This window comes from Aeromonas veronii (assembly GCA_041319085.1).
GTDB classification, from domain to species: domain Bacteria; phylum Pseudomonadota; class Gammaproteobacteria; order Enterobacterales; family Aeromonadaceae; genus Aeromonas; species Aeromonas veronii_F.
Genome location: CP101033.1, coordinates 2,329,189 through 2,790,561 on the forward strand (window position 1 = coordinate 2,329,189; position 461,373 = coordinate 2,790,561).

Annotated in this window: 361 protein-coding genes, 3 tRNA genes, 2 other RNA genes, 19 pseudogenes and 1 riboswitch (2 of these 386 cut by a window edge); of the genes and pseudogenes, 183 read left to right on the forward strand and 202 right to left on the reverse strand. The window is 58.9% G+C overall.

Translation table 11 applies throughout. The features are described from left to right. Positions 1–401, forward strand: the 3' end of a protein-coding gene (gene glgX / locus NMD14_11185; protein ID XEI31365.1) for a glycogen debranching protein GlgX. 1,663 nt of this gene lie to the left of the window's left edge; the window shows 401 of its 2,064 coding nt (coding positions 1,664–2,064); its start codon lies off the left edge, out of view; its stop codon occupies positions 399–401. Positions 402–508: 107 nt separating this feature from the next. Here glgX and NMD14_11190 read toward each other — a convergent pair whose 3' ends face one another. From NMD14_11190 to NMD14_11200, 3 genes are all read right to left on the reverse strand, one after another. Beyond that, the gene (locus NMD14_11190; protein XEI31366.1) at positions 509–1,228 is read right to left on the reverse strand and encodes a hypothetical protein; all 720 of its coding nucleotides are present in this window, start codon (positions 1,226–1,228) and stop codon (positions 509–511) included. Positions 1,229–1,412: 184 nt separating this feature from the next. After that, positions 1,413–3,050, reverse strand: coding sequence for an ATP-dependent endonuclease (locus NMD14_11195; GenBank protein XEI31367.1), 1,638 nt, complete (start codon positions 3,048–3,050; stop codon positions 1,413–1,415). 262 nt (positions 3,051–3,312) lie between these two features. Next, positions 3,313–4,191 (reverse strand): AraC family transcriptional regulator, encoded by an 879-nt coding sequence (locus NMD14_11200; GenBank protein XEI31368.1) that lies wholly within the window; start codon positions 4,189–4,191, stop codon positions 3,313–3,315. A 176-nt stretch (positions 4,192–4,367) separates the two neighbouring features. Between NMD14_11200 and NMD14_11205 the strand changes: the two genes are divergently transcribed. Together NMD14_11205 and NMD14_11210 are read left to right on the forward strand one after the other, a co-directional pair. Continuing rightward, entirely contained in the window at positions 4,368–5,285 is a 918-nt protein-coding gene (locus NMD14_11205; protein XEI31369.1) for a DMT family transporter, read from the forward strand. A gap of 71 nt (positions 5,286–5,356) precedes the next feature. Next, the gene (locus tag NMD14_11210) at positions 5,357–6,235 is read left to right on the forward strand and encodes a LysR family transcriptional regulator (GenBank protein XEI31370.1); all 879 of its coding nucleotides are present in this window, start codon (positions 5,357–5,359) and stop codon (positions 6,233–6,235) included. Positions 6,236–6,313: 78 nt separating this feature from the next. On the opposite strand, the gene NMD14_11215 is transcribed toward NMD14_11210, so the two are convergent. The 4 genes from NMD14_11215 to NMD14_11230 all read right to left on the reverse strand — a co-directional run bounded on the left by NMD14_11215 (position 6,314) and on the right by NMD14_11230 (position 11,181). Then, positions 6,314–7,090, reverse strand: coding sequence for a TSUP family transporter (locus NMD14_11215; GenBank protein ID XEI31371.1), 777 nt, complete (start codon positions 7,088–7,090; stop codon positions 6,314–6,316). A gap of 202 nt (positions 7,091–7,292) precedes the next feature. After that, the gene (locus NMD14_11220; GenBank protein ID XEI31372.1) at positions 7,293–8,048 is read right to left on the reverse strand and encodes a DTW domain-containing protein; all 756 of its coding nucleotides are present in this window, start codon (positions 8,046–8,048) and stop codon (positions 7,293–7,295) included. A 174-nt stretch (positions 8,049–8,222) separates the two neighbouring features. After that, positions 8,223–9,434, reverse strand: a complete 1,212-nt coding sequence (locus NMD14_11225) for an ROK family protein (GenBank protein ID XEI31373.1) — start codon at positions 9,432–9,434, stop codon at positions 8,223–8,225. A 130-nt stretch (positions 9,435–9,564) separates the two neighbouring features. Beyond that, complete coding sequence (locus tag NMD14_11230) at positions 9,565–11,181, reverse strand: methyl-accepting chemotaxis protein (protein XEI34749.1); 1,617 nt, start codon at positions 11,179–11,181, stop codon at positions 9,565–9,567. Between the two features lie 227 nt (positions 11,182–11,408). Between NMD14_11230 and NMD14_11235 the strand changes: the two genes are divergently transcribed. The 6 genes from NMD14_11235 (at position 11,409) to glpC (ending at position 17,761) form a co-directional block, all read left to right on the forward strand. Further along, a complete protein-coding gene (locus NMD14_11235; GenBank protein ID XEI31374.1) occupies positions 11,409–12,575 on the forward strand; it encodes a transposase in 1,167 nt (388 codons plus the stop codon). A 169-nt stretch (positions 12,576–12,744) separates the two neighbouring features. Further along, positions 12,745–13,200 carry a YchJ family protein gene (locus NMD14_11240; GenBank protein ID XEI31375.1) on the forward strand — a complete coding sequence of 152 codons (456 nt, stop codon included), beginning with the start codon at positions 12,745–12,747 and terminating at the stop codon, positions 13,198–13,200. 239 nt (positions 13,201–13,439) lie between these two features. Then, entirely contained in the window at positions 13,440–15,113 is a 1,674-nt protein-coding gene (gene glpA / locus NMD14_11245; protein ID XEI31376.1) for an anaerobic glycerol-3-phosphate dehydrogenase subunit A, read from the forward strand. Beyond that, the gene (gene glpB, locus NMD14_11250) at positions 15,103–16,365 is read left to right on the forward strand and encodes a glycerol-3-phosphate dehydrogenase subunit GlpB (GenBank protein XEI31377.1); all 1,263 of its coding nucleotides are present in this window, start codon (positions 15,103–15,105) and stop codon (positions 16,363–16,365) included. Before glpA ends, glpB begins: the two co-directional genes overlap by 11 nt. A 1-nt stretch (position 16,366) precedes the next feature. Beyond that, positions 16,367–16,507, forward strand: a complete 141-nt coding sequence (locus NMD14_11255; GenBank protein ID XEI31378.1) for a hypothetical protein — start codon at positions 16,367–16,369, stop codon at positions 16,505–16,507. Between the two features lie 51 nt (positions 16,508–16,558). Continuing rightward, positions 16,559–17,761 (forward strand): anaerobic glycerol-3-phosphate dehydrogenase subunit GlpC, encoded by a 1,203-nt coding sequence (gene glpC / locus NMD14_11260; protein XEI31379.1) that lies wholly within the window; start codon positions 16,559–16,561, stop codon positions 17,759–17,761. A gap of 94 nt (positions 17,762–17,855) precedes the next feature. Here the strand turns inward: glpC and NMD14_11265 are convergent, their stop codons facing one another. Next, positions 17,856–18,656: a type I secretion C-terminal target domain-containing protein gene (locus NMD14_11265; protein XEI31380.1), complete on the reverse strand. Its 801-nt coding sequence runs from the start codon at positions 18,654–18,656 to the stop codon at positions 17,856–17,858. Positions 18,657–18,745: 89 nt separating this feature from the next. Between NMD14_11265 and NMD14_11270 the strand changes: the two genes are divergently transcribed. Continuing rightward, positions 18,746–20,125, forward strand: coding sequence for an IS4 family transposase (locus NMD14_11270; protein ID XEI31381.1), 1,380 nt, complete (start codon positions 18,746–18,748; stop codon positions 20,123–20,125). Here the strand turns inward: NMD14_11270 and NMD14_11275 are convergent. After that, the gene (locus tag NMD14_11275; protein XEI31382.1) at positions 20,092–33,012 is read right to left on the reverse strand and encodes a retention module-containing protein; all 12,921 of its coding nucleotides are present in this window, start codon (positions 33,010–33,012) and stop codon (positions 20,092–20,094) included. The two genes, NMD14_11270 and NMD14_11275, sit on opposite strands and share 34 nt — an antisense overlap. Before the next feature lie 709 nt (positions 33,013–33,721). Here NMD14_11275 and nrfA point away from each other — a divergent pair. The 8 genes from nrfA (at position 33,722) to NMD14_11315 (ending at position 41,798) form a co-directional block, all read left to right on the forward strand. Continuing rightward, positions 33,722–35,164 carry an ammonia-forming nitrite reductase cytochrome c552 subunit gene (gene nrfA / locus NMD14_11280; protein ID XEI34750.1) on the forward strand — a complete coding sequence of 481 codons (1,443 nt, stop codon included), beginning with the start codon at positions 33,722–33,724 and terminating at the stop codon, positions 35,162–35,164. 51 nt (positions 35,165–35,215) lie between these two features. Further along, complete coding sequence (nrfB, locus tag NMD14_11285) at positions 35,216–35,815, forward strand: cytochrome c nitrite reductase pentaheme subunit (GenBank protein XEI31383.1); 600 nt, start codon at positions 35,216–35,218, stop codon at positions 35,813–35,815. Further along, positions 35,812–36,504, forward strand: a complete 693-nt coding sequence (gene nrfC / locus NMD14_11290; protein ID XEI31384.1) for a cytochrome c nitrite reductase Fe-S protein — start codon at positions 35,812–35,814, stop codon at positions 36,502–36,504. Before nrfB ends, nrfC begins: the two co-directional genes overlap by 4 nt. A gap of 87 nt (positions 36,505–36,591) precedes the next feature. Then, entirely contained in the window at positions 36,592–37,545 is a 954-nt protein-coding gene (gene nrfD / locus NMD14_11295) for a cytochrome c nitrite reductase subunit NrfD (GenBank protein ID XEI31385.1), read from the forward strand. Positions 37,546–37,694: 149 nt separating this feature from the next. Continuing rightward, the gene (nrfE, locus tag NMD14_11300; protein ID XEI31386.1) at positions 37,695–39,650 is read left to right on the forward strand and encodes a heme lyase NrfEFG subunit NrfE; all 1,956 of its coding nucleotides are present in this window, start codon (positions 37,695–37,697) and stop codon (positions 39,648–39,650) included. After that, a complete protein-coding gene (locus NMD14_11305) occupies positions 39,647–40,261 on the forward strand; it encodes a DsbE family thiol:disulfide interchange protein (protein ID XEI31387.1) in 615 nt (204 codons plus the stop codon). The genes nrfE and NMD14_11305 overlap by 4 nt, the downstream gene beginning before the upstream one ends. A gap of 38 nt (positions 40,262–40,299) precedes the next feature. After that, positions 40,300–41,463, forward strand: a complete 1,164-nt coding sequence (gene nrfF / locus NMD14_11310) for a heme lyase NrfEFG subunit NrfF (GenBank protein XEI34751.1) — start codon at positions 40,300–40,302, stop codon at positions 41,461–41,463. Between the two features lie 176 nt (positions 41,464–41,639). Continuing rightward, positions 41,640–41,798 carry a hypothetical protein gene (locus NMD14_11315; GenBank protein ID XEI31388.1) on the forward strand — a complete coding sequence of 53 codons (159 nt, stop codon included), beginning with the start codon at positions 41,640–41,642 and terminating at the stop codon, positions 41,796–41,798. On the opposite strand, the gene NMD14_11320 is transcribed toward NMD14_11315, so the two are convergent. The 6 genes and pseudogenes from NMD14_11320 to NMD14_11345 form a co-directional block, all read right to left on the reverse strand. Then, on the reverse strand, positions 41,786–42,322 hold the full coding sequence (locus NMD14_11320; GenBank protein ID XEI34752.1) for a cell division protein ZapC: 537 nt from the start codon (positions 42,320–42,322) through the stop codon (positions 41,786–41,788). The genes NMD14_11315 and NMD14_11320 overlap by 13 nt on opposite strands. 88 nt (positions 42,323–42,410) lie before the next feature. Continuing rightward, positions 42,411–43,421: a quinone-dependent dihydroorotate dehydrogenase gene (gene pyrD / locus NMD14_11325; GenBank protein XEI31389.1), complete on the reverse strand. Its 1,011-nt coding sequence runs from the start codon at positions 43,419–43,421 to the stop codon at positions 42,411–42,413. Between the two features lie 78 nt (positions 43,422–43,499). After that, positions 43,500–48,338, reverse strand: a complete 4,839-nt coding sequence (locus NMD14_11330; protein XEI31390.1) for an NAD-glutamate dehydrogenase — start codon at positions 48,336–48,338, stop codon at positions 43,500–43,502. A gap of 278 nt (positions 48,339–48,616) precedes the next feature. Beyond that, positions 48,617–48,838: a DUF2835 domain-containing protein gene (locus NMD14_11335; protein XEI31391.1), complete on the reverse strand. Its 222-nt coding sequence runs from the start codon at positions 48,836–48,838 to the stop codon at positions 48,617–48,619. Positions 48,839–48,909: 71 nt separating this feature from the next. Further along, positions 48,910–51,534: an aminopeptidase N gene (gene pepN / locus NMD14_11340; GenBank protein XEI31392.1), complete on the reverse strand. Its 2,625-nt coding sequence runs from the start codon at positions 51,532–51,534 to the stop codon at positions 48,910–48,912. A 106-nt stretch (positions 51,535–51,640) separates the two neighbouring features. Beyond that, positions 51,641–51,781, reverse strand: a pseudogene (locus NMD14_11345) (IS1595 family transposase). A 313-nt stretch (positions 51,782–52,094) separates the two neighbouring features. On the opposite strand from NMD14_11345, the gene NMD14_11350 reads away from it, so the two are divergent. After that, positions 52,095–52,379: a hypothetical protein gene (locus tag NMD14_11350; protein ID XEI31393.1), complete on the forward strand. Its 285-nt coding sequence runs from the start codon at positions 52,095–52,097 to the stop codon at positions 52,377–52,379. Positions 52,380–52,441: 62 nt separating this feature from the next. On the opposite strand, the pseudogene NMD14_11355 reads toward NMD14_11350, so the two are convergent. The 5 genes and pseudogenes from NMD14_11355 to NMD14_11375 form a co-directional block, all read right to left on the reverse strand. Further along, positions 52,442–53,063 (reverse strand): annotated as a pseudogene (locus tag NMD14_11355) (IS1595 family transposase). Between the two features lie 117 nt (positions 53,064–53,180). After that, a complete protein-coding gene (gene prc, locus NMD14_11360) occupies positions 53,181–55,196 on the reverse strand; it encodes a carboxy terminal-processing peptidase (GenBank protein ID XEI31394.1) in 2,016 nt (671 codons plus the stop codon). Between the two features lie 8 nt (positions 55,197–55,204). Continuing rightward, a complete protein-coding gene (gene proQ / locus NMD14_11365; GenBank protein ID XEI31395.1) occupies positions 55,205–55,843 on the reverse strand; it encodes an RNA chaperone ProQ in 639 nt (212 codons plus the stop codon). Between the two features lie 102 nt (positions 55,844–55,945). After that, positions 55,946–56,404: a GAF domain-containing protein gene (locus NMD14_11370; GenBank protein XEI31396.1), complete on the reverse strand. Its 459-nt coding sequence runs from the start codon at positions 56,402–56,404 to the stop codon at positions 55,946–55,948. 95 nt (positions 56,405–56,499) lie between these two features. After that, entirely contained in the window at positions 56,500–56,964 is a 465-nt protein-coding gene (locus NMD14_11375) for a hypothetical protein (GenBank protein ID XEI34753.1), read from the reverse strand. A 281-nt stretch (positions 56,965–57,245) separates the two neighbouring features. Here NMD14_11375 and ccoN point away from each other — a divergent pair, with 281 nt between their 5' ends. The 11 genes from ccoN to ttcA all read left to right on the forward strand — a co-directional run bounded on the left by ccoN (position 57,246) and on the right by ttcA (position 67,518). Next, positions 57,246–58,670: a cytochrome-c oxidase, cbb3-type subunit I gene (ccoN, locus tag NMD14_11380; protein ID XEI31397.1), complete on the forward strand. Its 1,425-nt coding sequence runs from the start codon at positions 57,246–57,248 to the stop codon at positions 58,668–58,670. A gap of 16 nt (positions 58,671–58,686) precedes the next feature. After that, a complete protein-coding gene (gene ccoO / locus NMD14_11385; GenBank protein ID XEI31398.1) occupies positions 58,687–59,301 on the forward strand; it encodes a cytochrome-c oxidase, cbb3-type subunit II in 615 nt (204 codons plus the stop codon). Between the two features lie 10 nt (positions 59,302–59,311). Next, positions 59,312–59,491, forward strand: a complete 180-nt coding sequence (locus NMD14_11390; protein XEI31399.1) for a CcoQ/FixQ family Cbb3-type cytochrome c oxidase assembly chaperone — start codon at positions 59,312–59,314, stop codon at positions 59,489–59,491. Continuing rightward, the gene (gene ccoP / locus NMD14_11395) at positions 59,491–60,474 is read left to right on the forward strand and encodes a cytochrome-c oxidase, cbb3-type subunit III (GenBank protein XEI31400.1); all 984 of its coding nucleotides are present in this window, start codon (positions 59,491–59,493) and stop codon (positions 60,472–60,474) included. Before NMD14_11390 ends, ccoP begins: the two co-directional genes overlap by 1 nt. 140 nt (positions 60,475–60,614) lie before the next feature. Continuing rightward, the gene (locus tag NMD14_11400) at positions 60,615–61,115 is read left to right on the forward strand and encodes a FixH family protein (GenBank protein XEI31401.1); all 501 of its coding nucleotides are present in this window, start codon (positions 60,615–60,617) and stop codon (positions 61,113–61,115) included. Positions 61,116–61,208: 93 nt separating this feature from the next. Continuing rightward, positions 61,209–63,605 carry a heavy metal translocating P-type ATPase gene (locus NMD14_11405; GenBank protein ID XEI31402.1) on the forward strand — a complete coding sequence of 799 codons (2,397 nt, stop codon included), beginning with the start codon at positions 61,209–61,211 and terminating at the stop codon, positions 63,603–63,605. Between the two features lie 148 nt (positions 63,606–63,753). Further along, complete coding sequence (gene ccoS / locus NMD14_11410; GenBank protein ID XEI31403.1) at positions 63,754–63,942, forward strand: cbb3-type cytochrome oxidase assembly protein CcoS; 189 nt, start codon at positions 63,754–63,756, stop codon at positions 63,940–63,942. Beyond that, positions 63,926–64,612: a sulfite exporter TauE/SafE family protein gene (locus tag NMD14_11415; GenBank protein ID XEI31404.1), complete on the forward strand. Its 687-nt coding sequence runs from the start codon at positions 63,926–63,928 to the stop codon at positions 64,610–64,612. The genes ccoS and NMD14_11415 overlap by 17 nt, the downstream gene beginning before the upstream one ends. A gap of 68 nt (positions 64,613–64,680) precedes the next feature. Further along, positions 64,681–65,436, forward strand: a complete 756-nt coding sequence (locus NMD14_11420; protein XEI31405.1) for an FNR family transcription factor — start codon at positions 64,681–64,683, stop codon at positions 65,434–65,436. 151 nt (positions 65,437–65,587) lie between these two features. Then, the gene (uspE, locus tag NMD14_11425; GenBank protein XEI31406.1) at positions 65,588–66,535 is read left to right on the forward strand and encodes a universal stress protein UspE; all 948 of its coding nucleotides are present in this window, start codon (positions 65,588–65,590) and stop codon (positions 66,533–66,535) included. 74 nt (positions 66,536–66,609) lie between these two features. Beyond that, entirely contained in the window at positions 66,610–67,518 is a 909-nt protein-coding gene (ttcA, locus tag NMD14_11430) for a tRNA 2-thiocytidine(32) synthetase TtcA (GenBank protein ID XEI31407.1), read from the forward strand. 101 nt (positions 67,519–67,619) lie between these two features. Here the strand turns inward: ttcA and NMD14_11435 are convergent, their stop codons facing one another. Both NMD14_11435 and NMD14_11440 read right to left on the reverse strand, forming a co-directional pair. Continuing rightward, complete coding sequence (locus NMD14_11435) at positions 67,620–68,306, reverse strand: DUF2987 domain-containing protein (protein ID XEI31408.1); 687 nt, start codon at positions 68,304–68,306, stop codon at positions 67,620–67,622. Between the two features lie 16 nt (positions 68,307–68,322). Next, on the reverse strand, positions 68,323–69,060 hold the full coding sequence (locus NMD14_11440; GenBank protein XEI34754.1) for a hypothetical protein: 738 nt from the start codon (positions 69,058–69,060) through the stop codon (positions 68,323–68,325). Between the two features lie 789 nt (positions 69,061–69,849). On the opposite strand from NMD14_11440, the gene NMD14_11445 reads away from it, so the two are divergent. Both NMD14_11445 and NMD14_11450 read left to right on the forward strand, forming a co-directional pair. After that, positions 69,850–72,222 (forward strand): hypothetical protein, encoded by a 2,373-nt coding sequence (locus NMD14_11445; protein XEI31409.1) that lies wholly within the window; start codon positions 69,850–69,852, stop codon positions 72,220–72,222. Between the two features lie 93 nt (positions 72,223–72,315). After that, a pseudogene (locus NMD14_11450) lies at positions 72,316–72,646 on the forward strand (IS4 family transposase). 99 nt (positions 72,647–72,745) lie between these two features. Here the strand turns inward: NMD14_11450 and NMD14_11455 are convergent. Further along, positions 72,746–73,018 (reverse strand): acylphosphatase, encoded by a 273-nt coding sequence (locus NMD14_11455; GenBank protein XEI31410.1) that lies wholly within the window; start codon positions 73,016–73,018, stop codon positions 72,746–72,748. 83 nt (positions 73,019–73,101) lie between these two features. Here NMD14_11455 and NMD14_11460 point away from each other — a divergent pair, with 83 nt between their 5' ends. Together NMD14_11460 and NMD14_11465 are read left to right on the forward strand one after the other, a co-directional pair. Then, a complete protein-coding gene (locus NMD14_11460; protein ID XEI31411.1) occupies positions 73,102–74,532 on the forward strand; it encodes a methyl-accepting chemotaxis protein in 1,431 nt (476 codons plus the stop codon). A gap of 113 nt (positions 74,533–74,645) precedes the next feature. Further along, on the forward strand, positions 74,646–75,836 hold the full coding sequence (locus tag NMD14_11465; protein XEI31412.1) for a class I SAM-dependent methyltransferase: 1,191 nt from the start codon (positions 74,646–74,648) through the stop codon (positions 75,834–75,836). Between the two features lie 245 nt (positions 75,837–76,081). Here the strand turns inward: NMD14_11465 and NMD14_11470 are convergent, their stop codons facing one another. Further along, the gene (locus NMD14_11470) at positions 76,082–76,510 is read right to left on the reverse strand and encodes a GNAT family N-acetyltransferase (protein XEI31413.1); all 429 of its coding nucleotides are present in this window, start codon (positions 76,508–76,510) and stop codon (positions 76,082–76,084) included. 407 nt (positions 76,511–76,917) lie between these two features. Here NMD14_11470 and selD point away from each other — a divergent pair, with 407 nt between their 5' ends. From selD to NMD14_11490, 4 genes are read left to right on the forward strand one after another with little or no spacing between them, the layout of a single operon-like run. Then, complete coding sequence (gene selD / locus NMD14_11475) at positions 76,918–77,955, forward strand: selenide, water dikinase SelD (protein ID XEI31414.1); 1,038 nt, start codon at positions 76,918–76,920, stop codon at positions 77,953–77,955. Beyond that, the gene (mnmH, locus tag NMD14_11480; protein XEI31415.1) at positions 77,952–79,058 is read left to right on the forward strand and encodes a tRNA 2-selenouridine(34) synthase MnmH; all 1,107 of its coding nucleotides are present in this window, start codon (positions 77,952–77,954) and stop codon (positions 79,056–79,058) included. The genes selD and mnmH overlap by 4 nt, the downstream gene beginning before the upstream one ends. Positions 79,059–79,110: 52 nt before the next feature. Beyond that, positions 79,111–79,437 carry a hypothetical protein gene (locus tag NMD14_11485; GenBank protein XEI31416.1) on the forward strand — a complete coding sequence of 109 codons (327 nt, stop codon included), beginning with the start codon at positions 79,111–79,113 and terminating at the stop codon, positions 79,435–79,437. 19 nt (positions 79,438–79,456) lie between these two features. Beyond that, entirely contained in the window at positions 79,457–80,101 is a 645-nt protein-coding gene (locus NMD14_11490) for an MBL fold metallo-hydrolase (protein XEI31417.1), read from the forward strand. 32 nt (positions 80,102–80,133) lie between these two features. Here the strand turns inward: NMD14_11490 and NMD14_11495 are convergent, their stop codons facing one another. Continuing rightward, on the reverse strand, positions 80,134–81,123 hold the full coding sequence (locus NMD14_11495) for a DUF2220 family protein (GenBank protein ID XEI31418.1): 990 nt from the start codon (positions 81,121–81,123) through the stop codon (positions 80,134–80,136). Positions 81,124–81,334: 211 nt separating this feature from the next. On the opposite strand from NMD14_11495, the gene NMD14_11500 reads away from it, so the two are divergent. After that, on the forward strand, positions 81,335–82,576 hold the full coding sequence (locus NMD14_11500; GenBank protein ID XEI31419.1) for a GPI inositol-deacylase: 1,242 nt from the start codon (positions 81,335–81,337) through the stop codon (positions 82,574–82,576). Between the two features lie 321 nt (positions 82,577–82,897). Here NMD14_11500 and mltA read toward each other — a convergent pair whose 3' ends face one another. Continuing rightward, positions 82,898–84,049: a murein transglycosylase A gene (mltA, locus tag NMD14_11505; GenBank protein ID XEI31420.1), complete on the reverse strand. Its 1,152-nt coding sequence runs from the start codon at positions 84,047–84,049 to the stop codon at positions 82,898–82,900. 150 nt (positions 84,050–84,199) lie between these two features. Here mltA and NMD14_11510 point away from each other — a divergent pair, with 150 nt between their 5' ends. After that, entirely contained in the window at positions 84,200–84,451 is a 252-nt protein-coding gene (locus NMD14_11510; GenBank protein ID XEI31421.1) for a DUF1289 domain-containing protein, read from the forward strand. A 131-nt stretch (positions 84,452–84,582) separates the two neighbouring features. Here NMD14_11510 and NMD14_11515 read toward each other — a convergent pair whose 3' ends face one another. From NMD14_11515 to fadI, 4 genes are all read right to left on the reverse strand, one after another. Continuing rightward, positions 84,583–86,052, reverse strand: a complete 1,470-nt coding sequence (locus NMD14_11515; GenBank protein ID XEI31422.1) for an inorganic phosphate transporter — start codon at positions 86,050–86,052, stop codon at positions 84,583–84,585. Positions 86,053–86,634: 582 nt separating this feature from the next. Then, positions 86,635–87,819: an SAM-dependent methyltransferase gene (locus NMD14_11520; protein XEI31423.1), complete on the reverse strand. Its 1,185-nt coding sequence runs from the start codon at positions 87,817–87,819 to the stop codon at positions 86,635–86,637. A 181-nt stretch (positions 87,820–88,000) separates the two neighbouring features. Then, entirely contained in the window at positions 88,001–90,148 is a 2,148-nt protein-coding gene (gene fadJ, locus NMD14_11525) for a fatty acid oxidation complex subunit alpha FadJ (GenBank protein XEI31424.1), read from the reverse strand. After that, on the reverse strand, positions 90,148–91,458 hold the full coding sequence (fadI, locus tag NMD14_11530; protein ID XEI31425.1) for an acetyl-CoA C-acyltransferase FadI: 1,311 nt from the start codon (positions 91,456–91,458) through the stop codon (positions 90,148–90,150). Before fadI ends, fadJ begins: the two co-directional genes overlap by 1 nt. Positions 91,459–91,652: 194 nt before the next feature. Here fadI and NMD14_11535 point away from each other — a divergent pair, with 194 nt between their 5' ends. The 10 genes and pseudogenes from NMD14_11535 to NMD14_11580 all read left to right on the forward strand — a co-directional run bounded on the left by NMD14_11535 (position 91,653) and on the right by NMD14_11580 (position 102,608). Then, entirely contained in the window at positions 91,653–92,603 is a 951-nt protein-coding gene (locus NMD14_11535; GenBank protein ID XEI31426.1) for a MoxR family ATPase, read from the forward strand. Then, positions 92,594–93,496 (forward strand): DUF58 domain-containing protein, encoded by a 903-nt coding sequence (locus NMD14_11540; protein XEI31427.1) that lies wholly within the window; start codon positions 92,594–92,596, stop codon positions 93,494–93,496. The genes NMD14_11535 and NMD14_11540 overlap by 10 nt, the downstream gene beginning before the upstream one ends. Further along, the gene (locus NMD14_11545) at positions 93,481–94,020 is read left to right on the forward strand and encodes a DUF4381 domain-containing protein (GenBank protein XEI31428.1); all 540 of its coding nucleotides are present in this window, start codon (positions 93,481–93,483) and stop codon (positions 94,018–94,020) included. Before NMD14_11540 ends, NMD14_11545 begins: the two co-directional genes overlap by 16 nt. Then, a complete protein-coding gene (locus NMD14_11550) occupies positions 94,017–95,009 on the forward strand; it encodes a VWA domain-containing protein (protein XEI31429.1) in 993 nt (330 codons plus the stop codon). Before NMD14_11545 ends, NMD14_11550 begins: the two co-directional genes overlap by 4 nt. Beyond that, positions 95,000–96,456 (forward strand): annotated as a pseudogene (locus NMD14_11555) (VWA domain-containing protein). Before NMD14_11550 ends, NMD14_11555 begins: the two are co-directional and overlap by 10 nt. A gap of 53 nt (positions 96,457–96,509) precedes the next feature. After that, positions 96,510–98,000: a hypothetical protein gene (locus NMD14_11560; protein XEI34755.1), complete on the forward strand. Its 1,491-nt coding sequence runs from the start codon at positions 96,510–96,512 to the stop codon at positions 97,998–98,000. A 13-nt stretch (positions 98,001–98,013) separates the two neighbouring features. After that, positions 98,014–98,613, forward strand: coding sequence for a sigma-70 family RNA polymerase sigma factor (locus NMD14_11565; GenBank protein ID XEI31430.1), 600 nt, complete (start codon positions 98,014–98,016; stop codon positions 98,611–98,613). After that, entirely contained in the window at positions 98,606–99,382 is a 777-nt protein-coding gene (locus tag NMD14_11570) for a DUF3379 domain-containing protein (protein XEI31431.1), read from the forward strand. Before NMD14_11565 ends, NMD14_11570 begins: the two co-directional genes overlap by 8 nt. 403 nt (positions 99,383–99,785) lie before the next feature. Further along, the gene (locus NMD14_11575) at positions 99,786–101,072 is read left to right on the forward strand and encodes a porin (protein XEI31432.1); all 1,287 of its coding nucleotides are present in this window, start codon (positions 99,786–99,788) and stop codon (positions 101,070–101,072) included. Between the two features lie 252 nt (positions 101,073–101,324). Beyond that, complete coding sequence (locus NMD14_11580; GenBank protein ID XEI31433.1) at positions 101,325–102,608, forward strand: OmpP1/FadL family transporter; 1,284 nt, start codon at positions 101,325–101,327, stop codon at positions 102,606–102,608. Positions 102,609–102,644: 36 nt separating this feature from the next. Here the strand turns inward: NMD14_11580 and NMD14_11585 are convergent, their stop codons facing one another. After that, positions 102,645–103,811, reverse strand: a complete 1,167-nt coding sequence (locus tag NMD14_11585) for a transposase (protein ID XEI31434.1) — start codon at positions 103,809–103,811, stop codon at positions 102,645–102,647. Between the two features lie 302 nt (positions 103,812–104,113). On the opposite strand from NMD14_11585, the gene NMD14_11590 reads away from it, so the two are divergent. After that, positions 104,114–105,337: an EAL domain-containing protein gene (locus tag NMD14_11590; GenBank protein XEI31435.1), complete on the forward strand. Its 1,224-nt coding sequence runs from the start codon at positions 104,114–104,116 to the stop codon at positions 105,335–105,337. Here NMD14_11590 and NMD14_11595 read toward each other — a convergent pair. Beyond that, positions 105,334–106,509, reverse strand: coding sequence for a thiolase family protein (locus NMD14_11595; GenBank protein XEI31436.1), 1,176 nt, complete (start codon positions 106,507–106,509; stop codon positions 105,334–105,336). The two genes, NMD14_11590 and NMD14_11595, sit on opposite strands and share 4 nt — an antisense overlap. A 122-nt stretch (positions 106,510–106,631) precedes the next feature. Here NMD14_11595 and NMD14_11600 point away from each other — a divergent pair, with 122 nt between their 5' ends. Next, positions 106,632–107,024, forward strand: coding sequence for a MerR family DNA-binding transcriptional regulator (locus NMD14_11600; GenBank protein ID XEI31437.1), 393 nt, complete (start codon positions 106,632–106,634; stop codon positions 107,022–107,024). Between the two features lie 107 nt (positions 107,025–107,131). On the opposite strand, the gene rplY is transcribed toward NMD14_11600, so the two are convergent. From rplY to NMD14_11625, 5 genes and pseudogenes are all read right to left on the reverse strand, one after another. Then, positions 107,132–107,419 (reverse strand): 50S ribosomal protein L25, encoded by a 288-nt coding sequence (gene rplY, locus NMD14_11605; protein XEI31438.1) that lies wholly within the window; start codon positions 107,417–107,419, stop codon positions 107,132–107,134. A gap of 116 nt (positions 107,420–107,535) precedes the next feature. After that, a pseudogene (locus NMD14_11610) lies at positions 107,536–108,410 on the reverse strand (hypothetical protein). Positions 108,411–108,506: 96 nt separating this feature from the next. Next, entirely contained in the window at positions 108,507–112,406 is a 3,900-nt protein-coding gene (hrpA, locus tag NMD14_11615) for an ATP-dependent RNA helicase HrpA (protein ID XEI31439.1), read from the reverse strand. Between the two features lie 243 nt (positions 112,407–112,649). After that, the gene (locus NMD14_11620; protein XEI31440.1) at positions 112,650–113,072 is read right to left on the reverse strand and encodes a CBS domain-containing protein; all 423 of its coding nucleotides are present in this window, start codon (positions 113,070–113,072) and stop codon (positions 112,650–112,652) included. A gap of 374 nt (positions 113,073–113,446) precedes the next feature. After that, entirely contained in the window at positions 113,447–114,082 is a 636-nt protein-coding gene (locus tag NMD14_11625) for an NADPH-dependent F420 reductase (GenBank protein XEI31441.1), read from the reverse strand. 154 nt (positions 114,083–114,236) lie between these two features. Between NMD14_11625 and NMD14_11630 the strand changes: the two genes are divergently transcribed. Both NMD14_11630 and NMD14_11635 read left to right on the forward strand, forming a co-directional pair. Beyond that, positions 114,237–115,118, forward strand: a complete 882-nt coding sequence (locus NMD14_11630; GenBank protein XEI31442.1) for a LysR family transcriptional regulator — start codon at positions 114,237–114,239, stop codon at positions 115,116–115,118. 429 nt (positions 115,119–115,547) lie between these two features. Continuing rightward, positions 115,548–116,690: an IS4 family transposase gene (locus NMD14_11635; GenBank protein ID XEI31443.1), complete on the forward strand. Its 1,143-nt coding sequence runs from the start codon at positions 115,548–115,550 to the stop codon at positions 116,688–116,690. Positions 116,691–116,803: 113 nt separating this feature from the next. On the opposite strand, the gene NMD14_11640 is transcribed toward NMD14_11635, so the two are convergent. The 20 genes and pseudogenes from NMD14_11640 to NMD14_11735 form a co-directional block, all read right to left on the reverse strand. Then, the gene (locus NMD14_11640) at positions 116,804–117,895 is read right to left on the reverse strand and encodes a succinylglutamate desuccinylase/aspartoacylase family protein (GenBank protein XEI31444.1); all 1,092 of its coding nucleotides are present in this window, start codon (positions 117,893–117,895) and stop codon (positions 116,804–116,806) included. 514 nt (positions 117,896–118,409) lie between these two features. After that, positions 118,410–121,613 carry a DEAD/DEAH box helicase family protein gene (locus NMD14_11645; protein ID XEI31445.1) on the reverse strand — a complete coding sequence of 1,068 codons (3,204 nt, stop codon included), beginning with the start codon at positions 121,611–121,613 and terminating at the stop codon, positions 118,410–118,412. Further along, entirely contained in the window at positions 121,610–122,071 is a 462-nt protein-coding gene (locus NMD14_11650; protein XEI31446.1) for a DUF86 domain-containing protein, read from the reverse strand. The genes NMD14_11645 and NMD14_11650 overlap by 4 nt, the downstream gene beginning before the upstream one ends. An 8-nt stretch (positions 122,072–122,079) precedes the next feature. After that, a complete protein-coding gene (locus tag NMD14_11655; GenBank protein XEI31447.1) occupies positions 122,080–122,487 on the reverse strand; it encodes a nucleotidyltransferase domain-containing protein in 408 nt (135 codons plus the stop codon). Positions 122,488–122,657: 170 nt separating this feature from the next. Beyond that, positions 122,658–124,046 (reverse strand): restriction endonuclease subunit S, encoded by a 1,389-nt coding sequence (locus tag NMD14_11660; GenBank protein XEI31448.1) that lies wholly within the window; start codon positions 124,044–124,046, stop codon positions 122,658–122,660. Continuing rightward, positions 124,043–124,936, reverse strand: coding sequence for an Abi family protein (locus NMD14_11665; protein XEI31449.1), 894 nt, complete (start codon positions 124,934–124,936; stop codon positions 124,043–124,045). The genes NMD14_11660 and NMD14_11665 overlap by 4 nt, the downstream gene beginning before the upstream one ends. 268 nt (positions 124,937–125,204) lie before the next feature. Further along, complete coding sequence (locus tag NMD14_11670; protein ID XEI31450.1) at positions 125,205–127,166, reverse strand: type I restriction-modification system subunit M; 1,962 nt, start codon at positions 127,164–127,166, stop codon at positions 125,205–125,207. Between the two features lie 477 nt (positions 127,167–127,643). Beyond that, positions 127,644–128,687, reverse strand: coding sequence for an AraC family transcriptional regulator (locus NMD14_11675; protein XEI31451.1), 1,044 nt, complete (start codon positions 128,685–128,687; stop codon positions 127,644–127,646). A gap of 182 nt (positions 128,688–128,869) precedes the next feature. Further along, complete coding sequence (locus tag NMD14_11680) at positions 128,870–130,339, reverse strand: efflux transporter outer membrane subunit (protein ID XEI31452.1); 1,470 nt, start codon at positions 130,337–130,339, stop codon at positions 128,870–128,872. A 42-nt stretch (positions 130,340–130,381) separates the two neighbouring features. Continuing rightward, positions 130,382–133,549: an efflux RND transporter permease subunit gene (locus NMD14_11685; GenBank protein XEI31453.1), complete on the reverse strand. Its 3,168-nt coding sequence runs from the start codon at positions 133,547–133,549 to the stop codon at positions 130,382–130,384. A 76-nt stretch (positions 133,550–133,625) separates the two neighbouring features. After that, a pseudogene (locus NMD14_11690) lies at positions 133,626–134,738 on the reverse strand (efflux RND transporter periplasmic adaptor subunit). Between the two features lie 443 nt (positions 134,739–135,181). After that, on the reverse strand, positions 135,182–135,859 hold the full coding sequence (locus tag NMD14_11695; protein ID XEI31454.1) for a phage integrase N-terminal SAM-like domain-containing protein: 678 nt from the start codon (positions 135,857–135,859) through the stop codon (positions 135,182–135,184). A gap of 84 nt (positions 135,860–135,943) precedes the next feature. Beyond that, an RNA gene (ffs, locus tag NMD14_11700) (signal recognition particle sRNA small type) lies at positions 135,944–136,040 on the reverse strand. Positions 136,041–136,142: 102 nt separating this feature from the next. Next, positions 136,143–136,931, reverse strand: coding sequence for a sulfite exporter TauE/SafE family protein (locus NMD14_11705; GenBank protein XEI31455.1), 789 nt, complete (start codon positions 136,929–136,931; stop codon positions 136,143–136,145). Positions 136,932–137,021: 90 nt separating this feature from the next. Beyond that, a complete protein-coding gene (arcD, locus tag NMD14_11710; protein ID XEI31456.1) occupies positions 137,022–138,458 on the reverse strand; it encodes an arginine-ornithine antiporter in 1,437 nt (478 codons plus the stop codon). A 358-nt stretch (positions 138,459–138,816) separates the two neighbouring features. Beyond that, complete coding sequence (locus NMD14_11715) at positions 138,817–139,578, reverse strand: SDR family oxidoreductase (protein ID XEI31457.1); 762 nt, start codon at positions 139,576–139,578, stop codon at positions 138,817–138,819. A gap of 71 nt (positions 139,579–139,649) precedes the next feature. Beyond that, positions 139,650–140,570: a 3-hydroxyisobutyrate dehydrogenase gene (gene mmsB, locus NMD14_11720; GenBank protein XEI31458.1), complete on the reverse strand. Its 921-nt coding sequence runs from the start codon at positions 140,568–140,570 to the stop codon at positions 139,650–139,652. Positions 140,571–140,621: 51 nt separating this feature from the next. Next, positions 140,622–141,734, reverse strand: a complete 1,113-nt coding sequence (locus tag NMD14_11725; GenBank protein ID XEI31459.1) for an enoyl-CoA hydratase/isomerase family protein — start codon at positions 141,732–141,734, stop codon at positions 140,622–140,624. Then, positions 141,727–142,524: an enoyl-CoA hydratase gene (locus NMD14_11730; protein XEI31460.1), complete on the reverse strand. Its 798-nt coding sequence runs from the start codon at positions 142,522–142,524 to the stop codon at positions 141,727–141,729. The genes NMD14_11725 and NMD14_11730 overlap by 8 nt, the downstream gene beginning before the upstream one ends. Before the next feature lie 139 nt (positions 142,525–142,663). Then, a complete protein-coding gene (locus tag NMD14_11735; protein ID XEI31461.1) occupies positions 142,664–143,821 on the reverse strand; it encodes an acyl-CoA dehydrogenase family protein in 1,158 nt (385 codons plus the stop codon). A 306-nt stretch (positions 143,822–144,127) separates the two neighbouring features. Between NMD14_11735 and NMD14_11740 the strand changes: the two genes are divergently transcribed. From NMD14_11740 to NMD14_11780, 9 genes are all read left to right on the forward strand, one after another. After that, entirely contained in the window at positions 144,128–145,270 is a 1,143-nt protein-coding gene (locus NMD14_11740) for an isovaleryl-CoA dehydrogenase (protein XEI31462.1), read from the forward strand. Further along, entirely contained in the window at positions 145,267–146,868 is a 1,602-nt protein-coding gene (locus NMD14_11745; GenBank protein XEI31463.1) for a methylcrotonoyl-CoA carboxylase, read from the forward strand. The genes NMD14_11740 and NMD14_11745 overlap by 4 nt, the downstream gene beginning before the upstream one ends. Before the next feature lie 11 nt (positions 146,869–146,879). Next, a complete protein-coding gene (locus NMD14_11750; protein XEI31464.1) occupies positions 146,880–147,734 on the forward strand; it encodes an enoyl-CoA hydratase-related protein in 855 nt (284 codons plus the stop codon). Next, positions 147,731–149,701, forward strand: coding sequence for a methylcrotonoyl-CoA carboxylase (locus tag NMD14_11755; protein ID XEI31465.1), 1,971 nt, complete (start codon positions 147,731–147,733; stop codon positions 149,699–149,701). The genes NMD14_11750 and NMD14_11755 overlap by 4 nt, the downstream gene beginning before the upstream one ends. Next, positions 149,698–150,666, forward strand: a complete 969-nt coding sequence (locus tag NMD14_11760; protein XEI31466.1) for a hydroxymethylglutaryl-CoA lyase — start codon at positions 149,698–149,700, stop codon at positions 150,664–150,666. The genes NMD14_11755 and NMD14_11760 overlap by 4 nt, the downstream gene beginning before the upstream one ends. A gap of 2 nt (positions 150,667–150,668) precedes the next feature. Then, positions 150,669–151,082 carry a MerR family DNA-binding transcriptional regulator gene (locus NMD14_11765; GenBank protein ID XEI31467.1) on the forward strand — a complete coding sequence of 138 codons (414 nt, stop codon included), beginning with the start codon at positions 150,669–150,671 and terminating at the stop codon, positions 151,080–151,082. Between the two features lie 36 nt (positions 151,083–151,118). Continuing rightward, positions 151,119–151,880, forward strand: a complete 762-nt coding sequence (locus tag NMD14_11770) for a transporter substrate-binding domain-containing protein (protein ID XEI31468.1) — start codon at positions 151,119–151,121, stop codon at positions 151,878–151,880. A 52-nt stretch (positions 151,881–151,932) separates the two neighbouring features. Then, positions 151,933–154,929 carry a DUF748 domain-containing protein gene (locus NMD14_11775; protein XEI31469.1) on the forward strand — a complete coding sequence of 999 codons (2,997 nt, stop codon included), beginning with the start codon at positions 151,933–151,935 and terminating at the stop codon, positions 154,927–154,929. Positions 154,930–155,152: 223 nt separating this feature from the next. Further along, positions 155,153–155,749, forward strand: a complete 597-nt coding sequence (locus NMD14_11780) for an acetate uptake transporter (GenBank protein XEI31470.1) — start codon at positions 155,153–155,155, stop codon at positions 155,747–155,749. A gap of 324 nt (positions 155,750–156,073) precedes the next feature. Here NMD14_11780 and NMD14_11785 read toward each other — a convergent pair whose 3' ends face one another. Together NMD14_11785 and NMD14_11790 are read right to left on the reverse strand one after the other, a co-directional pair. Beyond that, a complete protein-coding gene (locus NMD14_11785; GenBank protein ID XEI31471.1) occupies positions 156,074–157,240 on the reverse strand; it encodes a transposase in 1,167 nt (388 codons plus the stop codon). Between the two features lie 397 nt (positions 157,241–157,637). Then, positions 157,638–157,736, reverse strand: a pseudogene (locus NMD14_11790) (succinate--CoA ligase subunit alpha). Positions 157,737–157,810: 74 nt separating this feature from the next. Here NMD14_11790 and NMD14_11795 point away from each other — a divergent pair. Together NMD14_11795 and NMD14_11800 are read left to right on the forward strand one after the other, a co-directional pair. Continuing rightward, positions 157,811–158,297 (forward strand): annotated as a pseudogene (locus tag NMD14_11795) (heme lyase NrfEFG subunit NrfF). 111 nt (positions 158,298–158,408) lie between these two features. After that, positions 158,409–159,746, forward strand: coding sequence for an IS4 family transposase (locus tag NMD14_11800; protein ID XEI31472.1), 1,338 nt, complete (start codon positions 158,409–158,411; stop codon positions 159,744–159,746). 54 nt (positions 159,747–159,800) lie between these two features. Here NMD14_11800 and sucD read toward each other — a convergent pair whose 3' ends face one another. The 8 genes from sucD to sdhC form a co-directional block, all read right to left on the reverse strand. Then, a complete protein-coding gene (sucD, locus tag NMD14_11805; protein ID XEI31473.1) occupies positions 159,801–160,673 on the reverse strand; it encodes a succinate--CoA ligase subunit alpha in 873 nt (290 codons plus the stop codon). After that, positions 160,673–161,839 (reverse strand): ADP-forming succinate--CoA ligase subunit beta, encoded by a 1,167-nt coding sequence (gene sucC / locus NMD14_11810; protein ID XEI31474.1) that lies wholly within the window; start codon positions 161,837–161,839, stop codon positions 160,673–160,675. The genes sucD and sucC overlap by 1 nt, the downstream gene beginning before the upstream one ends. Positions 161,840–162,014: 175 nt before the next feature. Then, positions 162,015–163,205 carry a 2-oxoglutarate dehydrogenase complex dihydrolipoyllysine-residue succinyltransferase gene (gene odhB / locus NMD14_11815; protein XEI31475.1) on the reverse strand — a complete coding sequence of 397 codons (1,191 nt, stop codon included), beginning with the start codon at positions 163,203–163,205 and terminating at the stop codon, positions 162,015–162,017. Between the two features lie 35 nt (positions 163,206–163,240). Beyond that, positions 163,241–166,048, reverse strand: coding sequence for a 2-oxoglutarate dehydrogenase E1 component (gene sucA / locus NMD14_11820; GenBank protein XEI31476.1), 2,808 nt, complete (start codon positions 166,046–166,048; stop codon positions 163,241–163,243). 115 nt (positions 166,049–166,163) lie between these two features. Next, on the reverse strand, positions 166,164–166,880 hold the full coding sequence (locus tag NMD14_11825) for a succinate dehydrogenase iron-sulfur subunit (GenBank protein XEI31477.1): 717 nt from the start codon (positions 166,878–166,880) through the stop codon (positions 166,164–166,166). Between the two features lie 16 nt (positions 166,881–166,896). Then, positions 166,897–168,663 carry a succinate dehydrogenase flavoprotein subunit gene (gene sdhA, locus NMD14_11830; GenBank protein XEI31478.1) on the reverse strand — a complete coding sequence of 589 codons (1,767 nt, stop codon included), beginning with the start codon at positions 168,661–168,663 and terminating at the stop codon, positions 166,897–166,899. Between the two features lies 1 nt (position 168,664). Next, the gene (gene sdhD / locus NMD14_11835) at positions 168,665–169,009 is read right to left on the reverse strand and encodes a succinate dehydrogenase, hydrophobic membrane anchor protein (GenBank protein ID XEI31479.1); all 345 of its coding nucleotides are present in this window, start codon (positions 169,007–169,009) and stop codon (positions 168,665–168,667) included. Further along, a complete protein-coding gene (sdhC, locus tag NMD14_11840) occupies positions 169,003–169,380 on the reverse strand; it encodes a succinate dehydrogenase cytochrome b556 subunit (GenBank protein ID XEI31480.1) in 378 nt (125 codons plus the stop codon). The genes sdhD and sdhC overlap by 7 nt, the downstream gene beginning before the upstream one ends. Before the next feature lie 64 nt (positions 169,381–169,444). On the opposite strand from sdhC, the gene NMD14_11845 reads away from it, so the two are divergent. From NMD14_11845 to NMD14_11855, 3 genes are all read left to right on the forward strand, one after another. Beyond that, positions 169,445–169,588, forward strand: coding sequence for a hypothetical protein (locus tag NMD14_11845; GenBank protein XEI31481.1), 144 nt, complete (start codon positions 169,445–169,447; stop codon positions 169,586–169,588). 234 nt (positions 169,589–169,822) lie between these two features. Beyond that, entirely contained in the window at positions 169,823–171,109 is a 1,287-nt protein-coding gene (locus NMD14_11850) for a citrate synthase (GenBank protein XEI31482.1), read from the forward strand. A 93-nt stretch (positions 171,110–171,202) separates the two neighbouring features. Then, positions 171,203–171,523 carry a DUF4377 domain-containing protein gene (locus NMD14_11855; protein ID XEI31483.1) on the forward strand — a complete coding sequence of 107 codons (321 nt, stop codon included), beginning with the start codon at positions 171,203–171,205 and terminating at the stop codon, positions 171,521–171,523. A gap of 135 nt (positions 171,524–171,658) precedes the next feature. Here NMD14_11855 and NMD14_11860 read toward each other — a convergent pair whose 3' ends face one another. After that, positions 171,659–172,504 (reverse strand): DUF5718 family protein, encoded by an 846-nt coding sequence (locus tag NMD14_11860; GenBank protein XEI31484.1) that lies wholly within the window; start codon positions 172,502–172,504, stop codon positions 171,659–171,661. 338 nt (positions 172,505–172,842) lie between these two features. Here NMD14_11860 and NMD14_11865 point away from each other — a divergent pair, with 338 nt between their 5' ends. Both NMD14_11865 and NMD14_11870 read left to right on the forward strand, forming a co-directional pair. Then, positions 172,843–173,235, forward strand: a complete 393-nt coding sequence (locus tag NMD14_11865) for an NUDIX domain-containing protein (GenBank protein XEI31485.1) — start codon at positions 172,843–172,845, stop codon at positions 173,233–173,235. A 91-nt stretch (positions 173,236–173,326) separates the two neighbouring features. Continuing rightward, positions 173,327–173,833: a GNAT family N-acetyltransferase gene (locus NMD14_11870; GenBank protein ID XEI31486.1), complete on the forward strand. Its 507-nt coding sequence runs from the start codon at positions 173,327–173,329 to the stop codon at positions 173,831–173,833. Positions 173,834–173,923: 90 nt separating this feature from the next. Here the strand turns inward: NMD14_11870 and pdxY are convergent, their stop codons facing one another. From pdxY to NMD14_11885, 3 genes are all read right to left on the reverse strand, one after another. Beyond that, positions 173,924–174,787 (reverse strand): pyridoxal kinase PdxY, encoded by an 864-nt coding sequence (gene pdxY, locus NMD14_11875; protein XEI31487.1) that lies wholly within the window; start codon positions 174,785–174,787, stop codon positions 173,924–173,926. A gap of 174 nt (positions 174,788–174,961) precedes the next feature. Continuing rightward, complete coding sequence (locus tag NMD14_11880; protein ID XEI31488.1) at positions 174,962–175,738, reverse strand: DUF429 domain-containing protein; 777 nt, start codon at positions 175,736–175,738, stop codon at positions 174,962–174,964. Between the two features lie 83 nt (positions 175,739–175,821). Beyond that, positions 175,822–176,220: a hypothetical protein gene (locus tag NMD14_11885; protein ID XEI31489.1), complete on the reverse strand. Its 399-nt coding sequence runs from the start codon at positions 176,218–176,220 to the stop codon at positions 175,822–175,824. 262 nt (positions 176,221–176,482) lie between these two features. Between NMD14_11885 and ybcJ the strand changes: the two genes are divergently transcribed. After that, entirely contained in the window at positions 176,483–176,716 is a 234-nt protein-coding gene (gene ybcJ / locus NMD14_11890; GenBank protein ID XEI31490.1) for a ribosome-associated protein YbcJ, read from the forward strand. A 32-nt stretch (positions 176,717–176,748) separates the two neighbouring features. Here ybcJ and NMD14_11895 read toward each other — a convergent pair whose 3' ends face one another. The 4 genes from NMD14_11895 to NMD14_11910 all read right to left on the reverse strand — a co-directional run bounded on the left by NMD14_11895 (position 176,749) and on the right by NMD14_11910 (position 183,845). Then, positions 176,749–177,222, reverse strand: a complete 474-nt coding sequence (locus NMD14_11895) for a DUF4442 domain-containing protein (GenBank protein XEI31491.1) — start codon at positions 177,220–177,222, stop codon at positions 176,749–176,751. Positions 177,223–177,387: 165 nt separating this feature from the next. After that, positions 177,388–179,139: an ABC transporter transmembrane domain-containing protein gene (locus NMD14_11900; protein ID XEI31492.1), complete on the reverse strand. Its 1,752-nt coding sequence runs from the start codon at positions 179,137–179,139 to the stop codon at positions 177,388–177,390. Next, positions 179,136–180,872, reverse strand: coding sequence for an ABC transporter transmembrane domain-containing protein (locus NMD14_11905; GenBank protein XEI31493.1), 1,737 nt, complete (start codon positions 180,870–180,872; stop codon positions 179,136–179,138). The genes NMD14_11900 and NMD14_11905 overlap by 4 nt, the downstream gene beginning before the upstream one ends. A 168-nt stretch (positions 180,873–181,040) precedes the next feature. Then, entirely contained in the window at positions 181,041–183,845 is a 2,805-nt protein-coding gene (locus NMD14_11910; GenBank protein XEI31494.1) for a response regulator, read from the reverse strand. Positions 183,846–184,033: 188 nt separating this feature from the next. Here NMD14_11910 and trxC point away from each other — a divergent pair, with 188 nt between their 5' ends. Beyond that, positions 184,034–184,468 (forward strand): thioredoxin TrxC, encoded by a 435-nt coding sequence (gene trxC, locus NMD14_11915; GenBank protein ID XEI31495.1) that lies wholly within the window; start codon positions 184,034–184,036, stop codon positions 184,466–184,468. Positions 184,469–184,629: 161 nt separating this feature from the next. Continuing rightward, positions 184,630–186,012, forward strand: a complete 1,383-nt coding sequence (locus tag NMD14_11920; GenBank protein XEI31496.1) for a DASS family sodium-coupled anion symporter — start codon at positions 184,630–184,632, stop codon at positions 186,010–186,012. Between the two features lie 48 nt (positions 186,013–186,060). On the opposite strand, the gene NMD14_11925 is transcribed toward NMD14_11920, so the two are convergent. The 3 genes from NMD14_11925 to NMD14_11935 all read right to left on the reverse strand — a co-directional run bounded on the left by NMD14_11925 (position 186,061) and on the right by NMD14_11935 (position 190,564). Further along, positions 186,061–187,398: an IS4 family transposase gene (locus NMD14_11925; protein ID XEI31497.1), complete on the reverse strand. Its 1,338-nt coding sequence runs from the start codon at positions 187,396–187,398 to the stop codon at positions 186,061–186,063. A 118-nt stretch (positions 187,399–187,516) separates the two neighbouring features. Further along, the gene (locus NMD14_11930) at positions 187,517–189,991 is read right to left on the reverse strand and encodes a glycogen/starch/alpha-glucan phosphorylase (protein ID XEI31498.1); all 2,475 of its coding nucleotides are present in this window, start codon (positions 189,989–189,991) and stop codon (positions 187,517–187,519) included. 375 nt (positions 189,992–190,366) lie between these two features. Beyond that, positions 190,367–190,564 carry a DUF4250 domain-containing protein gene (locus NMD14_11935; protein ID XEI31499.1) on the reverse strand — a complete coding sequence of 66 codons (198 nt, stop codon included), beginning with the start codon at positions 190,562–190,564 and terminating at the stop codon, positions 190,367–190,369. 230 nt (positions 190,565–190,794) lie between these two features. On the opposite strand from NMD14_11935, the gene NMD14_11940 reads away from it, so the two are divergent. Continuing rightward, entirely contained in the window at positions 190,795–191,280 is a 486-nt protein-coding gene (locus NMD14_11940; protein XEI31500.1) for a cell division inhibitor, read from the forward strand. A 365-nt stretch (positions 191,281–191,645) separates the two neighbouring features. On the opposite strand, the gene NMD14_11945 is transcribed toward NMD14_11940, so the two are convergent. Both NMD14_11945 and dauA read right to left on the reverse strand, forming a co-directional pair. Then, positions 191,646–191,733, reverse strand: a tRNA-Ser gene (locus NMD14_11945). A 183-nt stretch (positions 191,734–191,916) separates the two neighbouring features. Then, entirely contained in the window at positions 191,917–193,626 is a 1,710-nt protein-coding gene (gene dauA / locus NMD14_11950) for a C4-dicarboxylic acid transporter DauA (GenBank protein ID XEI31501.1), read from the reverse strand. 513 nt (positions 193,627–194,139) lie between these two features. Between dauA and NMD14_11955 the strand changes: the two genes are divergently transcribed. Continuing rightward, positions 194,140–194,215 (forward strand) — tRNA-Asn (locus NMD14_11955). 2 nt (positions 194,216–194,217) lie between these two features. Then, positions 194,218–194,293 (forward strand) — tRNA-Asn (locus tag NMD14_11960). A 316-nt stretch (positions 194,294–194,609) separates the two neighbouring features. Here the strand turns inward: NMD14_11960 and NMD14_11965 are convergent. Further along, entirely contained in the window at positions 194,610–195,776 is a 1,167-nt protein-coding gene (locus tag NMD14_11965; GenBank protein ID XEI31502.1) for a transposase, read from the reverse strand. 470 nt (positions 195,777–196,246) lie between these two features. Here NMD14_11965 and xseA point away from each other — a divergent pair, with 470 nt between their 5' ends. Continuing rightward, positions 196,247–197,626, forward strand: a complete 1,380-nt coding sequence (gene xseA, locus NMD14_11970; GenBank protein XEI31503.1) for an exodeoxyribonuclease VII large subunit — start codon at positions 196,247–196,249, stop codon at positions 197,624–197,626. 127 nt (positions 197,627–197,753) lie between these two features. On the opposite strand, the gene NMD14_11975 is transcribed toward xseA, so the two are convergent. Then, positions 197,754–198,473 carry a GntR family transcriptional regulator gene (locus NMD14_11975; GenBank protein XEI31504.1) on the reverse strand — a complete coding sequence of 240 codons (720 nt, stop codon included), beginning with the start codon at positions 198,471–198,473 and terminating at the stop codon, positions 197,754–197,756. A 247-nt stretch (positions 198,474–198,720) separates the two neighbouring features. On the opposite strand from NMD14_11975, the gene mngA reads away from it, so the two are divergent. Continuing rightward, entirely contained in the window at positions 198,721–200,667 is a 1,947-nt protein-coding gene (gene mngA / locus NMD14_11980) for a PTS 2-O-a-mannosyl-D-glycerate transporter subunit IIABC (GenBank protein ID XEI31505.1), read from the forward strand. Between the two features lie 87 nt (positions 200,668–200,754). Next, the gene (gene mngB / locus NMD14_11985) at positions 200,755–203,409 is read left to right on the forward strand and encodes a mannosylglycerate hydrolase (protein XEI31506.1); all 2,655 of its coding nucleotides are present in this window, start codon (positions 200,755–200,757) and stop codon (positions 203,407–203,409) included. Between the two features lie 158 nt (positions 203,410–203,567). Here the strand turns inward: mngB and NMD14_11990 are convergent, their stop codons facing one another. After that, positions 203,568–204,557 carry a D-alanine--D-alanine ligase gene (locus NMD14_11990; GenBank protein XEI31507.1) on the reverse strand — a complete coding sequence of 330 codons (990 nt, stop codon included), beginning with the start codon at positions 204,555–204,557 and terminating at the stop codon, positions 203,568–203,570. A gap of 202 nt (positions 204,558–204,759) precedes the next feature. Further along, the gene (locus NMD14_11995; GenBank protein ID XEI31508.1) at positions 204,760–205,368 is read right to left on the reverse strand and encodes a 2OG-Fe(II) oxygenase; all 609 of its coding nucleotides are present in this window, start codon (positions 205,366–205,368) and stop codon (positions 204,760–204,762) included. Between the two features lie 338 nt (positions 205,369–205,706). On the opposite strand from NMD14_11995, the gene NMD14_12000 reads away from it, so the two are divergent. Together NMD14_12000 and NMD14_12005 are read left to right on the forward strand one after the other, a co-directional pair. Next, positions 205,707–206,183: a glutathione peroxidase gene (locus NMD14_12000; GenBank protein XEI31509.1), complete on the forward strand. Its 477-nt coding sequence runs from the start codon at positions 205,707–205,709 to the stop codon at positions 206,181–206,183. Positions 206,184–206,365: 182 nt separating this feature from the next. Next, positions 206,366–207,769, forward strand: coding sequence for a DEAD/DEAH box helicase (locus NMD14_12005; protein XEI31510.1), 1,404 nt, complete (start codon positions 206,366–206,368; stop codon positions 207,767–207,769). 54 nt (positions 207,770–207,823) lie between these two features. Here the strand turns inward: NMD14_12005 and NMD14_12010 are convergent, their stop codons facing one another. Both NMD14_12010 and hutW read right to left on the reverse strand, forming a co-directional pair. Beyond that, positions 207,824–208,990 carry a transposase gene (locus NMD14_12010; protein ID XEI31511.1) on the reverse strand — a complete coding sequence of 389 codons (1,167 nt, stop codon included), beginning with the start codon at positions 208,988–208,990 and terminating at the stop codon, positions 207,824–207,826. Between the two features lie 268 nt (positions 208,991–209,258). After that, complete coding sequence (gene hutW / locus NMD14_12015; GenBank protein XEI31512.1) at positions 209,259–210,620, reverse strand: heme anaerobic degradation radical SAM methyltransferase ChuW/HutW; 1,362 nt, start codon at positions 210,618–210,620, stop codon at positions 209,259–209,261. A gap of 251 nt (positions 210,621–210,871) precedes the next feature. Here hutW and NMD14_12020 point away from each other — a divergent pair, with 251 nt between their 5' ends. Then, complete coding sequence (locus NMD14_12020; protein XEI31513.1) at positions 210,872–212,467, forward strand: methyl-accepting chemotaxis protein; 1,596 nt, start codon at positions 210,872–210,874, stop codon at positions 212,465–212,467. Positions 212,468–212,590: 123 nt separating this feature from the next. Here the strand turns inward: NMD14_12020 and aroG are convergent, their stop codons facing one another. The 5 genes from aroG to NMD14_12045 all read right to left on the reverse strand — a co-directional run bounded on the left by aroG (position 212,591) and on the right by NMD14_12045 (position 218,491). Continuing rightward, on the reverse strand, positions 212,591–213,646 hold the full coding sequence (gene aroG, locus NMD14_12025; protein ID XEI31514.1) for a 3-deoxy-7-phosphoheptulonate synthase AroG: 1,056 nt from the start codon (positions 213,644–213,646) through the stop codon (positions 212,591–212,593). 220 nt (positions 213,647–213,866) lie between these two features. Beyond that, on the reverse strand, positions 213,867–215,150 hold the full coding sequence (aroA, locus tag NMD14_12030; GenBank protein ID XEI31515.1) for a 3-phosphoshikimate 1-carboxyvinyltransferase: 1,284 nt from the start codon (positions 215,148–215,150) through the stop codon (positions 213,867–213,869). A gap of 351 nt (positions 215,151–215,501) precedes the next feature. Further along, a complete protein-coding gene (gene serC, locus NMD14_12035; GenBank protein ID XEI31516.1) occupies positions 215,502–216,590 on the reverse strand; it encodes a 3-phosphoserine/phosphohydroxythreonine transaminase in 1,089 nt (362 codons plus the stop codon). 225 nt (positions 216,591–216,815) lie between these two features. Further along, positions 216,816–217,742, reverse strand: coding sequence for an FAD-binding protein (locus tag NMD14_12040; protein XEI31517.1), 927 nt, complete (start codon positions 217,740–217,742; stop codon positions 216,816–216,818). Continuing rightward, positions 217,739–218,491: an electron transfer flavoprotein subunit beta/FixA family protein gene (locus NMD14_12045; GenBank protein XEI31518.1), complete on the reverse strand. Its 753-nt coding sequence runs from the start codon at positions 218,489–218,491 to the stop codon at positions 217,739–217,741. Before NMD14_12045 ends, NMD14_12040 begins: the two co-directional genes overlap by 4 nt. 169 nt (positions 218,492–218,660) lie before the next feature. Here NMD14_12045 and NMD14_12050 point away from each other — a divergent pair, with 169 nt between their 5' ends. After that, complete coding sequence (locus NMD14_12050; protein ID XEI31519.1) at positions 218,661–220,304, forward strand: electron transfer flavoprotein-ubiquinone oxidoreductase; 1,644 nt, start codon at positions 218,661–218,663, stop codon at positions 220,302–220,304. 400 nt (positions 220,305–220,704) lie between these two features. Beyond that, entirely contained in the window at positions 220,705–221,652 is a 948-nt protein-coding gene (corA, locus tag NMD14_12055) for a magnesium/cobalt transporter CorA (GenBank protein ID XEI31520.1), read from the forward strand. A gap of 68 nt (positions 221,653–221,720) precedes the next feature. On the opposite strand, the pseudogene NMD14_12060 reads toward corA, so the two are convergent. Then, a pseudogene (locus NMD14_12060) lies at positions 221,721–223,099 on the reverse strand (IS4 family transposase). 209 nt (positions 223,100–223,308) lie between these two features. On the opposite strand from NMD14_12060, the gene NMD14_12065 reads away from it, so the two are divergent. After that, complete coding sequence (locus NMD14_12065; GenBank protein ID XEI31521.1) at positions 223,309–223,770, forward strand: DUF2919 domain-containing protein; 462 nt, start codon at positions 223,309–223,311, stop codon at positions 223,768–223,770. A gap of 12 nt (positions 223,771–223,782) precedes the next feature. On the opposite strand, the gene NMD14_12070 is transcribed toward NMD14_12065, so the two are convergent. Further along, positions 223,783–224,553, reverse strand: a complete 771-nt coding sequence (locus NMD14_12070; GenBank protein XEI31522.1) for a hypothetical protein — start codon at positions 224,551–224,553, stop codon at positions 223,783–223,785. Between the two features lie 239 nt (positions 224,554–224,792). Between NMD14_12070 and NMD14_12075 the strand changes: the two genes are divergently transcribed. Continuing rightward, positions 224,793–225,344 carry a lipoprotein gene (locus NMD14_12075; GenBank protein XEI31523.1) on the forward strand — a complete coding sequence of 184 codons (552 nt, stop codon included), beginning with the start codon at positions 224,793–224,795 and terminating at the stop codon, positions 225,342–225,344. A 195-nt stretch (positions 225,345–225,539) separates the two neighbouring features. Beyond that, a complete protein-coding gene (locus tag NMD14_12080; GenBank protein ID XEI31524.1) occupies positions 225,540–227,537 on the forward strand; it encodes a hypothetical protein in 1,998 nt (665 codons plus the stop codon). A gap of 84 nt (positions 227,538–227,621) precedes the next feature. On the opposite strand, the gene glgC is transcribed toward NMD14_12080, so the two are convergent. Next, a complete protein-coding gene (glgC, locus tag NMD14_12085; protein ID XEI31525.1) occupies positions 227,622–228,896 on the reverse strand; it encodes a glucose-1-phosphate adenylyltransferase in 1,275 nt (424 codons plus the stop codon). Between the two features lie 190 nt (positions 228,897–229,086). Between glgC and NMD14_12090 the strand changes: the two genes are divergently transcribed. Then, positions 229,087–230,727, forward strand: a complete 1,641-nt coding sequence (locus NMD14_12090) for a GGDEF domain-containing protein (GenBank protein XEI31526.1) — start codon at positions 229,087–229,089, stop codon at positions 230,725–230,727. Here the strand turns inward: NMD14_12090 and NMD14_12095 are convergent. The 4 genes from NMD14_12095 to purL all read right to left on the reverse strand — a co-directional run bounded on the left by NMD14_12095 (position 230,690) and on the right by purL (position 237,466). Further along, complete coding sequence (locus tag NMD14_12095; protein XEI31527.1) at positions 230,690–231,184, reverse strand: hypothetical protein; 495 nt, start codon at positions 231,182–231,184, stop codon at positions 230,690–230,692. The two genes, NMD14_12090 and NMD14_12095, sit on opposite strands and share 38 nt — an antisense overlap. A gap of 177 nt (positions 231,185–231,361) precedes the next feature. Next, a complete protein-coding gene (locus NMD14_12100) occupies positions 231,362–231,724 on the reverse strand; it encodes a DUF2750 domain-containing protein (protein XEI31528.1) in 363 nt (120 codons plus the stop codon). 180 nt (positions 231,725–231,904) lie between these two features. Continuing rightward, positions 231,905–233,209: an inosine/guanosine kinase gene (locus tag NMD14_12105; GenBank protein ID XEI31529.1), complete on the reverse strand. Its 1,305-nt coding sequence runs from the start codon at positions 233,207–233,209 to the stop codon at positions 231,905–231,907. A 321-nt stretch (positions 233,210–233,530) separates the two neighbouring features. After that, complete coding sequence (purL, locus tag NMD14_12110; GenBank protein XEI31530.1) at positions 233,531–237,466, reverse strand: phosphoribosylformylglycinamidine synthase; 3,936 nt, start codon at positions 237,464–237,466, stop codon at positions 233,531–233,533. A gap of 149 nt (positions 237,467–237,615) precedes the next feature. On the opposite strand from purL, the gene mltF reads away from it, so the two are divergent. Then, a complete protein-coding gene (mltF, locus tag NMD14_12115; protein XEI31531.1) occupies positions 237,616–239,100 on the forward strand; it encodes a membrane-bound lytic murein transglycosylase MltF in 1,485 nt (494 codons plus the stop codon). 372 nt (positions 239,101–239,472) lie between these two features. Here the strand turns inward: mltF and NMD14_12120 are convergent, their stop codons facing one another. The 21 genes and pseudogenes from NMD14_12120 to trmJ form a co-directional block, all read right to left on the reverse strand. Further along, a complete protein-coding gene (locus tag NMD14_12120) occupies positions 239,473–239,697 on the reverse strand; it encodes a zinc ribbon domain-containing protein (GenBank protein ID XEI31532.1) in 225 nt (74 codons plus the stop codon). Between the two features lie 128 nt (positions 239,698–239,825). Beyond that, positions 239,826–241,322: a ribosome biogenesis GTPase Der gene (gene der, locus NMD14_12125; GenBank protein ID XEI31533.1), complete on the reverse strand. Its 1,497-nt coding sequence runs from the start codon at positions 241,320–241,322 to the stop codon at positions 239,826–239,828. A 74-nt stretch (positions 241,323–241,396) separates the two neighbouring features. Further along, the gene (gene bamB, locus NMD14_12130; GenBank protein XEI31534.1) at positions 241,397–242,581 is read right to left on the reverse strand and encodes an outer membrane protein assembly factor BamB; all 1,185 of its coding nucleotides are present in this window, start codon (positions 242,579–242,581) and stop codon (positions 241,397–241,399) included. Then, positions 242,574–243,224 (reverse strand): tetratricopeptide repeat protein, encoded by a 651-nt coding sequence (locus tag NMD14_12135; protein ID XEI31535.1) that lies wholly within the window; start codon positions 243,222–243,224, stop codon positions 242,574–242,576. The genes bamB and NMD14_12135 overlap by 8 nt, the downstream gene beginning before the upstream one ends. Positions 243,225–243,227: 3 nt before the next feature. Beyond that, complete coding sequence (gene hisS / locus NMD14_12140) at positions 243,228–244,505, reverse strand: histidine--tRNA ligase (protein XEI31536.1); 1,278 nt, start codon at positions 244,503–244,505, stop codon at positions 243,228–243,230. Positions 244,506–244,643: 138 nt separating this feature from the next. Next, the gene (gene ispG, locus NMD14_12145) at positions 244,644–245,774 is read right to left on the reverse strand and encodes a flavodoxin-dependent (E)-4-hydroxy-3-methylbut-2-enyl-diphosphate synthase (protein ID XEI31537.1); all 1,131 of its coding nucleotides are present in this window, start codon (positions 245,772–245,774) and stop codon (positions 244,644–244,646) included. A 10-nt stretch (positions 245,775–245,784) separates the two neighbouring features. Continuing rightward, entirely contained in the window at positions 245,785–246,753 is a 969-nt protein-coding gene (rodZ, locus tag NMD14_12150) for a cytoskeleton protein RodZ (GenBank protein ID XEI31538.1), read from the reverse strand. Continuing rightward, entirely contained in the window at positions 246,743–247,534 is a 792-nt protein-coding gene (tapF, locus tag NMD14_12155; GenBank protein XEI31539.1) for a PilW family type IVa pilus biogenesis/stability lipoprotein TapF, read from the reverse strand. The genes rodZ and tapF overlap by 11 nt, the downstream gene beginning before the upstream one ends. Before the next feature lie 11 nt (positions 247,535–247,545). Then, a complete protein-coding gene (locus NMD14_12160) occupies positions 247,546–248,649 on the reverse strand; it encodes a bifunctional tRNA (adenosine(37)-C2)-methyltransferase TrmG/ribosomal RNA large subunit methyltransferase RlmN (GenBank protein XEI31540.1) in 1,104 nt (367 codons plus the stop codon). 167 nt (positions 248,650–248,816) lie between these two features. Further along, entirely contained in the window at positions 248,817–249,245 is a 429-nt protein-coding gene (gene ndk, locus NMD14_12165; protein ID XEI31541.1) for a nucleoside-diphosphate kinase, read from the reverse strand. Between the two features lie 271 nt (positions 249,246–249,516). Further along, positions 249,517–250,895: pseudogene (locus tag NMD14_12170) on the reverse strand (IS4 family transposase). Between the two features lie 125 nt (positions 250,896–251,020). Then, positions 251,021–252,304 carry an aminopeptidase PepB gene (pepB, locus tag NMD14_12175; protein ID XEI31542.1) on the reverse strand — a complete coding sequence of 428 codons (1,284 nt, stop codon included), beginning with the start codon at positions 252,302–252,304 and terminating at the stop codon, positions 251,021–251,023. Further along, positions 252,301–253,605, reverse strand: a complete 1,305-nt coding sequence (pepB, locus tag NMD14_12180; protein ID XEI31543.1) for an aminopeptidase PepB — start codon at positions 253,603–253,605, stop codon at positions 252,301–252,303. Before pepB (NMD14_12180) ends, pepB (NMD14_12175) begins: the two co-directional genes overlap by 4 nt. Positions 253,606–253,778: 173 nt before the next feature. Further along, positions 253,779–254,117, reverse strand: coding sequence for an ISC system 2Fe-2S type ferredoxin (gene fdx / locus NMD14_12185; protein XEI31544.1), 339 nt, complete (start codon positions 254,115–254,117; stop codon positions 253,779–253,781). 1 nt (position 254,118) lies between these two features. Then, entirely contained in the window at positions 254,119–255,966 is a 1,848-nt protein-coding gene (gene hscA / locus NMD14_12190; GenBank protein XEI31545.1) for a Fe-S protein assembly chaperone HscA, read from the reverse strand. Between the two features lie 28 nt (positions 255,967–255,994). Continuing rightward, positions 255,995–256,513, reverse strand: a complete 519-nt coding sequence (gene hscB / locus NMD14_12195) for a co-chaperone HscB (protein ID XEI31546.1) — start codon at positions 256,511–256,513, stop codon at positions 255,995–255,997. 236 nt (positions 256,514–256,749) lie between these two features. Next, complete coding sequence (iscA, locus tag NMD14_12200) at positions 256,750–257,073, reverse strand: iron-sulfur cluster assembly protein IscA (protein ID XEI31547.1); 324 nt, start codon at positions 257,071–257,073, stop codon at positions 256,750–256,752. A 15-nt stretch (positions 257,074–257,088) separates the two neighbouring features. Next, on the reverse strand, positions 257,089–257,472 hold the full coding sequence (gene iscU, locus NMD14_12205) for a Fe-S cluster assembly scaffold IscU (protein XEI31548.1): 384 nt from the start codon (positions 257,470–257,472) through the stop codon (positions 257,089–257,091). A gap of 36 nt (positions 257,473–257,508) precedes the next feature. Continuing rightward, positions 257,509–258,723: an IscS subfamily cysteine desulfurase gene (locus NMD14_12210; protein ID XEI31549.1), complete on the reverse strand. Its 1,215-nt coding sequence runs from the start codon at positions 258,721–258,723 to the stop codon at positions 257,509–257,511. Positions 258,724–258,776: 53 nt separating this feature from the next. Further along, a complete protein-coding gene (iscR, locus tag NMD14_12215) occupies positions 258,777–259,280 on the reverse strand; it encodes a Fe-S cluster assembly transcriptional regulator IscR (GenBank protein XEI31550.1) in 504 nt (167 codons plus the stop codon). A 92-nt stretch (positions 259,281–259,372) separates the two neighbouring features. After that, positions 259,373–260,095 (reverse strand): tRNA (cytosine(32)/uridine(32)-2'-O)-methyltransferase TrmJ, encoded by a 723-nt coding sequence (gene trmJ / locus NMD14_12220; protein ID XEI31551.1) that lies wholly within the window; start codon positions 260,093–260,095, stop codon positions 259,373–259,375. A 188-nt stretch (positions 260,096–260,283) separates the two neighbouring features. Between trmJ and NMD14_12225 the strand changes: the two genes are divergently transcribed. Then, positions 260,284–260,700: a hypothetical protein gene (locus NMD14_12225; GenBank protein XEI31552.1), complete on the forward strand. Its 417-nt coding sequence runs from the start codon at positions 260,284–260,286 to the stop codon at positions 260,698–260,700. Here the strand turns inward: NMD14_12225 and NMD14_12230 are convergent. After that, positions 260,653–261,186 (reverse strand): SCP2 domain-containing protein, encoded by a 534-nt coding sequence (locus NMD14_12230; GenBank protein XEI31553.1) that lies wholly within the window; start codon positions 261,184–261,186, stop codon positions 260,653–260,655. The genes NMD14_12225 and NMD14_12230 overlap by 48 nt on opposite strands. A gap of 188 nt (positions 261,187–261,374) precedes the next feature. Between NMD14_12230 and NMD14_12235 the strand changes: the two genes are divergently transcribed. Both NMD14_12235 and NMD14_12240 read left to right on the forward strand, forming a co-directional pair. Continuing rightward, complete coding sequence (locus NMD14_12235; protein XEI31554.1) at positions 261,375–262,370, forward strand: U32 family peptidase; 996 nt, start codon at positions 261,375–261,377, stop codon at positions 262,368–262,370. 11 nt (positions 262,371–262,381) lie between these two features. Beyond that, positions 262,382–263,254 (forward strand): U32 family peptidase, encoded by an 873-nt coding sequence (locus tag NMD14_12240; protein ID XEI31555.1) that lies wholly within the window; start codon positions 262,382–262,384, stop codon positions 263,252–263,254. A 65-nt stretch (positions 263,255–263,319) separates the two neighbouring features. Here NMD14_12240 and nlpI read toward each other — a convergent pair whose 3' ends face one another. From nlpI to queA, 7 genes are all read right to left on the reverse strand, one after another. Next, positions 263,320–264,210: a lipoprotein NlpI gene (gene nlpI, locus NMD14_12245; protein XEI34756.1), complete on the reverse strand. Its 891-nt coding sequence runs from the start codon at positions 264,208–264,210 to the stop codon at positions 263,320–263,322. Between the two features lie 144 nt (positions 264,211–264,354). Next, on the reverse strand, positions 264,355–264,723 hold the full coding sequence (locus NMD14_12250) for a rhodanese-like domain-containing protein (GenBank protein XEI31556.1): 369 nt from the start codon (positions 264,721–264,723) through the stop codon (positions 264,355–264,357). A gap of 84 nt (positions 264,724–264,807) precedes the next feature. Further along, positions 264,808–265,755, reverse strand: a complete 948-nt coding sequence (secF, locus tag NMD14_12255) for a protein translocase subunit SecF (GenBank protein XEI31557.1) — start codon at positions 265,753–265,755, stop codon at positions 264,808–264,810. 11 nt (positions 265,756–265,766) lie between these two features. Beyond that, the gene (gene secD, locus NMD14_12260) at positions 265,767–267,620 is read right to left on the reverse strand and encodes a protein translocase subunit SecD (GenBank protein XEI31558.1); all 1,854 of its coding nucleotides are present in this window, start codon (positions 267,618–267,620) and stop codon (positions 265,767–265,769) included. Between the two features lie 18 nt (positions 267,621–267,638). Continuing rightward, positions 267,639–267,974: a preprotein translocase subunit YajC gene (gene yajC / locus NMD14_12265; GenBank protein XEI31559.1), complete on the reverse strand. Its 336-nt coding sequence runs from the start codon at positions 267,972–267,974 to the stop codon at positions 267,639–267,641. 52 nt (positions 267,975–268,026) lie between these two features. Beyond that, positions 268,027–269,163 carry a tRNA guanosine(34) transglycosylase Tgt gene (tgt, locus tag NMD14_12270; protein XEI31560.1) on the reverse strand — a complete coding sequence of 379 codons (1,137 nt, stop codon included), beginning with the start codon at positions 269,161–269,163 and terminating at the stop codon, positions 268,027–268,029. A gap of 74 nt (positions 269,164–269,237) precedes the next feature. Beyond that, a complete protein-coding gene (queA, locus tag NMD14_12275) occupies positions 269,238–270,305 on the reverse strand; it encodes a tRNA preQ1(34) S-adenosylmethionine ribosyltransferase-isomerase QueA (protein XEI31561.1) in 1,068 nt (355 codons plus the stop codon). Positions 270,306–270,517: 212 nt separating this feature from the next. Here queA and NMD14_12280 point away from each other — a divergent pair, with 212 nt between their 5' ends. From NMD14_12280 to ahpF, 3 genes are all read left to right on the forward strand, one after another. Beyond that, a complete protein-coding gene (locus NMD14_12280) occupies positions 270,518–270,964 on the forward strand; it encodes a CBS domain-containing protein (protein ID XEI31562.1) in 447 nt (148 codons plus the stop codon). A gap of 686 nt (positions 270,965–271,650) precedes the next feature. Then, positions 271,651–272,217, forward strand: coding sequence for an alkyl hydroperoxide reductase subunit C (ahpC, locus tag NMD14_12285; GenBank protein ID XEI31563.1), 567 nt, complete (start codon positions 271,651–271,653; stop codon positions 272,215–272,217). Between the two features lie 124 nt (positions 272,218–272,341). Next, on the forward strand, positions 272,342–273,922 hold the full coding sequence (gene ahpF / locus NMD14_12290; GenBank protein XEI31564.1) for an alkyl hydroperoxide reductase subunit F: 1,581 nt from the start codon (positions 272,342–272,344) through the stop codon (positions 273,920–273,922). Between the two features lie 136 nt (positions 273,923–274,058). On the opposite strand, the gene NMD14_12295 is transcribed toward ahpF, so the two are convergent. The 10 genes and pseudogenes from NMD14_12295 to NMD14_12340 all read right to left on the reverse strand — a co-directional run bounded on the left by NMD14_12295 (position 274,059) and on the right by NMD14_12340 (position 294,039). After that, positions 274,059–274,775 (reverse strand): SIMPL domain-containing protein, encoded by a 717-nt coding sequence (locus tag NMD14_12295; protein XEI31565.1) that lies wholly within the window; start codon positions 274,773–274,775, stop codon positions 274,059–274,061. Between the two features lie 55 nt (positions 274,776–274,830). Further along, positions 274,831–275,391 carry a hypothetical protein gene (locus tag NMD14_12300; GenBank protein ID XEI31566.1) on the reverse strand — a complete coding sequence of 187 codons (561 nt, stop codon included), beginning with the start codon at positions 275,389–275,391 and terminating at the stop codon, positions 274,831–274,833. Positions 275,392–275,548: 157 nt separating this feature from the next. Further along, positions 275,549–281,074: pseudogene (locus tag NMD14_12305) on the reverse strand (DUF5801 domain-containing protein). Further along, positions 280,993–284,724 (reverse strand): retention module-containing protein, encoded by a 3,732-nt coding sequence (locus tag NMD14_12310; protein ID XEI31567.1) that lies wholly within the window; start codon positions 284,722–284,724, stop codon positions 280,993–280,995. Before NMD14_12310 ends, NMD14_12305 begins: the two are co-directional and overlap by 82 nt. A gap of 264 nt (positions 284,725–284,988) precedes the next feature. Beyond that, entirely contained in the window at positions 284,989–286,914 is a 1,926-nt protein-coding gene (locus tag NMD14_12315) for an EAL domain-containing protein (protein ID XEI31568.1), read from the reverse strand. A gap of 3 nt (positions 286,915–286,917) precedes the next feature. Continuing rightward, positions 286,918–287,670, reverse strand: coding sequence for a transglutaminase-like cysteine peptidase (locus tag NMD14_12320; GenBank protein ID XEI34757.1), 753 nt, complete (start codon positions 287,668–287,670; stop codon positions 286,918–286,920). 135 nt (positions 287,671–287,805) lie between these two features. Next, on the reverse strand, positions 287,806–289,125 hold the full coding sequence (locus NMD14_12325; protein XEI31569.1) for a TolC family outer membrane protein: 1,320 nt from the start codon (positions 289,123–289,125) through the stop codon (positions 287,806–287,808). Between the two features lie 37 nt (positions 289,126–289,162). Next, complete coding sequence (locus NMD14_12330) at positions 289,163–290,596, reverse strand: HlyD family type I secretion periplasmic adaptor subunit (protein ID XEI31570.1); 1,434 nt, start codon at positions 290,594–290,596, stop codon at positions 289,163–289,165. Then, positions 290,589–292,733, reverse strand: coding sequence for a type I secretion system permease/ATPase (locus NMD14_12335; protein ID XEI31571.1), 2,145 nt, complete (start codon positions 292,731–292,733; stop codon positions 290,589–290,591). The genes NMD14_12330 and NMD14_12335 overlap by 8 nt, the downstream gene beginning before the upstream one ends. 376 nt (positions 292,734–293,109) lie before the next feature. Further along, complete coding sequence (locus tag NMD14_12340; protein ID XEI31572.1) at positions 293,110–294,039, reverse strand: TIGR01212 family radical SAM protein; 930 nt, start codon at positions 294,037–294,039, stop codon at positions 293,110–293,112. A gap of 611 nt (positions 294,040–294,650) precedes the next feature. On the opposite strand from NMD14_12340, the gene gltB reads away from it, so the two are divergent. The 4 genes from gltB to NMD14_12360 all read left to right on the forward strand — a co-directional run bounded on the left by gltB (position 294,651) and on the right by NMD14_12360 (position 302,923). After that, positions 294,651–299,108, forward strand: a complete 4,458-nt coding sequence (gltB, locus tag NMD14_12345; GenBank protein XEI31573.1) for a glutamate synthase large subunit — start codon at positions 294,651–294,653, stop codon at positions 299,106–299,108. Between the two features lie 12 nt (positions 299,109–299,120). After that, complete coding sequence (locus NMD14_12350; GenBank protein XEI31574.1) at positions 299,121–300,536, forward strand: FAD-dependent oxidoreductase; 1,416 nt, start codon at positions 299,121–299,123, stop codon at positions 300,534–300,536. Between the two features lie 342 nt (positions 300,537–300,878). Next, positions 300,879–302,174, forward strand: coding sequence for a DEAD/DEAH box helicase (locus NMD14_12355; GenBank protein XEI31575.1), 1,296 nt, complete (start codon positions 300,879–300,881; stop codon positions 302,172–302,174). Between the two features lie 98 nt (positions 302,175–302,272). Further along, on the forward strand, positions 302,273–302,923 hold the full coding sequence (locus tag NMD14_12360; GenBank protein XEI31576.1) for a DUF2913 family protein: 651 nt from the start codon (positions 302,273–302,275) through the stop codon (positions 302,921–302,923). Between the two features lie 94 nt (positions 302,924–303,017). On the opposite strand, the gene NMD14_12365 is transcribed toward NMD14_12360, so the two are convergent. The 3 genes from NMD14_12365 to NMD14_12375 form a co-directional block, all read right to left on the reverse strand. Next, positions 303,018–303,257 carry a FeoC-like transcriptional regulator gene (locus NMD14_12365; protein XEI31577.1) on the reverse strand — a complete coding sequence of 80 codons (240 nt, stop codon included), beginning with the start codon at positions 303,255–303,257 and terminating at the stop codon, positions 303,018–303,020. Continuing rightward, positions 303,254–305,524 (reverse strand): Fe(2+) transporter permease subunit FeoB, encoded by a 2,271-nt coding sequence (gene feoB, locus NMD14_12370; GenBank protein ID XEI31578.1) that lies wholly within the window; start codon positions 305,522–305,524, stop codon positions 303,254–303,256. The genes NMD14_12365 and feoB overlap by 4 nt, the downstream gene beginning before the upstream one ends. A 129-nt stretch (positions 305,525–305,653) precedes the next feature. Further along, positions 305,654–305,881: a ferrous iron transport protein A gene (locus NMD14_12375; protein XEI31579.1), complete on the reverse strand. Its 228-nt coding sequence runs from the start codon at positions 305,879–305,881 to the stop codon at positions 305,654–305,656. Positions 305,882–306,000: 119 nt separating this feature from the next. Here NMD14_12375 and NMD14_12380 point away from each other — a divergent pair, with 119 nt between their 5' ends. From NMD14_12380 to NMD14_12420, 9 genes and pseudogenes are all read left to right on the forward strand, one after another. Further along, positions 306,001–306,330, forward strand: a complete 330-nt coding sequence (locus NMD14_12380; GenBank protein ID XEI31580.1) for a stress response translation initiation inhibitor YciH — start codon at positions 306,001–306,003, stop codon at positions 306,328–306,330. A 259-nt stretch (positions 306,331–306,589) separates the two neighbouring features. Then, positions 306,590–307,147, forward strand: coding sequence for a TMEM165/GDT1 family protein (locus NMD14_12385; protein XEI31581.1), 558 nt, complete (start codon positions 306,590–306,592; stop codon positions 307,145–307,147). A 177-nt stretch (positions 307,148–307,324) separates the two neighbouring features. Further along, positions 307,325–308,263, forward strand: a complete 939-nt coding sequence (locus tag NMD14_12390) for a DUF2157 domain-containing protein (GenBank protein XEI31582.1) — start codon at positions 307,325–307,327, stop codon at positions 308,261–308,263. Beyond that, on the forward strand, positions 308,256–309,260 hold the full coding sequence (locus tag NMD14_12395) for a DUF4401 domain-containing protein (protein XEI31583.1): 1,005 nt from the start codon (positions 308,256–308,258) through the stop codon (positions 309,258–309,260). Before NMD14_12390 ends, NMD14_12395 begins: the two co-directional genes overlap by 8 nt. After that, the gene (locus NMD14_12400; GenBank protein XEI31584.1) at positions 309,257–309,775 is read left to right on the forward strand and encodes a GDYXXLXY domain-containing protein; all 519 of its coding nucleotides are present in this window, start codon (positions 309,257–309,259) and stop codon (positions 309,773–309,775) included. Before NMD14_12395 ends, NMD14_12400 begins: the two co-directional genes overlap by 4 nt. Positions 309,776–309,846: 71 nt before the next feature. Next, the gene (locus tag NMD14_12405) at positions 309,847–310,608 is read left to right on the forward strand and encodes a transporter substrate-binding domain-containing protein (GenBank protein ID XEI31585.1); all 762 of its coding nucleotides are present in this window, start codon (positions 309,847–309,849) and stop codon (positions 310,606–310,608) included. Between the two features lie 411 nt (positions 310,609–311,019). After that, on the forward strand, positions 311,020–312,198 hold the full coding sequence (locus NMD14_12410; protein XEI31586.1) for an MFS transporter: 1,179 nt from the start codon (positions 311,020–311,022) through the stop codon (positions 312,196–312,198). A gap of 167 nt (positions 312,199–312,365) precedes the next feature. Next, complete coding sequence (locus NMD14_12415) at positions 312,366–313,037, forward strand: NAD(P)H-dependent oxidoreductase (protein XEI31587.1); 672 nt, start codon at positions 312,366–312,368, stop codon at positions 313,035–313,037. 173 nt (positions 313,038–313,210) lie between these two features. Beyond that, a pseudogene (locus tag NMD14_12420) lies at positions 313,211–313,449 on the forward strand (IS1595 family transposase). Between the two features lie 189 nt (positions 313,450–313,638). Here NMD14_12420 and NMD14_12425 read toward each other — a convergent pair. Both NMD14_12425 and cysS read right to left on the reverse strand, forming a co-directional pair. Next, positions 313,639–313,983, reverse strand: a complete 345-nt coding sequence (locus tag NMD14_12425) for a hypothetical protein (protein XEI31588.1) — start codon at positions 313,981–313,983, stop codon at positions 313,639–313,641. A gap of 295 nt (positions 313,984–314,278) precedes the next feature. Then, a complete protein-coding gene (cysS, locus tag NMD14_12430) occupies positions 314,279–315,655 on the reverse strand; it encodes a cysteine--tRNA ligase (protein XEI31589.1) in 1,377 nt (458 codons plus the stop codon). Positions 315,656–315,891: 236 nt separating this feature from the next. Between cysS and NMD14_12435 the strand changes: the two genes are divergently transcribed. From NMD14_12435 to NMD14_12455, 5 genes are all read left to right on the forward strand, one after another. Further along, on the forward strand, positions 315,892–316,389 hold the full coding sequence (locus NMD14_12435; GenBank protein ID XEI31590.1) for a peptidylprolyl isomerase: 498 nt from the start codon (positions 315,892–315,894) through the stop codon (positions 316,387–316,389). After that, positions 316,379–317,194: a DUF4269 domain-containing protein gene (locus NMD14_12440; protein XEI31591.1), complete on the forward strand. Its 816-nt coding sequence runs from the start codon at positions 316,379–316,381 to the stop codon at positions 317,192–317,194. The genes NMD14_12435 and NMD14_12440 overlap by 11 nt, the downstream gene beginning before the upstream one ends. Then, entirely contained in the window at positions 317,191–317,922 is a 732-nt protein-coding gene (gene lpxH / locus NMD14_12445) for a UDP-2,3-diacylglucosamine diphosphatase (protein XEI31592.1), read from the forward strand. The genes NMD14_12440 and lpxH overlap by 4 nt, the downstream gene beginning before the upstream one ends. 259 nt (positions 317,923–318,181) lie before the next feature. Continuing rightward, a complete protein-coding gene (locus NMD14_12450; GenBank protein XEI31593.1) occupies positions 318,182–318,358 on the forward strand; it encodes a DUF3606 domain-containing protein in 177 nt (58 codons plus the stop codon). A 253-nt stretch (positions 318,359–318,611) separates the two neighbouring features. After that, entirely contained in the window at positions 318,612–318,860 is a 249-nt protein-coding gene (locus NMD14_12455; GenBank protein ID XEI31594.1) for a GlsB/YeaQ/YmgE family stress response membrane protein, read from the forward strand. Between the two features lie 474 nt (positions 318,861–319,334). On the opposite strand, the gene NMD14_12460 is transcribed toward NMD14_12455, so the two are convergent. Continuing rightward, complete coding sequence (locus NMD14_12460) at positions 319,335–319,937, reverse strand: peroxiredoxin C (GenBank protein ID XEI31595.1); 603 nt, start codon at positions 319,935–319,937, stop codon at positions 319,335–319,337. 143 nt (positions 319,938–320,080) lie between these two features. On the opposite strand from NMD14_12460, the gene NMD14_12465 reads away from it, so the two are divergent. The 4 genes from NMD14_12465 to NMD14_12480 all read left to right on the forward strand — a co-directional run bounded on the left by NMD14_12465 (position 320,081) and on the right by NMD14_12480 (position 322,794). Then, positions 320,081–320,989, forward strand: coding sequence for a hydrogen peroxide-inducible genes activator (locus NMD14_12465; protein XEI31596.1), 909 nt, complete (start codon positions 320,081–320,083; stop codon positions 320,987–320,989). A gap of 193 nt (positions 320,990–321,182) precedes the next feature. Beyond that, complete coding sequence (locus NMD14_12470; protein XEI31597.1) at positions 321,183–321,632, forward strand: NlpC/P60 family protein; 450 nt, start codon at positions 321,183–321,185, stop codon at positions 321,630–321,632. Positions 321,633–321,942: 310 nt separating this feature from the next. Next, entirely contained in the window at positions 321,943–322,119 is a 177-nt protein-coding gene (locus tag NMD14_12475; GenBank protein ID XEI31598.1) for a hypothetical protein, read from the forward strand. Positions 322,120–322,617: 498 nt separating this feature from the next. Next, positions 322,618–322,794, forward strand: a complete 177-nt coding sequence (locus NMD14_12480) for a hypothetical protein (GenBank protein XEI31599.1) — start codon at positions 322,618–322,620, stop codon at positions 322,792–322,794. 72 nt (positions 322,795–322,866) lie between these two features. Here the strand turns inward: NMD14_12480 and icd are convergent, their stop codons facing one another. Together icd and NMD14_12490 are read right to left on the reverse strand one after the other, a co-directional pair. Next, a complete protein-coding gene (gene icd / locus NMD14_12485; protein XEI31600.1) occupies positions 322,867–324,120 on the reverse strand; it encodes an NADP-dependent isocitrate dehydrogenase in 1,254 nt (417 codons plus the stop codon). A 155-nt stretch (positions 324,121–324,275) separates the two neighbouring features. Beyond that, a complete protein-coding gene (locus NMD14_12490) occupies positions 324,276–325,151 on the reverse strand; it encodes an AraC family transcriptional regulator (GenBank protein ID XEI31601.1) in 876 nt (291 codons plus the stop codon). A 129-nt stretch (positions 325,152–325,280) separates the two neighbouring features. On the opposite strand from NMD14_12490, the gene manA reads away from it, so the two are divergent. Further along, positions 325,281–326,480: a mannose-6-phosphate isomerase, class I gene (manA, locus tag NMD14_12495; protein ID XEI31602.1), complete on the forward strand. Its 1,200-nt coding sequence runs from the start codon at positions 325,281–325,283 to the stop codon at positions 326,478–326,480. 427 nt (positions 326,481–326,907) lie between these two features. Here the strand turns inward: manA and NMD14_12500 are convergent, their stop codons facing one another. Then, entirely contained in the window at positions 326,908–327,201 is a 294-nt protein-coding gene (locus tag NMD14_12500) for a hypothetical protein (protein XEI31603.1), read from the reverse strand. Positions 327,202–327,413: 212 nt separating this feature from the next. Here NMD14_12500 and NMD14_12505 point away from each other — a divergent pair, with 212 nt between their 5' ends. The 9 genes from NMD14_12505 (at position 327,414) to NMD14_12545 (ending at position 336,230) form a co-directional block, all read left to right on the forward strand. Beyond that, positions 327,414–328,859, forward strand: a complete 1,446-nt coding sequence (locus NMD14_12505; GenBank protein XEI31604.1) for a coniferyl aldehyde dehydrogenase — start codon at positions 327,414–327,416, stop codon at positions 328,857–328,859. A gap of 11 nt (positions 328,860–328,870) precedes the next feature. Next, positions 328,871–329,503: a TetR/AcrR family transcriptional regulator gene (locus tag NMD14_12510; protein ID XEI31605.1), complete on the forward strand. Its 633-nt coding sequence runs from the start codon at positions 328,871–328,873 to the stop codon at positions 329,501–329,503. Continuing rightward, complete coding sequence (locus tag NMD14_12515; GenBank protein XEI31606.1) at positions 329,472–330,002, forward strand: hypothetical protein; 531 nt, start codon at positions 329,472–329,474, stop codon at positions 330,000–330,002. The genes NMD14_12510 and NMD14_12515 overlap by 32 nt, the downstream gene beginning before the upstream one ends. 18 nt (positions 330,003–330,020) lie before the next feature. Then, positions 330,021–331,205, forward strand: coding sequence for an iron-containing alcohol dehydrogenase (locus NMD14_12520; GenBank protein XEI31607.1), 1,185 nt, complete (start codon positions 330,021–330,023; stop codon positions 331,203–331,205). Positions 331,206–331,422: 217 nt separating this feature from the next. Further along, positions 331,423–331,683 (forward strand): N-acetyltransferase, encoded by a 261-nt coding sequence (locus tag NMD14_12525; protein XEI31608.1) that lies wholly within the window; start codon positions 331,423–331,425, stop codon positions 331,681–331,683. Next, positions 331,670–332,260 (forward strand): nucleotidyltransferase family protein, encoded by a 591-nt coding sequence (locus tag NMD14_12530; protein ID XEI31609.1) that lies wholly within the window; start codon positions 331,670–331,672, stop codon positions 332,258–332,260. The genes NMD14_12525 and NMD14_12530 overlap by 14 nt, the downstream gene beginning before the upstream one ends. Positions 332,261–332,331: 71 nt before the next feature. Then, entirely contained in the window at positions 332,332–334,155 is a 1,824-nt protein-coding gene (locus NMD14_12535; GenBank protein ID XEI31610.1) for a SulP family inorganic anion transporter, read from the forward strand. Between the two features lie 105 nt (positions 334,156–334,260). Continuing rightward, positions 334,261–335,622: an MATE family efflux transporter gene (locus tag NMD14_12540; GenBank protein ID XEI31611.1), complete on the forward strand. Its 1,362-nt coding sequence runs from the start codon at positions 334,261–334,263 to the stop codon at positions 335,620–335,622. After that, the gene (locus NMD14_12545; GenBank protein ID XEI31612.1) at positions 335,619–336,230 is read left to right on the forward strand and encodes a hypothetical protein; all 612 of its coding nucleotides are present in this window, start codon (positions 335,619–335,621) and stop codon (positions 336,228–336,230) included. The genes NMD14_12540 and NMD14_12545 overlap by 4 nt, the downstream gene beginning before the upstream one ends. A gap of 50 nt (positions 336,231–336,280) precedes the next feature. Here the strand turns inward: NMD14_12545 and NMD14_12550 are convergent. After that, positions 336,281–337,659, reverse strand: a pseudogene (locus NMD14_12550) (IS4 family transposase). 355 nt (positions 337,660–338,014) lie between these two features. Between NMD14_12550 and NMD14_12555 the strand changes: the two are divergent. From NMD14_12555 to NMD14_12575, 5 genes are all read left to right on the forward strand, one after another. After that, complete coding sequence (locus NMD14_12555) at positions 338,015–338,230, forward strand: DUF465 domain-containing protein (GenBank protein ID XEI31613.1); 216 nt, start codon at positions 338,015–338,017, stop codon at positions 338,228–338,230. A gap of 161 nt (positions 338,231–338,391) precedes the next feature. Next, positions 338,392–339,585, forward strand: coding sequence for an extracellular solute-binding protein (locus NMD14_12560; protein ID XEI31614.1), 1,194 nt, complete (start codon positions 338,392–338,394; stop codon positions 339,583–339,585). Then, complete coding sequence (locus NMD14_12565; GenBank protein XEI31615.1) at positions 339,582–341,720, forward strand: diguanylate cyclase; 2,139 nt, start codon at positions 339,582–339,584, stop codon at positions 341,718–341,720. The genes NMD14_12560 and NMD14_12565 overlap by 4 nt, the downstream gene beginning before the upstream one ends. A 138-nt stretch (positions 341,721–341,858) precedes the next feature. Continuing rightward, positions 341,859–342,518, forward strand: a complete 660-nt coding sequence (locus NMD14_12570) for a DUF480 domain-containing protein (protein ID XEI31616.1) — start codon at positions 341,859–341,861, stop codon at positions 342,516–342,518. 85 nt (positions 342,519–342,603) lie between these two features. After that, the gene (locus NMD14_12575; GenBank protein XEI31617.1) at positions 342,604–343,161 is read left to right on the forward strand and encodes a HutD family protein; all 558 of its coding nucleotides are present in this window, start codon (positions 342,604–342,606) and stop codon (positions 343,159–343,161) included. 115 nt (positions 343,162–343,276) lie between these two features. On the opposite strand, the gene azu is transcribed toward NMD14_12575, so the two are convergent. Continuing rightward, positions 343,277–343,717: an azurin gene (azu, locus tag NMD14_12580; GenBank protein XEI31618.1), complete on the reverse strand. Its 441-nt coding sequence runs from the start codon at positions 343,715–343,717 to the stop codon at positions 343,277–343,279. Between the two features lie 334 nt (positions 343,718–344,051). Between azu and NMD14_12585 the strand changes: the two genes are divergently transcribed. After that, positions 344,052–345,113: an FAD:protein FMN transferase gene (locus NMD14_12585; protein XEI34758.1), complete on the forward strand. Its 1,062-nt coding sequence runs from the start codon at positions 344,052–344,054 to the stop codon at positions 345,111–345,113. Between the two features lie 51 nt (positions 345,114–345,164). On the opposite strand, the gene NMD14_12590 is transcribed toward NMD14_12585, so the two are convergent. Next, entirely contained in the window at positions 345,165–345,590 is a 426-nt protein-coding gene (locus NMD14_12590) for an Hsp20 family protein (GenBank protein ID XEI31619.1), read from the reverse strand. Between the two features lie 296 nt (positions 345,591–345,886). Between NMD14_12590 and NMD14_12595 the strand changes: the two genes are divergently transcribed. The 14 genes from NMD14_12595 (at position 345,887) to NMD14_12660 (ending at position 364,485) form a co-directional block, all read left to right on the forward strand. Continuing rightward, positions 345,887–347,533: a response regulator gene (locus NMD14_12595; GenBank protein XEI31620.1), complete on the forward strand. Its 1,647-nt coding sequence runs from the start codon at positions 345,887–345,889 to the stop codon at positions 347,531–347,533. A 178-nt stretch (positions 347,534–347,711) separates the two neighbouring features. Continuing rightward, on the forward strand, positions 347,712–348,518 hold the full coding sequence (xthA, locus tag NMD14_12600) for an exodeoxyribonuclease III (protein ID XEI31621.1): 807 nt from the start codon (positions 347,712–347,714) through the stop codon (positions 348,516–348,518). A 143-nt stretch (positions 348,519–348,661) separates the two neighbouring features. After that, entirely contained in the window at positions 348,662–349,093 is a 432-nt protein-coding gene (locus NMD14_12605) for a DNA-binding protein (GenBank protein ID XEI31622.1), read from the forward strand. Between the two features lie 8 nt (positions 349,094–349,101). Further along, positions 349,102–349,680: an ECF transporter S component gene (locus tag NMD14_12610; GenBank protein XEI31623.1), complete on the forward strand. Its 579-nt coding sequence runs from the start codon at positions 349,102–349,104 to the stop codon at positions 349,678–349,680. Further along, positions 349,680–350,381, forward strand: a complete 702-nt coding sequence (locus NMD14_12615) for an energy-coupling factor transporter transmembrane protein EcfT (GenBank protein XEI31624.1) — start codon at positions 349,680–349,682, stop codon at positions 350,379–350,381. The genes NMD14_12610 and NMD14_12615 overlap by 1 nt, the downstream gene beginning before the upstream one ends. Continuing rightward, a complete protein-coding gene (locus NMD14_12620) occupies positions 350,378–351,196 on the forward strand; it encodes an energy-coupling factor ABC transporter ATP-binding protein (GenBank protein ID XEI31625.1) in 819 nt (272 codons plus the stop codon). The genes NMD14_12615 and NMD14_12620 overlap by 4 nt, the downstream gene beginning before the upstream one ends. Next, positions 351,183–351,935, forward strand: coding sequence for an energy-coupling factor ABC transporter ATP-binding protein (locus NMD14_12625; protein XEI31626.1), 753 nt, complete (start codon positions 351,183–351,185; stop codon positions 351,933–351,935). The genes NMD14_12620 and NMD14_12625 overlap by 14 nt, the downstream gene beginning before the upstream one ends. A 205-nt stretch (positions 351,936–352,140) precedes the next feature. Next, positions 352,141–353,340, forward strand: a complete 1,200-nt coding sequence (locus tag NMD14_12630; protein XEI31627.1) for an efflux RND transporter periplasmic adaptor subunit — start codon at positions 352,141–352,143, stop codon at positions 353,338–353,340. Positions 353,341–353,349: 9 nt separating this feature from the next. After that, positions 353,350–356,460: a multidrug efflux RND transporter permease subunit gene (locus tag NMD14_12635; GenBank protein XEI31628.1), complete on the forward strand. Its 3,111-nt coding sequence runs from the start codon at positions 353,350–353,352 to the stop codon at positions 356,458–356,460. A gap of 154 nt (positions 356,461–356,614) precedes the next feature. After that, positions 356,615–357,100, forward strand: coding sequence for a hypothetical protein (locus NMD14_12640; GenBank protein ID XEI31629.1), 486 nt, complete (start codon positions 356,615–356,617; stop codon positions 357,098–357,100). Positions 357,101–357,399: 299 nt separating this feature from the next. Beyond that, positions 357,400–358,932, forward strand: a complete 1,533-nt coding sequence (locus NMD14_12645; GenBank protein ID XEI31630.1) for an efflux RND transporter periplasmic adaptor subunit — start codon at positions 357,400–357,402, stop codon at positions 358,930–358,932. A 153-nt stretch (positions 358,933–359,085) separates the two neighbouring features. Next, entirely contained in the window at positions 359,086–362,226 is a 3,141-nt protein-coding gene (locus NMD14_12650; GenBank protein XEI31631.1) for an efflux RND transporter permease subunit, read from the forward strand. Positions 362,227–362,286: 60 nt separating this feature from the next. Next, complete coding sequence (locus NMD14_12655; GenBank protein ID XEI31632.1) at positions 362,287–362,649, forward strand: copper-binding protein; 363 nt, start codon at positions 362,287–362,289, stop codon at positions 362,647–362,649. 318 nt (positions 362,650–362,967) lie between these two features. Further along, positions 362,968–364,485, forward strand: a complete 1,518-nt coding sequence (locus NMD14_12660; protein XEI31633.1) for a DUF3369 domain-containing protein — start codon at positions 362,968–362,970, stop codon at positions 364,483–364,485. A gap of 93 nt (positions 364,486–364,578) precedes the next feature. Here the strand turns inward: NMD14_12660 and NMD14_12665 are convergent, their stop codons facing one another. Both NMD14_12665 and dnaQ read right to left on the reverse strand, forming a co-directional pair. Then, positions 364,579–365,841: a TIGR03503 family protein gene (locus tag NMD14_12665; protein ID XEI34759.1), complete on the reverse strand. Its 1,263-nt coding sequence runs from the start codon at positions 365,839–365,841 to the stop codon at positions 364,579–364,581. Next, entirely contained in the window at positions 365,838–366,572 is a 735-nt protein-coding gene (dnaQ, locus tag NMD14_12670) for a DNA polymerase III subunit epsilon (protein ID XEI31634.1), read from the reverse strand. Before dnaQ ends, NMD14_12665 begins: the two co-directional genes overlap by 4 nt. 79 nt (positions 366,573–366,651) lie before the next feature. Between dnaQ and rnhA the strand changes: the two genes are divergently transcribed. Next, on the forward strand, positions 366,652–367,116 hold the full coding sequence (rnhA, locus tag NMD14_12675; GenBank protein ID XEI31635.1) for a ribonuclease HI: 465 nt from the start codon (positions 366,652–366,654) through the stop codon (positions 367,114–367,116). Here rnhA and NMD14_12680 read toward each other — a convergent pair. Continuing rightward, complete coding sequence (locus tag NMD14_12680; GenBank protein ID XEI31636.1) at positions 367,104–367,826, reverse strand: class I SAM-dependent methyltransferase; 723 nt, start codon at positions 367,824–367,826, stop codon at positions 367,104–367,106. The two genes, rnhA and NMD14_12680, sit on opposite strands and share 13 nt — an antisense overlap. A 72-nt stretch (positions 367,827–367,898) precedes the next feature. Between NMD14_12680 and gloB the strand changes: the two genes are divergently transcribed. The 6 genes from gloB (at position 367,899) to NMD14_12710 (ending at position 373,393) form a co-directional block, all read left to right on the forward strand. Further along, a complete protein-coding gene (gloB, locus tag NMD14_12685; GenBank protein ID XEI31637.1) occupies positions 367,899–368,663 on the forward strand; it encodes a hydroxyacylglutathione hydrolase in 765 nt (254 codons plus the stop codon). Positions 368,664–368,733: 70 nt separating this feature from the next. Then, complete coding sequence (locus NMD14_12690; GenBank protein XEI31638.1) at positions 368,734–370,287, forward strand: LysM peptidoglycan-binding domain-containing protein; 1,554 nt, start codon at positions 368,734–368,736, stop codon at positions 370,285–370,287. A gap of 352 nt (positions 370,288–370,639) precedes the next feature. Further along, positions 370,640–371,332: a 5'-methylthioadenosine/S-adenosylhomocysteine nucleosidase gene (mtnN, locus tag NMD14_12695; protein ID XEI31639.1), complete on the forward strand. Its 693-nt coding sequence runs from the start codon at positions 370,640–370,642 to the stop codon at positions 371,330–371,332. Between the two features lie 23 nt (positions 371,333–371,355). Next, positions 371,356–372,291 (forward strand): cobalamin biosynthesis protein, encoded by a 936-nt coding sequence (locus tag NMD14_12700; GenBank protein XEI31640.1) that lies wholly within the window; start codon positions 371,356–371,358, stop codon positions 372,289–372,291. After that, a complete protein-coding gene (locus NMD14_12705; GenBank protein ID XEI31641.1) occupies positions 372,284–373,117 on the forward strand; it encodes a cobalamin-binding protein in 834 nt (277 codons plus the stop codon). Before NMD14_12700 ends, NMD14_12705 begins: the two co-directional genes overlap by 8 nt. Positions 373,118–373,318: 201 nt before the next feature. Continuing rightward, complete coding sequence (locus tag NMD14_12710; GenBank protein XEI34760.1) at positions 373,319–373,393, forward strand: N-acetylneuraminate synthase family protein; 75 nt, start codon at positions 373,319–373,321, stop codon at positions 373,391–373,393. Between the two features lie 69 nt (positions 373,394–373,462). On the opposite strand, the gene NMD14_12715 is transcribed toward NMD14_12710, so the two are convergent. Further along, positions 373,463–374,629, reverse strand: a complete 1,167-nt coding sequence (locus tag NMD14_12715) for a transposase (GenBank protein ID XEI31642.1) — start codon at positions 374,627–374,629, stop codon at positions 373,463–373,465. Between the two features lie 215 nt (positions 374,630–374,844). Between NMD14_12715 and NMD14_12720 the strand changes: the two genes are divergently transcribed. Beyond that, positions 374,845–375,186, forward strand: a complete 342-nt coding sequence (locus NMD14_12720) for a hypothetical protein (GenBank protein XEI31643.1) — start codon at positions 374,845–374,847, stop codon at positions 375,184–375,186. Between the two features lie 138 nt (positions 375,187–375,324). Here NMD14_12720 and ppx read toward each other — a convergent pair whose 3' ends face one another. The 3 genes from ppx to NMD14_12735 all read right to left on the reverse strand — a co-directional run bounded on the left by ppx (position 375,325) and on the right by NMD14_12735 (position 379,488). Beyond that, positions 375,325–376,839, reverse strand: a complete 1,515-nt coding sequence (ppx, locus tag NMD14_12725; GenBank protein ID XEI31644.1) for an exopolyphosphatase — start codon at positions 376,837–376,839, stop codon at positions 375,325–375,327. After that, the gene (ppk1, locus tag NMD14_12730; protein ID XEI31645.1) at positions 376,829–378,898 is read right to left on the reverse strand and encodes a polyphosphate kinase 1; all 2,070 of its coding nucleotides are present in this window, start codon (positions 378,896–378,898) and stop codon (positions 376,829–376,831) included. Before ppk1 ends, ppx begins: the two co-directional genes overlap by 11 nt. 74 nt (positions 378,899–378,972) lie before the next feature. Then, positions 378,973–379,488, reverse strand: coding sequence for a glycine cleavage system protein R (locus NMD14_12735; protein XEI31646.1), 516 nt, complete (start codon positions 379,486–379,488; stop codon positions 378,973–378,975). A 197-nt stretch (positions 379,489–379,685) separates the two neighbouring features. On the opposite strand from NMD14_12735, the pseudogene NMD14_12740 reads away from it, so the two are divergent. Next, positions 379,686–380,563: pseudogene (locus NMD14_12740) on the forward strand (DUF2726 domain-containing protein). A 114-nt stretch (positions 380,564–380,677) separates the two neighbouring features. Here NMD14_12740 and mgtE read toward each other — a convergent pair. The 8 genes from mgtE to NMD14_12780 all read right to left on the reverse strand — a co-directional run bounded on the left by mgtE (position 380,678) and on the right by NMD14_12780 (position 390,449). Then, positions 380,678–382,021: a magnesium transporter gene (gene mgtE / locus NMD14_12745; GenBank protein ID XEI31647.1), complete on the reverse strand. Its 1,344-nt coding sequence runs from the start codon at positions 382,019–382,021 to the stop codon at positions 380,678–380,680. 122 nt (positions 382,022–382,143) lie between these two features. Then, positions 382,144–382,313, reverse strand: a riboswitch (M-box (ykoK) riboswitch). 354 nt (positions 382,314–382,667) lie between these two features. After that, the gene (locus tag NMD14_12750) at positions 382,668–383,612 is read right to left on the reverse strand and encodes a TerC family protein (protein XEI31648.1); all 945 of its coding nucleotides are present in this window, start codon (positions 383,610–383,612) and stop codon (positions 382,668–382,670) included. Between the two features lie 302 nt (positions 383,613–383,914). Next, positions 383,915–384,910 (reverse strand): murein tripeptide/oligopeptide ABC transporter ATP binding protein OppF, encoded by a 996-nt coding sequence (oppF, locus tag NMD14_12755; protein XEI31649.1) that lies wholly within the window; start codon positions 384,908–384,910, stop codon positions 383,915–383,917. Then, positions 384,911–385,891, reverse strand: a complete 981-nt coding sequence (locus NMD14_12760; GenBank protein XEI31650.1) for an ABC transporter ATP-binding protein — start codon at positions 385,889–385,891, stop codon at positions 384,911–384,913. A 78-nt stretch (positions 385,892–385,969) separates the two neighbouring features. Continuing rightward, positions 385,970–386,881: an oligopeptide ABC transporter permease OppC gene (gene oppC, locus NMD14_12765; protein ID XEI31651.1), complete on the reverse strand. Its 912-nt coding sequence runs from the start codon at positions 386,879–386,881 to the stop codon at positions 385,970–385,972. 14 nt (positions 386,882–386,895) lie between these two features. Further along, positions 386,896–387,816 (reverse strand): oligopeptide ABC transporter permease OppB, encoded by a 921-nt coding sequence (gene oppB, locus NMD14_12770; GenBank protein ID XEI31652.1) that lies wholly within the window; start codon positions 387,814–387,816, stop codon positions 386,896–386,898. A 98-nt stretch (positions 387,817–387,914) separates the two neighbouring features. Beyond that, entirely contained in the window at positions 387,915–389,534 is a 1,620-nt protein-coding gene (locus NMD14_12775) for an ABC transporter substrate-binding protein (GenBank protein XEI31653.1), read from the reverse strand. Between the two features lie 279 nt (positions 389,535–389,813). Next, positions 389,814–390,449, reverse strand: a complete 636-nt coding sequence (locus NMD14_12780; protein ID XEI31654.1) for a YchE family NAAT transporter — start codon at positions 390,447–390,449, stop codon at positions 389,814–389,816. A 763-nt stretch (positions 390,450–391,212) separates the two neighbouring features. Between NMD14_12780 and adhE the strand changes: the two genes are divergently transcribed. Then, positions 391,213–393,882, forward strand: a complete 2,670-nt coding sequence (adhE, locus tag NMD14_12785; GenBank protein ID XEI31655.1) for a bifunctional acetaldehyde-CoA/alcohol dehydrogenase — start codon at positions 391,213–391,215, stop codon at positions 393,880–393,882. 260 nt (positions 393,883–394,142) lie between these two features. On the opposite strand, the pseudogene NMD14_12790 reads toward adhE, so the two are convergent. Then, positions 394,143–394,589: pseudogene (locus NMD14_12790) on the reverse strand (alanine racemase). A gap of 151 nt (positions 394,590–394,740) precedes the next feature. On the opposite strand from NMD14_12790, the gene NMD14_12795 reads away from it, so the two are divergent. Then, a complete protein-coding gene (locus NMD14_12795; GenBank protein ID XEI31656.1) occupies positions 394,741–395,190 on the forward strand; it encodes an isoprenylcysteine carboxylmethyltransferase family protein in 450 nt (149 codons plus the stop codon). Positions 395,191–395,283: 93 nt separating this feature from the next. Here NMD14_12795 and tapW read toward each other — a convergent pair whose 3' ends face one another. After that, a complete protein-coding gene (gene tapW, locus NMD14_12800; GenBank protein XEI31657.1) occupies positions 395,284–396,423 on the reverse strand; it encodes a type IVa pilus ATPase TapW in 1,140 nt (379 codons plus the stop codon). Positions 396,424–396,480: 57 nt separating this feature from the next. Beyond that, on the reverse strand, positions 396,481–396,837 hold the full coding sequence (locus tag NMD14_12805) for a DMT family protein (GenBank protein ID XEI31658.1): 357 nt from the start codon (positions 396,835–396,837) through the stop codon (positions 396,481–396,483). 113 nt (positions 396,838–396,950) lie between these two features. Between NMD14_12805 and NMD14_12810 the strand changes: the two genes are divergently transcribed. From NMD14_12810 to NMD14_12825, 4 genes and pseudogenes are all read left to right on the forward strand, one after another. Then, the gene (locus NMD14_12810) at positions 396,951–397,103 is read left to right on the forward strand and encodes a hypothetical protein (protein XEI31659.1); all 153 of its coding nucleotides are present in this window, start codon (positions 396,951–396,953) and stop codon (positions 397,101–397,103) included. 108 nt (positions 397,104–397,211) lie between these two features. Then, complete coding sequence (gene btuC, locus NMD14_12815; GenBank protein ID XEI31660.1) at positions 397,212–398,219, forward strand: vitamin B12 ABC transporter permease BtuC; 1,008 nt, start codon at positions 397,212–397,214, stop codon at positions 398,217–398,219. A 53-nt stretch (positions 398,220–398,272) separates the two neighbouring features. Beyond that, a complete protein-coding gene (locus NMD14_12820) occupies positions 398,273–399,070 on the forward strand; it encodes an ATP-binding cassette domain-containing protein (GenBank protein XEI34761.1) in 798 nt (265 codons plus the stop codon). Between the two features lie 97 nt (positions 399,071–399,167). Beyond that, a pseudogene (locus tag NMD14_12825) lies at positions 399,168–400,366 on the forward strand (ISL3 family transposase). 250 nt (positions 400,367–400,616) lie between these two features. Here NMD14_12825 and NMD14_12830 read toward each other — a convergent pair. Both NMD14_12830 and NMD14_12835 read right to left on the reverse strand, forming a co-directional pair. Next, positions 400,617–400,736 (reverse strand): annotated as a pseudogene (locus NMD14_12830) (3-deoxy-7-phosphoheptulonate synthase). 136 nt (positions 400,737–400,872) lie between these two features. Then, on the reverse strand, positions 400,873–401,940 hold the full coding sequence (locus NMD14_12835) for a 3-deoxy-7-phosphoheptulonate synthase (protein XEI31661.1): 1,068 nt from the start codon (positions 401,938–401,940) through the stop codon (positions 400,873–400,875). A 167-nt stretch (positions 401,941–402,107) separates the two neighbouring features. On the opposite strand from NMD14_12835, the gene NMD14_12840 reads away from it, so the two are divergent. Further along, on the forward strand, positions 402,108–402,488 hold the full coding sequence (locus tag NMD14_12840; GenBank protein ID XEI31662.1) for a diacylglycerol kinase: 381 nt from the start codon (positions 402,108–402,110) through the stop codon (positions 402,486–402,488). A 221-nt stretch (positions 402,489–402,709) separates the two neighbouring features. Here the strand turns inward: NMD14_12840 and NMD14_12845 are convergent, their stop codons facing one another. The 3 genes from NMD14_12845 to NMD14_12855 all read right to left on the reverse strand — a co-directional run bounded on the left by NMD14_12845 (position 402,710) and on the right by NMD14_12855 (position 405,603). Further along, complete coding sequence (locus NMD14_12845; GenBank protein ID XEI31663.1) at positions 402,710–403,450, reverse strand: YebC/PmpR family DNA-binding transcriptional regulator; 741 nt, start codon at positions 403,448–403,450, stop codon at positions 402,710–402,712. Between the two features lie 102 nt (positions 403,451–403,552). Beyond that, positions 403,553–405,319 carry an aspartate--tRNA ligase gene (gene aspS / locus NMD14_12850; protein XEI31664.1) on the reverse strand — a complete coding sequence of 589 codons (1,767 nt, stop codon included), beginning with the start codon at positions 405,317–405,319 and terminating at the stop codon, positions 403,553–403,555. 32 nt (positions 405,320–405,351) lie between these two features. Beyond that, positions 405,352–405,603, reverse strand: a complete 252-nt coding sequence (locus NMD14_12855) for a zinc ribbon domain-containing protein (GenBank protein XEI31665.1) — start codon at positions 405,601–405,603, stop codon at positions 405,352–405,354. A gap of 162 nt (positions 405,604–405,765) precedes the next feature. Between NMD14_12855 and NMD14_12860 the strand changes: the two genes are divergently transcribed. The 6 genes from NMD14_12860 (at position 405,766) to NMD14_12885 (ending at position 411,962) form a co-directional block, all read left to right on the forward strand. Further along, positions 405,766–406,614, forward strand: coding sequence for a DUF72 domain-containing protein (locus tag NMD14_12860; GenBank protein XEI31666.1), 849 nt, complete (start codon positions 405,766–405,768; stop codon positions 406,612–406,614). 275 nt (positions 406,615–406,889) lie between these two features. After that, a complete protein-coding gene (gene cmoA, locus NMD14_12865; protein XEI31667.1) occupies positions 406,890–407,636 on the forward strand; it encodes a carboxy-S-adenosyl-L-methionine synthase CmoA in 747 nt (248 codons plus the stop codon). After that, positions 407,633–408,610 (forward strand): tRNA 5-methoxyuridine(34)/uridine 5-oxyacetic acid(34) synthase CmoB, encoded by a 978-nt coding sequence (gene cmoB / locus NMD14_12870; GenBank protein XEI31668.1) that lies wholly within the window; start codon positions 407,633–407,635, stop codon positions 408,608–408,610. Before cmoA ends, cmoB begins: the two co-directional genes overlap by 4 nt. Before the next feature lie 82 nt (positions 408,611–408,692). After that, positions 408,693–409,451 carry an ATP-dependent zinc protease gene (locus tag NMD14_12875; protein XEI34762.1) on the forward strand — a complete coding sequence of 253 codons (759 nt, stop codon included), beginning with the start codon at positions 408,693–408,695 and terminating at the stop codon, positions 409,449–409,451. A 3-nt stretch (positions 409,452–409,454) separates the two neighbouring features. Next, complete coding sequence (locus tag NMD14_12880; GenBank protein ID XEI31669.1) at positions 409,455–410,993, forward strand: inactive transglutaminase family protein; 1,539 nt, start codon at positions 409,455–409,457, stop codon at positions 410,991–410,993. Between the two features lie 3 nt (positions 410,994–410,996). Then, on the forward strand, positions 410,997–411,962 hold the full coding sequence (locus NMD14_12885; GenBank protein XEI31670.1) for an alpha-L-glutamate ligase-like protein: 966 nt from the start codon (positions 410,997–410,999) through the stop codon (positions 411,960–411,962). A gap of 95 nt (positions 411,963–412,057) precedes the next feature. Here NMD14_12885 and NMD14_12890 read toward each other — a convergent pair whose 3' ends face one another. Next, positions 412,058–412,441: a DUF2069 domain-containing protein gene (locus tag NMD14_12890; GenBank protein ID XEI31671.1), complete on the reverse strand. Its 384-nt coding sequence runs from the start codon at positions 412,439–412,441 to the stop codon at positions 412,058–412,060. Continuing rightward, complete coding sequence (gene arsC / locus NMD14_12895) at positions 412,438–412,788, reverse strand: arsenate reductase (glutaredoxin) (protein ID XEI31672.1); 351 nt, start codon at positions 412,786–412,788, stop codon at positions 412,438–412,440. Before arsC (NMD14_12895) ends, NMD14_12890 begins: the two co-directional genes overlap by 4 nt. Before the next feature lie 60 nt (positions 412,789–412,848). On the opposite strand from arsC (NMD14_12895), the gene NMD14_12900 reads away from it, so the two are divergent. Next, positions 412,849–413,331 (forward strand): TlpA family protein disulfide reductase, encoded by a 483-nt coding sequence (locus tag NMD14_12900; protein XEI31673.1) that lies wholly within the window; start codon positions 412,849–412,851, stop codon positions 413,329–413,331. A gap of 100 nt (positions 413,332–413,431) precedes the next feature. Here the strand turns inward: NMD14_12900 and NMD14_12905 are convergent, their stop codons facing one another. After that, entirely contained in the window at positions 413,432–414,865 is a 1,434-nt protein-coding gene (locus NMD14_12905) for a M48 family metalloprotease (GenBank protein ID XEI34763.1), read from the reverse strand. A 142-nt stretch (positions 414,866–415,007) separates the two neighbouring features. On the opposite strand from NMD14_12905, the gene NMD14_12910 reads away from it, so the two are divergent. Genes NMD14_12910 through NMD14_12920 form a run of 3 tightly spaced genes read left to right on the forward strand, consistent with a single transcriptional unit; the run spans position 415,008 to position 416,708 of the window. Then, complete coding sequence (locus NMD14_12910) at positions 415,008–415,241, forward strand: sulfurtransferase TusA family protein (GenBank protein XEI31674.1); 234 nt, start codon at positions 415,008–415,010, stop codon at positions 415,239–415,241. A 24-nt stretch (positions 415,242–415,265) separates the two neighbouring features. Then, entirely contained in the window at positions 415,266–416,336 is a 1,071-nt protein-coding gene (locus NMD14_12915; GenBank protein XEI31675.1) for an AI-2E family transporter, read from the forward strand. Between the two features lie 36 nt (positions 416,337–416,372). Next, positions 416,373–416,708 carry a hypothetical protein gene (locus NMD14_12920; protein ID XEI31676.1) on the forward strand — a complete coding sequence of 112 codons (336 nt, stop codon included), beginning with the start codon at positions 416,373–416,375 and terminating at the stop codon, positions 416,706–416,708. Between the two features lie 70 nt (positions 416,709–416,778). Here the strand turns inward: NMD14_12920 and NMD14_12925 are convergent, their stop codons facing one another. Together NMD14_12925 and NMD14_12930 are read right to left on the reverse strand one after the other, a co-directional pair. Next, entirely contained in the window at positions 416,779–418,158 is a 1,380-nt protein-coding gene (locus tag NMD14_12925; protein ID XEI31677.1) for an IS4 family transposase, read from the reverse strand. A gap of 174 nt (positions 418,159–418,332) precedes the next feature. Next, complete coding sequence (locus NMD14_12930) at positions 418,333–419,133, reverse strand: alpha/beta fold hydrolase (GenBank protein ID XEI31678.1); 801 nt, start codon at positions 419,131–419,133, stop codon at positions 418,333–418,335. Positions 419,134–419,261: 128 nt separating this feature from the next. Between NMD14_12930 and ppk2 the strand changes: the two genes are divergently transcribed. Next, entirely contained in the window at positions 419,262–420,077 is an 816-nt protein-coding gene (gene ppk2, locus NMD14_12935; protein XEI31679.1) for a polyphosphate kinase 2, read from the forward strand. A gap of 112 nt (positions 420,078–420,189) precedes the next feature. Here the strand turns inward: ppk2 and ugpC are convergent, their stop codons facing one another. The 5 genes from ugpC to yejK all read right to left on the reverse strand — a co-directional run bounded on the left by ugpC (position 420,190) and on the right by yejK (position 426,675). Continuing rightward, positions 420,190–421,326: a sn-glycerol-3-phosphate ABC transporter ATP-binding protein UgpC gene (ugpC, locus tag NMD14_12940; protein ID XEI31680.1), complete on the reverse strand. Its 1,137-nt coding sequence runs from the start codon at positions 421,324–421,326 to the stop codon at positions 420,190–420,192. A 68-nt stretch (positions 421,327–421,394) separates the two neighbouring features. Beyond that, on the reverse strand, positions 421,395–422,285 hold the full coding sequence (gene malG, locus NMD14_12945; protein XEI31681.1) for a maltose ABC transporter permease MalG: 891 nt from the start codon (positions 422,283–422,285) through the stop codon (positions 421,395–421,397). Positions 422,286–422,297: 12 nt separating this feature from the next. After that, complete coding sequence (malF, locus tag NMD14_12950; protein ID XEI31682.1) at positions 422,298–423,950, reverse strand: maltose ABC transporter permease MalF; 1,653 nt, start codon at positions 423,948–423,950, stop codon at positions 422,298–422,300. A 75-nt stretch (positions 423,951–424,025) separates the two neighbouring features. Then, on the reverse strand, positions 424,026–425,207 hold the full coding sequence (gene malE, locus NMD14_12955; GenBank protein ID XEI31683.1) for a maltose/maltodextrin ABC transporter substrate-binding protein MalE: 1,182 nt from the start codon (positions 425,205–425,207) through the stop codon (positions 424,026–424,028). 406 nt (positions 425,208–425,613) lie between these two features. Further along, entirely contained in the window at positions 425,614–426,675 is a 1,062-nt protein-coding gene (gene yejK, locus NMD14_12960; GenBank protein ID XEI31684.1) for a nucleoid-associated protein YejK, read from the reverse strand. A 73-nt stretch (positions 426,676–426,748) separates the two neighbouring features. On the opposite strand from yejK, the gene NMD14_12965 reads away from it, so the two are divergent. Together NMD14_12965 and NMD14_12970 are read left to right on the forward strand one after the other, a co-directional pair. Then, entirely contained in the window at positions 426,749–426,976 is a 228-nt protein-coding gene (locus tag NMD14_12965; protein ID XEI31685.1) for a YejL family protein, read from the forward strand. 48 nt (positions 426,977–427,024) lie between these two features. Then, complete coding sequence (locus NMD14_12970) at positions 427,025–428,875, forward strand: DUF3413 domain-containing protein (protein ID XEI31686.1); 1,851 nt, start codon at positions 427,025–427,027, stop codon at positions 428,873–428,875. An 84-nt stretch (positions 428,876–428,959) separates the two neighbouring features. On the opposite strand, the gene NMD14_12975 is transcribed toward NMD14_12970, so the two are convergent. Both NMD14_12975 and ppsA read right to left on the reverse strand, forming a co-directional pair. Beyond that, on the reverse strand, positions 428,960–429,745 hold the full coding sequence (locus NMD14_12975) for a MetQ/NlpA family ABC transporter substrate-binding protein (GenBank protein ID XEI31687.1): 786 nt from the start codon (positions 429,743–429,745) through the stop codon (positions 428,960–428,962). Between the two features lie 522 nt (positions 429,746–430,267). Continuing rightward, positions 430,268–432,652 (reverse strand): phosphoenolpyruvate synthase, encoded by a 2,385-nt coding sequence (gene ppsA, locus NMD14_12980; GenBank protein XEI31688.1) that lies wholly within the window; start codon positions 432,650–432,652, stop codon positions 430,268–430,270. A 348-nt stretch (positions 432,653–433,000) separates the two neighbouring features. On the opposite strand from ppsA, the gene NMD14_12985 reads away from it, so the two are divergent. Both NMD14_12985 and NMD14_12990 read left to right on the forward strand, forming a co-directional pair. After that, on the forward strand, positions 433,001–433,813 hold the full coding sequence (locus NMD14_12985; GenBank protein XEI31689.1) for a kinase/pyrophosphorylase: 813 nt from the start codon (positions 433,001–433,003) through the stop codon (positions 433,811–433,813). 346 nt (positions 433,814–434,159) lie between these two features. Then, entirely contained in the window at positions 434,160–435,542 is a 1,383-nt protein-coding gene (locus tag NMD14_12990) for an amino acid permease (protein ID XEI31690.1), read from the forward strand. A 138-nt stretch (positions 435,543–435,680) separates the two neighbouring features. Here the strand turns inward: NMD14_12990 and arsC (NMD14_12995) are convergent, their stop codons facing one another. From arsC (NMD14_12995) to NMD14_13020, 6 genes and pseudogenes are all read right to left on the reverse strand, one after another. Then, entirely contained in the window at positions 435,681–436,112 is a 432-nt protein-coding gene (gene arsC / locus NMD14_12995) for a glutaredoxin-dependent arsenate reductase (GenBank protein XEI31691.1), read from the reverse strand. Positions 436,113–436,114: 2 nt separating this feature from the next. Next, positions 436,115–437,188: an ACR3 family arsenite efflux transporter gene (gene arsB, locus NMD14_13000; protein ID XEI31692.1), complete on the reverse strand. Its 1,074-nt coding sequence runs from the start codon at positions 437,186–437,188 to the stop codon at positions 436,115–436,117. Positions 437,189–437,284: 96 nt separating this feature from the next. Then, positions 437,285–439,078, reverse strand: coding sequence for an arsenical pump-driving ATPase (gene arsA, locus NMD14_13005; GenBank protein ID XEI31693.1), 1,794 nt, complete (start codon positions 439,076–439,078; stop codon positions 437,285–437,287). A 68-nt stretch (positions 439,079–439,146) separates the two neighbouring features. Further along, complete coding sequence (gene arsD, locus NMD14_13010; GenBank protein ID XEI31694.1) at positions 439,147–439,575, reverse strand: arsenite efflux transporter metallochaperone ArsD; 429 nt, start codon at positions 439,573–439,575, stop codon at positions 439,147–439,149. 3 nt (positions 439,576–439,578) lie between these two features. Beyond that, on the reverse strand, positions 439,579–439,947 hold the full coding sequence (locus NMD14_13015) for a helix-turn-helix domain-containing protein (GenBank protein ID XEI31695.1): 369 nt from the start codon (positions 439,945–439,947) through the stop codon (positions 439,579–439,581). A gap of 87 nt (positions 439,948–440,034) precedes the next feature. After that, positions 440,035–440,196: pseudogene (locus tag NMD14_13020) on the reverse strand (transcriptional regulator). Positions 440,197–440,564: 368 nt separating this feature from the next. Between NMD14_13020 and NMD14_13025 the strand changes: the two are divergent. Continuing rightward, positions 440,565–440,810 carry a hypothetical protein gene (locus NMD14_13025; GenBank protein XEI31696.1) on the forward strand — a complete coding sequence of 82 codons (246 nt, stop codon included), beginning with the start codon at positions 440,565–440,567 and terminating at the stop codon, positions 440,808–440,810. 185 nt (positions 440,811–440,995) lie between these two features. On the opposite strand, the gene NMD14_13030 is transcribed toward NMD14_13025, so the two are convergent. The 7 genes and pseudogenes from NMD14_13030 to NMD14_13060 all read right to left on the reverse strand — a co-directional run bounded on the left by NMD14_13030 (position 440,996) and on the right by NMD14_13060 (position 450,004). Beyond that, a complete protein-coding gene (locus NMD14_13030; GenBank protein ID XEI31697.1) occupies positions 440,996–441,301 on the reverse strand; it encodes a M48 family metallopeptidase in 306 nt (101 codons plus the stop codon). A gap of 186 nt (positions 441,302–441,487) precedes the next feature. Further along, the gene (gene gcvP / locus NMD14_13035) at positions 441,488–444,364 is read right to left on the reverse strand and encodes an aminomethyl-transferring glycine dehydrogenase (protein XEI31698.1); all 2,877 of its coding nucleotides are present in this window, start codon (positions 444,362–444,364) and stop codon (positions 441,488–441,490) included. A gap of 276 nt (positions 444,365–444,640) precedes the next feature. Beyond that, a complete protein-coding gene (gcvH, locus tag NMD14_13040; GenBank protein ID XEI31699.1) occupies positions 444,641–445,030 on the reverse strand; it encodes a glycine cleavage system protein GcvH in 390 nt (129 codons plus the stop codon). 84 nt (positions 445,031–445,114) lie between these two features. Next, positions 445,115–446,212 (reverse strand): glycine cleavage system aminomethyltransferase GcvT, encoded by a 1,098-nt coding sequence (gene gcvT / locus NMD14_13045; protein XEI31700.1) that lies wholly within the window; start codon positions 446,210–446,212, stop codon positions 445,115–445,117. Positions 446,213–446,628: 416 nt separating this feature from the next. Next, positions 446,629–447,897, reverse strand: a complete 1,269-nt coding sequence (locus NMD14_13050) for an FAD-dependent 2-octaprenylphenol hydroxylase (GenBank protein XEI31701.1) — start codon at positions 447,895–447,897, stop codon at positions 446,629–446,631. A gap of 136 nt (positions 447,898–448,033) precedes the next feature. Next, positions 448,034–449,256 (reverse strand): annotated as a pseudogene (gene ubiH, locus NMD14_13055) (2-octaprenyl-6-methoxyphenyl hydroxylase). 178 nt (positions 449,257–449,434) lie between these two features. Beyond that, a complete protein-coding gene (locus NMD14_13060; GenBank protein ID XEI31702.1) occupies positions 449,435–450,004 on the reverse strand; it encodes a UPF0149 family protein in 570 nt (189 codons plus the stop codon). Positions 450,005–450,177: 173 nt separating this feature from the next. Here NMD14_13060 and zapA point away from each other — a divergent pair, with 173 nt between their 5' ends. Together zapA and ssrS are read left to right on the forward strand one after the other, a co-directional pair. Beyond that, positions 450,178–450,510: a cell division protein ZapA gene (gene zapA / locus NMD14_13065; protein XEI31703.1), complete on the forward strand. Its 333-nt coding sequence runs from the start codon at positions 450,178–450,180 to the stop codon at positions 450,508–450,510. Positions 450,511–450,526: 16 nt separating this feature from the next. Next, positions 450,527–450,708: non-coding RNA, 6S RNA (gene ssrS / locus NMD14_13070), on the forward strand. A 273-nt stretch (positions 450,709–450,981) separates the two neighbouring features. Here ssrS and NMD14_13075 read toward each other — a convergent pair. Then, positions 450,982–452,148 carry a DUF1615 domain-containing protein gene (locus NMD14_13075; protein XEI31704.1) on the reverse strand — a complete coding sequence of 389 codons (1,167 nt, stop codon included), beginning with the start codon at positions 452,146–452,148 and terminating at the stop codon, positions 450,982–450,984. Positions 452,149–452,380: 232 nt separating this feature from the next. Between NMD14_13075 and NMD14_13080 the strand changes: the two genes are divergently transcribed. Continuing rightward, on the forward strand, positions 452,381–453,421 hold the full coding sequence (locus tag NMD14_13080) for a sterol desaturase family protein (GenBank protein XEI31705.1): 1,041 nt from the start codon (positions 452,381–452,383) through the stop codon (positions 453,419–453,421). A 128-nt stretch (positions 453,422–453,549) separates the two neighbouring features. Here NMD14_13080 and carB read toward each other — a convergent pair whose 3' ends face one another. From carB to dapB, 4 genes are all read right to left on the reverse strand, one after another. Then, positions 453,550–456,774, reverse strand: coding sequence for a carbamoyl-phosphate synthase large subunit (gene carB / locus NMD14_13085; protein ID XEI31706.1), 3,225 nt, complete (start codon positions 456,772–456,774; stop codon positions 453,550–453,552). A gap of 16 nt (positions 456,775–456,790) precedes the next feature. Further along, positions 456,791–457,927: a glutamine-hydrolyzing carbamoyl-phosphate synthase small subunit gene (carA, locus tag NMD14_13090; GenBank protein XEI31707.1), complete on the reverse strand. Its 1,137-nt coding sequence runs from the start codon at positions 457,925–457,927 to the stop codon at positions 456,791–456,793. A gap of 632 nt (positions 457,928–458,559) precedes the next feature. Beyond that, positions 458,560–459,897 (reverse strand): IS4 family transposase, encoded by a 1,338-nt coding sequence (locus NMD14_13095; GenBank protein XEI31708.1) that lies wholly within the window; start codon positions 459,895–459,897, stop codon positions 458,560–458,562. Positions 459,898–460,037: 140 nt separating this feature from the next. Continuing rightward, the gene (gene dapB / locus NMD14_13100) at positions 460,038–460,850 is read right to left on the reverse strand and encodes a 4-hydroxy-tetrahydrodipicolinate reductase (GenBank protein ID XEI31709.1); all 813 of its coding nucleotides are present in this window, start codon (positions 460,848–460,850) and stop codon (positions 460,038–460,040) included. A 329-nt stretch (positions 460,851–461,179) separates the two neighbouring features. Between dapB and NMD14_13105 the strand changes: the two genes are divergently transcribed. Continuing rightward, positions 461,180–461,373 carry the 5' end (the start) of a Na+/H+ antiporter NhaC family protein gene (locus NMD14_13105; GenBank protein XEI31710.1) on the forward strand. It continues 1,141 nt past the right edge of the window, so only the first 194 of its 1,335 coding nucleotides appear in the window; the start codon lies at positions 461,180–461,182; its stop codon lies off the right edge, out of view.

Genomic DNA, 461,373 nt, shown 5'->3' on the forward strand with positions numbered 1-461,373 from the left:
TCCAGTACCGCAAACGCCTGTTCCAGCGCCCGGATCAGGAGAGTATGCCGCTGTCGCTCACCGAGATCCTGCGTCATAGCGAGATCTGCTGGCACGGGGTCAACGCCGGGCAACCGGATTTCAGCCCCCACTCCCACGCCATCGCCATGTCGGCGCTGTCGAGCGAAACCAAGCTGGCGCTCTATGTGTTGTTCAACGCCTACTGGGAGCCCCTCACCTTTAACCTGCCGAGCCCGCCCAAGGGAGTCGGCGGCTACTGGCGGCGGATCCTCGATACTGCTCTCCCCTCGCCGCAAGATATCTGCACCTTTGGCATGCCGCTGGAGGGGCTGACCCGAGAGTATCTCGCCCAGCCGCGCAGCAGTTGCCTGTTTATCTGCGGCGCCGACGACTTCTATTGACTGATTGCTGCTTGATTGTTGGTAATGGATGGCTGCGATACCTGCAAGCCAGATATACAAAAGCCCCGAGCCAAGGCTCGGGGCTTTCTCTTTTTTCAGCACCTGTATCAGACCAGCTGGTGCAACACGCTGGTGGCGGCGATCTGGGCGATCAGCAGGCCACACAGAGAGGTGGAGACCACCACAGGCGCAGTATCACGCTGCAGATAGAGCGGGCTGAACCAGAGCAGCAGAGAGGCCACCAGCAGGGCAGCCTGGGTCACCACAGCCGGGATCAGCGCATCGAGATTGGCCTCACCTCCTTGCCAACCCACCAGCACCGCCAGCCAGATAAGGCTGGCCATCGCCCCCACCAGACCAGCCAGCGGCAACAGGGTGTTGAATGCCTTGAGACGATGACGGGCCCGCAGCAGTATCAGGTGGGCAAAGGCCGCCCCCAGCATCGCCATCTGCAGCAGACCGCTCACCCAGCCTTGCAGTTGCAGCAGCCCGAAGCCATACACAGCGAGCGGCAACGCCGGTAGCCAGAGCAGCGTTAAGGGGACTGAACGCTTGCCCTCCAGCCGTGACTGGGCCAGCGACAAGCCGATCCCGAGCACCAGTGCCGCACCACCACTCCAGATCAGCCAACCGGCCGCTTTGGCCTCGACCGCCAGCATCAGAGAGAGAGCGGTAATGACCCAGATGGAGAAGAGCTGCTGACTGATCCGTGAACGCTGGCCGGGGCAGATATCACCGCGCCACAGCACGATACCGAGGGCGATCAGGGCGCCAAGCGCCATCAATCCGGTGAGGGGAAAGAGCCAAAAAGGGAGTTGGACGAACACGACGCCTCCAGCGGTAAAGATTTGAGGTGCGCCACCGGGGCGCCAGAAAGGGGGCGAGTATACCCAAACCGGCGGCTATCCCCAACCGCGACAAACGATCGTGGGCAATTGCCGCCAGCACAATGCGCCTTGAAGGGCGCCCTGCTGGCAGCCATGTCCATAGTGACGGGGTGCGGCGCTGGCGTTAGCCCTGACCGCGGGCCAGCGCCACCACCCGGGCAAACATCTGGCGGATCATCGGCGGAATATGCTCGGCGCCGAGCCGCTCCGCCTCCTCCACCACCGCCAGCGCCATCCCCGGCTTGCTACGGTGATGGATCGCCTTGTTGATGATGTGACTGGCACTCCACATGGCGCGCCCGCCCACCCCAGCCTCGCGGCGAAACACAGCTTCAAAACCGTTGTGATAGAGGTAGTGCTCGATATCGGCAGCAGGAAGCTGGGTCAAGCGATCCCGCTCCCGCTCTCCCTTGAGCTGGCCACGGGCCGAAGCGGCATACTTGAGCCCCGCCTCGTCGCCATCGGTCAGCAGGTGCCACTCTATGCCAAAATCCCGCGCCACCTTGATCAGCGGCGACTGGCCACACTGGGCAAACTCGATGATCCGCACCCCTTCTGCCCGCAGACTGTAACCGCAGATCTGGGCCAGCTCAGAGAGCAGCCAGATCTCGGTCTCCCCCTCCACCAGCAGCCAGCAACGGGCAAACAACGACATGGGGCGGTTGATCCGCACGTGGAAGGCGATCTTGCGCAGATCGTCGCTGCTGTAGCGCTCGCCCCCCAGCTGGTGACAGAGGATATCCTGCTGACGGCGCACCAATCGCCGCACCTGATTGAGCGGCAGGGAAGAGAGCAAGTCCCCCGAGTTGGTGGTGAGCAGCTTCTGGCCCGGCAACTGTTCCAGCAGCCCCCACGCCAGCGCCAGCATGGTCGGATGGAGCCGACTTTCGGGATCTTCGAGGATCATGATGGGGCGGGCCCCCTCCTCCAGCTCGCGGTTACCCCGCGCCTGCAGCAGGGTCGCCGCCATCCCCGCCATCGCCAGTTGCAGCGCGCGGTTATCGGCGCGGCGCAGCAGGGTATGCAGGTTGCCCGGATTGCGCAACGTCATGGGACGATTGATGATGTCGCGCTGACTGCGCGGCTTGTTCTTGATGGGGGCCAATGCGTTGAAGTAGTGATCCATCAGCTGGCGCACCGCCTGCAGCGCCTCCTTGAGCTCCGGCTCGCCGATGCGCTGGGGTTCGTCGATCAGTTTGTCCGCCAGCTCGCTCAGGCGATGTTCGGAGAGATCTCCCCACTGCAGGGTCTCCACTCCGTTGCGGGCACTACGGGCATCCCGCAGCCGGAACACCGGGTTCATGGTGATCAGCAGGCAGACCAGCTCATGGGCATTGGCAATGGGCAGGCTCTTGCCCACCCCGTCGAGAAAGTCGTGCATGGTGAGCACAGAGCCATCTGCCTGCAGCTCGGCGCTGGCGCGATAGTGAATGCGGTGGAATTTGTCCTTGTGCAGCACCCAGGAGGGGCAAAGACGGGCCAGGCGACGGGAGTGCTGACACATCTGGGGTCTGTGCTCACTGAAGGTGAGCACCAGTTGCAAGTGGCGCGCCGGGGCCAATTCGGGATCTTCCGGTTGGTGAAAATCCTCGGCAGTGAACTGATAGGGCTCGGCATCCTGCCCCAGCAGACACCAGAGGGCGCGCAGCAGGCTCGATTTACCCCAGGTATTCTCGCCGATCAGCACAGTGGTGTGATCCAGCCCGAGCGACAGGCGATTAATACCACGAAAACCTTTGACTTCAATACGTTCCAGAAACATCCGGCCATGTCCACATCATTGTGATGGGGCCATAGTGGCAAAGTTACCGGAAAAATCCTATCGCAGGCGGGGCTTTTTCAACGTGAACTGTGAGGCACTGCAGGTTCGGGAGGGGTAACGACAGCGGTGCGATCTTGCGGGGCATTCCAGTGGCTAAACCAAAGGTGACGGGTACGGATTTGACGTTTGCGATAATTCAATGGGCATTCCTTTCAATGGATAAGTGGTAGAGAGTACACCTCTTTTGCCCAAATTCTCAGGCTTATCTGTGACGGGAAGATGACAATTGTGCCCGCCACTGTCCCGGTGTCAAACCAAACGCCTCGCGAAAACGGTTGCCGAAATGGGCCTGGGAAGAGAAGCCGCACTGACTGGCGATGCTGGCCAGTGGCTCCGGGCCTACCAGCAGTTGTTTGGCCCGTTTGAGCCGCAGCCCCAGCAGATAGCGGTGGGGCGGGCAGCCGAGGCTCTGGCCGAACATGCGGGCAAAGTGATACTCGCTCAGCCCCGCCTGCTGCGCCAGCTCTGCCAGCGTGACCGAGTCGGCCAGATGGGCCTGCAGATACTCCTGCACCCGTTTGATCACCACGGGTGCCAATCCGCCGCGCAGGGGCGGCAGACCGGGAGTCTCTTCGGTGTGGTGACGATAGGCGTGGAGGATCAACATCCAGGCGCCGTGGGAGAGTGCCAAGCGATCGACCCCGTGTTGCCACTCCAGTTGCATCAGCTGACGCTGCACCAGCCCGGCCGCCTGCGGATCGTCGATAAAGGTCTTGTCCACCAGTTGCAGGTGGCGCCCCTCCTTGTCACACACCTCCTCGGCAATACGGGTGAGGTGAGCCGGGGTGAAGTAGAGATGAAAGAAGCGAAACTCTTCGCGCACCAGCCACTCGGATCTGTGGTGATCCGGCATGATGCACACCTTGCCGGTGCCGCCGTGGCCACCCGGCCCATCGAGTCGCTCGGTCTGCTCGCCCCCCTGCAGATAGACGCTCAGGGTGTGGTGGCCCGGCTTGTGATAGCGGGTCTGGTCATAGCAGTTGCGCCAGCTGGCGACGCCAAGCCCGGGTTCGAGCCAGCAGGCGTCCTCCAGCCGGGCGCCGGTGCTGACCAGTGCATCAAATACCCCTGCTGTTTTCATTCGTCCCTGCCGCCTGTTCTGGTCATGTGTACGGGTTATCCCGCTCGCCATCCATCTTACCGACCGCGCTTGTAGATGACAGCGCGTGACGATGAAAAACCGCAAGATGGTGCAATCCAGCCATCAGGGCTCACCCCATAGTGGGGTATCCCTCCCCCTGACTCACCGGAACTGTGATGAACCTGATGCTCTATCTTGCCACCGTGCTTATCTGGGGCAGTACCTGGATTGCCATCGCCTGGCAACTTGGTCCCATTCCCATCGAGGTGTCGGTGCTCTACCGCTTCCTGCTGGCGGCGGTGGCGCTGTTTGCCCTGCTCACTGCCAGCGGTCGCTTTCCGCGCCTCCCCTGGCACGGCCAGCGTTACGCCGTGCTGCTTGGCACCCTGCTCTTTTCCACCAACTTTCTCTGTTTCTACCACGCCACCCGCTACATTCCGAGCGGCATGTCGGCAGTGATCTTTGCCAGTGCCAGCATCTTCAACGGTCTCAACCTCTGGCTGTTCGAGAACAAGCGCCCCACCCTGCGCTGGCTGCAAGGCTCCATGCTGGGGCTTCTGGGTACCCTGCTGCTGTTCTGGCCGGTACTGGCGGATGCGCAACTGGGTGCAAACGGCTGGAAGGGGCTACTGCTCGCCTGCGGCGGCACCCTCTGCTTTTCGCTGGGCAATCTGGTCTCGGCCCGGGGCCAGCGCCACGGCTACCACGTACTGCAACTGGTGCCCTGGGGCATGGTTTACGGCGTGGTGCTGTTGCTGGGCTGGGTCACATTGCTCGGGCAGCAACTGGTAGTGCCGACCGACAGCCACTATCTGGCGGCCATGGTCTATCTCGCCCTGTTTGGCTCGGTGATCGCCTTTACCGCCTACCTGACGCTGGTGGGGCGCATCGGTGCCAGCAAGGCCTCCTACGCCACCGTGCTCTTTCCGCTGGTGGCGCTTACCCTCTCCACCTTCTACGAAGGCTTTGTCTGGCAGCCGGTCTCGGTGGCCGGGGTGGTGATCAGCCTGATCGGCAATCTGGTGATCTTCGCGCCGCCCTTAAGCGAATGGCGCATTCGACAGTCCAAGGCAGCAAACGACGCTTGCTCCTGAGGCGGTCAGCCCCTAAGGTAGCGCAGATCCCATCGGTGGCGATCCTGACGGCGATAAACAAGGGGGGCGAGATGTTACTGGAAGGGCTGGAGACGCTGAGTCTGCTGGCGAGCGAAGGGACCATGGCCAAGGTGGCCAGTCGCCTCTATATCAGCCAGTCGGCGGTAAGCAAGCGGATTGCCCAGCTGGAGCAGCGCCTCGGCAAGAAGCTGATCGAGCCGGAGGGGCGTCAGATCCGCCTCACCCCGCAGGCAAGGGAGCTGCTTGAGCGAGTGGCCCCGAGTCTGGCCGAAATGAAAGGGGTGCTGGCCGATAGCCAGGATCTGGCGGATCACAGCCCCCTCCCCGTCGCCTGCTCCGAAACCCTGTTGGCGGGCTACCTCGCCCACTTTATGCGCGACTATCTGGAGCACGATCCCCACCTTGCCCTCTCCACCCACCACACGCCGGTCATTCTGGCGCGGGTACGCAGCGGCGATGCCCTACTCGGCATCTGCGCCGGTCGGCTCCCTCCCGGCCATGGCCTCGGCGCCGATCTGCTGCTGGAAGAGCCCTTCTATCTGGTTGGCGAGCCTGTGGGTGAGGCGCAGCAGAGCCTGCCGCCAGCCAGCGCAGGGAGCAGGTGCAAGATCCTCGCCATGGATCTGGAGAACCCCTCCAACCGCTATCTGCGCGAACCACTAGCAGAGATGGGGCTGGAGCCCGCCATGGAGCTCGACTCCTATCTGGCACTCATCGAACTCGCCAAGGCGGGCATTGGCCCGGTGCTGTTGCCCGCCGGTCTGCTGGCACTGGTAGGAGAACAGGGTGCGATGGCGCGTCCACTGCCCGGACTGGGGCGCCCCCTGCATCTGGTCTATCGGCAGAGCAGCCTCAAGCGTGAGCGGATCGCTAGGCTGGTGAGCGCCCTGCACCAACACTTTCGTCACTACAGCGACACGCCGCGCTAGCTGTCGCAACTCACCAGATGCGGCAACGGGGCCCTAGGGCCCCGTAACGGTCAGAGTTGTCGCGCACTCGCCGCAAACTCAGATCCAGGCAAACAGCTCCGGATACTGGCTCCACACCAGCTTGGCAGACATCAGCAGAGAGACGGTCACCAGCAGCGGCTTGATCAGCTTCACCCCTTGTTTGAGCACCATCTTGGAGCCGAAGCGGGCACCGATAAACTGCCCCAACGCCATGCAGAAACCGACGCTCCACACCACCTTGCCACCTAGAGCAAAGAACAGCAGGGAGGCGATGTTGGAGGTGAAGTTGAGCAACTTGGTGTGAGCGGTGGCGCGCGCCATGCCAAAACCCGCCAGCGCCACGAAACCGATGGCAAAAAACGATCCTGTGCCCGGCCCGAAAAAGCCGTCATAAAAGCCGACACCGCCCCCCACCAGCAGCGCAAACAGCATGGGAGTGAGACGGCGGGAGCTCTCGGCATCACTCACTCGCGGCGAGAAGTAGAAGTAGCAGGCAAAAGCCATCAGCAGGAAAGGGAGCAAGCGTTCGAGAATGGCGGCGTCGATGGTCTGCACCGCCAGTGCGCCAATGGCTGCACCGATAAAGGTGCAGATCACCGCAGGCCAGATCATGGCCCACTCCAGCAGCCCTTTGCGGCCATAAAACCAGGTGGCGGAGAAGGAGCCGAAACTACTCTGCAGCTTGTTGGTGCCGAGCACCAGCGCTGGCGGTATGCCGGTGGCAAGCAAGGCCGGCACCGTCAGCAGACCGCCGCCACCGGCGATGGCGTCGATAAAGCCGGCGACGAGCGCCACACCGAACAGGGCAAACAGGGTAACCAGTTCCAATTCCATCCATAGGCCTCACGAGAGAGAATTGCCCGAAGAGCCGGGCAACCGGAGATAACAAAAACGGGGTTGTACAGGGGACTGCACAGGCTGTCCGCTATCCTAGCGAGCCACTGACCATGAATCTAACGAAACAGTGGCAGACAATTGATTCCTGATTTTCATTAATTTGAGCTGCCACGCCCCTGCCCCAGCCCTCAGAGGCCCACTACAGCGCCGGTGATGCGGTGTCCGCGTCCTTGATGGCCGCCAGCGCCTCACACAGATGATCCTCATCGGCACCGGGGAAACGACTGACCCGACCGGCCATGTAACGGCTGCTGAACAGATTGAACCAGTGTTGCAGTGCCTGCCCCGCCTTGAGCTCCCCCGCCACTTCCAGCACGCAGGCCGCCACTTCGGCGGTGCAGAGGTGCTCGTCGCAGTTGGCGACCCGCATGCCGTAGGTGGAGAGTGCATCAGGCTTGATGGCGAGCACCGGAAAACCGTCGAGATAGGGGCTCTTGTTGAACATCTTGCGCGCCTCCGGCCAGGTGCCGTCGAGCAGGATAAAGAGCGGCTTTTTACCGGGCGCCAGCGTCACCTCACCGGTCAGGCGAGCAGGCTCCTTCTCGCAGGCGGGAAAGACCACATAGGGCTGCCAGGCAGGATCGGCCAGCAGGGCCAGCAACTCGGGATGGGGCTGGGTACGCGACCAGAGAAACGCCCAGGTGGTATCTGGCAAGACATCGGCGATCAGGCGACCGGTGTTGGAGGGCTTCATCGGCTCGCTGTCATACATCAGCAGGCAGAAACCGGCCTCCGCTTTGAGCTCGGGGCGCCACTCGCAGGCACACCAGTCCTCGCGCAGCTGACAGGCCGGACAGCGGGCCAGGGTGCCGCCACGGGCAAGAAACGGTCGGGTAGAGATACTCTTGCGCCAGGCCCGCAGGCGGTTGACGGCGTGATCAGGAACAGGCTTCATCTAGGTTCACTACTGGAGTCAAAACAGGAACGGCAGCGGTGCCAACATGTCACTGTGCCACAGGGCCCGATAACAGGGAGGCTGCCGGAAAAGCGCAAGATTGTACCCAGTTACGCGCTGGCGGAACAGCAATCCCTGCCCCTTTCGCCAGACGCCGAGCCAACCCCTCTTGCCTTACGACGCCTGAGAGCTGCGCAGCAGCGCCAGCAACAGGCTGCCATCGCGCAGTGCCTTGTGCACCTGCACCGAAGTGGGCTTGGTGGGATCTTCGTAGAAGTGGGTGGATTCAATTTGCAGCCGCACCAGATATTCGGCGGGCAACTGGCTGGCCAGCGACTGGTGCAGCATGGGGAACAGCAGCCGATCGGCACGGGTGATCTCGCCCCCCAGCAGCAGCTTGCCCGGATTGAGCAGGCAGATGAGGTTGGAGAGTACCTTTGAGAGGCGGCCCGCCGCCTGATGGAGAATATCCTGACAGAGGCTGTTGCCCGCCAGCGCCAGCTCGCACAGCTCGCGGATGGTGACGCTCTCGGGCAAGTCGTGCTCCTGCATCCGCTCGCGCAGATCCCGGTATTGCGCCTCCAGCGCCTGATTGGTCACCAGGGTGCAGGCGCAGCCAAAGCCGCCGCAATAGCAGCGCTGGCCATAGGGTTCGAGCTGCAGGTGACTGAGATCGCCGAGCAGCGCGTTTTCGCTCTCGATGAGCTGGCCGTTGACCACCATGCCAACCCCGATGTCGTTGTGAACAAACACCAGCACCGCATCGGCGCAATTTTTGGCAGCCCCCCACTCCCGCTCGGCCTGGATCCAGGTGCGCACGTCACCGCTCACCAGCACAGGTACCGAGAACGCCTGTTGCAGAGTCGGGCCAAGGGGCCAGTTGCGCAGATCGTAGAAGGGGAAGTGCTTGACCATGCCGGAGTGGCGCTCTACCTGACCCGGCAGACAGAGGGCAATACAGGCCAGACTGAGGGACTTTTTCGGCAAAAACACCTTGATGGCGTGCACCAGACTGCCCAACAGATCGGCGCGCTCCTCCTCGGTAAAGAGGTGGCGCTGGCGGGCCAGCGAACGACCTGAGAAGTCAAACAGCGCCATATCCACGTAGCCACGGCCAAGACGCATGGAGAGAAACTGGAAGCGGCGCTCGTTGATGCGCAGCAGGGTCTGACGACGGCCGCGCCCCACCGAACTTTCACCACAGGTGACCACCAGACCGCCATCGAGCAGTTCACGGGTGATCTTGGTGATGCTGGCCGGCGAGAGGCCGGTCAGGCGGGAGAGATCGGTGCGCGACAGCTCCTTGTGCTCTTCCAGGCTGGCATAGACCAGGCCGTAGTTGAGCTGCCGGATCAAGTCGATACTGCCTTTCACGATCTCATTCATAGGCTATGGATTAAGGGCTGAAACAGAAGCCGCCGATTTTCACACATTATTGGGCAATCCCCAAATAAAGTGCGGCTTGAACCGGGGTTCAAACCGCATCTTGTGGTTGCCGTCACGGACCCTGGCAGGATCAATAACGGAATTGCGCCACCAGTTTGCGCAATTTGTCGCCGGTACTGGCCAGATCGCGGGTGGTACTGTTGGACTCCACTGCCGCACTGGTCAGCTCACTGACAATCTGCTGAATAGCCACCAGGTTCTTGTTGATCTCCTCCGAGACCGCATGTTGCTCTTCGGCGGCGGTGGCGATCTGGATATTCATGTCGTTGATGGTACTGACCGCCATCACCATGCTGTCGAGGGAGCTGGCGATGTGGCTCGCCTCCTGCACCGTCTCCTGGCTGCGCTCTTCGCTCGCTTGCATCACCTCCACCGCCTGTTTGACGCCGCCCTGCAGCCGCTGCAGCATCTCGTTGATCTCTTTGGTGCTCTGCTGGGTACGACCGGCCAGCGAACGCACTTCGTCCGCCACCACCGCAAAGCCGCGCCCCTGTTCACCGGCCCGGGCCGCCTCGATGGCGGCGTTCAGCGCCAGCAGGTTGGTCTGCTCGGCAATGCCGCGAATGACCTCCACCACGGATCCAATCTTGGCGGTCTCTTGCGCCAACTGCTCGATAACGCCGGAGGCGGTATGCACCTCCCCCACCAGCCGGTTGATACTGTTGATGGCCCCGCTCACCACGCCACGGGCAGCGTCCGATTCACGGGCCGCATCGCTGGTTGCCGTCGCGGCATTGGAGGCACTGGCCGCCACCTCCTGGGCGGTGGAGCTCATCTCGGTCACCGCGGTGACCACCTGATCGGTCTCGCGACTGTGGCCCTGCATCTGATGGTCATAGTGCACGCTCAGATGGTGCAGCTTGTCGACTGCGCTGAAGAGGTGGGTGCTGGTCTCGCCCACCTGACTCACCACCGACTGGATCCGCTCGACAAAGCGGTTGAACGCGCTGGCCAGTTGGCCAATCTCATCCTGGCTTTGCATCTTGAGGCGCTGGGTCAGATCCCCCTCCCCGTCGGCAATGTCATTGAGCGCCGACACCGCATCCGCCAGCGGTTTGGTAACCCGGTTGCCCACCATGACAGTTGCCGCCAGGGTAATACCAAGGATCACCAGGATCACCAGCACACTGCTCTGCAGCGAGGCATGCATGTTGCTCTCGCGCTCGGCCCGCAGGGCCACCAGCTCGTTGTCGATATCATCGATATAAAAACCGGTACCAATGGCCCACTGGTATTTGTCCAGCACCAGAGTAAAGGCCAGCTTGGGGGCATCGCGACCGATGGAGGGCTTGGCCGTCCAGTATTCGGTAAAGCCATCCCCCTGACGGGCCGACTTGAGGATCTCCTGGATCAGCAACTTGCCCTTGGCATCCTTGTCGTTCCAGCGGTTTTTCCCCTCCAGCTCAGCGCGTACAGGCAACAAGATGGTGTTGCCCTCGAAGTCATAGACAAAGAAGTAGCCGTCACTGCTATAACGCAGCGGCCTGAGCAACTCTTTGACCTTTTGACGATTCTCCGGTGAATCCGGCAGGGCATACACGGCATCGATGGCGGTTTTGGCCATCATGATGTAACTGCTGAGCAGCGCTTTACGCTCCTTGATGGCATTTTCCCTCGCCACCACCAGATCAGACTCCAGATCGCGCTTGGAGACCATGTAGTTACTGAGATTGACCACCAGGGCCATCAACAGCACGGGGACTGCTCCCAGTAACAGGATTTTCTGCTTTAGCAGATGCCCCGTAAACCCTAGCCCAATCGGGCGGGGATATTAGGGGAGATAATCTGATGCGTTTGCGAGCCCGCCTATGTCTTCAGTGTCTCGACAGTCGCGCCTGCCGCACGTCCGCAGCGGTTGTTGATTTCACTGGCACGCGCTATAACTGTGCTTATATACAGCCTGTGTTTTTAATCATGAAAAGAGCCACAAAAGTACGCATTTACCCCACCGGGGAACAAGCGGCATTCCTCAATGCCCAGTTCGGCGCGGTGCGGTTCGCGTACAACAAAGCCCTTCATATTCAGCGGCACATGCTCCAGCGCCACGGGGTTTCACTGAAACCCAAACGCGACTTGAAACCCCTGCTCGCCGTGGCAAAAAAATCGCGCAAATACAGCTGGCTGAAAGAGTACGATTCACAAGCCTTACAGCAGGCGGTGATCAACCTGGATAAGGCATTCGCCAATTTTTTCAACCCCAAGCTCAAGGCCAGGATGCCCACCTTCAAGAGCAAGAGAGGCAGGCAATCGAGCTACCACCCCAATGGCAAAGTGCTGGCTGATGCCATCCTGTTACCGAAGATGACGCCCATCCGAGCTGTCATTCACCGAGATATTATCGGCGTGGTCTCCAGCATCACGGTCAGCCGTGGCCCGACAGAGAAATACTATGCCTCCATCCTTTGCGATGATGGCCGTGAGGCTCCCGCCAAGCCCTCCCTCATCACAGCGGTGACAGGCTATGATATGGGGCTGTCCCACTACCTCATTGCGTCGAGTGGCAAAAAGATGGCCAACCCGCGCCATCTTATCAACGCCAGTCGCAATCTGCGGCGAAAGCAAAAAGCACTGTCTCGCAAGACAGAAGGCAGTGCCAATCGTAGTAAGGCCAAATTACAGCTGGCCGCCCTGCACGAGCGGGTAGCCAATGCTCGCGCTGATTTTCAGCACAAACTCTCTCGCACGATAGTTGACGATAACCAAGCGATCATCGTGGAGACGCTTAAAACAACCAATATGATGAAAAACCACAAGCTGGCCCGCGCCATTGGCGATGCTGGCTGGCATGGTTTTATCATGAGGCTGGAGTACAAAGCCCAAGCGGCGGGCCGCCACCGAATCAAACTCGATCAGTGGTTCGCCAGCTCTAAACCATGTAGTGAGTGCGGCTACAAGATGCCGGAGATGCCACTTCATCAACGACAGTGGGTATGTCCAGCGTGTGGGGCAGAGCATGACCGCGACATCAACGCGGCCATGAACATTCGACAGCAAGGAATATTGGAATTAAAAGCGGCGGGGCTCGCCGTTTCTGCCCATGGAGGCCAGCGTAAATCCGTCAATCTGACGGTAGCGGCCTAAGAAGTGGGAAGCCTCGCCGCTTGCGGCGGGGAGCAGTCACCGTCATCTTTCACATCCTTGCAGTTGTTTTTATTGGCATTCCTTGCTTTCTCATCAGTATAGGTGCTGGCAGGGTGAGCCCAGCTTTCGTTACACTCCCCTTAAACAAATCGGCCAGAACGTGAAAATCATGAATCTTTGTCCTTGCGGCTCAACCCTTTCTCTCGAATTGTGCTGTGGCTCACGCCACAGTGGCGCGGTGGCTGACACCCCGGAGCAGCTGATGCGCTCACGCTACAGCGCCTTCGTGCTCGGGCTGGGGGAGTATCTGGTCCATAGCTGGCATCCGGCTCACCTTCACGGTCTCACTGCCGAAGAGCTCTCTCGCAGCGACACCCGCTGGGACGGTCTCGAGATCATCGCCAGCCAGGGCGGCCCGCAGGATGACACCGGGATGGTGGAGTTCAAAGCCTGGTTTCTGGAGGGGGATGAGCGTCACTGCCTCCATGAACGTTCCCGCTTCGTGCGTTATCAGGGACGCTGGGTCTACACCGAGGGAGAGCAGGATCCGGCTCCCCTCAAGGCGGGACGCAACGATCCCTGCCCCTGTGGCAGCGGCAAAAAGCACAAGAAGTGCTGCGGCTGACGTGCCCCCCCACCAGACTCGTCAAACAGTGACAAGGGGCATCCGATGCCCCTTTCTTGTGCCTGTCATTCGCCAGCAGCCGACAAATCGATGCGATAACAAGCGTGACAAATGTCACATAATGCTCATTAACGCGCGCAAAAATGAGCGTTTGCGAACGCAAATTTGGCCCATATCAAACATTTCCACTCAGAAGTAGGCCACACTGGCCTCATCTGGAAGAGATGAGACGGGCAACAATGAAAAGAATAACTACACAAGTCGTCATCATAGGCGGCGGTGCCACAGGGGCCGGCATCATGCGCGATTGCGCACTGCGCGGCATCGACTGCATCCTGCTCGAGCGCGATGATATCGCCGCTGGCACCACCGGCCGCAACCACGGCCTGCTCCACTCCGGAGCCCGCTACGCGGTGACGGATCAGGAGTCTGCCCGCGAATGCATCCAGGAAAACCGCATCCTCAAGCGGATTGCCAGCCACTGTGTCGAAGACACGGGCGGCCTCTTCCTCACCCTGCCGGAAGATGACATCAATTTCCAACGCACTTTTATGGATGCCTGCGCCCTGGCCGGTATCGACACCCGTCAGCTTGATCCCCGCGAAGCCATGCTGCTCGAGCCCAACGCCAACCCGGCGATGATCGGCGCCATCCATGTGCCGGACGGCACGGTCGATCCGTTCCGCCTCGCCGCCGCAAACGTGCTGGATGCCAAGGAGCACGGCGCCCGCATCTTCACCCACAGCAAGGTGTTGGGGCTGCTGCGCACCCAGGATCGGGTGCACGGGGTCAAAGCGATCAACACCCGCACCGGCGAAGCGTTCGAGGTGGAGTGTCAGGAGGTGATCAACGCCGCCGGCATCTGGGGCCAGCAAATTTGCGAATATGCCGATCTCGGCATCCGCATGTTCCCGGCCAAGGGCTCCCTGCTCATCATGGATTACCGTATCAACCAGCTGGTGCTCAACCGCGCCCGCAAACCTGCAGATGCGGACATTCTTGTGCCGGGCGATACCATCTCCCTGATCGGTACCACGTCGAGTCGTATCGATTACAACAAGATTGACCAACTCACCGTCGAACCAGAAGAGGTCGAGGTGCTGCTGCGCGAGGGGATCAAGCTCGCTCCCATTATGGCCCGCACCCGTCTGCTGCGCGCCTACGCCGGGGTACGCCCGCTGGTGGCGGTGGACGGTGACGACACCGGCCGCAACATCAGTCGCGGCATCGTGCTGCTCGATCACGCCGAGCGCGATGGCCTCAAGGGCTTCAACACCATCACCGGCGGCAAGCTGATGACCTACCGCCTGATGGCCGAATGGGCCACCGATCTGCTGGCCAAGAAGCTCGGTAACAGCACGCCCTGCCAGACCGCCACACTGAGCCTGCCTGGCTCGCGGGATCCGGAAAAGGTCTCCGCTCCCGGTCTATCTGTACCGGTCGAAGGCTCAGCCCAATACCGCCACGGCGAGCGGGTTATCGCCTTCTTCCGTGATAATCCCAAGGCCAACGCCCTCATCTGCGAGTGCGAAATGGTCACCGCGGGCGAAATCGAATACGCCCTGCGCGAGCTGGATGTGGACAACCTCATCGACCTGCGCCGCCGCACCCGTCTGGGAATGGGCCCCTGTCAGGGCGAGCTGTGCGCCTACCGCGCCGCCGGTCTGATGCAGGAGTATGGCAAGGCTGACGGTCGTCAGGCCTGCGTCATGCTGCGCCAGTTCCTGGAGGAGCGTTACAAGGGGACCCGCCCCGTCCTGTGGGGCGATGCCCTGCGCGAGGCCGAGTTCACCTACTGGATCTACGAAGGGCTGTTTGGCCTGGGGGAGTGGACGGCGCCGCAACTGGTTGCAGATACCCCACGCGACCCAACCAGCGAGACCACTAACAAGGAGAGCCGTCATGAAGTTTGACAATATCGTTATCGGCGGTGGCATGGCGGGACTCTCGGCCGCCCTGCGGTTGGTGGAGGCGGGCCAAAAGACCCTGCTGATGGCCTCCGGCCAGAGTGCGCTGCACTTCTCCTCCGGCTCGATCGATCTGCTCGAAAGCGAGGGGGATCCCCGCGCAGCGCTGCCTGCCTTTATGGCAGCCCATCCGGATCACCCCTACAGCAAAGTCGGCATGCAGAATATCGAGGCGAGCCTGGCCGATCTGCAGCGCCACTGCGCCGAGCAGGGGTTGCCGCTGGTGCGCCACGAGACCAACCATGAGCGTCTGACGCCCATCGGTACCCTCAAGCGCACCTGGCTCTCCCCCGATACCTGCGCCTGCGTCACCGATGCCCCCATTCCGGATAGCCTGTTGCTGGCCACCCTCGAGGGCTTTCGCGACTTTCATCCGGCACTGGCGGCCGCCAATCTGGCGACCCATCCCCGTTTTGCCCACTGCCGAATTCTGACCGGCGAGATCCGCCTGCCCCAGCTGGCCGAATTCAGCCGCAACCCCCACGAGTTTCGCTCCGCCGACATCGCGCGCCTCTGTGACAAGCATCATCTGGTGGCCGATCTGGCCCGCGAGATCAGCCGCATGGTACTGGAGTGTGGCGAACCTGGCTGCCGCCATATCGTGCTGCCCGCATGCCTCTCGCTGGGGCTGGTTGGCCCGCGTCTGGCGGAGCTGGAGCAGCGCACCGGCTGCACCATCAAGGAAGTGGCCACCATGCCGCCGTCGCTGATCGGGATGCGGATGCAGGAGGCGCTCAAGCGCCGCTTTATGACCCTTGGCGGCACCTTCCTCACCAGCGAGCGGGTGCTGGGCGCCCGTTACGAAGGTGACCGGGTCATCGGCGTACACAGCCAAAATGGCGATGATCAGCTGTTTGAAGCGGACAACTTCGTGCTCGCCTCCGGCAGCTTCTTCAGCCGTGGGCTGGAGTCCCGCCTGCGCGGCATTCGCGAACCCATCTTCGATGCCGATGTGTTGAGTCTGGAGGAGCGTGACGCCTGGGCCGGCCGCCGCCTGTTCGATCACCACCCCTTTATGGGCTTCGGGGTCAAGACCGACGACAAGCTGCGGGTGCTGCGCGGCGGCAAGCCACTCGCCAACCTCTATGGCGCGGGCAGCGTGCTGGCGCACTATGACCCCATCAAGGAGGGCTCAGGATCCGGTGTTGCCGTTGCCACCGGCTGGCAGGCCGCCGGCCATATTCTGGCGGAGGGTTAAGATGCACCACACATTTCCATTTGAACAACGCCGCGTACTGGCCCATTACGATGCCCAATCAAATAGAGAAGGTTCCGGCTCCGGTGTTGCCGTTGCCACCGGCTGGCAGGCCGCTGGCCATATTTTGAGTTCAGCCCAATGATGATTTTGTCCCATATCCCGTGCCTTCACACCCTACGGGAGGAGAACTGACATGCTACTGGATCACGCCAACCAAACTTTTGATCAGTGCATCAAATGCACCGTCTGTACCGCCTACTGCCCGGTGGCCAAGGCTAACCCGGCCTACCCCGGCCCGAAGCAGGCGGGTCCGGATGGCGAGCGGCTGCGGATCAAGAGCCCGGAGCTGTTTGACAGCGCCCTCAAGCACTGTACCAACTGCAAGCGCTGTGAAGTGGCCTGCCCGAGCGGAGTGCGCATCGGCGACATCATCGCCAAGGCCAAACACCAATACAGCGGCTTCAAACCGGGGATCCGCGAGTTCGTGCTCTCCCACACCGATCTGATGGGCAGCATGTCTACCCTGATGGCGCCGGTGGTCAACTTCACCACCGGCCTCAAGCCGATGAAGCTGGTGCTGGACAAGGCGCTGGGGGTCTCCTCCCACCGCGACCTGCCCAAATACTCCCAGGGCACCTTCCGCGGCTGGTACAAGAAGCAAAAAGAAGCTCAGACTCGTTATGAGCGCCAAATCGCCTATTTCCACGGCTGCTACGTCAACTACAACCACCCGCAGCTCGGCAAGGAGTTGGTGCAGGTGCTCAACGCCATGAACATCGGCGTGCAGTTGCTGGAGCGGGAGAAGTGCTGTGGCGTACCGCTGATTGCCAACGGCTTCATGGACAAGGCCAAGCAGCAGGCGGCCTTCAACATCAAGCAGATGGAAAACTCCCTGCTCGGCAACGAGATGCCACTGCTGGCCACCTCCTCCACCTGCGGCTTCACCCTGCGGGACGAATACCCCCACCTGCTGGAGCAGGACAACCACAAAGTGCGGGATCGCATCTCACTGGTGACCCGCTTCCTGTGGAACGAGTTCTACAAGGGCAACAAACCGGCGATGAAGCCGCTCAATCTGCACATCGCCTACCACACTCCCTGCCACATGGAGAAGATGGGGGGCGTCATCTATACCCTCGAATTGCTGCGCGCGATTCCCGGGGTCAAGGTGACAGTGCTGGAGTCCCAGTGCTGCGGCATCGCCGGTACCTACGGCTTCAAGTCGGAGAACTACGAAACCAGCCAGACCATCGGCGAAGGGCTGTTTGATCAGATCAACCGCCTCTCCCCCGATCTGGTGATCACCGATTGCGAAACCTGCAAATGGCAGATTGAGATGAGCACCAGCTTCCGCTGTGAACATCCGATCCACCTGCTGGCCCAGGCGCTGGCCTGAATCCCCCGGCCCTTGCGGCCGCATAAAAACAATCCACGCAGAAACAAAGAGCCGGCAACTGCCGGCTCTTCTTTGTTACGCTTCACACCCGCTATCAGGGGTACTGGATGATCAGGCTATGCTGATCTTCCAGCATGCTCTGCAGGATATCTTGGGACGAGGTGCTGGCCAGATTCCAGCGGGTCAGGTCCACATCTTTCAGGGTGATCTGCTGGGTCACCTGACCATCTCCCGCCGGGGATACCGACAGGTTCACATCGCTCAAGCCATTGCTCCCCGTGCTCACCGAGGCGAAGAGGTGATTGAGCAGATCATCGACATGGTTGCCGCTTACCCCTTGCAGCATATCGGCCAGATCGATCTTGTCCCCCTGCTCCGGGTGGAAGTCGTTGATGGTATCGACCACTGGCTGCCCCTGACTGCCCTCATCCCCGTGCTGCCAGACGAATAGATCGCTGCCCGCGCCGCCGGTGAGGATGTCGTGGCCCTGACCACCCCGGAGCACGTCGTCCCCCTGGCCGCCCAGGATCCTGTCGTCACCTGAGGAGCCAAGCAGCCAATCCCCCTGATCGGAGCCGACCAGCTCATGACCACTCTGGCTGTGCACCGTGATGGTCTCGAGGGGCGTGCTGACGGTTGAACCGCCGACACTCGACTCGGCAGTTATCCCCAGCACATGGTCACCGTCGCCAAAACCGCTGAAGTAGAGCGGAACCGAGTGATCGGCCGGGATCAGCCAGTCGCCATTGCCATCGGCATGACCGACGCTCTGGCCATGCTCGTCCTGCACCTGCGCCCCATCCAGACCGCTGATGCGGATGGAGAGCTCGCCGGTGGCCGGATTGACCACGCTGGCGTTGATGCCAAGGGGGATAACGGCCTGTCTCTTATACACAAATCCCCAAGCATCGCTTGGGGATTTTTTTGAACCTTTTCCCTTCTCCGTGATCTGACTCTTTTGCCATCCCTTATCACGGCTCTAATATGCATCTCACCCAACTCGAACAATGGGCATTCGACCAGTTTGGCCATGCCAATCTCAAGGACCCCAGACGCACTGAACGTCTCGTCAAACTCGCCACCGCCCTTGCTCAACAACCCGGAGATTGCGTGTCACAACTTCCCCTCTCACCCGCCGACATGGAAGGCTCATATCGCTTTATTCGCAACCACCATGTCAATGCCGATGCCATTGCTGATGCAGGCTTTGCCACCACCGCAGCCCTAGCCAGGGACTACGACCTGTTGCTGGCACTGGAAGATACCACGGCCCTGACCTTCAACCATGCCAGCGTCCATGATGAGCTGGGGCACACCAATCAAGGCAGTAGTCGCGCTCTGCTGGCTCACTCCGTCTTGTTGTTTGCTCCGCATAAATCGCAGGTGGTCGGCATGATTGCACAGCGTATCTGGACCCGTGATGTCAGCAAGCGGGGAGAGAGCCACCGGCATGCCACCCGGCCTTACAAGGAGAAAGAGAGTCGCAAGTGGGAGGAGGCATCCGTGGCCTTTGCCGCCCGTCTCGGCACTCAGATGGCCAACGTTATCTCGGTCTGTGACCGGGAAGCGGATATCTACGAATATCTGCATTACAAGCAGAGCAACCAACAACGCTTTGTGGTGCGCTCGATGCAAAGTCGCTGTATCGAAGAGCATGACCACAAGCTCTACGACTATGCCCGGCAGTGCCACTCTGCCGGCACCAAGGTCGTCAAAATACCGCAGCGGGGCGGCAGAAAAGCCAGAGAGGCCGTGCTCGACATCAAGTTTACCAAAGTCACCCTAAAGGCTCCGGCCAACAAGCGTAACGAGCCGGATATCCCGCTCTACTACGTGGGATGCATTGAGCAGGGCGATGCCTCTGACCGGCTGGAGTGGCACCTGCTGACTAGTGAAGCCGTGACCGACGATGCACAGGCCCGCAAGGTTATCGGCTATTACGAGCGGCGCTGGCTTATCGAGGATTATCACAAGGTCTGGAAGAGTGCCGGCACTCGGGTAGAAACCTTAAGGATGCAGAGCATGGATAACCTGAAGCGGATGTGCGTCATCTTGTCGTTTATCGCGGTGCGTCTGTTGCAATTGAGGTTTATCAACGAGGAGTCATCGGCACAGAATCAAAGCTGCGAAACGGTGATAGGCCCGACGGGGTGGAAGCTGCTTTGGCGAAAGGTAGAGAAAACGCCGTTGCCAACCAAGGTGCCGGATATGAGATGGGCGTACCGGAGCCTGGCCAAGCTGGGGGGCTGGAAGGACACTAAACGAACGGGGCGGGCTTCAATAGCGGCATTATGGGAGGGCTGGTTTCGACTCCAGACCCTCCTGGAAGGCTACGAACTGGCGCAGTCTCTTGAGCACCAATAGTTGTGATCAAGAGACAGGATAACGGCCCCCTGCAAGACATGGAGCTCATGCTGGGTCACCGTCAGGTTCGGCATATCCGGCTCAGGGGTAACCGTGATGGCCACCTGATCGGTATCGCCCTTCGCCCCGCCTGCGCCGCTGTTACCTTGATCTGACGTCGTGACGGTGAGCGTGTCCTGCCCCCAAAAATCCTTGGCCGGTTCATAGTGCAGGCTGCTTGCCAGCAGCTGGTTGAGATCAGCCAGCGGCCCCACCAGAGTGATCTCGCTGGACCCCGCCCCCTGTACCACAACGGCACCGGTCGCCCCCAGCAGGGTCAGCACACCATGCTCGACCCGCAGCACCATGGAGACAGGCGCACTGCCTGCATCCACATCCTTCACGCTGACACCGGAGAGCAACAGGGAGCCATCCTCCTTCACCGTCATGCTGCCAGGCAGCTGATTGACTGGGGCATCGTTGACCGGCTGCACCTCGATAGCCACCACATCGGTATCGCCGAGCGCGCCACCGCTGCCGCTATTGCCGAGATCATTGGTCACCATAGTCAGCTGATCCTGACCATTGAAGTCCCGCTCACCCTGATAGGTGACGCCGCCACTCAGCAGTGCATTGAGATCCGCGAGGGCTCCGCTCAACACCAACAATCCGGTGCCATTGCCAACCACGGCCACCCCGCTGCCGGCCACCAGATTAAGGGTGCCATGTTCGACCGAGAGGCGCACCTCTATGGGGCTGTTGCCCGCATCCACATCCTTCACCTGCAAACCGTGGATGACGAAGGGTTGATCTTCCTGCACCACCTGAGGGGTCGTTGGCAAGACGTTAACCGGGGCATCGTTGACCGGCTGCACCTCGATAGCCACCACATCGGTATCGCCGAGCGCGCCACCACTGCCGCTATTGCCGAGATCATGGGTCACCATAGTCAGCTGATCCTGACCATTGAAGTCCCGCTCACCCTGATAGGTGACACCGCCACTCAGCAGTGCATTGAGATCCGCGAGGGCTCCGCTCAACACCAACAATCCGGTGCCATTGCCCACCACGGTCACCCCGCTGCCGGCCACCAGATTAAGGGTGCCATGTTCGACCGAGAGGCGCACCTCGATGGGGCTGTTGCCCGCATCCACATCCTTCACCTGCAAACCGTTGATGACGAAGGGTTGATCTTCCTGCCCGACCTGGGACGCCGTCGGCAAGACGTTGATTGGCGCATCGTTGACCGGCTGCACCTCGATAGCCACCACATCGGTATCGCCGAGCGCGCCACCACTGCCGCTATTGCCGAGATCATTGGTCACCATAGTCAGCTGATCCTGACCATTGAAGTCCCGCTCACCCTGATAGGTGACGCCGCCACTCAGCAGTGCATTGAGATCCGCGAGGGCTCCGCTCAACACCAACAATCCGGTGCCATTGCCCACCACGGTCACCCCGCTGCCGGCCACCAGATTAAGGGTGCCATGTTCGACCGAGAGGCGCACCTCGATGGGGCTGTTGCCCGCATCCACATCCTTCACCTGCAAGCCGTGGATGACGAAGGGTTGATCTTCCTGCGCCACCTGAGGGGTCGTCGGCAAGACGTTGACCGGGGCATCGTTGACCGGGCTCACATCCACATGGATGGTGCCATTGACCTCGGGGCCAAGGGCGCCGTTGTCAAGACTCTGGGCCCTGATCTTGAGATCCAGTGCACCGTTGGCATCATTGGTCACCAGCTCGACAGCGCCAAGCTTGCCGCCCTCAGTGATCACCTGCCAGCGACCGCCACCCAGATCAACAACCGTCCCCACCACGCCGTTTGGTAAGCGGATTTCGGCGCCATCGGGCACCCCTTCGATGGTTACTCGCACCTGCTCGGGCTTGTTCTCATGCACATTACCCGCATTGCCGCCGGTTGGTTGGGTATCCCGGGTCTCCAGCCCCAGGTTAAGGGTGATTACCTCCCCCTCGGTGCCGCTCGCCTTAGTGTCAATGTCGGCGATGATGGCATCCCCCACCGGGTTGACGGTGACGGTAAAGCTGGCACTGGTTTCGAGCGGAATGGTGAGCCCCTTGTCCAGGGTGAAGGCACTCAGCGACAGCTCCACGGTGCCGCTGAAGTCCGCCGGCGGGATCAGGGTCAGCTTGGAAAAATCGGTGCCTACGGGGACCTGCCAAACGCCGCTACCATTGTTGACCGCCGGAGCCGACAGGGTGAAGCCATCCGGCACCCCCTTGATCTGCAGCGCAACGATCTGCTCGGAGCCATCATTGTCTATGAGTGTCGCTCCCAGGCCCGTCAGATTGACGCGGCCATCCTCGCTCCCTGTGACACTGTGCACCGTGAGCTGGGCTGGATCGTTGACCGGTTTGATCTCAAATTCTGCATGCCTGTTCCAGCTTGCTTGCGCCGTGCCAGTGGTGGCGGTATCCAGAATATCGACCTGGATATCCAGCGGCACCTTGCCGCTAAAGTGCTCTTTGGGCACAAAGACCAGATCGTTAAGCGCTGCCACATCGTTGACCACCAAGGTGGTCAGTTGCTGGCTGCCGACCAGGAAATAGCCGTAATTGGGATTGACGGTAATGGTCACCGCCTTCACCGTCTCGAGACCACCGTCAGCCACGCTCGGACTGATATCAGCCAGTTTGATCGACAGATCGAGGTGGATGTGGGTATCTTCCAGATTGTCCGGCTGCCCGTCATGGTTAGTATCCAGTACGGTCAGGATCAGCGCACCGCCGTTCACATCGACCACGGGGGCCACCTCAACCCGTACCGTGCTGCTGTCGACCTTGACGTCGCCACTGGCGGTATCCGTGTTGACCACCTTCACCTCAATATCGAGCGCGCCGGCAAAGTCCTGCGGCAATCCGAGGGTCAGCCCTTCCAAGCCCGCCAGTGACGGCAGCACCTTGATGACGTACTCACCGGTCGAGATGTTGTACTCTGCCCCGCTGAGGGTCACGCCCGCCGGCAGCCCCTTGATGACGATGGTCACCTCGTCGCTGGCCTGATCGGCGGTACCGATGTGGATCACCCCCTTTAGCTGGGTGCCGAAATCGACCCGGATATCCTCCTTACCCACCAGTACAGCGTTGTCGTCGATATCGACGGTAGCCGCCGGCTCCTTGTTAGTCGTCAGAGCCGTCTCGAAGTTCGCCTCTGTAGTGAGGCTCAGCTTGACATGGGCACTGGCATCGCCATCGTCGCCACGGTCGATCACCATGGCATCGATGCGGATCGGTGCGACCTTGCCGATAAATCCGTCGGGGGCATGCAGCTTAACGCTGCCGAGGTTGCCTGCCGGTACTATCCAGCTGCCGTTACCGTTGTTGATGCCTCCGAGCACCACAAACTGATCGCCGACACCGCCGCTTCGCACCGGCAGGTTGATCACTAAATAGTCGACCTCCTCCACGCTGGAGGGGTCGAGGTTGGTAAAGTGGAAACGCCCTGCCAGATCGATATCGGCACCGCTCTGCCCCACGAGTGCGCCGCCGGTCTGCACCAGATTGCCATCAGGCTCTACCACAGCCTGGATATCCACATGCAGCTGACCATCAATCACCTTGTTAGCCACCACATTGGAGTCCACATCCTGCTGAGTCACGGTGACGTGGCTCTGGATGGTGGTATTCCGATCGCTGTCCTCCGGCGCCTTCACCAGCAGTTGGCCCCCTGTGAGCAAGCTGTCAAGCTGGACAGCCGTCAGGGTGACCTTACCCGCCACCACCGTCAGCTGGCTCTCCACGCTACCTGCGCGCAGCCAGATCTGGTAGCCATCCGCCACCCCGGAGAGACTCAGCGCCGTGACCTTTTCTACGCCGTCAGCGAGGGTCGGATGCCAGTCCAGCACGGTGAACTGATCTTCCAGGCCATGGCTGGTCTTGTCATAATTGCCGGCGTCGATCGCGGGCTCCACCTTGATGGTGAGCGGCACCTCGAAGTGCAGGTGATCCCCGTCGTTTTCGGTCACTACCACCTTGGCGATCAGGTTCAAATCCGCCGTGCTGTTGTGGGGCGGCTGGATCACCAGGTTGCCAAGATCCGACACATCGACCTGATAGGTCGCCTTGCCATTGGCATCGAGTCCGGCAAAGGTGAGCGTCAGCGCCTTGCCGCTGGCATCGAATACCTCGGCTCCTTCCGGCAGACCACTCAGCACCAGGTTAAGGCTTTCCGAGGTGTCTAACGGGGTATCAACCAGTTCACCGGAAACCAGCTTGAAGTTGAGCGGCGCCAGGCCATCTTCAGCAACTGTGATGTTGTAGCCGTTGCCAATGCCATCATGGGTCCAGTCAGTACCATTGAGGATAAAGTCCGGTCTATCGACCACCCCCACCAAATCCACATGGAGTGTCTGACTGCCGGTCTCCTTCTCGTTGACGACGATGCTCGTCTGAGCGTTGGCATCGGTCAGAGTAGCCGTGTCTTTCACCACGCCCTTGATGGTGAGATCGAAGTCCAGATTGCTGTTCTTGGGCGGCTGCAGCTTGAGTTCATTGATGCGATCGTAAGGTACCTCGTAGTAACCCTTCGTTTCCGGAACTGCCACGCCGCCGATCAGCAAGGTTGCACCATCGGGCAAGCCGCTGATGCGTACATACATCTGCTCGGAGCCGTCGAGTTTGTCACCCAGATGAGCAAGGGAGATCTTGCTGCCCAGATCGAGCAGAGTGTCTTCCTTACCCTGAATATCACGAATGGTCAGCTTGGCGTCATCCGCCACCGGATTGACGTTGATCACCAGCTCGATGGGATCGCCAAGCGCCGTCTCTTTCCCTGTCACAACTGGGGTATCTTCGGTGCTGATCGGGGTCACAATGAGCTTGATGTCACCGCTGTAATCCTTATCGGGCACCACGGTGATCTTATTGATATCGTCGCCCAATACGGTATAGGCGCCGTTAGTACCCGGTTTGATTTCCTGGCCATTGAGGGTCAGCGTGCCCTGGCCCGACGCCCACTTGATCTGGTAGCTCAGGATTTCGGAGCCATCGGTGTCGGTGAGGTTGGCCTTCACGTTGAGAGCAATGCCGTTGCTGTCTTCATCGGTACTGTAGTGCTGATGAGTACTGGCATTTTCCCAAACCGGTTTGTCGGCAATGCCGCGCACCGTGATATCCAGATTGCCGGTCAGCAGAGAGGGTTTGCTCCCCTCGGTGACGCCGACCTGCAACTGGACGGGGAAGCGCAGCGGGTTGCCGCCATCGTTGTTACTCGAGTAGTCGTGGCTCGGTACGAAGGTGACTCCGGTCAGCTGGAACTTGTCATTGGTATTGGCCACCGCCACCATGGCCTCTGGCGGCACCTGATACCAGCTCTTGCCCCCCTGGGTGAGGGTGGTGAGTGCAACGCCGTTGTAGTAGAAGGTGCCGTGAGCATTGGCCGGCGCTTGGATAAGCAATTTTTCGACAAACTCGCCTCGATCGTAGTCGCCGATGTCCAGATTCATGGTGATGGGGATGCCCAGGCCTGGATCTGCCGCGCCAGCATCCTCGGCACCGGTGACGGCGCTGACGGTGAGCTTGCCCGCCTCGTCCCTTATAGTCAGGGTCAGCAGCCCATCATCGGTGTCTCCATCCCCATCAATAAGGTGGAATTCAATCTGCTGCACGAGCGTCTTGTTGCTGTGATCGACGCCAGATGTAGCAGTGAAGCTGTAATTACCCTCGGCACTGATCACCAGAGTACCGATGACTTGCCCCGTGCCATCGGTGACCGCAATATGGGTGTCACCGCTGGCGGCGATGGGGTGCTCGGTGCCATTGATGGTCACAGATCTGACTACCGCATTATCCGCGCCTTCATTCGCCGTCGATAACAGGTCCCCACGGACTCTGCCGCCTTCATTCATTATCTGGCTAACATCCACGGCAAGGGGTACATCATCCTGCACGCTCACATGGCCTATCACCTCGGCACTAAGGTCGCCGTCACTGTCCCGCGCCTGTAAGGGCAGCTGGATATCCAGCGGATCCTTGCCTTGGACACTGTGATCCAGATTGCCGGTCAGCTCGAAGGTATATCGGCCACTGACATCCAGCGTCAGTTTGAAGATAACCTTGCCCGCGCTGTCCTTGCCCAGGTAGACCCCTGGCTGGCTATCGGCGCTGATGATGACCGCCTTGCCCCCCGAGGTGAGCGCGTTGAGGGAGTTGAAGCGGGTAACATCCAGTTGCAGAGCGGCCACCTTGTCACTGCCAGCTTGAATGACAACATTGCCCACCGCGATTTCACCCGTGCCAGCAGGTGTACTCCCCACATGCTGACCTGTGCTGCCATTGAGATCTGATTCGTTCACAGTGACGCGGCCGATGGATTTAATCACCGGATCTACCGCATCGGTGATCGCGGCTGTGGTACTGCCGGTGACCACCGAGCCATCGCTGTCGGTCACCTTGACCGGCAGGCTCAGGTTGAGGCTGTCGCTCGCCTTATGGTCCAGGTTGGTATGCACTGTCACCTGATAGTCGATCACTGCGCTGGTATGAGCAGCGATGGTGGCGGGGACGGTGGGGATGGAGACCGTCATCACCACCAGACCGCCACTGGTCACCGCCTGGAAGCTGTGACCATCGGTGCCAACCGCTTTCCAACTCAAGCTCTCGCCGTTATGGGTGATGGGCTTGCCGCTGGCGTCCACCACCTGGCCACTCAGGGTCAAGCGCACGTCCACCACCGGATCCGAATCCGCCTTGATGGTGAGTTGACCGGTGGCATGCTGATCATCGGCGGTCTGGGTGTTGCTGGCACCGTCGAAGCGCCCCTCGTTCACCGTCACCCCGGTCAGGGTGAGGGTCGGTTTCTCCCCTTCCCCAATCTGGATATTGAGGGTGCCGCGGGTGCTGTCGTTGTTGCCACCCGCCTTGTCGTAGTCGTTGACGATCACCTTGATGGGCAGCTCGGTCACGGCGTTGCTGCCCTGATGGAGCCCCTGATAGAGGGTGACCTGATAGTCAAACCCGTTCTTGCCGGCCTGATCGAGGCTACCAATCAGCTTGACCTCAAACACCTCGACCCGCTGGCCATTGACCTCGACATAGCCCTTGAGCAGCTGACTACCGGGTATGGCGGGATCCCCATCAACCAGCTCGTACTGCACCGGTTTACCCAATGCGGTCAGCGCTGGCTGCTGGCTGCCATCGGCAAAGGCCACCTCGACCACCCGATCCGACCCGGCTTGCACATCAAAGTGACCGGTATGGTTCAGGCTGTTGCTGCCGGTGAGGTTCCCCTCATCCAGGGTCACGCCGGTGCCCGGGATAAAGCTCGGTGCCTTGCCATCCGCGATGGTGAGCGGCAGCGTGGTACCGATGCGATCGCCATCCTTGTCGGCCAGGGTGACGGCCAGCGGCAGGTTGAGGGATTCGCTCCCCTTATGATCCAGCTCACCGCTCAGGGTGACCTTGGCGGTGACGCTCCAGTTGCCGTTGTTGTCGACCAAACTCAGTTCGCCGCGCAGCACCACCTGCCCACCGGCGGTCCCGACCAACTGGCCGGTTGCGAGATCAACGGCGAAAGTGACCGGGTTACCGTGACTGGTGAGTCCGGTCAGGGTGCTCTGGATTGCGGCGATGTCAAAGCCAAGAGAGTGGGGGTCGAGGGCATCGCTGCCGTGCGCGACCGAGAAGCTCATGGTGCTGACGCCAGCCGCCTCCCCTTGTGCCATCTCGGTCATCGTAGTGCCGGTCACGGCGGAGAGGGTCGGATTGGCGCCATCCCCCACCGCCACAGTGATGGTTGAGGAGACCTTGTCGCCATCGCTGTCGAGCAGGGTAAAGCCCGCCTTGAGCAGGCTGTCGGCACTGCCCTGATCCAGCGGCTGATGCAGGGTGAAGCTGTATTTACCATCGTTGCCGAGGGTCAGCTCAAACACCAGTTTGCCATCTGGGGTGCGCCCTTCGATCAGGTGATCGGCCACCGTGAGGGTCACGGCCTGTTTGCCCGAGGTGAACCCTTGCAGCCCCGGCTGGCTGGCATCGAAGGTGATGCTGGCCAGCGGATCGCTGCCCGTGGTGATGGCCAGATCACCGTTAAGGGTCTGGCCCTGCTGCCAGTTGCTGTCTTCCGTGAGCGTCAGGGAGACAGGATCTACCTGCGGCAAGGCGCCATCGGTGATGGCGATATTGAGGGTGCCGAGATTGCTCTGGTCGCCGTCAAAGTCGCTGCCCACGACCTGCAGCCCGAGGTTGACGCTGTTGGTGTTAACCGGTTGGTCCAGCACGCCATCGAGCTTCACATGGTACTGGCCATCGAGATCCAGGGTCACGGTCAGGATGGGCTTGTTGCCCGCATCCAGCAGGGTGATTACGTTGCCATTGACCTGATAGTGGGTCGGCTGACCGCCGCTGGTGAGGCCGTGTAGGCCGGGCTGATTGGCCTCGAAATTGAGGGAGACCAGACGATCGCTGCCCACATTGACCGGCAACTGACCGTCCAGGCTCTGGCTGGCACCACCCTCCTGCAAAGTCACTCCTGCATCAATACCGAGCTTCGGATCTACCGCATCGGTGATCGCGGCTGTGGTACTGCCGGTGACCACCGAGCCATCGCTGTCGGTCACCTTGACCGGCAGGCTCAGGTTGAGGCTGTCGCTCACCTTATGGTCCAGGTTGGTATGCACCGTCACCTGATAGTCAATCTCTGCGCTGGTATGGGCTTCGATGCGACCCGGCACGCTCGGCAGGGTCACCGTCATGACCACCAAACCGCCACTGGTAACTGCCTGGAAGCTGTGACCATCGGTGCCAACCGCTTTCCAGGTCAGGGTTTCGCCGTTATGGGTGATGGCCTTGCCGCTGGCGTCCAGCACCTGGCCACTCAGGGTCAAGCGCACGTCCACCACCGGATCCGAATCCGCCTTGATGGTGAGTTGACCGGTGGCATGCTGATCATCGGCGGTCTGGGTGTTGCTGGCACCGTCGAAGCGCCCCTCATTCACCGTCACTCCGGTCAGGGTGAGGGTCGGTTTCTCCCCTTCCCCAATCTGGATATTGAGGGTGCCGCGGGTGCTGTCGTTGTTGCCACCCGCCTTGTCGTAATCGTTGACGATCACCTTGATGGGCAGCTCGGTCACGGCGTTGCTGCCCTGATGGAGCCCCTGATAGAGGGTGACCTGATAGTCAAACCCGTTCTTGCCGGCCTGATCGAGGCTACCAATCAGCTTGACCTCAAACACCTCGACCCGCTGGCCATTGACCTCGACATAGCCCTTGAGCAGCTGACTACCGGGTATGGCGGGATCCCCATCAACCAGCTCGTACTGCACCGGTTTACCCAATGCGGTCAGCGCTGGCTGCTGGCTGCCATCGGCAAAGGCCACCTCGACCACCCGATCCGACCCGGCTTGCACATCAAAGTGACCGGTATGGTTCAGGCTGTTGCTGCCGGTGAGGTTCCCCTCATCCAGGGTCACGCCGGTGCCCGGGATAAAGCTCGGTGCCTTGCCATCCGCGATGGTGAGCGGCAGCGTGGTACCGATGCGATCGCCATCCTTGTCGGCCAGGGTGACGGCCAGCGGCAGGTTGAGGGATTCGCTCCCCTTATGATCCAGCTCACCGCTCAGGGTGACCTTGGCGGTCACGCTCCAGTTGCCGCTGTTGTCGACCAGACTCAGTTCGCCGCGCAGCACCACCTGCCCACCGGCGGTCCCGACCAACTGGCCGTTGGCATCGAGGGAGAAAGTGACCGGATTACCGTGGCTGGTGAGTCCGGTCAGGGTGCTCTGAATGGCGGCGATGTCAAAGCCAAGAGAGTGGGGGTCGAGGGCATCGCTGCCGTGCGCGACCGAGAAGCTCATGGTGCTGACGCCAGCCGCCTCCCCTTGTGCCATCTCGGTCATCGTAGTACCGGTCACGGCGGAGAGGGTCGGATTGGCGCCATCCCCCACCGCCACAGTGATGGTTGAGGAGACCTTGTCGCCATCGCTGTCGAGCAGGGTAAAGCCCGCCTTGAGCAGGCTGTCGGCACTGCCCTGATCCAGCGGCTGATGCAGGGTGAAGCTGTATTTACCATCGTTGCCGAGGGTCAGCTCAAACACCAGTTTGCCATCGGGGGTGCGCCCTTCGATCAGGTGATCGGCCACCGTGAGGGTCACGGCCTGTTTGCCCGAGGTGAACCCTTGCAGCCCCGGCTGGCTGGCATCGAAGGTGATGCTGGCCAGCGGATCGCTGCCCGTGGTGATGGCCAGATCACCGTTAAGGGTCTGGCCCTGCTGCCAGTTGCTGTCTTCCGTGAGCGTCAGGGAGACAGGATAAACCTGCGGCAAGGCACCATCGGTAATGGTGATATTGAGGGTGCCGAGATTGCTCTGGTCACCGTCAAAATCTGAGCCCTGTACCTTCAGGCCAAGGTTGAGGCTGTTGGTCGCTACTGGTTCGTCAAACACACCGGTCAGGGAGACGCTGTATTTGCCATCCAGCCCGGTGGTAACGGTGAGGATTGCCTTCCCCTGCCAATCCTTGACGATCAGCTGGTTGTCTTGAACCTCATAGGTCGTCGCCTTGCCCTGGCTGGTGAGCCCCGCCAACGCCGGTTGGTTGGCCTCAAAGTTGAGGGAAACCAAGCGGTCGCTACCTACGGTGACAGCCACCTGACCATCCACCGTTTGGGATGGGCCTTCCGTCAGGGCAATACCCGGGTCATTACCAATAACCGGATCTGCGCCATCACGCAGGGTAATCACCACCGCAGCCTGGGTCTTGTCACCATCAATATCGCGCGCTTCGACCTGCAGATTGAGTGAGATAACATCAATATCATTGATGTTGTGATCGAGCGGAGCGCTCAGATGCACGGCCATCTCACCGTCCACATCCAGGCCGTTGGCATTGCCAGTGAGCGTGACGTTGAGCACCACGACCCGCTTGCCTTGCGCATCCTCGTAAAAGCCGACCAGTTGGCGCGCACCATCAAATTCAAATGTGAGCTTGTGACCATCGCTGCTGAGCTCAAGACCATTGAGACGGGCCAAGGTATCGCTCTGCTCACTGAACATCACACTGCTAGGCAAGAGCGGATCAGCATTGTGACCGATCACAAAGTGATGAGTGCTCACCACATCGTCCAAGTTGCCGAACGCATCTTCGGTCAGATCTGCCTCGGGCATAGGGAAAGGCGCCGGGGTGCTGTCGACCAGTTGCAGTGACAGGCTGGCCTTAACCAGATCGCCGTCGTTGTCGCGGTATTCGAGCGCAAACGGCAACGTCATGGCGCCGTTGGTGTGATCGAGACTCTGCAGCCATTCGATACGATAACTGCCATCGTCAGAAAGCGTCAGGGTAAAGACGGCTTGACCACCAGCTGTGGCGGTCAGCACGTGGTTATCACTGCTCACGCTATAGCTAAGTCGCTCGCCATGGCTCTGCAGCCCCAGTTGCTCAAGGCTGCTTTGACTGGCGCCAAAGGCCACCTGCAGATTGCCATCCACCCCAGCACCAGTATTGAGTGAACCGGTGGCAACGACTACCCCTTGCGCCAGTTCGGATTCGGTGAGCGTCAGGGTCTCGCTCTGACCGATCAGCGGCGCCCCATCGCTGGCACTGTTGCCCGCCAGATCGGTAACGCTGGCACGCACTTCAAAGGATTGATTGATACCGGAGAGATCAAGACCTGATACCTGCCAGCGGCCATCGGCTCCTACCAGCGCCGAGGTGGTCAGCAGCGGCTGGCCATTACTGTCGACCAGAGTGATGGTGACGCTCTGACCCGCTTCCACATTGCTGGTGGCGCCGCTCAGAGTCGCGCTGCTGTTGCCAAACAGGGCAGTGGTATCGAGATCATCGATATCGATAAAGGCCCGGGTATCGACATTGATAACAAGGGTATCGCTGGCGCGGTTGCCGGCAATATCCACAGAATTGACCTGAAACTGGTACTGGCCATCGGCCAGGGTCTGCGGCAGCTGATATTGCCAGTTGCCGGCGGCATCCACCGTCAGAACGGTGAGCAGGCTGCCGCCAAGGCTCAGGGTCACGGTGGCGCCAGGCTCCCCCTTCCCTTGCAACAGCGGGGTATTATCGCGGGTCAGATCATCGGTCTGGCTGGCGCCGCTGTCGCTCTCATCGGCGAGATCGAGGGTAATGGTGGTGATGGTATCGAGCAGGGTCTGGCCGGTATCGCTGGCATTGTTGCCCGCCTGATCCCGGGTACTGGCCACAATCTGCAACGGGCCATCCACCAGCTTGCCGGTCATATCGCCAAAATTGGCTTCCCACACCAGACCGGGCAGCACCACGGTCGTCACCGTCAGTGAATTTCCCGTCTGATCGATAAGGGTCACAGTGACTGGCTGGCCTACCTCCACATCATCCACCACACCTCGAATGATGACGCCCGCCGCTTCATCGGCGTTGATGATGTCGTCGCTGGTTTGCGGCTCGGTGATGGTGATGGCAGCAAAGAAATCGCGTTCTTCGGAAAACAGCAGCTCATCGCCAACAGGTTGCACCGCATGATCGGTATCAAAACCGGCCTCGGCCAGGGTGGCGTCATTGGTTCGATCGACCACAACAAATCCACCCGAGCTGGAACCGGCTACACCACCGATATTGCCCGCAGCGGCTGCGTTACCGGCAGCGGTCTCCTGGAACAATTCGGTCGGGTCAATACCCTGGCGGATCGCCTCTTGCAACGAGGCCAGTTCCGGATCGGCCGGTTGCCCATCAGCAGCCGGTGTGGCGGGCTCAGGTTTGGCGGCCATATCTTGCTCACCAGCAGGCTCACTGCCCGGCTCGGCTAGTTGAAAGTGGCCCCCTTGAGCGGTTTGCAGGCGGTCCCCCGGCTGCAACGCCATCCCCACCGTTGCTCGTATGACAGATCCATCTGCACTGATGACAAACACGGAGCCCTCGAGTTGGGTGATCAGTGTGGACTTTTCAATTTGCAACTCTGCCATACAACCTCCAGCAAAACCGTAACCACCAACATCAGTACCTACTGGGCACTGATCAGTTCAATAATCATACCGCACCAGGCTGTGTAAGTCTTTTTGCTATTTCAGACAATAAAAACCATAAAATGGTCATTACTTACAGCATTAAGCCTCTCATCATCCTTTTTTAATAAAACAAGATTTGGATTACTCCAATTGCACTGCCTTTATTAACAGGGCCATCAGTAGAAATGTCACCTTTTCTATCTCTTGACGATAAATTAGCCTCTAACCTCGGTAAATGAACCATAATTCGAAGACCAAAAGCTCATACTGCAATATTGCATATATAACCAATTAAATGCATATATTATTCTCGACATTCTGGACCATAGTGCTGGCAACCAACATAAGCAGGAAAATGCAACGTGCGTGTCGGCATCTATCAAATATCCGCCATAAGATGTTCGGCCGTTAACAACGAGTTGAGTTTTCATAAAATTTAATCCAGATCTCATTTCAACGATCAATCCTGCGCACCAATTGATCTGGCACAACTCTCCCTCCGATAAATCATCATTAAATTTACCCATTTGTTAGGGTATATCTCGAGCAATCATATATTGCGCGGTTTTATTCACCGCCAATCAGACCTCTGCCCACCCCGCCCAATGGGGATGAAATCCACGCAACAAGATGGAATGGGGCAGTTCAGGACATTTATCTGGGAGTGATAAACGTGGGTTCACAACACAGACATACCAAACTGGGGCTCGCCGCCCTGCTGCTGACCAGCTGGCTTGGCACCAGCGGCTGGGCACTGGCTGATGACGCAACCACCAAGAGCAAGATCGAGGCGCGCAGCGAGCTGTTCGCCAAGGATCACGCCGATCAGTTCACCAGCTGGCAAGCCACCAGCGAAAGCAAGGAGCGCTCCGATGCGCTGGGGGAGGATCCCAACATGGTGGTGCTGTGGGGCGGTTACCCCTTCGCCAAGGATTACAACAAGCCGCGCGGCCACTTCTATGCCCTGACCGACGTGCGGGAAACCCTGCGTACCGGCGCCCCCAAAACCGCCGAAGATGGCCCCCTACCCATGGCCTGCTGGAGCTGCAAAGGCCCGGATGTGGCCCGCGTCATCGACGAGAAGGGTGAGGATGGCTACTTCAAAGGGATGTGGGCAAAAGGTGGGCCCGAGATCGTCAACACCATCGGCTGCGCCGACTGCCACGACACCGCCTCGAAAGAGTTCAAGGAGGGCAAACCTGCCCTGCACCTCTCCCGTCCCTATGCCGATCGGGCCATGACCGCCATCGGCAAGCCGTTCAAGGAGCAGGGACGCTTTGATCAGCAGTCCCAGGTGTGCGGCCAATGCCACGTGGAGTACTACTTCAGCGGCCCCACCAAGGCGGTGAAATTCCCCTGGGACAAGGGCACCACGGTGGAGCAGATGGAACAGTATTACGATGAAATCGGCTTTGCCGACTGGACCCATGCCCTCTCCAAAACCCCCATGCTCAAAGCCCAGCACCCCGAGTACGAGACCTGGCGGGCCGGCATTCACGGTCAGAACAATGTCGCCTGCGTCGACTGCCACATGCCCAAGGTGCAGAACGAGCAGGGCAAGGTTTACACGGATCACAAGGTGGGCAACCCCTTCGATCGCTTCGAGCAGACCTGCCGCAACTGCCACACCCAGAGCAAGGAGATGTTGCAAGGGATCGTCAAGCAGCGCAAAGAGGCGGTGATCGAGACCAAGCTGAAAGTCGAGAAGCAGCTGGTCCACGCCCACTTTGAAGCCAAGGCAGCCTGGGATGCCGGCGCCACCGATGCCGAGATGAAGGATATTCTGCAAGACATCCGTCACGCCCAGTGGCGCTGGGACTACGCCATCGCCTCCCACGGGGTACAGATGCACGCCCCCGAAGTGGCGCTTAAGGTACTTGGCAGCGCGCTGGACAAAGCCGCTGACGCCCGCACCAAGCTGGCGCGCCTGTTGGCCAACAAGGGGATCAGCCACGAGATCGCCATCCCCGACATCTCCACCAAGGAGAAAGCGCAAGCGGCCCTTGGCATGGATATGAAGCAGTTCAACAGCGACAAGGCGCAGTTCCTCAAGACCACGGTCCCCGCCTGGGATGCCGAGGCCAAAGCGGCCGGACGGTTGGCACAGTAACGGCGCCTGCGGGCTCGGCCAGCTCGGGCCCGCAGCGGATGGAGGCTTCCTATGGGTGATTTAACGATGGATTTCTTACGACTGATGCTGATGGCAGCCATGCTGCTCACCAGCCTGCAGGGTCAGGCGGCCGAGCCGGCTGCCGCCCCTGTTCCAGCTACACATAAGGTGGAATTTTTACGCAATCCCGACAAGGCCTGCACCGACTGTCACAAGGAGCAGCGCGAAGGGATGCACGGCAAGCATGGTCAGGCGACCAATCCCAACAACCTTAAACCGGTCACCTGCACCAACTGCCACGGCCTGCCCTCCCCCCAGCACAGGGAAGGGGTCAAGGATGTGATGCGCTTTAGCAACAGCTTTAGCGACAAGAAGAGCACCGAGGCTTATCCCATCGTGGAGCAGAACGGCGTCTGCATGAGCTGCCACGAACCCAAACCGCTGCGCGAGGCGCTCTGGGCCCACGACGTGCACGCCACCAAGCTCACCTGCACCAGCTGCCACGCCCTGCACCCGGCCAAGGAGCCCATGGTGGCGATCCCGGAAAAGTCCCGCATCAAGCTCTGCGTCGACTGCCACAGCAAGCAGCATGAGGCCAGCAAGGCCCGGCAGGAGCAGTCCAAACCGGTTACCGGCAAGGAGGCATCATGAGCTGCTCTCGCCGTGATTTTATGGCGGGGATGGGCGCGGGGGCGCTCATCATGATGACGGGGACTGTTCGTGCCAACACCCGCGCAGGGGCAGCCACCCTAGCCCACAGCCAGACCATCGACGGGATCCGCTACGGCATGATCCACGACGAGACGGCCTGCATCGGCTGTACCGCCTGCATGGATGCCTGCCGGGAGGTGAATCAGGTGCCAGAGGGAGTCTCGCGCCTCGAGATCATCCGCTCCGGCCCCATCGGCACCTTCCCCGATGCCGAGTACCACTTCTTTCGCAAGTCCTGCCAGCACTGCGACAACGCCCCCTGCGTGCACGTCTGCCCCACCGGTGCCTCCCATATCCGCAAGGAGGATGGCATCGTCGACGTCAACCCGGATCTCTGCGTTGGCTGCATGTACTGTCTGGCCGCCTGCCCCTATCAGGTGCGCTTTATCAACCCTGTGACCAAGGTTGCCGATAAGTGCGACTTTTGCCGCAAGACCAATCTGGCGGCGGGCAAGGAGCCGGCATGCGTGGAATCCTGTCCCACCAAGGCGCTGGTGTTCGGCAATCTGGATGACCCGGACAGCTCCATCGCCCAACGGCTGGTGAAGGAGACCACCTATCGCTACAAACAGGCACTCGGCACTTCGCCCAAGATGTACCGCGTGCCCAAAGGGGAGATAACGTCATGACCATGCAAGCGGCATTTCACTTCCCCTCCCTCGTCTGGGGATTTGTCCGATCGCCATCTACCGCAGTAACAGAAGGAGGAATGGATCATGTGGCATGATGCATTTCACTTCTCCTCGCTGGTGTGGGATTGGCCCATCGCTATCTATCTCTTTCTGCTCGGCATCTCCGCTGGCGCCACCACCCTCTCGGTGCTGCTGCGCCGCAAAGGGGCTGGCAGCGAGAGCGGCATCATCAAGGCGACCGCCATTCTGGCGCCGGCGAGCGTGATCCTGGGGTTACTGATCCTTATCTTCCATCTGGCCCGCCCCTGGACCTTCTGGAAGCTGATGTTCCACTACCAGTTCGACTCCGTGATGTCGATGGGGGTCATGCTGTTTCAGGTCTATATGGCGGTGCTGTTCGCCTGGCTGGCGGTGGTGTTTCGCTCCGAGATTGAGACATTGCGTCGTCACCTGCTGCAAGAGAAGTTCGCCTTTGTGGATGGACTGATCGCCCTGTTGGCACGCGTTGAAACCTTGCTGGCACCGCTGTTGCTGCTGCTCGCCGTGCTGTTGGGGGCCTACACCGGCTTTCTGCTCTCCGCGCTCAAGACCTATCCGCTGCTCAACAACCCGGTGCTGCCGGTGCTGTTCCTCATCTCCGGCGTCAGCTCCGGCATCGCCTCCACCATCTTGCTGGCGGTCACCCTGTTCAAGGAGAACCATCACAGCCAGGGGGTGAGCTTTGTCCACCGCTTTGAGCGGCCGGTACTGGCGGTGGAGGTGCTGCTGCTGGTCTGCTTCTTTACCGGCCTCTACTTCGGTGGCGGCCAGAAGGAGGCAGCCATGTGGGCCGCCATCGGCAGCGGCTTCTGGGCTCAGGTGTTCTGGCTCGGGGTGGTGGGCATCGGCATGCTGCTGCCCCAGCTGCTGGCCCTGCTGGCCCCCGCGCCGCTGCGGGCCAAAAACGGCTATCTGGTGCTGGTCTGCAGCCTGACCCTGGTGGGGATCCTGCTGCTGCGCTACTTCGTGCTTTATGCCGGCCAGATGACTGTCGTATAACGGTATGATCACCAGCGCCAGCCACCTTCGGGTGACTGGCGCTAATTTGTTGCGATGAGTTGTTGCCAGAAATGTGGATGTTATCCCCCAGCGCCGGTACGGTGCAGACGCTGCGGCATAACATAGACGAATGATTGACTGGAGGTTGTGTGCTGGCGGAGCTCGGCTATCTCTCACTGTTGCTGGCGACCGGGCTCGCCCTGCTGCAAGGGCTGCTGCCCTGGCTGGGGTTGCGGCTCGCCTCCCCGACTCTGCTGCGCTGCGCCACGCCGCTGGCGCTGATCAATGCCATCCTGCTGTTGGCCTCCCTGCTGCTGCTCGCCAGCTGCTTTGCCCAGGATGATTTCACCGTCAGCTATGTGGCCCAGCATGCCAACAGCGCCCTGCCCCTTGGCTTCAAACTGGCAGCTGTATGGGGTGGCCATGAAGGCTCCATGCTGTTCTTCGTCTTTGCACTGGCCCTGTGGGGGGCCTTGGTGGCGATTTGTTCAAAACGGGTCGATCCGCTGATCACAGCCCGAGTGTTGGCCATCATGGGGCTGATCGTCGGGCTGTTCGGCCTCTATACCCTGATCTTCTCCAGCCCGTTTGACCGCCAGTTCCCCGGACCGCTGGAGGGGCGCGATCTCAACCCCATGCTGCAGGATATCGGCCTCATCATTCACCCGCCCCTGCTCTATCTCGGTTACGTCGGCTTTGCTGTCAACTTCGCCTTCGCCATGGCGGCGCTGCACTCGGGTCGGCTCGATAGCGCAGTAGCCCACTGGAGCCGTCCCTGGGCGCTCGGCTCCTGGGTGTTTCTCACCGCCGGTATCGTACTGGGCTCCTGGTGGGCCTATTACGAGCTCGGTTGGGGTGGCTGGTGGTTCTGGGATCCGGTGGAAAACGCCTCCCTGCTGCCCTGGCTGCTGGGCACAGCCCTGCTGCACGCCCTGATTGTCTGCGAGAAGCGCGGCGCTTACGGCCACGCCGTGCTATTGCTCTCCATCTTCACCTTCGCCTTGAGCCTGCTCGGCACCTTTGTGGTGCGCTCCGGGGTGCTCACCTCGGTGCACGCCTTTGCGGTCGACCCCAGCCGCGGCCTCACCCTCTTGTTGCTGCTCGGCTTGCTATTAACCTGCGCCCTGACCCTGTTTGCCCTGCGGGCGGACATTCGCGCACCCTATGCCCACCTTGGCTTCTGGTCAAAAGAGGGGCTGCTCGGCGCTGCCATCCTGCTGCTCTGCGTGGCCTGCGCCAGCGTACTGCTCGGCACCTTCTACCCCATGGTGTTCCAGTCCCTCCATCTGGGCTCCCTCTCTGTGGGCGCCCCCTACTTCAACACCATTTTCGTGCCGCTGGCGCTGCTGCTGATGGGGCTGATGACCCAGCTGCCGCGCCTGCGCTGGCAGCAGCTTGCCGCAGGTTCCCGACTCAACGCTCTGTTGCCACCACTGTTTGGCCTGCTTGGTGGCGGTCTGCTTAGCCTTGCCTATCTGGAACAGGGATCTTTTTCCGGTAGCTGGCGCGGTATCCTCGCCAATATGGTGAGCCTCTGGCTGATTGCCAGCCTGCTGCTCAATACCCCATGGCGCGAGCTGACCCTCAATCGGCTAGGCAGTCTGCTGGCCCACCTCGGGGTGGCGGTCTGCGCCCTCGGCATTGCCCAAGTGAGCCACTACAGTCAGGAGGGGGGGGCTGTGCTTGGAGCCAACCAACCCTACCAGCTCGGCGCGTTCGAATTTCGCTATGAGGGGCGCGAGCCGGTGATCGGCCCCAACTATACCGCCGAGCGCATCACGCTTAGCGTGCATAAGGACGGTAAAGAGGTGGCGCGGCTGACGCCGGAGCGGCGCCACTACAGCGTGCGCACCATGAACATGAACGAGCCGGGCATCGCGTGGGGGCTGTTGGGCGATCTCTATGTGGTGCTGGGTGAGAAGATGGGGCCAGATGCCTATGCCATGCGGCTGCACTACAAGCCGCTGGTACGCTGGATCTGGCTCGGCGGCCTGTTGATGATGGCGGGTGGCACCCTGCGCCTGCTCGCCCGTCGCCCTTCGCTCGCCTCCCGCCCAATTACGGTTGGCGACTCCAACCCCCGACTCGAACTGGAGGCGTTATGAGATCCCGCCTGCGCCTCTTTCTTCCCCTGCTGCTGACCCTGGGCCTCGGCGTCCTGCTCTGGCTCGGCCTTGGCAACAATCCCTACAGCCAGGATGAGGCGACCCTGGGGCGTGCCCTGCCTGCGTGGCAGAGTAACAATCTGCTGGATGGGAGTCCGATCCAGACCACCAGTCTCAAGGGAGAACCCTTTGTGCTTAACGTCTGGGCCAGCTGGTGCGCCAACTGCCGCGCCGAACATCCGCTGCTCCGCGAGCTGGCCAGCGCCGTGCCCCTCTACGGCCTCAACTACCGGGATAAGAGTGACGCCGCCCGCGCCTGGCTTATCCAGGCGGGCAACCCCTATCGCGCGGTACTGGCCGACTCGGACGGCAAGCTGGCGCTGGAGCTCGGCGTCTACGGCACGCCGGAAACCTATCTGTTTGACGCCGATGGCGCCTTGCTTGTCCGCCATACCGGCGAGCTCACCAAAGGGATCTGGCTGCGCCAGTTTGCCCCCCTGCTCGACAAGGCGCGCGCCGACGCGCAAATGAAGGCCGCTACAACGGCACCCGCGATTGCGCCATCTATTGCGCCGTCTATTGCAACATCAGCTCGGGAGACACAGCCATGATGTGCCGTTCTCTTGCCTGCGCCCTGCTGGCCCTCGGCATGCAGCTGAGTGCAACTGCATATTCCAGCGGGGTCGATACCTATCAATTTCGCCATCCCGAGCTGCAAAATCGGGCGCAAGAGCTGGCCCGCGCCCTGCGCTGCCCCCAGTGCCAGAACCAGAATCTGGTGGAGTCCAACTCCCCCATCGCGCGAGATCTGCGACTCGAAGTCTACCGCTGGGTGGACGAGGGACAGAGCGATGAGCAGGTGATCGCCCGCATGACGGAGCGCTTCGGCGATTTCGTCCGCTACGATCCCCCCTTCAAGAGCAGCACAGCGCTACTGTGGGGCGGCCCCCTGCTGCTGTTGGGGCTGGCGCTGTTGACCCTGTTTCGCCGCCTGACGCGCACAAAGGTACAAGCCATCCCTGTCGTTAAGACCATCGATGAGTCAATCAATCAACCCGTAGCCGATCCGCGCAGCGAACTGAATCTGTTGATCATGCGTGGAGAACAAGCGGACCTCTCCCCAGACCAGTCGCTCTACAGGGAGCTGAACGCCGCCCGCCTGGCCAATACCATCCCGGCGGCGGAGCTTGCCCTGCGCGCGCAACTGGCCAACCAGCATGACAATCGCGGCCGCAATAACCGGCACGGGCGGGCCTTGTTGTTGCTTGGCATCATGGCATTCGTAGCCATTGCCGCTCTCTATCTGTGCAGCGGCCGCTATCAGGCGTGGCAGGCTTATGCATCCCGTCCCGACCCGCTGGCGGGGTTGAGCCCGCGGGATCTGCAGGACAAGGAGCTGGGGAGTCTGCATCAGAAGCTTCAACGCACCCCCACCGATCTCGACAGCTGGGCGGCGCTCGGCCAGCTCTATCTCTATCGGGGCGAGTACGACAACGCCCTGCTCGCCTATCAGCGCCTCGCCCTGCTGGAGGGGGGCGCCAGTGCGGCGAGCCAGGCCGCCCAAGCCACAGTGCTCTACTATCAGGCGGGTCAGCAGCTGACTCCCGAGGCAACCCGCCTGCTGGAGAGCGCGCTCAAGCAGGACAAGGGCGAGGTGAGCGCCCTGATGCTGCTCGCCTCCGATCACTTCCTGCATGGCCGCTACTCTCGGGCCATCGCTCTCTGGCAGCAGTTGCTGGACGAGGAGCGACCCCGCATCAACCGGGCTGCGCTGATTGAGGCGATCCAGACAGCAAGAATAATGGGCGGGTAACCCGGCGGATCCGTATGGTCTTTTCAGAAACGTCGCGCGGCCTACTCGATACCCATCAATACAATGCACCACCATGCCGAGGTGTTTTGTTCTTTGGCTAGCTCAGTTAGCTCATCGAGACTCGCGCTTAAGGCCGCTAGCCAGAAGGCGGTGGTCTCACCCGTACACTTTGGCAGATGAGTGATCTCGGAGTGCGCACCGACATGGCGTCGATGGCGGCATTAGGGGCGGGTCGTCTCGCCGTAGTCGAGCTCATGGTGGCGCAGGCCAAGCCAATGTACATCACCGATGATAGCGACAAGCGGGTTAACAGATTGCGGGATCAACTGACCTGACGATATTGCTCGGTCACGGTAATACGCGGTTTCATCCGGTTATTCATCACTTTGATCACCCCGAAACGGGGCAGGGTTTTATTGGTGGTCAATACCAGATCGGCAGTGAGGTTCAAACAGACGCTGGCCTGTTCCCCTGCCTCAATGACCATAAATTCGCCGTTGCCGAGCGGTGTATTCATCCGGACCAGATCACCATTTTGCGGGATCACCAGCGGATGCTGTTCACTAAAAAACCAGCTTTGCGGCATCAGTGGTTTATAAAAGCGACTGACCGCGATGGCATTGAGCACCAGTTGCACCTGATGGGGAATACGCCAATCTAGTTCAGCTGCTTTATCCATCAACTGATAATAGAGGGCGGCATCATCAACACAGAAAGGCTGGGTAGCAAAGGAACAGGGTACAAGTTGTCGCCCTTTATACTCGGTCGCAAATAACATGTTATCAGACAGGTCCAACATCAGACGGTCACTCTGGGCATCATAGTGCCATTGCCAGCTATCGGTCGGTTGGATAAACATGTTGGAGCCCTTACTTGAATTTCGTCTGTTGACTTTATTCCATGTTGATAAAATCAGCAACGTCAAATAAAGGGCTCGCTCCTATTTCTTATATATTGGTCACGATCTCTTTGACCAGACCAGGTCCTTTATAAATAAACCCGCTATAAATTTGTACCAGACTGGCACCGGCGGCCAATTTTTCACGGGCGGCCATGGCACTATCAATACCGCCCACCCCGATAATGGGCAAGGCACCATTGAGCGCCTTGGCCAGATGACGGATCACCTCGGTGCTCTTGTGTTGCAGCGGACGACCGCTCAGGCCACCGGCTTCACCGGCATGGGGCATGTCATAAATCATCTCGCGCTCGAGGGTGGTATTGGTGGCGATAACCCCATCAATGCCATTACGCACTAGCGAAGCGGCCACCTGATCTATTTCTTCAAGGCTTAAATCCGGGGCAATTTTAACCGCCAGCGGCACGTACTTTTTATATTGGGCGGCCAGCTCTTGCTGACGCACCTTGAGGGCGGCCAGCAATTCATCCAGCGCCTCACCATATTGCAGCGAACGCAAACCCGGGGTGTTGGGGGAAGAGATATTGACGGCAATATAACCGGCGTGATCATAAACCTTGTCCATGCAGATCAGGTAATCATCCTTGCCCTGCTCGATGGGGGTATCTTTGTTCTTGCCGATATTAATGCCGATCACCCCCTGATATTTGGCCTCTTTTACCTTGGCCACCAGATGATCCACCCCCTTGTTATTGAATCCCATCCGATTGATGATCCCCTCTGCCGGAATAACCCGGAACAGACGGGGCTTGTCATTGCCGTTTTGTGGTTTGGGGGTGACGGTACCGACCTCGATAAAGCCAAATCCCATGGCGCCCAACGCGTCAATGCACTCACCATCTTTATCCAGACCAGCCGCCAACCCCAGCGGATTGGAAAAAGAAAGCCCCATAACAGTGACGGGGCGTTTCGGCAAATTCTGGCGGAAGAAACAATCGAGTGGCGTACCGAGAAGGCGGGGCAAATATTTCATGGAGAGATCGTGCGCCTGTTCCGGATTGAGCTTGAACAGGAAATGCCTAGCGATGGGGTACAACATCTTTGCTCCTTAAAGAAAGCCCCGGCAACTGGCCGGGGCTTTGGGTGTAATGTCGGTGTCATGCCTTAATCTGGCAATTTAAAGTGCCCGACAATTCAACTGGAGCAGGTTCAACTCTCGCAAGGCCACCGAGAACTTGGCGAACTCGTGGGTGCTGGTGGTCTTGAAGTCGGCCAACATATGGGTCCAACGGGACAAGAGTTGCTCATGCTCCGAAATCCAGTCGGCCAGTATGGTAGCGCATTCGCCCTCACCTTTGCACCCTTCCAGTACCACAGAAGTGAGACTGCGTTGCTGCCAGTCAAGATCTTCGCGGAAGGAAGCCCGCGCCATCGCCTGCCAGTGGTTGCCGACCGGTTGATGGTTGATCTGGTCGAGGAACCAGTGCAGATCCAGTTTGGCCCCGAGGCGATAATAGACATTGGCGGCACGCAGGATGTCGGTCTGGTGCTCCGCGGCAATCTGCGCCAGATCCAGACTGGAGAAGAGGCTGCTCATATGGGCGACCTGACGGGCAATGGCCTCGGGCACCTGTTTCTCCATCCACTTGGCAACGGCCTGACGATGCTCTGCCACTTCGCTCTCATCCATCACCTCATAGAGGTGCTGGCCCAGGGTTTCGAACGCCGGACGGAAGAAGGCGATGTTCTCGCTGATGCTCCAACTGCGATTGCGGGCGCGCAGGAACCAACGGGTGGCCCGGCGCACGATGCGACGGCTGTAGTACATCAGCTCAAGCTGAGTCTGGGCCCCCACCAGGTTGTCGCACCCTTCGATATCGCGCCACAGCGGGTCCATGCCAAACACTTCGCGAGCCATGGCAAAGCAGCAGGCCACTTCCGCCACCGAGGCACCGGTCTCGTCCTTCATCCGGCTGGCGAAGTTGAGCCCCATGTCGTTAACCAGCATGTTGGCCACCCGGGTAGCAATGATCTCGGAACGCAGCGGGTGATCGGCCAGCTGGGCACCAAACTGCTGCTGCAGCTTGGCCGGGAAGCTGGTGACCAGCATGTTGGCGAGGAAGGGCTCGTCGGTCACTTCCGGGCAGTTGAGCTGCTCTTTCAGCACCATCTTGCCGTAGGCCACCAGCACCGCCAGTTCGGGGCGAGTCAACCCCTGCCCCGCCGCCATCCGCTCGGAGAGCTCCTCGTCGGAGGGCAGGAACTCCAGCGCACGGTCCAGCTTGCCTTCCCGCTCCAGCCCCTGAATAAAGCGCTGCTGCTCTTTCAGTTGTTCAGAACCGCGGAAGCTGGTGACCGAGATGGACTGGGACTGGCGATAGGCGTTGGTGATGACGATCTGCGCCACGTCGTCGGTCATCTCGTAGAGCATCTGGTTGCGTTGCTTGAGGGTCAGATCCCCTGCGGCCACCAATTGGTTCAGCAGGATCTTGATGTTCACCTCGTTGTCGGAGCAATCCACCCCGCCCACGTTATCGGTAAAATCGGTATTGATGCGACCGCCCCGGCTCGCGTACTCCACCCGACCGAGCTGGGTAAAGCCGAGGTTGCCCCCCTCACCCACGATGCGGGCCCGCAGCTCGCGACCATTGACCCGCAGTGCGTCGTTGCTGCGATCACCGACCTCGGCATCGCTTTCGCGAGCGCTCTTCACGTAGGTGCCGATACCGCCGTTCCACAGCAGATCGATGTTCAGGCAAAGCAGCGCCTTGATCAGCTCGTTCGGCGCCATGCTGGCCTTGTCGCTGCCAAGCAGGGTCTGCATCTCGGGGCTGAGTTTGATCGACTTGGCCGAGCGCAGGAAGATGCCGCCCCCTTGTGATATCAGCTCGCGGTTGTAGTCATCCCAGCTGGAACCCGGCAGATCGAACAGACGCTGGCGTTCGACAAAGCTCTTGGCCGAATCCGGGTTGGGGTCGACGAAGATGTGCATGTGGTTGAACGCGCCCACCAGCCGGGTGTGCTCGGAGAGCAGCATACCGTTGCCAAACACGTCGCCCGCCATGTCGCCGATCCCGACGCAGGTAAAATCGGCGGTCTGGCAGTTGACGCCGAGCTCACGGAAGTGACGTTTGACCGACTCCCAGGCGCCGCGCGCGGTGATACCCATCTTCTTGTGGTCATAACCGACCGAGCCGCCGGAAGCGAACGCATCGCCCAGCCAGTGGCCGTATTCGAGGCTGATCTCGTTGGCGATGTCGGAGAAGGTGGCCGTGCCCTTGTCGGCGGCGACCACCAGGTAGTAGTCATCCTCGTCGTGACGCACCACTGATGTCGGCGGGATCACTTCACCGCCGATGATGTTGTCGGTCACATCGAGCAGGCCGCGGATAAACAGGCGATAGCAGGCCTTGCCCTCCTCCTGAATGACCGCGCGGGCTGCCCCCACCGGCATCTGCTTGCAGTAGAAACCGCCCTTGGCCCCCACCGGCACGATCACAGTGTTTTTGACCTGCTGGGCTTTCACCAGACCCAGCACCTCGGTGCGGAAGTCCTCCTTGCGATCAGACCAGCGCAGGCCACCACGGGCGACCTTGCCCCAGCGCAGATGTACCCCTTCCACCCGTGGCGAGTAGACGAAGATCTCGAATTTCGGCAGCGGTAGCGGCATGTCGGTGATGCTGGAGGGGGCCAGTTTGAAGGAGATGTAGGGCTTGATGTTGCCCGCCTTGTCCAGCTGGTAGTAGTTGGTGCGCAAGGTGGCGTCGATCATCTCCACATAGCGGCGGATGATGCGATCGTCATCGAGGTTAGCGACCTGATCCAGCTTGGCGGCAAGCGCCTCGTGCAGCTTGGCCTCTACCTTGGCGTCCTGCTTGCCGGCAGGATCCAGGCGCTGTTCGAACAGGGTAAACAGCAGTTGGGCGATATCGGGATAACGGGTCAGGGTCTCTTCGATATAGGACTGGCTGAAGGAGACGCCAGTCTGGCGCATGTATTTGGCATAGGCACGCAGCACCGAGACCTGACGACCGGTAAGTCCCGCCCCCAGCACCAGACGGTTGAAACCGTCATCTTCCAGCTGCTTGTTCCAGATGGCAGCAAAGGCTTCCTGGAAGCGCTGCTGGCTCTGCTCCAGATCAAACGGCTGCTTGCCGTGCAGCAGCATGGAGAAGTCGAGGATCCAGAACAGATCGCCGCTCGGGGTGCGTACCTGATACGGGGTCTCGCCGATCACCCGCAGTCCCATGTTCTCCAGCATCGGCAGCACGTCTGAGAGGTGAATGGGTTCAGTGCGATGGAACAGCTTGAGCCGTACCCGACGATCGTTCTCCTCCTCCTGCGCGCGGTAAAACAGCATGCCCAGCGGCTCGGCTTCGCTCAGGTTATCGAGCGCCATGATGTCGGCCACGGCAGAGCCAGGCAGCACATCTTCCTTGTAAGCGCGGGGGAATGCGGTGCTGAAACGGCGGCGCAGCTCGTTGCCACGGGCCTCGCCATAGTGGGAGAGCAGCACGGAGTCGAGTCTGTCGTCCCAGCTGCGGGCCGCTTCAATCAGGTTGTTCTGTACTTCGTTCACATCCACATCCACGTTGTTGTTGTTGACCCGCACTATGTAATGGGTCCGCGCCAGCACACCTTCGGTGAAGTAGACGTTGAACTCCACCTCTTCGTTGCTGCCAAAATAGTTCTGCAATATTTGCTGGGTCTTGATCCGCAGCGCCGTGTTGTAGCGCTCCTTGGTGACATAGACCATGCAGGAGAAGAAGCGACCATAGACATCCCGGCGCACAAACAGCCGCAGCATGTCCCGCTCCTGCATCTCCAGCACGCCGAGACCGGTGGCCAGCAACTCCTCTTCGCGGGCCTGGATCAACTCGTCGCGGGGATAGGTTTCCAATACGTTGAGCAGCGCCTTGTAGGCGTGGGAGCCCGTTTCAAAGCCGGAGGCGACCATGATGCGCTCGAGGCGATGGCTGATGAGCGGGATCTGGGTCGCACTGGTGTTGTAGATGGAGGAGGCGTAGAGGCCGATAAAGCGATCTTCCCCCACCACCTTGCCGTGCTCGTCAAAGCGCTTGATGCCGATGTAATCCACATAGGCCGGGCGGTGTACCCGGGACTTGCTGTTGGATTTGGTGAGGATCAGCAAGTCAGAGCTCAGGGCGGCGTGACGGGCACTGGCTGGCATATTGCCAAGACGCTGGCCCACCTCCTTGATGGAATTCTTCATCAAACCGAGGCTGGAGCTGGCCTGCGGCAGGATCTCATGATCCCCCTCCACCGCCTTGACGTCGTAGCGACGATACCCCATCAGGGTGAAGTTGTGGGCAGCCACCCATTTTAGGAAAGCGACGCAGGAGGCCACCTCCTCCTTGCTGACCGGGCTCTTGCGCTTGGGCAGCTCATCGATGATCTCATTGAGCTTGGCCAGCATCGGTTGCCAGTCGCCAACCGCCAGCGCCACTTCATCGGCCACCGAGTTGAGCTCGGCAGCCAGCGCGACCATCTGCTCCTCGCTGGTGAGGTGGTCAATCTCGATAAGGAATGCCGTTTCAACCGAGGTCTGCCCATCGGTGTTGTCGAGTTCCAGAATGGCGTCAATCTTGCCATACGCGCCACGAATGAGGTGCAGCGGCTGGTGCAGCATCATGTGGGCGGTGATGTTGAGCCGCTTGAGCGCCATCCGGATGGAGTCCACCAGGAAGGGGGAATCCTGCAGGATCACCTCGACGATGGTATGGGGAGACTGCCAACCGTGACGGGTCAACACAGGATTGTAGACCCGGATATAGGGGTCGGTACCGCTACGCTGATTGAGGGCATTCCACAGGCTCAGGGCCGCGCCGTAGAGATCGCTGTCGTTGCGATCATGCAGATCGGAGCTCGCCATGTTGCCGTAAAACTTGGCCACGAAGCGCTCAACCAGAGAGGCACTGTTTTTGGGCAACTTCTGATGGATCAGGCTGAGAACGTTTTCGAGCAGAACTGAGGTAGGGGCGTCTTTCAATGCCATTTTTATATTCCTTATCGGACGACATTAACCACCGACGCAGAGGCAACCACCCTGGTTACCCGCTGGTGCAGAGTTGTTGCGAAGTGTAATGGCTTGGAAAAGGGAAGGCGAGGAAAGGTGCTAACGAGGTGTTAAAAACAAGGTGCAGATCACGGCTTAAACTGTAAGAAATTTTGCAAATAACCAAAAATACAGAAATTCACACTACTTCCGTACCAGTTTACCGGATAGATAGTGACGCAAAGCAGATAAACAGTCGGCAATCTGTTCTATTTTTGTTAATTTATGCGTTCGAGGCTGATAAAGCGGTAATCATCCTGGGTTTTCAGCCGAAAGTAGCCATGTACACCATGGATGGCAACAAAAGGCCGTATTTTTTCTATGCCAAGTTCCAGGGTCAACCCCTGGTCGCTGCGCACCACCAGCCGTCTGGCATGGCCCTGATACATCAGCATCACCTCATCGCTATTCAATGAGAGCCGAAAAGTAAACTGCTTCACGCTTGCTCCTGATCACACGACAAATCACCCAATGAGGGGCAGGAGCATTCACGCCCCTACCCCGTCAACACTTACTGCTGCAGCGCCTTGCTGACCTTCTCGAACAGATCCCGCGCCAGCCCCTCAAGGTTGGCAAGACGAGTCAACTCGGCGCGGATCAGGGCCTTGCGCGCCTCATCCAGTCGCTTGAACTGGATAAGCGGAGTGATGAGGCGGGAGGCCACCTGGGGATTGACCTCGTTGAGCGCGATCAGCAGATCGGTCAAGAAGCGATAACCGCTGCCATCCACCGCATGGAACTGCACCTGATTGCTCATGGCGAAGCTGCCGATCAGCGCCCGCAGCCGGTTCGGGTTGCGAATGCTGAAGGTGGGGTGACTCATCGCTTGTTTCACTTCGCTAAGCACATCGGCAGCCGGTTTGCTGCCAATCAGTCGCAGCCAGTTATCCAGCACCAGCCCATCCTTGGCCCACTTGCCTTCAAAATCGGCCAGCAGCGCAGCGCGGCATGGCAACAGATAGCCGTTGGCTACCTGCAACGCTGCCAGAGTGTCGGTCATATTATCGGCGGTTGCATACTGCTCGCGCACCAGCGCATCGGCATGCTCCGCATCCAGCGCCGCCAGATAGCCGAGCACTACCCCTTTGAGGGCTCGCTTGGCCATATCGGCATGCACCACCTGATAACCATTCAGACGCAGGCTATGATAGGTCGCCGCCAAGCGCGCGCCAAAGGCCTCGGCAAGACGGGTGTGGATAGCGTCGCGCACCTGATGGATGGCATCGATATCGGCCACCTCGAACAGCTCGGCCAGCGTCGCCTCACCGGGCAGCGCCAGGATCTCCGCCTTGAGGGCCAAATCCAGTTCACTGTCGTCAAGAATGGCGACGAAAGCGGCCAACAGGGTTTGGGAGAGCTCAACCCCCTGCCCGTGCTGTACCCGCGTCACCCCGTCGATGACCGCCTTGTTGATCAGCATCTGGGCCGCATCCCAGCGGGCAAACTCGTTGCGGGCAAAGCGCATCAGGAAGGCGAGTGCTTCGTCGCTGTAGTCATAGTGCAGCTTGACCGGCGCGGAGAAGTCCCGCAGCAGAGAGGGAACCGGTTTGACCGACACCTGATCGAATTCGAAGGTCTGCTCCGCGTCCAGCACGTCGAGCACGTTGCCGATGGCCTTGCCCTGATATTGCAGCGCAATGACGGCACCTTGTTCATCATAGAGCTCGATGTCGAGGGGGATATGCAGCGGCAGCTTCTGCGGCTGATCCTGGGTCGGCGGGGTGTGCTGGCTCACATGCAGACGGTAAACGCCGCTGGCGGCATCGTACTCGTCGGTGACGGTCAGCTCGGGGGTACCGGATTGGCTGTACCAGCGGCGGAAACGGCCGAGATCCACACCGGAAGCATCCTCCATCGCCTGCACGAAATCATCGCAAGTGGCGGCCGAGCCGTCGTGACGCTCGAAGTAGAGACGCATACCGGCCTGGAAGGCATCTTCCCCCAGCAGGGTGTGCATCATGCGGATCACTTCCGACCCCTTCTCGTAGACGGTCAGGGTGTAGAAGTTGTTCATCTCGATCACCACATCCGGGCGGATCGGGTGCGCCATGGGGCCGGCATCTTCGGCAAACTGCGGGCCGCGCACGGTACGCACGTTGTTGATGCGGTTGACGCCACGGGAGCCCAGATCGGAGGAGAACTCCTGATCCCGGAACACCGTCAGCCCCTCTTTCAGGCTGAGCTGGAACCAGTCGCGGCAGGTGACGCGGTTGCCGGTCCAGTTGTGGAAATATTCGTGACCGATCACCCGTTCGATACCGTGGTAATCGCTGTCGGTGGCGGTGGCAGGATTGGCCAGCACGAACTTGGAGTTGAAGATGTTGAGCCCCTTGTTTTCCATGGCGCCCATGTTGAAGAAGTCCACCGCGACGATCATGTAGATGTCGAGATCATACTCAAGGCCGAAACGCTGCTCGTCCCAGCGCATGGAGTGGATAAGGCTCTCCATGGCAAAACCGGCACGATCCAGATTGCCCTTGTCGACGAAGATCTCGAGGGCCACTTTGCGGCCGCTTTTGGTGGTGTAGTGGCTACGCTCCACATCGAAATCACCGGCCACCAGCGCAAACAGGTAGCTCGGTTTGGGGAAAGGATCCTGCCACTGTACGAAATGACGGCCGCCATCCAGATCACCGCTATCGACCTTGTTGCCGTTGGAGAGCAGGAAGGGGAACTGGGCTTTGTCGGCGGTAATGCGGGTGCTGTAACGCGCCAGAATGTCGGGGCGGTCCAGATAATAGGTAATGCGCCGGAACCCCTCCGCTTCACATTGGGTGCAGTAGGCATCGCCAGACTTGTAAAGCCCTTCCAGCGCGGTGTTGGCAGCCGGATCCAGCAGGGTGACGATGGTCAGTACACATTCGGCAGGCAGGTTGAACAGGGTCAGGCTGCTCTCGCCTTGCTCGTAGTGGTCACAGGGAATGCCATCGATGGCAACGCTCTTGAGGGTCAGCTGCTCGCCATCGAGTACCAGCGGCGTATTGTGCTCACCGTTGCGGCGAATGCGGGTGATGGCGGTGACCTGGGACAGCGGCTCCTGCAGTTGGAAATCGAGGTCGATGGTGTCGATCCAGTAGAGCGGTGCCTGATAATCCTGGCGATATTTGGCCGTCATGGCCTGGGAGTGATCGGTCATTATTGTCTGCTTCCACGCGTGTTAAAGGCGAGAAAGAGGCTGTCACAACCAACTGGCGCGGTCAAACAATTTGCAGATCGTCAGTTACGCCAGACAAAAAGAAAGGCTATGTCCCAATTACGTGTTGCATGGGGTGCCCTATCGCCTCATGCAAACACGCTTTGATATTCACACTCCTCCCGTAACGCTCCAGCATCCTTAGCCAACCCAGATAATTCCTCAGGTAGCGAGTCGCCACGCCATGGAAGCTCGCCAGCTACGACATCACCGAATATGTGCCGACCAAGACCTGCGAGCAGCCACAGCTCGATTTCCTGCGCCAAAGCTAAGACGCCAAGGCCGCCATGCCGACAGACACTGACGTGTGGGTACCAGCCCTGCACCGCCAAATAAATCGATAACCATCTGTTATTAAAGGCTTAATCAATACGGCGCCAACGCCTGTCGCAGCGCACGGCTAGGCTCGATTGACTGTGCCGGCATAAGGCTTATAAATGGTGGCAGGTAGGGCGTTCCTTCGGACTGCCCGCGTATTCCCCCTGTCGTTGGAAGGTATTACCGTGAAAAAACACATGATCGCCCTGGCCGCTGCCGCCCTGCTCTCTACCATCACCGCTGCCCCGGCATTTGCCGTCAGCCACGGCCACAGCAAGACGCTGGCAGCCAGCAGTTGCACCCAGGTTGATGAAGCCCAAGGCCTCTGTACTATTGGCAAGAGCAGCAAGAAAGTCGTCAAGAGCGCCAAGCCCAAGGTTCACTACGTAACCAAGTCCGGCAAGCGTCTGCCGCGTTGTGAAGACGTGGGTGGCTCCCAAGCCGACAACGGCTCCTCCTGCTGGTACTGATACCGCAACCCCCGCGCTGTCTCGCTTAACCACGACCCGCTTTGGCGGGTCGTTTTGTTTGGTTATGTCCCAATTACGTGTTGCATGGGGTGCCCCAGCGCCTCATACAAACACGCTTTGATATTCACCCCCATCCCGTAACGCTCCAGCATCCTGCGCCAACCCTGATAATTCCTCAGGTAGTGAGTCGCCACGCCATGAAAGCGCACCATCCACTCTTTCAACCGGTGGTGATATCCGTTTACATGTTGAATGTGATACGCCCCCATCACCCGTTCATCTTGGCGATTACTCACTACCTGATGGATCACTCCCTGCACCTTACTGAAACTGGCATACACGCCCGCACCATCGCTACACAGCACCGCATCCGGTGACACCAGCGGCTTCAACACCGCGATGACTGTTGCGCTTTACGTAATCTGGCCAGGGGCGTCTTGGTGAGGATGGAGCTAGTGCGCAGACACTGTTTGCAACGGTAGCGACGTAAACCTGGCTCCATCCCCAAGGGGCCAGCTGATTGGCATCTGCCTGACAATGGGGACAGCCGCTACATTCAGGTAACTGGGTACAGAGCGAGGTAATGGCATGTGGCGCCATGAGCTCCTGCCGGGCAACACGGCGCTGGCGCAGGGTTAACTGGGGAAAGAGGGACAACAGGTGTTGAAAGGCTGGGGTATCCATGATGGTAGGCCTCAAGGTGATGGCCTACTTCACGCTTAGCCTTTCACAACACGTCATTGGGACAGAGCCAAAAGAAAGGGCGACCGGAGTCGCCCTTGTGCATGATGGGTCACCTTGTCAGCTGCGTTTGCTGACCTTGGCCAGGTCCGCCGTGATATTGGCCGTTTCGATGAGATACTCATCGGGCGCTTCAAAATCAGCGGGCAGTTCATCCAGACTCTTCACCGCCGGTTTGCCAAGACGTGCCAGACGCTCATTGGTACGTTTGAGCGCTTTCTCATCCTGTTTTGCCTGCTCGGCAACACGCTCCGCCTCGTTGAGGGAGACCGACTTCTTGTCTTTCTCCTCCTTGTAGTCGGCGATGTCCTGCATCACATAGGCAAACTCGGGATCCTTGGCGATCCGGGCATCGTGCGCCGACTGCAACTTGGGTAGCACGCTGGCGAAGTTGCCGAGTTTCTCGTATTTGGCGGAGGCAATCTTGTCCCACGGCAACGCATTGAACTCACGGCTCTCACCCGTCTCTTCCGGGGCAACCGGTGTCGGGAAGCTGATATCCGGCGCAACGCCCTTGTTCTGGGTGCTGCCACCGTCGATCCGGTAAAACTTGGCGATGGTGTACTGCACGTGTCCCAGCGGTTGCTCGTAGAAGTCATAGACCTTGGCGAGGCTGCGATGCTGCTGCACCGTCCCCTTGCCGAACGAGTTTTCACCCAGGATCAGGGCGCGGCCATAATCCTGCATGGCAGCAGCGAAGATCTCGGAGGCCGAGGCACTGTAGCGGTCAATCATCACCGACATGGGACCGCCGTAATAGACGTTGCCATCGTCATCGCCATTGACCGTGATACGGCCCATGTGATCACGAATTTGCACCACGGGACCGCTGGCAAAGAAGAGACCGCTCAGGGCGGAAGCTTCGGTCAGGGCGCCACCGCCATTACCGCGCAGATCGATGATCAACCCATCGATCTTCTGCTTGTTAAGACTGGAGAGCTCCTTGATCACGTCATCGTGCAGATTGACGTAGAAACTGGGGATCTCGATGACACCAATCTTCTTGCCTTCGGCGTTAATCACCTTGGACTTGGCTGCTCGGTCTTCAAGGCGCACCTTGTCGCGGGTCAGCTCGATCTGCTCGGTCTTGGCGGCTGCGCCCTTGCCGCGCTGGATCTCCAGCTTGACCTTGCTCCCCTTGGGCCCCTTGATGAGCTCAACCACGTCATCAAGACGCCAGCCGATCACATCAACTATCTTGCCATCTTCCTGCCCTACCCCGGTGATCTTGTCATCAGGTTTGAGGTGGTTGGACTTGGCCGCCGGGCCACCGGGCACCAGGGAACGGATGACGGTAAAGTCATCGTCCGCCTGCAACACGGCACCAATCCCCTCCAGCGAGAGGTTCATCTCGGTGTTGAACCGATCTGCACTGCGCGGTGAGAGGTAACTGGTGTGCGGTTCGATGGCGCGAGCAAAGGAGTTCATGAAGAGCTGGAAGACATCCTCGCTCTCGGTCTGTGACATCCGCTTGATAGCGTTGTTGTAACGCTTGCCAAGCAGCTCCTTGATCTCGGGCCACTCCTTGCCACTGAGCTTGAGGCTCAGGGCATCGAACTTGACCCGTTGACGCCACAGCTCGTTGAGCTCTGCTTCATCTTTGGGCCAAGCCGCCCCTTCCCGATCAAACACATAGTTGTCGGTCTGGGTAAAATCGAAGGGAGTGTCGAGCAGTTTGAGGGCGTATTCGAACCGCTCATAACGCCGCTGCTGGCTCAGGTTGAACATCTCGTAGGCGGGTGCCAGACGGCCTCTTTCGAGGTCGGTGTCAAAACCGGTACGGTACTTTTCAAAACGGCTGATATCAGAGGCCAAAAACAGGTTGCGGCTGTAGTCCAGATTCTCCAGATATTTATCGAAAATCACGGAGGAAAAGGCATCGTCCAGCTTGAACTGTTTGTAGTGCGAGCGGGTAAACAGATTGGTAATTCGCTTGCTGGCCGTAGCATGTTGGCTCTCTTGAGCCAACACAGGCAAATCACTCTCCTTGAGCACCGGCTCAATGGCCTGTGCAAGCCCGGCAAGCGCCAAGCTACAGGCAACAAGGGAAAAACGAATTACGCCATGCTTCAACATTTGTCTCCTTAGAGAACCAAGTGCTCTGATTTGACCCGCACCATCATGCCGGTCTGCAGTTGGACCTGTACATCGTCCTTGGTTACTTCCTTGATGGTTGCCGGAACCGGGAGTTTACCCATAACGACGCGCACATCCTGACCCACTTTCAGCATAGCGGCATCCACTTTAACCAGCGGAGCGTCAGCGACCGGGGCCTTGGCGGCAGCCTTCGGCTTGGCAGCGACATCAGCTTTCTCGGTTTTGTGCACAGCAGGACGACGGGGCTTCTTGGCCTTCTCATCCTTCTCTTTGATATTGGTACGACGACTGGCAAATACGCGCTCTTTGCTCTCTTTCAGCGCTTGCTTGGCGTGCTCGATGTGCTCTTCGGTCAGCAGTTCGCCCGGGTTGCCGTCAAGATCAACGCGCGCCTGGCCAGCTTTAAGGCCGTGCAGGTAGCGCCAGCTGGAGGTGTATTGACGCAGTGCGGAACGCAGCATGGTCTTGGAGACTCTGGCATCGTCAGCAAGACGCTCGGCCAAATCCTGGAAGATGCCAATCTTGAGCGGCTTGGCCTCTCCTTCAGCAACGAAGCAGGCCGGGAATTTCTCGACCAGGTAGGCAACGATCTCTTTACTGTTCTTCAGCTTCTCAGTGTTTTCCATGTATAACCTTGGCTTTCATATAAACGCACGGGCACGTCCCGAGCACAACAAAGGCCCCATTATAGAGAGCTTGGGGCCTTTTGCGAACCATCTAGCAATGACTTAGAGCATGCTTTCCAAAATTTGCACCGTTTCTTCGAGGCCAATCCGGTCTTCCTGGTCGAAACGGTTAAAAATCGGACTGTCGATATCGAGCACCCCGATGATCTCGCCACCACGGCGCACCGGGATCACGATTTCGGCATTGCTGGCCCCGTCACAGGCAATATGCCCGTCGAACTGATGCACATCGTCCACCAGCTGGGTCCTGCCCTCTGCCACGGCCGTACCACACACCCCGCGGCCAACCGGGATCCGCACGCAGGCCGGTTTGCCCTGAAAGGGCCCCAATACCAGGGTCTCGCCCTGCAACAGATAAAAACCGACCCAGTTGATCTCCGTCAGCTCCTGATTAAGCAGCGCGGACAGGTTGGCCAGATTGGCAATCAGATCGGTTTCCCCCTCCAGCAGCGCCTTGGCCTGCTGGTTGAGGGTGCGATAAAACGGTTGTTTCTCAATCATGATTAAATGAACTTCACTCCCTGATGGTTTGGGGAAGGTAACGCCTGGCCAGGAAATTTCAAATATTTTTTCCACTCCCCACTCCTCTTGCGCCGTTATTCCCGGGCAACGGAAAGTGCAAATTGCTGGCGTTGACCATTACTCCACTCGATATTTAACAGCCAGACCATGACGGGTGACGTACAGCTCCCCACCTGAGTCACCCCCTGCCACTGTCCGTCTATTTGTTGTTCAAAGCTCACCGGAATGGTGCCCATAAACATATCTTTGCCTTCGAGCGTCGCGTTTACCGGCTTGATGGCCGGATCGCCCCCGGTAATAGCGATTGCAAAGTCATGTTCGGCGCGCAGCGGTAATTCCGTGATGGCGACCGTCAGCGGCTTGTCACCCATCAACGCACTGCAACGGGTGTGGGAAAGATCACAAATCTGATCTTTTTTCTGGCCAGCAGAGACGCTGTTATCGGCCGAAAACCAGGTGCGATAGGCCACCAGCGCCAATAGCAGCGCCAATACCAGTGCGAGGTGCAAAACTTTACGTGCGGTAAGTCTCTCTTTCATCAAAAACAGCCCGAATAAGATGCAATTAAAATAGTTTTTTGTGATCTCGAACAAGGTAAAAAACTGCCATAACAAGACCGGACGGAGCCAAATATATCACTGTTTATACTGTTATTTTACCTGTCAGTTCAGTATCATTCCCATGCAATTTTCATTTAGCCATCTTTTGCTTTTCCTTTCGTTAACAGATGTTAACAATTGGTTGGCGGTGGCTGATGAAGCCAGTCCGGTTCTCCGGATACAAAACCAAACAACAGCAGCATCGGAAGCGGAATATAACGATGAGCCATACAACTAACCATCCTGAGTACAACTACACCGTTGTTCGCCAGTTTACCGTCATGACGATTGTCTGGGGAATTGTCGGCATGTCGGTTGGCGTACTGATCGCAGCCCAATTGATCTGGCCTGCCCTCAACTTCGAGACTCCGTGGCTGACTTACAGTCGTCTGCGGCCCCTGCATACCAACGCAGTGATCTTCGCCTTCGGCGTCAGCGCACTGATGGCCACCTCGTTCTATGTGGTACAGCGCACCTGTCAAACCAGACTGTTTGGTGGCCCGTTGGCAACCTTCGTCTTCTGGGGCTGGCAAGCGATCATCCTCTCTGCCGCCATCTCTCTGCCGCTGGGTTACACCTCCGCCAAAGAGTATGCCGAGCTGGAGTGGCCAATTGATATCGCAATCACAGTGGTATGGGTCGCCTATGCCATCGTCTTCTTCGGCACCCTGATGAAGCGCACCACCTCCCACATCTATGTGGCGAACTGGTTCTTCGGCGCCTTCATCATCACCGTTGCGGTGCTGCACATCGTCAACAACATGGAAGTGCCGCTCTCGGGCATGAAGTCCTACTCCATGTACTCCGGCGCCATGGACGCCATGGTGCAGTGGTGGTATGGCCACAACGCGGTAGGCTTCCTGTTGACCGCCGGCTTCCTGGGGATGATGTACTACTTCGTGCCCAAGCAGGCCGGTCGTCCGGTTTACTCCTATCGCCTCTCCATCGTGCACTTCTGGGCGCTGATCTCCCTCTATATCTGGGCCGGTCCGCACCACCTGCACTACACCGCACTGCCTGACTGGGCTCAGTCGCTGGGCATGGTGATGTCCCTGATCCTGTTCGTGCCCTCCTGGGGCGGCATGATCAACGGCATCATGACCCTCTCCGGTGCGTGGCACAAACTGCGTTATGACCCCATCCTGCGCTTCCTGATCGTTTCCCTGTCTTTCTACGGCATGTCGACCTTCGAAGGCCCGATGATGGCGATCAAAACCGTCAATGCCCTCTCCCACTACACCGACTGGACCGTTGGTCACGTGCACTCTGGTGCGCTGGGTTGGGTTGCCATGGTCTCCATCGGAGCGGTCTATCACCTGATACCTAACCTGTTCGACCAAGGCCGGATGTACAGCGTCAAGCTCATCAACGTTCACTTCTGGCTGGCGACCGTGGGCACCGTGCTCTACATCGTTGCCATGTGGATTTCCGGCGTGATGCAGGGCCTGATGTGGCGTGCAGTCAACGAAGACGGCACCCTGACCTACAGCTTCGTTGAAGCGCTGCAGGCATCCTACCCCTTCTATTTCGTGCGCTTCCTGGGAGGCTGCTTCTTCGTCACCGGCATGTTGCTGATGGCTTACAACGCCTATCGCACCATCACTGCGCCCAAAGGTTCTCTGGAACCTGTCGCCACGCCCGCATGATTGAAGAGGTCAACCCATGAGCAACAATAACCGTCACGAAATATTTGAAAAAAGCGTTCCCATGCTGGTGGTCGGCATCATCTTCGCCATCAGTCTGGGGGGCCTGGTTGAAATCACCCCGCTGTTCTTCCAGAAGCAGACCACCGAGCCGGTGGAGGGCCTCAAGCCCTACACCGCCCTGCAAATGGAAGGGCGCGACATCTTCATTCGCGAAGGCTGCACCAACTGCCACAGCCAGATGATCCGTCCGTTCCGTGCCGAAACCGAGCGTTATGGTCACTACTCGGTCGCTGGCGAGAGCGTCTGGGAGCACCCCTTCCTGTGGGGCTCCAAGCGTACGGGTCCTGATCTGGCCCGTGTTGGCGGTCGATACTCCGATGCCTGGCACCGTGCTCACCTGATCAACCCGCGCGATGTGGTACCGGAATCCAACATGCCCGGTTACCCCTGGCTTGACACCAACGTGCTGACCGGCGAGATGACAGCCAAGAAGCTGGCGCTGTTCCGTGATCACTTCGGTGTGCCCTATACCGACGCCGATATTCAGGGTGCGGGCGAAGCCGTCAAGGGCAAAACCGAGCTGGATGCGCTGGTGGCCTATCTGCAATCACTGGGTCATGCCCTGAAATAAGGAGGCGAAGATGGACTACGGCACATTTCGCGGTCTGTATACCCTGCTGTTGATGGCCATCATGATTGGCATCATCGTCTGGGCCTACAGCAAACGCCGCAAGACCTCTTTCGACGAGGCTGCCAATCTGGTTTTTGCCGATGATGAGCAACCCGGTGCTGATAAAAAGAACGCAGGAGCGAAACAATAATGAGCACTCTGTTTAGCATTTTTGTGACTGTCATCAGTCTGGGAACCATCCTCGGCTGCTTCTTGCTGCTGATGTGGTGCCGCAAGGACAAGATGGGTGTTGAAGAAGGCAAATCGATGGGTCACTCCTTCGATGGCATCGAGGAGATCAACAACCCGCTGCCGAAGTGGTGGACTTACATGTTCCTCTTCTTCATCGTCACCGGTCTGGTCTATCTGGTCGCCTTCCCGGGGCTTGGCAACTTCAAAGGCCTGCTGGGCTGGCAAAGTTCCAACCAGGACGTGCGCTCGCTGGCCGAGTCCAAGGCTGCAACCGAATCGGCCAAGGCCGAAGGTCGCGCGGTGGAGTATGACCGTGAGGTCGCCAAGGCTGACGAGATCTACGGCGCCAAGTTCCGTGAACTCACCTACGAAGCGGATGGCAAAACCTATCGTGCCATTACCGAGATCGCCAAGGATCCGGAAGCCCTGAAAGTGGGTCAGCGTCTGTTCCTGCAGAACTGCTCCCAGTGCCATGGCTCCGATGCCCGTGGTGGCCGCGGCTTCCCGAACCTGACCGACAGCGAATGGCAATGGGGCGGCCAGCCTGATCAAATCAAGACCACCATCATGGGCGGTCGTCAGGGGATCATGGCTGCCTGGGGTGAAATCCTCGGCAAAGATGGCGTTCAGGAAGTGGCCTCCTATGTGCTGAGCCTCTCCGGTCGCAAGGTCGACCTGGTGGAAGCGAAGAAAGGTGAAGCGCGCTTTGCCATCTGCGCTGCCTGCCACGGGGCCGATGCCAAGGGCGGTGTTGCCGTCGGTGCGCCAGATCTGACCAACAACACCTGGCTCTACGGTGGCTCCCGCGAAGTGGTGGTACAAACCATCACCCACGGTCGTCACGGCGTGATGCCAGCCTGGAAAGACATTCTGGGCGAGGACAAGGTTCACCTGCTGGCCTCCTACGTTTACAGCCTGTCTCATCAACAGGCTGCCAAATAAGGTTCGCCCGTAACGTTGTAACATGTGATAAACACGTGATTACACAGCAAAAAGCCTCGACTCCTCGAGGCTTTTTGTTATCTTGTGTTGCGTAAAAACCATCTTCCACGTTAATCATTCGTTTCATGGCAGTAGCAATCATGACCCAACCTCTATCCAAACCCTGGCATCGCCAATTCTGGCCCTGGTTTATCATCGCCCTCCCCACTGCCGCCGTTGTCGGCAGCATCGCCACCGCCATCATCGCCAGCAAGGATGGGGTCAATCTGGTGGCCGAGGACTATTACAAACAAGGGAAAGAGATCAATCAGGACTTGAGCAAGTTTGACCGCTCCGAAGCGCTCAATATCCGCTTTGGGCTGGAGGTTGACGGCAACGAGCTGACCCTCAAACCCATCAGCGGTGACATTCCTGCCGGGCAAGCTCTCTATCTCTCATTGTTCCACCCGACCTTGGCCGGTCAGGACAGCGAACACATGATCACCGCCGATGCGAGCGGCACCTATCGCCTCCATTTCGACAAGCCGCTGGTCGGCAAGTGGCACATTCGGGTCGATGCTTTCGATCACGAGTGGCGATTGCAAGAGACCGTCCAGTTACCGACCCAGGCCCCTGTCGAACTCGACCCGAAAGGACGCTAAGCCATGACCGGCTGTTCTCACTGTGGCGAGCCGGTTCTCGCCAGCGCCCCCGCAGCTTGCATTCTGCATTCTGCATTCAGGGGAGCATAAATCATGACCCCCTGCTTTCACTGTGGCGAGCAGGTGCCCGCCAATAGTGGCTATTCCCTCGAGATAAAGGGGATTGCTCGCCCCATGTGCTGCCCCGGTTGTCAGGCGGTAGCGGAAACCATCATGACGTGCGGTCTTGCCAGTTACTACGATCACCGCACCGCCCCCGGCACCAAGGGGGAGCTGGTGCCCGAGGAGCTGGCCGCCCTTACCCACTACGACCTAGCCGAGATCCAGCAGGAGTTTGTCACCGAAAGTGGCACTGGGCGCGAGACAACGCGCGAAATCCAGCTGACGGTCGAGGGGCTCACCTGCGCCGCCTGTGCCTGGCTGATTGAACGCCACCTGATGACCTTAAGCGGCCTGCGCTACATCAACGTCAACACCACCACCCACCGGGCCCGCATCAAGTGGGATCCGGACCGGCTCTCCCTGAGTGACATCCTCAAGGGATTCGCCCAGATTGGCTATCGCGCCTACCCGTTCCAGACCCATCAACAGGAGGCCCTCTACGCCAAAGAGGTGCGCAGCTATATGTTCCGGCTGGCACTGGCAGGCCTCGGCTCGATGCAGGTGATGATGTGCGCCGTGGCGCTCTACATGGATCTCTTCATCAGCGTTGAAGATGAGTTCATGGTCTACTTCAAGTGGATAAGCCTGCTGCTCTCCACCCCCATCATGATCTACTCGGCCCAGCCGTTTTACGTGGGTGCCTGGCGCAGCCTGAAACAGGGCCACCTGTCGATGGATGTGTCGGTGTCACTGGCGCTGATCGGTGCCTTTGTCGCCTCCATGTGGGCGACTGTCTTCAATACCGGTGAGGTCTATTACGACTCCATCACCATGTTCGTCTTCTTCCTGCTGCTGGGGCGCTTTCTCGAGTTGCGGGCCCGGCGCAAGGCCTCGGAATCAAGCTCCAACCTGGCGCGGCTGGTGCCCATCATGGCGACCCGTATCGATGATGAAGGGGAGCATGAGGTCGCGGCCAAAACCTTGCAGGTCGGCGATCGGGTACGGGTACTGGCCGGCGCCACCTTGCCGGCGGACGGCATCATTGTCGAAGGGCAAGCCAGCCTCAACGAATCCATGCTGACCGGCGAACAGCTGCCCCTGCTCAAACAGCCTGGCGATCAGGTCTATGCCGGCACCATCAACACGGATGCGCCGCTGCAGATCCGGGTCAGCCACCGTATCGAAGAGTCGCGGATCGCCCAGATCATGCGGCTGCAGGATCACGCCCTCGATGACAAACCGGCCATCGCTCAGATGGCGGATCAGCTGTCGCGCCACTTTATTCTGGTGCTACTGATCATTGCCGCTGCGGTCTGGACCTTCTGGCACTTCCATCAACCGGATCAGGCGTTCTGGGTCACCCTCGCCGTGCTGGTTGCCACCTGTCCCTGCGCCCTGTCACTGGCCACCCCAACGGCGCTGACCTCGGCGACCGCCAATCTGACTCGCAACGGTATCCTGCTGCGTCGCGGTCATGTGCTGGACGTACTGACCAAGGCCAACCGGATCGTGATGGACAAGACCGGCACCCTGACCACAGGTGACATCAGTCTGACGCAGACTCAGGCGTTGGCCGACCTTGACGAGGCTCACTGCCTCGCCATCGCTCGGGCAATGGAAGCGCAATCCGAACACCCCATTGCCCGCGCCTTCCGATTACCCGCCGACAGCATCACTGTGCTGCCAGCCGCCCGCGAGATCACCCCGGTCATCGGTCACGGTATCACGGCACTGGTGGATGGCGTACGCTATCGCATCGGCAGTGCCCGCTGGCTTGGGCTGGATCCGGCGCAAGAACACGGTCGTGGTCTGGCTATCTATCTGGCCAACGAGCAGCAGGTATTGGCCCGTTTCAATCTGGAAGATACCCTGCGCCCCGATGCCAAGGCGTTGATCGCGGCATTCAAGGCGGCCGGTCTGCAAACCACAGTGCTCACGGGCGACAGCTCTCTGCAGGCAGACGAGATTGCCCGCGAGCTGGGTGTGGATGAGCTGGTCAAGGGGGTTTCACCCGATGGCAAGCTGGCCTACCTCAAGACCCGTGAAGCCCAGGGGAATATCAGCATCATGGTGGGCGATGGCATCAACGACGCCCCGGTACTGGCCGGGGCGCACGCCTCGTTCGCCATGGCCGGTGGCACCGATCTGGCGAAAAACAGCGCCGATGCCATCCTGCTGGCCGATGACCTGAGCCGGCTGCTCGAGGCCAGAGTGCTGGCAATGCGTACCCGCAAGATCATCATCGAGAACTTCGCCTGGTCCATCGGTTACAACCTGCTGGTGCTGCCGCTGGCGGCCTGCGGCTGGCTGCCCCCTTATCTGGCGGCGGCGGGCATGTCGCTCAGTTCACTTATCGTGGTGACCAACTCCATGCGTCTCAACCGATGAGACTGGTGGCGAAATGTGGCGAAAAATAGCTGAAAATGTGGCCTGCCTCCGATGCAGGCCACATTTCTCACTGATAGCGGCTGGCCCCCTGCCCGAACAGGGTTACCATAGGGGACGCCTGCCAAGGATGAATGCCAAGGTACCTCCCATGAATATAATTTTTGTCCTGATCCCCATCGCCATCCTGTTTGTGATCATCGCTGGAGTCGTCTTCTTCTGGGCCATTCGCTCCGAGCAGTTTGAAGATCTCGACCGGCAAGGTTCCAACATCCTGTTTGACGAAGAGCAACCTGTCCACAAACCCGCAAAGCCTGCTGATAATGACCCACAGCCTTGATCTTGCCGGCGCCCTGCTGGTCGGACTGGCAGGCTCCGCCCACTGTATCGGTATGTGCGGTGGCGTCTCCGCCGCGCTCTCCATGGCGATCCCCGCCAACAAGCAGCACTTTTGGGGGCGACTCGCTTATCTGCTCAACTACAACCTCGGCCGGATCCTGAGCTATGTCATTGCAGGCGCTTTGGCAGGGGGACTGCTGGCGACCACCAGCGAGCTGGGCGCTGGCAAACACGCCATCGCCGGCTTGCGCCTCGTGGCGGCGCTATTGATGATCGCGCTTGGCCTTTATCTGGCAGGCTGGTGGCAAGGGATCTTGCTGCTGGAGCGACTCGGCGCCAGGCTGTGGCCCCGTATCAAGCCGCTGGCTGGCAAGTTTCTTCCCTTCACCTCACCGCTGCAGGCACTGCCCTTTGGCATGGTGTGGGGTTGGCTCCCCTGCGGGCTGGTCTACTCCATGCTGACCTGGAGCGCGGCGGCGGGTTCAGCCAGCGGCGGGGCGCTGATCATGCTCTTTTTTGGTCTCGGCACCCTGCCCACCTTGTTCGCGCTCGGGGGACTCGCTGATCGCCTGAGATACTGGCTCACCCTGCGCAGTTTACGCCTTGGCGGTGCCCTGCTGCTCATTTTGTTCGGGGTACATACCCTGTGGATTGGCATTGCTTCCTTTTGAAACCCTATCCAAAACGGATGAGTTAATGGTAAACTTGTTTGATATAAATCAATTATTCGTATGAGCCTATGATCCCGGAAAAGAAACCTGGCAGACGTATCCAGAGCGGTGGCTGTGCAATTCATTGCCAGGATTGCAGCATCAGTCAGCTCTGTATTCCCTTCACTCTGAACGACAACGAGCTTGATCAGCTGGACAGCATCATCGAGCGCAAAAAGCCGATCCAGAAGGGTGAAGAACTGTTCAAGGCTGGCGACGAGTTCAAATCCCTCTATGCCATTCGTTCCGGGACCATCAAGTCTTACACCATCACCGAGCAAGGGGACGAGCAGATCACCGCGTTCCACCTCGCTGGCGATCTGGTCGGTTTCGATGCCATCCACAAACAGGCACACCCCTCCTTCGCCCAGGCGCTGGAAACCGCTATGGTGTGCGAGATCCCGTTTGAAATACTCGATGATCTCTCCGGCAAAATGCCCAAGTTGCGTCAGCAGATCATGCGTCTGATGAGCAACGAAATCATGGGCGATCAGGAGATGATCCTGCTGCTCTCCAAGAAAAATGCCGAAGAGCGCCTTGCCGCCTTCCTGCACAATCTGTCGGTACGTTTCTCCGAGCGTGGCTTCTCCGCCAAGGAGTTCCGCCTCTCCATGACCCGTGGCGATATCGGCAACTATCTGGGGCTGACCGTCGAGACCATCAGTCGTCTGCTCGGCCGTTTTCAGAAGTCCGGTCTCATCAGTGTCAAAGGCAAATACATTACCGTGCTTGACCAGGTCGCGCTGGGCATGATGGCCGGCGCCACGCGCCCGCCCTGTGGCTGATTTTTCCGCTTACCCTCCCGCTTTTCTCCTGCGTTCCCAGCCGGATCCTTTCCTCTGGAATGTGATCCGGTACGTTTCCGCCTCCCTCCTCCTGCGCTAAGCTGTAATGGCTAACATTCTGCAGTCATTGGTCGTTTCCAAGGAGGAGAAGATGGTCAAATATCAGAATATTCTGGTGGTTATCAATCCAGAAGAGGAGCGTCAAATCGCCCTCGAACGGGCAGTCAAAGTCGCCGAGCTGGACGAACACGCCCATCTGACCCTGCTGCTCACCATCTATGACTTCTCGTATGAAATGACCGCCATGCTCTCGGTGGATGAGCGGCAAGAGATGCGCGACGGCGTCATTTCACAGCGACGTGAGTGGCTGGACGAGATCCTGACCCCCTATCGGGCACAGGGGATCGAGTGCGAAGTCAAGGTAGTCTGGCACAATCGCCCCTTCGAATGCGTGATCCAGCAGGTGCTGGAGCAGCGCCACGATCTGGTGGTCAAGGCCACTCACCATCACAGCTTCCTGCAAACCTTCATCTTTACCCCCACCGACTGGCACCTGCTGCGCAAATGCCCCTGTCCGGTGCTGCTGGTCAAAGAGGGTCACTGGCAACGGGGCGGCAACATCATCGCTGCCATCAACTGCTCAAGCGACGATCCGGATCAGAAACTGCTCAACGAACGGATCACTCAGGAGGGGAGCGATATCGCCGAGCTGCTGGGCTCAAACCTCTATCTGGTCAACACCTACCCGGGCACCCCGGTCAATGTGGCCATCGAGCTGCCGGAGTTTGACCCCAACGCCTACAACGAGGCTATTCGTAAACACCACGAAAGTCTGCTGCTCAGCCATGCCGACAAGTTCGGGATTGGTCATCTCTGGACCCGGGTTGCTGAAGGGCTACCGGAAGAAGTGCTGCCGGATATGGCCGAAGAGCTCAAGGCGACCCTGATGATCATGGGCTGCGTTGGGCGTACCGGGCTTTCTGCTGCTTTGCTCGGCAATACCGCCGAACATGTGATTGACCGCCTCTCCTGCGACATTCTGATCCTCAAACCGGCCGACTACAGCTGCCCGGTCGACAGTCGTCGCAATCAATCATAAGGTGCCTGGCACCTTGCCCTCCCCCGGGACATGGCTATAATAACGCGCTTATTTGTGTCCCGGGTTTTACGAGCATGCTAGAAGAGCTGAACGCCAAAGAAAAATACAGTTTTAACAAACTGCAGAAGCGCCTGCGGCGCAACGTGGGTCAGGCCATTGCCGACTTCAACATGATTGAAGAGGGCGACAAGGTCATGGTCTGCCTCTCCGGCGGCAAGGACAGCTTCGGTATGCTCGACATACTGATGAGCCTCAAAGCCAGCGCCCCCATCCATTTCGATCTGGTTGCCGTCAACCTGGATCAGAAGCAACCCGGTTTCCCCGAGCATGTGCTGCCCGAGTATCTGGATTCCCTCGGCATCGAGTACAAAATTGTCGAAGAGGATACCTACTCCATCGTCAAGGAGAAGGTACCGGAAGGCAAAACCACCTGCTCCCTCTGCTCACGGCTGCGCCGCGGTATTCTCTACCGCACCGCCCAGGAGCTGGGTTGCACCAAGATTGCCCTTGGCCACCACCGCGATGACATTCTCGAGACCCTGTTCCTCAACATGTTCTACGGTGGCAAGCTCAAGTCCATGCCGCCCAAGCTGGTGAGCGACGATGGCAAGAACGTGGTGATCCGCCCGCTGGCTTACTGCAAAGAGAAGGATCTGATCCGCTACGCCGAGGTCAAAGCCTTCCCCATCATTCCGTGCAACCTGTGCGGCTCACAGGAGAACCTGCAGCGTCAGGCCATCAAGCAGATGATGCAGGATTGGGATCGCCGCTTTCCCGGTCGTATCGAAACCATGTTCACCGCCATTCAGGACGTGATCCCGAGCCACCTGCTCGACCACAAGCTGTTTGACTTCAAGAGCATCAACCGCGACTCCGGCATCATCGATGGCGGCGACAAGGCGTTTGATCCGCCCGAGATGCCAAAGGCGCCGCTGCTGGACATCGACGAGATGGACATGCTGGATGTGATTGAAGTGCGCTAAGCCGCCGTCACAGGGCAAACGCCATGCAAGAAAAAGGAGCGATGAACGCTCCTTTTTGCTTTCATGATCTACCTGTCATTGAAGTGACAGTGCTGCCGGCCTCATCCCTTGTGCAGCCAGGGGGTCAACCGCAACACGTCACCCTGCAGGCGCAGTTGCCCCGCGGCGAACGCAGCCAACTGCTCATTGCTCAGCAGCAGGTGGCCTTCCTGCCAGGGCAGCGCCTCCTGACGGGTGCCATCAATCAGATAAGCAGTGCCGCTCTGCTGCACCAGAGTAACGCGCACCCCTTCCATCTTCGGCAGGAAGTGCTTGCCGACCATGCCCGCCATCTTGTCGAGCAGCGACTGCATCTGCTGCTGACGCGCCGCCAACTCCGCCAGCGGCAGTTCGGGCCCGTTCGGCGCATCGGCCATCACCTGTACCGTCATATCGCAAGTGGCGTGCTTCTCTTTCAGGCCGACGGTCACAATTCCCTTGTCGAGGTTGAGATCCTCATCAAAAGGCAGGCGCAGCTCACTATCGACCGTTACCTCGCCAGCGACCTCCTTGCTGTCGGTTGCAACCCGAGCAAAGGTGAGGCCGCAGCGCTGACCATTTTGCGGATCGGTCAGATAAAACCCCAGTCTGGCGTGACCAAACTCCCCTTTGGCAAAGGTCTTCATCTGGCTGTAGAAGGTGCTGTATTGCAGATCCAGCACCGGCTCAGCCAACGCCAGCCCTGGCAGCAAGAGACTGGCCAGCACGCTCTGGTGCACAGCCTTGGCCACTCCATATCGACGGGTCATTCAACATCCTTTTGCATCATGCATTGAAATGGTTGGGGCCTTCTGGCACCTCGTTAACCTCTACTGCCACCCCGCAGAGATCCCGATAGAGGATCCCCTTGCAGTTGAAATAGAGCGGTGCCACCCAGATAAGCCCCAACCCCATCGGGATCAGCGCCAGGAAGAAGAGCGCGGTCATCACGCCGTGGAACAGCACAATGCTGGGCCAACCGCGCGCAAAGAGCTTGAGAGAAACCAAAATGGCCTGGGGCGGCGTCAGGCCGCGCTCCAGCACCAGCGGTACAGTAAAGAGCAGCCCCATGCCGATCAGGGCCGAGGGAATGAAAGAGAGCACCGCAGGCAACCCCAGCAGATCGAACAGCGGGCCAAACAGGCTGGTAAGCAGACTGCCAAGCAGGCTCAACATGCCGAGGCGCACAAAGTGGCGGAAGAAGTCGAATACCTGGTTTGCCCGGGCGCGCACCCCGACCGACTGCTGCAACCCCAGCATATCGAGGGCGCTGGTCATGGGGGCCATCACCACCGTCATCAGCAGGCTCAGCACCACGGCCACATTCATCTGGTTATCATCCCCCAGATAGGGCAACAGCAGCACATTGCTGAGCAGGATCCAGATCGCCGTCACCCCGACAATCGCCAGCAGCAGGCCAAATCCGGTACGGCGGGTCTGTTGCCATCCCTCCTGGATGACCCCTTTCAGATCAAGGCGGTAGCCCTGGTTCAGAGACTGCTCAAGGGAGCCGCCAATACGCATTTTATTACTCAATTGACTATCCAATATCGAAAACGACCAAATCAGGTGGCACATTATAGCGATTTGGCCTGCTATTCGTAGCCGTTTTTCCTGAGCAGTTGCGGCTAATTCGGGCCAACAAGCCTTTGATTTCATGTGTCGGCTGCATAGAATGCGGCCCTCTTTCAACACGATGGCCACTGGCTGGGGTGAGACTGACGGATGATGAACAATCCACAGGTAATTGTCGCGCTGAACAAGATCAGCAAAAAATACGATGGCAAGGTGATCCTGAGTCAGGGCGGGATCGCACGTTGTTAATGAAATTTGAACGCGCAAATCGTCTGTGATCTAATCTCGCCTCCATGCTGGGCAAGCTAAAAAGAGCAGGTTGGAATAACGATTATCGGGCGCAGTGATTCTTTGGCTAAATAATCCGCGAAGTATGCTCCCGCCCTGGGAGGAAGAGAACTCAGTCCAGTTTATGCAATATCGTTAGTCGCCAATCAAATGAGCCACCCCCAAAGGACTGAGTTGAGGCCCTCCCTACCACCCCTGCCACGACCACAACGGCGCCGCATGCACAAAATCGACTAGTTGGATTGTGCATACCACGGTCAAATTGAACCTTTCAACCACTTTTTCACTACTGATTGCTACAGCCGTATCAGGGTGCCCTGAACGCGACAAATCCCATCACAGCCTTGCTATTACTGACTTTTAATAATTTTTAATAACTCTATTTAACGTTTTGCCAGCCATCTTCACTGATAGTGTGACGACCATCACATCGCAGCCAGCGATGTGGTGGTGGGCCTTGTTTCCTATTTCCTATCTATAGGGTTGAACTGGGAAAGGGCTCTGATCTCCGAATCACTTATAGGTCGACATCGATATATGAAGTATTCAGTTGTTGCTGCATCAATTTTGGTTGTTCTTTCTGGTACAGCCTCTTCGGCTTTTGCTCATGATGTGAATTCCAGAGAAGCTCATGATGGTAAAAAAGCGTTTGGAGGTTATGCCGGTTATAGTCGTGCTGTAGACCATATTGGCGAAGCCGCTGTTGATCACGCCGTACGCGAAGCGCTTGGCCGTGATCATGGTGATGGCCGTTATACCGCTACCGAACATAATGTTAGCGAGCGCATGGCTGCTGTCGGTGAAATTCGCGATGCCATTGATGAAATGGATATGAATCATACCTCCACCACACGTTTGCAAAAAGCGCTGGATCGGATGGCAGGTACAGGTGGAGCACACGATGCTCGTACCATTGCCGAAATTGCGCAAGCACAACAGGCTCTTGAGCAGGCAAAATACAATGCCAAAGCCAAGAAAGATCGCTTGGCACACTCTGCGGCCATTGAAGCTGCACTGGCTGGCACTCCTGTCCCCAACACTTACGACACACCGCAGCCACAACCCGAACAACCGAAGCAACAGGCTGCCTCGTATGCCGTCCCGCAGCTGAAAACTGACGTTGTCGCTCCGCAGCCGATGGTCGCTCCCAAGACCCTGGCTGAACTCGGTCAAGCGCCGATTGCTCACCCGGTTGCTCATCCCTATGAGTCTCCGCGCCCGGTTGAGCACGCCACACCGCACATTGCGCCGCAGCTGAAAGCTGACGTTGTCGCTCCGCAGCCGATGGTCGCTCCCAAGACCCTGGCTGAACTCGGTCAAGCGCCGATTGCCCACCCGGTTGCTCATCCCTATGAGTCTCCGCGCCCGGTTGAGCACGCCACACCGCACATTGCGCCGCAGCTGAAAGCTGACGTTGTCGCTCCGCAGCCGATGGTCGCTCCCAAGACCCTGGCTGAACTCGGTCAAGCACCGATTGCCCACCCGGTTGCTCACCCCTATGAGTCTCCGCGTCCGGTTGAGCACGCCACACCGCACATTGCGCCGCAGCTGAAAGCTGACGTTGTCGCTCCGCAGCCGATGGTCGCTCCCAAGACCCTGGCTGAACTCGGTCAAGCGCCGATTGCCCACCCGGTTGCTCACCCCTATGAGTCTCCGCGCCCGGTTGAGCACGCCACACCGCACATTGCGCCGCAGCTGAAAGCTGACGTTGTCGCTCCGCAGCCGATGGTCGCTCCCAAGACCCTGGCTGAACTCGGTCAAGCGCCGATTGCCCACCCGGTTGCTCACCCCTATGAGTCTCCGCGCCCGGTTCAATACGCCGTACCGCACATCGCGCCGCATCTGGAAGTAAAAGTGCTGCCTGAACCACCGCACGCCATGTTCGGTGCCCGTTCTCCTGTACCGGCCCAACAACCGGTGGCCACTTACAACACCGTAGAGGGTATCAATCACGCCACCGCCATCAACGGCGTGATCCAGAAGACCCCGAACCTGGCTCCGCAGGCTGTGCCGACACTGGCGCCGCAGGCCGTTCCACATATGGTTCCGCAAGCCGTACCGCATATGGTCCCGCATCAGGAAGTCAAGGTGCTGCCTGAAGCACCCCATCTCGTATTTGGTGGTCGTGCCCAGGCTCCGATGCCAAAACCGCATGCAACATATAATGTTGTGGAGGGCATCAACCACGCCACCGCCATCAACGGCGTGATCCAGAAGACCCCGAACCTGGCTCCGCACGCTGTGCCGACACTGGCGCCGCAGGCCGTTCCACATATGGTTCCGCAAGCCGTACCGCATATGGTCCCGCATCAGGAAGTCAAGGTGCTGCCTGAAGGTCCCCATCTTGTATTCGGTGGTCGTGCCCAGGCTCCGATGCCAAAACCGCATGCAACTTATAATGTTGTGGAGGGCATCAACCACGCCACCGCCATCAACGGCGTGATCCAGAAGACCCCGAACCTGGCTCCGCACGCTGTGCCGACACTGGCGCCGCAGGCCGTTCCACATATGGTTCCGCAAGCCGTACCGCATATGGTCCCGCATCAGGAAGTCAAGGTGCTGCCTGAAGCTCCCCATCTTGTATTCGGTGGTCGTGCCCAGGCTCCGATGCCAAAACCGCATGCAACTTATAATGTTGTGGAGGGCATCAACCACGCCACCGCCATCAACGGCGTGATCCAGAAGACCCCGAACCTGGCTCCGGCCAACGTGACCATGAGCTACAGTGGTCATCGTGCTCCGGTCCACACCGCGACCGAAAATGATCACCATTCGGATCACAACGCTATTTTTGTGCCAACAGCGCAGTCAGTAAGGGGTTAAATAGCACGGCCCTATCCTGATCAGTTAAGGATCCATTGACCGATCCTTCTGCTATAAGACAATCCGGAACCAATCACTGGTTCCGGATTTTTTATGTCTATTGCAAACGACCTGAACGATGTTGTTGAGGCATCTGGCGACATGCTGGCTAGGCTGGCATTTTTTGCCGAGCATATTTCCGACGAATGGATTCGTGCCACTGCAGCCTTGTTTGGACGTTATCCGGAAGACCCGTGGCACTGGTTTACAGGTCTTTGCCATCGATGGGGCCCTGTTCCGAACTTAGGATATGCCTGAACTCAGAGCGCATTTCGGCTCGGTTAACACCTCAACCAACCGGCAGACACCTTATCCGATGCTGCGGTTGGTCACGCTTATGAATGTCCGCTCGCATGTCATTGCCAACGCGGCCATCAGCCCGTACGGCTAAGGGGCGCACCGCCACCTGATAACGGGAGACCCAGCCCTTTGTCTAAGTCAGCAATAGACCTTCCTTGTCAGCGTCCATCTCATTCCCGCCGCGTCAGTTGGTGTGAAAGCCCTGACCGCTGGGCGGCAGCGCCTCTTCATACTCCATGCGGGTCACTCTGGCGGTGCGTGGGCCATGCTCCAGCCAGCCCAGCATCATCTGCACCCCCTGCGCGGGGCCGCTGATCAGGATCTCCACCGACCCATCCTCCAGGTTGTAGGCATGACCGCGCAGCCCCAGTTGCAAGGCTCGCTCGCGGGTGAAGTAGCGAAATCCGACCCCTTGCACCTGTCCCCACACCCGAATGACAAACGATTGCTCTCCCATTTCTCACACCTTCTGCTTAAGAAAAAAATTCCTGAGACGATAATGAGTGTGACACTCCCTCTTCTGCAGGATGCAGCTCCATTATGAAAGAAGTTAAATTCCGCTGGGTTGACCGCTATCTCATTCACCTCACCATCAGTGAAAAATTCCATATCGCATTCTGGTTACCCCTCTTTATCATCGCCTTTCTCAGCTGGTATATGCTGGCGGCCAGCCATCAACAGGAGATCACCTTGCGGGTTGCGCAGTTGCAGCAGCGAGTCGAGACCACGGCGCAGCTGGTTAGCCAGCAGCCCACTCTGGTGTTGCCTGCTGATCTGCGTCTGACCCGGCAAGGCAGCAGCGGGGTGCAGCAGCAGGGCAATCGCTACCTGTTTACCGCGCCAGCAGGTCAGGCGGGCTACGTCACCGGCGATCTCGATACCGGCAACCTCTCCATGTGGGACGGCCAAAGCTCAACCCTGCTCCTGATCGGCGCACTGGCCGCCCTGATGGCGCTGGTGATCCACTACCTGATGACCTTTGTCTCCGGTGCGCTTTACTCCACCAACAAGGCGCTGCAAACAGTGGCGGACGGAGATCTCACCTTCCGTCTCAACTTCTTCCCGGTGCGGGACGAGTTCTCCACCCTGGCGGGCAGCATCGACCGCTTTACCGACCGCCAGCACCAGATCGTCAAACTGGTGGAGGAGTCTGCCGAAGCGCTGACCATGGCCGCCGACGAGTTTCGTGACCATGCCCGCGAAGGCGAGACCATGGCGCGCTCGCAGCGCCAGCACATGGATTCATTGGCCACCGCCATGGAGCAGATGTCGGCGGCGATCCGCGAAGTGGCGCGCAATGCCAACGACACCCTGCAGCAGACCCGCCAGTCGAGCGAAGAGGCCGCCAATGGTGCCAACCGGGTAGCCCGTACCATCGAGGCGATCCGCACCCTGGCCGATGAGATTGGCAACGCCTCCGGCGCAGTCGAGCGGCTCACCCACAACGCCAACCGGATCAACGAAGTGGTCAACGTCATCAACGCCATCTCCCAGCAGACCAACCTGCTGGCCCTCAACGCCGCCATCGAAGCGGCCCGGGCCGGTGAGCAGGGTCGCGGCTTTGCGGTGGTAGCGGATGAGGTGCGTACCCTCGCCAGTCGTACCCAGCAGGCGACAGTGGAGATCCAGCTGATGATCGAAGAGCTGCAGACCGGTACCGGCGCCCTCAACGAGATTATGGAGAAAACCGTAGGGCGCGCCGCCAACAGCCAGCAACTCATCAGCGAGGTGGGGCTCGATATCGAAAAGCTGAGCAACCACAGCGATGCGGTGCTGGAGATGAGTACCCAGATTGCCACCGCCAGCGAGGAGCAAAGCTCGGTCGCCGCCGAGATCACCCACAATCTCGATCAGGTGCGCCATGAAGCGGCGCAGGTAGAAGAGACAGCCAGCGCCTCGGTAGCTGGCACTCAGGGGCTGAAAGCCACCGCCAGCGAGCTGTCTCAGGCTCTCAAGGGGATTAAGCTCTGACCATATGAGGCGCCAGAACAGGGCAACCCTATCCATTACACAGGGTTGTTTGAGTTTTACCTGCGGGCCACATAGAATGTGGCCCCTTTTCTTTCTACCATCGGCAAACACCCATGAGCGTTTTCATCTATCTCGTCAAAGGCCGCGAAAAATCCCTGCTGCGCCGTCACCCCTGGATCTTCTCCAAGGGGATTGAGCGGGTTGAAGGCAACCCCGTTGACGGCGATACCGTCGAGATCTATGCCAACGATGGCAAGTGGCTCGCCCGTGGCGCCTGGTCAGGCAGCTCCCAGATCCGTGCCAGGGTCTGGACCTTCGACAAGGATGAGACCGTCGATCTCGACTTCTTTATCCGTCGCCTCAAATATGCGCAGGAGTCCCGCGATCCGCTGATCAAGCGTCAGGGTCTCACCGGCTATCGCCTGTGCGCAGCCGAATCCGACGGCCTGCCGGGTCTGACCATCGACCGTTATGCCGATTTTCTGGTGTGCCAGATCCTCTCTGCCGGTGCCGAGTTCCAGCGCGAGCTGATCACCCAGGCGCTGCGTACCCTCTACCCAGAGTGCAGCATCTATGAGCGCTCCGACGTGGCGGTACGCAAGAAGGAAGGGCTGAAAGAGCGCACCGGCGTCATCTATGGCGAGACGCCGAACGAGCCGGTGGTGATCGAAGAGAACGGCGTGAAGATCCTGGTGGATATTCGCAACGGCCACAAAACCGGTTTCTATCTGGATCAGCGTGACAATCGTCAGGCGGCCGCCAAGTACACTGAAGGCAAGCGGGTGCTTAACTGCTTCAGCTATACCGGTGGTTTTGGCGTCTATGCCCTCAAGGGCGGTGCCAAAGAGTTGGTCAACGTCGATCTCTCCCAGAATGCGCTGGATATCGCCCGCCAGAATGCCGAGCTGAACGGGCTGGATACCAGCAACACCCAGTTTATCCGTCACGACGTGTTCAAGCTGCTGCGTGAATACCGCGAGAAGGGCGAGAAGTTCGACGTCATCGTGCTGGATCCGCCCAAGTTCGCCGAGAGCAAGGCCCAGCTACTGGGTGCCTGCCGCGGCTACAAGGACATCAACATGCTGGCGTTCCAGCTGCTGGCGCCGGGTGGCGTGCTGCTGACCTACTCCTGCTCTGGCCTGATGGAGCAGAGCCTGTTCCAGAAGATCGTGGCCGATGCGGCACTCGATGCCGGTCGCGATGCCCAGATCCTGGAGCTGCTCTCCCAGGCCTCCGATCACCCCATCGGTACCGCCTATCCGGAAGGTTTCTACCTCAAGGGTCTGGCAGTGCGCGCCCGCTGATCGGCCGTCATCTTCCCTTGTGATCAATCAGGCCCCTTGCGGGCCTGATTGTTTTGTTGCGCGCGTATAGACCTGATCCTAGCTCCCACCCGCCCCATTATTCCTCTCTGTGTGTTCTCCGCAGCCCTTGTCCTACTCTTCCCTGCTGCTGAGCGGCCCCTACCCCACGTTGGCAAGTCATGACAACGGGCGATGGCGCAAGCCGGATAAGTTAACCCCGCCCGGTCTGGATGAGCTGAACAGTCTTATGCCAGCTCATCCAGCACCAGCTCATTCAGACTGTTCATCACCCAGGCGCTCGGGTGCTGGTTAAATCCGAGCTTGGGGTAGTACGCCACCGCCTGCGGCGCAGCCAGCAGGATCAGCTTGCAGCCCGGCTGCAATTGCAAAAATGTCTCGCGAATAAGCGCTTTGCCAATCCCCTGCCCCTGCACCGACTCGGCCACCGCCAGATCCGAGAGGTAGCAACAAAAATGAAAATCGGTCACCGAGCGGGCCACCCCGACCAGGGTCTCGCCCTGCCAGGCGGTGATCAGCAAATTAGCGTGATCCAGCATGCCCTGCAGGGTGGCCGGATGATCCAGCGGCCGTCTCGCCCCGAGCGAGGTCTGCGCCAACAACGCCGCAAACTGCGCCGTGGTGATGGGGTGGTTAACCAAAAATGTGGTGGTCACTAAGCACTCCTCCTGATGGCGCTGCGGTTGCACGCGCTGTTGCGCTCTTTGACGCACGCTTGGCTGCATCTGTACTGCAATCAATCAGTGCGCGGCGGTTCCAGACCGATGACACGCACGTACGGGCAATTCGCTGCTGTTATATCAATTCCTGTTCGAACCCCAAGCGGCAAATGTGGCATAATGCCCCGTCCTGTGGCCCTTGGCGGGGCTGCGCTGGCGCACCTGGTCGCCCTTTTCTTCCCCGTCCGGCCTGGCGGTCATCCATCACTGCCAGTCATCGCTGCCCCTGTTGGCACCGAGGCCACCCATATTTGCGGCTTCTTGTCTTTCTGTCTACAAGGCCGCCCATTGACCAAGACGGCTCCACAGAGCCTCTGCTCTGTTTGCAAATAAAAGGGGTAAGTATGTCTTCCATTCGTCTGACCCAATACAGCCACGGCGCTGGCTGTGGCTGCAAAATCTCTCCCAAGGTGCTCGACACCATTCTCAAGAGCCAGATCCCGGGCTTCAACGACCCGACCCTGATCGTTGGCAACAGCAGCAAGGATGACGCGGCCGTGGTCGATATCGGCAACGGTCAGGGCATTGTCTCCACCACCGACTTCTTCATGCCTATCGTCGATGACCCCTTCACCTTTGGCCGCATCGCCGCCACCAACGCCATCAGCGATATCTACGCCATGGGCGGCAAGCCTATCGTTGCCATCGCCATCCTCGGCTGGCCCATCAATACCCTGCCCGCCGAAGTGGCCCAGCAGGTGATCGACGGCGGTCGTCAGGTGTGCCATGAAGCGGGGATTTCGCTGGCCGGTGGCCACAGTATCGACGCTCCCGAGCCCATCTTCGGCCTCGCGGTGACCGGTATCGTGCCCCTTGACGCCATCAAGCAGAACGACACCGCCAAGGTGGGTGATACCCTCTATCTGACCAAGCCCCTCGGTATCGGCATCCTCACCACCGCCCAGAAGAAGGGCAAGCTCAAGCCGGAACACGAGCAACTGGCCCCCAACGCCATGTGCACCCTCAACAAGATCGGCCAGCGCTTTGCCGAGCTGCCGGATGTGCACGCCATGACCGACGTCACCGGTTTTGGTCTGGCTGGCCATCTGCTGGAGATGTGTGAAGGCTCTGGCGTCAGCGCCCGCCTCGACTTCAAGGCGCTGCCGCTGCTGGACGAGGTGGATTACTACCTGAGTGAGGGCTGCGTACCGGGCGGGACCCTGCGCAACCACGACTCCTACGGCCACAAGCTCGATGCCATGGACGATCGCACCCGCAACATCATGTGCGACCCGCAAACCAGCGGCGGCCTGCTGGTCGCCGTGGGTAAAGAGAGCGAAGCCGAGCTGCTCGCCATCGCGCAAGACGCTGGCCTTGCGCTCTCACCCATCGGTCAGATCAAGCCCCTTGAGGGCGCCCGCTTTATCGAGATTGTCCAATGAGTGAATTGCCACTGGCCACGGACTACGCCCAACTCTTTTTGGACGATGTGCCGTTGATTGATGTGCGCGCCCCCATCGAGTTCAAGGAGGGGGCCTTCCCCTGCTCGACCAATCTGCCCTTGATGACTGACGATGAGCGCGCCCAGGTGGGGACCTGCTTCAAGAAGCAGGGTCAGGCCGCCGCCATTGAGCTTGGACACAAGCTGGTGGGGGGAGCAGTACGTGCCGAGCGACTCGAAGGCTGGCTGGCGCAGTTGCGCCAGCAGCCCGATGCCGTGCTCTACTGCTTTCGCGGCGGCCTGCGCTCGCAAACCGTACAACAGTGGCTGGCTGATGCGGGAGTGACTCGCCCCCGCGTCGCCGGTGGCTACAAGGAGCTGCGCCGTTTTCTGATCGACACCCAGGACAAGGCCTCTGCCGAGTGTCGCTGGAGCGTGCTGACCGGCATGACCGGCTCCGGCAAGACCCATATGCTCGATCAGGTGACCCAGGCGGTGGATCTGGAGGGGCATGCCCATCACAGGGGCTCGTCGTTTGGTCAGCTGCCCGGCGGCCAGCCCAGCAACATCAACTTTGAAAACAGCCTCGCCATCGAGCTGCTCAAGCGCCGCCATCAGGGCGAGCATGCCTTCGTGGTCGAAGATGAGAGTCGCTTGATCGGCCGCTGCTGCCTGCCCCTCTCCCTCCATGAGGCCATGAGTCAGGCACCGCTGGTGGTGGTGGACGTTCCGCAAATCGATCGCGCCGAGCAGATCCGTGAAGATTACGTGCACGATCTCTGGCTGCGCTATCAAGCCATGTATGGCCAGGAAGCCGGTTGGCCGCTGTTTGCCGCCTATCTCACCGATGCGTTGGCCCGTCTCAAGCGCCGTCTCGGCGATCAGGCCCACCGCGAGCTGGATGCCCTGATGCAAACCGCCCTCACCGAGCAGGAAAAGAGCGGCGATACCGCGCTGCATCTGGCCTGGATCACCTTGCTGCTGACCCGCTACTACGACCCCATGTATCTCTATCAGCTTGGCAACAAGCAGGAGCGCATCGTGTTTCGCGGTGACAAGCAGGCCTGCCTCGACTATTTCGCCGAGCAGCAGAGTAAAACCTAAAGATTCGGAAGATGAATAGCATGCAGAATGTAGATTGAGGAGAAATGCTTGTATGACAAAGAGCGTTCAGCTATGCCTTTTAATTCTCCATGCAATATTTCCTCTTGCCATGCTAATCATTTTCCCTGAATTAGGTTTTCTAACTCTGATTGTTCTTGGCATGGCCTCTGTATGCTCAGCAGGAATAATGCAGGCCGTACTAAGATTGCCTTTTATCACTGATGGTGTAAGAGCATTTGTGCTCATTGTCATTGCTACATTACCACTCACGATATGGCTTTTCTGTCCTACTGTAAGTTTCATTTTTCTGATTAAAGTTGCTTTTTGTGCCGTTATAGCTGCTGGAGTTTTTCTTTCCTTACCTAGCGATCACAACTAACTCATCTATAGGACCTCACATGTTGAAATTCGAGGTGATCCCGGTCACCCAGTTCGCCCAGAACTGCTCCCTCATCTGGTGTGACGAGACCCATCAGGCGGCCCTGATCGATCCGGGCGGCGAAGCGGACAAACTGCTGGCCGCCATCGCCAAACGCGGCCTGACCCTGACCCACATCCTGCTGACCCACGGTCATCTGGATCATGTGGGTGCCGCCGCCGAGCTGCGGGAAAAAACTGGCGTCGCCATTACAGGCCCCCACAAGGAGGACGCCTTCTGGCTCGACATGCTGCCCCAGCAGAGCCAGATGTTCGGCTTCGCCCATACCCCCGCGTTCACGCCGGATCGCTGGCTTGAGCAGGGTGACAAGGTACAGCTTGGCCAGTGCGAGCTGGATGTCTACTTCTGCCCCGGCCACACCCCGGGCCATATCGTGCTGCTCTCCCAAGCCGAACAGCTCGCCTGGGTTGGCGACGTGCTGTTTGCCGGCAGCATCGGCCGCACCGACTTTCCTCGTGGCGATCACGGCACGCTGATCAAGTCGATCACCGAGACCCTGCTGCCGCTGGGCGACGAAATCGTCTTTATCCCGGGCCACGGCCCCAGCTCCACCTTTGGCCGCGAGAAGGTAAGCAACCCCTACCTGACCCAGCCTATCTGGTGATCAAGAAGGCAGCGGTGTTAGCCGCTGCCCTTTCAACTGCCCGCAACGACCAATGGCCAGCACTGCCAGCATACGGCCCGAAGCAACACCTCCTGTTCCAGCCAAGCACCGTTGGACATCAACTCATCAAGCCAGGGCAGCGAGCCCCTCATCCCCTTCTCATCCATCCACGCGGTCGATCGCCAGGGCACCTTGCCACTGTCTGCCGCAAACGTGCGTACCGGGCGGGCGTAGTGATCAAGATAAGGTTGCAGCACACAGGGAAGCCAGAGCATGACAGGACGCTGTAGCTCGCGCCCCAGCTCGACGGCAATATCGATACCCCGTTGATCGAGATCGCCAAAATGGGCCCACTGCACACCCGCAGGCAACAGCGGGATCAACTGTTTGGCCAGGGTGGTATTGCGACCGGGAGTAAAGAGCAGCAGTTGCCCGGGTTGCAGCGGGTAGTCGACAAAGGCCCCCTTGTTCTCCACCGTAATAACCCGCGCACCTTGCCAGCTGATGGCCACAAGGGTTGCCAATGCCCGCTCCGGCAACGCCAATTCGCCCAGCAGCGCTATCACCGCCGTCATATCGTGCTGCTGGCCGTGCAGATCGACCAGTGACAGCGGTTCGAGGGTACGCAGGCGGATCACCTCATCTTGCGTGAGCGTCAGATCCGCAAGCAGTGGCTCTGCAAGGCATCCTGAGCGCGAATGCTTACTGTCCCCATGCCAGAGGGCATGAAAGCTGGCCTGATTGAGCCGTGTTGGCAAACTCACGCCCAGGCTTTGTAGTTGTTCACGCTTGTCCGGTTCGGGGGGCACCACCTGCGCCAATTGCCCAGCGAGATAAGTCCGCCCAGTCTCGGTCAGCACATAAAGAGCGCCACGTCCAACCGGCCTGATCCCGCCAACAGCCTGCAACAGCTCCTTCAGCTTGCGACCATGCTGACTCTCAAGCGAGCAGCCCTTTTCGTTCTGGCTATCGAGCAACCGTGCACACAGCGCCTGTACCCGGACTTCATCAAACAGCGACATCCTCACCTCCCATGCAGCTTCATATGACGAAGTAGAGGTGATTTTCCCTGTCATTACCGTGACCGGCTTCGCAAGCGGTTCTCATCAGCCCAACCTTGCCCGGCCCGATACTGGTAAACCCGCCACAAACGGCGCAAGCTGGTTTGATATAGAGATACACTGCGCTCTTCGCGGCACGACAACGCGATACCCGCTTTCACAAGGGCTTGCCATGACCGACGCCACAGACCCATCGCCATCCTCTTCCTGGCATCTATCGGATATCCGCGAGCTGGTGCACCTGCTGACCCTGGCGCTGCCCGCCGCGGTAGAGATCACCGAAGCGGTACACCAGGCGGTACTGAGCGGTATGGGGCTCAAGGGTCGGGATGAGGGAAAAACAGCCGGCATCACCGGGCTGGTCTACAAGGGAGTGCATGGCGCCGCCAACACCCTGGGCAGCGGTATCAGCCATCTGCTCAGCCGCCTGCCAGCCACACCGCCACCCCACCAGATCCCCGAAACCCCGAAGCGTGCGGCCCTTATCGCCACCCTCAACGGCGTGTTGGGGGACAAGCTGGTCGAGCACCACAATGCCCTCGCCACTCCCATGACGCTGCGCTATCAAGGCAAGCCCCTCGATTGGCAGGCAATGCCGGAGGATCTACCCCGCGAGGGACGGGTGCTGTTGATGGTGCATGGCCTCTGCATGAACGATCTGCAGTGGCAGACCGAGCATCAAGGCAAACCGGTCAATCACGGGGAGCAACTTGCCGCCGCACTTGGCTATCAGCCTCTTTACTTGCGCTACAACTCGGGCCTGCCCATTGCACAGAACGGGCAGCAACTTGCCCTGTTGCTGGAGCAGCTGCTCGCCCACTGGCCGGGACAACTTCACGAGATCAACGTGCTGGGCTACAGCATGGGAGGACTGGTTGCCCGCAGCGCCTGCCACCATGCCAGACTGGCCGGGCTCAGCTGGCCTGCGCACCTTGCCAACCAGATCTTTCTTGGCACGCCACACCACGGTGCGCCGCTCGAACATGCCGGGCACTGGCTGGAGCAACTGCTGCCCGCCACAGCCTACAGCGAACCCTTCGTCAGACTGGCACGGCTGCGCAGTGCAGGCATCAAGGATCTGCGCCACGGCAAGGTGATCGATGCCGTCGCACCGCCCGATCCCGCCGTGCCCTCACAGGATCCCCGCGCGCCACTCCCCTTGCCCGGCGGCGTCAACTGCTATGCCATCGCCGCGACGACCGCCGCCAAGCGCAGCCTGCTGGCCGACCGGCTGATTGGCGATGGGCTGGTGCCGCTACGCAGCGCCCTCGGCCAGCACAGCGAGGCGCGCCATCAGCTGGCCTTTCTGCCCGCCCATACCCTGATTGTCTATCGCACCAGCCATATGGCCCTGCTCGGCAGCCCGCAGGTTGGCCAGCAACTGCTGCGCTGGCTCAGCCCCTTGCAGCCATAGCGAGCTGGCTATTAAAGCAACAGAGTGCTGGTTCACAAAGAAGCCCTGTGGCACGTTGGGACGTTGAAGGAAAGACCACACTGACACCTTGCGTGTCACCACTGCAAAGGAGCGCCACCGATGGCCAAAGCAAGCAAGAAAGAGATCAAGAAGAAGATCGCCGCTCGTCTTGAGAAGATTGCCAAGCATGAAGGCAAGATCAAGAAGCTGAAGAAGGCCCTGAAGTAGGGCCCACCGCATAAGAAAAACCGCCAGCTGGCGGTTTTTTATTTTCTCATTTGTGTGCTTTTCAGGGCGCCCTGTGTGGCGCCCATCACCAGGTTACAGCCAAGGCGCCGCGGTCGGCCCGTGCTGCAGGCCCAATTTCCAAACCCGGCCAAAATGCTTGTAGTGACCGGCCGCGACACCGGCCTTCTCGCCCATGCCGTGATAGAGATCGAGGTGGCCCTTCTTCACTGCCCCGCCCACATCCAGCGCAATCAATAGCCGCAACTGGTGCTTGCCGGTCCAGTTGCCCTCTGTGTCAAGCAAAGGGACTTCGGCGAGGATCGGCGTGCCCATCGGCAACAGGGTCTTGTCAGCCGCAACGGCTGCCAGCGGCAGCAGCGGGATACCGGCAGCACCGATCACATCATTAGTGGGGCGACGCTCGAAGAAAACATAGGAAGGGTTCTGCTCCACCAACTCCTTAACGCTCTCCTCCGGCTGACGGTTGGCCCACTCCTTGATAGCCTTCATCGACATTTGTTCTTTGGGCACTTCACCGCGATCGATCAGCACCCGACCAATACTCACGTAACCGTGACCGTTTTTACCGCTGTAACCCAGATATTGCAGCCGATTATCATCCCCGTAGTGGACAAAGCCCGAGCCCTGCACATCCATCAAAAAGTTGTCGATAAGAGACTTGCTGTAGCCCAGCTCCAGCCCGCGGTTGGCCAACGCACCTTGATGGATCTGGGCCCGGCTGGGGCAACGGCCACCGCAGTTTGGCATCGCGTAGAGGGGGTATTTATACTTGGCATCCGGACGGTGGCGCACCTCCAGCACCGGCGAGTAGTAACCGGTAAACAGCACGTTGCCCATGCGATCGGCGCCACCCAACTGAGCCAGGCTGATGCCGTAACGAGTGATATTAGCGGGATCCCCACCACCGGCAACCCAGCGAGAGAGCTGCTGATAGAGCTCACCATAGCGGCTCGCCATGCGGCTGGAGCGCTGCAGCACGATGCGGCTCTGCTGACTGAATTTGCTGAAATCGGACGGCTTACGGCTATTGACCCGCGCGACCCTCACCAGATCGTCCGGCAAGGTTCCGTCAAGATACTGCTTCCCCAGATTCTCCGGCAGCGTACAGTTGAGAAAGCATTTGTCGCCGGTCTGTTTTTTTGGCACGTTTGCTTTCTCAGCATTGCCTGCACAACCAGCCAGACCCAGTACTGCGGCGGTCAGCCAGTAAGCGTGTTTATTCATATGTCCTCATATAACACCAAGGGTTATGTTCGGCGGGGAAGATGCCAAATTTGCAGGGGGAAAGCAAACGACATCAACCACGTGACGCAAGGTTTCTCGAAATGGGATCCGCCGGGTTATAACAAGGTGACAGGATGTGCGAGGTGATGGATGGAACAGCTCGAAATATTCCCGCTGCAAAGCCCCTGTATCGGGGTCTGCGAAGTGAACAACAAAGGCTACTGCAAGGGGTGCCTGCGCAATCGCGAAGAGCGTTTCAACTGGCTCGCCATGACCCCCGCCCAGCAACAGGATGTAATGCGTCTGTGTCGCAACCGCAAAGCCCGAGTTGACGCTGCCCGCCGCAAGGCACAGGAAGGCGCCCCCAGCGAACCGCAAGCACAGCCCGGCTGGGATTTCTGACTCGCCCCAGCCATCTCTGCGTACCCTATTCTTGCACCCACGAGTCACTATCTATTTCGCATATAAAAATGCCGCCCGCTCTTTCGAGCGGGCGGCATTGGCATTGCGATGCGCGTTATGAGCGCGACAGATCAACCAAACAGATGGTGGCTGACGATGAACAGGCCGCCGGAGAGCAGCATGGTCAGCGGCAGGGTCAATACCCAGGCCATCAGGATGGTCTTGATGGTCTGGCTCTGCAGGCCGGATTTGTTGGCTACCATGGTACCCGCCACCGCAGAGGAGAGGATGTGGGTGGTGGACACCGGCATACCGGTCAAACTGGCGACCCCGATGGAGGTTGCCGCCGTGATCTGGGCCGCAATGCCCTGGCTGTAGGTCATGCCGGTGGAGCCGATCTTCTCGCCCACGGTATGGACGATACGACGCCAGCCCACCATGGTGCCACAACCGAGCGCCAGCGCGATGGAGACGATCACCCAGGTCGGTGCGTATTCAGCGGTCGCGGTCAGATCCTTGCGCCATTTGGCCAGATCGGTCAGCTCCTTGGCGGGCAGCGGCAGTTTGGCAGCCTTACGGGCGGTGTCATCGATACAGAGCAGCAGACGACGCACTTCGCGGCGGTCGGTCAGGCCCATCTGATCATAAGTACGCACGGCACCCAGACGGGCATCCAGGGTGGCCATCGCCTGCAGCACGCCGTCGGCGGAGCAGTGGGTCATCAGCTCTTCCTGGGCCGTTGCCGGTGCTGAGAAGTTGATGACGCCAGAGAGGGCAGGCTGGTTGCGCTGGTAGATCTCCATGATGCGCTCGTTGGCATCCTGGGTCCGGTCCAGGTCATAAGAGCGGCTGTTCATGTCCAGCGCGAAATAGGCTGGCGCCATGCAGATCAGCACCAGCATCACCAGACCGATGCCCTTCTGGCCATCGTTGGAGCCGTGCACGAAGCTGACGCCCATGGCCGAGGCCACCAGGGTAAGACGCGCCCAGAACGGCGGGTGTTTCTTGCCATCCACCAGCTGACGCTCTTCCGGCGTTTTGTGGATCTTGTTGCTGGTCCAGATGCGCTTCATCGCCAGCAGCAACAGCGCCGCGATGATGAAACCGATGGTGGGAGAGATGATGAGGGAAAGCATGATGTCGATCGCTTTGCCCACGTTGATCCCTTCGGTCACCGGTTTATGGGTGATCCAGGCATAGGCGCCGCCTACCCCCAGAATGGAACCGATCAAAGTATGTGAACTGGAGGCCGGGATCCCGAAGAACCAGGTGCCCAAGTTCCACACGATGGCGGAGAACAGCAAGGAGAAGACCATGATCAACCCTTGGGTGGAGTCCATCCCAAGCAGCAGGTCGATGGGCAGCAGATGGACGATGGCATAGGCCACCCCCAGACCGCCGAACATGACGCCAAAAAAGTTGAAGATCCCCGATGCGACGACCGCCAGGTGAGCTGGCATCGCCTTGGTATAGATAACCGTTGCTACCGCGTTGGCGGTATCGTGAAAGCCGTTGATAAATTCATAGGCCAGCACAAAAAAAACGGCCAATACCAAACCGATTGACCACCACAAACCCAAACCACTAAACATTTCAAACATAAAAACAAACCTGTTTATGAGTTGCGGCGGATTATGCCAGATGGCGGCCAACACCATAGCTACCATTGAAATATTTCAGCCATAAAAAAAAAGAGCTTTTTTAAAAAAAATATCCTAGAGCCAGTGTTTATGCGGCTTGTCGCCAATTAATTAAAGCCATCAACGATTGCAAGAAAGGGCAAAAATAGCTGATAGTTAAGCCAATAACTGCCTTATCATGACGTTTTTATGACAGAAAAATAGGCAAAAATGGTGATAAAACGTACCGACCCTGCCAATCTCATCCGACCAGCACCGCAAACCCCATACCCGTTCCTGATCCCCATGATTAGCCGTCACTCTGAACGATACTATTCTTCATGTATTAAGGACCTTAAAAAGGTGTAAATAAAAACCACATTAAATCACAAGGTGCTGTTTTAATTGATTTTTCACCTTTGTTCTGCGGGTGCGTTTTTTGATTGAAATCCCCATCAGCATTCATGCACCGGTCGCGCAACCCGCCATGCATTATTCGTGGAGAAAAAAATGGCTGACAAAGGCAGCTTGTCAGTCATGGTCAAGACGCGATGCGTGTGATATTCAGCGACGCACTGCGCGGATCAAAATATTGCGCGGGGTCATGGGTTTGGCACAAAACTCCCCCACTTCGACCTGATAGCCCTGCTCTTGTAAAAAGATCGCGCGATCAAGCGCCAGCCAGATCTCGAGGGGACGACGAAACAGGTGTCGAACCAGCTCCATACGAAAAACATCACCAAAACGACGCTCCCCTTGTGCCAGTAATGCGCAGTAATCCAGCCCGACAGGCAAGGTTATACCCTTACGCTCTGCCGCCCATGCGCAGAATGCCTCGAAACTGCCGGTAAGCAGACTTTTTTGCATATTGGGCACCGGCAGATACTCATCAACGCCGCGAACCTGCCGCTGCAGGCAATCAAATCCAAGCCGCCATACCACTTCCAGTTGCCGTAGACGGGCGATACGCGCACCGCCAGTCACCATCTCCTGCAACGGCAGCTTGAGATCCGTCTTGCTCAATACCAGTTCGCTGGCACTGGCCATCGCCGATAACGGGCGATAGTGGCTAGTGCGGATCAGGTGATAGCAGCAGGGGGAGATGGTTACCCCGCTGGCACTGCGCTCGGCAACCAGCGCCAGCAGATGGGTGTGTAACTCGCCGCAGGCATGGAGTGCCATGGCGTGGTGCTCGGGGGCGATCAGCGCCGCCGACGCGGGCGCAAAGGCGTCGGCACAGGTAAAGCTCATGTCGGCGCCATCTCGCTCGGCCAGCAACCGCCCCTCGACGCAGAGCTTATCCTGCAACTCAAGACTCAGGATGCGAGCCTTTCGATGGCACGACACCAACCGCCCAAGGTGGCCTTTGCCCGCGCACCACTCCAGATAGGGGCCCTGATGAGCCGGCAGACAGGCGATGAACGACTCGATCTGGGCCTGTTTGCGCCCCGGCATATGCAGCGCCATCTTCTTGCTGCAGGTGATGGGTTCTGGCGTGAAAGACGCTAGCTGGCTAAGTTGCTGCAGTTCGGCACCTTCGGCAATCCAGGGGGCAAGCAGCGTGCTGAGGGCATCCATGTCGGCATCGAGCTCTGACAACTGGGCAAGCGTCAGCGCATTTAACTGCGCCGCCAGCTCAGGGGCCTCATCGACGAAGGCCATGCCCTGGTGATGGTATGGCTGATATTGCCACCAGCGCCGATAGCGGGTGAGCAATCTATCCAGTTGTTGAAAACGTTGAGCCAGCACGCGCGCCTCTGCCTTGCAGTCAAAAAGAGGCTCATTCTAGCGATCCCGTTTCAAATTGCACCCTCAATACCCGTGTCTGACCGCAGATAACCATGGCGGCAAGCAGACACCACACGAACAAAACAAAGCGGCCCGCATGGTGTGCGGGCCTCTTTACCTTGCGGTCAATTGGCAGCGGTGATCAGTAGAAGGTCTGCTGCTCTGCGGCCATCGCCTTGAGGCGGGCACAGGGGGCGAACCGGTCGCCGTGGCGCTTCTGGTAATACTCCAGACGGCCAACCAGATGATCGATCCCGAGCTTGTCCATGTAGCGGAATGGGCCGCCGAGGAAAGGCGGGAAACCGATGCCGAAGATGGCCCCGATATCGCCATCACGGGCCGAGGCCACCACCCCGCTGTCCAGCGCCATGGCCGCTTCGTTGAGCATCAGCAGCACGCAGCGCTCGGCGATCTCCTGACGGGCCAGCTTGGCGGAAGGCTTGATCCCGAGCACGCCATAGACGCTCTCGTCCACCGTTTTCTTGCCCTCTTTGCCGGTCAGCTTGTTGCGCGGTGCCGCCTTGCCGTAGAGGTAGAAGCCCTTGCCGTTCTTGCGTCCCTTGCGATCATTTTGCAGCAGCTTGTCGAACGCCTTGGGCGCCTGGAACTGCTCGCCACCCAGCTCTTTCTCGAGGATGGGGGAGATCTTGGCCCCCACATCGATACCCACCTCATCGAGCAAGGTGATGGGGCCAACCGGGAAACCAAAGTCCAGCAGTGCGCTATCCAGCACCTCCACCGGCTCCCCTTCCAGCACCAGTCGCGCCGCTTCGTTCATGTAGGGGGCCAGGATGCGGTTGACGTAGAAACCGGCTTCGTCCTTCACCACGATGGGCGTTTTGCCCTGAGCGCGAGCAAAGGCCAGGGTGGTGGCGACCGTCTCGGCACTGGTGCCGGCGTGCGGGATGATCTCCGCCAGCGGCATCTTGTCCACCGGGCTGAAATAGTGCAGCCCGACGATCCGCTCCGGGTGCGCCGCCTCTGCCGCAATCTGGTTGATGGGCAGTGAAGAGGTGTTGGAGGCAAACACCGTGTGTTCACCGCACTCGCGCTCCACATCCTTCACCATCTGATGCTTGAGCGCGAGATCTTCAAACACCGCCTCCACCACCATGTCGACCCGGTGGAAACCGGAGTAGTCGAGGGTGCCGGTCAGCAGGCTCATCTGCTTTTCCAGTTCGCTGCGCAGGATGTGACGGCGCTTGAGCTTCTTGGCCAGAATGTCGTAGCTATAGCGCATGGCATTGCCGATCCCGGCGCTCGCCACATCCTTGATCCGCACCGGCACGCCCGCCTTGGTGGCGGTGACAAATGCGATGCCGCCGCCCATCAGACCACCGCCCAGCACGGCGGCATGGGCCACCTTGCGCGGCTCGGCCCCCTGATAGGTGACCTCTTTCTTCATCTCGGTGGTGGCAAAGAAGATAGAGCGCAGGGCCGCAGACTCAGCCGTCATTACCAGCTCGCCAAAGTGGCGGGACTCGGCGGCCAGACCGGCCTTCATCCCCTCCTCCACGCCGATGCGCACCACCTCGAGGATCCGCTCCGGCGCCGGGTAATTGCCACGGGTCTTGGCTTTCACCCCCTTGCTGGCCTGATCGAACAGTACCTTGCGGCCCAGCTTGTTGGTCTCCAGCACCTTGCCCTGCAGATCCCGTTTCAACTGATGGCGCGGTTTGCCCTTCTTGGCCAGCTTGATGGCAGCCTCCAGCAGGATGGAGGGTGGCACTACATCGTCCACCAGCCCCAATTTCTTGGCTTGTTTGGCCCGCACCTGCTTACCGGTCAGCATCAGATCCAGCGCCTTGGCCACCCCGATAAGGCGCGGCAGACGCTGGGTACCGCCAGAGCCCGGCAGCAGACCGAGCTGAACTTCCGGCAATCCCAGCACAGATTTGCCGTGATCGGTCACCACCCGGCCATGACAGGCCAGCGCCAGCTCCAACCCGCCACCGAGGCAGGGGCCGTGGATAGCGGCGATCACCGGAATGGTCAGCCCCTCGATCTCGGCAAAGATCTCCTGCCCTTCCCGCGACAGGGTCTCGGCATCCTTGGCACTGGTGCAGGCGGCCAGCATGGTGATGTCAGCGCCGGCGATGAAGGAGTCCTTCTTGCCGGAGGTGATCACCAGACCGATCAAATCCTTGTTGCGTTTCACTTCGGCCAGTACGGTGCGGATCTCCTCCACAAAGGCGGCCTTGAGGGTATTCATGCTCTCGCCCGGCACATCCATGGTGAGGATGCCGATACCATCTTTACGAACATCCAGGGAAAAAGTCTTAGCGCTCATCATTCAACCTCCAACACCATAGCCACGCCCAATCCACCCGCCGCGCAGGCGGTGTTGAGCCCCAATCCCCCGCCGCGACGACGCAGCTCGTGCAGGGTCTGGGTGATCATCCGCGCACCGGTCGCGGCAAAGGGGTGGCCATAAGCCAGCGAACCACCGAGGACGTTGAACTTCTCCATGTCCACCTCGCCGATGGCCTGATCGCGGCCCAATTTGCCCCGGGCAAACTCGGTGCTTGCAAACATTTTGAGGTTGGCCAGAGTCTGGGCGGCAAAGGCTTCGTGCATGTCGATCAGAGTCAGATCGCTGAGCGTGATACCAGCTCTGTCCAGCGCCAGCGGGGTGGCGTAGGAGGGGCCCATCAGCATGTCTTGCCACACATCGATGGCTGAGAAAGCGAAGCTGCGGATATAGCCCAACGGCTCGAGGCCCAGCTCTTTCGCCCGACCTTCGCGCATCAGCAACACAGCGGCGGCGCCATCGGTCAGCGGGGTGGCATTGGCCGCCGTCACTGTGCCATGGACCCGGTCAAACACCGGTTTGAGCTTGGCGTAACTCGCAAGATCCGAGCTTTCGCGAATATTGTTGTCCCGCTCCAGCGGCGACTTGTAGGGCGGGACATGGGCGGTAAACACCTCGCCACTGAGCTTGCCATCAGCCCAGGCCTGCGCGGCCAGGGTGTGGGAGCGGTGAGCCAGCGCATCTTGCGCCTCGCGGCTGATCTGGTGGCTCTTGGCCATCTGCTCAGCCGTCTGCCCCATGGAGAGGCCGGTGGAATACTCGGCCACCGCAGGCGGCACCGGCAGCAGATCCTTGACCCGCAACTGACGCAGTATATTGAAGCGCTGCTGTAAATTGCGCGCCTTGTTGAGATCCACCAAAGCGCGAGCCAGCGTCTTGCTCACCCCAATAGGCAACACAGAAGAGGAGTCGGCGCCGCCAGCGATGGCGATATCCACGGTGCCGGCCATGATGGATTCGGTGACGTTGGCGACGGCCTGGAAACTGGTGGCACAGGCGCGGGAGACACTATAGGCATCGGTATTGACGCTCATGCCGGTCCCGAGCACGATCTCGCGAGCAATGTTGGGGGCTTCCGGCATCTGCACCACCTGACCAAACACCAGCTGGTCGATAAGCATGGGATCGAGATCGGTGCGGGCGAGCAGCTCGCTCACCACCAGTTTGCCGAGATCAACTGCAGGCACGCCATGAAAGGCCGTCGCCTGCTTGGCAAAAGGGGTTCGCAGCCCCGCCACGACGGCAATCCGTTCGCCCTGGCGAGTCGTCAGTTTCAATGGCTGTTTCATCCTGGCTCCTTGGTTAAACGCAAAGATTATAAGGTAGAGGTCTGACCTCATTGCGCCACATCTTAACAATCCAATCACAAGTTTCATACAGCTGATTGAAACTAAATGAAGCGCGGTAAGGCCCCGTAGCTCGCCCTTGGGGAGCAACTGGGGTATAAAAAGATCATCTTCCATAAAAACAACGGGTTTATCGCATGGCAGCGGCCGAGTTCAGCGCGCTTAGGGACTATCTTGGCAGTCAGATCCTGGGGCAGGAGGAGCTAATAGAAGGGCTCCTGATCGCCCTGTTATGTGAAGGACATGTGTTAATCGAAGGGGCTCCCGGTCTTGCCAAGACCCGCGCCGTCAAGGCGCTCGCTGGCGCCGTCGAGGGGCGCTTTGCCCGTATCCAGTTTACCCCTGACCTGCTCCCGGCAGATCTGACCGGCAGCGAGGTGTTCCACCCGCAGGATGCCAGTTTTGTATTCCAGCCCGGTCCCCTGTTCAACCATCTGGTGCTGGCGGACGAGATCAACCGGGCGCCGGCCAAGGTGCAATCGGCGCTGCTGGAAGCCATGGCCGAGCACCAGATCACCGTGGGTAAAAAGAGCTGGCGGCTGCCACCCCTCTTTATGGTGGCCGCTACCCAGAACCCCATCGAGCAGGAGGGCACCTATCCCCTGCCGGAGGCTCAGCTCGACCGCTTTTTGCTCAAGCTGATGGTGGATTACCCGAGCCCCACCATGGAGCTCGCCATCTTGCAGCTCAACGCCAGCGGCGAACAACTTGGCCCGGCGCCAGTGACCCTGAGCCAGACTTGCTTGCAACAAGCCCGCAGCGAGGTGCTGGCGGTGACCATGCAAAGCAGACTGGAGCACTATCTGGTGGAGCTGGTCTGCGCCACCCGCCCGGGCAGCGGCCTGTACCCTGCCCTTGAGCCGCTGATTGCCGTAGGGGCCAGCCCCCGGGCGACGCTGGGGCTGGCTCGCTCCGCCCGCGCCCGCGCCTGGCTCGCCGGACGTGACTATGTGCTGCCGGAAGATATCCAGCTGCAGGCCTATCCGGTGCTGCGCCACCGCCTTATCCCCAGTTATCAGGCTCTGGCCGACAATCTGGATAATGACATCCTGATCGCCCAACTGCTGGATCAGGTGCCATGCCCCTAGCGCCGGACCACCATCCCGACATCGCCCTGTCGCTGCCACGGCTGCTCAATATCCGACTCTGGGCCAACGCCAGAGCCAGGCCGAAAACAGGTCTAAGCAGCAGCGAACGCGGCAAACCGGGCCGCTCCCCCGGGCTCACATTTCGGGAGCTGCGTGCCTATCAGGCGGGTGACGAGGTTCGTCATATCGACTGGCGGGTGACGGCTCGCCTCGGTCGTCCCTATACTCGGCTCTACAATGAGGAGCTGGATCAGGCGCACTGGCTGCTGCTCGATCTCTCTCCCGCCATGTATTTCGGCTCCACGCTACAGCTTAAGGCGCGCCTGGGGTGCGAGCTGGCAGCAGCCCTGATCTGGCAAGGAGAGAAGCAGCACAACACCCTGATCTGCCACGGGCTTATCCCCCAACACCAGCGCCAGCGCGGCAGCGTGCTGCCCCTGCTCGAATCTCTCTGCCATCACTATCAGCAAGGGCTGGCACGACGGGCGCTCTCTCACTCGCTGGCCGACACCTTGTCCGGCATGAAGCTGCCCCACGGTGCCAAGCTGACGATCATCACCGACCACAGACCCTGCGAGTCGGCACTCTGTCAGCAACTGCAGCAACTGTCACGGCGCCACGATATTCACTATTGGCAGATCCGCGATCCCCTTGAAGCAGCCCTTCCGCCTGACGGCCAGCTGCCAGTAGCCATCGATCGGCCAGGGCAGCACTATCAGGGCTGGCTGGATGGTGGCCATGGCGGTTTCTCCCACCGCTACCGGCAAGCCGCCGAGCAGCAACTGGCTCACGGCAAGCAACAGTTGTTACCGCTGGTGCAGCGCCTCTATCTGCTCGATAACAGCCAGACGCTGCAACAGCAGTGGCAGGAGGGGTTATGTCATCAGGGATGATCTCACCCGCCGACCTCGACAGCGCCAGCCCCGCCACCGAGGCCATTACTCCGCCACTGGCTGCCCTGATGCGCGATATCCACCCGGGACCGGATCTGATTGAACAGAGTCTTGACCCCAGAGTGCAGGCGCTATTGTGGCTGCTGATCGCCGGTTCTCTTCTGTTTTTGATCGTCCGGATTAGCCGCAGAGCAATACGTTACCGCCGCTGGTGTCGTCAGCTGGAGGGAGATCCGGCACTGCTGGTGGCACGCATACAGGAGGCCCTGCGTCATGAAGCGCTGCAACGTTGGCCCGAGGCGCGCCAGTTGCAAGGAGAGGCGTGGCTCGCCTTTGTCGATCGACACGGCGGCAGCGATTTCAGCCAGTTCTCGCCTCACTGGAGCAGTTGGCTCTATGGCAGCCAGAACCCGAGCAGCGAACAGTGCGAACAGCTGCGGCAACATTATCGGCGCTGGGGTCAAACCCTTTTCTTGCAGCGCTCTCCCCGCTCAAGGTGTAAAGCCGTGCGGAGGCATCCATGATCCTGGCCTGGCCCTGGTTTGCGCTGGCGCTGGTGCTGCCCTTGCTGGTGCGCTTTGGCTTGCCGCCCCTGCGCCGTGGTTATCTGGCTCACCCCGGGTTTGTCCTGCTGCGTCCCCAGGCCGGGTTGCCGCTCTGGCGCGCCATGCTGCTCTGGTGCGCCCTCATTCTTGCCCTCTGCCGCCCCCAGTGGTGGGGAGAACCGGTGATCCAATATGAAGGGAGTCGGGATCTGCTGCTGGCGGTGGACCTGTCAGACAGCATGCGTACTCCGGATATGCTCGACAACGGCGAACAGCAAGCGCGGCTGTCGGCGGTGCGCCAACAGATCAAGGCGCTGATCGCCAAACGGGCTGGAGACAGGGTGGGCCTTATCGTCTTTGCCGATCACGCCTACCTGCTCTCTCCGCTTACTCAGGAGATCCCGGCGCTGTTGACCTTGAGCGACGAGCTCGATTTTGATCTGGTCGGCCGTACCACCGCCCTTGGCGAGGCGATCCAGCTGGCCCGTCAGCATGGGGATCGCCATCGCCCCACCGCCCTGCTGCTGGTCACCGATGGCCGCAATACCGCAGGCAACGCGGATCCGCTGCAGGAGGCCAAACTCGCCGCAGCGCAGGGAATACGGATCTATACGCTGGGGGTCGGGGCCGATCCCGATGCCTTTATCCAGCCCTACGATGAGGCAGGCAGCGGTCAGGCCGACCCCAGCAGTGAACTGGACGAACCGCTCCTGAAAGAGCTGGCACAGACAGGCCAGGGGCGTTACTTTCGGGCGCGCACCCAGAGCGATCTCGATGCCATCAACGCGACCCTCAATACCCTTGAACCTGCCCCCATGCCGGTTGCCCAGTACCAACCGGTGATCGAGCTCTACCCCTGGCCGTTGGCGCTGCTTTGTGGCTTGCTGCTTCTGCCATCAGGACACGGCAGGCTGGAGTTTCGCAGGGTGCGTAGCTGGCTGGCACGAGGCGCGCGCAGATGGAGCTGATCTTGTTACGCCCCCTGTGGCTGCTCGCACTCATCCCCTGGCTCTGGAAAGGATGGCACCGTCGCCGCCAGCCCCCGCTGCTCGCGCCTGCGATGCAGGCTTATCTGCTGCCAGCCTCCCGCCCTCAGCGCCCCTGGCTCTGGCTGGCAACTCTGCCCGTGATGTTGGCCCTGAGCGGGCCGGCACTGCGTGGCGAGCTACAACAGCAGCCTGCGGCGCCGCTCGATATCTGGCTGCTGGACTTGTCACGCTCGATGACCGCCACCGATCTCAAACCGGATCGGGCGACCCGGGTCAGATGGCAGTTGCAGCAACTGCTGAGCCGCGCCAAGGGCGAACGCATTGCGCTGATCCTCTACGCAGGCGATGCCTACCTCGCCATGCCGCCCACCCGGGATCATCAGGCCCTTTCGCTGCTGCTGCCCGACTTGCGCCCCGATATCATGCCGCTGCAGGGCAGCAACCCGGCACGGGCCATTGAGCTTGCCATGAAGCAGATTGCTCCCGGTGAACAGGCGCGTCTGCTGCTGATCACCGACGACCTCACCCAGAATCAGATGACCCAGATCGCCGCCCTGTGGCCCTGCCAGCAGCGCCTTATCTGCCGCGACACCCAGTCGGCTCGCCTCGATATTCTGCTCGCCAACAGCGGTCAACCGGCCCCCATGCCCGCCATTCCGGCCAATGAGTTGGGGTTTGCCACCCGCATGCCCGCGCAGTTGCCCGCCCCCGATAGTCAGGCCATTGCCGCCCTGGCCAATCGCCTCGGCGGTGAGCTGCAGTGGCTTGGCAGCGAAGCGCCCCACTTTGCGCCGCTGCCAGCCACTACCTCGGCCCTCACCCCGGCGCCACTGGATCTTGGCCCCTGGCTGCTGATCCCTTTATTACCGCTCGCCTTGCTGGCCAGAGTCGGCGCCCGGTTGATGATGGCGCTGATGGTGGGAGCGCAGCTGCTTTCGCCACAAGACCTGCAAGCGGCAGAGAGGGTAGACCTGCAAGCGCTGCAGGCTTATCAACAGGGGGATTTTCAGCGGGCTGCCCGCACCTTCAACGATCCGGTCTGGCGCGGCAACGCCTGGTATCGGGCCGGAGCCTACCGACAAGCTATCTCAGCCTATCAGGAAGTAGCGAGCGCCACTGCCCACTACAACCGCGGCAATGCCCTGCTGCAACTGGGGGAGTTTGCCGCAGCCAAAGAGGCCTATCTGGCCGCTCTGGCGCTGGAGCCCGGCCATGAAGATGCGCGCTATAACCTCTCTCTGTTACAGGGCAGCGCGGCGGCCGCTCCCGACACCAGCAACAGCAACAGCAAGCAGCCCGAACCAGCGGCTGAACAGCAGGCAACGGCAATGCCCCAGCCCCCTCTCCCCCGGTGTTGCTACTGGAGCAACGACTGCGCAAAGAGGCGCTGCGCCGGGATCTCATCAAGGTGGAGGAGCCCTGGTGACGCGGGCAGGATGGGGGCTGTTGCTCGCACTGGCGAGTCCATTTTGCTGGGCCTTGCCGCCTCGCGCAGAGCTGCTGCCGGGGGCAGACCGCAGCGATTGGCTGCTGATCATCGAAGCGGATGGCGAGCGCCAGAGCAGTGAGCTGGAGATCACCCCCCTACTGCGCCAGTTTGCAGTCGGTAGAGTGACCATGAGCCGGGTAACCACCCCGGTTCAACAACTGACCCGCTGGCAGATCCCGTTGCACCAGAGCAATTCACCCGCGAATGCAGAGGTGGTGATTGCCCCGCTCAAGCTGGGAAATGAGTTCACCCCCTCGCTCACATTGCCATTGAGATTGCCATTAAGAGAGGCGAAAACAGCCGCACTGCCGCAGCCCGCAGCCCCCTCGCCCCTCGAGATGCAGGCCAGCCTTGATCATCAGGGTCCGCTCTATCCCGGCCAGCCGGTGATCTACCGGCTGACCCTTTGGCTGCCCACCAGCATGCAAAACCCGGCCCTGAGCGAGCTCAGCTCTGCCCACTTCACCATCCGTCGCCTCGGTAGCGACGAGTGGATCGCCCCCGCTCAGGCAGGTCTGCCCGGCAGGCTCACCCGCAGCTGGCTCGTTCAGGCAAAAGCGCCGGGGCTCTGGTACCTCGACTCACCCCGCTTGCAGGGGCAGCTCACGCAGCAAGGGGGAAAAGCGCAACGACTCTCGGCCCGCGCGGCACCGCTAGAGGTTCGGGTCGACAAAGCCCCCGCCACGCCGATCGCCACCCGGCTGACCCTGAGCCAACGGCTTGAACCGGCCACCAAGGGAGAAGTGGGTGAACCGCTGATCCGGATCCTCACCCTGACCATGGAAAATGGTGACAGCGGTCAGATCCAGCTTACCCCCCTGCTGGCCCATCAACTGCCCACTGGCATACAGGCTCATCCCGATGGCGAACAACAGCAGGAGCGTTACCGAGATGGCAAGCTGCTGTTTGAGCGACAGTGGCGCCAAACCCTGGTCGCGGAGCAGAGTGGCAACTATCTGCTGCCCCCGATTGACCTGCCCTGGTTTAATACCCAAAGCGGCCGGATTGAGCAGGCCAGCCTGCCCGCCATCACGCTGACGTTTCAGGCAACAACAAATCGGCAACCTGATCAGCAGCGATCACAAATGACACTGCGAGAGAGCCTTTGGTGGGTCGTGCTGGCCCTGGCACTGCGTGCCCTATGGCGCCACGGGCCCCGCTGGCGCGCCTTCTATCGACTGCAACGTGCCCTTGGCCAACACCAGCCGGATGCCAGTCGCAAGGCACTGATCCAATGGGCGAGTTTGCGCTGGCAGGTCTCCTATTATCAATTAGGCCAGTTGCCTGACGCTGGGCATAATCGGGTCGGCAACGCGCTCGGCGAACTCGAGCGAGCCTGTTTTGCCCGGCCCTGTTCTGGTCCGCCCATCGAGTGGCGCGCTCTGGCGCGTACCCTCATGGCCGATGAAACCACCGGTATTGCGCACCTGATTTACCTGCTGGCGTACGGGAGTTCCCGCTCCCGCCGCCACGCCCCCTGACAAGGATTGCCCTATGGCACTGCTGTTTTTTAGAAAAAAACGTGCTCAGCAGCATATTGGTGGAAATGATCCGGCCACTTCGCCGGTCTCTGATCCTATGGCTGACAAACAAACCAAATTTGAAGCATTGGTTCATGCGCTGCACGGCGATCTCTACCGGTATGCCTACTGGCTGACCCGGGATCCCAACGTGGCGGAAGATCTGGTGCAAGAGACCTTCCTGCGTGCCTGGAAGGCTATCGACACCCTGCTGGATGACAAGGCGGCCAAGGGGTGGCTGATCACCATCCTCAGACGGGAGAACGCCCGCCGCTTTGAACGCAAACAGCTGGAGCTGGTGGATCTCGACGATCACCCTCAACCCCAGCACGATGCACTGCACAGCGAGCAGGAGATGGAGAACGAGTGGTTGCACCGTCACATCGCCCGGCTGCCCGAGGAGTATCAGGAGCCACTGCTGCTGCAAGTCGTGGGAGGATTCAGTGGTGAAGAGATTGCCGAGATGCTCGGCCTCAACAAGAACACCGTCATGACCCGACTGTTTCGCGCCCGCAACCAGATCAAGGAGGCGCTGGAGCAGAAGAACCAAGCAAGAGGACACGGACATGGATGAACTCGAATTTCGCCGCAACGCCATGATCCAGCCCAACGATCAACAGCCGGACTTTCTCAAGGCCGCTGAAGCCAGCCAGACCAATCGGAACTACCTCGACGAAATGCAACAGTTCGACAGAGCCCTCAAGCGCACCATGCAGGTAGAGGTCCCCGCCGGACTGGCCGAGCGGATCCTGCTCAGGCAAGCCATGCAGCAAGAGAGTGACACGCAAGATGATATGCCGCCAACCCGCCCCCTTGGCACGGCGCCAGTCAAGATCCGGACATCGACATCCTGGCGCCAGATCGCCCTGGCCGCATCGGTCGCCTTCCTGCTGGGAATGAGCACCCGCTGGATCACGCTACCAGAGACTCCTGCGGCACTCTCCCTCGCACAGGTGGCGATGGCTCATGTCTATGGCGAAGAACCCTTTATCGAAGGTGTCGATGAGCAGGTCGATCTGCATAACATCAATGCCAAGATGGAGAAGTATGGCGCCACCTTAAGCGAGATGGATGGGCTCAAGGTGACCTATGTCAATCACTGCTCGTTTTATCAGGGACCAGCCCTGCACATGGTGATCCAGGGAAAGATGGGGCCAGTCACCCTCTTTTTAGTGCCCAAACATGTTCCGTTAACCCTGCAACAGGCCACCTTTGAAGATGGCACCCTCAAAGGGGAGATAGTCCAGCTCAAAGGCGCCAATATGGTACTGATTGGCGAGATGAAAGAGCCACTTGCACCTGTTGCTAACGCCCTGCAGTCACGTCTGCAGTGGGCCATTTAACATCGCCGGTTAACAACGTCAGACCCGTCCTGAATAGCAGGCGGCGGTCACCAGCCGCTGCCTGTTCCCCCCCTGTTTACTCCCCTTTGTCACTCATTTGCCTCAAAATTTCGAAAAATCGACAAAATTATTTTTGTGACGGGGATCAGCAATCCCGGTCAATAATCCGCCTTTATCGCCTGAAAATGATGAATTAAACATCTAGTTAAAACAAATGATTAACACATTGGTCACTTTTATGTATTCTGCTGTGACTGGTCTGATTTCTTACCTCCTACCAGATCCATAGAATCACACCAGAATTGATTGGGAAGAAGCTGAAATAAAAACGGATTTTGTCGAGGTTTGCACTGAACGTGCAGCCAAATATCGGCAAAAAAATCTGCCTACAAGAGAGAATTCCATGACGACAACTATGTTTAAGAAGAGCCTGATTGCCGCCACCATCGCGCTGGCCACCGGTCAAGTCCATGCTGCGGCATTCCAGTTGAACGAGCATTCGGCCTCCGGTCTGGGTCGCGCCTATGCCGGTGAAGCGGCGATTGCCGATAACGCCTCCGTGCTGGCCCGTAACCCGGCCGCCATGACCACCTTCGACAAGATGGCGGTTTCTGTCTCCGGCACCTACATCAAACCGGATGTGGATGTTGATGGTGCTGTTTACGCTGGCGCGAATAAGATGGCTCCAGCCAGCGAAAATGACATTGCGCCAGCAGCTTTCGTTCCTGCTTCTTACTTTATTCAGCCGCTGAATGACCAGTGGGCATGGGGCATCGGCCTCTTCTCTAACTACGGTCTTTCCACCGAGTACTCCAAAACCTTCCCGGCCGGTGCCGGTGCTGGTGATACCGAGTTGATGACCTTCAATATCAACCCGAACATCGCCTATCGCATCAACGAGCAATTCAGTGTCGGTGCCGGTATCAACGCCGTTTACGGTGCCGCCGAACTCAACCGCTATGCCGGTCTGCTGGGCCCGCTGAACCCACCTAGCCAAGGTGGCCCGCTGGCGACAAATACTCGCTTGGCTCACCTGAAAGGCGATACCTGGGGCTTTGGCTGGAACGTTGGTACCCTGTATGAAGTCAATGAAAACCATCGCTTCGCACTGACCTACCGTTCACAAGTCGATATGAGCTTTGACGGTGACTTCCAAGGCGCAACCTCTCGGAATCGCACCGTGGATGGCAACCTGAAGCTGGATCTGCCAGCGCAAGCCGAGTTCGCCGGTTACCACCGTCTGAATCAGCAGTTTGCCGTGCACTACTCGGTCAACTGGACAGACTGGAGCGCATTTGAAGAGCTGAAAGCAACCAGCTCTCAGTGCGCAAACGGTGTCTGTCTGCAAAAACCCGAAAAATTCAAAGACGCAATGCGTTATTCCATCGGCGGAACCTGGTATATCAACCCGGCCTGGGAAGCGCGTCTGGGCTTTGCCTATGACAACACCCCGATCGAAGCTGAGTACCGTAGCCTGAGTATTCCAGACGCAGACCGGATGTGGTACAGCGCCGGTGCTACGTATCACTTCAGCCCGGATATGAGCCTGGACTTTGGTCTGACTTATATCGATGGCGAGGAAGTGGATGTCAACGAAGGTCTGCGTAACCACTCCGACAGCCTGCGTTGGAAAGGCACCTCCCACGGCAACGCCTTCCTGGCCTCTGCCGGCTTCAATATGAAGTTCTGATTATTGATAGAATGGAAAGAGCGCCGTCAGGCGCTCTTTTTTTATCTGCAAAACCCATTTCAGCGCACACATGTAGCACACACGTGTTTATTTTTTGTTTTTAATCAAGCTATTAGAGTGCACCATCCCAGCATTAAATCTTGTTTTCTCCAGATACCGGCCATTACCGTTGCCTTACTGGTCATACCATATAAAATCCTGCCTCCATCCATATGACCCATTGAACCTTCGGGAAACAGCCAGGATTTTGCCATGCATCCCATCATCAAACCCTCCGTGCTCGCCCTGCTGATTGTGGCCACTCAGGCCCACGCCGCTGGCTACCAGTTAGCGGAGCAGTCAGCCACAGGTCTTGGCCGCGCCTTTGCCGGTGAGGCCGCTATTGCGGACAATGCCTCAGTATTGGGCCGCAATCCCGGTGCTATCACCCGTTTTCGTAGCCCTGCTCTTTCTGGTGGCGTTATCTACCTGAAACCGGATGTCAATATCAGTGGTCAGGTGCACGACATTTTCAGCACCCAGAATGCCAGTGCCAACGATATCGCGGATGATGCCTGGATCCCCAACCTCTACTTCATCACCCCGATCAACGAACGTCTGAGTCTGGGGCTCTCTGCCACCTCCCACTACGGGCTGGGCATTGAGATGCCTCAGGGCTATGACGCCGGTCATTTTGGCAATGTGTCCGACATCAGGACAGTCGATGTGGGTGCAGCATTGGCTTATCGCCTCAACGACATGCTCTCCATCGGCGCCGGACTCTCCATCATTCAGGGCGAAGGGGAAGTGGGTGGTACCTATCCCACGACGCTCACCAATGGTCAAAACGTGATTGCCAAGCATGTAAAAGGGGATGGCAGCGCGCTGGGCTGGAATGCAGGCATCCTGCTGGCGCCGAGCAAGCAGACCCGTATCGGCCTCTCCTATCGCAACGGTGTCAATCTCAAGCTCAACGGCGATGCGACCGTGAGCAAGCCTGTAGCGCCGGGGAAATTTGTCACCGTCAATGATCAGGGCAATCTGATCCTGCCGCTGCCAGCCACTGCGGAGGCCGCTTTCTATCACGATCTGACAGAGCACCTGGCCCTGCACGGTAGCCTCAATTGGACTGACTGGAGCAAATTTGAATCTCTGACTGCCAATCTCGCTCACCTAGGCCCCCTGCCAATCAAAGAAGAGCACTGGCAAGATAGCTGGCGCTACGCTCTGGGAATGACCTATCAGCTGGATCAAAAATGGCAACTGCGATCCGGTATTGCCTATGACCAGAGCCCGGTGCCAGCCGATCGTCGTACCATCTCCATCCCCGATGCCGACCGCGTCTGGTACAGTGCCGGTCTCGGCTATCGCCACAACAAAGCGCTCTCGGTAGATCTGGGGCTCACCTTTATTGATGGTAAGCAAGTCCATGTCCATGAGAGCCTGAGCCAACCGATCGTTGTCAATGGCCAAGCTCTGATCTATCGCTCCGATTTCAACGGTTACTCCGAGGGCGATGCCTGGCTGGCTGGTGCACAATTGAGCTATCTCTTGTGACTGCTCCCCGCCGCAAGCGGCGAGGCTTCCCACTTCTTAGGCCGCTACCGTCAGATTGACGGATTTACGCTGGCCTCCATGGGCAGAAACGGCGAGCCCCGCCGCTTTTAATTCCAATATTCCTTGCTGTCGAATGTTCATGGCCGCGTTGATGTCGCGGTCATGTTCTGCCCCACACGCTGGACATACCCACTGTCGCTGGTGAAGTGGCATCTCCGGCATCTTGTGGCCGCACTCGCTACATGGTTTAGAGCTGGCAAACCACTGATCGAGTTTGATTAGGTGGCGGCCCGCCGCTTGGGCTTTGTACTCCAGCCTCATGATAAAACCATACCAGCCAGCATCGCCAATGGCGCGGGCCAGCTTGTGGTTTTTCATCATATTGGTTGTTTTAAGCGTCTCCACGATGATCGCTTGGTTATCGTCAACTATCGTGCGAGAGAGTTTGTGCTGAAAATCAGCGCGAGCATTGGCTACCCGCTCGTGCAGGGCGGCCAGCTGTAATTTGGCCTTACTACGATTGGCACTGCCTTTTTTCTTGCGAGACAGTGCTTTTTGCTTTCGCCGCAGATTGCGACTGGCCTTGATAAGATGGCGCGGGTTGGCCATCTTTTTGCCACTCGACGCAATGAGGTAGTGGGACAGCCCCATATCATAGCCTGTCACCTCTGTGATGAGGGAGGGCTTGGCGGGAGCCTCACGGCCATCATCGCAAAGGATGGAGGCATAGTATTTCCCTGTCGGGCCACGGCTGACCGTGATACTGGAGACCACGCCGATAATATCTCGGTGAATGACAGCTCGGATGGGCGTCATCTTCGGTAACAGGATGGCATCGGTCAGCACTTTGCCATTGGGGTGGTAGCTCGATTGCCTGCCTCTCTTGCTCTTGAAGGTGGGCATCCTGGCCTTGAGCTTGGGGTTGAAAAAATTGGCGAATGCCTTATCCAGGTTGATCACCGCCTGCTGTAAGGCTTGTGAATCGTACTCTTTCAGCCAGCTGTATTTGCGCGATTTTTTTGCCACAGCGAGCAGGGGTTTCAAGTCGCGTTTGGGTTTCAGTGAAACCCTGTGGCGCTGGAACATGTGCCGCTGAATATGAAGGGCTTTGTTGTACGCAAACCGCACCGCGCCGAACTGGGCATTGAGGAATGCCGCTTGTTCGTCGGTGGGGTAAATACGTACTTTTGTGGCTCTTTTCATGATTAAAAACACAGTCTGTATATAAGCACAGTTATAGCGCGTGCCAGTGAAATCAACAACCGCTGCTGACGTGCGGCAGGCGCGACTATCGAGACACTGAAGACATAGGCTGGCTCGCAAACGCATCAGATTAGCACCCCTTATATCCCCGCTCGATTGGGCGAGGGTTTACGGGGCATCCGCTAAATTCCTTCCCCGTAGAAAAACGCTATGCCAATTATTGCCTTACTCAATAAGGTGAACACTGGCATAGTGTTCTGCAACACCATAAAATCACCCCAGTACCCATACTGGAGCAAGGCATGTATTCCTACGTAGCAAGACAGCCGATCCTCGACAGAGACCTCAATACCCACGCCTATGAGCTGCTCTTTCGCGATAGTCTGAATAATGTCTTCCCGAGTATCTCCTCCCAGCAGGCGACGTCACGCCTGGTGGTCGAACAGTTCCTGCAACAGAATATCGATCAGCTGTTGGGGGGCCGCCCCTGCTTTATCAATTTTCCCCACTCACTGCTGCTGGAGGGATTGGCAGAGTGCCTGCCGCCCGAAAAAGTGGTGATTGAGATCCTGGAAGATTCCCCACCTGATGATGCCTTGCTGGAAAAGGTGAAACAGCTGCACAAGCTCGGTTATCAGCTGGCGCTCGATGACTTCACCATGTCACCGGATTGGGAGCGTTTCTTCCCTTTTATCCACATTATCAAGTTTGATCTTCGCGCCACCTCCCTGCTGCAGATCAAGGTGTTTATTCAGCGGCATCAAGCGTTGGGGCTCACCTATCTGGCGGAAAAAGTGGAGGACAAGGCAGAGTTCGAGCGGGTCAAACAGCTGGGGATCCAGCTATTCCAGGGCTTTTTCTTCAGTCGACCCGAGATGGTCAAGCAAGCTACCATGGCACCGGCGCAGGTCGTGGTGATGCAGTTGCTCAACGTGGTTAACGAGACAGAGCCTGATATCAACAAGATTGAGCAGCTACTCGGTCAGGATATCTCCCTCTCCCTCAAGCTGCTGCGCTACGTTAACCATCTCAAAGGCCATACCAACCCTATTTCGTCATTTCGCCAAGCTGCCATCTATCTGGGCAACACCCAGCTAAAGCGTTTTGTCTCGCTGGTGGCGGCGACCAGTGCAGGCAAGGGCAAGAGCGCCGAGCTCTATCAAATGTCGATGATCCGCGCCCGATTCTGCGAGCTGCTGGCCCATGCCCATGCCCCGACCCAACAGGCACAACAGGCCTTTATCACCGGCCTCTTCTCCCTGCTGGATGTACTGATGGAGCAGCCGATGGACAAGCTGCTGGGTACTATCCCCCTTATTGAAGATATTCGGCTGGCGCTGCTGGAACGCAAAGGCAATCTCGGTTTCTACCTCGCGTTTTGTGAAGATTACGAAAATGCCAACTGGTCAAGAGTCACAGCCAGAACCGCAAAGTTAGGGCTCAACGAGGATAAGGTGAGTCACCTTTATCTGGCCGCCACCACCTGGGTCAACGAACAGCTGCTGGCGATGGAGGCCACCAATTAATTCGTCTCGTCATTCACCTCGACCGCGATGGCGGTCGCCTCCCCGCCCCCGATACAGAGCACGGCCACTCCCCGCCGCAAACTCCGTTGCCGCAGCGCGGCGATCAGGGTAACCAGAATGCGTGCGCCACTCGCTCCCAGCGGATGACCGAGGGCACAGGCCCCGCCATGCACATTGACCTTGTGATGAGGAATGCCGACCCCGCTCATGGCCAGCATGGTAACCATGGCAAAGGCCTCGTTGATCTCGAACAGATCCACCTCTTCCACCGACCATGCCAGACGATCCAGCAGCCGTGAGATGGCTCCAATGGGCGCAGAGGTAAATTCGGCGGGCAATGCCGCATGGCTCTGATAACCGACAATCCGTGCCAGCACAGGCACTTGCCAGGCTTGCGCCGTGGCGCCATCCATCAATATCAGCGCTGCCGCACCGTCCGAGATGGAGCTCGAATTGGCCGCCGTTATGGTGCCCTCCTTGCCAAACGCAGGTTTCAGGGTCGGGATCTTCTCCGGTCTGCCTTTACTAGGCTGTTCGTCTTCGGCCAGCAACAAGCGATCACCGCGATAGACACTTGCCAACTCGGATGCAAACGCACCGGCTTGCTGCGCATCCCGGGCCCGCTGCAATGACGCAAGGGCAAACTCATCCATGGCACTGCGGGTCAAACTGGCCTGATCGGCGCTGCGCTGGGCATGTATCCCCATCAGCTGGCCATCATAGGCATCTTGCAAACCGTCGAGGAAGAGGTGATCCAGCACCTTTTGATGCCCCATCCGAAAGCCGCTGCGGGCGTTATCCAGCAGATAGGGGGCACGACTCATGCTCTCCATCCCCCCCGCCACCACCACCCGGTTATCGCCCAGGCGAATGGTATCCGCCGCCAGCATCACCGCCTTCATACCGGAGCCACACACCTTGTTGATCGTGGTTGCGGGCACACTATCTGGCAGCCCCGCTTTCAACAACGCCTGCCGGGCGGGCGCTTGCCCCACGCCCGCCGCCAGCACATTGCCCATAAACACTTCATCGACCTGCTCCGGACGCAGCCCGCTTTGTTGCAGTGCCGCCTCGATGGCACAGGCTCCCAACTCAGGCGCCGTCACCTCAGCCAATGCCCCCTGAAATGCCCCCATCGGAGTCCGTTTCGCCGCCACAATTGCAATATCCATTTGCCTGCCTCTGTTTGTTACATGGCCATAACATAGGGGTTCTGACGCGATGGAACAAGAGTTGCAGTGCAGTTTACGTTTAGGTAAGGTGCAGGCAGGATTTAGTTCGCCAAGAAGTCTGTATGACTAACAAGGATGAAGGACGGCGCTTCAGCATCAGTGAGCTGGCCCGGGAATTTGATATTACGACGCGCAGTATCCGTTTCTACGAGGATCAGGGGTTGCTCAATCCTGCCAGAGAGGGACAGACCCGCATTTATAGCAAGCAGGATCGGGTTCGCCTCAAGCTCACCCTGCGCGGCAAGCGGCTCGGCTTCAGCCTCGCCGAGATCCGCGAGCTATTTGATCTCTATGATGCCGACAAGAGCAGCCGCACCCAGCTGCAGACCATGCTGGGTCTGGTCGAGGAGAAACGGGAGACACTGCAACAGCAGATGGAAGATATCAGGATGGTGCTGCTGGAGCTGGATGCCGCCGAGCAGCGCTGCCAACAGGCGCTGAGCCAGCTGGGATAACCGGCTTGCGGTGGCTGTTCAGGTCGCCCTCTCTACCCGCTCACAAGATGCCAGATAGCAAAAAGCCACTCCTGAAAGTGGCTTTTCTTCAACCTGACGGTTCGCTATTAAACGCGAACGAAGTCCAGGTGGATCAGCTTGTAACGTACCGGGTGACGCTGGATAGCTTTCACTTTTACGTTAACTTCTTCACCGTTGATAACCAGAGTCAGTACAGACTCATAGAATTCCGGCTTCTCTTGAGCCAGAACCATTTTCTTGTGGTCAACAGTGATGGACAGAGCTTCTTTGCCTGCACCGTAAACGATGGCAGGAACTTGGTCAGCTTGACGCAGGCGGCGGCTCGCACCTTTCCCCAGGTCAGAACGGACTTCAGCTTGGAATACGAAAGACATAGTATGTATCTCTTTTGGATGGATTTATGGCGCTAACTGCGACCGGTCAGCACCTCGCAAAACGAGCGCGAATACTACCACGGGCCAAATTTGCATACAAGGTAACGACGCTGCATTTAGCGCCCCTGCTCCAACCGGGCAAATTGCTGCTGGCGCTGGGCTGGGCTCAAGGCATCAAACTGCGCCAGGGTCTCGGCGCGCGGGCAGTAAAGACCATCCCCCGTTCTGACCCGAATGCTCTTGCCAAGCCGCTGCTGATTCTCCGCCACCAGCGCCAGCAAATAGCTGTAGGTATCGACCCCCTGGGCACTGGATAGCTGATTGGCAATGCGCCACAGCGTCTCCCCTGCGGCGACCTGATGACACACCGTTTGTGAGCCGCCGGCCGCCGGATCCGAAAGGGTGAGCATGGCGTCACTGCCTGTGGATAAGCTAGCCGTGCGGCTGGCGAGAGCCATTCCGCCTCCAATCAACGCATCTGCGCCAGCCATCCCCGCAGTGCGATACGTCACCCCAAGCTGAGCCAGCAGAGGTTCACTCTCGTCGGTGTAAGTGAGACTATCAACACCACCAAGCGCGTCTTGGGGCGCGCGGAACTCGGCGATAAAGGGTGCGATGGGTTGCGCGTGATAACCAGAGGAACCACTCCCCTGCTGAACGATTGCACCAGCCGCAACAGACTGCCCGGGGACAACCCCGTAAGCCATCTCGTCGATGCGCCGCAGCCTTGCCAGATAGGTTTTGGAGCTGCGCCTCCCCTCGAACAGATCGAAGGGGGCACCAGCCGGGCTGGAAAGAGGATCTGCCAGCGACCATGCTTCTGCTGCTGGGCCAGCGGCGGAAACTGATTGCCACGCCAGGCCACAAACATCGCAGGCGGCGTGCGCGCCAGCGGGTAATATTCCGGGTTCAACTGCACCCAGGTTTGTTCCGCGATGGGTTGATAACCGCTGATCATCACCTGCGCCACACTCAACCAGATCCCCAGCATCATTACCTCCCTGACTTGCGGTTTGAAGGGGGCCAGCTGACTGGCAGCCCCCGCTCATCACGCGCTATCACGCTGTTAAAACAGACAGATAGCAGCTTAGCACTGAGCGATGGCGTTCAGCACCCGTTTATCGGAGACCGGATACGGCGTCCCCAGATTCTGGGCAAAGAACGATACCCGCAGCTCCTCAATCATCCAGCGAATATTGGCCACCTCGGCCGGGATCAGCTGGGATTTGGGGATCTTGGCGAGCAGTGCCTTGTACTCCGACTCCACGCTCTGCACCTTGAGCATGTAGACCCGATCCCGGTTGGGATCGATAGCCAGCTTCTCCAGACGTCGTTCAATGGCGCGCAGATAGCGCAGCAAGTCAGGCAGCCGCTGCCAGCCGGTCTCGGTGACGAAGCCCTTGTGGATCAAATTGCCGAGCTGTAACTGGATATCCGACATGGCAAAGGCGGTATCGAGCTGCATCTTGCCCTTGAGCCGCTTCTTGATCTCATGGGAGAGGGTCAACACGGCTTCCACCTGCTTGGCCACTTCTACCACCGCATCGTTGAGCTCGGCACGGACAAACTCCTTGAGCGCCTCGAAACCGACCTCGTCCCAAGCCATGCCGCCGTGCTGCTCAATGAGCTTGTCGCAGCCGCAGGCGATGCAGTCATCGATAAGCTCGGCCACCTTGCCAAACGGGTTGAAATAGAGCCCCAGCTTGGCCTTGTTGGGCAACTTCTCCTGCAGGTATTTGATGGGGGACGGCACGTTGAGCAGTACCAGCCGGCGCTGACCGGCCCACATCAGCTGCTGCTGTACCACCGGGCTCTCCACCAGCTGGATGGCGACCGAATCCTTCTGATCCACCAACGCCGGATAGGCTTTCACCTCGAAGCCGCCGCGCTTCTGGCTGTACTCCTGCGGTAACTCGCCAAAGCTCCACAGGGTGAGACCGGACTGCTCGATGTCATCGTCTGCCACTTGCGACAGGGTCTCCTGTACCTTGCCACGCAGCGACTCTTTCAATGCCTCCAGATCTTTGCCTTCCGCTACCTTCTTGTGCTTGTCATCGACCACCCGGAAAGTGAGTTTCAGGTGATCGGGTACCGCAGCCCAGTCCCAGGATTCGCGGGGCACGGTGACACCGGTCATACGGCGCAGCTGACGCTCCATCTCGTCCAGCAGCGGCCCCTGCTCGGGGTTGAGGGTGGCGAGCAGCGCATCGGCGTAGTTCGGCGCCGGCACGAAGTTCTTGCGCATCGGCTTGGGCATCGACTTGATGAGGGCCACCAACAGTTCATGACGCAGCCCGGGGATCAGCCACTCGAACCCCTTCACCTCCACCTGATTCAGGAGCGGCAGCGGAATATGCAAGGTCACGCCGTCCGCCGCCTCTCCCGGCTCGAACTGATAGGTCAACTTGAGCTTGAGGCGTCCCTGCTGCCAGAAGTTGGGGTAGTCGAGATCGCTGATGTGGGCCGCATCCCCCTTCATCAGCATCTCTTTCTCGAAGTTGAGCAGCTCGGGATCCCGCTTTTGCGCCTCTTTCCACCACTTGTCGAAGTGACGGGCGGAGATCACCTCCTCCGGCAAACGGGCATCATAGAAGCGGAACAGATCCTCGTCATCCACCAGAATGTCGCGACGACGGGATTTGTGTTCCAGCGCCTCCACCTCGGCCAAGAGCTTGCGATTGTCGCTGAAGAAGCGGTGACGGGTCTCGAAATCCCCCTCCACCAACGCGCGGCGTATAAACAGCTCGCGGCACAGCGCCGGATCGATACGGCTGAAGTTGATGGTGCGCTCATTGACCAGCGTCAGGCCATAAAGCGTTACCTTCTCCTTGGCCATCACGGCGCCATTTTTCTTCGACCAGTGGGGGTCGCTGTGGTGCAGCTTGATGAGGTGGCCCGCCAGCGGCTCCACCCACTCGGGCTCAATCTTGGCGTTGATGCGAGCGTAGAGGCGCGAGGTCTCTACCAATTCTGCGGCCATCACCCACTTGGGCGGCTTCTTGAACAGACCCGATGCCGGGAACAGGTGGAAGCGGCCGTTGCGGGCGCCAAGGAACTCGGGCTTTTCCAGATCCTTGTTGCCGATGTGGCTCAAAAGACCGGTCAGCAACGCGCAGTGCACCGTCTTGAAATCCGCCGGTTCATGGTTGGCTTTAAAACCCAGTTCTTTGACCGTCTGGCGCAGCTGGAAATGGATGTCCTGCCACTCGCGCACCCGCAGGTAGGAGAGAAACTCCTTCTGACACATGCGGCGGAACGGGTTGCTGCCAAGGAGATCCTGCTGATCTTTCAGGTAGTTCCAGAGATTAACGAAGGCGAGGAAATCGGAATCCTTGTCCTCAAAGCGTCGGTGCTGCTCGTCGGCAGCCTGCTTCTTCTCCATGGGCCGCTCGCGGGGATCCTGAATACTGAGGGCCGCGGTGATCACCATCACCTCGTTCAGGCAGCCAGTTTGCGCTGCGCTGATCACCATCTTGGCAAGCCGTGGATCAAGAGGAATGCGCGAGAGCTGGCGACCGGTTTCGGTCAACTGCAGTTTGGGCTCTTGATCCCGGGTGCCGGGCAGCTCTTTGACCGCTTCCAATTCTTTGAGCAAGGTCAGGCCATCCTTGATATGGCGTGACTCCGGCGGCTCGACGAAGGGGAAGGCCTCCATATTGCCAAGGCCGAGCGCCAGCATCTGCAAGATGACCGAGGCCAGGTTGGTGCGCAGGATCTCGGGGTCGGTGAAGGCAGGACGGCCGTTGAAATCCTCCTCGGAGTAGAGACGGATACAGATGCCATCTGCCACCCGGCCGCAGCGCCCTTTACGCTGGTTGGCGCTGGCCTGGGAGACAGGCTCGATAGGCAGGCGCTGCACCTTGGTGCGCCAGGAGTAGCGGCTGATGCGGGCCGTACCCGGATCGATCACGTAACGGATGCCCGGCACCGTCAGCGAGGTCTCCGCCACGTTGGTGGCCAGCACGATGCGCCGTCCGGCGTGTTGCTGGAACACCTTGTTCTGCTCGGCGTTGGAGAGGCGGGCATAGAGCGGCAACACCTCGGTATCGCGCAGGTTGAGTTTGCGCAGGGCGTCGGCGGTATCGCGGATCTCCCGCTCGCCGTTCATGAAGATGAGGATATCCCCCAGCCCTTCGCGAGCCAGCTCCTCCACCGCATCGAAGATCCCCTGCAGTTCGTCGCGCTCTTCAAGACCTTCGCTCTTGTCACTGGTGAGTGGACGGTAGCGCACCTCCACCGGATAAGTGCGGCCGGAGACCTCGATCACCGGCGCCTTGTTGAAATGGCGGGAGAAACGCTGCGGGTCGATAGTGGCCGAGGTGATGATCACCTTGAGATCGGGGCGCTTGGGCAGCAGTTGCTTGAGATAGCCCAGAATGAAGTCGATGTTGAGGCTGCGCTCGTGGGCCTCATCGATGATGATGGTGTCGTACTGGGTGAGCATCCGGTCGTTCTGGATCTCGGCCAGCAGGATACCGTCGGTCATCAGCTTGATGTGGGTCTGCTCGCTCACCTGATCGGTAAAGCGCACCTTATAACCCACGTAGTGGCCAAGCTCGGACTCCATCTCTTCGGCAATACGAGCCGCGACGGTACGAGCCGCCAGACGGCGCGGCTGGGTGTGGCCGATAAAGCCCTTCACCCCGCGCCCCAGCGCCAGACAGATCTTGGGGATCTGGGTGGTTTTGCCCGAACCGGTTTCACCGGCGATGATCACCACCTGATGCTCACTGATCGCCTTGGCGATCTCCGCCTGCTTCTGACTGACTGGCAGGTTGTCCGGATAGGTAACCTTGGGCACACCGGCCAGACGGGACTGGTAACGCGCTTGCGCGGCATCCAGATCGGCGGAAATGGTCTCAAGCACGGCGGCCTGTTTGCCTTCAGGCAGTTTCTTGACCCCGTGCAGACGGCTGGAAAGGCGGCGGGCGTCGAGATTCATGCAGGCAGAGAGACGGCGGCGCAGCGCCTCGATAGAGAGAGACAAGGTACGAATTCCTTAATAGAGAGCCCGGCATGGGGCCATATCGATTAGCTGCGAGCGATCCTAAAGAGCGAGCGGGGACGGTGCAAGCCTTAACGTCGAGCAATAGATAGGAAGGCGGTGAGATGGGCCGATCCTCATACCTGGAAAACCGTTCTTAGTAAGATGGCATAACATGAAAAGTGGGCAGCGCCAGAAATGGCCAAGGCAAGCCGCAGCTTGCCTTGTGAGAGAGGAAAAACAGGGTTAACCGTGGCTGTGATGGACAAAACAGGTGGTGAGCTGGGCGTGAATGGCCTGCATGACATTGTGGCGATTGATGACACCGAGCAGGCGTCCCTCCTCCACTACCGGATAAATCTTCGGCTTTTGCCCCATCATCATCTCGGCCAGGCTCAAAATGCTGGTATCAGGCCCCACCGACAGCACCTCCTTGCGCATCACATCCTTGACCTGCGCCACCTGCTCGCAGTGATAGGCCTCCTTGAGCAGCACGGCAATGCAATCCTGCTCGGAGATCCAGCCGATCAGATGGCCCTTCTCATCCACCACCGGGCCCCCCAGCTGATGGCTGTTCAGAAATTTCTCGACCGCAGATTGCACCATCATGTCGGCTGTGAAGGTGATGGGTCTGCTCTGCATATAATCCTTGGCTTTTAGCGATTCCATATCTGCTCCCCTACGGTAGTTCATCAAACTGGCGTCTTGCGCGCCGGTACCGGCACCATGCACGGCTTGTTCCAAGCATAGCTGGCTCGCGGCAGTATGAGTCAGCGGCCAGCCACGCTCTCAACTGATCGCAGGCTAACGACATGGTGATGGGGATCAAGCCGGGGAGTGGCCCGCTCTGCCATGGATTGGCAAACGACCTTTGTTCGGTCTCGTTGCCCCTGTCTGTCAAGGCTGAAGGAGCACGTCAGCTCTGACATGTTTCATTTGGATGCTTCACCAAACAATATTTATTTAGCATCACTTTAAATCAAAGTAAGAGGGGCCAAGCAGGCGGCCCCTCATTTGGTTTGGCTATACAGAGCTGATCGATATCAGCGTTTTAGTGCAGCCCAGACCATGTTTGGTGAAGCACCATTCACTCGAACCATACGAACCCAAAGCAAAGTCATGTGTTCAAGATGTAGGGCTTGAGGTAATCCACCAACATCCAGAGGTTCCCATTCCAATTGACTGATTAAGCTAGATACTTTTTGTTTGGATGGGGCATCATCACCACAGAACATCATGACTGGTTTAACATTGTAGGTGGGGTAAGAATTATTTTGAAAATTCTCGTAACCATAAATAGTGAAAGCTTTAACAACAAATGAATATGGTGCTAGGCTCTGTACTTCTTCAGCACCAGAGCGAACATTATTTAAACCATGGCTTAAATTTGGCCCAACTGGGTTGGTACAATCTACAATAACTTTTCCCTTAATCTCCTCCGCAACAACGTCTAAAGCAGCTGCATTAGCTTCATAAGGAGTTGCTAGGAAAACTATATCTGCAGTATTCACGGCATTCTTGGGTTCCATCACTTTGAATGCTGCATTTAAAGCCAATGCTTTTTTAACACTCTCTGAGCTAGGATTGTTGGTAGCCAAAAGTACTTCATGCCCAACACGTTGTAAATGGTCTGCCAAAGGTGCACCTACATTTCCAAAACCAATAAATGCTATTTTCATATAGTCTCCTGTAGCTGGACTGTACTAAAAAATTCGTCTGGGTGAACTTACCATAAAGAAGATAGCATTCATGATAAATAGTGAAAAGTAAGATTGACTGTTGTAGAATTGCACAACAGTGTTCATTGGTAGATGTTACTGAGCAGGTATATAAATGGAGCTTAGAGAACTGAAAGCATTGGTTTCCGTGGTTCAAACTGGTAGTTTTACCTTGGCTGCGCAACGTTTGAACACTGATAAAGCCTATGTCAGTCGGCTTATCTCTAGCCTTGAGAGGAAACTAGGTATTCAGCTCTTGCAACGTAATACTCGCACTCTATCAGTCACTGAGATCGGGACTGCTGTATATGAGCGTGCAGTAAATATATTGCAGATGGCAGAAGATACTGAACAACTTACTCAGAGTTTTTCTAGTGAACCTAGTGGTCTTTTGCGTTTAACTGCTAGTCCCAGTTTTGGCCGCCTATATGTCAATAATTGGATAAATCAGTATCTCGCTAAATATCATAAAGTAAGTATCGAAGCTGATTATACAGGGCGTAATGTTGATCTTGTACATGAGGGTTTTGATCTTGCTATTCGCATCGGTAATTTACAAGACTCTAACCTTGTTGCTAGGTCACTTGGCGAGATTAAATATGGTCTCTTTGCGAGTCCTGCTTACTTAGAGCGTTATGGTTTTCCTCAAACACCCGATGTGCTTTCTCAACATTCGCGTTTGCACATGAGCGGCAGCACCGTTGGGGATGATTGGCTACTTTATAATGAGGATAATGAATTTCGAGTTAAAGGGGCAAGTCGCCTTAAACTCAATGACTCGTATGGTTTATGCGATGCTGCAATAAATGGCCTTGGTATTGCTAGGTTACCTTTATTATTTGCGGAAACTATAGTGGCGAAGGGGAAATTAATATCGGTTTTACCACAATGGACACATATTAGCGCCCCGATCCATGCAATCTTTCCAAAAAGTCGTTACGCATCCCCAAAGGTCCGTAGTTTTGTTGATTTTATATTGGAGCAGCGTGAGTTATAGAAACCTGCATGCTCTATATAAAAGTCATATCAAGACGGTTTCAATATAAAATATTTACGTTTTAACGTATTAACAACCGGACCTTCCGTCTCTGCTGCCGGATAAAAGAGAGCAATCAAATGCGGCAGCGGCAGAGGGGCCCGAAGGCCCCCATTCGTCACACAGTGTAGTTTTCTCCTGGCTTCGGCTGATCCAGCTTCACCACTTTGCGAACGGTCGGGGTGACTGACCGTTTGCCCAGCAGAAGTAAACCACGCATCTGGTATTACCGGAAAGCCACCACCCCCCCCTGTGGTCGCCGTAAGAGATCAAAAAATCCCTGCATACCCGAGACAAGCCTTAGCCATCCCCTCATATGAGCGAGGCGTGACGCGGCTTTCGGGGTATGATCGCCGGTATTGACCGACAAATACCGAGCGACAGCCCGCCATGTTCAATCACGAGATGATCCTTAACCACATCGATGACATATTCGGCCACGACATGCATGCCAAGCGTGCCTTGTCGCTCGCCAATGCCACTCTTGGCGTTATCGAGTCAGGAGCATTAGCCATTCATGCCATCGGCAATGGCCTCTCGCTGGCCAACGGGCTGGAGCGAAAGCATGCCGTCAAACAGGTCGACCGCCTGCTCACCAACACCAAGCTCAATGTCTGGAACCTGTTTGATGACTGGGTGCCCTATGTGGTGGCCGAGCGCACCGAAATCGTCGTTTCAATGGACTGGACCGAATTTGATGCGGATGACCACAGTACCCTGGTTATCAGCCTGCAAACCAGCCATGGCCGCAACACGCCGCTCTTGTGGAAGACCCACCAGAAATCCCTGCTCAAAGGCCAGCGCAATGCCCATGAGAAAGCGCTGCTGACCAAGCTCAAACAGACCTTGCCGGAAGGGGTATTTGTCACCGTGGTCGCCGACCGGGGCTTTGGCTATAGGGAGCTGTTTGAATGCCTTGAGCAAGAGCTGGACTTTGCGTATGTCATTCGTTTTAAAGGAAATATTCTGGTTGGCTATCCCGATATGGAACAGGTGCCAGCCAGTGACTGGCTGACGCCAACCGGACGGACTCGCACACTCAAAGAGGTGGAGCTCACCGGCCAGCGGCAACGGGTCGAGCGGGTCTATTGCTGTCACAAGAGCGGCATGAAAGAGCCCTGGTTTCTAGCCAGCAATCGGGTCGATTTGAGCGCCGCCAAGGCATTGCAACTCTACGGCCAACGCTGGGGTATCGAGACCAGTTTTCGTGACATCAAGGACTACAAATTCGGCATGGGGATGGGAGAGGTACACATCAAAAATCCGGCCCGCCGCGACCGGCTGTTTCTGTTCAGTGCGCTGGCGATAGTGCTGTTAACCCTGCTGGGCAAGGCGGGTGACAGTGCAGGTCTGGAGCGGACCATCAAGGTCAATACGAGCAAAACGCGGACCTACTCGTTCTTCCGGCAGGGGGTCATTTATTACCAATTACTGCCCAAGATGAAAGAGGACTATGCTCGCTTACTGATGGAAAAGTTCACCTATTACCTGAAGCAGCACCGGTTATATACCCGCACATTTGGAATTATTTGAGTCTTAAAAAATGAGGGGATCAGTAAGGAGACAAGCGGATGGCTCGTGCAGCGGTTGTCAAAACCGTTTGCTCCGCTCCTGTCGGTCTTGAATAACCGCTCCGCTGGAAAATGTTAGCAACCATTTTTGCAAGTGTCAGCGGGGTTTTGCCCCAGTATCCGAACCAGTAACGCCCGGGGTTCACGTACCACATCAGTGCCGACTGCAAGCACCTTACCGTCCATACTTGCTGTATATTCGGCCACTACATCCCCAAAAGCATTACGCTGCACAGCAACCTTCTGGCCCTTCTTCACATCGTCACCCAACTTGACGAGAACGTCTGCAAAGCCACCAGTCGTTGCCCGAATCGAGCTCATTTCATTACCTATGTATGTCTTGTGGCTCTCGGCGGTGGCCCCAAGCTTTCCGTCTATCACCTTGTAGTGGCTCAATACGTTTAGAGCCCCCTGCAAGCCTCGATCGATCATATCCTGCTGATACACCCGTGGCTCGCCTACTTCTGCGGTTATAGCCGGAATGCCATTCTCAACAAACGTAGTTTCCATCGACCCTGCTTCACCGGGATCCTTTTTGATTTGGTCGGCAGGGAACAGCTCCGCAATGGTCTTCACATCCGCATTACGATAGTCGGCATAGATGAAGAGTGGGTATGCTGTCCCTGTAGACTGGGTGTGATAGTCGATAGCCAAATCGACATTTCCTTTGTAGACCTTGTTCCACATCAGCCATGCCTGACGCTCAGGAGCATTACCGGTCTCTTTACCTGGATGGATCCGGTTGTAATCGATCACATCACCGCCGTCGGTCGAAATTGCCCACGTACGCGACACACGCTCTAGACCGGAACGGTTGGGGCCAATAACGCCAATGACAGTCCCTTTCATCTTGGCCGGATCAAGTTGTGCCATCGCCTTTTGTACGATCCGAACACCATTGAGCTCGTCACCATGAACTCCAGCCTGTAGCAATACTTTTTTACCATCGGCAGCCCCTTTGGCCACCATGATCGGCACGTACCAACGTTGGCCGGTCCCGGTCTCAACGCCCTCAAACATAAAGCGGTGCTGGCCTGTAGCCAGATCAGCAACATCGAGTGCTGAAATCACAGGTACGCCTTGGACCTTATCCCCTGTGTACTGGGTGGCGGCATGCGCAACCGAACCAAAAAGTGCTAATCCAACAGCAAACGCAACATAACGCATACAACTCTCCATGATGCTCAATATGATTAGTAAATCTCGACTCGATAAGCTGGCAGGCAGTCCAAGGCAAATCTACATGTCGGGATGACTAAGCTATCAAGGCGATATGTCGAGTATCTACTTTGGGTTAGAAGAAATGTGATGCCAAGACATAGTTTCTGGCATATTGAATACAAATGAATCCACGCTCCCTTGTGCCGATATGCAAGACCACAAAACCAAATCACATCTGCCGTGTTTGATTTCTCTACTTTACCCGCCAGCAAAGGAAAAACGCCCAAACCAAGCAGTTAATCTGTTTAAATTTCAGCTATTTATAGAACTTCCCCTGTATGAAATCTCGTAGAAAAAGTTCTTAAAAATGCCAAAATTTCAGCAGATCGGCAGACCTACTCGGTCTGCCCCAGATCGCTTTCCCGTACAGGTTCCCACTTCCTTTGTCCGGTCTCGTTGTCCTTGCCTGTAAAGGCTGAAGGAGCACGTCAACCCTGACATGCTGCTCCAGCGAGTGTCATCAGACAGACGGACTCTGTGTCCGTAATGACTGATGACCAGCCAGCCCCTCGAGCAACAAGTCCAGCAGCATATTCTGCAATGCCCTGGCCTTATCGGGGTGAGAGAGGTACGTCAGCGACATGCCCTGCTGGGTTTCCATGCGTCCGATGACGGCTTCATCCACTGCATTAGGGAAATCGCCATGCAGAATCGATTCCCGTGGGTTATTGCGGACCTGTTCCATCAGGGGACCGTTTTCACTCAGCTTGGTCACCATCCCCTGCACCCAGTCGAGCTTGTCCCCATCAGTCACTTCCAGGCCAAACAGATCGTTCATCCGAGCCAGCAGCTCGGAGAGGAAATCCTTCTTTTCCTCTTTCGGCTTGGCGCTGCCGAGGGAGGCGATTCCCTCCAGCCCATAACCGGCAGCATTCTCTTTAAGTTGCAGATCCTGGGTCCGCTTGGCCTTGAGGTGGTAGTGGCTCAGCATCACCGAGGAAAGGTCTACTTGCTCTTCATCCAGCACCTCTTCCCGCAGCAGAGGCAGCAGGTGGCGTGCAAAGACACACAGCCGCTCCATGTCGTAATCGTCGAAGGGGGTGATCTGGGAGACAAACTCATAAAACCGCACATAGCCGTTGAGGTTCTTCTTGAACAGCTCCAGCACCGAACGTGCTTCCCCGGCCTCCTTCAGGCGACGTTCGGCATTGACCTGATCGCTACCTGAACCGCCCTGTTCCATCAGCCATTTGAGCTGGGTCCGACACTCCCGAATAGCATCGATGGCCAGCCGGTAACGCTTGGCGAAGCGATCTCTGGCCGGAACGGCGTGCCGCAAGAAGGCATCGGCCCCCCGTTTGGGGTCGAAATAGGCATCGGTAAACGCCACCACCTCGGGCCAGGTGAAGATCCCCTCCCCCTTGAGCTTGTGGAACAGGTCATAGATCAGGTTGGGGTCCGATACCGAGTCAAGCCGGGCGGTTTCGTAATACTTCTGGAACTCTTCCAGTACATCCTGCGGGTCGTTCACGAAGTCGAGTACATAGGTACTCTCCTTGCCCGGATAGGTGCGATTGAGCCGCGAGAGGGTCTGGATGCAGTCCACCCCGGTTAAGCGTTTGTCCACATACATGGCACACAGCTTGGGCTGATCGAACCCAGTCTGGAACTTGTTGGCCACCAGCATCACCTGATAGTCAGCAGTATCGAACGCCTTACGCATGTCCCGACCCTTCAGCTCCGGGTTCATGTTCCGCTCGTTCCACGTCTGCCCCTCGTCCTCGATGTCACCCGAGAAGGCCACCATGGCCCGAATGGCTTGATAACCCTGGTCCTTGACGTATTTATCGAACGCCAGCTTATAGCGGACCGCCTCCATACGGCTGCTGGTTACCACCATCGCCTTGGCTTGTCCACCCAAGAGCTTGCCAACATGCTGGCGGAAGTGCTCGACAATCACCTGCACTTTCTGGCCAATGTTGTGCGGGTGCAGCCGCACCCACTGGGATAGCTTGCGCTTGGCCTTCTTGCTGTCCACTTCTGCATCAGCCGCTTCGCTATCCATCGCCAGCTTGAACGCCAACTGGTAGTTGGTGTAGTTCCGCAACACGTCAAGGATGAACCCCTCCTCGATCGCCTGGCGCATGGTGTAAACGTGGAATGGCTCGGGTTTGTTCTCATCCGAAATGGGCAGATGGGGCTTGGGCGGGCGACCGAACAGCTCCAGCGTCTTGGCCTTCGGGGTAGCAGTGAAGGCGAAGTAGCTGATGTTCTGACTGCCGCCACGGGCAGCCAAGGTCAGGTTCATCACATCCTCGGCCGAGAGCTCTTCCTCATCATTCAGCTGTTCGGCCATCAACACCTCACGCAACTGACGGGCAGTCTTGCCGGTCTGGCTGGAATGAGCCTCGTCGGCCACCACCGCAAAGCGGCTGGCCTTCAGGCTGGTACTCTCTTGAATGGCCTTGAGCACATGGGGGAAGGTTTGAATGGTGACGATAATGATCGGCGTGCCCGAGGTTAACGCCTCGGCCAACTGAGCCGATTTGCTGCCATCCCCCTCTTCCCGATTGATGCGGGAGATCACCCCGGATGCATGATCGAACTGAGCGATGGTCTCCTGCAACTGGCTATCGAGCACGGTACGGTCGGTAACGACGATGACGGAATTGAATAGCTTCTCACTCTCTCCGGCATCGGTGTCACGCCGCAGCGATGCGAGCTGATGGGTCAACCAGGCAATAGAGTTCGACTTGCCCGAGCCCGCCGAGTGCTGAATAAGGTACTTCTGGCCGCTCCCTTCTTGGCTCAGGGCGCTAAGCAGCGTCTCAACCACCTTCCACTGGTGATAGCGGGGGAAAATCATCGTCTCTTTCTTCTTGCGGCGGCCCAGTGCGTCCTCATCAAAGGTGACTTGCAGATGCAGATAGCGACCCAGAATATTGAGGAAGGTCTTAGGGGAGAAAATCTCCTGCCACAGGTACTCGCTGGCGAACCCTGTCTCAGGCTGATCGTTCCCTGCCCCGCCCTTGGCGGTGCCCCGGTTGAACGGCAAGAAGAAGGTATCTGCTCCGGCCAGCCGGGTGGTCATCGCCACCTCGAACTGATTGACGGCAAAGTGCACCAAGGCCCCACGGCGAAAGGCCAGCAACGGCTCACGCTTGCCCGCCGTTAGCAGTGGCCGGTCAACGCGGTACTGCTGCTTGGCGTTCTCCAAGCTCTGTTTGAAGCAAGACTTGAGCTCTAAGGTCGCCACCGGGATGCCGTTGAGAAACAGAGTGAGATCGAGTCGCCCATCATAGCCGTGAGGGCTGTAAACCAGCTCTGGTACCACCCGCAGTCGGTTCTTGGCATACCGCTCAACCAGCTCTGGGTTAAGGTCATGGTCGGGCTTGAAGGTGGCCACTGCCAGCCGGTGTCCTCGGTCCTCTACTTGATGACGGAGTAACCACAAAGTACCTCGCTCATCGCTCTCAAGGGATCGAGCCACGGCGTTGAGCAGATGACGCTCCGGCTCCTCACCGTAGGTCTTGCAGTATTTCTGCCACCCCTCTGGCTGGCTCTCCTGCACATAGGCGATCAAATCTTCGGGGTAGAGAGCTCGCTCTTTGTCATAGTGTGCCGACTCACCGACCAACCAACCTGATGCGGCCAGTTGCTCGATGATATGGTCCTGGAAGGCTTTTTCCCGTGCCCTATTTTCCAAACTGAGGTCCAGGCTCATGGCTGGTCACCTTGCTGCGGCTCTTTTTGCAAGGAAAGTTGCAAAGAAAGCCACACCAGCCCCTGTTCGGCAAAGGTAAAGAGCTGGTCGCTATAACCTTGGCCAATCACACTACGGATGATCTCGGGGTCGATATTGAGGTAATCGTGCACCAGGGCATTACGCAGTCCGATGATCTTGCGCCAGCCGCTTAACCCCTCGGCAGGCTGGGCCCCTCGCTGGGCCAGGATCTCGAATGCCTGATAGGCATCCTGCGGACTGTGGCCTGCCAGTGCCTTGGCCCAATGTTTCGCTACTCCGATACAGGCTTCGATGGACACTTGCAGGGTGCGTTCGGCGGCCCGATATTCCAGATTGGAGAGGGCCCGCTCGGCGAGCAGGGTTCGGATTTCCAGCAGTTCGGCCTGATAGCGGCCAAGACTCAGGCGAAGGGCGGTGATATAGGCGTTATCGGCCATGAGAAACGTCACTCCTGGTATGAAGAATGAGTGGGGGAACGGAAATTGATTTCCATCTGCGACATGATACGGGCTTCTTCACGCAGACGGCGACCCTGGTCGCGGCAAAACAGTATCCGATTGGCATCAACAATGGCAAAGGCAAGCGGAATGGGGGCCTGATTGATATCGACCACCGACAACTGCCCCTCGGCCAGCCCCAAGGCTCGCTGCCAGTCGAGGGCCAGCAACTCGGGCCGCAACCGGTTATCCAGAGAGTCAACCAATTTGACGGGGTCGAAGGCTACCGCCAGATCCCAATCGCTATGGGGCCCAGCGTTCCCCTTGGCGTGGGAACCATAGAGCCACAACACCATCACCTCGGGGTGAGCGGCAGCGAGGGTGGCTAACTGTGCGGTGAGGGTAGGCAGAGTCATACCATTCACTCCTGTGCGAGAAAACGAGAAGGTCTGATGACGCGAATGTCCGATGACGCGATCGTTCGATTACGCTTCGCTAATCGAACCTACGGGCTTTTCCACCATGGCAGCCTTGCCTTCCAGTTCGCTCACCTCGTGCTGACCATAACGGAACAATTTGATATCGCTCATGCGGCAACCTCGTCGGCGGGTGGCGTCCATCCCCGCAGATCAATCTTGCCGGTCACGGCGGCAGAGATAAGGGCGCTACGACGTTCTACAAGCAGAGCAATTGCTTCCGTGCATTTTTGAATACAAAGGTCCGTATATTCACTAAGCAAGTTAAGCTCTTTTGCAATTGCTTTTTGCTCATCAATTGGAGGAACAGGTATTATTTGTTCCCCTAACATAGTTCGACTAATTCTGAGACGGAATCCACCACCGACCCTACATATATCTTGTATCCACTCTAACCACCCTACAGAATTCGTTAAATAAACTAAAAACTCTGCATCAAAATCATCAGAAGGTTTTAAAATTGCGTTGTCCACAGATGTAATCATCTTTACATCTAAGTGTGGAGCGAGACAAGATCTACCGACTGGCCCATCTAAACGACAAATGAGTACATCATTAGGCTTAACCTCTGTACACTTAAGCGTTTTAAAACTATGCTCTGAAATATATCTAAACCCTTGTTCTTTAAAATGACCGATACCTATATTTCCTGTTTGTAACAGTCGAACACCTTCGTCAGATATATATGGAGTTTCAATCCAATCACCATCCGTAAAGCTCTTTTTGAAACTTGAAGCAGCATACTTCAATGCATGCGTAACCCAATGTTCCGGAACTTGACCAAGCCACTCGACGCAGGAGTCTTTCATGGGGGCATTGGGATTGAGACCCTTGGTCACGGCGTGGGAGATCACCGCCTGCCGTTTCTCTTTGAGCAGTTCGATCAGCCGCTGCTGCTGGGTAATCAGCCGGTCTATCCGAGCTGTTTCGTAGTCGAGGAAGGCGGCGATAGTCTGCTGCTCCTCCCATGAAGGAACCGCGATTTTTATATCTATAAGCTCAGAGGAATTTATAGCTGGATAACTAACACCTGTTGAACGAGCAACAACGGAATCAATAAAATGTCTAGCCCGCAATGCATATTGCGCAAAACCGCTCAACAGACATTTTGGCCTTAACACAGCAAAACCTGTGGAAGCGATCTTCCCATCGAATTCCAATGATATTGGTGCAATGGCTTCAAGATATGTTCGAACGGTTGATACGATAATATCGCCTTGTCTGACAACTCTCCTAGCCCGTGAAGGTGCTCCAGAAAACCTCATGTTTTCCGTTCTTGTAATACCTTCACTAGACGAAACACCGCCGATATCAATGTAACCAAACTCCATGTCAGGGTCAGTTGATTCACTAAGCACTTCATCATTACAGCTAACGATGTATTTCAGAGCCTTGGTTTCCCATGATGACGGACATAGTTGAAGCCACTCCACCCCCGAATCTTTATATTCCGGATAGGGTTGATATTGACCTGTGGTTTTCGGTTCGGCAGCTATCATTTCTGCTCTCCTTGTTGTTGGGCCTGTTGCCAGAAGGGATCTTGCTGCCAGCTCACTGGCATCCCCATATGGGCCAGGGATATATGGGGATATTTGGCTAGCAGTGTGACCAAGCGGGATGACCAGGCACTGTCCGGGCTGACACGCGTCAACAGGCTCTCGATGATCACCAGCAAGAAATAGAGACGTTTGCGAGCATTGAGCTGTTGTCTGGCGTTGACCGGCAACCGCTCTGATACGATGGCCAGTCGTTCGGAGCCCTTTTTCGGCCATAAGGGGGCCGTACCGAGCTCACGATTCCAGACACGGCTATGGTGAGCACTCCAGTTACGCAAATCTGAGAGCGAGCGAAACCAGGACGTCAACACGACATGGGGCCAGCCAAAGTGGCCGGCAATCTCTTTTTGCACCTCGGGTGATCTCAAATTGGCAAAAAAGCTGGAGATTTGAGCAAAGGTCAACAGTTCCATCGCCATCCAGACCGGTGGCTCTTCAGATGCGTCTGGATATCGTTGCCGATAGTGCGCCATAAAATGCTCCATCTTATGGCCCTGGGCTTTCTTCCGTAGCTCCGCCAGCAACCAACCGTGATCATAACGGCTGTCAAACAGTGCAGGATCCAGGTAACAGAATGGATCCTTGTAATGGGTTGCCAGCACCTCTGTTAACCGGGCTCGCAGTGCGACCTCCAACCGCTCAATGGCATCGAGCAGCAATAGGCGTAACTCCCTGTCAAACACATAGAGCTCAAGCACCTGCTCAAAACGAGTGCCATCAATAAAGTGGTGCTCATCTTGATCCGGAATGTAAAAAGGCCGGGTGTAGGCGCTGAGACGAAAGTAACTGATATTGGCGAGATAATGACGAGCCCTGGCATCGTCATCAATCAAGAGGCCACGTTCGGCAAGCAGGGCCAGCTGTTCATCCAGCGACAGAGGGGGTTTAAGGTAGCTGTTCACTGAAATCCTCCGTTCATTGCAACGCAGTGGATTTCGAGCATAAAAAACCCGCCAGAGTGTGCATCGTAGAGAGGCATGGCGGGTGTGTTACCCGCAATATTAGGTATCGGACGTCCGATAGTCAATCTCTTTGCGTCATATTGCGTGCTATTGCGTCCAACCCCGTCGGCGATTCCTGAATAGCCAGTATGCATTGGCATCATGAATGCACCTGTGCCAGCAGTTGCATGATCTCCTTGGCGACCGCATCGAGATCGGCATCAATAGCTGCCAGCTCGCGGGGAGGCTGATACTGGTAGAAGTGGCGGTTAAAGGGGATCTCGTATCCCACGATGCCTACCTGACCATCGAGCGGGTCGGTCTTACTCAAGTCAATCCAGGCATCCGGTACATGGGGCAACACCTCACGCTTGAGATACTCATGAATGTCTTCCCCGAACGGCACGTTTTCGTTATCCCGCAGATCCGAGTTGGCTTCCGGCTCGCCTTTGCTTTTACACACGTCGGCGGCGTCATCCTGCTCAGCCAGATGGTTCACCAGCAGTTTAAAGGCCGGGGCAGGCAGCTTGACCTCACCCAGCAACTTGGTCAGCTGCTTTTTGAATTTGTCGCGAGAGAGCAACTTGACCTCAGCGAACTGGCCCAAGGCAGTCATGATGGCGGATTGCAAAGTGCCATCGAGCTTAGTCCACCCCTTATCGGCAGTGAGGTTGGCGAGGCGCTCGGCATCCTGCGGGTAGAATGCCAGTTTCAGCGGCCGTTCGATGGTCAGACGACGATAGCCAAAGGCAGTGGTGGGGAAGATCTTGGCGATCGGGCTCGCCTCGAAACGGCTGGCGAGGCGGACGATTTGCTCAATGGCCTCATCGCTCAGTTGTTTACGCTTGCTCCCCAACGACTTACGCATCGGGCTGTGCAGGTCACTGGCGTTGATCAGCAGCACCTTGCCCTTACGCTCCGCCGGTTTGTGGTTCGACAGCACCCAGATATAGGTGGCGATGCCGGTGTTGTAGAACATGTCGGTGGGCAGGGCCACCAGGGTATCGAGCAGGTCGTGCTCGAGGATATAGCGGCGGATCTCGCTCTCGCCGCTGCCTGCCCCACCGGTAAAGAGCGGAGAGCCGTTGAGAATGATGCCGATCCGGGAACCTTCCGGCTTCATCTTGGCGATCAGATGTTGCAGGAACAACAGCGAGCCGTCAGAGACACGGGGCAGACCCGCCCCGAAGCGGCCACTGTAGCCCTTTTGCAGGTGTTCATCCCGCACTTGCTTCTCGACCTTCTTCCAGTCCACCCCGAATGGCGGGTTGGAGAGGCAGTAATCGAACTTCTCCAGCGGCAACTGGTCGTCAGAGAGGGTGTTGCCGAGCTTGATGTTGCTGATGTCCTGCCCCTTGATCAGCATGTCGGCCTTACAGATGGCAAACGACTCGGGGTTGAGCTCCTGACCAAAGGTGGCCAGCCGGGCGGCGGGGTTGAGCTCGTGCAGGTACTCCATGCCGCAGGAGAGAAAACCACCGGTGCCCGCGGTGGGATCATAGATGGTCCGCACCACTCCTGCCGTCGTCAGGGCCTCGTCATCGGCAGCAAACACCAGAGAGGTAGTCAGCCGCACGATGTCACGGGGGGTGAAGTGCTCACCAGCGGTCTCGTTGGAGCTCTCGGCAAACTTGCGGATCAGCTCCTCAAACACCAGACCCATGTGGTAGTTGTCTACGGTCTCGGGGGAGAGATCGACGTTGGCGAAGTTGCGAACCACTTTGTAGAGCAGGTCGGCATCTTCCAGCAGATCGATGCTGGCAGCGAAATTGAAGTGCTCGAACACCTCGAATGCCTCACGGGAAAAGCCCCGCACATAGGCATCCAGGTTGTCACCAATCTGCTTCTCGCCCAGGTTGTCGAGGGTGAGCTTGGCGGTGTTGTAGAAGCTCTGCCCGGCGGCATTGAGCAGCAGCTTATGGCGGGCCAGCTCGGGCATGGCCTTGGTGCTCTCGGCGCTGGCCAGCACCTTGTCACGGGTCGGGGCCAGCACGCACTCCAGACGACGCAGGACGGTGAACGGCAGAATGATGCGGCCGTACTGGGACTGCTTGAAATCACCTCGCAGGAGGTCAGCCACCGACCAGATAAGATTGGCAAGGGAGGAAATATTGGTTGTCATGGAAACCCCGTGGGACCGCCTAGCGGTCTGAGACAGACGAAATGACGGGGATTCTACCACGGGAAGCCATCCATGGGGGGTGATATAGGTAGCACTTAACCCCCAGGATGGACGTACCTGTTGCATTTTCAATGCGGTTAAGTTTGGGCCTGTGGATGATTGCTTCCACTCCGTGAAAGGATGAGGAAAACAGTGATTCTGTGAGTTTGATCTCATTATCAAGATCTCGAGAAAAAAACCTTGATCATGGATTTTGCGTTGTTCACAACGAAAACGCGAAATGGGGTCTTGGGGATGAAAATTTTTCAATACAGAGAAAGCTCGTCAAAGACGTAGAAACCAATGGCCGCTGTGAATATGATGATCTTGTTAGGGATTTCTGAATAGCTGCGCGGCCAAAGCGACTCATTCGGCCGCTAAGCCGCGATACGAGTGTCTAACCATTACCTGGACTAAAACGCCGGTTCGCTTTAAGCCTCAACTGCATCGCCTTCCTCCAGAACCATGCACTACCGCACCGCTGGCGACTTTGTGCTGCAACTCACGCCACTCACCGGGAGACATCCCCTCCCAGCCGTTGAACGCCCGATAAAACGAGTTGGTATCTTCATAGCCAAGCAGATACGCCGTTTCGTTAAGCTCAATCGTGCTGTGCTGCAAATAGGAGCGGGCCAGCTCGCGGCGGGTCTCCTCCACCAGTTGCTGAAACGTGATGCCCTCATCGGTCAAACGGCGTTGCAGGGTTCGCGAGCTCATCGCCAGCTCTTTGGCCAACGATTGCAGCGTCGGGCGCCGACCGGCGAGGGTGCGTTTCAGCACCTGTTTCACCGTGTATCCGACCCTGGCGTTTTGATCGTGATCCTGCAACTCGGCATCCAGCTGCGGGGCGATCACGGCCAGCAGCTCTTCATTGTGGGTATAAAAGGGAAAATCCAGATCGCTGGTGCGAAACACCAGCGCATTGCGCGACGCCTTAAAGGTGATCGGGCAGCCGAAGTGCCCCTCCAACAACTCACGATGCTCGGGGCCACGCGTCAATTCGATACGCAACGGACGGATATGTCCGTCCGAGCTGTGTCTGGCCATGGCGGTCATCCAAGAGAAGCCGATATCCGTCATAATATGGGGCGGTGGCTCACTGGTTGCCAGATAATGGGAGTCGATGATCACCTCATCGTCGTTGACGTCGACACGGATCTCTTCCGGACACACGACCCGTTTGTAACGGGCTAGGCGCTGCAGTGCATCGCGTAAACAACTGCTGCACACCGCCGCAATCGCCATCGGATGATTGCGCTCGAGTCGCATATCTGCACCCAGCTTCAGACCAAATGCCACATCGCCGCAATGCTCTGTGACCGCCTTCCATAGAGAAAACAACTCTGCTGTGGAGGCATAGATTTTCTCTTGCTGAAAAAACAGCTCCGGCAGTCCGGCTTTGCGCTGCATCATTTCCAACGAGAGGCCCAGCTCAGCGATGCGCAGCATCCACTGTTTGGAAATACGAAAACGATCGATCATTGTGTCGTGCACTCAATCAAAGAAGACTGTGTGACCTTGTCAGGTCGTGGATACAGCTTGGCGGCATTGGTTGGCCAATGCCGCTTTTTAGCAAGAAAATATCTGACATCACACCATGCTGTCATTCACATTCATGCGGTGTGAAGAGCGCCATGTCATCGGCGAACACAAGGCCCCATTGCTCAGGTTTTGTTGGATGCCCCGTCGGCCACGTATTCCGGCCAACCGCCCGCCATGGCGCGATAGAGCGATACCACCGCCAGGGTATATCCGACCCGACTTTGTGCCAGCGCATCCTGATTTTGCAGACGCACGTTTTCGGCATCCAACAACTCCAGCAGATCGATGGCGCCCTGACTGAAGCGCACCTTGGCCGCCTCGGCGGCACGCACGCTGGCGGCAGCTGCCTGCTCCAGATGCTGGCGCTGCTGCTCACTGCGTGACACCTGAACCAGTGCATTCTCGGTCTCTTCCAACGCGGTAAGAACGGTCTTCTCATAGCTGGCCAGATCCCCGGCAGCCTGGGCATTGCTGGCGGCGATGCGGGCGCGAACGCGGCCCACATTCAAAAATGAACCATCCACGCCGAGCGTCAGTGACCGGGTCTCGCTGTCCCGTGCAAACAGGGCGCCAGCATCCAATGCCTGAGTACCAATCAAGCCCCCCAAGGTAAAGCGGGGGAAGAGATCGGCAGTGGCCACACCGATACGCGCCGTCGACGCGGCCAGGCGCTGCTCGGCCGCAGCCACATCCGGACGGCGGCGCAGCAGCTCGCCAGGCGCCTGCATGGGCACATTGGCAGGCAACTGCGCCAGCGCTGCCGGCGCCTCCAGCTCGCTAATTAATGCTTCGGGCACATTACCGGTCAGCACGCCAATGCGGTGAGTGGCCAGAGCAACTTGCGCCTCCAGCGGCGGGATGCTGGCGCGGGTGGTTTCGAGCTGGGCACGGCTTCTATCCACATCAAACGTGCTGGCCATGCCCGCCTCTTGCCGCAATTGCAACAGCGACACGGTTTGCACCTGGTTGGCCGCGTTGTCACGGGCGATACCCAGTTGCTCCTGCCAGCCTCGTAGCTGGAAGTAGGTCTGGGCTAGCTCCTCCACCACCGCCACCTGCATGGCAGCGATATCCTCGGCACTGGCACGGGTGTCGGCGCGCTGCGCCTCCACCGAGCGCCGCACGCGGCCAAACAGATCCAGCTCCCAGCTAAAGCCGACTCTGCCCTGATATTGGTGAGTATCACGATCGGCGGCCGCGACACCGGGCTGCTGACTGGCACTGCTGCGCACATTACTCGCCTGCGCGTTGGCGTCGAGTGTCGGCAACAAGTCGTACTTTGCGCTGCCCAGCAGGGCATTGGCCTGCTGATAATTGGCCAGCGCCAGCTGCACATCGTGGTTCTGCCGTAGCGCCAGCTCGACCAGTTTGGTGAGCTCCGGGTCGTTAAATCCGCGCCAGAACGCCGGCCCCGCATCAGGAGCCGGCTCTTGACGCACGGTGGCATCCAAACGGGCATAGCTGCTCACCGCCGGCAGGGCCGGACGTTCAAAATCCGGTCCGACGCTGCACGCTGATAACAGCGCGGCGAGGCTCACCGTGAGCGCGCTGAGCGCGCTACGGGATGCGTGGGTTTTCGCTTTCACAGTCATAGCAATTCACTCGTCCAAAAAGAGGTTGGCATGCGCCCGGCATCAGAGCGGATCGCCCACGAAGGTCGACTCACCATGCTGGACCAAGGGCCGGCCGGAGAGTTTACGCAGCGCCACGTAGAACACCGGGGTCAGGAACAGGCCAAACAGCGTCACCCCCAGCATCCCGGCAAAGACCGTGATACCGGTCACCGAGCGCACTTCCGCTCCGGCCCCCGTGGAGAGCACCAACGGGATCGTGCCGGCAATAAAGGCAATGGATGTCATCACAATCGGTCGTAACCGCAGCCGGCATGCCTGCAAGGCGGACTCCACGATGCCGCGGCCGTTCATCTCCAGCTCACGGGCAAACTCGACGATCAGGATGGCGTTCTTGCACGCCAGTCCCATCAGCACCACCAGCCCCACCTGCACGAAGACGTTGTTATCGCCACCGGTTATCCAGACCCCGAACAGCGCCGAGAGCAGCGTCATCGGCACAATCAGGATCACCGCCAGCGGCAGGGTCCAACTTTCATACAGCGCCGCCAGTACCAGGAACACCAGCAAAATTGCCACCGGGAAGACGATAAAGGCAGCATTGCCCTGAGTGGCCTGCTGATAGCTCAAGTCCGTCCACTCTGTGGTCATCCCCACCGGCAATACCTGCCCGGCGATAGCGGTCAGCTTGCCCATCACCTGCGCCGACGAGAGCATGCGTGGATCGGCTTCACCGGCCAGATCGGCGGCCGGATAACCGTTAAAGCGCAGCACCGGGTCCGGACCGAAGGTCTCCTTGATGGTCACCATCGAGCCGATCGGTACCATCTCACCGCGCGCATTGCGGGTTTGCAGCTTGCCGATGTCCTCGACGCTATCGCGAAACACCCCGTCCGCCTGCGCAATCACCTGCCAGGTGCGACCAAACTGGTTGAAGTCGTTGACATAGGTCGAGCCCAGGTAGGTCTGCAGGGTGTCGAACAGCTCGGTCAGCGCGACCCCTTGCGCCTTGGCTTTGACGCGATCCACATGGGCATCGAGTTGCGGCACGTTGGCCTGATAACTGGTGATGGGGTATGCCATGCCCGGTGTCTGGACTACGGTCCCTTGCATCGCCTGCACCGCTTCTTGCAGTTTGCCGTAACCGAAATTGCCACGGTCTTCGATAAACATCTGATAGCCGTTACCGCTACCCAGCCCCAGGATCGGCGGCGGCATCATCGAGAAGGCAAAGCCCTCTTGCAGGCCGGCGATCTTCTGGTTTATCTCGGCATTGATCTGGGCGGCAGTGCGGCCATTACGCTCGGCAAACGGCTTGAGCGGGATGAACGCCACCCCGGTGTTGGGCGTATTGGTGAACTGCAGCGCATTAAGACCCGGGAACGAAATGGTATGCGCCACCCCGTCGGTCTCTTGTGCAATCTGGGCGACCTTGCGCAGCATCGCGTCAGTGCGGGCAATCGACGAGCCTTCCGGCAGCTTTACCCCGGCGATCAGGTAGAGCTTGTCCTGGGTCGGGATAAATCCTGGCGGCACCAATTTGAACATCACTCCGGTCGCGCCGAGCAGCAGGGCATACACCACAAACACGGCGCCACGGCGGCCCAGGATGCGGGAGATGCTGCGCTCATAGCGCTCGGAGCTCGTCTTGAAGGCCCGATTAAACGGACGGAACAGCCAACCGAACAGGGTGTCAATCAGTCGGCTCGGGCCATCTTTGGGCGCATCGTGCGGTTTGAGCAGACGGGCGGCCAGCGCCGGCGACAGAGTCAAGGAGTTGATGGCCGAGATCACGGTCGAGATGGCGATGGTGACGGCGAACTGCTTGTAGAACTGGCCGGTAACACCGGACAAAAACGCCATCGGCACAAACACGGCGCACAACACCAGCGCAATCGCAATGATAGGCCCGGAGACTTCGCGCATCGCCTGGTGCGCTGCGGCAATCGGCGTGAGCCCCTCTTCGATATTACGCTCGACGTTCTCCACCACCACGATGGCATCGTCCACCACAATGCCGATGGCGAGCACCAGACCGAACAGGCTCAAGGTGTTGATGGAAAAGCCCAGCACATACAGCGCTGCAAAGGTTCCCACCACCGACACCGGCACCGCGATCAGCGGAATGATTGAAGCGCGCCAGGTCTGCAGGAACAGGATCACCACCAGCACCACCAGCAACACTGCTTCAAGCAGGGTGTGGACCACGGCGCTGATTGAGTCGCGCACAAAGATGGTGGTGTCGTAGACCGCTTCATACTTCACATCAGACGGGAAGGTCTTCTGCATCTCGTCCATGGCATGGATGACCGCATCACGGATCTCGAGCGCATTGGCACCCGGCGACTGGAAGATACCGATACCGACCGCATTTTTGCCATCAAGCTGGGAGCGCAGGGTGTAGTCGCCAGCGCCAAGCTCAAGGCGGGCCACATCGGCCAGCCGCACCACTTCGCCGTTATCGCCGTTTTTCAGCACGATATCGCCGAACTCCTGCTCGGTGCGCAGACGCCCCTGGGCGTTGATCAGCGTGAGGAACTGGCTGTTTGGCATCGGCTCGGCACCCAGTTGGCCAGCCGACACCTGTACGTTCTGCTCGCGCATGGCGCTGACCACATCACTGGCCGTGAGACCCAGCGCGGCAATCTTGTCCGGGTCGAGCCAGGCGCGCATAGCATAGTCACCGCCACCGAACACCTGGGCATCACCCACCCCCGGGATCCGCGCCAGCGCATCTTTCACATGCAAACGCGCGTAGTTACGTAAATACAGGGTGTCGTACTTGCCGCCCGGCGAGGTCAAATGCACCACCATCAGAAAGGTCGGTGACTGCTTTTGGGTCGTCACGCCTTGGCGGCGTACATCTTCCGGCAAACGCGCCTGCGCCTGCGCCACGCGGTTTTGTACCTTGACGGCCGCCGCGTCAGGATCGGTGCCCGGGCGGAAGGTGATGGTCATCTGCAGCACGCCGTCAGAGCCGGCCACTGACTTGAAATACATCATGCCTTCGACGCCATTGATCGCCTCTTCCAGCGGCGTGGCCACGGTTTCGGCGATCACTTTGGGGTTGGCGCCCGGATAGACGGTTCGCACCACCACCGACGGGGGCACCACTTCCGGATACTCGCTCACCGGCAAGTTGGGAATGGTGATCAATCCCGCAGCGAAGATCACGATCGACAGCACCGCCGCAAAGATTGGCCGATCAATAAAGAAACGGGAAAAGTCCATGGAATAGGTCCTTAAACAGACTGTTCGAGAGTGACCGGGCGTGTCAGCACACGCGCAGCAATGGACAGGAGGGCGCTCATTTCACCGCCGCCGTGACTGCTGCCGCACCCTGCATCGGCACCTCTTTGGCGTTCACCGGCATGCCTGGCATGAACACTTTCTGATAGCCTTCGATGATCACGCGATCGCCGGCCACCAATCCTTTCTCGATGATGCGCAGCCCTTCTGCTTCTCGTCCCGGCACCACATCGCGGCGCTGGGCCTTGCCATCTTTATCGACCACATAGACATATTTGCGGTCTTGATCAGTGAGCAGCGCCTTGCCGTCGATCAGCAGCGCATCGGGAATGTGGCCACCTTGCAAGCGCACGCGGGCAAACAGACCGGGGGTCAAAAAGCGATCTTTGTTATCAAGAATGGCGCGAACGCGAAGGGTGCCGCTGCTGCGCTCCACCCGGTTGTCGAGAAAGTCGACCTCGCCGCTGTGGTGAAACCCCTCTTCGTTGGAGAGCCCAACCTGCACCGGGATCGTGGCGCTGTGGCCGCCAAGGCCAGTGCGGGCACGCTGGGTATATCGCAAGAAGGCATTCTCATCGATGTCGAAATAGGCATACATCTTGTCTTGCGATACCAAGGTGGTCAGCACGCTCGCCGTACCGTCTGCCGTGACCAGGTTGCCCTTGGTCACCAGCGCTCGCCCTGCCCGGCCGACGATCGGTGCGCGCACCTGGGTCCACGCCAGATTGAGTTTGGCCGTATCGACCGCAGCTTGAGCGGCCATCACATCGGCTTGGGCGGCTTTATCGGCAGCGTTACGCTGCTCCCACAGCTCGGTAGAAATGGCGTGTTGCGCGACCAGCACCTTGGCGCGGCGCGCTTCGTTGCGACTCTGGACTGCCACACTGGCCGCACGAGCGAGCTGTGCATTGGCCCGCGCCAGCTCGGCGCGGTAAGTGCGGGCGTCAATCGTGAACAGCACATCACCCTGTTTCACCTCCTGACCTTCCCGATAGTTCACGCTGTCGAGATAGCCGGATACCCGGGGACGCAGATCGACACTTTGAATGGCTTCAATGCGGCCACTGTATTCATCCCACTGGGTCACCGGCTTGACGACAACCTGCGCCGCGCTCACCTCGGGCGGAGCCATCGATACCGGGGCGGACTTGTCGTTGCAACCGGCCAGCAACAGGGTGCCCAAGGTAAGCATGACCAACAAAGGCGACTCGCTACGCCGCAAAATATGGAGGTTTTTCATATAGATGATTCCAATGGTGGAGCGGAAACAGGATGTACTATGGCAAACAGACGCCCAAACGAGACTTGAGTCACAGATTGAGCCAGAGCAGAACAATACAAGGGGCAACAAATAACCTATAGGCAGAACGCGCCAATCTACTTGCCAAACGCGCCACTCCGTTAAGATTGCGTTAATAGAAACTGCTGAGTAGCTAGAAAAGTAGGGGCGATTCAGGAGGGTCAAACCCCCTACACATGTTCAAAAAGAGTCTGAATTAATACCGGCGGAAGTGCGCTCTGTATCATAAACAAGACACCGGTTTGAAGCCGATGTCAGGTGATAACTAGAACTGTACAATTCCTGCACACTAGTTATTCAGCCGTTTTGAAACACTATGCTGAAGGTTCACTTTTGTTCCGTAGCGTATAGAGTGGAAGGCTATCGCGGCGATAGGGCTCCTGCCTTTTCGCCCATTGGATGAACCTCTGCCTCTCCTCCATCGTGTAACCACTTCTGGCCTTGGTCTCTTTGACCCGTTGTAACTTGAGCCCGGCGAAGTGGTTGATGACCCCCTCCTGATGGTTAGCCAGCCAGTTAAACAGCAGGGAGAGCTTCTGGAGATACTTGTTGATCGTCGTTGGGCTTTTGCCGGAGTTCAGCAGGTCCTCCTTGAACTTGACTACATCCGCTTTCCCATAGTCAGCGGCTGGTCTATCACCCAGTGCCTCGATAAAGGAACCGAGATAGTTTTTCTGGTTCTTTCGCTCTTTCGGTGCCCAGGAGAGGGCCTTCTCTTTCAGATAGCGGTCACTCAAGACCGACAGGAGCGGAGCACGCGGTTTGGTCGCCGGAGTCATCGGCTGGGATACTGATTGCTCATGTGGGGCAGCAGGCAACTGAATGGGCTTGGGTTTGGAACGCACACAGGCAAGCAGCTTCGCAACCGCTGCACGAGCCGTCAGCTTGTCTCGGGTATGCAGGGATTTTTTGATCTCTTTACGACGACCACAGGGGAGCGTGGTGACTTTCCGGTAATACCAGATGCCGTGGGGACTGAGCCAGAGATTCATCGATGAGCTCCTCGTCGTCCACACAAAGTGGATGACCAAGGGCGCTTGGAAGCTAACTTATTGAATTGCAGAAACAAGTGGTGGCCCTACCAGCCACATCCCGGCACTCGAGTCCCCCGCCTTGGCTGCTACCTTCCGGTCCTGACCAGGTTGACGGGTTATCAATGCGAGAGGACCAATAGGACCACCGGCGAGGAGAATAGGCAAACTAGCCTCTCAATGCAATGGCTTTCTGCCCTCGCTGGTGCTGTTCGCCTTATTTTTCAACAATCTGGCCAAGGGTTCAGCTAAACAGCATAAATTTGGCCCCCACCAGCAGCAGCAGCAGGGCAAATGCCTGCTTGAGGCGCTTTGGTGACAGGCGATGCGCCAGCTTGGCACCAATGCGGGCGAACTGGGTACTGGTCAGCACAATGCCCAGCAGAGCGGGCAGATAGATGTAGCCCACACTCCACTCGGGCAGATCGGCATGATGCCAACCCGCATAGAGGTAGCTCAGGCTCCCCGCCAGTGCGATGGGCATGCTGCAAGCCGCAGAGGCCGCCACGGCATTGCGCATTGGCACCGAGTTCCAGCTCAGGTAAGGGACGGTCAGCGAGCCACCGCCAATGCCAAACAGCGCCGACATCCAGCCGATAATGGTGCCAGCGATGCCGGTGCCGAGCGGCCCCGGCATATGGCGCTCAGCTTTGGGTTTGAGGTTGAGCCCCATCTGCAGCGCCATGCTCCAGGCGAAACAGCCGATGATGATATTGAGGGTGCTGGCACTGAGCAGATTGGCGGTCATACCGCCAAGCCAGCCCCCGATCAGCATGCCGGCGCCGAGTCGGCGGATCATCACCCAGTCGACGGCACCGGCCTCCTGGTGAGCCCGCAACGAGCTGAATCCGGTGAAGATCATGGTAAACAGCGAGGTGCCGAGGGCCAGATGGGTGATGATGTCCGGGTCGACGCCCTGGGCATGAAAGGTCATGACCAGCACGGGAACAATGATAAGACCGCCGCCGATCCCGAACAATCCCGCCAGCATACCGGCAAAGGCGCCCAGCAGCAGGTAACCCATAAACAGCATAAACATTCCTTCCGAGGCAATGCAGCGAACAAAGGGAGCACTGCACATAAAAAAAGAGATGGCCCAAGGGCCATCTCTTTATTGTGCCGATTAATTCAAGGGAATGGTACCGTCCATCACCTTGTAGAAGGCCAGCACGGCGCAACCGAGCAGGACCGCGGTCATCCCCTGCTCCAGCCGGTTAAGGCCACGCAGACCGTGATGCTGACGCGCCTTCCAGTGGATGAAGATGCCCGGGCTATAGAGCAGCGCCACCAGCAGCAGGTACTCGATCCCGGCAGCGTAGACCAGCCAGCAGCCGTAGACGGTCGCCATCAGGGCCAGCAGCAGGTCACGCTTGCGCTGATGCGGTTGACCCTCATAGGTCTCCCCTTTCAGCGCCAGCTTCAACCCGTAGGCACCGGAGAAAACGTAGGGTACCAGCGCCGCCGAGGTGGCGATGTTGACCAGCGCCAGATAGGTACTGCTCTGGAAGTAGATGATGATGAGGAACACTTGCACCAGACAGGTGGAGCACCACAGCGACACTTGCGGCGAGCCGTTCTTGTTCTCCTTGGCAAACCAGCCCGGGAACACGCCGGTCTTGCCTGCGATATAGGGCACTTCAGCGGCCAGCACGGTCCAGCTGAGCAGAGCTCCCATCACCGATACCACCAGACCGATGTTGATAAGCCAGGCACCCCAGGGGCCGACCACGGCTTCGAGGATCATGGCAGTCGAAGGGTTCTTGAGGGCAGCCAGTTGCGGCTGACTCATGACACCCAGCGAGAACAGGGTCACCATCACGTAGAGCGTCAGGGCCCCCAGCAGCGCCAGCACGGTGGCGCGGCCCACATCCTTGCGATGACGAGCACGGGCGGAGACCACCACGGCCCCTTCAATCCCGATAAAGACCCAGAGCGTCACCTTCATGGTGGACTTGACCTGATCCATCACGGAACCCAGCTCCATGTTGTTCTGGCCCCAGATATCCAGGGTGAAGGTATCCATGTTGAAGGCCAGCAGGATCGCGACACAGAAGACGATGAGCGGCACCATCTTGGCGATGGTAGTGACGATATTCACCAGTGCAGCAACCTGTACCCCGCGCAGCACCAGCGCATGGACCGACCAGATCAGGATGGATGCTAGGGTAATGGCGACCGGGGTATTGCCATCACCGAAGATGACGTTGTCCGGCGTATCGAAGAAGTAACTCAGGGCGCTGAATACCACGATGGCATAGGATACGTTGGCCAGCAGTTGGCAGAGCCAGTAACCCCAGGCCGCGTTGAATCCGATGAAATCGCCGAAACCGGCTTTGGCATAGCTGAAGATACCGCCATCGAGATCAGGGCGGCGCATGGAGAGGTTCTGATACACCAGCGCGAGACAGATCATGCCAAGACCGGTGATGGCCCAACCCAGGGCGACCGCCCCGGCACTGGCATGCGCAGCAATGTTTTGTGGCAGACTGAAGACCCCGGCGCCGACCATGGAGCCGATCACCAGCGAAATGAGGGCGCCCAGCCCTAGTTTCTTGTCCATCTCAATCCTGTTTATTTAGGCGGCGGCAGAGCGTCCGTATTCATACTGCGCGCAATATGGGAGGGGCTAGAAATCCTGACCCCTTGAAAAAGGCGGCAACTATATTGCATGACTATTCCGACCGCAATCCCTTGTCCCGTCAATCATGCACCGTCTTGACCGCGCGCAATTTTACAGCACTGACCCTGATGGCCTGTGAGCTGGCTCAAATTAACCAAGGCCCATTGATATTTCTCATTTTTCTGCCAACACAAACTGACTCACATGGTCCCCATGCATTCCCATTCAGCCCCTCTCTGTATCAATAACCTGCATAAAAAAGCCCCGGTGGAAACACCGGGGCCCATGGTGTCAATCGCTATAAACGCAAACCGCCATCCAGTTCTATCATCCGTCCCGACAGATAGTCGTTGGCAAGAATAAAGCTCACCGTCTCGGCCAGCTGTTGCGCCTCGCCAAGGGTGCCGACCGGAATGGCCTGCTGCATCCGCGCCATCGCCTCCGGCTTCATCGCCGCCGTCATGTCGGTGGCAAACACCCCGGGGGCAATCCCCATCACCCGAATGCCATGGCGCGCCAACTCCCGCGCCCAGGTCACCACCAGCGAGGCAACGCCCGCCTTGCTGGCGGCATAGTTGCTCTGGCCGATATTGCCAGCGCGAGCAATGGAGGAGATGTTGATGATAACGCCCCCCTGTCTCCCTTGCGCCATCAGCGCCGCCCCTTCGCGCCCGCAAAGGAAGGTGCCGGTGAGGTTGACGTCGATCACACTCTGCCACTGAGCCAGCGTCATCTTCTCCACCAGCTCACCCTCTTTCACCTTGATCAGCATGCCATCGCGCAGAATGCCGGCGCAATTGATGAGGCCATGCAGCCCGCCAAAGCGCCCCTTGATGGCGGTGAATGCGACTTCGACCTCGGCTTCGCTCGCGACATTGCAGACGAACAGGGCGCACTGGCCGTCACGGCTGCGTACTTCCGCCTCGGTCACCTCCAGATCGGTGCGGTTGACGTCGATAAGCGCAAGTTGTGCGCCCTGCTCCGCCAGACTCAGGGCGATGGCGCGGCCCAAGCCACGTCCGGCCCCGGTAATGGCAATGACTCTGTTATGAATGTCCATGAATGCTCCTGATGAGATGGCCGGTGACTGTCGAGTAAAAGACTATCGGGTAAAAAGGCGGATAGCGGCGCTTACCCCAGATCTGTGTTGTCCCGATAGAGCTCGAGGATGCTGGAAAAATCCTTGGACCCCTGCCCCTTCGCCGCATGCAGGTTGAACAGGTTGCGCGCCAGCGCCCCCATGGGCACCGCGCTGTGGCCATGCTCGGCCAGCGCCATGGCCAATCCCAAATCTTTCACCATCAGCCGGGTCATAAAGCCCCCCTGATAGTTGCGGGCGGCAGGCACATTCTCCATCACCCCGGGCCAGGGGTTATAACGCTCCAGACTCCAGTTGTTGCCGGAGCTCTTGCCCATGATGGTGGAGAGCACGGCCGGATCCAGCCCCTCCTTTACCCCGAGGGCCAGCGCCTCAGCCGTGCCCGCCATGTGGATCGCGAGCAGCATGTTATTGCACATCTTGGCGATCTGCCCGGCTCCCAGCGCCCCGGCGTGAAACAGGTTCTGCCCCATGCAGGCGAGCAGAGGGCTTGCTGCCTCGAAATCCGCCCCATCGCCGCCGACGATAAAGGTGAGCGTCCCCGCGGCCGCCCCGGCGACACCGCCAGAAACAGGGGCATCGATAAAGCGCAAGCCGTGCGCGCGGGCCGCCTCCCCGACCTGACGGGCCGAGTCAACATCGATGGTGGAGCAGTCGATCACCAGTGCGCCAACCGGCAGGGCCGCCAGCAGATCCTGCCCGCCTCGCTCACCGGCGCTCTCGCCCAGCCAGAGGCTGCGCACATGCTCCCCCGCAGGCAGCATGCTGATCACCACCTCGCAGTCGGCCACCGCCTCGCGGGCATCCCCCGCGGCGATGCAACCCGCAGCGATGGCACGCTCGACACTTTGGGCAACCAGATCAAACACCTGCACCGTATGCCCAGCCTTGGCCAGATTGGCCGCCATGGGGCCACCCATGTTGCCGAGCCCGATAAATCCTATCCTTGTCATCCCGCTTGCTCCTTGCGTTGCTGATGGCGGCGCCCGCCGGTTGCCAACATGCTATCCCTTGCAGGCCAATGGATTGCTCCCCTGTGGCCAGCGATAAAACTCATCCAGCCACTCCCCTTCCAAAGGCAACTGCTGCCAGCGGGGATCTTTATCCTTGTCGATCAGCAGTGCCCGCACCCCTTCCACAAAATCCCCCTTGAGCACGCAGTTAACCGAAAGTGTCAGCTCCTCGGCAAATACCTCGGCCAGGGAGTAGCGGCGAGCCTGCCAATATTGGCGCCACAAAATGGCGCGGCTGATGGGGCTGCCGGTGCGGCAAATCTGCTGCGCCTGCTGGAGCACCGCCTCCTGTTCATCGAAATGGGCGCTGAACAGCCGCGCCAATACTCCTTGCAGCGTGCGCCCCGCTAGCAGGGCATCGATTTTCTGGTGATGGGGTAGCAGCACAGGCGCAGGCAACCGGGCAGCCACCTCACCATGCAACCCCCTGAGCAGCAGATCGATCTGCTCACGGGGGTCACGGCTGGCAGCCCAGTCAAGCACGGCGAGGCGTGACAGCAGCGCACTGCGCTCACCACTGGCGATGGCGTGATCCGCCAACCCTACCCCAAGGGCATCGGCGCCATTGAAGCGGGCACCGGTCAGACCGAGCCAGAGCCCGAGCCGCCCTGGCATCCGGCTTAAAAACCAGCTCGCCCCCACGTCGGGGTAGAGGCCAATGGTCACCTCCGGCATGGCGAACAGGCTATTCTCTGTCACCACCCGAAAATCGGCGCCGGCAAACAGGCCAATACCGCCCCCCATGCAGATACCGTCCGCCACGCAGATCAGGGGCTTGCGATAACGGTGGATGTGGTGGTCGAGCCGATACTCCTGCTCGAAAAAATCGCGGGCATAACCAAACAGTTCCGCCTCACTCGCCTCCTGCTTGCGGTAATAGAAGGAGCGGATATCGCCACCGGCACAAAATGCCTTCTCACCCGCCCCCTGCAGCAGCACACAGACGATGGCAGGGTCCTGCTCCCAACGGGTCAGCGTCTGTTGCAGGATCTGGATCATCGGCAGGCTCAATGCGTTGAGAGACGCAGGACTGTCGAGAGTCAACACCCCGATCTGGTGACCATCAGCCGTCGAATGGGTCGCGCTACGTACTGGCTCACTCATGCGTTGCTCCATCCGGCTTTTGGTATTGCCAGTGCGGGGCGCGCTTTTCGAGAAACGCCGAGACCCCTTCCCGCTGGTTGGCATCGCGAAACAGTTCAAGGAAGAGACTTCGTTCGAGCGGCAAGGCCGCATCGCGCGGGCCACTGTGGCCCTGATTGATCAGGGTTTTGCAAGCGCGCAGGGCGCTCGGGCTCTGGCGCTCCACCAGATGGGCCATCTGATGCGCCGCCTCCCACGCCTGACCGGTTTTCACCACCGCCTCCACCAGCCCTATCTCGTAGGCCAGCGAGGCACTCACCTTCTCGCCGCAGAGGATCATCCGCTTGGCCCAGCCAGGCCCCACCAGTTCGGTCAAGCGCTGGGTGCCTCCCGCGCAGGGGAGCAATCCCACCGATGCCTCCGGCAGCCCCAGCAGCGCCTGTTGCTCGGCGATGCGGATATCACAGGCCAGCGCCACTTCCAGCCCGCCTCCCATGGCATAGCCATTGATGGCGGCGATGCTGACGCCGTGAAAACGGGCCAATGCCTCGAAGGCCTTGCCAAAGGCCTCGACCACCTGACGAGCCCGCTCGACATCCCCCTCGACAAACATATTGAGGTCGGCACCGGCGCAGAAAAATTTGTCGCCTGCACCGCGGATCACCAGCGCCACCACGTCGGGACGGCTGTCGAGCTCCACCATCATCTGCAAGAAAGCCTGCAAGCTGGCGAGGGTCCAGGTGTTGGCAGGCGGATGGTCGAGGGTGATATAGGCAACGTGGCCATGATATTCGAGTCTGATCCTTGTCATAACATTGTCCTTGTCGATGAAGCTGCAGCCATGATGACAGGCTTGAATGACACCAACCTGGGGCTGGCTCACAAAGCCGACTCTGGCATGGCATGGTGCAAGTCGAGTGGCAGGCCCCCCCCCTTGCTGCGACCAGCGGTTAGCCCAGCGACAAACCGGGATCAGCCAGCAGACGGCGCGCGATGATGAGTCGCATCACCTCGTTGGTGCCCTCCAGAATGCGGTGTACCCGGGTATCGCGCAGATAGCGCTCGAGCGGATACTCGCGGATATAACCATAGCCGCCAAAGAGTTGCAGAGCCTCATCGCAGACTCGATAACCCACATCGGTGGCAAAACGCTTGGCCATGGCACACCAGGCACTCTTGTCCGGGGCTCCGCGATCCAGCTTGTCGGCGGCCTGACGCACCAGCAAGCGGGCAGCCGCCAGCTCGGTCGCCATATCGGCCAGGCGAAACTGCACGCTCTGGAATTCGCTGATCGGGCGACCAAATTGCTGGCGCTGCTGCACATAGGCCAGCGCATCATCCAGCGCCTGTTGGGCGGTGCCCACCGAACAGGTGGCGATATTGATGCGCCCCCCATCGAGAGCCTGCATGGCGAATTTGAACCCTTCCCCCTCCTCACCCAGCCGGTAACTGGCGGGAATACGCACCCCGTTGAACGCTACCTCCCGGGTCGGCTGGCTGTTCCAGCCCAGCTTCTCTTCGGGCTTGCCATAGACGATGCCCACGCTGTCGGCCGGCACCATAAAGGCGGAGATCCCACTCGCCCCTTCCCCACCGGTACGGGCCATCACCACCAGCACATCGCTGCTGCCCGCCCCCGAGATAAAGACCTTGGTCCCTTCGATGAGGTAGCTGTCACCCTCGCGCACCGCCCGGGTCTTGAGGGCCGCCGCATCGGAGCCCGCCCCCGGCTCGGTGAGGCAATAGGAGCCCAGCAATTCGCCGCTGGCCAGTTTGGGCACCCACTGCTCGGCGACCTCCCTGGGCAACCAGCAGCCCAGCATCCAGCTCACCATGTTGTGGATAGTCAGATAGGCCGTGGTCGAGGTACAGCCCATGGCGAGGCGCTCGAAAATGAGGCTCGCATCGAGGCGAGGCAGCCCCAATCCGCCAAACTGCTCCGGGGTATAGAGACCACAAAAACCTAGCCCGGCCGCCTGCTTGATGGTCGGAATGGGAAACTCGTGTTCTTTATCCCAGCGCGCAGCATGGGGTTTGAGCGCATCGTCGGCAAAGGCGGCGGCCGCCTCCAGATACGCCTGTTGATCATCGGTCAGGGTAAAATCCATCTTGTCGTTCGCTCCCTTGTTGCCCCGCGCTTATTTTCCTGAGTTAGTGCTTTATGACGCGGCGCCCAAACACTGCTCATTCAGATCTGCCACTATGGCGCTGTTGTCGGTGGTAGCTGCTGACGCTCTCACTACCACCGCTTTATCGACACACAACAGATTAACAATTGATTTACGTTTACGCTAACGTAAACTTGTGGCAGAAGTGAAGTACAAAAATGGACCGACCACTGCCAGCCGTAACGCCGAGTCAGCCGGTCGAACCCACCTTCCTACCCGACTGTCATATCCGCAAGGAGAGCATGGATGCAGATGGATGAGACCCTGAATGCCCTGACCGAGCAGGTTGCGGCCTTCTGCCAGAAAGTGATCGCCCCACGCGCCAGCGAGATCGATCAAAGCAACGCCTTCCCCCGTGATCTCTGGCCCCGGATGGGTGAGCTGGGGCTGCACGGCATCACGGTGGCCGAGGAGTATGACGGGGTAAACCTCGGCTATCTGGCCCATGTGCTGGTGATGGAGCAGGTGAGCCGCGCCAGCGCCTCGGTCGGCCTCTCCTACGGCGCCCACTCCAATCTCTGCATCAACCAGATCCACCGCCACGGCACGCCGGAGCAAAAAGCGCGCTACCTGCCGCCGCTGGTGAGCGGCGAGCATGTGGGGGCGCTGGCCATGAGTGAGCCGGGCGCAGGCTCCGATGTGGTCAGCATGCGCCTCACCGCGGTGCGCGAGGGGGATCACTTCGTGCTCAATGGCAACAAGATGTGGATCACCAACGGCCCGGATGCCGACACCTTCGTCATCTATGCCAAGACAGATGCCAGTGCAGGCCCCAAAGGGATTTCCGCCTTTATCGTCGAGGCGGAGACTCCCGGTTTTTCTACCGCCCAGAAGCTCGACAAGCTGGGGATGCGCGGCTCCAGCACCTGCGAGCTGGTGTTCGACAACTGCCGCGTACCGCAGGAAAACCTGCTGGGCCCCCTGCACGGCGGGGTCAAGGTGCTGATGAGCGGGCTGGATTACGAGCGGGTAGTACTGGCGGCGGGTCCCCTTGGCATCATGCAGGCCTGCATGGACGTGGTGCTGCCCTATGTGCGCGAGCGCAAGCAGTTTGGTCAGGCCATCGGCGAGTTCCAGCTGGTGCAGGGCAAGCTGGCCGACATGTATACCCGCCTCGCCAGCAGCCGGGCGCTGGTCTACTCGGTGGCGAGCGCCTGCGATCAGGGCCGCACCAGCCGCAAGGATTGCGCCGCCGCCATCCTGTTTGCCGCCGAAAATGCCACCCAGATGGCGCTCGATGCCATCCAGCTACTCGGCGGCAACGGCTACATCAACGAATACCCCACCGGCCGTCTGCTGCGGGACGCCAAGCTATACGAGATCGGCGCCGGTACCTCGGAGATCCGCCGCTGGCTCATCGGCCGCGAGCTGATGGGGGATAACGCATGAGTCGTATCTACTCCCGTCTCGACACGGCGAGCCCAGAATATGCGGCTAATCGGACCGCCATGCAGGGGCTGGTCGACGATCTCCATGCCCGCATTGCCGAGATCGCGCAAGGGGGCGGTGCGGCCAACAACGCCCGCCATCGGGCCCGTGGCAAGCTGCTGCCCCGCGAGCGCATCAATCAGCTGCTGGACCCGGGCTCCCCGTTTCTCGAACTGTCGGCGCTGGCTGGCTGGCAGGTCTATGACGAGCCGGTGCCCGCCGCCGGTATCATCATCGGCATCGGCCGGGTCTCGGGCCGGCTCTGCATGCTGGTGGTGAACGATGCCACCGTGAAGGGTGGCACCTACTACCCGCTCACGGTGAAAAAGCACTTGCGCGCCCAGGCCATCGCCGAACGGCTGCGCCTCCCCTGCCTCTATCTGGTGGATTCCGGCGGTGCCTTCTTGCCGATGCAGGACGAGGTGTTCCCCGACCGGGACCATTTTGGTCGCATCTTCTACAACCAGGCCCGCATGTCGGCCCAGAACATCCCCCAGCTGGCGGTGGTGATGGGGCTCTGCACCGCTGGGGGCGCCTACGTCCCCGCCATGGCGGATGAATCCATCATGGTCAGGGAGCAGGCCACCATCTTTCTGGCGGGCCCGCCGCTGGTCAAGGCTGCCACCGGTGAGGAGATCAGCGCCGAGGCCCTGGGCGGCGCCGAGGTGCACTGCGCCCACTCCGGGGTTGCTGATCACATGGCCCGTGACGATGCCCATGCGCTGGCTATCGCCCGCACGCTGGTTACTCATCTGGGTAACGAGCCGGTAGAGACCAGCCCCGGCTACGAGCCCCCCTGCTACCCCATAGAGGAGCTCTACGGTCTGGTGGGCACCAGTCTCAAACGCCCTTACGACGCCCGCGAACTGATCGCCCGACTGGTGGATAGCTCTGATTTTGACGAATTCAAGGCGCTGTTCGGCACCACGCTGGTGACCGGCTTTGCCCGTATTTGCGGCATGGAGGTGGGGATCCTCGCCAACAACGGCGTGCTGCACAGCGACAGCGCCCAGAAGGGGGCCCACTTTATCCAGCTCTGTAACCGCCGCGCCATTCCGCTGCTCTTTTTGCAGAACATCACCGGTTTTATGGTGGGGAGTAGCGCAGAAAAAGAGGGGATCGCCAAGCACGGCGCCAAGCTGGTCACCGCCGTGGCCTGCAGCCGGGTGCCCAAGATCACCCTGATCGTCGGCGGCAGCTTTGGCGCCGGCAACTACGGCATGTGCGGCCGCGCCTATGAACCCGACTTTCTCTTTAGCTGGCCCAACAGCCGTATCTCTGTCATGGGCGGCGAGCAAGCGGCCGGTGTGCTGGTGCAGGTGCGTCGGGACAAGCTGGCCGCCGAGGGCAAGGACTTGAGCGAGCAGGAGGCGGCCGCCATCCGCGCCCCGGTGATCGAACAGTATGAGCGCCAGGGTCACCCCTACTTCGCCAGCGCCCGCCTCTGGGATGATGGCGTCATCGACCCGGCCCAGAGCCGCACCGTGCTGGCGTTGGCACTGGCCGCCTGTCAGGGTGCCCGCCAGGGTTCCGAGCAGTACGGCATCTTCAGGATGTAAGGAGCAAGTACATGTCCGATCCACTCACTTCCCCAACACTCAGCTCTTCAGCCCAGACCCCGTTTCGACTGGAGCGGCACGGCCCGCTGGCCGAGCTGGTGCTGTCGCGCCCGGCCCGCCACAACGCCTTTGATGCCGACCTGATGCTGGGGCTGCTCGACTGTCTCGATGATCTGGCCCATCTCCATGGTCATGATCTCGCCGAACGTCCCCATGCCCTGTTGCTGCGGGCCGAGGGCAAACACTTTTGCGCGGGCGCCGATCTCAACTGGATGCGCAATCTTGCCCACGCCGATTTCGAGCACAATCGTGAAGACGCCCGGGTCTTGGCGCGGCTGATGCAGACCCTCGACGATCTCCCCTTCCCCACGGTGGCGCTGGTGCAAGGCGCTGCCTACGGCGGGGCGCTGGGGCTCATCTGCGCTTGCGATCTGGTGCTGGCCAGCGACGATGCCCGCTTCTGCCTCTCCGAGGTGAGCCTGGGTCTGGTGCCTGCGGTGATCAGCCCCTACGTGGTACGCGCCATGGGAATGCGTCAGGCGCGCCGCTACATGCTCAGTGCCGAGCCGTTCGATGCCATCACCGCCTGTCGGCTCAATGTGGCACACCAACTCTGCAAACCGGATCAGCTGCTGGCGGAGGGACGGGCGCAGGCCCTTCGTCTGTGCCGCAACGGGCCGGAAGCGATGAAAGAGACCAAACGGCTGCTGGCTGCGATAGAAGCCCATCCTTCCCGCCTGCACGAAGAGAAAACTGTCGAGACCATTGCCCGGGTTCGGGTGGGGCTCGAAGCCCAGGAGGGGATGCAAGCCTTCTTCGACAAACGACCTCCCGCCTGGCGTCCCCGTTTCAAGGATGAGACATGACCCATCACACTCAGATTAAGCGCCTGCTGATTGCCAATCGCGGAGAAATTGCCGTGCGCATCATCAAGACGGCGAAACGCCTCGGCATTCACACCATCGCCCTCTACTCCGATGCCGACGCCCATGCCATGCACACCCGTCTGGCCGATGAGGCCTGGCATCTGGGGCCCGCACCAGCCAGAGAGAGCTATCTCGACACTGGCAAGGTGCTGAAGATTGCCAAAGAGGCGCACGCCGATGCCATCCATCCCGGTTACGGCTTTCTGTCGGAAAACAGCGATTTCGCCACCGCCTGCGAACAGCGCGGCCTGCGCTTTGTCGGCCCAAGCGGCGCAGCTATTCTCGCCATGGGCGACAAATCGGGCGCCAAGGCGCTGATGCAGGCCGCCGGTGTACCTGTACTGCCCGGCTATCACGGCACGGATCAGCGGCCGGACTTCTTGCGCGAGCAGGCGAGCCTGGTTGGCTTCCCGCTGCTGATCAAGGCCGCCAGTGGCGGCGGTGGCAAGGGGATGCGGCGGGTCGATCAGCTGGCCGACTTTGACGAGTCGCTGGCGGCAGTCAAACGGGAAGCCAAGGCCGCCTTTGGTGACGATCTGGTACTACTGGAGCGCTATCTGCCCCAAGCTCGCCATGTGGAGGTGCAAGTCTTTGCCGACAGCCTCGGCAACGCCATCTATCTGGGGGACCGGGACTGCTCCTTGCAGCGACGCCACCAGAAAGTCATTGAAGAGGCACCCGCCCCCGATATCCCTCCGGCTCTGCGGCGCGCCATGGGGGATGCGGCCGTGGCCGCTGCCAAAGCCATCCACTATCAGGGGGCGGGCACCATCGAGTTTCTGCTCTGCAAGGATGAGTTCTTCTTTATGGAGATGAATACCCGGCTGCAGGTGGAGCATCCGGTCACCGAAGCGGTGACCGGGCAGGATCTGGTGGCCTGGCAGCTGGCAGTGGCCGAAGGCAAGCCGCTGCCACTCACTCAGGAGGAAGTGGTGCTGCGCGGCCATGCGGTGGAGGCGCGCCTCTACGCCGAGGATGTGGCGGCCGGGTTTCTGCCTGCCAGCGGCCCCATTCATTGGCTGCATTGGCCGGATGGCGTGCGCATCGACACCGGCGTCACCGCCGGCGATGAGGTCAGCCCCTATTACGATCCCATGATCGCCAAGCTCGTCGCCCACGGCCAGAGCCGCGCCGAGGCGTTCTCCCAACTGGCCGATGCGCTGGCGGCGCTGGATCTCGGCCCGCTGGTGCACAACGGCCCGCTGTTGCTGCGCCTGTGTGAAGAGCCTGACGTCTTGACCATGAGCCACCATACCCAGTGGCCCATTCCCACCGATGCCCTGCCCATCCCGACACTCGTCTGGCCGCTTGCCGCCCTCTGGCTGGCAAGCCGCCCTGCGGGCACCACCCCCTGGCAGCAAGCCTGCGGATTTCGGCTGGGACCGGATCGCTGCTGGACAGCGCCGGTGCGCATCGGTGATGAGCGCCGGGTATTGACCCTTCACGATCATGGCGGCCAGTTTGAGTGGCAAGGGGAGAACTGTTACTACCAAAAAGGCGATGACCATATCCGGCTGCAACGGGGTGGCTGCTGGCAACAGATCCCCATCCAGACGGTCACAGGCTCGGAGGCAACCTTCATCATGACCCTGGCGGGCCAGCGTATCCGTTTCGCGGCCGATGATGAGCAGCATAGTCACCACTATGACCAGTTAAATGAGAAGGCACAGGGCGCCATCGCCCCCATGCACAGCATCGTGGTAGCCGTGCTGGTCGAGCAGGGACAGACGGTCAGCAAGGGGCAGCCCCTGCTGGTGCTGGAGGCGATGAAGATGGAGCACATCCTCAAAGCCGACCGGGATGGGATGATCGAACTGCTGCAGTGCCGCCTGGGAGAACAGGTGAGTCAGGGCGCCCTGCTGGTGCGCTTTGCCGAGCAGCATACTGTGCAGGAGGAGCGCTCATGAGCCGAGCACACGAGAGCCGGGACGACAAGGTCAGTCTGGTGGAGATGGGGCCGCGCGATGGCCTGCAAAATGAAGCCAACCCGCTGGCACTGATCCAGCGACTGGAGCTGATCCAGCGCCTTACCGACTGCGGCCTGCAGCGCATCGAGGTGGGCGCCTTCGTATCGCCCAAAAAGGTGCCACAGATGGCGGACTCTGCCGCACTTTTTCAGGCGCTGCCGCGCAAGGGTTCAACCCGTTACGGCGCGCTGGTGCCCAATCTGCAGGGTCTGCAGGCTGCCATTGCCGCCCACGCCGATGAGATTGGCCTCTTCACCGCCTGCTCCAACGGGTTTACCCGGGCCAATATCGGCATCAGCGTGGAGGAGTCGCTGGTGCGCTTCGCCCCGCTAGTGCAGGAGGCGCGCCGCCTCGGCATCAGGGTGCGAGGTTACCTCTCCACCGTCATCGCCTGCCCGTTCGACGGCCCGACCCGCCCGAAACGAGTCGCCGCCATGGCCGAGCAGTTGTTTGATCTCGGCTGCCACGAAATTTCGCTCGGCGACACCATCGGCGTCGGCACCCCGGGCACGGTGGCACCCATGCTGGATGCGGTGCTGCACGAGATCCCGGCGGGGCGGCTGGCGGTCCATTTTCACGACACCTACGGCCAGGGGCTAGCCAACCTGCTGCCCGCGCTGGAGCGCGGTATTCGCACTATCGACTGCTCGGTGGCGGGCCTTGGCGGCTGCCCCTATGCACCGGGCGCCTCCGGCAATGTGGCGTCAGAAGAGGTGGTCTACCTGCTGCACGGCCTTGGCATGACGACCGGGGTAGATCTCGACAAACTGGCGGCCACCGGCCAGTGGGTCAGCGAACAGCTCGACCGCCCCAACGGCTCGCGGGTCGGCCGGGCCCTGCACGCCAATGCCGAACGGCTGCGGACACGCCTCTACCAGCCGCTCGCCCAGCAACAGGAGTCATGACCATGTCCCGTACCCCCCTGCCCGGCAAGGAGATCACCTACAGCATTTCGGAGCTGGCCCACGAGTTCGATGTCACGCCGCGCACCATCCGTTACTATGAGGATGAGGGGCTGCTCACCCCGCAGCGGGAGGGACAAACTCGCATCTACAGCCACCGGGACAAGATCCGGCTCAAGTTGACCCTGCGCGGCAAACGACTGGGGTTTAGCCTGGCCGAGATCCGCGAGCTGTTCGAGATGTATGACACCGACCGGTCGAGTAAAACCCAGCTCCACTCGATGATCCAGCTGATCGAGGCAAAACGCGGTGTGCTGCACCAGCAACTGGAAGATATCCAGATGGTGATGGCCGAGCTGGCGGCGGCCGAACAGCGCTGCGTAAATTCCCTTAACAGCTTGAAAACCGACGCAGATTAACCGAATCTGGGAGCATGCTATTGCCTTGGTGATCCCATGAAATATTGGTGCTGGTTTTTGATCTTGTTCAGCCTCTCTGGTTGGAGCCACCCCCTTATCAAGGTCGGCGGTTATCCTTATGCTCCGTTCGTGGTCAAACTCTCCGATTCCCACTATGAAGGATTGACGCTGGATCTCATCGCCAAGCTCAACCAGATCCAGCAAGAGGTAAAATTCGTCTTTGTCCCCACCTCGGCCGCCAACCGCTACAAGGCACTCGATCTGGGCCGTTTCTCGCTGATGCTGTTTGAAGACAGCAAATGGGGCTGGCAAACCGACAAGTTGAAGATGACAGCCCCCTTTCTCGGCGGTGGCGAGGTCTATGTAGCCCTGCGGAAAGCGGGCCGGGATCAGCGCTTTTTTGACGATCCGGCCAGCCATCATCTCATCGGGGTGATCGGCTATCACTACGGCGTTGGCCAGTTCAATGCCGATCCCGTCTACCTGCAGCGCAAACTCAATATCACCCTGGTCAAAGACAATGTCAGTGCCCTGCAAGCCCTGCTCAAAGGGCGTGGCGAGGTGGCCATTATCAACGTCTCATACCTTAATCAGTATCTGCTGACCCATCCCGACACAGCCGACCAACTGCTGATCTCGCAAAAATGGGATCAACAGTATCAGCACCGCGCCATTATCCACCCTGCGGCCCCCATTACCCCAGCCCAGTTGGAACAGTGGCTGGCGGCGCTGCAACAAAACGGGGAACTGGATCGCCTTTGGACAAAGTACGGCGTACTACAGCACGCAACCCCATGATGATTATCCAGCTTTTCTGTACCATGGCGGTAACCAAATGGGAGTGCACCAAATGAACACCACCGAGCCTGCGTCCCCCAAGTTCCGCTTGCTGCGCTACCTTGCCTACGCTTTCCTGCTGCTTCTTATCCTGATCACCCTGCTGCTGTGGCAGACCCCCCGTCTGATCCAGCGCTATCTGCCCGGCTGGCTGGCCGAACACTACGGCCTGCAGCTGACGCTGGGGGAGATTGACGTAGGACTGCGCAACCCTTCTCTTACTCTCGGCGCGACCGCTCTGCTCGATGCCAAGCAGCAGCCCATCATCCGTTTTGAGCAGCTCTTTATCAGCCCCGACCTGCAAGCCAGCTGGCAACAGAAAGGGGTCGTGCTTTCCGCCGTCACCCTGACCAAACCCGTGGTGCTGCTGCAACGTCTGGCAGACAAAAAAGGGGACATTCGACTCAATCTGACCGATGCGCTGGCCACCGTGCTTGCCCCTGCGCCCTCCCCCGAGCCCGAGACGGCGAGCGCCCCACTGCTGGTCGATATTGCCAGCATCGCTGTCACTGACGGGCATGTGCGCTATCAGGATCAACGCAAGGAGCGCGAACCCGGCTGGTTGCCGCCCCTCAATCTGGAAAAAGTGACCCTCAAGCTCGATAACCTGCGTACAGAGGCCAACCACCCGAGCGCCTATCAACTGAGCGCCGCCATCAACGGCCACAGTAGCCTCGCCGCCCACGGCAAACTCGATGTGATGAGCGGCATGGGTCAGGGCAAGGTGAGCCTCAAGCAGGTCGAGCTGAAACCCTTTGCCCCGCTCTGGGCCCCCTACCTCAAGCTGGATCTGGCCAAGGGCCACGCCAATGCAGAGGCGGAGTACCAGCTTAAAGAGGGCAAGCAAGGGGTGCAGTGGCAATTGTCCAAAGGCAAGCTGACGCTGGACAACTGGCAGCTTAAAAAACACAAGGGCGACGAGTTTGCCCGCTTCGGTCAGCTGGCCCTGAGCGAATTGGCGGTCGATGGCCAGAAACAGTCACTCCAGATCGGTAAGGTGACCCTGCAGCAACCCCTGCTCAAGGCCACCCTCAACGCGCAGCAGCAGCTGGATCTGGCTGACTTGCTGATTGAACAGGCCCCCGCCAAGCAAGGGGCCAACGCCGCAAACGAGGTGGCCAACAATGTGCCGCCCAAGTCGGCACAACAAGCAAAGGCAGCCGGTAACACCAAGAAACACGCGGCAGACAAACCCTGGCAGTGGCAGATCAAGCAGATCGCCATCGACAAGGGCGATCTCACCCTCACCGAATCGAGCAGCGGCAAACCGCTGGCACGCCAACTCTCCGGCCTCACGCTGGCGTTGGGGCCACTGGGCAGCAAGGGGGAGCAACCGAGCAAACTGACTCTGGCCACCCACTTCAACCAGAGCAGCCCCCTCGCCTTTGATGGCCAACTGACCCTGAGCCCCTTCACCCTTAGCGGCGACATCAACCAGCAGGGGCTGCCCCTGACGCTGGCACAGCCCTATCTGGCCGATCTGGTGCGTATCAAGGTGCAAAACGGGCTGTTGAGCAGCAAGACCAGACTTGATCTCGCCACTACACCCCAAGGGGAGTTAAGCAAGCTGACCCTGCAAGGGGGGCTCGATGTCAACGGGCTCAAGGTGGTCGATCGGGCAGACAATCAGCGGCTGCTGGAGTTCAACACCCTGGCTCTCACAGGGCTGACGTACGACGGCATCGGCCAGCAGATGCGGATCAAGGATATTGCCCTGAACAAGCCCTTCGCCCGCATCGAGATCAACGAGGATGGCACCACCAACCTGCAACAGCTGCTGTTACCGCAACCGACAACGGCCAAAAGTACTCAAGCGGCGACAGGTCGCAAGGGCCCAGACTTTCGTTTCACCATCGATCAGCTGCGTACCGAGCAGGGTAACTTGCGCTTTGCCGATCGCAGCCTGAGTCAGGATTTTGTGGCCGATATCGCCTCGCTGGGTGGCCAGAGCCGTCATATCAGCAATATTCCGGGGCAACGGTCCGATCTCGCCTTCAACGGCAAGGTGGATCGCTATGCACCAGTGACCATTCGCGGCGGCACCAATCTGCTGGTGGCCAACCCGATCCTCGACATCGCGGTGGCCTTCAACAATCTGGAGCTCACCACCTTCACCCCCTACTCGGGCACCTACGCCGGTTATGCCATCGACAAGGGCCAGCTCTCCATGAAACTGCACTACAAGCTGGAGGGCAACCGGCTGGAGGGGGATAACGACATCACCATCAAGAAGCTGCAACTGGGTGAGAAGATCAAGAGCGACCAGGCAAAGGATCTACCGCTGGGGCTGGCCATCGCCCTGCTGAGCGATGCCAACGGAGTGATACAGATGAACCTCAAGGTGAAGGGCGATCTCGATCAACCGGACTTCAGCATCGGCAATATCTTCTGGGATGTGCTGGGCAACACCCTGAGCAAGGCGATCACCTCCCCCTTCTCCCTGCTCACCTCGCTGGCCGATGGCACCGACGATCTCGATGAACTCCCCTTCCTGCCGGGGGATCCCGATCTCACCCCCACCCAGCAGGATAAACTGATCAAGCTGGCGCAGGCCCTCAAGGACAGGCCCAAGCTCAGCATGAACATCCGCGGCAAGGTCAACTTCAACGATGAGCGCCCCATCCTGCAACGGCAAAAGCTGGAGCGGGTACTGGCCAAACTGACCGGTAATCAGGCGGATCTCGACCTGCTGGAACAGGACCCCGCCCTGCAACAGGCACTGGCCCAGGCCTATGAAGAGCGCTTTGGCGAAGATCTGGAAGATCTCGCCGATCGTCTCCATCTGGATGAAGATAGCGCGGCACTGCGGGCCCAGGCAGTGATCCTGCTGCGGGATCAGCAGCTCATCACCGCCAAATCCCTGCGCAATCTCGCCATGCGCCGGGCGCAAAATACCAAAGAGTTTCTGGTCGACAGCCAGGGGATCGCCCCGGAGCGGCTGTTCGTGCTCGACAGCCAGGTCAAGGAAGAGGACAAGGAAGCCAAAGTGATCCTGACGCTGGATCAGTAACACAGGCGCACTTCGCAAAAAGAGTAATTAAAATACAACTCCTCAACTATTTTGCACCTTTTGCTCACCAAACAGCCTGCTTTGGTGAGCATTTGGCCTCTTATGTAAATAATCACGTAGTTTTTTTACTATTTATCTCCCTTGCCCCCTTGCGGGCACGCCACAGCCTGCCTAAAATCGCGCGTCTTTTGTTAACCCCACCTCTATTTTTGGAGAACGCCACGTGAGCGAAAAATTGGCCAACCCTGCCCCTCTGGGTCTGATGGGTTTCGGTATGACCACCATCCTGCTGAACATCCATAACGCAGGTTTCTTCCCCATCAGCGCCATGATCCTGGCCATGGGCCTGTGCTACGGTGGTCTGGCCCAGATTATCGCCGGCATCATGGAGTTCAAGCGTGGCAACACCTTCGGTGTGACCGCCTTTATCTCCTACGGCACCTTCTGGTGGAGTCTGGTGTTCCTGCTGGTCATGCCGACCATGGGTCTGGCCGAAGCCACTCCGCACGCCTACATGGGTTGGTATCTGCTGATGTGGGGCATGTTCACCCTTTTCATGCTGGTTGGCACCGTCAACTACCCGCGCGTGAAGCAGTTCGTGTTCGCCTCCCTGACCGTGCTGTTCTTCCTGCTGGCCGCCCGTGACTTCACCGGCAGTGCCCTGATCGGCACCATCGCCGGTTTTGAAGGCATCATTTGTGGCGCCAGCGCCATCTACCTGGCCATGGCCACCGTGATCAACGAGCAGTTCGGCCGCACCATCATGCCGATCGGCGATCACAAGAAAGCCGCCGCCGTACAGCTGAAAGCCGCTGCCTGATAGGCAAGCGATTCAGATTGTGAAAAAGGCAACCTTCAGGCTGTGCTTCGGGCTGTGATACCGATCTGTTAAGGATCAGCTGACCGAGCCTCCTGAGGTGTAAAAATCCGAAACCTGTTTATGGGTTTCGGATTTTTTTATACCTATCGATCAGGCACTCGACGTCCTGCACGCCACGCTGATCGCGGCGTCATCGGCCACACCGCAAGCTCCGTGACAACGCCCAGATGGATTACCAGCATAATGGCGGCAACCGTTGTTCGCGAACGTCTGATGACGCAGCGGTGACTGCTCCCCGCCGCAAGCGGCGAGGCTTCCCACTTCTTAGGCCGCTACCGTCAGATTGACGGATTTACGCTGGCCTCCATGGGCAGAAACGACGAGCCCCGCCGCTTTTAATTCCAATATTCCTTGCTGTCGAATGTTTATGGCCGCGTTGATGTCGCGGTCATGCTCTGCCCCACACGCTGGACATACCCACTGTCGTTGGTGAAGTGGCATCTCCGACATCTTGTGGCCGCACTCACTACATGGTTTAGAGCTGGCAAACCACTGATCGAGTTTGATTAGGTGGCGGCCCGCCGCTTGTGCTTTGTACTCCAGCTTCATGATAAAACCATGCCAGCCAGCATCGCCAATGGCGCGGGCCAGCTTGTGGTTTTTCATCATATTGGTTGTTTTAAGCGTCTCCACGATGATCGCTTGGTTATCGTCAACTATCGTGCGAGAGAGTTTGTGCTGAAAATCAGCGCGAGCATGGGCTACCCGCTCGTGCAGGGCGGCCAGCTGTAATTTGGCCTTACTACGATTGGCACTGCCTTTTTTCTTGCGAGACAGTGCTTTTTGCTTTCGCCGCAGATTGCAACTGGCGTTGATAAGATGACGCGGGTTGGCCATCTTTTTGCCACTCGACGCAATGAGGTAGTGGGACAGCCCCATATCATAGCCTGTCACCTCTGTGATGAGGGAGGGCTTGGCGGGAACCTCACAGCCATCATCGCAAAGGATGGATGCATAGTATTTTCCTGTCGGGCCACGACTGACCGTGATGCTGGATACCACGCCGATAATATCTCGGTGAATGACAGCTCGGATGGGCGTCATCTTCGGTAACAGGATGGCATCGGTCAGCACTTTGCCATTGGGGTGGTAGCTCGATTGCCTGCCTCTCTTGCTCTTGAAGATGGGCATCCTGGCCTTGAGCTTGGGGTTGAAAAAATTGGCGAATGCCTTATCCAGGTTGATCACCGCCTGCTGTAAGGCTTGTGAATCGTACTCTTTCAGCCAGCTGTATTTGCGCGATTTTTTTGCCACGGCGAGCAGGGGTTTCAAGTCGCGTTTGGGTTTCAGTGAAACCCCGTGGCGCTGGAACATGTGCCGCTGAATATGAAGGGCTTTGTTGTACGCGAACCGCACTGCGCCGAACTGGGCATTCAAGAATGCCGCCTGTTCATCGGTAGGGTAGATGCGTACTTTCGTGGCTCTTTTCATGATTAAAAACACAGGCTGTATATAAGCACAGTTATAGCGCGTGCCAGTGAAATCAACAACCGCTGCTGACGTGCGGCAGGCGCGACTATCGAGACACTGAAGACATAGGCGGGCTCGCAAACGCATCAGATTAGCTCCCCTTATATCCCCGCCCGATTGGGCTAGGGTTTACGGGGCATCTGCTAATAAGACCGACGACCCTGTTCGCTGCAAATATTGGGCTTCACGTCGTTCAGCACCAACCTACGACCTCGATAAAGCGATCCCCTCGCTGCGTGCAGCCAAGGCCACCACAGTACCTGTGTAAAAGTACCGGTGTAAAAAACCAATAAAAACAATGCCAGTCAGGCTTAACTGACTGGCATTGTTTTTATTAGCGAGCACGGTCTGACAGAAATTACCAGCCGGTCACTTCGCGCAGGGCCTTGCCGATATCGGCAAGCGACCGGACGGTTTTCACGCCAGCATCTTTCAGCGCGGCAAACTTCTCGGCAGCGGGGCTGACCCTGCGCGCGCAACTGGCCAGCCAACATGGCCATCGCGGCCGTTGCCGCTGTGTATCTGAGCTGCGGCCGCTATGAGGCGTGGCGGACTTATCAGTCGCGTCCCGATCCGCTGGCGGGGATTGAGCCCGCGGGCTCTGCAGGACAAGGAGCTGGGGAGTCTGCATCAGAAGCTTCAGCGCAGTCCCCCCGACCTCGACAGCTGGGCGGCGCTCGGCCAGCTCTATCTCTATCGAAACGAGTACGACAACGCCCTGCTCGCCTACCAGCGTCTCGCCCTGCTGGAGGGGGGCGCCAGTGCAGCGACCCAGGCCGCCCAAGCCACCGTGCTCTACTATCAGGCAGGCCAGCAGCTGACTCCCGAGGCAACCCGCCTGCTGGAGAGTGTCCTCAAGCAGGACGCGGGGGAAGTGAGCGCCCTGATGCTGCTCGCCTCCGATCACTTTCTGCATGGTCGCTACAGTCAGGCCATTGCGCTGTGGCAGCAACTACTCGATGGCGAGCGCCGGAATAGCGAAGCGTATTCGGACGTACGCGATCAATTAAGAACCTGAATCATAATAAAAAGCCGCCCATTGGGCGCAATGCTGATCAGTTAAGGATCCATTGACCGATCCTTCTGCTGTAGGACAATCCGGAACCAATCACTGGTTCCGGATTTTTTTATGTCTATTGCAAACGACCTGAGCGATGTTGTTGAGACATCTGGCGACATGCTGGCTCGGCTGGCAATTTTTGCCGACCATATTCCCGACGAATGGATTACTGCCGCTGCCGCCTTGTCTGAAAAGGCCACTATCCGCCGACGCCGCTTACCTTCTGATATGGTCTTGTGGCTCGTCGTGGGGATGGCCTTTTTCCGTAATGAGCCCATCTCCGAGGTCGCTCGGCGCCTCAATATCTGTGCAGACGGGTTGGCCAATGACGCCTTGCTCGCGGACAGTGCCCTGTCTCAAGCCCGTCAGCGACTCGGCAAACAGCCGCTCGAGTGGCTGTTCAAGCAGTGTGCCGATGTGTGGGGACGGGAACGTTATCCTGAAGACCAGTGGCACGGTTTACAGGTCTTTGCCATCGATGGAGCCCTGTTTCGTACCCAGGATATGCCTGAACTCAGGGCGCATTTCGGTTCGGGTAACACGTCAACCAACCGGCAGACACCCTATCCAATGCTGCGGCTGGTCACGCTGATGAATGTCCGCTCGCATGTCATTGCCAACGCGGCCATCAGCCCGTATCGCAAAGGGGAAATCCCCCTGGCCAGTGAGTTCATTCACTCATTGCCGGACAAGTCGGTGACCCTGCTGGATAAAGGTTTCTTCGGTGCCGACCTGTTGCTACGAATTCAGGCCGAAGACACCGACCGTCACTGGCTCATCCCAGAACGCAAGGGGCTGGTATACACGGAACTGGAGCGCTATGGCGACGGTGACCGTCTGTTGCAAATGACGGTCTCGCCTCAGGCACGCAAGAAAAACCCGGCGTTGCCGACGCACTGGCAAGTTCGCGCAGTGACCTACGAGGTGGCAGGCAAGGAGAAAACGGTCTTTACCTCCCTGCCCGTAACCCGATTCAGCGCAGCGCAGGTGGCGACCCTGTACCACGAGCGCTGGGAAATCGAGTTGGGATACCGGGATATCAAAAGCGCGATGCAGCACAACGCCATCACACTGAGAAGCAAGAAAGTGGACTTGGTTTATCAGGAACTGTGGGGTTTGCTGCTTGGATACAATCTGGTCAGGCGGGAGGCGAGCCAGGCCGCCGTAGCTCATCAGCGAGCGCCCAATGAGGTGAGCTTCAAGTTTGCCTGTCAGTTCATCGCGAACCAGATGGCAGTGATGGCGGGCGCGATATCGCCAGCCCATACCCCACGGAGGTTGGCGGAGTTGCGGGGGAGCATAGGCGTCATGTTCATAGAAAAACGCCCCAGGCCATCGAGACCCAGGGCGGTGAAGATATCAAAGACCCGCTTTCCGGTAGATCGCAATGCGGCTCCGCTTAAGTGAACAGCATTGGCCCATCGGGCGGCACTTTTATTAGAGATAACGGGCTAACAGGAATTACCAGCCGGTCACTTCGCGCAGGGCCTTGCCGATATCGGCCAGCGAGCGGACGGTTTTCACGCCAGCATCTTCCAGCGCGGCAAACTTCTCGGCGGCGGTACCCTTGCCGCCGGAGATGATGGCGCCAGCGTGGCCCATCCGCTTGCCGGGAGGCGCGGTAACACCTGCGATATAGGAGACCACCGGCTTGGTGACGTGGGCCTTGATATAGGCGGCCGCGTCTTCCTCGGCGTTGCCACCGATCTCGCCGATCATCACGATCGCTTCGGTCTGCGGGTCGTTCTGGAACATCTCCAGAATGTCGATAAAGTTGGAGCCCGGGATGGGGTCGCCACCGATACCGACGCAGGTGGACTGGCCAAAGCCCTCGTCAGTGGTCTGCTTGACCGCTTCGTAGGTCAAGGTGCCGGAGCGGGAGACAATGCCCACCTTGCCCGGTTTGTGAATGTGGCCCGGCATGATGCCGATCTTGCACTCACCCGGGGTGATCACACCCGGGCAGTTGGGACCGATCATCCGCACGCCGGTCTCTTGCAGCTTCACTTTGACGTCCAGCATATCCAGGGTCGGGATGCCTTCGGTGATGGTGACGATCAGCTTGATGCCCGCATCGATCGCTTCCAGGATGGCATCCTTGCAGAACGGTGCTGGCACATAGATGACGGAGGCGGTGGCGCCGGTCGCTTCAACTGCGTCACGGACAGTGTTGAACACCGGCAGGCCCAGATGGGTGGTGCCGCCCTTGCCCGGGGAGACGCCGCCCACCAGCTGGGTGCCGTAGGAGAGCGCCTGCTCGGAGTGGAAAGTACCCTGACCGCCGGTGAAGCCCTGGCAGATGACTCGGGTTTCCTTGTTAATCAATACGCTCATCAGTTGGCCTCCGCTGCGTTGACGACTTGCTGCGCGGCATCGGTCAGACTCTTGGCCGCAATGATGTTGAGGCCGCTCTCGGCCAGCTTGATACCACCCAGCTCGGCATTGTTGCCTTCCAGACGCACCACGACGGGCACCTTGACCCCCACTTCCTTGACTGCACCGATAATGCCTTCCGCGATCATGTCGCAGCGCACGATGCCGCCGAAGATGTTGACCAGTACCGCTTTGACGTTGCTGTCGGAGAGGATGATCTTGAACGCCTCGGTCACGCGCTCCTTGGTGGCACCGCCGCCGACGTCAAGGAAGTTGGCCGGCTTGCCGCCGTGCAGGTTGACGATGTCCATGGTGCCCATGGCCAGACCCGCGCCGTTGACCATGCAGCCGATGTTGCCATCGAGGGCCACATAGTTCAGCTCCCACTGGGCGGCGTGCGCTTCGCGGGGGTCATCCTGCGACGGGTCGTGCATTTCACGCAGCTTCGGCTGGCGATACAGCGCGTTGGCGTCGATGTTGATCTTGCCATCCAGGCAGTGCAGGTTGCCCTGCGCGGTGATCACCAGCGGGTTGATCTCCAGCAGCGCGAAGTCGCAGTCGAGGAACATCTGACCCAGACCCATGAAGATCTTGGTGAACTGTTTGATCTGATCGCCGACCAGACCCAGTTTGAAGGCCAGCTCGCGCGCCTGATAGGGCTGCGGGCCCACCAGCGGATCCAGGGTGGCCTTGTGGATCAGATGAGGAGTTTCGTGGGCGATCTTCTCGATGTCCACGCCACCTTCGGTCGAGGCCATGAAGACCACGCGACGGGAGCCACGGTCAACCACGGCGCCCAGGTAGAGCTCTTTGGCGATGTCGGTGCAGGATTCCACCAGGATCTTGGTGACCGGCTGGCCGTTGGAGTCAGTCTGGTAGGTCACCAGATTCTTGCCCAGCCAGTTCTGGGCGAAGGCACGGATCTCATCCTTGCTCTTGGCCACTTTCACGCCGCCCGCTTTACCGCGTCCACCGGCGTGTACCTGGCATTTGACGACCCAGATGTTGCCGCCAATCTTGTCAGCCGCTTCGGCCGCTTCTTGTGGGGTGGCGCAGGCATAACCTTCGGAGACCGGCAGGCCATACTCGGCAAACAGCTGTTTTGCCTGATATTCATGCAGATTCATAGATGCTCTATCCGTGTTGTAGGTATTTCCGTCCGGGGTTGGTGTTTCTCAATCCCCTGTGAATGGGGGCCTGGGCGGCCCCTCGTTATCTTTCAATCGCTCGGGTATTACAGTGCTTAAACGCCCGGCAACACACTGGCTCGGGGCGCAAACCCCTTGCCCGGGTGCTACAGGCTTAGACGTCCAGCAACAGACGGGTCGGGTCTTCCAAGAGCTCCTTGACGGAGACCAGGAAGCCTACCGATTCGCGTCCATCGATGATCCGGTGATCGTAGGAGAGTGCCAGGTACATCATCGGCAGGATCTCGACCTTGCCATCAACCGCCATCGGGCGATCCTGGATCTTGTGCATCCCCAGAATGGCGCTCTGGGGCGGATTGATGATTGGGGTAGACATCAGGGAGCCGAACACGCCACCGTTGGTGATGGTGAAGTTGCCGCCAGTCAGTTCATCCACGGTCAGTTTGCCGTCACGGCCCTTACCCGCCAGATCCTTGATGGCCTTCTCGATGTCCGCCAGGCTCATGTTGTCGCAGTCGCGCAGCACCGGCGTCACCAGACCACGGGGGGTAGAGACGGCGATGCTGACGTCGAAGTAGTTGTGGTACACCACGTCATCGCCATCGAGCGCTGCGTTCACTTCCGGATAGCGCTTGAGGGATTCAACCACGGCCTTCACGTAGAAGGACATAAAGCCGAGCTTGATGCCATGCTTCTTCTCGAAGATCTCGCCGTACTGCTTGCGCAGATCCATGATGGGCTTCATGTTGACCTCATTAAAGGTGGTCAGCATGGCGGTGGTATTTTTCGCTTCCAGCAGACGCTCGGCGATACGCTTGCGCAGACGGGTCATCGGCACCCGCTTGTCAGTGCGACCACCCAGCGGGGCAACCTTGGCCACAGGCGCGGCAGCGACGACCGGTACGGCAGCCGCAGGCTGGCTCAGGGCCTTGATATAGGCTTCCACATCTTCTTTGGTGATGCGACCGCCCTTGCCGGTGCCGGTCAGCTTGGCCACGTCGATGTCGTGCTCGCCAATCAGGCGGCGCACCGAGGGACTTAAGGCCTCGCCGCCGTCATCGGCAACCGCTTCAACCGGTTTCTCTTTCGTCGCTTCACCGGCCACCGGGGCGGCGGTGAGGATGGCAATCAGTTGACGGGACAACACGGTCGCCCCTTCCCCCTGCAGAATATCCCCCAGCACACCGGCTTGCGGTGCCGGCACTTCCAGTACCACCTTGTCGGTCTCGATGTCGACCAGCACTTCGTCACGGGCGACCAGATCGCCCGGTTTTTTGTGCCAGGTGGCGATAGTGGCATCGGCCACTGATTCCGGCAGATCCGGTACCTTGATTTCGATAGTCATCCAATCAGTTCCTTTTTACTTCTATGCCAGAGGCTTTACAGGGTAAGGGCATCTTCCACCAAGGCTTTTTGCTGCTTGGCGTGGACAGACATGTAGCCGACGGCCGGTGAGGCTGACGCGGGGCGACCGGCATAACGCAGGGTGGCTCCGGCGGGCAGCACACCATCGTAGTGGTGACGGGTGCAGTACCAGGCGCCCTGGTTCTGCGGCTCTTCCTGACACCAGACAAAGTCGGTGACATGGCTGTAATCGGCCAGAATCGCGCGCACTTCCTCTTCCGGGAAGGGGTAGAGCTGCTCAATTCGCACCAGTGCCACATCTTGCTGCTCGCCCTTGCGACGGGCATCGAGCAGGTCGTAGTAAACCTTGCCGGAGCAGAACACCACGCGTTTGACCGCTTTCGGATCCAGCGCATCGATCTCGCCGATGGCGTTCTGGAAGGTGCCGTCAGCCAGTTCGTCGAGCTTGCTCACCGCCAGCGGGTGGCGCAGCAGGGATTTGGGCGTCATGACGATCAGCGGACGGCGCATCGGGCGCACTACCTGACGACGCAGCATATGGAATACCTGCGCCGGGGTAGAGGGCACGCACACCTGCATGTTGTGCTGGGCACACATCTGCAGATAACGCTCGAGACGGGCGGAGGAGTGCTCCGGACCCTGCCCCTCGTAACCGTGCGGCAGCAGCATGGTCAGACCGCACATCCGGCCCCACTTCTGCTCGCCGGAGGAGAGGAACTGATCCACCACCACCTGGGCACAGTTGGCGAAGTCGCCGAACTGGGCTTCCCAGATGGTGAGGCCAGCCGGCTCGGCGCTGGCGTAGCCATATTCAAAGGCCAGAACCGCGTTCTCGGTCAGCACAGAGTCGTACACCTCGAACGGCCCCTGTTCGTCGTGCAGGTTGCACAGCGGGGTGTAGGTGCTGGCATCGGTCTGGCTGTGCAGCACGGCGTGGCGATGGAAGAAGGTGCCACGGCCAGAGTCTTCACCGGTGAAGCGGATGCGGGACCCCTTGTCCACCAGGGTGGCGTAGGCCAGGGTCTCGGCAAAACCCCAATCCACCAGCTTCTCGCCCGCGGCCATCAGACGGCGGTCTTCGTAAATTTTCTCGACCTGACGCTGCAGCACGTGGGTGGCCGGATACTGGCTCACCCGCTCGCCGAGGGCTTTGAGGTGATCCATCGGCACGGCACTCTCATAGGCCATGTTCCAGTCGTGGCCGAGATAAGGGGTCCAGTCGACAGAGTGCAGCTCCATTGGCCGCCACTCCTTGCTCACCCGCTCGCCGCGATCCAGCGCTTCGCGATACTCGTTGACCTGCTCGGTCGCCCTCTCCTGAGCGAGGCTCCCCTCGGCCACCAGCTGATCGGCGTAGATCTTGCGCGGGGTCGGGTGCTGTTTGATCTTCTGGTACATCAGCGGCTGAGTCGCGCTCGGCTCGTCCGCCTCGTTGTGACCGTGACGACGGTAGCAGACCAGTTCGATCACCACGTCGCGTTTGAAGGTGTTGCGGTAATCCAGCGCAATCTGGGTCACCAGCACCACGGCTTCCGGATCATCGCCGTTAACGTGCAGCACCGGCGCCTGTACCGCCTTGGCGATGTCGGTGCAATATTCGGTGGAGCGCAGATCACGATGGTAAGAGGTGGTGAAACCGACCTGGTTGTTGATGACGATACGCACCGTCCCGCCCACGCCATAGGCACGGGTCTGGGACATGTTGAAGGTCTCGGCCACCACGCCCTGACCGGACATGGCCGAGTCACCGTGAATGGTGATGGGCAGCACGCTGGAGCCATCCTTGTCACCGCGACGATCCATCCGGGCACGGACCGAGCCGATGACCACAGGGTTGACGATTTCGAGGTGCGACGGGTTGAATGCCAGCGCCAGGTGCACGTTGCCACCCGGGGTGGCGAAGTCGGAGGAGAAGCCCATGTGGTACTTCACATCGCCGGTGCCCCAGGATTCGCCATGCTTGCCGGCAAACTCGTCGAACAGATCCTGAGCGCGCTTGCCCAGCACGTTGATCAGCACGTTGAGGCGGCCGCGGTGGGCCATGCCGATAACAGCCTCTTTGCAGCCCTGTTCACCGGCGCGGCGGATCAACTCTTTCAGCATGGGGATCATGGCGTCGCCACCTTCCAGCGAGAAGCGCTTGGCCCCCGGGAACTTGGCGCCCAGATATTTCTCCAGCCCTTCGGCGGCAGTCAGGCTCTCGAGGAAACGGGTCTTCTCTTCGAGGGTGTAGCTCCCCTTCCCTTCAATGGATTCGAGACGCTGTTGCAGCCAGCGCTTCTCTTCCGTAGAGGTGAGGTGCATGTAGTCGGCACCTATGCTGCCGCAGTAGGTCTTTTTCAGCGAGGTAACGATATCGGAGAGCACCATGGTCTCGCGACCGATGGCGTAGGAGCCCACATTGAAGGTGGCCTCCATGTCTGCGCCCTGCAGGTTGTGAAACGCAGGATCCAGTTCGGCAACGGTTTCACGCTGCCACAGACCCAGCGGGTCCAGATTGGCATTCTGGTGACCACGGAAACGGAAGGCGTTGATCAGCTGCAATACCCGCACCTGCTTGGCATCCACTTGCGGATCGGAGACAGGGGCACTGTAGCGAGAGGGATCCTTGGCCAGACGACGGAAATAATCGCGGACCTGAGAGTGGGGTTGTTCAACCGCATGGCCATTGACCTGGGGCAGCTCGCTAAACAGGCTGCGCCACTCGTCGGACACGGAGTCAGGATTTTCCAGAAAGGATTCGTACAAATCCTCTATATAGCTTGCATTCGCACCAGCCAGGTGAGATGACTCCAACCAGGCCTTCATCACGCCGTTATGCATTTCTATCCCTTGTACTTCTTGTTACTGCTGCGCAGCTTGTAGGGGTCAAATAGCCATCCTGCCACGGGTGGGATGGCTATCCAGAGGTCGGGCCAGCGCGGCGCCGGCCCTGATACTAAACAGCCCGATTGAGCAACATCGACTTGATCTGACCAATCGCCTTGGTCGGGTTCAAGCCTTTCGGACAGACGTTCACGCAGTTCATGATGCCATGGCAGCGGAACACGCTGAATGCGTCGTCCAGATTTCCCAGTCGTTCGGTGGTCGCGGTGTCGCGGCTGTCAGCCAGCCAGCGGTAGGCGGCGAGCAGCCCGGCCGGACCGATGAACTTGTCAGGATTCCACCAGAAGGAGGGGCACGAAGTGGAGCAGCAGGCACAGAGAATGCACTCGTACAGGCCGTCAAGCTTGGCGCGCTCTTCGGGGGATTGCAGGTGCTCACGCACCGGCGGCAACTTATCCTCATTAATGAGGAAGGGTTTGACCTTCTCCCACTGGGTGTAAAACTGGGTCATGTCGATCACCAAATCGCGGATCACCGGCAGGCCAGGCAAGGGGCGGATAACGACGTTATTGCCCTTCTTCAGCAGATCGGAGAGCGGGGTGATGCAGGCAAGACCGTTCTTGCCATTCATGTTGAGACCGTCTGATCCACAGACCCCTTCGCGGCAAGAGCGGCGGAAGGCGAGCGTGGGATCCAGCTCCTTGAGCTGGATCAGTGCATCGAGCACCATCATGTCGGAACCTTCAGGAATATCAAGACGATATTCCTTCATATGGGGGACGTTATCAACATCCGGATTGTATCTGTAGACAGAGAATGTGACATTCATAGGGCTGGCTCCGCAATCAGTAAGTCCGGACCTTGGGCGGGAACGCCTCACGGGTCTTGGGTGACATGTTGACAGCGCGACGGGTCATGGACTCGGTGTCCGGGTGATAGAGGCTGTGGCACAGCCAGCTCTCGTCGTCGCGATCCGGGAAGTCAAAGCGGCTGTGAGCACCGCGACTCTCGGTACGGAAGTTGGCCGCCACTGCCGTGGCAAACGCCGTCTCCATCAGGTTGTCCAGCTCCAGGCACTCGATGCGCTGGGTGTTGAACTCTTTGGAGGTGTCATCCAGACGGGCATGTTTAAGGCGCTCGCGAATGAGTTTCAACTCGGCCAGCCCTTCTGCCATCGCATCCCCTTCGCGGAATACGGAGAAGTTGTTCTGCATGCAGCGCTGCAGATCCTTGCGGATCTGCACCGGGTCTTCGCCGTCACGGCAATTTTCCCAGCGATTGAAGCGCGCCATGGCGGCATCGATGTCAGCGTCGGACGCGGCGCGTCCGTGCTCCATCTCGCCCAGGGTGTTGACCAGATGCATGCCGGCGGCTCGGCCGAACACCACCAGATCCAGCAGCGAGTTGCCACCCAGACGGTTGGCACCGTGCACCGAGACGCAGGCAATCTCGCCCACCGCAAACAGGCCGACCACCGGCACGTCGTTGCCATCCTTGTCTTGCGCCAGGCACTGGCCATTCACGTTGGTCGGCACGCCGCCCATCATGTAATGGCAAGTCGGGATGATCGGGATGGGCTCTTTGACTGGATCCACGTGGGCGAAGGTGCGAGAGAGCTCGCAGATACCCGGCAGACGGGATTCCAGCACCTCTTTGCCGAGGTGATCCAGCTTGAGCTTGATGTGCGGGCCCCAGGGACCGTCGCAACCACGCCCTTCGCGGATCTCGATCATGATGGAGCGAGCCACCACGTCGCGACCGGCCAAGTCCTTGGCGTTGGGGGCATAACGCTCCATGAAGCGCTCGCCATCTTTATTGAGCAGATAACCACCTTCACCACGGCAGCCTTCGGTCACCAGCACCCCGGCCCCGGCGATACCGGTCGGGTGGAACTGCCAGAACTCCATGTCCTGCACGCCGACTCCGGCACGCAGCGCCATGCCGACACCGTCACCGGTGTTGATGTGGGCATTGGTGGTGGACTGGTAGATACGACCGGCACCGCCAGTGGCCAGCACGGTGGCCTTAGCCTTGAAGTAGACCACTTCGCCGCTCTCCATATCGATGGCGGTACAGCCAACGATGTGACCGTCCTGGTTTTTCACCAGATCCAGCGCGTACCACTCGGAGAAGACGGTGGTCTTGTTCTTGACGTTCTGCTGATAGAGGGTGTGCAACAGGGCGTGACCGGTACGGTCGGCGGCCGCGGCGGTACGAGCAGCCTGCTCGCCACCGAAATTCTTGGACTGACCACCAAACGGACGCTGGTAGACAGAACCGTTGTCGAAACGGGAGAAGGGCAAGCCCATGTTCTCCAGCTCATAGATGGCCTCGGGGCCGGTCTTGCACATGTACTCGATGGCTTCCTGATCACCGATGTAATCGGAACCTTTTACCGTGTCATACATGTGCCACTGCCAGTTGTCATCGTGGGCATTGCCCAGCGCAACCGTGATCCCGCCCTGGGCGGACACAGTGTGAGAACGGGTTGGAAAAACCTTGGACAACAGAGCGCAGCTCTTGCCGGACTGGGCAATCTGCAGCGCGGCGCGCATACCGGCACCACCGGCACCAATTACCACCGCATCAAATTCACGAGTTGGAATAGTCACCTTACACACCCCACAGCACGACGAAACCCGTCATCAGATAGACAAACAGCACCACAACCAGGGCAAATTGCAGCGCCCCGCGCAGCCCTACCGGCTTGATATAGTCAGTCAGTACCTGCCACAGACCAATCCAGGCGTGGATCAGTACGCAAAGCAGGGTCAGCAGGGTGAATACCTTGGTGAAGGTTTTGGCGAAGAAGCCAGTCCATACCTCGTAGCTGATGTCGTTAAACGCGACAAAGCCCACCAGATAGAGGACATAACAGGTCATGATGAGGGCGGTGGCGCGGATCAGGATGTAATCGTGAACGCCGCTGCGCCCGAAGGTTGCAGAATTGGTTACCATACAAGCACTCCCGCCAATACAGCCAGGATCGCGGTGATCACGAAGGCCACACGGGCGCTCTGATTGCCGGATTCCAGCTCTTCCCAATAGCCCATATCCATGACCAGATGACGCAAGCCGCCCACAATGTGGTATGCAAGCGCAGTCAGGATCCCCCACAGCACGAGTTTGACCAGGAAGTTGTCCATGATGGCAACCATGGTTTCAAACCCTTCGGGAGAGGCGAGTGAAGTACCAAGCATCCACAGCAAGATGCCCAGTGCTACAAAGGTAATGACCCCTGAAACACGGTGCAGGATGGATGCAATGGCAGTGACAGGAAAGCTGATCGTCTGTAGGTCGAGGTTGACCGGTCTCTGTTTGTTTTTCACGCTTGCCCACTCAGCTCCATTGAGCACGTTAGTTATTGTTTTAACTCACACTTGAGGGCACGGAATGGTGATTGTTGGTTTTTTGTTACCAAAACACTCTGAAAAAGCCAAAAATCGAGTTTTCGGTTTCACATCAGGCTTTGCCAAAGCGTTTCAAACACCCGCAGCCATGACCCACGTGGCGCAGTATATCGGCGGCCTTAACTGAAGACAATCAATTAGCTACAAAGAAAACACAAAACCGCAAACTCGATCGCATATTTAATTTAACATTTCATTAATGCCATTAATGGGGTTTCAGCAAAATTGACATTGATAAGGAACTCTGTTTCAAATAAGGCGCTCCAGCCACCTCGGTATGGGTAACAACCTTTGCCAGCGTCATAAAAGTCGTAATAGAGTAGGACTGGAACCAAATTATAAAGAGCAAAGGAGACGTGCTATGGCTGATAAGATAGCCACCCTACACCTGCCCGGAAAAGATCCGGTCGAACTGCCGATCCTCTCCGGCACCATCGGCCCGGATGTCATCGATGTCAGAAAATTGGGATCACAGGGGTATTTCACCTTTGACCCCGGTTTTATGGCCACCGGTTCTTGCAAATCTGCCATTACCTACATTGACGGGGATCAGGGTGTCTTGCTGCACCGGGGTTACCCTATCGCCCAGCTTGCTACCCAGGCCACCTATCTGGAAGTCTGCTACATCCTGCTGTACGGCGAGGCGCCCACCAAGGCGCAATATGCCGAATTCGAACGTCTGGTCACCCGCCACACCATGGTGCATGAGCAGATCGCGTTCTTCTTCCGCGGCTTCCGTCGCGACTCCCACCCCATGGCCATCATGTGTGGTGTGGTCAGCGCCCTCTCCGCCTTCTATCACGATGCCCTCGACATCAACAACGAACAGCATCGCGAGATCTGTGCCTTCCGTCTGCTCTCCAAGATGCCGACCCTGGCCGCTATGTGTTACAAGTACTCCATCGGCCAGCCGTTCATGCAGCCGCGTAACGCCCTCTCCTATGCAGGCAACTTCCTGCACATGATGTTTGGCGTGCCGACCGAGGAGTACAAGGTCAACCCCATCGTTGAACGCGCCATGGATCGTATATTTACCCTCCATGCGGATCACGAGCAAAACGCCTCCACCTCCACCGTTCGTCTCGCTGGCTCCTCCGGTGCCAACCCGTTCGCCTGTATCGCCGCCGGGATCGCCTCCCTGTGGGGACCGGCCCACGGTGGGGCCAACGAAGCCTGCCTGCGCATGCTGGAGGAGATCGGCTCGGTGGATCGCATCCCCGAGTACATCGCCAAGGCCAAGGACAAGAATGATCCGTTCCGCCTGATGGGCTTCGGTCACCGGGTCTACAAGAACCACGACCCTCGTGCCACCGTGATGCGCGAAACCTGCCACGAAGTACTGACCGAGCTGCAGATCAAGGATCCGCTGCTGGACGTGGCCATGGAGCTGGAGCGCATTGCGCTCTCAGACCCCTACTTCGTCGAGAAGAAGCTCTACCCGAACGTGGACTTCTACTCCGGCATCATCATGAAGGCAATCGGCATCCCGATGAGCATGTTCACCGTGATCTTCGCCATCTCCCGTACCATCGGCTGGATTGCGCACTGGAACGAGTTCCACTCAGACCCTGACAGCAAGATCGGTCGTCCGCGCCAACTTTACGTGGGTCACCCGCTGCGCGAGTTCACCCCGCTCGAACAGCGCTAACCACTGCGCTGATATGGTTTGTTACAAAGGCGGTCATTGACCGCCTTTTTGTTTGCCGCTCTAATGCCCCCTTTCGCGTTGATGGAGTCCATCATGAAACCACTGTTTATCAGCGCAGCCTTGCTGCTGAGCGCCTGCCAGAGCGCCCCCACCCCGTCACAGGGGGAGACCCTCTATATCAACAGCCAGCTGGTCGATTGCGTGGGGGTTGGCCCGATGCAGTGCATGCAGGTTCGCAGCGATGAGCAGCAGCCCTGGACGCTGTTCTACCAGAATATTGAAGGCTTCCAGTTCGAGCCGGGCCACCGCTACCAGCTCACTGTCAGCAAGGAGCAGCGCACCAATGTGCCGGCCGATGCGTCCTCTCTGCGCTATCAGCTGATCAAGGTGGTGAGCAAGGTCGCCAGCAAGTAACAAGATCAAAAAACGGGGGATGGCAGACGCCCCCCCGTTCGTTAAGGATATGTCACCTAAGGGAACGCTTAGATCGGCGCCAGCGCCCGGATAGGGCTTGCTCTGACCAATGGCATGCTCCGCTGGCAACGGTGATTAGCGAGCCTGCACCGCCTGCAGCAACACCGACACATCGGCGCCAAAGTTGCGGCTGCGGATCGCTTCGCGGATATCCGCTTCGCTATAACGGCTGCCCGGGTAAACCACCACGCAGGAGGTGTCACCCGGTTTGAGGAAGTGGGTCTCGCCAAACGGGGTATAGCGGGTGGCACCGATACTTATCAGCGCAAGGGGGGGATGGCCCGCCTGCGCCAGCAACCCTTGAATGTGCTCCGCCGGCCCCTCGTCCTGCTGATGGTTGAACTTGTCGATGGCCCAGTCGATCAGCTGACCGTGGAAGTAGCTGTAATCGATGGCGGCGCTGTCTACCCCGTAAGCGTGCAGCTCGCCATCGCGCTCCAGATAGCAGGCGATGCGATAGTCATCGAGCTCGCAACCGGCGGCAAAACCGGAGAGCGGCAGCAGGTTGGCCGCCAACCCCTTGCTCTCTTCACCCCAGTTCTTCTTCTCGCTGATCTTCTTGGCGTTGGGACGACGGATGGAGCAGTCGTTATAGGCGCCAAAGGCGCGGGGATGGATCGCCACCACCTGCTTGTCGGCATACACCAGCTCGCACCAGAGCGCCACTTCCGGCTCGATCTGCACCTTCTCGTCACCGCTGACCGCCGCCTCCGGCAGGAAGATCGCCTTGTCGCTCAACGGGAATACCCCGAGCTGACCCGGGTGGCCCGGCACGAAGAAGGGGAACAGCGCCTTGGGCGCGGTGGTGTCACGCACCACGACCGCCACGAAATCCGACGCTTCGCCCGCCTGCTCCAGATGACCGGCAAAATTGCCCGCCACCCCCAGTCCGATAAACTTGCTCTCTGCTGTCACTTGCATCTTGCTCACCTGCATCTTGCCCACGCAAGGTAGCAGGCCCGTCGCCCACTACCGCTAAAGTGGCAAGATTAAACCACAAGGGCCCCGCCTTCGCCCAGTCCGACCCTGTCGTGGTGTGCGCCAGTCCACTTTTTAGGGACGAGAAGGCTGTAGTGAAACAGCCATTGCGCACTCATTCAGCTACGCGCTCACCACGCTGGCAACAGTGCGTTTCCAGCCTCTCCCCTCTTTCCCCTTGGGACTCAACCTCAATCTTTGTTAGGCTGCCCGCATGCAAAACAGCGGCGCGCTTGAGTGCGCCCCGGCTCTGCACGCCAACCCCATCGGAGAGGTAACGGATGATCGACAAACTCGCCTGGCTCACCTTTAAAGATCAGCAACTGCTCTGCGCCCGCTCCCACGGCAAGGACACCTATTACATCCCAGGCGGCAAGCGGGAACCGGGTGAAAGCGACGAGGCGGCCCTTATCCGCGAGATTGACGAGGAGCTAGCCGTCACCCTAAAACCCGATACCCTGCACTTTGCCTGCGAGTTCAGCGCCCAGGCCGACGGCAAACCGGAAGGGGTCGAGGTGCGACTACGCTGCTACACCGGCGACGCGCGCGGCACCCCGATCGCCTCGGCAGAAATTGCCGAGCTGCGCTGGCTCGACAGCACTCATCTCGATGAGCTCTCCCCCGTCTCCCGCCTGCTGTTTGCCTGGTTGATTGAGCAGGGGCTTATTCGCTGATAAGCCGTGCTCGCGGCGAACATAAGTACGTATCTCACATGAACCAACGGTGGCAATCAGCCACTTAACGATGCAACGACAAGGATGTCAGATGGACGTTGTGGAAGTTAATAGCGCAGCAACCTACCAAAGCGCGCTCATCACCCTGCTGCAAGATTGTGTCGATAGCGGCGCCTCGGTCGGTTTTTTACCGCCACTGACCACGGAGGAGGCTGCCCGCTACTGGCAAGGGGTTGAAGCGGATCTGGCGGCAGGCCGCCGAAAGCTGTGGCTTGCCCTTGAGCAGCAACAGATAGTGGGGGCCGTTCAGCTCGCGCTCTGTGGCAAGGTCAACGGTCGCCACCGGGGTGATGTGGAAAAACTGATGGTACTGCAAACGGCGAGAGGCAAAGGTGTCGGTCGTGCGCTGATGCAGGCGATGGAGCAAGGCGCCCGTGACGCTGACCGCTCCTTGCTGGTGTTGGATACCCGCGCCGGCGATGTGGCCACCCTGCTCTATCGCCAGCTCGGCTATCAGGAGGCCGGCCAGATCCCGGGCTTTGCGCTCGGAGCCGATGGTAAGCTGGCGCCGACGGTTATCTTCTACAAGACGCTCTGAATATGCCCCTCTTCACTTATCAAAACAGCAGGGCCGGTCTGATGACCGGCCCTGCTTGTTGCAATGGTGCTGCAATGGGAGCTATCTACCTCACGGCAACTTGATAGCACACACCTCGACCTCTGGCAGGGCAAAGGCATCTTGTGCGGCGATCAGTTGCAGCTCGTAAGCCTGCTGGCGCCAAGTCTCTTGCAGCACCGCATCTACCGAGGCGTTGGTGCGCTCGAACGCGCTCACCGCATCGTGACCGGCCAGCAGGTTGGCCAGCATCAGGGCGCTGATAAGATCGCCCACTCCCACCGGCTGGCGGGCAAAGTCGTAGAGCGGACGGGCAATCAGGTAATCCCCTTGCGGGGTTGCCAGCAGCATCTCGAAGCGGCTGGAGTCCTGCGCCGCACGACCGAGATGCTTGACCAGTACCAGCTTGACGCCGCGGGCCAGCAGCTGATGGGCGGCAGCGCGGGTCTGGGCCAGATCCGCCAGATGGGTATCGCAGAGGGTCTCCAGCTCCAGCAGGTTGGGGGCCATCATGTCGGCCATCGGCAGCGCCTGCTCGGTCAGGAAACGGGTGACGCCGGGAGCGACGATACACCCCTTCTCAGGATGACCCATCACGGGATCGCAGAAATAGATGGCATTTGGGTTGGTCGCCTTGACGGCGTTGACCACGGTCAGGATCTCGTCACCCTGCTCGGCGGAGCCGAGATAGCCACTCAGCACGGCGTCACAGCCGCTCAACGCCTCGATATTGCCCAATCCTTTCACCAGCGCGCTGATATGACCCGCCGGCATCGCCATCCCCTGCCACCCCTGGGCATATTGAGTGTGGTTGGAAAACTGCACCGTGTTGATGGGCCATACATCCATACCAAGGCGGCGCATGGGGAAGACAGCCGCGCTGTTGCCGGCACAACCAAAGACCACGTGGGACTGAATAGAGAGAACGGATTTCATCGGGAATACCACAGCAAAGGATCAGCAAGGTGGGCAATATATCGGATGAAGATAACGATGCGCCACCTTGTCACGGGATGAACAGGAAATTTCCTGACTAAAGACAGTTTTTTTGCGCCATTTGGCCCGCGTCGGCAGGGTGAGCCGCGCCATGATGCGCCGCGCCCCCATCCATCACATCCCGTTACGTTCAACAGCATGACGGGCAAAGTGATAGACCCATCCCTCATCACGGGGCATGTCACTGGGTGGCTGAACCAGCTCGGGCAACACGGTCACCTTGCCACCAGCGGCATATTGCAGCGCCATCAGGGCGCACAGCGCCGCATCATAGCGATCTGTGCCGACCAGCACGTCCGCAGGCAGCAGCGCCGCCAGCTCGGGCCGTGCCGGAGATGCCTTGCCGCCCACTTTGGCCAGTGCCGGATAGACCTCCAACACGGCGCGGCTGGCCTGCGGGGCAACGGTCGGCACCAGTTGCAGATCCGAGAGTCGCGGCAGCATGGAGAGCGCCAGGGTGGCGTTGTTGCCGAGCCGGTCGAAGGTGGCCGACAGCGGCTTCTTGCCGTACTGCTGATACAGCCAGCGCTCGCAGTCGCGATAGGCGTAGGGGTTGTCTATCTCCCGAGCGGGAGCTGCGCAACTGTGTGGCTGGCCGTTGAGCAGATCCCGCAAGGCGCGGGGAAAGGCGAGCGGCGCATCGATACCGAGGGCCAGTTGCGGGCAGGCTTCTACCTGCATCAGGGTCAGCTCGTTTTGCAGGGCCGGACGCAGCAGGACGGCCAGATCCGGCGCCACCCGCGAGCTTAGGCGAAACAGCGGCGACACCCCGAGCCAGTGCAGGTGGTTGGAACCGGCCTGCCAGCCCACCACGGCCACCGCCTGGGCACTGCCCTGCCAGCCCCGCACATCCCAACCGATCCCGATTGCACTCATCTGCCCTGCCGTCATCAATTACCTCTGTTCGCCTGTCACAAGTTGCAAGAGGCACAGGGTAATCAGCAGAGGCCCTTAACGCAAAGCGAACTGCCTGGTCAGAACGATTTCTGGACGTTCACCAGCGGCAGAATGGGGAAAACGCCGTTGGCGGCGTAGTTGACCAGCCCCAGATTGACGCCGGTATCCTGCCCTTCGTGCCAGTTGATGGCGTTAATGGCGACCCCGCCAAACTGGTGGCGCACCCGACCGGCACCGAGGAAGATCCCGAGCTGCAGACCGCTGAACTGATCCACATCGGAGAGGGCAAAGATCGGCAGATCAATGCCCTTCACCTGACCGGTCCGACCGTAGAGCAGCGAGGCGCGAGCTCCTTCCACCTGATGGGACGCGGGCAGGTTGACGCCGGGCAGCGAGACCTGCACCGGAGTAGTGGCCTGCACCACACCGCACAGGGTAAGGGCGCTGCGCGCCAGCAGCAGGCGTGAGCGTGTCATGGGACGTTCCCTGGGCCATTGAGAGTGACCCGATCCTAACAGTCAGGTGAGATAGTGTGGGCACACCAGCGGTGACGAGCTGCGTCACAATACGTCACGGGTGGCCCGCTTACCTGGCCGTCAGGTCTTTTACATTCGCCAACTCAAGGGCAATCGGCCACTTTTTCGCAGCGAGTGGCCCCTCTTCCTTTCTTTGCCTGAGCGAACTGCCTAAAATAGTCGCCCTGCTGTATCCGGCATTCATCCATCTAGAGGATTTCCCATGGAGACGTTTCTGCTCGAAGGTCACCCCTTCGTTGCCTTGTGTGACCTTATCAAACATCAGGGGTGGGCCGATTGTGGCGGCGCCGCCAAAGCCCTCATTGCCGAAGGGCTGGTCGAGGTGGACGGTCAGGTCGAGACCCGCAAGCGCTGCAAGATCGTGGCCGAACAGGTGGTCAACTTCAACGGCATGAAGGTCGTGGTGAAAGAGGGCGTCAGCCCGGAGATTGGCTAACCCCCTATCGGGGAGCCACCCCCGGCAACCCGCTAGCTGGCCTTGATCGACAGGGTCAGCACAAAACGCGCCATCGCCTCATCCCCGTTCAATGACGGACAGGTGGCCACCACCTGGATGGGGCGATTGATGCGCTGACCGCTTGCCAGCGATTCGTCGATCATGGCGTCAATCTCTTCCCCCGCTGCGCAGTCGAACTGCACATCCCCCTCCGGTCGTTTCAAAAACTCCCCCTGCACATCCTTGAAGGCAAAGTGCACCTTCTTACGCCGCTGCCGCCCCTTCTCCATCACCAGCAGACCGCCCACCAGATCGGCGCCGGTCGCCAGCGCGCCAAAATACATACTGCCCAGATGGTTGCGGGTACGCCAGCCAAGGGGAATCCGAATGCGCAGCGCCTTGGCGTTCATCTCTTCGATGATCGGGGCACAAAACCCGATGACGGGAATGTAGCGCCAGGCAAACAGCCGAAGCGCCAGATTGGCTTTGAAGCGTTGCAAATCCATATGCGAACTGATCCGATGAGTTAATGTAAACAACATGTTGCCTGCATCTGTGGCATTCGACAAGCACAGGGATCACGGTTATGGCCATTTGCCCGGCGCAAAAAAGAGGGAACCGCACCGGTTCCCTCTTATCGTTCATCTCACAGTTCACAGCGAATGCGCCGATCAGGCACGCTTCTCTTCGAGCCAGGCCCCCTGACTCTGCATCTCGAACAGCTGGGCATAGTGACCGCCGAGGGCCATCAGCTCGCTGTGGCTGCCCCGCTCGTTCACCTGCCCGCGGGAGAGCAGCAGGATCTCGTCCGCATCGACGATGGTCGAGAGGCGGTGGGCGATGGCGATGGTGGTGCGGCCACGACGCGCGGCAGAAATAGCCTGCGACAGCGCCAGCTCGGTCTGGGAGTCCACGCTGGCCGTCGCCTCATCCAGAATGAGGATGCGCGGATCCCCCACCAGCGCGCGGGCAAAGGAGAGCAGTTGCCGCTGACCGGCGGAGAGGTTCTTGCCCCCCTCCTCCATCAGGGTGTTGATCCCCTGTGGCAGGCTGCGCACAAACTCGGCCAGCTGCACCTCGCTCAGCGCCTGCCAGAGCCGCGCTTCGTCTATTCCGGCACGTCCAAGACGCAGGTTCTCCGCCAAAGTACCGACGAAGATAAAGGGATCTTGCTGCACCAACCCGATACTGCGGCGTACCGCCGCCAGCGACAGGGTATCCAGAGCGTGATCATCGAAGCGGATCTGCCCCTGATCCAGCGGATAGAAGCCCATCAGCAGGCTGATGATGGTGGACTTGCCGCTGCCGGTATGGCCCACCAGCGCCAGCATCTGGCCCGGTTTTGCGGTAAAGCTGACCTCCCGCAGCACCTGCTGCTCACCATCGTAGGAGAAGCTCACCCGCTCGAAACTGACCCGCCCTTCCAGCGGGCGCAGCTCGCCGTCGGTGCTTTCGCGGGTTTCATCGAGCAGGGCAAAGACCCGTTCCCCCGCCACCATCGCCTGCTGCAGCTGGTTGAGCTGGTTGGTCATCTCGATGAGCGGCTCGATCATCCGCCCCAGATAACTGATAAAGGCGTAGAGCACCCCCACCTGAATGGCTCCCGCGTGGCTCCCCCCCTCGTGGGCAAACAGCGCCAACAGGCCGATCAGCACCATCATGTAGAAGAGATCGATGAGCGGACGCAGCAAGATGCCGTTGATCTTGAGGCTCTTGATCCGTGCCGCCCAGTGCTGCTGGTTCACCTCGGCAAAGGCGTTGGCAAAGTGGCGCTCCTGCACCATGGCCTGGATCACCGGCATCCCCTGCAGCGACTCGTTGAGGCGGCTGTTGATGTCGGAGAGCAGACTGCGGGTTGCTCGCACCACCGGCACGCTCAGCTTCTGGTAGAGCCACATCACCCCGCCCACCGCAGGCAGCAACAGGGAGCAGACCAGCATCAGCCGCAGATCCAGCAGCGCCATGGAGATGAGGATGCCGCACAGCAGCACCACCTTTTGCACCAGCAAGCCGATCACTTGCACATAGAGGTTCATGATCGCCTCGGTGTCGTTGGTGATGCGGGAGATGAGCGAGCCGGAGCGATGCTTGTCAAAGTAGCGGGCTGGCAAGCGGATAGCGGTAGCAAATACCTGCTCGCGCAAAGTTTGCACCACCGCCTGGGCAATGCGATTGAAGCGCAGGGATTGCAAATAGAAGCCCGCCGCCGAGAGCACCTGCAAGCCCAGATAGCCCACCGCAATCAAAGCAATGGTGGGCAGCACGATATTGCGTGGCGCCAGATAGTCATCGATAAAAAACTTGATCAGCAGCGGCCCGGCCACTTCGGCGCCGGTGGCAAGCAGCAGGCAAATCCCCGCCTGGATCAGCCAGCGAGGATAGCGGGCGCAGTAGGCGAGCAGTCGTTTAATGGTCGGATTCACAGGCTCTCCTCCACCGCTTCTTCGAGACGCTGGTAACGCACCATATCTGCATACCAGCCATTGTGCGCCATCAGGGCACCGTGATGGCCCCGCTCGCTGATGGCCCCCAGCTCCAGCACCAGGATTTCGTCGGCCTGCTCCACCGCCGTCATGCGATGACTGACCAGGATCAGGGTGCGATGATGGGCCTTGAGGGCATGCAGAATTTGCTGCTCGGTGTGGGCATCCACCGCCGAGAGCGCATCATCGAGCACCAGAATGGGCGCCTCCAGCAGCAGGGCACGGGCAATGGCCAGTCGCTGTTTCTGGCCGCCAGAGAGGGTCACCCCCTTCTCCCCGACCTCGGTCTCATAGCCCTTGGGGAAACGCACGATATCATCGTGGACACAGGCAATGCGCGCCACCCGTTCAACCTCCTCGCGGCTCGCATCGGGTTTACCGAGGGCGATATTGGCGGCGATGGTGGTGGAAAACAGGAATGGCTCCTGCGGCACATAGGCAAACTGGCTGCGCAGTGTGGCGAGCGGCAACTGGTCAATCGGAACGCCCCCCATGGCTATCGAACCGTGAGTCGGATTGGCAAGGCGCATCAACAGCTTGAGCAGGGAGCTCTTGCCTGCCCCGGTGCGCCCCACCACCCCGAGCATGCCCCCTTGCTTGAGGGTAACGTCGATATCCGCAAGCAGGGTGCGCTGCTCGAGTCGATAGCTCACCCCTTTGATCTGCAAAGGAAAGGCAGAGGTAAACGCGGCCGGCTGGGCGGGCTCTTCGATATCGCTGCGCTCCCCCAGCAGGCTTTCGATACGGGAGTAGGCGGCGCTACCACGCTCGATGATGTTGAACAGCCAGGCGATGGCAAACATCGGCCAGATCAGCTGGCCGAGGTACATGGTGAAGCTGGTGAGCTCACCCAGAGTCAGCTCATCGCGCAGCACCAGCACACTGCCTCCCGCCACCGCGAGGAAGTAGGAGCAGCCGATGCAGAGGTAGATGACCGGATCGAACTTGGCATCGATGCGGGCCACCGCCATATTGCGCTCCCCCGCCTGCCGGGTCAGCTCGGCAAAGCCTTCATCTTCCAGCGATTCAACCGCATAGGATTTCAACACCCGCACACCGGAAAGGGCCTCCTGGGTCTTGTTGTTAAGCCTGGAGAAGGCCCCCTGCGCCGCCTTGAACTGGGTGTAGATCTGGGTGCCGAAGCGGTTCATGAAATAGGCCATCACCGGCAGCGGCAACAGCGAAACCAGCGTCAACTGCCAGGAGTACTGGCTGCACATGATAGAGAGCACCAGCACCCCGACCATGATGGAGTCCACCAGCGTCAGCACCCCTTCGCCAGCGGTCATCTCCACCGCCTGAATGTCGTTGGTGGCATGGGCCATCAGATCGCCGGTACGGTGACGCTGATAAAAATCAGGGCTCATCCGGGTGAAATGGCTGAACAGACGATTGCGCAGCACATAGGCCAAGCGGTAGGAGGCACCAAACAGCATCACCCGCCAGACGTAGCGCAGTAGATAGATGAGCACGCCGAGCCCGAACAGCCCCGCCAGATAGCGCATCAGAGTGTCATTATCGAGTTCCCCATTGGCGATACCGTCCACCACCCAGCCCACCACTTTGGGTGGAATAACGGTCAACAGGGCTACCATCAGCAGCAGGGAGATGGCGGCCAGATAGCGGGGCCACTGCTCCTTGAAAAACCAGCTCAATCGTAGAAATACGCTCACACCACCAACCTTTAGCGCTGTCTGCCCGTGACCGCTCCCAAGAGCGGCCATCAGAGATGGCCACGCATAATATAGAAGAATGAAAACAATCGCCTCCGACTGGAGGCGATTCGAACGAAAGCTCATCATATCCCGAACCGAAATGGTTGAGAATAATTACTATTTAATTCACTGTGACATGCGATCATCCCCTGATGAATAGGGATTATACGAATTTTCATGCTGCTCACCGGTCAACAAGAAGTGTGACACCTCTTCCCGGGTCTGACTGAACACCTGCTGTAACTGCTCCAGATCCGCCTCGCTCAGCACCTCGTTTTGCCGCAGGCGCCACTCCAGCTCGCCGGCCACCAGCTGCAGACGGGCCGCCGAAATATTGGCCGAGACCCCCTTGAGGGTGTGCAGCAACTTGCTGGCCACCTCGGGTTGCTGACGGCGCAGGGCGGAGCGGATCTCCCACAGATCGTCCTTGTGCTCCGAGATGAACAGCTTGAACAGGATCTGCAATGCCTCCTTGTCCTGGTCCAGCCGCTTGAGGGCATCCTGCAGACCGAGGATCCCCATCATATCCGGCGGTTTCACCTCCATGATCCCCGCCTGCTCCACCCCTTGCGGCTTCACCCACTGCAGCAGGTTGTTGTAAAGATCCAGCTTGCTCACCGGCTTGGTGACGTAACCATTCATCCCCACCCCCAAGCAACGCTCCTTGTCACCGGGCATGGCGCTGGCGGTGAGGGCAATGATGGGCACATCGTGCTTGTCGACCATCTTGCGGATCTGGCGGGTGGCATCGAGCCCGTCCAGCACCGGCATCTGCAAATCCATCAGGATCACGTCAAAAGGCTGCTCGGCGACCCGCTCCACCGCCTCGCGACCATTGCTGACCACGCACACCACCGCATCGACCCGCCGCAGATACTCGACGATCAACTGCTGATTGACCCGGTTATCTTCCGCTAACAGCACTCGGGTACCCTGCAACAGGGATGTGAAATGCTGCTGATCCCCCTGCGCCTCGGCCTTGCGCAGGTTGAGCTCGTAGGAGCTGCCGTTGAGCAGCTCATCCACTTTGGCCAGCAGGGCATTTTCAGTCATCGGCTTGGGCAAAAAATGGGTCAGCCCCATGCTGTCCATCCGGGCATGCAGCCCCTCTCTGGCCCAGGCACTGATCATCAGGATGGGGATCCGTCGCCACTGGCTGTGTTGATACATCTCCAGCGCCAGATCGAGCCCATCCTCCTGACCCATGCGCCAGTCGAGGATCGCCAACCGCAGATTCGGCCCCTCTTCATGGAGCAACTGACGGGCACGGGAAAGGGAGTTAACCGGCAGCACCCGCACACCCGCGCGAGTCAGAATGTCCCGGGCCAGATCCAGCGCCAGCTCGTTGTCATCCATCACCATCACCAGCGGCTGGTTCTCGAAGAAGACTTTCCGTCCGGCCACCCCATAGACCGCCTGCGCCATCGGGATATCAAACTGGAACAGGGAGCCCACGCCTGGCTTGCTCTGGACAATGATCCGCCCCCCCATCAGCTCGACCAGCCGCTGGGAGATATTGAGACCCAGACCCGAGCCGCCATATTTGCGGGTATTACCCGCCTCCAGTTGGGTAAACGCCTGAAACAGCTGGCTCTGCTTCTCTTCGGCAATGCCGATGCCGGTATCGCGCACACTGAAGCGGATCCGCATTGGATGGGAGTTGGCCAGCTCGATGGAAATGTCGACTTCACCGCGTTCGGTAAACTTGATGGCGTTGTTCACCAGATTGACCAGCACTTGCCCCAGCCGCAGGGGATCCCCACGCAAGAAGACCGGCACCTCTGGCGATGCGCGAATGATCACCTCCACATGTTTACGCTCCGCCAGATCGGCAAACATCCCCGCCATTGAGTCGAGCAGCTCGCTGAGATCGAAGTCGATCTCCTCCAGCGTCAGCTTGCCGGACTCCACCTTGGTCAAATCAAGGATGTCGTTGATCAGCAGCAGCAAGGTATCGGATGAGGATTTGATCTTGCCCAGATAGTCCCGTTGTTGCTGATCCAGCTCGGTCTGCAGTGCCAGCGAGCTGAAGCCGATGATGGCATTCATGGGGGTACGGATCTCGTGGCTCATATTGGCCAGAAAATCGCTCTTGGCCTGGGCTAGCAAGCCGGTTTGACGCGACAGCTCGCTCAGTTTCTGGTTGCGGCGCCACAGGGTGAAGGCCACCAGCACGAAGCAAATCAAGGCTCCGCACAGTACCATCAGATAGAAGCGGCTCATCAAAGAGGCGGCGCGATCCAGCTTGTCGATCTTCCAGCGCTCCAGACTCTCGACCACATGCATGTCGATGAGCTGGTAACGCAAGGTGTGATAAGCCATCACCTGCTGACTCATGTCCTTGCTCAGGCGGATCAGGGTAGCGATATCCGGCAGGTCGCCATAACGGGATTGCAACTGCTGCTGCAACTGGCCGAGCGCAGTCTGTTCGCGCTTGTCCCAACTGCGCTGCAGATAGTTGCTCAGCTGCGCCAGCTCCTCTACATCTCGATGCAACGCACTGTCTGACAGGCTTATCTCGCGCACCTTTTTAATCTGGGCCTGCAGGGGCGCATTGATATACTCAATGGCCATCTCTATGGCATGGAGCTTGGCAAGCGCCATCAGATAGGAATCCATGTCCTCAAGCAGTGCCTGGGAGAGCTCGTCTTGCACCAGCTCGGGATCGCTTCTGACCTTGCGTACAAAGCCGTCAAGGGTGATAGATAGCTGGTCCAGGCGCTGCTGGACATTGCTGTCATTGGCCTGCTCCCGCCCAAGCAGATAGACGGTATCGACGTTGATCCGGTTCAGCACCACCTCGGCGGCTTCGTTCAGGTCATGGGCCTGTTGCTGCTGACTGAGCGACTGCCAGCAGTAGCCCGAAAAGGCGAGCAGCAGGGCAACGATCAGCCCTGGCACGGCACGGTTTTTCCGTGATCCTTTATTCATCCCGTCTCGACTCTCATCTGGTGGTCGCTGAATAATCCGGTTAGGCAATGCACCCTGGGGGGAATTATCCACTCCCGCCGGTCACTGTGTTACCGTGATTGCTCTGATATTTCGCTATTGTTTCGTGATTGCTTCATTCTGGCCCCTCATCATATCCTCGGTCAGAGCAGATCTAGAAGGAACCAATTATGTCATTTGTCACTACTTATTGTAGCCACTGCTTCACCAGGAACCGCCTGCCCGTTACCCATATCGATACATCCGCCAAATGCGGGCACTGCAAGGCCCCCCTGTTCAGCCAGACCCCTTGCCTCGGGAAGGTGGATAACTTCGATACCCTGATCAACTCAGATATCCCGGTCGTGGTCGATTTCTGGGCCAGTTGGTGCGGCCCCTGCCAGCAGTTTGCCCCGGTATTTCATGATGTTGCCCATGAGCTCGAACCACGGATACGCTTTGTCAAAGTCGATACCGAGCAGCAGAGCACCATTGCCGCCCGTTACGCCATTCGTAGCATCCCCACCTTGATGGTCTTCAAACAGGGAAAACTGGTGAACCAGATAAATGGCTCCTTGCCCAAGAGCATGTTCAAACAGTGGCTCGAACAGTTCATCGGTGTTTGATTTATGCTGCAAATATGTTTTATTTATGTTTAATTTTTCGTATTTTTATCAATCACTCTGTGAGTAGTGACTGATTTTGAGTAATGCAATCTGTTTCAAACAGGTGAACGGATGTAACCTCGGCAACACAAAAACAACCATAAATTAACCGAGAGAACATTATGCACACATCGGCTGTACCCTCTGCTCCATCTCGCTGGCTGGACATCAAATCAGGGATCGTCATCCTGGATGTCCTGCTACTTTGTGCCATGCTGGCCTGGCTCCCGTTTGACCCCATGGTCAACAAGGGGCTGGGCATTCTGATCTTTATCGCCATCCTCTGGCTGACCGAAGCGCTGCACGTTACCATCACCGCCCTGCTGGTGCCCCTGCTGGCCACCGTGCTCGGGGTGTTTGACATGAGCAAATCCCTCACCGATTTCGCCAACCCGATCCTGTTCCTGTTTTTCGGCGGTTTCGCCCTCGCGGCCGCCCTCTCCAGACAGGGACTGGATACCCTGATGGCTGGCAAGGTAATGCACCTGGCCAATGGCCATCTGGGTTGGGGCGTCATCCTGCTCTTTACCATCACAGCCGCCATGTCGATGTGGATCAGCAACACCGCTACCACCGCCATGATGCTGCCACTGGCGATCGGTATGCTGGCACGCCTCGATAGCAAAAAAGATCGCGCTACCTTCGTATTCGTACTGCTGGGGATCGCCTACAGCGCCAGTATCGGCGGCATCGGTACCCTGGTGGGTAGCCCACCCAACGCCATCGCAGCCGCCCAGATGGGGATTGGCTTCACCGACTGGATGAAGTTCGGCGTTCCAGTAGTGTTGATCCTGATGCCATGCGGCATTGCCCTGCTCTATCTGGTAACCCGTCCGCAGCTCAGCCACCGCGTCGAGATCCAGGATGTCACCATCAACTGGACCCGCGAGCGTAAAGTGACGCTGGCAATCTTCCTGACCACCGTGGTGCTGTGGATCGGTTCACAACCCATCTCCAACGCCTTTGGCGGTATTCCGCAACTCGACACCCTGATTGCCATGGGCGCCATCGTAGCCATCGTGGTCAGCCGCGTCGCCAGTTGGGATGATGTCAACCAGAACACCGACTGGGGTGTGCTGATGCTGTTTGGCGGCGGTCTGACCCTAAGCGCCATTCTCAAGGCCACCGGTACCAGTGCCTTCCTGGCCAGCCATCTGTCGGCCGTGCTCTCCAACGCCAACATTTTCGTCGTGTTGCTTATGCTGGCCGCTTTCGTGGTATTCCTGACCGAGCTGGTCTCCAACACCGCCACTGCCGCGCTGTTGGTTCCGCTGTTTGCCGGTGTGGCCGAGGCGCTGGGTGTATCACCTGTGGTGATGTCGGTGTTGATCGCTATCGGAGCCTCCTGTGCCTTTATGCTGCCGGTCGCCACGCCGCCCAATGCCATCGTCTTTGCCAGCGGCCACATCCGCCAGAAGGAGATGATGAAAGCCGGTATGTCCCTGAACCTGGTCTTTACCGTGTTGCTCGCCCTGCTGGCCTACTTCGTTGGCGATATCCTCTGATCCACCTCCCCCCAATAAACAAAAACCCCCGCATTGCGGCAATGCTGTTCACTTAAGCGGAGCCGCATTGCGATCTACCGGAAAGCGGGTCTTTGATATCTTCACCGCCCTGGGTCTCGATGGCCTGGGGCGTTTTTCTATGAACATGACGCCTATGCTCCCCCGCAACTCCGCCAACCTCCGTGGGGTATGAGCTGGCGATATCGCGCCCGCCATCACTGCCATCTGGTTCGCGATGAACTGACAGGCAAACTTGAAGCTCACCTCATTGGGCGCTCGCTGATGAGCTACGGCGGCCTGGCTCGCCTCCCGCCTGACCAGATTGTATCCAAGCAGCAAACCCCACAGTTCCTGATAAACCAAGTCCACTTTCTTGCTTCTCAGTGTGATGGCGTTGTGCTGCATCGCACTTTTGATATCCCGGTATCCCAACTCGATTTCCCAGCGCTCGTGGTACAGGGTCGCCACCTGCGCTGCGCTGAATCGGGTTACGGGCAGGGAGGTAAAGACCGTTTTCTCCTTGCCTGCCACCTCGTAGGTCACTGCGCGAACTTGCCAGTGCGTCGGTAACTCGGGGTTTTTCTTGCGAGCCTGAGGCGAGACCGTCATTTGCAACAGACGGTCACCGTCGCCATAGCGCTCAAGTTCCGTGTATACCAACCCCTTGCGTTCCGGGATGAGCCAGTGACGGTCGGTGTCTTCGGCCTGAATTCGTAGCAACAGGTCGGCACCGAAGAAACCTTTATCCAGCAGGGTCACCGACTTGTCCGGCAATGAGTGAATGAACTCACTGGCCAGGGGGATTTCCCCTTTGCGATACGGGCTGATGGCCGCGTTGGCAATGACATGCGAGCGGACATTCATCAGCGTGACCAGCCGCAGCATTGGATAGGGTGTCTGCCGGTTGGTTGACGTGTTACCCGAGCCGAAATGCGCCCTGAGTTCAGGCATATCCTGGGTACGAAACAGGGCTCCATCGATGGCAAAGACCTGTAAACCGTGCCACTGGTCTTCAGGATAACGTTCCCGTCCCCACACATCGGCACACTGCTTGAACAGCCACTCGAGCGGCTGTTTGCCGAGTCGCTGACGGGCTTGAGACAGGGCACTGTCCGCGAGCAAGGCGTCATTGGCCAACCCTTCTGCACAGATATTGAGGCGCCGAGCGACCTCGGAGATGGGCTCATTACGGAAAAAGGCCATCCCCACGACGAGCCACAAGACCATATCAGAAGGTAAGCGGCGTCGGCGGATAGTGGCCTTTTCAGACAAGGCGGCAGCGGCAGTAATCCATTCGTCGGGAATATGGTCGGCAAAAATTGCCAGCCGAGCCAGCATGTCGCCAGATGCCTCAACAACATCGCTCAGGTCGTTTGCAATAGACATAAAAAAATCCGGAACCAGTGATTGGTTCCGGATTGTCCTACAGCAGAAGGATCGGTCAATGGATCCTTAACTGATCAGCATTGCCGCATTGCGGGGGTTTTTTCATCTCTGCATCCAATTAGCCGATGTTGCAGGGCTTCAGCGCCCAGATCCGATCCACATAGTCCTGAATGGAACGGTCGGAGTTGAACTTGCCCATGGTGGCCGAGTTGATGATGGCCTTCTTCGCCCACAGCGCCGGATCCCGATACCAGGTATCGATCAGCTTGTGTGCATCCGAGTAGGACTGGAAGTCCGCCAGAGTCAGGTAAGGGTCTCCCCCTTCCAGCAAGGAACGCTTGATGGAGGCCAGCTCACCCGGGCGACCCGGCGTGAAGTAGTCGGTATCAAACCAGTCCAGCACGGCTTTGAGCTCAGAGTTGGCATAGTAGAAGTCGTACGGGTTGTAACCACGCGCCTTCAGTGACTTCACCTCATCCACGTTCAGACCGAAGATGGCACAGTTTTCGGCACCCGCCTCTTCAGCGATCTCGATGTTGGCACCGTCCAGTGTCCCGATGGTGATCGCACCGTTGAGCGCCATCTTCATGTTGCCGGTACCTGATGCTTCGTAACCTGCAGTGGAGATCTGCTCGGAGACATCGGCCGCCGGGATCAGCTTCTCGGCCAGACTCACGCGGTAGTTCGGCATGAACACCACTTTCAGCTTGCCCTGGATACGGGCGTCGTTATTGACCCGATCCGCCAGCTTGTTGATGGCATAGATGATGTCTTTGGCCAGCTTGTAACCGGGCGCCGCTTTGGAGCCGAAGATGAACACGCGCGGATGCATGTCATAATCCGGGTTGGCCAGCAGGCGACGATAGAGCGCCATGATGTGAATAAGGTTCAGCTGCTGGCGCTTGTACTCGTGCAGACGCTTGATCTGAACGTCAAAGATTGCCTCGGCACTGACATCGATACCGGTTTCGTCCTTGATGACCTTGACCAGCTTCTCTTTGTTGTGACGCTTGATGGTCATGAACTGCTGCTGGAACGCCTTGTCGTCGGCAAATTTCACCACGCCACGCAGTTTGTCCAGTTGCAGCGGCCACTCCTTGCCCACCACTTCGTTGTAGAGGCCAGCCAGTTCCGGGTTGCACGCCAGCAGCCAGCGACGCGGGGTTACCCCGTTGGTCACGTTGCACATTTTTTCCGGCCACAGCTCGGCATACTCGGGGAAGAGATCTTCCTTCACCAGCTTGGAGTGGATCTCGGCCACACCGTTCACTTTGGACGAACCGATCACGCACAGATTGCCCATGCGAACCTTGCGCACATCACCCTCTTCGATGATGGAGAGCTTGGCCTTGATAGCATCGTTGCCCGGCCACTTGGGCTCGACCAGCTCGCTCAGGAAGCGGGCGTTGATCTCGTAAATCACTTCCAGATGGCGAGGCAGCACCTTCTCAAACAGGCTGACAGACCACTTCTCCAGCGCTTCCGGCAGTAGGGTGTGGTTGGTGTAAGAGAAGACCTGATAGCAGATGGCCCAGGCGGCATCCCAGTTCAGATCTTCCTCGTCCACCAGCACCCGCATCAATTCGGGGATGGCGACAGTCGGGTGAGTATCGTTGAGCTGAATGGCAATTTGCGCGGCAAAGTTGCTGAAATCAGCACCATGGACCCGCTTGTAGCGGCGCATGATGTCCTTGATGGAGCAAGCACAGAAGAAGTACTGCTGGATCAGGCGCAGTTCTTTACCTGCATCAGTCTCATCGTTCGGATAGAGCACCTTGGAGATGGTCTCGGCCTGGGCTTTTTCAGCCTGGGAGTCGATGTAACCACCCGCGTTGAACACGTCCCAATCGAAAAACTCGGAGGCACGGGATTCCCACAGACGCAGAATGTTGACGGTGTGGCCGCCAAAACCGACCACCGGAATATCCCAAGGCACCCCTTTGATCTTGCGACCGGCGTGCCATACCTTCTTCAGGCCGCCATTATCACCAAACACGGTCTCGACGTAGCCGTAGAGCGGCACTTCTTGCACCGACTCGGGACGGCAGATCTCCCAGGGGTTGCCATATTCACGCCAGGAGTCCGGACGCTCGATCTGGCGGCCATCCTGGATTTCCTGACGGAACAGACCGTGTTCGTAGTGGATACCGTAACCAACCGCCGGATAGTTCAGGGTGGCCAGCGAGTCGATAAAACAGGCAGCCAGACGACCCAGGCCGCCGTTGCCGAGAGCCATGTCCGGCTCTTGTTCGCACAGGTCGGTCAGTTCCAGACCGAGTTCGCCCAGTGCCTCTTCGCAAGTCTTGTAGAGGGAGAGGTTGTGCAGGTTGTTGGAGGTCAATCGTCCCATCAGGAATTCAGCAGAGAGATAGTGAATCGCACGAGTATCTTTCTTGAAATGAGTCTGCTGAGTGCGGGTCAGGCGCTCGTACACCTGTTCATTGACGGCCGCCGCAGTGGCTTTCCACCACGCTTCGGGAGAGGCTTTCTGTTCGCTTGTTCCCAAGGTAGAACGCAGGTGACGCACGATACTCGCCTTGAGCTGATCTTTATCCAGTTGGAGATCCTGGTCTGTCTTCTTCTTGGTAGCCATAAACCATATTCCTTCGTTACAAATAAAATTGTTATCCCGCTTGCGGGACCGGCGCTGTTGTTATCTCAAAATATGTACCGGCGTGAGAATACTAACGAAAGCGGCAGAATTAAAAGTTAACGCAAGTCACACTTTAACCGATAAAAACAGCCTGAAAAGCGTGAAAACCCTTTCCTTTAACTGATGGTATAAAAACAAATATTACCTTTATTATCATAAGCTTAATAAAACAATGAAAATATTATGGCATGAATAGGTTTTCAGAGATTGCCAAGCCTTGAAAATACCTGAAAATAGACAGCAAGAAGGCGCACTGAAACCGATTTCAATGCGCTTGGTAAATTACCGTATAAATATGAAGCAATCATTGCACCCTCAGCGATGTGCCTTGAACTGATTGCTCAATGGATCGTAATGGTAGCCAATCTGATCCAAACGCCCTGCCAACTGTTCTTCACTCATATCGTAATAGGCAAGCAACTCCTCCAACCCGTCACACTCAAGCCTTAGCTTCTCATTGATGATGCCCAGCAAGATGTTGGCATCCAAACGCTGCAAGGTACTGATATCCATGGCGGCACCTCCTGTAAATGACCTGTATAACCATGGGCGGTTACACAAGGTTTGTCCATAGTACGAAAAACACCCAGCAGGTTTGATATTGAATAACCTTTAAAAACATAATCTTACTAATGGCGCATGCCAACACCATCACATTTTTCAGCAAAAACACCTTGTCACTGCCGCAGGATATGACTACTGTATGCACATACAGCTTGGATATTCATACAGGAACCCCGTATATGAACCAGCCCCTGCACTCACTGCCCGTTGCGATGAATCGTGCCATGAGCAAGCCCTGGCCTACCAGAACCGCCTGCAAAGCGGAGTTGGCTCATTATGGTGTGACTATTCAGTCTGATGATCAGTTTCTGAGCGAACTGACCAAGCTTGGGGAGGCTCATACCGGCTGGATCTTGTTGATCGCCCCGCCGGGACGTCCCACAGTAAGCCGTCTGGAAGAGCGAGGTATTGATCCCAAGAGAGTGCTGGTGGTACACAGCCCCAAAATCAAGAACTGGCAGCAAACCCTGGAGCGCAGTCTGGGCAATGGTCACTGCGCCGCCGTGTTTACCTGGCTACCCGAGCAGATCGAGTTGGATCACGTCAAACTGCAGCGACTGGGGCAGCAATCTGGCGTACTCACCCGCTTCTTTGGCGCGAAACGGACTAACCCCGGCACACCTCTGCTGGCCTATGCAGAGCAAGATATCTATCTCAATCATTAAGACAAACACGAACGCTCTTGCAGGCGGCCCCCGCTGGTCATAGCAACGGCACCAAGAGGTGTCAACAGAGAGCAAAATTTATGATCCCTTCTATGATCGGCAGGAATAGCCGCGATCAGTGCACGAGAACGAGCGGCTACGACCAGATTACGGTCTACCGCGAGCTGACGATCTTTGGTGCAAAGGGAAGTACAGATAGCGAAGGGCAAGCCACGGTCACGTAATGACTTAGGCAGCGGGAGACGAGTGTAGTAGGTGCCGGAGGCATGTTTACTCAGATACATGATTGTTCCACCCAGTTGATCCAGGAAAAAATCACGTAAGCCCAGAAATGAAAAACCCGTTGAAATTCAACGGGTTATATTTGGCGGTGAGGGAGGGATTCGAACCCTCGATACGTTGCCGTATACACACTTTCCAGGCGTGCTCCTTCAGCCACTCGGACACCTCACCAAATTTTTGCTCACTGCTTTATGTGCTTGAGATGCACATTCGCTGGCGGACAATGCCGCGGCGACGGGGCGTAATGTAAGGGATACGATGGCTTTTGGTCAATGCAATTTTTTACTTTTTGCGTTCGTTTGCTCAACATCCGAACAAAGTGACCAAAAACATGCCTTTTCGTATCCCTTTCAATCAATTTACTGCCGCTTCGTGCAAATGTTCACCTTTGAGAGCCTCTTCCAGCGAGCCGTAGAATTCCAGCTTGCCAGGCTGCGGCCGCACCTTGGCACGGGCCAGGGTCTTGAGCGGCTGGAACTGCAACTCAGCCACCCGCAACTCGACACCGGCCTTGGCCATCTGCTTGCCAAAGTGGAGGAAGGCAGAAAGGCCACCCGCATCGAGGATGGAGACCGCCTCCATCTGCAGAACCAGCACCTTGTGCCCCTTCACTTGCGCTTCCAGCTCGGCAAAGACCCGTTCGGCCGCAGCAAAGAAGAGCGGGCCGTTGATCTTGTAGAGCAGACCGTTGCCCGGCACCTCATGGGCATAGCGCTTGTGCTCGGCCAAATCGTGCAGTTTGGTCATCTTGGCGATTTCGCGCATAAACAGCAGGGATGCCAGGATCACCCCGAAGGTGATGGCGATGACCATGTCGAAGATGACGGTGAGTGACAGGCAGACCAGCAGCACCAGCACATCGGATTTGGGGGCGCGACGGATCAGCTCCACCACCTTGTGCGCTTCACTCATGTTCCAGGCCACGATGAGCAACAACGCAGCCATGGCCGAGAGCGGCAACCAGGAGAGCCAGGGGGCCAGTACCAGAATGGCGGCCAGCACCACCAGAGCATGGACGATCCCCGAGATGGGCGAAGTGGCCCCGGCGCGCACGTTGGCGGCAGAGCGGGCGATGGCCGCAGTGGCGGTGATGCCACCAAAGAAGGGGGCGAAGATGTTGCCAAGCCCCTGCCCCACCAGCTCGGCGTTGGAACTGTGCTTGCGACCGGTCATGCCATCCAGGACCACGGCGCAGAGCAGCGATTCGATCGCCCCCAGCATCGCCATGGAGAAGGCGGCAGGTAGTAGCCGCTCAAGGGCGGCCAGATCCCACGCCACCGGGGCGCCATCCGGCCCGGGCAAAGCCCAAGGCATCACCAGCGTCGGCGCGATGGGGGGGATCCCCATCCCCTGGGTGCCATCGGCCAGGGTATAGCTGAATTTGCTGCCGATGGTGGCCACGTCCACCCCAAAGTAATGCAGGCCAAAGCCCAGCCCCACCCCGACCAGCACGGCAGGCAGGTGGCCGGGCACCGGCAGACGCAGGCGCGGCCAGAGCAGCAGCACAGCCAGCGTTGCGACCCCCACCAGAGTATCGCCCCACTGCCAGCTTGGCAGGGCGGCAGCCAGCGCCTCGACCTTGCCCAGATAGGTTTCCGGCATCTCGGGCACGCTCAGGCCAAAGAAGTCTTTGATCTGCAAGGTGGCGATCACGATGGCGATACCACCGGTAAAGCCCAGCGTCACTGATGGGGGGATGTACTCGATGAGGCGGCCAAGACGGGCCATCCCCATCGCCACCAGAAAGAGGCCGGAGAGCAGGGTCGCCATCAACAGACCACCGACCCCGAACTGCTGGGCGACCGGATAGAGGATCACCACAAAGGCAGCGGTCGGGCCGGAGATGGAGTAACGGGAGCCTCCGGTCACGGCGATCACAATACCGGCGATGATGGCGGTATAGAGACCGTGTTGCGGCGGCACACCGCTGGCGATGGCCAGCGCCATGGCGAGCGGGATGGCGATGATGCCCACCGTCACACCGGCGATAAGATCACGGCCGAAGCGGGCCATGCTGTAGGGTTCATCAATACAGGACTGGCGTAAGGCTATGGCGAGCTTCACGCTATTTAAAGAGGCTTGCTTGTGCATGTATATCGTAATACCAGAAGAGGGAGATAAAGGCCGGAGAAATCCGGCGCCCGATCATCATCAAGGGCCGGCAGGGCTGTCGACGCGGCGATGGTATCCTGCGTAACCTTACTCCAGACGGGCCATTTTTTCGATGGACAGGATCAATGAAACGCACGCTCACCCATTATGTGACCTATTTACTGTCAAATCGCCGATCTTGACTCCTGCTCTCGCCCTTTTAGCTGCAAAGATTATCATTTGAACCTTATTGGATTGCCAGTACGTTCGCGACATCATGCTGGCATCATCAGGTCGATGCGAACCGCAAAAATGAACCTAACACTGATTGGTCAAGGTGATGGCAAGAGACTGATTGTCCTGAAAATAAACTGCAAGCACAACTTTTGGGCAAACGGTCTGAAAATCTGTTTTTCGTCCGGTTCGCAGGTTGACACCCGTCTCCTTGGTCATTACTATTCGCCCCGTCTTAACGAGACAGGCAATTCCTCCTTAGTTCAGTCGGTAGAACGGCGGACTGTTAATCCGTATGTCACTGGTTCAAGTCCAGTAGGAGGAGCCAATTCCCTCGTAGTTCAGTCGGTAGAACGGCGGACTGTTAATCCGTATGTCACAGGTTCAAGTCCTGTCGAGGGAGCCAAATACTGTTCCGAGAAGGAACGAGAAAGACCAGAAACCCGCATTCCGAAAGGCTTGCGGGTTTTTTGTTGTCCGAAATAGCTCGGCGAAGTTCGCCAAGAACCGGGGTCATTGGTACCATGAATAGTACCAGCGAACACCAACGCCAATTTTCATTGGTACCTCTCGTGGTACTAGTGTCATGGGTACCACGAGCACAACTCGTGGTACCAAAACAAGGCAAACATTGTCAAAGCTGGTACCAAGTCAGTCATCCTCAAGGACGATAACGAGATGGGTGACTGCACCCCGCCGCAAGCGGCAAGGCTTCCCACTTCTTAGGCCGCTACCGTCAGATTGACGGATTTACGCTGGCCTCCATGGGCAGAAACGACGAGCCCCGCCGCTTTTAATTCCAATATTCCTTGCTGTCGAATGTTTATGGCCGCGTTGATGTCGCGGTCATGCTCTGCCCCACACGCTGGACATACCCACTGTCGTTGGTGAAGTGGCATCTCCGACATCTTGTGGCCGCACTCACTACATGGTTTAGAGCTGGCAAACCACTGATCGAGTTTGATTAGGTGGCGGCCCGCCGCTTGGGCTTTGTACTCCAGCCTCATGATAAAACCATGCCAGCCAGCATCGCCAATGGCGCGGGCCAGCTTGTGGTTTTTCATCATATTGGTTGTTTTAAGCGTCTCCACGATGATCGCTTGGTTATCGTCAACTATCGTGCGAGAGAGTTTGTGCTGAAAATCAGCGCGAGCATTGGCTACCCGCTCGTGCAGGGCGGCCAGCTGTAATTTGGCCTTACTACGATTGGCACTGCCTTTTTTCTTGCGAGACAGTGCTTTTTGCTTTCGCCGTAGATTGCGACTGGCCTTGATAAGATGGCGCGGGTTGGCCATCTTTTTGCCACTCGACGCAATGAGGTAGTGGGACAGCCCCATATCATAGCCTGTCACCTCTGTGATGAGGGAGGGCTTGGCGGGAGCCTCACGGCCATCATCGCAAAGGATGGAGGCATAGTATTTCCCTGTCGGGCCACGGCTGACTGTGATACTGGAGACCACGCCGATAATATCTCGGTGAATGCCAGCTCGGATGGGCGTCATCTTCGGTAACAGGATGGCATCGGTCAGCACTTTGCCATTGGGGTGGTAGCTCGATTGCCTGCCTCTCTTGCTCTTGAAGATGGGTATCCTGGCCTTGAGCTTGGGGTTGAAAAAATTGGCGAATGCCTTATCCAGGTTGATCACCGCCTGCTGCAAGGCTTGTGAATCGTACTCTTTCAGCCAGCTGTATTTGCACGATTTTTTTGCCACAGCGAGCAGGGGTTTCAAGTCGCGTTTGGGTTTCAGTGAAACCCCGTGGCGCTGGAACATGTGCCGCTGAATATGAAGGGCTTTGTTGTACGCGAACCGCACCGCGCCGAACTGGGCATTGAGGAATGCCGCTTGTTCGTCGGTGGGGTAAATACGTACTTTTGTGGCTCTTTTCATGATTAAAAACACAGTCTGTATATAAGCACAGTTATAGCGCGTGCCAGTGAAATCAACAACCGCTGCGGACGTGCGGCAGGCGCGACTATCGAGACACTGAAGACATAGGCGGGCTCGCAAACGCATCAGATTAGCTCCCCTTATATCCCCGCCCGATTGGGCTAGGGTTTACGGGGCATCTGCTAAAGATCTGCTGAGCGGGAGCCAATTCTAAAGCCCAGTCTTCAAACTGGGCTTTTTCATATCTATCTCTCCATTGTTTCAAGCTGAGCCCGCTATCCCGCACCACATGCTCTGGCACATTCCTCTCGCAGTGAACGATCCACTCTCCCTGTAGACTGGCCCCTTGAAGATCCAGACCGAAAGAGAAGGACTACACGTTGTCAGATGGCGAATACTGTCGCGCACTGGGGTAAAATAGCGGCCATCGTTTTATCCCGCCCCCGTCGGGGCAGACCACAGGTACGCCATTGAACCGATATACCCCCTCCAGTGCGGCGAGCAGCCGCGAGCAGCAGGTCTTTACCGTCACCCGCCTCAACAGCGCCGTGCGCATGATCCTGGAACAGGATCTGGGGCTGGTGTGGCTGACCGGCGAGCTCTCCAATCTGGCGATGCCAAGCTCCGGCCACTGGTACTTCTCCCTCAAGGACATATCGGCGCAGGTGCGCTGCGCCATGTTCAAGGGCAACAACCGGCGGGTGGTCTTTCGCCCACAGGATGGCATGCAGGTGCTGGTGCAGGCGCGGGTCTCCCTCTATGAGCCACGCGGCGACTATCAGCTGATCATCGAGTCGATGCAGCCTGCGGGCGACGGCGTGCTGGCGCTGCGTTTTGAAGAGCTCAAGCGCCGCCTCGGGGCTGAGGGGCTGTTTGACGAGAGCCGCAAGCGGCCGCTGCCCCGCGAACCGCGCGCGGTGGGTCTCATTACCTCCGCCACCGGCGCGGCTTTGCACGATATGCTGACGGTGCTTAAACGGCGTGCGCCGGATCTGCCGGTCTTTATCTACCCGACCCAGGTGCAAGGGAGCGCCGCCATCAGCCAGATCGTCGCGGCGATCGCCAAAGCGAACCTGCGCGCCGAGGTGGATGTGCTGATCGTCGGACGCGGCGGCGGCTCGCTCGAAGATCTCTGGTGCTTTAACGAAGAGGTTGTGGCCCGCGCCATTGCCCACTCCAACATTCCGGTTATCAGCGCGGTGGGCCACGAGGTAGATGTCACCATCAGCGACTTTGCTGCCGACTTGCGCGCCCCGACCCCATCGGCCGCCGCCGAGCTGGTGGCGCCGGACAATCAGGCCCGCATCCAGCACCTCGCCCACCTCAAGCAGCGACTGTTGCAGGCGATGAGCCACCAGCAGACCGCCGCCCGCCACGATTTAATCCTGCTGCAAAAGCGGCTCGACCATCAGGATCCGAAACGGCGACTGGAGCAGCAGTCCCAACGCCTCGACGAACTTTCTGCCCGTTTGCAGCAGCTATTGCGCCAGCGGCTGCATCAGGGGGAGCGGCGCCTCACCAACCTTGAGCTACGCCTGCAGGGCAAGAGCCCGGAGCGCTTGCTGGCTGCTGGCAAGCGCCGCCACCAGTTGGCCGAGGAGCGGCTTCATGCCCTGATTGCCAAACGCCAGGATCTGGCGAGCCACCGCCTCGCCATGCTCACCGCCCGCCTAGACGGGGTGAGCCCGCTCGCCACCCTGGGTCGCGGTTACTCCATCACCCGCACCGCGCGTGGTGAAGTCATCCGCCGCGCCGATCAGGTCAACAGTGGCGACCAGCTCATCACCACCCTGGCACAAGGGAGCCTGCAGGTGCGGGTCGAGGAAATTATCAAAGACTCAGCTCAGTAGATCCGCTGCGCCAGACCACCAGCCAGTCTGCTATTTAGCCCGGCATCGACCCGTTAATCGGCCAAACAAAAAAGGCCACCACCGCAAACACGGTGGTGGCCTTTTTATCGCGGGAGCTTGCGACCGCTCAACCCTTGGCGCGGCGGGCGACCAGGGTGAACTTGTAGTCATCGCTCTTGAAGAAGTTGCGACTGAACTCGAACACTGTGCCATCTTGCAGAAAGCCGCGGGAGACCTTCTCGATAATGGGCTTGGCGGGATCGATACCGAGCGCCTCCACTACCTGCGCCGAGGGGAGCACCGGAATGATCTCCTGCTCGCTACGGTCAATCACCAGCTGCTTCACCTCTTCAATGTAGTGGTACTTGGAGCCCTGCATCACCGCATAGCTGAGATCGGGGAAAAGAGCGAGCGGCATCCAGGTCTCCTCCAGCGTCACCGCGATCTGGCGAATAAAGCGCACCCGCTTGACGTAGTAGACCAGCGCCCCCTCCACCAGATTGAGCCGCTCGGCCAACTCACTGCTCGCCTTGATCACCTCGAAGGCGAGAATGTCGCTGTGAGTCTCGGCCGCCGGATCGGTCACCTTCTCGTAGAGGCTGGTGAGCTGATAGATGTCGTAGTTCACCTTCTCCTGCCGCACATAGCTGCCGCTGCCCTGAATGCTCTCGATGACATTGAGTTCGGTCAGCTGCTTGAGGGCCTGACGCACCGTCACCCGGCTCACCCCGAACTGCTCGCGCAGCTCGGCTTCGGTGGGCAGCGCATCGCCGGGGGCCAGCTCCCCTTGCGCGATCCACTGCTGGATGGTGTCGGCTATCTGGCGATACATGGGTTTTTTCGACACGAAAGGCCACCTCGTCGGCTCTGCGCCCTGATAAATGGAAGAGGCGCCATTCTACCCCAGTTGCCCGGCAGACAAAACGGCTTGGCCCCATTTGACCTAACAAGTTGCCTTGATTTTGTAATACAAAAATAATACAAATAATGAATTGTATGATACCACTCACAAAAATCAGTCGCCCGGTTTGTTAGCATCGCTGTCACTTTCACCATGACGGCTTGCTGGCAAGCCAACCTGACAGAGGATCATCATGAATCTGACCAGTCTTACCGGCCCCCATCTCATCACGTTGCAAACCCGGTTTGCCGATCGGGATGCGGCCATTCATGCCCTGGCTGATCGGCTCGATCAGGCGGGCAAGCTGCACGACAAGGCCGCCTTTCTGGCTGCGGTCATGGCCCGCGAGGCGCAGGGCCCCACCGCCCTTGGCGAAGGGCTGGCAGTACCCCACGGCAAGTGCGATGCGGTGCGCGAAGCGGCCTTTGCCGTCGCTACCCTGAGCGAGGAGCTGGGTTGGGAGGGGATCGACGGCCCCGAGCCGGTCAACCTGATCTTCATGCTGGCGATCCCGACCGATCAGGCGGGCTCCACCCATATGCAGCTGCTCACCACCCTCACCACTGCCCTGGTGGATGACGATACCCGCGAGGCGGTACTTGCTGCCCAAAGTGCCAAGCAGCTGATGGCACTGCTCGATGGTGAAGGGGATAGCGGCAAGCAACCAGCAAAAGAAGACAAATTAGATACAAATCAACCCACAGTGGTCTGTGTCACCGCCTGCCCGGCAGGGATCGCCCACACCTATATGGCTGCCGAGTATCTGGAAAAAGCGGGGCGCAAACTGGGCATTCGGGTACTGGTGGAGAAGCAGGGCGCCAACGGCATCGAGGATCGCCTGTCGCAAGAAGCGCTCGATGCTGCCGTGGCATGCATCTTCGCCGCCGAGGTGGCCATCAAGGAGCAGGAGCGTTTCGCCGGCATCCCCCGGATCGAGACGCCAGTGGCCGAGCCCATCCGCCATGCCGAGCGGATCCTGAATGATGCGCTGGACGCGGCCAAGGCCGGTCGCTCCGCCCCGACGCCAAACCCCAGCCAGAGCGACGCGCCGACCGGCAAGAAGGTGGGCCTCAAGACCGAGCTCAAGCAGGCGCTGCTGAGCGGCATCTCCTTTGCCGTACCGCTGATCGTGGCAGGCGGTACCGTGCTCGCCGTCTCTGTGCTGCTGGCCCAGATCTTCGGCCTGCAACATCTGTTTGATACCGAGAACTCCTGGCTCTGGATGTACCGAAAACTCGGCGGTGGCATGCTGGGCACCCTGATGGTGCCGGTGCTGGCGGCCTATACCGCCTATTCGCTGGCAGACAAACCGGCGCTCGGCCCGGGCTTTGCGGCGGGACTGGCCGCCAACATGATTGGCTCCGGTTTTCTCGGCGGCGTGGTCGGTGGCCTGATCGCCGGTTACCTGATGCGCTGGGTCAAGCAGCATGTGCGCCTCAGCCCCAACTTCAACGGCTTTCTCACCTTTTACCTCTATCCGGTGATCGGCACCCTGGTGGCGGGCAGCCTGATGCTGTTTGTCATCGGCCAGCCGGTGGCCTGGCTCAACAACAGCCTCACCGAATGGCTCAACGGCCTCTCCGGCACCAATGCGCTGGTACTGGGCGCCCTGCTCGGCTTTATGTGCTCATTTGACCTGGGTGGCCCGGTCAACAAGGCGGCCTACGCCTTCTGTCTCGGTGCCATGGCCAACGGGGTCTACGGCCCCTACGCCATCTTCGGCGCGGTCAAGATGGTCTCGGCCTTTACCGTCACCGCCTCCACCCTGCTGGCGCCGCGTCTGTTCCAGACCTTCGAGATCGAGACTGGCAAGTCCACCTGGCTACTGGGGCTGGCGGGGATCACCGAGGGTGCCATTCCAATGGCCATCGAAGATCCAATCCGGGTGATCGGCTCCTTCCTCGCAGGCTCGGTGGTCACCGGCGCCATGGTGGGTGCCATGGGGATTGGTCTCTCCACCCCGGGAGCCGGCATCTTCTCCCTCTTCCTGCTCCACGATGGCGGCCACGGCGCCCTGATGGCTGCCGCCGTCTGGCTCGGTGCGGCGCTGGTGGGCACCCTTATCTCCACTCTGGTGCTGATCGGCTGGCGCCGTCACGCCATGCAACGCGGCACCTATCAGGTGGTCGCCGCAGAGTAAGACTCATCTTCACCACCGCTTTTTCAACAGACTATTTTTTCCGCACGGCAGGCAAGGGCCGCCGTGCGTCAGCAAAGGATCATTGTCATGACTGTTTCACGAGTTCACATCACACCGCACATGCACTGGGATCGGGAGTGGTACTTCACCACCGAGGAGTCCCGCATCCTGCTGGTCAACAACATGGCGGAGATCCTGGCGCGTCTTGAATCCGACCCCGACTACAAGTTCTATGTGCTGGACGGCCAGACCGCGGTGCTGGAGGATTACTTCGCCATCCAGCCCGAGAACAAGGCCCGGGTGAAGGCGCTGGTGGAAGCGGGCAAGCTCATCATCGGCCCCTGGTACACCCAGACCGACACCATGCAGGTGAGCGGCGAGTCCATCCTGCGCAACCTGCTCTACGGGATGCGCGACTGCCTCAGCCTTGGCGAGCCGATGAAGATCGGTTACCTCCCCGATTCGTTCGGCATGTCCTCCCAGCTACCCCACATCTTCAACGGCTTCGGGATTGATCGTGCCATGTTCTGGCGCGGCTGCTCCGAGCGCCACGGTACCGACAAGACCGAGTTCCTCTGGCAGAGCAACGATGGCAGCGAAGTGACCGCCCAGGTGCTGCCGCTCGGCTACGCCATCGGCAAGTACCTGCCGGAAGATGAGGCGGGGCTGCGCAAGCGGCTCGAATCCTACTTCGAGGTGCTGGAAAAAGCCTCGGTGACCAAGGATATCCTGCTGCCCAACGGCCATGACCAGATGCCGCTGCAACAGAACATCTTCGCCATCATCGACAAGCTGCGCGAAATCTACCCCCAGCGGGAATTCCACATGAGCCGCTTCGAGCAGGTCTTCGAGCGCATCGAGGCGTGCCGTGACCAGCTGGCCACCCTCAAGGGGGAGTTCAACGACGGCAAATACATGCGGGTACACCGCACCATCTCCTCCACCCGGATGGATATCAAGCTGGCCCACGCCGCCATCGAGAACAAGATCGTCAACATCCTCGAGCCGCTGGCGAGCATCGCCTGGGCGCTCGGCTTCGAGTACCACCATGGGCTTTTGGAGAAGATGTGGAAGGAGATCATGAAGAACCACGCCCATGACAGCATCGGCTGCTGCTGCAGCGACAAGGTGCATCAGGAGGTGATGACCCGCTTCATTCTGGCCGACGACATGGCCGAGAACCTGATCCGCTTCTACATGCGCAAGATTGTCGACAACATGCCGGTGGCACTGTGTGAAGACGGCGTGCAGGTGGCCGACAAACTCTGCCTGTTCAACCTGATGCCCTTCCCCCGTAAGGAGGTGATCAACACCAGTATCCGCATTCGCGCCCAATCCTTTGCCCTGCGCGATGAAGCGGGCCAGCCGATCCCCTACTTCATCCGCGCCAGACGCGAGATTGACCCGGGTCTGGTGGACAGACAGATTGTTCACTACGGCAACTACGACCCCTTTATGGAATACGACATCCAGCTCTGCCATCCGCTGCCGGCCATGGGCTATTGCACTCTGCATATCGAGGGTAACCAGCCGGGAGTGGAGCAGCCGGTGACTACCAGCGGGGAGCTGCTGGAGAACGATTTTTACCGCATCGCCCTCAATGACAACGGCACTTTGCAGATCCTGGACAAGCTGCGCGGCACCACCTTCGATCAGGTGCTCACGCTGGAAGAGGGTTCCGATGATGGTGACGAGTATGACTACTCGCCATCGCGAGACGAGTGGCTGCGCTACTCCACCGAGTTTGCGGTGACCCGCGAGGTCACCCATCAGGCGTGGCAGAGCATTGCGACCCTCAAACTGCGCATGGCCTTGCCTGCCAACCTCGCCGAGCGGGCCAACCGCCAGTGCAGCGGCCACCTCGATGCCACCTGCCGTATCACGCTTGCACATCAGAGTCCGCGCATCGACATCGAGCTGGAGCTCGACAATCAGGCCGACGATCACAGGGTACGGGTGCTGATCCCCACCCCCTTCCCGAGCGACACCGTGGTCTCTGACAACCAGTTTGGCTGCATCACCCGCCCCACTCGCGACAGCGCCATGGCGAACTGGGAGGCAGAAGGGTGGAAAGAGGCCCCCATTCCGGTCTGGCAGCTGATGAACTTCGTCGCCCTGCAAGATGGCCAGCAGGGGCTGGCGGTGCTGAGCGATGGTTTGCGCGAGTTTGAAGTGATCGGCGAGCAGTGTGACACCCTGGCGCTCACCCTGCTGCGCGGGGTCGGCGTACTCGGCAAAGAGGAGCTGCTGCTGCGCCCGGGTCGCCCCTCCGGCATCAAGCTACCCACCCCGGATTCCCAGGTGCGTGGCAAGCTCAGCTGCCGTTTCAGCCTGCTGGCGTTTGCTGGCGATCACATCAGCGCCAACGTGATGCAGGCGGCGCGCAGCTACCTCACCCCGGTACGCTGCTACAACAAGATCCCGTTCGATGCCATGAAGCTCAACAAGGCAAGCTTCACTACCCCGCTGCACTTCAGCCTGCTCTCCATGGACCCCTCCGGTCCGGTGCTGAGCGCCCTGAAAAAGGCAGAGGATGAAGAGGCGCTGGTGATCCGGGTCTACAACCCGAGCGAGCAGGCTGTGCTGAAGGGTGGCAAAGTGAGCAGCGAACACGCCCTGAACGACTGGCAAGCGGTGCGGATGGACGAACAGCCCCTGCCCCTTGAACTGACCGCTGGCGAGTTTGGTGAGCTGGCGCCGTGCCACTCCCGCAGCGTGCGCTTTCGGGTGGCTCGCGGCTAACCCCACAGGTAGCAACAGGCGGGGAAGAGTCATCCCCTCCCCGCCTGTTTATCCCTCAGGCAGGCCTGCCCCGCTTGATAAAGGCATAAAAAAATCCCCGCCGATTGGCGGGGATTTTTATTGGATCATTCTGCACTCCCGTGAACGGGAGAGCGCATTTAGCTGGCCTTGCGCAGGATCTGCTCAAGGTAGTCGGCGAAGCGGTGACCGTGATGCTCCAGCAGTTTCGGGAACATGGAGATGGAGGTCATGCCCGGGAAGGTGTTGATTTCATTCAGCAGGATCTCCCCCTCCTCGGTCAGGAAGAAGTCGATGCGCGAGAGATGGGTCAGTTTCAGCTGACGGAACGCCTTGAGGGCATACTCGTGGATCGCATCGGCCTGCGCCTGGGTCAGCCCCTCGGCACGCAGTGCCGTCTCGGTATGGCTGGCGCTGCTGTACTTCTCTTCATAGGTGTAGAACTTGTCCTGCGGTACGCAGATCTCGCCCGGATAGGTGGCCACCAGCTCGTCACCATACTGGTAAACCGCCACTTCCAGCTCGCGCGGCTTGACCGCTTTCTCGATCAGAACCTGTTCGGAGTAACCGAAGGCATCGGCAATGCCTTTCACCAGATCCGCTTCGTTGCTGGCGGAGTAGCAGCCAACGGAAGAGCCCTGGGAGGCCGCCTTGATAAAGACCTTGCCCCATTTGGCCAGCGCGGCCTTCGCCTCGGCCAGCGCCGCCTCATTTTGCTCGGTCAGGAACAGGTACGGGGTGTTGGGAATACCGATGGCGGAGAGCCACAGCTTGGTGCTGATCTTGTTGAAGCAGATCTTGCTCGCCTCGGCATCGCAACCGAGATAAGGCAATCCGGCCAGTTCGAGGAAGGATTGCAGATCGCCGGTCTCACCCGGGTAGCCGTGGATGCAGGGCACCACGTAATCCACCGGACGGGCCACGCTGTCAAACGAAAGCAGCTTGTCGAGCCCCAGCTTGCACTCGCGGCCATCGGCACTGAGCCAGCGATCGGCGAACATCTCGACGCGGGTCACTTCGACACCGGGCAGAAGGCCCAGTTGTTGCTCGAGGAAATTGGCGCTGCGCAGAGAAACCTCGTGCTCGGAGCCACCGCCGCCGCACAGCAGCAAGACATGCATGTTCTTCATTAGATGTGATCCCTTGGGAAAAGCGGCCTCGTCATGACCATTTGATAAGCCAACCACCATAAAAACCGGACGAAGCCAGATACGAACATAAGTGCGCGCCAGTGTAGCAAGGGAGATCAACCCTTGTCAGCCGATGGGAGCCCCATCCACCGACAACGGCCATAAAAATTCCCGCCTGTGTCAGAAATTGGATGAAAAGAGCTCAGCGCGGAGGATCGACCCTTCCCATGCCGTTGCCATTGACCCGAAACCAGCCGGCAATGCTGTAGCGCTCGCGATTGGCAGGCAGCACCTCGTGGGGAAACTCCTCGGAAAGAAACATGACCAGCCGCCCCCCCTTGGGGCTGACATCCATCAGAAACTGCTCCTTGTCGTCATACATGCGCAGCACTCCACCCGCTTCGGGCAGCCAGTCGTTGTTTAGGTAAAACACGGTGGTAAGACGGCGGTTGGAGCGACCGGCAAAGGCATCGCGATGGGTGGCGTAAAAATCCCCGCTGCGATAGCGGGCGAAGTGGGCCTCGTAGTCGAACAATCCCAGCATCAACATCCGGTTGGCGGCAAGACGCAGGGACTCCATCCGGGCCAGGTAGTCTGCCACCGGCACCCCGAGTGAGGGCTCCAGCCAGTGGATCTGGTCACGGCGAACATCGGGATTGCCCTGATGCAGGGCGTCACGGCCGATCCCGGCCGATTGCCATTCGCTTGGCAGACAGGTTTTGAGGGCATCCACCTCGGCGACGGTCAAAAAATCATCCACTATCACCCATCCCCGGGTGTAAATGGCATCCATGGCTGCTTGATAGTCCAAGATTGGCTCACAATGAGTGGAGAGAGGGCGCTTTGTAGCGGCTTACCGGCAAAGTCACAAACCGGTTTGCTTCTCTTGAGAAGTCCCACCATCAATACGCGAGTTGCCGCCCGCCTCCCCGCTTTTTTGTCGCCAGTTGTGATCCCGCTCCGCCAAGCGGCGTATTGGCTGTCGAAACTGTGACGGCCCTTGCAATCAAGACGAGGAGGCGCAGCGACCGCCTTGCCGTGCATATAGCCAACCGATACCGTAGCCACATCATCATGTTGCAGTTCATCCGGCGTTTATCGCTATCATCGACCGAATCACTCACGGACAATCAACAAAAGGATCTGCTTATGCCTCTGCCCGCGCTCACTTTGCAACAACTGGATGGCACCCCCTATCCGCTGACTCAACTGGCGGGCAAGGTGGTGCTGGTGGTCAATGTGGCCAGCCGCTGCGGCTTTACTCCCCAATATGAAGGGCTGGAAAATCTCTATCGGGAGCTCGGCCCCAAGGGGCTGGTGATTTTGGGCTTCCCCTGCAATCAGTTTGGCAATCAGGAGCCGGGGGATGCGGACGAGATCGCCCGCTTCTGCTCTCTCGACTATCCGGTCACCTTTCCGATCATGGCCAAGTGCGATGTCAACGGTGAGCATGCCCACCCCTTCTACCAGTGGCTTAAAAAACAGAAACCGGGTTTTCTGGGGCTGGAAAACGTCAAATGGAACTTCACCAAGTTCCTGATCGATCAAGAAGGCAATGTAGTGGACAGATTCGCCCCCCAGGCCAAACCGGAGAACCTGGCCGAGCAGATCCGCGAGATGCTCTGATCTTCTGACTCTTTTTACGCCATTGCGTTGATCCATTGTGGGGTGGCCGATGCGACAGCTACTGCGCAGCGGCCGCTCTTTTGCTATATTACGGCCCCACTATCTTTTCTATATCGTGGCTGGCCCCCAACGCGCTGGCTGCCCGTTGAGCCAACGGCTCATCTCAGGAGTTTCTCTCGAACATGTCATTCAACGAACTGGGTCTGTCTCCGCATATTCTGCGGGCCGTCAAGGAGCTGGGTTACGAACAGCCAACCCCCATCCAGCAGCAAGCGATTCCGGCCATTCTGGCCGGTCAGGATGTGCTCGGCGGCGCTCAGACAGGCACAGGCAAAACGGCCGGTTTCACCCTGCCGATGTTGCAGCGTCTGCTGGCTAACCACGGCCGTGGCCGTCGTCAGGTACGCGCACTGGTACTGACCCCGACCCGCGAACTGGCGGCCCAGGTGGGCGAGAGCATCATCAAGTATGCCCACCACCTACCGTTTAAGACTCTGATCGCCTATGGCGGTGTCAGCATCAAGCCCAATCTGGACGCCATCAAGCTGGGGGTCGACATTCTGGTCGCCACCCCGGGCCGTCTGCTGGATCTGCTGACCCAGGGCGCCCTGACCCTGAGCGAGCTGGAAGTGCTGGTGCTGGATGAAGCGGATCGCATGCTCGACATGGGCTTCATCGTCGACATCCGCCGCATCATGAAGGCGCTGCCTGCAGAGCGCCAGACCCTGCTCTTCTCTGCCACCTTCTCAAGCGAGATCAAGGCGCTGGCCGATGATCTGCTGAACGACCCTACCCTGATCGAGGTGGATCCCAGCAACACCGCCGCCGAGCAGGTGACCCAACGCATCATTCAGGTGGATCGGGAACGCCGCCGCGAGCTGCTCTCCCACATGATTGGCCGTGGCAACTGGCAGCGGGTGCTGGTGTTTGTTCGTACCAAGCAGATCGCCGACCGCCTCGCCCAGCAGATGCAAAAAGATGGCCTCAATACCGTGGCGATCCACGGTGACAAGAGCCAGGGAGCCCGTAACCGGGCGCTGGCCGATTTTCGCAGTGGCGAGGTGCGGGTGCTGGTGGCAACCGATATCGCCGCCCGCGGTCTCGATATCGATCAGCTGCCCCACGTGATCAACTTCGAACTGCCCCAGCTGGCGGAGGATTACATCCACCGTATCGGCCGCACCGGCCGCGCCGGTCGGGGCGGCGAGGCGATCTCGCTGGTCAGCCAAGACGAGCTGGGTCAGCTCAAGGCCATCGAAGCCCTGATCGGCCAATCCCTGACCGTGGAGATCCTGGAAGGGTATGAGCCCAGCGGCAAGCCGAGTCGTCAGACCCTGCCGGGCAGCAAACCGGTGCAGAACCCGCCCCGTGCTCGCGGCCATGCCAACGCCAAGAGCAGCAATGCCAAGGGCAAGCCAGCCGCGGGCAAGGGCAAAGCCAAGGGTGATACCGCCAAGAAGCCAGCCCAGTCTCCTCAAAACAAGTCCCGCAAGCGGGAAGTGGTGGGCGAGGATATCGGTTTTACCCCGATGCGCCGCCTGCCCAAGGCGATGCGCGACAGCTATCAAGACAACAGCGACGAGTAAGCTCGCGCGCGACGGTGACTGCTCCCCGCCGCAAGCGGCGAGGCTTCCCACTTCTTAGGCCGCTACCGTCAGATTGACGGATTTACGCTGGCCTCCATGGGCAGAAACGGCGAGCCCCGCCGCTTTTAATTCCAATATTCCTTGCTGTCGAATGTTCATGGCCGCGTTGATATCGCGGTCATGCTCTGCCCCACACGCTGGACATACCCACTGTCGCTGGTGAAGTGGCATCTCCGGCATCTTGTGGCCGCACTCGCTACATGGTTTAGAGCTGGCAAACCACTGATCGAGTTTGATTAGGTGGCGGCCCGCCGCTTGGGCTTTGTACTCCAGCCTCATGATAAAACCATACCAGCCAGCATCGCCAATGGCGCGGGCCAGCTTGTGGTTTTTCATCATATTGGTTGTTTTAAGCGTCTCCACGATGATCGCTTGGTTATCGTCAACTATCGTGCGAGAGAGTTTGTGCTGAAAATCAGCGCGAGCATGGGCTACCCGCTCGTGCAGGGCGGCCAGCTGTAATTTGGCCTTACTACGATTGGCACTGCCTTTTTTCTTGCGAGACAGTGCTTTTTGCTTTCGCCGTAGATTGCGACTGGCCTTGATAAGATGGCGCGGGTTGGCCATCTTTTTGCCACTCGACGCAATGAGGTAGTGGGACAGCCCCATATCATAGCCTGTCACCTCTGTGATGAGGGAGGGCTTGGCGGGAGCCTCACGGCCATCATCGCAAAGGATGGAGGCATAGTATTTCCCTGTCGGGCCACGGCTGACTGTGATACTGGAGACCACGCCGATAATATCTCGGTGAATGCCAGCTCGGATGGGCGTCATCTTCGGTAACAGGATGGCATCGGTCAGCACTTTGCCATTGGGGTGGTAGCTCGATTGCCTGCCTCTCTTGCTCTTGAAGGTGGGTATCCTGGCCTTGAGCTTGGGGTTGAAAAAATTGGCGAATGCCTTATCCAGGTTGATCACCGCCTGCTGCAAGGCTTGTGAATCGTACTCTTTCAGCCAGCTGTATTTGCACGATTTTTTTGCCACAGCGAGCAGGGGTTTCAAGTCGCGTTTGGGTTTCAGTGAAACCCCGTGGCGCTGGAACATGTGCCGCTGAATATGAAGGGCTTTGTTGTACGCGAACCGCACCGCGCCGAACTGGGCATTGAGGAATGCCGCTTGTTCGTCGGTGGGGTAAATGCGTACTTTTGTGGCTCTTTTCATGATTAAAAACACAGGCTGTATATAAGCACAGTTATAGCGCGTGCCAGTGAAATCAACAACCGCTGCGGACGTGCGGCAGGCGCGACTATCGAGACACTGAAGACATAGGCGGGCTCGCAAACGCATCAGATTAGCTCCCCTTATATCCCCGCCCGATTGGGCTAGGGTTTACGGGGCATCTGCTAACTGCCAAGTCCAAAGAGGGAGCCTGCAAGGCTCCCTCTTTCGTTATGGACGGTGCGAGTTGACGCAAGCGCTCCGCTCAGGCTCAGACCAGGGAGTGACGCACCGCCGCACCGTCATGGCTGGGCGGCGCTGAACCATCGAGCGGATTGAGCTGCAAAAATTCGAACAGCCCGGCCTGCATATTGACGTTCCAGAAGCGCCCGGCGAGGGTGAGTTGCAGCCATGCGCCGTCTATCTCGGCCAGCCCGTGCTGCTGCCAGGCGGCAAAGAGCGGCATCAAATGGGTCAACAAATGCGCTGGCAGACGATCCAGCTCCAGCACGCCGCTGTCGAGAGCGCCACGCAGCAGACCGTCCATCCTTGCATTGGGATTGCGCCCCATCACCATGCCGGGCGCCCGCTTGTCATTAGCCAGTGCGTCGTGCCAAGGGGCCAGATCCCGCCCATACATGAGGCCATGACCAAGAATGCTGCCTCCCGCACCAGCGCCAAAGGGGAGGATCTCGGCGCCGCGCTTGGCCATCTGGTTATAACAGCTCTGCTCGGCCGGGCTACGCCGCCAGTGACTGCAAGAGAGGCGCTCCCAGCCATGGGCTTCCAGTTGCGCTCCGCCATAGGCATACATGGCCGCCCGCTGCTGGCCATCGGCGAGCCAATCCAACGAGCCCTTCTCCTGCGCCCGCTCCAGATTGGTGCCCTGCATGGCGATCAGCTGGTAGAGATCGACCCCGTGTACACCGCTCGCCATCACGTCCGTGATATCCTGCTGCCACACGGCATCATCCTGACCGGGCAGACCGAAGATGAGATCCGCCACGACCACCGCCGCATCATCGCGGGTCAGCTCGCCAAGGCGAGTGAGTAGGGTCTCCCTGTCATCGAAACGGGCTGCCTGCTGACGGACCCGGGTATCAAAGCTCTGCACCCCGAACGAGAAGCGGTTGAAGCCCCCCGCCAGTGCCGCCTGCCATTTCTCAGTATCAAAGCCGTTGAGGCGTCCCTCCAGCGTCACCTCGGCATCGGCCGCCAGCGGAAAATGGCGGATCACGGCGGCCAGCATAGCCAACTCATCGGCGCTCATGTCGGTCGGCGTGCCGCCCCCCACATAGACGGCTGAAAACGGCATGCTCTGCGCCAGCGGGGTGTCAGCTGCCTGCGCAAGGGAGGCGCAGAGCGCGTTGACGTAGCGGTTGATCCGCGCCGGATTGGCGCCATTTTCAAAGAAATTGCAGAAGCTGCAGCGCTTGCGGCAAAACGGAATATGGATGTAGAGGGCGCGCTCCTCAGCTTCACTCTCTCGCTGCCACCAACTCTGCCAGCCAGCCTCATCCAGCGGGAAGGGGCGCATCCCTCCCCGACTGGCGTGAGCCGAGGTCTTGGCGCTAAAGGCAAACTTGAGAGGATCCGGCGAGGCAATACCGGTCATTGAAGGGGTCAGATTCATGGTGGTCACTATTCAGTAAATAATGACAATGATAACGATTATCGTTAACTTTAATTTGTTCTGGATCAACCCGCAGAGCAGCGCCTCTCCCGAAGGTCATGTTGGCAACCTGCATTACCGATCTGCTTAACAGATTATTTACTCAAGAGTGGTTATCGTGTGCCGATAGAGAACCATCTCCCGCCATTTCTTCTACGATCAAGATGATACGGGAGCACATAACAACACCAAGCGCATGGATCTTGCCCAAAATGCATAACCTCTCCCTCAACTGGAAAATCTTCCTTCCCCTTGCGCTGGTCATCAGCACCACCTTTGGCCTCTGCTTCGAACTCTCAGCCTGGCTGCAACGGGATCTCGCCATCCGGCTGGCGGGCGAAAAAGTGGAGAGCGCCGCCAACACCTACATGGATCAGCTCAACGTCCTGATGATGACCGGTGGCATGGCCAACCGGCAAATCGTGCAGACCAAGCTCAAGAGTGAAGCGGGCATCGTCGAGGCTCGCCTGATCCGCGCCCCGGCCGTCAGCAACCTGTTTGGCCCGGGTCACCCGGATCAGAAAGCGCAGGATCCCCTCGATGAGCGAGCCATCAATCAGGGAGAGACCATTATGGAGCAGCAGGGCAACCGGCTCACCCTGATCAAACCGTTCAAAGCCTACAAGGAGTATCGCGGCACCCAGTGCACCACCTGCCATCAGGTCAATGAAGGGACAGTGATGGGGGCAGTGCGGATCAGTTACGACCTCAGCCACACCTTCGGCGAGATCCGCCACAACAACCTGATCCTGAGCGGCAGCCTGGCCGCCGTCTTCAGCATCGGCTTCGGCTTGCTCTGGTGGGTATTGCAACGCTACGTGAAACACCCTCTGCGCCAGTTGCAGCTCACCATGATCCGGATGGCCAAAGAGCGCGACCTCGCCCTCCCCCTGGTCAATCACAGCCGGGATGAACTGGGCCAGATGACCCGTGCCGTCAATGACATGGTGCAGGGCTTTCGCCACAGTCTGCAGGAGGTGGAAGGGGCAACCCACCAGCTCTATCAGGAGTCGAACCAGATCCGTCAGGTGGCGACCCAGACCGAAAACTCGGCCCGCCAGCAAGAGGGGATGACCACCCAGGTCGCCGCCGCCGTCAGCGAGCTGGCCGCCAGCTCCCATGAGGTACGCGAACATGCCCGCCATAGCGCCGAGCTCTCCGCCCTAACCAATCAGGATGCCGCCGACACCAGCCGCCTCGCCCAGCGCTCCATCACCGATATGGGCGAGATGTCGGCAGAGATCGATCGAGTGGATCAGGTGATCCAGCAGCTCGACAGCCGTTGCCTGGCGGTTGACGGTGTGCTCGAGGTGATCAAGGGGATTGCCGATCAGACCAACCTGCTGGCCCTCAACGCTGCGATTGAAGCGGCCAGGGCAGGCGAGCAAGGTCGCGGCTTTGCGGTAGTAGCCGATGAAGTGCGGGCCCTCTCCAACCGCAGCCGCGCCGCCAGCGAAGAGATCTCTCAGATGATCGCCGCCCTGCAAAAAGAGGCCCAGAGCGCGGTTACGGTGATCGGGGATGCAAAAAGCAAAGCCGGTGAGAGCATCAGCAAGACCGAGGCGACCTTGGCAGCTATGCAGAACATCATCGAGCGTATCGCCCGCATCAACGACCTCAACGCCCAGATGGCGCAGTCCGCCGAAGAGCAGGACAGGGTCTGCCATGAGGTAGACAGCTCGGTGAGCGACATTCGCAACACCTCCAACGACACCCTGGGTCAGGCGCACGCCGCCAACCTCGCCAGCATCCAGTTGGTGGAGCAGTGCCAGAAACTGGAGGCGCTGCTGAAAACCTACCGTTGGTAATCCACTTCACATATGAAAAAGCGCGACCCTATGGTCGCGCTTTTGCTTTATGGATTCAATTTGGCCGAACGGCCGCGTTGCTGTTCCAGCGGCGCGACTATTAACAGCGCCGCCGGGACGGCTTTAGCGAGCGTTGCGGGTTGCGACGGCATCCGCCAGGTTGCGCAGCAGCACTTCGGTATCAGCCCAACCGATGCAGGCATCTGTGATGCTCTGGCCAACGGTGAGTTCGCACCCTTCCACCAGATCCTGACGCCCTTCCACCAGATGGCTCTCCACCATCACGCCAAACACCGCCTGGCTGCCAGCACGCAGCTGACCGGCTACGTCTTCAGCCACCACCATCTGGTTCTTGAACTGTTTGCTGCTGTTGGCGTGACTAAAGTCGATCATCACCTTCTGTGGCAGACCGGCCTTCTCCAGCCCCTTCACCACCTCATCAACATGGGCCGCGCTGTAGTTCGGCTCACGGCCACCGCGCAGAATGATGTGACAGTCCGGGTTGCCGCGGGTCGCCACGATGGCGGAGTGACCATATTTGGTGACCGACAGGAAGTGGTGCGGCGCACTGGCAGCGCCAATTGCATCAATGGCGACCTTGATAGTGCCATCAGTACCGTTCTTGAAGCCCACCGGGCAGGAGAGACCGGAGGCCAGCTCGCGGTGTACCTGGGATTCGGTGGTACGGGCACCGATCGCGCCCCAGCTCATCAGATCCGCCACATATTGCGGGGTGATCATGTCGAGGAACTCGGAGGCGGTTGGCAGCCCCATGTCGTTGAGATCCAGCAACAGCTTGCGACCAATGCGCAGACCGTCATTGATCTTGCAGCTGTTGTCGAGATACGGATCGTTGATCAGCCCCTTCCAGCCCACCGTGGTACGCGGTTTTTCGAAGTAGACCCGCATCACGATCTCCAGCTGACCTTTCAGCTCGTCGCGCAACGCCTTGAGGCGCTTACCGTACTCCAGTGCAGCCACCGGATCGTGGATGGAACAAGGGCCAATCACCACCAGCAGGCGCTCATCTTCGCCAGCCAGGATATTGTGAATGGCCTGACGGGATTCAAAAACGGTGGACGAAGCAACCTCGGTAGCCGGAAACTTCTCAAGCACCGCAACCGGGGGTAATAACTCTTTGATTTCACTGATACGAACGTCGTCGGTTTGATGCTGCATGACAAGGCTTCCTGCTAGATAACTGCGATTAAGAAATCTCAACATAGCCCGCGACAGCGCATGTGTAAATAGTTAATTACAGTAATCACAAAACTATTTTGTGTTGCATCCTTGCAAGTTATTAAAATGATGCTAAGCAAAATGAACATGCGGGTGATAGAGGCAAAAAGGCCCGCTCAGCGCGGGCCCGATGCGTCGGTGATGACGGGTTTGTCAGTGTTCAGCCACGCTGGCTGATACTGGCCAGCTTGTCAAAGTAATCCGGGAAGGTTTTCGAGGTACACTTGGGATCATTGATGGTGACCGGGGTATCCGACAGCGCCACCAGCGAGAAGCACATGGCGATACGGTGATCGTTGTAGGTATCGATCTCGGCGTGCTTGAGCTGAGTCGGCGGGGTCACGGTAATGAAGTCATACCCCTCCTCCACTTCGACCCCCAGCTTGCGCAGTTCGGTCGCCATGGCGTGCAGACGATCGGTCTCCTTCACCCGCCAGTTGTAGATATTGCGAATGGAGGTCGGCCCCTCGGCAAACAGCGCCGCAACAGCGATAGTCATGGCCGCATCGGGAATATGGTTCATGTCCATATCCACTCCGTGCAGCGGTGCCTGCTCGGCCTCGATGAAATCATCGCCCCAGGTGATGCGCGCCCCCATCTTCTCCAGCACGTCGGCGAAGTGGATATCACCCTGAATGCTGTGCTTGCCGATGCCGGTTACCCGCACCTGGCCCTTGATGGCGCCCGCCGCGAGGAAGTAGGAGGCGCTGGAGGCATCCCCTTCCACCAGAAAGTCACCCGGGCTGATGTAGGTCTGGTTGCCCTTGATGTAGAACAGCTTGTAGTTGTCGTGCTCGATGACTACCCCAAACTGCTTCATGATGTGCAGGGTGATGTCGATGTAGGGCTTGGAGACCAGCTCTCCCTTGATGTGGATCCGGGTATCACCGGCCGCCATCGGCGCCGCCATCAGGAAGGCGGTCAGGAACTGGCTGGAGACGGAGCCATCGACGTGCACATCGCCGCCCCACAGCCCCTTGGCGTCCACCACCAGCGGCGGATAGCCATCTTTTTTCAGGTACTGGATATGGGCCCCCGCTTCACGCAGGGCATCCACCAGATGGCCGATGGGACGCTCTTCCATACGCGGCTCGCCGCCCAGGGTATATTCACCTGAGCCGAGACACAGCGCGGCGCAGAGCGGGCGCATGGCGGTACCGGCGTTGCCGAGGAACAGATTGACCGGCTCTTTCACCGCAAAGCTGCGACCCAGACCGTGCACAGTGCACTCGGTCTTGTCGGCGGAGAGCTTGTACTTGACCCCGAGCTGGGTCAGCGCTGCCAGCATATGACGAATGTCATCGCTGTCGAGCAGGTTGGTCAGACGGGTGGTGCCACGGGCCAGCGCCGCCAGCAGCAGCGCACGGTTAGAGACACTCTTGGAGCCGGGCAGATTGACCTCACCAGCCACACGAGAAATGGGTTCCAAACGCAACGAATTCATAGACTTCCTGTGCTATCTCAAAAATAAACGCCTGTCCGGACGTTAACAGCCTGCGTCCCGCTCGGCAAGGGCACTTTCAGGGGAAATCGCACGGCAAACGCCAGCACGCTGGTTCTGTTGAAAAAAAGACGCCGGGGTATCCCCGGCGTCTCAGATTGCTGACAAAGCCAAAATCGTCATCGTAACGCATTGATTTTACTTGATGAGAAAACCCTGTTTTTCTGAAATTAGGGGGTTTTTCAATAGTCTGAGACGCCGGGGTATCCCCGGCGTCTTGAATCACTGCAATAGCTGGAAGCGGCTCACGGGTTGCTACAAGAGGCTGCCAGCAAACACATAGGGGCTCTCTTCTCAGCCGTTACGCTTGGCAAAGCCATCCATAAAGCTGACCAGGGCCTTCACCCCCTCCAGCGGCATGGCGTTATAGACGCTGGCGCGCATGCCGCCGACAATGCGGTGTCCTTTGAGGGCCAGCAGGCCAGCGGCTTCCGATTCGGCCAGGAACTGCTTGTCCAGCTCGGCATTTTTCAGCTGGAACGGGATGTTCATCCGCGAACGGCAGCTGACATCCACCTGATTGCCATAGAAGCTCGACTGATCGAGATAGTCATACAGGAAGTCGGCCTTCTCCTTGTTGCGCGCTTCCATCGCCTCGAGGCCACCCTGTTCTTTCAGCCACTCGAACACCAGACCGGCCAGATACCAGGCGTAGGTGGGCGGCGTGTTGAACATGGAGTCGTTCTTGGCGGTGAGTTTGTAATCGAAAATCGAGGGCACATCGGCTCTCGCCTGATCCAGCAGATCATCGCGCACGATGGCGATGGCAAGCCCGGACGGCCCGATATTCTTCTGGGCACCGGCATAGATGATGCCAAAGCGGCTCACGTCGAGAGGACGGGAGAGAATGGTGGAGGAGAGATCCGCCACCAGCGGCACCTCGCCGGTGGCCGGGATGTCGAACATCTCGATGCCGTCGATGGTTTCGTTCGGGCAGTAGTGCACATAGGCCGCATCGGCGCGAAACGCCGGGGTCGGCAGCAGGTGAGAGATCCCCTGCCCGTTCTTGGCAACCCCCTGGAAGGTCTGGATATCGCCATACTTTTTGGCTTCATCCACAGCGCTCTGGGACCAGACGCCGGTCAGCAGGAAGTCCGCCTTCTTGTTGGCGCCGCCCAGCAGGTTCATGGGCACGGCGGAGAACTGGCCGCGACCACCACCATGCATAAACAGCACCTTGTAGTTATCCGGCACCGCCAGCAGGGAGCGCAGATCCGCTTCAGCCTTCTCGGCCACCGCCATGTAGGGCTTGCCACGATGGGAAAGCTCCATGACCGAGGCTCCCAGCCCCTGAAAATTACAAAATTCGCGCTGGGCGCGCTCCATGACTTCAACCGGCAGCATGGCGGGGCCGGCGCAGAAGTTGTAAATCTGTTTGCTCATGACGCTTTCCGTGAGTGGATGAGAGTAATCGATGACTTGTCAGGTTTTACACAAGAGCCGCCAGCGGATCAAAGGCTTTTTGGGAGCTGGCTCAACCTTTTACCGTCACTCTGCCTCCCCCTTGCAGTAGAAAAAGCCCTGAACGGGTCAGGGCTTGCAGGGAACATGCATAGAAATGGCGGGCAGAGCGCACAAACGACCACTGCTCAGCCATTTCTGACAAATTTACAGTTTGGCGGTGAGCTCCGGCAGCAGGGTGAAGAGATCTCCCACCAGCCCGTAGTCCGCCACCTGAAAGATGGGGGCGTCGCTGTCCTTGTTGATGGCCACGATCACCTTCGACTCCTTCATCCCCGCCAGATGCTGGATGGCGCCCGAAATACCGACCGCGATATAGAGTTCCGGCGCCACCACTTTGCCGGTCTGCCCCACCTGCAGATCGTTGGCGACATATCCCGCATCAACGGCGGCTCGCGATGCCCCCACCGCGCCCCCCAGCTTGTCGGCCAGCGCCTCAATCAGGGCAAACTGCGCCTTGGACCCCAGTGCCCGGCCACCGGAGACAACCACCCGGGCGGCGGTCAGTTCGGGCCTGCTGGAGCGCACCGCGCGGCGCTCGACCAGCCGGGTACGACCAGCGAATTCGGGCACAGCCAAGTGCTCGATGAGAGCCTGTCCGCCCGTCGCCGCCTTGGCAAAGGCGGTGGCCCGCACGGTCATCACCTTGACGGGCGCCGAGCTCGCCACTCTGGCGATGGCATTGCCCGCATAGATGGGGCGCAGAAAGGTATCGCTGCTCTCGATAGCCGTCACCTCGGAGAGCATCTCCACCCCGAGCCGAGCCGCCACCTGTGGCAGCAGCGCCTTGCCCATGGCACTCGCCGCCATCAGGCAGTGGCTGTAACCTTCGCACCAGCTGGCCAGCAGCTTGTCCACCCCATCCAGCAGTCCGTCGGCCAGCAGGGGATGCTCGGCAAGCAGAACCTTGTCAACGCCGCCGAGAGCTGCAGCCTGTTCACCCGCCTCGGTGAGCCCCTGACCCAGCAACAGCAGATCGACCTGACCGCCGATGGATCCGGCGGCGGTCGCCAGTTGTGCCACGTTGTCGGCCAGATGGCCCTGATGATGTTCGGCAATGATCAGCACGCTCATGGCAGCACCTTCGCTTCGTGTTTGAGTTTGTCCACCAGATCGTCCACCGAGCCCACCTTGATCCCGGCGCTGCGGGCTGGCGGCGCCATCACCCCGAGCAAACGGGTCTGGTTGGCCACCTCAACGGCGAGTGTCGAGAACGGAGCGCTATCAAGCGGCTTGCGCTTGGCCTTCATGATGTTGGGCAGCGAGGCAAAGCGCGGTTCATTCAAACGCAGATCGGCGCTCACCACCGCAGGCAACGGCATGCCCAGGGTCTCGAGGCCACCGTCGATTTCGCGAGTCACCAGCAGTTCTCCCGCTTCCACCTTGAGGGCTGACGCGCAGGTCGCCAGCGGCCACTCATTGAGGGCAGCCAGCATCTGGGCCACCTGATTGTTGTCTGAATCGATGGACTGCTTGCCGAGCAGCACCAGATCCGGCTGCTCCTGCTCACACACCTTGTGCAAGGCACGGGCAACATTCAGCGGTGCGAGCGTCTCGTCAGTGACATAGTGGCGCGCCCGATCCGCCCCCAGCGCCAGCGCATGGCGCAGCTGCTCGGCCGCCGCGTCCGGGCCAAAGGTCACCACCACCAGCTCGCTGGCGACCCCGGCTTCCCGCAGCCTGACCCCCTCCTCCACCGCAATTTCACAAAAGGGGTTGATCCCCATCTTCACATTGGCGAGCTCCACGTCGGAGCCGTCTCCCTTCACCCGGATCTTGACGTTGTAGTCGACTACCCGTTTGATTGCGACCAGCAGCTTCATGGGGTCATGCCTCGTCTGTTTGGATTGAATTCATTAGTGTGCCTCTGCGTTTGTTGCAGTACGCTCTTCCCTGATTTTTTGCTTTTTCTTGCTCAGTTTTGCTTACAACTGCTTTACGTTTACGTAAACTACCAGCATTACCCTAGGCCAACCAGAGCGCAGAGGCAAGATGGAACGGGAAGCAATGGAATTTGATGTCGTCATCGTCGGCGGCGGTCCGGCGGGGCTCAGTGCAGCCATCGCCCTGAAACAGCAGGATGCCACTCTCTCTGTCTGTCTGCTGGAGAAGGGGGCCGAAATTGGCGCCCATCTGCTCTCCGGCGCCCTGTTTGACCCCGTCGCCTTGCAAGAGCTGCTGCCGGATGGCTGGCAGCAAGCGCCGCTCGGCGTGCCGGTCAGCGACGATCAGGTGCATCTGCTGCAAAGCGAGCAACGCTCCCTGCAACTGCCCGCCTGGGCCGTGCCGCCCCGGATGCACAATCAGGGTTGCCATGTGGTCAGTCTGGGCAATCTCTGCCGCTGGCTCGGCCAGCAGGCGGAAAAACTGGGAGTCGAAATATACCCGGGGTTTACCGCCAGCGAACTTATCATGGAGGCGGGCCGGGTCAAGGGAGTCATCACCGGCGATCTGGGGCTGGATCGGGCAGGCAACCCAAAAGCAGATCATGTGCCCGGCATGGCGCTGCTCGGCCGCTACACCCTCTTTGCCGAAGGGGCCCGAGGCCATCTCGGCAAGCAGCTGATCGCCGAGTTCAATCTGGAAAACCCCGCCCAACCCCAACACTACGCCATCGGCTTCAAAGAGTTGTGGCAACTGCCAGCAGGTAGGGGCAAGGCGGGACAGGTACTGCACGGCAGTGGCTGGCCCCTCGGCAAGCAGGGTGGTGGCAATAGCCACGGCGGTTTCTATCTCTATCACATGGAGGGGGATCAGGTCGCGGTCGGGCTGATTGTCGATCTCAACTACCAGAATCCCTGGCTCAGCCCGTTTGACGAATTCCAGCGCCTCAAGCATCACCCGCTTATCGCCGGCGCGTTGCAAGGGGGCGAACGCATCAGCTATGGCGCCCGCGCCATCACCAAGGGAGGCTGGCACGCCCTGCCCCGCATGCACTTTCCGGGCGGCCTGCTGATCGGTTGTGATGCCGGCACCCTCGACTTCTCACGTATCAAGGGGATCCACACCGCCATGAAATCGGGGATGCTGGCGGCAAAAACCGTCGCGATGGCGTTGCGTGGCGGCGATGAGGGGGGACGGGATCTGACCCAGTATGGTGACGAGCTACAACAGAGCTGGCTGGCCCGCGAGCTCAAGGCGGCGCGCAACTTCGGCGCGGCGCTTCACCGCTATGGTCCCTGGTTGGGCGGTGCCTTCAACTGGCTGGAGCAGCGGCTGTTTGGCGCAAACTCGCCCTTCAAGCTGCTCGATAAGGCTCACGACTACCGTCAGCTGCGCGTGGCCAGCCGCTGCGAGCCCATCCATTATCCCAAACCCGATGGCAAGCTGAGCTTTGACAAGCTCTCGTCTGTGTATCTGGCCAACACCAGTCACGACGAGGATCAGCCTTGCCACCTCAAGCTGCAGGACGAGCGCATTCCGGTCGAGGTCAATCTGCCCACCTGGGCCGAACCCGCCCAACGCTACTGCCCAGCCGGGGTGTTTGAAGTACTGGAAATGGAAGCCGCGGCCAAACTGCAGATCAATGCCGCCAACTGCATCCACTGCAAGACCTGTGACATTAAAGATCCCAGTCAAAATATCATCTGGACACCGCCACAGGGGGGCTCGGGGCCCAACTATCCCAATATGTGATGAAGTGCAGCGATACCAAGCTGCGGTGACATCAAAGCTGCTCAGCCCCAAAATATCATCTGGACACCACCACAGGGGCGCTCCGGGCCCAATTATCCGAATATGTGATGAAGCGGGCCAGCGGCAACAAGCAGCCTCAGCTGCCCCTCCCCCCGCCAAAGGCGGGTTCTACCCCGCACGGCAGCTCAGGTGATCCGACCTCGCTGCTTTTTTGAACAAACAGGCTGGATCCCTGATGAATAGCCCCTGACAAGCGCGGCCCGCCCCTGTATAGTTCGCCGCATTCAGGTTTTCCATCGGCCCGATCTGCTTATCCATGGGATCGCCTTCTGCAGCGATCTAAGGCCGCATGACCTGTGCAACCATCCCTGATTACCCATGACTTTTTAAGGGGGGACAGATGATCACCGCCTACATTCTCAATAACAAGGTGCTGGACATAGTCACGCTCGGGCCTGACGACACAGTACCTGACAACACGGTCTGGCTGGATGCCTACAAGCCGGATACGGCAGAGCGAGAATGGTTGACGGGCCTGTTCCTGGAAGAGGTCCCCGACAAGGAAGAGCTCGACGACATCGAAGCATCCGCCCGTTTTTACTGGGATACCGATGGTCTGCACATTCACTCCCTGTTTCCCCAGCGGATCGGTCGTGACACCAAGGGTGTCCACGTCTCCTTTACCCTGCGCAACAACCTGCTGATCAGTATTCGTGAAGATGACATCGGGCTGGTTCGCCTGCTGCGCCACTATATGCGCCAGGATCGGCTGGAGGTGGAGGATGCCCTCGACATCCTGCTGGAGGTGCAAAACCTCAAGGTTGAGTACCTCTCCGATCTTATCGAAGATGGTTACAAGACCTTGGAAAACACCGCCGATCAGATCTTCGAGCCGGATCAGATCAACCCCATGCTCAAGGAGTTGATGGCTCAGGAAGAGGCCAACGGTCAGATCCGTCTCTCCCTGCACGATACCCGCCGCGCCTTGCGCTTCCTCAAGCGCAGCCTGCGCCAGCGCATGAGCCTGGAGCAGAACAAGTGGATCGATGAGATGCTGCACGACGTGGAGTCTCTCTTGCCCCACACCCAGTTCCTGTTCGACAAGATCAACTTCCAGCTGGAGGCCTCCATGGGGGTGACCAATCTGGAGCAGAACAAGGTGATCAAGATCTTCTCGGTAGCCGCGGTCATCTTCCTGCCGCCGACCCTGATCGCCAGTATCTACGGCATGAACTTCGGCCGCATGCCGGAGCTCGCCTGGGAGTATGGTTATCCCATGTCGCTGGTGCTGATGGTGATGTCATCGCTCGGCACCGGCCTCTTCTTCAAGCGCAAAGGCTGGCTGTAACGCCGCCGACGCGCGCTGCGATATCTGAAGTAACGGATTGGGGGGCATGGCCTGTCTCTTGATCACAACTATTGGTGCTCAAGAGACTGCGCCAGTTCGTAGCCTTCCAGGAGGGTCTGGAGTCGAAACCAGCCCTCCCATAATGCCGCTATTGAAGCCCGCCCCGTTCGTTTAGTGTCCTTCCAGCCCCCAGCTTGGCCAGGCTCCGGTACGCCCATCTCATATCCGGCACCTTGGTTGGCAACGGCGTTTTCTCTACCTTTCGCCAAAGCAGCTTCCACCCCGTCGGGCCTATCACCGTTTCGCAGCTTTGATTCTGTGCCGATGACTCCTCGTTGATAAACCTCAATTGCAACAGACGCACCGCGATAAACGACAAGATGACGCACATCCGCTTCAGGTTATCCATGCTCTGCATCCTTAAGGTTTCTACCCGAGTGCCGGCACTCTTCCAGACCTTGTGATAATCCTCGATAAGCCAGCGCCGCTCGTAATAGCCGATAACCTTGCGGGCCTGTGCATCGTCGGTCACGGCTTCACTAGTCAGCAGGTGCCACTCCAGCCGGTCAGAGGCATCGCCCTGCTCAATGCATCCCACGTAGTAGAGCGGGATATCCGGCTCGTTACGCTTGTTGGCCGGAGCCTTTAGGGTGACTTTGGTAAACTTGATGTCGAGCACGGCCTCTCTGGCTTTTCTGCCGCCCCGCTGCGGTATTTTGACGACCTTGGTGCCGGCAGAGTGGCACTGCCGGGCATAGTCGTAGAGCTTGTGGTCATGCTCTTCGATACAGCGACTTTGCATCGAGCGCACCACAAAGCGTTGTTGGTTGCTCTGCTTGTAATGCAGATATTCGTAGATATCCGCTTCCCGGTCACAGACCGAGATAACGTTGGCCATCTGAGTGCCGAGACGGGCGGCAAAGGCCACGGATGCCTCCTCCCACTTGCGACTCTCTTTCTCCTTGTAAGGCCGGGTGGCATGCCGGTGGCTCTCTCCCCGCTTGCTGACATCACGGGTCCAGATACGCTGTGCAATCATGCCGACCACCTGCGATTTATGCGGAGCAAACAACAAGACGGAGTGAGCCAGCAGAGCGCGACTACTGCCTTGATTGGTGTGCCCCAGCTCATCATGGACGCTGGCATGGTTGAAGGTCAGGGCCGTGGTATCTTCCAGTGCCAGCAACAGGTCGTAGTCCCTGGCTAGGGCTGCGGTGGTGGCAAAGCCTGCATCAGCAATGGCATCGGCATTGACATGGTGGTTGCGAATAAAGCGATATGAGCCTTCCATGTCGGCGGGTGAGAGGGGAAGTTGTGACACGCAATCTCCGGGTTGTTGAGCAAGGGCGGTGGCGAGTTTGACGAGACGTTCAGTGCGTCTGGGGTCCTTGAGATTGGCATGGCCAAACTGGTCGAATGCCCATTGTTCGAGTTGGGTGAGATGCATATTAGAGCCGTGATAAGGGATGGCAAAAGAGTCAGATCACGGAGAAGGGAAAAGGTTCAAAAAAATCCCCAAGCGATGCTTGGGGATTTGTGTATAAGAGACAGGGCATGGCCCCCCGATTAATTTGCGCCACGCCCAACACCTTGCAAAGGGCGCTTCGTCGCCCCATATCCCCTCTATCACTCCATTCAAGTGGCTAACGGGCAACCATGACCCTCTACCCCGAACACCGCTATGACGATCACGGCCAGTTGCGCCCGCCCCTCTGGTTCTGGCCCATCGCCCTGTTGCTGACCCGCTCGGTCTGGCTCTTTCTGATGGCCGGCGTCACCCGCGAGAGCGGCAGCGAGATCCTGACCCTCTTCTATCCGGACAAGATCACTCTCTATATCAGCCTGCTGACCGACGTGCCCGCCATGCTGGCGTTGCTCGCCTGCGGCGGCACCTATCAGCAGACCCAGAGCATTCGCGCCAGACTCCGGCGCCACAGCCCGCTGCTGCTGCTCTGCTCTACCGTCAGCGGGCTGCTGATGCAACTGCACAGCCTCAATCTGCAGAAGTGGTCGTTCATCTGGCCCACCGCACTGGTGCTGGTCGCCAGCCTCTGGTCACTCTGGTATCTGCTGCGCAGTCGCCAACTGCGGGAATATGCCGCAGATCAGCCCCACTGACGGGGCTGACACCTATTGACGAGTGACCCGGATCTGCAGGGTCTGGCGCTCGCTCTGGCTGCCTCGCCCTCCCTGTAGCTGGGTACCGAGACTGCTCCCTTGATCCGTAGAACTGGTCGAGAGCTCCCCCACCGTCAGCCACTGGCCCGGGGCCCCGCTCACCTCGGTGGCACTCTGCCCACGATTGATGGTGCCCTGCTCCAGCCTCGCCTGTTCGCGGCTCAGCGCAATCTGCACCCGATCGCCAATCAAGGTGGCCGTGGCATAGAGGCCGTTAACCAGCGGCATCATCCCCACCACGGCGCCCCCGTTCCACTGATAGAAAGTCACCGGCTGATAGGAGCCCATCTGCAGCAACACGGGGCGACCCGAAAGGCCGCGCACCTGCCAGCTGTCGTTCTGGCTGCGCTGGTACTGCTGGGCGTTGCCATCGAGCAGCCACTGCCGCTTGGCCTCGTCGCGACTGATTGAGCCCCCCAGTTGCTGGCCGCTGGCGGCCCCATCCACACGCCACTCGATAAGCAGGCTTTGCGGCGGCTGGTTGATCTGCGCCAGCGTGGCTTCGGCCTCCTGCAGCTGGGCTGACGTCCCGCTCAGTACCAGCTGGTTACCCATGGCACTCACCCCAAGTTGGGGATAGATCTCCTTGAGGGTCTGCACCGCCGCCTGCGCCTCGAAGACCGGGATCACTTTCACCTCGGCCCATAGCGACGAGCTCCAGAGTCCCATCATGCAGCCAAGCCACAGCAGCGCCCTGCGGCCAACCTTGCCCATCCTAACCATTGCGATCTCCTCTTTCTCTGTGCTCTTCTCGCACTCTGTTCTCTCTGCTCAGGCGTAGACCCACGCCCGCAGCCAACAGCTCTGCCTTATTCCGCTCACTCGTCGATGATGAACCCGGCGGTTGCCAAAAAACAATCGGGAATGCAGCAACCCAGTGATTTCCCACGGAATGAGCCTCTCATTCCACGTCCATTATCGCGTAAGATAGCGCCATCATAGTTGCCCAAGCGGAATCCATCATGTTGAAACAGCTGTTGTTACTCCCCCTCGTCCTGCTGCTGGGAGCCTGCTCGCTGACCCAGTACAACGTCAGCGAGGCCGAAATCAACCAGTACCTCAAAGAGCAGGTCTCTTTTGAAAAACAGCTGGGGATCCCCGGCATCATGTTGAGCAAGATCCGTCTGGATGAGATGCAGAGCCGTATCGGCCGCAAACAAGCGGAGCGCATCGAGCTGGACGCCGCTGGCGACCTGCAGGTGAGCAGCCCCCTTGGCAGCCAGCAGATGAAGGTACGTTTTGCCCTGAGCGCCCGCCCGGAATATGTCGCCGATCAGGGGGCCATCTATCTGCGAGATCTCGAACTGGTCTCGGTCAAGACCGAGCCGGCCGATATCGGGGCCGCCCTCACCCCGCTGCTGCCCACCTTCAATCAGTCGCTCTCCCTGTTCCTGTCGCAGACCCCGGTCTACCGCCTCGACAGCAGCCGCAAAAACGAAGCCAGGATCAAGGAGAAGGTCGAAGCCCTCAAGGTAGAGCCGGGCCGTCTGGTCATCCCGTTCAAGCTGCTCTGATCCCCGCTTTAGAGGCACTTTTATCGCAATAAGCAGATAACTGCCCTCTTCGACAGCGCACATCCTGTTTAACGTGCTGTTGATCGGGGCGGTTTTTTACTTCTCAAGTCCCAGTTAACACATCATAATGCAGACCATTCTCATTTAGATTCGTCATGAGAAGCGTCAATAATAAAACCAATGGTGAGAAGGGACATGAGAAAAACCGTACTGGTTCAGGCGATCGCCTGCGCACTGATCAGCGGCGCCGCACACGCTGCCGTCAAAGTCGAAGACAAGACATTCAATACCGCCGCCAATATGCTGGCCTATACCGAATTCGAACTCTCCGGTGAACCGCTGGCCGAAGCGCTGGGGCTGGATCTGGATGTGCTGGATGCTAACCGTGCCGATGAGCCGACCCCGTTCGACTTCGCTGCCGGCATCGAATCCTACGAGTACTCCGAAGAGGCGATGTACGCCCTCAATTACCAATCCGGCATGGGCCCTCATCTGGTGAACGGACCGCAAAACCTGGCCCGTGGTGGCACCATGGCCTCTCTGGGGCAACGGGTGCTGGCCATGGCCGATGCCGTTGGCTTCCCGGCTGATGAAGTGCCGCAGGGCATGTATCCCCTCTCCCTGCCCTACGCCTCCGCCAATTCGGAGTTTGCCCAGGCTGTCAACGCCACCCCGGTCAATGGCGACCAGATCACCATCAAGACCGCCAAAGGCACCGAGAAGACCGTCAAGACCCAGGTGCCCGCCTACTTCCGTGACTACAGCACCCTGCGCTGGAGCGGCAGTGACAACCTGCTGGTGCCCGCAGCCGTGGGCGGCATCCTGCTCAAAGAGGTGATGTGGTCGCAAGACTTCCTCGGCGGCATGCACGTAGCCGAGACCGATGAAGAGGTAGAAGCCGCCTCCGCCACCATGGATCAGGATGGCAAGCACAAGCTGGGCGTCTCTGCCGCTGATGGCTTCAACGGCATGATGCTGACCGAGCAATCCATCGACAAGCTGGCCATCATGCAGAACCAGCTCGGCTTCGATGGCAAGCAACTGGGCGCCAAGATCACCCCGCAGTACGATCCGGCCAAGGGCGTTGTCTACTTCCCCCATCAGGTGAAAGTGACCGAAACCAGCAACAACGATGCCGGTGCCATCGGCAAGCTGGAGGTGGTGGATGGCTCCGCCCAGCTGCGCGATGCCTGGATGATGCTGTGGCCGCTCTCCGAGTTCTATGCCTTCAGCGATCAGCGCAGCGCCAACACCAACCAGAACCCGGCCTTCCACGCCGTGTTTGACGGCGCGCCGTTTGCCGCCGCACCGGCTGCCAACAAGGCCAATGACCTGGCCAAAGCGGTCGCGGGCAGCGATGCCTTCTCGCTGGCGATCAATCTCTCCAACCTCACCTTCAAGAACCTGGCAGCCCTGCACTTTGATACCAAGGCTGGCACCCTGGTCGACAGCTGGCAGGCAGGCAAACAGAGCAAGCATGTCACCACCTTTGACGCTGCTTACGCCCTGGTCGCCCTGCAGATCTTCCAGCGCGCTCAGGATGCGCTGCCGGTCGGTTATGCCGCCGGTGACAATGGCGAACTGAACCTCAAGACCAAACAGGGTCAGCAGGCGCTTGAGCTTATCCGCAAACAGGCCGATTTCATCCTTGCCAACCTCAAGGGCAAAAATGGTCTGGTGCATGACGGCATCACCCTGGGTGGCAAGCTCGATGCAGGCCACTCCATCGATGCGCAGTTCGCCGCCATCCGTGGTCTGACGGCTGCCTTCCTCGCTACCTCCGATGCCAAGTACCGCACCGCTGCCCGCGAGCTGTTCATCGCCACCGACAAGGCCTACTTCAATGCCAAAGCGGGCACCTGGCTGACGGGTAAACAGGGTGAATACACTCCCTGGACCCAGGCTGCCATCTCCGGCGCCCTGCGATCTGCCATGCTGAACCTGCGCAACGAAGGGGCCGAGAAGGCGCCCGAGCTGGAGCTGGCCAAGCTGACCGGTCAGTACGTCAGCTGGTTCCGTGGCACCGTCAACGGTGGCATGCAGATGGCCGAGTGGATCGGTGACTCCGGCGAGAACATCATCGAAGGTGCTGGCAGCGATACCGATGAAGATGACGTACCGCAAGTGACCGCCGCTGGTGGCAAGCACGGCTCCGCCATGGTGATGGCCGCCAAAGCGGTGGTTAGCGAGTAAACATCGCCATTCACCAGCATGAAAAAGGGAGCCAGATTGGCTCCCTTTTCATTACGGCGTCTGACACAGTTTCAAGGACCGTCCTCAAACCAGCTTGTCCAGCATCTCCTTGGTCACCAGCACAATCCCCTGCTCGGAGCGGTAGAAGCGGCGGCTATCCTCATCGGCATTTTCGCCCACCACCAGCCCATCAGGCAGCACACATCCCTTGTCCACGACCACCCGACGCAAACGGCAGCCAGCGCCAATCTCGACCCCGGGGAAGATGATGGCCTGATCCAGGGTGCAGAAAGAGTGCACCCGCACATTGGTAAAGAGCACCGAGTTGAGCACGAACGAGCCGCTGACAATGGTCCCGCCCGCAAACATAGAGTTGATGGTCATGCCGTGCTGGCCATTGCGGTCCTGCACAAACTTGGCCGGTGGCGTCAGGGTCTGGCTGGTCCAGATGGGCCAGTTCTGATCGTAGATATCGAGCTCGGGCAGCACGGAGGCGAGATCCATGTTTGCTTCCCAGAACGAATCCAACGTCCCCACGTCACGCCAGTAGGGTTTTTGCCCCTCACGCGCACCGACACAGGACATGTTGAAGGGGTGAGCAAAGGCCATCCCCTCCTCCACGATGCGGGGGATCACATCCATCCCGAAGTCGTGTTTGGAGTCCTGATTGTGAATATCCTCCTCCAGCAGTTGGTAGAGGTACTCCGCCTCGAAGATATAGATCCCCATGGAGGCCAGCGAGCGATCCTCGCAACCCGGCATGGCGGGCGGATTGGCCGGTTTTTCAACAAAGGCGCGGATCTTGCGCTGCTCGTCGATATCCATGATCCCGAAGGCGGATGCCTCGGCCCGTGGCACCTCGATACAGGCCACCGTCACCTTGGCGCCAAGGCGGACATGGTCGAGCAGCATGGCGGCGTAATCCATCTTGTAGATGTGATCCCCTGCCAACACCACCAGATATTTGGGGCCGTAGTCACGGATGATATCGACGTTCTGATAGATGGCATCGGCGGTGCCGCGATACCAGTGCACCTCGTCCACCCGTTGCTGGGCAGGGAGCAGGTCGATGAATTCGTTCATCTGGTAACGCAAGAAAGACCAGCCAGACTGCAGGTGGCGCAGCAGGCTGTGGGATTTGTATTGGGTGACGACACCAACACGGCGGATCCCCGAGTTGATACAGTTGGAGAGCACAAAATCAATGATCCGGAATTTGCCACCGAAATGGACGGCAGGCTTGGCACGGTTGTCGGTCAACTGCCTCAGGCGGCTGCCACGTCCACCCGCCAGCACCAGTGCCATACTCTGGTTCAATAATTGTCGTGCTTTGGCACTATTTTCGGGCTCTAACAACATGATTTACCTCTGCCTTGTTTGATCTATTTTCAACTCATCTTCGCCTGTTTCCAGCGCCATGAAAGTGGTTTCACTCACATTTAACCGATCCCAATTGACCCTTTTAACCGAGTTACGAGGATATAGCATGCTTTGCTCCGCTAGCTTGGTTAAAATTCCCCCATTAAGCAGCCACTTCAAGGATGACAAGATGGTTCACAAGCTCGGACGTTCCCTGTTTCTCATCGCCACCATAGTGACCATACCCCTGCTGCTGCTGCAAGCAGTTTGGTTGGCCCTTCAGAGCACACCACTCACCCTGGCCATTATTGTGGCCACCACACTGCTTGGCATGATCCTGCTGCTGATGCTGGCCATTCGCACCCTGGATGGCCTGCTCCAGCATCAGGAGCTCACCTGGGTCAAGGCGATCAGGGGTCGGGATCCCTCACAACTCGATGAGCCCGCCTCCCAGGAAGTGCTGCAACAGTTGCTGGAGCAGTTCGAAAGCGCCGAGCAGAGCGCCCATCGCCAGCTGACCGAGTTGAACAACTTGGCCACCACCGACGAGTTGACCCAGCTACTCAACCGCCATGCGTTTCGCCGCGACATGACCGAGCTGTTGCAGCGGGATCAGGACACCCAGACCGCTACCCTGGTGCTGATCCGAGCCACCGAGCTTGGCAAGATCAACGCCCAGCGCGGCTTCCAGTCTGGCGATGCCTACATCAAGGACATGGCCGCCCTCATCAAGCGGGTAGTGAGCCGCTTCCCGGGCAATCAGGTTTATCGCATTTCGGGGGCCGATTTTGCCGTGCTGGTGCAACCGGCAGCCAATATTCCCCCCCATCTGCTGGGGCAGGATTTGAAGGTGGCCTTTGATCAGTATCAGGATCAGCACGAGCTGGAGAGTACCGGTTACTCGGGGCTGACCAAGCTCAGCAGTGGCCAGAAAATTGAAGCCGTGCTGGCCAGAGCGGATCTGGCGCTGGCCCGCGCCCAGACCGAAACCATCAACGGCTGGGCCATCCAGCAGGACGACAACGTCTCCGATCTTCAAGGACAGCGCCACTGGCGCGAGGTATTGACCGAAGTGCTGGCGCAGGAGCAGCTCAGCTTTAGCTACCAGCCGATCCAGCCCCTGCACCGCAGTATGCTGGCCTACAACGAGATCTACACCCGCTTCAGCGGCAGCGACGGCACCGCCCTGCCCACCGACACCCTGTTTGCCATGGCGCAGCGGCTGGATATGGTGATGCGGCTGGAACAGCTGGTCATTACCCACATCATGCGTCAGTACCGCGCCTTTGGTGCCAACCAGAGTCGCTGGGGGATCAACCTCTCCCCCAACCTGCTGCAAAACAGCGCCTTCCTGATCTGGCTTGATCGCCAGCTGCTCAAAGATCCCAATACCACCGCCAATCTGGTGTTCGAACTGGATGAAGAGCATCTGGAGCGCAACCTGCCCGGCGCCAAGCGGGTGTTTGAACTGCTGCGCCGCAACGGCAGCCGATCGGCCATCGCCAACTTCGGCAAGGGGATCGGTTCCTTTACCCTGTTTCGCGAGCTCAAGCCCGACTACATCAAGCTGGATCCCGCCCTGATTACCGGGCTGGAGCAGGATCAGACCAACCAGCAGTTCGTGCGGATGATCGTCGATGTATCACATCGGATGGGGTGTCAGGTAATAGCAGAGGGGGTAGAACAACTTGGCCAGAAACAGCTGCTGCAGGGGATGTACGTGGATGGCTTGCAGGGCTATCTGATCGCCCGGCCGCAACCGCTGCGACCGGATATCAGCCAGCTGGGGCTCTTTACTGAGGATGCTTCAGCTTCAAAAGGGTCAGAATGATATCGTTGAGCTGGCGATAGCGCTCCAGCTCTTTTTGATCGTACCGGGTCGCCAGTGTGGTGGGGTTGTGGCGGTTCTTGAGGTAACGGTTGATTTGCAGGCGATTGAACCCCGCCACCTGATAGACCTGGCCAAGCAGGGTATTGAGCTCATCGTGCTCCAGACCGGCTCTGGCCAGATAGTCACCATCGGCGGGACTCTCGGTCTGGTGGCTCCACTTGCCAATGCGGCCACTCTCTTGCAGATAGCTGAGCCACTGCTCGATATAGAGCGGTTTACATCCCGCCAACAGATTGAAAAAGCCCACCGCATCGCAACGACAACCACTCAGGAGCACGACCGCCAGCTGATCGTCATCGCACTCGAAGGTGACAGGCCCAGCTTGCGCCCAGTCCAGCGCCTGCACCCGAATGCTGGCCTTCTCACCCACAGCTCCCGTTACGTCGAATACAAACATGGCGCTCCTCCCTTGGCAAAAGGTTGATGATGGACCATCCCCCCGACAGGTGCAAAGGCAAATCGGCTTTTAACTCATCAATCTGGATATTCGACCATAAAAAAGACCGGTATCCGCTCACAAATACCGGTCTTAATATTGATGGCCTGTACGTTGAGGCCATCAATGGAGGCGCTTTCAGGCGTCCAGTTCAACCAGTGCCTTGGCCAACTCGATGGGTTCGAGCTCCTGACCTTCCAGATCGGCGTTCCAGTTCGGGCCGACCAGCACATCGTCTTCATCCAGATCGTTGATCCAGATATCGAGAAACTCTTCCAGATCGATCACTTCCGGCTCGTAATCGGCCCACTCGTCGACGCAGTGCAGACGGGCGTCCTCTTCGGCAGACCAGAGCGGCATCACATCGGCGTCTTCAAATTCGGCGGAGCGGCAGACGACCCAGTCTTCCCCATAGCGCAGACCCCACACCTGACCCGACTCGCGGACTTGTTCGATAAACAGTTGGAAATTGGCGTCAAGGTTGTCGTTAAGCATGCTCATGGGGTTCTCTCTTTCTTTCGGGTGCTGCGGCATTGTCGGGCGACAATACGATGGCCAAATGGTGTCGCAAAAGTGACATGGACTCAAGCATATTGGGGTTATTACTGGAAAAAAGCCGGGATAACCCCTATTAGCCTGCAAAAACGCCTCCCGATGGAGGCGTCTTGCAGATTCAGGAGATCAACGCTCCCAGTAAACCTCTTCCAGGCTGTCCTCTTTCTCCGGCAAACCGCGGGAGAGACGGGGGCTGCTCTGGGCCAGCACCTCGTAGCTGACGCGGTTGGCATATTTGCACACCTGAGCCAGTGAGGAGTAGGTCAGGAACTCGGAGGTGTGCTTGGCGGAGTTGGGCACATTCATCCGGTGATAGGAGTTGGCGACCATGTCGTGCAGCACGGCAGAGAGCGCGCCATCCCCTGCCCCGTTGGTGTTCTTGATCTTCTCCGGGCCACCCATGTACGGGGAGATGTGGGAGTATATGCGAGCCGGCTTGCGGCACTTGGCGCGGGCCATCGGGCGGCTGAACTCATACATGTTGAACTCGGGGATCACTCCGGGCAGCAAGGTATGGGTGGTCTCGCGCTTGTAATCCTCGTCGGTGTAGCTCGCCATGTAAAGGCCGATGGGGCCTGCGGTACAGAGCACCATGTCGGCCCAGTCGAGCGCCTTGTCGGCAGCACCGAGCGGATCAGCAATGCCGGTCAGGGCTTCCCCCTCGTCTTCATTCATCGCCAGCACGGTCACGTTCTCGGCAATGAAGTCACGCCACCACTGGGGATTTTCGTCGATGACGAAACGAGTGCCCAGGGTCAGCACCACAGGAATACCGGCTGCGCGGGCATAACGCACCGCGGTCATGGCAGCCTCTTTCATCGGATCACCATCGTCACCGCGTACCAGATAGGCGGTAATCACCAGTGCAGACGCCCCCTTGATCACCTCTTCAGGAATATGCTGCACATCCAGCTGGTTCATCTTGCCGGCGTTGATGCCGAAGCTGCGCTCACCACACTCGGTGATGAAGGTAAAGCAACGCCCGATGGGGCCATCCACCGGCTGCAGATAGTCCAGATTGACGCGGGAAGAGGTGTTGCACAGATAGCGGTAGGCGTAGCAGCCGATACGAATGTCCTGACTCATCACACCCAGCAGGATGGAGTGGGAATCGGCCAGTACCGAGTAGTTGTGTACCGTGTTGCCGATGGTGCCACCGGCAAACTCGCTCACCACCATGTTGTTGGCCTTGAGCTCGTCATAAATGCGTTCGGCCACGTCGTCATTGATGACGACGGAGTGCCCCTTGCTCAGACCATAACGGGTCAGAAACGCTTCATCCACATGGGCTTCGATATCAACCAGGGTCTGATCAATCCCGACCACGTAGGCTTTGCCCAGCTCGGTTAACAGGGGATTTTGCGGCACCAGGGGATCGCGTCTGTCGACAGGGAAGTAGTGTTTGGACTTGCGCTGACCGGGAAATTTCATGGCAATCTTCTGTGCTCTGGGGGAAAGAGGGGCAGGATTTTAACACAATCCGCCGCCCCGAAAAGTCGCCCTGTTTAGATAATGGAGCCAGTATAGACAAGGGTCGCAAGGAAAAACGTTTGCTTTTTCACATTGAGCCGGAGAGTGACGCAATTGCAGGCATGAAGGACGTCGAGAGCCGGTCGATAGACATAAAAAATCCGAAACCCCTCAACAGGCTTCGGATTTTTATACATCAGGAGGATCGGTCAATGGATCCTTAACTGATCGGCATTCGGCCAAGTGGCCGGTTGCTGTTTTTAGGCGCTGGCGCCGTCTCGATTAACCCAGACGGACCCGGGCGTTGCGGAACATCCGCATCCAGGCGCCATCCTCGCCCCAGTTGTCCGGGTGCCAGGAGTTGGCCACGGTGCGGAACACCCGCTCCGGGTGCGGCATCATGATGGTGGCACGGCCATCGGTGGTGGTCACGGCGGTGATACCATCCGGCGAGCCGTTCGGGTTGGCCGGGTACTGCTCGGTCACGCTGCCGCGGTTGTCGACAAAGCGCAGTCCTACCAGACCGCTCTGCTGCAGTGCGTTCAGGTGAGCGGCATCGCGCACTTCCACCCGCCCTTCCCCGTGGGAAACGGCAATAGGCATCACTGAGCCTGTCATGCCGGCGAAGAAGGCCGACGGGGACTCCTGCACCTGCACCAGACTGAAGCGCGCCTCGAAGCGCTCGGAGCGGTTGCGCACAAAGCGCGGCCACAGATCGGCGCCCGGGATGAGGTCTCGCAGGTTGGACATCATCTGGCAACCGTTGCACACACCCAGGGAGAGGGTATCGCCACGCTCGAAGAAGCGCTGGAACTGCTCGCGGGCGTTGTCGTTAAACAGGATGGACTTGGCCCAGCCCTCACCCGCCCCCAGCACGTCCCCGTAGGAGAAGCCGCCACAGGCCACCAGGGTCTGGAACTCTTCCAGCTTGATGCGACCGGAGAGAATGTCGCTCATGTGGACATCCACTGCAGCGAAACCGGCACGGTCGAACGCCGCCGCCATCTCCACATGGGAGTTGACCCCCTGCTCGCGCAGCACGGCCAGACGGGGAGAAACCCCACGGGCGATATAGGGCGCCGCCACATCCTCGGACAGGTTGTAAGTCAGCTTGGCATGCAGACCCGGATCGGTGGCATCCTGACGGGCCGCGTGCTCACTGTCGGCACACGCCGGGTTGTCACGCAGGCGCTGCATCTGCCAGCTGGTCTCGCCCCAGATGGTGCGAAGGGCAGTGCGGCTGGCGCGATAGACCTCCTGACCGCCCCGCTGCAAGGTGATGAGATCCCCTTCGCGCACGGTACCGAGCACATGGGAGCAGGCCGCCAGACCGTGACCGGCCAGCAGGGTCATCACCGCCTCTTTATCTTCACGGCGCACCTGGATGACGGCGCCCAATTCCTCGTTGAACAGCGCCGGCAGCAGCTCGCCGCCGATGCGATCGAGCTGGATGTCGAGGCCGCAGTGACCGGCAAACGCCATCTCGGTCAGGGTGACGAACAGGCCGCCGTCAGAGCGGTCGTGATAGGCGATCAGTTTGCGATCGGCCACCAGCGCCTGAATGGCGTTGAAAAAGCCCTTGAGCTGGACCGGATTGTCGAGATCCGGCGCCTTGTCACCCAGCTGGCGATAGACCTGAGCCAAGGCGGAGGCGCCGAGGCGCTGCTTGCCGTTGCCAAGGTCAATCAGGATAAGGTCGGTTTCACCGAGATCGGTACGCAGCTGAGGGGTAACGGTGTTGCGCACATCCTCAACCCGTGCAAAGGCGGAGATGAGCAAAGAGAGCGGCGAGGTGACGCTGTGATCCTTGCCATCCTGCTGCCAGCGGGTCTTCATCGACATGGAGTCCTTGCCGACCGGGATGGTGATACCCAAGGCCGGACAGAGCTCCTCGCCCACCGCTTTGACCGCCTCATAGAGACCGGCATCTTCACCCGGATGACCGGCAGCGGCCATCCAGTTGGCGGAGAGCTTGACCCGCTTGAGTGACCCGATGTGGGTTGGCGCCAGGTTGGTGAGCGCTTCCGCCACCGCCATACGGGCAGAGGCGGAGTGGGAGAGCAGCGCCACCGGTGTACGCTCGCCCATCGACATGGCTTCGCCGTGATAGCTGTCGTAGGTAGCGGCGGTGACGGCGCAATCGGCCACCGGGATCTGCCAGGGGCCAACCATCTGGTCGCGATTGACCAAGCCAGTCACGCTGCGATCGCCGATGGTGATAAGGAAGGACTTCTCCGCCACGGTCGGCAGACGCAGAACCCGCTCGGCCGCGTCACTCAAAGTGATGCCATCGAGCTGGAGCGCTTTACCCTGTGCAGGCAGGGTCACCACATCGCGGTGCATCTTGGGCGCCTTGCCCAGCAGCACATCCAGCGGCAGATCGATGGGCTGGTTGTCAAAGTGGCTGTCAGAGAGGGTGAGATGCTTCTCTTCGGTCGCGGTGCCGATCACGGCATAGGGGGCGCGCTCGCGCTCGCACAGCGCCTTGAACAGCGGCAGCTTATCTTGCGCCACTGCCAGCACGTAACGCTCCTGGGATTCGTTGCACCAGATCTCCAGCGGGCTCATGCCCGGCTCGTCGCTCTGGATGGCACGCAAATCGAAGCGACCGCCGCGCTCGCCGTCGTTGACCAGCTCCGGCATGGCGTTGGAGAGACCACCCGCCCCCACATCGTGGATAAAGACGATAGGGTTGTCGTCACCCAGCTGCCAGCAGCGATCGATCACCTCCTGGCAACGGCGCTCCATCTCGGGGTTGTCACGCTGCACCGAGGCAAAGTCGAGATCTTCGGCCGACTGACCGGAGGCCATGGAGGACGCAGCACCGCCGCCCAGACCGATGTTCATCGCCGGGCCGCCCAGCACGATGAGCGCAGCGCCGACCGGGATCTCCCCTTTTTGAACGTGTTCGGTGCGGATATTGCCGATGCCACCTGCCAGCATGATGGGCTTGTGGTAACCACGCACCTCGACGCCGTTGTGGCTCGGCACCTCCTCTTCGAAGGTACGGAAGTAGCCGAGAATGGCCGGACGGCCGAACTCGTTGTTGAACGCGGCGCCGCCGAGCGGCCCCTCCTGCATGATGTCAAAGGCGCTGACGATGCGGCTCGGCTTGCCGAAATCCTGCTCCCAGGGCTGCTCGAAGCCGGGGATGCGCAAGTTGGAGACGGAGAAACCGACCAGCCCCGCCTTGGGCTTGGCACCGCGACCGGTGGCACCCTCGTCGCGGATTTCACCGCCGGAGCCGGTGGCTGCGCCCGGGAACGGGGAAATGGCGGTCGGGTGGTTGTGAGTCTCCACCTTCATCAGGATGTCGACCTGCTCCTGGTGATACTGGTACTCGCCGTTGGCCGGGCTCGGGAAGAAGCGGCCACCCTGGCTCCCTTCCATCACGGCGGCGTTGTCTTTATACGCAGAGAGGACATGATCCGGCGTCTGCTCGAAGGTGTTCTTGATCATCTTGAACAGCGACTTGGGCTGCTGCTCGCCATCGATGGTCCAGTCGGCGTTGAAGATCTTGTGACGGCAGTGCTCGGAGTTCGCCTGGGCGAACATATAGAGCTCGATGTCGTTGGGGTTGCGACCCAACTTGGTGAAGTTCTCCACCAGATAGTCGATTTCGTCGTCGGCCAGCGCCAGACCCAGCGCCACGTTGGCTTCGGCCAGCGCGGCACGGCCACCGCCCAGCACATCGACCTGGGTGAAGGGACGCGGCTCATGGTGAGCAAACAGGGCGCTCGCCGCATCCATGTCGGCAAACACCACTTCCATCATCCGATCATGCAGCACGGCGGCAATGGCGCTGCGCTGGGCGGCACTCAGCTCACCCTGCCCCTTGATGGTCAGGTAATAGGCAATACCACGCTCCAGCCGCTTGACCTGTTTCAGGCCGCAGTTGTGGGCGATGTCGGTTGCTTTGGAAGACCAGGGGGAGATAGTGCCGGGGCGGGGGGTAACAAGAAACAGCTGACCGCTGGGGGTGTGTTCGGGGATGGTCGGGCCGTAGCGCAAGAGCTGGCCCAAGGTCGCTCGCTCGGGGGGCGACAGGGGGCTCGTCAGCTCGGCAAAGTGCACATACTCGGCATAGACATCCTCTATCTCTACTCCGCTCTCTACTCCACTCTCCGTACCACTCTCGTTTCTCATCTGTGCGAAGCGTTGCAGCAGTTTTTGGACACGAAAATCAGACAGTGCTGGGGCACCACGCAAGATATCCATATGACCTTTCTCACCAAGTTTTAAAGTGGGGGGGAATTGAGACGCGCGTATTATAGGGATCTGGCTCACAGCGGACAAACGTTTTTCTCATTTCGTGCAGTGTGACTCCGCGCACACTCTCTGGTATAAAGGTGCCTCTTTTTTGACAAATGCCGATTTTTTCAACAAAGGTACTCACCTACTTGCGCTGCATTTTTCGACTGTTTATCGGGCTATTGTTGACGCTGACACTGGTTGGCTGCGACTTCTATACCGCCTCCAGCCAGCTGGAGCAGATCCGCCAACGAGGCGAGATCCGGGTTGGCACCATCTACGGCCCCACTTCTTATTACCAGCGTGACGACCTCGCCCAGGGGTTCGATTACGAGCTGGCGAAAAATTATGCCGACTGGTTGGGGGTGAAGCTCACCATCATCCCGGTCAACACCACTGACGAACTGGTCGCCCTGCTGAAAAAGGGCAAACTCGATCTGGCGGCTGCCGCCATCATGGTCACCCCCGAACGGCGCGAGCTGTTTCGCTTTGGCCCGGGCTTCTACCAGGTCTCCCCCAAGCTGGTCTATCGCAACGGCAACCCCAAGCCGACCTCGTTGAACGACATCAAGGGCAAGCTGGTGGTGGCCGCCGGCTCCACCGGGGAAGACCTGCTCAAAGAGATGAGCAAGAAGAATCCGAAACTGACGTGGAGCACCAGCTACGACACAGATGTGGAGGAGCTGCTCAAGCAGGTGGTGGATGGCAAGATTGACTACACTGTGGTGCAGGATACCGTGCTGGCCCGTACCCAGCGCTACTACCCGGAGCTCACCGAGGGGCTGACCCTGGCCCAGAAGCAGACCGTCGCCTGGGCCATGAGCAAGCTGCCTGATGACAGCCTCTATGCCAGCGTGATCGACTTCTTCGGCCAGCGCTTCATGGATGGCGGCATCGCCAAGCTGGACGAGAAGTACTTTGGCCACGTGCAGAACTTCGACTTTGTCGATACCCGCACCTTCCTCAAGCGCGCCAAGAGCCTGCTGCCCAAGTACCAGCCGCTGTTCCAGACCCACGCCAAGAATATCGACTGGCGCCTGCTCGCCGCCATCAGCTATCAGGAGTCCCACTGGGACCCTCAGGCCCGCTCCTACACCGGCGTGCGCGGCATGATGATGCTGACCGAGCCCACCGCCAAGGCGATGGGGGTCAACGACCGGCTTCATCCGGAAGAGAGCATCAAGGGGGGCTCTCTCTATCTGCAACAGATGATGGAGAAGGTGCCGGACTCGGTGCCCGATGACGAGAAGGTGTGGTTTGCCCTCACCGCCTACAACATCGGTTACGGCCACATGATGGATGCCCGCCGCCTGACCAAGGATCTTGGCAAGAATCCCGATGCCTGGAGCGACGTGAAAGAGGTGCTGCCGCTGCTGCAACAGGCGCGCTGGCATCGCAAGGTGCGTTACGGCTATGCCCGTGGCAGCGAGGCGCGCAACTATGTCAACAACGTGCGCCAGTACTACCAGAGCCTGCTCTGGCTCGACAACGAGCAGCAAAAGGCGCAGCAGCGGGAGAGTCTCGACAACGACAGCGAGCCTGAGCTGGTCGAACGCCCCACCGTCATCGCCGAGGTGGTCAATCAGATCACCTTGCACTAACCAGCCATTATTCGGCTGTTTTCACCCAAACTTCTCTGTTACCATCGATTCACATCGGAGCCTATCCGAAATCGCATTTTTTTCATTATGTTGAGAGATTAAATAACAGCAATTTCGGATGGGCTCCATCAATAACCCAAGGCCGGGATGGCCGCCCAGTTGGGAGGAGACCAAGATGCAAAAACGTAGAAAAATCAGTCTGGTCAGGAAAGCGAAGTGCAGCTGGAGCCCCAGACGCAAACTCAAGCTTAATGACATCAAGCGCAACCTGTGGCGCAGAAATCGATCCTATACCCTGCTTATTGCAGAGCACACAGCATAAACCCGGCATTCGCCGGGTTTTTTTATCTTAATTGTCACCTGATAACCGTCTTACACCAACGCCACCTTGAACTGCACCACCCGTTTGGAGATCAGCGAGTTGCAGTGGTTGCAGAAGTAATCCACCGCGCCGCACGCCTTGAGACGCTCCAGCTCCTGTTGGCAGGTGGGGCAGATGGCCGTGACGCGAACAGGGGCCTGGCACTGACCACAGGTCTGTTCCTTGCTGCGGGTATCCAGTTCAGCCTGGCATGACGGGCAAAGCAGCGCTTCCATTGTCGACTCCTCATAAAGTGAACCTGCGATGGGCTTGCTTGCCCATGGCGGGTTCCCCTCCCCGCCGGACATTACGCTACTGCAGGGGGAATAACAACGCGGCTGCCGGTGAGGGCAGCCGCAAGGACTTATTTCTTCTTCATCTTCAGCAGGCGTTTGCGCTGACGCTCCTGACTCAGAGTCATGGTGTTCTTCTTGCCTTCAAACGGGTTGACCGACTCCTGGAACTCGACCCGGATCGGCGAGCCCATGATCTTGAGGGACTTGCGGAAGTAGTTGATCAGATACCGCTTGTAGGAGTCCGGTAAATCGTTGAGCTGGTTACCGTGGATCACGATACGCGGCGGGTTGTAGCCACCGGCGTGCGCATACTTGAGCTTGACGCGGCGACCGTTGACCATCGGCGGCTGGTGATCTTCCTGCGCCATCTGCATGATGCGGGTTAGCATCGCCGTGCTGGTACGGCGGGTGGCGGACTGGTAAGCCTCCTGAATGGATTCAAACAGGTGGCCAACACCGCTGCCGTGCAGGGCGGAGATGAAGTGGACGCGGGCGAAGTCGATGAAGCCCAGACGTCTGTCCAGCTCGTTCTTCACATCCTCTTTCACCTTCTGATCCAGACCATCCCACTTGTTCACCACCAGCACCACGGAGCGGCCGGAGTGGAGCACGAAGCCGAGAATGCTCAAGTCCTGATCGGTGATGGTCTCCTGGGCGTCGATCACCAGCAGGCAGACGTTGGCATCTTCGATGGCTTTCAGGGTTTTGATGACGGAGAACTTCTCCACCGTCTCGTGCACCTTGCCACGACGACGCACACCGGCGGTGTCGATGACCACATACTTCTGCTCGTCACGCTCCATCGGAATGTAGACGGAGTCGCGGGTGGTGCCGGGCATGTCATAGACGATGACCCGATCTTCACCCAGCATGCGGTTGGTCAGGGTAGATTTACCGACGTTGGGACGACCGACGATGGCAAACTTGATGGGCAGGTCGGCAAACGGGGTCTCTTTGGTATCTTCCTTGGTATCCAGATCACCGGCAGCCACCATGCGCAGCAGGGCTTCTTCGTCGAAGTCCTCCTCTTCCTCATCCTGCGCATCTTCATCGGTAGCGGCGTCGACCAGGGTCTCCAGATGGGGAGCCAGGGCCAGTTCCAGCAGGCTCAGCACGCCACGACCGTGGGCGGCCGCGATCTGGTAAACCTCACCCAGCGCCAGACCGTAGAACTCGGAAACCGCAGAGTCACCGTCGATGCCATCGGTCTTGTTGGCCACTAGAAATACCTTCTTGTGGGCCTTGCGCAGGTGCTCGGCGATGGCTTGATCCGCCGCGGTCAGTCCGGCACGGGCATCCACCATGAACAGCACGACATCCGCTTCTTCGATGGCCAGCAGGGATTGCTCGGCCATCTTCAGCTCGATCCCCTCTTCGGTGCCATCGATACCGCCGGTATCGACCACGATAAATTCCAGCTCGCCCAACTTCGCCTGACCGTATTTACGGTCCCGGGTCAGACCGGGAAAATCGGCAACCAGGGCATCCCGAGTACGGGTCAAGCGGTTAAACAGGGTGGATTTCCCCACGTTGGGGCGGCCCACCAGGGCTACTACAGGAGTCATAAAAGCCTCATTCTCAAGACGACAAAGGCTCCGGGTCCGAAGACCAGGAGCCGGATATTCACATTATCGGACGATCAAGGACGCTTGAGGGCGTACAACTTGCCGTCACGGCTCTGCACATACAGGGTCTCGCCATCCACCAGCGGAGCGGCGTAGAGACCACTGCTATCGAGCTGCTGCATCGCCTTGATGGACCCGTCGGTACGATCAAGCCAATACAAGTATCCTTCCACATCACCCACCACCACATAGTCACCGAAGATGACTGGTGCAGTGACGGTACGATTCTCCAGCTGGGTGTTGGACCACAGCTCCAGACCGTTGCGACGATCGATGGCAAACAGATGGCTGCGGCTGTCGGTCAGCACGATGGCATTGCCGGTCATCGCCAGATCGCGATAGCCGGAATATTTGCGCTTCCACACTTCATCGCCGGTCATCAGTTTGCGCGCCATCAACTGACCGTTGTAGGCGATGGCATAGAGCTCATCACCGGCAATCAGCGGGCTGGCATCGACGTCAACCATGCGGTCCAGTTCGGTAGCACCGCGGGCATCCGCCACCTTGGACTGACGCACCGGCTGGCCATTGCTCAGCAGGGCAATGCCCACCTTGCCATCGGCACGACCGTAAATCACGGCGCCGTTGGTGATCACCGGCGCACCGGCACTGCGCAGGGTCAGCGGCGGCTGCTCTTCGGAGAGCGACCACTGCAGCTTGCCTTCGTCGGTATCGAGTGCAATCAGGCGACCGGAGGTGGTCAGTACCACCACCCGGCCATCTTCCACCGCGGGGCTCGCCACCACTTCGCCGGGCACATTGGTCTGCCACAGCACGTCACCGTTCTCTTCGTTCAGGGCATAGACCACCCCGTTCTCGGAGCCGAGGAACAACTTGCCGTAACGGGAGACCAGACCACCGGAGAGGCGGGCGCTGCGCTTGTCGGCATTGACCGGCAGGTCAGCCAGATCGACGGTCCAGAGGCGATCGCCACTGGCCCGGTTAAAGGCACTGACATCGCCGTCACGGGCCGCCGCGTAGATGCGATCCTCTTCCACCACCGGCTTGAGCTGAGAGTAAAAGTCCCCGATGCCATCACCTACGGTGGATGACCATGCGGTGTCGGCAGTGAAGGCAGATTCAACCTTGGGCAGCGGCGCCATCGGGTTGAGATCCTCTTCCGAACTGAACAGGGAGCAACCCTGCAGAGCGAAGGAGACCGCAGCCCCCAGCGCCACCATCTTGAATAGATTACGCATCCGGTGCCTCACCAGTCGCTACGGCCGGCAGGGCCAGATCGTCCATTTTCAGCTTGAGCTCGGCGCTACCCTGCAGACCGCCGGCATCCGCCGCCGCCTGATAGGCATCACGAGCCTCTTCGGTCTTGCCCTGCTTTTGCAGCACATCACCACGGGCTTCGGCTACCTGCGCCTTGAAGGCGTCATTCTGGACGGTCGCCAGCTTGGCCAGCGCGTCGTCCGCCTTGCCCTGATCATTCAGCACGCGGGCCAGTCGCAGAGTCGCGATAGGACGAATGCTCTCGTCACCTGTGGTCGCCACCAGGCTCAGCTGCTCGGCAGCCAGATCCAGCTTGCCTGCCTTGACGGCAGCGGCAGCCAGTTGCAGCGCAGCCAGCTCGGCATAGGAGTCACCCTTGTTGGCGGTGACAAACTGCTGCGCCTGCTCTAAACCGACAGCATCACCCTTTGCCAGCTGTTCAATCACTTGACTGTAAGCCTGGGAGGAGGCCTCCATGGTCTCTTGCTGGTGCTGGTTGTAATAGCGCCAGCCGAACAGACCGACCAGACCGATCACGGTCCCGGCAATCACCGAGGTCCCGTTCTCTTTCCACCACTCCTTGATAACCTCAACCTGTTGTTCTTCGGTGGTATAGACTTCCACAGCTTACTCTCCTTTGGCTGCCAGCAGGGCAATGGCGGCGTCAACCTTGATGGTCTGTTGCTCGGCCTGACCACGCAGATATTTGATAGTGATCTCCCCGTTTTGCACCTCGGTCTCACCAAGGATCAGGGCGATTGCCGCGCCGCTCTTGTCGGCACGTTTGAGTTGTTTCTTGAAGTTGCCCCCCCCGCAGTGGCTCATCAGGCGCAAGTCCGGCAGGGCATCGCGCAGACGCTCGGCCAACTGGAAGCCAGCCTGCTCGGTCCCCTCGCCCACCATCGCCAGATAGACATCCACCGCCGGGCGAATATCGGCGTTGAGCTCGAGGGTCTCCAGCATCAGCACCAGACGTTCCATGCCCATGGCGAAGCCCACGGCCGGGGTCGGTTGACCGCCCAGTTGCTCCACCAGGCCATCGTAGCGACCACCGGCACAGACGGTGCCCTGGGCACCCAGACTGCTGGTAACCCACTCGAACACGGTCAGGTTGTAGTAGTCAAGACCACGCACCAGACGCTCGTTCACTTCGTATTTGATACCGGCGGACTCGAGCAGGCGCTTGAGCCCCTCGAAGTGGGCCAGGCTCTCTTCGCCCAGATGGTCGAACAGACGCGGGGCACCCACCAGAATGGCTTGTACCTTTTCATCCTTGGAGTCGAGCACCCGCAGCGGGTTGCTGTACATACGGCGCTGGCTCTCTTCGTCCAGCTGATCCTTGTACTGCTCCAGATAGGCCACCAGCGCATCGCGGTAAGCGGCCCGCTCGGCGCTCTGGCCCAGGGTGTTGAGCTGCAGGGTCACATGCTCACTGATGCCAAACAGACGCCACAGACGGTGGGTCAGCATGATCAGCTCAGCATCAATATCCGGCCCGTTGATGCCAAACAGCTCGACACCGAATTGGTGGAACTGGCGGTAACGGCCCTTCTGAGGACGCTCGTGACGGAACATGGGGCCGATGTACCACATCCGGCGTTCCTGGTTGTAAAGCAGACCGTGCTCGATACCGGCACGAACGCAGCTGGCGGTCCCTTCCGGACGCAGGCTCAGACTGTCGCCGTTGCGGTCTTCAAAGGTATACATCTCTTTTTCAACCACGTCGGTCACTTCACCGATGGCGCGCTTGAACAGATGAGTCTGCTCGACAATCGGCATGCGCACTTCGCTGTAGCCATAGCTGGCAACGACCTGGCGCAGGATCTGTTCAACCTTCTGCCATACCGGGCTCTGCTCCGGCAGGCAATCATTCATACCGCGAATAGCTTGGATCTGTTTTGCCACGTTGATACTCGAGAAAAAGAGGTAAAATTTGGCCGCATTATAGGGATTTTCCCCCCCAAGGTAAAATCAGGGGATCCGGATGCGGGATTTAAAATCAGTCACCTGGAAAAAGGGCCACCCAATGTGGCCCCGATTGGCTCAATCCTTGTCCACCCGGATCCGGTTGGCAGGATCCATCATGGCGGCCCGGGCGCGAATGCGTCGCTCCAGCACCGGAATGAGATCCTTGTTGTCTAGCCTGTCGACCCGCTGGCCCCCTTCATAGAATGCACTCTTGTTGGCGGCCCCCGCCAGACCAAGATCAGAGACCAGCGCTTCGCCCGGGCCATTCACCACACAACCGATGATGGAGACATCCATCGGGGTGATGATGTCTTCGAGCCGCTCTTCCAGTGCGTTGACGGTGGCGATCACATCGAACTCCTGCCGTGAGCAGGAGGGACAGGCGATGAAGTTGATGCCACGGGAGCGAATACGCAGGGATTTGAGAATATCGAAACCGACTTTGATCTCTTCCACCGGATCGGCAGCAAGGGAGATGCGAATGGTATCGCCGATCCCGTCAGCCAGCAGCATGCCCAGACCAATGGCAGACTTCACCGCACCGGCACGGAAACCGCCCGCTTCGGTGATGCCCAGATGAAGCGGCTGCTCGATCTGTTTGGCCAGCAGGCGATAGGCACCGACCGCCAGAAACACATCGGAGGCCTTGACGCTCACCTTGAAATTCTGGAAGTCGAGGCGATCGAGATAGTCCACGTGACGCATGGCGGACTCCACCAGCGCTTCGGGAGTCGGCTCACCGTACTTCTCCTGAATATCTTTCTCCAGCGACCCGCCATTGACCCCGATACGGATCGGGATATTGAGGTCGCGCGCGCAATCGACCACCGAACGCACCCGCTGCTCGTTGCCGATGTTGCCCGGGTTGATACGCAAGCAGTCAGCACCGTACTCGGCCACTTTCAGGGCGATGCGATAGTCGAAGTGGATATCGGCGACGATGGGAATGCGGGTCTGCTGTTTGATGAGCCGGAAGGCTTCCGCCGCTTCCATGGTGGGCACGGAGACACGGACGATATCGGCACCGACCCGCTCGATCCGCTGGATCTGCTCGATGGTGGCGGCGACATCGGTGGTCTTGGTGTTGGTCATGGTCTGCACAGTAATGGGGGCATCGCCCCCAACCGGTACATTACCAACCATGATCTGTCTGGATTTACGACGAATGATGGGTGATTCGTGAGACGACTTTTCGTGAACAGACATGGGAAACAGATTACTCCTGCGGCAGTGAGAAGCGGGCTGTACGACCGTTGTTGTAACGGCTCATATCAAACGACTGACCCTTGTAGTCAAGCTTGACGGCCATCGGCGCGCCAATGATGAACTTCAGGGGCTCGGCGCCTTCCAGCACCAGCTCGTCGTTGGCCTTCTTCAGACCACTGAACAGGGTCTTGCCGTTGGCATCCTTCACATCCAGCCAGCAATCGGCGGTGAAGCTCATCTTCAGTTGCGGCGCAGTCGCCGGATCAACGACAGCCTCTTCAGATTCAGTGCCATTGGCACCGGATACTGCAGCATCGGTCGCAGTGCCGACAGCCGCGCTGACATCGCTCGGGGCAACAGCCGCAGAAGCAGGCGCCAGAGTAGCCGTCGCATCGGAGACCACTGCAGGGGCAGCCACGTCCGTGGCGGCCGGTGCGATGGCAGCGCCTTCCACCGGAGCTGTGTTGATTGCATCGGGCGGCGTGATAGCCGGTTCAGCCGGAGTCGAACTGGTTGCACTCATCTCGGTGGCAGCCAGCGCGTCATCACCAGCGGAGCGACGGGCGGTGCTCTGCCACCACCAGGCGACCGAGAGCGCAATCAGCACCAGGATCACCAGCCAGGTCACCACCTTGAGCCGACTGTCGTTGGCTTGCTGGCGGGAGCGACGGGAAAAGCTCTGCATGTCGATATTGTCGGGAGGGGTCAGACCCAGCTTGTCGTAAGCGGCCAGAATGGTCTCCTCGGGGAGCCCGACCAACTTGGCATAGGTACGCAGATAGCCCCGGATAAAAGTATGGGACGTGTGCTTGTCGTAGGAATCCGATTCAATAGCGGCGATCAGGGTCAGACGAAGGTGAATGCGGGACGCAACCTGCTCTCGTGTCCAGCCGAGCTGTTCGCGGGCGTTGCGCAGCAATTGGCCTGGGCCCACTGCCTGGGAGTCGTCTTGGAAATCGTGTTGCTGTTCAATAGTCATTGGCTAAATAACGCTTGGCTTGTTGCGAAGTGGGATATTGCCTTACCAGCTCAGTCCCGAATTGGTGAAGTAATGCCGGCTTGTCCATCGCCTGTGCCAGCCGTAGTCTCAACCAGAGACTCTCCTCGTTCTCGTCTGACACACCGGCAAAACGGGCGAGGTAGGACTGTACATCAGGCAGCTTGCCATCTTTCATGGAAAGCTCGGCCAAGTCCAGCAATAACCTTGGATTGCGGGGATTATACCCCAAGGCCAGGCGATAGTACTCGCTTGCTTTATCATTTCTATGATTTTGCTGAGCGCAAAGTGCCGCATTTTCATAGGTATCAGCAATTTTTACGTAGCCTGGCTGAACAACCGCCTGGTTGAACGCCTGATCTGCCTCGGCATAACGGCCGCGATCACAGAGGAAGGCCCCGTAGTTGTTCATTGCGTCAGCATTGGACGGGTCCATGGCCAAGGCATTTTTATAATAGGTCTCAGCCGCCTTGAAATCTCCGACCTTCTGGTAAAAGTAGGCAAAACCGATCTGAACCTGGGGGTTGGAGGAGTCATACTGGAGGGCGCGGTCAAGATTGAACTTGGCCTGCTCGGCATTGCCCTGACGCAGGTACTGAATACCCAGGTCGAGGCGAGTTTGGGCAGCCGCCTTAAGGTCGGGGCCCACTTCACGCTGGGTCGAATTCTGGCCAGCGTAAGTGGTCTCGGTCACACAGCCTGGCAGCGCGCAGAGCGCTGCCACTACGATCAATGTACGTGTATCCATTCCCTGTCTATACAATGGCTTAGCATTTAAACCATTTTGACGGAAATCCCATCCTGTTGCATCCGATTTTTGATAGTTCGCTTGGTACGGTCAATCACGTCACCCACCAGCTGACCACAGGCAGCGTCGATGTCATCACCACGGGTCTTGCGAACAATCACGGTGAAACCGTACTCCATCAGCACCTTGGAGAAGCGATCGATACGGCTGTTGCTCGGCTTGCCATATGGGTTGCCCGGGAAGGGGTTGAACGGGATCAGGTTGATCTTGCTCGGGGTATCCTTGAGCACCTTGGCCAGCTCGTGAGCATGCTGCATATCGTCATTGATATGATCGAGCAGCACATATTCCACTGTCACCCGCCCCCCGTTGGCATTGGACTTCTCGAGGTAACGACGGACACCGGCGAGAAACTCCTCGATGTTGTACTTGTCGTTGATCGGCATGATCTCGGAGCGCAGCTTGTCGTTCGGGGCGTGCAGAGAGATAGCCAGCGCCACGTCGATCTGGTCGCCCAGCATGTCCAGCGCCGGTACCACGCCAGAGGTGGAGATGGTCACCCGGCGCTTGGAGATGCCAAAACCGTAGTCATCCATCATCAAGCGCATGGCGGGCACCACGTTGGCGAGGTTGAGCAGCGGCTCGCCCATCCCCATCATCACCACGTTGGTGATGGGGCGTTTGCCACCAACCACGCGGGCAGCACGCCACACCTGACCGATGATCTCGGAGACTTTCAGGTTGCGGTTGAAGCCTTGCTGGGCGGTAGAGCAGAATTTGCACTCCAGCGCACAGCCAACTTGAGAGGAAACGCAGAGGGTCGCGCGGTCATCTTCCGGGATATAGACGGTCTCGACTTCCTGATCACCCACCTGCAGGGCCCACTTGATAGTGCCATCGGCAGAGCGCTGCTCGCGGCTGATCTCGGGCGCCTTGATCTCGGCGATCGCCTTGAGGCGCTCCTTGAGCACCTTGTTGACGTTGGTCATCTGATCGAAATCATCACACCCAAAGTGATAGATCCACTTCATGACTTGATCTGCCCGGAATGGCTTCTCGCCCAATTCGACGAAAAAGGCGCGCATGGCATCCCGATCAAGATCCAGCAGGTTGATTTTTGTTTCGCTCATCAATGGCCTCAGTTCAAACACTTCATCAATTATTGGCTGACGACGTCAGGGGGCGGCATTGTACAAATAATGGGTCTGGCTTTCCACCTGGAGAATAGAGGGATATTGCGTAAACGGCGAAAACAACAAAGGGAGCCGAAGCTCCCTTGCAGGTATCAGTCGCGAGATTAGTCGCGGGAGCAGAGCTCGTTTTCGCTGAAGAAGTAAGCGATCTCACGCTGGGCAGAGGCAAAGCTGTCGGCACCGTGCACCGCATTGCGATCGATGCTCTCACCAAAGCAGGCACGCAGGGTACCGGCCAGTGCTTGCTCGGGATTGGTCAGCCCCATCAGATCACGGTAACGCTGAACGGCATTTTCCCCTTCCAACACCTGCACCATGACCGGACCGGAGGTCATAAAAGTCACCAGCGCATCATAGAAAGGACGGCCTTGATGTTCGGCGTAGAAGCCGGCAGCCTGGTCGCTGGTCAGACGCAGCATTTTAGCGGCGACGATGGTGAAGCCAGCGCTTTCCATGCGGTGGTAGATCTCGCCGATCAGGTTCTTGCTGACAGCATCCGGTTTGACAATAGAGAAAGTACGTTCGATGGCCATTGATAGCTTTCCTTAACTACAGAGATTTATTGTTAGAATCCATGTTCGCTGGCGATTATACGTAAACAAAAATCCGAAAAACACACAAAAAAGCAACTTTTTATTAAACATCACCCCCTTGCAATCAACATCCACACTCATCTTGACCGAGCAGAGCCAGAAAATATGTGCGCTTGCGCACGATAGTTACCTTAAGCAGCCAAAACCCCATCTTTTGCTCACTATTCGAACAGCATGAAAAAGGCACCCGAAGGCTGTCTCTTGATCACAACTATTGGTGCTCAAGAGACTGCGCCAGTTCGTAGCCTTCCAGGAGGGTCTGGAGTCGAAACCAGCCCTCCCATAATGCCGCTATTGAAGCCCGCCCCGTTCGTTTAGTGTCCTTCCAGCCCCCAGCTTGGCCAGGCTCCGGTACGCCCATCTCATATCCGGCACCTTGGTTGGCAACGGCGTTTTCTCTACCTTTCGCCAAAGCAGCTTCCACCCCGTCGGGCCTATCACCGTTTCGCAGCTTTGATTCTGTGCCGATGACTCCTCGTTGATAAACCTCAATTGCAACAGACGCACCGCGATAAACGACAAGATGACGCACATCCGCTTCAGGTTATCCATGCTCTGCATCCTTAAGGTTTCTACCCGAGTGCCGGCACTCTTCCAGACCTTGTGATAATCCTCGATAAGCCAGCGCCGCTCGTAATAGCCGATAACCTTGCGGGCCTGTGCATCGTCGGTCACGGCTTCACTAGTCAGCAGGTGCCACTCCAGCCGGTCAGAGGCATCGCCCTGCTCAATGCATCCCACGTAGTAGAGCGGGATATCCGGCTCGTTACGCTTGTTGGCCGGAGCCTTTAGGGTGACTTTGGTAAACTTGATGTCGAGCACGGCCTCTCTGGCTTTTCTGCCGCCCCGCTGCGGTATTTTGACGACCTTGGTGCCGGCAGAGTGGCACTGCCGGGCATAGTCGTAGAGCTTGTGGTCATGCTCTTCGATACAGCGACTTTGCATCGAGCGCACCACAAAGCGTTGTTGGTTGCTCTGCTTGTAATGCAGATATTCGTAGATATCCGCTTCCCGGTCACAGACCGAGATAACGTTGGCCATCTGAGTGCCGAGACGGGCGGCAAAGGCCACGGATGCCTCCTCCCACTTGCGACTCTCTTTCTCCTTGTAAGGCCGGGTGGCATGCCGGTGGCTCTCTCCCCGCTTGCTGACATCACGGGTCCAGATACGCTGTGCAATCATGCCGACCACCTGCGATTTATGCGGAGCAAACAACAAGACGGAGTGAGCCAGCAGAGCGCGACTACTGCCTTGATTGGTGTGCCCCAGCTCATCATGGACGCTGGCATGGTTGAAGGTCAGGGCCGTGGTATCTTCCAGTGCCAGCAACAGGTCGTAGTCCCTGGCTAGGGCTGCGGTGGTGGCAAAGCCTGCATCAGCAATGGCATCGGCATTGACATGGTGGTTGCGAATAAAGCGATATGAGCCTTCCATGTCGGCGGGTGAGAGGGGAAGTTGTGACACGCAATCTCCGGGTTGTTGAGCAAGGGCGGTGGCGAGTTTGACGAGACGTTCAGTGCGTCTGGGGTCCTTGAGATTGGCATGGCCAAACTGGTCGAATGCCCATTGTTCGAGTTGGGTGAGATGCATATTAGAGCCGTGATAAGGGATGGCAAAAGAGTCAGATCACGGAGAAGGGAAAAGGTTCAAAAAAATCCCCAAGCGATGCTTGGGGATTTGTGTATAAGAGACAGCCCGAAGGTGCCTTGTCTCGCCTATTTGGCTTCCGCCAGCAGGGCCCGCGCTATGGTGCGCATCCCCAGGGTATTGGCCCCCGGCGCCCAGAGAGCATCGCCGTTATCACTGAAGCAGGCCGCCAGATCAATATGCAGCCAGCCCATCCCTTCGTTGGCAACGAAACGGGAGAGGAAGCCCGCCGCGTTGGAGGCGCCACCCGGCCCGCCCCCCTTCACCGGACGGCTGTTGGCCGTGTCGGCGTAATGGGAGGGGCACTGCTGGCGGTGCCAAGGCTCCAGCGGCAGCGGCCAGGCCGGCTCCTGCTCTGCATCGGCATAGGTCATGGCCCGGCTCACCAACCCCTTGTCGAGGCCAAACAGGGCATTGTAGCGCCCACCCAGCGCCATCACGGCGGCGCCGGTCAGGGTCGCAGCGTCGATGATCAGCGGTGCGCCGGACTCGCTCGCCAATTGCAAGCCATCGGCCAGCACCAGCCGCCCCTCGGCGTCGGTATTCACAATCTCGACCGTGGTGCCGTTCTTGTAAGTGAGGATGTCGCCCAGCTTATAGGCGTGGCCGGAGACCAGGTTCTCGGCGCAGCAGAGGATCAGCTTCACTCGCTTGTCGAGCCCGCGCAGCATGGCCAGCGCCAGCGCACCGGTGACAATCGCCGCGCCCCCCATGTCGCACTTCATGGTGAGCATCCCCTCGGAGCTCTTCATGGAGTAGCCGCCGGAGTCAAAGGTGATCCCCTTGCCCACCAGCGCTGCCGCTACCGGCGCCTTGGGGTCACGCCCCGGGTTGAAGTCGAGCTCCAGCAATACCGGTTCGCGCGCACTGCCGCGGCCCACCTGATAGAGGCCGACCCAGCCCGCCTGTTGCAGCGCTTCGCCTTTCAAAATGCGATGACTCACCTTGTCCGGTGCCAGCTCGGTAATAAAGGAGGCCGCTTCCACCGCCAGCTCCAGCGGGCCCAACTGCTCCGGGGTAGCATTGGTCATCTCGCGCACCCAGCGGCCACAGAGCCAACGCGCTTCCAGCTCCTCTCTGTCCTCTTCCGAGGACATGGCCCACTGCAGTTGCACCTCAGCCTTGGGGGTTTGCAGACCTTGGGCAAAGGCCCACTGTTGCTCACGCTCCCAATGGCCAGCCAGGGTCACTTTCTGGATCCCCTGCTGGCAGAGGCGACGGGCCGCCTGCTGGATATCGAGCAGCGGATTGGTCGTCACCAGATGGATCACCATGCCGTCGGCGCGGTGAGAGAGCAGCGCCCCCTCCCCCCACTCGGCAGGTGCAAATTCACGACTCAGCCAGACATTCATGCGGTCACCTCCTGCAGCCAGCGCGCGATTGTGCGCAGGCCGTGACCCTTGGCACCGGTCGCCCAGAGATCGTTGCCCGATTTCTGATAGGAGGCCGCCAAGTCCAGGTGCACCCAGCCCTTGCCCTCATCGCGCACGAAGCGGGAGAGGAACGCAGCAGCCGTGGTGGCACCGGCCGTGCCTTCGGCTGAGGCGACGTTGCCCAGATCGGCAAAGGCCGAGGTGAGCTGGCTGGCATGCCAGGGCTCCAGCGGTAGCGCCCACGCCTGCTCGTTTTCCACCTTGGCGGCGGCCAGCGCACGCAGCTGTTCGGTCTCATCGAGGGCAAACACCGCATTGTAATCACGCCCCAGCGCCATCTTGGCGGCGCCGGTCAGGGTGGCAGCGTCAAGGATATAAGTCGCGCCGCTGTCGGAGGCCGCCATCAGGCCATCGGCCAGTACCAGACGCCCTTCCGCATCGGTATTCTGGATCTCGACCGAGATACCGTTTTTATAGGTAAGGATGTCGCCCAGCTTGAAGGCGTGGCCGGAGACCAGATTCTCGGCGCAGCAGAGAATGAGCTTCACCCGCTGGTTCAAACCGCGGCTGATAGCCAGCGCCAGCGCGCCAGTCACCATGGCGGCGCCGCCCATATCGGACTTCATCGGTAGCATGTTGTCAGAGGACTTCATGGAGTAGCCACCAGAATCAAAAGTGATCCCCTTGCCCACCAGCGCCGCCACCACGGGCGCATTGCGATCACCCGTCGGGTTGTAGTCGAGCTCCAGCAGCACAGGCTCGCGCTCGCTGCCACGGCCAACCGACCAGATCCCGATATGGCCGGACTCGCGCAGCGCTTCACCGGCGGTGATGCGGGCAGTGACCTGATCCCCGGCGATACCACGAATGAGCAACAGGGCCGATTCCGCCAGACTCATGGGGTAGATCTCTTCCGGACAGCCATTGGTGATGTCACGTACCCAGCGAGCCGCCTTGAGCAGCGCATCCAGTTCACGGGCATCCGCGTCGCTCTGCTGGCCGAAATCCAGTTCACGCGATCCCTTGGCGGCGTAGAACCCCTGGGCGAACGCATAGCGCCGCTCCAGATCCCACCCCTCACCGGCCAGCGTCACCCGCTTGATCCCGCTCGATTCGAGGCGACGGGCGGCGCGCTGAACGGTGCGCAGAGCATCCTTCTCCTGACCGGCGGCACCGAGATGGATCAGTGCCTCGTCGCCATTGAAACTGAGCTGGGCGCCCTCGCCCCAATGGGCGGCCGCAGCCTGGGTGGATAACGCTACCTTCATCATGTCAGCCATCGTGTTTGCTTCCTTTTTACTGGCACTATGTATAAGCACTCTTTATGGGAAAGAGCTTATTGGCAAAGAGAGAATAACGAATACAAAAAAGGCCGTGCCCCCAAGGGTCACGGCCTTCCACCATATCACTGAAGCACCACAGGATGCTGCACGTGCAATTCACTCATGTGTAATTAATGGCGTTCAGAGGCAAGGTTCAGGGTGTACTTGGGCAGTTCCACCACCAGATCCTCGTCCGCCAGTTTAGCCTGGCAGCTGAGGCGCGATTCCGGCTCCAGCCCCCACGCCTTGTCCAGCATGTCGTCTTCCAGCTCGTCACTTGGCTCGAGAGAGTCAAAGCCTTCGCGCACCACGCAGTGACAGGTAGTGCAGGCACAGGATTTCTCGCAGGCGTGCTCGATTTCAATACCGTTGCGCAGCGCCACATCCAGAATGGTCTCGCCGCTTTGCCCCTCGAGGGCTGCGCCATCCGGACAGAGTACGGGATGAGGAAGAATGATCAGTTTTGGCATATTACACCTTGTTGACGTTTTGTCCGGTCAGCACCTTGCGGATGGAGGCATCCATCCGGCGGGCTGCAAACTCGCCACTGACAGCATCTGCCGCCTCAATGGCTTCTTTGATTTGATGGGTTGTGCCGCTGCTGCGCATGGTCAGCAGATGGGCGATGGCGGCATCAATCTCGGCACGCTCGGCAGCATTCAGCAGGGCATCGCCATCGGCGGCCAGCGCCGCATTAAGACTCTCGACCACCCGGTCAGCTTCAACTTGCTGCTCGGCCAGCATGCGGGCATCCATATCCTGCTGGGCGTTCTCGATGGAGGCGCTTAGCATGCTGAGGATATCCTGCTCCGCCAGTCCGTAGGAGGGCTTGACCTGGATCTCGGACTGCACGCCGGAGGATTTCTCCATGGCGCTGACCGAGAGCAGCCCATCCGCATCCACCTGGAAGGTGACGCGAATATGGGCGGCACCGGCGGCCATCGGCGGAATGCCGGTCAGGGTAAAGCGGGCCAGGGAGCGGCAATCAGCGACCAGCTCGCGCTCACCCTGCACCACATGGATCGCCATGGCAGTCTGACCATCCTTGAAGGTGGTGAACTCCTGGGCGCGGGCCACCGGAATGGTGGTGTTGCGCGGGATCACCTTCTCGGCGAGGCCACCCATGGTCTCTAGACCCAGTGATAGCGGGATAACGTCCAGCAGCAGCATCTCGGCATCGGGCTTGTTGCCCACCAGAATATCGGCCTGGATGGCGGCGCCAATGGCAACCACCTTGTCCGGATCGATACTGGTCAGCGGCGTACGCTGGAAGAACTCGCCCACCAGTTCGCGCACCAGCGGCACCCGGGTTGAGCCACCGACCATCACCACTTCCAGCACGTCCACCTGCTCGAGACCGGCATCGCGCAGGGCGCGGCGGCAGGCTAGCAAGGTCCGTTTCACCAGCGGGGTGATGAGCTCATCAAACTGGCTGCGGCTCACGGATCCCTGCCAGCCCGCAAAGGTGCAAGCCACCTGCTCGGCATCGGTCAGACCGTGTTTGACGGCAGCGGCCACATCCAGCAGCTCGCGCTGCAGATGGGCATCCAGCTCGCCAGTCAAACCGGCTTGTTCCGTGATCCAGTCCGCCAGCAGGTGATCGAAGTCATCGCCACCGAGGGCCGAATCACCGCCGGTCGCCATCACTTCAAAGACGCCGCGATGCAGACGCAGGATGGAGATATCGAAGGTACCCCCCCCCAGATCGTAAACCGCAATCACCCCTTCCTGACCGGAGTCGAGGCCATAGGCAATCGCGGCCGCAGTCGGCTCATTGAGCAGCCGCAGCACGTGCAGACCGGCCAGACGGGCCGCATCTTTGGTGCCCTGACGCTGGGCATCATCGAAATAGGCGGGCACGGTAATGACCACGCCGTCGAGATCGCCACCCAGCGAGGCGGCACCACGCTCGGCCAGCTTTTTGAGAATTTCGGCCGAGACCTGTACCGGATTGACCAGCCCCTGACGGGTTTGCAGTTGCGGCATGCCATTGTCGGCGGCAACAAACTGGTAAGGCTGCTTGCGGGTATCGATATCGGCCAGCGCCTTGCCCATCATCCGTTTGACCGAGACGATGGTGTTGTGCGGATCGAGTGCCGCTTCGCGTTTGGCATCAATCCCGACTCGAATGGTGTCGCTTTGATAGTGCACCACTGACGGGAGCAGGTCGCGCCCTTGCTCATCGCAAAGGGTATCTGCGTGACCGCTGCGAACCGCAGCGACGAGAGAGTTGGTGGTGCCGAGATCGATGCCGACGGCACGTTTGTGCTGATGAGGAACAGCGCTCTGGCCGGGCTCGGCGATTTGCAGTAATGCCATGGGTAATGAAACTTCCAGCGTTAAAGGATCAAGACTCGAGAAGCGAGTCTTCGAATCGTTCCAGCTCTTCGAGGAGCTTGTCGACAAACTTGAGTTTGCGAACGCAATCAGCGGCAACGAGATCTCTGCCGGCGGCAAGAGATTCGGTCAGCTGCTGCATCAACATCTGGTGATCATGCCTGATCTCGCTGCGAAAATCCTTGATGGCGCGCTCAGGGTCGGCGTCATCTTTCAGAGCGGCCAGACGCTCGCGCCACTCCAGCTGCTGCATCAGAAACGCGGTATCTTGCAGGGTCTGCTGTTCACCACGGATATCTGTGCCACGCAGGGAGAGCAGATATTCGGCGCGGCGCAGCGGCGCCTTGAGAGTGGTGAATGCTTCGTTGATCTGGGCGGCACGTTGCACCGCAGCCAGCTGCTCCCGTTCGGGGGCGGTGGCAAAACGATCAGGATGGAATTGGGTTTGCAGCTGGCGGTAGGTATCAGCCAACTGACGGGTATCGAGCTCGAAGCCTTCAACCAGCCCAAACAGCTCGAAATGATTCATGCAAACCTCTTGGAAACGTTCGCCACAACCTCACTCGCACCTGGCAAATGAGACGTGGTTGAACGGGTCATGGGCGACCCGTTCAACCACAGACGAAGGATCATTGACGTCAAACAGCTCAGACACTGAAGCTTTCGCCGCAACCCCACTCGCCTTTGGCGCATGAGAAGGTATTGTTGAACTACGCATATCTGACCCGTTCAACAACAGACGAAAGATCATTCACGTCAAACATCTCAGACACTAAAGCTTTCGCCGCAACCACACTCGCCTTTGGCGTTGGGGTTGTTGAACTGGAAGCCCTCGTTGAGGCCCTCCTTGACGAAATCCAGCTCGGTGCCATCCAGATGGATCAGGCTCTTGGCATCGACAATAATCTTGACGCCCTGCTGCTCGAACACCTGATCTTCATCAGTCAGTTCATCAACGAACTCAAGCACGTAGGCCAGACCGGAGCAGCCGGTGGTCTTGACGCCGAGGCGCAGGCCAATGCCCTTGCCCCGGTTAGCCAGAAAAGAGGAAACCCGTGCCGCGGCGGCACCTGTCATGGTAATAGCCATACTGCTCTCCGGCGCTTAGAGACCTTTCTTCTGCTTGTAATCGGCGATGGCGGCCTTGATGGCGTCCTCGGCCAGAATGGAGCAGTGGATCTTCACCGGTGGCAGGGCCAGCTCTTCGGCGATATCGGTGTTCTTGATGCCAGCCGCTTCGTCCAGCGTCTTGCCTTTGACCCATTCGGTCACCAGGGAGCTGGAGGCGATGGCAGAGCCGCAGCCGTAAGTCTTGAACTTGGCATCTTCGATGATGCCTTCTTCGCTGATCTTCAGTTGCAGCTTCATCACGTCGCCACAGGCGGGCGCACCGACCATGCCGGTCGCGATGCTGGGATCATTCTTGTCGAAACCACCGACGTTGCGAGGATTCTCGTAGTGGTCGATTACTTTTTCACTGTAAGCCATATCTTACTCCTGCTAATTCTGTTGCTCACTGACGGATCAGTGATGTGCCCATTCGACCGTGTTCAGATCGACACCATCCTTGTACATGTCCCACAGCGGAGACATTTCGCGCAAACGGCCGATGGAATCACGGATCAGCTTGATCGCGTAGTCGATCTCTTCCTCGGTGGTAAAGCGACCGATGCTAAAACGGATGGAACTGTGTGCCAGCTCGTCGTTCAGGCCCAGTGCGCGCAGCACATAGGAGGGTTCCAGGCTGGCGGAGGTACAGGCCGAACCGGAAGAGACAGCCAAATCTTTCAACGCCATGATGAGGGATTCCCCTTCCACATAGGCAAAGCTGACGTTGAGGTTGCCGGATACGCGATGCTCAAGATCACCGTTGAGGTAAACGGCTTCGATATCTTTCAGGCCATCCCACAGACGCTGACGCAATGCCATGACACGCTCGCCTTCACTGACCATCTCTTCCTTGGCGATACGGAAGGCTTCACCCATACCAACGATCTGGTGGGTGGGCAGAGTACCGGAACGCATGCCGCGCTCGTGACCACCACCGTGCATCTGGGCTTCGATACGCACGCGCGGCTTGCGACGCACGTACAGCGCGCCGATCCCTTTCGGACCATAAATTTTGTGGGCGGAAAGAGAGAGCAGGTCGATCTTCATCGCTTCGACGTCGATCTCTATCTTGCCAACGCTCTGGGCGGCATCCACGTGCAGCAGGATCTTGCGGGAGCGGCACAGTTCGCCCAGCCCCTTGATATCCTGGATCACACCAATTTCGTTGTTCACATGCATCAGGCTCACCAGAATGGTGTCATCACGCATGGCATTCTCGATCATCTCGAGGGTGAACAGACCGTTGGGCATCGGCTCTAGGTAGGTCACTTCGAACCCTTCACGCTCCAGCTGACGGCAGGTATCAAGTACCGCCTTGTGCTCGGTCTTGGAGGTGATGAGGTGCTTGCCCTTGCTGGCATAGAAGTGGGCAACACCCTTGATGGCAAGGTTATTGGATTCGGTCGCACCGGAGGTGAAGACGATCTCGCGGGGATCGGCACCAATCAGCTCTGCCACTTGATTACGGGCCAGATCCACCGCCTCTTCGGCCTGCCAGCCAAAGCGGTGAGAACGGGAGGCCGGATTGCCGAACAGGCCATCCATGGTGAGACACTGCATCATTTTTTCTGCGACACGCGGGTCCACCGGACAGGTTGCCGAATAATCAAGGTAAATAGGCAGTTTCATGTTTTTCTCCGTCACAGTCCGGGTCATACAGAATCCCGCTGTGGAAAGCACGTTTATAGTTGGACTTTCAAGCTCACATCGCCGTGTTCTGCCCGTTCAACTAGGGACAACACGGTCTTCATTTGTTCATCTTGCTTGCCGGCAATCCGGCGCACATCGGCCTGGCGTACCAGCTCGGCCAGGGTGATATCCCCGAGGAAGCTGGAAATCCGCTCACTCAGGTCGCGCCACAGGGAGTGCGTCAGGCACTGGGTACCGCCGTGGCAGCCGCCCTTGCCGAGACACTTGGTGGCATCAACCGACTCATCAACCGCGGTGATCACCTGACCGACCGAGATATCGCCCGGCGCCAGACCGAGGCGATAACCACCACCCGGGCCACGCACACTACTCACCAGACCATGTTTGCGCAGGCGGGCAAAGAGCTGCTCGAGATAGGACAACGAGATGCCCTGGCGCTCGGAAATATCGGCAAGGGGGACGGGCCCCTGCTCTGCATGCAGCGCCACGTCTAGCATGGCGGTTACAGCGTAACGTCCTTTTGAAGTCAGTCTCATGTGCCTTACCGTCTTGCGAAGCAATTTAATGGGGCACATGGTCACATACCCGACTAAATCAGTCAAGTATATGGTTGAGTAAATCAGTCGGATTAATCCGGTACGCGCGCTTTCTGCACCGAGGTCAAAATCCCGCGCAGAATGTTGAGCTCAGCTGCTTCCGGCCGTGCCCGATTGAACAAACGACGCAACTTGCTCATCACATGACCCGGATGGTCATCGGCAATAAAACCGGTCTTCATCAGGGTTTGCTCCAGGTGCTGATAAAACCCTTCCAGCTGGGCGGCACTCGGATAGGCCATCTCATCTTCAGGCTCGGCGGTCTGTCCCTGCAGCCAGCGCATCCGCACTTCGTAGCAGAGGGTCTGCACCGCCATGGCCAGATTGAGGGAGCTGTAATCGGGATTGGCCGGAATGGCCACGTGGTAGTGGCACTTTTGCAATTCGTCGTTGGTGAGACCGGTGCGTTCACGGCCAAACACCAGCGCGACCGGGTGCTGCATCCCCTCGACTATCGACTTTTCGCCGGCCTCACGGGGATCGAGCATGGGCCAGCTCAGGGTTCGCGAGCGGGCGCTGGTGCCAATCACCAAACCACAATCGGCGATCGCGTCGTCCAGAGTCGGGACGATACGGGCATTGGCAAGCACATCGCTGGCACCAGCAGCCAAGGCGAAGGCATTGTCATCCGGCAAGGCTTGCGGATCAACCAATACCAGCTGGGTCAACCCCATGGTCTTCATGGCGCGTGCCGCAGACCCCATGTTGCCGGTATGAGAGGTATTTACCAAAACGATACGAATCTGATCCAACATGCCCAGTCAATCTTCAGTCAAAAATAGCGCGCAATTGTAACATAGGAGAACGCTATTTTGGCACCGTAAAAGCCGAGCCATTTCAGAACAAAACCACCTGTTTGTATAACAAACCAGTATGAGTAGAGTGGGAGGGGGGGGACTAAACTTGATGGATATCCGGTAAACGGCACAGGAGACACAACGCCATGCTTCCCCCCTTTATCTATGAGAGATTGCCCAGCCTCTACCTGCTGATGGCCATTGTCATCATTATGTTGGGTGAACAGCCCCTGCTCTGGTTTGCAGGCGCCTTGTTGTTTATCGCCGGGGCGGTGACCTGGATGATGCGCTCCAGTTACCGGCGTACCGACCTGATTATCTTTCCGAGCAAACGCTGGCTGCAGCCGGAGTGGCTGTATGAAGCGCAGCCCTTTATCTGGCTGGCTGTGGGGCTGGCCATATCACAGCTGCCCGCTCCCACCGCCATCCTTGCCTTGGTGCCCTGTCTGTGGGCCTGTCGTTGCCTCTGGGCAAGGCACCATTATCGTCGCCATGCCCACGGGGTGATTGCCCACTTAAGACGGGATCCCGCCCGGCGCCGTCTGCACCGGAGTCTGCGTTGAATCGGTGCGGGCGCGTTCGATAAACGTCGCCAGATCCATCAGGGGATACTTCATCAGGCTCGGCAAGCCATCGAGATCCAGACTGTCCATCAGGTTTTTCACCTCAAGGCCCAGCTCGGTATCCCCTTCTATCTTCAGCTTGCGCTGGAAGAAGAGCGAATCCGGATCCTCTTTGCGACCGGCAATCAGGATCAGATCGTTGGCGCTGCCGCTGAAGCAGACATCGGCCTTGTCACACTCGCGAGTCACCACCAACTGGCCGTTCTGCTCACTGATAAACCAGCACAGCTCCAGATCAGAGACGTCGACTTTCAGCCACTTGTCTGCCAGAAACGCGAAATCGCCATCTTCGATGGCCTCTTTGAATACCCGGGCCAGCAAGCTCTCCATCAGCTGCTTTTGCAGATTGAAGGGAACCAGCTTGAGGGGATGACGCAAGAAGCGCGGAGCCTGTTCGACCAGGCGGCGTTGCAGTTGTTGAAACACGATAGACTCCTTTTTTGCGCATTCAAACACAGGGAGAGTGGCAAGATCCTGTTGGAAATCAAACTTGTGCAGAGTTACCTCAAGAAGGGTAAAGCCACACAAAGCTGCCTCAGGTCAAAAAGCGAGAGTGCATGGCTGCATACAATCAGGGCTCGTTTGCCCTTCATATGCACTCTCGGAGCGTACCAATGGAATTACTCTGTCCGGCAGGCAGTTTGCCGGCACTGAAAACCGCCGTGGATAACGGGGCCGATGCCGTTTATATCGGTTTCAAGGATGACACCAATGCCCGCCACTTTGCCGGTCTCAACTTTACCGACAGCAAACTGGAGAAGGCGGTAGATTATGTGCATCAACATGGTCGCAAGCTGCATATTGCCATCAACACCTTTGCCCATCCCGGGGCGGATACACGATGGAAACAGGCGGTTGATCGCGGGGTAGCCCTCGGTGCAGATGCCCTGATCATCGCCGATCTGGCGGTGCTGGACTATGCCAGCCGCCACTACCCCGAGATGGAACTCCATGTCTCGGTGCAGGCCAGCGCCACCAATGCTGCCGCCATTCGCTTCTATCAGCAGCAATTCAATGTCACACGGGTAGTGCTACCCCGGGTGCTCTCCATGCATCAGGTCAAGCAGCTGGCCCGCGAGACCGACGTTGGCCTCGAGGTGTTCGCCTTTGGCAGCCTCTGCATCATGGCCGAGGGGCGCTGCTACCTCTCCTCCTACATGACGGGCGAGAGCCCCAACACCGTCGGCGCCTGCTCACCGGCCAAATTCGTCCGCTGGGAAGAGACCCCGAATGGCCTCGAGTCGCGGCTCAACGAAGTGCTGATCGACCGCTACGGCCCGGGTGAAAATGCCGGTTATCCGACCCTCTGCAAGGGGCGTTTCGATGTGGATGGCCAGACCTACCACGCCCTGGAAGAGCCGACAAGTCTCAATACCCTTGGCCTGTTGCCCGAGCTGTTCCAGACCGGGATCCAGTCGGTAAAGATTGAAGGGCGCCAGCGCAGCCCCGCTTATGTGGAGCAAGTGACCCGAGTCTGGCGTGCGGCCATCGATGCCTATCAGGCCAATCCCGAGGCCTATCAGGTCAAGCCTGAGTGGGATGCCCAGCTCGCCCGCATTTCAGAAGGTAGCCAGACTACCCTCGGTGCCTACCATCGTCAGTGGCAATAAGGAGTCCACCCATGCAATTTTCTCTCGGGCCTCTGCTCTTCTACTGGCCTAAAGCCGATACCGAAGCCTTTTACCATGCCGCGGCCGACAGCCAAGCCGACATCATCTATCTGGGGGAGACCGTCTGCAGCAAGCGGCGCGAACTCAAAGTTGACGACTGGACTGCGCTGGCCCGTCAGGTGGCCAGCTCCGGCAAACAGGTGGTGCTCTCGACCCTCGCCCTCATCTCCGCCCCCTCCGAGCTCAAGGAGGTGAAGCGGCTGGTCGACAATGGCGATCTGATGGTCGAAGCCAACGATCTCGGTACGGTACAACTCGCCAGGGAGGCAGGTATCCCGTTTGTCTGCGGCCCCGCCATCAACGCCTATAACGCCGATGTGCTGCGCATGCTGCTCAAACAGGGGATGAAACGCTGGGTCATGCCGGTGGAGCTCTCCCGTGACTGGCTGATCCAGCTCAATCAGGATCTGGGTCCCCTGCGCGACCAATTTGAGGTAGAGGTGTTTGCCTACGGCCATCTGCCGCTTGCCTACTCGGCGCGCTGCTTCACCGCCCGCTCCCTCGACAAGCCCAAGGACAACTGCGAGCTTGCCTGCATCAACTACCCCACCGGGCGACTGGCTAACAGCCGCGAGGGGCAGCGGGTGTTCAATCTCAACGGGATCCAGACCCAATCCGGCTACTGTTACAACCTGGGTAACGAGCTGGCCGGCATGGAAGGTCTGGTGGATGTGGTCAGACTCTCGCCACAAGGGATGGAAACGCTGGAGATGCTGGCCCGCTTCAAAGCCAACCAGCAGGGCCAGGCTCCTCTCCCCCTGCAACAAGGGAGCGACTGCAACGGCTACTGGCGCCAGATCCCCGGCATGAGTCTGGTGAAATAAGCCCGCCATTCGCCCAATAAAAAGGCCTCATCGCGAGGCCTTTTTTACAACGATAACGCAGTGGATCAGGAGGGCTGATCACTCTTGCTGCGGGCGCTCTGAGCGCCTGGCGGCAAGGGCTTGCGCGCCATCAACTCCAGCTCCAGCAGCGCATAGCGGTGCTCGATAAAGTCGTAGACGTTGTTGGAGAGGGCCAGCTTGAAGTAACTGATAGCCTCCTTGCGGTTGCCTTTGCCCAACTCGAACTTGCCCAGATAGAAGTAGGTTTCGCACAGGCGCTCGGCGAGCTCCCGGTTATCCTTCACCCCTTTCACCACGTTACCCATCAGCTGGGAAGCGTTGATCTCGCCGGTATAGAGGCGCACCAAATCCCAGTTCCAGGCATCGTCATCGTACTTGTTCAGACGCTCGCGCATCCGGCTCATGGCTGCCAACGGGTCGAGTTTCTGCTCGGCCAGATAGAGCCAGATCACCCGATAGGGGTCTTCCGGCTGCGCCTCGTAGAAACGCTTCATGTCGGCCGCGGCTAGCTCGGGACGGTTACCGTAATAGAGGGCGATGCCACGGTTGAGATAGGCATAGTCATAGTCCGGCGCCAATTCGAGGGCAGAATCGAACGCATCATAGGCTTCGTCGTAATTCTGCTGCTGTACCAGATAGACGCCGATAAAGTTGTAGGCTTCGGCGAAATCCGGTTTCTCCCGCAGGGCACGGTTGAAATCGAGCCGCGCGAGGGAACGCAGGCCAACCCGATCAAACACCACGGCACGCTCATAGAACAACTCTGCCCGTTGCTCGGTGGTCAATTCCATTTCACTGAGCATCTGACCGAGTCGCGCCAATGCAAGCTCGCTTTGGTAGGAGACCTGCAGGGGGGTCGCCAAAACCAGTGAAGCAGGCTGCGGCTTGGGAACCTTAGGGGTGTTAACCTGACTGCTACTGCTGCACCCCCACATGGGAAGCAACAACAGGATACCAAGGAGGTATCCAATCCCTTTCCTGACGTTCAATGAACACTCCGACGCTTACGCTTGACCCCGCATATGGTAAAGGTCAACTGCCACTTTGTCATGTAGCTGTGCCCCTCTACCTCAAATAAATCAGGATTCGACAGGGTATCCGGCATCGCACCAACCGCAAAAACCGCCGTCCACGCTGATCACCTTGCGATAACCCATCTGTTGCAGGTTGTCCGCCGCCAGAATGGAGCGAAAACCACCACCACAATAGAGGTAGAGCTCGATCTCTGGATCCGGGAACAGGGTCTCGATATCCCGCTCAATCACCCCACGACCAAGATAACGGGCTCCGGGCAGATGGCCCTTGGCCCACTCGCTCTCTTCCCGCACGTCGATCAGATGAAACGTGCGCCCTTCCTCCTGCCAGCGCTTGATCTGGTGAACATCGGTTTCGGTGACGCGGGAGCGGATCCCGTCAACCAGCGCCAAAAAACGGGGATTATGATGCATGGCAAACTCCTGTTGCTTGGATCATGTGTGTCAGCAGACGACACGCAGAGATAAGAAAAGAGCGCCATGAGGCGCTCTTCACTGTTACGGCAGGATTTCCTGTTGGTCCGCACCCTCTTTCTCTACCTGGGTCGGCAGCATGTGCTCGCGCTTGACGCCGAGGAACATGGCAAACGAACTCGCCACATAGATGGAGGAGTAGGTGCCGAACGCCACACCGATCACCATGGCCACGGCAAAGCCGTGGATCAGCGCACCGCCCTTGAGCAGCAGCGCCAGCACCACGACAAAGGTGAGGCCGGAGGTGATGATGGTACGACTCAAGGTCTCGGTCATGGAGAGATCCAGAATGTACTCGGTATCCCCTTTGCGCACCTTGCGGAAGTTCTCCCGCAGGCGGTCGAACACCACAATGGTATCGTTCAGGGAATAGCCCACCAGGGTCATCAGCGCCGCCAGCACGGTCAGGTCGAACTCGTACTGGAAATAAGCGAACACGCCCAGGGTGATCACCACGTCGTGCACCAGGGAGAGAATGCCCCCCAGCGCCAGACGCCATTCGAAACGCACCGCCACATAGGCCAGGATACAGAGGATGGAGGCCAGCATGGCCAGCGCACCGTCTGTCGCCAGTTCGTCACCCACAGAAGGGCCGACGAACTCGACGCGTTTGAGCACTGCCCCCTCGTCGAGCAGCTTGGCTGCCGCCAGCACTTCGTTACCCTGCTCCTCTACCTTGACCCCCTCTTTCGGGGTCAGGCGGAACAGCACGTCACGACTGGAGCCGAAGTGTTGCAGGGTTGCCCCTTCAATCTTCTGCTCATCCAGTATTTCGTGCATTTTATCCAGGCTCACTGACTGCTGGAACCCCACTTCGATGGAGGTACCACCGGTAAAGTCCAGGCCCCAGTTCAGGCCCCGATCAAACAGGAAGAACAGGGCGATCACCATCAGCAGGGAAGAGAAAACCACACCCGGCTTGGCATAGCGCATAAACGGGATCGGTTTTTCAAAATGTAGAATCTGAAACATTTTCTCTATCCTCAGATGGGCAGCTTGTCGATACGCCGTCCACCCCAAGCCAGGTTGATAATGGCGCGGGAAACAGTGATGGCAGTAAACATGGAGGCGGTCAGACCAATGCCCAGCGTCAGGGCAAAGCCCTTGATAGCGCCGGTGCCAATACCAAACAGGATCACGCAAGTAATCAGCGAGGTAACGTTCGAGTCGGCAATGGTGGAGAATGCCCGATCAAAGCCCAGATGGATGGCTTGCTGAACACCGCGACCGTTGCGGATCTCTTCACGAATACGCTCGTAGATCAGCACGTTGGCATCCACCGCCATACCGAGCGTCAGGACGATACCAGCGATACCCGGCAGGGTCATGGTCGCCCCTGGGATCATCGACATGATGCCGACAATCAACACCAGGTTCATACAGAGCGCCAGGTTGGCGACCCAACCGAACGCACGGTAGTAGATCCCCATGAACAGCACGATCACCAGCATGGCCCAGCCGATGGCTTCCATACCGCTGTCGATGTTCTGTTGACCCAGGCTCGGGCCAATGGTGCGCTCTTCCACGATCTGGATCGGGGCGATCAGGGCACCGGCACGCAGCAGCAGCGCCAGGTTGTGGGCTTCGTTGGCGTTATCGATACCGGTGATACGGAACTGGCTGCCAAGGCGTGACTGGATGGTGGCGACGTTGATCACCTCCTCCTGCTTGCGGAACTTGCGCTTGCCATCCGGACCCGGCTGACCGACCGGCTTGTACTCAATGAAGACGGTCGCCATCCCTTTACCGACGTTGTCCTTGGTAAAGTTGGCCATCTTGTTGCCACCCTGGCCATCCAGCTTGATGTTGACCTGGGGACGGCTGTACTCGTCGAAACCGGACTGGGCACCCACGATGTGGTCACCGGTCAGGATCACCCGCTTTTGCAGCACCACTGGACGACCGTTGCGATCGTTGTAGACCTTGGAGCTGGGCGGTACACGGCCGTCAGCCGCGGCCTTGATGTCAGCGGTCTCATCGACCATGTGGAATTCCAGGGTCGCAGTCGCGCCCAGGATCTCCTTGGCGCGGGCGGTATCCTGAATACCGGGCAGTTCAACGACAATGCGCTCGGCACCTTGCTGTTGTACCAGCGGCTCGGCCACACCCAGTTCGTTGACCCGGTTACGGATGATGGTGATGTTTTGCTCGAGAGCGTACTTCTTCACTTCCTTGATCTTGGCTTCGCTCAGGCCAGCCAGCAGGATGAGCTCATCCCCCTTCTGCTCAGTGGTGAAGGTCAAATCAGGGTTCTGACGACGCAGATGAGAAACAGCGCGCTCCTGATCGGCTTCGTCACGGAAGATCACCTGCACCTGATCGCCGACCCGGCGCACGCCGGAGTAACGGATCTTCTGGGTGCGCAGCTCGGAGCGGAAATCCTGCACCATCTGCTCTTGCTGCTTGGTCAGTGCTTCGGCCATGTCCACTTCCATCAGGAAGTGCACACCACCGCGCAGATCAAGACCCAGCTTCAGAGGCGCCGCACCGATGGCTTCGAGCCAGGCGGGAGTGGAAGGTGCAAGGTTGAGTGCGGTAATGAAGTTGTCGCCCAGCTTGTTGGCAACGATATCGCGCGCCTTGAGCTGATCTTCGGTGTTCTTGAAACGGATCAGGATAAAACCGTGCTCGAATGCAGCATGTTTGACCGGGATCTTGGCCGCTTCAAGGGTCTCTTTCACCAGGTCAAGGGTATCGAGCTTGACTTCGGCACCACGGCTGGCAGACACCTGCAAAGCCGGATCTTCGCCGTAAAGATTGGGGGCTGCATATAGAAAACCGATGGCGATCACCAGGATCACCATCAGGTATTTCCACAGCGGATAGCGATTCAACACGCTGTGCTCCTTGGGAGATTAAAGGGACTGGATAGAACCCTTGGGCAGAACGGCAGAAACGAAGTCCTTTTTGATGGTGACTTGAGTCTGGTCGTTCAGGGCGATCACCAGGTAATCGCTGTCTGCAGCCACTTTGGCAATTTTGCCAACCAGGCCACCGGAAGTGAGCACTTCGTCACCCTTGGACAAGGAGGTCATCAGATTACGGTGATCCTTGGCGCGCTTGGCCTGGGGACGATAGATCATGAAGTAGAAGATCAGGCCAAATACGGCCAGCATGATGATCATTTCCATACCACCACTCTGTGCACCCGGAACTGCACCTTCTGCATACGCCTTGGAGATAATGCTCATTTAACAACCTCTTGTTTTGATGTAGATTTGATAACTAACTTATATATCGTTGTTATTTCACGTCTTTTTCAGCTAATGGCGGCACAGGCTTCCCTTGCCGACGGTAAAACTCAGTTACAAAGTCGTCTAATTTACCCTGCTCGATCGCGTCCCGCAAACCTTGCATCACGCGCTGGTAGTAACGCAGGTTATGAATCGTATTCAGACGGGCACCGAGGATCTCGTTGCACTTGTCCAGATGATAGAGATAGCTGCGGGTGTAGTTCTTGCAGGTGTAGCAATCGCAATCGGCATCCAGGGTGCTGGTGTCGTTGCGATACTTGGCGTTGCGGATCTTCACCACGCCATCGGTGGTGAACAGGTGGCCGTTGCGGGCGTTGCGGGTTGGCATCACGCAGTCGAACATGTCGATGCCGCGGCGCACCCCTTCCACCAGATCTTCCGGCTTGCCGACACCCATCAGGTAGCGCGGTTTGTCGGCCGGAATTTTCGGGCAGACGTGCTCGAGGATGCGGTGCATGTCCTCTTTGGGCTCACCCACTGCCAGACCGCCGACCGCATAGCCGTCGAAGCCGATCTCCAGCAGACCGTTGAGGGAGACATCCCGCAGATCTTCGTAGACCGACCCCTGGATAATACCGAACAGGGCATTCTTGTTACCCAGCGCATCAAACTTGTCGCGCGAGCGCTTGCCCCAGCGCAGGGACATCTCCATTGACTTGCGCGCTTCTTCATAAGTCGCCGGATAAGGGGTGCACTCGTCAAAGATCATCACGATGTCGGAGCCCAGATCGTACTGGATCTCCATGGACTTCTCGGGGTCGAGGAAGATCTTCTCGCCATTGATGGGGTGACGGAAGTGCACACCCGCTTCGGTGATCTTGCGAATGTCGCCCAGGCTGAACACCTGGAAACCACCGGAGTCGGTCAGGATCGGCCCCTGCCAGTTCATGAAGTCATGCAGATCGCCGTGAGCACGCATCACTTCCTGCCCCGGGCGCAGCCAGAGGTGGAAGGTGTTACCCAGCAGGATCTGGGCGCCACTTTCACGCACTTCTTCAGGGGTCATCCCCTTGACGGTGCCGTACGTCCCGACCGGCATAAAGGCCGGCGTTTGTACCACACCACGTTCGAACACCAGTTGACCACGACGGGCACGACCGTCGGTGGTTTTCAGTTCAAATTTCATTGCTACCTCGGCTGCGTCAGAGAAACAGTCTGACAATAGGAGGGCCGATCACGGCCCGGTAAATAAGCTGAAGCTTATGCTTCAACCTGGCGACGGGTGACGAACATGGCGTCCCCGTAGCTGAAGAAACGGTACTGCCCGGTCACGGCCGCCTGATAGGCCGCCATCACGTTGTCATAACCGGCAAAGGCGCTGACCAGCATGATCAGAGTCGACTCCGGCAGATGGAAGTTGGTGACCATGGCATCGACAATCTGGAACTGGTAGCCAGGGAAGATGAAAATATTGGTGTCACTAAAGAAGGGCGCCAGCGGTTTGCCCTGCGCCAGGGTGACCTTGGCCGCACTCTCCAGCGAACGCACCGACGTGGTCCCCACCGCAATCACCCTGCCACCACGGGCACGGGTTGCAGCAATCGCATCCACCACCTCTTGCGGCACTTCCGCATACTCGGAGTGCATGTGGTGATCTTCAATTTTCTCTACCCGCACCGGCTGGAAGGTCCCCGCCCCTACATGCAGGGTGACGAAGGCCGTTTCAACCCCTTTGGCCCGAATTTTCTCAAGCAGCGGCTCATCAAAGTGCAGACCGGCGGTCGGCGCGGCGACGGCGCCGGGCTTTTGATTGTAAACGGTCTGGTAGCGCTCCTTGTCTGCATCCTCATCGGGACGGTCGATATAGGGGGGCAGCGGCATGTGACCGATGGCCTCCAAAATCTCCAGCACCGGGCGCGGGTCGAGGAAGTGGATCTCGAACAGGGCGTCGTGGCGAGCGCGCATTTCGGCTTCCACTTTCACTCCATCTGGGCCTCCATCCATGAGCATCCGGGTACCGGGCTTGGGCGCCTTGGAGGCCCGGACATGGGCCAGCACGCTGTGCTCGTCCAGAATGCGCTCCACCAGTACCTCCAGCTTGCCGCCGCTGGCCTTCTGGCCAAACATGCGCGCCGGAATGACGCGGGTGTTGTTGAATACCAGCAGATCACCGGGGTTGAGCTGTTCCAGCACATCGACAAATTGACCATGGCGCAGGGCGCCAGTTTGACCATCGAGCTGCAACAGGCGGCTGGCGGTACGCTCTGCCATCGGATAGCGGGCAATCAGCTCGTCTGGCAGATCAAAATGAAAATCGGATACTTGCATCTTTCACCTCGGGGGGAATCGGCGGCTAGTCTAGTTATCCCCATCTGCCAAGGCAACCCAAAAGACCAAAAACCCAAGAGAGACAAGGGATAGCGCTCGTTTTTGTGAGCGCTTGCGCGTTAATGATTCTTTAATGTTCTGTATTGACCCTGATCATGATTTGCCAATAGGCGCTGGGCTAGGGTGAAAGCAGATACACAAGGAGGCCCACCATGATGACCTTATCCGAGATCATGACCGAACACCCTTTCACCCTGGGTCCGGAAAATAGTGTCAAACAGGCGATGGACCTGATGCAGCAGGAGCGGATCCGCCACATTCCCATCGTCGACGAACAGCACCACCTGCTGGGGCTGGTGACCCTGACCGATATCCTGGCCACCCGCGAATCCAAGCTGTTGCTGATCAATCCGGAGCGGGAAGCCGAGTTTACCGACAGCGTGCAACTGGACGAGATCATGACCCGCCAGGTAGCAAGTGTGGATCCCCACGCCGGTATCAAGGAGGCAGCACTCTACCTGCAGCGGCACAGATATGGCTGCCTGCCGGTACTCAAAGGACGCAAGCTGATCGGCATTGTCACCGAGTCAGACTTCATTGCCGTGGCAATCAACTTGCTCGAATTGATGGAAGAGCAGGAGCCACCTACCGACTTTTGATTACCAATACTGTAATTAAATTACAAAGAAAAGCGTTTTAAGCCATCAAAACCGGCTAAAATGATGAAAAACTTTCATTTTGACTGAAAAATTACACCAAATACTTGCCTTGTGACCTGCGTCACACTATTATCCCGCTCATGCAATAGTTGCCGAGGGGGAGACGAGGGATTGTGCACCCATTATCTTCCTCTCAGATGTCTGCAAGTTTGCACACCCCGTAGGTAGTCTTTGCTGTAAAGCATTTGTTTATATAGCCATTCCTTGTTTGATGACCCGGCCCTGTCGTTGCGATAGTGCCGGGATTTTTTTATCTGCGCTTTTCGGCTTCCCCGCCTTGCCAACTCAATCCCATCGCTGCGACCAGCGACCTCAACCTCCTGCCACCTGCTTGCGCCACTGCTCATCTCATCGCGGCTGCGCTCGGCTGGCTAATTGGGCCTTGAAAAGGCGATGTACCGCACAGATATTGAACCACGACAAGGAGTTATCTCTGTACGTCAGAGATATTCATGTTAGGTACAGCCATAGTGAGCTATCTAATAAGTAGATTTAAGCGATTCAAAATTGCGGCTTTTATCGATTATCGGAAGCCCTTATGATGAATCCATCGAAAGTTAAACGCCTCGCCTGGCCAACTTTTGCAACACCAGCCCGGCATATGTACATCACCAAGGAGCAAATACATGTCTACCTACATCAACACTGAAATCAAGCCGTTCAATGCTACCGCCTACCACAATGGCAAATTCGTTCAGGTGTCTGACGCTGACCTGAAAGGCAAGTGGTCTGTGGTGTTCTTCTATCCGGCTGACTTCACCTTCGTTTGCCCGACCGAGCTGGGCGACCTGGCTGACAACTACGCTGAATTCCAGAAGCTGGGCGTCGAGATCTACTCTGTCTCTACCGACACCCACTTCACCCACAAAGCATGGCACGACACCTCTGACACCATTCAGAAGATCCAGTACCCGATGATTGGTGACCCGACTGGTACCATCACCCGCAACTTCGGTGTGATGATCGAAGAAGCCGGTCTGGCTGATCGCGGTACCTTCGTGATTGACCCGCAGGGCATCATCCAGATCGTCGAGATCAACGCTGGCGGCATCGGCCGTGACGCCCTGGAACTGCTGCGCAAAGTCAAAGCGGCCCAGTACGTTGCCGCCCACCCGGGTGAAGTGTGCCCGGCTAAATGGAAAGAAGGCGATGCCACTCTGGCCCCGTCCCTGGACCTGGTAGGCAAGATCTAAGCCTCCCGCTTCCAAGACCGGCCCGCACAAGGGCCGGTTTTGTTTCCGGCCCTCAAAGAGTGCGCCGGTCTGCTTTCCGGCTTACATTTCACGCCGACCCGTAATCACAAGAAGGAATTCGACCATGTTGGATACCAACCTCAAACAACAGCTGAACACCTATCTGCAGTACATCGTCAATCCCATCGAGATCAGCGTGTCCGGCAACGACAGTGACAAATCTGCAGAGCTGCTGGCGTTGGCCAGCGAGATCGCCGAGATGTCCCCCAAGATCACCCAGACCTCTGGCACTGCCGCTCGCAAGCCTTCCATGAGCGTCGCGCCGCAGGGCCAAGCCCCGCGCGTTCACTTTGCCGGCATCCCCATGGGTCATGAATTTACCTCTCTGGTGCTTGCCCTGCTGCAAAGCGGCGGCCACCCCTCCAAGGCCGATGCGGCCGTGCAGGAGCAGATCCGCAATCTCAAGGGCGAGTTCCACTTCGAGACCTATATCTCCCTCTCCTGCCACAACTGCCCGGACGTGGTTCAGGCCCTCAACCTGATGGCCACCCTGAACCCCGGCATCACTCACACCATGATCGATGGCGCCCTGTTCCAGGAAGAAGTTGCCGAACGCCAGATCATGGCGGTACCGAATGTCTACCTGAACGGTCAGCCGTTCAGCCAGGGCCGCATCTCGCTGGAAGAGATCGTCGCCAAGCTCGACACTGGCGCAAGCGATCGCAAAGCCGCCGAGCTGAATGAGAAAGCTCCCTACGACGTGTTGGTGGTGGGCGGTGGCCCGGCTGGCGCCGCAGCGGCCATCTATGCCGCTCGTAAAGGCATTCGCACCGCCATCGTTGCCGAGCGTTTCGGTGGTCAGGTGATGGACACCGTCGGCATCGAGAACTTTATCTCCGTACCCTACACCGAAGGCCCCAAACTGGCCGCCAGTCTGGAGCAGCACGTCAAACAATATGGCGTGGAAGTGATCACCGAACAGCGTGCCGCCGCCATCAGTAAAGATGGTTATGTGAACGTGGATCTCGCCTCCGGCGCCACCTTGCAGAGCCGTGCCGTGATCCTGGCGACCGGTGCTCGCTGGCGCGATCTGAACGTACCGGGCGAGCTTGAGTACCGCACCAAGGGCGTAGCCTACTGCCCGCACTGCGATGGCCCCTTCTTCAAGGGCAAGCGAGTGGCGGTGATCGGTGGTGGTAACTCCGGCATCGAGGCAGCCATCGATCTGGCTGGCATCGTTGAGCATGTGACCGTGGTGGAGTTTGCCGATACCCTGCGTGCCGATGAGGTGCTGCAGAAGAAGGCTCGCTCGATGGGCAATATCGACATCATCATGAGCGCGCGCACCACCGAAGTGATCGGTGATGGCAGCAAGGTGGTCGGTATGGACTACGAAGATCGCACCACAGGTGAGATCAAACACCTGGCGGTGGCGGGTATCTTCGTCCAGATCGGCCTGGTACCGAACACCGAGTTCCTGAAAGGGAGCGAGATTGCCCTGACCCGCTTTGGCGAGATCGAGATCGATACCAAAGGGGCGACCTCCCTACCTGGCGTCTACGCCGCAGGGGATGCCACCACGGTACCGTTCAAGCAGATCATCATCTCCATGGGTGCCGGCGCCACCGCCGCACTGGGTGCGTTTGATTACCTCATCCGGACCCCTGCGCCAGAAGCGACCAAGGCTGACGCTGTGACCGCCTGATAGGCCGCACGCAACAAAAAGCCGACGCCCAATGAAGTGAACACGAGCGTCGGCTTTTTTACATCTGCATCGACGCGACATAAAAACCCCGCAGCAAACGGCGGGGTTTTTCATGACTAGGCATAAACGACTGCTATCACTCCAACAAGAAAACAGCCTCGATATTATCGCTTACCATGATCTGCTGTTGTTGATAGCTGTTATTCGCCATATCCGGCGCGGGGGCAGCCATCACCATGGCCTGCACCTCCTTCAGGTTGCGGCTGTAAGCGGTGATGGGCGAGGCGTTGCGGTACTCCACACTGTACACCTTGCCAAGCTTCATCCCGAACGCCTTGGCCAGAGATTCGGCCTTGGTTTTGGCATCCTCAACGGCATTCAACCGGGCCTGCTCCTTGATAACCTGTGGCGATTTCAACCCGTATTCAATCTGGGATACAGACTCCAACCCGGCTTTGAGTGCTGTATCCATCAAGGGGCTCAACTTGTCGAGCTGATAGAGCTTCACCGCCAATTGCCGCTGGGCACGGTATCCCAGCAACACCGTCTTATTGTTCTCACCATACTGATATTCCGGCGAGACCATCAGGTTGCCCGCCTCAACATCGCTGCGCTTGATCCCCAACCCTTCCAGTTGGCTGAAAAAGGCGGCGACCTTGGTATCTACCTGCTGCTTGGCCTTGAGGCCCTGCTTATCCAGAGCACTCACCGCCACATTGAGGGTGAGCATATCGGGTTCAGTTTTCTGCTCGGCATAACCGCTCACCACCAGATGGGGCGCTTGCGGCACGTCAATCGCTAGCAGCGGAGCACTGACAACCAGAGCGGAAAGAGTAAGAAGGGGACGCCACATAGAAAAAACCTCAATCGAAAAGATTGAGCTCATTATGCCCGTGCAGCTACGGGATTCATATATCGTGCAAGGGGGGGATCTGTTCCAGTATCTGGCTGGTCAGATCGAGGCTGATGGTAACCATGCTGCCAGGCTCCTGGCTCTGGTTTGCCATATTCAGCGCCGGTGTCGCGCTACAAGCCAACACCTCATCATCGAAATGGAACGAATCCCACGACAGAACGCGTCCTTGCTGAACCGATCCAACATCGGTGCCACCACTCTCCTCCGCCCTCGCAGACCAGGCAATGGTATCAGACGGCCCCAGCAAATCGTGCAACAACGGGGAGTGAAAACTGGCCAACGGATACTCCTGCTGCCCCTGAACATGGCCCACCAGGATCATGTTATGGGCAGATTCGGTATCCATGACCGGCACATAGATGATAGCGGCAGCAGCAAAATCAACATAGAGCGATCCCGCTACATCACCGGCCTCATTCTCTATCTCCATCCCATCCAGCCGATCACCCGCAATCGAGGCCTGATAGCCAAACTGGCCGGCGCAGGTAATGTTCCCCTGCCCATCCCAGCTATAACGGATGCCATCAATGTCGACCCAGTTGAATGACTGCATGATTACCCTCTCCTCTACTGCCGCTATCTTATCCATCCCCTTGAGGAAAAAACAGGGGCCAGGCAAGCCCGGCCCCATTACTCGCTTACGGATCCACCTTGAGGTTACCGTCATCCAGCAGTTGCTTGATGATATCTTGGTTAGAACCCAGAGAAGCCAGATCGAGTGAGTTCTGGAACTGAATTGTCAGTTCCGCCTCCCCACCAGCCCCGGCAGGATCTATCGTCAACGTCTTGGTCGTCGTGTTGAACTGCAGATAGTTGATCAGCACGGCTGCCAAGTCTTCGTTGTCCCCCAGCGCTGGTACGCCAACCAGCAGATCAGACAGATCCAGCACATCGCCACCACTGACAGTCGCACCCAAGGTGAAGTCGGTGATGTTGTCCGTACTGCCGTCGGCATCGCCACTGACCCATTTGAAGGTATCGTTACCAGTGCCTCCGGTAAGAGTATCCGAACCTAAGCCACCAATCAGGGTATCGTTACCACCTTGACCATAGAGGATGTCATTACCAGCACCACCATCCAATATGTCATCCCCACCCACTGTACCTTCTTGAGCGTAGGAGGCATGGTTAGTTACTAATTCGGTCAGCAACTGATTCGATGTCAGCCCTGGATGTGCAGCTACAAATGCAGCCCAGCCACCATCAGCACTGTTGACATAAATACTGTCGCCATATATCACATCATTGCCGGCACCACTTTGCAGATGATCATTGCCTACCGAAGCAGCAGCACTCCCCCCGCCGGTAAGCTGACCAATAACGGTATTAAGCTGGTTAGCATTGTTGACATTGGTTGCGCTACCTCCTGTTCCTTCGACTTGACCAAGTAGCGTCAAGGCATTAGCACCGATTTGAATCCCAACAGACTCAATCGTAAAAGTCTGCCCGACTGACGAGCCTACATTCTCAATTCGGTTTACTTCGCTGACATTATCATCATTGCTTGAGCCACTAGGATTATAAGTCCCGAGCACATGCTGCATAGCCACAGCACTGCTGACACTATCAACCGTCGTTGTACCATTTGCATGGTATGCTCGGTTGGGCTCCCCATCAGAAACAAAGATAACTTTGTTAACATCAGCAGCGGCAATAGGAGCATCAGGGCCAACTGATTCAATCCAGTTATTAGCGGCGATCAATCCAGCCTCATAGTTTGTGGCGTCAGCACTGGGCACAGTGATGGCATTGACAAAAGCAATTGCTGCCAACCGTTGGGCATTGTCATCTACTCCTCCAGTTGTCAGAGTGAAGCTACCTGAGCTGTTTACCTGAGTAGCGAACGCATCGATATGAATTCGAATGTCGCTCGCTCCCGAGTTGTACAACCCATTAATTGCACTGATCACTGCCTGCTTCATAGCCTCGAGTCGGGTGATACTGGACGTGACACCATTAATATTGGTGAACTGAATTGTATTGCTGATCATGCTGCCTGAGTTATCCAGCAAAAAGGCAATATTCGCTTTCTGCCCAGGTAACTGGTTCGATCCTCCGACATCTCCGATCAGGACATCATTACCACTCTTTCCATCAATTTCGCCAGCGCCACCAGACACGACAAACGGTACGGAGCTGCCGCTGACATCGTCGGCATTACTACCAACGATAAGAACAGGAGCAACAACCGGCTCAAAGGCCACCTGCAATATTGATGTATCTTTGTCACCATCACCATCAACTACCGCAACATTGAAATTAGTGATCACAGGGTCCTCTTCAATACGCTCGAGTAAATTGGCTCCAGTAACCCTGAAACCATCACCGCCAGCATCAGACAACTCGACCCGAGTGATATTCGTCAACGTAGTGGGGATAGTTGCCTCTGTATGATTGGTAAAGAGCGTAGTGCCGCTTTGAACGACCTGATCACCGTTCGAATTAGTGCCATAAATAGTCCAGCTAACTAAATTTGTGGCTGCATTCGATTTATTTTCAACTGAGAAAGCGACTTCTAGTGCGGGGGCCGAGAAATCAAAATAAATTTTATTAGCCCCTTCGATCCACTGATTGTCTGTCGCTAGACCTTGCGTACTCGAGTTAACAGTACCCTCCAGCGAATCTACCGTCATGATGACATTCTGCCCATTGGGGATAACATCTCCAGGCTTATAAATGCCACCTGTATCGGTAATAACCAAATAATCCTGATAGCCACCGACACTCTTGTTAAACGTTGTTGAGAACTCTTCGATTGCCCCATCAACCTTACCGTCCATGTCAATGATATAGTGACCAGTAACATCCATGGTCAGAGTAAAGATCAGATTCTGTCCGCTACCACCGGTGTATGCACCTGGTACTGTGCTGGTATAAGCAAACAAGGTACCCGGCGAAGCCGGATTCACGTAGTAATAGATAGTGTATCCATCTGAGGTCAACACACTAGCCGCATAAGTAGTGGTGGTTCCATTCCAGCCAGAGATATTCCCTGTCAGGTCACCATGACCTGCACCATCACTCCCCAAATCAACGGTATACATACCCTCAACATATCCTGAGCTCGAGTTTGCCAGTGAAGTAGATTTTGAGGTTTCAACAATATCCGGACCGTCATCGTCAAAGCTGAACGCCGAGGTCGTGTTGTTGGCCAGCACCACCGTATCGGAGGCCACGATCTGGTCACCATCGCCGTCGACACGGGTAACCTGAGCTTGCAGCAACAGCGTGCTGCCCGGCGCCAGCAGCAGTTGCACCGCTTCGTCGTACAGACCGTCAGTGCCGTTGTCCAGCGCCTCGTACAGCGTGGTCTGCAGTTGCAGCGAGCCACCAACATCGACGATCTCGATCTTGAAGACTGTTTGGTTGGTGGTGTCCTTGCCCTCCAGCACGCCGGCACCCGTGGCGAACAGGGTGATCGCCCCGCCATTGGTGGCCACCAGGTTGGTGGCCAATCCATTAACCGGAACACCGGTGAAGCTCACCGCCGTGCTGAGCGAGCCCGCACCGTCCGAGCCGTAGCTGCCGCTGATGGTAAACAGGCTCAGCAGGCCACCGCTCACCGTCGTGGTCGCACGCGCCAGCGCGCCGCTCACATCGTCGTTGACGTAGCTGTCGGAACTCTCGCCCGTCGCATAGTGGTCCGTGGCACCGGTGGTTTCGTCCAGCGAGACTGTCACTGCCGCCGTGCCGCCTGCGTTGGCCGTCACGGTCTGGGTCGGACCGTCATCGTCGAAGCTGAACGCCGAGGTCGTGTTGTTGGCCAGCACCACCGTATCGGAGGCCACGATCTGGTCACCATCACCGTCGACACGGGTAACCTGAGCTTGCAGCAACAGCGTGCTGCCCGGCGCCAGCAGCAGTTGCACCGCTTCGTCGTACAGACCGTCAGTGCCGTTGTCCAGCGCCTCGTACAGCGTGGTCTGCAGTTGCAGCGAGCCACCAACATCGACGATCTCGATCTTGAAGACTGTTTGGTTGGTGGTGTCCTTGCCCTCCAGCACGCCGGCACCCGTGGCGAACAGGGTGATCGCCCCGCCATTGGTGGCCACCAGGTTGGTGGCCAATCCATTAACCGGAACACCGGTGAAGCTCACCGCCGTGCTGAGCGAGCCCGCACCGTCCGAGCCGTAGCTGCCGCTGATGGTAAACAGGCTCAGCAGGCCACCGCTCACCGTCGTGGTCGCACGCGCCAGCGCGCCGCTCACATCGTCGTTGACGTAGCTGTCGGAACTCTCGCCCGTCGCATAGTGGTCCGTGGCACCGGTGGTTTCGTCCAGCGAGACTGTCACTGCCGCCGTGCCGCCTGCGTTGGCCGTCACGGTCTGGGTCGGACCGTCATCGTCGAAGCTGAACGCCGAGGTCGTGTTGTTGGCCAGCACCACCGTATCGGAGGCCACGATCTGGTCACCATCGCCGTCGACACGGGTAACCTGAGCTTGCAGCAACAGCGTGCTGCCCGGCGCCAGCAGCAGTTGCACCGCTTCGTCGTACAGACCGTCAGTGCCGTTGTCCAGCGCCTCGTACAGCGTGGTCTGCAGTTGCAGCGAGCCACCAACATCGACGATCTCGATCTTGAAGACTGTTTGGTTGGTGGTGTCCTTGCCCTCCAGCACGCCGGCACCCGTGGCGAACAGGGTGATCGCCCCGCCATTGGTGGCCACCAGGTTGGTGGCCAATCCATTAACCGGAACACCGGTGAAGCTCACCGCCGTGCTGAGCGAGCCCGCACCGTCCGAGCCGTAGCTGCCGCTGATGGTAAACAGGCTCAGCAGGCCACCGCTCACCGTCGTGGTCGCACGCGCCAGCGCGCCGCTCACATCGTCGTTGACGTAGCTGTCGGAACTCTCGCCCGTCGCATAGTGGTCCGTGGCACCGGTGGTTTCGTCCAGCGAGACTGTCACTGCCGCCGTGCCGCCTGCGTTGGCCGTCACGGTCTGGGTCGGACCGTCATCGTCGAAGCTGAACGCCGAGGTCGTGTTGTTGGCCAGCACCACCGTATCGGAGGCCACGATCTGGTCACCATCGCCGTCGACACGGGTAACCTGAGCTTGCAGCAACAGCGTGCTGCCCGGCGCCAGCAGCAGTTGCACCGCTTCGTCGTACAGACCGTCAGTGCCGTTGTCCAGCGCCTCGTACAGCGTGGTCTGCAGTTGCAGCGAGCCACCAACATCGACGATCTCGATCTTGAAGACTGTTTGGTTGGTGGTGTCCTTGCCCTCCAGCACGCCGGCACCCGTGGCGAACAGGGTGATCGCCCCGCCATTGGTGGCCACCAGGTTGGTGGCCAATCCATTAACCGGAACACCGGTGAAGCTCACCGCCGTGCTGAGCGAGCCCGCACCGTCCGAGCCGTAGCTGCCGCTGATGGTAAACAGGCTCAGCAGGCCACCGCTCACCGTCGTGGTCGCACGCGCCAGCGCGCCGCTCACATCGTCGTTGACGTAGCTGTCGGAACTCTCGCCCGTCGCATAGTGGTCCGTGGCACCGGTGGTTTCGTCCAGCGAGACTGTCACTGCCGCCGTGCCGCCTGCATTGGCTGTCACGGTCTGGGTCGGACCGTCATCGTCGAAGCTGAACGCCGAGGTCGTGTTGTTGGCCAGCACCACCGTATCGGAGGCCACGATCTGGTCACCATCGCCGTCGACACGGGTAACCTGAGCTTGCAGCAACAGCGTGCTGCCCGGCGCCAGCAGCAGTTGCACCGCTTCGTCGTACAGACCGTCAGTGCCGTTGTCCAGCGCCTCGTACAGCGTGGTCTGCAGTTGCAGCGAGCCACCAACATCGACGATCTCGATCTTGAAGACTGTTTGGTTGGTGGTGTCCTTGCCCTCCAGCACGCCGGCACCCGTGGCGAACAGGGTGATCGCCCCGCCATTGGTGGCCACCAGGTTGGTGGCCAATCCATTAACCGGAACACCGGTGAAGCTCACCGCCGTGCTGAGCGAGCCCGCACCGTCCGAGCCGTAGCTGCCGCTGATGGTAAACAGGCTCAGCAGGCCACCGCTCACCGTCGTGGTCGCACGCGCCAGCGCGCCGCTCACATCGTCGTTGACGTAGCTGTCGGAACTCTCGCCCGTCGCATAGTGGTCCGTGGCACCGGTGGTTTCGTCCAGCGAGACTGTCACTGCCGCCGTGCCGCCTGCGTTGGCCGTCACGGTCTGGGTCGGACCGTCATCGTCGAAGCTGAACGCCGAGGTCGTGTTGTTGGCCAGCACCACCGTATCGGAGGCCACGATCTGGTCACCATCGCCGTCGACACGGGTAACCTGAGCTGCAGCAACAGCGTGCTGCCCGGCGCCAGCAGCAGTTGCACCGCTTCGTCGTACAGACCGTCAGTGCCGTTGTCCAGCGCCTCGTACAGCGTGGTCTGCAGTTGCAGCGAGCCACCAACATCGACGATCTCGATCTTGAAGACTGTTTGGTTGGTGGTGTCCTTGCCCTCCAGCACGCCGGCACCCGTGGCGAACAGGGTGATCGCCCCGCCATTGGTGGCCACCAGGTTGGTGGCCAATCCATTAACCGGAACACCGGTGAAGCTCACCGCCGTGCTGAGCGAGCCCGCACCGTCCGAGCCGTAGCTGCCGCTGATGGTAAACAGGCTCAGCAGGCCACCGCTCACCGTCGTGGTCGCACGCGCCAGCGCGCCGCTCACATCGTCGTTGACGTAGCTGTCGGAACTCTCGCCCGTCGCATAGTGGTCCGTGGCACCGGTGGTTTCGTCCAGCGAGACTGTCACTGCCGCCGTGCCGCCTGCATTGGCTGTCACGGTCTGGGTCGGACCGTCATCGTCGAAGCTGAACGCCGAGGTCGTGTTGTTGGCCAGCACCACCGTATCGGAGGCCACGATCTGGTCACCATCGCCGTCGACACGGGTAACCTGAGCTTGCAGCAACAGCGTGCTGCCCGGCGCCAGCAGCAGTTGCACCGCTTCGTCGTACAGACCGTCAGTGCCGTTGTCCAGCGCCTCGTACAGCGTGGTCTGCAGTTGCAGCGAGCCACCAACATCGACGATCTCGATCTTGAAGACTGTTTGGTTGGTGGTGTCCTTGCCCTCCAGCACGCCGGCACCCGTGGCGAACAGGGTGATCGCCCCGCCATTGGTGGCCACCAGGTTGGTGGCCAATCCATTAACCGGAACACCGGTGAAGCTCACCGCCGTGCTGAGCGAGCCCGCACCGTCCGAGCCGTAGCTGCCGCTGATGGTAAACAGGCTCAGCAGGCCACCGCTCACCGTCGTGGTCGCACGCGCCAGCGCGCCGCTCACATCGTCGTTGACGTAGCTGTCGGAACTCTCGCCCGTCGCATAGTGGTCCGTGGCACCGGTGGTTTCGTCCAGCGAGACTGTCACTGCCGCCGTGCCGCCTGCGTTGGCCGTCACGGTCTGGGTCGGACCGTCATCGTCGAAGCTGAACGCCGAGGTCGTGTTGTTGGCCAGCACCACCGTATCGGAGGCCACGATCTGGTCACCATCGCCGTCGACACGGGTAACCTGAGCTTGCAGCAACAGCGTGCTGCCCGGCGCCAGCAGCAGTTGCACCGCTTCGTCGTACAGACCGTCAGTGCCGTTGTCCAGCGCCTCGTACAGCGTGGTCTGCAGTTGCAGCGAGCCACCAACATCGACGATCTCGATCTTGAAGACTGTTTGGTTGGTGGTGTCCTTGCCCTCCAGCACGCCGGCACCCGTGGCGAACAGGGTGATCGCCCCGCCATTGGTGGCCACCAGGTTGGTGGCCAATCCATTAACCGGAACACCGGTGAAGCTCACCGCCGTGCTGAGCGAGCCCGCACCGTCCGAGCCGTAGCTGCCGCTGATGGTAAACAGGCTCAGCAGGCCACCGCTCACCGTCGTGGTCGCACGCGCCAGCGCGCCGCTCACATCGTCGTTGACGTAGCTGTCGGAACTCTCGCCCGTCGCATAGTGGTCCGTGGCACCGGTGGTTTCGTCCAGCGAGACTGTCACTGCCGCCGTGCCGCCTGCGTTGGCCGTCACGGTCTGGGTCGGACCGTCATCGTCGAAGCTGAACGCCGAGGTCGTGTTGTTGGCCAGCACCACCGTATCGGAGGCCACGATCTGGTCACCATCGCCGTCGACACGGGTAACCTGAGCTTGCAGCAACAGCGTGCTGCCCGGCGCCAGCAGCAGTTGCACCGCTTCGTCGTACAGACCGTCAGTGCCGTTGTCCAGCGCCTCGTACAGCGTGGTCTGCAGTTGCAGCGAGCCACCAACATCGACGATCTCGATCTTGAAGACTGTTTGGTTGGTGGTGTCCTTGCCCTCCAGCACGCCGGCACCCGTGGCGAACAGGGTGATCGCCCCGCCATTGGTGGCCACCAGGTTGGTGGCCAATCCATTAACCGGAACACCGGTGAAGCTCACCGCCGTGCTGAGCGAGCCCGCACCGTCCGAGCCGTAGCTGCCGCTGATGGTAAACAGGCTCAGCAGGCCACCGCTCACCGTCGTGGTCGCACGCGCCAGCGCGCCGCTCACATCGTCGTTGACGTAGCTGTCGGAACTCTCGCCCGTCGCATAGTGGTCCGTGGCACCGGTGGTTTCGTCCAGCGAGACTGTCACTGCCGCCGTGCCGCCTGCATTGGCTGTCACGGTCTGGGTCGGAACATCATCCAAGATCGTGACATCAAGAGAGCCATTGGCGGTATCACCATCGGTATCGGTCAGTACAACGTTAAAACTCTCGGCAAGCGAAGTGTCATTGGCTGGTCTTGTATGGTTTTCATTATCGCCAAGGGTGTAGCTGTAGCTGACTTGCCCTGCGCCAGTCACCGGGTTGTAGGTCACGGCAGTGATGGTCAGGACATTTCCCAACGGGCTGATAATGGTTTGGGGAAACGATACACCGAACTGGCCATTGGTGATTAATGCGACGCCACCCAACGTCAAACTCTGAACACCGTCAGGGGCACTGAAGGTAAACACGCCACCTTGAGTCAACGCTGCCGAATCCGGGGTTGAACCATCCGCCAGGTTGGCATCACTGACCAATACCTCCCCCCCTTCCAGAGCAAGGCCCTCAAGGCGCACCTCTTCATCGACCGGAGTCATGGAGATAACAAGTGTTGAAGTCACTGTATCCTGGCCATCGGTTACCTGATAGCTCACTGGGGGAACGGTGCCATCATAGTTAGGCGCTGGGGTGAAGGTATAACTCCCATCCGGATTGATGATCAGCGTGCCCACACCGGTAATGGTGGCAGCAACGCCGGCAGGCACACCGAGGTTGATACCCCAGTCATATGACACGATAGAGGCATCAGCGGGTCCATCTGGATTGGTACTATTATCGAGCAGGTTCCCGCTGACCTGGGTGTCTTCCTGGGTCACGATGGTTTCGCCCAAATCATCCAGCTGATTCTCAAGAATTAAATCTTCTGCCTGATTTTCATTGATGAGCGCCGCCGTATCGTACGTGGTATCAAACCCAGCCTCCGCGATCGTGGCATCACCGGTTCGATCAATAGTGACAAAGCCACCGTTACCACTGGCCCCGGCTACGCCACCAATTCCGCCACCACCGGCCGCTGGTGCCCCACCCGCTGCGGAAGCCTCAAAATTCTTAGTCGGGTCCACACCCTGCAGAATTGACTCTTGCAATGCGGCAATATCGGACGGGGCGCCTTCGGTGGGCGAGGCTCCTTGCGGTTGACCTGGTTCAACCGACTCGGACCCCGTAGGTGAATGCTGTGCAGGTGTATCGTCATAAGGGGAAAGTGCCAGCTTGGCATCATCCGCGATGATCAACTTGGCACCGGGTTGGAGAATTTCCCCTTTTTGCAGAAGACGGCGGCTTCCGTCAGCCAGCACAATCTCCACATTTCCTTCGATAGCTGAAACAACCACGGACTTGTCGATGATTTGGGTACGCATATCCATTGCTCCAAGGTGACCGATCTTGATGTCTACACCGTAGAAGCTGATTGCGCGCTGTTCCGTTGCAAAAAAGTGTACGTTCGAGAGGGATTAAACAAATACACGGAAAAAAATCGAAAAGTTGGAATTTATTAATATAAATCAAAATCTTATTATCGATGCCATTCGAGACCATGTTTATTTAATTATATAAAGAGGGTTTAAATAGAGGCAATTGGTATAAAAAAAGGCCCCTTTCGGGGCCATTTTTCAGCATTTTATTCAAGACAATTGGAAGGCGGGGTGAACAAATCCCTGATAACCGTCGATATGTAGTTTGGAGAGCAGCTCAACTTGATGTTGATCCTCGACACGGGTCGCAATGGTGGTCACACCGGCATTGTGCGCAGCACGGCACACGGCTGCGAGGAATGAGGTGTCAGCACCCGGCTCCATGACCTGACTGGTATAACCGTGATCGACCTTGACATAAGCCGGCAACAGCTCCTCCAGATAGCCCAGAGACTGGAAGTGACGGCCGTAGTGGTCAACGCCCCACTGGAAGCCATGAGCTTGCAAGGTGCCCACCAGCGCAGCCACGTTGTCCTTATGCTTCATGATGGCAGCTTCAGGTATTTCGAATAACAACCGCTCTTTCAGCTCGGCATGCTCGGTCAAATAGCGCTTCAGCCAGGTTAAAAATTCATCCGAACAGAGCGAGCCGGCAGTGATGTTGATCGCCAGCACCAGATCAGACTGCTTTTGCAATAAAGGAACGCAGGCATCAAGCACCGCCTGGTCAAACTCGCCACCCAGTTTGAACTGTTCAATCGCGGGCAAGAACTGGCCGGCAAAATAATCTGTGCCATCGCGAGAGATAGAAGCAAACAGCTCGGCATGCAATCTGGCGCCAGTATCAAAGCGGCAAGCAGGTTGGGCTTTAAAGCGCCAGAGTTGTCGTGAAATGGCGTCTTGTACCAGATCTCGCCAAGCCAAACGTCCCATCAAACCTTGTTCGGTGCCCCCTTCCATCACCACAGCACCGCGGCGTTCATTGCGTGCCTTGCCAAGCGCATTATCGGCTTTGGTCAACAGGGCAGAGAGATCATCATTGCCATCGCGACCGGCAATACCGATGACGGAGAGCGCATCGCCTTCGCCCATTGGATTCACCACCAGATCGGCGATGCGGCTATTAATCACTTCAGCCAACTCTTTTAGTTGAGTGAGATCATCCGTTGGGCAGAGCAGCGCATATTCCGTCGCGGAGATCCGTGCCAAGGCGGCCCCATCCCACCCCTTTAATTGCTCTTTCAAGGCCTGAGCGATCGATTTGACCATATTGTCGCGGGCCGCAAAGCCTTCATCGCGATAGATATCATCCAGCATATCGACCGCAACCAGCATGACGCCCCCCTGGCCAGCCTCCGCTATCCATGCGTTTACCTGGCCCACAAAATAGGCTCGGTTGCCAAGACCCGATACGGCATCGACATAAACCCGCTCACGCAATTTCTCGGCCTCATCGGCTTGTTCTTTGAACTGCAACGCCAACTTGCTTGAGAGGGTGTTAATCGCCTGGACGACCTGCTTCAATTCATGGGTTTTAGGCTCCGGGATCGTATGACCAAAATGGTGAAGCTCGATCTCGACAGCCTGTTCACAGATCTGTTTGAGTGGCTTGAGTAAGTAGTTAAGTGCTCTCATCAACAAAATGGTGGTGATCAAGAAACCGACCAGAAACCAGCTCGCCAGCTTGCTCATCCCCCGCCACAACTCGTAATAAGCCTGGCCGGGGTGACCCACCACTTTTAATTTTCCAAGCTGCAACCAGCCAGACGTCAGAATTGACTCGTTGGATACCTCGGGAAACAGTCCCAAATTCACAAACCACTGCGGCACACCCTGAATGTTGTTGGTATTTTCCTGCTCGATGACATCCTTTGAGGCCAGCAGATCAAGGCGAACCAACCGATAATAGCCGCCATCAAAAATGGCTTGGATCACCGACTCGGCACCGACCTTGTCACCATTTTCCAGATAGGGTGTGAGCGCAAGCCCCAACGAGGTGGCCGTATTAATGACCGTTGTTTCCTGTTGCTGCGCCAGATAAGTGCGGGTTGAATTGAATTGCACCCAGTATGTGGCTGCAAATAACAATCCAAACAGCAGCAGCATGGTGGCTAATAACTGTCGATAGAGCGTCATAGGTTAATCATCCAAATTCACCACTGGCCGAGCCAATCGCCCCGAGGTCATGCGATTGCGTAAATCATTCCATAATCCCAAGCGGGATGATTGACCAGCCAGTTCCCCTTGGCCACGCGCCTTCATCAACCACAAGTGACTACCGTTAAAGCTAAAAATAGGTACCAGATCCCGACGTTGACTTGCCGGACGGATAGAACCGATAAGATTGTCCAGGATCACCGGGACCGATGATGGCGTCTCGTAATAAGCAACAACCATATGAAACTGGTTATAATCGAGCGCCTTGACGTACACCATCCGCATTTTTTCATCCGGGATACCAAGCTCGAGTAGCGTAGAGTATTTGGCGATACTGAAATCTTCACAGTCCCCTCCGGCTGCCCCCAAAAATTCCAGCGGAGTTGCCCAATAATCCTTTTTACGCCACAACTTGATATCGTCAATAAAACGCATCCGATTGAAAAAATTATTTACTCGCTCGAGTTTTTTTTCTTCGCTCAGAGCCCTGCCTTGCGTCTCCATGACCAGCATACGCCAACTGGTGACACGCTTGCCGGCTCTGACGCCATAGGCCTGCTCCGCCCGCTTGATCAAGTCGAGATCTTCCTGTGGCAAAGGCTGACTGGCACAGAGCAAAAGTGAGACGGGTAACAGCAGGATCCATAAGGAGTGGCGTAAAACTCGTCGCGTTTGGTCTCTCCATTCATTGAGGAGATAACACCATCTGCCACCGATACCGCGCTGGAGTGTCACATCATATCCCTGCTGCATTATTGCTGCTGCACTCCTCAATACCGGTGCAACCACCTGCTTTAGCCAAGCATGGTGACTGCCAGCAGCAGTCACCATGTTGACGTTTATCATCCCGGTGGGATCATGGGCAAACGATTATTGCTTGGCCTGCCATTCAGCGGGTTGTTTGACGCTAAACGCATTGAGCAGGCTGCCTGTCGCGTTGAGAATGCGATAGTCCGCCAGCAGTGCATCATACTCGGCAGTGATATAGCTGCGGCGCGCCTCGAACAATTCGTTCTCGGTGTTTAATACGTCCAGCAATGTCCGTTGACCCAAGCCAAACTGCTTCTTGTATGCCTGTACTGTGTCATAGCTGGCGTCAACATGCTCTTTCAGGAAGCTCTTTTGCTTGGCCAGCGACTCTTTCGCGTTCCAGGCCAGACGAGTGCCTTCCTCCACCTGGCGGAACGCATTCAGATGAATATCTTTCGCCTGAGCGTAGAGCGCCGATGTGGCATTGCTCTCTGCCACATCAGAACCGCCACGGAACAAGTTGTAACGCATCCGCACCATGGCGGTCAGATCATCGTTACGCCCTTTGACCGCATCGATATCCTCATTCCAGTTCTGATCGACCTCAAAGGTCACATTGGGGTAGAAACCGGATTTGGCACCTTCATGCTGATACTTGGCCGCTTCAATATCCTGCAGGGAAGAGAGCAGGGTCGGGTGGACTTCGGTCGCCGTTTTCAGGGCAGTATCGAGGCTGGTCGGGATAAGCGCGGTATTGGGAATCGGCTGTACCAGATCTTTTGGCACCTCATTGACGACACGGATAAATTCACTCTCGGCATCGCGATAGTTGTTCTCGGCTGCCGCCTGATTGGAATAGGCCCGGGCAACACGACCATCGATCTGGGTCTGATCCGCGGTAGAGCCCAGCCCTGAATCAGTCCGCTTGCTGATGTCGCTGCGGATCTGCTCGTGGGTTTCCAGGTTCTGTTTGGAGAGCTCCAGGATCTCCTGCTGGCGCAGCATATTGAGGTAGACCTCAGCCACCCGCAGCGCGGTGTTTTCTGCTTCGGAGATCATCGCCAGACGCTGGGCATTGGCTTCAGCTTGGGTTCTGGAGACGTTACTGCTGACATCAAAGCCATCGAACAACATTTGCCGCAGACTGAGTCCAGCCTCTTTACGAGTCAGTGAATCATCGCCCCTGAACGCAGGAGAACGAGTCGTAGGACTGTCCGTTTTTTCATAGCCTACGCCACCACGCAGATCGATCGTAGGATAATAGCCACCCTTGGCCCCATCATGCTGATAAAGCCGTGCCTGATAAAGATCAAACGCTTCCTTGATCTTGGGATGAGTCGCAAGTGCCTGCCCCACAGACTCTTCCAGAGTCTGGGCCTGCCCCAATGCTGGCAACATAGTTATGCCACTGACCAGCATGGCAACAATCGTTTTTTTCATGTTATCTCCAGTCATGTCTTGTTTTTAGATTGCTGGCTTATCGTTCTCTCAGCGCCGACTGTTTTGCCCTTAATATGGGTTTCAGCAAATAGTCTAGGACACTTTTTTTACCAGTAATAATATCAGCACTGGCTAACATACCGGGGATGATGGGAAGTGCGTTAAGCTCATCGCCCAAGTAACTCTTCTCGGTACGAACCCGAACCAGATAAAAGGAGTTCCCCTCCTCATCCTGGATCGAGTCGGCACTTATCTGCTCAACCTTGCCATGTAATCCTCCATAGATGGTGAAATCATAGGCGGTGATTTTGACCACTGCGTCCAGCCCTGGCCGCAAAAAAGCGATATCTTTCGGGGAAACTTTAGCCTCAACCAGCAGAGTATCTTCCAGTGGGACAATTTCCATTAAATCCATGCCAGGCTGAACCACGCCGCCCAGGGTGTTGACCTTGAGCTTCTTGATGGTGCCCTTGAGCGGGGCAATCACGCTGGTCCGATCCACCCTGTCTCGCAAGCCAACCTGCCCCTCTGACAACTGGCCCAGTTTCCCCTGCTTGTCATTCAGTTCAGTCTGGGAGTCGGCCCTGAACTTCAGCGCAATATCGTTACGCTTGGAGATGGTCTCACGCAGTACCGCATTGAGCTTGGGAATAAGCAGGCGGTTACTCTCCAGCTCTCCCTGCATCTCGTTGACCTGCCGCTCCAGCTTGATCAGCTCCACTTGAGGTACAATACCCTCTTTTGCTAGGGGACGGCTAATATTCAGCTCTTGTTTAGCCAGATCCACGCTGCGATTCACGGTGCGGATCTTGGCGTTGAGCTCAATCAGCTCCTGCTCATTCTGCTCGATTTGCTGACCAAGAATATAGAGCTGGTTTTTCAGGTTATTAAGGCGATCCCGCTGTACTGAGCGCTCACGGTGCGCGTATTCGGCAAAGACGGTTTCATAACCATCGGGGAACTGAATAGGCGCTTCGCCTACCACTACCTGTTCACGCCACCCCAGCGCCGGGTCGTTTTTCACCTCGACACTGGCCATCTCGGCGCGCAGACGGGCCACATCCCCCTTCAGGGTGACCACCTCCTGCTCGCGTTCTCTAAAGTCGGAGCGGAAACGGGTGTCATCGATGCGCAGCAGCGGCTGCCCCTTTTCGACGATATCCCCCTCTTTAACGAAGATCTCTTTGACGATCCCCCCTTCCAGGTTCTGGATCACCTGCAATTGGCGGGACGGAATCACCTTGCCCTGACCCACGGTGACTTCATCCAGCTCGGCCCAGGCCGCCCAGACAATGGCACTCATGAAAAAGAGGAAACAGCACCATAGCAGGATGCGGGCCCCTGTCGGCGTGGTCTGCAGCACGGCTGCCGCGCCGTCATCGACAAACTCCAGATGCTCGGGAGCTGGCAATACATCGCCAGAAGGCGCCTTTTGGCTGCGCTTGAACCAGTCCATGATTCCCTTAACCATGGGACACCTCCTGGACACGCACCTTGCCTTCCTTCAACTGCTGCAACACCGCCTCTTTGGGCCCATCAGCAACAATCTGCCCCTGTTCGAGAACGATCACCCGCGATGCGACATCGAGCATCGAGGTCTTGTGAGTGATGAGGATCAATGTGGTTTCCGGGCCCAGTCTGGAGAGCTCCTGCTTGACCTGCATCTCGGACTGGTTGTCCATGTTAGAGGTCGGCTCATCCATCACCAAAATGGGGGGATCATTGAGCAGCGCGCGTGCCAGCAAGATCGCCTGACGCTGGCCACCGGAGAGCTGGCGCCCCCCCTCGCCAATCTGCCGCTCCAGCCCGTTGGGATCCCGGTTGGTAAAGTTGGTGACGCCCGCCCGCTTGGCCGCGCGCAAGACTCTCACATCATCCACCAGCGGATTGCCCAGCATGATGTTGTCCCGCACCGAGCCAAAGAACAGGATGACATCTTGCGGGACACAGCCGATATTGCGACGGATTACCGCAGGGGGCAGTTGATCGAGTTCAAAACCGTCGATACGTACCGAGCCATCAGTCGGTCGATATAGTCCCATCAGCAACTTCTCAAGGGTCGTTTTACCCGCCCCAATCCGACCGATAATTGCCACCTTTTCGCCCGGCTGAATGCGCAAATTGATATTGTGCAGAGTGCTGGTTTCCATTCCTGGATATTTGAAGGAGACATTCTCAAATTCAATTCGACCGGCTATCACCGGATGATGAATATATTGCTTGCCCTCCTCCTGTTCGCCAGGGGTTTGCATGATTTTTTCCAAAATATCCAGCGCAGACTTGGCTTGGTTATAGCGGGTCGACAGCACAGAGAGTTGCACCATTGGCGCAATGGCACGGCTGGATAGCATCACAGCGGCAATCATGCCCCCCATGGTGACCAAGCCTTCGGATATCTGGTAAACACCGACGATCACCAGCCCGACGGTCACCACCTGCTGGATATAACTGGCCAGCGAGGACATGGAGTTGGTAATGCGGCGGGTCTGCACGCCCCAGGTAGAAATATGGGAGACGGCCTGCTCCCAGCGATGCTGGAACATGCTCTCGGCACCAAAAATCTTGACCGTTTCCAACCCAGAAATACTTTCAATCAGATTGGCGTTCTTCTGGGATGCAAGGCGCGAGCCCTCTTCAATGGATTTCTTGAGGGGTTCCTGGATATAGAAGCTGTAAGCGATCAGGATCAGCATGGCGACGATGGGCACCACCACCATCACACCGGCAAACATCCAGATGATAAAGAGGAAGAAGACGGCAAAAGGCAGATCGATCAGGGTAGAAACCGTCGCGGAAGTGAAAAACTCCCGCACCGATTCAAATTCCTGCAGATGTTTGGCAAAAGCGCCGGTGGAAGCGGGACGCGACTCCATCCGCATCCCCATGACCTTGGCGAAGATCTTGGCCGACAACAGCACATCGGACTTTTTACCGGCAATATCGATAAAGTAACTGCGCAACTGCCGCATCACAAAATCGAAGGTAAAGACCACCATGGCCCCGACCGCCAGCACCCAGAGCGAATCAAACGCCAGATTAGGCACAATCTTGTCATAGACATTCATGGTAAAGAGCGGGCTGGCGATGGCAAACAGGTTGATCAAAATGGAGGCGATCAACACATCGCGATAAATACCGCGCGATTCGAACAAGGTGCTCCAGAACCAGTGTCCATCACGGGTTTCCAGCACCTTGGGCGAGCGTTCGTCAAACTTGAACTGCTTCTTCACATAGAAGAGGCGACCCAGATACTCATCGCCCAACTGGGCTGCGGTCAGCCATTGCTCGGCATCACCAGCCTGCGGGAAGATCACTTTTCCCTGGCTGCGATCTTCGTTCCACTCCAGCAAAATACAGGCGCCACCACTGCGCATCTGCAATACGCATGGCAGCAGCAAGGGAGAGATGTCGGCCAATGGCTGGATCACTTCACGGGCGGATAATCCGCCCCGCTCGGCAGCACGGCAAAACAGCGCGGTAGTCAGGCGTCCGGAGACCAGTGGCAACCCGGTCGTCAGGGCATCCTGGCTGTTGGGTACACCATAAAAACGGGTCAAGAAGACCAGACACTCCAATAACTCATCAATACGACTTGTTTCTGCTTGCATAGCATCCTGTCACTGCATAAATGAGACCGATACGAACGTTCATCGCTCATATTTCACTGCAAATAGCCACGCTAAAACCGAGTGGCCTGCCCGCTGATGAGCCTGATCAGGGGATAAACCTGTCCAGATAGATCGCGACACTCATCCCCTATTTTCCTGCATGGCAACAATGGCGGTATGGTTCGTTATTGGTAAAAAAATCGGCTCACCAACACCATGCTAACACTGCAATCAGGGTGAATATCGAAGTTAATTGATAGTGACATTTATTATGGCGCACCACTATATCAACCGGCACGTACCAAAACTATAGTCTACGGCATGAACTTTTTATATAACCCTATGTTTTATGTGAAAATAATAACTTCACACTCAATTATAGGTCAGGAAGTATGAAGGGTCTGCCCAACGCGTGGCCTTGCGGGCCGCTCAATGAGAGGGCGTTGGCAATGTCTGCCATGGCTGTCCAGCGATTTTCACACCAGACCGGCGCCAGCAGGGTTGGCCGACGCGCCGATGCCGAAATCCGGTGATACACCACCTCGGGCGGCGTGTGCTGGATCATGGCGACGGCCGCTTCTACATACTGCGCCAACGTCAATACCTCAAGCCGTCCCGCCTGCCACGCTTTGCCAAGAGTACTGCCCTCTACCACATGAAGCGGATGCAGCTTGATCCCCTCAACACCGGTCTCAACGATGCGATGCAGGGTATCGAGGCTGTCCATCGGCATCTCGCCCGGCAGGCCGACGATCAGATGAGCACATACCTTGATGCCACGCTGATGGGCACGTCTTACTGCATCCTCATAGGCGGCATAGCCGTGGCCGCGGTTGATCCGTTGCAGGGTCTTGTCATTGGCACTTTGCAGCCCGAGCTCCAGCCATACCTCGTAACCCCGAGCCTGATAGCCCGCCAGCAGATCCAGCACCGCATCCGGCACGCAATCGGGGCGAGTGCCCACGCAGAGCCCCACCATATCGCTCACCGACAGCGCCTCTTCATACATCCGCTGCAGATACTCGACCTCGGCATAGGTGCTGGTATAGGCCTGAAAGTAGGCAAGATAGCGCTTGGCACGGGTGACTTCATCCCGACGAGCCAGCAGTTGTTGCACCACTGAGAGTTGCTGGGCCGACTCGTCGGCAAAAGAGGAGACATTGCAGAAGGTACAGCCACCACGGCCCAGGGTGCCATCCCGGTTCGGGCAGGTGAAGGCACCGTGGATGGAGAGTTTGTGGATCTTCTGACCGTGACGCTGTTTGAGATCCTGACCGAATGTATTGACGAGTTCGTGTAACTGCATGACACCTCCGCTAAAGGAGCGCCATTGTACGAGCTTGCGCAACACAGGGGCTGAGCTGGATCAAGCTAGCGGAGGGGGCAAAACATATAAACATCCAGTCAGTTTTGAATAAATATAGAGATAAAGCGCAAAAAAAAGATTCTGGCAGTTCGTTGAACATTGCAACAGTAAACATCCATATGAAAATGAGACCCGATAACTCACTGTTGAACAATGAAAAATTCAAAGAGACCCTACAGCACAAAATTGCAAGCATGGGATATTGAAAATGTGATCCCTTCCGCTGTCGGCAGCGTCGGGTTGGTAAAATTACTACATTCACCACCGGTCGCCAAGCTCACCATTGAACCTGCCAATATCAACATATTTAACTATTTCCATCGACTCACACAGAACAATCACATCATCACAGCCGATTAATCCCGTCAACTCAACATTTTGTTATGCGAATGTAACTGTGAAGACAAACCTGACCTGCGATTGACCTTGCCAGAAAATCCCATTAGTTTGGAGATTCGCCACGTCAGGCAGACGGAACCACAAGAGCCAATCGCAATTTATGCAGTCAGGTGATGACTGTGCGATGCAAGGCCGAGCAAGGGAGAAATGCAATGTCACTATATGATCCAAAGCTGGAGAGGGATAACTGTGGCTTCGGCCTGTTGGCCCACATGGAAGGGGAAGCCAGCCACAAGCTTGTTCGTCTCGCGATGTCAGCATTGGCTCGCATGCAGCACCGCGGCGGGATCTCCGCCGATGGCAAGACCGGCGATGGCTGCGGTCTGCTGCTGCAAAAACCCGACAGCTTCTATCGCGCGGTCGCCGAAGAGAAGGGATGGCACCTTGGCCGCAAGTACGCGGTCGGCATGCTGTTTCTCAACCCCGACCCCGTATTGGCGCAAGCCACTCGCGACATCATCGATGAGGAGCTGGAAAAAGAGACCCTGAGTCTGGTCGGCTGGCGCAAGGTGCCCGTCGATACCAAAGTGCTCGGTCCCATCGCCAAAGCCTCCCTGCCCAGTATTGAACAGGTCTTTGTCAACGCGCCTCCCGGTTGGGTTGAACAGGATCTCGAGCGTCGCCTCTATATCGTGCGCCGCCGCATCGAGAAGCGCATCAACGACGACTACTTCTATATCGTCAGCCTCTCCAACCTGGTCACCGTCTATAAAGGGCTGTGCATGCCGGTGGACTTGCCGCGCTTCTATCTGGATCTCGCCGACATTCGCATGCAGGCAGCCATCTGCGTGTTCCACCAGCGTTTCTCCACCAACACCAGCCCACGCTGGCCACTGGCGCAACCGTTCCGCTATCTGGCCCACAACGGCGAGATCAACACCATCGCCGGCAACCGGCAGTGGGCCAAGGCGCGCAGCTACAAGTTTGCGACGCCGCTCATTCCCGATCTGCAGGAAGCGGCCCCCTTCGTCAACACCACCGGCTCCGACTCCTCCAGCCTCGACAACATGCTGGATCTCTTCCTCGCCGGTGGTATGGACCTGTTCCGCGCCATGCGTCTGCTGATCCCGCCTGCATGGCAAAAACACCCGAACATGGATGACGACCTGCGCGCCTTCTACGACTTCAACTCCATGCACATGGAGCCGTGGGATGGCCCCGCCGGTATCGTCATGACCGACGGCCGCTACGCCACCTGCGCGCTTGACAGAAACGGCCTGCGTCCGGCCCGCTACGTCATCACCAAGGACAAATTCATCACGCTCGCGTCTGAGGTCGGCACCTGGGACTACACCCCGGACGAAGTGCTGGAGAAGGGCCGGGTCGGCCCGGGCGAGCTGTTCGTGGTCGATACCAGCAACGGCAAGGTGTGGACCAGCTTCGAGATCGATGACGACCTCAAGAACCGCCACACCTACAAGCAGTGGATGGACAAGCACTGCACCCGACTGGTGCCGTTCGAGCAGATGGACGACAGCCAGACCGGCCGCCGCGAATTTGCTGACGACCAGCTGAAGACCTATCAGAAGCTGTTTGGCTACTCCTTCGAGGAGCTGGATCAGATCATCCGGGTACTGGGTGAGAACGGTCAGGAGGCGGTGGGCTCCATGGGGGATGATACCCCGATGGCGGTGCTCTCCTCCGGCCCGCGCACCCTCTATGACTACTTCCGCCAGATGTTTGCCCAGGTGACCAACCCGCCCATCGACCCGCTGCGGGAGAACCACGTGATGTCGCTGGCGACCTGTATCGGTCGCGAACAGAACGTCTTCAACGAGACCTTCGGCCACGCCCACCGGGTGCTGTTCCAGTCGCCGATCCTGCTCTACTCCGACTTCCACCAGCTGCTGGCACTGGAAGGGGAGTACTACCGTCATCAGGTGATCAGCCTCAACTTCAAGCCCGAAGAGGGGCTGGAAGCGGCCATCGTGCGCATCTGCGACGAGGCCAAAACCGCCGCCAAGAGCGGTACCGTGCTGCTGGTGCTGTCGGATCGCGATATCAGCGCCGATACCCTGCCGATCCCGGCCGCCATGGCGGTGGGCGCGGTGCAGCGCACTCTGGTGGACAACAACCTGCGCTGCGACGCCAACATTCTGGTGGAGACCGCAAGCTGCCGCGATCCGCACCACTTCTCGGTGCTGCTGGGCTTTGGCGCGACCGCCATCTACCCCTATCTGGCCTATGAAACCCTGGCCAAACAGGTTGAAGAGGGCGTGCTCACCATGTCCCTGCGCCAGGCCATGGTCAACTACCGCAACGGCATCAACAAGGGGCTCTACAAGGTGATGTCCAAGATGGGCATCAGCACGGTCGCCAGCTATCGCTGCTCCCAGCTGTTCGAAGCGGTGGGCTTGGCCAAATCGGTGGTCGATACCTGTTTCCGCGGCGTATCGAGCCGTATTCAGGGCGCCGATTTTGCCGACATCCAGCAGGATCAGCACAATCTGGCCCGTCAGGCCTGGCTGGTGCGCAAGCCCCTCGCCCACGGCGGCCTGCTCAAGTTCGTCCACGGCGGTGAGTACCACACCTACAACCCGGATGTGGTGCAGACCCTGCAAACCGCGGTGCGCTCCGGCAACTATGCCGATTACAAGGAGTACGCGCGTCTGGTGAACGAGCGCCCGGTTGCCACTCTGCGCGATCTGCTGGCCCTGAAGAAGGTCGACAATCCGGTCGCGCTGGATCAGGTTGAGCCGGCCGACAAGCTGTTCCCCCGCTTCGACTCCGCCGCCATGTCCATCGGCGCCCTCGGCCCTGAGGCCCATGAGGCACTGGCTGTGGCGATGAACCGCCTCGGCGGTCAGAGCAACTCCGGCGAAGGCGGCGAAGATCCCAAGCGTTTCGGTACCGAGAAGAACTCCCGCATCAAGCAGGTGGCTTCCGGTCGCTTTGGCGTCACCCCCCACTACCTGATGAACGCCGATGTGGTGCAGATCAAGGTGGCGCAGGGTGCCAAGCCCGGTGAGGGTGGCCAGCTGCCCGGTGACAAGGTCACCGCCCAGATCGCCAAGCTGCGTTATTCCGTGCCCGGCGTTACCCTGATTTCCCCGCCGCCGCACCACGACATCTACTCCATCGAGGATCTGGCCCAGCTCATCTTCGACATCAAGCAGATCAACCCGAGCTGTCTGGTGTCGGTGAAGCTTGTCTCCGAACCCGGCGTGGGCACCATCGCCTGCGGCGTGGCCAAGGCCTATGCCGACTTCATCACCATCTCCGGTTATGACGGCGGCACCGGTGCAAGCCCCCTCACCTCGGTCAAATACGCCGGTTCCCCGTGGGAGCTGGGTCTGGCTGAAACCCAACAGGCGCTGGTCGCCAACGGCCTGCGCCACAAGGTGCGGCTGCAGGTGGATGGCGGTCTCAAGACAGGTCTGGACATCATCAAGGCGGCCATCCTCGGCGCCGAGAGCTTCGGTTTTGGCACCGGCCCCATGGTGGCGCTTGGCTGCAAATACCTGCGTATCTGCCACCTGAACAACTGCGCCACCGGCGTTGCCACTCAGGATGAGAAGCTGCGTCGCGAGCACTTCACCGGCTTGCCGGAGATGGTGATGAACTACTTCAAGTTCATCGCCGAAGAGACCCGCGAGCTGATGGCCCAGCTGGGCGTCACTCAACTGACCGACCTGATTGGCCGCACCGATTTGCTTCAGGCCCTGCCCGGCCTCACCGCCCGTCAGGCCAAGCTGGATCTCTCTGGCATTCTGGCTCGTCCGGTCGCTCCGGCAGGCTCCAGCCTGTTCAGCCAGCAGCACAACCCCACCTTCGACAAGGGGCCGCTCAACCTGCAAATGGTCGCGGATCTGCTGGAAGCGGTAGAAACCTCAAGCGGTGGCGAGTTCCGCTACGACATCCGCAACACCGACCGCTCGGTAGGTGCGCGCCTCTCCGGCGAAATCGTCAAACGTCACGGCAATCAGGGGATGGCGGCGGATCCGGTCAAGGTGCACTTCAACGGCACCGCAGGCCAGAGCTTCGGCGTCTGGAACGCAGGGGGCCTCGAGATGATCCTCACTGGCGATGCCAACGACTATGTGGGCAAGGGGATGACCGGCGGCAAGCTGGTGATCAAGCCCCATGTCGGCGTGGCGTTCAAATCCCACGAAGCGGCCATCATCGGCAACACCTGCCTCTACGGCGCCACTGGCGGCAAACTTTACGCCGCAGGTACTGCTGGCGAGCGTTTCGCGGTTCGCAACTCCGGCGCCCTGGCGGTAGTCGAGGGGATTGGCGACAACGGCTGTGAATACATGACCGGCGGCATCGTCACCGTGCTCGGTCAGACCGGTGTCAACTTTGCGGCGGGCATGACCGGCGGCTTTGCCTACGTGCTCGACGAGTGCGGCAACTTCGCCAAGCGCACCAACCCCGAGCTGGTGGAACTGCTGGACGTGGCGGATCTCGCCATCCATCAGGAGCACCTGCGCGGCATCATCACGGCGCACCTCAATGAGACCGGCAGCTCGCGCGCCGAGGAGATCCTGGCCAACTTCGACTCCTATGTGCCCAAGTTCAGGCTGATCAAACCCAAGTCCAGCGACGTGAAATCGCTGCTGGGTCACACCAGCCGTTCCAGTGCAGAACTCAGAATCCAGGCGCAATAAGGAGGGAACCCTATGAGCCAGAACGTATTTCAGTTTATCGATGTCCAGCGGGTTGACCCGCCCAAGAAGCCGCTCAAGATCCGCAAAATCCAGTTTGTGGAGATCTACGAGTCCTTCAATCAGCCGCAGGTACAGATGCAGGCGGATCGCTGCCTCGAGTGCGGCAACCCCTACTGCGAGTGGAAGTGTCCGGTCCACAACTACATCCCCAACTGGCTGAAACTGGCCAAAGAGGGGCGCATTCTGGAGGCGGTGGAGCTCTCCCACCAGACCAACAGCCTGCCGGAAGTATGCGGTCGGGTCTGCCCGCAGGATCGCCTCTGCGAGGGCTCCTGCACCCTCAACGATCGCTTCGGCGCGGTGACCATCGGCAACATCGAAAAGTACATCACCGACAAGGCGTTCGAGATGGGCTGGAAGCCCGATCTCTCGAACGTGGTCAAGACCGGCAAGCGGGTCGCCGTCATCGGTGCCGGCCCTGCAGGCCTCGCCTGTGCCGACGTGCTGGCACGCAACGGCGTCACCCCGGTGGTGTTTGACAAGTACCCGGAGATCGGTGGCCTGCTCACTTTCGGTATCCCCTCCTTCAAGCTGGAAAAAGAGGTGATGCAGCGTCGCCGCGAGATCTTCCAGGGGATGGGTGTGGAGTTTCGTCTCGAGACCGAAGTGGGCAAGGACATCACCTTCGCCGACCTGCTCGGCGAGTTCGATGCGGTCTTCCTCGGGGTCGGCACCTACAAGTACATGAAGGGCGGCTTTGCCAACGAAGAGGCGCCGGGCGTCTATGACGCCCTGCCCTACCTCATCGCCAACGCCAACCGGTTGCTGGGCTTTGAGAAGGCGCAAGCCGACTATATCGACTTCGCTGGCAAGCAGGTGGTGGTGCTGGGCGGTGGCGATACCGCCATGGACTGTGTACGTACCGCCATCCGTCAGGGGGCTGACAAGGTGATCTGCGCCTATCGCCGCGACGAGGAGAATATGCCGGGCTCCAAGCGGGAGGTAAAAAATGCCCGCGAGGAGGGGGTTGAGTTTATGTTCAACCTGCAACCGGTGGCAGTCGAACTGGATGCCAACGGTCGCACCGTCGGCATCAAAGTAGTGAGCACCGAGCTGGGTGAACCCGATGCCAATGGTCGCCGCAATCCGGTGGTCATCGAGGGCTCAGAGCAAGTGCTGGCTGCCGATGCGGTAGTGATGGCGTTTGGCTTCCAGCCCAACCCCCAACCCTGGATGGCGGAGTTCGGCATCGAGCTCGACAACCGGGATCGCATCAAGGCCCGCGAGCAGGCCGAATACGCCTTCCAGACCAGCAATCCCAAGGTGTTCGCCGGTGGCGACGCGGTGCGTGGGTCCGATCTGGTGGTGACCGCCATCTACGAAGGGCGCAAAGCGGCCGAAGGGATCATGGACTATCTGGCTGTCTGATCCGACCGACCAAGACCCTGATGCGCTTTCACAATCAGCCTCGCCAATGCGGGGCTGATTTTCTATGCGCGCTCACCAGCCACCTATACGCTCCCGACAATGGTGAAGAGAGCCGCATGCAGTGCCTTACGATAGCTGTGACACTGGGCAACTGCCACGCGATAAACTCCAACCATTTGAGGCAGAATTTGTGACGTCTATCTGTTACACTTCGCGCCCGCCATTTTCCGGCTCACTCTCTGACTTGATGTCAGGCGCAGCCGTCGGTGGTTACAACCTCCGTCTCGCTCATGCCGAGCTAACCAAGCCAAACACAGCCCAGCTGGAACACAGGAACCCATTATGAGATTTGAATCGTTCGATTTTGCCCCCGAGATTTTGCGTGCTGTCTCAGATTGCGGTTATCAGGAGATGACCCCTGTGCAGCAACAGGCGATCCCGGCCATTCGCCGTGGCCGCGATGTGCTGGCCAGCGCCCAGACCGGTACCGGCAAGACCGCCGCCTTCGCCCTGCCCATTGTGCAGCGTCTGGTAGACAATCCGGCTCCGGCCCAGCCTTCCAACGCCCGGGTGCTGATCCTGACCCCGACCCGCGAGCTGGCGGCTCAGGTGGCGAGCAACATCAATGACTTCGCCAAGTATCTCGATATCACCACCATCACCATCGTCGGCGGTGGCAAGCAGGACGTGCAGGCCAGAAAGCTGAAAGCGGGCGCTCACATCATTGTGGCCACCCCGGGCCGTCTGCTGGAGCACCTCACCGCCTGCAACCTCAGCCTCTCCGGCGTCGAGTGTCTGGTGCTGGATGAAGCGGATCGCATCCTCGACATGGGCTTCAGTGCCGATGTGCAGAAGATCCTGCAAGCGGTCAACAAGACCCGTCAGAACCTGCTCTTCTCCGCCACCTTCTCCGACGCGGTGAAGAAGCTGGCCAACCTGATGCTGGACAGACCGCAGATCGTCAGCGTCAACAAGCAGAACTCCACCGCCGACACCGTCAGCCACACCGTCTATCCGGTCGAGCAGAAGCGCAAGCGCGAGCTACTCTCCGAGCTGATTGGCAAGCAGAACTGGCAGCAGGTGCTGGTGTTTGCCAGTACCCGCGAGAGCTGTGATGTGCTGGTAGAAGAGCTGAACCTCGACGGCATCAAGTCCGCCGTGGTCCATGGCGAGAAGGCTCAGGGCAACCGTCGCCGCGCCCTGCGCGAATTCATGGAAGGCAAGGTACGGGTACTGGTCGCCACCGAAGTGGCCGCCCGTGGTCTGGACATCCCGGATCTGGAGTATGTGGTCAACTATGATCTGCCGTTCCTGGCGGAAGATTACGTCCACCGCATCGGCCGTACCGGTCGTGCCGGCAAGCGCGGCATGGCCATCTCCTTCGTCAGCCGTGAAGAGGAGCGCACCCTGCTGGAGATCGAGGCCCTGATCGGCCAGAAGATCCGCCGCATCATGGTGCCGGGCTACGAAGTGAGCAGCCGTGACGAGCTGATCAAGCAGTTGCAGGAGCGTCGCCGCTTCGGTAAGCGCCCGCAGCGTGAAGATAACGCCGTAGCCCAGGTGATGGCCGAAGCCAAGCTGCAGGGTCAGCGCCTCAAGCGTCTGGCCGCCGCCAAGAAGCCCCGTCAGCCGAAATAAGGCGGGCAGTTGCTCTATTGAACCGCAAAGGCGCCACTGGCGCCTTTGCCATCTCTGTCATCGGTGTTGACCCCTGGTGGTCAACTCAAGGATTGCTTATGACCTCTCCGACCTACAATCAGGCCCTGCTCGAGATGGCCACTCAAAGCCTGGCCGAACTGGCCCGCACCGCCGAGCAAAAGGCGGGCAAGCGCACTCCGGCGCAAGAGAGCCACTTTCTCTGCACCTGGATGGCTGACTCCCTCAAGGAGAAGCGCTTCTCCCGTCTGGTGATGGAAGATTTGAAAGCTTGGGTGCAGCTTGGCCGCACCCTGGGTGCGGGCGCCGATCTCAAGGGATTGCTGGAGCGCATCGCCTTCCAATACCAGTGCGCCATGACCAATCCGCAGCAACTGGGGGCCAAGCTGGCGGCCCTGCTGGAGGAGCTCTCAGCGGCAGGCTGGCTGGTGCTGACCGAGAGCGAGGTGAACGCCAAGCTGCGCCTGCAATCGGGCGGTCAGGCGAGTCTGGTGATCAGCCATAGCGAATATGAAGGGAATATTAAAGGCGGTGAGCTTGTCAACCCCCTCACCCTCTATGTACGCGGTGACGAGAAGGTATTGGCTGAAGCGGCCTTCAAGCATGGTCTGCTGCTGAGCCAGGGCAACAAGAAAACCACTCTGGTCAAACACCACAAGGCCTACCGGCTGATGCCGGACAACGCCCAACCGGCGCTGGCACTGCTGAGCGAGGCTCGCCAGAGCACCTGATCCCGCCTGTTTTCAGCAATAAAAACGGCAGACCCTTGTACAGGTTCTGCCGTTTTTTATTGTTCGATGTTTGGTGATGAGGTTGGGTAGTCGTTTAGCGGATCTTGAACCCAATCTGACCCGCGTCACACCACTCGAACATCACCTCCTCGCTCTTGCCGCAGCAGCTACCGCCACAGACCCGACTCTCGCGCTTGATGACCCGCCCCTTGCGCATCCAGACGCCGAGCATGGCCTCCACCGCATCTTCCGAGGTGTGGAAGTGGCGAGCCAGATCGCGCCGGCTCACCTTCTGCTGCGCGGCGAGGTAATCCCCCAGCTCGCGCAGGATCATAAGGTCACCACCTTGCGGGCCACGATGTCACCATGACGGCGACCGGCCCACCAGAGCAGTACCAGAGAGAGGCCGTAGCTGACGATCCAGAACAGGCTCTGCTCCGGGTGAGCGGCAAAGGTGGCCAGCTGATAGAAGACGGTGGCGCACATAAAGGCCATATAGTTGCACCAGGCGGCAGTAAAGAGCGCCCACTGGCGACCGGTTTCCCGCACCAGCGCGCCCATGGCGGCGGCGCAAGGCATGTAGAGCAGCACGAACAACAGGTAGGCAAAGGCACCGGCAGCCCCGTCGAAGTGGGTCTGCATGTTGCCGTAGGTGGAGACATCGACCTCCTGCGCCTCGGCCGCCGCTTTCTGGTCGTCGAGATTGCCAACATCAAGCCCCATGGGGTCGCTCGGGTTGATCTCCGCCAGATTGGCCGCCACGGCATCAATCGCTTCGTGGAAACTGGCCACCAGCGAGAACTCGCTCTCCTCCTCGGCGCTGGCACCACCGGCGTAGAGGCTGTTGAGAGTTCCGACCACCGCCTCTTTGGCGAAGATACCGGTGACGATACCGACCGTGGCCTGCCAGTTGTCATCGCGTACGCCGATGGGGTGCAGTACCGGCGTTACCGCCTGGCTTAACTTGCTCAATACCGAGCTCTCCTGCTGCTGATGGCCGAAGCTGCCATCGGTACCCAGCGAATTGAGCACGCTCAGCACGGCGACCACCAACACGATGGTTTTACCGGCGCCAAAGACGAAAGATTTGAGCTTCTGCCAGGTTTTGATGGCAACGTTGACCGGACGCGGCCACTCGTAATCCGGCATCTCCATCAGCATGGAGTCGCTCTTGCCCGGTAGCAGGGTGTTGCGCAGCAGCAGGCCGGTGAGTACCGCCACCAGAATGCCGATGAGGTAGAGACCGAACACCAGGTTCTGACCTGACTCGGGGAAGAAAGCCACCGCAAACAGGGCGTAGACCGGCAGACGGGCACCGCACGACATGAAGGGGGCCATGGCGGAGGTCATCAGCCGCTCCCGCTCGGAGTTGAGGGTACGGGTCGCCATCACCGAGGGGACGGTACAACCAAAGCCCATCAGCATCGGCACGAACGCCTTGCCCGGCAGGCCGAGACGGCGCATCAGGGCATCCACCACGAAGGCGGCACGGGCCAGATAGCCGGAGCTTTCCAACACCGCGAGGAACAGATAGAGGCAGCCAATCACCGGAATAAAGGTGGCCACGGTCTGCAAACCGACCCCAAAACCATCAGCCAGAATGGCACCGAGCCACTCGGGGGCATTGACCAGCCCCAGCAGGTGGTGCACCCCATCGACAAACAGGGCACCGCCCATGATGTCGAAGAAGTCGATAAAGGCGCTGCCGACGTTGATGGCAAACAGGAACATCAGGTACATGACAAACAGGAAGAAGGGGATGCCAATCCAGCGATTGAGCAACACCCGATCCAGCCACTCGCTCTGGGCCTCGGTAAGCTTGCCCTTCTGCTGGCGCGCCTGTTGTACCCACTGGTGGATATGGCCGTAACGGATATCCGCCAGTTGCAGATCGATATCCTGACCCTGATGGGCGCGGGCGACCACATTGTGGGCGGCGGCCTGCTGACCGGGCTGCAGGGTCTCCTGCATCACCACATCCTCTTCCAGCAGGCGCAGGGCGCGGCCACGGGTAGTGAGGTGATGCGGGGCGAGCAGGGTCTCCAGCTCCACCAGATCGTTTTCAAGAGAGTGACCGTAATCGAGCTGCAAGGCCGCTTGCGGCTGACCGATAAACTGCCGGATCTGCTGCTTGAAGGCGGCAACCTGCTTGCTGTTGTGGGCAGAGAGCGCCACCACCGGGCAACCGAGGGATTTGCCGAGCTTGCTCTCGTCGATGACGATGCGGCGCTTTTGCAGGATATCCAGCTTGTTGAGCACCACCACCATGGGCAGGCCCAGTTCGCGCAGTTGCAGCGTGAGGTAGAGGGAGCGCTCCAGATTGGCGGCGTCGATGACGTTGAGCAGCAGGTCGGGTTGTTGGCCCTGGGCAAAGCGGCTGGCGATCTGCTCGTCCAGACTGCCATCCTGACCGGCCAGGCTATAGATGCCGGGCAGATCCATCAGCTTGAAGTGATGCTCACCCGCGCTGAACTCACCCATCTTCTTGTCGACGGTGACGCCACTCCAGTTGCCTACCTGCTGGCGGGCGCCGGTCAGGGCGTTGAACAGGGAGGTCTTGCCGCTATTGGGGTTACCGACCGTTACCAGGGAATAATTCATACCAGCTCTACCTCTATTTTCTTCTGAACCCGCCGCGTGCGTGTGACAAGACGCTTTGCAGGTTCGACTTCTTTTCTCTGAACCGCTCCCGGTGACGTTTCTTGACCGGAGCGGTAGCCGAACAGGGGGTTATACCGGTTCGACCTCGATTTGCTGGGCCAGACTCTTTTGCATGGAGAGACAGATCCCCTGGCACTGGATCTGGAGCGGGTCCCCCAAGGGGGCAGAGCGCAGATAGATGACTTCAGTCTGGGGCAACAGGCCCAGCACCATCAGTTTGCGGCGCAGCGGCCGGGCCAGCTGATTCATATTCTTGATGCGAGCACTCTGTCCCGGTGACAACTGCGTGAGTACCATGACTGACTCCTGAAGTTAAACAATAATAATTCGCTTTTACTTGGGGCATTATAAGCTGTGTCTTCAACTTTTATTTGAGTAAAATCAAACTCCGCTTAGCTAACCCATAAAGTATTGCCATGAGTCACGACAACAACAGCCGCCTCGTTTACAGCACAGATGGCGGCATGATCAAGGAGCAGAACGCTCCCCAATCTGCCTCTCCCTTTCCCACCGACGGCACCGTGCGCATTCGCCGCGAGACCAAGGGGCGCAAGGGCGCCGGGGTGATCACCATTCATGGCGTACCCGCCGATCAGCAGAAATCCCTGGCGACCCTGCTCAAGAGAAAGTGCGGCACCGGTGGCGGTATCAAAGAGGGGGTGATCGAGATCCAGGGGGATAAACGGGACCTGATCAAAACCGAGCTGGAGAAAGCCGGTTTCAGCGTCAAGCTGGTCGGTGGCTGATCCCCTTGTCACCCATGCGGTTTTTCCCTAGAATGCCCGCTCCCATCGAGGGGGAGTAGTCTCGCACGCCGGTTCCATTCATTGCATGAATACCGGTCTGCGACCCTGATCAACATACTTGGTGCCAACTCACCATGGTCAGGGTGATCCATGCCAGTCATGGATTTGACAAGACCTTTGACGGGCCAGTGCCAATACCGGGGACGGATGGCGCAGGCTTGTCTTTGGTTTATAACAATTCCGTCCCCCGGTCATATTTATGGAAGCCTTGTTAACCTCAACCCTCAGCGTCGCCATTGCCGAAATCGGCGATAAAACCCAGCTGTTGGCGTTGCTGCTCATCTGCCGTTTTCGCAAGCCCTGGCCCATCATCGCCGGCATGCTGGCGGCTACCCTGCTCAACCATGCGGGCGCCGCCTGGATTGGCGAGTTCATCAGCCGCTGGCTCGATCCCAAGATAATGACCTATCTGGTCGCCATCGCCTTTATCGCCATGGCTATCTGGATTTTGGTGCCGGACAAGATGGATGACGAGGAGAGCTCGCTGGATAAATACGGCCCCTTTATGGCCACCTTCGTGCTCTTCTTCATCGCCGAGATCGGGGACAAGACCCAGATCGCCACCGTGCTGCTGGCCGCCAAGTATGACTCACTGGTGCAGGTCATTAGCGGTACCACCCTCGGCATGATGCTGGCCAACGTGCCGGTGGTGCTGATCGGCAAGCTGGGAGCGGACAAGCTGCCGCTCAAGGGGATCCGCATCGCCTGCGCCATCCTCTTCGTCGGCCTCGGCGTGAGCACCCTGATCTTCGCCTGATCGCCCGTTCCCGGTGACCAAGCCCTCCCCTGTGGAGGGCTTTTTTGTTTGCTGCCTTATTTGCTGCTTTGTTTGCTGCGCAGGCAGCTGTCGCAACCACCTACTGTTCAGCCAAGGGGCAGTGCACAGTTGCGGGTGCCTCATGCCATAATGGGGCAAACCTCGTGGAGTCACCCCATGCACAACGTATCAAGAGAGACGCTTCTCGAATGGGTCAAACAAGGACGACTGGCGCCAGAGACGCTGGCGGACGCCTTGACCCTCGCCGATCTTCCTCCCCATCCAGCGCGCTGGCAGTGGCTGTTTGACCGGCTGCTGCTCTGGCTCGGCGCCCTCTGCATCGGGGCTGGACTGGTCTTCTTCGTCGCCTTCAACTGGCAGGAGCTGGGCCGGGTCTCTCGTCTCGCCCTACTGGAGGCGCCACTGCTCGCCATGCTGCTTCTGCTGTGGCGCAAACCACTGGGGGATACCCCCCGTCAGGTGCTGCTGCTCGCCATCGCCCTCAATATCGGCGCCCTGCTGGCGCTGGTGGGCCAGACCTACCAGACCGGCGCCGATCCCTGGCAGCTGTTCGCCACCTGGGCGCTGATGCTGGTGCCGCTGGCGCTATTTGGCCAAAGCCCACAGCTCTGGACCCTGAGCTGGCTGCTCGGCCAGCTGGCGCTGGTGCTCTACTGGCGGCTCGGCTTGTTCGCGATCTTCTTTAACTTCGATGAAGAGGGTCTGGGCTGGTGCCTCACCCTGCTCAACGCCGCCCTCTGGGGTCTGCTTCTGCTGGCACCGGCCCGCTGGCGCCTGATGCCAAGCTGGCTGGCGGGTCTGGCTGCCGGTCTGGGGGCCACCCTGCTCACCCTGCTGGCGCTGTTTGATGCCGCCTCTGCGCTGGTTTGGCCGTTCTGGCTTGGCTGGCTCGCCGCGGCCTATGCCCTGTGGCACCACAGATTTATCGCCGGGCTCGCCATGGGGTGCCTCAGCCTGATTGCCGTCATCCTCGCGGCGCTGGGCAAGTGGATGGAGCCCGACATCAACGGCTTTTTGCTGCTGAGTCTTATCGCCATCGGCCTTTCTGTCACCGCCGCCCGCTGGCTGCAACAACAACGGAGGTCTCATGAGTGATCTGACCCTTTGGCAAGCGCTGCAACAGACCAATCTGGTGGAAGGGGAGATGCCCCGTGACACCCAACCTCACTGGTCGAGCCGTTTTATGCTGGGGCTGGTGGGCTGGATTGCCGCCCTGTTCCTGCTCTTTTTCCTGTTTCTCACCTTCGAACAGCTGACTCGCGATGCCAACAGCGCCTTGCTGCTGGGGGCCGTGCTGCTGGCGGGGGCCTACACCCTCAATCGCAGCCAGCGCGGCGATCTCTGGGATCAGTTCGTGCTGGCACTCACCCTGGCGGCCGATGCCTGGCTGCTCTATGGCCTGCTCGATCAACTGGATCTCCATCACGCCCTGCTCTGGTTCGGTCTGTGCCTGCTGTCGCTTGCCATCGCCGTGCTGTTCGATCACTGGTTGGTGCAGCTGTTTCACAGCGTGGCGGCGGCCCTGCTGCTCACCCTTGGTCTCGCCTGCCTCGGGCTGCAACTGCTGGCGCTGCCGCTGGTGATGACCGCCATCACCTTCTGCTGGCTGCGGGCAGATAGGGATCCACAGCGCCACCAGCTCTACCACTCCATCACCCTGGGGCTGGCCCTCTCCTTGCTGGTGCTGGGCCGTCTGCACCACCCGCTGTGGGATGGCGGCAGCAGCATGCTGGACGAACTTGGGCTTTCGCGCCTGCCGCTCTGGCTCAATCCGCTGCTCTGCGCTGCGCTGCTGCTGGCGGTGATGGTGAAACTGAGGCTCCCCCTGCTGTTTGGCCTGCCGCTGGTACTGATCAGCGCCATCATCCCCGGCATGGGGGCGGGTGCATTGGTGCTGATCCTCGGCTTCTATGCCGGTAGCCTAGGCCTGATGACCCTCTCAGCCCTGCTGCTGGTGGGTTATGGCGCCCTCTATTACTACGATCTTGGGCTCACCCTGATGACCAAATCCTGGCTGCTGCTGGGCTCAGGCATCCTGCTGCTCGGCGCCCGCCAGCTGCTCAACACCTTCGCGGCAAGGAACGACTCATGAAACCCGTCACCCGACAACTCACCCTGTTGCTGAGCGGCCTTGCCATCGTGGCGGGCATCAATGCCACCGTCTGGCGCTACGAGCACGCCATGAGCAGCGGCGACGTGGTGCTGCTGCGACTCGCCCCGGTCGATCCCCGCTCCCTGATGCAGGGGGATTACATGCGGCTGAACTATGAGATTGCCCGCGAGCTGGCCAGCAGCGATGCCCGTGCTACTCAAGACAACGGCAGCGATACCCTGGTAATCCGCCTCGATGCCCATCAGGTGGCAAGCCTGGTGACCGCTGGCAAACCGGAGCAGCTCGCCAGCGATGAGCGGCTATTGCAGGTGCACCAGAGCGAGCGGCAGTGGCAGATCGGCCCCGATGCCTACTTCTTTGAAGAGGGCACAGGGGAGCAGTACCAAGCGGCCCGCTACGGCGAGTTCCGGCTGCAGGCCGATGGCAAGACCCTGCTGGTGGGGCTGCGGGATGAGGCCTACCAGCCCATCGGGCAGACCCGCTCCCGCTGGTAATGGCAGTGAGTAGCTATTTACTCTGTTCATGGTCACACTCAAGAGAAGGTTGATCGCAAAGGATGCACCCAATGAGGATATGGCTGATCTGTCATCTGTTGCTGCTCTGCTGGGCCTCGACGGCCCGGGCTGATCTGGGCAAGCTCGAGTATCTCACCGAAGAATATCCCCCCTACAACTTCAGCGATCCGCAAGGCCAGCCCACCGGCCTTGCTGTCGATCTGCTGCAGAGGATCTGGCAACACAGCGGCGTGACACCCCAGCCGGTACGCATCTTGCCTTGGGCACGAGGTTATTACTTGCTAACCCAGAAACCCAACGTGGTACTCTTCTCCACCGCCCGCACCCAGGCGCGGGATCCCCTGTTCAAATGGGCCTGTCCCATCGGGTATGCCGAGATCGTGCTGGTAGGGCTGGCCGAGCGCAATATCGCCATCACCAAGCTCGACGATGCCAAGGCGTTCAATATCGGGGCGGTACGGGCCGATGTGGGGGAGCAACTGCTGCTCAACAACGGCTTTGACGAGACCAAGCTGATGGCCGCCAACCGGCTGGTACAGGCGCTGAAGATGCTCACCTCCGGCCGGGTCGATCTGGTCTCCACCAACAAGACCACCATGGAACAGCTGATCGTCGAGCAACAGCTCGACCCCGCCAGCTTCAAGGAGCAGTGGGTGCTGAGCTCCGAGCAGTTCTGCTTCGCCTTCAGCCATCCAGTGAGCGATGAGCTGGTCAAGGAGTTCCAGACCAGCTTGACCCAGGTGCTGGCGAGCAGTGAATACCCGCGGCTGCACAGCAAATACTTCCCGGCGTCCTCCCCAGCCAACAGATAATCCACCAAGCTGATCGCACCCGTGCCTGCCCATCACGGCCATCGACGGCCTCGAAGATAAAGGTGGCAAGGTTTATTTGATCCAGATATGGGTAGCGGACATGGCCAACAACGGCAGTTGTACATTGGGTCAAGTTGGGTCGATTAGCGCAGCGTAATCGTCCACGGCAGCCATCCCCTCCTCCCTATGCCGCCGTGGCCGTGAAGCGATAGCGATACAAATGCATCACGCGCTCTACTGGCCATATCTATCGTGGCAAGTTGATCGCTGCGGGTAACACACCCCATCCACCCATCGTCATTGATGCATTTTTATCAAAAGTAATTTGATGTTATCGTCATTTTCACCAACAAACGCCATCGGCATACTGGCGCCATTCTCCCGTCGGGAGTCCCTATCCAAGGAGTTGTTATGCCACTGGCGTTATTTGCCCTCACCCTGAGTGCCTTTGCGATCGGCACCACCGAATTCGTGATCGTGGGGCTTATCCCCACCATCGCCGAGCAGCTCAATGTCTCGCTCCCCTCGGCGGGCCTGTTGGTCAGCCTCTATGCCCTTGGCGTGGCCATCGGAGCCCCCGTGTTGACGGCGCTCACCGGCAAGGTGCCGCGCAAGTGGCTGCTGGTGGGGTTGATGGCGCTCTTTACCGTCGGTAACCTGCTGGCCTGGCAGGCCCCCGGTTACGAGAGCCTGATTGTTGCCCGGATCCTGACCGGGCTGGCGCACGGGGTCTTCTTCTCGGTGGGCAGCACCATCGCCACCGGGCTGGTGGCCAAGGATAAAGCGGCCAGCGCCATCGCCATCATGTTCAGCGGTCTTACTGTTGCGCTGGTGACCGGCGTACCGCTCGGCACCTGGATTGGTCAGGTCTTTGGCTGGCGTGAAACCTTTCTGGTAGTAAGCCTGCTCGGCCTCGTCGCCATGGTGGGCAGCCTGCTGCTGATCCCGGGCAACCTGCCCAAGGGGGCAGCCTCGACCATCCGCGAGCAACTCTCGGTACTGACCAAGAAGCCTCTGCTGCTGGTCTACGCCAAGACCGCCCTCGGTTATGGCGGCGCCTTCACCGCTTTCACCTTCCTCGCCCCCATCCTGCAGCAGGTGAGCGGCTTTAGCGCCGGTGCGGTGAGCCTGATCCTGCTGGTCTACGGGGTATCGGTCGCCATCGGCAATATCTGGGGCGGCAAGCTGGCCGACAAGATGGGCCCATTGCCGGCGCTGAAGCTGCTGTTTGCCGGTCTGGCGCTGGTGCTGCTGGCCCTCACTTTCACCGCGCCGCACCCAGTGCTGGCAGTACTCACCGTGCTGGTGTGGGGCGCCTTTGCCTTCGGCAACGTGCCGGGTCTGCAGGTGCTGGTGGTGAAGCAGGCCGAACTGCACACCCCCAAGGCGGTGGATGTGGCATCGGGTCTCAATATCGCCGCCTTCAACGTCGGCATTGCGCTCGGCTCCGTAGTCGGTGGCTTGGTGGTGGAGCACCTCGGCCTGATGCACACCCCCTGGATCGGCGCCCTTATCGTGCTGCTGGCCTACGGGCTAACCCATGTCAGCGAGCGCCGCGAAGCCCTCCGGCTCGCCGCCTGTCAGGCATAAGCTGCGCCAGCAGGCGTCACGCAAGGGCGTGGCGCCTGCTGCAATCTGCGCGGCAGGCTTCTATGCTGTGACACAGCGCCAACCCGGCAACTATTTCAGCAACTGTTTCAGTAACTTTTTCAGCAACCAAGCCTGTCACCCTCGCATCATTTGTCACGGAGTCTGTCATGAAGGTACTTATTGTCTACGCCCACCCCGAACCCAAAAGCTTCAACGGCGCCCTCTTCTGCCAAGCCATCAGGGCGCTGGAGCAGGCAGGCCACACCGTGATGACCAGCGATCTTTATGCCATGGGCTTTGATCCCGTCTCGGATCGGCGCAACTTCACCGCCGCCAGCGATCCCGACTTTCTCAAGCTGCAACTCGAAGAACTGGCTGCCACCGAGCAGGGCTGCTTTGCCCCGCAGCTGGAGCAGGAGATGCAAAAGCTGGAGGCGGCCGATCTGCTGATCTTCCAGTTCCCGCTCTGGTGGTTCGGGCTGCCCGCCATCCTCAAGGGGTGGGTGGATCGGGTCTTTGCCATGGGGCGGGTCTATGGTCAGGGCCATATCTACGAGAGCGGCAAGTTTCGCGGCAAGCGGGCCCTGCTGAGCCTGACCACCGGCGGCCCTGCAGAGACCTATCTGCCCGATGGCTTCAACGGCGATATCGACGGTATACTGCGCCCCATCCAGCGCGGGATCCTGCAATTTGTCGGCTTCGATGTACTGCGCCCCCATATCTGCTATGCCCCGGTACGGGTTACGCAGGAAGAGCGGGAAGCCTGGCTCGCCCAATGGGCCGAACGCCTTGGCCAGTTTGAGCAGGAGTCCCCCATCGCGGTCGGCCGCTACCAGTAACGGATGGCGCAACCCACTCCACAAAATACAAAAACAGCGAGCGGCACCCGGCCGCTCGCTCAAATTGCTGAAGAACCCCTTCTTTTTCAAAGAGGGGTTCTTTTTAGCGCTGTCCCAATGACGTGTTGAAAGGCTAAGCGTGAAGTAGGCCATCACCTTGATGATCTACCATCATGGATACCCCAGCCTTTCAACATCTGTTGTCTCTCTTTCCCCAGTTAACTCTGCGCCAGCGCCGTGTTGCCCGGCAGGGGCTCATTGCGCCCCACTCCATTTCCTCACTCAATATCCAGCTACCTGCATGCAGCGGTTGCCCCATTGTCAGACCGATGCCAATCAGCTGGCCAGATTACGAAAAGCCCAGTGCTGGGAAGATGATGCTCAAGCCCTCATCGAAGGACTGACCGTCCGCTAGGCAGTGCTGCACTGCCTCGCTCGGCATCTCGATAAACGCCTCCGCAAAGCCTGTTGCCACAAGCAAACCCGCGTCGAATAGCGGTGCAATTCACTGCGTTCATTGCACCCCACGGTACAGGTCACTGGCTGGCCGGATGTCGATGCCGTTTGGCTCAACACCCGTCGCCACTGAGCATGCTCAGCGTTATTTGACCCGCATCAGGCGATGGCGGATGTCACCCAGCTCGAACTGGATCACCTGAGATCGCTGCATGGCATCGACCCGCTGCAGCATATCGGCGTTGTACTGCTTGCGCCGCATCCACTGCATGGGCTCCTCGAAGCTGCCTTCATTGACGATAAAGGTATCCGTGTAGGTGTCGTTCACTATGCTGACTACCCAGATGCGCTGCTGAAACTCCGAGAGTTCGGCAAAGAGCGCGGCCCCGCGAGTCGCGAGCCAGCGCCCTGCCCGAGTGATCCTGTTTTTACTGTCGACGAGCCGGTTTGCCATAACTGGTAAGGGTTGGATAAGAAAACGGTTGAGCATCCTAGCATCCCGGGGGATGGCGCACCAAGCAACGGGAGGGATCGCCCTCCCCTCGGGGTTAAGATCCCCTCTCCCCCTGCGGGAAAACGGTAGGGTGCAATAAGCGTGTAGGGTCGATTAGCGAAGCGTAATCGTCCGCGGCAACAGTCCCCTCTCCCCTTGCGGGAGAGGGGATCAGAACGCAGACCACCGAGGCTTAAGAGGTGTCGAGGGAAAAGGCACAAACAAAAACCGCAGCCCAATGGCTGCGGTTTTTTATTGGCTCAACCTGTTGCCAGCAACAGGAGAACCGCCCTTAGGCACGGCGCCAGCTGGTCTTGCCGGCGCTGTCTTCCAGCACAATGCCCATCTCGGTGAGACGGTTGCGGGCGGCATCCGCCGCGGCCCAGTTCTTGTCGGCACGGGCCTGATTGCGCTCGGCGATCAGTTGCTCGATCTCGGCCACTTCGTCGTCGGCTTCATCACCCTTGAGGAAAGCTTCGGGATCTTGCTGCAGGATGCCGAGCACGGCGCCCAGCTCACGCAGACGGGCACCGAGGCCAGCGGCAACGGCCATATCTTCCGCTTTCTGGCGGTTGATCTCGCGCACCAGATCGAACAGGGCGGAGTAGGCTTCAGGGGTGTTGAAGTCATCGTCCATCGCTTCTTTGAAGCGAGCCACCTGCTCGTCGCCACCGGCAGCAGCGGCTACTGGCAGATCGCGCAGGGCGGTATACATCCGCTCCAGCGCGGCGCGGGCTTGCTTCAGGTTATCTTCCGAGTAGTTGAGCTGGCTGCGGTAGTGGCCAGACATCAGGAAGTAACGGACGGTTTCGGCGTCGTAGTGGGCCAAGACGTCGCGGATGGTGAAGAAGTTGCCAAGGGATTTGGACATCTTCTCTTTATCGACCATCACCATGCCGCTGTGCATCCAGGTGTTGACGTAGTCGCCACCGTGGGCGCAGCAGGATTGGGCGATCTCGTTCTCGTGGTGCGGGAACTGCAGATCGGAGCCGCCGCCGTGGATGTCGAAGTGGTTGCCAAGGTGCTTGGAGTTCATGGCGGAGCACTCGATGTGCCAGCCAGGACGGCCCGGGCCCCAGGGGCTTTCCCAGGTCGGCTCGCCGGGCTTGGACATCTTCCACAGCACGAAGTCGAGCGGGTTGCGCTTGGCATCGACCACATCAACGCGGGCACCGGCTTGCAGCTGCTCCAGATCCTGCCCGGAGAGCTTGCCGTAGTCGGCGTAGGATTCGACGATAAACATCACATCGCCGTTATCGGCCACGTAGGCGTGATCCTTGGCAAGCAGGCTTTCTACCAGTTCGATGATTTCGCTGATGTGCTGGGTGGCGCGCGGTTCGATGTCCGGGCGCACCATGCCGAGGGCGTCGAAGTCGGCGTGCATGTCGCCGATCAGGCGCTCGGTCAGCTCGTCACAGGTGACGCGAGTTTCGGCGGCGCGCTTGATGATTTTGTCGTCCACGTCGGTGACGTTGCGCACATAGGTGAGATCGTAACCGGCGTAACGCAGGTAGCGAGCCACCACATCAAAGGCGACGAAGGTGCGGCCGTGGCCGATATGACAGTGATCGTAGATGGTGACACCACACACATACATGCCCACCTTGCCCGGGTGGATAGGTTTGAATTGTTCTTTTTGACGAGTGAGTGTGTTGTATATCTTCAGCATCTTATAACCACTGCCTGTGAGTAAAATGGTTGGTCATAATACCCCGTTCAGGGTCAGAAAACGAGGCAGAAAAGAGGGCCCATCCCGCCTGCCGCCTATGTTCTGGCCATTGATACACGCTTTGCAGCACCTTCTACAGCACTATGCCGCAGCCCCTTGATGGGCTAGAATTGCCACCACTTTATGCCATACACCTGCGGGCCCCCTGTCGCCCGCATCAAATGAAAGGACATATCATGGTCACTCTGCACACCAATCACGGCGACATCACCCTCACCCTGAACGCTGAAAAAGCCCCGGAAACCGTGGCCAACTTCCTGCAATACTGCCGTGACGGTCACTACGACAACACCATTTTCCACCGCGTCATCGACGGCTTCATGATCCAGGGCGGCGGCTATGCCCCCGGCTTTGAAGAGAAAGATACCCGCGCGCCCATCAAGAACGAAGCGGCCAACGGTCTGTCCAACAAAGTCGGCACCATCGCCATGGCCCGCACCAGCGAGCCGCACTCTGCCAGCGCCCAGTTCTTCATCAACGTGAACAACAACGACTTCCTCGACTTCAAATCCGCCACCACCCAGGGCTTCGGCTACTGCGTATTCGGTGAAGTGACTGCCGGGATGGACGTGGTCAACAAGATCAAGGGTGTCAAAACCGGTAACTACGGCCGCATGCATCAAGACGTGCCGACCGATGATGTGGTGATCACCAAGGTGACCCTTGCTGACTGATCTTTGCCAACTTGGCACGGATGAAACTGCGGCCCCGGCCGCAGTTTTTCCATCTGCCTCCCCCACTGCCAGTCCGAACTGGCGCCGCCTCGACTATCTGGCCCACGGCAATCCGCGCCAGCGCTCGGCCCATGCTCTGCTCACCGCCAGTGTGTGGAACGAGCTTGCAGCGCAGTGCCGCGATATGGCGCTGGTGAGTACGCTCGCCATCGGGCTGGATCGGCCGGGTAGCGATCTCGATATTCTCTGCCAGCATCCCAATCCGGCGGCGTTTGCCGCGACTTTTGCAGACCAAGGCTGGCAGGCGAGCACCAAGGGCGACAATGTCTGGCTGCTGGAGCGCACCTTTCCCTGTCTCGACCAGCACTGTGTCGATAGTAGCGCCGATAGCGGTTGCGATAACCACATCGCCAGCTGGCCGGTAGAGCTGTATGTCACCCCCGCTCCCATCGAGACGCTTAATGGCTGGCGCCACCTCACCCTCATGGCGGCCCTGCTCGAGCGCTTTGGCAATGCTTTCTATCAGGAGGTGTTGCGTCTGCGCCTTGAGGATGGGCTCAAAGGGGAAGCGGCCATGTGCCGGTTACTGGGTCTGGCTGGCGATCCTTACACTGTCCTGCTGACGCTGGAGGGAGGCAATCTGGCCGAGCTGTCATGGCAACCCCCATCCCGTGACGGTACTCATACATCCACTGACGCCGCGGCGATGGCGCCCGCAGCGCCACCTTCGCCCCCTCTGTTTCCTACTATCTCTGCCACCCCCGTTTGCCCTGTTTCGACCGAGAGCCCGACCCCCATATCATGAGCACCCTCTTTATCAGTGACATTCACCTCTCTGCCCAGCGGCCCGATATGACCGCGGCACTGGTGCGCTTTCTCGAGCACGACGCCCCCGGCGCCGATGCCCTCTATGTGCTGGGGGATCTCTTCGAATTCTGGATTGGCGACGATGACCCCAATCCGCTCCATCAACAGATGGCCGACGCCTTTTTGGCCCTGAGCCAGCAGAACGTGCCCATCTACTTTATCCACGGCAACCGCGATTTTCTGCTGGGCCAGCAGTTTGCCAAACGGGCGGGGATGACCCTGCTGGGGGATCCCTGCGTGATCGAACTCTATGGCGAGCGGGTGCTGCTCAGCCACGGCGATCTGCTCTGCACCCTGGATGAGGGCTATCAGAAGTTTCGCCGCATCACCCAGCTCAAGTGGCTGCGCTGGCTCTTTTTGCGGCTGCCGCTGGCCCGCCGTCAGGCCATCGCCTGCAAGATGCGCGGCCAAAGCCAGATGGAGAATGCCCACAAGAGCCAGATCATCATGGATGTGACGCCCGCGGCGGTGGACGATACCCTGCGCGCCCACCACTGCCGGATGATGATCCACGGCCACACCCACAGACCCGCCATCCACGACTTCATCCTCGATGGCCACCCCGCCCGCCGCATCGTGCTGGGAGACTGGTTCGAGCAAGGCTCGGTGCTGATCTGCCACCCCGGCGAACAGCGGCTGGCAATGCGGGCGCTGGCAGAGGCTTGATAGCACGCCCGTTCGCTTGCCTCACCAAGCGATCTGCGCCCCTACCATCCCCCATCGTTTGTGACACCCGGTTCACTCCGCATCAGGCGCGAACGAATAAGTGGTGATCGCTCACATAACCGCAAGCTGGATGCGCCAATGCCAATCAGGACATAAGGTTGTGTGAACCCCGTCACCTTGCCCCTTGCCAATTGAGAGGATGATGGCGCTCAGGCAGAAACGTCTTTCTCGCCAGCTATTTCAACAAGTTGAGGTTTGTATGCCTGACAGCAATGCGGTCGCTCACCCGTTCGATGCCAAGAAGATCAATGTCAACGATCCCTATGAGATGAAACAGTGGATCAAAATGTTCGAGTGCACCGAAGTCCAGCTGAAACGGGCGGTCAAAGCAGTCGGCACCTCCGGCAAGGCGATCAGAAAACACCTCAAGAAGTGAGGCGCCACCCCGTCACTGACCAGGCCCCGCTCGCGGGGCTTTTCTCATTTTGGCCTTTGCAAGGGCCCATCCCCCTGTTTGGCGGCACACATACCGCCTGTAAACCGATCACAACTGAGCTGTGCAGACCGGATAACCGCGGCGCGCGGTGGCTTCCGTCCGACAGCTTGTGACCAACCAGCGCCGTCCGACCCTTCGCATCCGGGCATCTCTACCTATAATGTGGATTCAAACACAACGAGAGGGTTAATCCATGGGCTTTATCACTTGGATCGTATTGGGACTGTTGGTGGGTATTCTGGCGAAGTGGATCATGCCGGGTCGCGACGGCGGTGGCTTCTTCATGACCGCCCTGCTGGGGATTGTCGGCGCCATGGTTGGCGGCTATGTGGGAACCCTGATGGGGCTGGGCTCAGTGACCGGATTCAATATCCCGAGCATTGCGCTGGCTACCGTGGGCGCACTTATCGTCCTGTTTGTCTTCAACAAGATCCGCAGCTGACCCCCAACGCCATCTATGTGTAGATAAACAGGGCACCGCGAGGTGCCCTCTGTTTTTTATCACCCTGACTATTTCGCCAGCGGCAAAATCAGCCCACAAGACCGACCCGCAGATCCCGAAAGTCCGCCCAGAGCAGGGATCCTGAGCCCTTCAGCACAGGGAAAGCGGCAACCCCGCACGCAGGATCGCAGCAAACCGAGAAGGGTCTCACGATATGGCCATGTCGTTCAGATAAGCCTTTTTTGACTAAAAATTCAACACATGTCACTTGAGATGAGTGCGCAACGCCGGTTATACGTCCCGCTGCTGGCGCTACATTCGTCCAGGCCCGCGTTTATCCGCTGTTTGGCTCGGGTAAAGTGTGATCACCAGCGTCACCCCGGTTGCGCTGACGCGCAACGCGCCTGACTCGGCGCACCATAATAAATAAAACCGGCGCCAAGGCACCGGTTCTTCAAGCAGAGTGCGACCCGATTACAGGGAGTCAGCATGCTCGGACAGGTACTTGGCCACGCCGTCCGGAGAAGCTTGCATCCCTGTTTTGCCTTTTACCCACTGAGCCGGGCACACTTCGCCGTGCTCTTCGTGGAATTGCAGGGCATCGACCATGCGCAGCATCTCATCGATGTTGCGGCCCAGCGGCAGATCGTTGACAACCTGATGGCGAACGACACCGTTCTTGTCGATCAGGAAGGAGCCACGGAACGCCACACCGGCTTCCGGATGCTCAACGTCATAGGCTTTGCAGATTTCGTGTTTCACGTCGGCGATCAACGGGTACTTGACCTGACCGATGCCGCCATCTTCCACCTTGGTGTTGCGCCAGGCATTGTGGGAGAACTGGGAATCGATGGAAACACCGATCACTTCCACGCCACGCATCTGGAACTCTTCATAGCGGTGATCGAAGGCAATCAGCTCGGACGGGCAGACGAAGGTGAAATCGAGCGGATAGAAGAAGACAACGGCAGCTTTGCCTTTGATGTGGGATGACAGGTTGAATGAATCAACGATCTCGCCATTACCCAGAACAGCTGCGGCGGTAAAATCGGGTGCGGGACGGCCTACCAATACCATATTCAATTCCTCTTTGAAGTGAAGTGAACAATCCGGTCTGGATTGGGCTACCTAGAGCCAAGTCCATCTAATTCAAGCGACAAACTATAGGCCCGGTGGTAGATTAGTTAAATCAAATAGATAGCATCAATCGGTTTTTTTCTATGCAACGTTGGCCCAGCCTCAAACAGCTGCAATATCTGGTCGCTCTCGATGAGCACAAGAACTTCAACCGCGCCGCCAAGGCCTGTCATGTCAGCCAGTCGACCCTGAGTACCGGGATCCAGACGCTGGAGGACATGATGAACCTGCAACTGGTCGAGCGGGACCACAAGAGCTTCATTATGACCCCGGTCGGCATGGAAATCGTCGAGCGCGCTCGCAATTTGCTCTCCGACGCGCGGGATCTGATAGAGCTCGGTCAACATCAGGGCGGCGTGATGCAGGGGACCGTGCGTCTGGGCTGCATTCCCACCATCGCGCCCTTCCTACTCAGCAAATTGCTGAAAGAGTGCAGCAAATCCTATCCTGACCTCGAATTGTTGCTGCGGGAAGACACCACCAGCAATCTGCTCAAGCAACTGGAGCAGGGTCAGCTCGATCTGCTGATCCTTGCCCTGCCCATCGAGATCGGTGGTTTTCACTGCAAGACCGTCGGCCAGGATCCCTTCCACATGGTGATGCCCGCCAGTATGGCGGCCGGCCTGCACACCCCGTTCGACTACAAGGAGCTGCCCAACCAGAGCATCTTCCTGCTGGAACGGGAGCACTGCCTCACCGAACACGCGGTGAGCGCCTGCCGGCTGCGGGACAAGAGCAAGATCAACCCGTTCGCCGCCACCAGCCTGCACACCCTGGTGCAGATGGTGGAGGCCGGTCTTGGTACCACCTTCCTGCCACAGATGGCCATCGATGCAGGCATCCTCGCCAACTCCGATCTGGTGGCCATCCCGTTGCCGGGTGAGAAATCCTATCGCGAGATCGGGCTGGTATGGCGACCTAGCACCACCCGGGTGCAAACCTTCTACAAGCTGGCCGAGCTGCTCAAACCGCTGATCACCCCCACGCCATGATTACAAACGCCAGCCCTCTGTTGGTGTTTTTCATTCCACACTGCATTTTTTCCTCTCGGGGCTAGGTATGGAGCCAGCGCCCTGTTTATGATGGAAAAGTTGTCGCATAGACACCTGTTGGCATGACGGTTTGACAGGATGTGACACACAGTAACTATTTCGTTTGATAACAAACGCCCGTGAAGAGAGCCCTATGTACCGCAAGCTGCTGCTATCCCTGCTGCCTCTGCTGCTGGCCGCCTGCTCCAGCACACCAACGCCGTCTCCCGCACCTCGGCAAAGCAGTGCGTTTGACAGTTTCTACCAGCAGTGGCGCGGTGTCCCTTACCGGATGGGTGGCGCCGGCCGCGCAGGCCTCGACTGCTCCGCCTTCACCCAGCTTGCCTACAGCCAGGTGCTGGGCTTCAAACTGCCCAGAACCACCGAATCCCAGGCCAGCATCGGCAAACCGGTCGATCGCTACCGGCTGCGACACGGGGATCTGGTCTTCTTCAAGACCGGCTGGCAACAGTACCATGTGGGGGTTTATACCGGTGCCGGCGAGTTTATCCACGCCTCCACCAGCAAGGGGGTGATCCGCTCCCGCCTCGACAACGTCTACTGGAACAGCCGCTACTGGCAGGCGCGGCGGGTGACCCAATAACGGGTCACACATCTGCTCGCGGCATACGTCACGAACCGCTTCCTTACATCTCCCCTGTCGTCATGTCGGGGCACACTGCCTATTTTTATAACTCAATTGACCCCAAAGCCTGCATTTCGCACCATTTTGTGATAAGGTGGTGGCCAATTTTTAACACTTTCGCCCTTTTTTCATACGCTATCTGTCTTGATTGACAACAAGTGAGGCGATAACAAGCGGCGCGCGGCGAAAGTGGACTGTGGCGCAACACTGCCGGATGGGTGGCCCACAGCAGCAGTATCAAGGGTTAAATGGATAAGGAGATCGTGCAATGAAGCAGTATCAAAGCTGGTTGGGGCAATACCTGATGAGTCGCCGTGACGGTGACCACGCCATGGCATGCGAGATGGCGAGTTCCATCTGTGAGTTCTGGCAGCAACAGGGTGATGAAAACGAATTGGACAAGTGGCAGCAGATCTACCAGAACCATCTGGAAAAGACCACCTGATCCCGACAGATCCCTTGCTGCCAGCCTTCCGGTGTTGGCAGCAAGGCCGGGACCAATTCTGCTCTGCTCCACACACATCACTCCCGCATAACCAGTATCTGGTTAACCTTCCCCCTCTTTTGTCTACCTCCCATCAACCATCAGCGCCTGAATACATACCCCACGCCCCTAATTTGAGCTTGTCGAGCCCGCTGTTACAGCGCATTTAACCGCCCCCTCCCCCGCATCACGGCGGGTTTTCTGTTTCGGGAACAAGGGGATGGGGCTGATCTGTTACAATCCGTGGCGACAATTTCCCCTAGTTGGTCAGTTTGTGCTAAAATGGCGCTCGTTTTTTGACATCTCGCGTCACGTTCGCCGCCAGATTGCCCATCGGGCATTCTGCCCGGGTCGTGACTTTGCACCATCATGCTTGGTGATGTCATCCCTCATGGCGAGCCATCCGGTTCCCATCAGAGAGGACACCATCAAGGGCACATGAGATAAGGAGATCGGGTAATGAAACAATATCAAGGCTGGCTGGGTGATTATCTGATGAGTCGCCGTGACGGAGATCACGCGATGGCTTCGGAGCTTGCCAACACCATTTGCGCCTTCTGGAAGGCACAGGGTGATGAAGCAGAAACCAGCAAATGGCAGCAACGCTATCAGCAACACGTAGAGCAGGCGCAATAAGCCCCTTCACTCTTTCGCGATAAAAAAACCGGCGCACATGGCGCCGGTTTTGCGTTTCTGGCAAGCAGCAGATTACATCTGGTCGATCATGTCCTGAGCAAACTGGGAGCAGGAGCGCAGGGTGGCCCCTTCCATCAGACGCTCGAAGTCATAGGTGACGGTCTTGTTGGCGATAGCCGCTTCCATCCCCTTGATGATGAGATCGGCCGCTTCAACCCACCCCATGTGGCGCAGCATCATCTCGGCGGAGAGGATGAGGGAGCCCGGGTTGACCTTGTCCTGACCGGCATATTTCGGTGCAGTACCATGGGTCGCTTCGAACAGAGCCACGCCATCACCGATATTGGCACCCGGCGCGATACCGATACCGCCAACCTGAGCGGCCAGCGCGTCGGAGATGTAGTCGCCGTTGAGGTTCATACAGGCGATGACGTCATACTCGGCCGGACGCAGCAGGATCTGCTGCAGGAAGGCGTCGGCGATGACATCCTTGATGACGATGGTCTTGCCGGTTTTCGGGTTCTTGAAGGAGCACCAGGGGCCGCCATCGATCAGCTGGGCACCGTACTCGTTCTGGGCCAGAGCATAACCCCAATCCTTGAAGGCACCTTCGGTGAACTTCATGATATTGCCCTTGTGCACCAGGGTCACGGAGTCGCGATCGTTGTCGATGGCATACTCGATGGCGGCACGCACCAGACGCTCGGTACCGGCTTTGGACATCGGCTTGATGCCGATACCGCAGGACTCGGGGAAGCGAATTTTCTTCACGCCCATCTCGTTTTGCAGGAAAGCGATCACCTTGTTCGCTTCGGCGCTGTCGGCCTTCCACTCGATACCGGCGTAGATGTCTTCGGCGTTCTCGCGGAAGATCACCATATCGGTCAGATCCGGACGTTTGACCGGGCTCGGGGTCCCCTCGTAGTACCGGACCGGACGCAGGCAGATGTAGAGATCCAGCTCCTGACGCAGGGCTACGTTGAGGGAGCGAATACCGCCGCCGACCGGCGTGGTCAGCGGGCCCTTGATTGCCACGCAATATTCACGAATGAAATCCAGGGTTTCGGCCGGCAGCCAGGCACCTTCGCCATAAACATGAGTCGACTTCTCGCCGGTATAGATCTCCATCCAGGCGATTTTACGCTCGCCCTTGTAGGCTTTCTCGACCGCGGCGTTCACCACATTCAACATGGCCGGGGTTACGTCAACACCGATGCCATCCCCTTCGATAAACGGAATGATCGGATGGTTGGGAACCTGCAGCTTGCCGTTGGCATCGACTGTGATTTTCTGACCCAGGGTCGGGATTACTACTTTGCTTTCCATCGGCATCTCCTAACTTCCGTTTGTTATCAACTTGTTTGTTGCGCGCGGCCATCTTAGCCCATTCATTTTCATAATAAAATGGCGAGCAAGCATGTCAGACCAAAGAGGTCCCCCCCCGTCAGTGCGTTGTCATAACACCCGTCGACACCGACCCGTTATCCCTCCAACTCGCCGGCCACGGCCTGCGGCTGGCTCAGGGAGCGGTACTGGGAAGGGGTCAAGCCGGTCTTCTGTTTGAACACCCGGCAGAAGTAGTTCACGTCGCTGTAACCGCAGCGGCTCGCCACCTCTTCAAGGCGGAAGCGGTACTTTTTCAGCATGAATTTGGCCCGATCGATCCGTACCCAGCTGATGTAATCGGCCAGGCGCATATGGCCCTGTTCGCGAAACAGGTGCGACAGGTGGCTGGCCGAGACGTTGAAGCGATGGGCTATCGAATCCCGGCTGATGGGGCGGTGAAAGTTCTCCTGGATATAGATGCAGATCCCGTGAAAAAGAGCGGCCCCTCGTGGCCGATCCGCAGCAGACTCCAGCAACAGCTGACGGGTACTCACCAGCAACGCCTGTAGCAGATGATCATCGGTGGGGGAGCGAGCGGGATCCTCGGTCAGCACGTTGAGCGCCGCCAGTATATGTTCGTTTACATGGCCGGCACGGGCCATGATGCTGTGCTTTTGTACGTCAAAGAAATCGGGGTCCTCCCGCCGCTTGCTCACTAGGCTGAAACCCAGTTGACGTTTACCGAACAGCAGGCTCAACACCGAACAGTCGGTGGTCCAGAGCGGCTTGTTCCAGCCGTTGGGGGGGATATAGAGCGCCTGTCCCGGCAGCACGCAGATCTCCTTGCAACCTCGCTCCCTGTCCCAAATCTGGTTGCGGTACTCACCGCTAAAGACCAGCTCGAGGCGGGGAAAGTTGACCTGATAGCTGAAACCGGGGGGCACCCCCTGTTCACTGGCAAACCAGATTTGGTCAAATGGAACCTGTTCACTCAGTGCGCCGTCGAGCAGTTGGTTGAAGATGATACTCATGGTGATCCTGATCAAGAGAGAGGCAAGCGGTTGCGGCGCGCGCAAAGGCCCATGTTATAGTCCGGCACGGACTCACAATTCCACCCTTTTCTTCACCCGATTTTCTTCAAACTAAATGAGGCATCCCTTATGAGCAGTCGCGATCTGCCCTCCTTTCTGTTGATGCAAAACCCGATTCAAGGCTACGAATGGGGAAGCCATGACTCTCTGACCACCCTGTTTGGTATCCCCAATCCGCAAGGCAAACCCCAGGCCGAGTTGTGGATGGGGGCTCACCCCAACGGCTGCTCTGAAGTCACGCTGTCAGGGAGTGCGCAGAAGCTCTCGACTCTGATCGACGCAGCCCCTGCTGCTGCGCTGGGTGATGCCACCCTCACCCGTTTTGGCAGCCTGCCGTTCCTGTTCAAGGTACTGTGTGCCAAGCAGGCCCTCTCCATTCAGGTGCACCCGAGCAAGGCTCAGGCCGAAGCGGGCTTTGCCAAAGAAGAGGCGGCTGGCATCGATATCAAAGCAAGCAATCGCAACTACAAGGATCCCAACCACAAGCCCGAGCTGGTCTTTGCCCTCACCCCCTATCAGGCGATGAACGGCTTTCGCACCATCCCGGCCATCCTGGCCCTGTTCGATCGCATGGCGCTGCCTGCACTGGCCGACCTGACCGCGGCGCTGCGCCAGTCACAGGATGAAGCGGGCCTGCAACACTTCTTCCACCAGCTGCTGGTACTGGAAGGGACGCGCAAGGGGGAGGTGCTGGCCGGGCTGCTAACCTATGCCGCCAACCATCAGGATGAGGAGACCTTTGCGCTGATCACCAGTCTGGCGGTCCAGTACCCGGGAGATGTGGGACTCTTCTCGCCGCTGCTGCTGAACGTAGTGACCCTCCAGCCCGGTCAGGCGATGTTCCTCGATGCCTGCACCCCGCACGCTTATGTGCGCGGCACGGGTCTTGAGATCATGGCCAACTCCGACAACGTGCTGCGCGCCGGTCTCACCCCCAAATATATCGACGTGGCAGAGCTGCTGGACTGCACCCGCTGCTTGCCCAAACCGGACGACCAGATCCTGCTCAGCCCCCGCATGGAAGGCTCAGTACAGCACTTCGACGTACCGGTACCTGACTTCACCTTCAGCGTCTATCCGGCTGGCGAGCATCAGCTCACCACTACCAGCGCCGAGATCCTGTTTGCCATCGATGGCACCGTGACCCTCAAGCAAGGCGAACAGTCACTGCGTCTGGAAAAGGGGCAATCTGCCTTTATTCCTGCGGCGACCGGCAGTTATCAACTGCTGGCCGAAGGACGGGTCGCCCGCGCAGGCAATCGCTGCTAACGGGCACATCCCGAGTGACGCCCATCCGAACATGCACCAGGGCCAGCAATGATGGCCCTGGTTATTGCTCCCCTCTCATCCCTCGAACCTTGCTCCGGTGAACGATACGGTTGACCTGACCCGCAGCGTGATCTCCCCCTTACTTGGCGGCCGCCAGGACGTAGGTTGCACAATGTATAGCCTGGTACCACAAGGAGCATAGCCAAAGCCAAATAGGCTTTATCACACCGGGAGAGCGTCACTGAGGGAAAGACCGGGCGTTGTCCCCGTATCCCGGTATGGGATCACAGAGCGGGCCTTTGCTCCCGGCAACGACACGCTGCTGGCGACAACTTGCACAAAAAACGGCGCGGCCCTGTTGCCAGCACCGCGCCCTTTATCGTTGTTCGTTATCTGCTGTCTGGCACAGATCTGCCTGACCGGATCCTCAGTGTTTGCGGTGCCAGCGCGGTGAGGTCGCCTTCTCCCCCCAGGGGGTGACGCAGGGGAGCAGCGCCCCTTCAATCACCATCTCGCTGCCCGCCAGCGCTTCGGCGATCTTCTGGTGCAGCACCCTCAGTACCTTGCCCTCGTGCTCGGCCAGAGAGTGCCCCGCGGCAAAGAATTCCGGCTGATATTGCAGCGCCAGCTTCTGGGCAAACTCATAGGTGTTGAAGCAATCCGGCATCCGCTCAACCACATCTTCAAGCCGGGCCAACAAGCTGTTCAGTTCCCTGGTCATAGTGCTCTCTCCGTGTAGGTTAATAGCCAAAAACTACCCCTTATTGGATAAGCCACCAACGAGCAAACCACAAAAATGTGGGGAGGCACACAGTTCTCTCTTGCGTCCAGCTCGCGGTAAGCGGCAGACAGCTTGCCAGCTTTACATTCCGGTAACAAACAGTTAAATTCAGACCGACTAATCAGTCGGTTATTTTTCATGCGGAGAACAACATGGGTGCGGCGCAGCTTCAACACACTCCTGAGGATATCCTCGCCATCAAATTGTCCCTGCCGGATCAGCTGGCACGGCTCAAGCGGGCGAGTCTGGCTCACCCCATGCCTACCCTGGCCGAGCGCCGGGCGCAGCTGACCAAACTCAAACAGGCGTTGCTCGCCCACAAGGGAGAGCTGTGCAAGGCGCTAGCGGCAGATTATGGTCAGCGCAGCCACTACGACAGCCTGATCGCCGATGTGCTGCCCTGCATCATGCAGATCAACTACACCCAGAAGCGGCTCAAACGCTGGATGCAGCCCCACCGCCGCCACACCGGCCTGCTGCTGGCCCCCGCCAAAGTAGAGGTGCACTTCCAGCCGCTCGGAGTGGTCGGCATTATCGTGCCGTGGAACTTTCCAGTGATGCTGAGCCTTGGCCCCCTCATCACCGCCATCGCGGCGGGTAACAGGGCGATGCTGAAACTCTCCGAGTTCACCCCTCATACCAATGCCGTGCTGCGCACCCTGCTCACCAGCGTGTTTGACGAAAACGAAATCGCCATCATCGAAGGGGATGCCCAGATGGCGGCGGCGTTCAGCTCGCTGCCGTTCGATCACCTGCTCTTTACCGGCTCCACCATGGTGGGCAAGCTGGTGATGGCCGCCGCCGCGCCCCAGCTCACCCCCCTCACCCTTGAGCTGGGTGGCAAGAGCCCTTGCCTCATCGCCCCCGACATGCCGGTGGCCACCGCGGTCGAGCGGATGATCTTCGGCAAGAGCCTCAACGCCGGGCAGATCTGCGTTGCCCCTGACTATGTGCTGCTGCCCCGCAGCGAGGTGGAGCACTTTATCGCCGCCTATCGCAGCCACTTCAGCAAGCTCTACCCGCAGGGGCTCAATAGTGCCGACTACGGTGCCATCATCAACGATCGCCAGTATCAGCGCCTCGTCAGCTGGCTCGATGAAGCCGAACAGGCGGGCGCCGAGCTCCACCCCTGTGGCAGCCCTGCCCGCGACGACCAGCGTCGCCTGCTGGTGCCCCACCTGCTGACCGGGGTGCCAGGTCACTGCCAGGTAATGCAGCAGGAGATCTTCGGGCCGCTGCTGCCACTCATCCCCTACGACACCCTGGAGGAGGCGCTCGCTTATGTGGCCGAGCGGCCCCGCCCGCTGGCCCTCTATCTGATGAGCTTCGACCCCGAGCTGCAGGCGCGAGTGACCCGGGAGACCCACTCCGGCGGCATGGCAATCAACGAGAGCCTGTTTCAGGTGGCCGCCGACGATGTGCCGTTTGGCGGCATCGGCGCCTCCGGCATGGGCCACTACCACGGCCACGAAGGGTTCCTCACCTTCTCCAAGGCGAAAACGGTGCTGACTCGCGGCAAGTTCACCACCGGCTCCCTGATCCATCCCCCCTACCACAGCTGGATCCAGAAGCTGATGATGGCGTTCTTCCTGCGCTGATGGAGATGACCATGAACCAAGCCATCCCACCGCCACCAGCCATGACCGACAAGCGCCGCCAGATCCTGGATGCCGCCCTCGCCCTCTGCGCCGAAGATGGCCTGCAGGGCGCCGCCACCGCCCGTATCGCCAAGGCGGCCGGGGTAGCCAACGGCACTCTGTTCCACCACTTTCCGAGCAAAGAGGCGCTGATCCTCGCCCTCTATCAGGATGTAAAGACCCGGATGGGGAGCGCCATCCATGAAGCAGACCCCACCCTGCCGCTGTACGACCAGACCCGCCACTACTGGCAGCTGGCGATGGAGTGGATGCAGGCGAACCCCAATGAGCTCAAATTTGTGCTGGGTTTCTTTCACTCTCCGCTGCTGGCCAGACCGGCCCGCAGCCAGATCCTGAATGATGCCTTGCGCTTTCTGCCTGCCCTGCTGGCAAAGGGGCAGGCCAGCGGCGAGCTGATGCAGGCTCCCGCGCCACTGTTGCTGGAGGTGTGTCAGGGCCAGTTCCTCGCCTGCGCATCACTGTTTGTCGATCAACCGGAGCTGGGAGAGGACGACTACTGGCAAGCCAGTGCGTTCGCCCTGTTCTGGTCAGCCATCTCAGGAGCCAATCCTCATGCGCCTTTCCATACCAACATGGACGTTTGAATCTGCGGCCACCCTTGGCCGCCACCTCTGGATCACCACACTGCTCTGGGTGGTGGGTCGTACCCTCTGCCGCGCCGCCCGCACCGACGAGGCAGTACGCCGCGAATTGGCGCCGTTGCCGGACGGGTTGGCTATTCGCCTCGAAGTGGGCGGCATCGGCTACGCCATGAACATGCACAAGCAGGGGGGCCGCTGGTATCCCGGTGCGCCAGCCGCCCCCCATGCCACCATCCATCCGCTGCGGGTGCGCTTCAAGCACCCCAATATCGCCTTTCGCGCCCTGAGTTTTCGGCTCGGGGTCAATCAGGCATTTGGTGAAAACCGGCTGCTGGTAGAGGGGGATCTGACCGTTGCCATGCATCTGGTGCGGGGGCTTGAGCAGTTGCAGTCCCTGATCCTGCCCGCCTTTATCGCGCGGCCGCTGCTGCGCCACTATCCCGCCCCGACCAACAAGATCGGCCGGGCCTGCAACATCTATCTGGGTCTGGTGACCGGCTAACGCGCAAGGAGCCTTGAAATGAGCCGCTATTACGATTTCTTCTGCCCGGTCAAACTGCTGGCCGGTGAACAGGCGCTGGAGCAGCTGGCCAGCGAGCTGGCCAGTCTCGGGGCGCGTCGCCCGCTGCTGCTGACCGACAAGGGGGTCAATGCCACCGGCCTGGCCACCCTGCTGGCCAATGTGCTGGCCGAGGGGGATCTGCCGGTTGCCGCCATCTGGGACGAGATCCCGGCCGACTCTTCCACCGCCGTGGTAGAGCGGATCGCCAAACGCTATCGCGAGCTCGACTGCGACAGTCTGGTGGCGTTGGGGGGCGGCTCGGTGATCGACACCGCCAAGGCGGTGAACATTCTCACTTCCATGGGGGGAGATCATCTGCTCGACTACTCGGGCGCCGGTTGCCTGACCCGTCCCCTCAAGCCGCTGGCGGTGGTGCCCACCACGGCGGGCACCGGTTCCGAGGTGACGCTGGTGGCGGTGATCAAGGATGAGGCGAGCGGGCGCAAGGTGCCTTTCACCTCCCCCTTCCTGCTGCCCCAGCTGGCGGTGCTCGACCCGCGCCTGACCCAGGGGCTACCCCTCAATATCACCGCCGCCACCGCCATGGACGCCATGACCCACGCCATCGAGGCTTTTATCGGTACCGCCAAGAACCCGGTGAGCGATGCGCTGGCTCTGATGGCGGTGGAGAAGATCGCCAGCGCCCTGCCGCAAATCATCCACGATCCCCAGAACAAACAGCTGCGGCTGCAACTGGCGGAAGGCTCAACGCTGGCTGGCATGGCTTTCTCCAACTCCATGGTGGGGCTGGTGCATGCCCTCGGTCACAGTCTGGGGGCCCGCTGCCATCTGCCCCACGGGCTGTGCATGAACCTCTTTTTGCCCACCGTGCTCGACTACAACCGCCCCGAGGTGGATAGCGAGCTGGTCCGACTGTTGTTGCCGCTGGTGGGGGCCGAGCGCTTTGCCGCCACTCCGGCCCACCTGCGAGCGGAGGCGACCATCACCGCCATTCGCACCCTGCGCGATACCTTGTGGCAGGCGGTCAAGCTGCCGCGCACCATGAGCGAAGCGGGGGTGAGCGATCGCTCGCTACTGACCGAGATCCGCGATCTGGCGATCAACGACGGCGCCCTGCTGTTCAATCGCAAGGATGCCGACCGTGAGCAGTTACTTACCCTGCTGGAGCGGGCCTGGGCCTGATCCTGCCCCCCTTGCCAGCACTCTTTAGCCAGCACTCTTGGCTGACACTAACGCGGTGCCCGACTAGCAATCGGGCATCTTGATCTACCTCGCGATATTCACGTCACACCATGCCAAAGCACATGATATTGGCCACGTGCTCTCATTATCTGTTCTATACCTTGGCTAACAGTTATGTTGTGCCGAGAGACCCAACTTTATGCCAGAGGTACCCACCATGAGCGACATCATCCATCAGGCCAACCAGCAGCAGTTTATCTGTATGGTGGAGGGGAAAGAGTCGAGACTGCGCTACCGGCGGCTCGATGCCAAGACCATCGACGCCTACAGCACCTTCGTGCCCCCCGAGCTGCGGGTGCAGGGGATTGCCGATCAGCTGGCGCGCGCCTTCTTCAACTGGACTCAGGTGGAGGGGCTCACTATAGTGCCGAGCTGCCGTTACATTGATGTCTGGTTACGCCGCAATGCCAACAACTGAATCGCTGAACACCGCCTTCGAACAGCAATTCCAAGCCAAAACAGAAGCCCTGCTGCGGGCCGATCCCGAGCGGATGGCCTGCCTGCAAGCCGCCGCCGAGCTCAATCTGCCCGACTGGGCGCTGGGGGCCGGTTTTATCCGCAATCTCATCTGGGATCACCTGCATCACAAGACCGAGCCTACCACGCTCAACGATATCGACCTTATCTATCTCGATAAACACGATCCGCAAGGGCTGGCCGAAGCAGAGCACGAAGCCTGGCTCGCCACACGGCTGCCCGGCCAGCAGTGGGAGGTGCGCAATCAGGCCCGCATGCACACGCGCCAGCTGGTAGCGCCGTTTGCCAGCAGTCTGGAGGCGCTGAGCCACTGGGTCGAAGTGCCCACCTGCATCGGCGTGCGCCTGAACCAGAATGGCGAGTTCGAGTGGCTAGCTCCCTACGGCTTTGCCATCAACTGGTCGCTGCAAGTGAGTGCCAACCCCAGATGTCGCCAGGACAAACAGATTTTTACCCAGCGCATCAAGGCGAAACGCTGGCAAGCTATCTGGCCTGACCTTCAGGTAAACTGGCCATAACCTGATTGCAATCTTTCGATAACCTTGGGCACACTAGGGGAAAAGCTGGTTGTAACTCAATGGGTTAAATAATGCGCGACTTCTTCTCTCTCGAACGCTGGCTACCGGGCCTCGCCGCCCTGCTGCAATACCAGCGCGCCTGGTTGATGCCAGACCTTCGCGCCGGACTCTCGGTGGCGGCCGTGGCGCTGCCCGTCGCCATCGCCTATGCCGAACTCGCCGGGGTGGGCGCTATCGTCGGCCTCTACTCCTGCATCCTGCCCATGCTGGTCTACGCCCTGTTTGGCACCTCCCGCCAGCTGATTGTCGGCCCCGATGCCGCCACCTGCGCGGTCATCGCCGCCGTGGTGACGCCGCTGGCCGCAGGCGACCCCACCCGTCACTGGCAGCTGGTGATGACCATGACCGCCATGACCGGCTTCTGGTGCCTGATTGCCAGCCGCTTCAAGCTGGGGGTGCTGGCGGACTTTCTCTCCCGCCCGATCCTGATGGGGCTGCTCAATGGTGTGGCCATCACCATCATGGTGGGCCAGCTCTCCAAGATTTTCGGCTTCACCTTCAGCGAACGTTACCTCATCGAGCGGATCGCCAGCGGGGCTACCTATATTACCCAGACCCATCTGCCGACCCTGGCCATGAGTCTGGTGGCCCTGCTTACCCTGCTGCTGGCCAAACGCTACAAACCGGCATGGCCCTCCTCCATGGTGGCCATGGTGGTGACCGCTGCGCTGGTGTGGGGCTTCAATCTGGGCCAGTTTGATATCGCCACCCTGGGGGCCGTGGGTTCCGGCCTGCCCGCGTTCCAGATGCCGGAATTTCCTCCCGGTCTGATGCGGGAGCTGGTGCTGCCCGCCCTTAACCTCGCCATGGTGAGCTTCGTCTCCATGATGCTGACTGCCCGCAGCTTTGCCGCCAAAAACGGTTACGAGATAGACGCGGACAAGGAGTTTCGGGCCCTCGGTATGGCCAACCTCGCCTCCGCGGTCTCACAGGGTTTTGCCATCAGCGGCGCGGATTCCCGTACCGCGGTCAACGACGCCAACGGCGGCAAGAGCCAGCTGGTCTCCATCATCGCTGCGGCGGTGATCGCCCTCATCACCTTCTATCTGACGGCACCGCTCAAATATATTCCCACCGCCGCCCTCGGGGTGGTGCTGGTGATGGCCTCCCTGTCGCTCACCGATTTTCGTGGCCTCTGGGCCCTGCGCCACTCCGATCGCTCCGCCTTCTGGCTGGCGCTGGTCACCTTTATCAGCGTGCTCACCATGGGGGTGATCCCCGGGATCACCCTCGCCGTGCTGCTGGGGCTGTTCCAGTTCCTGCGCAATGTGATGCGTCCTACCGACCAGCTGCTCGGCATGGATGACGAGGGGGTGGTGCGCACCCTGGGAGACAACGAACAGGCCAAGGCGATCCCGGGCATTCTGGTCTATCGCTTCAACTCGCCGCTGACCTACTTCAACGCCCCCTACTTCAAGCGACGGGTGCTGGCCCTGCTGGTGCAGGATCCCCACAATCCCAAGTGTCTGGTGGTGGATGCGGTGGCCTGCTTCACCCATCAGGACATCAGCGTGATGAGCATGGTGGGGGAGCTGCACAAGGAGCTGAAACGGCGCGGCATCCATATGGTGATGGCGGGTCGCCACGGCCAGATGACCCACTGGCTCAAACAGGCGGGCGTGCGGGTGGGCGATGAGGGGATCATCCTCTGCCCCGATATGTATCAGGCGCTGCGTATGACCCGCTGCTACCGCGAGCCGGTGTTCCGGGATGACGAGGTGGTGGAAAGCACCACAGATGCTATCCGCTCAAATTGGCCGCAAGATGATGCCCTGCCCGACTCGGCGCGCCTCACCCTGCCAAGCGAACAGGAGGCGGGTGCCACGCCAGCCTGATCCCCTGGCCGGGCAATCCCCTAAGGATTGCACCGGCCTTTACCTTGGTGTTAAATGCGCCCCCAGAGGGCACTCCCCCGTGCCCTCCCAGCTGTTGGACATGCCATGCAATCTCAATCCCACACCGGTCCGGGCACGCTCTTTGCGCTGACCTGGCCGCTGTTTATCGATCTCGCCCTGCACTTTCTGACCGGCGCCCTCAACACCTTCATGGTGGGTCACGTCTCCTATCAGGGGGTAGCGGCACTGGCGGTCGGCAATCAGGTGTTCGATCTCGCCATCACATTGTTCAGCTTCGTCAGCATAGGTACCAGCGTGGTGATCACCCAGTATCTGGGGGCGGGCGATCGGGAGAAGAGCCGGGTGGTGATCCACACCGCCATCGGGTTCAACCTGCTGATCGGTCTGGTGGCCGCCATCGGCGTGATGGCGGGGGCCAGCACCATGCTGGCGCTGATGAACCTGCCCGCCAACTTGATGAGCGACGGCACGCTTTACTTGCAGATCATCGGTCTGTGCCTGTTGCCGGAAGCGGCAGCCCTCTGTCTGGCGGCGACCCTGCGCGCTCACGGCCACACCCGTCAGGCGATGTATGTGACCCTGATCGTCAACCTCATCACCTTCGTCGGCAACCTGCTGCTGCTCTACGGCTGGTTCGGCCTGCCCCAGCTTGGCGTTGCCGGTGTCGCCATCAGCACAGTGGCTGGTCGACTGGTGGGCGTGGTGCTGCTGGTGTGGCTGGTAGCCCGCAAGACCGGCATTCGACTGGTGGTGCGCGATATCGTCCACCCCAACCGGGAGATGCTGGGCAAGGTGCTCCATATCGGCCTGCCTGCGGCGGGGGAGAACCTCTCCTGGATGCTGCAGTTTATGGTGGTGACCGCCTTTGTCGGACTGCTGGGTGACAAGGCGCTGGCGACCCAATCCTACTTCTTCCAGATCTGCCTGTTTATCCTGCTGTTTGGCCTCTCCATCGGCCTTGGCAACGAAATTATCATCGGCCATCTGGCGGGGGCGCGGCGTTTCGAACAGGCCTACAAGCAGCTGATGAAGAGCCTGAAGCTGGGCCTCATCGTCACCACAGTGATCGCCATCGCGGCAGCGCTCAATGGCCGCACCATCATCAGCCTGTTCACCGATGATGCCGATATCATCACCCAGGTGGCGCAGCTGTTTCTTATCAGCCTCATCCTCGAGCCCGGCCGCACCTTCAATCTGGTGGTGATCAACGCCCTGCGGGCCACCGGGGATGCCCGTTTCCCCCTCTACATGGCGTTGCTCTCCATGTGGGGAATTGCCGTGCCACTCTCCTATTTCCTCGGTATCATGCAGGGTTATGGACTGGTCGGTATCTGGCTGGCGCTGGCCTGCGACGAGTGGGTGCGCGGTCTGGCCATGTTCTGGCGCTGGCGCAGTCGTCGCTGGCAAAACAAAATTCTTGTTGAAACAAAAGCGGAATCACAATGAAGAAGATAGGACTCTTGCTGGCTGCCATCCTGCTCAGCCCCCTGGCCATGGCGCAAACGGCCCCTGCCGCTCCCAAGGCTCAAGCCACCCAGACCTGGTATGTGGCCCCCATCGCCATCGATGAAACCAGCGACGCCCAGAAGGCGCTGACCAAGGACTTCATGGCCCAGATGATCAAGACCATCAAGATCAACGAGTACCAGACCGGCAAGGCGGTAGGCAACACCAAGAAGCCCAAGTGGCTGATCCGCACCAAGCTGATCCCCGCCAGCAACGAGCCGCTGGTCGGCAAGAAGCACCCGCAGGGTCTCACCTACGGCAAGGGCAATCCGACCCAGGAGATAGTCGGTGAGCTGCTGATGAACGGCACCCTGGTGGCCCACATCGGCCAGGGCTGGCGTGAGCCAATCGTCCCCGGCACGCCGGTGGCTGACAAGCTCTCCATCGCCAACTATCGCTATGCCATCGGGGATCAGGCCAAGTCGGCGGATCTGGAGGAGCTGGCTGCCCAGATTGGCTTTGAAGCGGGCAAGGTGATCCATCGCGACGGCAAGCCGCTGCCGGAGAAGAAAAAGAAAAAAGAGCAGGCGGACGAAGAGAAAGAGTAACATCGCCTGCATCCATAAAAAGGGGCCACTCGGCTGTCTCTTGATCACAACTATTGGTGCTCAAGAGACTGCGCCAGTTCGTAGCCTTCCAGGAGGGTCTGGAGTCGAAACCAGCCCTCCCATAATGCCGCTATTGAAGCCCGCCCCGTTCGTTTAGTGTCCTTCCAGCCCCCAGCTTGGCCAGGCTCCGGTACGCCCATCTCATATCCGGCACCTTGGTTGGCAACGGCGTTTTCTCTACCTTTCGCCAAAGCAGCTTCCACCCCGTCGGGCCTATCACCGTTTCGCAGCTTTGATTCTGTGCCGATGACTCCTCGTTGATAAACCTCAATTGCAACAGACGCACCGCGATAAACGACAAGATGACGCACATCCGCTTCAGGTTATCCATGCTCTGCATCCTTAAGGTTTCTACCCGAGTGCCGGCACTCTTCCAGACCTTGTGATAATCCTCGATAAGCCAGCGCCGCTCGTAATAGCCGATAACCTTGCGGGCCTGTGCATCGTCGGTCACGGCTTCACTAGTCAGCAGGTGCCACTCCAGCCGGTCAGAGGCATCGCCCTGCTCAATGCATCCCACGTAGTAGAGCGGGATATCCGGCTCGTTACGCTTGTTGGCCGGAGCCTTTAGGGTGACTTTGGTAAACTTGATGTCGAGCACGGCCTCTCTGGCTTTTCTGCCGCCCCGCTGCGGTATTTTGACGACCTTGGTGCCGGCAGAGTGGCACTGCCGGGCATAGTCGTAGAGCTTGTGGTCATGCTCTTCGATACAGCGACTTTGCATCGAGCGCACCACAAAGCGTTGTTGGTTGCTCTGCTTGTAATGCAGATATTCGTAGATATCCGCTTCCCGGTCACAGACCGAGATAACGTTGGCCATCTGAGTGCCGAGACGGGCGGCAAAGGCCACGGATGCCTCCTCCCACTTGCGACTCTCTTTCTCCTTGTAAGGCCGGGTGGCATGCCGGTGGCTCTCTCCCCGCTTGCTGACATCACGGGTCCAGATACGCTGTGCAATCATGCCGACCACCTGCGATTTATGCGGAGCAAACAACAAGACGGAGTGAGCCAGCAGAGCGCGACTACTGCCTTGATTGGTGTGCCCCAGCTCATCATGGACGCTGGCATGGTTGAAGGTCAGGGCCGTGGTATCTTCCAGTGCCAGCAACAGGTCGTAGTCCCTGGCTAGGGCTGCGGTGGTGGCAAAGCCTGCATCAGCAATGGCATCGGCATTGACATGGTGGTTGCGAATAAAGCGATATGAGCCTTCCATGTCGGCGGGTGAGAGGGGAAGTTGTGACACGCAATCTCCGGGTTGTTGAGCAAGGGCTGTGGCGAGTTTGACGAGACGTTCAGTGCGTCTGGGGTCCTTGAGATTGGCATGGCCAAACTGGTCGAATGCCCATTGTTCGAGTTGGGTGAGATGCATATTAGAGCCGTGATAAGGGATGGCAAAAGAGTCAGATCACGGAGAAGGGAAAAGGTTCAAAAAAATCCCCAAGCGATGCTTGGGGATTTGTGTATAAGAGACAGCCACTCGGCCCCTTTTTTGATCCTGTCCCCTCACGCCAGCACCGTCCCTGTTGTGACTTACCGCACAGTTTGGCTCACCATTAAGATTGATAAATCACTTATTTTGTTTTGATTCAACAAGTTATAAATATCCCGCCGAATACTCCAAATGATTGCCCCCAAATCCGATCAGGATCACATTTATCCCCGGCACTAAGGGGTAGCTTTGGTCTTACAGGCACAATCAAACGAAACCAAGGAGGTTCCATTACATGTTCCCAGAGTACAGAGAACTCATCTCGAAACTGAAGAGCAGTGATGTCCATTTCCAGAAGAAGTTTGACTTGCACAACGACCTGGATGCGGAGATTAGAAAGTTGGAAAAGCATCACGCCAGCGACTATAGCGCCGAGGTGAGAGATCTGAAAAAACAGAAACTCAAACTGAAAGAGGAGATATACGACATCCTCAAACAACATCCACACTAGATGCCTCGAAGAATATAAGGATAAGCAATTTATCCCCCAGCCCGGCCCAAGTGCCGGGCTTTTTGTTGTTTCAGTCAATTAGTTGACGCCCGTGCCTACCGATGTTTACGGTTATTTGTTACATTTCCCTTTGGAATTCAAGGTATAAGGGTGGTGATAACATGAGCAGAAAACGATCTTTTTATCATCTCTTGCTGCTTTGCCTGTTCGCATTGAGCCACCCTCTGCGGGCTCAGGAGCCGGAGCTGGAGTTGTGGCACTCCCAGCAGGCCGGGTACGTGATCGATGACGTGATCGCCCTCTTCAATCAGGAGGGGAACCACCGCGTGCGGGTCACCCAGATTGAACCGGGCAAGATCAAGGCGGATCTCCTGCTGGCCGCGCAAGCCAGGGGGCTGCCCGATCTGATGCTGATCCCCTCCGACTTTATCGGCCTCTACCGCCAGATGGCCCTCGCCCCTCTCCCCGCCGAGTGGTTTTCCCCCGCACTGATGACCAGCGCCCTGCGTTATGTCACCCTCGACAAGCAACGCTGGGGCATGCCCATGATGCAGGGCAACCATCTGATGCTGTTTTACAACAAGGCGCAGGTCTCGGCGCCGGTGACCCAATGGCAGCAACTGGCTGCCATCACCCCGGCCCTCAAGGCCAAGGGGGTCTACCCCGTCAGCTGGCCCTATCACGACATGTACTACTTCGCCGCCTTTTTGCACACCTTTGGCGGCTCGCCAGTGACCGAAGGGCGCATCACCCTCGACACCCCGGCCATGGTGCAGGCGCTGGAGGCCTACCGCACCGTCGCCAGCGAACAGTGGATCGATCCCGACTGCGACTACGATGCCGCCCTCGCCCGCTTCAATGAGGGCAAGAGCGCCTACCTCATCAACGGGGACTGGGCGTTCAATGATCTGGTGAAAAACATGGGGGATAAACTGGGAGTCGCCCTGCTGCCCCGCTGGCAAACGCGCCCCATGCACTCCATGAGCGGCGCCTACGTGATGGGCGCCTCCCGTTGGGCGATGGACGATGAGGACCGGCTGCCCGTCATCAAGGCGCTGATGGCCTTTATTCAGCGTCAGGATATCCAGCAGTTCATCTATCATCAGGGGGCGCTGCTGCCGGTCAATCAAAAGGCCTTTGCCACCATCAGCCACAACCCCACACCTCGGGAAAAAGTGCTGCTGGAACAGTTCACACTCACCGCCCCGATGCCCTCCGACAGCGCCATGTCCATTGCCTGGCAAGCGATGGATAAAGGGTTCGAGCGCTTTAAAGAAGGGATCAGTGCCGCCGACACTGCCCGCTATATGCAACAGCTGGCCGACCAGCAGTATCGACAGGTGAAGTCACAATGAACCACCGTACCGTTCGGCTCGGCCCGACCCTTATCATCATCCTGTTTACCGTCGCCCTGTTGCCGGCACTGCTGGCCAGCACGGTACTGCTGATCCGCCAACACCAGATCATCGCCCAAAGCGAGCAGTCACAGCTGGAGCGGGCCCTCACCAGCATAACCCGCGAGGCCCACTTTCGCAGCGAGCTGATCGGCACCCAGATCAATCAGCTCAGCCAGGATCGGGTGCTCCATCAGGCCCTCGACAACTTCCTCTTCTCCAGCCATGCCCGGCTGGCACTGGCCACCTTTATCAAGTCCAACAGCCTGCTGACCTCGGCCTACCTCATCGATGACAAGGGACTGGTGGTGGAGTACATCAATGGCCAGGCCTCCCATCTCGAGTCGAGCAACCTGATGCCGCAGCTGATGGCCTGGAGCAAGACCCGCGAGGCGAAACAAGGCAAGCATCTGCTGCTGCCCGTTGATGACCCGGTACTGGTTGATGGCATGGAGCAGAGCCGTAATCGAGGTCTGGCACTGGTGGCCCCCATCTATCGCAACCACCAGCGCGCAGGGGTGATGCAAAATCCTTCCGGCTTCGTGATGGCGGTATTCCCCTGGCAACAGATGGCCCAGTTGCTGGAACCTTATCTCAAGGGGAGCGAATATCTGGTGATCTCCCAGGGAGAGACACTCCTCTACCAAAACCTCCGCCATAGCAACAATGCAATCGACGACCGGGAACCAAGCCAGATCTCGCAACCATTACGCATCGGCTGGCCCCAGCTGGAGCAGGAGATCGCCCCCACTATCACCCTCTACAGCTACAGCAATGACAGAGTCAGCGAGCTCAACAAATCCCAACAACTGCTGACCGTCAGCATCGCCGTCATGTTGCTGCTGGTGGCCATCGGCTGCGTCTGGCTCACCCGCTGGCTCACCCGACCGCTGCGCTCGCTGGCCGCGCTGGTGCGCAGCTATGGCAAGGGCAACTACCAGCAACGGCAGGCGCCGCTGCGCTTTGTGGAGTACGACGAGGTGCGCCAGCTGCTGCAGGAGATGGCCTACACCATCTCGGCCCAGGTGCGGGCGCTCTATCAGCAGAACGAACAGTTGCAGCAGGCCAATAGCGAAAAAGAGGCCTTCAACCAGCGGCTGCTCGGCTTCAACGATGAACTGGAGCAAGAGGTTGCCTCGCAAACGACCGCCCTGCGCTCGGCCCTGAGCCGGGAGGAGCGCAGCCGCCATATCCTGCAATCCTGGCTGCAGTTCGGTCTGCACCAGCAGCTGGATATCGATATTGCCGAGCTGGCCAGCTCCGCCCTGCTGCAACTCTCCCAACTCTATCCCGGCCACCGCTGGGGGCTGGTGATCCACCGCGACGGACAGCCCCACTACTCCCTGACCCAGGGGGTCGATGCCCCCTTGCGGGATGCCCTGCAGGAGAAACTGACCCAACTGATGGATGAGGAGGTCAAACACTCAGAATGCCAGTGGGATAACGCACTCTGGAAGATCATGACCCTGCCCGGCAGCCAGAGCGGCGCACTGTTTGGCTATCTGATGGTGAGCGCAGAAGGGCTGGAGTCCGAAGACAGGGCCATCTTGCGGCTGTTTGCCAAGCAGCTGGCGGTGGGCATCGAGGGGCGCCTCTTCACCGATGAGCTGGCGCGGGTCGCCCGCACCGATAACCTCACCGGGCTGCCTAACCGGCAGGCGTTCGAAGAGACGTTCCATCACTATCAGGCGGTGCTGGCACGCCATCCCGAACGTCACCTCGCCCTCTTTATGCTCGATCTTAACGGCCTCAAGCGTACCAACGACCAGTATGGGCACGAGGCGGGCGACGCCCTGCTGATCCAGATGGCTCGCCAGCTGCGCACTCTCTGCCGACAAAATGAGCGCATATTCAGAATGGGGGGAGACGAATTCGTCCTGCTGGCAGAAGCCGATCACCTTGCCTGCCAGCAGCTGGCCAGCAGACTGGTGGCCAGCCAACAGAGCGCAACCGTGCAGCATGGGGAACACAGCTTCCCGCTGCGTTTTGCCATTGGCTGGAGCAGCAGCGACCAGACCCCGCTGGCGGAGCTGAGTCGGGTGGCGGACGACGCCATGTATGCCGACAAGGCGCGCTTCTATCAGGGGCAGCGATAAAAGCGGAGGTCTCTGGCGTTGGCGAGCCTTTCGCCAACGCCCTGATCAGCTCGCAAAAATGGCGCGCAACGCTAGACGCGGCGCGGACCATGAATAAGATAGGGGCTCTTGATGTCTCGATTTGGAAGGGAGTAGGAAATGGAGTTAGTGCTTGGCCCACTGGAAGCCCGCGTTATCGGCTGTCTGATTGAAAAAGAGATCTGCACCCCGGATCAATATCCCCTCTCCCTTAATGCACTGGTCAACGCCTGCAACCAGAAGAGCAACCGCGAGCCGGTGCTGGAGCTCTCCGAGCTCGATATCCGCGCCGTGGTGGACGAGCTGATCCGCAAGCGGCTGGTGGTCAACACCGCCGGCTTCAACGCCCGGGTGCCCCGCTATCAGCACAGATTCTGCAACACCGAGTTTGGCGAGCTGAAATTCAGCGCCCAGGCGCTTGGCATTGTCTGCGAACTACTGCTGCGCGGCCCGCAAACCCCGGGGGAGCTGCGCTCCCGTACCAACCGCCTGTGCAGCTTTGATGATGTCACCGAGGTGGATGCGGTGCTGACCCAGCTCATCGAGCGTGGCCCCTACGTGGTCAAGCTGCCGCGCGAGCCGGGCAAGCGCGAATCCCGCTACGCTCACCTGTTTAGCGGCGAAGTGGATATTCAGGCGATGATGGATGCCACCCCTGCCGCGGCCTTTGCCTCCCCTGCAGCCGACCGTCTGAGCGAGCTGGAGCAGGAGGTGGACGAGCTCAAGAGCCGTCTCGCCGCCATGGAAGCCCGGCTGGCCGCGCTGGATGGTCAGGGCTGATCACCTTTACCATCGCCAATCGCTATCAGGGAGCCGGGGCTGATGTCCCCGGCTCCCTGCGTTTTTTCATCGTGAGGAAGTGCCCGTGATCACCCTGATTAAAGAGTCTGACCACCAGAAGATGCCCTGGAAAAACCAGCAGGGCACCACCAGCCAGATCCTCATCTCCCCCAAAGGGACGAGCCTTGCCAAACTCGACTTTGACTATCGACTGAGCTCGGCCCCCATCAAGAGCGCGGGCCCCTTCTCCCCTTTCCCCGGCTATCAGCGCATTTTGCTGCCGGTGAGCGGGGCAGGCTTTGTGCTCAACGGTCACCCCTACGCCACCTTCGAGGCCGCGCACTTTAGCGGCGATGAAGAGACCCACTGCGAGCTGCTGAAAAAAGAGGTGACCGATCTCGGGCTTATCTACCATCCGGATCGCATTAGCGCCAACGTGCGGGTACTGAACCTCCCCTTCCCGCTTACTCTTACTCTTGAGCCAGAGAAGACCTACCTCTGCCACCTGCTGAGCGGCCAGCTGACCGTGCAGGGCAAAGAGGTGGCCATCAACGAGACGCTGGTGGTCACCGGGGAAGAGCGCATTCACTTCGAATGCCAGAAGAAGACCGCCATCGCCTTCTTTACCCTGCAGGCCAAATAGCGCGAAAGTCGTCGGTGTGCAGTCATGCCACGCCACACACAAACAGCAGAGATGAAAAAGCCGGGCAATCCCGGCTTTTGCGATTAAGGCAACCGGCTCGATGCCGGTCATAACCTTAGTTGACCTTGAAGGAGCCCTTCATCATGGCAAAGTGGCCGGGGAAGGAGCAGAAGAAGGTGAGATCCTTGCCCGCCAGACCGTCGGTCTTGAAGGTGACGCTGCTGCTCTCGCCGCCGCCGATCAGCTTGGTGTGAGCCAGCACACGGGGATCATCCTTGGGCAGATAGCCGTTCTCGGCCCCGGCGCTCATCCCGGCAGTCGCCACGGTCTGATAGTCGGCGGTGCTGGCCAGCACCCAGTTGTGGCCCATGGCGGTTGCAGGCAGCTTGCCGGTGTGGTTCAGGGTGACCGTCACCTCCTTGCAGGTGGCTGGCACGCTCATCTCTTTGAGGTTGTACTGCATGGCATCATTGCCTTCGATGACCAGTGCACACTCATCCGCCAGCACGGGGGCAGCCAGGGTACTCAGAAACAGCAGGGTAATCGCCTTTTTCATCATCTTCTCCTTTGATTGGCAATGGATGGCAGCGACTTGGCAGATGCAATTAACGCTTCGCAAAGATGCCGTATAAATCGACCTTCATTTTACTCAATTGTCTTCAATCGGCGATGGCTTTTGGCCAAAGCTGCGGGCCAGGTCACCAGACTGTGCTGTACTCACCAATCCCTCCCTCACGGATGGACGATACGACCCGCTGTTCAAAACTGTTTAATTTTTTCTGCCCTTTTCCCTCCGATTGCGCCCATCAGGGCTCGCCCGGCGGGCGCCCCTTGGCTAAGCTATCGCCCCGATATGAACCTTCTCCAGATGAGAGCGCCGGATGATTGTGATGACCCCCGTGGCGGCCCTGCGCGGTCTGCTGCTGACCCTGCTGCTGGCGCTGGCCGGCTGCCAGCCCACCCCGCCTGCCCAGACCCGTATTCAGGGCAAGACCATGGGCACCTACTATGTGGTGACCCTTAGCGATAGCTATCCCGGTGGGGAGCCCGCCCTCAAAAGCGACGTAGAGAGCCTGCTGGCCAGGATGAACAAGGAGATCTCCACCTACGATCCGGGCTCGCTCATCTCCCGTTTCAATCAGGGGCCCGCCAATACCCCGTTTGCCATCCCGCCCGCCATGGCCATCATAGTCCAGCAGGGGATTGATGCCGGTAAGCTGACCGACGGCAAGCTGGATGTGACCGTGGGGCCACTGGTCAATCTGTGGGGCTTTGGCCCGGACAAACGCCCGGTCAAGCGACCCGATGAGGCGGCCATCGCCGCCGCCCGCCACAAGGTGGGGATCGACAAGCTGACCCTGACCCCGCAGGGGGATCACTTCCTGCTCGAAAAAACGATCCCGGATCTCTATCTCGACCTCTCCACTCTTGGCGAAGGGGCGGCATCGGATGAAATCGCCGCCCTGCTCGAGAGCAAGAGGGTACACAACTATCTGATCGAAGTGGCCGGGGCGGTGCGCAGCAAGGGCAACAACAGCAAGGGCTCGCCATGGAAAGTGGCCATCGTCGAACCCTCCGATCAGCCGGGGGCCTTCTCCGATATCGTCATTCCCAACGGCATGGCGCTCAGCACCGCGGGCAGCTATCGCAACTACTACGAGCTGGATGGCCAGCGTTACTCCCATATCATCGACCCTGCTACCGGGCAGCCGGTCACCCACAAGCTGGTCTCCGCCAGCGTGATCACCCCGACCGCACTGGAGGCCGATGCTCTCGATACGGCCCTGATGGTGATGGGCCCCGAACAGGCGATGGAATTTGCCAGACAGCACCAGCTGGCGGTCTATCTCATCATCAAGACCGAACAGGGCTTCAAGGCCGAGTACACGCCACAATTTGCTCCCTATTTGGCGAAAAAGCTGGCAGAGAAGCGGGCAGAAAAACACTCCTGAACATAAGGCCCCGAGAACGGGGCCTTGTCATTAGGGGTCATTGATGACGGGTTATTCGATGGTCACCCGATGAGGTGCCGGGGTTTCCACCTGCTTGGGCAGTTGCAAGGTGAGGATGCCGTTCTCGAACCTGGCGCTGACCTTGTCCAGCGCCACCTCGACCGGCAGCTCCAAGGTGCGCGAGACACTGCCGAAGTAGCGTTCACTGCGCAGGGTTCGCTCATCCTTGTTCTCGCTGTCAAACTGGCGGATCTCCGCCTTCAGGGTCACCTGTTTGCCATGGATATCCACATGGATATCCTCCTTGGCGACCCCCGGCAGCTCGGCCTGCAACAGATAGTTGTCATCACTCTCTTTCAAATCCAGCCTGATCTGGCTCGGTAGCGGATCCCCGTGCAGGGGACGAATATAGAAGCCGGACGCCATATCGCGAAACAGGTCATCGAACAGACTGGTACGGCTCGGTAACAGACTCATTTTTGCTCCCTCCCTGATTGTTCCATGGACAGATGCAGGCCCTGATGCCTGCCTGATAGGGTCTACAGGTGACCGGAGCGTCTCTCCGGCCTCCTCTATCAGTCTAAAAAGCGCGCCGCGTGCTGCCACCCCATCTGAACTTTATTTGATATGGATCAACCATATGGCCCCGATAAATCCGGAAAACACGTGACCCGCGAACAGAAAGCAATGCGGCAAAAGCACATTGATTGCCACTTCATGCGCTTTGGTGGCACACTTTCCCTCATCAGCCCGTAGCGCCTCGACCCAGACAGATGCAGACACATGAACAAGAGCCAGAAAAAAAGAGCCCAGCCAAGCCACAACGCATTCTGATGGTCAATGAGCAGCGCTCGTTTCAGGTGATGATGAAGGCGATGCTGATTAATCTGGGGATCAGCAACATCACCTACTCCAATACCGCCGAGGATGCACGGCGCCGCTGCCAGAAGGGCAGTTTCGACATCTATCTCATCGATTACGATCTCGGGGTTGGCGAGAATGGCCGCCAGTTGCTCGAAAGCCTGCGCGACAAAGATCTGATCCCGCCCCAGAGCGTGGTGATCATGGTGAGCGGCGACAGCTCCCGCGCCATGGTGCTGAGCGCACTGGAAGCCGAACCCGACGAATACCTGATGAAGCCCTTCTCCCAGGAGCAGTTCTCGTTTCGCCTCAAACGTGCCCTCGCCCGGCACAATGCCCTGGCCAGCGTCTTTACCGCGCTGGCCGATGACAATCTGGCAGCCCTTATTACCGCCTGCGCCGAGCGGGCCGATGCGGTGCCCCGTTTTGCCAACTACTGCCGCTGCCTGCAGGCCGATACCCACCTCAAGCTGGGTCAAGCGCAGGAGGCGCGCACTTTGATGCGCCAGCTACTGGCCGGGCAGGAGAACAGCTGGGCCCGCCTGACACTGGGCAAGGCGTGCAACACCCTGGGGCTCCACGAAGAGGCGGTCAGCCACCTGCAGGCGACCCTCAAAAATACCCCGCTGATGGTGGAGGCTCACCTCTGGCTGGCGGAATCCCTGCTGGCCCTCGGCCATGACGAGCTGGCGCAGCAGGAGCTCAGACGGGCGGTGGATATCTCCCCCCAGTCGGTGCAACTCTCCCGCCGGCTGGCGGAGGTGTGCCTGCAGCGTCACGACTACGCCCAGGCCAAGGATGTGCTGCTTGCCCTCATCGATCTGTCGCGCAACTCCATTCACCGCACTCCCCACTATCTGGGGGCCTATATCCAGACCCTGACCCTCTACGCCCTCAACAGCAACGACAGCTACCACATTGCCAACCTGCAAAAGCAGGTCAACTCGGCCCTGTCGCGGATCCGCGATTCGCTGATGATCTCGGAGTTCAACTACCCGGTGTTCGAGCAGATCTGTCAGGCTCGGGTGCAGATTGCGCTCGGTGAGTTGCTCAAGGGCAAGAAGATGCTCTATCGCGCCAATCAGAACTGGCTCGATGAACCGGCCACCATGCCCCCCGCCCTGCTTGGCGAGACCATCCTCGCCCTCTACCAGCTCGGCGAGTTCGAATATGCCGAGAGCCTGCAGGGGCTGCTGGCGGAAGACGAAGATCGGCTGCTCACCACCTGCATTCAGGCAACCCGCGATGACAAAACGGTGCTGGAGCGACGTCAGCGCTACCAGCAGCTCAACGATCTGGGGATCAAGGCCTATCAGAGCGGCGAGCTGGAGCAAGCCCTCGGCCATTTCCGCGAGGCCCTGCGCCGCGCCCCCGCCAATACCGGTGCGGCTCTCAACAAGATCCAGGTGCTGCTGCAACTGATGCAGAAAAACCGCAAGAGCCCGGAATTTGGTGCCGAATGCAAAGACACGTTGGACGTGCTCGACGGTATCCCCCTCAACCCGGCCCAGCAGGAGCGTTTTCGCAAGCTGCGTCAGGAGTTCAACCAGTTCAGCTAAGACGCCGCCACGTCCCCTTTTCCCCGCCTATGCTGAAACCAGTTCGGCAACGATATCCATCAGCAGCTCACCATGCGGGTGCTGGCCTGCCACTGACGCAGGCCCGCGGCCAAACTTGCATCCACCGCCGATTCCTAGTCCAATAGCCACTTATAAAAATGACACGAGCATCCCGGACATGAAGATCATCTCTTTCAATATCAATGGCCTGCGCGCCCGTCTGCACCAACTGCAAGCCATCATCGACAAGCACCAACCCGATGTGATCGGCCTGCAGGAGATCAAGGTACACGATGAAGCCTTCCCGCTGGCCGATGTGGAAGCCATGGGCTATCACGTGGAGTTTCACGGCCAGAAGGCTCACTACGGGGTGGCCATCATGAGCAAGCAGAAGCCGGTCAAGGTGGAGAAAGGCTTCCCTACCGATGATGAAGAGGCCCAGCGCCGGATGATCATGGCCACCTTCGAGCGCGAAGACGGCTCTCTCATCAAAGTGATGAACGGCTACTTCCCGCAGGGTGAAAGCCAGGATCACGAAACCAAGTTTCCGGCCAAGCAGAAGTTCTACGAGGATCTGCAGCACTACCTCGAGACCAACCACACCCCGGATGACCAGCTGGTGCTGATCGGGGATATGAATATCTCCCCCACCGATCTCGACATCGGCATCGGCGAAGCGAACCGCAAGCGCTGGCTGCGGGATGGCAAGTGCTCCTTCCTGCCCGTCGAGCGCGAATGGATGGAGCGGCTGAAAGGGTTCGGTCTCACCGACACCTTCCGCGCCGCCAACCCCACCGAGTGCGAGCGTTTCTCCTGGTTTGACTACCGCTCCAGAGGCTTTGATGAGAACCGCGGCCTGCGTATCGACCTCATCATGGCTTCCGACGCCCTCAAGGAGAGCGTGACCGAGACCGGCATCGACTATGAGCTGCGCGGCATCGAGAAGCCCTCCGACCACGCCCCTATCTGGACCTGCTTCGCCTGATGCGGTGCACAGTTCACCGATGAGCCGATGCGAGCCTGAAAACTGTGATGCAAGTCACACCCATCAGCGATAAAAGGGCGTATACAGCCTATCCAGACAAGGTGCCTCACGGCACCTTCTTTTTGCAGCAAGGAGTGCCTGACGTGACCCCCATTCACCTTCCTCTCTCCTCCGCCCGCTTTCTGGCCCTGCGCCTGTTACCGGGGGAGGACCTGATCACCGGCTTGCGTGCGCATATGGCCCAGCACGGCCTGCAGGCGGCCTGGATCGCCGGGGCGGTCGGCAGCCTGACCCACGCCAATCTGCGCTATGCCGCTCAGCCCGATGGCACTCTACTAGAGGGGGCCTTCGAGGTGATCGCCCTCGGCGGCACCCTAGACCCGGAGTGCGAACACCTGCATATCTCCCTCTCTGACGAGCAGGGGTTGATGCGCGGCGGCCATGTGCTGCCAGGTTGCCAGGTGCGCACCACCCTTGAGCTGGTGATTGGAGAGCTGGATGCGTACCGTTTCACCCGAGCCCCCTGCCCCCACTCCGGCTATGAAGAGCTGCTCATTAACCCCAGAACCTTGTGAGGATCACTATGTCCGTCAATAAACTCTCCAGCTACAACTTGGCTTTTATGGTCATCTGCATCGCCATTAACATGGTGGCGGGACAGGCGGTCTCCATGCTCAAGCTGCCCATCTTCCTCGACTCCATCGGGACTGTGCTCTGCGCCATTCTGGCAGGCCCCTGGATGGCGATCGCCACCGGTCTACTCACCAACCTGCTGTGGGGTCTGCTCACCGGCCCCATCGCCGCAGCCTTTGCCCCGGTCGCCATGATGATTGGCCTCAGTGCCGGTCTGATGGCGCGCGCTGGCTGGTTCAACAATCTGCCCAAGGTGATAGTGAGCAGCGTGGTGATCACCCTGGCGCTCACCCTGGTGGCCATTCCCATCCGCTCCTACCTGTTTGGTGGCGCCACCGGCAGCGGTGCTGACTTTATGGTTGCCTACCTGCACGCCATGGGCAACGATCTGCAAGAGTCAGTCGCCGTCACCGTGCTCGGCACCAACCTGCTGGACAAGCTGCTGACCGTGCTGATCGCCTGGGGGCTGGTACGCCGTCTGCCGCAGCGCACCCTGCGCCACTTCCCGCAGATGGCCGCCGTGCGCTGATGCACCCGTTTACCTCCCTCGCGCTTTGGCTGTGGTTTTCGGTCACGGCCAGCGTGCTGCCGCCCCCCTGGCTCTGGGGCTGGAGCCTGCTGCCGTTGCTAGCGTTAATGGTGCTGCCGGACGCCCGCTCCCGGGTCAAGCTGGTGCTGGCAGTGATGCTGCCGCTGGGGCTGGGCCTCTATCTGGTTCACGGCCCCTGGTTGCGGATCCTGCTCGGCATGCCAGAGGTTCCTGCCAGCGACGAGTACCCCATTATGCCCCTCTGGTGTCGCCTGCTCGCCTGTCTGGCCAGCGCCCAGCTCTGGTTATGGGCAGTCTCGACCGAGCGCTTTGTCCATGCGCTGTTTGCCAGCCGGCTGCCCATCGCCCTCTCCTACCTCTGCTGCGGCCCGCTGCTGCTCAAGGAGCAGCTTGGCCACCAGCTGAGGGCGATCAAGGAGGCTCAGCTGGCCCGTGGCGTCCCCTTTGACGGTCATCCGTTGGCTCGGCTGCGCGCTACCATTCCGCTGCTCTCGCCGCTGGTCGGGCAAGCATTAAGCGAGCTGGCCACCCGCAGCATGGCTCTGGATCTGCGCGGCTTTCGCTGCCAGCCGACCCGCACCCGCATGGTCGAGATCCCGCAGCAACGCCATGAGCCGCTGCTGCGCTATCTGTTGCTGGCACTGGTGCTGCTGGAAATTGCCTGGAGGTGTTGGCCATGATCTCGCTGCAAGGGTTGACCATCGGCGATGCGGCCCACCCTGACCACTTTCAGCTGGGGCCCCTCGACATTGAATTGGGTGCTGGCGAGTGGCTCACCATCCTCGGGGGCAATGGGGCAGGAAAATCCCTGCTGGCTCAACTACTGGCGGGAGGCTGGTCCCAACTGCACCTCGATACCTTGGGCGGGACTGGCATAATCCTCGGTACTCCCCACGACTGGGGACAGCTCAATGAACAGGCAGCCCAACGCCAATGGGTGCAGCAATCCCCCTATCTACAATTTTCCGGCTGCTGCTTTTCGGTGGCGGATGAGGTGGCCTTCGGCCCGGCCAATATGGCACTGCCGGTGGCCAAGATCAGCCAGCGGGTAGCTGAGGCCATGGCGTGTTGTCACTGCGAGGAACTGGCGACGCAACACCCCCTCTCCTTGTCAGGAGGGCAGGCCCAGCGGGTGATGCTGGCCTGTGCCCTGGCGATGGAGCCCAAGCTGCTCATCCTAGATCAGGCCTTCAGCCGCCTGACACCGGAGGCGACCCATACCCTGCTGCGGCAGATCCGCCGCTACAGCGAGCAGAGTGGCTGCAGCGTCATCTTGCTGGAGCAGCGGCTCTTTCCGGCAGCTCACTATTGCGAACAGTTCGTGCTGCTCGACCATGGCCGCCAGCTGGCCAGCGGTGAGCTGGGCGAGGTGCTGCCCCATCTGCCCGAGCGGGTGATCCTGCCGGACTCCCTGCACGAGGCGTTGCAGGTGCGCGACCCGTACCATCATCCCTACCCTTTGACCATCTTGCGGGAGTTTTATGCTGAGCTTTGACCGCCTCTGCTTCTCATGGGCGCCGGACAATCCCTGCCTGCACGACATCACGTTGCAGATAGCCAGCGGGGAACAAGTAGCCATCATCGGGGATAACGGTGCAGGGAAATCGACCCTGCTGCGACTGGCGGCGGGCCTGCTGGCTCCCACCTCCGGCACGGTGAGCTGGCAACAGCAGGCGCTCTGCGAGCAGCGTGCACTGGCGCGCGCCAATCAGATCGGCTTTCTGTTTCAGGAGTCGGAGCGCCAGCTGTTCCACAGCCGGGTCGACGATGAAATCGCCTTTGGCCTGCGCCTGCAAAAACGGCCGGGGGAGGAGATCCGAGCGCGGGTCACTGCGGCACTAGAACAGTGCGAGCTGACACCGTGGGCGGCATCCCATCCGCAGGATCTCGATGCCGGTCAGCGACGGATGGTGGCGGTGGCCTGCCTCCATGCCATGCAGCCCGCCTTGCTGCTGCTCGACGAACCGAGCCGGGATTTCGATCCCCGCTGGCTTGCCATTCTAGAACGCTGGCTGGCCCGTGAACGGGCGAAGGGCACCACCATAGTGGCCATCAGTCATGACGCCGAATTTGTCAGACGCAACTTCATCACTCTGATCGAGCTGAAAGCTGGCCGTCTGGTGGCCCACGCCCCCGCAGCCGAACGGCCCTCAGCCCTCAATGGCTATAATCAACACGAGAAGAGCCGCGCCCTATTGCTGGCTGCCCTCGCCCGGGCTGAACATCCCCGCTGACCCCCGCCCATTTCGGAAAAGTCCGACTTTTTTCGTCAATCGGCAACCTTAATTGCCACTTTGAGAAGGTTGTGTTCAAGGTTGCAGTCCTATCATCTCTCATTCCAATCATAAAAAAGTTGTTTTTTTAATCATGAAGTTAATGATGTGTATGGAGAAACATGCTGAACGCAGCAGCCGAAATCGATCCAACAGGAGTGTGATGATGAAGGTGCCCAATGTCGGAAGAGAGGTTTACAAACGCAGCTTGCTGACCCTGGCGCTGATCAGCGGTCTGAGTGCCTGTGGCGGCGAGACGACCCAGACGGCCCAGACCATGCCTGCCGTCCCTGTGGTGGTCGCCGAGGTCAAGCTGACCGATGTGCCGCTCACCACCGAGATGGTGGGAGAGACCGCCGGTTTTCGCGAGATCGATGTGCGATCCCGAGTCAGTGGCATCCTGCTCAAGCGCACCTATGTGGAAGGCCAGCCGGTCAGCGCCGGTCAGGAGCTGTTTTTGATCGATCCCGAGCCCTACAAGGTGGCGCTGGAGCAGGCCAAAGGGACTTTGGCTCAGGAGCAGGCCCGTCTCAACAAGGCCCGTGCCGATCGGGATCGCATCATTCCCCTGTTCAAGCGTCAGGTGGTGAGCCGCAAGGACTATGACGACACCATCGCCAACTATGAAGCGGCTATCGCCAGCCATCAGGCCGCGCAGGCCAAGGTGAAAGAGGCAGATCTCAACCTCAGCTACACCCAGGTGACCGCCCCCATCAACGGCATGGCGAGCAAGAGCTCCCAGTCCGAGGGGAGCCTTATCTCCACCAGCGGCGACAACGGCCTGCTCACCACCATCACCCAGTTCGACCCGCTCTACGTCAACTTCTCCTACTCGGAGCAGGATCGCCTCAACTTCGAGAACTCGGTGAAGAAAGGGGTGATTGAAGCGATGGATGCCACCACCTGGCGCACCCATATTCGTCTGGCCGATGGCTCTGTCTACCCACAAGCGGGCAAGCTCAACTTCTCCGACAACCGGGTCGATCCCCAGACCGGCACCATCCGTGCCCGCGCCATCTTCGACAACAAGGACGGCGTACTACTGCCCGGCCAGTTTGTCCGTATGACCATCGATCTGGGCCTGCGCAAGAATGCCATCGTGGTACCGCCCCGCGCCATCGTCCAGTCACAGGCTGACCGCATGGTGATGGTGGTCGATGCCGACAACAAGGTGGTGCCCCGTCCGGTGATCCTGGGCGCGGCGGTCGACTCCGGCGTGCTGATCGAGAGCGGCCTGCAGGCCGGTGAGCGCTATATCGTCGAAGGCTTGATGAAGGCTCGCCCCGGCGCTGTGGTGAAACCTGTCTCTGCCGACGAGATGAAGGCGATCACCGGCAAGGTGATCAGCCAGTCTGCGGCCAAGTAAGGAGCCCGTATGTTTTCCAAGTTCTTCATAGAACGCCCCATCTTCGCCAGCGTGATTTCGATCATTATCGTGCTGGGCGGGTTGGCGGCGATGCGGGCGCTCCCCATTGAGCAATATCCCCAGATCACCCCGCCGGTGGTCTCGGTCACGGCGTTTTATCCGGGCGCAACCCCGGAGGTGATCTCCCAGACCGTAGCGGCACCGCTGGAGCAGCAGATCAACGGCGTCGAACGGATGATCTACATGCAGTCGGGGTCGGCCTCCAACGGCCAGATGAGCCTCAACGTCTACTTCGAGATCGGCACCGATCCGGATCAGGCTACCATCAACGTCAACAACCGGGTCTCGGCCGCCATGGCCCAGTTGCCGGAAGAGGTGAAAAAGCAGGGGGTCACGGTCAAGAAGAAATCGACTTCCATCCTGCAGGTGGTCACCCTGCAGTCACCGAACGGCTCGTTTGATACCACCTATCTGTCGAACTACGCCCTGCTCAACATCATCGACGAGCTCAAGCGGATTCCCGGCATCGGTGATACCACCCTGTTTGGCGGTACCGACTATGCCATGCGCATCTGGCTGCGGCCGGATCGACTGGCCCAGCTCGAGCTCACCCCGAGCGATGTGATCGGCGCCATTCGCGAGCAGAACACCCAGTTCGCGGCAGGCAAGATCGGTACTCAGCCCACCACGGCCCCCATCGACTTCACCTACACGGTGCAGACCAAGGGGCGCCTTGAGGATGTGAAGGAGTTCCAGAACATCATCGTCCGCTCCATGCCCGATGGCTCCAAGATCCGGGTCCGCGATGTCGCTCGGGTCGAACTGGGGGGCAAGGATTATGATCTGGTCGCCCGCGCCAACGGCAAACCGGCCATCGGTATCGCTACCTATCTGCAACCGGGCGCCAACGCCGTCGCGGTTGCAGATGCGGTACACGCCACCATGGAGCGACTCAAGGAGCGCTTCCCGCAGGATATCGAGTACCAGATCCCCTACGACACCACCGAGTTCGTGAAGATCTCCATCGAGGAGGTGGTACACACCCTGTTCGAGGCGATCGTACTGGTTTTTATCGTGGTCTACCTGTTCCTGCAAAACTTCCGCGCCACCCTGATCCCCTGTATCGCGGTGCCGGTATCGCTCATCGGGACCTTCGCCGGCATGCTGGTGCTCGGTTTCTCCATCAACCTGCTGACCCTGTTCGGCATGGTGCTTGCCATCGGTATCGTGGTGGATGACGCCATCGTGGTGCTCGAAAACGTCGAGCGGATCATGAGCGAGAAGAAGTGCTCGCCCAAAGAGGCTGCCATCCTCGCCATGCAGGAGGTCTCCGGTCCGGTGGTCGCCATCGTGCTCGTGCTCTGCGCCGTGTTCCTGCCGGTCGCCTTTATGGGTGGCATGACAGGGGTGATGTACAAACAGTTCGCCATCACGGTCGCGGTCTCGGTCGCTATCTCCGGTCTGGTGGCACTGACCCTCTCTCCGGCCCTCTGTGCCGTGTTGCTGAAAGAGGGACACCACAAACCGGCCCGCTTCTTCGTCTGGTTCAACAACAGTTTTGACAAGCTGACCAGCCGCTACGTGCGCGGGGTGGCCTTCCTCAACCGTCGGGTGGGGGTCGCCTTTGCCATCATCGCCGTGCTGATCCTCTCCATCTACGGCCTCTTCCTGAAAGTGCCGGGCGAGCTGGTACCTAACGAAGATCAGGGCTACCTCATCGCTGCCGTCATGCTGCCGGATGCCGCCGCCATGAGCCGTACCCAGGAAGTGGCCGACAAGTTTGACCAGATCGCCATGGCCAACCCCCATGTGAAGGATGTGATCACCTTCTCGGGCTTTGACATTCTCTCCAATGCCATCATCAGCAACAGCGGCATGACCTTCATTACCCTGAAGGACTGGAGCGAGCGCCAGGGGGCCGGGCAAGACTCCTTCTCGTTGGCCAAGATCTTCCAGGGCATGGGCCTGATGGGACTGGCAGATGGCTTCGTCGCCTCTTTCAACCCGCCTCCCATTCAGGGGATGTCCACCACTGGCGGCCTGGAGGCCTATCTGCAGAACCGTGGCACCGGCAACGCCCAAGCCTTCTCCGGCGAAGTGCAGCGCTTCCTCGATGCGGCCAAGGAGCGTCCGGAGTTTACCAGCGTCACCACCACCTACCGCGCCAACGTGCCGCAGGTCTATCTGGACCTGGATCGCGAAAAGGCCAAAGCGCTGGGGCTACCGATCAACGCGGTGTTTGACACCATGCAGGCCACCTTCGGCCAGGTCTATGTCAACGACTTCAACCAATTCGGTCGTACCTACCGGGTGCAGTTGCAGTCCGAGGCAGACTACCGCGCCAAGAAGAGCGACATCCGCAACGTCTATGTCCGCTCCGACAAGGGGGAGATGATCCCGCTCAGCAGTCTGGTGACAGTGCGTGATGCCACTGGCCCCGAGCTGGTAGAGCGCTTCAACATCTTCCAGGCCGCCAAGATCATGGCCCAGCCCGCCCCTGGCTACAGCTCGGGTCAGGCCATCGCTGCGCTGGAGGAGGTCGCTAATGAGGCTCTTGGCAACGACGCCAAGCTGGAGTGGACCGGCTCCGCCTATCAGGAGAAGGCCTCTGCCGGCAGCGCAGGCATGGCGTTCGGCTTCGGTATTGTGATGATATTCCTCATTCTGGCCGCCCAGTATGAACGCTGGAGCCTGCCGTTTGCGGTGATCACCGCGGTGCCGTTCGCTCTGTTCGGCGCCCTGCTTGCCACCTGGGCGGTGGGTCTGACCAACAACGTCTACTTCCAGATCGGACTGGTGACGCTCGTCGGGCTGGCGGCCAAGAACGCCATCCTGATCGTGGAATTCGCGGTGATGAAGCACGAAGAGGGGATGAGCCTCATCGAGTCGGCACTGGAGGCAGCGCGCCTGCGTTTCCGCCCCATCGTGATGACCTCGCTGGCCTTCATTCTCGGCTGTGTGCCGCTGGTCACCTCCAGCGGTGCAGGTGCGGCAAGCCGTCACGCCCTCGGCTGGCCGGTCATCGGCGGTATGCTGGCGGCCACCTTTATCGCCATCTTCTTTATCCCGCTCTTCTTCCGCCTCATCATGAAAGGGTCGGCAAAAGGAGCTAAGCAGTAAGGCCTAGCCTGCAGCCTCGCTGATAACCCCTACCCCCGCACCTGCGGGGGTATTTTTTATCTCTTGCCCCGCCATGGTGCCTGTGAGCGCTCCTTGACCTTCTCCCAGAAGCAAGGTTTAGAGTCTGAGCACTTTATCCTGAAGGATAACCGGATTGTCACTCACCCAGCTTACTGCAAGATTGCCCTGCGTTGCTCTGGCCCGGCTGTTGCTGGCGCTGCTGCTTATCTGCAATCTGACCCTCTGCATCAGCTGGCATGGAGCGCAACCAGCGCTCGATACCTCGCCCCAACAAATGGCCTCCCAACCCCACAACCTGGTGATGAGTCGCGGCGAGCCGATGGCGATCATGGATCACCAATCCCCTACGGCCTCCCTCTCTTGCCATCAGGGGATGGGAGATGACGCCACCCCAAGCGGTGACTGCCAGATGCAGACCGGCGTCTCTGGCGCAGCCAGTGCCCTGCCGCTGCTTGGCATACTGATCTCCCTCTTTTTCTTGCCGCTGTTGTTGCTGCCCCTTGGCACGGCGAGCAGCGTGCTGGACAACTGGTTGCGGGATCCCTTCCTGCGATCCCGCGGTACTCACCCTCCCTCCTGGCCGCGCCGACACCTGATGCTGTCGGTGCTGCGTCACTAGAACGATCTTCTACTGCGTGCCTGCGGCAAGGTTGACCTTGCCCGTGTCTGCACGCCTTGCTTGACCCTGTGAACACTGGCCCGCCAGCAACAGGGAGTCGTGCGTCTGCTGACTCGTCAGCAACGCCCCGTTTGCCGCTAGCCCCTTTGGTGAGGCCTTGCACCTCACCCGACCGGCGGCCTGCACAAGAGAAGACGTATCATGTCACCAGCCCACTTTTCACCGACCAAGGTCGCCGCCTTCGCGGGCGCATTGTCCCCCTGCACGTTCTGCATGCAGATCCACGCCGGAGGCCACTCATGAACAAGACCATCCTGATGTCAGCCCTGCTGCTCGCCCTTGGCGCAGGTGGCGGCTACTGGGCCGCCAAACAGAGTGCCGATGTCACCAGCGCCAAAGAGAAAACGCCCCTTTACTGGGTCAACCCCATGGATCCCCGCGACAAGCGCGATGCCCCCGCCAAGGACAACATGGGGATGGACTTTATCCCCGTCTATGAGGAAAAACAGGGCGGCTCACCTGGCACAGTCACCATCAGCCCCGAGATCCAGCAGAACCTGGGAGTTCGGCTCGCCAAGGTGGAGAAGCTCCCCATCCACCAGCAGATTGAAACCGTGGGCTACGTCGGCTATGACGAAGATCGGCTGGAAGCCATCAACGCCCGTATGGCAGGCTGGATCCGCACCCTCGCCATCAAGAGCGAGGGACAGCAGGTGAGCAAGGGGAGCCTTATTTACGAGCTCTACGCGCCGGATCTGGTCAACGCCCAGCATGAGTATCTGCTCGCCCTCAACACCGCCAACCCCCTGCTGCTGCGCGCCGCCGAGGGCAAGCTCAAGTCCCTGCAGGTGCCGGCAGATCAAATCGCCGCCCTCAAGCGCAGCCATCAGGTGCGCGAAACCATTGGTATCTATGCGCCCAGCAGCGGTTATGTCTCGGAGCTGAAAGTGCGTGAGGGCCAATATGTGGAGCCCGCAGCCGCCCTGTTCAACATCAGCACCCTGCAGCAGGTGTGGGTCAGCGCCGAGGTGTTCGAGCGCCAGGCCGCCCAGCTGAAGGTGGGGGATCCGGTCACCATGACCCTCGACTACACCCCGGGCCGCCGCTGGCAGGGTCGGGTCGATTACCTCTACCCGACCCTGGATGCCGCCACCCGCACTCTCAAGGTACGGCTGCGCTTTGCCAACCCCGATGAGTTCTTGAAACCCAACATGTTCGCCAAGGTGAGCATTCGCACCGGGCAGGGAGAACCCCGGCTGGTGGTACCGAGCGAAGCGGTGATCCGTACCGGCAGCCAGGACAGACTGGTACTGGCACTGGGGGATGGCAACTTCAAGTCAGTGGCCGTCACCCTGGGCCCCCAGTTTGGCGACAAGGTCGCCATCCGGGAGGGAGTTGAAGCGGGGGACAGCATCGTCAGCTCGGCCCAGTTCCTGCTTGACTCGGAATCGGCTATCGACTCGGACTTCCAGCGCATGACGGCGGTGCGCCCCGCCCAGGTGTGGACCCAGGGCGAGGTTGAAAGCATCGATCTGGCCAACCGCACCCTGATGGTCTCCCACCAGCCCATCCCCGAGTGGCAGTGGCCCGCCATGGAGATGGAGTTCACCGTCGCCGAGGGGGTCGATATGAGCAAGCTGGCCGAAGGGCAGACCCTGCACCTGCAGGTAATGCAGGAGGGGGATGAGTACCGCATCACCACCATCCATCAGGAGAAGGCACCCGCTACTGACGGCGACGCCAAACCTGCGACGGATGAGATGGAGAAGATGGAAGGCATGGACCATAGCCAGCATCAGATGGCGATGCCCGAGATGGAGAAGAAGTCATGATCCCTTCCATCATGCGCTGCTTGGCAGGCAACCGCTCTTCGCTCTCTACACCAAATGAGCAAGGAGCCCAATCATGATCCCGTCGATATCTTGCCGCTTTACTAGCGACCATGTCCTGCCGTTCACGCCACGCCAAGAGGGAGGAGCCAAGTCATGATCCCCTCCATCATTCGCTGGTCCGTAGGCAACCGCTTTCTGGTGCTGCTATTGACCCTCATGCTCACCGCCTGGGGGCTCTGGTCGGTCAAGCAGACCCCGGTAGACGCCCTGCCGGATCTCTCCGACGTACAGGTGATCATCAAGACGGCCTATCCGGGCCAGGCGCCCCAGGTGGTGGAGGATCAGGTGACCTACCCGCTCACCACCGCCATGCTGGCGGTGCCGGGGGCCACCACGGTGCGCGGCTACTCCTTCTTCGGCGACTCCTTCGTCTATGTGCTGTTTGACGACAACACTGACCTCTACTGGGCCCGCGCCCGGGTGCTGGAGTATCTGAGCCAGGTTGCCCCCAACCTGCCCGCCTCCGCCCGTCCCCAGCTCGGCCCCGATGCCACCGGGGTGGGCTGGGTCTATCAGTACGCGCTGGTGGACAGAACCGGCAAGCATGACCTCAGCCAGCTCACCTCCCTGCAAAACTGGTTCCTCAAGTACGAGTTGCAGACGGTGGACGGGGTCTCCGAGGTCGCCACCGTGGGCGGCATGGTGCGCCAGTATCAGGTGCGGGTCGACCCGGACAAGCTGCGCGCCTACGGCATCCCGCTCTCCCTTATCGAGACCGCCATCAAGCAGGGCAATCAGGAGACCGGTGCCTCCGTCATCGAGATGGCGGAAGCGGAGTATATGGTGCGCTCCAACGGCTATCTGAAAAGCGTCGAGGATCTGAAACAGATCCCACTCGGCACCAATGTGCGCGGCGCCCCGCTGCTGCTGGGGGACGTGGCGGATGTGGTCACCGGCCCCCAGATGCGACGTGGCATCGCCGAGCTCAATGGCGAGGGAGAAGTGGTGGGTGGCATCATCGTCATGCGCTACGGCGAAAATGCCCAGCACACCATCGACGGGGTCAAGGCGCGGCTGGCGGAGCTCAAAAGCAGCCTGCCAGAGGGGGTGGAGGTCGTCACCGTCTACGATCGCTCCGACCTTATCCAGCGCGCCATCGACAACCTCTCCGGCAAGCTGGTGGAGGAGTTCGCCGTAGTGGTGCTGGTCTGCCTCGCCTTCCTGTTCCACCTGCGCTCGTCGCTGGTGGTGGTCATCACCCTGCCCATCGCCATTCTGGTGGCCTTTATCGTGATGCACCTGCAGGGGATCAACGCCAACATCATGTCGCTGGGGGGGATCGCCATCGCCATCGGCGCCATGGTGGATGGCGCCATCGTGATGATCGAGAACGTCCACAAACACATGGAGCGGGAGGCGCTCACCGACAAGAACCGCTGGCGCATCATCACCGAGGCGAGCATCGAGGTGGGGCCCGCCATCTTCTTCTCCCTGCTGATCATCACTATCAGCTTCCTGCCGGTGTTCGCGCTGGAGGCGCAGGAGGGGCGGATGTTCCACCCCCTCGCCTTTACCAAGACCTACGCCATGGCCGCCGCTGCCGTACTCGCCATCACGCTGGTGCCGGTGATCATGGGTTACTTCATCCGTGGCAAGGTGCTGGCGGAGCAGGCCAATCCGCTGAACCGTGGCTTAAGCCAGGGCTATGTGCCACTGCTCAAGGCCGTCTTGGCCCGTCCAAAAACCACCCTGGCCATCGCCGCCGTGGTCACGGTGGCGGGCTTCTGGCCGCTCAAGTACCTGGGCTCCGAGTTCATACCGCCGCTCGATGAGGGGGACATCATGTATATGCCCACCACGGCGGCCAATATCTCGGTGGGCAAGGCGCGGGAGATTTTGCAGCAGACCGACAAGCTCATTCGCACCGTGCCCGAGGTGCAGAACGTGTTCGGCAAGGCGGGTCGAGCCGAGACCGCTACCGACCCCGCCGATCTGGTGATGATGGAGACCAGCATCCAGCTCAAGCCCCGGGATCAGTGGCGCCCCGGCATGACCCCGGAGAAGCTGAAAGAAGAGCTCGACTCCCTAATTCGCTTCCCCGGCCTCACCAACGCCTGGGTGCCCCCCATCAAGACCCGCATCGACATGCTGGCCACCGGTATCAAGACCCCGGTCGGCATCAAGATAGCGGGGCCCGATCTCAAGGTGATCCAGCAACTCGGCCAACAGCTCGAACAGATCGTTGGCAAGGTGGAGGGCGCCTCATCGGTCTACGCCGAGCGGGTGGCGGGTGGCCGCTACGTCAAGGTGGATATCGACCGACTGAAAGCGGCCCGCTACGGCCTCAACATCGCCGATGTGCAGGCGGTGCTCGCCACCGCGGTGGGCGGCATGGAGGTGGGCCAAACCATCGAGGGGCGCGAGCGCTATCCCATCAACCTGCGCTACCCCCAGAGCTATCGCGACTCGGTGGCGAGCCTCGAGCTGCTGCCGGTGGTCACTCCAAGTGGCGCACGCATCGCCCTGGCGGACGTGGCGCGTGTCTACATCAGCGATGAAGCCCCCATGCTGCGCAGTGAAAACGCGCGCCTCAACGGCTGGGTCTACGTCGATATTCGCGGCCGCGACATCGGCTCTTTCGTGGTACAGGCCAAGGCCGAGGTGGACAAGCAGCTGGTGCTGCCGGCGGGCTACGCCCTCACCTGGTCCGGCCAATACGAGTACATGGAGCGGGCCAAGGCGCGCCTCGCCTACGTGGTGCCGCTCACGGTCGCCATCATAGTGCTGCTGCTCTATCTGGCGTTTCGCCGCTTCCAGGAGGTGCTGCTCATTCTCACCACCTTGCCGCTGGCAGTGGTGGGCGGGATCTGGACCCTCTGGCTGCTCGACTTCAACCTCTCGGTAGCGGTCGGGGTGGGCTTTATCGCACTGGCCGGGGTGGCGGTGGAGACCGGCGTCCTGATGCTGGTCTACCTCAACCATGCCTGGGATGACCTGGTGGCCAGTGGCAAGCCGGACAAGGCGGGTCTGCACCGGGCGGTGATCCACGGCGCCGCCCTGCGCCTTCGCCCCAAGATGATGACGGTGGTCACCATCATCGCCGGCCTGTTGCCCATCATGTGGAGCCACGGCACCGGCTCCGAGGTGATGCAGCGCATCGCCGCCCCGATGATCGGTGGCATGGTGAGCGCGCTGGTGCTGACCCTCTTGGTGCTGCCCGCCGCCTACTACCTGTGGCGCTGCCGCAGCCTGCAGCAGCTCACCACTGCGGAGCAGCAGGAGTCATCACACTGATGAACAGACCATTTTCAACCAGATAAACAGCAACCTCATAAGCTAAACAAGGAAACCAAGATGAACTACAAGACGCTGACACTGACCCTGCTGATTGGCATCGCTACCCACGCAAGCCTGCAGGCCGAAGAGATGATGAACCATGCCGGCCACGACATGAGCCAGATGGGACAAATGGAAGGTATGAGCGAGATGGGCGATATGGTGATGACCAAAGGGGTCATCAGCCGCATCGACGCACAAAACGGCAAGGTCGGCATCAAGCACGAGGCGATCGACAACCTCAAGATGCCCGCCATGACCATGGTCTTTCGGGTGGCAGATCCGGCCCTGCTCAAGGATCTGAAGGTAGGGGATGCAGTGCGCTTTCACGCCGAGAACCCGGGTGGCAAGCTCACCATCACCCAAATCCAGCCGCAGTAAATGCCCGGATCGCTCCGGACCGCCCGGATAAACAAAGAGGGAGGCATCAGCCTCCCTCAGATCGCAGAAGACCCCCTCTTTTTCAAAGAGGGGGTTCTTTTTCGCTCGGTACCACGGGACCAGTCACTGGCTGACAAGTCGGCATCGTGGCCATCTTCGCAACAAAAAAGCATCAGTGACCGCGCTATCGCCCCATAAAGCCCCTCGGGTACCGCATACCGACCATGGTTTTTCGAGATCACATTTTATTCCTTAATAAGTTTCCTATCCTTAGTGGAGCAGTTAATGTAAGCACAGGATGCCAAACAGGATTGTATAATGGATGACCAAATCCTGATTATTGATGATGACAATCTCTCTCTTCCCGATGCGAGGCCCGCTGGCTGGAAGGTGATGATTGTTGACGATGAGCCCGAAGTGCATCGCATCACCAAAATCACCTTGAATAAATTCGAGTTTGACAATCGCCCCATCGATTTTCTGCATGCTTACTCTGCGGCCCAGGCCAAAGAGTTGCTTGCCATCACCCCGGACGTTGCCCTGTTGCTGCTGGACGTGGTGATGGAGGTCGACCACGCGGGCCTTGATGTCGTCAAATACGTCCGTGAAGACCTGCAAAACAAGATGGTCCGCATCGTGCTGCGCACCGGCCAACCCGGCCAGGCGCCGGAAGATGACGTGGTCACCAACTACGACATCAACGACTACAAGGATAAAACTGAGCTCACCTCCCAGAAGCTGCGCACCCTGCTACGTGCCAGCCTGCGCTCCTATCGGGATATCCGCACCCTGGAGAGCAACCGCCAGGGGCTGGAGAAAGTCATTGAAGCCTCCAAGGGGATCTTTGAGAAGCGGGCCCTGCGCCAATTTGTCGAAGGTGCCCAGGAGCAGCTAAGCGCCCTGCTCCACCTAGGGGAGACCCAGATCTATGACGTCAAGCAGTACGCCTATGAGGTGAGGGATCAAGTATTGGAGCCCCTGCTGCCGGGCCATCCCGCCATGCGCCTCACGGAAGCGCCGGAGATCTTGCGCCAGGCCATGAGCAAGCGCAGCAACGTCTACTGCGACAACCAGATGGTGCTCTACTGCCAGAATCTTCGCCATCACCTGCTGTTCCACCTCGAGACCACTCGCCAGCTCAGCCAGATCGATACCGGCCTGCTGAGGCTGTTTACCGAAAACATCATAGTGGCGCTGGAGAATATCCGGCTCAACGAGCTGCTCGCCGACAACCAGCGGGAGATCATCTACCGCATCGGCGAACTGGTCGAAACCCGCTCCAAAGAGTCAGGGCAGCACGTCAAACGGGTCGCGCTCTATACCGAACAGTTCTGCCAGCTGATGGGGATGAGCGAAGAGCAGAGCGAGCTGGTGAAACGCGCCTCGCCACTGCACGACATTGGCAAGGTCGGTATTCCTGATGCCATCTTGCACAAGCCGGGCAAGCTGACGCAGGAAGAGTGGGAGATCATGAAAACCCACGCCCAGCTCGGGCAAGATATGCTCTCCGGCAGCGATCTGGCGCTGTTTCAGATTGGTGCCACCATCGCCGGCAATCACCATGAGAAGTGGAATGGCAGTGGTTACCCCCGTGGCCTGAAGGGAATGGATATTCCGCTGGAGGGACGGATCGTGGCACTGGCCGATGTGTTCGATGCCCTGGGCTCGGATCGCTGCTACAAGAAGGCGTGGCCACTGGACAAGGTGCTGGCGCTGATTGAAGAGGAGAAGGGCCAACATTTCGATCCCCAGCTGGTCGAGCTGATGATGGCCAATCTGGACAAGTTTCTCGAGATCCGCGAGCAGAACAAGGATATCTATATCGGCGAACACTGATACCCGGTCTGTTCTGTTTATGAGCTCAAAAAAACCGCCCTGCTTATCAAGGCGGTTTTTTATATCTGGCATCACGCCACTGCAGAACGAGGGTTACTGCTCCGGCAGATTGAGATCCAGCTTGGCGGCAGGTTGTCCGGCTTGCTGATTCTCGGCCTGCGCAGCGGCCAGAGCACGCTTCAGGGCACGCCGTTTTTGTATCACCACAAACCCGACGCCACCCAGCACTACCAGCAGCGCACCACCAGCCAATGCCCAGATCAGCCAGCCCACCCCCTCCTCTGCCGGAGCCTCATGGGTCGCCTCGGCACTGAATGCCGGTACCACCGCCGACACCACCTCTACAGGAGGCGGCGGTGGCGGAAAAACATTGAAGGTTTTCACCGGCAACTCGATTTTCAGCTCGCGGCCGAGGCGAGTGGTGCCATAGAGGGTTGCTTTCACATCATGCTGACCGACCTCCTTGATGATAGAGAGATCGATATCAAGCTTGGGCTCGCTGGCGGTCTCGCTGAACTCGTAGAGGCCGCCCACATTGCTGGTCACACTCCCCTTGAGCACCACGGAGGCGGGATCCAGCTCATCACTGTCGATTTGCAGTGACAGCTTGGCACCCAGATCTGCCGAAGGCGGCGCCAAGTTATAGCTGAACGGGTAGGGGTAAAGCAGCACATCCTGATAACGGGCACGGGCGAACACCTGATTGCCCGTACTGAACATGGCGCGGTACTTGCCGCCGGGAATATCCTGAAGTGTCACTTCCGCCGTCATGATGCCATCGCCTGGCACTTCATCGAGCCCCTTGCCATCATCGCGATAGTGGCCAAGTACCTGATCCAGCACGACCTCTTGCTTTTCGGCATCGCTGAAAGATTGCAGCTTGACGGTCATGCCAAGGTCAGAAAGATAGTATTTATCTTTCGGCGGCTGGCCATTGATCAGCAACCACGCCTTGAGCTTGACCACCTCCCCCTGATAGAGCTGCATCGGCAGGGCGGCGATATCGAGCCGGATATCGGAGAGAATGCGCACCCGGTTATCGGGATCCACCTCGCCAATCGCCTGCCAGGGGCCCGGCATCGGATTGCGCAGGGTAATGAGATCGTGCTCCGGCAGCGCCAGCCAACCCACGTCTGCGGATTTGACCTTGCCCACGTAAAGCTTGCTGCCATCGGGGCGAACCAGGATCACCGATGGGGTGCCCGGCTTGCGCTTGATAATGAAGGTGATCTCCTTCACGCCGTAATCGATGCGAAAGCGGTTATCCAGCAGTGGGATATCGGAAGGAGCAAATACCTCGGTCGCCGTCACCCCCAGCGAGAGCATCAGCAGCAGACCGGCACACCACTTGCTCATTGCCGCCACAGACAACTTCCTCCCTTCTTCTGCACCAGATCCAGTCTCGCCTCGTGCAAAGCCTGAACCTCGGCACTGGCACGCACCACCTTGAGGGCGGGTCGGTTGCTCTCCAACCGGCGAATGCTGGTGTCCTGATTGCTTTCGCTTTCGTTGCTCTCGGTGGCCAGATTGAGTTTGGTCTGGCCGCCGGTCATCAGCAGGTAGACGTCCGCCAGGATCTCCGCATCGAGCAAAGCCCCGTGCAGGGTACGGTGGGAGTTGTCGATACCGTAGCGATCGCAGAGCACGTCAAGGTTGTTGCGCTTGCCGGGGAAGAGATCCCGCGCCATCGCCAGGGTATCTGTGATGGTACAGATATCCGCCGTCTTGAAGTTGAGTCCGAGCTTGCTGAACTCGTAGTCCATGAAGCTCACGTCAAACGGCGCATTGTGGGCAATCAGTTCGGCCCCCCGGATAAAGTCGAGGAACTCGTCGGCTATCTGGCTAAAAGAGGGCTTGTCACGCAGAAACTCGTCGGTGATACCGTGCACCTGGATCGCTTCCGGGTCGACCAGACGATCAGGCTTGATATAGACGTGATAGTGGTTACCGGTCAGCTTGCGGTTGATCACCTCCACACAGCCGATTTCGATAATGCGGTGCCCCAGATAGACAGGGCCGCCCGCCGTATTCATACCTGTGGTTTCAGTATCCAGAATGATCTGGCGATTCAGTTGGGGTGTGTTCATGATCCAATCTATGTCAAACTTCGGCTTTACTTACTCGCTAGTTTACCCCAAGCCTCATGCTAAAACAGATTGATTGCTCATGTTAAAACAGATTGATGTCTATACCGACGGCTCCTGCCTCGGCAATCCGGGCCCGGGTGGTTACGGGGCCGTGATGGTCTACGGCAAGCACCGCAAAGAGATTTCCGCCGGATTCAAGTTGACCACCAATAACCGGATGGAGCTGATGGCCGCCATCATGGGGCTGCGCACCCTCAACGAACCGTGCAAGGTGCGCCTCACCACTGACAGCCAGTATGTCCGCCAGGGGATCACCCAGTGGATCATCGGCTGGAAGAAGAAAGGGTGGATGACCGCCAACCGTCAGCCGGTCAAAAACGTCGATCTCTGGAAGGAGCTGGATGCGGAAGTGGGTCGCCACCAGATTGAGTGGCTCTGGGTGAAGGGTCACTCCGGCCACCCGGAGAACGAACGGTGCGACGAGCTGGCCAGAGAGGCCGCCTGCGGCAAGGATCTGGCCGAGGATACCGGCTACCAGCCCTGACGGGCCATTCCCGGTGTGGCAAGGGACTTTGGCAGTTGCCAGCGCCGCCGCACCGGGATCAGTGGAAAGCGTCGTTTACGGGCAGCAATCACGTATACCGACGCAAATGCCCTGCAATAATCCCGCCCGATACTCTCCCGCCACCAGCTGTGCCAGCTCTGTTTCCCCATAAACGAGTAGCCAAAACGCTCGTCGAACATCACCTCGCATCCCAGCAGATGCAGCCAGTCCGTCACCCGCCCCGGGGTAAACATCCGTGCCGACCAGGGCATTCTGCGCCGCAAGAACGGCACACAGTGACCGATCCCGACCAGACTCATGGGGTTATAACCACTGATGATCAGCCAGCCATCATCGGTCAACACTCTTTCGGCTTCGCGCAACACCTGATGGGGATCGGCAGAGAAATCGAGGCAGTGAGCCAGCAGGCAGGCATCGACGCTGCCGGTCCGCACCGGCAGATCGAGGGGATCGCCATACATGTCGAGCAACCGCCCGCCAGGGGCGACCCCGATCTGGTGACGAATGGAGGAGCGTTTGCAGGAGAGTTCAGCGCTCAGGGCGCCAATTTTCAGCAGATGATAGCCAAACAGATTGGGGCACCAGTTGTCGAGCCGATCCTGGATCTCGGCCGCCATCCAGTCCCCCATAGGCAATGCAGCCCAGCTGGTCGGGATCTCGATTTGTTGTTCGGTACGTGCCACCTGCATAATAGGGCTCAACTCGGGGTTTCGAACGCCATCCTGTTATATAAGATACCCTCCCTAAAGAGAAGCAGACTCATGTATCCAGTGATCACAGTTCCAGCCTTTAATGACAACTACATCTGGTTGATCCGCCACGAAAATCACTGTCTGGTGGTCGACCCGGGCGATGCGGCCCCCGTGCTGGAGCGGCTCGAGGCATTGGGGCTGGTGCTCGATGCCATCCTGCTGACCCATCACCATCACGACCATGTCGGGGGTGTCACCGACCTGCTTACCCACTTCCCCCACGCCCGGCTCTACGGCCCCAAACTGGATCCGATGCCGGATCACCACGGTCAGTGGCTGGAAGATGGCGATCAGATCAACTGGCACGGCCTCGCCCTCGAGGTGATCCATGTGCCCGGCCACACCCGCGGCCACATCGCCTACCATGGCAACGGCATGCTGTTTTGTGGCGACACCCTCTTCTCGGCCGGTTGTGGCCGCCTGTTTGAAGGGACGCCGGAGCAGATGTACCACTCGTTGCAACGACTCGCCGCCCTGCCCGATGAGACCCTCATTTATTGTGCCCATGAGTACACCCTCTCCAACCTGCGCTTTGCCTATGCGGTCGAGCCGGACAACCCGGCGATCCGCCGCCAGATCGGGCTGATCAGCAAACTGCGACAACAAGGGCTGCCAAGTCTGCCAACCCAGCTGGGTGACGAGCGCACTTTCAACATTTTTCTGCGCTGCGAACAGGATTCAGTGAAATTTTCCGCTGAAAAGCATGGGCTAAAATGCGTGGAAAATCCGGTAGATACCTTCACCATTCTGCGTCAGTGGAAGGACGTTTTTTGAACAAACCTTGATCAGGCGGCCATTGCCCCTTATGATGCGGGCTGTTTTTCCTAAAAATGACCGGAACGAGATGAAGGTACGAACGGCCTTATTGGCAGCGCTGTTGCTCAGCGGCTGCCAAAACCTGAGCCATCAGGATGACCGGGCGCTAACGGCAATCGAGCCGATCAAGTCCCCCCAGGTCAAGAAAAAAGCGCATAAAAAACACTCTTCCCATTTCCTGTTTGGCGATGAACAGCTGGACGAAATGGAAGATACGGACAATCTGTGGGTTCGCATCAGCGATGATATGCAGTTGGAAACCCCGGATAATGCCCGCATCCGCCAACAACGAGAGTGGCTGTTGCGTAATGATAAGCATCTGGCGACCATTGCCAGCCGGGCTGAACCCTACCTCTATCTGATGGTAGAGGAGATAGAACGGCGTGAGCTGCCAATGGAGCTTATTACTGTCCCGATGATCGAAAGCATGTTTGATCCTCATGCCCGATCCCGCAGCAATGCGGTTGGACTCTGGCAGTTTGTCCCCGCCACAGGCAAGAACTTCGGTCTGCGCCACGACAACTGGTATGACGGACGGCGCGACGTACTGGCCTCCACCAATGCGGCGCTCGACTATCTGGAGTACCTGAACCGCTTCTTTGACGGTGATTGGATGCAAACGCTGGCCGCCTACAATGCGGGTGAAGGTAGGGTGCGCAACGCCATCCAGCGTAACCAGCGCGCAGGCAAACCGACCGACTACTGGTCGCTCGATCTGCCCCGCGAAACCCGGATGTATGTGCCGAAGATCCTCGCCATGGCTGACATGATCAGCAATGCCGACAAGTACAACGTCCAGTTGCCAGTGCTTGCCAACGAGCCGAAGCTACGGGTGGTGGAGACCGGCAGCCAGATCGATCTGAACGTGGCCGCCCAACTGGCGGGACTGCGCACGTCACAGCTCAAGGAGGTCAATCCGGCCCTGAGCCGTGGCGTTATGTCGCCTCGTGGCCCTTACCGCCTGCTGGTACCGGTGGAGTACGCCGATACCCTGGAGCTGGCACTGGCCGATCTGCCCAAGAGCGAACGTATTCGTGCCCGATCTTATCAGGTCACCCGTGGTGATACCCTGTCGCGAATCGCCCAGAATCACGGCGTCAGCGTGAGCGAACTGCAACTGGCCAACAATCTGCGCAGCAACAGCCTGCAGCACGGTCAGCAACTGGTGATCCCGACCCGTGGTCAGGCCAGCAGCAAGGCAAGCACCGCCAGCAAACCGCAGCAACTGGCCAGCCGTGGCAGCAGCCAGAAGGCCAAGATCAGTTACAAGGTGCGCTCAGGTGATAACCTGTGGAGCATCAGCCAGGCACACGGCATCTCCCATGCCGAGCTGGCCAAGTGGAACGGTCTGAACGCCAAATCGGCGCTCAAGCCGGGCATGAAGCTGGTGGTCTATCCCAAGCATGGGAAGAAGAACGACAAATCGATGGTGTATCAGGTTCGCCGTGGCGACTCCATCTCCTCCATCGCGGCTCGCTTCCAGGTAGCCATCAACGATGTGATGCGCTGGAACCAGCTGGATAAAGGGGATTACCTCAAGCCCGGTCAGGAGCTGACCCTGTTTGTGAAGAACAACAGCTAAGCCTCACCGCTTGAACCCGATACAAAACGGGGCCAGTCAAATGACTGGCCCCGTTTTTTTTGTCTCGGTTATCCGAACATCAAGGCAGACATCGGCACCCTGCCCGCCCTGTTCCTGCTGGCTGAGCCGCAAAAGGTGAAGGACACCATGCAGGGCTTTGCCCTGACGATGACGCTCGACCAAACGCGCCGTACCGTTCCCTCTCACGCGTTATCAACAATTGACAGCACGCCACACGGCGTGCCGTCGTTCATCTCCCCTTTCGCTTGCGCCTCTCGGCGCCGACGCCATCTTTTGTTATGATCTACAGCAACTTAAATTCAGCCACACGGCTAGCAAGACGAGGTCAGCAATGAAAGTAGGAATTATCGGCGCCATGGAGCAAGAAGTAGCCCTGCTGCGCAGCCAGATGAGCAACCCCACCACCCTGCAACTGGGCGGCTGCGAGTTCTATCAAGGGATGCTGGCAGGCAAAGAGGTAATCCTGACCCGCTCCGGCATCGGTAAGGTCGCCGCCAGCGTAGCCACCAGCCTGCTGCTGGAAAAATTCGCCCCCGACTGCGTCATCAATACCGGCTCTGCAGGCGGCTTTGCCCAGGACCTGCACATCGGTGATGTGGTGATCGCCAGTGAGATGCGTTTCCACGATGTGGACGTGACCGCCTTTGGTTACGAGATGGGCCAGATGGCACAGCAACCCGCCGCCTTCCCCTGCGACGAGCAGCTCATCGCGGTCGCTCAGGATTGCATCGCCGAGCAGGGCCAGCACCAGACCAAAGTTGGCCTTATCTGCACCGGCGATCAGTTCATGTGCAAACCGGACGCCATCGCCAAGGCTCGCGCCGACTTCCCGCAGATGCTGGCGGTTGAGATGGAAGGTGCCGCCATCGGTCAGGTGTGCCACATGTTCAAAGTGCCCTATCTGGTGGTGCGCGCCATGTCCGATATCGCTGGCAAGGAACAGGTTGAATCCTTCGACGCCTTTATCGAGGTGGCCGGTAAACACTCCGCCGAAGTGATCATCAAGATGCTCGGCAAGCTGTGATCGAAACAGGTTCGCTTGGTTTGATGGCCGATGCCCTCCTCTCGACAACGGCGGCCATTCTGGTGGGGGCAGCCCTGCTGGAGGCGGTGATCCCGTGGCCATTCCATCTGCGTCTTTCGGCCGTCACGCCCTTGCTGACCCGGCTGGGGCACAAGGTGCACAGAGCCGATGGCACGCCACGCCAGCAGCTGCAAGCAGGTATGCTGGCGATGCTGGTGGTATGGGTACCCTGCGCCGCCGGGCTCTGGTCGTTGCGCAATCTGGCATTGAGCGAGCCGCTGTTTGACCTGCTGTTTCTGCTGTTGATGATCGAATCCCGTCCGCTGCGCGAACTCGCCCATGCCACCCGCTCGCTTGCCACGCAGGAGACCCTGCCGCTGGCGAGATTGCAGGCGGCTCCCTGGCTCAAACGGGAGACCGGCAAACTCTCGGCCATGGGGCTCGCCAAAGCAGTGACCGAGAGCTGCGCCCTGCGTCTGGTCGGCCAATGGGCTGGCCCGCTGCTGGGGTACGCCCTCGCCGGGGTACAGGGCGCCCTGCTCTGGCGGCTGACCCAGCTGATGAGCCAAGGCTGGAGCATGAAGGATCCCGCCTTTGGCTATTTTGGACGTGCCGCCAGCGCCCTCTATCAGGGGCTCAATGCCCCCACCATCCTGTTGCTGGGGCTGCCGCTCCTGCTACCACGGCTCAAGCAGGCTGCTCAACGGCTGCGAAGCGGTGCGCTCTGGCCCTATCCCGCCATGGGGATGCTGTTGACACTACTGTCTGACAAGTGCCGGATCCGCCTTGGTGGCCCTCGCTACTATCAGGGGGCTCTGCAGCGCTGGCCAGTCATCGGCACTGGAGCTGAACCAGATTGCGAGACACCGTGCAAGGTACTCAATATTTTGCAAGCAATGGGCTGGGGCTGGTTGATACTGGCGCTGCTTGTCACTGTGGCGGGGTTATTTCATGGTTAGATGGTTGCGATTGCTTATCTGGCTGCCCTGCGCAGTGCTGGCCTGGTTACCCGGTGCCCTGATTGCCGCTACCCCAAACCGGGTGGTGAGCGTGGTGCCCCATCTGACCGAGCTGCTTTATGACATCGGTGCCGGTGACAAGCTGGTAGCTGTTGATGATGCCTCCGACTATCCCGCCGAGGTGAAAAGCAAGCCCAAGGTGGCCAATTATCGCAGCATCAATATCGAAGCGCTGCTGGCACAAAAACCGGACCTGATCCTGGGCTGGCGCTCGGCCCAGTCACGCATGCTGGCACCGCTGGAGCAGCTGGGTATCCCAGTTTTCTACTCGGAACCTACCGATTTTGCCTCGCTAGCTAACGAGATGCGGGCGCTGGGAAAATTGCTGGGTGTTGAGAAGAGTGCCAACGAAGCCGCCGATCGCTATCTGGCGCGCCTGCATGACCTGCAACAGCGTTATGGCCAGCCAACCGGCGTCAAGGTGTTCTACCAGCTCTGGTACCCGCCGCTCACCAGCGTCAGTGGTCAAGCCTGGCCTGCGCAGGCCATCGCGCTCTGCGGCGGGATCAACGTCATGGCGAATGCCAAGACCCCCTACCCGCAAGTGGACATGGAGCAGGTGATCAGAGCCAACCCCGCGCTGATCCTGGCAGGGAGTCAAGATCCTGACGCCCTGCGACACTGGCAGAAGTGGCCCAATGTGGATGCCGTACAGCATCAGCGACTCGATTTGATCAACCCGGATGAGCTGCACCGCTTTACCCCAAGAGCCCTCAATGCGGTGGAACAGGTATGCCGAGCCATTGTTCAACGCGACAGCAAGTAGCCAAAAAACGGCTATTCAGATCACGCCTGCCAAGATACGTCTGCAAATGGCATAAAAAGTGCTTTAGAATTCTATAGATACCAATCTTCATCATGGGGTAATCCCCCCATTTTTAGGATTACCGCTGTAAAAACTCTACCAGCAGGCCTATCCCCCTGGGAGCGGCATGCGGCCATCCAGACCGAGGTCCAGCAAGAGGGACTGGTCTTCTTCTCCACCCCCTTTTATGTCACCGCCGTCGATTTCCTGGAAGATCTCAATGCCCCCTCTACATGATCGCCTCGTTCGAAATAACCGACATTCCCGTGACTGCTCCCCGCCGCAAGCGGCGAGGCTTCCCACTTCTTAGGCCGCGACCGTCAGATTGACGGATTTACGCTGGCCTCCATGGGCAGAAACGACGAGCCCCGCCGCTTTTAATTCCAATATTCCTTGCTGTCGAATGTTCATGGCCGCGTTGATGTCGCGGTCATGCTCTGCCCCACACGCTGGACATACCCACTGTCGTTGATGAAGTGGCATCTCCGGCATCTTGTAGCCGCACTCACTACATGGTTTAGAGCTGGCGAACCACTGATCGAGTTTGATTAGGTGGCGGCCCGCCGCTTGGGCTTTGTACTCCAGCCTCATGATAAAACCATGCCAGCCAGCATCGCCAATGGCGCGGGCCAGCTTGTGGTTTTTCATCATATTGGTTGTTTTAAGCGTCTCCACGATGATCGCTTGGTTATCGTCAACTATCGTGCGAGAGAGTTTGTGCTGAAAATCAGCGCGAGCATTGGCTACCCGCTCGCACAGGGCGGCCAGCTGTAATTTGGCCTTACTACGATTGGCACTGCCTTTTTTCTTGCGAGACAGTGCTTTTTGCTTTCGCCGCAGATTGCGACTTGCATTAATAAGGTGGCGCGGGTTGGCCATCTTTTTGCCACTCGACGCAATGAGGTAGTGGGACAGCCCCATATCATAGCCTGTCACCTCTGTGATGAGGGAGGGCTTGGCGGGAGCCTCACGGCCATCATCGCAAAGGATGGAGGCATAGTATTTCCCTGTCGGGCCACGGCTGACCGTGATGCTGGAGACCACGCCGATAATATCTCGGTGAATGACAGCTCGGATGGGCGTCATCTTCGGTAACAGGATGGCATCGGTCAGCACTTTGCCATTGGGGTGATAACTGGATTGCCTGCCTCTCTTGCTCTTGAAGGTGGGCATCCTGGCCTTGAGCTTGGGGTTGAAAAAATTGGCGAATGCCTTATCCAGGTTGATCACCGCCTGCTGTAAGGCTTGTGAATCGTACTCTTTCAGCCAGCTGTATTTGCGCGATTTTTTTGCCACAGCGAGCAGGGGTTTCAAGTCGCGTTTGGGTTTCAGTGAAACCCCGTGGCGCTGGAACATGTGCCGCTGAATATGAAGGGCTTTGTTGTACGCGAACCGCACCGCGCCGAACTGGGCATTGAGGAATGCCGCTTGTTCGTCGGTGGGGTAAATGCGTACTTTTGTGGCTCTTTTCATGATTAAAAACACAGGCTGTATATAAGCACAGTTATAGCGTGTGCCAGTGAAATCAACAACCGCTGCGGACGTGCGGCAGGCGCGACTATCGAGACACTGAAGACATAGGCGGGCTCGCAAACGCATCAGATTAGCTCCCCTTATATCCCCGCCCGATTGGGCTAGGGTTTACGGGGCATCTGCTAATCGAATACACGGCCAGCAAGGGCAAACCAATGATCTTTTGCCTCTATTTGTGCGACCCACAGGAGCTGTTCAAGATTGCCGCTGGCAGTGATGCCCTGCTGGCAGACCGGGGACTCATGACCATACTGGATTTTAATCCTCCGGCAGGCCACTATCGCAACGATTATCAGCATCACGCCAATCTCTTCAGCTACAAGATGAATTACGGAGAATTATTTGGCTGGCACCCAGGCTACCATCGTCTGTTCGAACACGTGCAGCATCACGATGGCGGTACCGAGCTCGAGCCGGATGCCCTGATCTCGGTGCAGATCTTGCGAAAAGATGTGCGGCTACTCGCGGCGCAAAACCCCTACACAAGGTCACGGTAGGAATAGCGGTTACCCGCCCGGCCACCAAGGTCAGCGGCAGGAGCGTCATCGGCCGCACCGCAAGCACAGTGACGATGGATATAACGCGCAGAGGGATGACCAGCACAATGGCGGCAACCGGTTTTCGCCAGCGTCTGATTACGCTTCGCGGATCAGACCCACGGCCCTGAGCTGGAACAGCAGAGGCCAGCCCTGCTCGTTGCAGTAACGCTGCTCTTTTTCGAGGTTTTGCAGCAGCAGTCGGTTCTCCTCACACCAACTGGCGGGCAGGTTGACCACCAGTTGATCGCCGGCGGCCTGCACGTTCCACTCCGGCAGCAAGTTATCCTGCCGCTTGTGGTGGGCGGCGACCGCGAGGCGCAGAATGCGGATGCAGCGCAGCACCGTCTGTTCGTCGTGGTTGGGCAGGGGCGGCAGCTCTGAGAGCTTGAGCCCCTTGCGCTGAAAGCGCACCAGCGCCGCCAGCAGCGCCTGATCGTCCTGGTTAAAGCCGGGCAAGTCGGTGTGTTGCAGAATATAGGCGGAGTGACGGTGAATGCCGCTGTAGTTGATGGCAAGGCCAATTTCGTGCAGCCGCGCCGCCCAACCAAGGATGGCGCGATAGGGCTCTATCTCCATCTGCCAGGGCTCTTGCAAGGCATCAAACAGCGTCAGCACGCTCTGCTCCACCCGGGCGGCTTGTTTGCGGTCCATCCGGTAGTGGGTACCCAAGGCCTGCGCGGTACGCTCGCGAATATCATGGTGCTGCAAGCGCTCCTCGAACTCGTAGAGCAGCCCTTCGCGCAGCGCGCCATCGGAGTAGTCGAGCCGCTCGATGGGCAGCGAGGTAAACAGCCCGAGCAGGATGGCGACCGCAGCGGCAAACACCTCCTGACGCTCCTCGGTGAGCCCGGCCAGCTTGAGGTTGTCGACTCGCTTGCGCTCGATCATCACAGCCTTGAGCCGCTCCAGCCCCTCCAGCGTAATGCTGCCATCGGTCCAGCCCTCGCCCTGCAATACATCACGCACGGTACGAATGGAGCCTGAGCTGCCAAGGCAGCTCTGCCAGCCCAGTTTGCGGTACTGGTTGATAATGGGGGCGAGCTGGTGCTGCGCCTCCAGCACCGCATTACTGAAGTTTTTCTCGCTCAGCTTGCCGCTGGCAAAGAAGCTCTGGGTGAAGCTGACGCAGCCCATCTTGCGGCTGGTGAGGGCCTTGTGTTCAAACCCCTCGCCGATAATGAGCTCGGTGCTGCCGCCACCGATGTCGATCACCAGTACCTGACCTTCGATATGCTGGGTATGGGCAACGCCCTGATAGATGAGGCGTGCTTCTTCCTGCCCGCTGATGATCTCGATGGGGTGGTTGAGCACCTTGGCCGCTTCGCTCACGAACTCGCGGGCGTTGCTGGCGCGGCGCAGGGTATAGGTACCGGCAATGCGGATTTGATCCGGCTTGATATTGGTGAGGCGTTCGGCAAACAGCGACAGGCAGGCGAGGCCGCGTGCCATCGCCTCCGGGCTCATCCGCTTCTGCTCATCCATCCCCTCCGCCAGACGCACGCGCTCCTTGATGCGATCGATGATGCGAAAACGCCCTTCGCTCAGATGAGCGATAACCATGTGAAAACTGTTGGAGCCGAGATCCACGGCGGCATAGAGACTATTGTCCATTGTTTGACTCGATACGTTTGAGATAGTCGTAAATTGCCACCTGAGAGCGAATTTTGCGGCGGTTGCCCCGCTTCACATACGCGTTCTGCTGGTCGGCATCGATCACCCGCGCCTTGCAGGTATCACTCAGTTGTAGCTCGAGAATGTCCATGATGCGCTGCTTGAGGCGCTCATCATAAATGGGCGTGCCCACTTCGATCCGGCCGTCGATATTGCGGCTCATCCAGTCGGCGCTGGAGATATAGAGCTGGGGGTTGCCCTTGTTGTGGAACACCATCACCCGCGGGTGCTCGAGGAAGCGGTCGATGATGCTGATCACCTTGATGTTGTCACTGAGGCCCGGCACGCCCGGGCGCAGAGCGCACATGCCACGGATGATCATCTGGACTGGTACCCCCGCCTGCCCGGCGGCATAGAGCCGGTTGATGAGATCCTTGTCCACCAGATTGTTGATCTTGAGGATGATGCCGCTCGGCTGGCCCGCCTTGGCGTTGGCGAGCTCGTTGTCGATGAGACGATAGAGCTGACGGCGGCTGTTGATGGGGGAGACCAGCAGGTGGTTGAACTTGTAGCGCCGATACGGATATTCGATATATTCGAACACCCCCTCCACTTCGGCGGTGATATCCGGATTGCGGGTCAACAGCGAGAAGTCGGTGTAGATCTTGGCGGTCTTTTCGTTGAAGTTGCCGGTGCCGATATGGGCATAGCGCACCGCCTCGCCATTTTCGTGGCGGGTGATGAGGCAGAGCTTGGAGTGGATCTTGAGGCTTGGCACCCCGAACACCACCTTGACCCCGGCATCGGTCAGAATATTGGCCCAGTCGATGTTGGCCGCCTCGTCGAAACGGGCGCGCAGCTCGACCACCACGGTCACCTTCTTGCCGTTGTTGGCGGCATCGATCAGGGAGTGGATGATCCGCGACTTCTTGGCGACCCGGTAGATGTTGATGCGAATGGCGCTGACCGCCGGATCGAACGCCGCCTGGCGCACCAGCTCGGTGAAGTGGTGGAACTTGTGGTACGGGTAGTAAAGCAGGATATCCTGTTTGCTGATCGCATCGAAGGCATTGACGAAGCCGTCAAAATCATGGCAATCGAGTGCCGGCAGCTTGGGGTTTTCCAGATAGTCGCGGCCTACGTTGGGGAAGCCAATGAAATCCTTGAAGTTGTGGTAGCGACCACCCGGCATGATGGCGTCGTAGGAGCTGATCTGCAGCTTGAGCTTGAGGAAGCTTATCATGGCCGCCGGCATCTCCCGCTCGTAGACGAAGCGCACCGGCATGGCGGTAAGGCGCTGTTTCAAGCCGTCACTCATCTTGTCCAGCAGACTGAGATCCAGCTGGTCGGAGAGCCCGTATTCAGCATCCCGGGTCAGCTTCACCGCGTAGGCGGCAATCTCGTCGTAGTCGAAGAAGCCCTTGAAGATCTCGTCGAGACAGAAGCGGATAACGTTATCCAGAATGATGATCTGCTTCTTGCGGCGGGTTCCCTCCGGTGGCAGTTGGAAGAAGCGGGGCAGGTCATCGGTCGGCACTTCCACCAGGGCGTACTGGATCACCTGACCGTTCTTCTTCATCTCGACGGCCAGGTAGGTGTACTCATCCTTGAGGAACTTGACCGGATTGACCTCCTTGTTGAGCAGGATCGGGATGATGTGGCGCAGCACCTTCTCCTTGAAGAAGACCCGCAACCACTTCTGAATGGCATCGGAGAGCTGGTTCTCGTTGACCAGGAAGATGTTGTGGCGGGCCAGCGCAATCAACAACTCCTTGTAGGTGTTGTCGAACGCCTCACCGAGCGCCATCACCTTCTGCTGGATGGCGCGCAGCAGCACCTTGGCTTCATCGTCGCCGCCATGTACTTCGTTGATCAGAATGCGGCGCTTGACGTCCGACACTCGCACCTTGAAAAACTCATCCTGGTTGGAGGAGAAGATCCCCAGAAAACGGACCCGCTCGATGAGGGGCACCGTCTTGTCCATTGCCTCTTGCAACACCCGTTCATTGAATGAGAGCCAGCTCAGCTCTTTCTCTTCATACAGCTTGTCGGTGCTCATGTTGTGCCTCTGTTTCTGGTCGCGTCTGCGCGGCAGTTATGGCGTTAATATATGACAAATAAATGACAAGATTGTTACTGCTCGCTGAACGCCTCGTCGATGTCGACCACCAGATCGTCGGAGAGGGATTCCAAGGCGGTGATCAGTGCGCCCATCTCCAGCCCGTCAGGCAGGGCAACCAGCGCATGGGCATAGAAGAGCGGAGCGCCGGAGTGGGGGGCCGGTTCACAGCCGGTGGTGAGATCGGCCACATTGATCTCGAGCTGACGCAGGATGCTGGCCACTTCGTGGACGATGCCAGGGCGGTCGTTGCCGGTCACCGTCATCATCACTTGATGGGCCGGTTCGGCAGTGGGTGTGCCTTCGGCAAAGCTGATGCTCAGACCCGGCAGCAGGGCCAGCGCTTCGCACAGGCTGCGATAGTGCTCATCGGGCACGGAGACATGGAGGATACCGGCAAACTGGCCCGCCAGTTCGCTCATGGCACTGCCTAGCCAGTTGCCCTGCTCGCGGCTGATGACGGCCGCCAGGCTTTCGACGATCCCGGGTTTGTCTGCACCGATCACGGTGACCACCAATTGCTTTTGCATCCTGCTCTCCTTGAAATTGGAACTCTGACTCAATCCTCATTGTGCCTGCTGTAGCTGGTCATATGAACCCCCGCTTGTCGGCAAATAGATAAAAAGACGGGACTTTTACACTTTCCATACGCTTGCCCGCTGCCTTGCTCCCTGGCGGCTGTGGTAAAGTGATTCCCCTTTCGTGTTGTGAACTGGATCGTGCTCTCATGAATACCCTTGTCGTATCGGGATTGCTGTTGCTGGCGCTGCTTGTGCTGGCGATGTTCTGGAGCAGGGGCAGACAGCAAAAGCACCTGCCCTATGATCTGCAGGAGACCCTGTTCACTCCCGCCGAGCGCTCCTTCCTCGGGGTGCTGGATCTGGCAGTGGGTGACAAGGCCAGGGTCTTTGCCAAGGTACGGGTGGCCGATGTGCTGACCCCGCAATCGGGTATGGGCAAAAGCAGATGGCAGCAGCACTTCAACAAGATCAGCGCCAAGCATTTCGACTATCTGCTTTGCCACCCTGCCGATCTCTCCTTTATCTGTGCCATCGAACTCGATGATAGCTCCCACCGTCACCAGAAGCGCAAGGCGCGGGATCTCTTTCTGAAAACCGCCTGCGACAGCGCCGGTCTGCCGTTGCTGCAGATCCCGGCCAGCGCCAGTTATCTGGTGGAAGAGCTGCGCGAACAGATCCTGCCATTGCTGGTCAAAACCAGTGAACCGCTGGCTGACGATCTGCCGCACGGGGCGCGCCGCGAACCCACCTTCAATCCCCTGCTGCTGGATGGCGTGGATGTCGGTGCCGGGATGCGTGGCCGCAATGCCCATGCCGAAGCCATCTCGCCTGTGCCATACCACGAGCCCGCCATCCAGGCCAAAGGGATGGTGGAGACGCCGCAGAGTGAGGGGGAGCTGGTCGATGGGCTGTTCGCCGATGTGGAGGATGATGAGGAGCACGAGGTGCACCACTGCCCCCGCTGCGATGCGCCGCTGGTGGAGCGGGAGGCGAAAAAGGCTCCCACGCCGGTCGACTCTTCCTGGCCTGCAGCCGTTTTCCCAAGTGTCGTTACGCAGCGCCGCACCACCATAACCGCCACTGAGCGAGTGATCGGCTCCATGGCACAGGGCCAAATAAAGAACCCCTCTTTGAAAAAGAGGGGTTCTTTAGCAATCTGAGACAGTCGATGACTGCCTTTTGCATCTCAATCTCCCGGTTACTGCAACTCAGGCAGCAACCACTTGGCCATCTCGAAGTAGATGATAAGGCCAGTGCCATCCACCAGCGTTGCGATGAACGGCGCGGATACCACCGCCGGGTCGATGCGCAAACGACGCAGCACCATGGGAGTAATGGACGCGACCGTGGCACTCCAGAGCACGATGGCGATGATGGTAAAGGTCACTACCATGCCAATCTGGGGACCGACGCCGAGACTCCATGCCCGTACCCAGGCCGCCATGGCAATGGCCCCCGAAATGAGCAAACCGGTGGAGAGCTCCTTTTTCAGCACGGTACCGAGGTTGTGCAGACTCACCTCCCCGACCGCCATGGCACGTACTATGGTGGTGGTGATCTGGGTGCCGCTGTTACCCCCAGTGCCGATTAGCAGAGGGATAAAGAACGCCAGCGCGATAGCCGCTTCCAGCTGCTCCTCAAAGGCCCGCAGCACCGTGCCGGTGTAAGCTTCCGCCACAAACAGGATAAGCAGCCAGCCCACCCGCTTGCGCCACAGCTGCCAGGGGGTCGCCTGCAGGTAGGGGGTATCGAGCGGCGATGCCCCCCCCTGCATCTCGGCATCCTCGGTGGATTCGAGCTCCAGAATATCCGCCGCATCATCGACGTGGAAAATACCGACCAGTCGCCCCTGATCCTCGACCGGCAGGACCGAGAGATCGCGGTCGATCAGCTGGCGTGCTGCCAGCTCCTGATCCGCCCGGGCGTTAATCCACACCGTCTCCCGATCCATCAGGCTTGCGACACGGGCCAGCGGGTCGGCGATCAGCAAGGTCTTGAGAGAGAGGCTCCCTTGCAGACGGCCATCCCCGTTGACCACATAGATGTGGCGAAACAGCTGGGCATTGTCCCAGGCATCGTGGATCAGCTGTTTGGCGTGACCGACCGTGTCTTCCTCCCGCACCGCCAGATACTCGTGGCGCATGTTGGCCCCCACCGACTCGGTGGGCCAATCCAGCAGGGAGTAATACATGGCCTGAACCTGGGTCGGGAAACGGGCCAGCAACATGGTGCGATCCTGCCGACTCAGTTTGCGCAGGATGGCGACCATCTCGCGACGGGGGATGGCCTCCTGCAACACGCTGACGATGCTGCCATGCAGCCGCTGCAACAGGCGCCCGGCACTCTCGGCAGAGAGTGAGCCGAGCAGTTCGGCACCTTGTGGTATTGGCAGAGTATCAAAGATACAGTTGAGCTCTTCCGGACGCAGGGTCAGCAGTTGATCGGCGCGCTGAACCGGATCCAGATTATGTTCCAGCCAGCCCTGCAGGGCGGCCAGATCGAGCAGTTGGTGACGGTTCAGAATGGTATGTGTTTTCTTCATCACAGATATCCTCATGTGATTTCAGGCGAGCCTGAATGCCTCCGGAAATAGCCGGATGCAACGACAAGAAAACAGCAATTTGATTGACGAGTAATAGGCAGGAAATGACGCCGTTCGGCGTGTCACCATCCCCACGTACCAGCTTTAGCACTGTATAACGTATCCGGCATGCCGGAAGCCACTTGGGTTTACACCTTAATCCGATGAAAACTGTCCTGATCTTGGGCGTCTCTGGACGTCGTGAGATCAGTGGCCTGTGTTTATACAGGAGCCTCGCCTAACGAGATGCTGCAAATAATGCGCACAACCCTCTATTGTGCGGGCGGCATGATTATCCAAACCTGCAGGGAGGTCAACCCCGCAGCAACCATTAATGGGCAACGGCAACCGCTTGTTACAATTGGCTGCCAGCAAGCGGCACGGGCCATGCATTCATTGGCTTGCACTCACACCGACATGACTGGCCATCAAGCCTGAAGCCATTATGTTTATTGCTTCTCACCCTGTATTGCGGTGATCCCGCCATCACCGCACGGAGGGATTACCGATCCAGATAAAAAAAAATCCGAAACCCAATCAACAGGTTTCGGATTTGACACTCTCAGCAGGATCGCTCAATGGATCCTTGGCTGATCACTATCCCCGTTCACGCCGCTTTTTTGCGAGTCACAAAGAGGCTCAGACCCATGGACGTCAGCAGGATCAGCGCAACGACGCCCAATGCAATGCCGGTCGGGATCTTGAAGATATCCAGCAGCAGCATCTTGACCCCGATAAACATCAGGATCAGCGCCAGACCGTATTTGAGCAGGGCGAAGCGATCAGCCACCCCCGCCAGCAGGAAGTACATGGCACGCAGACCCATGATGGCGAAAATGTTGGAGGTCAGCACGATGAAGGGATCCGTGGTCACCGCAAAGATGGCCGGGATACTGTCCACCGCGAAGATGAGATCGCTCACCTCCACCAGCACCAGAATGAGCAGCAGCGGGGTGGCATAGCGCACACCATCACGCCAGACGAAGAATTTCTCCCCTTCCAGAGTTTCGGTCACCTTAAAACGACGGCGCATCCAGCCCAGCAGCGGGTTGTTGGCGAGATCTGGCTCTTTGTCGGCCGCCCACAACATCTTGACACCGGTCAGCAGCAAGAAAGCGCCGAACAGATAGAGGATCCAGTGGAACTGCTCGATGAGCCAGCTACCCGCGAACACCATACCGGCACGCATCACGATGGCACCCAGTACTCCGTAGAGCAGCACGCGACGCTGCAGCTCGGCCGGAATGGCAAAGTAACCGAACAGCATCAGCCAGACGAAGACGTTGTCCACTGCCAGCGCTTTCTCGATGAGGTAGCCGGTGAGGAACTCCAGCCCTTTCTGGTTGGCAATCTCACGGCCCGCGCTGTGATCGAGCCAAAACCAGATAGCCAGGTTGAAGAGCAGCGCCACACTGATCCAGATGAGGGACCAGATACCGGCCTCTTTGAGCGACACCTTGTGGGATTTGCCGCCACCGACAAAGCGTATGTCTATCCATAACAGGACCAGCACTATGCTGAAGAAACCGGTCCACATCCACCATTCACCCATGTTCACTTCTCCCAAAAACGACAAAACCCACGACCGAGAGGCGTGGGTTTGCGTTTGGAGCAGATACACCTTGCCTCTCGGCAAGGTCTCACTTACAGCTGATTTGCATCGACTGCCCGGCTGCCGGGTGCACTGCAGGATATGGGTGCACCGTATTGACGACAAACCGGCGAGAAGTTACTCCCCTTGTTGCGCGGATAGTAGCAGTGGTAAAAGATAACGCCAAGAGGCATCTTCACTGCCGTCAAAAATAAATCGGGGCCCCATCAAGGAGCCCCGCAAACAGGTTCAGCACATCCCCATCAGAGCGGATCCACCTTGAGGCAGGAGACCGCGTGATCGAAATTCCCCTCCAGAACGGGGCGGGTCTTGGCGCACTCGGGCCCAGCCACCGGGCAGCGGGTGCGGAACACGCAACCGGACGGCGGGTTCATCGGTGAGGGCAAGTCCCCCTCCAGGATCTGGATCACCTTGTTGCGCTCCAGCTCCGGGTCCGGGATCGGCACCGCTGACATCAGCGCCTTGGTGTAAGGGTGCAACGGATTGGCGAAGATCTCCTTGCGGGTCCCCAGCTCGACGGCGTTGCCCAGATACATCACCAGCACCCGATCGGAGATGTGTTTGACCACCGACAGATCGTGGGCGATGAAGATGAGCGACAGCCCCATCTCCTTTTGCAGGGATTTGAGCAGGTTGACCACTTGCGCCTGAATGGAAACATCCAGCGCCGAGACCGGCTCGTCGCAGATGATCATCTTGGGCTCGAGGATCAGCGCCCGGGCAATCCCGATCCGCTGGCACTGGCCGCCGGAGAACTCGTGCGGGTAGCGGTTGACCAGGTTGGGCAACAGCCCCACCTTGCTCATCATGGCGCGCACCTTCTCCTTCACCTCTTCCCGTGGCAGGTTGGGGTAGAAGGTGATGAGCGGCTCGGCAATGATGTCGCCGATGGTCATGCGCGGGTTCAGCGAAGCCAGCGGGTCCTGGAAAATCATCTGGATCTCTTTGCGCTTCTCCCGCAGGGCATTTTGATCGAGCTTGGTAAGATCGTCACCCAGCCACACTACCTTGCCATCGGTGGCCGGCACCAGACCGATGATGGCGCGGGCAAAGGTCGATTTGCCGCAGCCGGACTCCCCCACCACGCCGAGAGTTTCCCCTTCGTAGAGACGCATGGTCACGCCATCGACCGCTTTGAGGTCGGACGGCTTGGCCCAGGGCCACGCCTTGCCACTCTTGATACTGAAGTGGACCTTGAGGTCAGACACTTCCAACAGCAATTTTTTGTCGGCACCCATTTAGTTGGCCCCCTTGTTGATCGCATCCGATACCCAGTGGCAAGCCCGCTCCCGACCGTCGTTGAACGGCGTCAGGATCGGTGACTGCTGGCCACAAATCTCGCTGACCCGGTGGCAACGCTCCTGGAAGGGGCAGCCGGTGGGCAAACGCAGCAGGTTGGGCGGATTGCCCGGGATGGTGGGCAGCACTTCCCCTTCGGTATCGAGACGGGGAATGGCGCGCAGCAAGCCTTCGGTGTAGGGGTGGCTCGGGCGATAGAAGATATCGTCTACCTTGCCGTACTCCATGGTACGACCGGCATACATCACCAGCACCTTGTTGCAGATACCGGCGACCACGCCAAGGTCGTGGGTGATCATGATGATGGCGGTGTTGAACTCGCGCTTGAGCTCGTTCATCAGAGTCATGATCTGGGCCTGCACGGTCACGTCGAGCGCGGTGGTCGGCTCATCGGCGATCAGCAGTTGCGGCCGGCACAGCAGCGCCATGGCGATCATCACCCGCTGACGCATGCCGCCGGAAAACTCGTGGGGGTACATCCCCATCCGCTTGCGTGCTTCAGGAATTTTCACCGCATCGAGCATCCGCACCGACTCTTCGAACGCTTCCGCCTTGCTCACCCCTTTGTGCAGCATCAGCACTTCCATCAGCTGATCCTTCACCTTCATGTAGGGGTTAAGCGAGGTCATGGGGTCCTGGAAAATCATGGCGATCTTCTCGGAGCGGATCTTGTTGAGCTTGGACTCTGGCAGGTTGAGGATCTCTTCACCCTGAAATTTGGCGGAGCCGGTAATAATGCCGTTTTTGGCCAGCAGGCCCATGATGGCAAAGGCAGTCTGGGATTTACCGGAGCCGGACTCACCGACGATCCCCAGGGTCTCGCCCGCGGCGAGGGAGAAGTTGAGGTCGTTGACCGCCACCACATTGCCGTCCGGGGTCTTGAACTCGACCCGCAGATCTTTCACATCCAGTAACTTCATATAAAAACTCCTTATCGATCTTGTGTGATGCTTTCCTGTCGATCCATTGGACGCGATTAACGGTCCTTCGCCGCTTTCTTAGCGATCCTTCGGATCGAGGGCGTCACGCAGACCATCCCCGAGGAAGTTGAAGCAAAACAGGGTCACCACCATTAAACCGGCGGGGAACAGCAGTTGCCAGATGGCCACTTCCATCGACTTGGAGCCTTCATCCAGCAGGGCACCCCAGCTGGTCATCGGTTCCTGAACGCCAAGGCCCAGGAAACTCAGGAAGGATTCAAACATGATCATGCCCGGCACCAGCAAGGTGGCGTAGACGGCCACGATACCGAGTACGTTCGGTACGATGTGACGAGTGATGATCTTCCACTTGGAGACACCACAGACGTGGGCCGCCTCGATAAACTCCTTGCTCTTGAGGCTCAGGGTCTGACCGCGCACGATCCGCGCCATGTCGAGCCAGCTCACCGCCCCGATGGCGAGAAAGATAAGCGCCAGATTGCGGCCGAAGAAGGTGACCAGCATGATAACGAAGAACATGAAGGGGAAGGCGTTGAGGATCTCCAGTACCCGCATCATCAGGCTGTCGACCCGGCCGCCGATAAAGCCGGAGGCCGCACCATAAAGGGTGCCAATAACGACGGCCACCATGGCGCCCATGATGCCGACCATCAGGGAGATGCGGCCACCCAGCAGGGTGCGCACAAACAGATCTCGACCCAGGCTGTCGGTGCCGAAGTAGTGACCCGCTTCCATATCCGGCGGCGACTGCATCGCGCCCCAGTCCGGATCGTCAAAGGTGTATTGCGACAGATGGGGGCCAACGATGACCGCCAGACCGATGATGGTCAGAATGATCAGGCTGGTCAGTGCCGCCTTGTTGCGCAGGAAACGGCGACGGGCATCCTTCCACAGGGAGCGCCCCTCCACCACTTCCACTTTTTGCGCGAACGCCTCGACGGCATCGCGTTTTTCAGTTGAAACAACCATGATGAACTCCCGAATTAGTAACGGATCTTGGGATCGATAAAGGCGTAGAGAATATCGACCACAGCGTTAAAGGTGATGGTGAGGGCGCCGACCAGAATGGTCAGACCGAGCACCATGGAGTAATCACGGTTAAGGGCACCGTTAACGAACAGCTGACCGATCCCCGGCAGGCCGAAGATGGTCTCGATCACCACGGAACCTGTGATGATGCCGACAAAGGCCGGGCCCAGATAGGAGACCACCGGCAGCATGGCCGGACGCAGCGCATGCTTCAGGATGATGTGGCGCAGCGGTAAGCCCTTGGCACGGGCGGTACGGATGAAGTTGGAGTTCATGGTCTCGATCATGCTGCCCCGCATGATCCGCGAGATGGCAGAAATGTAGTACATCATCATGCCGAACACCGGCAGCACCATAAACTGGATGCCACCGCCCTGCCAGCCACCAGCCGGGAACCAGCCAAGATGAATACTGAAAAACAGCACCAGCAAGGGCGCCAGCACGAAGCCCGGGATCACCACCCCGGCCATGGCCGACGACATCAGTAGATAGTCGATGATGGTGTTCTGTTTCAGTGCCGCTATGGTGCCGAAGGTAACCCCCAGCAGCACGGCGAAGAAGAAGGCCGTTGTTCCAATCTTGGCGGAAACAGGCAACGCCTGACTCACCAGATCATTGACGGTGAAATCCTTGTATTTGAAAGAGGGCCCCAAATCCCCCTGCACCAGGTTGCCCAGGTAGGTGAGATATTGCATGCCAATCGGTTTGTCGAGCCCGTATTTGGCCTCGATGTTGGCGATGACTTCGGGGGGCAGTGAACGCTCGCTGGTAAAGGGGTTACCCGGGGCGAAACGCATCATAAAGAAAGAGACAGTGATCAACACCAGTAGCGTCGGGATCGCTTCCAATAGCCGTTTAAAAATGAATTTCAACATAGACATTACCTGTCCTGAACTGCTTCCAAAGGGTCGCGGTTGTAATAAAGGCCCGCCGTCTGGCGGGCCCTGCTTGTTATGCGACTTGTTGCTTTAAATCAGTGAGCAATGATGTACATATCTTTGCTGTAGAGGTTATCCAGCGGGTTGCTTGGGTAACCCCCGACGTAAGATTTAACCATCCGGGGTTGCACATATTGGTAGATGGGGATAATCGGCATGTCTTTGGCCAAGATCTCTTCCGCCTGGACGTAGAGCTTGTTGCGCGCATCCGCATCGACCTGATCGCGAGAGTCGGTCATCAACTTGTCAAACGCCGGATTGGAGTATTTGCCATCGTTGTTGCCGTGGGTGGTCTGCATCAGATCCAGCATGGAAGAGGCTTCGTTGTAGTCGGCGCTCCAGCCGGCACGGCCCACATCAAACTGCCCCTGCTTCTTGGTCTCCAGGTAAGTTTTCCACTCCTGGTTCACCAAACTGACTTCTGCACCCAGTTTTTTCCACATGGAGGCAACGGCCACCGCCACTTTCTTGTGGTTGTCATCGGTGTTGTAGAGCAGCTCGAACTTCAGCGGCTTGCTGGCATCGAAACCGGCCTCTTTCAACAGCGCCTTGGCCTTGGCATCTCGCTCGGCCTGGGTCATTTTTGACCACTCAGGGGCAACCGGTTTAAAACCATCAACATAGTCAGGCGTCAAGCCATATGCAGGCTCTTGACCTTGCCCCATGACTTTATCTGCAATCACATCGCGATTGACCGCATAAGAGAGCGCCGTACGCACTCGCACGTCATCAAACGGCTTTTTCTTAATGTTGAACTGGTAGTAATAAGTAGAAACCAGACCTTCAACCTTCAGATCTGCCGGATAATCCTTCTTGAGTTGCTTGAAACGTTCGATAGGCACGTTCCATGTCATATCGATTTCGCCAGCCAAGAAGCGATTGAGCTCTGCGTTGGTGGATTGGATCGGAAGATAGGTAACCTTGTTGATCGCCGTTTTTGCATCATTCCAATAGTTTTTGTTGCGCTCCAACCCAATTCGCTCGTTAACAACCCATTCCTTCAATACGTAGGCACCGTTACCTACCATATTGCCCGGCTGGGTCCATTTTTCACCATACTTCTCGATCACCTTTTTCGGCACCGGGTAGGTAGTGGTATGAGAGAGCATGGTGACAAAATAAGGGATCGCCTTCTCAAGCTGCACTTCAAAGGTGTAATCATCAGTCGCCTTCACACCCAGCGTATCGGACGGCTTCTTGCCGGCAATGATCTCTGTGGCGTTGGCGATGGTCGGCATCTCCAGATACCAGGAGTAAGGAGAGGCGGTCTTGGGGTCAACTGCACGTTGGAAGGCATAGACAAAGTCATGAGCGGTGACTGGCTCACCGTTTGACCACTTGGCATCCTTGCGCAGGTGGAAGACATAGTGCTTGTTATCCTTGGTTTCCCAAGACTCTGCTACCCCGGGAACGACTTCACCCTTGTGTCCAGAGGAGACCAACCCCTCAAACAAGTCACGCAAAATGGCGGACTCAGGTGTTCCTTCAACTTTCTGAGGGTCCAACGTTGCCGGCTCGGAACCGTTGCCTTTTACCAGTTGCTGAACTTCAGCCAGCTTGGTTCCCGCCGGGATATCGGCAGCCTGAGCCACATTGACACCACCAAACAGTGCAGCCATCAGCAGTGTGTTAATCATTGTTTTTTTATGAGTCATTTCCCTACTCCAACAAGAACATTCCATGCGTTATTAAAAGTGACGGGATGGAAACCCGCTCCCAGCATAATTCCCTGCCAATTCCGATAATGCAACAGATATTGTCAGGGTAATCGCCATTCTTTGGACAAAAAATCATATGTGGAGCGCTTTTTCAGTGTTAAAACACCAGCGCCTAGCTCATTTTTCACACAAACGACCGATTTTAGAAAAGACCAGGTAAAAAGCAACCAATAAAAAGCCGGTCACAAGGACCGGCTTTCATAAAACAGACCTGGCTCACATCAGACTGGGGAAAACCCCCTTGATGCCGGCCACCATGATCTCGATACCGAGGGACATCATGATAAGACCCATGATACGGGTCACCACGTTGATGCCGGTGTTGCCCATGATCTTGAACAACAGCGGCGCGGCACGAAAGATGAGCCAGGAGCAGAAAGAGAAGACCACCACCACCACGGACATGCCGAGCAGTTGCTGCCAGTGACTCTGGCTGGCATAGACAATCACCGAGGAGATAGCACCGGGCCCCGCCATCAACGGCAGCGCCAGCGGTACCACGGCGATCGATTCACGCACCGCCAGTTCACCCTTTTCCTGTTTGTTATGCTTCACCTCACCCAGCTTGCCCTGCAACATCGACCAGGCGATCAGGGTGATCAGCGACCCCCCGGCAATCCGAAACGATGCCAGCGAGATGCCAAACCCATCGAGGATAAGCTGCCCCATATACATGGAGACCAGCAGGATCACCATCACCGCGATATTGGCGGTGGTGTTGGTTTTCATCCGCTCAGCCTGGGTATGGTGGCTGGTCAGGCTGACAAACACCGGCAACAAACCAAGCGGATTGATAATTGCGAACAGACCGACAAAAAACTTTAGATACAACGAGACGTCAATTGCTGCCATAGGCGCCTTCCAATAGAGTGTCGGGCCCACTGGGCCAGTCCATTAATTTCGTGTGTAAATTTACATCATAGCCAGAGCGGGCACCAATCAAATAATCTCACCATTTCCGGGGGTTTTTAGTTAGTTCAGCTAATGCATCCGCTCTCACTGGCATAAAATGATGCAAAAAGCATCTGCCACCGCCAGACAAGCATCACAAGCGTGAACGCGAGCCTGCTTATATCATGACCAGCACCACTGACATTGACTCGGCAAGAGTGCAGCAACGCAAAACAGGTAACGCGGGCAGAAATAGCATCCTCGGGGAATAAAGCAGATTAATCATGGATTAAAACAACAATCATTTTCGCAACAAATGCTGGAATTAACCACGTTTGCCGGTGATTTTGAAACCAATTCACTCATATTTGCTAACCAATACCGTCAAAACGGTTCTACAAACCGATGCAAAAGTGCAATTAACCACTTGATAAATGTGGTTTATTACCCTCTATTAACACGTTTCTTGCCTTTCACTTCTACACACATTCCGATAACATCAGTCAAACAAGGTTCGTGAAACAAAATTTCTTTTGTTCTTTTGTTACACATGATCTAGATCAAGTTTTTCTGAGTCAGCCCCGCTCTATAATCGACTCAGAAAGCGATTTAGTAAGGCATGTAAATACCCCGTTGTAGTGATTCTGTTCTTGACAGGGCATCTATAATTGCTGGGCATTGCCAACGTCTTACTAAACAGTTTTCAAATAATCAGGAGATAAACATGGCAGTAACCAATATGGCTGAACTGGATGCACTGGTCGCCCGCGTTAAAGAAGCACAGCGTGAATTCGCCAGCTTCTCGCAAGAGCAGGTAGACAAGATCTTCCGTGCCGCCGCCCTGGCCGCCAGCAATGCCCGTATCCCCCTGGCCCAGATGGCCGTGGAAGAGTCCGGTATGGGTATCATCGAAGACAAGGTTATCAAGAACCACTTCGCCTCCGAATACATCTACAACAAGTACAAAGAAGAGAAGACCTGCGGCATCCTCAGTGAAGATGACGAGATGGGTACCATCACCATCGCCGAGCCGGTAGGTATCATCTGCGGTATCGTTCCGACCACCAACCCGACCTCCACTGCGATCTTCAAATCCCTGATCTCCCTGAAGACCCGCAACGCCATCATCTTCTCCCCGCACCCTCGTGCCAAGAACTCCACCAATACCGCTGCCAAGTTGGTACTGGATGCAGCCATTGCCGCCGGTGCACCGAAAGACATCATCGGCTGGATCGATCAACCGACTGTTGAGCTCTCCAACGCCCTGATGAAGCACAATGACATCAACCTGATCCTGGCCACCGGTGGCCCGGGCATGGTGAAAGCCGCTTACTCCTCTGGTAAGCCCGCTATCGGTGTCGGTGCCGGTAACGTCCCTGTTGTTATCGACGAAACTGCCGATGTGAAGCGTGCTGTTGCCTCCATCCTGATGTCCAAAACCTTCGACAACGGCGTCGTCTGTGCCTCCGAGCAAGCCGTTATCGTGGTTGACTCCATCTATGACCAGGTGAAAGAGCGTTTCGCGACTCACAACGGTTATGTACTGACCAAAGAAGAAGCTGACAAGGTCCGTAAGGTCATTCTGATCAACGGGGCCATGAACGCCAACATCGTAGGCCAGCCTGCGACCAAGATCGCCGAAATGTCTGGCGTGACCGTACCTGCCACCACCAAGATCCTCATCGGTGAAGGTCTGGAAGTGTGTGAAGAGGAAGAGTTCGCTCACGAGAAGCTCTCCCCGACTCTGGGTATGTTCCGCGCCAAGAACTTCGAAGAAGCCGTAGAAATGGCCTGCAAAATGGTCAACCTGGGTGGTATCGGCCACACCTCCGGTCTGTACACCGACCAGGATCGCAACGCCGACCGCATCAAGTACTTCGGCGACAAGATGAAAACCGCCCGTATCCTGATCAACACCCCGACCACTCAGGGCGGTATCGGTGACCTGTACAACTTTGCCATTGCACCTTCCTTGACGCTGGGTTGCGGTTCCTGGGGTGGTAACTCCATCTCCGAAAACGTGGGTCCCAAGCACCTGATCAACAAGAAGACAGTCGCAAAACGGGCAGAAAATATGCTGTGGCACAAACTTCCGAAATCCATCTACTTCCGTCGTGGTTCCCTGCCGATCGCTCTGGGCGACCTGGAAGGTAAAAAGCGCGCACTGGTCGTGACTGACCGCTTCCTGTTCAACAACGGCTACGCCGATGAAGTGGTTCGTCTGCTCAAGGGCCTGAAGATGGAAGTGGAAGTGTTCTACGAAGTAGAAGCTGACCCGACTCTGTCTGTGGTACGCAAAGGTGCCGAGATGGCGAACTCCTTCAAGCCTGACGTGATCGTTGCGCTGGGTGGTGGTTCACCGATGGATGCGGCCAAGATCATGTGGGTGATGTACGAGCACCCGGAAACTGCGTTCGAAGATCTGGCCATGCGCTTCATGGACATCCGCAAGCGTATCTACAAGTTCCCGAAAATGGGCGTGAAGGCCGAACTGGTCTGTATCACCACCACTTCCGGTACCGGTTCTGAAGTGACTCCGTTTGCGGTCGTGACCGATGACGCCACTGGCATGAAGTACCCGCTGGCTGACTACGAGCTGACCCCGAACATGGCCATCGTCGATGCCAACCTGGTCATGGGCATGCCGAAATCCCTGTGTGCCTTCGGTGGTATCGATGCCGTGACTCACGCCATGGAAGCCTACGTTTCCGTACTGGCCAACGAGTACTCTGACGGCCAGGCACTGCAAGCCCTGAAACTGCTGAAAGAGTACCTGCCGTCCAGCTACCAGAACGGTGCTAACGACCCGGTTGCTCGTGAAAAAGTACACAACGCCGCCACCATCGCCGGTATCGCGTTTGCCAACGCCTTCCTGGGTGTGTGCCACTCCATGGCCCACAAACTGGGTGCTGAGTTCCACATTCCGCACGGTCTGGCCAACGCCCTGCTGATCAGCAACGTGATCCGCTATAACGCCAACGACAACCCGACCAAGCAGACAGCGTTCTCCCAGTACGACCGTCCGCAAGCTCGCCGTCGTTACGCCGAAGTGGCTGACCACCTGGGTCTGACTGCTGCCGGTGACCGCACCGCCGCCAAGATCGAGAAGCTGCTGGTATGGCTGGACGAACTGAAAGCCACGCTGGGCATCCCGGCCTCCATCCGTGAAGCTGGCGTGTCTGAAGCTGACTTCCTGGCCAAGGTTGACCAACTGTCCATCGAAGCCTTCGATGACCAGTGCACCGGCGCCAACCCGCGCTACCCGCTGATCAGCGAGCTGAAAGCCATCCTGATGGACACCTACTACGGCCGTCCGTTCACCGAAGGCGCCGCTGCTCCTGCTGCCGCCCCGGTTGAAACCAAAGCTGAAGGCAAGAAAAAATCCAAGGCCTGATAACCAGTCCTGAGATAAAAAGCCCGCGCATTGCGCGGGCTTTTTTTATTTGCAGCCTACAGTTGCAAAACTCCCCTCCCCCTACGTTGCGGCTACGCAATAATCCCTTGCCAACCAACCCACCGGGATAAACATGGCTATAATCCCCAATCCCCAGTCGTGTTGCAAAGCAGATCTTGATTTGGCCATCAGGTAGCGCGACGGGGCGCCTTTTTGATATCGCGTTATCAGCGTTTGATCTTCTTAGGGTTGGTATAGCCTCAGACGGTGTACATGTCCACCAGCAGAGCGCCGTTGTACTCCTCCAGGTCAGACTGCTTCACCTCGGCATCCCCCTGGCGTCCAAACAGCACCACCTCATCACCGGGTTTGATCCCCTTGATGTCGGTGACGTCCACCATGGTGGTGTTCATGGAGGTCTTGCCCACCACCGGGGCCTTCTGGCCATGGATCAGCACATAGGACTTGTTGCTCATGGCGCGGCGGTAGCCATCGGAGTAACCCATCGGCAGGTTGGCGAGCAGGGAGTCGCGCTTATTGCCAGCCGGATAGTGGTTGACGGAAGCAACCTGGGTTTTGAATGCCATCACCTTCTTGTACTCGGTGTAAGACGAGATGGTGTCGCCATAGATGATGCCGCCCGGTCGTACTATGTCAAAGTATGCCTCCGGCACTTCCAGAGTGGCAAAGGAGTTGGCCGCGTGGATAGCTTGTATGGGTCGGCCATATTGGTGATGGTTCAACCACAACTTCTTGTTATTTTGATGATTTTTATCACTCTTAACAGGCGCCGACTGGTTTGGCGTCTACAGCAAAAAAACTGAGCAGGGAGTCTCACGATACCCCTTGGAGGAGAAAATGGTCAGTCTTGAGTTACGTTTGCCACCACCGCTGATCTTCCTGCTTTGTGCCGGGGCCATGTGGTGGCTAAGAGGGGAGAGTCAGCCCGGCATCTGGGCAACGGCGCTGATGGCTGTGCTGGTCGTGGCGGGGGCCATCATGGGCTTTGGTGCCCTGCAACGGTTTCGCCACCATCAAACCACTGTCAGCCCCACCCGGCCTCATGAAACTCGCCAACTGGTTACCTCTGGCGTCTATCGTGTCAGCCGCAATCCCATGTATCTGGGCTTACTCTGTTGGCTGGCCGCCTGGGGCTGTTATCTCGGTGGAAGTTGGGTCTGGGTTGGGCCAATCGTGCTGGTGGTCTGGTTGACCCGTTTCCAAATCATGCCGGAGGAGCGGCTGCTGCGCGCCCGCTTCGGCGACGAGTATGTGGCGTATTGCCAGCGTGTTCGCCGCTGGTGCTGACTGGCAGTGATCTGCGTGAGCTGAGGGATAAGTCGGTCAGCCGTGCGCGATAAAGAGAACCCCGGGGGGGCCCGGGGTTCGCGAGGGGGCAGGTTAGAAAAAATCGCCCTTCTCGTCCTTGGTGGGTTCCAGGCTCCAGCCGGTGGCATCGCTGCTGCTGGCAATTTGCCCTTTATCCTTCCACAGCTTGATCTTGAGGCGCAGGTTGTTGGCCGAGTCGGCGTTCTTCACCGCCTCCTCCTCCTCAATCACCCCTTCCACCACCAGATCGAACAGGGCACTGTCGAAGGTGACCATGCCGAGGGCCTTGGATTTCTCCATCACCTCTTTGAGGCCGCCAAATTCACCGCGCTTGATCATGTCGCGGATGGTGTGGGTGCCCAGCATGATCTCCACTGCGGCCCGGCGGCCACCATCGGTGGTTTTCACCAGCCGCTGGGAGACAAAGGCCTTGAGGTTATTGCCCAGATCATTGAGTAGTTGCGGACGGCGCTCCTCGGGGAAGAAGTTGATAATACGATCCAACGCCTGGTTGGCGTTGTTGGCGTGCAGGGTGGAGATGGCAAGGTGGCCGGTTTCGGAGAAGGCCAGCGCATGCTCCATGGTTTCGCGATCGCGAATTTCACCGATGAGGATCACATCCGGCGCCTGACGCAGGGTGTTTTTCAGCGCGGCGTGGAAGCTGCGGGTATCCACCCCGACCTCCCGCTGATTGATGATGCTCTTGCGGTGGCGATGAACGAACTCCACCGGATCCTCGATGGTGATGATGTGGCCGCCGCTGTTGCGGTTGCGATGGTCGATAAGCGCCGCCAGCGAGGTCGATTTGCCCGAGCCGGTGCCGCCGACAAACAGCACCAGGCCTCGTTTCTCCATGATGGTGTCGAGCAACACCGACGGGAGCTTGAGATCTTCAAAGCGGGGGATTTCGGTCTTGATATTGCGCGCTACCAGGGAGACTTCGTTGCGCTGCTTGAAGATGTTGACCCGAAAGCGGCCGATCTGGTGCAGGGAGATGGCGAGGTTCATCTCCAGATCCTTCTCGAACTGCAGCTTCTGCTCGCCATCCATGATCTCGGCGGCGATCCGCGCCACTTCTCCCGGCGCCAGCGGTGTGTCGTTCAAGGGGCGCAGACCGCCGTTGAATTTGGCACAGGGAGGGGCGCCAGTCGACAAATAGAGGTCTGAGCCATCCTGTTTGGCCAGGATCTGTAACATGTCTCGCAATTCCATTTTTTGCCTCTTCGATCAATGAGATGCCATGAGCAGGATGATATTGAGTGTACAGCGTCAGGCGCCGGTCAGTTTCTCGCGAAAGACAAAAAAGACCGCACCGAGAATGCAGAGCCCTGCCCAGAGGTAGTCCCATTTCAGATCTTCTTTGAGATAAAAGATAGAGAAGGGGACGAAGACAGTGAGTGTGATCACTTCTTGCAAGATTTTCAGCTGACCCACGCTCATCACCGTATGGCCGATGCGGTTGGCGGGCACTTGCAGCAGGTATTCGAACAGGGCGATGCCCCAGCTCACCAACGCAGCAATGATCCAGGGTTTGTGGTTCATGCTCTTGAGATGAGCGTACCAGGCGAAGGTCATAAAGACGTTGCTGCACAGCAGCAGGCCGATACTGGCGAAAATCGGGTTCATAGGGTTCTCCTTAAAAATCCGACGCATTTTATCCCTGAACCACGGCTTTTCATACGTGGTGCTGGAGGGTATTTTTAACCAACAGGAGCAGGCCGTGCGAGGTATGCAACGGTATGGACAAGGCGGGCTATCGCCCCGCCACGCCGATGACCCTCTATCTGGGAATGAGCAAGCACTCACCTCACCAATTGCTGCGCCAGCCCTTGCTGGTAGCGCTGCAAAATCAGGTGACCAGCGGTGAGATAAGCGTGATGGCCAAGCGTTAACAACCTTGACCTTGGGTGGCAAGCCACTGTTATCATGCCCTTTTCCTGCTTTCCCCCGGCGCTGCGACAGGGCCGGGGATGAAGCCTTGTTATTGTCGGGGATCATCCTTGTACCTCTCCCTTATCGCCCGTCAGCAGCGCTGGCAGCGGCGCTGGCTCTGTGGCCTGACGCTGCTGACGCTGCTGTTGTTTCTCTTCTCCCTCGTCTGGGGCGAATTTGTACTACTGCCCTGGCAGCCCCTTGGCGATCTCGAACAGCGCATTCTGCTGGAGTTGCGTCTGCCGCGCGCCTTGCTGGCCCTCTTGGCTGGCGCAGCGCTTGCTTGTGGCGGCGCCGTGCTGCAGGTGATGTTGCACAATCCGGTGGCTGAACCCGGTCTGCTCGGCGTCTCAAGCGGAGCAGGACTGGCCGCCATGGTGGCGATGGCGGTGGCCAAATCTCTTGGCCTCTATCTGCCCGGCTGGGGGCTGTCGCTGGCGGCCTTTGCGGGCGCCCTGCTGGTGACCATGTTGCTCATTCGGCTGGCACGCCGCGCCCGTCTCGGCCATGCCCGCTTGCTGTTGTTTGGCGTGGCGATCGGTATTCTTACCAATGCTGCCATGACTTGGCTGATGTACTTTGCCGATGATGGCTCCTTGCGTGAATTCATGTTCTGGATGATGGGCAGCCTCTCTTACGGCAGCCAGCAGTTTGCCTGGTGGTGGCTGGTACTGCCGCTCACCCTGGGCTGGCTCTGCTGGCAGGGCAAGGCGCTGCAACAGTTGTTGCTGGGGGAGACCCAGGCCCGCCTGATGGGGATGGATGTTGACAAGATGCGGGTGCGGCTGGTGCTGGCGGTTTGCCTGCTGACTGGTGTGGCGGTGTCGCTGTGCGGCGTCATTGGCTTTGTCGGGCTGGTAGTGCCCCATCTGCTGCGGCTCTGTGGTGGCAGCGATCAGCGCTTCCTGCTGCCTGCCTCGGCGCTTGGCGGCGGAGCCCTGCTGCTGGCCGCCGATCTGTTAGCGCGCTCAGCCCTCAGTGCCGGTGAGCTGCCCATCGGCGTCATCACCGCTTCGGTAGGGGCACCGCTCTTTATCTACCTGCTATTGAGGCAAACTGCCGATGATGCTGCATGATTTGGTCGGGGCGCACAGTCTCCTTATTTACACGTTATTGAGGCAAGATGCCGATGTCGCCCGCTGATCTCACGCCTGTTGCTTCTCGTGCTGCTGCGTCGCGGCTGGAGGCGCGCGCACTCGCCATTGCCGGGCGGCTCTCCCCCCTCGATCTGCGCTGGCATGACGGCCAGCTGGTGGCGCTGCTCGGTCCCAATGGCAGTGGCAAGTCGACCCTGCTCGGTGCATTGGCGGGGATCTTGCCAGCTGAGGGCACCGTCTTGCTGGGAGGGGAAGTACTCACTGACCTGAGCTGGCCCGAGTTGGCCAAACGGCGCACCATGCTGCCCCAGCGCCAGCCTCAACTGTTTCATATTCCGGTGTTTCAGGTGCTGAGCCTGGGGCTCAATGAGGCGGTTGCCCCCGCCAGACAAAACGAGGCGATAAACGCACTGTGTGAGGCGCTGGAGCTGGAGGCTTTGCTGGCCCGAGACTTCAGCCGGTTGTCGGGCGGTGAGCAGCAGCGGGTGCTGATTGCCCGCACCCTGCTGCAGGTGTGGCCGAGCCTCAATCCGACCGGCAAGGTGCTGCTGCTGGATGAGCCGCTGGCGGGGCTCGACCTGCATCATCAGCTGGCGCTGCTACGGCTGCTGAAAACCCTGGCCGGTCAGGGTTTACTGGTGGTGCTCGCCCTCCACGATATCAATCTGGCCATCGACTGGGCCGACCGCATTCTCTGCCTGCAAGGGGGCGCGGTGGTGCGCGAAGGGGGCGTCGAGCTGGTGGATGAGGTGCTGCTGGCGCAGGTATTCCAGATCCGCACCGACCGCATCGAAGCGGCAGGGCGCGTGTGGTTTATGCCCAGTTTGTAGGTTCTTCGCGGAAGCGTGGGGAAGAGTAAGTTGACAGACAGGGTTCGGGTAAACTGGTAGTCGCCAAACAACCCGACTCCCTTACCCTGCTGTCGCTATGCATCATATTGATTTTGCCTCGTTCTGGCCAGGTTACGACGTTTCTGTCCATCGCCGCTCTGCCACACAAATCACATTGGCTCTTGAGCCTCTCGCCAATCATCTACCGCTCTGTGGTCAGTGCCATCAGCCCTGTCCACTCATCCATGACCGCCGAATGCGCACGGTTCGTGACCGTGACCTCCTTGAACTTCGCGTACATCTGCAAGTCCCCGTCCGTCGGGTTGACTGCCTGCGCTGTGGTCGGGTTTCTGAGCATATCGATTGGTTACCCCCAGCTCCCGGCTGACACAGCGATTGCTGCGCTGGGTAGAGGCCTTGCTTGAGCTGATGCCTATCAGTCATATCAGCCAGCTCACCGGACTGCACTGGCATACCATCAAGGCCATCGACAAGCGTCGGCTACAGGCCAGTGTTGGCACCTTTGAGCCCGGCTCGGTGCGGCGGCTGGTGATGGATGAATTCGCCCTGCATAAAGGCCACCGCTATGCCACAGTGATCATGGATGCTGAACGGACTCGCGTTTTGTGGGTGGGGCATGGCAACAGCCGAGAGGCTATTCGCCCCTTTTTCGAGCTGATGGGCGAACGATGCCAACAGATTGAAGCGGTGGCCATGGACATGAACTCCGCCTTCGATCTGGAAGTGAAACAGCACTGTCCACAGGCCGAGGTGGTGTATGACTTGTTCCATGTGGTGGCCGGTTATGGCCGCAAAGTGCTCGACCGAATTCGGGTGGATCAAGCCAATGCATTAAAGCATGACAAGCCGGCTCGCAAGGTCGTCAAGCTGGCGCGTTGGCTATTCCTGCGCAATCGAGAAAATCTCAAGGAAGACCAGGCGGTGAAATTACAAGAGCTATTGGAAGCCAATAAGCCCTTGGCGACAGCATATGTTCTCAAGGAGGCCCTGAAGGAAATCTGGTACGCCCCGAGTGTCAGGGAAGGTTGGCGACGATGGAAGGCCTGGATGCGGCAAGCGAAGGAAAGTGGCCTGGAGCCCTTAGAGCGTTTTGCCAAAAACCTTCGCCGTTACACCCGGGGGATTTTGGCCAGCGCAATCTTTCCCATGCACACCAGCCTGCTGGAGGGCGTGAATAATCGGATCAAAGTGATCAAACGCATGGCTTATGGATTTCGGGACTCAGAATACTTTTTCCTGAAAATCAAGGCCGCCTTCCCCGGAAAGACGCGATGAACCAGTTTGTAAGTAGGGTGTATAGGAAAGAGCGCGCATGTAGGGTCGATTAGCGAAGCGTAATCGGCCGACAGCAAGAAGAAGGGGCCGGTATCAAAAATACCGGCCCCTTTGGTTTTATTCGCAGTTCAAGCCTGTTTGCTCAGGCGCACCCGCGCCGCCTCGGCCAGCATCGCCAGCAGGATTTCGGTGTCGCTCCACGACAGGCAGGCATCTGTGATGCTCTGGCCGAAGGGTGATGACGCAGCCGTTACCGCAGGTTTGCTTTGTTCAACCGTACCCAGGCGGCCTCTGCCAGCATGGCCAACAGGGTTTCGGTGTCGCTCCACGACAGGCAGGCATCTGTGATGCTCTGGCCGAAGGGTGATGACGCAGCCGTTACCGCAGGTTTGCTTTGTTCAACCGTACCCGGGCGGCCTCTGCCAGCATGGCCAACAGGGTTTCGGTGTCGCTCCACGACAGGCAGGCATCTGTGATGCTCTGGCCGAAGGGTGATGACGCAGCCGTTACCGCAGGTTTGCTTTGTTCAACCGTACCCGGGCGGCCTCTGCCAGCATGGCCAACAGGGTTTCGGTGTCGCTCCATGAGAGGCAGGCATCGGTGATGCTCTGGCCAAAGGTGGCGGCGCAGCCGTTCTCCACATCCTGACGCCCTTCCACCAGGAAGCTTTCAGCCATGATGCCGGCGATGCCGGTACGACCGCGGCGCAGCTGATCGCAGATATCTTGCGCCACCAGCAGCTGACGGCGGTGATCCTTCATACTGTTGCCGTGGCTGAAATCGACCACCAGACGCTCCGGCAGGCCCACATCGGCCAGCGCTTCACACGCTTCATCGACACTGGCGGTGTCGTAGTTGGGCCTGTGGCCACCACGCAGGATCACATGACCAAAGGGGTTACCGGCGGTGCGGTAGATGGTCATCTTGCCGTCCTTGTCCGGCGAATAGAAGATGTGGCTGTGACGGGCGGCGCGCACCGCATCGATGGCGATGCGGGTATTGCCGTCGGTGCCGTTCTTGAAGCCGACCGGGCAGGAGAGGGCCGAAGCCATCTCGCGGTGTACCTGGGATTCGGTGGTACGTGCGCCGATGGCGCCCCAGGTGATGAGGTCGGCAATATACTGGCCGGTCACCATATCGAGGAACTCGGTGGCGGTGGGCATGCCGATCTCGTTGATGTCGACCAGCAGTTTGCGCGCCAGTTTCAGCCCTTCGTTGACATCAAAACTGCCATCGAGGCGCGGATCGTTGATGAGCCCTTTCCAGCCGACGATGGTGCGCGGCTTCTCGAAGTAGGTGCGCATCACGATGCAGAGGCTATCTTTATACTGCTCGCGCAGGGCGTTGAGGCGCTGGGCATACTCGCGAGCAGCAGCGGGATCATGGATGGAGCAGGGGCCGACGATGACCAGCAGGCGCTGATCGTCTCCGGCCAGAATGGCTTCCACTTCGCGACGGGCATCCAGCAGATTCTGGGCAATGGTATCGGTGATCGGAAACGCGTGTGCAAGCTCGCTCGGAGTGATCAGTGACTCTAGGCGACGGGTGCGCAATTCATCTGTGTGAATGGACATACAACTCAATTCTCGAATGGGTGGTGTGGGTCGTCATGTGACGGGCCCTGACAAATGAAGTGCCGAAAAGGCAGAGGGATAAAATAAAGCAAAACACCCTTGATGGAAACCATTGCTGGCTCTGTTAGGATATGAACCCAAAAGCCATTTAAAATGAGGTAGTTATCGTGGCAAAGCCAGGGGCAACCGGGATCACCCGCATCATCAACGCAACCGGTTACAGCATGAAGGGGCTCAAATCAGCCTGGATCAACGAGGCGGCCTTTCGGCAGGAGCTGATCCTGATCCTGTTGTTGATGCCGCTGGCCTTCTGGCTGGGGGATTCACTCAACCAGATCCTGCTGCTGGTCGTCATCAGCTGGCTGGTGGTGATCGTCGAGATCCTCAACTCTGCCATCGAAGCGGTGGTTGACAGGGTGGGCTCCGAGCATCATGAGCTCTCCGGCCGCGCCAAAGATTTGGGCTCTGCCGCTGTCTTTATCGCGCTGGCCCTCAATGCGCTGGTGTGGGGGGCGCTGGTGGGGCGCAATCTACTCGGTTGGTGGTAAGCCCACAACCTTGGTCTGGTGACTGCTCCCGGACGTGCGGCAAGCGGGACTATCGACACACTGAAGACATAGGTGGGGCTCACAAAAGCATCAGATTAGCTCCCCTTAACTCTCCGCCCGATTGGGCGAGGGTTTACGGGGCATCGGCTTAAAAAAAAATCCCCATGCAAGGCATGGGGATTTCCGTATATAGCGAGCGGCCGCAGCGCATGACTCAGCGATCAGAGAGTCGCAGCAACTTCATCGGAGATGGAGCCGTTGTGATACACCTCTTGCACGTCGTCCAGATCTTCCAGCATGTCGATCAGACGCATCAGCTTGGGTGCAGTTTCAGCATCCAGCTCGGCTTCGGTGGAAGGGATCATGGTCACTTCAGCGCTCTGGGCCTTGAAGCCGGCAGCTTCCAGACCGTCCAGCACGGTACCGAAGTCGTTCGGGGTGGTGTAAACCTCGATGGTGCCATCCTCTTCGGTGACCACGTCATCGGCGCCCGCTTCCAGCGCGGCATCCATCAGGGCATCTTCGTCTACGCCCACGAAAGTCAGCAGACCTTTCTTGCTGAACAGATAGGCAACGGAGCCATCGGTACCCAGGTTGCCACCGCACTTGCTGAAGGCGTGGCGCACTTCGGCTACGGTACGGTTACGGTTATCGGTCAGGCACTCTACCATCACGGCAGAGCCAGCCGGGCCGTAACCTTCGTATACGATGGTCTCGAGCTGTTCGCCATCGCCACCACCGGCGCCACGCTGGATAGCACGGTTGATGGTGTCGCGAGTCATGTTGTTGGTCAGGGCGGCAGTCACCGCAGCACGCAGACGCGGGTTGTTGGCCGGATCGGCATCACCCAGACGCGCGGAGGTAGTGATTTCGCGGATCAGTTTGGTGAAGATCTTGCCACGCTTGGCGTCCTGAGCGGCCTTGCGGTGTTTGATGTTGGCCCATTTACTGTGACCTGCCATAGAGACTCTCCGTTATTTTTTAAATGTCAGTAACACTGATCATGACTAACCCAAGGGAAACACAGAGGCCGCACGGCGGCGGCCTCCGGGGCCGGTATCGGCTTACTCGTCGCCCTTGACGGTGGTTGCAATCGCCAGCTCACCCAGTTGGGCGGCGTTGGCAAGGCTGGGGGCATCTGTCATCAGACAGGCGGCTGCGGTCGTTTTCGGGAAGGCGATGACGTCCCGAATGTTTTCGGTGCCGGTCAGCAGCATGCTGAGACGGTCCAGACCGAAGGCCAGACCGGCGTGCGGCGGGGTACCGTACTTCAGGGCATCCAGCAGGAAGCCGAATTTCAGGCGCTGCTCGGCCGGGGTGATACCCAGGATATCGAACACGGTGGATTGCATCTCGCTGTTGTGGATACGGACAGAGCCGCCACCCACTTCGTAGCCGTTGATCACCATGTCGTAGGCGTTGGCGTAAGCACCCACAGGGTTGGCTTTCAGCTCGGCCGGGCTCATGTTGCTCGGCGCGGTGAACGGGTGGTGCATGGCGGCCAGACCACCTTCACCATCTTCCTCGAACATCGGGAAGTCGATGACCCACAGCGGTTTCCAGCTGTTCTCCAGCAGGCCCAGATCGCGACCCACTTTCAGACGCAGGGCGCCCATGGCATCGCAGACCACTTTCTTGCTGTCAGCGCCAAAGAAGATGATGTCGCCGTCGGCAGCGCCGGTACGAGCCAGGATCTCGCGCACGATGGCGTCAGAGAGGAACTTGGCAACCGGAGACTGCACACCTTCGATACCATTGGCGGCTTGGTTGACCTTCATCCAGGCCAAGCCCTTGGCACCGTAGATGCCGACAAACTTGGTGTATTCGTCGATCTGCTTGCGAGAGAGCTCGGCACCACCCGGGACTTTCAGGGCAGCCACACGGCCTTTCGGATCGTTGGCAGGGCCCGCGAACACGGCGAACTCGACCGCAGTCAAGAGGTCTGCCACATCGACCAGCTCCATTGGCAGACGCAGGTCCGGCTTGTCGGAGCCGTAGCGACGCATGGCTTCGTCGAAGGTCATGATCGGGAAGTCGCCCAGATCCACGTTCAAGATGTGCAGCCACAGTTTGCGGATCATCTCTTCCATCACTTCACGCACCTGCGGCGCGGTCATGAAGGAGGTCTCCACGTCGATCTGGGTGAATTCCGGCTGGCGGTCGGCACGCAGGTCTTCGTCACGGAAGCACTTGACGATCTGGTAGTAGCGATCGAAGCCGGACATCATCAGCAGCTGCTTGAACAGCTGGGGAGATTGCGGCAGAGCGTAGAACTTGCCCTTGTGCACACGGCTCGGCACCAGATAGTCACGGGCACCTTCCGGGGTGGCCTTGGTCAGCATCGGGGTCTCGATATCGAGGAAACCGTGCTCGTCCATGAAGCGGCGTACGAAGGCGCTGGCCTTGGCACGGGTCTTCAGGTACTTGGCCATCTCGGGGCGACGCAGATCCAGGTAGCGATACTTGAGGCTGATCTCTTCGCTGTTGACCTGATTGAAGTCCAGCGGCAGCGGCTCGGCACGGTTGATGATGTTGAGTTCGTGGGCGAACACTTCGATGGCGCCAGTGGCCATGTCGCTGTTGCGCTGGGAGTCCGGACGGGTACGCACCACACCGGTCACCTGGATGCAGAACTCGCCGCGCAGCTCGGAGGCCAGCGCGAACGCGTCCGGCTTGTCCGGATCGAAGAACACCTGAACGATCCCTTCCCGGTCGCGCATATCGATAAAGATCAGACCGCCGAGATCACGGCGACGATGGACCCAACCGCACAATGTAATGGTCTGCCCTGCATGGGCCTCATTGACCTGTCCGCAATAGATAGAGCGCATGGACTTCTTCCTTCGAAATTGTAGAGAGACGGTTAACCTTGGGCCGCCGGGCACGACTGGCAAGCACCGTCTGTCTCACAGCTGGCCAGATTCTTTTTCTTACCCGGTTTGAAATCAGTCTCGTACCATCCGGTTCCCTTGAGCCGGAAGCCTGCCGCCGATATCAGCTTGACCAGATTCGGCTTGCTACAGGCCGGACAGTCGGTCAGGGGGGCATCGGAAAGCTTTTGCAGTTTTGCCAATTCATGGCCACAGACGTCGCAACGATATTCGTAGATAGGCATGGGTCACAAGAAATTGAAAAACAAAAGGGCTGGCATTATAGAGGAAAACCCCCTTTTGGGTAAAATGGCCAGCAGCCTCCTTTCGCCAGTTTTTTGCACTCGATGGCAAAAAGCGGGCAAAAAATCGGCTCGAATGCACCCAGAGCGAAGAGAATAGCCACCATGAGCCTCTATTTGGGCCTACCACAGTGGTCCCACCCCAGCTGGCCCGGCCAGCTACTGGGCCTTGGCGCCAAGCCTGCCGAACACCTCGCCCACTACGCCACTGTGTTCAATTCGGTGGAGGGCAACACCACCTTCTACGCCCTGCCAACGCCGGATACGGTGCAGCGCTGGGCCACTGCGGTGCCCGATCACTTTCGTTTCAACTTCAAGTTTCCGCAAACCATCAGCCACCAGAGCGATCTGGTGAGCGCCGACAAGCAAGTCACCGACTTTATCCGGCTGCTCGCCCCGCTACACGACAAGCTGGGGCTGCTCACCCTGCAACTACCTGCCCGTTTCGGCCCGGAAGGACTGGCCAGACTGGCGGCCTTTCTCGAGCGTCTGCCACGGGCGTTTCACTATGCCCTCGAAGTGCGTCACCCCGACTTCTTCGCCAAGGGGGAAGCCGAGCGAGCATTGAACCGGCTACTGATGGAACAAGGAGTGAACCGGGTGATGCTCGACAGTCGCCCGCTCTTCTCGGTGCCAGCAACTACGGCAACCCTTGTCGATGCCCAAGGCAAGAAGCCACGCCTGCCGGTCCATCTGCTGGCCACCGCCAGCTCCCCCATGGTGCGCTTTATCGGCCTGCCGGTTCCGGCGGCCAATCACCCCTTCCTGCCCAGCTGGCTCCCCCACTGGCGTCAGTGGCTCTCGGAGGGGAAAGATCTCTACCTCTATATACATACTGCCGACAACGCCCAGGCACCTGAGCTGGCCCGCCAGATAAGCCGCTTGCTGGAGCAGCAGATAGCCCCTTGGCCGGGGGAAAACGATCGCGCGCGTCAGGGAGTGCTGCGCTTTTAGCCAACCCATTCTGCGGCCATCATTTCGCTGCAAAAAAAGCCGTTTTTTTGTGGCTGGACGGGGCTTGGCGTCAAGACAAACGGCCATCAATCCTCTACACTACCGCCCCAAGTAAGGGTCCGGAATATGGCCCATACGAACAGGATCGGTCCAACGGATTTCACGACCAGCCACCCCGTTCGTAAACAGGTGATACATCTACTCTGATGGGTGTCACCCAACGACTCAATTGAACAATACAGCCGGTGATATTCCGACTGTCAGGTTGCGCCAGCATGCAGACCAAAGATCAAATTTTTGCCGCCCCGATCGCCCGATTGGGTGACTTCTGTTTTGACGAACAGGTCGTCGACGTATTTCCCGATATGATCCAGCGCTCGGTGCCGGGTTACAGCAACATCATCTCCGCCATCGGCATGATGGCCGCCCGCTACGCCCAACCGATGAGCCGGCTCTATGATCTCGGCTGCTCATTGGGCGCCGCGACCCAGGCGATGCGACGCCATATCAACCAGCCCGGTTGCCACATCACCGCGGTGGATCTCTCTCACCCGATGATCGAACGCGCCCGCGCCCACCTCTCCGGTTTCAAATCCGAGGTGCCGGTGGAACTGGTGGAAGCAGATATCTGCGACATCGAGATTGAGAATGCCTCCGTGGTGGTGCTCAACTTCACCCTGCAATTTGTCGAGCCACAGAAACGGGGTGCCCTGATCCAGCGCATTCACGATGGTCTGCGCCCGGGCGGGATCCTGATCCTGAGCGAGAAGTTCCGCTTTGAAGATGAGCCGGTCAACGAGCTGCTCATCGATCTGCACCTCGACTTCAAGCGGGCCAATGGCTACAGCGAGCTGGAGATCAGCCAGAAACGCACCGCCCTTGAGAACGTGATGCGCACCGACAGCCTGGAGACCCACCGTGCCCGCCTGCGGGATGCCGGTTTCGTCCATCAGGATCTCTGGTTCCAGTGCTTCAACTTCGGCTCCATGATTGCCATCAAATCCAGCGACACCCAGCCATGATCGATTTTGCCAATTTCTATCAACTGATTGCCAAAAACCGGCTGAGCCACTGGCTGCATACCCTGCCCGCCCAGCTGCACGCCTGGCAACATGACAACCAGCATGGCGATCTGCCGCGCTGGAACCGCGCCCTCAACAAGCTGCCGGTGGTATCCCCTAAAAACATCGAGCTGAAAAGCCGGGTCGAGATAGGCGGGGCCGACAGCCTTGGTGAAGGGGAGCGCAAGAAGGTCGAGAGCCTGCTGCGCCACTTCATGCCCTGGCGCAAGGGGCCGTTCACCGTGCACGGCATCCATATCGATACCGAGTGGCGCTCCGACTGGAAGTGGGATCGGGTGCTGCCCCATATCAGCCCGCTCGACGGGCGTTACGTGCTGGATGTGGGCTGTGGCAGCGGCTACCACCTCTGGCGTATGGTCGGTGAAGGCGCCAAGCTGGCGGTCGGCATCGATCCAAGCCCGCTGTTCCTCTGCCAGTTCGAAGCCATTCGCCACTTCGCGGGCAATGATCAGCGCGCCCACCTGTTGCCGCTCGGGATTCAAGAACTGCCGGAGCTGCGCGCTTTTGACACCGTATTCTCCATGGGGGTGCTCTATCACCGCAAATCCCCCATCGAACACATCGAGCAACTGCGCAATCAATTGAAAGATGATGGCGAGCTGGTGCTGGAGACGCTAGTGATTGACGGCGGGGTCAACGACGTGCTGATGCCCACCGATCGTTACGGCAAGATGCGCAACGTCTGGTTCATTCCCTCCAGCACTGCGCTCAAACTGTGGGTCGAGCGCTGCGGCTTTACCGACGTGCGGATAGTAGACGAGAATATGACCAGCACCGACGAACAGCGTCGTACCGACTGGATGATCAATGAATCCCTGAGTGATTATCTGGACTCAGACAATCCGGCACTCACGGTAGAAGGATACCCGGCGCCGAAACGTGCCGTACTGATTGCCCGCAAGGCCAAAGACTAGCCGATGGCGCTTGTGGAAGTTACACTGACCCCATTCCAGGAAGCACAGTTAAATGAATGACATGAAAAGCAAATTAAAAGGAATGACCCTGCTCTCCCTGCTTAGTCTCGGCGGGTGTGTCAGTATGGAAAAAGCGCCCCCGGTTCCGACCCTGACGCTGGCCGAGCTTCGCAACGAGATAAGTCTGAGCGAACAACGCCTGCAAACATCCATGGAACAGCAACAGAAACAGTATGTGCAGCAACAGCACCTGCTGGTTCAGCTCAACACAGATGTCACCAACATGAAAGAGTCCGTCAAGCAAGTAGACCACAAGCTCGCCACCCTTCCCGCCGAGCCGCCCAAGCCGATGGCCATCCCCATCGAGAAGTGCCCGACCCCCAATCAGGGTCACACCATCGATGGCAAGCTGATGGTGGGTGAAGCCGAGTGGATCTGGGTTGATGCGGCCAACGACGCCTTCCAGGCGCGGGTCGATACCGGTGCGACCACCTCCTCCATCAGTGCGCAGGAGATCACCATTTTCGAGCGCAACGGCAAAAACTGGGTACGCTTCTTCCTGAGCCATCAGGAAGCGGACGACAAGATCCAGATCGAAGCGCCGCTGGTACGCCATGTGCGGGTGCGTCAGGCCTCTGCCGACGATCTTGACCGCCGTCCGGTAGTCCGTCTGGCCGTGCGCATTGGCGACATGACCGAGAAAGCCGAATTTACCCTGAAAGACCGTAGCGACATGACCTTCCCTGTGCTGCTGGGTCGCGAATTTTTGAAAGACATCGCCGTGGTCGATGTGGCCCGCGAGTATATCCAACCCAAACCCAAGCTCAAGGATGTGAAATAATCCATGGTTTCCCGTAAGCCGTTCTATTTGCTGGTGGCCCTGCTGTACATTGTCGGCCTGGGGATGACGATTTATCACCATATCGCGTTGGATGTGCCGCTGACGCCCGGTGAAAAGCGCCAGATCTGGTCCATCGAAGCCAAGCTGGAGTTCGAGGCCACCGGTGAGCCGGTGATCGCCTCCCTGGCCATTCCGGGCACCCAGCCCGGTTTCACCCTGATGAACGAGAACGCCGCCAGCCCGGGTTACGGCCTCTCCTTTGTCGAGAAAGGTGGCGATGCCCGCGCCGAGTGGTCTATCCGCACCGCGTCTGGCCGTCAGGAGCTCTACTACCGCGTCGACATGATGGCGGATGCCCACGCCAAACCGGCCGCCAATCCGCAGCCGCCCGCCATCGAGAAGCAGATCGAGAGTGAACCTTACGCCACCGCGATGAAGCAGATCCTCGAGCGGGCGCAGGAGCGCTCCGCCGATGGCTACACCCTGACTCGCGAGATCATCAAGGAGATCGAGAAGCAGGAGCAGAACGCCGAGTTGCTGAAAAAGCACAAGACCCGCGCCAACTTGATCGCCGAGCTGCTCAACAATGCTGACGTGCCAACCCGTGTCGTTCACGCGCTGAGCCTGGAAGATGGTCGCCGTCGTCAGGAGCTGGTGGATTACCTGCAGGTGTTCAACAGCCCGACCGACTACAAGCTGTTCAACCCGCAAACCGGTGAACAGGGTCGTCCGGCCAATCTGCTGCTGTGGGAATACAACTCCGGCGCGCTGCTAGAGGTGACCGGTGGTCACAACTCCCGTGTCAGCTTCTCGATGATCGAGCAGGAACAGCCGGTCAGCGTGGCACTGGCGCAGAAGTTTGAAAAATCGGAGATAATGAATTTCTCCATCCACAGCCTGCCGCTGGAAGAGCAGACTCTGTTCAAGGGCTTGCTGCTGATCCCGATCGGCGTGCTGATGGTGGTGTTCCTGCGGGTTCTGGTGGGGATCAAGACCTCCGGTACCTTCATGCCGGTGCTGATCGCGGTCGCCTTTATCCAGACCCAGCTGATCACCGGTCTGGTGGGCTTCTTGCTGATCGTCGGCACCGGTCTGGTGATCCGCTCCTATCTGTCGCGGCTCAACCTGCTGCTGGTCGCCCGAATATCGGCCATCATCATCATGGTTATCTCGATGATCGGTATCTTCTCCGCGCTCGCCTTCAAGCTGGGGCTGACCGACGGTATGAAGATCACCTTCTTCCCGATGATCATCCTCTCCTGGACCATAGAGCGGATGTCCATCCTGTGGGAAGAAGAGGGCCCGAAAGAGGTGTTCCGCCAAGGTGGTGGCTCTCTGCTGGTGGCCGTCATCGCCTATCTGGCCATGGATAACGAACTGATCCGTCACCTCACCTTCAACTTCCTCGGCCTGCAGCTGGTGCTGATGGCGACCGTGCTGTTGATGGGTAACTACACCGGCTACAAGTTGAGCGAACTGAAACGCTTCAAGCCGCTGGTGGACGAGATGAAATCTGGCGTCACCCCGGGTAAGGACAAGTAACCGATGTGGTTCTGGGAAAAATACACCACCCCGTGGAGCCTGTCGCAGGCAGGCATCCTCGGCATGAACAAACGCAACCACTCCTACATCAGCCGCTACAATCAGCGCAGCCTCTATCCGCTGGTGGATGACAAGCTGCAGACAAAGCGGATTGCGCTGGATGCTGGCGTCACGGTACCGGAACTGATCGGCACCATTCGTGCCCAGCACGATGTGGGTCGTATCACCGAGCTGGTAAAAGATTGGCCGGGCTTCTGCATCAAGCCGGCGCGCGGCTCGGGTGGCAAGGGGATCCTGGTGATCCTGCGCCAGGAAGATGGCCTGTTCTACAAGCCCAACGGCAGCGCCTCTATCGGCCAGGATCTGGAGCGCCATGTTTCCAACATTCTGGCGGGGCTCTACTCGCTGGGCGGCAAGCCGGACGTGGCGCTGGTCGAAGGCCTCATCAACTTCGATGACGTGTTCGACGGCTACTCGTTCGAAGGGGTGCCCGATGCCCGGGTGATCATCTTCAAGGGGTTCCCGGTGATGGCGATGATGCGCCTCTCCACCTCCGCCTCGGACGGCAAGGCGAACCTGCACCAGGGCGCCGTGGGGGTGGGTCTGTGCCTGCGTACCGGTCGAGCCCTGCGGGCGGTGCAGTTTGGCAATCCGCTGCGCCATCACCCGGATACCGGCCTCGACCTCTATGAGCTCAAGGTGCCCCACTGGGACACTCTGCTCACCCTGGCCGCCTCCTGCTACGAGATGTCGGGTCTGGGCTATATCGGGACCGACATGGTGCTGGACAAGTTCCGCGGCCCCATGCTGCTGGAGCTTAACGCCCGCCCGGGTCTTGCCATCCAGATCGCCAACGGTCGCGGCCTGGTGCCCAATCTCAAGGCCATCGAGAAGCTCGGTCAGGTGAAGATGAACGTGGAGCAGCGAGTCAATTTCGCCAAGGATCACTTCGGGATCTTTGAGGAATAAGCCCTCTGCTTGTGCACTGAGCGCGCCTATGGCGCGCTTTTTTTTATGGTGCGCATAGGCGCATCATAAAAACGCCCCTTGCGGAGCGTTTAGCGTCAGTTGGCTTCATCTTTCTTTTTGCGAATGCTGAGGCCAAGTTCCCGACCACGCAGTCGGGCATAGTAGATGGTGCCGACAAAGGCGAGAGTGGTGAACAACAGCTCCACCACCGCCAGCCACCGCTCCCCCTCATCCGTGGTGATCAGGGTGAGGGCGTGGAGGAAATAGGGCATCAACACGAAGTTGCCCCAGGCGTGGGTGTAAGGGTTGCCCTGCACTATCCCCTTGAGCGGGAAGAGCAGCGGTACCGTCCAGATCACCGGCAGCAGCCAGGGGTTGAGGTCCGGGTGGGGCGACAGCCACAGATGCCAGAGGATGACCCAGCCCAGCAGGCCGAAGAAGCCGACCAGAGTCAGCCAACGCGCAAAACGAGTGCTCACTTGAGGATCTCCAGCACCTGCTCCGGCGGGCGACCAATGCGGGCCTGACCATTCTTGATGACGATGGGGCGCTCGATCAGCTTGGGATGCTGATGCATGGCGCGGATGAGGGCATCACCGCTGACATCGGCCAATCCCAGCTCCTTGTAGAGATCTTCCTTAGTGCGCATCAGCTGGCGCGGATCGCCAAAACCGAGCAGAGAGAGCAGGTTGCGGATCTCATCTTCGCTCGGGGCCTGCTCCAGATAGAGCACCACATCAGGGGCGATCCCGTGCTGTTCCAGCAGGGCCAGGGTTTCGCGACTCTTGGAGCAGCGCGGATTGTGGTAGATTTGGGTCTCGCTCATGGTAACTCCCTGATTAATCGCAAGATGGGACTAGAAACGGCGCTATTGTAGGGGAAAGTGATGGTCAGGGTAAGCAGCAGTGGAAAGGAATTGAAACGAATTTGTTGGCTGATTGTGGCTGGCCTGCTGGCTGCCTGCACACCCGCCGCCGAATTTACCGATGCCAAAGGGCAGCCGGTCAGCTTGCGCCACTTTGTCGGCAAGCCGTTGCTGATCAACTACTTCGCCCCCTGGTGCACTCCTTGCCTGCGGGAGATGCCGCGCCTCAACGCGCTGGCGGCGGAGGGCCAGATCGCCGTGGTGGCCATCAACTACGACCCGACTACGCCGGCAGAGCTCGGCCAGCTGGCAACCCGATATGAGATCAAGGTGCCGCTGCTTATTGCCACCGCGGATGCCAAGCTCCCCTTCCCGCGTCCGGGCGCCCTGCCCACCAGCTATCTGCTCGATAGCGAGGGCAAACTTAAACAGACGCTGGTTGGCGAACTCGACCAGCAGCAGGTCGAGATGCTCAAGGCGACCGCCAGCCGCCTGAGTCACTAGTGCGTAGCGCTATCAACGCAACCCACATCAACATGATCTCTATAAACAACAAGGGCGCACCGTGGTGCGCCCTTGTTTGATAGGCTAATGCCAGGTTTCGTTAGCCCTTGAGGCTGTCGAGATCCTTCTTGGCCCGCTCCAGCTCGGTGATGCGCGCCTCCAGCCGAGCCAGGGTCATCCGGTCGCTGGTGGTGCCGCGCGCCACGATCAGCTCGTCGATGGCCGCCTGATAATCCCCGCGCAGCGAGAGCATCTCGGCCCGCGCCATATGCAGCTCGGTCATTCTGCCCGCCTTGCGATAGGCATCGGCCAGCAGGTTCCAGGCCAGATTGTTCTCTTCGTGCTCGCGGGCATAAGGGTCGAGGATGGCGATGGACTTCTTGTAGTTGCCGCTCTCGAGGTAAGCGTTGCCGAGGTTGACCACCACCACTTCGTTATCCGGCATCCGGCTGCGGAACTTCTCGAGGCGAGCGATGGCCTGAGCACTGCGCCCCTTGGCCAGATCGATGTCGGTCTGGGCATCGACGATAAAGAGATCCTCCGGATGACGGGACGCCAGCTCCTGCATCAGGGTATCAGCTTCGTCGGTACGCTTGAGCTGGATCAGCGCCAGCGCCTTGCCATAGATGGCGGCATCCTTGAGCGGATAATCCCCCTTCTGGATCCGGGTATCGAAGTAGCTCAGCAGCCCCTGTGGGGTATCCGTGCCAAAGCGCACCTGAATACGCACCTTGGCCAGCCAGAAGTCAAGGCTGGGCGGCAAGTCGCGGCGGCCATAGCTGCCCGCCCGGGCGCGAGCCTCGCTGATCCGGGTCTCCGGCAGCGGGTGTGTGAGCAGCATTTCCGGCGGCTTGCTGGCGTAACGGTATTCGGCGGCCAATTTTTGGAAGAAGTTGGCCATTCCCATGGGATCGAAACCGGCATCGTAGAGCGTCTTCATGCCGATGCGATCCGCTTCATATTCGTTGTCGCGGGTGTAGTTGATCGCGGACTGCATAGAGAGGCCCAGCGTGGTCTGCAGCGCAGCGATACCGGCAGTCGGGTTGATCACCGCCAGCGCAATGGAACCCACCAGACCGGCCAGAGTCACAGCCGAGCTGCTCGCCTGCGCCTCCATATAACGGGCGATATGACGCTGGGTCACGTGGGTGATTTCGTGAGCCAGTACCGAGGCCAGCTCGCTCTCGCTGTCGGCGTAGAGGAACAGGCCAGTGTGCACCTTGACCCGCCCGCCGAGGAAGGCGGCCGCGTTGATGGAGGGATCATTGATGAGGAAAAAGGTAAACGGGAAACGCACCCCATCTGCGTTGGTCAGCAGTCGCTGACCCAGATCGTCGATGTACAGGCTCAGCACCGGGTCATCGATGATCGGCAAGCCCGCGCGGGCAAAGCGCATAAAGGCGTTGCCGTAACGCACCTCCTGCTCGATGGGCAGGGCCGCCACCCCGGCCGTGCCGATGTCGGGAAGCTGATTGTTGGCATGCGCATGAAACGTGGCGCCCATCAGGGAAGCCAGCAGGGGAAGCGATGCCATCAGGGGGGAAAAACGTGCCACGTTATCTCTATCTCCTTCAGAAAGGGCCTCGGCAGAATACCCTTGCCCATCAAGGGCTACAAGCGTTGTTTCACGCTCTTATCACGGCCATAATAGCGGCCACCTGCCTGATGGAGTCCCCATGGAAGTTCTCGACCTGACCCCCTGGCGTTGCCCCGAACCGCTGATCCGGCTCAAGCTCTGGTTAAGGGAGGCCAAACGCGGTCAAACCGTCACCATCCGGCTGGCCGATGCAGGATCCCGGCAGGATATTCCGGCCTACCTCCAACGTCAGGGCCACCATGTCGAGATGCAGCAAGAACCAGACAATACCCTCTCTTTGCAATTGGTTGTCGGGGCGAAACAACCATCTTGAGCCCCAGGATGTAAGGATGCCGTCATGTTAGAAGTCTTGAAGCGCTGGTATCAGACCCGTTTTTCCGATCCCGATGCCGTTACCCTGTTCCTGTTGCTGGTGTTCTGCTTCACCATCATCTGGCTGTTTGGCGATCTGCTGGCCCCCCTGCTGGTGGCGTTGGTGATGGCCTATCTGCTGGAGTGGCCGGTCGCCCGGCTGCAAAAAGCAGGGCTGTCACGCACCCTGGCCACCAGCGTCGTTCTGATCCTATTCATTGCGGTGGCGGTGGCCTCCTTGCTGGGTCTTATCCCGACGCTGGTGAGCCAGGGGATCAATCTGGCCAAAGAGGCGCCCGCCATGCTGACCCACGCTCAGGATTATGTCCGCACCCTGCCGGACAAATACCCCGAGCTGATTGATATCAGTCTGGTGGAGACTGTCATCGACAATATTCGCCAGCGTATTCTCAGTGGCGGCGAGCATCTGGTGAGCGCCTCCCTCAGTTCGCTGGTCAACGTGGTGGCCATCATGATCTACCTCATTCTGGTGCCGCTGATGGTCTTCTTTATGCTCAAAGACAAGCGGGTACTGATGGGCAGCCTGCGCCGCTTCCTGCCGCGCAACCGCACCCTGGTCAACCGGGTGTGGGTCGAGATGAACAACCAGATCATCAACTACATCCGCGGCAAGGTGATCGAGATCCTGATCGTCGGTATCGCCACCTATGTCCCCTTCGCCCTGATGGGGCTGCGCTATTCGGTGCTGCTGGCGGTAGCTGTCGGCTTCTCGGTGCTGATCCCCTACATCGGCGCCGCCGTGGTGACGGTGCCGGTCGCCATGGTGGCCCTGTTCCAGTGGGGGCTCACCCCCGAGTTTGCCTGGCTGATGGTGGCCTATCTGGTCATTCAGGCCCTCGATGGCAACCTGCTAGTGCCGGTGCTCTTCTCGGAAGCAGTCAACCTCCATCCGGTCGCCATCATCATCGCCGTGCTGGTGTTTGGCGGGCTGTGGGGATTCTGGGGCGTCTTCTTCGCCATTCCCCTCGCCACCCTGGTCAAGGCGGTGCTCAATGCCTGGCCGAAACGCGAAGATCTGCCGAGCGCTGCGAAATAACCCGCTTCACCATGCAATCGTGACAACGGAGTGCCCATGTCCTTTTTTCGTCAAATCAGAGCGGCAGGACTGACGGTCCTGCTCCTCGCTGCCGCCATGCCCGTCCGTGCCGATATCGATCTTGGCGCCATGGGTCTGCTCACCAGCGACAGCCCTACCAGCCCGGTGCCACAGGGCCTTATCGCCGGAGCGGCGCTCATCGGGGGACAGGCCCGTTATGAAGCGCAGGACAACGCCCTCTACGCCATCCCGGGCTTTATCTACTTCGGCGATGACTTGATGTTTCTGGGGGATCGGGACATCAAAAACAGCCCCATCGTCCAGCATAATGGCGAGCTCTATGCGGGTTTTGCGCTGGGCTATATCTGGTAACGGTTATGAGTCTTGAACCGTGAGACACGACCAAACAAAAGGGAGCCTTCGGCCTGTCTCTTGATCACAACTATTGGTGCTCAAGAGACTGCGCCAGTTCGTAGCCTTCCAGGAGGGTCTGGAGTCGAAACCAGCCCTCCCATAATGCCGCTATTGAAGCCCGCCCCGTTCGTTTAGTGTCCTTCCAGCCCCCCAGCTTGGCCAGGCTCCGGTACGCCCATCTCATATCCGGCACCTTGGTTGGCAACGGCGTTTTCTCTACCTTTCGCCAAAGCAGCTTCCACCCCGTCGGGCCTATCACCGTTTCGCAGCTTTGATTCTGTGCCGATGACTCCTCGTTGATAAACCTCAATTGCAACAGACGCACCGCGATAAACGACAAGATGACGCACATCCGCTTCAGGTTATCCATGCTCTGCATCCTTAAGGTTTCTACCCGAGTGCCGGCACTCTTCCAGACCTTGTGATAATCCTCGATAAGCCAGCGCCGCTCGTAATAGCCGATAACCTTGCGGGCCTGTGCATCGTCGGTCACGGCTTCACTAGTCAGCAGGTGCCACTCCAGCCGGTCAGAGGCATCGCCCTGCTCAATGCATCCCACGTAGTAGAGCGGGATATCCGGCTCGTTACGCTTGTTGGCCGGAGCCTTTAGGGTGACTTTGGTAAACTTGATGTCGAGCACGGCCTCTCTGGCTTTTCTGCCGCCCCGCTGCGGTATTTTGACGACCTTGGTGCCGGCAGAGTGGCACTGCCGGGCATAGTCGTAGAGCTTGTGGTCATGCTCTTCGATACAGCGACTTTGCATCGAGCGCACCACAAAGCGTTGTTGGTTGCTCTGCTTGTAATGCAGATATTCGTAGATATCCGCTTCCCGGTCACAGACCGAGATAACGTTGGCCATCTGAGTGCCGAGACGGGCGGCAAAGGCCACGGATGCCTCCTCCCACTTGCGACTCTCTTTCTCCTTGTAAGGCCGGGTGGCATGCCGGTGGCTCTCTCCCCGCTTGCTGACATCACGGGTCCAGATACGCTGTGCAATCATGCCGACCACCTGCGATTTATGCGGAGCAAACAACAAGACGGAGTGAGCCAGCAGAGCGCGACTACTGCCTTGATTGGTGTGCCCCAGCTCATCATGGACGCTGGCATGGTTGAAGGTCAGGGCCGTGGTATCTTCCAGTGCCAGCAACAGGTCGTAGTCCCTGGCTAGGGCTGCGGTGGTGGCAAAGCCTGCATCAGCAATGGCATCGGCATTGACATGGTGGTTGCGAATAAAGCGATATGAGCCTTCCATGTCGGCGGGTGAGAGGGGAAGTTGTGACACGCAATCTCCGGGTTGTTGAGCAAGGGCGGTGGCGAGTTTGACGAGACGTTCAGTGCGTCTGGGGTCCTTGAGATTGGCATGGCCAAACTGGTCGAATGCCCATTGTTCGAGTTGGGTGAGATGCATATTAGAGCCGTGATAAGGGATGGCAAAAGAGTCAGATCACGGAGAAGGGAAAAGGTTCAAAAAAATCCCCAAGCGATGCTTGGGGATTTGTGTATAAGAGACAGGCCTTCGGCTCCCTTTTTCACGGCCATCATCAGGCTGGTAGTACAGCCTACTCAAGCTGCCAATTCAGGCTTACAGCGCCGCCAAAAACCCGGTCAGCTGCTGATTGACGAAGGCCGGATTTTCCAGCGACGAGATGTGGCCAGCTGCCGGGATCTCCTTGAACGGGCAACCCAGTACCTCGGCCATCAGATAGCCCTCCAGCACCGGACGAGCCTTGTCCTCGCAGCCGGTCATCACCAGTGCAGGCAAAGTCACCTCTTCCAGCCACTCGATACGATCCTCGCGAGTGACAAAGCTGCGCCCTACCGCCACCATGGCGGCGATCTTGTCACTTGGCCAGGCAGCCAGGCGCGCCTTGAAATCGGCCAGCAAGTCGGCATCGGGCTGGTTGGCAAAGAAGATGGGCACCACCTGTTCGATGATGGGCGCCGGAATAGTGCCGAGCTGCTCGATCATCGCCAGCATGCCGAGGTAGCGCTCGCAGGTGATCTGGGGCTCGAGGCCGACAAAACTGTCCATCAGCACTAGCCCCTTGAGGCGGTCTGGCGCCATTCTGGCCAGCTCCACACCCCACATGCCGCCGATGGAGAGGCCCACCAGCACGCACTGCTCAATGCCGAGGGCATCAAGCAGCGCCAGGTGATCCCGTGCCAGAGTAGTCAGGGTGCAGCCACCTTCGGGAAGCAAGTCGGAATCACCGTGGCCCCACAGCTCGGGGACGATGCAGCGATAGCTACCCTTGAGCGCGGCGATTTGCGGCGCCCACATGGCGCTGTCCCACAGATAGCTGTGGCCAAACAGTAATACCGGGCCCTGCCCTTCATCCAGATAGGCCATCCGGCGGCCCGCTATCTCCATAAAATGCTTCATGTTATCTCCTGTTGCCAGCGATGGGCAGGCAGTGTATCACGTCCCCCTTGGCAGGTGACGCCTCCCTGGTGCAAGCTGACAGTGACTCAAAGAAGTCACCCATGAAAGGATGCCAAAAGGAGAAGCCCATGGCGAAGGAGAAGAGCAAGAAGCGGCCGCGTCTGGACAAGAAGTGCTACGAGCACCACCTTGCCCATCTGCAGGAGGAGCTGGTCAAGCTGCAGGAGTGGGTCAAGCAGGAGGGACTGAAGGTGGTGGTACTGTTCGAGGGACGGGACGCCGCCGGTAAAGGGGGCGTCATCAAGGCGATCACCGAGCCGCTCAACCCCCGGGTCTGCCGGGTCACGGCGCTGCCCGCCCCCTCCGATCGGGAGCGCTCCCAGTGGTACTTTCAGCGTTATGTGGCCCACCTGCCCGCCGCTGGCGAGATGGTGCTGTTTGACCGATCCTGGTACAACCGGGCTGGGGTTGAGCGGGTGATGGGATTTTGCAGCGATGCCGAGTATCGCGAGTTTCTGCGCGCCTGCCCCGAGTTTGAGCGGATGCTGATCCGCTCCGGCATCACCTTGATCAAATACTGGTTCTCGGTCAGTGACGAGGAGCAGGAGAAGCGCTTTAAAGAGCGGATCAACACCCCCATCAAGCGCTGGAAATTCAGCCCGATGGATTTGCAGTCCCGCTCGCGCTGGGTGGAATACTCCCGCGCCAAGGATGACATGTTCACCTACACCGACACCGAGGATTGCCCCTGGTTCGTGGTGGAGGCGGACGACAAGCGCCGTGCCCGCCTCAACTGCATTGCACATCTGCTGAGCAAGGTGCCCTACGAGGCGATCCACTACGAGCCTATCAAGCTCCCCCCCATCAAGACCGAAGGGTATGAGCGCCCGCCGCTGGCCAGCCAGACCTTTGTGCCCGATATTACCGCCGAACTCGAGGCGTGAACCGGGTTACCTTGCCTATCTGCATGTTCAAATCGCAGGCAATAAAAAGCCGGTCTGACGACCGGCAAAAAGGCATTGATTATTAAGAAAGGAAAACCAGCACAACAAAAAATCAGGTACGGATATATTTGGCGGTACGGGGGAACGCCTGCTCCTTGGCATCGAACAGGTAGCAGGCTTCGGCCGGGATACCCACGCTGTAGGTCTGACCGGTCGCCACATCCACATCCGAGGTGGCCTTGACGGTAAAGTCGTGACCATCCACATCCATATAAACGAAGGACTCGGCGCCCAGGTGCTCGGCCACCTGCACGATCCCGCTCACCTTGCTGTGCGCATGGGGGTGATCCAGCGGCATCAGGTGCTCGGGGCGAATGCCCAGCTCCACCTTGTCACCCACAGCGCCACTGCGGGCATCGACCCGGGCACGCACGGTATCGCCAGAGGTCAACTTGACCAAGCACTCCTGCTCGCCAATCTCCAGCAACTCGCCCGCCAGGAAGTTCATCTTGGGAGAGCCGATAAAGCCCGCCACGAACTTGTTGTCCGGGTTGTGGTAGAGATCCAGCGGTGAACCGAACTGCTCCAGGTTGGTAGCAGCTTCGGCCTTGAGCGGGCTCAGCACAACAATCTTGTCGGCCAGGGTCATCGCTTCCACCTGATCGTGGGTCACGTAGATGATGGTGGAGTTAAGCTCTTTGTGCAGCTTGGCGATCTCGATCCGCATCTTGACCCGCAGCGCGGCATCCAGGTTGGAGAGCGGCTCGTCAAACAGGAACACCTGCGGCTGCTGCACGATGGAGCGACCGATGGCGACACGCTGACGCTGACCACCGGAGAGCGCTTTGGGCTTTCTGTCCAGCAGCGGCTCGAGACCCAGGATCTCGGCGGCGCGCATCACCCGCTTGTGGATGTTCTCCTTGTCCATCTTCTTGAGCTTCAGACCAAAGGCCATGTTCTCGTAGATGTTCATGTGCGGATAGAGGGCATAGGACTGGAACACCATGCCGACGTTGCGCTCTACCGGCGGCACGTCGTTCATATATCGACCACCGATGGTCAGCTCACCGCTGGTGATGTCTTCCAGACCCGCGATCATCCGCAGCAGGGTGGATTTGCCACAGCCGGACGGGCCGACGAAGACAATGAACTCCCCTTCCTTGATGGAGAGGTTGATGTTGCGCAGGGTGTCCTTGTGAACAGCCGGATCGTAATTTTTGCGAACGTTGTTGAGTACTACTTCAGCCATGACGAGCTCCGCTCTTGAATCTTTGCAAATCGTGATAGCGGGGGGAGTCAGCTCCCCCGGCCATAAACTTAACCTTTCACGCCACCGGCGGTGAGGCCACCGACTAACCAGCGCTGTGCAAGCAGGAACACCACTGTGATGGGGAAGCCGGAGAGCACTGCGGCCGCCGCGAAATCCCCCCACAGATAGTTCTGCGGATAGAGGTACTGCTGGGCCCCGACCGCCAGGGTCAGATTGTTCACATCCTGCAGCAGGATGGAGGCCATGGGCACCTCGGTAATGGAACCGATAAAGGCCAGAATAAACACCACCGCCAGAATGGGCACCGACAGGGGCAACAGGATCAGACGGAATGCCTGCCACGGAGTCGCACCGTCGATGGCCGCCGCCTCCTCCAGAGAGGAGTCGATGGTCTCGAAGTAGCCTTTGATGGTCCAGACGTGCAGGGCAATACCGCCCATGTACGCCAGGATCAGGCCACCGTGGGTGTTGAGACCGAGCCAGGGGATGTAGTCACCAATCTTGTTAAAGAGCGCGTAGATGGCCACCAGCGCCAGTACCGCTGGGAACATCTGGAAAATCAGCATGCCCTGCAGGATAGTGGACTTGCCACGAAAACGCAGGCGGGCAAAGGCGTAAGCACAGGTGGTGGAGAGCGTCACGATCATCAGGGCAGTGATGCCGGCGATCTTGATGGAGTTCCACAACCAGGTCAGCACAGGGAACGGCGGCGGCGTGATGCTGCCGTCGGCGTTGGTGATGGACATGCCCAGCGCCAGCTTCCAGTGATCCAGCGTCGGATTGGAGGGGATGATCTCCCCTACCGCGAAGTTACCGTTACGGAACGAGATGGCGATAACCATGATCAACGGGAAGATGATCAGCGCCAGGAAGCCCCACATGACCAGGTGGGTTGCCCACACCCGGTATTTGACTGATTTGGGTTGTACGATTGCCATGTTGAAGCCTCCTTACAGCTGCTTGTCGGCTTTGGACAATTTCAGGTTGAGCAGCGCCAGCGCACCTACGATGAGGAAGATGGCGGTGGCGATGGCACTGGCCAGACCGTAGTCCTGACCACCCGATCCCTGGAACGCAATCCGGTAGGTATAACTCACCAGCAAGTCGGTGGTACCGGCCGGGGTGCTGGCGCCGATGATGTCCGGTGCACCGTTGGTCAACAACTGGATAAGCACGAAGTTGTTGAAGTTGAAGGCGAACGAGGCAATCAACAGCGGTGTCAGCGGCTTCATCAAGAGCGGCACGGTGATCTTGAAGAAGTTCTGTACCGGGCCGGCACCGTCCATGGCGGACGCTTCATAGAGATCTTCCGGAATGGCTTTGAGCAGGCCCATGCAGAGGATCATCATGTAGGGGTAGCCGAGCCAGGTGTTGACAATCAGGATCATCACCTTGGCCAGGAAGGGGTTGGTATACCAGTCCGGCTTGATGCCAAACGCCGCTTCCAGGAACATGTTGATCTCACCGAAGTTCTGGTTGAACAACCCCTTGAACACCAGGATGGAGATAAACGCCGGGATCGCATAGGGCAGGATCAGCATAACCCGATAGAAACCGCGCCCCTTGAGCGACTCCCACTGCACCAGACAGGCCAGCACCATGCCGATGGCCAGGGTGAAGGCGACGGAGCAGGTTGAGAAGATCACGGTCCAGATAAAGATCTGCAGGAAGGGTGACTGGATGCCCGGATCGGTGACGATGCGCGCGAAGTTCTTCCAGCCCACACTGACCACAAAGCCGGGGGCCACGCCCTTGCCGACAAACTGACCCTGTTCGTCGATGTACTGATAGAAGCCGGTGTCACCGTTGGGCAGCATCAGCTCACCATTCTGGGTATCACGCAGCAGGTTGCTGTCTTTGATCACCACCCCGGACTTGAGCACGGCGCCATCCATCAGACGGGTGTAGTGCTGCTTCTGGGCGGCAAACTTGCGCAGGCTACTCAGGGTCAGGTGGGTACCACCATCCGGCAGCACCAGATCCAGGTCACTCAGGTGAGTACGATGCTCAACAATGGCGCGGATCGGCGCGGCCTTGCTGGCAGCTTCGCCAGTGAAGGGCTGCAGCTCGACTACTTGCTGGGTGCTCTGCACACGGCCCTCGCGGGACGCCAGCTCACGGGCCTTATTGGTCATCAGGGAAACAGGTTGGCTGATAAAGGAGTGATCATCCTGTGTCAGCAGCAGCTGGAACTGGCCATTGTCGCCACCCAGCAGGGTAAAATCGAATTCGCCGCCCGCCACCTTGTAGGTTTTCTTCAGGTGGTAGTCCCGCGCCTGCTCCACGGAGAGCAAGTTGGACCCCGAATAGTTGGTGAAGGCGATGCCAATCGTGTAGGCAAGAGGGAAGATGATAAACACAACCATGCCCGCAACACCCGGAAAGATGTAGCGATGGGCATAGGTCTTCTTGTTCATGAAGACATACAGACCGACGGAAACCACCACCAGATCCAGCAGCGCGAATACCCACTCGCCACTGGCGTACATCATCACGGCTGCGTAGCCGTTGAGAATGGCAACCAGGGCCGCGATGGTCCACTTAAGCCAGGTGTGCTTATCCTTCGGACCGGCATAGGACTCAACAGAAGGTACTACTTCCATGCCAATTAACCTTTATAACGCCAAGAGAGATTTGAGAGAGTGGGAGGCCATGACGGCCTCCCGGGTAGTGCGTGCTTACTGAACGATACGCTTGGCAGCGGTATCCAGAGCTTCGTCAACACCCTGACGACCGGAGGTCACGTTCTTGAGGGCAGTTTCGAAGGAAGACCAGAAACGGCTCATCTCGGGAACGGATGGCATCGGCTCGCCAGCTTGGGCGTTTTGCATGGTGGCCTTGATGTGCGGATCGGATTCCAGGGTCTTCTGGAAGGATTTCAGCGCAACGGCACCCAGCGGCTTGTCGGCGTTAACCGGCGCCAGACCGGCATCGGTCAGCAGGTAGTTTTCCAGGAACTCGATGGCCAGATCCTTGTTCGGGCTGGCAGCGTTGATGGTGGCACCCAGTACGCCAACGAAGGCTTTGGCCGGCTTGCCGTTCAGGGTCGGCAGCGGCGCTACGCCGTACTTGATGCCGCTCTTGTCCAGGTTGCTCCAGGCCCAGGGACCGTTGATCATCATGGCCACTTCGCCTTTGTTGAACTTGGCGTCCATCACACCGTAGTCGATGCCTTTTTCCAGGTGACCTGACTTGATCATCTCGGAGATGTAGCCCACGCCCATCTTGGCACCTGCGTTGTTCACGCCGGTATCTTTAACGTCATAACCGGTAGCGGTTTTCTTGAAGGCGTAACCACCGTTGGCAGCCACCAGCGGATAGCTGAAGTACGGGGTGTCATACGCCCACATGATGGCGCGCTTGCCGTTTTTCTTCAGAGTCTCGTCAATCTTGGCGATCTCTTCGAAGGTTTTCGGCGGCTCGGGCAGCAGGTCTTTGTTATAGATCAGGCTGACCGCTTCCATGGCTACCGGGTAGCCATAGGTTTTGCCATCAACAGTCATGGCATCCCATGCCAGCTGTTCAAATTTGCCTTTGGTGGCAGCGTTTGGCGTTACCGGAACCAGCAAACCGGCTTTGACCCACTCACCGTAACGGTCGTGAGCCCAGAAGAAGATGTCCGGGCCGTTGCCAGTGGCGGCGGCTTGCTGGAATTTCACTTCAACCTGATCCGGGTGAGCCACAGTCACCTTGATGCCGGTTTCTGCTTCAAACTTCTTACCCACTTCAGCCAGACCGTTGTATCCCTTGTCACCGTTGATCCAGATGGTCAACTGGCCTTCATCGATGGCAGCAGTAGCAGAGCAAGCGACGCCAAGAGTGGCCAGACCGATCAGGGATGACAGCAATTTCTTTTTCATGAGCCTTTCCTTGTATTAGTTCCGCGCTGTAAGAGCATTGTGTGCGAGATGAATATTATCCCAAGCGGCAAACGGCTCACATGACGTAACTCGCATTTTTGAAATGCAATTACGTATTTCCTTCCAGAAAGTTTTGAAAACATTTTCTTATTTCAGGGGGTTACGGCTATTTATCGGCTTAATTCCAGATAGTCACAGAATAATAATTACCAAAATGAAATTAAATTTCACAAATGAAAGGGTTTTCACCTCAATGAAAACCCTTTCAGGTGGTTTATTTTGTTTGATTTGTTAACAAAGTACCGCGCCAGTTTCGAGCGCTGCCCCGGCGCAATAAAAAAGAGACCCCGCCGGGGCGGAGTCTCTTTTTGCCAGAAATGACGACTTGATCACACTACTGTTCCCACTACGACTGGCGCAGCAGCTGATCCTTGAGATTGGGCGGCACGCCCTTGATGGTCAGGGTGTCGGTCTGGGGATCGTAAAAAATGCGGCTGTTCAACAGTTTCTGCTCGAAGCTCAACGTGAGCCCTCCGCCGGAGCCGACAAACTTGGTCAGACCGCGCAGGGTAGATCGATCCGCCGGGAAGCGATCTTCCAGCTCATACTCCTGACCGATAAAACTGTAAAAATCGAGATCACCGTCGCCGGCATCTTTTGCGGAGAGTTCTGCAGACAGCTCCTTGATTTCGATCTCTTCACCGGCGCTTGCCTGTTCGGTGCAATATTTGAAGACCTGCTTTTTGTAATCATTGCGCTCGGTCGGTTCGAGCTGACGACTGTCGCAATAATCGTCTACCGCCTGCAGCAAGCCTTTATTTTGTACCTTGGCATCCATGCCTTCGCGTGCACCCAGCAAATCCATAAAGAAGTCGCCCAGTTTGCGGCCGATGCGTCCCTTACTGAAAGTAATATAGCGGCGCGAATCGGCCTGAGTTTTCCATTCGGTCAAATCAATGCGGGCCACCAGATTGAGTTTGCCGATATCCAGATACTGGATATGACGCAATTCCAGCGCTTCGCTGACGGTGACGCTCTCCTTGCCCTCCAGCAGGGCAATCAACAGATAATCGACCCCGACGTAGTTATATTTGGCAAACAGCAGCACCCCTTGCTCATCGAGGGCGTGCTCCACCAGCTGCTTGACCAGCATCTGGGTCACAGTGACCGAGAAGGGAACGAATTCGGTCTGCTCGCTGAGCAGTTGTTCGAGGGCGATACGAAACGCGGGTGAGGGCTGCTTGGGAGTCCCTTCACCGTCGGCCAGCTCGGCGACAGCCGTTTCGGGGTCGGCAAAGAAGCCAAAGCCCTTGCCGCCCTTGCCGTTGTAGATCCGATGCAGTTCCGCCATCAGTCCCTGTACCGCCTCATCAGGGGGCAGGGTCTGGCTGCGGGTATCGGCGTGGGGTTGACCATCGCCGCCCTGGCGCAAGGAGTGAAGAATGATCTTGTCGATATCGAGACTCATGTCACAAAGCCATAGTGTTAGCCGAAAGGGTGAAGTATTATAAGGCGCTTTGAACCGAGATGAACTGAAGATTATGCCCATCGTATCAAAGTACAATAACGAGCAATTTGACGCCCTGATGAACGACCTGATCACCGCGCTGGAAAAACATAAAGCGCCGGTGGATCTCAGCCTTATGGTACTTGGTAATCTGACCACCAATATCATCAATGGTATGGCACCGGCCCAGCGCCAGGCCATCACTGAAAAGTTTGTCCAGGCCCTGACCGCATCGGTCGATAATCGCCACGACGCACACTGAGTCCTGCGACTCTGTTGATTTGACGTTTCTCAACGCTGATGGATCACTATGGTCGAAACCGGTAACCCCTATCGTGATAATGTCTCTCGCCTGATCACCTGGGGGCATTGGTTCTCCTTCTTCAACATTATCCTGGCCATGCTTATCGCCACCCGTTATCTGGGTGCCATCGGCTGGCCATCGACCACGCTTGGCGTGATCTATCTCGTTGTAAGCTGGATTGGCCACTTCTCGTTTCTGAGTTTTGTCACCTACCTGTTGACGATCTTCCCGCTCAGCTTCGTGCTGCCCAAGGAGAAGCCGTTGCGGTTCATCTCGGCTATCATCGCCACCTTGGCACTGGTGCTGCTGCTGATCGACACCCAGGTATTCCGGCTGTTCAAGTTCCACCTCAACAGTCAGGTATGGCAGTTGCTGCTGGATCAGGCGCAAACCGAAGAGGGCTCAATCTGGAGCATCATCTTCGTTGCCGTGCCCACCATCTTCCTGCTGCAACTGCTGCTGTCAGCCTATGTCTGGCGCAAGATCAACAAGCGCAAGCGCCGCCAGTATGGTAATCAGGTGGGGCTGGCCCTGCTGATCTGCTTTATTCTGACCCACGTGGTCAACAGCTGGGCGGATGCCACCCTTTATCAGCCCATCACCATGCAGAGAGCCAACTTCCCCCTCTCCTACCCCATGACGGCCCGCACCTTCCTGGCCAAACATGGCTGGCTGGATCTGGATCAGTATGAGAAGCAGGCCGCCTCCCAGAGTGATGACAGCGACAGTCGGATGCACTATCCGCTGCGCCCGCTCAACGTCAACGCGCCCCTGACCCACAGCAATCTGCTAATTGTGGTAGTCGACTCCCTGCGTTTTGACATGCTCAACAACATCAATATGCCCAATCTGCAGCGTTATGCGGATCAGCACCTGACGTTCCGCAATCACATGAGTGGGGGCAACAACGCTCTGATGGGGATGTTCAGCCTCTTCTACGGGTTGCCCGGCCACTACTACAAGGACATCAGCAGCGACAAGCGTCCACCTGTGCTGTTCGACGAGATGCTGCGCCAGGATTACCAGTTCGGGCTGTTCGGCGCCCTGGAGGATGCCCAGAAGTATCGCAAGAGCATCCTCGCCGGCCTGCGCAAACAGGTGTTTGTCTCCGAACAGATCGATGATGGCAAGCTGCTGACCGACTGGCAACAGTGGCTGGAGAAGCGCACCCCGGAGCGTCCCTGGTTCTCGCTGGTCTATCTCTCGAGTCCCGGCGACTACCAGTTGCCTGCCACCATGAAGGGGCCGTTCCAGCCGGAGCTGACCAACTTCAATCCGGCGACGGCTTATCGGGCGGAAAACCTGCAAAAACTGGAGAACCGTTACAAGAACTCGGTCTTCTACACCGACCAGCTGCTTGAGCAGATGCTGACCAAATTGCAGTCGCAGGGGATGAACAGCAACACCGTTGTCGTGATCACCGCCGACCATGGTCAGGAGTTCAACGACACCCGCAGCAACAGCTGGGGCGCAGGCAGCAACTACTCACCCTATCAGGTGCAGGTGCCGCTGGTGCTGGCCTGGCCGGGCCGCGGCAGTGAAGTACGGGAACAGCCGAGCAGCCATCTCGATCTGGCCCCGACCCTGATGCAAGGGATGCTGGGGGTACGGAATCCGATGCGCGATTACAGCATTGGCCGCTCGCTGTTCGATACCAGCCCGCGTAACTGGCTACTGGCAGGGGATCAGAACGATTTTGCCATCTATCAGGGCGACACCATCACCCACTTCAACAAGCAGGGTGACTTCGAACTGCTGGAACGCAACAGTTATCGCCCCATCAAGCACGGCACCCCCGATATGGGTGCCATGATCCAGGTGATGAACGAGCTGAACCGCTTCTATCGCAACCAATGAAACCCGCACTGATGGCTTGATACCATAAAAAACGCCCCGAATTCGGGGCGTTTTTCGTTGTATAGCGGGGCCACTTTCGCGACGTTAGCCCCCCCACCCTTGCGGGTACTTGTAGCCGACGAAACGCTTGGCCGCATAAGCCTTGAAGGCCGCCGAGTTATAGGCCGCCGCCACATCCCTGGCAAACGGCTGATCCGCATCCGCGCTTTTCACCACCACCCAGTTGATGAAGTCGTAGCTGCGCTCCAGAAACAGTCCTTCACTGAACGGGATACCGCTGGAGGCGGCAAAGTTACCGTTGATCACCGAGAAGTCCACATCCTCCCGCGAGCGGGGCAGTTGCGCAGCTTCCAGCAGCACCAGCTTGAGATTGTGCGGATTGTTCACCACATCAAATTCGCTCGCCTTGAGCGGGTTAATCCCCTCCTTGAGAGTGATCCAGCCCAGATCCTGCAGCATCAGCAGCGCCCGCGCCTGATTGGTGGGATCGTTGGGGATCGCCACTGTGCTCCCCTCTTTCACCTTGTCGAGTGCCGCCAGCTTGCCGGAATAGAGTCCCATCGGACCGGTTGGCACCTGGGTAATGGGTGCCAGCGACAGCCCCCGATCCTTGGCAAAGCTCTCAAGATAGGGTTTGTGCTGGAAGCAGTTCACATCCAGTGATCCGTCAGCCAGAGCAATATTGGGGGTCACATAGTCGGTGAACTCCACCAGCTTGACCTTGTACCCCTTGGCCTCCAGCTGCGGCTTGATGGAGTCGGTCACCATGTCGGCAAAATCCCCCACCGTGGTGCCAATCACGATCTCCTGTTTGGTCGGCAAGGGAGCATCGGCGGCAACCGCGGAAAAAGAGAGGCTCCCGACAACCATCGCAGCAATGAAGGTGCTGGCACCCGCTGTGGCTCGTAAGGAAGAAATTGAAGAAGTTGAAGAAAAAGGTAAGAAGCAACGAAACGGCATAGGGACTCCCTGTCAGGTGCGTATCAAGATATGGACCTGCGGCGGGGTTGCCCTCAGAGACAATGTACCTCACGCCACAGCAATCTAGCCGTCTAAACGGCCATTTGAATTACCATAACAGAGCCAGCCACTGCCGCCAAGCAATAAACCGCTGACCCAGCCCACCTCATCACCCTTGCCGTCACACCCGAACGATGCACTCGTGTAGGAAAATGACGCTTGCGCGCTGCCTGCCAGGGACCCATCCCCTGCAGGAGCTGCAATGGTATCTGCTCAACAGCGGGCAGGATGCGTTCAACCCGTAGCGGCGTAGTGGGCAAAGGTGCCGATGAGCTGTCGGGAGCCGAACAGCCGCCGAAATAGGTCGCGCCACACGGATAACAAAGGGGGCCATCATGGCCCCCTTTCTGTGCTGCTCATTTTGGCAGTGGCTTACTTGGCACCATGCTGCTCCGCCAGATAGAGCCAGGTATCAACCACGGTATCGGGGTTGAGCGACACCGAGTCGATCCCCTGCTCCACCAGCCAGGCGGCAAAGTCCGGATGATCGGATGGCCCCTGACCGCAGATCCCCACATACTTGCCCGCCTTGCGCGCTGCCTGAATCGCCATCGACAGCAGTGCCTTGACCGCCTCGTTACGCTCGTCAAACAGGTGGGCAATCAGCCCCGAATCCCTATCAAGTCCGAGCGCGAGCTGGGTCATGTCGTTGGAGCCGATGGAGAAGCCGTCCACATGCTCGAGGAACTGGTCCGCCAGCAGGGCGTTGCTCGGGATCTCGCACATCATGATCACCTTGAGCCCCCGCTCGCCACGACGCAGGCCGTTTTCGGCCAGGATGTCGATAACCTGCTGTGCCTCGCCCACGGTGCGCACGAAGGGGATCATCACCTCGACGTTGGTCAGCCCCATCACATCGCGCACCCGCTTGATCGCTTCGCACTCGAGGGCAAAGCAGGGGCGGAAGCTGTCGGCGATGTAGCGGGACGCGCCACGAAAACCGATCATCGGGTTCTCCTCGTGGGGCTCGTAGCCACGACCGCCCACCAGATTGGCGTACTCGTTGGACTTGAAGTCCGACATCCGCACGATCACCCGCTCCGGCCAGAAGGCGGCGGCCAGGGTGGCGATGCCCTCGGTCAGCTTGGCGACGTAGAACTCGCGTGGGCTGTCGTAACCGGCGATCATCTTGGCGATGGTGGCCTTGAGCTCGGGACTCTGCTGGTCAAACTCCAGCAGCGCCTTGGGGTGCACCCCGATCATCCGGTTGATGATAAATTCAAGGCGTGCCAGTCCTACGCCAGCATTAGGCAACTGGGCAAAGTCGAAAGCGCGGTCCGGGTTGCCGACGTTCATCATGATCTTGATGGGCAGCCGTGGCATGTTGCCCACCTCGGTCACCGCCACGTCGAAGTCCAGCTCGCCGTCGTAGATAAAACCGGTATCCCCTTCCGCACAGGAGACGGTGATCCGCTGGCCCGGCTCAATATGGTCGGTGGCGTTGCCACAGCCGACCACAGCCGGAATGCCCAGCTCGCGGGCGATAATGGCAGCATGACAGGTGCGGCCGCCCCGGTTGGTGACGATGGCGGAGGCCCGTTTCATGATGGGCTCCCAGTCCGGGTCGGTCATGTCGGTCACCAGCACATCGCCGGGCTGCACTTCGTCCATCTGGCTGATGGAGGAGATGACCCGCGCCGGGCCCGCGCCAATCTTGTGACCGATGGCCCGCCCCTCGATCAGCACCTTGCCCGCTTGCTTGAGGGCAAACCGCTCGAGGGTGTTGGCCTCCTGGCGGCTGCGCACAGTTTCCGGGCGCGCCTGCACGATATAGAGCTGGCCATCCTGACCATCCTTGGCCCACTCGATATCCATCGGGCGACCGTAGTGCTGCTCGATGATGAGGGCCTGTTTCGCCAGCGCCATCACCTCGGCATCGGTGATGCAGAAGCGGCTGCGCTCGGCCTCATCGGTGTCGACAATCTTCACCTGACGGCCATGGCCGGCATCGTCCGAGTAGGTCATCTTGATTAACTTGGAGCCGAGGGTCTTGCGCACCACCGCCGGGCGGCCCCCCTTGAGGGTCGGCTTGTGCACATAGAACTCGTCCGGGTTGACGGCACCCTGCACCACCATCTCTCCCAGACCCTGACTACCGGTGATAAAGACCACGTCGTTGAAGCCGGACTCGGTATCCAAGGTAAACATCACGCCAGAGGCGGCGAGATCCGAGCGCACCATCCGCTGCACCCCAGCCGAGAGGGCAACGCCCTTGTGGTCATAGCCCTGATGCACCCGATAGGAGATGGCGCGATCGTTGAACAGGGAAGCAAACACATGCTTGACCGCCGTCATGACGGCATCGATGCCACGTACGTTGAGGAAGGTCTCCTGCTGACCGGCAAAAGAGGCGTCCGGCATATCCTCGGCGGTGGCGGAGGAGCGCACCGCAAACGAGGCACTCATGCCATCACCCAAGCCTGCACTCAACTTCTCATAAGCAACCCGGATCGCCTGCTCCAGCTCGGGCTGGAACGGGGCTTCGATCACCCAGTCGCGGATCTGCTGACCGGCCCGGTTGAGGGCGGCGATATCGTCCACGTCCAGATTGTCGAGCAGATGATGGATCTTGCCGTTGAGGCCGCTTGACTCCAGAAACTCGTTAAACGCAAAGGCGGTGGTGGCAAAGCCCCCCGGCACGGATACACCGGCGCCAGAGAGGTTGCTGATCATCTCGCCAAGGGATGCGTTTTTGCCGCCAACGCGTTCTAGGTCCTGCATTCCGAGTTGTTCGTACCAGAGCACGTACTGTTGCACTTGGATGTCTCCAGGTTGGTGGGCACCGGTGCCATAGCACCTCGTGCGCCCGATTTAATCGATGAGGTTATGGGTAAGTCAGGTGCGTTATGGTCTGTTTCTTTTGTTGCCAACGATCATGAAAACGTTTTCTATTGGTTTTCAAAAAAATCCCCGAACAAAGGTTGGGGATGGTCGAATGACCGAAATATTCTACAATGGCGCCACAAAAAGATAACGATTGAGGTTTGCAAGCCACTTCACAACTTGGGCACAGCAGACCGGTTGACAAAATGGGTATGGTTTCGAGCGATACGCCTCACCCTTTACCCCACGCTGCCCCACCAACAAGAATCAAAGGAATCCCACGTGCATACCGTATTTTATGTGTCAGACGGCACCGCCATTACCGCCGAAGTGTTCGGCCACGCGGTACTGAGCCAATTTCCACTCGCCTTCGAGCAGATCACTATCCCCTTTGTGGAGACCCAGGAGAAAGCCCGTCAGGTGCGGATGCGGATCGACGAACAGTTCCGCCAGACCGGGATGCGCCCCATCCTGTTTCACACCATCGTCGACCCGCAGGTACGGGAAGAGGTGCTCAAATCGGAAGCGTGCGGCCACGACTTTCTCAATACCTTCGTCAGCCCGCTGGAGCAGGAGTTGGGGGTGAAAGCCGAGCCCCGCCTCCATCGCACCCACGGCATGGAGAATCGCAAGCTTTATGATGATCGCATCGAGGCGGTCAACTTTGCGCTGGCCAACGACGATGGCATCACCACCAAAGAGTACGATGAGGCGGACATCATCCTGATCGGGGTCTCCCGCTGCGGCAAGACCCCCACCAGCCTCTATCTGGCGCTGCAGTTCGGCATTCGCGCCGCCAACTACCCCTTTATCGAGCAGGATATGGGAGTCCTGGATCTACCGAGCCCCCTCAAGGCCAACCGCCACAAGCTGTTCGGCCTCACCATTGCACCGCAGCGGCTGCACGAGATCCGCAACCAGCGCCGCGCCAACAGCCGCTACTCCTCGCTGGATCAGTGCGAACAAGAGCTGGCCTGCGTCGAGCGGCTGTTTCGCCAGGAGGCGATCCGCTTCCTCGATACCAGCTCCCACTCGGTGGAGGAGATCAGCGCCAAGATCCTCGAGGCGACCGGCCTGCGCCGCCAGCTCTGTTAAGTAGAGTTGACAGCTAACAGCACAACAAAAACCAATAGACAAGCCCCCATGTCAACAAAACAGAATTCGATTGCACAAACATCAACCAAAAACTGCCAATAAGCCTCGCCAGATCATGAAAAAGCTGCCATTGGTACAAAATACGGCCATCCAGCGTGGAAAACAGGTGCATTTATGGCGGATTATCACTATTCTTCTTCGGTTGCCAGCCAACACTAAAAATTGAAAATGGCATAGCGTAACGAAATAAATACAGGTTTCGTCAGGTTTTGGCTACGCACTGCGGCCTGCTCAGGATGAGCCCAACACCGACAAGAGACAACAGAGATAGGTAAAGGACAGATCCATGGATTTGAAACAAAACGGTGAAGAGCTGAAACGCGGCCTCAAAAACCGCCACATTCAGTTGATTGCGTTGGGCGGTGCCATCGGTACCGGCCTCTTTCTGGGCATTGCCCAAACCATCAGGATGGCAGGCCCCTCGGTACTGTTGGGCTACGCCATCGGCGGCTTTATCGCCTTCCTGATCATGCGCCAGCTTGGTGAAATGGTGGTGGAAGAGCCGGTAGCGGGATCCTTCAGCCACTTTGCCTACAAATACTGGGGCGAATTTGCCGGTTTTGCGTCCGGTTGGAACTACTGGGTGCTCTACGTGCTGGTGAGCATGGCCGAACTGACCGCAGTGGGCATCTATGTCCAGTACTGGTGGCCCGAGATCCCGACCTGGATGTCGGCCGCCGTCTTCTTCGTGCTGATCAACGCCATCAACCTCTCCAACGTCAAAGCGTTTGGCGAAATGGAGTTCTGGTTCGCCATCATCAAGGTGGTCGCCATCATCGGCATGATTGGCTTTGGCGGCTATCTGCTCATCTCTGGCGCCGGTGGCCCCGAGGCGAGCGTCACCAACCTGTGGGCACAAGGCGGCTTCTTCCCCAACGGCATCAGCGGTCTGGTGATGGCGATGGCGGTGATCATGTTCTCCTTTGGCGGTCTGGAGCTGGTGGGCATCACTGCCGCGGAAGCGGACAACCCCGAGAAGAGCATTCCTAAGGCCACCAATCAGGTGATCTACCGCATCCTCATCTTCTACATCGGCGCCCTGGCTATCCTGATGTCCCTCTATCCTTGGGGTAAAGTGGTGGAAGGCGGCAGCCCGTTCGTGATGATCTTCCACGCGCTGGACAGCGATCTGGTCGCCACCGTACTCAACATCGTGGTACTGACGGCCGCCCTGTCGGTCTACAACAGCTGCGTCTACTGCAACAGCCGGATGCTGTTCGGTCTGGCCAAGCAGGGCAACGGCCCGAAAGCCCTGCTCAAGACCAACAAGAGCGGCGTACCGTTGGTTGCCCTCTCGGTCTCGGCCATCGCCACCCTGCTCTGCGTGCTGATCAACTACCTGATGCCGGGCAAGGCGTTTGGCCTGCTGATGGCGCTGGTGGTCTCCGCACTGGTGATCAACTGGGCGATGATCAGCCTGGCGCACCTGAAGTTCCGCAAGACCAAGGTCGCAGAAGGTGTCCAGCCCAAGTTCAAGGCGTTCTGGTACCCCTTCGGCAACTACCTCTGCCTCGCCTTTATGGCCGGTATTCTGGTGATCATGTATATGACCCCGGATTTTCGGATCTCGGTCGAGCTGATCCCCGCCTGGCTGGTGGTACTGGGCATTGGCTTTGCCATCAAGCGCAAAGGACAAGCCCAAAGCAAGGCCGCAGCCAATCTGGGTTAATTCCGACAGCTATCGACATCCATGCAAAACGCCGATCAGATGATCGGCGTTTTTCTTATCTGACTATTTCGGGTCTGACTATTTTGGGTCTGAACTGCCGGGCCGGTTTCTCCCTGGTCTACCCAGCAAAGGTGCAGCTCACTTGAGGCGCTGGCCCTGTGCATCGACCACCGACTCCCCATCCTCCTTGCTAAAGGCCCCCTGTTGAGGGTTCGGCAAGATATCCAACACCAACTCAGACGGACGGCACAGCTTGGTGCCAAGCGGCGTCACCACGATGGGGCGGTTGATCAGAATGGGATGCGCCAGCATGGCATCGATCAAGTCGTCATCGCTGAAGCGCTCCTCGGCCAAGCCAAGTTCCTCAAAGGGTGGCACGTTCTTGCGAAGCAGATCCCGTACCGGCATGGCCATGGCAGCAATGAGCTCGACCAAGGTGTCGCGGCTCGGTGGCGTCTCCAGATAGTGGATGACGGTGGGCTCAACACCCGAGTTGCGGATAAGCTCCAGCGTATTGCGGGAAGTGCCGCAAGCCGGGTTGTGGTAAATGGTGATCTGGGAGTGATTCATGATTAAGCCTCTGCGTTGAGATAGTTGCGTTTCATTCTTAGCGCCACATTGACCAGAGCGATCAAGACCGGCACCTCCACCAGCGGGCCGATCACACCGGCGAACGCCTGATCCGAGTTCAACCCGAACACCGCGATGGAAACCGCGATGGCCAGCTCGAAGTTATTGCCGGTGGCGGTAAAGGCGATGGAGGCGTTCTTGTCATAGGGAATGCCCAGCTTCTTGCCAACCAGGAAGCTGGTGAAGAACATCAGTACGAAATAGACCACCAGAGGCACAGCAACCCGCAGCACATCCATCGGCAGCTCAACGATCATCTCGCCCTTGAGGCTGAACATCAGCACGATAGTGGCCAGCAAGGCGATCAGGGTGATGGGAGAAATAGCCGGAATAAAACGCTCGGTGTACCACTTCTCCCCCTTTGCCTTGACCAGATAGTGACGGCTCAGGAAACCGGCCAGGAAGGGAATGCCAAGATAGATCAGCACACTTTCGGCGATATCCAGCATGGTGATATCCACAGCAAAGCCCTGCAAACCAAACAGGGGGGGCAGTACGGTAATAAACAACCAGGCCATGAAGCTGTAGGTGAGGATCTGAAAACCGCTGTTGAGCGCCACCAGACCCGCACCGTACTCCTTGCTGCCACCGCCGAGATCGTTCCACACCAGCACCATGGCGATGCAGCGTGCCAGACCGATCAGGATCAGGCCCACCATGTAGTCCGGGTGGTCATGCAAAAACACCAGGGCGATGACAAACATCAGGATAGGGCCAACCAACCAGTTCATCACCAGTGAGAGGGTGATGGCCTGACGGTCACGGGTCATCGTACCCATGGTGGCGTAGTTCACCTTGGCCAGTGGCGGATACATCATCAGGATGAGACCGATGGCGAGCGGGATATTGGTGGTGCCAACCGACATCGCCTCATTCCACTGCGCCACCTGAGGGAACAGATAGCCAATCCCGACCCCTATGGCCATGGCGACAAAGATCCAGAGGGTAAGATTGCGGTCGAGAAAACTCATTTTTTTGCTGACGGGCAGATCATCGCAGCAGGCGTTGGTACTCATCAAGAGACTCCATGAGGATTGCAGGAAACAAAGGACTCAACCCGGGCAAATGCCCCTGTTGGTTGCGCCTTGGCAGTAAACTCGCGCGGGTGCATGTCACCCCGCCCTGTGGACTGGGTGACATAAATCTTGCAGCGCTTTCACACCCACCGGCTCGACAGCCTGCAACGGCACCACGGCATAACGCTTCGCATGCTCCTGCTTGACCGCGTCGATATGGGGCTGCTGGCGATACGCTCGCTGGGCCAACAGTGGTGAGGTGACGCTGGCCGGAGACAGCATCTGATTGACCACCCAGGCCCATGGCTCGATACCGGCGCGGCGCAGGTCTGCTTGCAGATTGGCCGCCTCCTGTACCGGAGTGGGTTCGGGCAGGGTGACGATCACCACCTTGGTCTGTTTCGGGTCTTGCAACTGCATCATGGGGGTGGTGAAGTGCATCCCCTTGCCCCCCATCTGACGGGCAATCTCCCGGTGATAGGCACCGGTCGCATCGAGCAGCAGCAGGGTATGGCCAGTGGGGGCGGTATCCATCACCACGAAGCGTTTGCCCGCCTCGCGAATGATCCGCGAGAAGGCCTGAAACACGGCGATCTCTTCGGTACAGGGGGAACGCAAATCTTCTTCCAGCAGAGCGCGACCCTGGGCATCCAGACTCGCCCCCTTGGTGGCCAGCACCTGAGCACGGTAACGCTCGGTCTCGGCGTGGGGATCGATGCGGCTGACCTCCAGGCTGGGCAAGGCCCCGGCCAGGGTCTCTCCCAGATGGGCTGCGGGATCCGAGGTGGTCAGATGAACCGGTAGCCCCCGGCTGGCGAGCTCCACCGCCACTGCTGCCGCCAGGGTCGTTTTACCCACCCCACCCTTGCCCATCAGCATAATGAGCCCGTGACTATCAGTAGCAAGCTCATCGACCAGTTGCTGCAATCCGGGGTGTTGTTCAGTAACAACAACTGCGCATTCGATCTCATTCACCCCACTGACGGGGCTTGCACCGAGTAACTGGCGCAGGCTATCGACCCCAACCAGGTTGGTCGCCAACAGCGGCACTCTGTCTTGTGGCAGCCTTGCCAGCAGCGCTGGCATATCAGCCATCGCCTGCTGCTCACGTTGCCATACGGCAGTTGCCAGGGGGTCATCCGCCAGCTCGCTTTGCGGGAAGATGCCATTGATGACCAGTTGCTGATTGGCAAGGCCGATAGCGGCCAGTTCGTCATGGGTACGCGTTACTTCCCGCAGGGTCGAGGCTTGCGCCCGGGCGACCAGAATAAGCCGGGTTTTCCCAGCATCTGAGAGGGCAGCAACGGCTTCTGCGTATTGACTACGCTGTTTTTCCAATCCGGCCAATGGCCCCAGACAAGAAGCATCGCCCTTGCCCTGCTCCAGAAACTCGCTCCATGCCCCCGGCAGTTGCAATAGACGAATGGTGTGGCCGGTCGGGGCTGTATCAAACACGATGTGGTCGTATTCCCCCACCAGGCTGCTATCGGTCAAGAGCGCGGTGAACTTGTCAAAGGCGGCGATCTCTGTGGTGCAGGCACCGGAGAGCTGCTCTTCAATGCTGCGCACCACGCTCTCGGGCAGTTTGCCACGCACCGGGCCAACGATACGTTCGCGATAGGCCTTTGCGGCGGCTTGCGGGTCAATCTCCAGTGCTGATAACCCACTGACTGCCGCGATGGCGGTAATGCTGTTGCCTATTTGGGTGTCGAAAACCTGGCCTACGTTTGACGCCGGATCTGTGCTGACCAGCAGTACCCGTTTGCCACTGTCGCACAAGGCAACCGCACTGGCACAGGCCAGCGAGGTTTTACCCACCCCACCTTTACCGGTGAAAAAGAGAAAGGGGGGCGCATCATTGAGAAACGAGTAGTTCAGCAACGGGGACATGAGAGACTCCTATCAGGCATAACGAGGCAATTGACCGAACAGAGAACTTGCCAACCAGGGGATGACGCTTAGCAGCAACCACTGCTGCCGGAGCAACATCCACTCTTGACGATCCCTTTGATAGCACCGGCTTTGTTGGGCTCAGCCTCTGGCTGTTCAACTTCGGCACCATCGCTTCCCGGTGCTTTGGGCAACGCCAGTCCTGCATAGCGGATCAGTTCAGCGCGGCTGGGATAACGACCGGTGAGCACCACCTGGCCATCGACCAAGGTCACAGGCAGCCCTTCTTCACCGGAGAGCGCCAGGAAAGACGCCACCGCAGGGGTTTCAGCAAAGACCAGGGGTTGTTGCGCCAGGTTGAATCGGTATAGCGAGCCCCCCTGCTGCTTGAGCCACTCGGCATCGCCAGCGAAGACCACCAGATTTTGGTCAATATCTGTGCCACAGACGCCGCTGGAGCAGCACAGGGCCGGGTCAAAAACTTGTATCAGTCTCATGGTCTACTCCTTATTGCAGCATGGCTGCGCAGGCAATACATGGGGTGAGCAGCCGGACTCAGCCCTCATCACCCCGCAGGCTTCCGGATGACCGGCGCAGCACTCTTCGGTGAGATAACCGATCAAGTCGAGCATCAGGGGAATGTTGGCGCGATAGCGTAAAAAGCGTCCCTCCTGCTCCACCGAAAGCAAGCCCGCGTGCAGCATGGCCTTGAGGTGAAACGAGAGGGTGTTGGGGGCTATGTCGAGCTCGCTGGCCAGCTGGCCAGCGACCTGCCCCTCCAGCCCGGCCTTGATCAGCAGACGCCAGACATCGAGGCGAATGCCGGATGCGAGGGATTCGAATACCTTGGTGGCGATCTCTTTGTTCATGGAACTTCCCCTTAATTCACTTCATGACTTCAACTATACAAGAATCATTGAAATGATCAATATGACCACAACTCATTGTCGATCCCGTCAATCCCTCTTGTCGTTCACACAGCACTCCTCGCGGAAAAACGCGATGATCTCTTCCAGCACTTCGTATTGAGAGACGCACAGCAGGGTACGTCTCTCCCGGTTCTGCTTGACCAGACCAACCGAGACCAGTGCAGCCATAGGATGGCTAAGGGTAGAGGCTGACGTGATGTCATTGATCATTGGCAGTGCCGGGGCCAGCCTGACCGAAGTGACCCTGCTCAAATCCATGTTCAGAACCCGATGCTCCAGGACTTCCTGACCGTGATCCTGGGGGTGGCGATCCTGATGGGCGATCTGACCCTCTGGCAGTGTTAACACTCGCCGACCATGACCAAGCGGCGCAACACCTCACGATAAATGCTATCTGCCTTGCGGCGCTGGCATTCGTGGCACCGCGATCAACCAGTTCAGCTCCCGACAGCAGACAACGACATAATGAACGCCTCCCGACCTGACGCCGCAGGTTGCCCAAAATCCACTATGCTTGCCAGGATTACGCCACCACCAAGACCTGTGAGGTAAACCAGATGAAACTCCCCCTGTTATTGACAAGCATGCTGTTTGCGGGCAGTGCCCTCGCCTTTCACTGCCCAGCAGATATGAAGAAGATTGACGATGCCCTCGCGGCGGGCCCGGCGCTCAGTGCCGAACAACTGGCCGAGGTTCAGAAATTGCGGGCCGAAGGTGAGGTTTTGCACAATGAAGGCAAGCATCAGGAGTCTGTTGATGCACTGGCCAAAGCGCTTGCGCTGCTCACCCCTGCCAAATCCTGATCCCGGCTGCCAATCCGGATCTTGACTAAATAGTGCACCCAGAGTCCTGCAACACCTGACCAATAAACAGACCACCGCAAGGTGGCCTGTTTCATTTGCACAATTTTACGCTGTAATGACTCACTGAAATCCTGCTCAGGTCATTACAGGCCTGCCGGGCTGTGGGTGACTGACGAGCTGATAACTCACGTCAACAAGCGGTTAGCCATGCCATCCAGCTTGGCTTTGGTCTTTTCCCAACCGGGCATCACCTGACCCATCAGCCGGTAAAAGTGCTCGCTGTGGTTGTGCTCGGCAATATGGCAGAGCTCGTGCAGGATCACGTAATCGATGCACTCGCGGGGTGCTTTGACCAGATGCGGGTTAAGCGTGATCCGGCCATTGGGGGAACAACTGCCCCACTGGGTCTGCATGGTCAGGATGCGCAGTGGCGGACGCTCGGTGACCCAGATGGCCTGATCCAACATGGCATTGAGTCGTCTGGCAAACACCTCCCTGGCACGGGCCTTGGCCAGAAAGCCTGGACTGAGCTAATCAGTAATTTAATTACAAATTTTGCAGGATAAAAATAAAAAGGCCCTGCTGTTGCAGGGCCTTTGAGTTTCCAACTTAAATGGTCGGTTTCCAACTTCAATGTCACGGTTTCCAACTTAAATGGCCGTGATCAATACCGCCACTTACTTGGCGTAATCCTCGGTCGGGATACAGGCGCAGAACAGGTTGCGATCACCAAACACGTCGTCAATACGGTTGACTGACGGCCACAGTTTGGCGGCACGCACGGCGTCGGACGGGAACACCGCTTCGGCGCGGCTGTAGCCACGACTCCACTCGGTATCCATCACGTCATCCTGGGTATGCGGCGCATGGACCAGCGGGTTGTCGGTCAGGCTCCAGTGGCCGTCCTGCACCTTGGCGATCTCGGCACGGATGGACGTCATCGCCTCGACGAAGCGATCCAGCTCGCGCTTGGATTCCGACTCGGTCGGTTCGACCATCAGGGTGCCCGCCACCGGGAAGCTCATGGTCGGTGCGTGGAAGCCGTAGTCCATCAGCCGCTTGGCCACGTCCATCTCGCTGATGCCGGAGGCTTCTTTGAGCGGGCGAATATCCAGAATGCACTCGTGAGCTACCCGACCGTTGCGGCCGGAATAGAGCACCGGGAAGGATTCACCCAGCTTCTTGGCCAGATAGTTGGCATTGAGGATGGCCACCTGAGTGGATCTCTTCAGCCCCTCGTCCCCCAGCATGGCGATGTACATCCAGCTGATGGGCAGGATGCTGGCCGAACCGAACGGTGCCGCCGACACGGCGCCGTTGTTGCGGCTCTCCTTGTCGGTCTTGACCACGGCGTGACCGGCCACGAACGGCGCCAGATGCTGCTTCACGCCGATGGGGCCCATGCCAGGGCCGCCACCGCCGTGAGGAATGGCAAAGGTCTTGTGCAGGTTGAGGTGGGATACGTCCGCCCCGATAAAGCCCGGCGCCGTCAACCCGACTTGTGCGTTCATATTGGCGCCGTCCAGATAGACCTGACCACCGTGCTGGTGAACGATGTCGCACACCTCCTTGATGGTCTCCTCATACACCCCGTGGGTAGAGGGGTAGGTCACCATCAGACAGGAGAGTTGATCCCCCGCCTCGGCGGCCTTGGCGCGCAAGTCGTCGAGATCCACGTTGCCGGACTTGTCACAGGCGGTGACGATCACCTTGAGCCCCGCCATCTGGGCAGAGGCCGGGTTGGTACCGTGGGCAGAAGCTGGGATCAGGCAGATGTCGCGATGCCCCTCACCGCGGGATTCGTGGTACTTCTTGATGGCGAGCAGACCTGCGTACTCGCCCTGCGCGCCGGAGTTGGGCTGCATGCAGACCGCATCGTAACCGGTCACCTTCACCAGCCAGTTTTCGAGGTCGGCCAGCAGCAGCTGATAGCCCTTGGCCTGCGCCAGCGGCGCGAACGGGTGCAACTTGCCGAACTCGGGCCAGGTCACCGGGATCATCTCGGCGGTAGCATTGAGCTTCATGGTGCAAGAACCCAGGGAAATCATGGCGTAGTTGAGCGCCAGATCTTTGGCTTCGAGACGGTGGATATAACGCAGCATCTCGGTTTCGGAGTGGTACTTGTTGAACACCTCGTGGGTCAGCACGGCATCGGTGCGCAGCAGATCCTGCGGGATAGGGTGATGGGTCTGCGCCGCCTTGTCGAGAGCCTCGATATCCAGTCCATGACTTTGGCCGAGGAAGAGATCGAACAGCTCGGCCACATCAGCGCGGGTGGTGGTTTCAGACAGCGACACCCCTACCGCACCATCTAGGTCTGCACGCAGGTTGATGCCGAGCCCCTCGGCCTTGGCGATCAGCGCCGCTTTGTCGGCAGTCTGCACGGTCAGGGTATCGAACCAGCTGGCATGCTTAAGGGCCACCCCCTTGGCCTTGAGACCAAGCGCCAGAATGGTGGTGAGACGGTGCACGCGGGAGGCGATGGTTTTCAGCCCGACCGGGCCGTGATAGACGGCGTAGAAGCTCGCCATGTTGGCCAGCAGCACCTGAGCGGTACAGATGTTGGAGTTGGCCTTCTCGCGGCGGATATGCTGCTCGCGGGTCTGCATCGCCATGCGCAGCGCAGCCTTGCCGCGGGCATCCTTGGAGACACCGATAATGCGGCCCGGCATGGAGCGCTTGTAGGCATCGCGGGTGGCAAAGAAGGCGGCATGGGGGCCACCGTAGCCCATGGGCACGCCAAAGCGCTGGGCGGAGCCCAACACCACGTCGGCACCCAGCTCGCCCGGGGATTTGAGCAGCAGCAGAGAGAGCAGATCGGCGCTGACGCAGGCCAGCCCTTTCTGGGCCTGTACGGCGGCGATGAGGGCACGCAGATCTTTCACCTCACCTGTGGTGGTGGGGTACTGGAACAGGGCACCGAACACCTCTTCGCTCACCGCATTGCTCGCTGCGCCGACCACCACGTCAAACCCGAAGTGAACCGCGCGCTCTTTGACCACGTCGATCACCTGCGGGTGCACATCATCGGCCACGAAGAAGAGGTTGGATTTGGACTTGGCCATCCGTTTGGCCAGCGCCATCGCCTCGGCGGCGGCGGTCGCTTCATCCAGCAGGGAGGCACTGGCCAGATCCATGCCGGTGAGATCCAGCGTTAGCTGCTGGAAGTTGAGCAGGGCTTCGAGCCGGCCCTGCGCCAGCTCGGGCTGATACGGGGTGTAGGCGGTATACCAGCCCGGGTTTTCCAGCACGTTGCGCAAAATGACGTGGGGCACATGGGTATCGTGATAGCCCATGCCGATATAGCTCTTGGCAATCTTGTTCTGGGCGGCATAGCCCTTGAGCTTGGCCAGCGCCTCCACTTCGGTCATGCCGGCACCGATCCCCAGCGGGCCCGGCAGGCGAATGGCGGCGGGCACGGTCTGGGCAATCAGATCGTCCAGGCTTTCGGCCCCGATGGTCGCCAGCAGCTGGCGCAGCTCTTCCTCGCCTGGGCCGATATGGCGGCGGACAAAATCGGTTTTTTGCTCGAGTTCAAACAGTGACTGGGTCATTTCCCTATTTCCTGATAAATAAGTCCTGGCATGACATCCTGATAACCAAGACCTGATGTTCCTGATGGTCGGCTGAGACCGACTCCACTCATGTTCGCTATGCCGCAGCCAAGAGAGCACGGCACTGGATGCTCGCTGGCACCCCGGGGATCAACCCTGTAAAACCGCGCGCTGGCTAAACCCCAAAACGCCGGATACGAGTGACTTCATCCTGCTGTCGACTCCGTCGGCAGCCATACAAAAGGGCCCCGCACGTTGGTGCAGGGCCCGGGGGCATTACTCTTCGTCCACCACGTTCTGGTAGCCTTCGGCATCCAGCAGGTTGGCCAGCTCGCTCTCGTCATCGAGCTTGATGCGGAACAACCAGCCAGCGCTGTAGGGATCGGAGTTGACCAGCTCGGGGCTCCCTTCCAGCTCGTCGTTGACGGCAATGATCTCGCCGCTCACCGGGCTGTAGATATCGGAGGCCGCCTTGACCGACTCGGCCACGGCGCAGTCGTCACCGGCACTGACCTGCTTGCCCACTTCAGGCAGTTCGACAAACACCATGTCACCCAGCAGCTCCTGGGCGTGCTCGGTGATACCGACCACGGCCTCGCCGTTGGCTTCAACACGGATCCACTCGTGGGAAGTGGCATATTTCAGTTCGCTCGGGATATGGCTCATTTGTGCTTCCTTTGATCTTTGAGTCGCGTTTAAAAACGAATATAAAAAGCGATGGGGAAGGCACAGCCCTCCCCCAAAACGGTATTAAACCAGCTTCTGGCCGTTACGGACGAAAGCGGGCTTGGTGACCTTCACGGTGACCAGTTTTTTGCGGATCTCCACCTCGGCCAGTTCACCGATATCACGAGGCACCCGCGCCAGGGCAATACTGTAGCCCAGGGTGGGGGAGAAAGAGCCGGAGGTGATCACACCTTCCCGCTTCTCACCGTTTGCCGCGGTGAAGGTGACCGGCATACCGGCACGCAGCACCCCTTTCTCTTCCATCACCAGACCCACCAGCTTGGGCTGGTTACCCGCCGCTTTCTGCGCTTCCAGCACGTCGCGGCCGATAAAGTGGCGATCACTCGGCTCCCAGGCAATGGTCCAGGCCATGTTGGCAGCGAGCGGAGAGACTGACTCATCCATATCCTGACCGTAGAGGTTCATCCCTGCTTCGAGGCGCAGGGTATCGCGGGCACCGAGGCCGCAGGGGGCCACCCCGTTATCCAGCAGCGCTTGCCACAGCTCACAGGCTTTCTCTTGCGGTACCACGATTTCATAACCATCCTCGCCAGTGTACCCAGTGGTGGCGATAAAGAGATCGCCAGCCTGCACGCCGAAGAAGGGTTTCATCCCCACCACGGCAGTGCGCTGGGCGGCGCTCAGTACGGCGGCGGCCTTGACCTTGGCATTGGGCCCCTGCACCGCTATCATCGCAAGCTCGGGACGCTCGGTCACTGCGATATCGAAATCGATGGCGTGATGGCGGATCCATGCCAGATCCTTCTCGCGGGTAGCGGAGTTGACCACCAGCCGGTAAAACGTATCGCCAAGATAATAGGTGATGAGATCATCGATGACGCCCCCTTCAGGGGTCAGCATGCCGCTGTAGAGCGCCTTGCCGGGGGCAGTGAGTTTGGCCACATCGTTGGCCAGCAGGTGTTGCAGAAAGGCTTTGACCCGTTCGCCGGTCAAATCGACGATGGTCATGTGGGAAACATCGAACATACCGGCATCGCTGCGCACCGCGTGGTGCTCTTCCAGCTGGGAGCCGTAGTTGATGGGCATTTCCCAACCGTGGAAGTCCACCATCTTGGCGCCGGCTTCCAGGTGTTTGGGATGCAGTACAGTAGTCTGGATCATCGCATTCTTTCCTTAGCAAAAAGCCTTTTCGCTTTGGCGACAGCCCTTGCGAACCGTGTCTTCACCCCGGCAGCGCTGCGCCGCAGCGGGAACACGTCAGATCACAGGGTGTGGCTCGCTCCTGCCCTTGCCAGGCAAGAGGGATTCCTTGAACGGAGCGGATTATATGACAAGCAGGCGAGCGTGCCGCTCAAAAAAAACTAATCCCCTCCCGTAAAACTGACTCCAGACACTAAGATAAATGCAGTGATAAAAACAGCCATAAGCCGACTCATGCGAGATTAAATTTTGATTTTTACCGTTTCGTCACAATTTGCAGAAAAACGTTTCGCTCCAGTACAAAATTAAAGGCTGACACCCAAAATGGGTCATCAGCCTTGTCGGATTACTTTTGTTGCAAAAAACAGCGGGTAATATTAGTTTTTTTCACCCTTGGCCTGCATGGCACTGCTCTTGGTCACCGCAACAGCCCAGTCAGGACGGGCCAATGCGGGCAGTTCGCCCTCCAGCCCCATGGCGGCACGGATCACCCCCTCCTTGAACGGTGTCAGCAGATTGGCCGCGCGCAATCCGACACCCCGCACCAGCTTCTTGAGCGGGTTGGTGCCGCTGAACAGCCGCTTGAGCCCTTCCATCGCCGCCAGCATGCGAGCCGCTTCGCTCTTGCGCCAACGCTCGTAGCTGCGCAGGTTGGCGAGCAGGCCGATATCCTCGCCCGCGGCATGATTTTGCAAGATCTGCTCCGCCAGCGCGGCCGCATCCAGCAGGCCAAGGTTGACCCCCTGCCCTGCCAGCGGATGAATGGTGTGGGCCGCATCTCCCACCAGCACCAGCCGCTCGCGGGCAAAGTCGCGGGCATAGCGGGCGGTGAGCGGAATGGCGCTGCGCGGCCCCTCCACCTTGCACAGACCGAGGCGGGCATCGAAGGCGGCGGTGAGCTGGCGGTTGAACTGCTCGTCATCACAGGCACAGAGCGCCTCGGCACGGGCCGCAGGCAGCGACCAGACGATGGAGCTGAGGTTCTCCTGCCACAACGGCAAAAAGGCGAGCGGGCCATCCGGGGTGAAGATCTGGCGAGCAACAGCTTCATGAGGTTCGGCGCAGCGCACCGTTGCCACCAGGGCGTGGTGGCCATAATCCCAGCTGGTGAGCGGAATATCGGCCTGACGGCGCACCCAGGAGTGAGCGCCATCGGCAGCCACCACCAGTTTGGCCGAGATGGCCTGACCATCTTCAAGAAGCAGCAAGGCGCCCGCCGGGCCGCTCTGCAGGCTCTTGGCTCTGGCGGGGGTCAGCAGCTGGATATTGCAGGCATCTTCAATCGCCTCAAGCAGCGCCAGCTGGATCACCCGATTCTCGACGATATGGCCGAGGTTGGCCTGACGCAGGCTGGCGGCATCGAAGTCGATATGGCCGAAACTGTCCTGCTCCCACACCGCCATCTTGTCGTAGGCCTGCAGGCGGCGCGCTTCAATGCCATCCCAGGCGCCGACATGGCGCAGGATCTGCTGGCTGGCCAGGCTCAGGGCGCTGACCCGGTTGTCGGCCACCTCCCCCAGCTGCGGATCGGGCAGTTGCCCCTCCACCACCAGCACCTTGAGGGGGCTATGTTTAAGGGCCGCAGCGAGCCCCAGCCCCACCATGCCGCCACCGACAATCACCACATCCACATTTTGCATCTGCATCATCTCATCCTTTCAGGGCTGACCGGCTGGCCAGCGAGGGGACGCCCGCGGGCACTCCCCCTTTGTTCATTATGTTTTGCTCAACGAATGGCGGTCACCATCTTCCGGTCAACAGGTTCCACTCAACAAGCGCTGGCTAGTTGCCGCACACATCGGCAACAAAGCCCAGGGTGCGCGAGGCGAGCGGCGCCTTGAGGCAAGGGAATCGCCCCATCAGGGTGAGCGCCAGATTGCGCCCCGCCACCAGCGGGTCGTGACCATTGGAGAAGATCTGGGCCAGCGAGGAGGTGAGCCAGACGGTCTGCGCCTGATCGCGCTGGCGCTGCTGCCAGTAGCCACTCAGCACCTTAAAGCTGCCGATATCCTCCCCCTCTGCCAACGCCTTGGCCACCGCCCCGGTAAGCAGGTCGAGATCCCGCATCCCGAGGTTGAAGCCCTGTCCGGCGATGGGGTGCAGGGCGTGGGCGGCATTACCGACCAGCACGGTGCGCTGGGCCAGCGGATAGTCGCAGGCGGTCAGGATCAGCGGATAGACGTGACGCACGCCGCATCGCTCGAAGCGGCCGAGCCGCCAGCCAAAGGCCTGCTGCAGACGAGCAAGAAACGCCGCCTCATCGAGGGCCATCAGCTCATCCACCTCATGCAGCCCGACGCTCCATACCAGCGAGGAGAGCCCCTCCTGCATCGGCAGCAGGGCCAGCGGGCCCCCTTCGGTAAAGCGCTCAAAGGCGCGCCCCTCAGGGTCTTGCGCCGTTTTGACGGTGGCGATGATGGCGTGTTGCTCAAAGTCGTGGCGGGTCACCGGCAACTTGAAGTGCTGACGTACAAAGGAGTTGCCGCCGTCGGCGGCCACCAGCAAGCGGGTCTCAATCTGTTCACCGCTCTCGAGAGTGAGGGTCACCTTCTCCTCATCGGGCTCTATCTCGCTCACCCGGGCCGGACAACAGACCCGGATATTGGTGGCGCTCGCCATCGCCCGTTGCAGCTCGTTACCGGCGGACGCCAGCTCGATCACCTGACCCAGCGCGGGCAGACCGTATTCGGCAGCCGACAAGCGAGCCTGACCGCAGTGGCCGCGATCCGAGACATGAATCTGGGTAATGGGGGTGCAATGGGGGCAAACAGCGGCCAGAGACCGCGTCGCAACAGCGCATCACAGGTACCGGCCGAGAGCGCAATGGCGCGGGCGTCGAACCCTGAATGGGTGTGCTGTTCGGGGACACTCGCCTCCAGCAGCAGGATCTCGAGGGGGGAGCCATCGGATCGAAGCAGGGCCGCCAGCGAGAGCGCCAGCACGGCACCGCTCATTCCACCGCCGACCAGGGTGACATCGACCTGTCGCACATCAGATTGAGACATAAGCAGAGAGGAAGAAGTGAAAAAGGTGGCCTCATGCTATCACAAAGCCGCTGACCGCATGCGAGGTCACCGGCAAAAAACCGGTTGCACCTCACAGGGTTAGCCACAACAGCGCCATAAAAAAGAGCGCCTGTTGGCGCTCTTGCAATAAGGAGGCTGGCTTGCCCGCAACACTCAATCAATGCAGGGTCGGCGGCGCGCTCGGGGTATCGGGGCGCTTGCCAAACTCTTCGAAGGCCATCATGACCCCCAGTTTGACGTGTTCGTAGAGCACCAGGAAGGAGGCTTCGTTCTCGTCATCTTCCTGATCGAACTCGGCAGAAACCTGAGTGATGCTGGCGATATCCTGGATCATCTCCTGCAGCTCTTCCGACGCGCGAGAGAGTTCCTGCTGCACCACGCCGAAACCGGCCAGAAATGCCTGTGACCAGTCCACCAGCGAATCGATGCGCTCATCGAGGGGGGCATCATCGCTTGGCAGCAGCAGTTCGACACCTTTTTGGGCCATCAGGCTCTCGACCACACTGTGATAAAGATCGATCATCACCTGGCGCACCGGGGCCGGCAGGCCGAAACCGTCGTTCACCAGATCGTTGAAATGGGGCACCCAGCTCTTCTCATCCAGTGCCACGCCACCGCACACCAGACCGCAGATCACGCCATGGGCCTCTACAGCCGTCGCCATCAGCTCATGCTGCTCCATCAGGTCGGCCACGGCCGCGTATTTCAGGGGGTTCGTTTTGCTCATCGAGGATCCGCTCAAAGTTCAGGCAAATTTGCAGAATTAATGGTCAGGATCCTAGCATTCTCCCCCCTCCAGAGCTAGCAAGGCCTTGAAACTTCTGCATCTGCGCTATATAGTCCCGCCCAGTTGTCCACGTGGATAAAGGCGGAAATCAGCTCCGCCGTATTGAGGAAGGCATGAGCACAGAGGCCGTAGAAATCGTCATTTTGGGACGTCCCTACAAGGTATCCTGTCCCTTGGGACAGCAGGATGCCCTGCGCCAGGCCGCCGAGCAGCTGACCGACAAGTTGATCGACCTGCGTCAACGCTCCAAAGTCTCCAGCAACGAGCAATTGGCTATCATGGCGGCGCTCAATTTCTGTCATGAGCTCTGCCTTGAAAAAGAGAAGAACCACCAATACTCTGAGACCATGGACAAGCGGATCAAGATGCTGCAGCGTACCATCGAAGCGGCCCTGATCGAGCACGGACAATATGGTGATGCCAGCGGAGAGGGGCAACAACCCTAATCGCAAACCGTTTTAAAATTCCCTGGGATGTTTGTCAGCCGGTTCAAGTCCCCGAGCCGATAATCATACCCAACAGGGGATCGGCCTTCTGGCTATTGCGCATGCTCGGCACGACCGAGAAGCCTGCGGTCAGATTCGATTCCCGCCTTGAACCTACGGTTCAAGGGCCCAAACCGGCAACGGCATCTCGGGGTACCAACAGCAAAAGCCCGTCACCTGCGTGACGGGCTTTTTCTTGCCTGTTTGGCTGCCTGGCACAGCCACTCACCGTCCAGACACAACTGAAACATGCCTGGGTGAACGACAGTGGCAATCCGCTACTCGTTGATCCCTCTGATGGCGAGGCCCTGCACCTTATGGTGGCCCCCCTTATGGTGGCACCATAGCGAGCGGGCTGCGCTCGCTCCCGACCCGGATGCGCTCGACCCAGACAATAAAGGGCGGCGGGCGGCCGCCTTGGTCATTACTCGCTTAGCGAATGGCTGCCATCTGCCGCACGCAACGCTGCTCTCTCTCATCCACCCGCTTGGCAAACCAGGCCGTGGTGAGGTTACGGGTGATTTTCGGACTCTTCAGCTGAATGCCGGGCAGGATGGCGCGGGGTTGCCGCTTGCCCGCTTGCTTGTCAGCCAAGGTAAAGATGCGATGGTAAAGGTCGGTCTCGGCAAACTCGGCGGTATCCCCTTTGCGCAGGCTCTGGGTGATCGCCTGTTTGCTCATATTGATCCGGCTGGCGAGGGAGTAAATAGCAAGCTCGGTGTTGCCAGGCTGGTCGCTATCATAGCGGATCACGTCCCCATCCAGCGCCAGATTTTTGCCACTCAAACGGCTAACTGCGGCCTGAAAAGCGGCGTTACGACTAGCGTACCAGCCAGCGTTGAAGTCGGCAAAGCGGTAGAGGGTATCCGGGTAGTCGACGGGATAACCAAAGATATGTTTGGTACCAAACCAGATGCCACCGCGGCGAGTAAAGACTTCGTGGCGAATCGAGTCCTTGATGGGATAGGGGTAACCGCGAGCGTTGGCCTCGGCAAAGGCGATACTCACCTGCATCGGACCACCGGTATGTACCGGGTTGAGGTTGCCAAACAGTGTCTTGCCCATCGGCAACATGCTGATCATGTCTTCGAAAATTTCGCTCATCTCCCGCTCGGTTCGCAATCTGTCGATGCGCTCGGCGTAACTCTTGCCACTGGGAGAGTCGATGGAGAGCGCGGCCCGCACCATAAACTCGGGGATCAGCAGCTTGGCCGCCCGTGAGTTGATCTCTTTCCAGGCGATCTTGCCAAGGCCCGGCACCACGGGGTCAGCCTGATAGGTGGCCTCCTGCTCTGCCACCGCCAGCACACTGCAGACGTTATGGTCGCTGACTGTCAGCCCTTGGGTGATGAGCGCCGTCACCACGTCATTGGCCCACCCCTGTTTGTCGATCACCTGACGGGGCAAAAAGCGCACGATGCGGCTCTTCATATCCGCCGGTTTGCGCGGCTGCATGGCAGGCGGTGTTTTGGGGGGGCTCACGCTCGCCCCTTTGGTCGGTGCGGAGGCGGGATCACTGGCACAACCTGCCAGCAGCAAGGAGAGCAGCAGTGGCAGTGTGGGTATTGCAGAGAAAACAGAGCGGCGAGAAAAGGTCATCAACGTATCCGGTACAAGGGCTGGAAGCAGACCCGCCCAACGGCGGGCGCACACATGGTCTTGCATTGTAGAGGATTGGTCCACTTGGCTAAAGTCCCATACGCTGCCCCCCTTACCAAGCCGGACAGGTACGGCCGAAGCTTGGGATGACGCGCTCACGGGCGAGGGGCTTTAATCGAGAGTGATTTGTATTTAGAATGCCGCAGCCAGGATGCTCACGGTATGGATACCCATGAATACTGATTCACTTGCTCTTCTCTTCCCTCACCTGCAACTGTGGCTGATCACGCCACTGCGGGAGTGCCTGACCGGACTGTTTGACTTCAACGGACGGCTGGGCGCCCCATTTCTGCTGATATCGGGTACGGTCGCTTATCTTCTTTATCGCTATCGCCGCCGCCAAGGGGATCCCGCAGCACGCAACTTTGCCGGTTTTCTCGGTGGCAGAGCTATCTGGCTGCACCCTTCTGCCCTGCTCGACTACCAATACTATCTGGTGCGGGCCCTGCTGCATGTGGCCCTGCTGGTCCCCATCCTGACCCTGCTCCATCCCTGGCTGTTGCAGGCGGACAATATCACGTCGGCACTCACACGGCTGTGGGGGGAGCGCCCGCGCTTGGCAGAGGCGAGCTGGCTAATGATGTTGTATGGCCTCGGAGTTTTTCTGGTCAGCGACTTCGCCCATTACTGGCTACACCGCGCCTTTCACAGTCGCTGGCTATGGGAATTTCACAAGGTTCATCACAGCGCCACCGTGATGGTGCCGCCCACCGCCAGCCGCATTCATCTGGTGGAAAAGCTCTCTGAAATCGTGATCAAGGGGAGCGCACTCGCCCTCTACTCCGGCGCTTTCTACTGGTTGTGCGGCGACTCCGTGCGCCCCTACACCCTGTTTGGCGTGGGCTATCTGGTGCTGATCTTCAACTCGCTGGCCGCCAATTTGCGCCATAGCCATATCTGGCTATCGTTTGGCCCGCGGCTGGAGCATATCTTCAACAGCCCGGCCCAGCACCAGATCCACCACAGCCGGGATCCCCGCCACTTCAACCACAACTTCGGCACCAATCTCTCCATCTGGGACTGGTGGTTTGGCACTCTTTACGTGACCAGCAGCCAGCCAGAACCACTCTCATTCGGCGTAGGGCCCAAGGACAATGTGCACTACAGCCGCCTGAGCGCGTTGATCCTGCGTCCCTTCCTGGTCACGGCGCGCAAGCTCTGGTACGCCCTGCCCCGTCCTCGCAGCCGTAAACCGCAGCCGGATTTAAAGTAGTCACGCTCTTCGCTCGCATGAACATGGCCCCCACAGAGCCAAACCGGTCGTCATAAAAAAGCCCCCCGCCATCGCTGGCGGGGGGCTTGTCACATATGCGAGTCGAGTGTGGCTTGCTCGCAGAGTAGTTAGCGGTTTTTCACCTTCTGATGCAGCTCCTGCACCGAGTTGACGTTGGCGGTGGCATCCACGCTGATGGCCATGCAGGTGGCAAACGCCTCATTCATGGTGGTGGTATACGCCACCTTGTTCTGCAAGGCGGCGCGACGCAGCTGCTTGGAGTCCTGGATCGCCACCCGCCCTTCGGCGGTGTTGACGATGTAGGTGTACTCGCCATTCTTGATGCGATCCAGAATGTGCGGGCGACCTTCGTGCACCTTGTTGACCAGACGCGGGTTGATGCTCGCTTCACCCAGCGCGACGGCGGTGCCGTGAGTGGCATCCAGCTCGTAGCCCAGCTCCAGCAGCTTGGCGGCCAAGTCAACCACCTGCGCCTTGTCGCTGTGACGCACTGACAAGAGGGCACGACCCTCTTTCGGTACGGCGTGGTTGGCACCCAGCTGCGCCTTGGCATAGGCCTCGGCAAAGCTGCTGCCCACCCCCATAACCTCACCGGTAGAGCGCATCTCTGGCCCCAGCAGCGGGTCAACTCCCGGGAACTTGGCGAACGGCAGTACCACCTCTTTCACCGAGTAGTAGGGTGGGATGATCTCTTTGGTGAAGCCCTGTTCTTGCAGCGACTGACCGGCCATCACACGGGCGGCAATCTTGGCCAGCGGGGCGCCGGTCGCCTTGGAGACAAACGGCACGGTACGGGCGGCACGCGGGTTCACTTCGATGAGATAGATATCATCGCCCTTGACCGCGAACTGCACGTTCATCAGGCCGATAACACCGAGCTCCAGCGCCAGCTTGCGCACCTGCTCGCGGATCTCGTCCTGAATTTTCTTGGACAAGGTATAGGGAGGCAGGGAGCAACCGGAGTCACCGGAGTGGATACCGGCCTGCTCGATATGCTCCATGATGCCGCCGATGACTACATCGGTGCCGTCGCAGATGGCATCCACGTCCAGCTCGGTCGCATCGTCCAGGAAGCGGTCCAGCAGTACCGGCGATTCGTTGGAGACGCTTACCGCCTCGGCAAAGTAGCGACGCAGATCCTGCTCGTCATAGACGATTTCCATGGCGCGGCCACCCAATACGTAGGAGGGGCGAACCACCAGCGGGTAGGTGATACGCTCGGCCAGCAGCACGGCCTGCTCCAGCGCGGTGACGGTGCCGTTTTCCGGCTGCTTGAGGCCGAGGCGCTCGACAGCAGACTGGAAGCGCTCACGGTCTTCGGCGCGGTCGATGGCATCAGGACTGGTACCGATGATCGGCACGCCGTTGGCTTCCAGTGCTCGGGCCAGTTTCAGCGGGGTCTGGCCACCGTACTGAACGATGACGCCCTTGGGTTTTTCGATGCGTACGATTTCCAGCACATCTTCCAGGGTCACCGGCTCGAAGTAGAGACGATCCGAGGTGTCGTAATCGGTGGAGACGGTCTCCGGGTTGCAGTTGACCATGATGGTCTCGTAACCGTCTTCGCGCAGGGCCAGCGCCGCGTGCACGCAGCAGTAGTCAAACTCGATACCCTGACCGATACGGTTCGGGCCGCCGCCGATGATCATGATCTTGTCGCGGTTGCTCGGGGCAGCTTCGCACTCCTCGTCATAGCTGGAGTACATGTAGGCGGTGTTGGTGGCGAACTCGGCGGCGCAGGTATCGACTCGCTTGTAGACAGGGAAGATGTTGTGACGGGCGCGCAGTTTGCGCACTTCGCCTTCGGCCACGCCGAGGATCTTGGCCAGACGGGCATCGGCAAAGCCCTTGCGCTTGAGGGCGCGCAGGAAGTCGGCATCGAGCCCGGCCATGCCGCGCTCTTTCACCTCTTCTTCCAGCTTCACCAGATCTTCAATCTGCACCAGGAACCAGGGGTCAATCTTGGTCAGCTTGAAGATGCCATCCATGGAGAGACCGGCGCGGAACGCATCGGCGATGTACCAGATACGGTCGCAACCGGCGTCCTGCAGCTCGTGACGAATGCGGGTCAGGGAGTCCGGGGCATTGAGGTCAACCATGGGGTCGAAGCCGGTTTTGCCGGTCTCGAGGCTGCGCAGCGCCTTGTGCAAAGACTCCTGGAAGTTGCGGCCGATGGCCATCACTTCACCGACCGACTTCATCTGGGTAGTGAGACGGTCGTTGGCACCGGCGAACTTCTCGAAGTTGAAGCGCGGCACCTTGGTGACCACGTAGTCGATGGCAGGCTCGAAGGAGGCCGGGGTGCGACCGCCGGTGATGTCATTCATCAGCTCGTCGAGGGTGTAACCGATGGCGAGCTTGGCAGCGATCTTGGCGATGGGGAAGCCGGTCGCCTTGGAGGCCAGCGCGGAGGAGCGCGACACCCGCGGGTTCATCTCGATGATGACCATACGGCCATCTTTCGGGTTGATGCCGAACTGGACGTTGGAGCCGCCGGTCTCGACACCGATCTCGCGCAGCACCGCCATGGAGGCGTTGCGCATCAGCTGGTACTCCTTGTCGGTCAGCGTCTGGGCTGGCGCGACCGTGATGGAGTCACCGGTGTGGATACCCATGGGGTCGAAGTTTTCGATGGCGCAGACGATGATGCAGTTGTCGTTGCGATCCCGCACCACTTCCATCTCGTACTCTTTCCAGCCGATCAGCGACTCGTCGATGAGCAGCTCTTTGGTCGGCGACAAGTCCAGACCGCGCTCGCAGATCTCGACGAACTCTTCGGTGTTGTAGGCGATGCCGCCACCTGAGCCGCCCATGGTAAAGGAGGGACGGATGATGCAGGGGAAGCCAACCATCTGCTGCACGCCCCACGCCTCTTCCATGTTGTGGGCGATACCGGCGCGCGGGCACTCAAGGCCGATGCTCTTCATGGCGATGTCAAAGCGACGGCGATCTTCGGCCTTGTCGATGGCATCGGCGGTGGCACCGATCATCTCGACCCCGAACTCGGCCAGCACGCCGTGCTTCTCCAGCGCCAGTGCGCAGTTGAGCGCAGTCTGGCCGCCCATGGTGGGCAGGATGGCGTCCGGGCGCTCTTTCTTGATGATTTCGCGCACCACTTCCCAAGTAATGGGCTCGATGTAGGTGGCGTCCGCCATCTCCGGGTCGGTCATGATGGTGGCCGGGTTGGAGTTGACCAGAATGACGCGGTAGCCCTCCTCGCGCAGGGCCTTGCAGGCCTGGGCGCCGGAGTAGTCAAATTCACAGGCCTGGCCGATGACGATGGGGCCGGCGCCGAGGATCAGGATGCTCTGAAGGTCGTTACGTTTTGGCATGGCTTCTCTTTTCCTCTTAAGCGCGATACTGCTTGATCAATTCAATAAAGTGGTCAAAGAGACCGGCACAATCGTGCGGGCCCGGGCTCGCTTCGGGGTGACCCTGGAAGCTGAAGGCCGGACGGTCGGTGCGATGGATGCCCTGCAGGGAGCCATCAAACAGGGAGACGTGGGTGGCGCGCAGGCAATCCGGCAGGCTGTTCTCGTCTACCGCAAAACCGTGGTTCTGGGCGGTGATCATCACTGTGTTGTCGTCGAGGCTCTTCACCGGGTGGTTGGCGCCGTGGTGGCCAAACTTCATCTTGACGGTCTTGGCACCGGAGGCCAGACCCAGCAGCTGGTGACCCAGACAGATGCCGAACACCGGCGTGTTGGTATTAAGGAAAGCCTTGATGGCCTCGATGGCGTAGTCGCACGGCTCGGGGTCGCCAGGGCCGTTGGAGAGGAAGATGCCATCCGGGTTCATCGCCAGTACTTCGGCGGCCGGGGTCTTGGCGGGCACTACGGTCAGGCGGCAACCACGGTCAACCAGCATCCGCAGGATGTTGCGCTTGACGCCGAAGTCATAGGCCACCACGTGATATTTCAGCTGGTCGGCATCCGGGGTGACGTGCCCCTTGCCAAGCTGCCAGCTCCCGGTCGTCCAGTTGTACGCCTCATCAACAGTGACCTCTTTGGCCAAGTCCATCCCCTTCAGACCGGGGAAGGCGCGAGCCTGTTCGAGGGCATAAGCTTCATCGACCTTTTTCCCGGCCAGAATGCAGCCAGCCTGAGCGCCTTTCTCGCGCAGGATGCGGGTCAGTTTACGGGTGTCGATGTCGGCGATGCCAACGATGTTGTGAGACTTGAGGTATTCGGAGAGGGATTGCTGATTGCGGAAATTGGAGGCAAGTATCGGAAGGTCCCGGATGATCAATCCCTGAGCATGGATCTGACTGGACTCTTCATCTTCGCTGTTGGTGCCGGTGTTGCCTATATGGGGGTAAGTGAGGGTGACTATCTGACGGGAATAAGAGGGATCGGTGAGGATTTCCTGATAGCCCGTCATCGACGTATTGAAAACCACTTCACCAACGGAACATCCCTCGGCGCCTATCGACACGCCTTTGAATACAGTTCCATCTTCCAGCACTAGCAATGCAGTGTGATTCAAGACAACCTCCAGTTATTTAGCTTTAAATTCAGCAATTTACCTGGGTGTTGCAGGCTCGTTTCCGGTCTTGGACAGGACTCGAACCCGGCAGATTTCTGGCAAATTGGGCGCATTCTACTTAAAAAAGGTGGCATTTCAACGTCTTTTCTCAGATGAAATGCATCTAAATTCAATAAAAAAGCAACATTACCCATTATCTATGCACTCAACCGCTTTGCAACCCCCTCCCATGAAAGAAAAGGAAAAACCACCACCAAAAGATGCCACCAAGCCAGTAATAGCGACAAAAACCAACAAAAAAACCAATTAAAACAATGATGTTTATTTTTACACAAAAATCATTAATGACAAAATCAACGCTTTTATGATGACAAGAGTGAACATGAAAAATGGAAAACGTTTTTCTGTGTTTGAATTTTTAGTCTTTTCCCATCGGTGTAAAAAAATGGCTTCATCAGCCATAAAGATGCTCAAATCGGTCACCTGGTGATGACATTCAGGAAGGGAAAATCTGGTGGATAACGCAATAGTGTTATTTATAAGGCATTCAGATAAAAATTGCAGGCAGTGTGTCTTTTTACACAAACTCTGGCTGACTGACAGCAAAAACCCCGGCAAGCCGGCAATGCTGTTCACTTAAGCGGAGCCGCATTGCGATCTACCGGAAAGCGGGTCTTTGATATCTTCACCGCCCTGGGTCTCGATGGCCTGGGGCGTTTTTCTATGAACATGACGCCTATGCTCCCCCGCAACTCCGCCAACCTCCGTGGGGTATGGGCTGGCGATATCGCGCCCGCCATCACTGCCATCTGGTTCGCGATGAACTGACAGGCAAACTTGAAGCTCACCTCATTGGGCGCTCGCTGATGAGCTACGGCGGCCTGGCTCGCCTCCCGCCTGACCAGATTGTATCCAAGCAGCAAACCCCACAGTTCCTGATAAACCAAGTCCACTTTCTTGCTTCTCAGTGTGATGGCGTTGTGCTGCATCGCACTTTTGATATCCCGGTATCCCAACTCGATTTCCCAGCGCTCGTGGTACAGGGTCGCCACCTGCGCTGCGCTGAATCGGGTTACGGGCAGGGAGGTAAAGACCGTTTTCTCCTTGCCTGCCACCTCGTAGGTCACTGCGCGAACTTGCCAGTGCGTCGGTAACTCGGGGTTTTTCTTGCGAGCCTGAGGCGAGACCGTCATTTGCAACAGACGGTCACCGTCGCCATAGCGCTCAAGTTCCGTGTATACCAACCCCTTGCGTTCCGGGATGAGCCAGTGACGGTCGGTGTCTTCGGCCTGAATTCGTAGCAACAGGTCGGCACCGAAGAAACCTTTATCCAGCAGGGTCACCGACTTGTCCGGCAATGAGTGAATGAACTCACTGGCCAGGGGGATTTCCCCTTTGCGATACGGGCTGATGGCCGCGTTGGCAATGACATGCGAGCGGACATTCATCAGCGTGACCAGCCGCAGCATTGGATAGGGTGTCTGCCGGTTGGTTGACGTGTTACCCGAACCGAAATGCGCCCTGAGTTCAGGCATATCCTGGGTACGAAACAGGGCTCCATCGATGGCAAAGACCTGTAAACCGTGCCACTGGTCTTCAGGATAACGTTCCCGTCCCCACACATCGGCACACTGCTTGAACAGCCACTCGAGCGGCTGTTTGCCGAGTCGCTGACGGGCTTGAGACAGGGCACTGTCCGCGAGCAAGGCGTCATTGGCCAACCCTTCTGCACAGATATTGAGGCGCCGAGCGACCTCGGAGATGGGCTCATTACGGAAAAAGGCCATCCCCACGACGAGCCACAAGACCATATCAGAAGGTAAGCGGCGTCGGCGGATAGTGGCCTTTTCAGACAAGGCGGCAGCGGCAGTAATCCATTCGTCGGGAATATGGTCGGCAAAAATTGCCAGCCGAGCCAGCATGTCGCCAGATGTCTCAACAACATCGCTCAGGTCGTTTGCAATAGACATAAAAAAATCCGGAACCAGTGATTGGTTCCGGATTGTCCTACAGCAGAAGGATCGGTCAATGGATCCTTAACTGATCAGCATTGCGGCAAGCCGGGGTTTTTCACTGGGTATCTGTCACACAACAGAGCAGCACAGAACCATCACTTGAGATTGAGCACATCCTGCATGTCATAAAGACCGGCACCCTGCTGGCCAAGCCACTTGCCCGCCCGCACAGCACCATTTGCGAAGGTCAGACGGCTGGAGGCCTTGTGGCTGATCTCCACCCGCTCGCCGATATCGGCAAACATGACGGTATGCTCCCCCACCAGATCGCCGGCGCGAATGGTGGCAAAGCCGATAGTGTTGCGATCCCGCTCGCCAGTGATCCCCTCGCGGCCATAGACGGCGCACTCTTTGAGATCCCGGCCCAGGGTTTTGGCGACCACTTCACCCATGGAGAGCGCAGTACCGGATGGCGCATCCACTTTGTGGCGATGGTGGCCTTCGATGATCTCGATGTCGGTATAATCCCCCATCACCTTGGCGGCCTGTTCCAGCAGCTTGAACACCAGGTTGACCCCGACCGAGTAGTTGGAGGCGAACACGATGCCGATCTGCTTGCCTGCCTCTTTAAGGGCGGCCTTGCCTGCCTCGTCAAAACCGGTGGTGCCAATCACCATCTGCTTGTGGTGGGCCAGCGCAAAAGCCAGATTGGCCAGGGTCACCTCGGGACGGGTGAAGTCGATGATGAGATCAAACTCGTCCCGTACCTTGTCCAGACTATCGCTGACCGCCACGCCCAGATGGCCCAGCCCGTTGAGCTCACCGGCATCCAGCCCGATCACCGCAGAGCCCGGTCGCTCCAGCGCCGCCCCGACCACCACGCCATCGGCATGGCTGATCGCCTCTAGCAGCACCTTGCCCATACGACCATTACAGCCCATCACGGCCACCCGGATCGGATTGTCCATCTCCACCCTCTCATCTCTATTTAGGAAAGAGACCGTTTTACCAGCCTGCGCCAGGTTTGAAAAGCTCACTCTGCGCCATCACCAAGCTCCGACATATAAACGAAAAAAAACAATATATCGGAATATTTGACGGCTTTATCTAAAATAACGGAATCACAAAACAAAAGCACCCATCCGTCTGGACGTCTATCTTGACCAAACGGGGTTGACTCACTACTGTGGCTCCCCCAATGCGGCAGGATGCCCGCCCTGTTTTCTCCCGATCCCAATCAGATAAAGGCACAAAGCAGTTTATGACAGGAGGTCATTGTTCAATTTCAGAGGAACACATGATCCAGACTCAACCCAGTGCCAGGGCCTTGCTGCCACTTCTGGTTTTTCTCGCACTCTTTATCGGTACCGGTACCTGGCTGACCCTGCAGGGGGTCGAATTTGCCTTCTATCAGCTGCCTGCCCCCGTGGCGGCCCTGCCTGCGGTGATGCTCGCCCTGCTGCTTGGCAAAGAGGGCTTCAACAGCAATCT

Bases quoted from the DNA above. Each gene is read 5' to 3' on its own strand.
- NMD14_11195 (XEI31367.1), bottom strand. From the start codon at position 3,050: ATGTTTCTGGAACGTATTGAAGTCAAAGGTTTTCGTGGTATTAATCGC.
- NMD14_11200 (XEI31368.1), bottom strand. From the start codon at position 4,191: ATGAAAACAGCAGGGGTATTTGATGCACTGGTCAGCACCGGCGCCCGG.
- NMD14_11205 (XEI31369.1), top strand. From the start codon at position 4,368: ATGAACCTGATGCTCTATCTTGCCACCGTGCTTATCTGGGGCAGTACC.
- NMD14_11210 (XEI31370.1), top strand. From the start codon at position 5,357: ATGTTACTGGAAGGGCTGGAGACGCTGAGTCTGCTGGCGAGCGAAGGG.
- NMD14_11215 (XEI31371.1), bottom strand. From the start codon at position 7,090: ATGGAATTGGAACTGGTTACCCTGTTTGCCCTGTTCGGTGTGGCGCTC.
- NMD14_11220 (XEI31372.1), bottom strand. From the start codon at position 8,048: ATGAAGCCTGTTCCTGATCACGCCGTCAACCGCCTGCGGGCCTGGCGC.
- NMD14_11225 (XEI31373.1), bottom strand. From the start codon at position 9,434: ATGAATGAGATCGTGAAAGGCAGTATCGACTTGATCCGGCAGCTCAAC.
- NMD14_11230 (XEI34749.1), bottom strand. From the start codon at position 11,181: ATGGCCCTGGTGGTCAATCTCAGTAACTACATGGTCTCCAAGCGCGAT.
- NMD14_11235 (XEI31374.1), top strand. From the start codon at position 11,409: ATGAAAAGAGCCACAAAAGTACGCATTTACCCCACCGGGGAACAAGCG.
- NMD14_11240 (XEI31375.1), top strand. From the start codon at position 12,745: ATGAATCTTTGTCCTTGCGGCTCAACCCTTTCTCTCGAATTGTGCTGT.
- glpA (XEI31376.1), top strand. From the start codon at position 13,440: ATGAAAAGAATAACTACACAAGTCGTCATCATAGGCGGCGGTGCCACA.
- glpB (XEI31377.1), top strand. From the start codon at position 15,103: ATGAAGTTTGACAATATCGTTATCGGCGGTGGCATGGCGGGACTCTCG.
- NMD14_11255 (XEI31378.1), top strand. From the start codon at position 16,367: ATGCACCACACATTTCCATTTGAACAACGCCGCGTACTGGCCCATTAC.
- glpC (XEI31379.1), top strand. From the start codon at position 16,559: ATGCTACTGGATCACGCCAACCAAACTTTTGATCAGTGCATCAAATGC.
- NMD14_11270 (XEI31381.1), top strand. From the start codon at position 18,746: ATGCATCTCACCCAACTCGAACAATGGGCATTCGACCAGTTTGGCCAT.
- NMD14_11275 (XEI31382.1), bottom strand. From the start codon at position 33,012: ATGGCAGAGTTGCAAATTGAAAAGTCCACACTGATCACCCAACTCGAG.
- nrfB (XEI31383.1), top strand. From the start codon at position 35,216: ATGGGTGATTTAACGATGGATTTCTTACGACTGATGCTGATGGCAGCC.
- nrfC (XEI31384.1), top strand. From the start codon at position 35,812: ATGAGCTGCTCTCGCCGTGATTTTATGGCGGGGATGGGCGCGGGGGCG.
- nrfD (XEI31385.1), top strand. From the start codon at position 36,592: ATGTGGCATGATGCATTTCACTTCTCCTCGCTGGTGTGGGATTGGCCC.
- NMD14_11305 (XEI31387.1), top strand. From the start codon at position 39,647: ATGAGATCCCGCCTGCGCCTCTTTCTTCCCCTGCTGCTGACCCTGGGC.
- nrfF (XEI34751.1), top strand. From the start codon at position 40,300: ATGCAGCTGAGTGCAACTGCATATTCCAGCGGGGTCGATACCTATCAA.
- NMD14_11315 (XEI31388.1), top strand. From the start codon at position 41,640: ATGAGTGATCTCGGAGTGCGCACCGACATGGCGTCGATGGCGGCATTA.
- NMD14_11320 (XEI34752.1), bottom strand. From the start codon at position 42,322: ATGTTTATCCAACCGACCGATAGCTGGCAATGGCACTATGATGCCCAG.
- pyrD (XEI31389.1), bottom strand. From the start codon at position 43,421: ATGTTGTACCCCATCGCTAGGCATTTCCTGTTCAAGCTCAATCCGGAA.
- NMD14_11330 (XEI31390.1), bottom strand. From the start codon at position 48,338: ATGGCATTGAAAGACGCCCCTACCTCAGTTCTGCTCGAAAACGTTCTC.
- pepN (XEI31392.1), bottom strand. From the start codon at position 51,534: ATGACCGATCACTCCCAGGCCATGACGGCCAAATATCGCCAGGATTAT.
- prc (XEI31394.1), bottom strand. From the start codon at position 55,196: ATGTTGAAGCATGGCGTAATTCGTTTTTCCCTTGTTGCCTGTAGCTTG.
- proQ (XEI31395.1), bottom strand. From the start codon at position 55,843: ATGGAAAACACTGAGAAGCTGAAGAACAGTAAAGAGATCGTTGCCTAC.
- NMD14_11370 (XEI31396.1), bottom strand. From the start codon at position 56,404: ATGATTGAGAAACAACCGTTTTATCGCACCCTCAACCAGCAGGCCAAG.
- NMD14_11375 (XEI34753.1), bottom strand. From the start codon at position 56,964: ATGAAAGAGAGACTTACCGCACGTAAAGTTTTGCACCTCGCACTGGTA.
- ccoN (XEI31397.1), top strand. From the start codon at position 57,246: ATGAGCCATACAACTAACCATCCTGAGTACAACTACACCGTTGTTCGC.
- ccoO (XEI31398.1), top strand. From the start codon at position 58,687: ATGAGCAACAATAACCGTCACGAAATATTTGAAAAAAGCGTTCCCATG.
- NMD14_11390 (XEI31399.1), top strand. From the start codon at position 59,312: ATGGACTACGGCACATTTCGCGGTCTGTATACCCTGCTGTTGATGGCC.
- ccoP (XEI31400.1), top strand. From the start codon at position 59,491: ATGAGCACTCTGTTTAGCATTTTTGTGACTGTCATCAGTCTGGGAACC.
- NMD14_11400 (XEI31401.1), top strand. From the start codon at position 60,615: ATGACCCAACCTCTATCCAAACCCTGGCATCGCCAATTCTGGCCCTGG.
- NMD14_11405 (XEI31402.1), top strand. From the start codon at position 61,209: ATGACCCCCTGCTTTCACTGTGGCGAGCAGGTGCCCGCCAATAGTGGC.
- ccoS (XEI31403.1), top strand. From the start codon at position 63,754: ATGAATATAATTTTTGTCCTGATCCCCATCGCCATCCTGTTTGTGATC.
- NMD14_11415 (XEI31404.1), top strand. From the start codon at position 63,926: ATGACCCACAGCCTTGATCTTGCCGGCGCCCTGCTGGTCGGACTGGCA.
- NMD14_11420 (XEI31405.1), top strand. From the start codon at position 64,681: ATGATCCCGGAAAAGAAACCTGGCAGACGTATCCAGAGCGGTGGCTGT.
- uspE (XEI31406.1), top strand. From the start codon at position 65,588: ATGGTCAAATATCAGAATATTCTGGTGGTTATCAATCCAGAAGAGGAG.
- ttcA (XEI31407.1), top strand. From the start codon at position 66,610: ATGCTAGAAGAGCTGAACGCCAAAGAAAAATACAGTTTTAACAAACTG.
- NMD14_11435 (XEI31408.1), bottom strand. From the start codon at position 68,306: ATGACCCGTCGATATGGAGTGGCCAAGGCTGTGCACCAGAGCGTGCTG.
- NMD14_11440 (XEI34754.1), bottom strand. From the start codon at position 69,060: ATGCGTATTGGCGGCTCCCTTGAGCAGTCTCTGAACCAGGGCTACCGC.
- NMD14_11455 (XEI31410.1), bottom strand. From the start codon at position 73,018: ATGGGAGAGCAATCGTTTGTCATTCGGGTGTGGGGACAGGTGCAAGGG.
- NMD14_11460 (XEI31411.1), top strand. From the start codon at position 73,102: ATGAAAGAAGTTAAATTCCGCTGGGTTGACCGCTATCTCATTCACCTC.
- NMD14_11465 (XEI31412.1), top strand. From the start codon at position 74,646: ATGAGCGTTTTCATCTATCTCGTCAAAGGCCGCGAAAAATCCCTGCTG.
- selD (XEI31414.1), top strand. From the start codon at position 76,918: ATGTCTTCCATTCGTCTGACCCAATACAGCCACGGCGCTGGCTGTGGC.
- mnmH (XEI31415.1), top strand. From the start codon at position 77,952: ATGAGTGAATTGCCACTGGCCACGGACTACGCCCAACTCTTTTTGGAC.
- NMD14_11485 (XEI31416.1), top strand. From the start codon at position 79,111: ATGACAAAGAGCGTTCAGCTATGCCTTTTAATTCTCCATGCAATATTT.
- NMD14_11490 (XEI31417.1), top strand. From the start codon at position 79,457: ATGTTGAAATTCGAGGTGATCCCGGTCACCCAGTTCGCCCAGAACTGC.
- NMD14_11495 (XEI31418.1), bottom strand. From the start codon at position 81,123: ATGTCGCTGTTTGATGAAGTCCGGGTACAGGCGCTGTGTGCACGGTTG.
- NMD14_11500 (XEI31419.1), top strand. From the start codon at position 81,335: ATGACCGACGCCACAGACCCATCGCCATCCTCTTCCTGGCATCTATCG.
- mltA (XEI31420.1), bottom strand. From the start codon at position 84,049: ATGAATAAACACGCTTACTGGCTGACCGCCGCAGTACTGGGTCTGGCT.
- NMD14_11510 (XEI31421.1), top strand. From the start codon at position 84,200: ATGGAACAGCTCGAAATATTCCCGCTGCAAAGCCCCTGTATCGGGGTC.
- NMD14_11515 (XEI31422.1), bottom strand. From the start codon at position 86,052: ATGTTTGAAATGTTTAGTGGTTTGGGTTTGTGGTGGTCAATCGGTTTG.
- fadJ (XEI31424.1), bottom strand. From the start codon at position 90,148: ATGAGCGCTAAGACTTTTTCCCTGGATGTTCGTAAAGATGGTATCGGC.
- fadI (XEI31425.1), bottom strand. From the start codon at position 91,458: ATGAAACAGCCATTGAAACTGACGACTCGCCAGGGCGAACGGATTGCC.
- NMD14_11535 (XEI31426.1), top strand. From the start codon at position 91,653: ATGGCAGCGGCCGAGTTCAGCGCGCTTAGGGACTATCTTGGCAGTCAG.
- NMD14_11540 (XEI31427.1), top strand. From the start codon at position 92,594: ATGCCCCTAGCGCCGGACCACCATCCCGACATCGCCCTGTCGCTGCCA.
- NMD14_11545 (XEI31428.1), top strand. From the start codon at position 93,481: ATGTCATCAGGGATGATCTCACCCGCCGACCTCGACAGCGCCAGCCCC.
- NMD14_11550 (XEI31429.1), top strand. From the start codon at position 94,017: ATGATCCTGGCCTGGCCCTGGTTTGCGCTGGCGCTGGTGCTGCCCTTG.
- NMD14_11565 (XEI31430.1), top strand. From the start codon at position 98,014: ATGGCACTGCTGTTTTTTAGAAAAAAACGTGCTCAGCAGCATATTGGT.
- NMD14_11570 (XEI31431.1), top strand. From the start codon at position 98,606: ATGGATGAACTCGAATTTCGCCGCAACGCCATGATCCAGCCCAACGAT.
- NMD14_11575 (XEI31432.1), top strand. From the start codon at position 99,786: ATGACGACAACTATGTTTAAGAAGAGCCTGATTGCCGCCACCATCGCG.
- NMD14_11580 (XEI31433.1), top strand. From the start codon at position 101,325: ATGCATCCCATCATCAAACCCTCCGTGCTCGCCCTGCTGATTGTGGCC.
- NMD14_11585 (XEI31434.1), bottom strand. From the start codon at position 103,811: ATGAAAAGAGCCACAAAAGTACGTATTTACCCCACCGACGAACAAGCG.
- NMD14_11590 (XEI31435.1), top strand. From the start codon at position 104,114: ATGTATTCCTACGTAGCAAGACAGCCGATCCTCGACAGAGACCTCAAT.
- NMD14_11595 (XEI31436.1), bottom strand. From the start codon at position 106,509: ATGGATATTGCAATTGTGGCGGCGAAACGGACTCCGATGGGGGCATTT.
- NMD14_11600 (XEI31437.1), top strand. From the start codon at position 106,632: ATGACTAACAAGGATGAAGGACGGCGCTTCAGCATCAGTGAGCTGGCC.
- rplY (XEI31438.1), bottom strand. From the start codon at position 107,419: ATGTCTTTCGTATTCCAAGCTGAAGTCCGTTCTGACCTGGGGAAAGGT.
- NMD14_11620 (XEI31440.1), bottom strand. From the start codon at position 113,072: ATGGAATCGCTAAAAGCCAAGGATTATATGCAGAGCAGACCCATCACC.
- NMD14_11625 (XEI31441.1), bottom strand. From the start codon at position 114,082: ATGAAAATAGCATTTATTGGTTTTGGAAATGTAGGTGCACCTTTGGCA.
- NMD14_11630 (XEI31442.1), top strand. From the start codon at position 114,237: ATGGAGCTTAGAGAACTGAAAGCATTGGTTTCCGTGGTTCAAACTGGT.
- NMD14_11635 (XEI31443.1), top strand. From the start codon at position 115,548: ATGTTCAATCACGAGATGATCCTTAACCACATCGATGACATATTCGGC.
- NMD14_11640 (XEI31444.1), bottom strand. From the start codon at position 117,895: ATGCGTTATGTTGCGTTTGCTGTTGGATTAGCACTTTTTGGTTCGGTT.
- NMD14_11645 (XEI31445.1), bottom strand. From the start codon at position 121,613: ATGAGCCTGGACCTCAGTTTGGAAAATAGGGCACGGGAAAAAGCCTTC.
- NMD14_11650 (XEI31446.1), bottom strand. From the start codon at position 122,071: ATGGCCGATAACGCCTATATCACCGCCCTTCGCCTGAGTCTTGGCCGC.
- NMD14_11655 (XEI31447.1), bottom strand. From the start codon at position 122,487: ATGACTCTGCCTACCCTCACCGCACAGTTAGCCACCCTCGCTGCCGCT.
- NMD14_11660 (XEI31448.1), bottom strand. From the start codon at position 124,046: ATGATAGCTGCCGAACCGAAAACCACAGGTCAATATCAACCCTATCCG.
- NMD14_11670 (XEI31450.1), bottom strand. From the start codon at position 127,166: ATGACAACCAATATTTCCTCCCTTGCCAATCTTATCTGGTCGGTGGCT.
- NMD14_11675 (XEI31451.1), bottom strand. From the start codon at position 128,687: ATGATCGATCGTTTTCGTATTTCCAAACAGTGGATGCTGCGCATCGCT.
- NMD14_11680 (XEI31452.1), bottom strand. From the start codon at position 130,339: ATGACTGTGAAAGCGAAAACCCACGCATCCCGTAGCGCGCTCAGCGCG.
- NMD14_11685 (XEI31453.1), bottom strand. From the start codon at position 133,549: ATGGACTTTTCCCGTTTCTTTATTGATCGGCCAATCTTTGCGGCGGTG.
- NMD14_11695 (XEI31454.1), bottom strand. From the start codon at position 135,859: ATGAATCTCTGGCTCAGTCCCCACGGCATCTGGTATTACCGGAAAGTC.
- NMD14_11705 (XEI31455.1), bottom strand. From the start codon at position 136,931: ATGCTGTTTATGGGTTACCTGCTGCTGGGCGCCTTTGCCGGTATGCTG.
- arcD (XEI31456.1), bottom strand. From the start codon at position 138,458: ATGGACAAGAAACTAGGGCTGGGCGCCCTCATTTCGCTGGTGATCGGC.
- NMD14_11715 (XEI31457.1), bottom strand. From the start codon at position 139,578: ATGGACATTCATAACAGAGTCATTGCCATTACCGGGGCCGGACGTGGC.
- mmsB (XEI31458.1), bottom strand. From the start codon at position 140,570: ATGACAAGGATAGGATTTATCGGGCTCGGCAACATGGGTGGCCCCATG.
- NMD14_11725 (XEI31459.1), bottom strand. From the start codon at position 141,734: ATGAGTGAGCCAGTACGTAGCGCGACCCATTCGACGGCTGATGGTCAC.
- NMD14_11730 (XEI31460.1), bottom strand. From the start codon at position 142,524: ATGACAAGGATCAGACTCGAATATCATGGCCACGTTGCCTATATCACC.
- NMD14_11735 (XEI31461.1), bottom strand. From the start codon at position 143,821: ATGGATTTTACCCTGACCGATGATCAACAGGCGTATCTGGAGGCGGCC.
- NMD14_11740 (XEI31462.1), top strand. From the start codon at position 144,128: ATGCAGATGGATGAGACCCTGAATGCCCTGACCGAGCAGGTTGCGGCC.
- NMD14_11745 (XEI31463.1), top strand. From the start codon at position 145,267: ATGAGTCGTATCTACTCCCGTCTCGACACGGCGAGCCCAGAATATGCG.
- NMD14_11750 (XEI31464.1), top strand. From the start codon at position 146,880: ATGTCCGATCCACTCACTTCCCCAACACTCAGCTCTTCAGCCCAGACC.
- NMD14_11755 (XEI31465.1), top strand. From the start codon at position 147,731: ATGACCCATCACACTCAGATTAAGCGCCTGCTGATTGCCAATCGCGGA.
- NMD14_11760 (XEI31466.1), top strand. From the start codon at position 149,698: ATGAGCCGAGCACACGAGAGCCGGGACGACAAGGTCAGTCTGGTGGAG.
- NMD14_11765 (XEI31467.1), top strand. From the start codon at position 150,669: ATGTCCCGTACCCCCCTGCCCGGCAAGGAGATCACCTACAGCATTTCG.
- NMD14_11770 (XEI31468.1), top strand. From the start codon at position 151,119: ATGAAATATTGGTGCTGGTTTTTGATCTTGTTCAGCCTCTCTGGTTGG.
- NMD14_11775 (XEI31469.1), top strand. From the start codon at position 151,933: ATGAACACCACCGAGCCTGCGTCCCCCAAGTTCCGCTTGCTGCGCTAC.
- NMD14_11785 (XEI31471.1), bottom strand. From the start codon at position 157,240: ATGAAAAGAGCCACGAAAGTACGCATCTACCCTACCGATGAACAGGCG.
- NMD14_11800 (XEI31472.1), top strand. From the start codon at position 158,409: ATGTCTATTGCAAACGACCTGAGCGATGTTGTTGAGACATCTGGCGAC.
- sucD (XEI31473.1), bottom strand. From the start codon at position 160,673: ATGAGCGTATTGATTAACAAGGAAACCCGAGTCATCTGCCAGGGCTTC.
- sucC (XEI31474.1), bottom strand. From the start codon at position 161,839: ATGAATCTGCATGAATATCAGGCAAAACAGCTGTTTGCCGAGTATGGC.
- odhB (XEI31475.1), bottom strand. From the start codon at position 163,205: ATGACTATCGAAATCAAGGTACCGGATCTGCCGGAATCAGTGGCCGAT.
- sucA (XEI31476.1), bottom strand. From the start codon at position 166,048: ATGCATAACGGCGTGATGAAGGCCTGGTTGGAGTCATCTCACCTGGCT.
- NMD14_11825 (XEI31477.1), bottom strand. From the start codon at position 166,880: ATGAATGTCACATTCTCTGTCTACAGATACAATCCGGATGTTGATAAC.
- sdhD (XEI31479.1), bottom strand. From the start codon at position 169,009: ATGGTAACCAATTCTGCAACCTTCGGGCGCAGCGGCGTTCACGATTAC.
- NMD14_11845 (XEI31481.1), top strand. From the start codon at position 169,445: ATGGTGATTGTTGGTTTTTTGTTACCAAAACACTCTGAAAAAGCCAAA.
- NMD14_11850 (XEI31482.1), top strand. From the start codon at position 169,823: ATGGCTGATAAGATAGCCACCCTACACCTGCCCGGAAAAGATCCGGTC.
- NMD14_11855 (XEI31483.1), top strand. From the start codon at position 171,203: ATGAAACCACTGTTTATCAGCGCAGCCTTGCTGCTGAGCGCCTGCCAG.
- NMD14_11860 (XEI31484.1), bottom strand. From the start codon at position 172,504: ATGCAAGTGACAGCAGAGAGCAAGTTTATCGGACTGGGGGTGGCGGGC.
- NMD14_11865 (XEI31485.1), top strand. From the start codon at position 172,843: ATGATCGACAAACTCGCCTGGCTCACCTTTAAAGATCAGCAACTGCTC.
- NMD14_11870 (XEI31486.1), top strand. From the start codon at position 173,327: ATGGACGTTGTGGAAGTTAATAGCGCAGCAACCTACCAAAGCGCGCTC.
- pdxY (XEI31487.1), bottom strand. From the start codon at position 174,787: ATGAAATCCGTTCTCTCTATTCAGTCCCACGTGGTCTTTGGTTGTGCC.
- NMD14_11880 (XEI31488.1), bottom strand. From the start codon at position 175,738: ATGACGGCAGGGCAGATGAGTGCAATCGGGATCGGTTGGGATGTGCGG.
- NMD14_11885 (XEI31489.1), bottom strand. From the start codon at position 176,220: ATGACACGCTCACGCCTGCTGCTGGCGCGCAGCGCCCTTACCCTGTGC.
- ybcJ (XEI31490.1), top strand. From the start codon at position 176,483: ATGGAGACGTTTCTGCTCGAAGGTCACCCCTTCGTTGCCTTGTGTGAC.
- NMD14_11895 (XEI31491.1), bottom strand. From the start codon at position 177,222: ATGGATTTGCAACGCTTCAAAGCCAATCTGGCGCTTCGGCTGTTTGCC.
- NMD14_11910 (XEI31494.1), bottom strand. From the start codon at position 183,845: ATGAATAAAGGATCACGGAAAAACCGTGCCGTGCCAGGGCTGATCGTT.
- trxC (XEI31495.1), top strand. From the start codon at position 184,034: ATGTCATTTGTCACTACTTATTGTAGCCACTGCTTCACCAGGAACCGC.
- NMD14_11920 (XEI31496.1), top strand. From the start codon at position 184,630: ATGCACACATCGGCTGTACCCTCTGCTCCATCTCGCTGGCTGGACATC.
- NMD14_11925 (XEI31497.1), bottom strand. From the start codon at position 187,398: ATGTCTATTGCAAACGACCTGAGCGATGTTGTTGAGGCATCTGGCGAC.
- NMD14_11930 (XEI31498.1), bottom strand. From the start codon at position 189,991: ATGGCTACCAAGAAGAAGACAGACCAGGATCTCCAACTGGATAAAGAT.
- NMD14_11935 (XEI31499.1), bottom strand. From the start codon at position 190,564: ATGGATATCAGTACCTTGCAGCGTTTGGATGCCAACATCTTGCTGGGC.
- NMD14_11940 (XEI31500.1), top strand. From the start codon at position 190,795: ATGAACCAGCCCCTGCACTCACTGCCCGTTGCGATGAATCGTGCCATG.
- NMD14_11965 (XEI31502.1), bottom strand. From the start codon at position 195,776: ATGAAAAGAGCCACAAAAGTACGTATTTACCCCACCGACGAACAAGCG.
- mngA (XEI31505.1), top strand. From the start codon at position 198,721: ATGAATCTGACCAGTCTTACCGGCCCCCATCTCATCACGTTGCAAACC.
- mngB (XEI31506.1), top strand. From the start codon at position 200,755: ATGACTGTTTCACGAGTTCACATCACACCGCACATGCACTGGGATCGG.
- NMD14_11990 (XEI31507.1), bottom strand. From the start codon at position 204,557: ATGAAGAACATGCATGTCTTGCTGCTGTGCGGCGGCGGTGGCTCCGAG.
- NMD14_12000 (XEI31509.1), top strand. From the start codon at position 205,707: ATGCCTCTGCCCGCGCTCACTTTGCAACAACTGGATGGCACCCCCTAT.
- NMD14_12005 (XEI31510.1), top strand. From the start codon at position 206,366: ATGTCATTCAACGAACTGGGTCTGTCTCCGCATATTCTGCGGGCCGTC.
- NMD14_12010 (XEI31511.1), bottom strand. From the start codon at position 208,990: ATGAAAAGAGCCACAAAAGTACGCATTTACCCCACCGACGAACAAGCG.
- hutW (XEI31512.1), bottom strand. From the start codon at position 210,620: ATGAATCTGACCCCTTCAATGACCGGTATTGCCTCGCCGGATCCTCTC.
- NMD14_12020 (XEI31513.1), top strand. From the start codon at position 210,872: ATGCATAACCTCTCCCTCAACTGGAAAATCTTCCTTCCCCTTGCGCTG.
- aroG (XEI31514.1), bottom strand. From the start codon at position 213,646: ATGCAGCATCAAACCGACGACGTTCGTATCAGTGAAATCAAAGAGTTA.
- aroA (XEI31515.1), bottom strand. From the start codon at position 215,150: ATGAATTCGTTGCGTTTGGAACCCATTTCTCGTGTGGCTGGTGAGGTC.
- serC (XEI31516.1), bottom strand. From the start codon at position 216,590: ATGAGCAAACAGATTTACAACTTCTGCGCCGGCCCCGCCATGCTGCCG.
- NMD14_12040 (XEI31517.1), bottom strand. From the start codon at position 217,742: ATGAGCGTGCTGATCATTGCCGAACATCATCAGGGCCATCTGGCCGAC.
- NMD14_12045 (XEI31518.1), bottom strand. From the start codon at position 218,491: ATGAAGCTGCTGGTCGCAATCAAACGGGTAGTCGACTACAACGTCAAG.
- NMD14_12050 (XEI31519.1), top strand. From the start codon at position 218,661: ATGGAACGGGAAGCAATGGAATTTGATGTCGTCATCGTCGGCGGCGGT.
- corA (XEI31520.1), top strand. From the start codon at position 220,705: ATGATCACCGCCTACATTCTCAATAACAAGGTGCTGGACATAGTCACG.
- NMD14_12065 (XEI31521.1), top strand. From the start codon at position 223,309: ATGACCCTCTACCCCGAACACCGCTATGACGATCACGGCCAGTTGCGC.
- NMD14_12070 (XEI31522.1), bottom strand. From the start codon at position 224,553: ATGGTTAGGATGGGCAAGGTTGGCCGCAGGGCGCTGCTGTGGCTTGGC.
- NMD14_12075 (XEI31523.1), top strand. From the start codon at position 224,793: ATGTTGAAACAGCTGTTGTTACTCCCCCTCGTCCTGCTGCTGGGAGCC.
- NMD14_12080 (XEI31524.1), top strand. From the start codon at position 225,540: ATGAGAAAAACCGTACTGGTTCAGGCGATCGCCTGCGCACTGATCAGC.
- glgC (XEI31525.1), bottom strand. From the start codon at position 228,896: ATGTTGTTAGAGCCCGAAAATAGTGCCAAAGCACGACAATTATTGAAC.
- NMD14_12090 (XEI31526.1), top strand. From the start codon at position 229,087: ATGGTTCACAAGCTCGGACGTTCCCTGTTTCTCATCGCCACCATAGTG.
- NMD14_12095 (XEI31527.1), bottom strand. From the start codon at position 231,184: ATGTTTGTATTCGACGTAACGGGAGCTGTGGGTGAGAAGGCCAGCATT.
- NMD14_12100 (XEI31528.1), bottom strand. From the start codon at position 231,724: ATGAGCATGCTTAACGACAACCTTGACGCCAATTTCCAACTGTTTATC.
- NMD14_12105 (XEI31529.1), bottom strand. From the start codon at position 233,209: ATGAAATTTCCCGGTCAGCGCAAGTCCAAACACTACTTCCCTGTCGAC.
- purL (XEI31530.1), bottom strand. From the start codon at position 237,466: ATGGATATCTTGCGTGGTGCCCCAGCACTGTCTGATTTTCGTGTCCAA.
- mltF (XEI31531.1), top strand. From the start codon at position 237,616: ATGCCGATTTTTTCAACAAAGGTACTCACCTACTTGCGCTGCATTTTT.
- NMD14_12120 (XEI31532.1), bottom strand. From the start codon at position 239,697: ATGGAAGCGCTGCTTTGCCCGTCATGCCAGGCTGAACTGGATACCCGC.
- der (XEI31533.1), bottom strand. From the start codon at position 241,322: ATGACTCCTGTAGTAGCCCTGGTGGGCCGCCCCAACGTGGGGAAATCC.
- bamB (XEI31534.1), bottom strand. From the start codon at position 242,581: ATGCGTAATCTATTCAAGATGGTGGCGCTGGGGGCTGCGGTCTCCTTC.
- ispG (XEI31537.1), bottom strand. From the start codon at position 245,774: ATGTCTGTTCACGAAAAGTCGTCTCACGAATCACCCATCATTCGTCGT.
- rodZ (XEI31538.1), bottom strand. From the start codon at position 246,753: ATGACTATTGAACAGCAACACGATTTCCAAGACGACTCCCAGGCAGTG.
- NMD14_12160 (XEI31540.1), bottom strand. From the start codon at position 248,649: ATGAGCGAAACAAAAATCAACCTGCTGGATCTTGATCGGGATGCCATG.
- ndk (XEI31541.1), bottom strand. From the start codon at position 249,245: ATGGCCATCGAACGTACTTTCTCTATTGTCAAACCGGATGCTGTCAGC.
- pepB (XEI31542.1), bottom strand. From the start codon at position 252,304: ATGAATGTCTGGCTGAGTCGTGAATTTGCACCTGCCGAGTGGGGGGAG.
- pepB (XEI31543.1), bottom strand. From the start codon at position 253,605: ATGGCTGACATGATGAAGGTAGCGTTATCCACCCAGGCTGCGGCCGCC.
- fdx (XEI31544.1), bottom strand. From the start codon at position 254,117: ATGCCAAAACTGATCATTCTTCCTCATCCCGTACTCTGTCCGGATGGC.
- hscA (XEI31545.1), bottom strand. From the start codon at position 255,966: ATGGCATTACTGCAAATCGCCGAGCCCGGCCAGAGCGCTGTTCCTCAT.
- hscB (XEI31546.1), bottom strand. From the start codon at position 256,513: ATGAATCATTTCGAGCTGTTTGGGCTGGTTGAAGGCTTCGAGCTCGAT.
- iscA (XEI31547.1), bottom strand. From the start codon at position 257,073: ATGGCTATTACCATGACAGGTGCCGCCGCGGCACGGGTTTCCTCTTTT.
- iscU (XEI31548.1), bottom strand. From the start codon at position 257,472: ATGGCTTACAGTGAAAAAGTAATCGACCACTACGAGAATCCTCGCAAC.
- NMD14_12210 (XEI31549.1), bottom strand. From the start codon at position 258,723: ATGAAACTGCCTATTTACCTTGATTATTCGGCAACCTGTCCGGTGGAC.
- iscR (XEI31550.1), bottom strand. From the start codon at position 259,280: ATGAGACTGACTTCAAAAGGACGTTACGCTGTAACCGCCATGCTAGAC.
- trmJ (XEI31551.1), bottom strand. From the start codon at position 260,095: ATGTTGGATCAGATTCGTATCGTTTTGGTAAATACCTCTCATACCGGC.
- NMD14_12225 (XEI31552.1), top strand. From the start codon at position 260,284: ATGCTTCCCCCCTTTATCTATGAGAGATTGCCCAGCCTCTACCTGCTG.
- NMD14_12235 (XEI31554.1), top strand. From the start codon at position 261,375: ATGGAATTACTCTGTCCGGCAGGCAGTTTGCCGGCACTGAAAACCGCC.
- NMD14_12240 (XEI31555.1), top strand. From the start codon at position 262,382: ATGCAATTTTCTCTCGGGCCTCTGCTCTTCTACTGGCCTAAAGCCGAT.
- nlpI (XEI34756.1), bottom strand. From the start codon at position 264,210: ATGTGGGGGTGCAGCAGTAGCAGTCAGGTTAACACCCCTAAGGTTCCC.
- NMD14_12250 (XEI31556.1), bottom strand. From the start codon at position 264,723: ATGCATCATAATCCCCGTTTTTTGGCGCTGGTTGACGGGATCCGCTCC.
- secF (XEI31557.1), bottom strand. From the start codon at position 265,755: ATGTTTCAGATTCTACATTTTGAAAAACCGATCCCGTTTATGCGCTAT.
- yajC (XEI31559.1), bottom strand. From the start codon at position 267,974: ATGAGCATTATCTCCAAGGCGTATGCAGAAGGTGCAGTTCCGGGTGCA.
- tgt (XEI31560.1), bottom strand. From the start codon at position 269,163: ATGAAATTTGAACTGAAAACCACCGACGGTCGTGCCCGTCGTGGTCAA.
- queA (XEI31561.1), bottom strand. From the start codon at position 270,305: ATGCAAGTATCCGATTTTCATTTTGATCTGCCAGACGAGCTGATTGCC.
- NMD14_12280 (XEI31562.1), top strand. From the start codon at position 270,518: ATGATGACCTTATCCGAGATCATGACCGAACACCCTTTCACCCTGGGT.
- ahpC (XEI31563.1), top strand. From the start codon at position 271,651: ATGTCTACCTACATCAACACTGAAATCAAGCCGTTCAATGCTACCGCC.
- ahpF (XEI31564.1), top strand. From the start codon at position 272,342: ATGTTGGATACCAACCTCAAACAACAGCTGAACACCTATCTGCAGTAC.
- NMD14_12295 (XEI31565.1), bottom strand. From the start codon at position 274,775: ATGTGGCGTCCCCTTCTTACTCTTTCCGCTCTGGTTGTCAGTGCTCCG.
- NMD14_12300 (XEI31566.1), bottom strand. From the start codon at position 275,391: ATGCAGTCATTCAACTGGGTCGACATTGATGGCATCCGTTATAGCTGG.
- NMD14_12310 (XEI31567.1), bottom strand. From the start codon at position 284,724: ATGCGTACCCAAATCATCGACAAGTCCGTGGTTGTTTCAGCTATCGAA.
- NMD14_12315 (XEI31568.1), bottom strand. From the start codon at position 286,914: ATGACGCTCTATCGACAGTTATTAGCCACCATGCTGCTGCTGTTTGGA.
- NMD14_12325 (XEI31569.1), bottom strand. From the start codon at position 289,125: ATGAAAAAAACGATTGTTGCCATGCTGGTCAGTGGCATAACTATGTTG.
- NMD14_12330 (XEI31570.1), bottom strand. From the start codon at position 290,596: ATGGTTAAGGGAATCATGGACTGGTTCAAGCGCAGCCAAAAGGCGCCT.
- NMD14_12335 (XEI31571.1), bottom strand. From the start codon at position 292,733: ATGCAAGCAGAAACAAGTCGTATTGATGAGTTATTGGAGTGTCTGGTC.
- NMD14_12340 (XEI31572.1), bottom strand. From the start codon at position 294,039: ATGCAGTTACACGAACTCGTCAATACATTCGGTCAGGATCTCAAACAG.
- gltB (XEI31573.1), top strand. From the start codon at position 294,651: ATGTCACTATATGATCCAAAGCTGGAGAGGGATAACTGTGGCTTCGGC.
- NMD14_12350 (XEI31574.1), top strand. From the start codon at position 299,121: ATGAGCCAGAACGTATTTCAGTTTATCGATGTCCAGCGGGTTGACCCG.
- NMD14_12355 (XEI31575.1), top strand. From the start codon at position 300,879: ATGAGATTTGAATCGTTCGATTTTGCCCCCGAGATTTTGCGTGCTGTC.
- NMD14_12360 (XEI31576.1), top strand. From the start codon at position 302,273: ATGACCTCTCCGACCTACAATCAGGCCCTGCTCGAGATGGCCACTCAA.
- NMD14_12365 (XEI31577.1), bottom strand. From the start codon at position 303,257: ATGATCCTGCGCGAGCTGGGGGATTACCTCGCCGCGCAGCAGAAGGTG.
- feoB (XEI31578.1), bottom strand. From the start codon at position 305,524: ATGAATTATTCCCTGGTAACGGTCGGTAACCCCAATAGCGGCAAGACC.
- NMD14_12375 (XEI31579.1), bottom strand. From the start codon at position 305,881: ATGGTACTCACGCAGTTGTCACCGGGACAGAGTGCTCGCATCAAGAAT.
- NMD14_12380 (XEI31580.1), top strand. From the start codon at position 306,001: ATGAGTCACGACAACAACAGCCGCCTCGTTTACAGCACAGATGGCGGC.
- NMD14_12385 (XEI31581.1), top strand. From the start codon at position 306,590: ATGGAAGCCTTGTTAACCTCAACCCTCAGCGTCGCCATTGCCGAAATC.
- NMD14_12390 (XEI31582.1), top strand. From the start codon at position 307,325: ATGCACAACGTATCAAGAGAGACGCTTCTCGAATGGGTCAAACAAGGA.
- NMD14_12395 (XEI31583.1), top strand. From the start codon at position 308,256: ATGAGTGATCTGACCCTTTGGCAAGCGCTGCAACAGACCAATCTGGTG.
- NMD14_12400 (XEI31584.1), top strand. From the start codon at position 309,257: ATGAAACCCGTCACCCGACAACTCACCCTGTTGCTGAGCGGCCTTGCC.
- NMD14_12405 (XEI31585.1), top strand. From the start codon at position 309,847: ATGAGGATATGGCTGATCTGTCATCTGTTGCTGCTCTGCTGGGCCTCG.
- NMD14_12410 (XEI31586.1), top strand. From the start codon at position 311,020: ATGCCACTGGCGTTATTTGCCCTCACCCTGAGTGCCTTTGCGATCGGC.
- NMD14_12415 (XEI31587.1), top strand. From the start codon at position 312,366: ATGAAGGTACTTATTGTCTACGCCCACCCCGAACCCAAAAGCTTCAAC.
- NMD14_12425 (XEI31588.1), bottom strand. From the start codon at position 313,983: ATGCTCAACCGTTTTCTTATCCAACCCTTACCAGTTATGGCAAACCGG.
- cysS (XEI31589.1), bottom strand. From the start codon at position 315,655: ATGCTGAAGATATACAACACACTCACTCGTCAAAAAGAACAATTCAAA.
- NMD14_12435 (XEI31590.1), top strand. From the start codon at position 315,892: ATGGTCACTCTGCACACCAATCACGGCGACATCACCCTCACCCTGAAC.
- lpxH (XEI31592.1), top strand. From the start codon at position 317,191: ATGAGCACCCTCTTTATCAGTGACATTCACCTCTCTGCCCAGCGGCCC.
- NMD14_12450 (XEI31593.1), top strand. From the start codon at position 318,182: ATGCCTGACAGCAATGCGGTCGCTCACCCGTTCGATGCCAAGAAGATC.
- NMD14_12455 (XEI31594.1), top strand. From the start codon at position 318,612: ATGGGCTTTATCACTTGGATCGTATTGGGACTGTTGGTGGGTATTCTG.
- NMD14_12460 (XEI31595.1), bottom strand. From the start codon at position 319,937: ATGGTATTGGTAGGCCGTCCCGCACCCGATTTTACCGCCGCAGCTGTT.
- NMD14_12465 (XEI31596.1), top strand. From the start codon at position 320,081: ATGCAACGTTGGCCCAGCCTCAAACAGCTGCAATATCTGGTCGCTCTC.
- NMD14_12470 (XEI31597.1), top strand. From the start codon at position 321,183: ATGTACCGCAAGCTGCTGCTATCCCTGCTGCCTCTGCTGCTGGCCGCC.
- NMD14_12475 (XEI31598.1), top strand. From the start codon at position 321,943: ATGAAGCAGTATCAAAGCTGGTTGGGGCAATACCTGATGAGTCGCCGT.
- NMD14_12480 (XEI31599.1), top strand. From the start codon at position 322,618: ATGAAACAATATCAAGGCTGGCTGGGTGATTATCTGATGAGTCGCCGT.
- icd (XEI31600.1), bottom strand. From the start codon at position 324,120: ATGGAAAGCAAAGTAGTAATCCCGACCCTGGGTCAGAAAATCACAGTC.
- NMD14_12490 (XEI31601.1), bottom strand. From the start codon at position 325,151: ATGAGTATCATCTTCAACCAACTGCTCGACGGCGCACTGAGTGAACAG.
- manA (XEI31602.1), top strand. From the start codon at position 325,281: ATGAGCAGTCGCGATCTGCCCTCCTTTCTGTTGATGCAAAACCCGATT.
- NMD14_12500 (XEI31603.1), bottom strand. From the start codon at position 327,201: ATGACCAGGGAACTGAACAGCTTGTTGGCCCGGCTTGAAGATGTGGTT.
- NMD14_12505 (XEI31604.1), top strand. From the start codon at position 327,414: ATGGGTGCGGCGCAGCTTCAACACACTCCTGAGGATATCCTCGCCATC.
- NMD14_12510 (XEI31605.1), top strand. From the start codon at position 328,871: ATGAACCAAGCCATCCCACCGCCACCAGCCATGACCGACAAGCGCCGC.
- NMD14_12515 (XEI31606.1), top strand. From the start codon at position 329,472: ATGCGCCTTTCCATACCAACATGGACGTTTGAATCTGCGGCCACCCTT.
- NMD14_12520 (XEI31607.1), top strand. From the start codon at position 330,021: ATGAGCCGCTATTACGATTTCTTCTGCCCGGTCAAACTGCTGGCCGGT.
- NMD14_12525 (XEI31608.1), top strand. From the start codon at position 331,423: ATGAGCGACATCATCCATCAGGCCAACCAGCAGCAGTTTATCTGTATG.
- NMD14_12530 (XEI31609.1), top strand. From the start codon at position 331,670: ATGCCAACAACTGAATCGCTGAACACCGCCTTCGAACAGCAATTCCAA.
- NMD14_12535 (XEI31610.1), top strand. From the start codon at position 332,332: ATGCGCGACTTCTTCTCTCTCGAACGCTGGCTACCGGGCCTCGCCGCC.
- NMD14_12540 (XEI31611.1), top strand. From the start codon at position 334,261: ATGCAATCTCAATCCCACACCGGTCCGGGCACGCTCTTTGCGCTGACC.
- NMD14_12545 (XEI31612.1), top strand. From the start codon at position 335,619: ATGAAGAAGATAGGACTCTTGCTGGCTGCCATCCTGCTCAGCCCCCTG.
- NMD14_12555 (XEI31613.1), top strand. From the start codon at position 338,015: ATGTTCCCAGAGTACAGAGAACTCATCTCGAAACTGAAGAGCAGTGAT.
- NMD14_12560 (XEI31614.1), top strand. From the start codon at position 338,392: ATGAGCAGAAAACGATCTTTTTATCATCTCTTGCTGCTTTGCCTGTTC.
- NMD14_12565 (XEI31615.1), top strand. From the start codon at position 339,582: ATGAACCACCGTACCGTTCGGCTCGGCCCGACCCTTATCATCATCCTG.
- NMD14_12570 (XEI31616.1), top strand. From the start codon at position 341,859: ATGGAGTTAGTGCTTGGCCCACTGGAAGCCCGCGTTATCGGCTGTCTG.
- azu (XEI31618.1), bottom strand. From the start codon at position 343,717: ATGAAAAAGGCGATTACCCTGCTGTTTCTGAGTACCCTGGCTGCCCCC.
- NMD14_12585 (XEI34758.1), top strand. From the start codon at position 344,052: ATGACCCCCGTGGCGGCCCTGCGCGGTCTGCTGCTGACCCTGCTGCTG.
- NMD14_12590 (XEI31619.1), bottom strand. From the start codon at position 345,590: ATGAGTCTGTTACCGAGCCGTACCAGTCTGTTCGATGACCTGTTTCGC.
- NMD14_12595 (XEI31620.1), top strand. From the start codon at position 345,887: ATGCAGACACATGAACAAGAGCCAGAAAAAAAGAGCCCAGCCAAGCCA.
- xthA (XEI31621.1), top strand. From the start codon at position 347,712: ATGAAGATCATCTCTTTCAATATCAATGGCCTGCGCGCCCGTCTGCAC.
- NMD14_12610 (XEI31623.1), top strand. From the start codon at position 349,102: ATGTCCGTCAATAAACTCTCCAGCTACAACTTGGCTTTTATGGTCATC.
- NMD14_12615 (XEI31624.1), top strand. From the start codon at position 349,680: ATGCACCCGTTTACCTCCCTCGCGCTTTGGCTGTGGTTTTCGGTCACG.
- NMD14_12620 (XEI31625.1), top strand. From the start codon at position 350,378: ATGATCTCGCTGCAAGGGTTGACCATCGGCGATGCGGCCCACCCTGAC.
- NMD14_12625 (XEI31626.1), top strand. From the start codon at position 351,183: ATGCTGAGCTTTGACCGCCTCTGCTTCTCATGGGCGCCGGACAATCCC.
- NMD14_12630 (XEI31627.1), top strand. From the start codon at position 352,141: ATGAAGGTGCCCAATGTCGGAAGAGAGGTTTACAAACGCAGCTTGCTG.
- NMD14_12635 (XEI31628.1), top strand. From the start codon at position 353,350: ATGTTTTCCAAGTTCTTCATAGAACGCCCCATCTTCGCCAGCGTGATT.
- NMD14_12645 (XEI31630.1), top strand. From the start codon at position 357,400: ATGAACAAGACCATCCTGATGTCAGCCCTGCTGCTCGCCCTTGGCGCA.
- NMD14_12650 (XEI31631.1), top strand. From the start codon at position 359,086: ATGATCCCCTCCATCATTCGCTGGTCCGTAGGCAACCGCTTTCTGGTG.
- NMD14_12655 (XEI31632.1), top strand. From the start codon at position 362,287: ATGAACTACAAGACGCTGACACTGACCCTGCTGATTGGCATCGCTACC.
- NMD14_12660 (XEI31633.1), top strand. From the start codon at position 362,968: ATGGATGACCAAATCCTGATTATTGATGATGACAATCTCTCTCTTCCC.
- NMD14_12665 (XEI34759.1), bottom strand. From the start codon at position 365,841: ATGAGCAAGTGGTGTGCCGGTCTGCTGCTGATGCTCTCGCTGGGGGTG.
- dnaQ (XEI31634.1), bottom strand. From the start codon at position 366,572: ATGAACACACCCCAACTGAATCGCCAGATCATTCTGGATACTGAAACC.
- rnhA (XEI31635.1), top strand. From the start codon at position 366,652: ATGTTAAAACAGATTGATGTCTATACCGACGGCTCCTGCCTCGGCAAT.
- NMD14_12680 (XEI31636.1), bottom strand. From the start codon at position 367,826: ATGCAGGTGGCACGTACCGAACAACAAATCGAGATCCCGACCAGCTGG.
- gloB (XEI31637.1), top strand. From the start codon at position 367,899: ATGTATCCAGTGATCACAGTTCCAGCCTTTAATGACAACTACATCTGG.
- NMD14_12690 (XEI31638.1), top strand. From the start codon at position 368,734: ATGAAGGTACGAACGGCCTTATTGGCAGCGCTGTTGCTCAGCGGCTGC.
- mtnN (XEI31639.1), top strand. From the start codon at position 370,640: ATGAAAGTAGGAATTATCGGCGCCATGGAGCAAGAAGTAGCCCTGCTG.
- NMD14_12700 (XEI31640.1), top strand. From the start codon at position 371,356: ATGGCCGATGCCCTCCTCTCGACAACGGCGGCCATTCTGGTGGGGGCA.
- NMD14_12705 (XEI31641.1), top strand. From the start codon at position 372,284: ATGGTTAGATGGTTGCGATTGCTTATCTGGCTGCCCTGCGCAGTGCTG.
- NMD14_12715 (XEI31642.1), bottom strand. From the start codon at position 374,629: ATGAAAAGAGCCACAAAAGTACGCATTTACCCCACCGACGAACAAGCG.
- NMD14_12720 (XEI31643.1), top strand. From the start codon at position 374,845: ATGATCTTTTGCCTCTATTTGTGCGACCCACAGGAGCTGTTCAAGATT.
- ppx (XEI31644.1), bottom strand. From the start codon at position 376,839: ATGGACAATAGTCTCTATGCCGCCGTGGATCTCGGCTCCAACAGTTTT.
- ppk1 (XEI31645.1), bottom strand. From the start codon at position 378,898: ATGAGCACCGACAAGCTGTATGAAGAGAAAGAGCTGAGCTGGCTCTCA.
- NMD14_12735 (XEI31646.1), bottom strand. From the start codon at position 379,488: ATGCAAAAGCAATTGGTGGTCACCGTGATCGGTGCAGACAAACCCGGG.
- mgtE (XEI31647.1), bottom strand. From the start codon at position 382,021: ATGAAGAAAACACATACCATTCTGAACCGTCACCAACTGCTCGATCTG.
- NMD14_12750 (XEI31648.1), bottom strand. From the start codon at position 383,612: ATGGGTGAATGGTGGATGTGGACCGGTTTCTTCAGCATAGTGCTGGTC.
- oppF (XEI31649.1), bottom strand. From the start codon at position 384,910: ATGGGTGCCGACAAAAAATTGCTGTTGGAAGTGTCTGACCTCAAGGTC.
- NMD14_12760 (XEI31650.1), bottom strand. From the start codon at position 385,891: ATGAAGTTACTGGATGTGAAAGATCTGCGGGTCGAGTTCAAGACCCCG.
- oppC (XEI31651.1), bottom strand. From the start codon at position 386,881: ATGGTTGTTTCAACTGAAAAACGCGATGCCGTCGAGGCGTTCGCGCAA.
- oppB (XEI31652.1), bottom strand. From the start codon at position 387,816: ATGTTGAAATTCATTTTTAAACGGCTATTGGAAGCGATCCCGACGCTA.
- NMD14_12775 (XEI31653.1), bottom strand. From the start codon at position 389,534: ATGACTCATAAAAAAACAATGATTAACACACTGCTGATGGCTGCACTG.
- NMD14_12780 (XEI31654.1), bottom strand. From the start codon at position 390,449: ATGGCAGCAATTGACGTCTCGTTGTATCTAAAGTTTTTTGTCGGTCTG.
- adhE (XEI31655.1), top strand. From the start codon at position 391,213: ATGGCAGTAACCAATATGGCTGAACTGGATGCACTGGTCGCCCGCGTT.
- NMD14_12795 (XEI31656.1), top strand. From the start codon at position 394,741: ATGGTCAGTCTTGAGTTACGTTTGCCACCACCGCTGATCTTCCTGCTT.
- tapW (XEI31657.1), bottom strand. From the start codon at position 396,423: ATGGAATTGCGAGACATGTTACAGATCCTGGCCAAACAGGATGGCTCA.
- NMD14_12805 (XEI31658.1), bottom strand. From the start codon at position 396,837: ATGAACCCGATTTTCGCCAGTATCGGCCTGCTGCTGTGCAGCAACGTC.
- NMD14_12810 (XEI31659.1), top strand. From the start codon at position 396,951: ATGGACAAGGCGGGCTATCGCCCCGCCACGCCGATGACCCTCTATCTG.
- NMD14_12820 (XEI34761.1), top strand. From the start codon at position 398,273: ATGTCGCCCGCTGATCTCACGCCTGTTGCTTCTCGTGCTGCTGCGTCG.
- NMD14_12835 (XEI31661.1), bottom strand. From the start codon at position 401,940: ATGTCCATTCACACAGATGAATTGCGCACCCGTCGCCTAGAGTCACTG.
- NMD14_12845 (XEI31663.1), bottom strand. From the start codon at position 403,450: ATGGCAGGTCACAGTAAATGGGCCAACATCAAACACCGCAAGGCCGCT.
- aspS (XEI31664.1), bottom strand. From the start codon at position 405,319: ATGCGCTCTATCTATTGCGGACAGGTCAATGAGGCCCATGCAGGGCAG.
- NMD14_12855 (XEI31665.1), bottom strand. From the start codon at position 405,603: ATGCCTATCTACGAATATCGTTGCGACGTCTGTGGCCATGAATTGGCA.
- NMD14_12860 (XEI31666.1), top strand. From the start codon at position 405,766: ATGAGCCTCTATTTGGGCCTACCACAGTGGTCCCACCCCAGCTGGCCC.
- cmoA (XEI31667.1), top strand. From the start codon at position 406,890: ATGCAGACCAAAGATCAAATTTTTGCCGCCCCGATCGCCCGATTGGGT.
- cmoB (XEI31668.1), top strand. From the start codon at position 407,633: ATGATCGATTTTGCCAATTTCTATCAACTGATTGCCAAAAACCGGCTG.
- NMD14_12875 (XEI34762.1), top strand. From the start codon at position 408,693: ATGACCCTGCTCTCCCTGCTTAGTCTCGGCGGGTGTGTCAGTATGGAA.
- NMD14_12880 (XEI31669.1), top strand. From the start codon at position 409,455: ATGGTTTCCCGTAAGCCGTTCTATTTGCTGGTGGCCCTGCTGTACATT.
- NMD14_12885 (XEI31670.1), top strand. From the start codon at position 410,997: ATGTGGTTCTGGGAAAAATACACCACCCCGTGGAGCCTGTCGCAGGCA.
- arsC (XEI31672.1), bottom strand. From the start codon at position 412,788: ATGAGCGAGACCCAAATCTACCACAATCCGCGCTGCTCCAAGAGTCGC.
- NMD14_12900 (XEI31673.1), top strand. From the start codon at position 412,849: ATGGTCAGGGTAAGCAGCAGTGGAAAGGAATTGAAACGAATTTGTTGG.
- NMD14_12905 (XEI34763.1), bottom strand. From the start codon at position 414,865: ATGGCATCGCTTCCCCTGCTGGCTTCCCTGATGGGCGCCACGTTTCAT.
- NMD14_12910 (XEI31674.1), top strand. From the start codon at position 415,008: ATGGAAGTTCTCGACCTGACCCCCTGGCGTTGCCCCGAACCGCTGATC.
- NMD14_12915 (XEI31675.1), top strand. From the start codon at position 415,266: ATGTTAGAAGTCTTGAAGCGCTGGTATCAGACCCGTTTTTCCGATCCC.
- NMD14_12920 (XEI31676.1), top strand. From the start codon at position 416,373: ATGTCCTTTTTTCGTCAAATCAGAGCGGCAGGACTGACGGTCCTGCTC.
- NMD14_12925 (XEI31677.1), bottom strand. From the start codon at position 418,158: ATGCATCTCACCCAACTCGAACAATGGGCATTCGACCAGTTTGGCCAT.
- NMD14_12930 (XEI31678.1), bottom strand. From the start codon at position 419,133: ATGAAGCATTTTATGGAGATAGCGGGCCGCCGGATGGCCTATCTGGAT.
- ppk2 (XEI31679.1), top strand. From the start codon at position 419,262: ATGGCGAAGGAGAAGAGCAAGAAGCGGCCGCGTCTGGACAAGAAGTGC.
- ugpC (XEI31680.1), bottom strand. From the start codon at position 421,326: ATGGCTGAAGTAGTACTCAACAACGTTCGCAAAAATTACGATCCGGCT.
- malG (XEI31681.1), bottom strand. From the start codon at position 422,285: ATGGCAATCGTACAACCCAAATCAGTCAAATACCGGGTGTGGGCAACC.
- malF (XEI31682.1), bottom strand. From the start codon at position 423,950: ATGGAAGTAGTACCTTCTGTTGAGTCCTATGCCGGTCCGAAGGATAAG.
- malE (XEI31683.1), bottom strand. From the start codon at position 425,207: ATGAAAAAGAAATTGCTGTCATCCCTGATCGGTCTGGCCACTCTTGGC.
- yejK (XEI31684.1), bottom strand. From the start codon at position 426,675: ATGAGTCTCGATATCGACAAGATCATTCTTCACTCCTTGCGCCAGGGC.
- NMD14_12965 (XEI31685.1), top strand. From the start codon at position 426,749: ATGCCCATCGTATCAAAGTACAATAACGAGCAATTTGACGCCCTGATG.
- NMD14_12970 (XEI31686.1), top strand. From the start codon at position 427,025: ATGGTCGAAACCGGTAACCCCTATCGTGATAATGTCTCTCGCCTGATC.
- NMD14_12975 (XEI31687.1), bottom strand. From the start codon at position 429,745: ATGGTTGTCGGGAGCCTCTCTTTTTCCGCGGTTGCCGCCGATGCTCCC.
- NMD14_12990 (XEI31690.1), top strand. From the start codon at position 434,160: ATGGATTTGAAACAAAACGGTGAAGAGCTGAAACGCGGCCTCAAAAAC.
- arsC (XEI31691.1), bottom strand. From the start codon at position 436,112: ATGAATCACTCCCAGATCACCATTTACCACAACCCGGCTTGCGGCACT.
- arsB (XEI31692.1), bottom strand. From the start codon at position 437,188: ATGAGTACCAACGCCTGCTGCGATGATCTGCCCGTCAGCAAAAAAATG.
- arsA (XEI31693.1), bottom strand. From the start codon at position 439,078: ATGTCCCCGTTGCTGAACTACTCGTTTCTCAATGATGCGCCCCCCTTT.
- arsD (XEI31694.1), bottom strand. From the start codon at position 439,575: ATGAGACTGATACAAGTTTTTGACCCGGCCCTGTGCTGCTCCAGCGGC.
- NMD14_13015 (XEI31695.1), bottom strand. From the start codon at position 439,947: ATGAACAAAGAGATCGCCACCAAGGTATTCGAATCCCTCGCATCCGGC.
- NMD14_13025 (XEI31696.1), top strand. From the start codon at position 440,565: ATGAAACTCCCCCTGTTATTGACAAGCATGCTGTTTGCGGGCAGTGCC.
- gcvP (XEI31698.1), bottom strand. From the start codon at position 444,364: ATGACCCAGTCACTGTTTGAACTCGAGCAAAAAACCGATTTTGTCCGC.
- gcvH (XEI31699.1), bottom strand. From the start codon at position 445,030: ATGAGCCATATCCCGAGCGAACTGAAATATGCCACTTCCCACGAGTGG.
- gcvT (XEI31700.1), bottom strand. From the start codon at position 446,212: ATGATCCAGACTACTGTACTGCATCCCAAACACCTGGAAGCCGGCGCC.
- NMD14_13050 (XEI31701.1), bottom strand. From the start codon at position 447,897: ATGCAGATGCAAAATGTGGATGTGGTGATTGTCGGTGGCGGCATGGTG.
- NMD14_13060 (XEI31702.1), bottom strand. From the start codon at position 450,004: ATGAGCAAAACGAACCCCCTGAAATACGCGGCCGTGGCCGACCTGATG.
- zapA (XEI31703.1), top strand. From the start codon at position 450,178: ATGAGCACAGAGGCCGTAGAAATCGTCATTTTGGGACGTCCCTACAAG.
- NMD14_13075 (XEI31704.1), bottom strand. From the start codon at position 452,148: ATGACCTTTTCTCGCCGCTCTGTTTTCTCTGCAATACCCACACTGCCA.
- NMD14_13080 (XEI31705.1), top strand. From the start codon at position 452,381: ATGAATACTGATTCACTTGCTCTTCTCTTCCCTCACCTGCAACTGTGG.
- carB (XEI31706.1), bottom strand. From the start codon at position 456,774: ATGCCAAAACGTAACGACCTTCAGAGCATCCTGATCCTCGGCGCCGGC.
- NMD14_13095 (XEI31708.1), bottom strand. From the start codon at position 459,897: ATGTCTATTGCAAACGACCTGAGCGATGTTGTTGAGACATCTGGCGAC.
- dapB (XEI31709.1), bottom strand. From the start codon at position 460,850: ATGGACAATCCGATCCGGGTGGCCGTGATGGGCTGTAATGGTCGTATG.